Below are 461373 nucleotides of genomic sequence, written 5' to 3'. Positions count from 1 at the left end.
GCGTTTCCGCCGCGGCGCGCGGTGAGCAGGCGCGGAACCGCCGGCGAAATCCGTGCCGTTTACGCACGGGAACTGCCGAGCGGGTAGCGTGGCACGACGTGGCTGGCCCTGATCCCGTGGACGTGCGACTGCTGAGCGTCGTCGCCGAGATGGGCCGAGCGGCGGTGCCCGAAATCGCCGGTCGGCTCGGCATGGACGTGCGTGACGTCGCCGCGCGCCTCGCTGCCCTCTCCACCACCGGTCTCCCGCTGATCGTCGGCGTCGAGTGCGACCCGCAGGCCATCCGCAACGCGGTGGCCGCCGCGCAGCACTGGGCCGCGCAGAACAACATGACCAGCGGCCCCTACCCGGTGTCCGGCCCCAGCGGCGCGCACCAGGTCCCCTCGGGTTCCTACCCGCAGCCCACCGGCGGCTACCCGATGCCCACCGGCGGCTACCCGGCGCCCGGCTACGGCACGCCCAGCGGACCGCAGCGTTTCGTGCCCGGCCCGCCGCCGACCTCGTTCCCGCAGCAGCCCGCCCCGCAGGACCCGATGAACGTCTGGGGCCCGCCCGGATCGGCCGCGTGGGCGCGCGGCGACCAGCAGGCGCCGCAGCAGCCGGTGCGCACCGGCAAGGTCGGCAGCAAGCTCGACGTGGAAGGCCTGGAGGGCGAGCGGATCACGATCCTGCTGGTCGAGGTCGTCGACCCGGCGGACTACCTGTTCACCGCGGCCGGCTACGAGCTCAAGGAGGGCGAGCGCTCGGTGGTGGTGCACACCGAGCTGACCAACCGCGGCCAGACGCCCTTCACCTCGCTGCCCGACCTGTACCTGGAGCTGATCGCCAAGGACGGCTCGGCGGTGACGAAGTCCCCGGTGTCGCTGTCCTCCCGCCCACCGCACCGGATCGGCGTCCCGCCGGGCGAAACGGCGGGCGGCCACACCGTCTACGTCCTCCCGGACTCCACCGAGCTGACGGCGGTCCGCTGGACGCCCCGCCCCGGAGACACCCAGCGAACCCTCACCTGGGACATCACCGACCTCTGAGCTCCGGCGCTCGGCTCGCGCTGCGGAGCGGGCCACTGATGCTTCGCTAGCGGCGACCGTTCTGCCTGGTGAGGGCCCGTGAGTGTTTTGGGGTGCCATAGCCCCTCAAAACGCTCACGGTCACCTGTGGGGCTGAATGGTAGGACGAACCCCCTGCACGTCGGGCCGGAGCATTCCCACCGACCGGCGACCGCTGTTAATACTGGTGATCACCACTCGCGGATACCTCTGTCCTAGTGATCCACCGCGGCCGAACGGGCGTGGGGCCTTGCGGTTCGTTCCGCGTTGTGGACATCTGGAGTCATGAGACCCGTTGTGTCAACCGGGAGCCCTGCTCATCCGCACCCCAGGGGACCGTGATGCAACCCGGCCACGAGAAGCCGCGAAACGCGAGTTCAGCTCCGGGCGCAACCACCGCTGAACATCCCGGAGAGGCGGGACAGCGCACCAGCGTCGGTGTCCCGCGCGAGTCGGCGCCGGGTGAGCGCCGGGTCGCGCTAGTCCCGAGCGTGGTCGAGCGGCTGTGCGCGCAGGGCCTCGAAGTGCGCGTCGAGCCCGGGGCCGGGCAGGCCGCGCTGATCCCCGACGACGCGTTCGCCAAAGCGGGCGCGCACCTCGCCGACCCGTGGTCGGCCGACGTGGTGGTGAAGGTCAACCCGCCCAGCTCCGAGGAGATCGGCAAGCTGGCCCGCGGCTCGACGCTGATCGGCTTCCTCGCCCCGCTGACCGACCCGGACCTGGCGCCGCGGCTGCGCGCGGCCGGGGTGACCGGGTTCGCGCTGGAATCGGTGCCGCGCATCTCCCGCGCCCAGTCGATGGACGCGCTGTCCTCCCAGGCCAACGTCGCCGGGTACCGCGCGGTGCTGCTCGCGGCCTCCGAGTGCACCCGCTTCTTCCCGATGCTGACCACCGCGGCGGGCACCGTGAAACCCGCTTCGGTGCTGGTGCTCGGGGTCGGCGTGGCCGGGCTGCAGGCGTTGGCCACGGCAAAGCGGCTCGGCGCCCGCACCACCGGCTACGACGTGCGGCCCGAGGTCGCCGACCAGGTGCGCTCGGTCGGGGCGAAGTGGCTGGACCTGGGCATCTCGGCGGTCGGCGAGGGCGGCTACGCGCGCGAGCTGACCGAGGAGGAGCGCGCCGAGCAGGCCCAGCGCCTGAGCGCGGCGATCAGCGGCTTCGACGTGGTGATCACCACCGCCCTGGTGCCGGGCCGCCCGGCTCCTCGGCTGGTGCCCGCCGAGGCGGTGCGCCGGATGCGGCCGGGCAGCGTGATCGTCGACCTGGCGGGGGCGGCGGGCGGCAACTGCGAGCTCAGCGAGCCCGGCCGGACCGCGGTGGACCACGAGGTCACCATCGCCGCGCCGCTGGACCTCCCGGCGAGCATGCCGGAGCACGCCAGCGAGCTCTACGCCCGCAACGTCCGAGCACTGCTGGAGCTGATGCTGGTCGACGGGCGCCTGGCCCCCGACTTCACCGACGAGGTCCTCGCCGCCGCCTGCATCACCCGATCAGAACCAGGTGACGGGCACTCCGGCTGAGCCCGGGTGCCCGCACCCCCAATCCCGGGAGGAGGGGGCGATGTTCCTGGCCGATCTGGCGATCCTGGTGCTGGCCGGCTTCGTCGGCTTCGCGGTGATCTCCAAGGTGCCGAACACGCTGCACACGCCGCTGATGTCCGGCACCAACGCCATCCACGGCATCGTGCTGCTCGGCGGCGTGCTGGCGCTCGGGTCCGGTGTGGACGATCTCGGTTCGCAGCTGCTGGCGCTGGTGGCGATCATCTTCGGCACCATCAACGTGGTCGGCGGTTTCCTGGTCACCGACCGGATGCTGGGCATGTTCAAGCGCAAGCCGGAAGCCGCGCGGAAGGACGCCGAGAAGTGATCACGCTGCGGTCGGTCCTCTACGTCCTCGCCTTCGCGCTGTTCATCTACGGCCTGATGGGCCTGACCGGGCCGCGGACCGCGGTGCGCGGCAACGCGATCGCCGCGGTCGGCATGGTGATCGCGGTGGTCGCCACGCTGCTCACGCCCGGGCTGGGCAACTGGGGGCTGATCGTGCTGGGCCTGGTGGTGGGCGCGGTGATCGGCGTCCCGGCGGCGCGGCGGGTGCGGATGACCGCGATGCCGCAGATGGTGGCGCTGTTCAACGGCGTCGGCGGCGGCGCGGTGGCGCTCACCGCGTGGGTGGAGTTCCGGGAGAGCGCCGGTTTCCAGGGCGCACCGGCGTTCGTGCCGATCGCCACGCTGTTCGCCGCGATCATCGGCTCGATCTCGTTCTGGGGTTCGCTGGTGGCCTTCGGCAAGCTGCAGGAGATCGTGCCCGGCCGCCCGATCACGGTGGGCCGCCTGCAGCTGCCGCTGAACGTGCTGCTGCTGGCCGGTGCGGTGGCGTGCGCGGTGCTGATCGGCCTGGGCAACGACGTCGAGCTGCTGCTGATCGCGGTGCTCGTGCTGGCCGGGCTGGCCGGGATCGCGGTGGTGCTGCCGATCGGCGGCGCCGACATGCCGGTGGTGGTGTCGCTGCTGAACGCCTTCACCGGGCTGTCCGCGGCGGCGGCCGGGCTGGCGCTGAGCAACACGGCGATGATCGTCGCCGGGATGATCGTCGGCGCCTCCGGTTCGATCCTGACCGATCAGATGGCCAAGGCGATGAACCGCTCGATCCCGTCGATCGTCGCCGGTGGCTTCGGCGGGACCGCCGACGCCGCACCGGCGGCCGCCGGTGGCACGGTGCGCTCGGTCAGCGCCGCGGACGTGGCGATCCAGCTCGCCTACGCCGGGCAGGTGATCGTGGTGCCCGGCTACGGCATGGCCGTCGCGCAGGCCCAGCACGCGGTGCAGGACATGGCGAAGCTGCTGGCGGACAAGGGCGTCGGCGTGCTCTACGCGATCCACCCGGTGGCCGGCCGGATGCCCGGGCACATGAACGTGCTGCTCGCGGAGGCGGACGTGCCCTACGAGCGGCTCAAGGAGATGGACGAGATCAACGACGAGTTCGCCCGCACCGACGTCGCGCTGGTGATCGGCGCCAACGACGTCACCAACCCGGCGGCCCGCACCGACCCGAACTCCCCGATCTACGGCATGCCGATCCTCGACGTGGACCAGGCCAGGACGGTGATCGTGCTGAAGCGCTCGATGCGAGCGGGCTTCGCCGGCGTGGACAACCCGCTCTACGTGGACCCGAAGACCTCGATGCTCTTCGGCGACGCCAAGTCCTCGGTCCGCGAAGTGGTCGAAGAGCTCAAAGCCCTGTGACGCCCGTCAGCTTTCCTTCCGGCGGAAGCCGATCCTTCGAATTCCACCGATCTTCTCATCTTGGTCGGGCTCGCAGCCGCGACGACCAACGTGCCCAGAGCGGGAAGTGGTCGCATGCGCCGCAGGCGCATAACCCACCCTCGCAACTCGCACCGCCGCGGGTTCTCAGCGTTCGCCTGGCGAGGACAGCCCGTTCGCCGTGTATCGGACATACATCAGAACGGGATCCCGCAGCCAGGCGGACGCTGAGGTTCCGCCACCCGCACCGCCACGCAAGATGAGCCTGGAAAACCTCAGCTTTCCTTCCGGCGGAAGAAGTCCAAAGGGCTGGGGCGCTTCGAGCGCTCCGGCTTGTTGCGGCTGCGGTACTCCAGCTTCGGCCAGTCCTGGGCCTCGCCGCGCGGCTGGGCGGGTTCCGGGGCGCCGAAGACCGACGGCGCCGCCGAACCGACGTCCTCGGCGCTGATCACGTCGCCGAGGCTGTTGAACCCGTGGGGCGGGGTCTCGGCGTCGGCTCCCGGGTCGATCACCGGCATGCCGTTCGGCGGCGTCGGCGCATCCGAGCCCTCGAACGATCTCGACTGTGCCATCAAGCCCCCTTGGTCGACAGCTGGACTTCCCGTCACAGTACCTGGTCAGCGGTCCTGATCGCGGAGCTCGTCGAGCACGTGCTGCAGGTCGTCCGGGTAGTGGCTCTCGAAGGTGACCCAGCCGCCGGACGGGTGCTCGAAGGACAGGCTCCGGGCGTGCAGCCACTGCCTGGTGATCGCCAGCTTCCGCGCCAGGACCGGGTCCGCGCCGTAGGTCAGGTCGCCGACGCACGGGTGCTTGATCGCCGCGAAGTGCACCCGGATCTGGTGCGTGCGGCCGGTTTCCAGCTTCACGTCCACCAGCGAGGCGGCGCGGAAGGCCTCCACCGTCTCGTAGTGCGTGATGCTCGGCTTGCCGCCGGTGACCACGGCGAACTTGTAGTCGTGGCGCGGGTGCCGGTCGATCGGCGCGTCGATCGTGCCGCGGCTGGGATCGGGGTGGCCCTGCACCACCGCGTGGTAGCGCTTGTCCACGGTGCGCTCCTTGAACGCCCGCTTGAGCACCGAGTACGCGTGCTCGCTCTTGGCCACCACCATCACGCCGGTGGTGCCCGCGTCGAGCCGGTGCACGACGCCCTGCCGCTCGGCGGCTCCGGAGGTCGCGATCCGCACGCCCGCGGCGGCCAGCCCGCCGACGACCGTGGGGCCCTCCCAGCCGGGGCTCGGGTGCACCGCGACGCCGATCGGCTTGTTCACCACCACGATGTCGTCGTCCTGGTGGATGATCTCCATGCCCTCCACCGGCACCGCGACGACCTGCAGCGGCTGCTGCGCCGGGGGCAGCGTCACCTCCAGCCACGAACCGGCCACCAGCCGGTCGGACTTGCCCACGACGTTGCCGTCGAGCAGCACGTCACCGGATTCGGCCAGCGTGGCCACCGCGTTGCGGGACAGGCCCAGCAGCTTGGACAGGCCCGCGTCGACCCGCATGCCGTCCAGCCCCTCGGGCACCGGCAGGTTTCGAAGATCGCTCACGAGTTGTTCTCCGCCGCCTTCTTCTTCCGGTGCACGGTGCCGTCGTAGTCGCGGCCCATCAGCGACAGCAGCACGATCAGCACGCCGCCGACGACGATGCAGCTGTCGGCGATGTTGAACACCGGCCACACCGCACCGCCGGGCGCGAGGATCGAGAGGAAGTCCACCACGTGGCCCTCCAGCGGGCCGGGGGCGCGGAAGATGCGGTCGACGAGGTTGCCGCACGCACCGCCGAGCACCAGCCCGAGGCCGACCGCCCAGCCCGGCGAGCGCAGCTTCGGCGCCAGCCAGATGATCACGCCGACCACCACGATGGCCAGCAGTGACAGCAGCCACGTCAGGCCGGTGGCCAGCGAGAACGCCGCGCCGGGATTGCGCAGCACGTCGAGGTAGAGCAGTCCGCCGAGCACCTCGACCGGCGGTTCGCCCTCGAGCTCGGCGACCACGACGACCTTGGTGAGGATGTCGAGCCCCAGACCGGCCACCGCGACCGCGAACAGCAGCGCCAGCAGCTTCGCGGACTTGCGCGGGCGTTCGACCGCCGCAGGCGCGTCGCCGGACGTCTCGGCGGTCTCGGCCGGGACCTCGGGCACCTGTTCGGCGGCTTCCCCGTGATCCACCGGCTCCGCGGATGACTGCTTGGGAGAGGACTGCTCGCTGCTCACGCCCCCATTGTCCCTGAACCGCACCGGCCGCATCGCAGCAGTACCGACTCCGCAACCGGCCGATCACCCGGCGCGGCCCGACCGATGCAATTTCAATGGAAATCAGACGTCCAATTTCCATTGAAATTGCGCCGTCCCGGCCCGCCACCGGCGCGTCGGGCACCGACACGCCGACGGTCCCGCAAGTTCCATTGAAATCAGGGACACAATTTCCATTGAAATTGCACACCGACCGCCCGGGGTGGGCGGCTCAGCGCAGGAAGTCGGGGAGCGGGCGCGGGTCGTCGGCCGGCGTCCAGCGGCCGTCCACCTGCTCGTAGCGCCAGTCCGGGCCTTCGGCGACCAGCTTCCGCAGAGCGCGGACCAAGCGGTCGACGTGCTCGGTCGTGGTGCCCAGCCCGATGCTGACGCGCACCGCGCGGCCGGAGTCCGAACCGGCCCGCGACAGCAGCCCCCGGGTGGCCAGGTGCGCGCAGAACAGCCCGTCGCGAACCCCGATGCCGTGCTCGGCGGACAGCGCGGCGGCGAGCAGCCCCGGGTCCTGGCCGTCGACGGTGAAGCTCACCACGCCGACCCGCTCGTGGTCGGCCTCGAACAGGCACAGCTCGCGCAGCCCCGGCACCTCGCGCAACCCGGCCCGCAGGCGGCGCAGCAGCGCCTCCTCGTGCGCGACGACGTCCGACCAGTTCGCCGACAGCTCCTCGCAGGCCTTGGCCAGCGCGTGCACGCCGACGGTGTTCGGCGATCCGGCCTCGTGCCGCTCCGCTCCGCTGGTCCAGCTCACCGCGCGCTCGTGCACCTGCCGTGTGGCGCCGCCACCGGCCAGGTAGGGCTCGGCGGCGTTGAGCCAGTCCGCGCGCCCGACCAGCGCACCCGCGCCGAACGGCGCGTACAGCTTGTGCCCGGAGATCGCGACGTAGTCGACGTCGAGCTCGGTGATCCGCACCGGCCGGTGCGGGGCGAGCTGCGCGGCGTCGAGCACGGTCCGCGCACCGCGGCGGCGCGCGACGCGGGCGAGCTCGGCGACCGGCCACAGCTCGCCGGTGACGTTCGAGGCACCCGTGATCACCGCCAGCCGCGGGCCCTCCGGGCATTCCGCCAGCGCGGCGTCCAGCGCGGTGACCGCCTCGGCCGGAGTCGCCGGAGCAGCGATCCGCCGCACCCGCGGACCGGTCCAGGGCAGCAGCGCGGCGTGGTGCTCGGTGTCGAAGACGACCACGGAGGTGCCCCGTGGCAAAGCCTTCGCCAGCAGGTTCAGCGCATCGGTGGTGTTGCGGGTGAAGATCACCGAGTCGGTGCGCCGGGCTCCGACGAACTCGCGCAGGACCTCGCGCGCACCCTCGTAGACGCGGGTGCACACCTGGGAGGCGAAACCGGCCCCGCGGTGCACGCTGGCGTACCACGGCAGCAGCTCGTCGACGGCCTTCTGCACGCTGCTCAGACAAGGCGCGCTGGCCCCGTGGTCGAGATTGGCGTAACCGATGCTGTCCCCGTTGACCAGCGGCACGCGCAGCGCGCTGCCCGCCACCGCGGGCACGCGGTGGTCGGCGGTCGACTGGGTCGGGATGCTGACTACGGCAGAGGTCATGACGCCCCTCCAAGGCCTCATCGGACCCGTCCGGGGGCCCGCGCTTGCCGGGTCGCCCTGCGCGACCGGCCAGGTCCTCACCCGGGGCACCCCACCGCGGTTGGAGGGTTGCCGGCCAGCGAGCCGGGGCTTCGCGCTGGCGCTCATGACCTTCGGAACAGCACTTTAGGAAAACGTCCGCGCCACGGGCAACACCGGTTCCCGAAGCGTGGGAGAGGCCTCCGTCACACCAACTTCCGGCCCGGGTGGCGCCGGCGTACCGACGCCACCCGGGCGCAGCAGGTTCAGACTCGGGCCACCGACACCGAGATCTCGGTGCCGTCACCGACCGAACCGGTGGAGCCACCGGCCGCGTCACCGGCCTCGACCGCGTCGGCGAGGGTTTCGGCCGCGATGAACTCGCGGTGCGCCGCCACCGCGGACAGCACCTCCTCCGGCGCCGAGACGGTCACCGTGATCCGGTCGGAGACCTGGAAGTCCGCCTCCTTGCGGGCCTGCTGGACGACGCGCACCACGTCGCGGGCCACGCCTTCGGCGGCCAGCTCCGGGGTCACCTCGGTGTCCAGCACGACCAGGCCCAGGTCCGCGGGCAGCGCGGCGGCCGCACCGGGGTCGGTGGACACCAGCCGCTCGCTGAACTCGCCGTCCTGCAGCTCGATCCCGGCCGCGACGACCGCACCGCCCGGGGTGCGGCTCCACTCGCCGGCCTTCACCGCCTTGATCACCTTCTGCACGTCGCGGCCGAGCCGCGGACCGGCCGCCCGCGCGTTCACCGCGATCTCGAAGTGGCCGTGCTGGGCCACGTCGGTGGTCAGCTCCAGCTCCTTGACGTTGATCTCGTCGCGGATCAGGTCGGCGAACGGCCGCAGCGCATCGGCCTCCGCGGTGGCTACCACGAGCTTGGCCAGCGGCAGCCGCACCCGCAGCTTGTTGGCCTTGCGCAGCGCCGACGCCGACGAGCACACCTGGCGCACCTGGTCCATCGCGGTCACCAGCGCCGCGTCCGCGGGCAGCTCGTCGACCAGCGGCCAGTCGGTCAGGTGCACCGAGCGGCCACCGGTGAGCCCGCGCCACACCGCCTCGGCGGTCAGCGGCAGCATCGGCGCCACCACCCGGCTGGTCACCTCCAGCACGGTGTGCAGGGTGTCGATGGCGTCGCGGTCACCGGCCCAGAAGCGGTCGCGGGAGCGCCGCACGTACCAGTTGGTCAGGACCTCCAGGAAGTCCCGGACGGTGTTGCACGCACCGGCGAGGTCCAGCGAGTCCATCGCGGCCTGCACGTCGCCGACCAGCTCGTGGGTCTTGGCCAGCACGTAGCGGTCCAGCACGTGCTGGCTGTCCACCCGGAACCGACCGGTGACGCCCTCGGCGTTGGCGTACAGCGCCAGGAAGTACCAGGAGTTCCACAGCGGCAGCACCGACTGGCGGACGCCGTCCCGGATGCCCTCCTCGGTGACGACCAGGTCGCCGCCGCGCAGGATCGGGCTGGCCATCAGGAACCAGCGCATCGCGTCCGAGCCGTCGCGGTCGAAGACCTCGTTGACGTCCGGGTAGTTCTTCTTGGACTTCGACATCTTGAGCTTGTCGTCGCCCAGCACGATGCCGTGCGCCACCACGTTGGTGAACGCCGGGCGGTCGAACAGCGCGGTCGCGAGCACGTGCAGCAGGTAGAACCAGCCGCGGGTCTGCCCGTTGTACTCGACGATGAAGTCGCCCGGGTAGTGGTGCTCGAACCACTCGGCGTTCTCGAACGGGTAGTGCACCTGCGCGAACGGCATCGAGCCGGACTCGAACCAGCAGTCCAGCACCTCCGGCACCCGGCGCATGGTGGACTTGCCGGTCGGGTCGTCCGGGTTGGGCCGGGTCAGCTCGTCGATCTCCGGCCGGTGCAGGTCCTTCGGCCGCACGCCGAAGTCGCGCTCCAGCTCGTCCAGCGAGCCGTAGACGTCGGTGCGCGGGTGGTTCGGGTCGTCGGAGACCCACACCGGGATCGGCGAGCCCCAGTACCGGTTGCGGGAGATGTTCCAGTCCCGGGCGTTCTCCAGCCACTTGCCGAACTGGCCGTCCCGGATGTGCGCGGGCACCCAGTTGATCTGCTGGTTGAGCTCGACCATCCGGTCCTTGAACTTGCTGACCGCCACGAACCAGGACGACACCGCCCGCTGGATCAGCGCGTTGTCGCAGCGCCAGCAGTGCGGGTACGGGTGGTCGTAGGTCTCGTGCCGCAGCAGCAGGCCGACGTCCTTGAGGTCGCGGATGATCTGCTTGTTGGCCTCGAAGACCTGCAGGCCCTCGTACGGCGGCACCTCGGCGGTGAACTTGCCGTGGGCGTCGACCGGCACCACCGGTTCGATGTCCGCGGCGTCGGTGACGACCTTGTCCTCCTCACCGAAGGCGGGCGCGATGTGCACCAGTCCGGTGCCGTCGTCGGTGGTGACGTAGTCGGCGGCCAGCACCTGGTGGGCGTTCTCGCGGCCGACGAAGAAGTCGAACGGCGGCTGGTACTTCGTGCCGAGCAGGTCGGAGCCCTTGAACCGCTCGACGACGTGCTCGGCGACGTCCTCGCCGAGCTCCCGCGCGTAGGCGCTCAGCCGCGCCTCGGCCAGCACGTAGCGTTCCGAGCTGTTGCCCGGTGCGACGAGCACGTAGTCGACGTCCGGGTGCACCGCGGCGGCGAGGTTGGACGGCAGCGTCCACGGCGTGGTCGTCCACGCCAGGGCCAGCGCGCCGTCGTAGGCCTTGCCCGGCGCCTGCAGCCGCAGGCCCACGGTCACCGCCGGGTCCTGCCGCTGGCGGTAGACGTCGTCCATCTTGGTCTCGGTGTTGGACAGCGGCGTCTCGCAGCGCCAGCAGTACCAGAGCACCCGGAAGCCCTCGTAGACCAGACCCTTGTCCCACAGGGTCTTGAAGGCCCACATGACGCTTTCCATGTAGTCCAGGTCGAGCGTCTTGTAGTCGTTGTCGAAGTCCACCCACCGCGCCTGCCGGGTGACGTAGTCCTCCCACTCGGCGGTGTAGCGCAGCACCGAGGTGCGGCACGCGTCGTTGAACGCGGCCACGCCCATGCTCTCGATCTCGGACTTCGAGGTGATGCCGAGCTGCTTCTCCGCCTCCACCTCGGCGGGCAGCCCGTGGCAGTCCCAGCCGAACCGGCGCTCCACCCGGCGGCCGCGCATCGTCTGGTAGCGCGGCACCACGTCCTTGACGTAGCCGGTCAGCAGGTGCCCGTAGTGCGGCAGGCCGTTGGCGAACGGCGGGCCGTCGTAGAAGACGAACTCGTTGGCACCGTTGGTCCCGGCCTCGCGGGCCTGCACCGAGGCCCGGAAGGTGTCGTCGCTCGCCCAGAAATCCAGCACCTGGCGCTCGATGGCCGGGAACGCGGGCTGGGCAGCCACGCCGCGCTCACCGGCGTCGCCGAACTGAACCTTGGGATATGACATCGCGGATGCGCTCCTCGCGGTGTGTGTCGTTGCCGCCGCACGAGCACCGAGACCTCGGTGCCCACGCGGGGACGACACCTCGTGCGCGTGCTCCGCACGAGATCCGCGGTACCACCCCGCTTGCCGCCGGCGAACGCCGACGACCACTCGTTGCCAGCTGTGACGGGCTGGACCCGTCCGGTTCTACTGAGGTGCCCAGCACCCGTTCTTCCGGAAGCTCCCCGGTGATGGCCGGATCATCGCCTTGGTCCCACCAGCGTACCGGGCCCCCGCCACCGGTTTTCACCGGTCCGACCCCGAAGATCGGTCGGGCCGCGACCGCGACCGCCAACGCGGCGCACCCGGAAGGTGTCGCATGCGCGGCCTCCGAGGTTCCGCCACCCGCACCGCCTCGCCGAACGAGCCTGGAACACCGCAGTTCAGGAGCGGCGGACTTCCGCCGCGATGGTGGCGTTGGGGGCGCACAGGCCGCAGGGCGTGAAGCCCAGTTCCCGGGCTTCGCCCAGGGTGAGCTTGATGGTCTTGCGCGTGCCGATCCACTCGCAGGTGCGGACGTGGTAGCGCGGGCGCTCGTCGATCACCAGCACCTGCGCGTCCGGCCTCGCGACCTCCGCCGCGTTGCTCCGCTCCTCCGCCGGTTCCTCGCCGACGTCGGCGAACGGCGGCTCCGCGCTCTCCCGCTTCGCCGCCTCCCGGCGGCGCCGCACCCGGTCCACCACCAGCAGCCCGACCGCGACCGCGCTGGCGAACACCGACAACCACGCCAGCTCGGCGTCCCCGCCGACGACGGCGCCGATCAGCACGCCCGCCGCCAGCAGGACCAGTCCCAGCACGATCAACAGCACGCGATCTCACACCTCTCGCGCCCCGGAAGCACACCAGCGGCGACGGGCGCGCCGCCCGTCGCCGCCGATGCGGACAGTCTCGTCAGCCTGCTTCGGCCGCACGTGCCCCGAAGCTGTAGCTGGCCTGCTGACCGGAACGGCTGCTGCTCTCGGCAGGCGCCGCCGATCCCCGGTCCTGCAGTTCGCGCAGCTGCGACTCCAGGTAGGTCTGCAGTCGAGTGCGGTACTCGCGCTCGAACGTGCGCAGGGTCTCGATCTTCTTCTCGAGGGCGTTCTTCTCCGACGTGATGTTGCCCATCACCTCGGCGTGCTTGCGCTGAGCGTCGCGCTCCAGGTTGGCGGCCTTCTCACGGGCCTGCCGCTCCAACGTCTCGGCCCGCGTGCGGGCGTCGTTGAGCATCGTCTCGGCACGGGTCCGGGACTCGTTGACCATGCTGTCGGACTTCGAGCGCGCTTCCGAGAGCAGCTGCTCGGACTTCGTCCGCGCTTCGGCCAGCATGCCGTCGGCCTCGGCCTTGGCCTCACCGGTCAGCCGGTCGGCCATCTCCTGCGCGAGGCCCAGCACCTTGGCGGCCTGCACGTGGTGGTCACCACCGGGCGAAGTCTGCTCGGCAGCGGTCGGCGCCGGGACCGGGGTGAGCCGGCGCGGTTCCTCCGTCGGGACCGGGGTCGAGGAAGCGGACGCCGCCTGGCTGCGGGCGTCCTCCAAGTCCACCTGCGCGGTCTGCAGCTGGGACTCCAGCTGCTCGACCTGGCCGCGCAGGTCGTTGTTCTCCTCCACCAGCCGGGCAAGCTCGGCTTCAACCAGGTCGAGGAATGCGTCCACCTCGTCCTCGTTGTAGCCCCGCTTACCGATCGGAGGTTTGCTGAACGCGACGTTATGCACGTCGGCGGGGGTCAGGCCCACAAGATCACCTCACGCACTCCTCGGCTGCGGGTAGCCCGGGTTCCCCGTCACCCGGGCTGCACCAGTCGCATCAGTATGAACACGACCAGCAGCAGCACCATAATCGATAGGTCCAGTCCGACGCCGCCGATCCGGACCGTCGGAATCACCCGACGCACCAACTTTACGGGTGGGTCGGTCACTGTGTAGATGCTCTCCAACGCGATTGCAACCCCCCCGACGGGCCGCCAATCGCGAGCGAACACTCGAACGAGTTCGATCACGATACGGGCCGTGAGCAGGAGCCAGAAGAAGAACAGAACGTAAAACAGGACGATCTGCACCGGGTTCACGCCTCAACTGTGCCACCACTCACCCGTAGTTGAAAAAGGCACCCTCGGCGAGCCGCCGCTTGTCCTCCGCCGCGACGTCCACGTTGGGCGGTGAGAGCAAGAACACGCGGTTGGTCACCTTCTCGATCGAGCCCCGCAGCGCGAACGCCAACCCGGCGGCGAAGTCGACCAGGCGCTTCGCGTCGGCCTCCTCCATCTCCGTCAGGTTCATGATCACCGGCGTGCCGTCCCGGTACTGCTCGCCGATCGTGCGCGCCTCGCTGTAGCTGCGCGGGTGCAGGGTTGTGATCTTGCTCAAGTTGAACTGGGTGCCCGTGTCGGTGACCGCCCGCAGCCGCGAGACGTTCTCGCGCGGCTGGTCGGTGGGCAGCGCGCTGCTGCGCGCCGGGGGCTCCGCGGCCCACTGCCGTCGCGGGCGCGACGCCGGTGGTTCCCGGTAGTCCTCGACGAAGTCCGGCTCGGCGTCGGCTTCCGCCTGGTAGCCCCCGCGGGTGCCGACCCGGCGCCGGGTGCCCCGATCGGCGGGGCCGTCGTAGGTGTCGCGGTCGGAGTCGGCGTACCGCTCGCGGTAACCGACCTCGTCGTCGTAGTCGTCGACCTCGTCGGCCGGAACCATGCCGAAGTAGGCCTTCAACTTGTGCAAAGCGCTCATCGGCATGCCCTTCCTCTTGCGACTCCTACCACCGAGCACGAGGAGGCCGACCCTCGACCCCCTCTGTCCTGCGGCTACGGCGAGGTTAACCGCCGCCCACCGAGCAACGCGGTTCCGACACGCACCCGGGTCGAGCCGTGGGCAACGGCACTCTCCAGGTCGCCGGACATCCCCGCCGACACCTCGACAGCTTCGGGGTGATCTCCCCGTAACCGCTCGGAGATCTTGGAAAGTGTGTCAAAGGCCACAGCCGGGTCGCCACCCAGGGGGGCGACCGCCATCACACCGCGCAATCGAAGATCACTCGTCAGTGTGATCATATCCGCCAGCGCCGGGACCTCGTCGGGCCGACAGCCCCCACGCCCCTCCGACTCGTCCAGGCTGACCTGCAACAACACCTCCAGAGGGTGTGTTCGGTCACCCGCGTCGAGGGCGTTCGCGGTGGCCTTGCGCAGCGCCTCGACGAGCCGCTCGCTGTCCACCGACTCGACCACGTCCGCCCAGCGGACCACCGATCGCGCCTTGTTCCGCTGCAACTGCCCGACCATGTGCCAGCGGGCCGGCGCCTCCGGGCGGAGCCCGGCGAACTCGGCGACCTTGCCGCGCGCCTCCTGCTCGCGGTTCTCCGCGAACTCGGTCAGCCCCAGATCGGCCAGCAGCGCCACGTCCGATGCCGGGAAGGTCTTCGTCACCGCCAGCAGCTCGACCTCGCCGGGCTCGCGCCCCGCGGCGCGGCACGCCCGGTCGACCCGCGCGCGCACCTCGCTCAACGACTCCGCCAGCTCCGCCCGGCGCAGTTCCTCGTTCACTCGGCGTCCTCCGGCTCGGCCCAGATCACCGCGGCGAACCGACCGGTGCGCCCGTTGTCCCGGCGGTGGCTGTACAGCTCCGGCGTTTCCATCGTGCAGCGCGGGTCCACCCCGATCTTGGCGATGCCCACGGCGGCCAGCTGCTCCCAGAGCCCGGCGCGCAGGTCCAGCCCCGGCGTGCCCTTGCGGGTCTTGCACGCGCTGCCGGGCAGGTGCTGCTCCACATCGGCCTGCATGTCGGCGGGCACCTCGTAGCACTCACCGCACGCGGCCGGGCCCAGCAGCGCCTCCACGCGGTCGAGGCGGGCACCGGCCTGCTGCATCGCCTTGAGCGCCGCCACGAGGACTCCCACCCGCGCTCCGACCCGTCCGGCGTGCACCGCGGAGACGACGCCGCTCTCCGGGTCTCCGAGCAGCACCGGCACGCAGTCCGCGGTGAGCACGGCCAGCGCCAGGTTCGGCTCGGCGGTCACCAGCGCATCGGCGGCCTCCACCGGCTCGGGCCGCGGGCCGTCGACGATCGTCGCGGTGCGGCCGTGGATCTGCTCCATCCACACCAGGCGGTCCTCGGGCAGGCCGATGCCGTCGGCCAGCTTGCGCTGGTTCGCGGCCAGCGCCGCCGGGTCGTCGCCGACGCGGCCCCCGAGGTTGAACGAGTCGAACGGCGGCCGGGAACTCCCGCCCTCCCGCGTGGTGATCACGCGCCGGATCCGCACTGCTGTCAGCCTCCCCGTACATGAATCGACACCGGGAGCGGTGCCGCTCCCGGTGTCGATTCTCGCCCATGCACCGCTGCCCCGGGCGGTGCGTCCGTCCGGCCCCGGTTCCAGCGGGCCGGGCCGCACGCCTGTTTTCGGTTGTGGTCTTGTCTTGAAACGCCGGAGGCGTACAGCCCACGCTTGCACCGCCGCGGGTTCGCAGCGGCCGCCTGGCGAGGACAGCCCGTTCGCCGTGCATCGGACGTACAGGAGAACGGGATCCCGCAGCCAGCCCGGCGCTGAGGTTCCGCCGCCCGCACCGCCACGCAAAACGAGCCTGGAACAGCTCGTTTGCTTCAGCGGCGCATGAACGGCGGTATGTCGACGTCGTCGTCGGTGTCGTCGTTGACCGGCACCGCGCGGTTGGTCAGGCCGCTGCCGGGGCGGGTCGTGGAGCCGCCGTGCGTCGGGTAGCCCGTGCCCCGCGTGGTGGGCACCGAGATGCTCTGCTGGCCGGTCGCGGAACCGTCGCTGCCGAACAGCCCGGACCGCTGGCCGATGTCCGGCCGCTGCCGCGCCGGCTGCTCCGGTTCCGGCTGCGGCGGGGTCGCCGGCTGCGGGGCCTGGGTCGGCTGCGCGGCCTGCTGCGTCTGCTCCGGGGCGGCGACCGGCTGCTCCGCCTGCGGCGTCGGAGCCGGGGCAGGCGGCGGCGTGGCCACCGGGGTGGACTGCACCGGCTCCGCCCGGGATTCGACGACCTGCGGCTGGGCCGGCTTCTCGGTGCTCGGCGCCGGCTCGGCGTCCTCGGTGCGGCCGCCGACCTTGGTCGGTTCGAGCTTCTTGTGCGTCGGGGTGCCGGAGTCGAACCCGGCGGCGATCACCGTCACCCGGACCTCGTCGCCGAGCGAGTCGTCGATGACCGTACCGAAGATGATGTTGGCCTCGGGGTGCGCGGACTCCTGCACCAGCGACGCCGATTCGTTGATCTCGAACAGCCCGAGGTCGGAACCACCGGCTATGGCCAGCAGAACGCCGTGCGCACCCTCCATGGACGCCTCCAGCAGCGGCGAGTTGATCGCCTTCTGCGCGGCCTGCACGGCTCTGCCCTCGCCGCTCGCCGAACCGATGCCCATCAGCGCGCTGCCCGCACCGGACATGACGCTCTTGACGTCGGCGAAGTCGAGGTTGATCAGACCCGGGGTGGTGATCAGGTCGGTGATGCCCTGGACACCGGAGAGCAGCACCTCGTCGGCGGAGCGGAAGGCGTCCATCAGGCTCACGCCGATGTCGCCGAGCTGCAGCAGCCGGTCGTTCGGGATGACGATCAGCGTGTCGCAGCAGTCGCGGAGCTCCTTGATGCCCTGCTCCGCCTGAGCCGCGCGCCGCTTGCCCTCGAAGGTGAACGGACGGGTGACCACGCCGATGGTCAGCGCGCCGAGCTTGCGCGCGATCGACGCGACGACGGGCGCACCACCGGTGCCGGTGCCGCCGCCCTCGCCGGCGGTCACGAACACCATGTCGGCGCCCTTGAGGACCTCCTCGATCTCTTCCTTGTGGTCCTCGGCCGCCTTGTGGCCGACCTCCGGTGCGGCGCCTGCTCCGAGACCGCGGGTGAGTTCGCGGCCGATGTCGAGCTTGACGTCGGCATCGGACATCAGCAGGGCCTGCGCGTCGGTGTTCACCGCGATGAACTCGACGCCCTTGAGCCCGACCTCGATCATGCGGTTCACGGCATTGACGCCGCCGCCACCGATGCCGACGACCTTGATCACCGCGAGATAGTTGTGCGGGGGCGTCATCGGATCCGCCTTCCTGATCGTGGCTGGAGTGCTCTCTGCGTCGACCGCCGGGATGGTCGCTGGCCGGTCGCCGCCGATTCCGGTCCCCCTGGTCGCCACGGCTCGGGTTCGCCTCGTGCGGCCGTTCCCGTGCCTGATCCGGACCGTAGGCGGGGCGACGTCGGTGCGTCCAGCAGCCACGCCGGGATCCGTACCAGGTGTGTTGCGCCGCGCACCTCGTCGCTTTTCCTATCGACCGGTTCCGTCGTTGCCCAGCGGGTCCGCCGGCGGAGTCGCAGCGAGCCCAGTTCGTTCCTCCCCTTGCGGTGGTCGCGTCGCGGACGCGATCACCACCGACACCGTACCTGGCCACCGCCTCACCCGGTCGAGGCAGGCAGAAGTGCTGATCTCGAATTCCGATGCCGAGGTCCCGACGCCGCGTCGGAAACACCCGGACGCGCCGCGGGAATCCCGACCGGAGGTGTCCGGATTCGGTGTCACGGTCGGAGCTCGACCGATTGGTGAGCCAGGAGGAACCCGAGGCATGACAGGACAACTGCACGGCAAGGTCGCGCTGGTCGCCGGAGCCACCCGCGGAGCGGGGCGCGGCATCGCCGTGGAGCTCGGAGCGGCGGGCGCGACGGTGTACGGGACCGGGCGCAGCACCCGGGCGCAGCGCTCCGACTACGACCGGCCGGAGACCATTGAGGACACTGCCGAGCTGGTGACCGCGGCGGGTGGCACCGGCATCGCGGTCCAGGTCGACCACACCGACCCGGACCAGGTCCGCGAGCTGATCCGGCGGATCGAGGACGAGCAGGGCCGGCTGGACGTGCTGGTCAACGACCTCGGCGGCGAGCACCTGATGGACTGGGACAACCCGATCCTCTGGAAGCACGACCTGCACAAGGGGATCCAGCGGTTGCGGGTCGGCATCGAGGCGCACATGATCACCGCGCACTTCGCCCTGGGCCTGCTGAGCCGCCGTCCGGGCGGGCTGGTCGTGGAGCTCACCGACGGCACCGCCGAGATCCACGAGGAGTACTACCGCAGCGATTGCGGCGCGTTCTTCGACATCGCGAAGACGTCCATGCACCGGCTGGCGCGTGCGGAGGGCGAAGAGCTCCGCGAGTTCGGCGGCACCGCGGTCTCGCTGACCCCGGGCTGGCTGCGGTCGGAGATGATGCTCGACCACTTCGGCGTCACCGAGGAGAACTGGCGAGAATCCGCCACCGCGCCGGAGGGCTTCGGGATCGCCGAATCGCCCGCCTACATCGGCCGCGCGGTCGTCGCCCTGGCCACCGATCCGGACGTGGCCCGCTGGAACACGCAGTCGCTGTCCAGCGGATTCCTGGCCAAGACGTACGGCTTCACCGACACCGACGGCTCGCAACCGGACGCCTGGCGCTACATCCAGGAAGTCGAGTGGCCCGGCAACCCGGGCTCTCCCGACGACTACCGCTGATCAACGGCGCCTCCGGGCAGCTCGCCCGCCCGGAGGTGCCCTTCGCCGGAGTAGAGCTCGGTGAGGCGGTGGGCGGCAGTGGCGAAGCGCCGGCGGAGCCGGGCTGGGGCGAGGACTTCGACTTCCGGGCCGAGCGCGAGCAGCTGGTCGTAGGCGACGTCGAGGGATTCGACCGGAAGCCGCGTGCTCACCCAGCCGTCGGGGCCCGGTTCGCCCGCCGCCGCTTCGGCCGCTTGCGCTCCCGCGGGATCCGCGGCCACGTGCAGCTTGCGCAGACCGGCCGGGCTGATCCGGATCTCGACGGTCTCGCGCAGCAGGGAGCGGGCGAACTCCTCGGACTTCTCCTCCCAGAACGCGCCCAGGTCGAAGTCCGCGTCCCGCTCGAACGGTTCGTCGCCCACCTCGACGGTCCGGAAGCGGTCCACGCGGTAGCTCAGGAATCGCTGGTCGCGGCGGGCGATGACGTACCAGACACCGGCTTTGAGGACCAGGCCGTGCGGTTCGAGCTCGCGCCGCACCACTCGGTCGTCGCGCGCGTAGGACGCCGCGATCCTGAGATCCGACCACACCGCGCGGCTCAGCTCCGGGAGCACCGCGGGCGTTTCGGCGCTGCGGAACCAGCGCGGCGCGTCGAGGTGGAAGCGCTGTCCCACGCGCTCAGAAGCGTCGCGGAACGGCGCGGGCAGCGCGGCCGATGCCTTGCGCTGCGCGGCCGCGACGGCCTCCCCCAGGCCCATCTCAGCCGCCGCAGTCGGCACTCCCGACAGGAACAGCGCCTCGGCTTCGGCCTGGTGCAGCCCGGTGAGCTTCGAGCGGTAGCCGCCGAGCAGCCGGTACCCGCCGGCCCGTCCGCGCTCGGCGTAGACCGGCACTCCGGCCTCGGCCAGCGCGAGCACGTCCCGCGCGACGGTGCGCTCCGAGACCTCCAGCTCGCGGGCGAGTTCCGGCCCGGTCATCGAACCCCGCACCTGGAGCAAGCACAACAACGAGACCAACCGCGACGCCCGCACACCGCGAGAGTACCGATCCGCCGACCTCGTCACGTCCGGTTCAGCCCGGTCTGTCAGGGTTCAGCTCGTGTCAGGCACTCCCGAATCGCAGTTGGCACCGCGCTGGCGCCGCGGGCGAACCCAGCTCCTCATCGCGCTCGCCGTGCTCCCCCTGCTGGTGACCGGCATCTGCGCGGCTCTGGCGGCGATCGCGATGGCCGCCGGTACCGGTCCTTGGGCCGCACTGCCCGCCGCCGGTGCGCTGGTGGCGGCCGCGATCCAGATCGGCTGGCTGGTGCGCAGCGGCGGCACGGATCCGTCGAGCGCGCTGAAAGTCGCCTTCACCGCCGGTGGTGCGACCGTCCTGGTCGGACTGATCCCGTCGGCCGGGATGGCCGGCGGCGCCCTGGGCGGGGCGCTGGTCGCCCTGGGCCTGGCGCTGGTCGCGGTGAGCTGCGTGCTGGCCGCCCGAGGCCACCGCACGATGCTGCAGCCGCTGGTGCCCGAGCTCGGCTCGATGCCCGTGCGGCTGCGCATCGCCACCCGGTTCGCCATGGACTCGGCGGATCTGGTCAGCAGCAGCCTGGTGATCGACCTGGACCGGATCGAGTGGACGGCGCGCAGGCACCGCGCCAACGGCGGTCCGCGGGTGGACGTGCCGGTGCCGTTCCACCAGCTGCGCGGCGCGCGGCCGATCGTGCTGCCGACCGCGCAACCGTGGCTCTCGCTGCCCGACGGCACCGTGCTGCACGCACCGGCCGGCCCGGCGGTGGTGCTGTCCACCGCAGCGGGCGAGCGGATGGTGCCGGTGCACGACGCCGCTCTGCTGGTGGCCCTGCTGGAGCGTCGCGTCGCGCGCTGGCAGCGGGCCGCGTGATGGCCGGTTCCACCCGGGTCGGGAATTTTGTGTGAATGACGTCTCGGAAGCCGTTTTCCGAGATACGCGCCCTCTGCGCCATTCCTCCGATTACCGTGCTGAACGCCGAATCGACCGGAGGAACGCATGATCAACCAGGATCCGCTGAAAGCCGCGGACGAGCTGGAGAAGTGGGCGCAGGGCCTCGAGCAGCGCGCCCAGCAGTACACCGAGCTGCAGGACAGGCTGAACGCCACCACTGCGCGCGCCAGCTCCCCGGACGGAGCGGTCGCGGTGACCGTCGATTCCAACGGGGTGCCCACCGAGCTCCGGCTCAACGAGCAGACCCGCGGCATGGATCCCGCGCGGGTTTCGGAACTCCTCATGACCTGCATGCGGCAGGCGCAGGCGCAGCTGCGCTCCAAGGTGACCGAGCTGGTGCAGAGCACGGTTCCGGGCGAGGACGCGCCCGCGCTCAACATCATCGCCCAGTACGAGTCCCGCTTCCCGGCCGCCGAACCCGCCGACCCGAAGCCGGTCGGTGACGACGACGAGGACTGGGGCGACCAGTCCTTCATGCGGTGAGGGGGCGACGATGACCGACGGATTCACCATGCACGTGGACCAGGTCCGCGCGCACGCCGCCGAGGTGGCGGGGCTGGCGGGCAACGCCGACACCGCCGCCGACGCCGGTTCCCAGCTCGCCGACCTCAACGACGCCTACGGCCTGTTCTGCCAGCCGTTCGCCATGATGCTGAAGGCGCCGCAGGAGATCGGCGCCAAGTTCCTGCAGACCTCGGCCGAACAGCTGCACCGGATGAACCGCGACCTAGAGGAGTCGGCCGCGGTGATCGAGGAAGCCGACCGGAAGGCCGCTGAGGCGTTCACCAAGCTGGTCGACGAGGCCGCTTCGATCGTTTCGGGAGGCCGCTGATGACGCTCGGCATCGACGAGTCCTCGGACAACCCGCTGATCGAGGACAGCACCGACGTCCGCAACAACTACCTCCAGGACGCGAACCCGCTGGAGAACATGGGCGCCCCGAGCCAGGATTCGGGCACCGGGTTCATGACCGGCGTGACCGCCTTCGAGGCGGGCTGGGCGATCGCCGAGGGCGTCGACAAGGGCGACTGGAAGATCGCGGTCAGCGGCATGGTGGCGCTCGGGCTGGACGTGGCGGGCGCGGCCATCGACCCGATCGCCTACGTCGCGGGCCAGCTGTTCTCCTGGATGCTCGAGCACATCGAGCCGGCCCGGGCCGCGCTGCACGCGCTGTCCGGCAACCCGGACATGGTCAAGGGCTACGCGGCGTCCTGGACCAACGTCGAGAAGCAGATGACCGAGGTCAGCACCCAGTACCGGAGCGCGGCGGCGGGCACCGCAGAGGCCTGGCGGGGCAAGGCGTCGGAGGCCTACCGCAAGCAGGCGGAGACGCTGGCCGGGCTGTGCAGGGAAGCGGCGGGCGGCGCGCACGCGATCGCGGGCCTGACCACGGGCATGGCCGAGGTCGTCAACGGCGTGCGCACCGCGGTCCGCGACCTGCTGTCGGCCATCGCGGGTTCCCTGGTGAGCTGGGCGATCGAGCTGGCCTGCACCGTCGGCGCGGCGGCCCCGCTGGTCGTCGCCCAGGCGACCAGCAAGATCGCCCAAGTGGTGCGGATCGCGGGCCAGCTGATGAAGGCCCTCGGCAACGCGCTGAAGGACGCCGTCACCTGGCTGGTCGTGATCCGCGACCTGTTCGACGGCCTGATCCGAGCGGCCAACCAGCTGCAGTCGGCCTGAGCGGAGGGTCAGCGCAGGCCGGTCGTCTTGAGGGAGGCGACCAGCCAGCGCTGGCCCAGCAGGAAGACCAGGATCGTCGGGAGGGCCGCCAGGACCGCTGCCGCGATCACGTAGTGCTGCTTCGAGGCGTACTGGCCCTGCAGGGAGGCGATGCCGACCTGGACCACTCGCAGGGATTCGTCCTGGGCCACCGCCAGCGGCCAGAGGAACGAGTTCCAGTTCGCCAGGAAGAACAGGACCGCCAGGGCCGCCAGCATCGGGCGGCTCAGCGGGAGGATCACGTGCCAGTAGATCCGCCAGTGGCCGCAGCCGTCCAGCCGCGCCGCTTCCTCCAGCTCGCGGGGTACGCCCAGGTAGAACTGGCGCAGCAGGAAGATGCCGAAGGCGTTGAACAGGCCGGGCACGATCAGACCCGCGTAGGTGTCGACCATGCCCAGGCCGCGCACCACGATGAACAGCGGCACCAGGATCACCGGCAGCGAGATCAGCAGCGTGGCCACCACCGAGGCGAACGCCAGCCCCCTGCCTCGGAAGGACATCCGGGCCAGCGCGTAGGCCGCCATCGAGTGCAGGAACAGGGCGATCACGGTGACCGTGACGGCCACGAACGCGCTGTTGGCGAGGTAGCGCAGGAACGGCACCTCGGTCAGCACGTAGATCACGTTGTCCAGCGTCAGCTCGCCCGGCCAGCCCAGGTCGTAGAGCTCCGACTCCGGCCGGAACGCGCTGAGCAGGAACCACAGCAGTGGTGCGACCACCAGGAACGCCAGCAGGTAGGCCGCGACGGCTTTCCCGCGCACCCTAGTCATCGAAGCGACCTCCCCTGGTCAGGGCGAACATCGCCGCGGTGATCGCGCCGAGCGCGACCACCAGCAGCGCGCAGATCGCCGCCGCGTAGCCGAACCTGCCGAACTGGAAGGCCTGCTGGTAGGCGTAGAACACGACGGTCGTGGTGGCGTTGGCCGGGCCGCCGGAGGTGGTCACGAAGACCAGGTCGAACACCTGCATGCCGGTGATCGCGTTGATCGTCGAGGTGACCAGCACGAAGAAGCTCGTCGGGCGCAGCATCGGCCAGGTCACGTGCCGGAACCGCTGCCAGGGCCCGCCACCGTCCACAGTGGCCGCGTCATAGTACTCGCGCGGGATGTCCTGCAGGCCGCCGAGGAAGATCAGCATCTGGTAGCCCATCAGGAACCACACGCTGATCAGCACCAGGGTTACCAGCGCCAGGCTCGGATCGCCCAGCCAGGACACCCCGTCCAGCCCGGTCAGCTTCGCCAGCGCGCCGGTCTTGTCGGTGAGCAGGAACTGCCAGAGCAGGCCGATCACCACCAGGCTCACCGCGTTCGGCAGGAACAGCGCCGCGCGCACCGCCCCCACCCCGCGGAAGTGGTCCTTGACCAGCAGCGCCAGCCCGAGCGAGGCGAAGAACGCCAGCGGCACGAACAGCGCCGCGTAGGCCGCGGTGATGCCGAAGCTGCGCCACAGCAGGCCGTCACCGGCCATCAGCCGGAAGTTGTCCAGCCCGGCCCACTCGACGTTGCCGAAGCCGTCGACGCTGAACAGCCCCACCACCAGGGCCATCGCCGTCGGGATGATGATGAACAGCAGCAGGCCGATGCCGTCGGGGGCGAGGAACCCGAAGGCCGCGGCGGCGTCGGATCGTCGTCGGCCGTCCAGTTCCTGTCGGCGAATGCCGTCCGCGCTTGTAGAAGCGGCGCCAGCTCGCATCCCGCTATGCAAGGTGACCACCGTTTCCTGGCGAGGACGGACCCTCCGCCGTGCATTGGACATGCATCAGGAGGGGCACCCGCAGTCCGGAGAAGCTCTCAGGTTCCGCTAGATGACCACGTGAGCAACGCAACCGCGAATGGACTCTCAATTGATCGGCGCTCCGTCGTAGGTGGACAAGAACGTGTCGATCTGCTGGGCGGCGGCCTCGGCCGCCGACACCGGGTCACCGCCGTCGAGCTGGCAGGACTGCACCGCGTCGGAGATGGCGCGGTAGATCTCCGGCGGGTAGCGCGGCTCCGGCCGGGCCTGGGCCATCACCTGCTCCTTGAACACCCGCATCGGGCCGCTGTCGAAGGCCCCGTGCTGCTCGGCGGCGCGCTGCACGGAGTAGCGCGGCGGCAGGTTGGTCTTGGCGACGGTGTTCCAGCGGCGCATCCGCTCGATGCACGCCGGGTCGGCCGATCCCAGCGCCCACACCACGAACTCGGCCGCGGCCTGCGGGTTGGCGCTCTGCGCGTTGGCGACCATCGCCCAGCTGCCCAGGGCCGTGGTGTAGGAGCCGCCCGCCGGGCTGGGCATGGGGATGACGCCGTAGCGGAAGTCGGGGGCCTGCTCGGCGATCTCGGCGATGCCCCAGATGCCGAGCTGCTGCATGGCGCAGTAGCCGTCGGAGATGTTGGAGATCGAGTCGTTGGCGCCCGAGCCCTTCACCCGGCGCGGTGCGACGCCTGCGGTGACGGTGTCCTGCCAGAACTTCAGCGCGGCGTGCACTCCCGGCCCGTTGAACGCCGCTCGCCGCTGGTCCGGCGTGAACACCTCGCCGCCCGCCATCCACATCGACTGGTAGAAGGTGAAGTTCTGGTAGTAGCCGGGATTCGTCTCCAGCAGCATCCCGAACCGGTCGGGTGTGGTCAGCCGCTCGGCGACGGCGAGCAGCTGGTCCCAGGTGCGCGGCAGGTCGCCCTCGGCGAGCTTGGCCTGTTCGAAGGCCGCCTCGCCGTAGTAGAGCGCGAGCGGTTCGATCTCCATCGGCAGGCCGTAGACGCGGTCGCCGACCAGGCGGGTCTGCAGCACCTGCGGCAGGAAGTCGGCGCGCACCTCGGGTGTCAGGTGCGGCGTCAGGTCGAGCAGCGCGCCGCCGTTGTGGTAGCGCAGGAAGTCGCCGGGGCTGAGCAGGAAGACGTCCGGACCGGCGCCCGCGCTGAACGACGTCTGCAGCGTGGGGCCGGAGGTGTAGTCCTTGGTCGGCACGTAGCGCAGCCGGACCTTGACCTCGTGGGTGGCGTTCCACTCCTCGGCCAGCTGCACGAACCAGTCGCTCTGCGACTTCTGCTGCCCGCCGGGCCCGTAGAAGTTCCAGAAGGTGATCTCGTTCGGGTTGCGCGACGGGCCGCACCCGGTCAGCACCGGAGCGGCCAGCGCCGCGGCACCGACACCGCCGAGGAACGAGCGTCGGCTGATCGCCCTGCGCGCGCGAGCCACTCGATCACTCCTCCGAGTGAGGAAAACGATTGCTCGAACGCTAGGGATCACTCGCTGCCCGGGTCAATGGGCCATTGGTGCCCACCTGCGCAGGAAGATCGAACCCAGGCCCTTCGGGCAGGACCGGGTGGCGGCCCGGGCAGGGTCACTCCGACGGGAAGTGCGCGGTCTGGATCAGCTGCGGGCCGCGGAGCCGTCGGCTCGCCAGGACTCCCCGGCCCGGCGGGAGGTGACGGGGCTTGATGTTCGCCACCAGCCGGCCCTCCTCCTTCTCCGCGCTCATCACCAGCCCCGGGCTCGACGTCTCGCGCATCTTGGTGATCAGCGGCTCGTACAGCGCCCGGCCCGCGCCACCGGAGCTGCGGGCCAGGACGACGTGCAGTCCGACGTCACCGGCCACCGGCACGAACTCCGCCAGCGGCGCCAGCGGGTTGTTGCCCTGCGGGGCCACGATGTCGTAGTCGTCGACCACGACGAACAGCTCCGGCCCCTTCCACCAGGAACGGCTCTTCAGCTGCTCCTGCGTCACGTCCGGACCCGGCAGGCGCTTCTTCAGCGATGCGGTGACGTCCTTGACGTTGCCGCGGAGCTGCGACTCGACGACCGAGTACTCCAGCAGGTGACCGGTTTCGAGGAAGCCGAGCATCGTGCGCCGGTAGTCGACGAGCAGGATCAGCGCTTCCTTGGGCGTGTACCGCTCGGTGATGCCCCTGATGATCGTGCGCAGCAGCGACGTCTTGCCCGACTCCCGCTCGCCGAACGCGTAGAAGTTCGGCTCGGCGGCGAAGTCCAGGTAGACCGGGGCCAGTTCGTCCTCGTTGAGGCCGATCGGCACCAGCTTCGGGTTCGGCTGCTGCTCCGGACGCGGCAACTGCTCGTGCGGCAGCAGCTTCGGCAACAACCGGACCGGCGGCGCCGGGGCGCCCGACCAGGAGCTCCGCACCCGTTCGGCCAGTGCGGCGACGCCCTCGGCGAGGTCCTCGGTGTAGGACGCCCAGTCCGGTCGCGCACCTAGCTGCGCGCCGTCCACCCGCGGCAGCGCGGTCAGGAAGTGCAGTTTGGAGGCGTGCAGACCGCGTCCCGGTCGGCCGTGCGGAACCTTTGCCGCGGACTTGCGGTCTATCTCCGATTCGCTCGGGTCACCCAGGCGCAGCTCGATGCGGGTCTGCATCAGGTCCTTCACCGCGGGGCGGATCTCCGCCCACCTCGTCGCCGTGACGACGACGTGGATGCCGTAGGCGATCCCGGTGGCCGCCAGGTTCAGCACGTCGTGCTCGAACTCCTCGAACTCCTCGCGGAACGTCCGCCACCCGTCGATGACCAGGAACGCGTCGCCGTAGTCGTCGTCGGGGAACGCACCGTTGCGCTTGCGGTTGCGGTAGTCGGTCATGCCCTCGACGCCGTGCTGCTGGAACCAGGCCTCCCGCCGGTCCAGCAGCGCCCTGAGCTCACCGACGGTCCGGGCGACCAGCTCCCGGTCGCGGCGCCCGCCGATGCCGCCGACGTGCGGGAGGTCGCGCAGCGCGAACAGCCCGCCGCCGCCGAAGTCCAGGCAGTAGAACTGCACCTCCGATGGCGTGTGGGTCAGCGCCAGCGAGGCGATCAGCGCGCGCAGCGCGGTCGACTTGCCCGAGCGGGTGCCACCGACGATCGCGGCATGTCCGGCCGGGCCGCTCAGGTCCACCAGCATCGGTTCCTGCCGCTGGTGGTACGGCACGTCGATCAGCCCGACCGGCACCTGCAACCGCCCGGCCGTCCCGGCCTCCGGCAGCAGAGCGTCCAAAGTGGGCGGCAGGTCCAGCGGCGGCAGCCAGATCTCGCGGGCTCGCGGGCGCAGGTCGCGCACCCCGGCCAGCACCTCGTCCGAGAAGCTCGCGCCGGAGTCCGTCGGGCCCGACGCGTAGGCCGCGCGGAACCGGACCATCCCACCGGGGTGCTTCAGGTATCCGTGACCGCCGGAAGCAGGCAGGTCCGCGGCGTCCGGCTCGCCGATCGCCGCGCGCGATTCGGCAGCGCTGAAGGTCTTCAGGCCGATCCGGTAGGACAGGTGCGCGTCCAGACCGCGCAGCCTGCCCTCTTCCAGCCGCTGCGAGGCCAGCAGCAGGTGGACCTGGAGCGAGCGGCCCAGCCTGCCGATCATCACGAACAGCTCGATGAAGTCCGGCTGCTGCGCGAGCAGCTCGGAGAACTCGTCGACGACCACGACCAGCGCGGGCAGCGGTTCCCGGCAGCGCTCGTCACCGGCCGCGGCCATCCGCCGGTAGTCCCAGACGTTCTTCGCACCGGCCTTGTTCAGGACCTCCTGGCGGCGGTTCAGCTCGCCGGACAGCGCGTCGGCCATCCGGTCGATCAGCGAACCGTCGCTCTCCAGGTTCGAGATGACCGCCGACACGTGCGGCGACGCGGCGAAGTCCTGGAACGTCGCACGGCCCTTGAAGTCGATGAGCACGAAGTTGAGCTCGGTCGTGTCGTGCGCCGCCATCATGCCGAGGACGAAGGTGCGCAGGAACTCCGACTTGCCGGAACCCGTCGCGCCGACGCACAGACCGTGCGGGCCCATCCCGCCCCGCGCCGTCTCCTTGATGTCGAGCTCCACCGGGCGTCCGGACTCGTTCACGCCGAACACGACCTTGTACTGGTCCTCGACCGGACGCGGCGCGCGCTCGCCCAGGTTCCACAGCTCGGCCGGGTCCACCGGCACGGCGAAGGCGTCCTGCGGCGCTTCCAGCGCGACGCTCGGCCGCTCCAGCACCTCGAAGAGGTCGACGAGCTCCTCCTCGGCGTCCATCTTCGGCAGCGCCACCCGGAACCGCTGGCGGCCGGACAGCGCCCAGCCCGGCTCCGCGGGCAGCGTCGCGGCCAGCTCCGGGTCGATGCGCGAGGTGGTGGGTTCGTCCAGGGTGAGCTCGATGTGCCCCTGCAGCAGCAGCGCCACCTGGCGCGGGATGTTCTCCCACTGCCGCGCGGTGAGGACGACGTGCACGCCGCAGGCCAGGCCGCGCTCGGCGATCTTGCGGATCGACGTGGTGAAGTCCGGGACGTCCTCGGCGAAGGTCTCCCAGCCGTCGACGACCAGGAACACGTCGGCGTGGTCGATGCCGGGCATCCGGTCGGCGCTCTTGCGCCGCAGCGCTCGGTAGGTGTCGATGCTCTCGATGCCGTACCGGTGGAACAGCTGCTTGCGCTGCTCGATGAGCGCGGCGACGTCGCGGAGCACCGCCTGGGCTCCCGCCAGGTCGATCGCGTTGGCCACGACGTTGTCCCAGCGCTGCATGCCGACCAGCCCGCCATCGCTGTCCAGGCAGTGGAACCGGACCTCCGTTGCCGGATGGGTCGCGGCGTGCCCGACGATCAGCGTCCGCAGCAGGGTGGACTTGCCCGAGCGGAACCGGCCGACCACCGCGAGGTGTCCCTGGTGGCCGAACGGGTCGATGCGCACCAGGTCGCCGTGGTGGCGGTCGACCTCGTGCGCCTTCCCGATCGGGACTCCAGGTGCCGCGGAATCGGGCGCGATCAGCTCGCCGAGCAGCAGCTTCGCCCCGCTCTCGCCCGACAACTGGCGGCGCGCGGCCTTCGCGATGCGGATCGCGCCCTGGCCCACCCCGCCGTTCTTGGGCGTCTGCTGCCCGATGGCGCGGACCTTCCGCGACGCGAACTGGTACAGCTCCTCGGCCGTGATGACGCCGTCGCGGTCGCTGTCGGCCGCGCCGGTGCGCAGGCCGTCGATGAGCGCGGAGGTGAACGCGCTGGCCGACACCGGCTTGTTGAGGACGAGCTTCTCCTGCTCGTAGGCGTACTCGATCTCGTTGGTCGCGGTCATCACGTAGACACCGCCGCCCAACTGCTCCTCGACGTCGATCGCGGTCGAGGAGCGGGCGATGATGTCGTTGGTGAACACGCCGCTGTAGCAGCAGTCGAGGACCACCGTGGCGGACTGCGCCTGGCTCTCCCGGATCAGCCGCTGCACGACCACGGCCGGGATCGCGGTGGAGTACGGCAGCTGCAGCTCGGTGTTGCAGGCGGCGAAGAACAGCTCGCCGTGGTCGTTCTTGATGCCGTGCCCGGAGATGAACAGCAGCACCGTGTCCTCGGACGTGCGGTCGCGGAACAGGGCCTCGATCCGCCGCTCGATCTCGGCCTTCGACTCGTTGACCGCCATCACCGCCGAGTCGAAGGCCCCGATGGCCGGATCGGCGAGCAGATCGCGCAGCTCGTGGGCTTCCTGCACCGGCGAGCGCAATCGGCGCAGGCCGGGATCGGTGTAGTTGGAGGTCGCGACTAGCAGCGCGTGCCGGGCACCCACCGGGTCACCGCTCGGCCGCGCGCCGGGCTTCCTCGTCCCCGGCGAAGAACTCCGCCAGCCGCTGCTGGACCTCGGCGGAGGACGCGGTCACGGTGATCTCCTCGCCGTCGGCCTTCTTGACGGTCACCGAGCGGCTCGCGGACCGGTTGATCAGCGCGACGAGGACCTTGGTGACGGCGGCGACCGTGCCGCCGGAGAGCGTGCCGGTGATGATCAGCTCGGCGAGGTGGGCGCCGACGCCGGCCTTGCTGCCCTGCGGGGCCTCCTCCCGCGCCCGCCGGGACTCGATGCCCGGCACCGCGCGGAGATCGCGGGCCAGCTGGTCGTGCAGCTGGTGCAGCCGCTGCGGCGGAGCGGTCGGCTCGTGGATGCTGATCCTTGCCTCGGCCATGACCCGCTCCCAACGCCTTCCACGATCTAGCCAGCCATGTATATCAAAACCTGCTCACCCACCGTGCCCGATCGACGACTCCGGCGGCCAGGTCGGTCACGTCGCAGGCGCTCCCGGCCACGGCGGATCAGTTCGCGCTGGTCAGGGCCCGTGAGTGGTTTGTGGCGCTATAGCACCCCAAAACGCTCACGGCAGTTGACCTGGAGAAGTACGACCTCCGGCGGACGAGTGCTGAGGCCTTGGTCTGCCGGAGCGTTGGGTCTCGGGACCGCCGTCAGGACACCGTCGGCAGAGCCGGGGTGGTCACGTCGTAGACCTTGCCCGGGCGGGTCAGCAGGGCCGGGAGTATCGCCGCCTTCTTCTCCGCTTCCTCCTGGGAGCCCCACTCGATCTGGCGGTCGCCCTTGAGCAGCAGGCGGATGTCGTTCGGGTTCTCCGCCAGCACCGCCGTGATCTCGCCGCGCACCGGTTCCGGCACCGAGGTCAGCACCAGCATCCCGGCCTTGGTCGCCGGGTCGGCCTGGGAGGCTTCGCGGACCTTGAGCTCCGGAAGGCCCGCCGGTGGCTCCGGGACCGTCTGGAACGGCATCCCGCTCGCGTCCACCAGCTGGATCCCGTTGCGCGCCACCAGGAACGCGGCCGGGAGCCGTTCGGTGATCCGCACCTGCACCGAGGACGGCCAGGACAGCGTCACCTCGGCCGAGGCGATCTTCGGCACGGTCTGCAGCTGGTCGCGGATCTCGCCCGCGTCGACCTGCAGCATCGGTGTCCCGGTCTCGATCCCCGACGCCCGGACCACCTCGTCGTGGTCGAGCGAGGTGTTGCCCAGGACCTCCACCGACCGCACGCCCAGCACCGGCGTGAAGTACAGGACGAGGGCCAGCACGGTCACCGCGGCCAGCACCAGCGGCAGCGCCCAGCGGCGCCACTTCGGTGCGATCGACGCGCCGCCGCGCACCGGGCGTCCCCGGGTGCTGCGCACCCCGGGCCGCTCCCCCGCGCGGCGGCGCGTCGAAGTCACCCGCGGACCTCCGGGATGTCGCGGTCGATCTCGGCGAGGATCTCCGCGCCGAGCATCGTCACGTCCCCGGCGCCCATGGTCAGCACCAGGTCACCGGCGCGGGCCAGCCCCGCGACCAGCGGCGTCACCTCGGTGAAGGACGGCTGGTAGTGCACCTTCCCGGCGGGCAGCGGGATCTGGTCGGCGATCAGCTTGCCGGTCACACCGGGCTGCGGGTCCTCGCGGGCACCGTAGACGTCGAGCACGACCACCTCGTCGGCCAGCGCCAGCGCGGTCGCGAACTCCGCGGCGAAGGACGCCGTGCGGGAGTACAGGTGCGGCTGGAACACCACGACCAGCCGGCCGTCGGCGGCCACCGGGCGCGCCGCCCGCAGCTGGGCGTCCACCTCGGTCGGGTGGTGCGCGTAGTCGTCGTAGACGCGGATTCCCCGCGCCCGCCCGCGGAACTCGAACCGGCGCCGCACGCCGCCGAACGCGGCCAGCCCGTCGAGCAGCCCGCCCAGCGGGGCGCCGAGCTCCAGCCCGGCCAGCAGCGCGGCGGTCGCGTTGCCCGCCATGTGCTCGCCGGGGACCGAGACCTGCACGTCGATGCGCTCGCCGCCGAGCTCCACGGTCGCCACGCCGGTGCCCTGCTCGGCCCGGTAGTCGACGAGGCGCGCGTCCGCCGCGCCGGTCGCCGTCTTGCCGTAGCGGCGCACCCGGACCCCGGCGGCCTCCGCGCGGTCGGCCAGCTCGGCCGAGCCCGCGTCGTCGGCGCAGGCGATCAGCACGCCACCGGGCTCGATTCGCTGCACGAAGTCCTCGAAGACCTTCGTGTAGGCCTCGGCGGTGCCGTGGTGGTCCAGGTGGTCGGGCTCGACGTTGGTCACCACCGCCACCGACGGGGAGAACACCAGGAACGAGCCGTCGCTCTCGTCGGCCTCGGCGACGAAGATGCTGCCGTCGCCGTGGTGGGCGTTCGCGCCCGACTCGTTGAGGTCGCCGCCGATGGCGAACGACGGGTCGAACCGGCAGTGCTGCAGCGCCACGGTCAGCATCGACGTGGTCGAGGTCTTGCCGTGGGTGCCCGCCACGCAGGCCACCCGGTGCCCGGCCATCAGCGCCGCCAGCGCCTCGGCGCGGCGCAGCACCGTGATGCCGCGCTCCTGCGCGGCCACCAGCTCGGGGTTGTCGGGGCGGATCGCGGTGGAGACCACCACGGCCGTCGGCGCGGCGTCGAACTGGTCCAGGTTCTCCGCCCGGTGCCCGATGCCGATGTGCGCGCCCTGCGCCCGCAGCGCGAGCACGGTCCGCGAGTCGCGGGCGTCCGAGCCGGACACCTGCTGGCCGCGGGCCAGCAGGATGCGCGCGATGCCGCTCATCCCGGCGCCGCCGATGCCGACCAGGTGCACCCTGGCCAGCACGGCGTCGACGTCTGACGTTGCGGTCACTGGCCGGCCACCTCCAGCACGATCTGCGCCAGCACGTGGTCGGCTTCCCGGTGCCCGGTGCCGAGGGTCGCGCGGCTCATCTCCTGCAGCCGCTGCGGGTCCAGCGCCAGCGGCAGGATCTCGTCGATCACCTTCTGCGAGGTCATGTCCTCGTCGGACACCAGCCGCGCCCCGCCGGTGGCCACCACCGGCTGCGCGTTGAGCGCCTGCTCGCCGTTGCCGTGCGGCAGCGGCACGAACACCGCGGGCAGCCCGAGCGCGGAGACCTCGGCGACCGTCATCGCCCCGGACCGGCACACCACCAGGTCCGCGGCCGCGTAGGCCAGGTCCATCCGCTCCAGGTAGGGCACCGCGTTGTAGACCGGCGCGCCCATGATCTGCTGCACCGCGAGGGTGTTCTTCGGGCCGTGCGCGTGCAGCACGCCGATCCCGGCCCGGCCCAGCGAGGCAGCCGCACCGGAGAACGCCGTGTTCAGCGTGCGGGCTCCCTGCGAACCGCCGAACACCAGGATCGTCGGGGCGTGCGGGTGCAGCCCGAAGTGCTGGCGGGCCTGCGCCCGCAGCGCCCAGCGGTCCAGCCTGGTGATGGACTCGCGCAGCGGGATCCCGATGGTCTGCGCGCCCGGCAGCCCGCTGTCCGGGGTCGCCGACAGCACCCGCTCGGCGAACTTCGCGCCGACCTTGTTGGCCAGGCCGGCGCGCGCGTTCGCCTCGTGCACCACGATCGGCACCCGGCCGCGGGCGGCCAGGTAGGCGGGCAGCGACACGTAACCGCCGAAGCCGACCACCACGTCCGCGCCGACGCGGTCGAGCACCGCGCGGGTCTGCTTCACCGAATCCCGCACCTTCAGCGGCAGCTTCAGCAGGTCGACGTTGGGCTTGCGGGGCATCGGCACCGGCGGGATCAGCTCCAGCGGGTAGCCGCGCGCGGGCACCAGCCGGTTCTCCAGGCCGCGCTCGGTGCCCAGCGCGGTCACCCGGACGTCCGGCCGCAGCCTGCGCACCGCGTCGGCCAGCGCCAGCGCGGGCTCGACGTGCCCGGCGGTGCCGCCACCGGCGACCACGACCGACAGCGGGCGCCGTGCCGCGGCAGCACCCCTGGGGTCGCCCAGCGCGCCCTGGTCGATGCGGGCCGTCTGCTCGCCGCTCAACGGTGTCCTCCTCGTGTCTGCGCCCGGGAGCCGGGACCGCTGCGCGCACCGCGCGCGCGGGTGTCCCCGCCTCCCCGGCGTGTTGCCGCCGCGCCGGAGCCCTTCGCTCCCGGTCGGCTTCGTGGGGTGGGTCGTGCCGGACGACGCTTGGCCGGCGGCCGGTACGGCGCCGGGGTGGGCAGCCGCAGCAGCTTGCCGACCCTGCCCGGTCCCAAAGACCGTAGCGCGGCGATCGCCTCGGGTTCGTGCCGGGCGAAGTTCGCCAGCAGGCCGAACACCAGCATGCTGGTCACCACCGACGATCCGCCGGAGGAGATCAGCGGCAGCGGCAGCCCGGTGGTGGGCAGCAGGCCCACCACGTAGCCGACGTTGATGATCGCCTGGCCGACCAGGAAGGTGGTCAGCGTCGCCGACACCAGCCGGATCCACGGGTCGGTGTTGCGGAACGCGATGCGCATTCCCACGTAGGCGGTGGTGCCGTAGAGCGCCAGCACGATCGCGCAGCCGACGAACCCGAGCTCCTCACCGATCACCGCGAAGATGAAGTCGTTGTGCACGTTGGGCAGGTACTGCCACTTCGACCAGCCCTGCCCCAGCCCGCGGCCGAACAGCCCGCCGTCGGCCAGCGCGAACAGCGCCTGCCGGGCCTGGAAGCCGTTGCCCGTCGGGTCGGACATCGGGTCCATGAACGCGGTGATCCGCGCCATCCGGTAGTCGGCGACCATGGCCAGCGTCACACCGGCGGTCAGCGCGCCCAGCATCGCCATCAGGAACAGCCGCAGCGGCGCCCCGGCGAACCACAGCAGCGCCAGCAGCACCACGAACAGCGTGATCGTCGAACCGAGGTCGGGCTGCAGCATCACCAGCGTGAACATCAGCAGCGCGGCGGGGACCACCGGCACCAGCAGGTGGCGGTACTGGTTCATCAGGCCGCGCTTGGTGACCAGCACGTGCGCGCCCCACAGCGCGAAGGAGACCTTGGCGAACTCCACCGGCTGGAAGGACACCCCGGCCACGATGAACCAGCTCTGCGCGCCGTTGACCTTGGCGCCGAGCGGGGTGAGCACCAGTGCCAGCAGGCCCAGGCAGATGGTGAGCAGGATCAGGCTGTAGCGGCGCATCAGCTTCACCGGCACCCGCATCGCCGCGTAGAACAGCACCAGCCCGGCGATGCAGTACATCACCTGCTTGGTGAAGACGCTGTAGGACGAGCCGTCCTTGTTGAACGAGTCGACGCTGGAAGCCGAAAGCACCATCACCAGGCCGAAGACCGTCAGCAGGCCGAAGACGGCCAGCAGCAGGTGGAACGACGCCAGCGGCCGGGTCAGCCACGCGGTCAGCGGGGACAGCGCGGTCAGGCCGGCGCGCTTGCGGCCGCCGCGCGCGGTCTTGGTGGCGGTGGGCACAGCGGATCACCCGCCGTGCGCGGGCGCCGTCGGGGTTTCGGCGAGGACTTCGCGCACCGCGTCGGCGAAAGCGCGTCCCCGGTGGGCGTAATCGGTGAACATGTCCATCGAGGCGGCGGCCGGGGCGAGCAGCACCACCGAACCCGGGCTCGCGAACTCGTGGGCCGACCGGACAGCTTGCAGCATGCCAGCATCGTCCCCCGCCGACACCTCGCGGACCGGCACATCCGGGGCGTGTCGGGCCAGTGCGGCGGCGAACTGCGCCCGGTCCCGGCCGATCAGCACCGCGGCGGCGAGCCGGTCGGCGTTGGCGGCGACGAGCTCGTCCACGTCCGCGCCCTTGAGCAGGCCGCCCGCGATCCACACCACGCGGGGGTGCGCGCGCAGCGCGGCGTCGGCGGCGTGCGGATTGGTCGCCTTGGAATCGTCCACATAGGACACACCGGCGGCTTCGGCCACCGGCACCGACCGGTGGGCGCCGGGCTGGAACGCCCGCAAGCCCTCGGCCACCGCACCCGGCTGCACCCCGTGGGCGCGCGCGAGGGCGGCCGCCGCCAGGGCGTTTGCGACGTTGTGCGGGCCCGCCGGGTGCACGTCGGCCAGCGACGCGAGCACCGCCCGGTCGCCGAAGGCCCGATCGACCAGCTGCCCGTCCTCGACGCCGAGCTGGTCCTGCCGCGGAGCGCCGAGCGTGAAGGAGACCGTCCGCCCGTCGGCCGCGGCGACCAGCCGGGTCGACCACTCGTCGTCGGCGTTGGCCACCGAAACCGCGTTGCCCGCGTAGACCTTGGCCTTGGCCGCGCCGTAGGACTCCAGGTCGCCGTGCCAGTCCAGGTGGTCGGCGGCCAGGTTGAGCACGACCGCGGCGTGCGGCTCGACCGACTCCGACCAGTGCAGCTGGAAGCTGGAGAGCTCCACGGCCAGCACCGCGTGCCCGGCGCGGACCGCGTCGACCACCGGCAGCCCGACGTTGCCGCAGGCCACCACGTCGACCCCGGCCGCGCGCAGCACCGACTCCAGCATGCTGACCGTGGTGGTCTTGCCGTTGGTGCCGGTGACCGCCAGCCAGGTGGCCGGGTTCTCGGTCTCCCGGTCCAGCCGCCAGGCCAGCTCGACCTCGCCGATCACCTCGACGCCGGCGGCGGTGGCGGCCGCCAGCAGCGGCGCGTCCGGCCGCCAGCCCGGGCTGGTGACCACCAGGTCGGTGCCGGCCGGCGGCTCGGCGAGCCCGGCCACCAGCTCCGCGCCCTGCGACTGCAACGAGGCGAGGGCGGCGAGCCGATCGGCGGAGCCGTCGGTGACGGTCACCGACGCGCCCGCCGCGAGCAGCGCCTCGGCGGCCGAGCGGCCGGACACCCCGGCTCCGGCCACCAGCACCTGCAATCCCTGGAACCGGCTTGCCACCACGCCGTCGTCACCCCGTCTCGTCCGTCACCCGGCCCGACGCCGGGCCACCACCCTGCCGAAATCCACGATTTCAATGGAAATCAGGTCTTCGATTTCAATGGAAGTTGCGCGCCGTCGGCGTGTCGCGCACCGACACGCCGACGGTGCGTCGGGTTCTGCGCGATTTCAATGGAAATCAGACATCCAATTTCCATTGAAATCGCACCACACCACTACCGGGCCAGGGCGAGCCAGTCCGCGTAGAACAGGCCGACGCCGAACATGCAGCTGATCCCGGCGAGCACCCAGAAGCGGATGATCACCGTGGTCTCCGCCCAGCCGGCCAGCTCGAAGTGGTGGTGGAACGGCGCCATCCGGAACAACCTGCGCCGGGTGGTCCGGAACACCACGATCTGCAGCACCACCGACAGCGCCTCGACCACGAACACACCACCGATGATGATCATCAGCAGCTCGGTGCGGGTGACCATCGACAACCCGGCGACCAGGCCGCCGAGCGCCAGCGAACCGGTGTCGCCCATGAAGATCTTCGCCGGTGCCGCGTTCCACCACAGGAACCCGACGCAGGCCGCCATCGCCGCCGCCGCGACCACCGCGATGTCCAGCGGGTCGCGCACCGTGTAGCAACCCGGTGCCGGGCCGGAGACGGCGAAGCAGTCGTTGCGCAGCTGCCAGAACGACACCAGCACGTAGGTGGCCAGCACCATCGCCGCGGTGCCGCCGGCCAGGCCGTCCATGCCGTCGGTGAAGTTGACCGCGTTGGACCAGCCGCTGATCGCCACGTAGGCGAAGATCACGAACCCGATCACGCCGAAGGAGATCACCGAGATGTCGCGCAGGAACGACAGCTCCGTGGACGCCGGCGTCACGCCGTGCTCGTTCGGGAACCGGATGGCCAGGATCGCGAACAGCACCGCGGCCACCAGCTGGCCGACCAGCTTCGCGGTCTTGTTCAGCCCGAGGTTGCGCTGCTTGCGGATCTTGATGAAGTCGTCCAGGAACCCGACGATGCCCAGCGCGGTGGTCAGGCCCAGCACCAGCAACCCGGTGACGGTGGGCTGGTCGCCCATGATCAGGTGGGTGGCCAGGTAGCCGCACCACATGGCGACCAGGATCGCCACCCCGCCCATGGTCGGGGTGCCGCGCTTGGCGGCGTGCTGGCTCTGCACCTCTTCGCGGATCTCCTGGCCGAAGCCCTGCCTGGAGAAGACCCGGATCAGGTACGGGGTGAACAGGATCGAGATGACGAGGGCGACCGCGGCCGCCACCAGGATCGGCTTCACGCCGTCTGCCCTCCCGTCAGCAAGGCGTCGGCGACCCGCCACAACCCGACGGAGTTCGACGCCTTGGTCAGGACAACGTCACCGGGACGCAGCTCGGCGCGCAGCAGCGCGACAGCCGCATCGACGTCCGGCACCAGAACCGACTCCTCTCCCCACGAGCCCTCCAGCGTTGCCGCCTGGTGCATCGCCTGGGCCTGTTCGCCGACCACCACCAGCCGGTCGATGTTCAGCCGGACGGCCAGCCGTCCGATCTCGTCGTGCGCCTCGGTCTCGGCCTCGCCGAGCTCGCCCATCTGCCCGAGCACCGCCCAGGCACGGCCGGGACGGCCGCGGGTCATCGCGGCCAGCGTCTTCAGCGCGGCGCGCACCGACTCCGGGTTCGCGTTGTAGGCGTCGTTGACGACGGTGACGCCGTCGGAGGTCTCGCTGACCTCCATGCGCCGCGCGGACACCCGCCGCACCGAGCTCAGCCGCTCGGCGACCTCTTCGAGGGTCGCGCCGAGCTCCAGTGCGACCGCCGCGGCGGCCAGCGCGTTGCCCACGTGGTGCTCGCCGAACAGCGGCAGCGTCACCCGCGCCGAGCCCTCGGCGGTGACCAGCGTGAACGTCGGCCGCGCCTGCTCGTCGACCTCGATGTCCTCGGCTCGCACGTGCGCGTCGGGGCGCTCCCCGACCAGCACCACGCGGGCCTTCGTCCGCTCGGCCATCGCCGCGACCAGCGGGTCGTCGCCGTTGAGCACCGCCACGCCGTCCGCGGGCAGCGACTCGGGCAGCTCGCCCTTGGCCTGCGCCACCGCTTCCTGCGAGCCGAACTCGCCGAGGTGCGCGTGCCCGACGTTGAGCACCACGCCGATGCGCGGCGGCGCGACCTGGCACAGGTTCGCGATGTGCCCGACGCCCCGCGCGGAGAGCTCCAGCACCAGGTGCTTGGTCCGCTCGTCGGCGCGCAGCACGGTCCACGGGTGCCCGAGCTCGTTGTTGAACGAGCCGGGCGGCGCGACCGTCGGTCCCATCGGTTCGAGCAGCTGCGCGATCAAGTCCTTGGTGGACGTCTTGCCGGACGAGCCCGTCACGCCGACCACGGCGAGCTGCGGCAGCCGGTCGACCACGTACCGGGCCAGCTTCGCCAGCCCGGCCAGCACCGCGGCACCGGAGCCGTCGGCATCGCCGGCCAGCGCCAGCGCGCCCGAGCGCTCCGCGGCGGGGATGGGCGGCACGAGCACCGCCGGTGCCTCGACCTCGCGCGCGGCGAGGACGCCGACCGCACCGTCGGCCACCGCCCGCGCGGCGAAGTCGTGCCCGTCGACCCGTTCGCCCGGCACGGCCACGAACAGCCCGCCGGTCTCGATCTTGCGGGAGTCGAACTCGACGCCCGCGCTGACGATCTCCGAGCCTTCCGCACGATGAAGCCCGCCGCCCACCGCACGCGCGATGTCAGCGAGGCTGAGCCGGATCAACTTGCCTCCACTCCGTCTTGCGGGTCACCCGCACCCGGTCGGCTTGCGCGAACGCGAATGGTGCGTCCGCTACGCCTCTTCGTTGACCTGCCCCCGACGAACATCGGTCCCTTCTGGGTCCCTAAGCCTATGGCGGAGCGCGGCGGCCAGTTCCTCCCGGTCGGAGAACGGGTGCACCACGCCCGCGACCTCCTGCCCGGTCTCGTGGCCCTTGCCTGCGACGACCACGATGTCGCCGGACCCGGCGCGCTCCACCGCCGCGGCGATGGCCGCGCGCCGGTCGCCGATCTCGACGACCTCGCCGCGCTCGCCCGCGGGCACCTCCTCCGCACCGGCGAGCATGGCGGCCCGGATCTCGGCGGGGTCCTCGGTGCGCGGGTTGTCGTCGGTGACGATCAGCAGTTCGGAGCGCCGGGCGGCGGCCTCGCCCATCAGCGGCCGCTTCGCGGTGTCGCGGTCGCCGCCGCAGCCCAGCACGACGATCACGTCGCCGTCGACCTGCGCGCGCGCCGCGTCGAGCACCGCGGCGACCGCGCCGGGCTTGTGCGAGTAGTCGACGACGGCGGTGAAGTCCTGCCCGAGCGCGACCCGCTCCATCCGGCCGGGCACGTCGACCTCGGCGAGCCCGCGCTCGATGGCCCAGGTCGGCACGCCCGCCGCGTGCAGCGCACCGATGGCCAGCAGCGCGTTGGCGACGTTGAACGGGCCGGGCAGCCGCAGCCGGACGTGCAGCTTGAGCTCGTCGGGGCCGTGCGCGGTGAAGGTCTGCTCACCGGTGGCGTAGGCCTGCACGTCGGTGGCCGACCAGCTCGCGCTGCCCTCGGTGGACACCGTGACGGTGCCGTCCTTGACCAGCCGGCGGCCCCACTCGCCGTCGACGCAGACCACTTCGTGCTCGGCGCGGCCGTCGAACAGCAGCGCCTTGGCCTGGAAGTAGTCCTCCATGTCCCGGTGGAAGTCCAGGTGGTCCTGGGAGAGGTTGGTGAAGGCTCCGACGGCGAACCGGGTGCCGGACACCCGGCCCATGGCCAGCGCGTGGCTGGAGACCTCCATCGGCACGAACGTGACCCCGTGCTCGACCATGACCGCGAGCAGCGCCTGCAGGTCGGGAGCCTCCGGGGTGGTGAACGCGCTGTCCAGCCGCTCCCCGGCGATGCGGGTCTCGACGGTGCCGACCAGCCCGGTGCAGAACCCGGCGGCCTGCAGCGCGGACTCCAGCAGGTAGGACGTGGTGGTCTTGCCCGAGGTACCGGTGACGCCGAGGATCTTGAGCTTGCTCGACGGGTCGCCGTAGATCAGCGCCGAAGCGGTCCCGAGCACGCCGCGCGGATCGTCGTGCACGAGCACGGACACGCTGCCGTCGAGGACCGCCGGGTACTCGGCGAGCCCGGCCCGGTCGACCCCGGCCTGATCGGTGAGCACCGCCACAGCGCCGGCCTCCAGCGCGCTCTGCGCGAAGTCGGCACCGTGCACGCGAGTGCCGGGCAGGGCGGCGAACAGATCACCGGGCCGGACGTGCTGAGCGCGCAGCGTCGCCCCGGACACCGGCGTTGGATCAACGCTGCGACCAGGGACGCGAAGGACTCGCGCGCCGACGGAATCGGCGAGTTTCTCGATCTCCACCGGCTCCACGTGGGAAGGGCGCGGCGGAGCTGTGGCAACCGCGGAAGGCACGTCGCGACAGGCTACCGGTACCCCCTGAGCCCGCATCCCGATGGTCACCCGCGCAACCGGCCCTACGATCGCTGGACCGAACAGCGCAATCACCGCTCATCCGCGCATCGGCGCTGCGCAGGTGCAGTAGAACTCCCGTGACTCGAAATTCCAGGGGGAGGAATGTCGTCAGGTTTCGGCGCGGATCCGGCGCAGGCAGACCGCGCGATCCGCGCGTGGGCGCAAGGCCTGCAGGAGAAGGCGAACCGGGTCGCGGCGATGCAGCAGGAGATCGGCCGCATCCGCATCACCGAACGAAGCCGCTCGGTGACCGTGACCATAGACGCCGAAGGAGTTCCGGTCGACGTTCGGTTCGCGGATCAGCGGACGTCCGGAGCAGAGCTGAGCGCGGAGTTCATGGCGGTCCTCCGCCGAGCCCAGTCGCGCATCGCGGAACAGGTGACGGAAACCACCCGCGCCACGCTCGGCGACCAGGACCCGACGACCGCGAACGCGGTGACGGCCAACTACCGCCAACGCTTCCCGGCAGCGCCACCGCCGGCCGGGCCTGCTTCCCCGCCGCCGACTCCGGCATCACCGCCACCCGCTCCGCCGCCACCCGCTCCGGCCCCGCCGCGACCGCCCGAGCCGCCGGCGCAGGCCGGCCCGGTCCAGGCCCACGGCCCGCACGACGACGGCGACTTCAGCGACGAGACGTTCCTGCACTGAGGGGGATCAATGGCTGGCGGATTCCAGATCCCGCCGGACCGGCTGCGCGCGCACGCGGATCGGCTCGACTCCCACGCCGCAGCGCTCGGGCAAGCCGCCGACGCCGGGCGCAGCGTTCAGCTCGACACGGACGCCTACGGGCTGATCTGCCAGTTCCTGCCTCCGGCGCTGAACACTGCGAGCGACATCGTGCTGCAGACGACATCGGCAGCGCACGACGCGATAGCGGCGCTGTCGACCTCGCTCCGCGACGCCGTCGCGGACCACGAGGCGACCGACGCCGAGATCGCCGCCGCGCTGGACCGCATCGCCGACGAGCTCGGCGGGTGAGCCGGTGAGCGACAACCCGCTGGTGACCCAGCCGCAGGACTCCTCGGAGTGGTACACCGGCATCGGCATCGTGGAAGCCGTCGCGGACGTCGGCGCGGCGATCGAATCGGGCGACTGGGCCCAAATCGGGTACGCCATCCTCGGCACCGGCCTGGAGGTCCTGTCGGCGATCCTGGACCCCATCGGAACGACGGTGGCCTGGGCGGTCGGCTGGCTGATCGAGTACGTCCAGCCGCTCACCGACATCCTCGACTGGCTGGCGGGCAACGCCGACGCAGTGGCGGCCCACGCCCAGACCTGGCGCAACGTCGGCGATTCCCTGCAGACCACCGCCGACGCCCTGCAAGCCGACGTCGCCCGCGACACGGCGGGCTGGACCGGCGCCGCGGCGGATGCCTACCGCGCCCGCCTGGCGACGACGACCGAACTCATCCGCGCGCAATCGGAAGCGGCCAAGGGACTCGCCTCCGGCACCGAGATCTCCGGAATGCTCGTGGGAACGATCCGCGAAGTGGTCCGCGACCTGATCGCCGACTGCGTCGGCAGACTCGTCTCCTGGGCCATCGAAGCGATGACCGGAGTGGGCATCGCGGTGGTGGCGGTCCAGGCGACGGCCCGCATAGCCCGCTGGGGCGCCAGGATCATGGAGGTAGTCCAGAAACTCCTGCGCGCCCTGTCGAACCTGCTCCCCCTCGTCCGAAAACTAGCGGACCTCCTGACCAGGATCCGAAAGATCCTCAACGAAATAACCCACGGCAACCCCCTCCCGAACCCACCGACCAAACCCCCGAACCCCCCGAACAACCCGCCGCCGAAGGACCCGAACGACCCCAACGACCCGCCAGACGACCCACCGGGAAATCCACCGCCCGGCCATCCCGACCCGGACGATCCGGATCGCAGGGCCGGTCACGAGCACCTGCCCAGAACCCCGACCAATCCCGACGAGCCGCATCCTGAGATGACCCCCTCGGAAAAACAGGCTCATGCACAGTACCTGGACGGACTCCAGAAAAAACACCCAGAAGATTTCGACAACTGGCGCCACAACGATCCAGCTCACCTCGGAAAATCATCTCCAGGGACGGTAAACGAAAGTCGAGTCGCGCTCGACATGCGAGAAAACGGCCGACTCCCCGAAAACCTGGTTCGTCCAACAGATCCCGACCACGGCGACTTCATGGATCCCAAAACGGGAGAACGGTGGGACATAAAGGGGTTCTACAGCGACTACCCCGAACACGTCCCGGAAGCACACCGCAGGTACCCGTTCAAAAACGCCGTCACACCGGAATCGTTCGTCGAGTCCTTGACCAAGGAATTCGAGGGCGGAAACAAGGTCATCCTCGACACACGCCACGTGAACGGGGATGCGCTAGAATTCATGACCAGAATAGTCGAGGAAAACGGGTGGGAAGATCGTGTCCTCTGGTATCCATGATTGGCGACCTCGCCGCTGGCCCAGCAATCCCGAGGTCGCCGAGGATCTCCGCAAGTGGCTCGCCGGGGAAGCGCACGAGCTCTTCTACGCGCTGGATGCCGACCTGCGCGGCGCCGACCTCACAGGTGGCGATCTCACCGGAGCCTGGCTCACGGGAAGCAACTTCACGGAGACAGTCCTGCGCGAAGCGGTTCTCATAGACACCGAGTGCACCGAGGCCCGCTTCACCAGAGCAGATCTCAGCAACGCGAACTTGGCAAAATCAAGCGCGGACAGGGCGAACTTCGTCGGATCAACACTCACCAGCGCAAACATGGCAAAGATCTCAGCCATGGGAGCCAACTTTCACGGAGCGAACCTCAGCGGCGTGACCCTTTCAGCATCCCTGCTCGCCGAAGCCGATTTCAGCGAGGCCAATCTGGCCAGATGCAGGCTGGGCAGCAGCTCACTGCGCAATGCCGTTCTTTCGCAGACCGCACTTGACGGAGCCACCGGGAATATCCTCGGCCCCGTAGTCGTTGAAACGTCGCCGCGCAGAATCACTCTGGACGGCTCCGAACTCGAGCGATGGTTTCGCAGCCGAGGTGCGGACATCATCGTTCAACGGACTGATCACGAGAGCACGGCGGAGGACAGCTCAACTCCAACGGTTTACTTGCAGATCCTCGCCCCCACCTTCCAGCCTCTCGTTACAGCATCACCAGCAATCCACGTCGATCTGCCGCACTCGCAGGTGAACCAGTGGTTCCGGCAGCTGGGCAGGGGGCCTGGGCAGGTGGTGGAGGTCGACGTCAGCAACATGCCGTCCGCCCAAGCACTCGCCCACACCATCTCGCCCAGCTCAAGCACTCTCACCGAAGCGATCTCTCAGGTTCCGGCGAAGGCACTGCTGTTCACCAAAGTAGAACAGCTCGGCGTGAAGAACCGCCCGGTCCTCACCGAACTGCTGCACGCCCTGCCGACCGCACTCGCCAACCGCAAGGCCAACAACGCACCGATCCACATCGGACTCGTCGACCTCTCATCGGCCAAAGCCGACATCGTCCTCGCCGAACTCCAAAACGCCCCAGCCGAAGGCATCGACGAACCCATCACCGTCCACGACTACCCCGCCATGCCATGAGCAGCCGATGAGTGGAACTAAGCTGCTTCCGCCTGGTTCTAGCAGATCCCCAACTCCGTGACCGAAACCGAATGGCAAAGGTGCGAACGGGAGTTCACTGATCGCCCCGCTCCTCGCACCCCACATCCGGCCCGAGTGCTCAAGGCAGGCCCTGAACAGCGGTTTCCCCGGGCTGCGGGATGCAGCCCGGGACCGGGCCAAGCGCGGCTTCTAGCCCCTTCCCGGCCCGGGTTCATCGGCTGTTCAGGTCAACTTCCTGGTGTTCGGCAGGGGTGATCGCTAGCGTGTCCCTCCTGGATGTTGCCGATCAACGAATTCCAGGAGGTTCTCGTGAACATCCGACGGATCGCGCGATTAGCCGGCGCCTGCGGTGTCGGTGCGGCGCTGGCCCTCGCCCCGCTCGCCGCCCCGGCCGTGCTCGCCGAACCCGCTCCGCAGGCAGTTCAGGTCGCCGCCGCGCCCGGCGACGGCACCCCGCAGGGCGCCATCGAGTGGTACAAGGCCCGCATCGGCGACAGCTCCCTCGAGGGCTACTGCGAGATGGCCGCCGAGAACGCCTACGGCACCACCGGCGTCTGGCCGTCCGCCATCGCGCACTGGAACGGCGCGATCAGCGCGGGCAAGGCCCACACCGACGGCTCCACGCCGCCCAAGGGCGCGTTCGTCTACTGGAACATCAGCCAGTACGGCCACGTCGGCATCGCCGACGGCAACGGCGGTTTCTACGCCACCAGCGTCGGCGGCGCGATCGGCCACGCCGACGACGTCTCCTACTACAACAACTACCTCGGCTGGAGCGACCCCCAGGTCCCCGGCCGCGGCTGACCGCCGGCGGACGGCGTCGATCTCGCGCTGAACCGGCGTCCCGCACGCAGGCGTGGTGGCGATTTCGCGCGAAATCGCCACCACCGCGATACGAAACCCGGCCGGGTCAGTGGCCGTCCCGGGGGACGTAGCTGCCGGAACCACCGACCAGGAAGTCGAGGTCCGCTCCTTCCGAGGCCTGGAGGACGTGGTCGTAGTACAGGCGCTGGTAGCCGCGGGCGTGCGGGTTGTCCGGGGCCTGCCATTCGGCGCGGCGGCGCTGCAGCTCCTCCTCCGGCACTTCCAGGTCCAGGCGGCGGTTGGGGACGTCGATGCTGATCATGTCGCCGGTCCGGACGAAGGCCAGCGGGCCGCCCGCCGCCGCTTCCGGGGTCACGTGCAGGATCACCGTGCCGTACGCGGTGCCGCTCATCCGGCCGTCGGAGATGCGCACGATGTCGTCGAAACCGCGGTCCTGGACCTTCTTCGGCACCGGCACGTTGGCCACCTCCGGCATGCCGGGGTAGCCCTTCGGGCCCGCGTTGCGGACGACCAGCACCGTGTTCTCGTCGACGTCCAGGTCGTCGTCCTTGCACACCGCGTAGTACTCGTCGACGTCCTCGAACACCATCGCCGGGCCGCGGTGCTCCAGCAGCCGGGCCGACGCCGCCGACTGCTTGACCACCGCTCCGCCGGGCGCCAGCGAGCCGCGCAGCACCGCGGTTCCGGTGCCGACGGCCTGGAACGGCTCGTCGAACGGCGTGATCACCGAGCGGTTGTGCACCTCGGCGTCGGCGATGTTCTCGCCCATCGAACGCCCGGTGACCGTGATCGCCGACCGCACCACGAGATCACCGAGCTCCTTGAGCACCGCGGGGAGGCCGCCCGCGTAGCAGAAGTCCTCCATCAGGAATTCGCCGCTGGGCTGCAGGTTCACCAGCGTCGGCACGTCGCGGGTCAGCGTGTCGAAGTCGTCGACGGTCAGCTCCACCCCGACCCGCTTGGCGATCGCGATCAGGTGCACCACGGCGTTGGTCGACCCGCCGATGGCCGCGTTCGCGCGGATGGCGTTGTTGAACGCGTCGCGGGTGAGCACGTCGGAGGGCTTGAGATCCGCTTCGACCATCTCCACGATGCGCTGGCCGGTCTGCTGCGCCGCGGCGTAGCGGCGGGCGTCGACCGCCGGCCACGACGCCGCGTACGGCAGCTGCATGCCCAGCGCCTCCACGATGCACGCCATGGTGGAAGCAGTGCCCATGGTCATGCAGTGCCCGTTGGAGCGGGACATGCAGCCCTCGATGAAGTAGCACTCGTCCTGCGTGATCCGGCCCGCCACCAGGTCGGCCTCCGCCTGCCACACGGCGGTTCCCGAGCCGATGTCGGTGCCCCGGTACTTGCCGTTGAGCATCGGACCACCGGTGAGCATCGCGGTGGGCAGATCGACGCTGGCCGCGGCCATCAGCAAGCCGGGCGTGGTCTTGTCGCAGCCGGACAGCAGCACCACCCCGTCCAGCGGGTTGGCGCGGATCGTCTCCTCGGCCTGCATCGCCAGCAGGTTCCGGTAGAGCATCGTGGTGGGCCGCATCAGCGTCTCGCCCAGCGCCATGTTGGGGAACTCCAGCGGGAACCCGCCCGCCTGCCACACCCCGCGCTTGACCGCCTCGGCGATCCGCTGCTGGTGAGCGTTGCAGGGCGCCAGCTCGGACCAGGTGGTGCCGATGCCGATCACCGGTCGCCCGTCGAAGACCTCGTCGCTGTAGCCCTGGTTCTTGACCCAGGACCGGGCGGTCATCCCGGCCCTGCCGTGTGCTCCGAACCAACTCGCGCTGCGCCGCGGCATGCGCCCTCCTAGCTGAGTGGCCTGTGAGCGCGACGAAACCAGCTCGGTCACCGCGATGCAACAGTCCATCCGAGGTGCCGGACAACGATTGCGATGCCGAACGGCTGATTGACGCGCGCCGATCGACACCCCTAACCTCGTGCCCCACATCACGGACGTTGTTCGGGATGTCGAACCACCACCTCGACGAGGAGGCAGGGTGCACACCGGAGAACGGACGTCCGACGAGGCTCTGACCAGCGCGATCCGGCAGGTGATGATCCGCCTGCTGCCGTTCCTGTTCTTCATGTACGTGATCGCGTTCCTGGACCGCGTCAACATCGGCTTCGCCAAGGAGGAGTTCCAGGCGCACGCCGGGATCTCCGAAGCCGCCTACGCGCTCGGCGCGGGGCTCTTCTTCATCGGGTACGCGCTGTTCGAGGTGCCCAGCAACCTGATCATGATGCGGGTCGGCGCCCGCTGGTGGATGTGCCGGATCATGGTGACCTGGGGCCTGATCTCCGCGGCGATGGCGCTGGTGAACGACGAGTTCCTGTTCTACCTGCTGCGCTTCCTGCTCGGCGTGGCCGAAGCCGGCTTCTTCCCGGGCGTCATCCTGTTCATCACCCACTGGGTGCCGCAGGCCTACCGGGCGCGCTGCAACGCGATGTTCTACTTCGGCATCCCGCTGGCCTCGGTGCTCGGCGGCCCGCTGTCCGGCATGCTGCTGGAACTCGACGGGGTGGCCGGAATCCTGGGCTGGCAGTGGATGTTCGCGGTGGAGGGCCTGATCGCCTGCGTGGTCGGGGTCTGGGCGTTCTTCTACCTGGACAACAAACCCGCCGATGCCCGGTGGCTCACGCCGGACCAGCGCGACGCGCTGCAGGGCGCAGTCGACCGCGAAGCCCGGGCCAAGCAGGCGCACAGCCCGCACCGGCTCCGGACCGCGCTGGTGGATCCGCGAGTGCTGTACTTCTGCCTGATCTACTTCCTGATCCAGTGCAGCGTCTACGGCATGACCTTCTACCTGCCGACGCAGGTGGCCGGCGTGGTCGGCAGCGAGGTCGGCCTGCTCGTCGGCCTGGTGACGGCGATTCCGTGGACCATCGCGCTGCTGGTCAACATCGCGGTGTCCACCGGCGCCGACCGCCTGCCCCAACCGAAGAAGCGGTTCGTCGCGGCGGCCTGCGTGGCCGGTGGCTCCATCGGCATCGCGGCCTCGGCGTACTTCGCCGACCCGGTGCTGGCGATAGCCGGCCTGTCGGTGGCGGCGGCCGGCTACATCTCGGTCCAACCGGTGTTCTGGACGTTCCCGGCGGCCTACCTGACCGGAACGGCCGCGGCGGCGGGCATCGGCCTGATCAACTCGCTGGGCAACCTGGGCGGTTTCGTCGCCCCGGTGGCGAAGAACTGGATCGAGCAGACCCTCGGTTCCGAAACAGCGGGCCTGTACCTCCTCGCCGTCTGCGGCCTCGCCGCAGCAGCCCTGTTCCTGACCCTCTCCCGCACCCCGGCGGACGAAGTCTCCTGACCACCAGCGCTCCTCCGGCGAAAAGCGCTACGGGGTCGGGAGTTGGAGGACTTGGAAGGGCGCTTCTTCCTTGGACAGCGGGAGTTGGTAGCGCTGGGTCAGGAAGGCCGCGATGTTGCGGAACAGGGGCGCCGCCGAGGACCCTTCCTGGGTTCCGTAGGCCGGGCGGTCCAGCATCAGGCCGATCACGAAGCGCGGACTGTCCGCCGGGACGACACCCGCGAAGGTGATCCAGTGCTTCGAGTTGCTGTAGCACTTGCAGTCCGGGTCGTACTGCTGGGCCGTTCCCGTCTTGCCCGAGACCTGGAATCCCGGCAGCGCCGCTCCCGGGCCGGTGCCGCGGTTCGGCTGCGGGGCGTCCTGGACCACCGAGCGGAGCATGTCCTTCACCGTGTGCGCGGTTTCCGGGCTGACCACCCGGACGCCCTCCGGCCGGGGGCGTTCGACGCGCTTGCCGTCCTCGCCGATCTCCGCGGCGATGATCCGCGGCGGCACCCGGACACCGTCGTTGGCGATCGCCTGGTACATGCTCGCCATCTGCAGCACCGTCATCGAGAAGCCCTGGCCGATCGGCAGGTTGCCGAACGACGAGCCGGACCACTGGTCGGGCGGCGGCAGGACTCCCGCGCTCTCGCCCGGCAGGCCGACGCCGGTGCGCTGGCCCAGCCCGAAGGCGCGGGCGAAGTCGTACCAGCGCTGCTCGCCCATCTGCTGCGCGGCCATCAGGGTGCCGACGTTGGAGGACTTGCCCATCACGCCGGTGAACGTCATCGGCACCGTGCCGTGCGGCCACGCGTCGCCGACCGTGCGGTCCGCGACCTTGATGCTGCCCGGGACCTGCAGCACGGTGTCCGGCTTCATGACGCCGGTCTCGATCGCACCGGCCGCGGTGATCAGCTTGGCCACCGAGCCCGGCTCGTACGGAGTGGTCACCGCCGGGTTCCCGGTGTTCTCGCCCCACGGGCCGTTCGGGTCGAAGGTCTTGTCGTTGGCCAGCGCGTAGACCTCACCGGTCTTGGCGTCCAGCACCACCGCGCTGGCGTTCTTGGCCTGCGCCTCGCGCGCGTAGTCGGCGAGCTCGCGCTGCAGCATGTACTGCACGTCGGAGTCGATGGTCAGCTCCACATCGGACCCCGGCACCGCCGGCTCCAGCTCCCGGGTGCCGGGGATGACCAGGTCCGAGCCCAGCGCGGTGTCGGAGACCTGCTGGCCGTCCTTGCCCGCCAGCACCGAGTCCATCGAGAACTCCAGCCCGATCTGGCCGCGCAGCTTGCCGGGCACCTCGTCCTTGCGCCAGTTCGCCGCGCCGATGATGTTCGCGGCCAGGTCACCGCCCGGGTACTCGCGGGTGGCCTGGTACTCGGAACCGATGTGCGGGTACTTCTTGGTGATCTCCCGGGCCTTGCTCGGGTCGATCCGGGGGCCGAAGTAGGTGAACCCGACGTCGCGGAAGAGCGCGTCGAGCACCTCCTGCTCGGAGATCACGCCCGGCAGCTCCCGCGCGATGAAGCGGGCGACCTCCTGCTTGTACTCCGCCGAGGTCGGCTTGCTCGGGTCCTTGGCGTGCTGCTCGTCGAACGTCTTGGTGAGCAGGCGCGGGTTGGCGTAGAGCTGCCGCGCCTCGCTGCTGAAGGCCAGCACGTTCCCGGTGCGGTCCACGATGGACCCGCGATCGGCCGGGATGACCGAGCGGTCCAGCCGCTGCTTCAACGCCTTCTCCGACAGCGCGCTGGCCTCGAAGCCCTGCACCTGGATCAGCTTGGCGCTGGTCAGCACCAGTGCGATCACCAACAGCATCCGCCCGACGCGCAGTCGCCGATTGCTGCCCGCGACGTTGGTGCGCGCGGTGCGGCCGCGGATGACCTTGGTCGGCCTGCGAGCCATCAACGCGCCCCCGCAGCTGCCTCGACCGGCGGCTGCTCACCCACCGGCGGCTGCTGCCCGGCGGGCGGCTGGCCCTGGGGCTGTTCAGCGGGCGGCGGCCCGGCGGGCGGTGCCGGGGGCGGCGGTGCCGACGCCTTCTCCGGCTCCCCGACCACCACCACGGTGCCGTCCGGCAGCGTCACCAGGTAGGCCGGAGTCGGCCCGGGCACCATGCCGAGCTCGTCCACGGCGCGCCGCTGGATCGCCGGCGGCGAGTCCAGCGAGCTCACCTCGCGCAGCAGCTGCTCCCGGCGCTCGTTCAGGCTGGCGATCTCGGCCTCGCCGTGCTGCAGCTCGTAGCTGCCGCTGACCGCCGCGATGGACAGCCACAGCGTCGCGGCCAGCCCGACGGCCAGCACCGACATCACCACGACCACCAGCGGGAACCGCGCGAGCGTCACGCGCTCCTGCAGCTGCCTCGCCCTGGTCTTCGGCTTGGCCGAGGTGGGCCGCCGCTCCTCCGCACCGGTGCGCAGCTGGCGCGGTCGCCGCACCGACGGCTCCCGCGTCGAGCGCTCCCGGCGCTCCTCGCGGCGCGCGTAAGCGCGCTCCGCCGCCGCCGACCGCGACCGCGGCTTGTCCGACTTCGTCGTGGCGGCCTTGGCCGTGGTCTTCTTGGCGGCCGACTGCGAACCCGACCGCGAAGCGGACTTCTTGGCGCGTGCAGGTGCTGTCATGCTGCCGCCTCTCCGCGATTCACAGTGGTGGTCGCGCTCCGGAGTGATCTCACGTTGCGCGGTTTCTTGTGGCCGGGTTGCGTCACGGTCCGCTGAGGCGCGGTGGCGCGAAACTCGGCTTGCCACAGGCCACTCATGTCTTTCCTCCGCCGAGTCGTTCCGCGGCGCGCAGCCGCACCGAGGCAGCCCTCGGATTCACCTCGACCTCCTGCTCACCGGCGATCTCGGCGCCCCTGGTGAGCAGGCGGAACTCCGGCCCGTGGCCGGGCAGTTCCACCGGCAGGTCGACCGGCGTGCGCGACTTCACCCGCTCGGCGAGCGCGCGCTTGACCATCCGGTCCTCCAGCGAGTGGTAGGACATCACCGCGATCCGGCCGCCCACCGCCAGCGAGTCCAGCGCCGCGGGCAGCGCTCGCTCCAGCACGTCGAGCTCGGCGTTGACCTCGATGCGCAGCGCCTGGAAGGTGCGCTTGGCCGGGTGCCCGCCGGTGCGCCTGCTGGCCGCGGGCACCACGTCGTAGAGCAGCTGCACCAACCGCGCGCTGTTGGCGAACGGCTCCTTCTGGCGCTCCCGGACGATCGCCGCGGCGATCTTGCCCGCGAACTTCTCCTCGCCGTAGGTGCGCAGCACGCGCGCCAGCTCGTCCGCGGCGTAGGTGTTGAGCACGTCCGCCGCGGTGCGCGGCGCGCCCGGGTCCATCCGCATGTCCAGCGGAGCGTCCTGCGCGTAGGCGAAACCGCGATCCGCCTCGTCCAGTTGCAGCGAGGACACCCCGAGGTCGAACAGCGCTGCGTCCACCTCGGACAGTCCCAAGTCGACGAGCACTTCGGACCACTCGTCGTACACCGCGTGCACCAGGTGGATCCGCGACTCGAACGGCGCGAGCCGTTCCCCGGCCAGCCGCAGGGCGTCCGGGTCGCGGTCCAGGCCGACCAGCGTCAGCCCCGGGTGCGCGGTCAGCATCGCCTCGGAGTGCCCGCCCATGCCGAGCGTGGCGTCGACGACCACCGCGCCCTCGCGGGACAGCGCTGGTTCGAGCAGCTCCAACGTCCGGTCCAGCAGCACCGGCACGTGCTTGTCGCGGGCGGACCCGCCCTGTTCATACCGCTGTTCGGCCACGGCGGACCCTCCCTCCCGCGTGCCGTTCCCGATCTGCTCCGCCAACCGCCACGCGCGGGCCCGCAGGCCCGCGCGTGGCGATGTCGGTATTGCCGGCCCCGTCAAGGGCTCGGCGGTGCCGGGATCCGGCTGGACATGTTCTGGTGTCCCAGTGTCTCGCGTGGACGTCCGGATCCCGTCAGGTCCCCGCCCGCCCGTCGCGTCCTGGTGCCGGGGAAGATGCACCAGGCGTGCGAAAGCCGAGCGGACCGAGGCCTCACGAAACCCGAATCGTCGCCATCAACGCCTGCACTGGTCAGAAGACGCCCGGCAGCACCTCCTCGCGCGCTTGCGCATAGCCCTCCTCGTGCTCGTCGAGGTAGCTCTGCCACCTCTCCGCCTGCCAGATCTCCAGCCGGTTGATCGCGCCGATGACCACGCACTCCTTGGTCAGCCCGGCGTAGCGCCGCAGCTCGGTCGCGATCTTGATCCGGCCCTGCCCGTCCGGCTCCTGCTCGTCGGTCCCGGCGAACAGGTAGCGCTGGTAGGCGCGGACCGCTTCGTTGGTGAAGGGAGCCTCGGCGACCTTGCGCGCCATCTGCTCGAACTCGTCGCGCGGGAAGACGTAGAGGCAGTGGTCCTGTCCCTTGGTGACCATCAGCCCCCCTGCCAGTGCTTCCCGGAACTTCGCCGGCAGCGTCAAGCGCCCCTTGTCGTCGAGCTTGGGGTGATGGGTGCCGAGAAACATCCCGGTCCACCTCCCCCGACCCCGGACCGCTCGTCCTGCGACCCGGACCCCGCCGCCGCGGCACTGCGACCCCGACGAGGACCTTCCACCGGTCGTGCTCAGCGGTGGCCGGTGAAAAGCAGTAGGACCCCCGTTTGCCCCACCTTCCCCCACAGTACCCCACTTCACACCACCGTCAACACGAAACGCACCAGTCCATCCACCCCCTCCCGCCCCATTTGCGCAGGTAGTGCCCTGTGGTCCGGAAGTGGGGGGCGTCACCTGCCCGACCTTGATCAACCCCTTCGAGTGCGCGGTTATGCTCAGTGCGCGCCCAGCCCCGCCGCCGATCGCGGCCCGCCCGGTGGGGATGAGTGGGGCGACGGCGGATGGGAGCGGGGTGGCCCGCCGGGTTCCGCCGGTTTGGCACACTGCACGTGCACTCCGCCCCGGACCCAGGAACCGGGCGCGAGGTGTCCCGCAGGAGACATGGAGGCGCCTTGAGCGACACTCGCGCGCTTTCCGCTGCTGCGGGCGCCCCGCGAGTGGCAGCGGAAACCCGCTCGGGCGGACCCGGGCGCCGCGACGAGCAGGAGGTGGCGTGACGCCCAGAGCCGAGTTGTCCGGTGCCCCGACGACCGGTGCCTGCGACGCACCGGAGACGCCCGGGGTGGACCAGCTGCACGCGACCGTCCAGCGCATCGCCGCCAACGTCGAGCAGGTGCTGGTGGGCAAGCCCGAGGTGGTGCGGGTCGCGCTGGTCACCCTGCTGGCCGAAGGCCACCTGCTGGTGGAGGACGTGCCCGGGGTCGGCAAGACCTCGCTGGCCAAGGCGCTGGCCCGGTCCGTCGACTGCACGGTCAGCCGCGTCCAGTTCACCCCCGACCTGCTGCCCAGCGACATCACCGGGGTGTCGGTGTACAACCGGCGGACCGAGAGCTTCGAGTTCCGGCCCGGCCCGGTGTTCGCCAACATCGTGGTCGGCGACGAGATCAACCGCGCCTCGCCCAAGACGCAGTCCGCGCTGCTGGAGTGCATGGAGGAGAAGCAGGTCACCGTCGACGGCGAGACCTACCCGCTGAGCGCGCCGTTCATGGTCATCGCCACCCAGAACCCGATCGAGATGGAAGGCACCTACGCGCTGCCGGAAGCCCAGCGGGACCGCTTCACCGCCCGGGTGTCGATCGGCTACCCGGACCTCAAGGCGGAGCTGGCGATGGTCGACGAGCACGCCGGGCACGACCCGCTGGCCGACCTCCGGCCGGTCGCCGACGCCGCCGAGGTGCAGGGCCTGCTGCAGGCGGTGCGCCGGGTGCACGTCTCGCCCGAGATCCGCCGCTACGCGGTCGAACTGGTGACCGCCACCCGCCAGCTGACCGAGCTGCGGCTCGGCGCCTCGCCCCGGTCGACGCTGCAGCTGGTGCGCGCCGCTCGCGCGCAGGCCGCGCTGGCCGGACGCGAGTTCACCATCCCGGACGACGTGCAGGCGGTGGCGATCCCGGTGCTGGCCCACCGGCTGGTGCTGACCAGCGAGGCCCGCGCCGCCCGCCGCTCCACCACCGAGCTGGTGCGGCAGCTGCTGAGCCGGACCCCGGTGCCGCGCGGCGACACCGAACGCGAACGCGGGTAAGGGTGCTCTCCGGCCTGACCATCCGCGGGCGCTGCCTGTTGGCGGCGGGCGTGGCCGCCGGTGTCTGCGCGCTGGTCCTGGACGAGCGGGACCTACTGCGGGTCTCCGCGTTCGTGATCGCGCTGCCCCTGCTGGCCCTGCTGCTGACCAGCCGGACCCGGTTCGGCATCGCCGCCCGGCGCGAAGTCGTCCCGGTGCGGATCCCGGTCGGCGGCCGGGCGACCGTGCGGCTGCACCTCTCCGCCAGCGGCCGGCTGCCGATCGGCGGGCTGGCGCTGGAGGACAACACCCCCCACGCGCTCGGCGGCAGGCACCGGTTCCGGCTGGACGCGGTGCCCAGGCACGGCGGCACGATCCTGGAGTACCCGGTGTCGCCGGCGCTGCGCGGCATCCACCACATCGGGCCGCTGCGCACCCGCATCGACGATCCCTTCGGCCTGGCCGAGTTCGAGCGCGAGCTGGCCGATCGCAGCCGGCTCATCGCGGTGCCGCACGTCGTCCGGCTGACCGGGCTGCCCGCCGGGTCCGGCCTGGGCACCGGTGAGGACGGCGCGACGCGGCTGCGCGCCGGGCACGGCGAGGACGACGCGGTGGTGCGCCAGTACCGGCACGGCGACGACATCCGGCGCGTGCACTGGAAGTCCACCGCGCGGCGCGACGAACTGATGGTGCGCGTCGAGGAACGCCCCTGGCACGCGGGCGTCACGGTGCTGCTCGACCGGCGCTCGGCGGCGCACCGGGGAACCGGGGCGCGCAGCAGCCTGGAGTGGGCGGTGTCCGCGGTGGCCAGCTTCTGCCTGCACCTGCACCAGCACGGGCAGCAGGTGCAGCTGATCACCGAGGACTGCGCGCAGCTGGCGACCGGCGCGGAGACCTCCGGCGAGGGGCACGACGACGCGGTGCTGGACGCGCTGGCCGCGGTGCGCGCCTCGCCGCAGCGCGACCTGGTGTTCTCCCGCGACCCGGGCGCCGGGCAGGAGCTGATCGCGGTGCTCGGCGAGACCACGACCGCGGCGGTGGACGAGCTGACCAAGCTCCGGCCGCAGGGCACGCGGAGCCTGGCGGTGCTGCTCGACGTCCGCTCCTGGAACGGCGAGGGCGGCGGTTACGACCCGCAGCTGGCCGCGCGGCGGCTGCGGGCGGCGGGCTGGACCGCGGTGGTCACCCCCGGCCCGGCGACCGCGATCAACACCGTCTGGCAGCAGCTGTGCCGGGAGACCACCGCACCGGAATCGGAGGTGCTGCCGTGACCGAGCACCGGATGACCGCCGCCATCGACACCTCGCTGGTGACGACGGCGGCCGCCGCCTTCTCGGTGCTGTGCGCGTCGACGGCGTTCGCCGGCGTGCTGGCCGACAGCCGCTGGGTCTTCCCCGCGGTGCTCACGGTCCTCACCGTGGCGGCGATCGGGGTGCTCGGGCGCAAGCTGCGCTGGCCGCTGACCGCGACCGCCTTCGCGCAGCTGGCCGGGGTGCTGGTCGTGCTCACCGCGCAGTTCACCGAGCAGGCGGTGCTCGGGTTGCTGCCCGGCCCGGCCGCGATCGGCGAGCTCGGCGGGTTGCTGTCCGCTGCCGGTGAGCTGATCCGCACCGGGGTGCCCCCGGTCGCCGCCGAACCCGCGCTGCAGACCCTGGTCTGCCTGGGGCTGGGCGTGGTGTCGGTGATCATCGACGTCATCGTGGTGGGACTGCGCAGCCCGGCGGTCAGCGGGTTGCTGCTGCTGTGCGTCTTCGCCATCCCCGCATCGCTGTCCGAGACCATGCTGCCCTGGTGGACCTTCGTCGCGGGCGGGCTGGGCTTCGCCGTGCTGCTCGCCTCGGGCGGTCAGCACCGCCGGTGGCGCAGCCACGAGGACCGCGAGCAGCTGACGCGCGCGCTGTTCGGCCCCACGACCGCGTCGGTGGCCGGGGTCGCCGGGGTGATCGCGCTGCTCACCGGCGTGGTGTTCACCGGTGTCGGCACCGAGGGCCGGTTGCCCGGAGCGATGCCCGAGCAGCTCGGCGGCGGCACCGACGGGATCGGGCTGCAGCCGTTCACCTCGTTGCGCGGCCAGCTCAACCGGGACCGGGAGGTGGAGCTGTTCCGCGTCCGCGGCCTGCGGGAGCCGACGTACCTGCGCGCGTTGACGCTGCGCAAGTTCAACCCGGAGCGCGGCTGGGAGCTGGAGGGCCTGACCCAGGGCGTCGAGGCCAACGGCGAGCTCCCGCTGCCGGAGGGCACCGACATCGGCGAGGGCAGCGCCGAGCGGGTCGAGGTCCAGCCCGTCGGCTACCGGGATCCGTGGCTGCCGGTGTTCGGCGTGCCGCGCTTCCTGTCCGGGATGGGTGTGAACTGGCGCTACGACCCGGCCGCCGGGATCGTGTTCACCCAGACCAACCAGGAGAGCCGCGCCTACATCCAGCAGCTGATCGTGCCCGACCCGTCCCCTGACCAGCTGCGCGGGGCCGACGGGCCGCTGCGGATGGCGCCCGAGTACCTGGACGCCACCGGGATCCCGCCGCAGGTCACCGACCTGGCCCGCAGGCTGACCGCGAACGCTCCCACCGCGTTCGACAAGGCGGTGGCGATCAACCGCTACTTCACCGATCCGCGCAACGGCTTCCGCTACGACCTGCGCACCGCCCCGGCAGGTGGCGGTGACGCGCTCTCCGAGTTCCTGTTCCGCGGCAAGCGCGGGTTCTGCGAGCAGTACGCCTCGTCGATGGCCGCGCTGCTGCGCGCCGTCGGCGTCCCGTCGCGGGTTGCCGTCGGGTTCACCGCCGGATACCGCGACGGCGACGAGCGGGTGATCACCACGGAGGACGCGCACGCCTGGGTGGAGGCCTACTTCCCCGGCTGGGGCTGGCAGACCTTCGACCCGACGCCGCTGAGCGACGGCCGGACCGCGCTGCCGCAGTACCTGGACAGCGAGCTGCGACCGGAGCAGCAGCCGGTCCCGGCGCCCGGCCAGGAGCTGCCGAGCACGCCGCCGACGACGGATCCCGCACCGGGCGACGAGCGCCCGGAGGACGGCTCCGACGTCGCGCCCGCGGATCCGCGGGAAACCGAGCAGAGCAGCCCGTGGCCGGTCGTCCTCGGTGTGCTGGTGCTCGGGCTCGCGCTGCTCGCGGTGCCCGGCGTGGTGCGGGAAGTGCGGCGTCGGCAGCGCTTGCGCGCGGTCGCCGCGGGGTCGGCTGGGGCAGCCTGGCGAGAGGTGCTCGACGAGTTCCGGGACCGCGGCGCCCGGCCTGCCGCGACGGACACGGCGCGCCAAGTGGCCACCAGGCTGCTCGAACACCACGGCCTGGACGAGTCCGGCGCGAAGGCGATGCGAGCGCTGGTCACCGCGGTGGAGCGGGAGTGGTACGCCCCACCGGGAGGCCAACCGGACGGCTCGCTGCCGGAAACGCTGCACGAGGTGCTGAACAGCCTCCGCCGAGGTGCCCCGCTGGACCTCCGCTCACGGCTCTTCCCGCGCTCGGTCCTCCAGCAACTCCGCCCGGCCACCACCTGACGCCCCGGCCGGGCCCGCGCGGGACACCACTACGGCTCCGTTTCCGCTGCTCAAAACCCGTGAGCGTTTTGCGGGGCCATGGCACCCCAAAACACTCACGGCACACAACCAGCGGAAAAGAAGCCGCAAAAGCCACGAGAAACCCCGAAAACGCAAGACAACGCCCCTCCGCAACCACCACTGCGAATCGCGGAGAGGCGGGACCGTACAGCGATCGCCGCCAGGGGTGGCCTGGCGGCGATCATCGCTTCGGTCCTACTGCTCGAAACGCCTTCGGAAGCGCTCCTCCATGCGCTGGGCGAAGGAGCTGCGTCCGGTGCTGCGGTTCGAGCCCCGCTTGGGGCGCCCGCCACCGCCGTTCTCCGGCACCGACTCGATGTCGTCCCCGCCACCGCGCAACGCGGACAGGACGATCACTGCTCCGCCGAACATCACGAGGAAGCCGACCACGCTCAACACGGGGATGTCGGCCGGCCGCAGAGCCGGGATCACCGCACCGATTACCAGCAGGGCCAATCCGAGCGCGAAGACGGCGATGCCCTGCATCCTCCGGCGTCGGGATGGGCGCTGCAGTCGTCCTCCGCGCACGGTGGAGGCGAACTTGGGGTCCTCGGCGTAGAGCGCGCGCTCGATTTGTTCGAGCTGTCGCTGCTCGTGCTCGGAGAGTGGCATGACTCCTCCTCCGGCACAGGGGTCTCAGTGGCGCCGGAGACCGGGATGATCGACTCATCCGGACTTGGGGACCGGCGAACGCTTGGGGGCGTCACCACTGAGGATACGGTTCCCGCGACGCGAGTACTACCCGGTCCTGGTAGGTAGCTGTGCGAGGTTGCCGACATCATCCCCTCGGGGCAGCGATCACCGCGCGGCCGTTCCCCGCTCAGGACGCATCGCCCCAGCTCACCCGGCTGCCGGACCATTGCACCACCGGTCCGGCCGCACCGCCGGTCACGCCGCGTGGCCGGAGATCAAGCGCGCGCGACGGCGTGCAGGCGGGTCGCGATGTCGCGCAGCGGGGGCCGAACGGCCGCAACGCGCTCCAGTTCCGCCATCGCGTCGGCCGCCCGCGGGTTGTTGTCCAGCACCGAGCCGGGCACCAGATCGCTGAGCACCGCCTGTCCCTGGATCCGCTCGACGGTGAACCCGCCTGCGGTCAGCACCCGCTCCAGGCCTTCGGCGTCGAACCGCCGCTGGAGGGTGTCCGATGCCGGGTCGAGCCGGCCGTCGGCGTCCTGGATCAGCTGCAGGGCGTCGGAGACCCGGCCGGCCAGCGCGCGTCCGATGACCGCCGCGTAGCGGTTGGCGACCAGCACCGACAGCACGCCGCCGGGAGCCGTCGCGGCGGCCAGCGCGGCGACCGCGGCCTCGACGTCGTCGACGACCTCCAGCACGCCGTGCGCGAGCACCAGGTCCGCGCCGCCCTCCGGGGCCAGCGCAGCCAGCGCGTCGGTGTCGCCCTGCAGCGGGGTGATCCGGTCGGCCACCCCGGCGTCGACCGCGCGCCGCTGGAGCGTGGCCAGCGCGTTCGGGCTGGGATCCACGACCGTCACCGCGCAGCCCTCGGAGGCCAGCGGCACCGCCCACACCCCGCTGCCGCCACCGACGTCGAGCACGCGCGGCGGTTCTCCGCCACGTCGGCGCCGGACTTCGGCGAGTTCGGCTTCCAGCACCTGGTGGACGGCGTCGGATCTCATGGCAAGCAGCGTAATGGCCGGTCGCGGGCATCTCGCGGCGGCGTGGCGATCGCCTCAGCGCGCCGCGCGGCCGCCTCGGCGGATCGTGCGCGAAAACCCGGTCGCAGCATCCGCTCTGCCGCGATCGGAGCAGTGCCGGGAGTCCCGGAACACCAACTTCGGCCGCAGCGGAGACCAGTTTCAGGGACGAGTTCTGAGATGGTGCCGAGTTCCGTAGGCTACGTGCGTGCAGACCGTGGCAGTGCTGAGCCTCAAGGGCGGCGTGGGCAAGACGACCGTGGTGCTCGGTCTCGCCTCGGCCGCCATGCGTCGCGGCGTTCGGACGCTGGTCGTCGATCTCGATCCGCAGTGCAACGCGACCTCGTGCCTGGAACCGGAGGAGACCACCAAGGGGCTCAGCGACGTGCTCGCCGATCCTCGTCCGGAGGTGCTCCGGGAAGCCGTGAGCGGCAGCTCGTGGGGCGAGGAGGTCGACGTCCTGGTCGGGTCCGAGGACGCCGAGAGCCACAACGGCCACCACGACGAGGAGCACCTCGCCCGGCTGACCACCGCACTGTCCGAACTGGACGGTCTAATCGAGGACGGCGAGCTGCCCTACCAGCTGGTGCTGCTGGACTGCCCGCCCTCGCTCGGCAGGCTGACCCGCTCGGCGCTGGTCGCCGCCGATCGCGCGCTGCTGGTGACCGAACCCACGATCTTCGCGGTTTCCGGCGTGCAGCGGGCTTTCGAAGCCGTGCAGGCCGAGCGCAAGTCCACCAACCCGAAGCTGCAGCCGCTCGGCGTGATCGTGAACCGGGTGCGCCCGCGCTCGCACGAGCACCAGTTCCGCATCGACGAGCTGCGCGACATCTTCGGCCCGCTGGTGCTGCCCGTCGCGCTGCCGGACCGCTTGGCGGTGCAGCAGGCCCAGGGCGCGTGCATGCCGATCCACCAGTGGGGCACACCGGGTGCGCGCGAAGTGGCGCTCGCCTTCAACCTCGTGCTCGCCCGCACGCTCCGCGCAGGCCGCCAACGCCGACCGGACGAGGACGAGCTGGAAGAGGACGAGTGAGCGGGCCGAGCCCTGCTTGACCCCGAAACGCGAGCTCGACCGCAGAACGCAACCAACACCGTGCACCGCGGAGAGGCGGAACCCGTGAGCAGCGCAACTTTCACGGCCTTCGCGCTGGTCGCCCTGATCGGCGTGCTGACGCCCGGTCTGGACACCATGCTGATCCTCCGGCACTCGCTGCTGGGCGGGCGCTGGGCCGGGGTCGCGACGGCCTTCGGGATCAATCTCGGCTGCCTGATCTGGGGAACGGCCAGCATCGCCGGGCTGACCGCCCTGCTCACCGCGTCCCAGCTGGCCTACGACATCGTGCGCATCGCGGGCGCGGCCTACCTGCTGTGGCTGGGCGGCTCGGCGCTGTGGAAGTCGTTGCCGCGCAACCAGGTCGCGCAGCCGGAGGAGCTGCCATCGGCGTCGGCCGGGCTGACCAGCTGGGCCGCGCTGCGGTCCGGGATGGCCACGAACCTGCTCAACCCCAAGGTCGGCGTCTTCTACATCAGCCTGCTGCCGCAGTTCCTGCCCGCGGGGCCGGCGGCGTTCACCTGGGGTCCGCTGCTGGTGGCCACGCACATCTCGATCGGCCTGCTGTGGTCGACGGCGCTGGTGTGGATCGCCGGCCGCGCCCGAGCGCTGTTCCAGCGCCGCCGGGTCCGCGCCTGGCTGGACCGGATCACCGCGACGGTCCTGGTCGGCCTCGGCCTCAAGATGGCCGTCCAAGGCTGAGCCCCGGGTCGCCACCTCCCGAGCAGCCGCCGTGCCCGGTGCACAGTGGACCCAACTCGCCTTCGGGAGGCGATTTCAATGGAAATCAGACGCCTGATTTCCATTGAAATCGCGCGCACCAGGGCTCAGGCGCGCTGCGGCTTGTTGCGGACGTCGGCGATGTGGCGCAGCACCGGGTAGACCAGGACGATGCCCACCGAACCCCACACCATGCCGGTCACCCGGAGCTCACCGACGTGCAGCGTCAGGTCGCCGACCCCGGCGATCACCGCGGTGCCCAGCACCACCAGGTTCACCGGGTCGGCGAAGTCGGTCCGCCCGTCCAGCCAGATCCGCACGCCCACCATGGCCAGCATCCCGAACAGCACCAGCGTCGCGCCGCCGAGCACGCCCATCGGGATGGTGTTGATCAAGGCCGCCAGCTTCGGCGAGAACGAGAGCACGATGGCGGCGATCGCCGCGACCATGCAGGCCGCCGTGGAGTACACCCGCGTCGCGGCCATCACCCCGACGTTCGCCGCGTAGCTGCTCAGCGACGAGCCGCCCGCCGCACCGGACAGCGTGGTCGCCAGCCCGCCGCTGATCAGCGCGTCTCCCACGTGCGGGTCGAGGTCTCGGCCGCTCATCGCCGCCACCGCCTTGAGGTGCGCCACGTGCTCGGCGACCAGCACGATCACCAGCGGCAGCACGAACGGCATCACCGCGATGTGCACCTGCGGCGCGATGAGCTGCGGGAGGCCGATCCACGGCGCGTCGGCCAGCTCCGCGACGCGCTCCGGAACCAGGTGACCGGCCAGCGCCGCGTAGCACCACCCGACGAGCACGCCGATCAGCACCGCGGCCCGCGCCGCCATGCCGCGGCTGATCACGATCAGCAGCACGACCGTGCCCAGCGTCAGCGCGGCGGGCACCCGCTGCTGGTCGAAGGACGACACCGACTGCGGGGCGAGGCTCAGGCCGATCATCAGGACGATCGCGCCGGTCACCACGGGCGGCATCGCCGACTCCAGCAGCCGCACGCCCAGCGCCTTGACCGCGACGCCGACGCTGAACACCACGATGCCGACGACCACGATGCCGCCGAGCAGCGCGGCGGGGCTGGCGCCGGCTTCCTTCGCCGCGGCGTTCAGCGGGACCACGAAGGCCACCGAGGCGCCGAGGTAGCTGGGCACGCGGTTGCGCGTCAGCAGCAGGAAGAGCAGGGTTCCGAGGCCGGACAGCAGCAAGGTCGTGCCGACCGGGAATCCGGTGAGCAGCGGGACCAGGGTGGTGGTGCCGAACATCGCCAGCAGGTGCTGCACGCCGAAACCGATGGTCAGCGGCCAGCTCAGCCGCTCCTCGGAGGCCACCACCGCATCGCGCACCGGGCGTCGACCGTTGCCGTGCACGGTCCACAACGCCACGTCGCCTCCCCCGAGCCACCCGTTCAGGCGGGTTTCATGTCACGGCCTGTGATGATGAGGGAAGATTACTATTTCGCATCGCACAATCAAGACATGCACCAGCAGAACCATCGCTACCAGCAGTGATGGCGTGTCGCATCGGGCACTTCTCATCCCGAGCGGTTACCGGCGTCCCTCGGGGCCGAACAGCTCCCGCAACCCGTCCGCCAGTCCGGCCAACCGATCGGTCGCGTCCTGCAACAGGTGCTTCTGCTCGGAGGCTCCGCTGGCCGCGACCGCGCGTCCCGCAGCGGCCACCAGCGCGCCGTACCCGTCGACGCCCTCGTCCAGCTCCGCCCGGAGCCGCTCGACGTCCGAGCGCAACGCGGCCTTCTCCCCCGCGGGCGCGTGCGGGATCGCCGCTTCCACGGCGATGAGCCGCTCCGCGCCCCGCCGCAGCTCCGCGGCCGCGCTGTCCGCCGTCCCGCGCGCGTCCACCGCGGCGCTGCCCGCACCCGCGGCCGTCAGCTGCGCCAGCGCGCCGTGCAGGGTCTGCTCGGCATCGCGCAGCCGCTGCATCGGTTCCCGCGCCGCCGATCCGTACGCCGGGAGCGCTACCGGCTCCGGAGCGGCATCGGGCAGCGGGGTCCGCTTGAGCCGCCGGTACTTCATCCCGGCGCCGACAGCGGTGGCCCCGCCGAGCACAGCGAGGCCACCGAGGCCGAACGTCGTCACGTCCTGCAGGAAGAAGCCGGCCGAACCACCCCAGTCCCACAGCGCGGGCACGTACGCAGAGGTCGCCGCACCGGCACCGAGCACGCCCGCGGTCGCGGCGCTACCCGTCGCGGTCCGCCGAGCGCGGTTCCGCTGCCGGATCGCGCGCGCTCGCGGATCCCGCCACCTGGCGATCGTCCGGCGCACCGCAGCCATGCCGGGACCGCGCAGCTGCTCGATAGCGGCCTCTCCCAGCTGCGCCAACTCCTGTTTGCGGGACGACTTCACCCTGCGCTCGCTCAGGCCTGTCCGGCCTGCGGGTTCTGCTGCTGCGGGTTGGCAGCGGGCTCGGCCGGGCTCTGCGCACCACCGATCTGCTGCTGCTGACCGCCCGTGACCTGCTGCTGACCGGTGCCCATCGAGGCGCGCAGCTGCGCGAGGCGGCTGGCACCGGCGGCGTCGATGGACGCCTGCTCGACCTCCAGCATCCGGCCCTGCACGCTGTTCTGCGCCAGCTCCGCCTGCCCGAGGGCGGTGGTGTAGCGCTGCTCGATCTTGTCCCGAACCTCGTCCAGGGACGGCGTGTTGCCCGGCGCGGCGACCTCGGTCATCTGGCGCATCGAGGCGGAGACCTGCTCCTGCATCTTCGCCTGCTCCAGCTGGCTGAGCAGCTTGGTGCGCTCGGCGATCTTCTGCTGCAGCACCTGGGCGTTGCGCTCGACGGCCTTCTTGGCCTGCTCGGCGGCACCCAGCGACTGGTCGTGGAGGGTCTTGATGTCCTCGACGCCCTGCTCCGCGGTGACCAGCTGGCTGGCGAGCTGGGTGGCGGTCTCCTCGTACTTCTGCGCGCTCGCCTCGTCACCGTTGGCCCGCGCCTGGTCCGCCATCACCAGCGCCTGCCGCGCCGACGCCTGCAGCTTCTCGACCTCGCCGAGCTGGCGGTTGAGCTTCATCTCAAGCTGGCGCTGGTTGCCGATCACCGAGGCGGCCTGCTGGGAAAGCGCCTGATGCTGCCGCTGGGCTTCCTCGATGGCCTGCTGGATCTGCACCTTCGGGTCGGCGTGCTCGTCGACCTTCGACGAGAACGCCGCCATGAAGTACTTCCACGCCTTCACGAACGGATTGGCCATCTCCTCCGCCTGCCTTCTTCTGCTGCTGCTCGGCTGCCCCACCGCCGACACAACGCACCAGGCGTGTCGGCTGGTTCCATCGTGTCAGGTAGTCGGGTCCGCTTCCACCAAACACGGTAGATCTCCGGGATCGCCCGGAGTCACGCCTAAGATCGAACCAGCCCGCCCCCGGGGGCCGCGCACCGGGTACCGGAAAAACGGTCGTGAGTGCCGAAACGGGCGAAACCCGCTCCGGCACCCACGACCTGACATCTGCTCTTGTGCGCCCGGCGCGGCTCGGCACCTGCCGCCGCCACGCCGGACGAGCCTGGAGAACAGGCCTCTACGCTGCTACGACAACTCCGCCCGGCTTGCGCACCGGGGCGCTGATGCGCTGGCTGAGCACCGGCTGCAGGCGCTCCGCGCAAGCGCGCGCGTCCGCATCGGCCAGCTGCTGCTGGGCGAGCTCGGTCTCGGTCAGCTCGGTGCCGATCAGACTGGGCACCAAGCGGTCCCCGTCCATCTCGGCGGCCCGGTCGACGCCGGATGGCACCAGCATCGTCTCGTCCAGGTCACCGGCCACGGTCACCAGCAGCTCCGGCAACGGCAGGTCGAGGGCGTCGCAGATCGAGGCGAGCAGCTCGCTGGACGCCTCCTTGCGGCCCCGTTCCACCTCGGAGAGATATCCGAGGCTCACCCGGGCAGCGCGCGAAACGTCCCGCAAGGTCCGAGACTGTGCGGTCCGGGCGCGGCGCAGTCGGTCACCGACCGCCTCCCGCAACAATACGGTCATCGCGCGCCTCCCTTCCTTCGTCGCCTACCGCGTGCACCACGCGTGAACGCTCCCTACGTTACTCATCCCACGGCCCGAACGAGAACGATCGTGGACAAGTCCGCCGAGGGCGAACGCCCGGCGCCCGATCGAACCGGTCCGGCTGGACGCCGCGTTCCGCCTGCGCACGACATCCTCCCGGATCAACGCAGCAGATCCGCGAAGTGTTCCAGCGCCACCCGAACGGCCGCAGCCCGCACGCCGTGCCGGTCACCCGGCAAGCGCACCGAGTGCACCACCGCGCCGCCCGGCCCGGCGAACCCGAGGTGCACGGTGCCGGGTGCCACGCCGTCCTGCGGATCCGGCCCCGCCACGCCGGTCAGCCCGATGCCCCAGTCCGCCCGGCACCTGGTGCGCGCACCGTCGGCGAGCATCTCCGCGACCCGCGGGTGCACCGCGCCGCACTCGGCGAGCAGGTCGGAGTCGACGCCGGCCAGCTCGGCCTTGAGGTCGGTGGCGTAGACGACGAGCCCGCCGCGCACCACGTCGCTGGCCCCGGGCACGTCGGTCAGCGTGGCGGCCACCAGCCCGGCGGTCAGCGATTCCGCGGTGGCGACCGTCTCGCCGCGCTTGCGCAGGACGTCGAGCAGGTCCGCCACCTGCGAGAACGGCAGACCGACCGGTTCCAGGATCATGCGCCGGCCTTGGTCCGTCCCGCGGCGCGCAGCCGGACCGCGCGGACCACGTAGTCGAGCCCGGTGCCGACGGTGACCAGCACCGCCGCGCCCATCAGGACCCAGCGCGGCAGGTCGGCCCAGGCGCCGAGGGGCATCAGGTAGAGACCGATGGCCAGGGCCTGCAGCAGCGTCTTGATCTTCCCGCCGTAGCTGGCCGCGATCACGCCGTGCCGGATCACCCAGAACCGCAGCAGCGTGATGGCCAGCTCGCGGCCGATGATCACCCAGGTGACCCACCAGCCGAGGTCGCCGAGCACGCTGAGGCCGATCAGCGCGGCGCCGGTGAGCGCCTTGTCCGCGATCGGATCGGCGATCTTGCCGAAGTCGGTGACCAGGCCGCGGCGGCGCGCCAGGTCACCGTCGATGCGGTCGGTGATCGAGGCGACCGCGAACACCCCGGTGGCGATCCAGCGCCACAGGTCGTCGTGCCCGCCGTCCCAGAACAGCGCGACCAGGAACACCGGCACCAGCGCGAGCCGGGACACGGTCAGGATGTTGGCGATGTTGACCAGCGGTACCGGCTCGGGCCGCACCGCCTGCGGGTTGGATGCCGCGCCATCGGCCGTCATGGTTGCTCCCCGGACCGGTCCTCCGCGGGCGCGCCACCGACCGGGCGAACGACGAGGTCCACGCCCTCGCTGTCCACCACCCGGCACCGCAGCACTTCACCCACGCCGACCTCTCCAGCATCTTCGACGAGGCACTCCCCGTCCACCTCCGGCCCCTGATGGTCGGCACGCCCGACGACCTCGCCGTCGTCGATGCGCTCGACCAGGACCCGCACCTCGCTGCCGATGCGGTCCTCGGCGCGCTGCGCGATCAGCTCGTCGACCAGGTCGGAGAGCTTCTCGACGCGCTCGTCGACGACCTCGGGGTCGAGCTTGTCGGCGAACCCGGCCGCCTCGGTGCCGTCCTCGTCGGAGTAGCCGAACACGCCGACGGCGTCCAGCCGGGCGCGGGTGAGGAAGTCCTGCAGCTCGGCGAAGTCCTCCTCGGTCTCGCCGGGGAACCCGACGATGAAGTTGCTGCGGATGCCCGCCTCCGGCGCCAGCTCGCGGATCTGCTCGATCAGCGCCAGGAAGGACTCGGTGGAGCCGAACCGGCGCATCCGCCGCAGCACCGACTCGCTGGAGTGCTGGAAGGACAGGTCGAAGTAGGGCGCGACGCCGGGCGTGCTCGCGATGGTGCGCACCAGACCGGGCCGGGTCTCGGCGGGCTGCAGGTAGGAGACGCGGACCCGCTCGACGCCCTCGACCTCGGCCAGTCGCGGCAGCAGCAGCTCCAGCGCGCGCGGGTCGGCGAGGTCCTTGCCGTAGGAGGTCGAGTTCTCGCTGACCAGGAACAGCTCCTTGGCGCCGTGCTCGGCCAGCCACACGGCCTCGCCCAGCACCTCCTCGGGCTGCCGGGACAGGAACGAGCCGCGGAAGGACGGGATCGCGCAGAACGAGCAGCGCCGGTCGCAGCCGGAGGCCAGCTTCAGCGCGGCGACGGGCGAGTCGTCGAGCCGGCGGCGCGCCACCGAGCGCGCGGCGGGCACCCAGCCGTGGCCGGGCACCGCGACCTCCGCTGCAGCGGCGGGACGGGCGACCGGGGTGATCGGCAGCATCTTGCGCCGGTCCTGCGGCTGGTGGGCCTGGATGGCCTTGCCCGCGAGGACGTCGTCGAGCCGGTCGGCGAGCTGGCCGTAGTGGTCGAAGCCGAGGACCGCGTCGGCCTCCGGCAGGTGCTCGGCGAGCTCGTTGCCGTAGCGCTCGGCCATGCAGCCGACCGCGACGACCTTCGCGCCGGTGTCGGAGGCGGCGAGCAGCGTGTCGACGGAGTCCTTCTTGGCCGATTCGACGAAGCCGCAGGTGTTCACGACCACCACGTCGGCGGCGTCCTCCGCGTCGACGAGGTCCCAGCCGCGGCTGTGCAGGTTCCCGGCGAGCTCTTCGGAGTCGACTTCATTGCGGGCGCAACCGAGCGTGACCATGGCGACTCGGCGGTGATTCTGCTCGGTTGACATGCGTCGAGCCTAACGTCCAGGTGTTGCGGCCCTGCCTGAACCCGGCCCTCGCGGACGACGACGTCACCCGGGGTGCGCGCGATGGTGGTCGAGATTACCACCCGGAGCACCCGCCTTATGGTTAGGCTTACCTAACGTGAACGCTCCGGTAGAGATCCGCCCGGCCCGAGTGCGCGACGTCCGCGACATCAAGGCGCTGATCGACCACTACGCCGGGAAGGTGGTGCTCGGCAAGGACCTCGTCACGCTCTACGAGGACGTCCAGGAGTTCTGGGTCGCCGAATCGGACGGCGTCCTCGTCGGCTGCGGCGCCCTGCACGTGCTGTGGGAGGACCTCGCCGAGATCCGCACCGTCGCGGTGGACCCGACGAGCAAGGGGCGCGGCGTCGGGCACGCGATCGTCACCCGGCTGATCGCGGCGGCCGCCGAGCTCGGCCTGGCCAGGATCTTCGTGCTCACCTTCGAGACGGAGTTCTTCGGCAGGCACGGTTTCCTGCCGATCGCCGACACGCCGGTGCCGCCGGAGATCTACCAGGAGATCCGGCGCTCGCCGGACGAGGGCGTGGCCCAGTTCCTCGACCTGGCCCATGTCAAGCCGAACACCCTCGGCAACACGCGGATGCTGCTGCACCTCGGCGCGTGCTGAGCAATCCGGTGGCGCGCGGCGCTACCATGCCCCCATGAATGACTATGCGCCATCGGCGATAGCGATTCGGCGGGCGCGGATCGCCGACGTCCCGGCGATCAAGACGCTGGTCGACACCTACGCGGGCGAGGTGCTGCTGGCCAAGGACCTGGTGACCCTCTACGAGGACATCCAGGAGTTCTGGGTCGCCGAGCTGTCCGAACCCGGCCGTGCGGCCCGCGTGGTGGGCTGCGGCGCCCTGCACGTGCTCTGGGAGGACCTCGCCGAGATCCGCACCGTCGCGGTGGACCCGGCGACCAAGGGCACCGGCATCGGCCACCGCCTGGTGCGCCAGCTGGTGGCGCTGGCCCGCGAGCTGGGCCTGGCCCGCGTCTTCGTGCTGACCTTCGAGACGGAGTTCTTCGGCAGGCACGGCTTCCGGGAGGTCGACGGCGCGCCGGTCACCCCGGAGGTCTACGAGGAGATGCGCCGCTCGGTCGACGCGGGCGTGGCGGAATTCCTCGACCTGGCCAACATCAAGCCCAACACCCTCGGCAACACCCGGATGCTCCTCAAGCTCACCTGATCCCGGACGCGGTGCCAGCACTTGCGACCAGAGACGAAAGTTTTTCACGTAAGTGATCACCGGGCGCGGCACAACACCGTCGAAGGGGGGAGCGTGCAGCGGAGCTCGATCGGTTTGGCGGCCGCGACCAAGGTTCTCGCGGGCTGCGCGTCCGCCGACGAGAGCGCTGACCAGCTCTACGCCCGGCAGGGCTGACGAGCAGTTCGCCGCCCCGGCGCCGCCACCGATCGGCCCAGCGGAGGTTCCACCTTTCTCGTGCAGGTTGCTCAGCTTCCCCGCGAACATCACCCGCACCGGCTATAACACGGTGAGCGATCACTCCGGATCCGAGGAGCCCTGCCGTGGAACGATCCCCCGCTCGCCGTGGCTTGTTCACCACCGCCGTCGCCGCCGGGGCGCTGCTGCTCACCGCCGGCACCGCGCACGCCGACCTCAGCCCGGGAGAACTGCGCAGCACCACCGACCAGTACCTGTTCGAGCTCTCCCTCGACGACTTCACCCGGACCAGGGCCGAGCAGCCGCACGCCGACCAGCTGGACTGGTCCTCCGACGGCTGCTCGATGTCGCCGGACGAGCCGCTGGGCTTCAAGTTCCGCACCAGCTGCGACCGGCACGACTTCGGGTACCGCAACTACAAGAAGCAGGAGCGGTTCACCGAGCCGAACCGCAAGGAGATCGACGACAACTTCCGCGACGACATGTACACCGCCTGCGGTGACAACCTGGCGTGCAAGGGCACCGCGAACATCTACTACTTCGCGGTGCGGGAGTTCGGCGGCGTGAGCGGCTCCACCGCCGAAGCCGTCGAGCACGCGCAGATCCAGCAGCTGCCGTCGACCGCCGACGAGCCGCTGAGGTTCCAGGCGGTCAACGCCGCGGGCCACCTCGTGCAGATCACGGCGACCGACTGACCGAGAGGGGGCGTGCCCGGGCCAGGCACGCCCCCGACGTCCTACTCGGACAAACTCGTCGTGTAGTAGGCGGTGGCGGTGGGCACCGAGAGCACGCCGTCGAACGCCGCCACGACCGGCGTGGGCATGTTCTCGCTCTGCGCCCGGATGCCGACCAGCTCCTCCGGCCCGCCGCGCAGATCGGTGAGGGTCACCTCGCCGCCGCGCCCCGCGTCGACGAGCGCCGCTTCGACGCTGCCCGGCGCGGGATCGGGCATCTGCACGTCGACCACGTCGAACCCGGCCTCGGCGGCCGCGTTCGGGTAGATCTCCGGGATCCGCTCGGCGGTGTGGGTCTGGGCCAGCGCGCGGTAGCCGTCGCCGAGCATCCGGGCCAGGTAGTGGCCCAGCGGCAGCAGCGCCAGCTCATCGCCGAAGAACACCGGGGACTTCTGGACGTGGTTGTTGTGCGCGGCCAGCGCGATGCGCGTGCCCGCGGGCAGCCGGTCGAGCCACCAGCGCATCGACTCGGCCATGTGGTGGTCCCTCGCCGACGGGTCCGCGAGCAGGCCGTCTCCCGCGAAGAAGCTCCGCATCGCGCCGAACATGTAGTCCGCGCGCACGGCGGTCTCCAGGTGCCGCAGCGCCACGTCGTAGCGCTCCTGATCGCTGCGCGACACGTAGAGCGGCTCCATCGACCGGACCCGCACCAGCAACCGCGCCAGCGACGCGGTCAGCGCGTCCTGCTCCGCGGTCGCCAGCCCACCCCACCTGGGAGCGGCCACGGCGACCGACGTGCCGGTGATCCGGTCCGAGATCGACAACGCGGTGTCGATCCGCGAAGCGGCGTCCGGGTCGACCTCGCGGAGGTAGTCGGCCACCGGTTCCAGCGCCGGGCGCAGTTGACCCCCGGCCACCGGGGTGTCCAACCCGGCGAAGCGCAGCGGGTGCCCGCTGGTGCTGTTGTGCTCGCGCAGCCAGCGCACGAGCGCCGGGTTCACCCCGGCGTTCGTGGTCCCCGCCAGGCCTGCGAGTTCGGCTTCCCCACCGCTGCCGCGCAACCAGTGGTCCAGCGCGATGCCCTCGCTGAACCCGAACTCGAAGGTCAGGACCGTGAAGCCGCAGCGCTCGGCGAGGAAGCGCAGCATCCGCTGCCGGGTGTCGGTGAACTCGCGGACGAAGTGGGCGCCTTCGCCCAGCGCCACGACGCGGGCGTCACCGATGATCTCCCGCAGCGGTTCGAGGTCGTCCAGCGGCGCGTCGGCGTCGAGGCTGGTCAAGGTGTGGGATCGGGCGCGGAACCAGTCCGCGGGCGTGCGGTCGTTCGTCATCCCTCGTTCGCTCCTCGGGTTTGGTGTGCAAGAAGGTCACCGAACGGGAGGGCGGATCCGGCTCATCAGGCCGGGCAGCGGGCAGCGACCGGTCGCGGGTTCGCCCGCACCGGTGTTCCGCTCCTCCCGGGGAGGAGCGTCAGAGGAAGAGACTGCCCGTTGCCATGCTGCGAGATTAGCAACTCGTTCGCGGAGGTAATGTCGCACCGCGACGAAGGGAGCTCGAATGGTCAAGCGGCAACTTCCGCGCTGGTCCGAACTGCGTCCGCTCCTGCGGGTCAAGCCACCGCAGTTCAACCCCACCGAGCGCCGGCTGTCGGCCGCGCACTCCATCGCCGACCTGCGCACCATCGCCCGCCTGCGCACACCGCGTGCCGTGTTCGACTACACCGACGGCGCCGCCGAGGGGGAGATCAGCCTGCGCCGCGCCCGCCGGGCGTTCCGCGATGTCGAGTTCCGCCCGTCGGTGCTGCGCGACGTGTCCGCTGTGGACACCTCGACCGAGATCCTCGGCAAGCCGTCGAAGCTGCCGTTCTCCTTCGCCCCCACCGGTTTCACGCGGATGATGAACCACGAGGGCGAACCGGCGGTGGCCCGCGTCGCCGAGCGCACCGGCATCCCGTACGCGCTCTCCACGATGGGCACGACGTCGGTGGAGGACCTGGCCGCCGCCGCGCCGGAGGCCCGCAAGTGGTTCCAGCTCTACCTGTGGAAGGACCGCGAGGCCAGCCGAGCGCTGGTCGAGCGCGCGCAGGACGCGGGCTACGAAGCGCTGATCCTCACCGTGGACACGCCCGTCGGCGGCGCGCGGCTGCGCGATGCCCGCAACGGCCTGACCATCCCGCCGGAGCTCACGCTCAAGACGATCGTGGACGGCGCGATGCACCCGGCCTGGTGGTTCAACCTGCTCACCACCGAGCCGCTGACGTTCGCCTCCTTCCACCACTGGTCGGGCACGGTGCACGACCTGATCAACTCGATGTTCGACCCGTCGCTGAACTACGCCGACCTGGAGTGGCTGCGGGAGCTCTGGCGGGGCCCGCTGATCATCAAGGGCATCCAGAACCCCGACGACGCCCGCCGCGTGGTCGAGCTGGGCGCCGACGGCGTGATCCTGTCCAACCACGGCGGGCGCCAGCTGGACCGGGCGCCGACCATGCTGGAGCTGCTGCCGGCGGTGCGCGAAGCGATCGGCGACCGGGCCGAGATCCTGCTGGACACCGGCATCACCAGCGGCGCGGACATCGTCGCGGCGATCGCGCTGGGCGCCGACTCGTGCCTCATCGGCCGCGCCTACCTCTACGGCCTGATGGCCGGTGGCGAACGAGGTGTGCAGAAGGCGGTGGACATCCTCAGCACCGAGATCGTCCGCACCCTCCAGCTCCTCGGCGTCCGCTCCATCGCCGATCTCGACCGCACGCACGCGGCGCTGCGCCGCTAGCCGCTCCTGTCCGGGCGGGGGTGGGCCTTCAGCAGCCACCCCCGCCGGAATCCCCACCGCCACCGCCACCGCCACCACCGGAATCCCCACCACCACCGCCGTCGGAGGAGTCCCAACCGGCGTAGTACCCGCCGACGCCCGCCGATCCGCCGCGGGCGGTGCCGCGGCGCTTCCGGGGCCGGCGCGCCGGAATCCAGTACTCCACCCGGTCCCAGATCAGGCCGCCCGCGATCAAGAGCACGAAGAACAGCCCCACGTAGGCCATCACGTCCATCCCGCCGCCTCCTCGCCGTTCGTCGACAGCAAGAACGCCGGTGCCGGACGTCGCGTTGCCGTTCTCGCCGCGGCGAACGGGTGAATCAGCGGCCGGGGCGCGGATCGATCAGGTGGGTCTGCGGAGGTGCGGCCGTCGTGGCACCGTCGATCGGGCCCGTGGCGTGGAACGCCTCGCAGGGGCCGCCGATGTACTTCTCGAAGTCCGTGGTCACGTGGATGACCGAATCGCCGTCGCTGGTCGGCAGCAGTGTCGGGCTGAAGTTCCGGCAGGAGCTGCCCTGGTTGTAGCTGATCTGCACCGGCGACGGGATCTCCCGCCAGCCGCGGGCCAGGTCGGACGGGTTGTCGTTGACCATCAGCGTGCGCCCGTTGCCCGGCGCCCAGCCGCCCTGGTCGTTGGCCAGCATCTGGTAGGCCAGCAGCAGTCGGCCGTTCGGGTTCGGGCCCGGCGCCCAGGCGATGGTCGGCGTGCCCAGCGGTTGACCACCGGTCTCCGACAGGACCTCGGTGCCCAGGTCGTACGGGTCGCCGAAGTCCCAGCCGTCCTGGGAGGTGCGCGTCCAGATCGTGCAGATGTGCACCGGGTCGTAGTTGCAGACCTCGTAGGCCATCACGTAGGTGCCGTCGGGCAGCTGCCGCACGCCCGCCATGCCGGGGCGCACGGTGAACTCGTCGTTCTTGATGGTCTCCCGCAGGTCCGTCCAGTTCCGGCCGTCGGCGGAGCGCATCTGGACCATCTTCTGGTCGTGCTTCGGATCGCCGTCGTCGGAGTAGAACACGACCAGGTCGCCCTGCTTGGAAACGGTGAACTCCGGTTCCCACACGCCCGGCCCCACCGGCGCCTGCACGATGGTGGACAGGAAGCTCCAGGTGCGGCCGTGGTCGTCGCTGCGCCACAGGCGGATGCTGCTGCGCCGCTCCTCCGGGTCGGCGCCGACGCCCGCGGTGCCCGCCCACAGCAGCGTTCCGGCGGGCATGTCGCCGACCTGCTGCGGCAGTTCGTACAGCGTCGAGCAGCACATGCCCTTCTCGTCCGCGCCCTCCGGATCGCGGATCTCGCCGACGGGCTGGAACGTGGCGCCGTCGTCGTCGCTCTCGTAGACGACCGCGAATCCGGTGCGGTCGGCGTAGGTCGTCATGCTGACCAGCACGCGGCCGTTGGCCTCACCGGAGTTCTGCAACCGCACCAGCCGGGGATAGCTGCTGCCCCCGGCGCGCAACAGCTCCCCTCTGTCCACATCGGAGGGACCGGCGTCCCCGGCGGCCACCGACTGGAATCCGGCCAGCAGCAGCACCGATAACGAAACCGACAGGACGGCGCGTAATTTCCGGACGAGCATGCGCGAACCTCACGAAATCGCGGCGGACAAATACCGTCAGCGCGCCGGAGAATATCTCAAACATCGTGAAATTCGGTCGGTTCCAGAATTCCGTTCAGCGCAATCACGATTCGCAAACGGAGCAGTGCGAAGAGACCGGGAAAGCCGGCTGAAATGCCGGTGAAAACGGGAAGAACGCGGCACGTGAGCGTTTCGGGGCGCCTTAGCACCCCGAAACGCTCACGGCCTCACTCCTCGTCCGGGGACGGCCCACCGCGGATCGAGTACAGCGCGTTCTCCAGCTCATCGGGCTTGACCAGCACCTCGCGGGCCTTCGAGCCCTCCGACGGGCCGACCACACCGCGCGACTCCAGCAGGTCCATCAGCCGGCCGGCCTTGGCGAAACCGACCCGCAGCTTGCGCTGCAGCATCGAGGTGGAGCCGAACTGGCTGGTCACCACGAGCTCGGCGGCCTGCAGCAGCACGTCGAGGTCGTCGCCGATGTCGGAGTCGACCTCCTTCTTCTCGCTCGCCTTGGCCGCGGTGACGCCGTCGGTGTACTCCGGCTCGGCCTGCTCCTTGGTGAAGGAGACGATGCGGTGGATCTCGTCGTCGCCGACGAACGAGCCCTGCACCCGGGCCGGCCGCGACGCGCCCATCGGCAGGTACAGCGCGTCGCCCATGCCGATCAGCTTCTCCGCACCGGGCTGGTCAAGGATGACCCGCGAGTCGGTCAGCGACGAGGTCGCGAACGCCAGCCGGGACGGCACGTTCGTCTTGATCAGGCCGGTCACCACGTCCACCGACGGCCGCTGGGTGGCCAGCACCAGGTGGATGCCCGCGGCACGCGCCTTCTGCGTGATGCGCACGATGGCGTCCTCGACGTCGCGCGGCGCGGTCATCATCAGGTCGGCGAGCTCGTCGACGATGGCCAGGATGTACGGGTAGGGCCGGTACTCCCGCTCGCTGCCCAGCGGCGCGGTGATCTCGCCGGACTTCACCTTGCGGTTGAAGTCGTCGATGTGCCGCACCCGGTTGGCCTGCATGTCCTGGTAGCGCTGCTCCATCTCCTCCACCAGCCAGGCCAGCGCGGCGGCGGCCTTCTTCGGCTGGGTGATGATGGGCGTGATCAGGTGCGGGATGCCCTCGTAGGGCGTCAGCTCCACCATCTTCGGGTCGATCAGGATCATCCTGACCTCCTGCGGCGTCGCCCGCGCCAGCAGCGACACCAGCATGGAGTTGACGAAGCTGGACTTACCGGAACCGGTGGAACCGGCCACCAGCAGGTGCGGCATCTTGGCCAGGTTCGCGGTGACCATGTGGCCTTCGATGTCCTTGCCCAGGCCCATCACCAGCGGGTGGCTGTCCTTGGTGGCCTGGCTGGAGCGCAGCACGTCGCCGAGGCGCACCATCTCCCGGTCGCTGTTGGGCACCTCGATGCCCACCGCGGACTTGCCCGGGATCGGCGCCAGCAGCCGCACGTTGTCGGTGGCCGCCGCGTAGGCGATGTTCTTGGTGAGCGCGGTGATCTTCTCGACCTTCACGCCGGGGCCGAGCTCGACCTCGTAGCGCGTCACGGTCGGGCCGCGGGTGAACCCGGTGACCTGGGCGTCGATGTTGAACTGCTCCAGCACCGCGGTGATCGCCTCGATCATCGCGTCGTTGGCCCGGCTGCGGTTCTTCGGCGGTTCGCCGTCGGTGAGCACGTCCAGCGGCGGCAGCTTGTAGTCGCCCTCGACGCTCCGGCTGATCTGCGGCTTGTCGCTCTTCTTCGGCTTCTCCGGAGCGGGCTGGTTCGCCGGCACCACGGCCGCGGCCTTCGGCTTGACCGGCTTCGGCTCCTCCGGAACGTCCTCGATGGACAGCTGCGGGTCCTCGTCGGCCATCGCCGCCTGCCGCCGCCGCGAGGGGCGGCGCAGCTTGACCTCGGTCGGTTCCGCGTCCTCGGCCTTCGACCGCGACCGCTTCGGCTCGTCGGCTTCTTCCTCGGCGTCGCCGCCCCGCAGCCAATCACCGATGTCGCGCACCGAGGTGCCGGTGAGCACCAGCAGCCCGAACAGCCCGACCAGCACCAGCACCGGAACGGCGACCCAAGGCGTGAGCCCGTACTCCAGCGGCCCGCCCGCGACGAAGCCGAGCGCACCACCGGCGTGGGGCCACTGCTCTGGTTCCAGCGGGGCACCGGAAGCGATGTGGATGACGCCGAGCGTGGTGAGGATCAGCAGCATCGAACCGATCACCACCCGCGGCCGGGCCTCGGCCGTGCTCTCGGTGCGCATCAGCACGATCGCGACGCCCAGGAGCACGAGCGGCAGCACGACGGCGGCCGAGCCGATGATCGAGCGCAGCGCCAGGTCGAAGCCGTGGCCGACCGGCCCGCCCGCCTGCCACCAGACGCCGGCGGCCGCGATCACCGCGGTGGCCAGGAAGACCAGCGCCAGCCCGTCGCGCCGGTGCGCCGGGTCGAGCTCGCGGGTCTTGCCCATCGCCCGCACCACGCTGCCCACGCCGCGGGCCACGCCACCGCCGCGGGACTTCGCCGGGCGCTTGGCGGGCTGGCGGCGCGGCGCGTGCGTCGAGCCGCGCGGTTTGGCCGTGCTCTTGCGCGCGGTTCCCGACTTCGCGCGGGGTTTGCCCTGACCCGATCCGCCACTGCGGGACGCGGAGCCGCTACTCTTCGTGGCGCTCTTGCTGCGCGCCGATCCACGTCCCCCGTTCGATGTCCGGCTCGCCATACCCCACACGGTATCCGCACCCGCCTCTCCCGTCACAACAGCCACGGCGAACAGCGGCTCGGACGCTTTTCTCGGGCGTTCTCCCCCATTCAGGGCATCGGGCGTGAGATCCTCGGAAATCATGGTTGCTCTTCCGACCGGTCCGCACGAGCCGACACGCCGAACCGACCGCGAGAAGCTGTTCCGCGGCGCGCCGCTGCTGTGGCGCGCGCTGATGCGGGTGGACCGGGCGATCATCGGCATCACCGGGCGGCTGGAAGTCACCGGTGACGTGCCGGACGAGCTGCGCGGCAAGCCGCTGCTGCTGGCCGCCAACCACATCGGCAACCTGGACGCCCTCGTCCTGATCGCGGCTTGCCGGACCCGTCGGCTGGCGCCGCGCTTCCTGGCCACCGGCGGCCTGTTCGACACCCCGGTGCTGGGCGGGGTGCTGCGCCGCTGCAGGCACGTCCGCGCCGACCGGGGCAAGAGCACCGCAGGCGAGGCGATGGACCGGGTGGTCGCGGCCCTGACCAGCGATCACCACCCGGTGCTGGTGTACCCGGAAGGCCGCATCACGCTGGAACCGGACATGTGGCCGGAGCGCGGCAAGACCGGCGCGGCCCGCATGGCGCTGGCCTCCGGCGCGACCGTGGTGCCGATCAGCCAGTGGGGCGCCCACGAGGCGATGTGCTACGGCATGGTCCGCGTGGAGAGCGCCGCTGACCTGCGCATCCTGCTCACCTCGTGGCTGCGCGCGGTCCGCCGCCGACCGCGGCTGCGAGTCCACTTCGGACCGCCGGTCGACCTCACCGACCTGTCCGCCGACCGCGTCGGCGACGCGACCCGCGCCCGCGACCGCATCATGCGAGCGATCACCGACGGCCTGACCCCGCTCCGCGCGGGCGAGCTCGGCGCGCCCCACCACCAGGACCCGACCCGCCCGGCCACGGACAAGCCCAGCCCCTGGCGGCCCTGATCAGGCCGATCGGCCGCGGCCGTGCGGCCGATCGGCGGGCATCCACATCGGACGTTGTTCAACTACCGGTAGTTGTGCGGTCACGCTGCTGGTGAGGGCGTGACATCTTCCGAGGAGATCGTGTTATGTCCGCTTTCTCCTGATCGGAAGGCACGCCCGTGCGATCGTCACGCAGACTCGCGCTCCTCCTCCCGCTCGTCCTCACCGCTGTCCTGGCGTTCACCGTCGCCGGGGCCCCGACCGCCCTCGCCTTCCCGCCCGACGTGCCCAGCAAGGCCGAGGTCCAGTCCGAGCTCAACGGGCTGACCGTGCGCACCGAGGGCTCCATGACCGGCTACTCCCGGGAGAAGTTCCCGCACTGGAAGACCGTCTCGGGCACCTGCAGCACCCGCGAGCAGGTGCTCAAGCGCGACGGCGACAACGTCGAGGTCGGCTCGGACTGCTACCCCACCTCCGGCAGCTGGTACAGCTACTTCGACGGCGTCACCAGGACCTCGCCGTCGGAGATCAGCATCGACCACATCGTCCCGTTGGCGGAGGCCTGGCGCTCCGGCGCCAGCGGCTGGAGCACCGCCAAGCGCGAAGCGTTCGCCAACGATCTCGACGGCCCGCAGCTGATCGCGGTGACCACCGAGATCAACAGCACCAAGGGCGACCGCGACCCGGCGTCCTGGAAGCCCCCGCGCACCAGCGCGCACTGCGGCTACGCGAAGTTCTGGATCCACACCAAGCACCGCTGGCAGCTCACCCTGCAGAGCGCCGAGAAGTCGGCCCTGCAGACGATGCTCAACACCTGCTCGTACTAGCCCGCCCCACTGATCCGCCTCTCCGCGATTTTCAGCGGTGGTCGCGCTTTGGCGGTGATCCCGCGCTTTCGGGGTTTCTCGCGGCTGGGCCGCGTCACAGCCCCCTGAGATGCGGCCGGGTGAGCCTCGAAACCTCGATGTGGTCCGTTTCTGCTGGTAGGGGTCCGTGAGTGGTTTGGGGTGCTATGGCGCCCCAAAACGCTCACGGGCACTGAGCAGCGGAAACGGACCCTGATCAGGGCCTCTCCGGGCGGAAGTCGCCCGGACAGAGCAATTCTCGCCAACGGCGGGGCCTGGGCGCGGCATCGCGTTTACTGTCCACATTGCTCACCTGGTCGGTGGGCGCAACCGGACGGACGGGGGCAATCGTGCGAAAAGTCGTCACCGCCGGGATCGCGGCCGGGCTCCTGGCGAGCCTGTCACCGGCGATCGCGAGCGCGGCACCGGAGTTCGACCCGGCACCGGTCCAGTGGGGCCCGTGCTCCGACGAAGGACTGCAGAAGGCCGGTGCGGAGTGCGGGACGGTGCAGGTACCGCTGGACTACGCCGACCCGGCGGGTGAGCAGATCTCGCTGGCGGTCTCCCGGGTCAAGCACACCGTGCCCGAGGACCAGTACCAGGGCGTCATGCTGGTCAACCCGGGCGGGCCGGGCGGTTCCGGGCTCGGGCTGTCCGCGCTCGGCGCGTACGTGCCCAAGAACGCGGGCGCGGCCTACGACTGGATCGGCTTCGACCCGCGCGGTGTCGGTGCCAGCGAACCCGCGATCTCCTGCGACCCGGGCTACTTCTCCTACGACCGTCCGCACTACCTGCCCACGACGCCGGAGCTGGAGCAGACCTGGCTCGACCGCTCGGAGGGCTACGCCCGCGCTTGCGGCAACACCGGCAAGCTCCTCGACCACATCAAGACCACCGACGTCGTCGAGGACATGGACAGCATCCGCAAGGCGCTGGGCGCCGAGCAGATCAACTACTACGGCTTCTCCTACGGCACCTACCTCGGCCAGGTCTACGGCACCCTGCACCCGGAGCGGATGCGCCGGGTGGTGATGGACGGCGTGGTCGACGTCGAAGACGTCTGGTACCAGGCCAACCTGAACCAGGACGTGGCCTTCGACCGCAACATCAAGATCTTCTTCGACTGGATCGCCCAGCACGACGCGACCTTCCACCTGGGCACCACCGGCGCGGAGGTCGAGAAGCTCTACTACGAGCAGCAAGCCGCGCTGGACGCGCAACCGGCGGGCGGCGTGATCGGCCCCGACGAGTGGACCGACCTGTTCCTGACCGCGGGCTACTCGCAGTCGGCGTGGGACAGCCGCGCCAAGGCGTTCGCGGGCTGGGTCCACGACGGCGACTGGGAAACGCTGAAGAAGATCTACGACAGCGCGAACCCGCCGGGCGACGACAACGGCTACGCGGTCTACCTGTCGGTGCAGTGCACGGACGTGAAGTGGCCGCAGAGCTGGCCGAAGTGGCGCAAGGACAACTGGGAGACCCACGAGAAGGCGCCGTTCGAGACCTGGGCCAACGCCTGGTACAACGCCCCGTGCCTGTTCTGGCCGGCGAAGCCGGGCAAGCCGGTCGAGGTGGACGGCAGCGGCGTCGAGAGCGCGCTCCTGATCAGCGAAGAGCTGGACGCGGCAACCCCGTTCCCGGGAGCCCTGGAAGCCCGCGAGCGCTTCCCCGGAGCGAGCCTGATCAGCCTCCCCGGCGGCACGACCCACTCCGGCTCCCTGAGCGGAAACACCTGCCTCGACGACCAGATCGCGGACTACCTCCGCACGGGCGAGCTTCCGCCGCGCAAGCCCGGTGAAGGCCCGGACACGACGTGCGAGCCCCTCCCCCAGCCCACCCCGGAGGGCGCGAACACCCTGTTCAGCAAGCGCCCGCAGCAACCGGAATTCCTCCAGGAGGCCCTCCAGGCCAACTGGCGCTGACGCGGGTTCCCGCTACGCGACGGCCCGGCACCACGGTGCCGGGCCGTCGCACGTGGCGATCAGGCGTCGCCGTTGAGCATGGCGGCGGTCAGGACGTTGCCGGCCACGCCCCAACCACCGTCAACGACCTCGTCGACGACAACGACCGTGGTCGGCCGCGCCCGCTCCCCGTAGATCTCGGCGTACAGGTCGGTGGTGCGTTCGATGATCTTCTTCTTGTCCGCCGCGGTGATGGTGTCGGCGGGGACCTTGAAGTGCGCGAATGGCACGGGTTTCCTCCTGGGGTTGTGTTGGGTGAGCGGTTCGGCGGGCCGCTGCGTCGGAACAGAGCCGGGCGTCACACCATGCCGCCGTTCGCGCGCAGGATCTGGCCGTTGACCCAGCGGCCCTCGGCGCTGGTCAGGAACGCGACGACAGCGGCGATGTCCTCCGGGGTGCCCAGGCGCTCCAGCGGCGGTGCCTTGGCCAGCGACTCGACCTGCTCCTCCGTCTTGCCCTCGAGGAAGAGCTCGGTTGCGGTCGGGCCCGGGGCGACGGTGTTCACGGTGATGTCGCGCCCGCGCAGCTCGCGCGCCAGGATCAGGGTCATCGCCTCGATCGCGCCCTTGCTGGCGGCGTACGCGCCATAGTCGGGGAACTGCGTGCCGACGACGGAACTGGAGAAGCACACGAGGGAACCGCCTGCGCGCAGGCGCTGCGCGGCCAGCTGGGCGACGACGAAAGCTCCGCGGACATTGGTCCGGTGCAGCTGGTCGAGGACGTTCAGGTCGAGTTCGGCGATGGGCGAGAGCGCCAAGCGCCCCGCAGCGTTCACGACGACGTCCACGCCCCCGAACGCCGCCTCCGTCCGGTCGAAGAGCGCTGCGACGGCGTTCTCGTCGGCGACGTCGGCCTGGACCGCGAGCGCCGTGCCACCGGCGGTGGTGAGAGCGGCCACCGTCTCCTCCGCGGCAGCGGCGTCGGTGGCGTAGTTGACGACGACGGCCCAGCCGCCGGAGCTGAGCCGGTGGGACACGGCCCGGCCGATGCCGCGCGAGCCCCCGGTGACGACCGCGACCCGGCCGACCGCCGCACTGGTGGTGTCGGTGGAAGTCATGCCTCCACGGTGCGGGGCACCTGCGGGCGGTACCAGGGGATGGCGTCCCCTGTGCCGGCTGCCCCAGCTGTCCCAGACTGGTGGTCGTGAAGTCCGCGAAGCACACCGAGCTGGGCGCGTTCCTCCGATCCCGGCGCGAGCGCATCCGCCCCGAGGAGGTGGGGCTCGTCCGCGGCCCGCGGCGCCGCGTGCCCGGGCTGCGCCGCGACGAGGTGGCCCAGCTCGCGGGCGCGTCGGTGGACTACTACAACGAGCTGGAACGCGGCGCCGGCTCCCAACCGTCCGAGCAGATGCTCGCGGCCCTCGCACGGGCCCTGCGGCTGACCGCCGACGAGCGCGATCACCTCTACCACCTCGCCGATCGCCCGGTCCCGGTGCAGGGCGGCCTCTCCTCGCACGTCCACCCCGGCATGCTCGACCTGCTCACCCGGCTGACCTCGACGCCAGCCCAGGTCATCACCGATCTGCACGCCACTCTCGTGCAGAACCCGCTCGCCGTCGCCCTGCTCGGCGACCAATCGGGCTTCCACGGCCAGGAAGCGAGCTTCATCCACCGGTGGTTCACCGACCCCGAAGCACGGCGGATCTACCCCGAGGAGGACCACCCGACGCAATCCCGGGCGTTGGCCGCCGACCTGCGGGCCGCAGCAGCGCGCCGGGACGCCCGCGACACCGAAGCGAGCTCGCTGATCGCAACGCTGCTCCACCGCTCTCCCGAATTCGCCGAACTCTGGGCCGAGCACGACGTGGCATTCCGCCGCAACGACCGAAAGCGCCTCGTCCACCCCGCCCTGGGAGTCCTCGACGTCAACTGCCTGCACCTGTTCAGCGAAGACGGCCGCCAACGACTCCTCTGGTTCACCCCCGCGGTAGGCACGGACAGCGCCGACAAACTGGATCTCCTCGCCGTCATCGCCACCCAGCGACTCACCGACCACGGGGACTGAAACCACCGCGAACGGCTGTTGGGCGCTGAGAACGGGGCTGACTCGCGGGAGGCAGCGCCGTTCGCGTTCACGACACCCCTAGTCACGCACTGCGACGTTCAGGTGAACGGCTGGCCGACTCAGCAGCCTCGATATGGTGATCAGCGCCATAGTGTCGACCGAGTCAACCTGCTGTGGTCACGCGCGGTGATCACACAAAATGGATCAGCAACCAGAGAGCGTCATGAGAAGGGGGACATTCACATGACCGGATTCCGGGTAGACCCAGACTCACTGCGCGAAGCGATCGCGGATTTGAAGGCGGCACAGAAACGCGTAGTGGCACTTCGGCGAAAGGCCGCAAGCATCGACGCTGGCGAGCTCACCGCTGGCGACCGGGCCACGCAGATGTTCAAGGAAGCAGTCAAGCAACGGGCCGTCGGCGACGCCGGATCGCTGGAAGCCTTCGCCACAGCTCTTGCCGACAAACTTGATGCGAAGATCCAGGGGTATGAGGAGACGCTCAAGGAGTACGAGTCGCTGGACGACGCCGCAAGCGTTGACCAGCGCCGTACCGCCCCGCAGGCGTGAGAATCTTTGTTGATCGCGAGGAGTGACGTGTTGAAACGCGGTGCCGTTCTCGGCGCAAGCCTGGTCATGGCCGTCCTGCTGGCGGCGTGCGGAACCCAGACACCGGAGCCCGGTGGAGAACAGCCATCGCAGAGCACCCCACCCGCGTCCGGTACGCAGATCAGCAATCCCAAGGACGCCGCCACAGTCCCGCCCTGCGACCTGCTCCCACCGGATGCGGCAACAGGCTTCGGGCTCGAACTCCCAGGGGATGACGAGTCGGACGATTCGCGCCGGGCCTGCGGCTGGTACTCCGCCGATCAGAGCGAAAGCCTGGGTTTGGCAGTGCTCCCCGATCGCCCGCTTTCGTCCTATCTGGACAATCGGACGCAGTTCGCAGACTTTGCAGAACTCACCATCGCGGGCCACCCGGCTGTTCGCGCGAACCGGAACGATCCCAAGACACAGGGAACCTGCGACATCTTCCTTGCCACCAAGGAAAACGAGATCCTGAGCTCGCAGACATATTTTTCCGACAAGTCCAAGGACGCATGTGGTCTTGCGCAGCAGGCTCTCGAAGCCGCTGTGCCTGCCCTTCCTTCGGCGAAATAGCGATATTGGGGGAAAGAAGTGACGACACCGAGCTTGAGTATGGAGCCGTGCTACCTGAGCGCGGCCAAGGAGTACCGGACCCAGATGGGCGGGGCTCCTGACGCTTCAGCGCTGCCCTCGCCGACGGGAAACGGGGCGGAGCAGTGGGGTGAAGTCGCCGATGACTTTCAGGGCCTCGTAGGTGACGTCGAGACTGCGCTGCGCAAGGCGGAGACCGCGCACCAGGGCAAGGCCGCCGACGCCGCCAACGCCTCGATCGCCGAGGTGATGCCGCTCGCCGAGGCGGCCGCCAACACCTCGCAGGGCATTCGCAGCGCGGTCCAGATGCAGGACGACAACCAGCGGCACACCTTCACCTCGTTGCCCGCCCAGGGGGAGACGCTGCCCAGCGGCAAGGAGGCCGTCCTCGATCCGCCGCAGAAGGGGTGGGTCGAGGACTGGGGTCTGGATTCCAACCCGATCACCGGCTGGATGAGCGACTACGAAGAGCGCCAGGAAGCCTTCGCCGAGACCAATCAGCAGGCGACCGACGCCATGACGCAGTACCGGGCGCAGACCGAAGCCGCCATCGCTCAGATGCCGGAGTTCAAGCCCGCTGACCAGCCGCCGCCTCCGCCGCCGCAGAACTCCACTCCGTACCCGAGCACGCCCAGCGGTTACTCGAACACCCCGTCCGGCTACACCAGCGGCAGCGGGATCACCTCGGCTCCGGCGGGCACTTCTTCTTCGTGGGCTTCGGTGCCGAGCCCGACGCCGTCCTACTCCCCCACTCCTTCCGCTCCTCCGGCCGGCACCTCGCCGGTGTGGGCGACGCCGACTCCCGGACAGGGGCAGGGGCCGGGGCTTCCGCCCGGGGTCGTTCGCGGGCCGGACGGAACGCTCTACCGGCAGAACCCGCAGACCGGTGCGTGGGAACGGCAGAACCCCTACAACGGCCGCTGGGCTCCGTCGCCTAACGGCGGCCCCGGCAGCGGACGCGGCCCGGGCGGTGGGCCCGGCGGCGGCATGCCGCGCGGGGGTGGCGTCGGTGCCGGTGGTGGCAACCAGCTCGGCGCCGGTGGGCGCGCGGGCGCGGGCAGCCTCGGCGGGGGCATGGGCTCCGGCTCAGGCGCCAACGGCCCCGGCGCAGCGGGTGCCGGCGGGCGCGGTGCCGCCGGTGGCATGGGCGGCGCTGGCGGAGCCGCGCGCGGCAAGCAGGGCGAGGAGGACCAGGAGCACGAGCGTCCCGGCTGGCTGCAGGAGCAGGACGACGTCTTCACCAACGACATGGACAAGGTCGCGCCGCCGGTCTTCGGCGACATGCCCAACGGGGGACGGTGATCGTGGCGGGGCGCGAACTCAGCCTCTCCCCCACCGCCGCTACCTACCTCTGCACCGAGTTCGACCTGCAGCTGCACCCGCTGCTGCGGGTCGGCTGGCTGCCGGTGGAGGCCACCGACGACGACCGTCGCGCGGCGGCCGAACGCGGGCGGCAGCAGCTGGCCCAGCAGGGCCTGCTCGACGGCGGTGATCTCCACCCGTTCCTGGAGGACGCCATCCAGCTGCTGGCGCGGCCGCCGCTGGCGGTCGGGGTCGCCGTCAACTCCCGGGAGGGCGAGAGCTTCAACGCGGTGCTGGTGGAGCACGGTCGCAGCACGATCCAGGCCTACCAGGCCGACGGCGACGCGCAGAACGCGCTGCGGGACATCCGCATCAAGCGCCACGAGCACGGCGGCCCGGCCGGCAACGCGGTGAACCTGCTCGGCCGGATCACCGCGGGCGAGGGCGTTTCGGTCTCGGTGCCCTACGAGCAGCTGGACCGGGCGGGCAAGCGCATGAGCAGCGGCGAGGGAACCTTCGGTTCGGCGTTGTCCGCCAACGGGATTCGCGGCAACGACGCGAAGACCCTCGTGCAGGCCTTCTCCGCGAAGCGGACCCTGGAAGGGCTGTTCACCGTCCGCGCCTACGACCAGAAGGTACGCCGGATGCACACGCTGCCGTTCAACGTCCAGTTCTTCGCCACCGAAGCGGGCTGCTTCCTGGCCCAGCGCAAACCGGGCCGCGACGGCCGCGAGTGGTACACGCTCGCTCCCGCCGACAGCCGGAAGCTCATCTCCTCCATCGAGGAGATGATCAAGGTGCTGACCAGGCCGGCCGCGAGGATCTGACGCGGTTCCAGGTGCAGCAGAAGGGCCGGCCTCCGGTGGAGGTCGGCCCTTCTGGCGTGCGTGAGGTTGCTGTCAGCCTTCCCAGATCGGGGCGTTGACGCAGTAGTTCACCTGCGGCGAGCCGATCGGCGCGACCAGCGCCAGGACGCCCACGTTGTTGCCGCACAGCTGGATCGGCAGGAGGCTGACGTTGTTGTCGTTCAGCAGGTTGATCCCGTCGTTGTCGTAGCTGTCGGCGAAGGCCGGGGAACCGATCGCCAGCAGGGCAGCCGTTGCGGCCGCAGCACCGAGAAGCCGAGTCGAAGTACGCACCTGAAGACCCCAATCCTCCGATTTGGTGGTTCCGCCGGTCCGCTGGTCCCACGTCGGGGTGGGTACCTCCCGCACCGGCGTCATCCACCCTGGCAGCCGATCTCCACCGCGGCCTGTCGTGTCCCTCCAAAGTGGATCGCAGACCACCCGGTGGCGATCCACACAACGCGGAGTAATCGGAGAATTGGGATCAACGAACCGAAATCACCCCTCGGACGGGTGAGCGAATCAGGCGCCGACCGGGAGGACGTTCGGCACGATCATCGGGCGGCGGCGGTACTTCTCCGCCACCCAGCGGCCGACCACCCGGCGCACCGCCTGCGCGATCCGGTGGGTGTCGGTGATGCCCTCCGCCTCGGTGCGGGCCAGCTCCATCTCCACCAGCGGCACCACGTCGTCCAGCGCCTTCGGGTCGTCGGAGAAGCCCCGGCCGGAGATCGTCGGCGACGACACCGCGCGGCCCGTCGCGGCCTCCACCGCGACCGTGATCGCGATGAACCCGCCCTCGCCCAGCACCAGGCGGTCGGACAGCGTCGACTCGCCCACGTCGCCGACGGACAGCCCGTCGACGTAGACGTGCCCGACCTCCACCCGCCCGGCGATGCTGGCGATCCCGTCGAGCAGGTCGACCACGACACCGTCCTCGGCGATCACCACGCGGTCCGCGGGCACGCCGGTCAGCCGGGCGAGCTCGGCGTTCGCCCGCAGGTGGCGCCACTCGCCGTGCACCGGCATCACGTTGCTCGGCCGCACCGCGTTGTAGAGGTACAGCAGCTCACCGGCCGAGGCGTGCCCGGAAACGTGCACCTTCGCGTGTCCCTGGTGCACCACCTGTGCGCCCAACCGCACCAGGCCGTTGACCACGCCGAACACCGCGGTCTCGTTGCCGGGGATCAGCGAGCTGGCCAGCACCACCGTGTCACCGGCGCGGATGCTGATCTGCTTGTGCTCCCCGCGCGCCATGCGGGACAGCGCGGACAGCGGCTCGCCCTGCGAACCGGTCGAGACGAACGCGACCTCGTGCTCGGGCATCTCCAGCGCATCAGATAGGTCGACCAGCAGGCCGTCCGGCACGTTCAGCATGCCCAGGTCCGCCGCGATGCCCATGTTGCGGACCATCGAGCGCCCGACGAAGCAGACCTTGCGGCCGTGCGCCTCGGCGACGTCCAGCACCTGCTGCACGCGGTGCACGTGGCTGGCGAAGCAGGCCACGATCACCCGCTGGGTGGCCTTGCCGATCACCCGGTCCAGCACCGGCCCGATCTCGCGCTCCGGCGTGACGAACCCGGGCACCTCGGCGTTCGTGGAGTCGACCAGGAACAGGTCCACGCCCTCGTCGCCGAGCCGGGAGAACCCGGCCAGGTCGGTCAGCCGGCCGTCCAGCGGCAGCTGGTCCAGCTTGATGTCACCGGTGTGCAGCGCCACCCCGGCCGGCGTGCGGATGGCCACCGCGAGCGCGTCCGGGATGGAGTGGTTGACCGCGAAGAACTCCAGGTCGAAGGAGCCGTGCTGGCTGCGCTGGCCCTCGGCGACCTCCACCAGCACCGGGCTCAGCCGGTGCTCGCGGCACTTCGCCGCCAGCAGCGCGAGAGTGAACTTCGAGCCCACCACCGGCAGGTCCGGGCGCAGCCGCAGCAAGAACGGCACCGCGCCGATGTGGTCCTCGTGGCCGTGCGTGAGCACCAGCGCGTCGATGTCCTCGAGCCGGTTCTCGATCGCCCCGAAGTCCGGCAGGATCAGGTCCACGCCGGGTGCGTCGTCCTCGGGGAACAGCACGCCGCAGTCGACGATCAGCAGCCGGCCGCCGTACTCGAAGACGGTCATGTTGCGGCCGACCTCGCCGATGCCGCCGAGCGCAACGACTCGCAGCCCACCCTCGGCCAACGGGGATGGTGGAGCCGAAGAAATCGGCGTCACCGGGTGGTACTCGGTGGCTGTCGCCTTTGCGCTCAACGCTGGTTCACCTCTGTGCGGCGTCCGGATTGACCAATACCAGGCCAGCATCCCACAGGTCGCTGGTGATCAATCGCACCTGCTCCTCGGTAGCGGCCGGCAGCGGCAGCCGCGGCTGCCCCGTCTCGTAGCCGCACAGCCGCAGCGCGGTCTTCGAGAAGATGACGCCGCCGACGAAGTTCATCGACCGGTACACCGGCAGCAGTCCGTTGTGGATCTCCCGGGCGCCGTTGATGTCACCGGCCTCGTAGGCGTCCAGCATCGAGCGCAGCCGGTCGCCCACGACGTGCCCGATCACGCTGACGAAACCGACCGCGCCGACCGACAGCCACGGCAGGTTCAGCGGGTCCTCGCCGGAGTAGTACGCGAGGTCGGTGGAGGCCAGGACCTCGCTGCCCGCCAGCAGGTCGTGCTTGGAGTCCTTGACCGCCTTGATCCGCGGGTGCTCGGCGAGCCGCTTGAGGGTGTCGACCTGGATCGGCACGACCGAGCGCGGCGGGATGTCGTAGAGCATCACGGGCAGCTCGGTGGCGTCGGCGACCGTCCAGAAGTGCTGGAACAGGCCCTCCTGCGGCGGCCGGGAGTAGTACGGCGTGACCACCAGCAGGCCGTGCGCACCGGCGTGCTCCGCGGCGCGGGCCAGCTCGACGGAGTGCTCGGTGTTGTTGGTGCCCGCACCGGCCACGACGGTCGCGCGGTCCCCCACCGCCTCGACCACGGCGCGCAGCAGCTGCGCCTTCTCGTGGTCGCTGGTCGTGGGGCTCTCACCGGTGGTGCCGTTGACGACCAACCCGTCGTTGCCGACGCTGTCCACCAGGTACGTCGCCAGTTCCTGGGCGAGTTTGAGGTCGAGCTTCCCGTCCTCGTCGAACGGCGTGACCATCGCGGTCAGGACGCGGCCGAACGGGCGGCCCGGAATCGCAGTGGGGCAGGCGGTCATGGCCCTGACGCTACCTGGTGACTTCCCTGTTCAGAGCGCCCGGACCGGGGTCACCGAACATTCCGGAAACCCCGAGTCCCGCACCCGTTCCCAGCCGTGCATCTTCCGGCTGAGCAGGCCTGTTGCTGCGGAGTTTCCGGCGCTCGGGTCAGAACGAGCGGCGCAGGTCCTCGACTGCGAGCACATCCGCCTCGTTGCCGTCGAACGTGACCTTCGCAGCACGTCGGCTGAACGCGTGCAGGAGCAGCTCGCTCGGCTCGCCGCTGATCCGGACCGTGCGCGGCCCGCTCTTGGCCGCGATCTCGGTGCCGTCCGGGCGGCGCAGCACCACGCCCACCGGGCTGCGCCCGTAGAACACGCGCGCCACCCGGCTCAACGACTTCCACAGCGCGTCCTCGCGGGCCGGGTCCGACGGCCGCGGCTGCCAGTCCGGCTGGGCGCGCCGGACGTCCTCGTGGTGCACGTAGAACTCAGCGGCGTTGACGGCCTCGTCCACGCCCGCCAGGCCCATCGGGTTCCACTTCGGCGGCCCCTGCCGCACCCGGTCGACCAGCTCGGGCCACGGCAGCGCGCGCAGCTCGTCCTCGATCCGCCCGCTGCGCTCGGCCAGCGACTTCAGCAGCTTTCCGGCCAGCGCGTCCGGACGGCGCTCGCGCACCACCAGGTGCACGGCGAGGTCCCGCGTCGTCCACCCCTCGCACAGCGTCGGCGCGTCCGGGCCGAGCTGCTCGAGGAGATCGCACAACTGCTGACGTTCATCGCTGGCCACACCCATGTGCCCACCTTAGTGCCTGCCGCCGCGGGCTTTCGATCATCGGGTGACGGAGGTCTGCAGCTTGTCGCCGTTGGCGCTGAACACCGCGCAGTAGACGGACTGGTCGGCCGGGCTCGGGCCGCTGCTGCTGGACGCGCTGCTGTCGGCCAGGTCCGTCCAGGTCTGCTCGGACGGGATCAGCGCCACGAAGCGCAGCGCGGTCTGCTTGCCCGGCGCGAGGATCTTGTCCGAGTCGAAGTAGATCGAGCAGTAGCCCTCGCCGTAGCGGGCCAGCGCTTCCTCGCCCGGGTAGCGCAGGTCGTCGTCGCTGGAGCTGAACGGCGTGGACTCGGTGACCAGCTCGAAGTCGTGCGGTTCCGAGCACGACACGCCCTCGGTGAGCTGGGCCTGGGCCGCGATCTTGCCGACGCCGCACTTCTCGTCGTCGAGGCTGATCATCTCGATGTCGCCGCCCTTGCCGTAGGTCAGCGTCGGCTCCATCGCGATCGGGTCGCTGTTGCCGACCAGCGCGAACCGCCCGACCAGCAGCCCGGCCGCGAACAGCACCAGCGCGGTGACGCCGCTGGCGATCAGCCACGGCCGCAGCCTGCCCTTCGACTGCGACACCGACGCGACGCGGGTTCCCGGCCTGGTGCTCTCGGGCGCGCCGTTGGCGGGCACGCTGTCCAGCAGCGCCCTGACCTGGGGGCCGGTGAACCGCGCACGCGGGTCGTTGATCAGCAGGCCGGTGATCACCGAGCCGACGACGCCGTGCGGGCGGGAGAGCTGCGGCGGTTCGTTCAGCACCGCGTTCAGGGTGGCCGCCGTGGTCTGGCGCTCGAAGGGCATCCAGCCCTCGACGGCGAAGAACAGCGTCGCGCCCAGGGACCACAGGTCGCTGGCCGGACTCGCGTCCGCGCCCTGCAGCCGCTCCGGCGCCATGAACGACGGCGAGCCGATGATCGCGCCGCTGGTGGTCAGCCGCGGGTCGTCGAGGGTCTGGGCGATGCCGAAGTCGGCGAGCTTGACGCGGCCGTCGGCGACCATGATGTTGCTGGGCTTGACGTCGCGGTGCACGATGCCCGCCGCGTGCGCGCTCTCCAGCGCGGAGACCACCTGGCGGGCCAGGTCGGCGGCTTGCTCGGGGCGCAGCGGTCCGTGCTGGGCGACGTACTGGTTGAGCGTGACCGCCTGCACCAGCTCCATCACGATGTAGGTGGTGCCCGCCTCGGCGAGCACGTCGTGCACGGTGACCACCGCGGGATCGTTGAGCCGGCCGGCCGTGCGCGCCTCGCGGAGCACCCGCTCCTCGTAGACCTGCCGCTCGGCCGGGGGCACCCCGTCGGGCAGGTGCAGCTCCTTGATCGCGACCTCGCGGCCGATCACCTGGTCCCAGGCCCGCCAGACGATGCCCATGCCGCCGCGGCCGAGCTCCTGGATGACCTGGTACCGACCGCCGATCAGCCTGGTCTGCGCACCCGACCCGACCTGCTCCACCACGGCGATGCCTCCACCCGTACTCAAGTGCGACCACGAAGCGCAATGACCTGCACCTCGGCGTTCATCCAATCAGATGAACGACGTGCTCACTTGGACTGCGCCGAATCGGGAGAAGTTCCCATCGAACCCGAGATCCGGCTCACGACGCTCACCCGCGCGCGCAGCCGTTCTTCCTCGCCGAGCCCACTGGTGCGGGAGTCAGCCCTCGGACACGAGCGGGCTGGAGGCGACCTCGGTGCCGTCCCGCAGCGCGGTGATCTCGAAGTCGCTGAACACGTTCGGCGCGGCCTTCTGCAGCTGCCGCAGGCACTCGACGGCCAGCGCGCGGATCTCGACGTCGGCGTGCTCGGAGGCGCGCATCGCGATGAAGTGCCGCCAGGCCCGGTAGTTGCCGGTGACCACGATGCGCGTCTCGATGGCGTTGGGCAGCACCGCGCGGGCGGCCTGCCGGGCCTGCTTGCGCCGCAGCGTCGCCTTCGGCTCGTCGGCGAACTTCTCCTCCAGCGCGGCCAGCAGCTCGGTGTAGGCGGCCACGCCGGCCTCGGTCGCCCGGACGAACTTCTCGTGCAGCTCCGGGTCGTTGGCGATGACCTCCGGCTCGACCACCGCGGCGTCGTGCTCCGGGACGTAGCGCTGCGAGAGCTGCGAGTAGGAGAAGTGGCGGTGGCGGATCAGCTCGTGGGTCAGCGAGCGGGACAGGCCGGAGAGGTAGAACGACACCGAGCCGTGCTCCAGCACCGACAGGTGGCCGACCTCCAGGATGTGCCGCAGGTAGCCGGCGTTGGTGGCGGTGGCCGGGTTCGGCTTGCCCCAGGACTGGTAGCACGCCCGGCCGGCGAACTCGGCCAGCGCCTGCCCGCCGTCGGCGTCGGTCGACCAGGCCACGTCCTCCGGCGGGAGGAACTCGGTCTTGCCGACGAGCTGGACCTTCGGCCGCACGATCTCGGTCACTGCGGGCGGACCCCTTCCTTGCTCCGCTCGGCGGTCGACGACCGCCGCACGCGACTACTCCGGGTGCCGCCCGAGCCTAGTCGCCGAGGCCCCGTGACACCGGATGACACCATCGAGTCATTGCGTGACGCCACGGACGATGTCACCATGGCGTCATGGATCTGAACCCCTACATCGACCAGCTTCGCTCGGACCTCGGCTCCGCCGCTTCCGCCGGGGACGACCAGACCCGGCAGACCGCGGCCGTGCTGTCCGGCGCGATCGAGCCCGCCGCCCGGCTGGCCATCATGAACGCCCTCTCCGACCTGGCAGCGGAGGTGACGACCCAGCTGGACGGCCCGGTCGTCGACATCCGGCTGGACGGACGCGACGTCCGGGTGGTGGTCAGCGGCTCCGGCCAGGCACCGTCCGCCGACGAGGAAACGGAGGAACCACCGCCACCGCCACCGCCCAGCGGTGAGAGCGGTGACATCAGCCGCATCACGCTCCGGTTGCTCGAAGAGATCAAGTCGCAGGCCGAGCAGGCCGCCGCGACCCAAGGCGTGTCCTTGAACACCTGGGTCGCCCAGGCGGTCCAAGGCGCGCTGCACACCGGACGACCGCGCGGGCCGTGGGACAACCCGCGGCGCGGGCGCGGCGGCAGGCAGTGGGGCCCGCCCGGTGGCGGCCCGCGCGGCCACTGGCGCGGCGAGCCCGGCTCGCGCATCCGCGGCTGGGTAGAGGGCTGAGGGGCGGTGCGAACGATGACGAACAACGACATCCCCTCGCCCGACCCGGACGAGCCGCGGGATGACGAGAACCGCTCGGCCGCCGAGGAGAAGCTCGCCGAGCTGGTGCGGAGCCAGGACTTCGACACCGCCGGGCCGATCAGCATCGACATCGGCAACAGCCTCGGCCCGGTCACCGTCGAGCTGGCGGACACGACGGTCACCCACGTCGAGGTCCGGCACGATCCGGCGGCGTCCGGACCGGACTGGCGCAGCGGGCTGAGCGGACTGCTGAGCTGGGTCACCGAGCAGTTCGGCGATGCCGGCATCCGCACCGGCGGCGGTTTCCCCGGGTCGCAGGAGCCGGTCGCCGAAGCGGTTCGCCAGACCCGGATCGACCTGACCGGCAGCCGGCTCGCCATCCGGACCCCGGCGACCTCGCCGCTGCGGAACGTCCCGCTCGCGGTGAAGGTGCGCGCCCCGCTGGACTCGGAGGTCGGGGTGCACACCAGCTCCGGCGAGGTCCGCGTCGCCGGGCCCGCCGGGCGGGTCAACATCCAGTCCGGTTCGGGCACCACGTCGGTCGAGCAGGCTGCCGACCGGGCCACCGTGCGGTCCGGTTCCGGCCAGCTCCGCCTCGGCACGATGGCCGGCGGGGTGCACGCCCGCAGCGGCAGCGGCGACATCGAGATCAGCTCGCTCGGTGCGGCGTCGTCGGTGGCCACCGGCAGCGGGAACGTCTGGTTCGGCACGGTGTCGGCCGACGTGCTGGCGCGCTCGGGCAGCGGTGACCTGACCGTCGCGGACGCGACCGAGGGCCAGGTCGAGCTGATCACCGGCTCCGGCGAGCTGCAGGTCTCGATCCACCGCGGCACCGCCGCGGAGGTGGACCTCACCTCGTCGACCGGCAGCGCGAGCAGCGATCTGGTGGTGTCCGACGAAGCGCCGGAAGAGGAACCGAAGCTGCGGGTCTTCGGCCGGACCGGGACAGGTGATGCCATGCTGACGACCGCGACCTGACGGAATCGCAACGCTCGACCGCAGCGGCGCGCGGTGGTCACCGCGCGGTGCCGGTGGATCGGATGTGCAGCACGATCCACCGGCTCCGCACCTCGGCCGGTCACATGTCGACGGCCTCGAAAGGTGGCAGCATCGCCTGTGCTTCCACTCCGCGGGCCCACAGGCCGATCGCGAACGCCGCGGTCGCTTCCAGGAGCGGGGCACGTTCCAATCCGCCACCGTCGGCGGGCTCGCAGCCGATGTCGGTGACCAGCGAGCGCACGATCTCGACCGCGCCCGCATCGTCGCCGCACAGCGGGACGAGCAGCGGTCGGCCGTCGAACGAGGGTGGCGTCAGGCGCCAGATCGACTCGTGGCAGAGGTTGAACGCCTTCACCACCTTCGCACCGACAGCCTGTTCGGAGATCTGCTCCGCCATCGATGAACCGGCCGGGAGGTCGAGGACGAACCGGCCGGGGTCGACGGCGTTGCTGCAGTCGACCACCACCTTGTCGCGGAACGAACCGGACTCGGCACCCGCTGCGGACAGCACCTCCCGAACCGCTCCGGACAGGACCGCGATCAGGACGACCGACCCGAATTCAACGGCCTCGGCGAACGTTCCGGCCCGCACCGACCGTCCGAGGTGCTGGGCGAGCGCCTCGGCCTTCGCGGGTTGTCGACCGCCGACCATCAACTCATGGCCCGAGGAGGCCCACTGCGCGCCGAGCGCGGCGGCCATGTTGCCAGTGCCCAGAATTCCGATCCGCATTGCAGTTGCTCGCTCTCATCCAGCGGTCAGTTCGACGCCGCCGAACCTAAGCGGCGCAACAGGTACCACTCGGTTGCTTTCGAGCGGGCGAGGATGACACCACGACGGGCGAGGAGAAACCGATGACCGAGCTGTTCCCCGGGCAGGACGGGTTCATCGCCGACTGCCGCGCGCGGTTGGCGTTCGACCTGCTGTCGAACACGTGGAACCCGGTGGTCGTCTGGGTCCTGCGCAACGGTCCGCTGCGCCCGGTCGAGCTCCAGCGGCGGATAGGTGGCATCCGCACGAAGGTGCTCGCCGAGACGCTGCGCCGCCTCCAGCAGAACGGCCTGGTCACCAGGAACTCGTACCGGGAGGCACCGCCACGGGTCGAGTACCACCTGACCGAGCTCGGCGAGAGCCTGCTCGAACCGATCGAGGCGCTCGGCGCGTGGGCGGCCGAGTACGGCGACGAGGTCGTCGCGGCGCAGGAACGCGCCGAAGGAGCTCGGACCGGCTGATGCTCCGGCCGAAGTTCAGCGGGTGACCGCGCGGAGGGGCTTGGCGAGATCCCCCCGGTCGCCGATGACGACGTCGTCGAGGCCCAGCCAGGACGCCATGTCGCGCAGTGCGGCCGCCAGTTCCGGGACGACCTCGCCCAGGTCGGAGCCCGGTTCGGCGAACGCGCCGGGCACCCGCAGCACGCCTGCGGCGCGGTCCGCCTTCAGGTCGACGCGGGCCACCAGTTCACCGTTGAGGAGGAAGGGGAAGACGTAGTAGCCGTACTTCCGCTTGGGTTCGGGAACGTAGATCTCGATGCGGTAGTGGAAGTCGAACAACCGCTCCGCGCGCGAACGCTCCCAGATCAGCGGGTCGAAGGGGCACAGCAGCGCCCGGCCGGTCACCTTGCGCGGAATCCGCGCCGCGGAGTGCCGGTAGGCGGGCTGCCGCCAGCCGTTCACCGAGACGGGTTCGAGCACGCCTTCCTCGACCAGCTGGGCCACCGCCTGCTGGGACTGGGACGGGGAAAGCCGGTAGTAGTCCCGGAGATCGGGTTCGGTGGCCACGCCGAGCGCGTGCGCGGACCGCTCCACCAGCGCCCGGATCGCCTCGTCGTCCTCCGGTTCGTGGCCGAGGACGTGAGCGGGCAGCACCCGCTCGGGCAGGTCGTAGAGGCGTTCGAAGCCGCGTCGGGTTCCGGTGGTCAGCTCGCCCATCGCGAACAGCAGCTCGCAGACGCGCTTGGTGTCGGTGCGGTTCCACCACGGGCCGCGGCCTTGGCGCTCGCCGCCACCGAGCTCGCGCTCCAGCGCGCCCGCACCGATCGGGCCGAGGTCCTTGACCGCGGCCAGCACGTCGTTGACGAGCTCCGGTGAGCGTTCGAGGAGCTCCCGGCTGCGCCGCCGCCACGCCCCGCCGTACTCCCGCATCCGCCAGCGCAGCAGCGCCCAGTCCTCGATGGGGATGAGCGAGGCTTCGTGCGCCCAGTACTCGACCAGCAGCCGGGGTTGCCGCGCCCGGTGCGACCAGGCCGCGGTGTCGACCAGTTCGGGAGCGTAGGCGCCCAGCCGGCTGAACAGCGGCATGTAGTGGGCGCGGACGGCGACGTTGACGGAGTCGAGCTGCAGCAGCTTGGTCCGGGACAACGTGCGCAGGAGGTGCCGCCGGGTCACGTCGCCGCGCGGCGGCTGGTCGGCGAATCCCTGGGCGGCCAAAGCAACTCGGCGAGCGGTGTCGCGGCTCATGGTCTGCACCTGCCCGATGGTGCCAGCGAGGCCCGACAGCCCGACGGCGGGTCGCACCGCGCAGTGCCGGAACGCGCACGCTGCGTTGAGCGCGAGTCGATCCCGCCCGCTCGACGAGCCGGCGACCGTCACAGCCGGTTCACCGGCGTTGTCCAGCAGCGCGGGCGTTCTCCACCATCTGGTGTCCGATCCGCCACGCACAGCGACCGCAGCAACCTCTAGATTGACCGCATGGCTGATGCCGAAGTGCGGGAAGCGGTGCCGTCCGATGCCGTGGAGGTCGCGCGGATCCAGTTGACCACCTGGCGGACCGCGTACACCGAGCTGCTGCCCGCCGAGGTGCTGGACGGCTTGGACTCCGCCGCCGCCGAGCAGGAGTGGCAGCAGGCGTTGACCGAGGGGCCGGTCACCGTGCTGGTGGCGACCGAGGGCTCCTGGGTGGTGGGTTTCTGCGCCGCCGGCCCGGCGCCGGAACCGGAGATCGCGGCGGCCAACGGCTCGATGCCGCCCGACGCGAGCACCGTGGTCCTGGTCAGCGCGCTCCTGGTGGAGCCGCGCTGGGGGCGGCGCGGGCACGGCGGGCGGTTGCTGGGCGAGATGGCGCAGCGATTGGCCGCGACCGGTGCCACCCGGGGCGTCGTGTGGGTGCCGGAGGCGGATACCGCGTCGATGGCCTTCTTCCGCAGCGCGGGATGGGCCCCGGACGGTACGGTGCGGACGCTGGACGCCGGTGGGCGCCCGCTGCGGGAGCTGCGGTTGTCGGGTTCGCTGGAACTCCAGTTCAAGACTTCGTGAACGCGCTCTTCCGCTCGACTGAACCTTTCACCCCGATTGGTGGCCGAAGCCGCGATGACCGACGCACCGCATCCGGGAAGGCGCAGGCTCCGCACGCGCACGACCTGCAGCTGTCGCGCGGATTTCGGCCGGAGCGGGCTCGCTGAGCAGCACGTGCTCGAATTGCTAGCCTTCCGTCAGCTGGTCTGAACGCGCTGGGGGCGAACGTGCTGACCGTCATCGGATTGCTGTCCACCGCCTTCGGGGTGTCGGTGGCGTCCGCGCTGCTCCCGCTGATCAGCGTCGAGCTGTTCGCCATCGGCCTGGTGCTCAACGGCCCGGAGATCCCGTGGTGGCTGCTGGCGGTGGTGATCGCCACCGGCCAGATCGGCGGGAAGCTGCTGCACTTCTACGCGGCGCGCGGGGTGATCCGGCTGCCGAAGTTCTTCCGCCGCAAGAACACGGGCGAGAAGGGCGGGCGATGGCGCGAGTGGCTGGAGCGGTTCCGCGCGAACTGCCAGCGGCGTCCGGTGTGGACCGGCGCGGTCCTGCTGGTCAGCGCCACGGCGAGCCTGCCGCCGTTCGCGGCGGTGGCGGTGATCGCCGGCTGGGCGAAGGTGCCGCTGTCCACGTTCGTGATCACCGGTTTCATCGGGCGCTTCGTCCGGTTCGGCGCCCTGGCCATCGCCCCGGGCGTGATCGTCGCCTGGTTGTGACGCCGCCCGGCATGCGCCGGCACCGGGCCCGGCGGCGCCCGAGGTCGAGCCGGTCCGGGCCGGACCGTGCCCGCGACGGGATGCGCCGGGCCCGGTGAGCGGGGTCAGATCAGCCCCAGCCTCTTCGGCACCCCGCTGAGGGAGTCGATCAGTCCGAAGACCGGCACGCCCAGCGGCGCGAAGGTCCACTTGTTGTTCAGCTCGCTGGTGTCCGGTTCGTCGACGACGGCGACGCCGTCCTGGCGGGGCGCCTCGGCGAGCGCCGCCGGGGCGGCGCTGAGCAGCGCGGCGCCGGTGAGCACAGCGGCGGTGAGGGCGCGGCCGGTGTTCCGCTTGGTCATGGTGGTTCCTCCGATCACGGGTTCAGGACGTCGAAGACCGGTGCGAGCAGCTGGGTGGGCAGCTGAACCGACGGTTCGAGCAGGGAGCCCAGGTCGACGCCGGGGAGCACCCAGATCGGCTCGGCGGTCGCGACGCCGCCGGTGAGCAGGCAGGCGGTGATCGCGGTGGCGGCGACCGCGGCGAGCCTGCGGATGGTTGCGGACATGGTTCCTCCTTCTGTCTGGCCGGTTCCTGGTGGTCCGGCCGGGTTCGGTCAGCCGTTGCCGAGCGGGCCGGAGATGGCGACGATGGTTCCCTTCGGGATCCACTGGCCCGCCGCGGTGCTGCCGTGCTGGTGGGTGGGCATCTGCATGACGTCGACCTGGGCCGACGCGTAGACGGAGACCGCGCCGGTGACGTGCTCGCCGCGGGCCGCGAGCCAGCGGCGGAACCCGGCGAGCGAGGGCGGTTCGCCGCCGAAGCGCGCGGCGAGGGTCATGCCGTAGGCCAGCGAGCGCTGGTCGCGCGGGTCGAACCGGAGCGGTATCGAGACGCCGGGGACCTTGTTCACCACCGGGCCGTGCAGCAGCCAGGGAGCCAGCTGCACGCCGTAGAGGTAGCTCGTGCCGCGGTTGGCGTCGTCGAGCGCTTCGGCCGCACGGGACCAGCCGGACACCACGAGCAGCGCACCCTCCCGGTCCTCGCGGAGCGGAATGCCGCGCTGCTGGGCCGCAGCGGTCACCAGCTCGGTGGCGGCGCGTCCGCGAGGTGAGTCGTCGCCGACCACGTTGATCGACGGGACCGGGACTTCGGCGAGGTATCCGACCAGCTTCCCCAGCGCTTCACCATCCTCTTCGGACAGTTCGGCGGACGGGCAGCGGTCGAGGACGCCCGGTGATCCGGCGGCGAATCCGCCCAAGGCGGCGCTGGCGCATTCAGCGCCGTCCGGCCCCACTGCGTCGGGCAGCGCGGGCAGTTCACCCGCGTCGAGATCCACCGACGCTTCTTCAGCGCCCCGCCGCACGAGCAGATCGCTGCGGCCAGCAGGCAGGTCGATCTCCGCCCAGGTCCCGGAGCTCCCCGGGCGGGGCACCGCGCGGGCGAGTCCGGCAGCGGTCTCCACCACCACTTCCAGCCCGGCACTCTCCGGGAAGTGCACCAGGTTCCGCCCCGGTCGGTGCGGGCTGACCAGCACCGACGTTCCGGCCGCGGTCACCACCCGGGGCACTCCGGGCACGGGCAGGTCGGCCGGTGGCGGAAGTCCTGGCAGAGCCGTCCACGCGACGGTCGCGACCAGCACGCCCGCCGCGCCGAACCGGTAGCGCTGCCGCACATCGCGGAGCACGACGGTCAGCACCAGCACCGCGAGGGCGGCGACGGCAAGGACGAGCATCGTCGCGCCGTGCGCGCTCTCCACCAGGCGTCGGTCGAGGAAACCGGACGCCAGCAGCTGCGCCGTCCCCGCTCCCGCCAGCGCGATCGCGGCGGTCAACGCCACCGGCCCGGGGCGCAGTCCGCTGCCGGATCGCCACTCCCCCGCGGCGATGCCGAACCAGACCACCGCGACGGCGGCGAAGACCGTGTCGAGGAAGAACTCGAACGAAGCGTGCTCCAGCGCGGCCTCGGCGATGAGCAGCAGGGCCAGCGCGAAACCCAGGTAGGTGGCCGCCGTCCGCCAGCGCAGCGAGGCCGGCACCGCGAGCGCGAGCAGCGCGTGCGCGACGGCGAAGCCGATGTCGATGTCGAGCACCACGGCGGAGCTCGCGCTGGCCGCGGCGGCGAGCGCCGCCGCGCCCCAGGCGAGCCGGGGCCGCACTGCGACCGCCGGGCGCAGCAGGCCGATGCCCGCCACCAGTGCGGTGCTGGTCAGCAGCACCACTCGCAGCACCAGTCCCAGCAGGTCCACTTCGGACGCCGCGAGGTGGGAATGCATGTGCTCCACCGCTTTCTCGTGTTCGGAGGTTCAGGGATCCGCGCCGGTGGCGCCGGGCGTGCGGAGACGGCGCCACCGACGCGGTTCAGCGGGCCCGCCGCGCGACCGGCAGCGCCGCGCGGCGGGTTCGCGATCAGCCCTTGAGGTCCTCGTCGGCGACCACGAACAGCTCCGAGTGCGGTTTGGCGTTGCCGAACTGGCCGTGCGGCCAGGTCTTCCGGTTGAAGTTCACGCCCACCTCGCCGGTGACCTCGTCGCGGAAGTCCTCGTCGAGCGAGACCTTCCCGTCCGGCCCCAGGTGCACGAGGTTGACCTTGTGGTCACCGTCCAGTCCGGAGCGGGCGACGAAGTAGTTCGACACCGCGAGCCGCCGCGGCTGCTGGGTCTCGCGGTAGTAGCCGTCGTCGTCGAGCACGAAGTTGTCGTAGGCGCCCCAGTGCGGTCCCGCGCCGGGCTGGCCGGGGTTGATCGGCGTCGCCCCCGCCAGGGTCGGGCAGTCCGCCTCGGCGCCACCGTGCTCGGCTTCCTGCTTGGTGTCGATCGAGCACCGGTAGTCGGTGCCCGCCGCGACCAGCTTCGAGATGTCCAGCACGTAGACGCCGCCGGTGGTTCCGGGGTCGTCGGCGCCGAAGGTGCCGGGCTGGCGGCCCTGGATCGCGCGGTACAGGAAGCGGTCGTCCGGGCTGGTCTGGATCCAGCCGCCGTTGGAGCTCCCGCCGTTGCGGTCGTTGGCCGCGTCGAAGCCCGGTGCCGCGGTGCCGTCGTCGAACACCTGCCGCCACTGCGGTTCGGCGGCGGTGATGTCCGGCGTGTAGAACACCGCACCGCCCTGCATGGTCTGCGCGAAAGCGCCCTTGTGACCGGGCAGGTTGGTCACGGTCGTCTCCATGACCGCGCGGCTCTCCTGGTGCAGCGGGTCGTTCGGGTCGGCGCGCGGGCCGTCGGGCAGGTAGGACACCGCCTTGAGCTTCGGGTGGTTGCGGTCGGAGATGTCCCAGGTCCGCACGGTCGGTCGCCGCAGGTACGGCGACGGCGCCTTCACCGGGTCCAGGATGATGTTGCGCGGCTCCACGTAGTCCGCGGTGACCAGCGTGTTCAGGTCTTCGCGGGCCTGGATGCCGTGCGGGTTGGCGCAGGTCGGCTGGCCGAGCCGCGGCAGGTTGGCGCACAGCTTCTCGTTGTCGCCGCCCGGCGTCGCGGCCGGTGACTGCGAGAGCACCTTGGCGTTCTCGTCGAACCGGACCACTTCACCGGGGCTGCCGGCGAAGCCGTTGCCGATGTGCACCGAACCGTCGTCGTAGCGGTACGGGCCGGGCGCGACGGGCCCGCCCATGTAGGTCGCGTACGCGGTGCCGTCCTTGAGCACCCAGTACGCGTCGGGCACCGAACCGCCGAGCGTCTGCGACGGCAGGCTAATGCCCTTCAGCTTCACCGACGGCAGTGCGGTGACGTCGAAGGCGTAGGTCGCCGCGCCGAAGAGCGCACCGGCGTAGATCGTGTCGCCCTTGTGCCAGACGTACTGCATGTGGTGCGGCTCGTTCTCCACCAGCGGCCCGACGGTGATGGTGTTGACGACCTCGCCGTACCCGGGAGATCCCGGGGTGGCGTCGATGACCGCGAGGAAGTCCGGGCCGGGCAGCGAATCCGCGACGTCGCCGATGCCACCGGTGAGCGATCCGGGCAGGTCGCGGACCTTCGGCACGGCGGTGTCGGCGATGTTCTCGTCACCGGCCCACACCAGCAGCCATTCCTTGCGCTTGCCGTCGGACCGGGACTTCTCCAGCGCGCTGGTCACCAGGTGGTTGGTGACCGTGTAGTCCTTGCCGTCGGCGCCCTTGATCGAGTGGGTGGACACTTCGACGTCGGCGTAAGCGTCCTGCACCGGCAGCGTGACCGCGCCGACGGCCAGCAGTGCGGCGCCCAAACCGGTGGACAGTCTTCGGTATCTGCTCTTCATCAATGCTCCGAGAATCGGTGTGTGGCCCTGATTCGGGCGTGCCGGAACAGCCGTGCGGCCGGAACAGGGCCGCACGACGGGGAATCGGGCGATTAGCTGCCGAGCTCTCGACGCGCGGCCAAGAGCGCTTCGTTCTCCTAGTCCTGCCGTGGACCGGGAACGCATGGCCCGGCTGCGCGACCGCGGTGGCGAATTCGAATTGCCGCGCAGTGGTGGCGGGGACTTAACGCACGCGACAGAGCGCGCTGGCCTGCTGCACGAGATCGACGTGCAGGCGAGCGACGAGAGTGCCGAACCTCGACATGGCAGGAATGATCGGCACACCGCGACCGGGTGTCAACGACCAACCACTTGCTGAGATCGGACCTGTCCGTCACCGACGAATGCGCCGCACTCGACGGCATTCACCCGAAAAGAGGTCGTGGATTTAACACCGGGTCGGTATTTCGGCGCCGCAGAAGAGAAAAACGCTCGTGAGCGCGGAATGCGGTTCCGCGCTCACGAGCTTTGCTCAGCTGAGGTGTTCCCGGAGCGCTGCGGCGCCGGATTCGGCGAGCCAGTCGGTGAAGGTGCGCAGTCCGGGGTGGATCACGCGCAGCGCTTCGATGTCGGCGTGCCAGCGGTTGCCCGCCGCCCAGCTCTCCTTGGTCTCGGCGATTCCCGGGCCGACCGCGGCGGCTTCCTCGTCGGTGAGCTGCTCGTACCGGACCGGGATGCCGGTGGCGGCGGTGATCGCAGCGGCGGCCTCCACCGGGGTCGGCTGGTCGCCTGCCAGTTCCAGCGTTCGCCCGGCGAACCGGGCCGGGTCGGCGAACGCGAGTGCGGCGAACTCGGCGATGTCCGCGAGGGCGATGATCTGCATCGGCTCGTGGGGCGGGAACAGGTGCCGGTGCACGCCGCCCGAGATGCCGTCGATGCCGACCTCCGCCGGGATGAAGTAGTTGGTCATGAACCGGACGGGCCGCAGCACGGTGGGCATCGCGACCCGGTCGCGCAGGTACCGCTCGATCCTCGCTTTCGCGGCTGCGCCGGGGAATTCGATCGACGCCGTGGCCACCGTGCTGAGCACGACCTGCTCGACGCCCGCCCCGACCACCGCGTCGATCAGCGTCCGGACGCGGGTTTCCTCGAGGTCGGTCTTGCCCAAGGCCGTCTGGAGCGGCGGGATGGCGAAAACGGCTGCGACGCCGTCGAGAGCGGGCGGCAGGCTCTCCGGCTCGTCGAAGTCGCCGACCGCGAGCTGGGCACCGGCAGCGGCCAGCGCCGCGGCGGCCGGGGCGGTCGCGTCGCGGACCAGGGCTCGCACCGGTCGGCCATCGGCCAGCAGGCGGCGCGCGGTGGCGCTGCCCTGCTGGCCGGTGGCGCCGGTGACCAGGATCGGTGAGGTGTTCATGACGTCCGTTCCGGAAGTGTTGGATACTGGCACGATCCGGAATGGTCGACCCGCTTCCACCCGGCGGACAAGGATTGCGTGACATGCCAGCAGTTCCCGGCGCCGAACGTGCCGATGCCCGGCGCAACCGGGAGGTCGTGCTGCGCGCGGCGATGCGGGCCTTCACCGAGGGCGGACTGGAGGTGTCGCTCGGCCAGGTGGCGCGGCGCGCCGGGGTCGGGGCCGGAACGGTCTACCGGCACTTCCCCAGCAAGGAAGTGCTGGTAGAAGCGGTGCTCGCCGAGCACGTCGCGGAGCAGGTGGCGGCGGCGGAGCAGTGGGCCGACCGCGCCGAGCCCGGTGACGCGCTGTTCGGCTTCCTGCTCGAAGCGATCGGGAAATCGGCTGAGCGCAGGCACTTCTGCGATGCGTTCGCCGCTGACCGGAGCTGGCCGCGGGCCGTGTTCACCGCGGCGACGGAGAAGTTCGACGAGGCGCTGGATCGCTTGCTGCGCAACGCGAAGCAGGCGGGGGCGGTGCGCGACGAGGTTCGGGCCGATGATCTGGCCGCGATCATCATCGGTGGTGCCGCGCTGCGCTCGGCGCACCCGAACCGGGCGCGGAGCGCACGGCTGGTGCGGCTGATGCTGGACGGGCTGCGCACCGTCACGGAAGACGGATCGTTTCGTGACACATCCGCGCGGCGGCGTCACGGAACCGGGGAGCGCTGCGCGGAGTGCGGCGCCCGGCTGGACATCCGGCCCACCGGGCGGCCGGCGCGCTACTGCGGTGCGACCTGCCGGCAACGCGCCCGCCGCCGGCGTGCCTCCGGCTGATCAGCTCGGCCGGTCCTGGCGTTCCATCTCGATCGCGCGGCGCATCGCCTTGCGGCCCCGGTTGCGGTCACCGGCGAGGTCGTAGGCCTGCGCCAGGGCGAACCAGCGCCGCCAGTCCGCCGGGTCGGCTTCGAGCTCGGCCTGCTTCTCGTCGAACCACGCGTCCGCGGCTTCCCGCTCGACGCGACCGGACGGCCGCAGCGGCAGGTGCGAGACGTCCGGCAGCGCGCCCTCGTCGTGCAGCCGCCGGGCCAGCCGCTCGGTGCTCGCGCCGAAGCGCAGCTGGTCGGCCACGAGCACCGCGCCGAGCACCGGCAGCACGAAGATCGCCAGCCCCAGCGCGATGAACACCGGCTGACCGCTGACGATCATCGTGACGGCGCGCTGGCCCATGATCACGAGGTAGACCAGCAGTGCGGCCGCCACCACGAACGCGGAGGTCCGCGGCGTCAGGAACCGGCGCTGCTTCGACTCGGACAAGTCAGATCCCCAGCAGCGCGTCGAGCCCGACGGTCAGGCCGGGCCGGGTGCCGACCTCGCGGACCGACAGCAGCACGCCCGGCATGAACGAGCGGCGGTCGAAGGAGTCGTGCCGGATCGTCAGCGTCTCGCCCTCGGTGCCGAACAGCACCTCCTGGCTGGCCACCAGACCGGTCATCCGGACCGAGTGCACGCGCACACCGTCGACGTCCGCGCCACGAGCGCCGTCGAGCTCCTTGGTCGTGGCATCCGGCGCCTCGCCGAGCCCGGCTTCCGCGCGCGCCTGGGCGATCACCTGCGCGGTGCGGGCGGCGGTCCCGGACGGGGCGTCGGCCTTCTTCGGGTGGTGCAGCTCGACGATCTCGACGGATTCGAAGAACTTCGCCGCCAGCTCGGCGAACCGCATGGACAGCACCGCGCCGATGGCGAAGTTCGGCGCGACGAGCACGCCGACCTCGGGGCGCTCGGCCAGCCAGGACCGGATCTGCTCCAGCTCCGCGGCGCCGAGACCGCTGGTGCCCACGACGACGTGGATGCCGTGCTCGACGCAGAACCGGACGTTGTCCAGCACCGCGTCGGGGTGGGTGAGGTCGACGGCGACCTGCGCACCTGCCGAGACCAGGCCCGACAGGTCGTCCTCGCGGTTGATGGCGGCGACCAGCTCGGTGTCGGAGGCCTCGCCGACGGCGCGCACCGCCTCGGATCCCATCCTCCCGCGGGCGCCCAGCACACCGACCTTGATGCTCACGTGACGACTACCTCTCCACCCGATGCCGAGACTCCCCCGAGTCTATGCACCGTTCCCGGCCTGGATCGGACGCACCCCGGAGGGCTCCACCACAGTTCCCACCACCCCGGACCGACCGGCCCGGACTCCGACAACCACCACCCGGATCCCGTGGAGATCCCGATCCCACCCGCACGCCGACACACCGACGGCGCGTCGGAATCCACGCGATTTCAATTGAAATCACACGTCCAATTTCCATTGAAATCGCGCGCAATCCGCGGCGCGCCGGACGCCGGCGCACCGATCCACGCAAATTCAATTGAAATCGAAGACGTGATTTCCATTGAAATTGCGCCGACCCGGCCGGGGAGCACCCGCGGAGGTCAGATGCCGTCCGGGAGGTCTTCGAGCGAGTCGTAGGGGCCGACGACCGCGGTGGTGAGGGGACGGCGGAGCAGTTCCGCAGCGAGCTCGGCCACGTCCTCGGCGGTGACCGCGTCGATGCGCTCCAGCGTCTGCTCGACCGTGAAGTGGCGGCCGTAGTTCAGCTCGGTCTTGCCGATGCGGCTCATCCGGGACGCGCTGTCCTCCAGGCCGAGCACCAGGCCGCCGCGCAGCTGACCGCGGCCGCGCTCCACCTCTTCCTCGGTCAGGCCGTCCGCGGCGACGCCCGCGAGCACCCCGCGGATCACCGTCGCGACCTCGCCGAGCCGGTCGGGCGTGCAGCCCGCGTACACCGAGAAGGTGCCGGCATCGGAGTACGCGGTGGTCGAGGAGTAGACCGAGTAGGCCAGCCCGCGCCGCTCGCGGACCTCCTGGAACAGCCGCGAGCTCATGCCACCGCCGAGCGCGGCGTTGAGCACCCCGAGCGCGAACCGGCGCTCGTCGTAGCGGTCGAAGCTGCGGCAGCCCAGCAGCAGGTGGGCCTGCTCGGTGTCGTCCGGCTGCAGCACCAGGCGCTTCTGCTGCGGCAACCGGGCTCGCCCGGTGCGCGGCGGCGCGGGCAGCTCGTCGCCGGTCAGGCGGTCGCCGATGGCCTTGCGGATCAGGCGCAGCACCCGGCCGTGCTCGACGTTGCCCGCCGCGGCCACCACCATCTTCGGCATGGAGTAGCGACTGCGGTAGAAGCCGTGCACCCGCGCCCGCGTCATCGCGGTGATCGAGTCCTCGGTGCCCAGGACCGATCTGCCCAGCGGGTGGTCGCCCAGCACCGCCGAGTTGAACAGCTCGTGCAGCAGGTCCTCGGCGTCGTCGTCGCGCATCGCGATCTCCTCGAGCACCACGCTGCGCTCGACGTCCACGTCGGCCTTCGCGTTCACCGCGTCGAAGACCACGTCGCACAGCATGTCCACGGCCATCGGCAGGTCGCGGTCGAGCACGTGCGCGTAGTAGCAGGTGTACTCCTTGGCGGTGAAGGCGTTGAGCTCGCCGCCGACGCCGTCGATCTCCTGCGCGATGTCCACCGCGGTGCGCTTCGCGGTGCCCTTGAACAGCAGGTGTTCGAGGTAGTGCGCGGCGCCGGCCTGCGGTTTGCCCTCGTCGCGCGAGCCCACCCCGACCCAGATCCCGACCGACGCCGAGCGGACGCCGGGCACCGGTTCGGTCACCACCCGCAGCCCGCCGGGGAGCACGGTGCGCCGGACTGCGGCGTCCCCGCTGCGCCCGAGCACCCGGGTGGTCCCGGGACGTTGCAGGTGGCCACCGACGTTCTTCTTCTGCTGCTTCATGTCCCCACGGAAAGGTCGGGCGGGCTGTGCACCCATGACGATACGGCCCGCCCCGGAAGTACCGGGACGGGCCGCATCGAGGATCAGTCGCAGATCACTGCTCCGACTTCTCGGCCTCCGGCTCGGCGGGGGCCTCGGACTTCTCGTCCTCGTCGTTGACCAGCACCAGGCTGATCTTGCCGCGGCTGTCGATGTCGGCGATCTCCACGCGCAGCTTGTCGCCGACGTTCACCACGTCCTCGACCTTGCCGATGCGCTTGCCGTTGCCCAGCTTGGAGATGTGCACCAGGCCGTCCTTGCCCGGCAGCAGCGAGACGAACGCGCCGAACGCCGCGGTCTTGACCACGGTGCCCAGGAAGCGCTCGCCGACCTTCGGCAGCTGCGGGTTGGCGATGGCGTTGATCTTGTCGATCGCGGCCTCCGCGGACGGGCCGTCGGCGGCGCCGACGTAGATGGTGCCGTCGTCCTCGATGGTGATCTCCGCGCCGGTCTCCTCGGTGATCGAGTTGATCATCTTGCCCTTCGGGCCGATGACCTCGCCGATCTTGTCCACCGGGATGCTGATGGAGGTCACGCGCGGGGCGTGCGGGCTCATCTCGTCGGGCTTGCCGATCGCCTCGGCCATCACCTCGAGGATGGTGAACCGGGCGTCGCGGGCCTGGCCGAGCGCCTGGGCCAGCACCTCGGACGGGATGCCGTCCAGCTTGGTGTCCAGCTGCAGGGCGGTCACGAAGTCCTTCGTGCCGGCGACCTTGAAGTCCATGTCGCCGAAGGCGTCCTCGGCACCGAGGATGTCGGTCAGCGCCACGTAGTGGGTCTTGCCGTCGATCTCGTCGGAGACCAGACCCATCGCGATGCCCGCCACCGGGGCCTTCAGCGGCACACCCGCGTTGAGCAGGGACAGCGTCGAGGCGCAGACCGAGCCCATCGAGGTGGAACCGTTGGAGCCCAGCGCCTCGGAGACCTGCCGGATGGCGTACGGGAACTCCTCGCGCGTGGGCAGCACCGGCATCAGCGCGCGCTCGGCGAGCGCACCGTGGCCGATCTCGCGCCGCTTCGGGCTGCCGACCCGGCCGGTCTCACCGGTCGAGTAGGGCGGGAAGTTGTAGTGGTGCATGTACCGCTTCGTCGTCTCCGGGGACAACGAGTCGATGGTCTGCTCCAGGCGCAGCATGTTCAGCGTGGACACACCCAGGATCTGGGTCTCGCCGCGCTCGAACAGCGCCGAGCCGTGCGCCCGCGGGATCACGCCGACCTCGGCGGACAGGCTGCGGATGTCGGTCAGCCCGCGGCCGTCGATGCGGACCTGGTCGCGGATGATCCGCTGCCGCACCAGCTTCTTGGTCAGCGAGCGGAACGCGGCGCCGAGCTCCTTCTCCCGGCCCTCGAACTGCTCGCCCTCACCGGTGGCGACCTTCTCCAGCACCGACGCCTTGATCTCGTCGAGCCGGGATTCGCGCTCCTGCTTGCCGCCGATCTTCAGCGCCTCGGCCAGCTCGGTGGAGACGGCCTGCTCGACGGCGGTGAAGGCGTCCTCGGCGTAGGCCGGGAACACCGGGAACTCCTGGGCGGCCTTGCCCGCCGCCTGCGCCAGCTGCTGCTGCGCGTGGCACAGGGTCCGGATGAACGGCTTGGCGGCCTCCAGGCCGGCGGCCACGACCTCTTCGGTCGGGGCCTGGGCGCCCTCGGCGACCAGCGAGATCGTCTTCTCGGTGGCCTCGGCCTCGACCATCATGATCGCCACGTCGTCGCCGACGATGCGGCCCGCGACGACCATGTCGAACACGGCCCGCTCCAGCTGCTCGTGGGTCGGGAACGCGACCCACTGGCCGTCGATCAGCGCCATCCGGGTGCCGCCGATCGGGCCGGAGAACGGCAGGCCGGAGGCCTGCGTGGACGCCGACGCGGCGTTGATCGCCAGCACGTCGTACAGGTCGCCCGGCGCCAGGCTCATCACGGTGACGACGACCTGGATCTCGTTGCGCAGGCCGTCCACGAAGGACGGGCGCAGCGGCCGGTCGATCAGCCGGCAGGTCAGGATCGCGTCCGTGGACGGGCGGCCCTCGCGGCGGAAGAACGAGCCGGGGATGCGGCCCGCGGCGTACATCCGCTCCTCGACGTCGACGGTCAGCGGGAAGAAGTCGAAGTGCTCCTTCGGCTGCTTGGACGCCGTGGTGGCCGACAGCAGCATGGTCTCGTCGTCGAGGTAGGCGACGACGCTGCCCGCGGCCTGCTTGGCCAGCCGTCCGGTCTCGAAGCGGACGGTGCGGGTGCCGAAGGCGCCGTTGTCCAGCACCGCGGTCGCTTCGTACACACCCTCGTCGATCTGGGGTTCGGTCAAGATGACTCCTCTGTCCTCACGAGGCCCACGGCAGGTGCATCCGGGTCGTGGTCCGACGAGGCCGGCCATCGATCGAAGCCCCCGGGAACGTCCGTTCGGACGACTTGCCCGGCAGCCACTACCGAGGACCGGCGGACGCCTGCCCGGTGCGTACCACCGTGAGCGCTCTTCATAGTTGCCACGGCGCCGAAGCGCCGGTCATGCACCGAGGGGAGCGGCCCGGCGGCCACTCCCCTCGGCGTTGGTCAACGGCGCAGGCCGAGACGCTTGATCAGCGAACGGTAGCGCTCGATGTCCACCTTGGTCAGGTAGTTGAGCAGGCGGCGGCGACGACCGACCATCAGCAGCAGGCCACGACGCGAGTGGTGGTCGTGCTTGTGCTGCTTGAGGTGCTCGGTGAGCCCGGTGATCCGCTTGGTCAGCAGGGCCACCTGGGCCTCCGGCGAACCGGTGTCGCCGTCCTTGAGGCCGTACTCGGCCAGGATCTGCTTCTTCTCTGCAGTGGACAACGCCACGAGTTGACTCCTTCGATGTCCCGTGTCAGCTTGCACCCGGCCGACCCGGCCGGGACGGGCCCGGTGCTCGAATCGAACACCTGCCCGGAGCCGGCCACCACGGACTGCAGCCGCTCCACCGGTCAGGATATCAGGGAGCACTGCTCCTACCGGGTCAACCCGATGACGCGCGCGTCACCCCGACCCGGTGCGCGATGCGGTACTCCGGGCCGCTTTCCCGCAGGTCACTGCGCACCACGGTCAGTTCGCGCGGCTGCCACCAGGGCCCGGCGTAGCCGGTGAACAGGCCGGTCAGCAGCTCTCGGGCGGCCCGCCCGGCCACCCAGCGGGCGATGGTCAGGTGCGCCCGGTAACCGTGCGGATCGCCGCCGGCCGCGCGCACCAGCTCCCGCAGCGCGCGGTCGTCCTCGGCGGTCTCCGGCTCGACGCCGATCCACAGCACACCGCGGAACGTCCCGCTGCCCGCCAGCCGCAGCCGCGGCGGCGCGAGGTCGGTGGCCAGCAACCGCGCGACCCGGCTCTCCAGCCGCTCGGTGACGTCGTCGAGATCGGCGTCGTCGCCGTGGAAGCACAGCGTCAGGTGCCAGCGCTCGGACCCGCTGATCCGGAACTTCCGCAACCCGGCCGTCGCCGCGGCCAGCCGGTCGCGATCGAGCCGGTCGACAGCGGAGGTCAGGTGGCGCAGCGCCGCCTCCGACGGCCACAACGCGGTGAACAGGCGCATCCGACGCCCCTTCCTGGCGATGGTGGTCCTACGACCATCGCACTCGGCGGGCTCAGTCGCCGTTGGCGGCGCGTCGCAGCAGGCCCGCCAGGCCCGGGTAGCGGCCTTCGAGGATCGACGCCGCGGCCTCCAGCTCGTTCGGCTTCGCGACCTCGCGCAAGATCGGCCAGGCCGCTTCCTCGCCGTTCGCCGCGTGCTTGACGGGCAGGTTGTCGCGCCCCACCGACGGCTGGGACTGGCGGACGTCCTCCAGCGCCTGCTTGATCGCATCGGGCTCACCGGCGGCGACACCGGGGATGAGCACCTTGCGCTCCAGCATCACCAGCCGGGCCAGCACCTGCGGGTTGCCGATCTTGGCGCGACGGCCGCTCATCACCTGGCTGAGCATCGGCGCGCTGATGCCGAGCACGTCGGCGAGCTGGGCCTGCGAGATGCGGAAGGCAACGACCAGGCGGCGCACCCGGTCGCCCAGCGGTTCGCCGTACCACTGCCGCTGCAGGGCCAGGTTCCGCTGAACGCTGCTGCTCTCCGCCACCTTCGCTCCCCCGATCTCGGCACCGACCCGATCACGCCTGGCCGTTCCGGCTCTGAATACTGCCAGGTCATCGGCCAGATGTGAGCGCGAATCGGAAACCTGCCCAGGGCGTCTTGAGCCGCTCGGCTGCCGGGATTGCTCCATCCGGGGAGTCGACATGCCGGGTGTCACCCGTCCACGGCCAGGATGCGCCGGGTCTCGGCGACGTCCTGGTGCATCTGCTCGATCAGCGCGTCCACGCTGTCGAAGCGCTCCATCGCGCGCAGTCGCTGCACGAAGTCCAGGTCCACGTGCTCGCCGTAGAAGTCGGCGTCGATGTCGAGCACGTAGGCCTCGACGGTGCGCTCGGTGCCGGAGAACGTCGGGTTGCTGCCCACCGAGACCGCGGCGGGCAGCGTGCGCCCGGGATCGCGGGAGCCGCGGTGGCGGTGCGTGAACCAGCAGGCGTAGACGCCGTCGGCCGGGATCGCCGCGTGCGGCGGGGTGGACAGGTTCGCGGTGGGGAAGCCGAGCTCCTTGCCGCCGCGCCCCGCCCCGCGCACCACGATGCCCTCCAGGCGGTGGTCTCGGCCGAGCGCGGAGGCCGCGGCGGCCACGTCACCGGCGTCTATGCACGAGCGGATGTAGGTCGAGGAGAACGTCACCGAGGCGCCCGCCGGATCGTCGGCCCGCCGCACCGGGCCGGACACCAGCGCGTCGGACTCGACGTCGAAGCCGAACCGCTCCCCCAGCTTGGCCAGCAGCTCGATGTTGCCCGCGGCCTTGTGCCCGAAGGTGAAGTTCTCGCCCACCACGATCTCGGCGGCGTGCAGCTTCTCGACCAGGATGGCGTGCACGAACTCCTCGGCCGGGATGCGGGAGACCTCGCGGGTGAAGGGCAGCACGCAGAACACGTCCACGCCGAGCTGCTCGACCAGTTCCGCGCGCCGCCGCAGCGTGGTGAGCTGCGCCGGGTGGCTGCCCGGCCGCACCACCTCCGACGGGTGCGGGTCGAAGGTCATCAGCACGCAGGGCACGCCGCGCCGTCGCGCCTGCCGCACCGCGTGCGAGATGAGTTGCTGGTGCCCGCGGTGCACGCCGTCGAAGACACCGATGGTGACCACGCACCGTCCCCAGCCGCCGGGAAGCTGCTCCAAACCACGCCATCGCTGCACGACCACGCAGCCTACTGCGCCACCGGGAGAACGTTGGGAAGCCATGGCCCGTGCTGCGACTCACAGCACGAGGTCGTGAGTGCGAAAGCGTGTCGGAACACCGTTGCGCACTCACGACCCCGGGCGGTCAGCTGACGCCTGCGCCGAAGGCCGAGATGTCCACGGTGGAACCGGCGCAGAGCGAACCGAGCACGTCCTGCTCACCGGTGTTCACCGCGACCTGCACCGCGTCGGCCCAGTCGTCCGAGCCGACCAGGTTCAGCGCGAGCTCGCTCGGGATCGACCCGCAGCCCTCCGCAGCGGTCCACTTCAGCGACAGGACCGCCTGGTCGTATGCCGGGCCCGGCATCGGCACGCGGGACGGTGCGGGTTCGAGGGTGTGCTGGACGGTCGTCGCCAGCGGCCGGCCGTTCTCGTCGAGCACCCGGAGGTCCGGGTACCGGTCCAGCACGCAGGGGTCGCTCGCGTCCTTCTTCGTCACCAGCAGCGTTCCCTCGCCGCCCGTCGGGCTCGCCTCCCCGGACTGGTACTGCGCGGTGAGGTCCCGCCCGGTGCAGGGCCGGTCCTCGTCCGAGCGCCCGTTGTCGCCCGAGTCCTCGGTCTGCTCGCCGGTCGTGGCCTGCTCGCCCGCCTCGACCGACTGCCCGTTGATCTGCGGTTCCGGGCTCGCGGGCGACTGCCCCGAGCCCGCCGCGCATCCGCTCAGCGCCAAACCCGCCGCCAGCACGACGGTCGCCCCGACTACTCGCTTGCGCATGCTGCTACCACTCCCTCGTCGTTCGTTCGGACTCGGTCGTGGGACGGCTCGGACCGTCGCAAGTTCCAGAAGTGTGGCGCGGGTCACCGAAAATACGTGCGAATCAAGGGATTCCGGTCAATTCGCCGGGATGATCACCAGCACCGGCTTGGCGGTCCGGCCGCGGTCGCGGACCAGCGCCACCGCGCGGCCGTCCGGGTCGAACATCCCGTAGGTGCCCTCGACGCCCGCGGCGGGCACCAGCTGGCCGTGCGAGAGGGCGCGGGCGAGGGTGGCGTCGACGTCGCGGCGCGGGAAGGCCGTCGCCACCGCCTCGTCGAGGCCCATCGACAGCCCCGGCTCCGCCTCCAGCTGCTCCAGGGTCCGCGCGGTGGCCAGCCCGAACGGGCCGACCCGGGTGCGGCGGAGCTCGCCCAGGTGACCGCCGACGCCGAGGCCGGCGCCCAGGTCGCGGGCCAGCGCCCGCACGTAGGTGCCGGACGAGCACTCGACCAGCACGTCGAGCTCGGTGGTGCGCTCGGTGCGGCGCAAGCCGAGCACGTCGAAGCGGGAAACGGTCACCGGCCGCGCCGCCAGCTCGACCTCCTCGCCGCTGCGCACCAGCTCGTAGGCCCGGCGCCCGTTGATCTTCACCGCGCTGACCGCGCTGGGCACCTGCTCGATCTCGCCGGTGAGCTCGGCGATCCCGGCGCGGACCGCCGACTCGTCGACGGCGGAGGCGTCCACTTCGGACAGCACTTCGCCCTCGGCGTCGTCGGTGCTGGTCGTCGCGCCCAGCCGGATGGTGGCCAGGTAGGACTTGGTGTCCAGGGCGAGGTGGCCGAGCAGCTTGGTGGCCCGCTCCAGGCCCAGCACCAGCACGCCGGTGGCCATCGGGTCCAGGGTCCCGGCGTGGCCGACCTTGCGGGTGCCCATGATGCGGCGGACCCGCGAGACGACGTCGTGCGAGGTCATCCCCGCCGGCTTGTCGACCACGAGCAGGCCGGGCGGAACGGTGGGGCGTGCTTTTCGGGAGTGCTCGGACACGACGCACCATCATTCCCGACCTCGCGCGACGATCACCGCGAGGGGTCGGACGAGCGCGGGCGCGACGATCTAGGCTTGATCCCGGACTAGGAGGTTGACGTGGCGTTCCGACAGATCCGGCGATTCGGCGATCCGATCCTGCGCATGGCGGCCGAGCCGGTCACGGAGTTCGACCAGCGGCTGCGCACCATCGTGGCGGACCTGCTGGACACCGTCGACGCGCCCGGTCACGCCGGGGTGGCCGCGCCGCAGATCGGCATCGGCGTGCGGGCGTTCAGCTACAACGTGGACGGCGAGATCGGCTACGTGATCAACCCGGAGCTGGTGGAACTCTCCGAGAAGACGCAGGACGGCTACGAGGCCTGCCTGTCGCTGCCCGGCCTCGGATTCGACACCCGCCGCGCCCAGCACGCGGTGGTGCGCGGCGTCGACGCCGACAACGAGCCGGTCACCGTCTCGGGCAGCGGCCTGATGGCGCGCTGCCTCCAGCACGAGACCGACCACCTCGACGGCAAGGTCTACATCCAGCGCCTCGACCCGCAAACCCGCCGCGAGGCCTTCCGCCAGGTCCGCGAGCAGGACTGGTTCTGGCAGCAGTGAGGCGGCGGCTCACGCCGTGGTGGGCTGCGTCCTGGTCGCCCCGGTGACCGCCCAGCGGCCGGAGCGGGCGCGCAGCAGCAGCGTCACCAGGCGCAGGACCATGAACATCGACAGGCCGGTCCAGATGCCCGCGAGCCCCCAGTCGAAGGCCAGCGACAGCCAGATCAGCGGCAGGTAGCCGATGAAGGCGCTCAGCAGCGTCGCGGTGCGCAGGTAGGCCGCGTCCCCGGCGCCGAGGAAGACGCCGTCGAGCGCGAACACGACACCGGCGATCGGCTGCAGGAGGACGAAGAACCACCAGGCGTGCGGCACCTCCGCCAGCACGGCGGCGTCGGAGGTGAACACCGAGGGCAGCGGCACGGCGAGCGCGGCGAACAGCACGCCGAGCACGATCCCGAACACCAGGCCGTACCAGGTGATCTGCCTGGCGATGCCCTGGGCGCGCGACGCCGAGCCCGCGCCCAGCGCCGCTCCGACCAGCGACTGCGCGGCGATCGCCAGCGAGTCCAGCACCAGCGCCAGGAACGCCCAGAGCTGCCAGACGACCTGGTGGGCCGCAGCGGCGTCAGCACCGGTACGGGCCGCCACCGACGTCGCCGACAGGAAGCACACCTGGAAGGCCAGCGTGCGCAGCACCAGGTCACGGCCGAGGCCGAGCTGGGCGCGCATCAGAGCCGGCTGCGGCTTCAGCGACACGCCCTCCACGACGAGCGCCCGGATGAACAGCGATGCGGCGATGGTCTGGCCGACCAGGTTCGCGACCGCCGAACCCTCCAGCCCCCAGCCGAAGGGGTAGACGAACAGCGGGCACAGCACGGCCGACACGCCGTTGCCGATCAGCACGTACCGCAGCGGGCGAGCGGTGTCCTGCACGCCGCGCATCCAGCCGTTGCCCGCCATCGTGATCAGCACCAGCGGAGCGCCGCACAGCGCGATGCGCAGCCAGACCGCGGCGGCGTCGGCGATCGGCCCCGGCCCGGCGAGCAGCTCGGCGACCGGGACCGCCACCAGCTGGGCCAGCAGCATGAGCGCGACGCCGACGGCGACGCCCAGCCAGGTGGCTTGGACGCCTTCGGCCACCGCGTCCTTGCGACGGCCCGCCCCGTGCAGTCGCGCGGTGCGCGCCGTGGTGCCGTAGCTCAGGAACGTCAGCTGGCTGGAGATGAGCGTGAACAGCGTGCCGCCCAGCGCCAGACCGGCCAGCGGGACCGCGCCCAGGTGGCCGACCACCGCGGTGTCGACGAGCACGTACAGCGGCTCGGCGGCGAGCACGCCGAGCGCCGGAACAGCGAGCGCGAACACCTTGCGCGGTGCGATGCGCTCCCCTGGTTCGGACACACTTCCTCCAGGTCGTTGCCTGCTCTGGTCGGTGGGCGGTGTCGCGCGAAACCGTCGCGCCACGCCTGCCGGGTGGTGATGTCGCGCGAGAACGGCAGCCGATCCGCGCGAGCTAAGCTGCGAAAGAGGGTTTCGCCCCTGACAGCACAGGCTACGGTAAGGACCGCAGATGGACAACGCTGATTACGTCGCCGTGGCTCTCCGGATCGCCAACGCCGATCTGAGCAGCCTCGACGCGGTGCGCGCCGCGGTCCACGACGAACCCTGGTGGGCCGATCGACTCGGCGAAGCGGACCTGCCGGTGCTGCGCACGGTCGCCGACGGCCTGCGCCGGGCGCTCGACGCCATGGTCGGCGGCGACGGCCGAACCGTGCTCGCGGAGATCAACGCGCTGCTCTCGGCGCATCCGCCGCGCCCGCGGCTCTCCGGCCACGGCGGCCGCAACGGCAACCCGAACTGGCACGTCCACGTCGCGGGGCCGGACGCCCCGGCTGTCGACGAGGTCGCGGCAGCGGCGGCCTGGGGCCTCGCGCAGGGCGTCGTCCACCACGGGACCGACCGCTGGGGCCGCTGCCAGGCCGACGGCTGCGACACCTACTACCTGGACACCTCGACCAACCAGGCCAAGCGCTTCTGCTCACCGCGCTGCGCGAACCGCATGCACGTCGCGGCCTTCCGCGCCCGCCGCCGCGAATGACCGACGCCTCCAACACCCGGCGCACCGGCCGAGCCCTCAACATCACGCAATTTCAATTGAAATCAGACGTCCAATTTCAATTGAAATTGCGTCTTCGTCGGCGTGTCGGGGGACGACTCGCCGACGACTCGCGCGACTTCCATTGAAATCGCGCAGGTCGGGAGGTCGGGGTCAGCCGAGGAACGGGGCTTCGTCGAGGGCCTTGCGGATGGACTCGATGATGTCCTCCGGCTTGCCCTGCGCCGTGAAACCCGAGGCCAGGCGGTGACCGCCACCGCCGCAGGCCGCCGCCGCGTGGCCGACGTCCAAGCGGCTGTCCGCGCGCAGCGACACCGACCACGTCTGCGGCGCCATCTCCTTCAGCACCGCGGTCACCTCGGCCTCGCTGGTCGTGCGCAGAACGTCGATGACGCTGTCGAGCTCCTCGCTCCGCAGCCCGTCGGAGTCGGCCAGCCGAACTGTGGCGTGCACGAACCCGAGCCCGCGCGCGGCTGAGGGCTCCAGCTCAGCGGCTCCGAGCACACCGGCCAGCATGCCCATCCAGCCGAACGGGTGGGTGTCGAGCAGCGGTCGCGTGGTCGCCTCCGGATCCACCCCGGCGCGCAGCAGCCGCGCCGCCACCTCGTGGGTCCGCGCGCTGGCGTGCCGGAAGGAGCGGGTGTCGGTGACCAGCCCCGCGTACAGGCACCGCGCGATCGGCAGGTCCAGCTCCGCGCCCAGCTCGTCGAGCAGCCGCAGCACGATCATCACGGTCGCCTCGGCGTGCTCGTCGACCACGTGCAGCGTGCCGTAGCGCGTGTTCGAGACGTGGTGGTCGATGACGATGACATCGCCACCGGCCTCGATGGTCCCGGCGACCCGGTCGGCCAACCGGCCGAGCCGCTGCAGGCTGCCGGTGTCGCACACCACCAGGGTGGGCGGCGCGGCGGGAACCTCGTCGACGGGCACCACGAGGCCGTCGCCGTCCAGGTCGCGCAGCGAGGCCGGCGGCAGGTCCGGCGTGCCGAACGACACGCGGACGGTGCAGCCCCGTCGCCGCAGCGCCCGGCCCAGCGCGAGCGCGCTGCCGAGCGCATCCGCGTCCGGGTTCACGTGCCCGAACAGCGTCACGTCCGTGGCGTCGGCCAGCTTGCGGGCGGCCGCCACCACAGCCGGTGCGACGGGATCCGCCGCGACTCCGGACCGGTCGTCTGCTTCGGGTTGCCCGCGCACAGGTTCACCTCCACGGCATGGGCGGCCGCTGCGACCGCCCGTGCACAACGCACCTGATGCTGCGCTGCGACTCAACCACTCTGTGGCCCACGCCGCACATCGGCGTCGGAAAACGACTCCGATTCCGCACCGTCGGTGTCGGCCTCGTCATCGTCGGTGCTGGTCCGGTACGGATCGGCGTCACCGGCGTGCGCCGCGCCGGACGCCAGCCGGGCCACCTCCGCGTCGGCCTCCTTGGCCTTGGCGAGCAGCTCCTCCATCCGCCGCGCGTTGTCCGGCACGGTGTCCGCGACGAACGTCAGCGTGGGCGTGAAGCGCACGCCGGTCTGCTGGCCGACGCGGGAGCGCAGCACCCCCGTCGCGCTGGACAGCGCGGCGGCGGTCGAGGCGTAGTCCGCGTCGTCACCGAAGACCGTGTAGTAGACAGTGGCATCCCGCAGGTCCGGGGTGACCCTGGCGTCGGTGATGGTCACCATCGCCAGCCGCGGGTCCTTGACCTCGTGCTCCAGCCCGGACGCGACGATCTGGGCGATCCGCTTGGCGAGCCTGCGGGCGCGCGGAGCATCAGCCACGGCGCACCTCCTTCGAGAAAAGTTCAGTTCAGTTGAAGCGGCCCGGGCCGCCGTTGACACCCGCGATCGGGCGGGCGCAGAGGTTCCACGACCCGCAGGCCGCGGAACCGCTCAGTCCTCTGGTCCGAGCATGCGCTGGCGGGCCGAGAGCAGCTCCAGTTCCGGGCGTGCGGCGACGAGCCGCTCGCACGCGTCCAGCACCTCGCGCGCGTGCGAAGCGTCGCCGGAGACCACCGCGACGCCGATCAGCGCGCGGCGGTACAGATCCTGGTTGCCCGCCTCGGACACCGCGACCTCGAAGCGCCGCCGCAGCTCGGCCACCACCGGCCGGACCACGGCGCGCTTCTGCTTCAGCGAGTGCACGTCGCCGAGGAGCACGTCCACTTCGAGCACACCGACGTACATGGGTCCCCCAAACCGCGAACGCAGGGGGCCGTCAGTCCGACGACCCCCTGCGCACTGCGACTCAGTCGCGCGGCTTCTCGCGCATCTCGTAGGGCTCGATGATGTCGCCGACCTTGATGTCGCTGTACGACCCCAGGGTCAGACCGCACTCGAAGCCCTCGCGGACCTCCGTGGCGTCGTCCTTGAACCGCTTCAGCGAGTTGACGCTGAGGTTCTCGGCGACCACCACGCTGTCGCGCAGGAGACGTGCCTTGGCGTTGCGCTTGATGACGCCCTCGGTGACCATGCAACCCGCGATGGTGCCGACCTTGGAGGACTTGAAGACCTCGCGGACCTCTGCCTTGCCGAGCTCGACCTCTTCGTACTCGGGCTTGAGCATGCCCTTGAGCGCCTGCTCGATGTCCTCGATGGCCCGGTAGATCACCGAGTAGTACCGGATCTCCACGCCCTCGCGGTTGGCGACCTCGGCCGCCTTGCCCTCGGCCCGGACGTTGAAGCCCAGGACGATGGTGTTCTCCGCGGTGGCGAGGTTGATGTCGGACTCGTTGATGCCACCGACGCCGCGGTGGATGACCCGCAGCTCGACCTCGTCGCCGACCTCGATCTTCATCAGGGACTCTTCGAGCGCCTCGACGGTACCCGAGTTGTCACCCTTGATGATCAGGTTCAGCTGGTTGGTCTCCTTGAGCACCTTGTCCAGGTCCTCGAGGCTGACGCGCTTGCGCTTGGCCGCGTTCTGGGCCTCGCGGATGCGAGCCCCGCGGCGGTCGGCGATCTGCCGCGCCACCCGGTCCTCGTCGACCACCAGGAAGGTGTCACCCGCACCCGGCACCGACGTGAAACCGATGACCTGCACCGGCCGCGACGGCAGCGCCACGGGGACGTCCTCGTCGTTCTCGTTGATCATCCGGCGGACGCGGCCGTAGGCGTCCCCGGCGACCACCGAGTCTCCGACGCGGAGCGTGCCTCGCTGCACCAGCACCGTGGCCACCGGGCCGCGACCGCGGTCCAGGTGGGCCTCGATCGCCACGCCCTGCGCCGGCATGTTGCGGTTGGCCCGCAGGTCCAGCGTGGCGTCCGCGGTCAGCAGGATCGCCTCGAGCAGGCTGTCGATGTTGGTGCCCTGCTTCGCCGAGATGTCGACGAACATGGTCTCGCCGCCGTACTCCTCGGCGACCAGGTTGTACTCGGTCAGCTGCTGGCGGATCTTCGCCGGGTTCGCACCCTCGACGTCGATCTTGTTGACCGCGACCACGATCGGCACACCGGCCGCCTGGGCGTGGTTGATCGCCTCCACCGTCTGCGGCATGACGCCGTCGTCGGCGGCGACCACCAGCACGGCGATGTCCGTCGACTTCGCACCGCGGGCACGCATGGCGGTGAACGCCTCGTGACCCGGGGTGTCGATGAAGGTGATCGGGCGCTCGTTGCCCTCCAGCTCGGTGACGACCTGGTAGGCGCCGATGTGCTGGGTGATGCCACCCGCCTCACCGGCCTGCACGTTCGCCTTCCGGATGGTGTCGAGCAGTCGCGTCTTACCGTGGTCGACGTGACCCATCACGGTCACCACCGGCGGACGCGCCTGCAGCTCCTCCTCGGAGCTGTTCGGGTCGCCGTAGCTGATGTCGAACGACTCCAGCAGCTCCCGGTCCTCGTCCTCCGGCGAGACCATCTCGACCTTGTAGTTCATCTCCTGGCCGAGGAGCTCCAGCACCTCGTCGGAGACGGACTGGGTCGCGGTGACCATCTCACCGAGGTGGAACATCGCCTGCACCAGCGAAGCCGGGTTGGCGTTGATCTTCTCGGCGAAGTCGGTCAGCGAAGCACCGCGGCGCAGGCGAACGGTCTCGCCACCACCGCGCGGGAGGCGGACGCCGCCGACCGACGGCGCCTGCATGTTCTCCATGTACTCCTGGCGCTTCTGCCGCTTCGACTTGCGGCCGCGCTTCGCGGGACCACCGGGACGGCCGAAGGCACCGGCCGTGCCACCGCGGCCACCGGGTCCGCCCGGACGGCCACCGCCGCCGGGACGACCGCGGAAGCCGCCGCCTGCCGGGGCGCCACCGCCACCGGGCGCGCCGCCACCGCCGCCGCGGAAGCCGCCGCCACCGCCACCGGGACGACCGCCACCGCCGCCGCCCGGACGGCCGCCGCCGCCACCGGGGCCGCCACGACCGCCACCGCGGCCACCGCCGGGTCCGCCACCGCTGCGCGGCGGGCGGGGCGGCATCATGCCGGGGTTCGGACGCGGGGGCATCATGCCCGGGTTCGGACGCGAACCGCCGTCACCGCGCGGAGCACCGCCCGGGGCCGGAGCCGAACCGGCGCCCTGGCCACCGCCCTGACGGCGCTCGCCGCCCTGACGACCGGGGCCGCCCTGGCCACCGCCCTGACGGGGACCGGGCCCCGGGCGCGGCGGACGCTGCTGCGGCGCACCGCTGCCGACGCCGAACGGGTTGTTGCCGACGCGCGGCTGGCGCGGACCGGGCTTGGGCGCCTTCGGCCGCGGCGGAACGGTGCCACCGTCCGCCTCGCCGTGGGGCTTCGGGCCCGGCTTCGGACCGGGCTTGGGGCCCGGCTTGTGCTCGGTCTTCGCGGCCGGCGCCTGCTCCGCGGGCTTGACCGGCGGCTCGGGCTTGACCTGCTGCGGTTCCGGCTTCACCTGCTGCGGCTCCGGCTGCCGCGGACCCGGCTTCGGGCCGGGCTTGGGGCCCGGCTTCGGCGCGGACGCCTCGGGGCGCGGGCCGGGCTTCGGGCCCGGCTTCGGCACGCCCGAGTCGGAGCGCGCGGGCTTGTCCGCCGGAGCGGGCTTGTCGCCGCCCTTCTTGGACGACTTGTTCAACGCGTCGCGCAGCCTGCGGGCCACCGGGGCCTCCACGGTGGACGACGCGGACTTGACGTACTCGCCCTGCTCGGCGAGCTTGGTCAGTACTTCCTTGCTGGTAACACCGAGCTCTTTGGCGAGCTCATGTACGCGGGCCTTGCCTGCCACTGCTCTCCTCATCTGGGTGAGGCCGGGCGGCAGTCCCGCTCGACCTCGTCCTATCGCCGATGCGCGTTCATGGCTTCAGCTTCACGGCTGATTCATGACGGGTCGACCTGCTTTCCATCAATTGCCTGGCGCGGGACGGATCCCGCGTCGGTCCTGTCGTGAGCCGCGTGCTGCGGTCGCCCGGCACCGATGTGCTCGTGCACCGCCGAGGCGTCGAGTGCTCCTCGCACGCGAAACGCGCGTGGGAACGCCCGGCGCCGCTCGGCCAGACGCAGGCATGCCGGATCGGGGTGCAACCAGGCTCCCCGGCCCGGCCGCCGACGTCGCGGATCGGGAACGACGACGGAGGGAACCCCGTCGCCACCGGCGACCACGCGCAGCAGCTCAGCAGGCGACGTCCGGGTGCGACATCCCACGCAAGTACGCACCGGCCCACGACTCTCGTCGTGCTCGCCGGACACACGTGTGCGGATTGTTGCTCCCCTCGCGTCAGCCTGCCATCGATTCTAACCCGACGACGTTACTCGGCCGAACCCGCGGTCTGCACACCGTCCACCGCGGGGTCCAGACCCGCCGCGGGGTCCGGGGCGCTGCTCGGGCTCGTGCTCGGATCGGCGTCGCTGCGGATGTCGATGCGCCAGCCGGTCAGCCGCGCGGCCAACCGGGCGTTCTGGCCCTCCTTGCCGATCGCCAGCGAGAGCTGGAAGTCCGGCACGACCACCCGCGCGGTCTTGGTGCGTTCGTCGACGACCTCCACCGAGACTACCTTGGCCGGCGACAGGGCGTTGCCGACGAAGGTCGCCGGGTCGTCGGAGTAGTCGATGATGTCGATCTTCTCGCCGCCCAGCTCGCTCATCACGTTGCGCACCCGCGCGCCCATCGGGCCGATGCAGGCGCCCTTCGCGTTGACGCCGGAGACGGTCGAGCGCACCGCGATCTTGGAGCGGTGCCCGGCCTCGCGCGCCACCGCGGGGATCTCCACGGTGCCGTCGGCGATCTCCGGGACCTCCAGCGCGAACAGCCGCCGGACCAGGTTCGGGTGCGTCCGCGACAGCGAGATCTGCGGGCCCCGCGCGCTGCGCGAGACGCCGTAGACGTAGCACTTGATCCGGGTGCCGTGCTCGTAGTTCTCCCCGGGCACCTGCTCGGCGGCCGGGATCACGCCCTCGCTGTCGCCGACCTGCACGACGACCATGCCGCGCGAGTTCGCCCGCGCGTCGCGCTGGATGACACCACCGAGGATCTCGCCCTCCTTGGTGGCGAACTCGCCGAAGGTGCGCTCGTGCTCCGCGTCGCGCAACCGCTGCAGGATGACCTGCCGCGCGGTGGTCGCCGCGATCCGCCCGAAGCCCTCCGGGGTGTCGTCCCACTCCTCCTGCACGCTGCCGTCGGCGGCCAAGGTGTGCGCGAGGACTCGCACGACGCCGGTCTTGCGGTCCACCTCCACCCGGGCGTGCGGCTCGTGGCCCTCGGTGTGGCGGTATGCGGTGAGCAGTGCCGATTCGATCGCTTCAAGGACCGTCTCGAACGGGATGTCCTTGTCGCGCTCGATCGCACGCAACGCCGCGATGTCGACGTTCACCTCGACTCCTCCGTGTCTTCCCGGTCGTCTCCCGCCTGGGAGACGCCGCCCGCAGCCCGCTCCAGCTTGACCAGATCCTCCGCCGGTGGCTGCTGGAATTCCACCTCGACCACCGCGCGCTCCACGTCGCGGTAGGACAGCCTGCGCAGTTCACCGCCGGTCAGCACGGTGACACCGTCATCATCGGCTTCCCCGGCGCGGGCCACCAGCTGCTCGCCGCCGGCCAGGCGGATCTTGACCAGGCGGTAGCGCGCCCGGCGCCAGTGCCGGGGCCGGGTCAGCGGCCGGTCCACGCCCGGCGAGGTGACTTCGAGCGTGTAGGAGCCGGCCAGGACGTGCTCGTGCTCGTCCAGCACCTTCGACACCTCCCGACTGATCTCGGAGATGTCGTCGAGCCCGACTCCTTCGTCGGAGTCGATGACGACCTTGACCAGGCGGCGGCGGCCGGCCTGCTGCACGCCGAGCTCCTCCAGGTCGAAGCCCGTCCGAGCCACGGCCTCGGCTACGACGGGCTCCAGCTGCGCGGTGATCTCACCACGCGGCGGGCTGGACACGTTGGCACTCCCAAGTTTCAATCGCGGTCTGTTCAGACCTGGCGGCGGCGCGGCGCCGGACGGCGCGCGCGGGGTCGGCGACCAGTGCTGCACGTGCCGGTCGCGGTCGCCCAGGGTATCGCGTCCCTCGGCACCCGAGCGCGCCGTGGGATCCCTACGATCGGCGGATCGCGCCGGGACCGAGTGGATCAGGCCCCGGTCGGTGCCCGGACGCCGGTCGACCTGGTCGCCTGGCAGGATAGGCCGACGTGGAATCCCCCTCGCGAGCCCGGTCGGCGCTGGGCAGGCGAAGCGTGCTGCGGTTGATCGCCGCGACCCCGGTCGTGGCCGCGCTGGGCACCGCGTGCAGCTCCGCGCCCGACGAGCCGGACCAGCTGCTGGCGCTGGCGAACGCGGCGAAGTCCGACGCCCGCTTGGCCGAAGCGGTGGCGCGGTCGCACGCGAAGCTGGCCGACGTCGCCAACGAGATCGCCACGGCGCGCAACACGCACGCGGGCGCCCTCCAGCAGGAGATCGACCGCCTGAACCCGCGCGATCCCGAGGACCCGCCGTCGGTGCCGGACGCACCGCCGCAGCAGGCGCCGGGATCGGCGAGCGCGGCGTCGCAGGCGCTGGTCGAAGCGCTGAACAGCGCCCGGGACCAGGCGGCGGGGCTCGTGCCCGCGCTGCCGGACTACCGGGCGGGGCTGGTGGGATCGATCTCGGCGAGCTGCGCGAGTCTGCTGGAGGTGCTGAGGTGACCGAACTCTCGGACGCGGAGGGCACGGCGCTGCGCAGCGCGCTGAGCGCGGAACACGCTGCGTTGTGGGTCTACGGCCTGGCCAGCGCCTACGTCGGCGAGAACCGCGTGCGCAGCGCGATCGACGACGCGCAGGAGCAGCACCGCAGGCTGCGCGACACGGCGGAGAAGGTCATCCGCGGCGCGGGGCAGATCCCGCCGTCGGCGCAGCCCGCTTACGACGTGGGCGAGCGGGTGAGCGACCAGGACTCCGCGATCGGCCTGCTGATCAAGGCCGAGGGCGACTGCCAGGTCGGCTGGCGCTCGGTGCTGGAGAACACCGACGACCCCGGGTTGCGCGGCACCGCGCTGGACGGGCTGACCACCTCGGCGACCCGAGCCACCCGGTGGCGGCTCACCGTCGGCCAGCAGCCCGCGGCCCAGGCCTTCCCCGGTCAAGCCTGATCCCGGTCAGCCCTTGTCCTGCGGCCAGCCGAGCTTGAGAGCTTCTTTCGAGACGTCGAGCAGGCTCGGGTCCTTGTTCGTCGTCTTCTTGTCGTAGTACGCGGAGTCGCCGATCACCACGAGGTTGTCCTGGCGCTCCGAGGCGTAGGCCTTGTCGGCGAGCTTGGGCAGGTCCTGGGTGTTCTGGATGCCGTCGTCGACCAGGTCCCGGATGTTGCCGGTGTTCTCCTCGGCGGTCAGGTCGTTGAGCCGCTGCGCGCTGTCCGCGCTCCGCATCTGCACGGTGACGACCGAGGTCAGCACGCGGGTGCCGTCCGGCAGGGTGGTGTTGTAGAGGGCGCGGGTGAGGTGCTCGCACTCCTCGTTCTTGAAGAACTCCTGGATCTTGTAGTCCGAGACGTTCTGGCAGCCGAGGAATCCCTCTTCGCGGCGGATCGGCTGGAAGTCGTACTTCGTCGCCAGCGGCGGCGTCTCCTCCGGCTCCGGCGCGTCCGGTTTCACCGCGAGCCAGATCAGCCCGGACACCAGCGAGATGGCGAGCAGTCCGGCGCCGCGCAGGGCCCAGCCCATCGGCGTGATCTTGCTCCGCGACGACGGCGGCGGCGGCTCGGGCATCGGCTGCCTGCTGGTCCCCGGGTTGGTCGTCGGGCGCACCGGCGGGTTGACCGGCTGCGGCGGCAACTGGTTCGCCTGCTGGTACCCGGGCGGGTTCGTCTGCGGGTGCACCGGCGGATTCGTCGGCTGCTTCACCGGGGGGTTCGTCTGCGGATGCACCGGCGGGTTGGCCTGCTGCGTCGGCGGGTTGGTCGGCTGCTGCGCCGGGCGCGGCGGGGGCGGGAAGACCGGCCGGGTGCTCTGCCCGGGTCCGGGGTCGACCGGTGCCCGATCCGGCTGTATCCGCGAGTTGTCGCGGCGGAGCGGAGCGGTTTCGCGCTGCGTGTCGGCTTGTTCACCCGTCATGTCTTCGGGTGCACCTCTTCGGTCGGGCACGGAGACTTACGGTAGCGGTTGCGGATTACGAGACGGACACCCCGGACGTTCCTCCCAGCGCCCGAGCGGCCAGCTCGACGTCCGCCCGGGTGTTGTACAGGTGGAACGCCAGGCGTGCGCGACCGGCTCGCGCGGCGCAGGCGACCCCGGCTCCGGTGAGCTTCGCCACAGCGTCCGGTACCTGCACCGAGACGATCGGCGAACCGGCCGGTGGCAGGCCCAGCGAGGCCAGGAACTCGTCGGCCAGGCCGGTGCAGTGCGCGGCCACCGCCGCCATGTCCAGCCCGGCCAGCCAGTCCAGCGCCACGGCCGCGCCGACCTGGGAGAACCAGGTGGGCGAGAGGTCGAGCGCGCGGGCGTCGCCCGCCAGTCGCAGGGGCAGTCCGTAAGTCGACGTCCACGGGTCCTCCGTCGCGTACCAGTTGGCGCTGCTGGGGCGGAGCTCCGGCGCATCGGGGTGGATCGCGAGCCAGGCCGTCCCGCGCGGCGACATGAGCCACTTGTACGCCGCGCTGACCACCCAGTCCGCCCAGCCGAGCTGCAGCGGCATCCAGCCGACGGCCTGCGTGGCGTCGAGCAGCACTCGCGTCGAGCTCGTCTCCGAGGTCTTCCGCAGCGCGTCCAGGTCGACGATGCGGCCGTCGCTGGACTGCACCGCGCTGACCGCGACCACGTCGTGGTCGGCGGCGCGCGCGGTGATCTCCTCCAGCGGCACCGCGGTCACCTGCACGCCGCGGTCCTGCTGCGCGGCGAACGGGAAGAGCACGCTGGTGAAGTCGCCCTCGGCGACCAGCACCCGCGCGCCGTCCGGCAGGCTGGCCGCGACGAGCCCGATGAGCTGGGACGCGGTGGCGCCGATGGCCACCCGGTCCGCGGTGGTCCCGATCAGCCGCGCGAAGGCGGCGCGGGCGGTGGCCACGGCGGGCTCGAAGTCACCGGGCCCGTCCAGCCCGCTCCCCCACCGGCGCACCGACTCGGCGACCGCGCGGGCCACCGCGGTGGGTGGGATGCCGATGCTGGCGGTGTTGAGGTAGCCGTCCGGGACGTCGAACTCGGCGCCGAATGCCTCTCGCATCTCCGCATCCTCGCACCGGACCCGTCCGTTCCGGAACGGTTCGCGCCCCGCGAGTGCGCGGCTGTGCGCTGACGACGGGAGCGGGTGCGTAATACCGTGGGGCCATGCGCAGCGAGGAGATCGAGGTCCGCACCGGGTCCGTCGAGGCCGTCCACGACCTGGGCGAGGAGTGCGAGCGGTTCCTGCGCTCGGTGTCGGCCGGCGACGGACTGCTCAACGTCTGGGTGCCGCACGCGACCGCGGGCCTGGCGATCATCGAGACCGGCGCGGGCAGCGACGACGACCTGCTCGCGGCGCTGCGCGAACTGCTGCCCAAGGACGACCGCTGGCGGCACCGGCACGGCTCCCGCGGGCACGGCCGCGACCACGTGCTGCCCGCGATCGTCCCGCCGTACGCCTCGATCCCGGTGCTGGGCGGCCGGATGGCGCTGGGCACCTGGCAGTCGGTGTGCCTGGTGGACACCAACGTGGACAACCCGGTCCGCCGAGTCCGCCTCTCCTTCCTCCCCGGCTGACCCCGCGCCGAAATCGACGCGACGCCTGACGCGGACGTCGTTTCCGCAGGCGGCGGCCCGGTCGTTGCCGCGCGAGGGGTGCGATCGGCGCCTTCGAGGGTCTGCACCGGTGCGGGCGGGGCGGAAGCGGATCTTGCGCGGTTCGTGTTCGCGCGCGCACTCTTTGCGTTCGTGGTGACGACAGGGGTGAGCGGGCGGCGGCTCGGCCGCGTGGTGTCCGCGGGCGTGGTCGGGACGACCGTCGAGTTCTACGACTTCTTCCTCTACGGTGCGGCGGCGGCGACCGTGTTCGGGCCGGTCTTCTTCCCGCACTCCGATGGCCTGCTGGGCGTGCTGCTGGCGCTGGTGACCTACGCCGTCGGGTTCGCCGCCCGGCCGCTGGGCGGGCTGGTGTTCGGGCACTTCGGCGACCGGGTCGGGCGCAAGCGGCTGCTGGTGATCAGCCTGGTGCTGATGGGGTCGGCGTCGGTGCTGATCGGTCTGCTGCCGGGCTACGAGCAGATCGGGATCGCCGCTCCGCTGCTGCTGACGGCCCTGCGGCTGGTGCAGGGCTTCGCGCTCGGCGGCGAGTTCGGCGGCGCTGTCCTGCTGGTGGCCGAGCACGGGCCCCGGGAGCGGCGCGGGTTCTGGACGGCCTGGCCGCAGACCGGCGGGCCGCTGGGCAACCTGCTGGCCACCGCCTCCCTCGCGGCCGTCGCCGCGAGCACCACGGCCGCGCAGTACTCCGCCTGGGGCTGGCGGATCCCGTTCCTGGCTTCGATCCTGCTGGTCGTGGTCGGCTTGTGGGTCCGGCTGCGGGTCGCCGAGTCGCCGCTGTTCCAGGCCGTCGCCGACCAGCGCCGCGAGGCGCGGGCACCGGTGCTGGAGGCGTTGCGGCGGTATCCGCGCGAGGTGTTCGCGGCCTTCGCCGCACGCGTCGGCGAGAACGCGGCGTTCTACGTGTTCACCGTCTTCCTGCTGGTCTACGCGGGGAGCATCGGGCTGCCGACCGCGATCACGACCGCCGCGGTCACCGTCGGTTCTCTGGTGCAGGCGCTGGCGATGCTGGCCGGTGGCGCGCTGTCGGACCGGCTGGGGCGCCGCCCGGTGGCGATCGGCGCGGCGCTGGCGTGTGCACTGTGGACACTCGTGTTCTTCCCGCTGGTCGCCGGTCACCAATCGGTGCTGGTGTTCCTGGCGGTGGCGATCGGCCTGCTGCTGCACGGGACGTTGACCGGTGCGCAATCCGCTTTCTACGCCGAGCTCTTCGGCACCTCGGTGCGGTATTCCGGTGTCTCGCTGGGCTACCAGGCGGCGACCGTGCTGGCCGGTGCGGCGGCACCGCTGGCGGGTACCGCGCTGCTGCGGACCACGCAGTCGCCGACGCCGGTGGTGATCCTGCTGGTCTGCTGCCTGGCGCTGACCGTCGTCGGCATGGCCGTCGTTCCCGAAACGGCTCGCCGCGAACTGACGTCCTGAGCGCGGCTGGCACGATGGATCCGTGACGCGACTCGTGCTGTGGGACATCGACCTGACCCTCATCGACGCCCGGGGCTTCGGCCCCCGCTGGTACCGCCGCGCGCTGGCGGCGGTCACCGGCCGCGAGCTGCAGCAGATGCCCGACACCGCGGGGCGCACCGAACTGGCGATCACCACCGACGTCCTGGAGAACCACGGCGTCGCCGCCGACGAGACCACGATCGCGGCCATGTTCACCGCGCTGACCAGCGCTGTCGCCGAAACCCGCGATGAGCTGGCGCAGCGCGGGAGCGCGCTGCCCGGGGCCGCGCGGGCGCTGGAGGCGCTGGCGGTGGAACCCGGGTTCGTGCAGACCCTGGTGACCGGGAACCTCCCCGAGGTGGCCTTCCACAAGCTCGAATCCTTCGACCTGCACCGCCACGTCGACTTCGAGATCGGCGGTTTCGGCGCCGGTTCGGTGCACCGCCACGACCTGATCGCGGACTCCGTCGCCAAGGCCGCGGACCGGGCGGGCGCGGCGATCGGCGCCGACTCGGTGGTGGTCGTGGGCGACACGCCGCACGACGTCGCGGGCGCGCTGCGCTTCGGCGCCGTGGCGGTCGGCGTGGCCACCGGCGGCAGCACCGAAGCCGAGCTCCGCGCCGCCGGCGCCCACGCCGTCCTGCCGGACCTGTCCGACACGGGTGCCGTGCTCACCGCCCTGTCCTGAGCCTCACCAGGCGGCGGCCACCAGCATCCCGGCGCCGAGGAGTTCGACCCAGAAGTAGAACCAGACCGGGTAGAACGGGGTGCGGCGGTCGGCGAACCTGGACACCACCCGCCCCGCGGCCATCCCGAGCAGCGCCGCCGCGACGGTGATCGCGATGCCGCTGCGCATGCCGGCGATGTCCAGCACGGCCACCACCAGCACGGCGGCGATCGCGATGCCGAAGCCGCCGTAGACGGCGCGCACCTCGGAGCGGCTTTCCGGCGCGCTGACGTCGATCGCGAACGGCTGCAGCAGCGCGGCCGGGGCGATCAGCCCGAACATGCCCAGTCCGGCGAAGAAGGTGGTCACGATGACCAGGAATGCTGCGTCCACTTCGTCCCTCCCAACGAGATCGCCGACAACGATGCGGGAGCCGGTGACCGGGGCGCTTCCAGAAACGTGCTCTGCCGAGCGCGGCGCGGTGTGGCTGCTGCCGGGCGAAGCGCTCTACCGCGGACCGACGCTGCGGCTCGACGAGCACACCGGAGCGGCGTCCTGCCTGGTGATCGGCATCGACGGGCCGCTGCGCGTCGCGGTCGGCGGCAGCGTCGAGCACCACCGCAGCGTCTTCATCCCGCCGCGGCTGACCTGCCAGGTCACCCCGACCGGCCGCCTGGCCTGCTACTTCCTCGAACCGGGATCACCGCAGGAGCGGGCCTGCCTGGCGGTGCTGCGGCCAGGTGAGGGGATCCGCGCCGGGCACCGGCACGAGCGGGAGCTGGCGGAGCTGGCCGGGTCGCTGACCGAGCCCGGTGGCCTGCAGCGGTGGGTGGAGCGCGCGACCGGCGACGCCGAGGTGCGGCGGGACGAGCGCATCACGGCCGCGGTCGCGATGCTGAGCGCGGAGCCGGATCTCTCCGCCGCGCGCCTGGCCGCCGCGGTCCACCTCTCGCCCGCGCACTTCCTCCGGCTGTTCAAGCGGGACACCGGGACCACGCTGCGCCGCTTCCGGTTGTGGGCGCGGATGCTCGTCGCCGGTGCGCACATCGCCGACGGGGCCGACCTGACCCGGGCCGCGGCCGCGGCCGGGTTCGCGAGCCCATCGCACTTCAGCTCGGTGTTCCACGCGATGTTCGGGCTGGCCCCGAGCCGGCTGCTCGCCGTCCCGCTCGACGTCCACGTCCGGCAGCGCGAAGCCCCCGGAGAACCGGCCTCCGGGGGCTTCGCGAGGTGAGGCGTCAGCCGCGCACGGCGTTGATGACGTGCTCGACCGCGTTGTCGACCTCGATCTCCGCGCGGTCGCCGGAGCGGCGGTCGCGGACCTCGACGACACCGCGGGTCAGGCCCTTGCCGACCACCAGGATCGTCGGCACGCCCAGCAGCTCGGAGTCGGCGAACTTCACGCCCGGCGACACCGTGCGGTCGTCCAGGACGACCTGCACGCCGGCCGCGTCGAGCTCGGCGGCGATGGCCTCACCGCGCTCCCGGACGCTGTCGTCCTTGCCCGCGATGACCACGTGCACGTCGGCGGGCGCCACCTCGCGCGGCCAGATCAGGCCCTGCTCGTCGTGGCTCTGCTCGGCGATCGCGGCGACCAGGCGGGACACGCCGACGCCGTAGGAGCCCATGGTGATCCGCTTCGGCTTGCCGTCCTGGCCCAGCGCGTCCAGCCCGAACGCGTCGGCGTACTTGCGGCCGAGCTGGAAGATGTGGCCGATCTCGATGCCGCGCGCGGCGACCAGGGTGCCCTGGCCGTCGGGCGACGGGTCGCCCTCGCGGACCTCGGCGGCCTCGATGGTGCCGTCGGGCGTGAAGTCCCGGCCGCACACCAGGTCCAGCACGTGGTGGTCGGTCTTGTCCGCGCCGGTGACCCACGCGGTGCCGGTGACCACCCGCGGGTCGACCAGGTAGCGGACCCCGTTGTCCTGCAGCGCCTTCGGGCCGATGTAGCCCTTGACCAGGAACGGGTTGGCGGTGAAGTCGGACTCCTCCAGCAGCGCCACCTCGGCGGGCTCCAGCGACGCCTCCAGCCGCTTCATGTCGACCTCGCGGTCGCCGGGCAGCCCGATGGCCAGCAGCTCCCACTCCTCCGCGCCGGGCCGACGGGTCTTGACCAGCACGTTCTTGAGGGTGTCGGCCGCGGTGAACTTGCGGTCGGTGTTGGCGTTGAGGAAGTCGACCAGGGTCTCGATGGTCGGCGTGCTCGGCGTGTGGTGGACCTCGGCGGCGGGCTTGCCCTCGATCGGCTCGGCAGGCGGCGCCGGGGTGATCACGGCCTCGACGTTGGCGGCGTAGTCCGACCCGGTGCTGCGCACGAAGGTGTCCTCACCGGTCGGGCTCTCGGCCAGGAACTCCTCGGACGCCGAGCCGCCCATCGCGCCGGAGGTCGCCGACACGATCACGTAGCGCAGGCCGACCCGGTCGAAGATCCGCACGTAGGCGTCGCGGTGCAGCTGGTAGGAGGTGGACAGGCCCTCGTCGTCGATGTCGAAGGAGTAGGAGTCCTTCATGACGAACTCGCGCCCGCGGAGGATGCCCGCGCGGGGCCGCTCCTCGTCCCGGTACTTGGTCTGGATCTGGTAGAGCATGACCGGGTAGTCCTTGTAGGAGCTGTACTCGCCCTTGACGGTGAGCGTGAACAGCTCCTCGTGGGTGGGGCCGAGCAGGTAGTCGGCGCCCTTGCGGTCCTTCAGGCGGAACAGCAGCGGCCCGTACTCGGTCCAGCGGCCGGTGTTCTCGTAGGGCTCCTTGGGCAGCAGCGCCGGGAAGTGGATCTCCTGCGCGCCGATGCCGTTCATCTCCTCGCGCACGATCTCCTCGACCTTGCGCAGCACCCGCAGCCCGAGGGGCAGCCAGGAGTAGATGCCCGGTGCGATGCGGCGGACGTAGCCGGCGCGGACGAGCAGCTTGTGGCTCGGCACCTCGGCGTCGGCCGGATCCTCGCGCAGGGTACGCAGGAACAACGTCGACATCCTCGTGATCACGGCTACTGGCTCCTCGTCCGGGCTGATTCGTCACCGGCAGGGTAGCGAGTCCCCCCGGGGTCACCACCAGCGGATTACCGCTCGGCGGGCCGGTGTCGGTAGCCGCCGCTAGCGTGCGGCCATGAACCTCGACATCGCCATGGTGACCATCGACTGCGCGTCGCCGCGGACCCTCGCGGAGTTCTGGACGCAGGCCCTGGACACCTCGGTGGCCTTCGAATCCGACGAGTTCGTGATGCTCGCGCCGAACCGCGAGGGCGGTGTCCGGATCGGATTGCAGCGCGTGCCCGAGCCGCGCGCCGGCAAGAACCGCGCCCACGTCGACCTCAACACCACCGACCGGGAGGCGGAGGTGCGCAGGCTCGTCGATCTCGGAGCCACCGAACTGGCCGAGAACGCGACTTACGGCTTGACCTGGACGGTGCTGGCCGATCCCGAGGGCAACGAGTTCTGCGTGGGCTCCGATCACTGAGCCGATCGGCCCATTGTCGGGCCGCTCGTCCTGCGGTTCCCTCGATGTCAGGCACGCATCGCCAGGGGGTTCGATGTCCACTTCGCAAGCCCGCGACGGCCAGAGCCGGCTCGCCGAGCTCGGCCTCAGCGCCCGGTTGGTCGCGCAAGGCGCGCTGACCTGGTACTTCGCCAAGCGCGGCGATCTCGTCGCACGCCTGCTGCACGCACCGTGGCGGGACGACCCCTACCCGGTCTACCGGCAGCTGCGGGAACGCGGGCCGCTGGTGCGCAGCAAGCTGGGCACGCTGGTCGCGACGACGCACCAGCTGTGCGACGAGATCCTGCGCGACCGGCGGTTCGGCGTGCGCACCAGCGACGGCTCCTACGGCGATCCGACCGCGGCGGCCGTGGAGCTGCAGCTCTCGCTGCTGGAGCTGGACCCGCCGGAGCACTCGCGGCTGCGCAAGCTCGCCGCCCCGGCCTTCCGGCCCCGCCGCCTGGAGACCTACCGGGAGCGCATCGAGCAGATCGCCGACGAGCTGCTCGACGGGGTGCGCGGCGAGTTCGACGTGATCCGCGACTTCGCCGGGCCGCTGCCGATCCGGGTGATCTGCGAGCTGCTGGGCCTGCCACCGCTGGACGCCGAACGGCTGGCGCACCACGGCAGGGTGCTGGCCGGCTCGCTCGACGGGATCCGCTCGGCCCGCCACCTGCGGCAGATGCGCGAGTCGTTCGCCGAGCTCGACGGGATCTTCGACCGGCTCATCGAGCAGCGCCGGGCCGATCCCGGCGACGACGTCGTCAGCGACCTCGTCGCGGCGCTCGACGAGGACAGGATCACCGGCACCGAACTGGTGCAGCTGTGCGACCTGCTGCTGGTGGCGGGCTTCGAGACGACGGTGAACCTGATCGGCAACGGCACCCTCGCGCTGCTGCGGCACCCGGACCAGTGGGCCCAGCTGCGCGCGGACCCGGACCTGGCGCCCGCGGTGGTCGAGGAAACGCTGCGCTGGGACCCGCCGGTGCAGATGACCATGCGCATCGCGCACGAACCGGTGGAGCTGGCCGGCCGTCGGCTGGCCGCGGACACCCCGGTGCTGGCCCTGCTGGCCTCGGCGGGCCGCGACCCGGCGGTGCACCCGGAGCCGGAGCGGTTCGACATCAACCGCCCGGACCGCGCCGAGCACCTGGCCTTCTCCTCGGGCATCCACTACTGCCTCGGAGCGCCGCTGGCCCGCATGGAAGCCGAGGTCGCCTTCCGCGCCCTGGCGACCCGCCTCCCCCACCTCCACCGGGCAGGAGCGGCAACCCGCCGCCCGACCTCGATCATCCACGGCCTCGACGCCCTCCCGGTAACCGGCCGCACCCTCAGCCCCACCTGACGAAAGGACGCAATTTCAATTGAAATCACACCCTCGATTTCAATTGAAATTGCACCCGTCGGCGCGTCGGGCACCCGACACGCCGACGGCACGTCGGATGTTGCGCAATTTCAATTGAAATCACACGTCAAAATTCCATTGAAATTGCGCACGTCCACCACCAACGGGTGAACTCGGCCATGGATTTGCGCCGAGGTGTATCTGCTGCAGGGTTCCGCGCCTCTGTATGTACGTGACTCCTGCAACTCCCCCTCCCGAGATCGAGACCAAGCCCTACGACGTCTTCCTCCGAGCCGAGGCCATCGAGGCCGGGTTCAAGGACCGGCACCTGCGGAGCAGCGAGTTCCGCAGGGTCCTGCACGGCGTTTACACCACTGGCGACACCCAGCTGACGCACGAGCTCAAATGCGCGGCAGCAGCCCTGACGCTGCCGCGGGGATCCGTCATCACCGGACGCTCAGCGGCCACGCTGCGCGGTGTCCCGCTGGCGGACTTCGGAGCCCCGGTGGAGGTGATCGTGGCACGCGAGGACGGCATGCTCCGCCGCAGCGGGCTCCGCTGCACCACGTCGCGGACGTTCGACTTCGAGCACTCGCCGTGGCGCGGGATCAGGGTGGCAGGATTCCCGCGCATAGCCCTCGACCTCCTCAGACAGCGTTCGATCGCCCACGCGGTGGGGTACTGCGACGCGCTGCTGCACGCCGGTGCGATCACGGTCGATGAGATAGCGGGGTTCCTCGTCGGCCGGAAGGACCACGGCATCAGCAGGGCGCGCATGCGGCTCGACCACCTCGACGGCCGCGCGGAATCGGTACCGGAGTCGATCTTGCGCGTCGAGTTCGCGCTCCGCGGTTTGCACCCGATCCCGCAGGTGGAGATCTTCGACGGCGAGGACTTCGTCGCTCGCGTCGACCTCGCGTTCGAGGCTGCGCGGGTCGCGGTGGAGTACGACGGAGGGTGGCACGCGGACCCGGCTCAGATCAAACGCGATGAGGTTCGGCGGAACCGGCTCGCCCGCCTCGGGTGGATCGTCGTCGTGGTGACCAGCGATCAGCTCCGGAACGGCTTCGATCAAGTCATCGCGAGGGTCGAGTCGGCGCTTCAGGGTGCAATTTCCATTGAAGTTGCACGTGAGATTTCAATGGAAATTGCGTGACTCGTCGCACACCCGGGGCGCCGACCAGGCCGTTCGTCACGAACGCTTACCCTGGTGGTGTGTTGGTTCTGCTTCCTCCTTCGGAGACCAAGTCGGCTGGTGGTCGCGGTGCGCCGCTGGACCTGGGCGGGCTCTCGCACCCGGAGCTGAACGACACCAGGCGGCGACTCGCCGATGCGCTGTCCACTTTGGCCGGTGATGTGCCCGCGAGCCTGGCCGCGCTGGGGTTGTCCGAGCGGCAGGTCGAGGAGGTCCAGCGCAACGCAGAGCTCTGGGACTCGCCCACCGCCCCGGCGCTGGAGCGCTACACCGGCGTGCTCTACGACGCCCTCGACCTGCAGTCGCTGTCCGCGGTCGAGCGCAAGCAAGCGGATTCGCGGCTGGCGGTGGCCTCGGCGCTGTTCGGCCTGGTGCGCGGCACGGACGCGATTCCCGCTTACCGGCTTTCCGGTGGCAGTGCGCTGCCCGGCACGGGCACGCTGCGCAGCGTGTGGCGACCGGTGCTGGAGCCCGTGCTGGCCGCTGCCGACGACCTCGTCGTCGACCTCCGCTCCGGCGCTTACGCCGCGCTGGCGAGGGTTCCGGGGGCCGTCGATGTCCGCGTGCTGTCGGAGGACGCATCGGGCAAGCGCAAGGTCGTCAGCCACCACAACAAGGCGCACAAGGGAAAGCTGGCGCGGGCGCTCGCCCAGTCACCGGACGAGCCGGAGTCGGTCGACGACGTCCTCGACGTGGCCCGCGCCGCCGGCCTGCAGGTCGAGCGCGAGGCCGACCGCAAGCTCTGCGTCGTCGTGCACGGCTGATCCCTCGCCGCGAAACCGCAGGTCAAAAACCAGTTGTCAGCTCGGGTGGGCTTCGGCCAAGCTGGTTTCGCTCTGGAACGCATGGGAGGAAGGGAGGTTCGTCATGGTCGCCGTTGTGACGGTTGTGCGCGCCGGTTTCGCGCACCGAGGGATCCGAACCTTTTCTCCTCCGCCACGGTTGCGCTGAGCTCGGTGCTCGGGCGGAGGTCTCCGCCCTGAAGGAGCATCCGAGTTGTCCTCGTACGAGCAGTACGACCACGATCTCTTCCGCAACGTCAAGAAGTCCAAGGCGCGCAAGCCCAAATCCGCCAAGCGGCAGCGCTTCGACGACGAACCGGTCCGGCGCGGCCGGCTCACCGAGGAGGAACGCGACCGGCTCGCCGCGCTGCGCGACGAACCCGAGCCGCAGCCGCTGCCCGGTGGCGCCGACCGCTGGTCCACCTGGGACACCGGGGATCGCGGCCCGCAGCCGCACCCGTCCTGGCTGGTGACCGAGCTGGCCGCGCTCGACCACGAGCTGGGCGTGCTCAAGACCGGCAAGGAGGCCGACGTCCACCTGCTGCGGCGCGCGGTGCCCGGTGGCGACTCCTGCCTGCTGGCCGCCAAGCGGTACCGCGACACCGATCACCGGATGTTCCACCGCGACGCCGGCTACCTGGAGGGCAGGCGGCTGCGCAAGTCCCGCGAGATGCGGGCGATCGAGCACCGCACCTCGTTCGGGCGCGGCATGATCGCCCAGCAGTGGGCGGTGGCGGAGTTCAGCGTGCTGTCCGCGCTGTGGCTGACCGGAGCTCCGGTGCCGTACCCGGTGCAGCGCGTCGGCACCGAGGTGCTGCTGGAGTTCATCGGCACCCCGGACGGCACGGCCGCGCCGCGGCTGGCCGCGTTGCGGCCCGACGCCGACGAACTCGACGAGCTGTGGTCGCAACTGGTCGAAGCCCTCATCGCGCTGGCCGAGCACGGCTTCACGCACGGCGACCTGTCCGCCTACAACGTGCTGGTGCACGACGGGCGGCTGGTGCTGATCGACCTGCCGCAGGCGGTCGACCTGGCGGCCAACCCGCTCGGCCTGGACTACCTGCGACGTGACGCACACAACATCGCCGGGTGGTTCCGCTCACGCGGCGCCGACGAGGCCCGCACCGATCCCGACCTGCTCGCCGAACGCCTTGCCACAGCGGGAAATCTGCGCTGGTGAGCAACCGCTGATCGGCCCGGACGCCTGGCTCCGGCAGCCGGGTCGATCAGCTAGACTCGAAGCAGCAGAGCCGGGATCACCGGCCAGTGTCCGCTGCGACACCCTTTGACCACCTATCGGCGCCGACGCGCCGGGCTCGTCCTCGTGATCGCCCGCGGACATCCGCGAAGCCTCCCCGCGACGTGCCACTTCCGGGAGTTCTTCGTGCCATCAAGCTCGTCCACCACCTCCGCACGCTCGCCCCGCCGGCCGCGCCGCCGCCGTCCGCAGGGCGGCAAGCCGCAGCAGCAGCCGAAGAAGCGCAGCCTGTTCGACGAGGTCGGCGTGACCGCCGTCGACCCGGCGCCGTTCGCCGACCTCGGGCTGCCCGCCCGGCTGGTGCGCGCGCTGGCCGACAACGGGATGTCCGAGGCCTTCCCGATCCAGGCCGCCACCATCCCCGACGCGCTGACCGGCCGGGACGTGCTCGGGCGCGGCCAGACCGGCTCCGGCAAGACGCTGGCCTTCGGCCTGCCGCTGCTGGCGATGCAGCAGGGCAACGCCCGGCCGATGCACCCGCGCGGCCTCGTGCTGGTGCCGACCCGCGAGCTGGCCACCCAGGTGACCGATTCGCTGAAGCCGCTGGCCAAGGCCCTCGGGCTCTACGTCCGCGAGGTCGTCGGCGGAACCTCGTTCAACCGCCAGGTGGACACGCTGCGGCGCGGCGTGGACGTGCTGGTCGCGACGCCGGGACGGCTCGCCGACCACGTCCGGCAGGGCACCTGCGTGCTGTCCGAAGTGGAGCGCACCGCGCTCGACGAGGCCGACCAGATGGCCGACATGGGCTTCCTGCCGCAGGTCCGCGAACTTCTCGACCTGGTCCCGGCGGACGGTCAGCGGCTGCTGTTCTCCGCCACCCTGGACGGCGACGTCGACAAGCTCGTCGACCGGTACATGACCGAGCCGGTGGTGCACTCGCTCGCGCCGCCCGCGGCCAGCGTCGACAGCATGGAGCACCACCAGTTCCTGGTGTCCGCGACGGACAAGCAGGCCGTGCTCGCGCGCATCGGTGCTCGCGAGGGCCGCACGATCATGTTCGTGCGCACCAAGCACCACGCCGACCGGATGGCCAAGAAGCTGCGGGCGGCCGGAGTTCCCGCGGGTGCGCTGCACGGCGGCAAGGCGCAGAACGCCCGGACGCGCATCCTCGAGGAGTTCCGCAGCGGTGAGACCTCGACGTTGGTGGCCACCAACGTGGCGGCCCGCGGCATCCACGTGGACGACGTGAGCCTCGTCGTGCACGTCGAGCCCCCGGCCGATCCCAAGGACTACCTGCACCGGGCCGGTCGCACGGCCCGCGCGGGCGCGACGGGCACGGTGGTCACCCTGGTCACCGACGACCAGCGGGAAGCGTTCCGCACCATGGCCGCGCAGGCCGGTGTGAAGGCCAAGACCACGACCGTCCGACCCGAAGACGCCGAACTGGCCCGCGTCACCGGCGCCCGCGAGCCCAGCGGTGTCTCGCTCGCCGCGCCGAAGCAGCGCGACACTCCGCGCAGCCGCGGCGCGAACCCGCGCAACGCCAAGCGACCGGAGCGCACGGCCAACGAGCCCAGTCGGCGGCGGCGTCCCACCGAGCGCGGTCACGACGACGGTCGGCGCTCGGACAACGGCAACCGCCGCGGACAGGCACCGTCCGGGCGCAGCGCCCGGCGCGGCAACCGCGGTGGCGCCCGGCAGGCGTGACAGGAGGAAACGTGGCCCGCCGACTGGAGAACTCGAGCGAGGAATTCCTGCAGTTCTGGCAGGAACGCCACTTGAGCACGCTGACGACGGTGCGCCTCGACGGCACGCCGCACGTGGTCCCGGTCGGGGTGACGCTCGACGTGGCGACGGCGACCGCACGGGTGATCTCCTCCGGCACGTCGTACAAGGCTCGGCAGATCCGCGCCGCCGGGCCCGGTGGCGCGCAGGTCGCGGTCTGCCAGGTCGACGGGCGGCGGTGGTCCACCCTGCAAGGAGTGGCCGTGGTGCGCGATGACCCGGAGGCGGTGGCCGATGCCGAGCACCGGTACGAGCAGCGCTACAAGAAGCCCCGCCCGAACCCGTCCCGCGTGGTGATCGAGATCTCCGTGACGAAAGTCCTGGGCAACGTCTGAGAGCACTGTCAGCGTCGCCGTCCGCGCTTGTGCAAGCGGCGGCAGCCGCTCAGAACCCGCAGTTCGATCACCTGCGGGTTCTGAGTGGTTTTCTGGCGAGGACGGCCCCTCCTCCGTGCATCAGGAGGGGCACCCGCAGTCCGGGGAAGCAGTCAGGTTCCGCCAAGCGACTGCCCGAGCAAAGCAACCCCCTACAGGCTCCGACCGGGGTCGTGGTGAGGTGGTGCGGTGAGCGTCCACCAGGAACAGCCGGAACCAGTGCACGTCGTCGGCATCGGCGCCGACGGCGCTGCGGGCCTGTCCCCGCACGCCCAGGCCGTCGTGAACTCCGCCGAGGTGCTGTTCGGCAGCTCGCGCCAGCTCGATCTGGTCCCCGGGGCGACCGGGCAGCGGGTGGCCTGGCCCACGCCGTTGCTCCCGGCGCTGCCCGGTCTGCTCGCCGAGCACGCCGGTCGGTCGATCTGCGTGCTGGCCAGCGGCGATCCGATGTTCTACGGGATCGGCGCCACGCTGGTGAAACTCCTCGGGCCGGAGCGGGTGCGGATCATCGCGCACCCGTCGTCGCTGTCGCTGGCCTGCGCGCGACTGGGCTGGCCGGTGCAGGAGACCGCGGTCGTGAGCCTGGTCGGCAGGCCGGTGGAGCTGCTGCACCCCCGCGTTCAGCCCGGGAACCGGTTGCTGGTCCTCAGCTCCGACGGCAGCACTCCGGACGCTGTCGCCGCGCTGCTGCGGGAGCGCGGTTTCGGGCCCAGCAGCATGACCGTGCTCTCGGATCTCGGCAGCGAGCGTGAGCAGCGCACCACCTCCACCGCCGACAGCTGGGAGCACTCCGCGGGTCCGCTGAACGTGATCGCGATCGAGTGCCGCGCAGCTCCCGGCGCGAGGACCCTGCCAGTCACGCCGGGTCTGCCGGACGAAGCCTTCGAGCACGATGGTCAGCTCACCAAGCGCGACGTGCGGGCGATCACGCTCGCCCGGCTGGCCCCGTGCGCCGGGCAGTTGTTGTGGGACGTCGGTGCGGGGGCCGGTAGCATCGCGATCGAGTGGATGCGCAGCGATCCGTCCTGCCGGGCGATCGCGATCGAGCACCGCGAGGACCGGGCTCAGCGCATCACCGCGAACGCGAAAGCGCTGGGCGTTCCCGGGATCCAGGTGATCACCGGCGCGGTGCCGCACGCGCTGGACGGGCTGGACGCGCCGGACGCGATCTTCGTCGGCGGCGGTGGGACCGCACCAGGTGCGCTGGAGGAGTGCTGGTCCGCGTTGCGCCCGGGCGGGCGCCTGGTCGTCAACGCGGTCACGTTGGAATTGGAGACGTTGGTGGCCGACTGGTACCGCCGCATCGGCGGCGAACTGGTCCGGATCTCGGTGGAGCGCGCGGCGCCGATCGGTGGTTTCACCGGCTGGCGGCCCGCGATGCCGGTGACGCAGTGGGTGGTGGACAAGCGATGACAGTTCGTTTCGTGGGCGCCGGGCCGGGCGCGGCGGACCTGATCACGGTGCGGGGCCGCGATGTCATCGCCGCCTCGCCGGTGTGCCTGTACGCGGGCAGCCTGGTGCCGACCGAGCTGCTCGAACACTGCCCTCCGGGGGCGAAGCTCGTGGACACCGCGAAGCTGACCCTGGACGACATCCTCGCCGAGATGCTGGACGCGCACGTCGCCGGACTCGACGTGGCGCGGCTGCACTCGGGTGATCCGTCGGTGTTCAGCGCTGTCGCCGAGCAGATGCGCCGCCTGGACGCAGCCGGGATCCCCTACGAGGTGGTGCCGGGCGTCCCGGCGTTCGCCGCCGCGGCGGCCGCGCTCAACCGCGAGTTCACCGTCCCCGGCGTCGGCCAGACCGTGGTGCTCACCCGCACGTCCGCGCGCGCGACGCCCATGCCGGAGCACGAGAACCTGGCCACGCTGGGCCAGAGCCGCGCGACGATGGTCCTGCACCTCGCGGTCAACCGGATCGAGGAGCTCGTCGAGGAGCTCCTGCCCAACTACGGCGCGGACTGCCCGGTGGCCGTGGTGGCCAACGCGAGCCGCGCGGACGAAATCGTCCTCCGCGCAACGCTTTCCGACATCGCGGCGCAGGTTCGGGCGGCGGGCATCGTCCGGACGGCCGTCGTCGTGGTGGGCGAGGTCCTGACGGCGTCGGAGTTCCCGGACAGCCACCTCTACTCCGCCAACCGCTGCCGCGACTGATCTCACCGATCCTCGTCCCCGGCAGCTGAACCAGGGTCACGACGCGTCGAGACCCGGGGACGGCTTCCGCGATTTCAATGGAATTCAGACATCTGATTTCCATTGAAATCGCGCGGATCCCGACGCGCCGTCGGCGTGTCGGTGGTCGACACGCCGACGGTGTGCAATTTCAATTGAAATCGAAGCGCTGATTTCCATTGAAATTGCGGCTTTCTGCGGTCTGGGGGTGGGTTAGGCCGGGGCGTGGCCGACTACGGTGCCCGCGCGGTCGATGACCACCACGTCGACCTCGATCGGGGCGCCGCGGAGGGTTTCGAGGCAGAACTGCCGGGCCCGGTGCGCGATGAGGTCGCCGAGCGGGATGTTCGCGTCGGTGCAGAGGTGCAGCGCTTCGAGGGCCGTGTTGGCCCCCGCGATCCTGGTGACCAGGTCGGAGCCGCCGCCCGCTTCGCCGACGATGGCGGCGAGCCGGGCGAAGTCGACCTGGGAGCGCTTGGAGTGCAGGTCGAGGTGGCCGTCGGCGAGCTTGGAGATCTTGCCGATGCCACCGGCCACCGTCAGCCGCGGGACCGGGTGCCTGCGCAGGTACTTCAGCACCGCACCGGCGAAGTCCCCCATGTCCAGCAGCGCTTCGCCGGGCAGGTCGTGGAGCTGGGCGGCGACCTTCTCCGAGGTGCTGCCGGTGCAGCCGGCGACGTGCTGAAGGCCTGCCGCGCGCGCCACGTCGACGCCGCGCCGGATGCTGTCGATCCACGCCGAGCAGGAGTACGGCACGACGACGCCCGTGGTGCCCAGAATGGACAGTCCACCCAGGATTCCCAACCGCGGGTTCCAGGTGCGCCGGGCCAGTTCCGCGCCGCCGTCGACGGACACTTCGACGATGACGTCGCCGCTGCCGCCGTGCTCCGCGGCGACCCGCTCGACGACCTCGCGCATCAGCTGCCGCGGCACCGGGTTGATCGCCGGTTCGCCGACCGGCAGCGGCAGCCCCGGCTTGGTGACGGTGCCCACCCCGTCACCGGCGCGGAAGACCACTCCCGCCCCGGGTTCGGCCGGCCGCACCGTCACCGACACCAGCGCGCCGTGCGTCACGTCGGGATCGTCGCCGGCGTCCTTGACCACGCCCGCCGTCGCGAAGCCGTCACCCAGCTGCTCGCGGGCGAGCGCGAAGGCCGGCCGGTGGCCCTTCGGCAGCACGATCTCGACCGGGTCCGGGAACGTCCCGGTCAGCAGGGCTGTGTAGGCGGCGGCCGTGGACGCGGTGGCGCAGGCCCCCGTCGTCCAGCCGTACCGGAGGCCCGATCCCTCCGCGCGTCCGCTCATCGCCGTCTCCGAACTAGTGCTCCCGTGAGTGCTTCGGTGCGCTCCAGCGCCCAGAAGCACTCACAGCCCTCACTGGGCCTTTCATTTCCTGGTCGCCTACCGCAGCCATGACGACCGACATGACCGGACCACGGAAGCAGGCGCACAACCCACCCTCGCAGCTTGCACGGCCGCGGGTTCTCAGGCTGTGCCCGCCCAGACTGGGCTCTTGGCGAGGCCACTCCCGTTCGCCGCGCATTGGACATGCACAAGAACGGGATCCCGCGGTCCATGCGGCGTCTGAGGTTCCGCCACCGGCACCGCCGCGCAAAAGGAGCAGAGAAGCCGCAGTGGAAGAATGCGCCACATGCGCGTGCTCATCCTCGGCGGCACCGGCGAAGCCCGAGCGCTCGCCGGACGGCTCCACGAGCGGCCCGACCTGCACGTGACGTCGTCGCTGGCCGGCCGGGTCCGGGAGCCGCAGCTGCCACCCGGCGACGTGCGCGTCGGCGGGTTCGGCGGACCGGACGGGCTGGCCGACTGGCTCCGGCGGGAGCGCGTCCGCGCGGTCGTGGACGCCACCCACCCGTTCGCCCGGACGATCAGCGACAACGCCGTGGCAGCGGCGCAGCGCGCGGGGTGCCCGCTGCTGGTGCTGCGCCGTCCCGCCTGGGAACCGGAGAGCGGCGACGACTGGCGACCGGTGCCTTCGATGGCCGCTGCCGCCGAGCTGCTGCCGGAGCTGGGCGAACGGATCTTCCTCACCACCGGCAGGCAGGGCCTCGCCCACTTCGCCGGGCTCGACCTCCGGTTCCTGGTCCGCACCGTCGATCCACCGGAACCACCGCTGCCCCCGCGCACCACGGTGCTGCTCGCGCGCGGCCCGTTCACCGTCCACGACGAGCTCGCGCTGCTGCGGGAGCACCGCATCGAGGTGCTGGTCAGCAAGAACAGCGGCGGTTCGATGACCAGCGCGAAGCTCACCGCGGCCCGCGAGCTGGGGCTGCCGGTGGTGATGGTGCAGCGCCCGCCCCGGCCCGACGTGCCGTCGGCCGGGACCGTCGAGCAGGCCGTGGCCTGGCTCGATGCCGTGCCGCGCGATCACGCCGGGTAGCGCCTCGGCGTGAACACGACCTCGCGGCCGTCGGCGCCCGCGGTGATGCGCGTGGTCGAGGACCCGATCAGCAGCAGGCATCGCATGTCCACATCGGACTGATCGAGATCGGCGAGGCGCACCGTCCTGATGCTCTCCTCCGGGCCGCCGACGTCCCGCCCGATGACCACCGGCGTGTCCGGCGACCGGTGCTCCAGGACGGCGTCCCGCGCGGCCGCGACCTGCCAGGTCCGGCTGCGCGAGGCGGGGTTGTAGATCGCCATCGCCAGGTCGGCCGCCGCGGCGGCCCGCAGGCGCTCGACGATCACCTCCCACGGCTTGAGCCGGTCGGACAGCGACAGCACGCAGAAGTCGTGCCCCAGCGGCGCGCCGACGCGGCTGGCCACCGCCTGCGCCGCGGTCATCCCGGGCAGCACCCGCACCGGCACGTCCGAGCGCTCCGCCGCGACCTCCAGCACCGCGCTGGCCATCGCGAACACGCCCGGATCCCCGGACGAGACCACGGCGACCTTCGAGCCGCGCCGCGCCAGCTCCAGCGCGAACTCCGCCCGCTCGGCCTCGACGCGGTTGTCCGACGCGTGCTTGCGCTGCCGCGGGTTGTCCGGAACCCGCGCGAGGTACGTGGTGTAGCCGACCAGGTCGTCGGCCTCGGCGAGCGCCGCCTGCACTTCCGGCGTCACCCACTCGCGCCCGCCGGGCCCGAGCCCGACCACCACGACCTCACCCCCACCTGCACCTCCAGCGCCCGGCGTCGATTCCGCGCGAAACCGACCGTCACCCGGGCGAACCGCGGCGTTGGCCGGGCCGGGGAGCAGGGCGAGGGAGAAGTACGGGACGGTGTCCGGGTCGACGTCGGCCAGCGGCAGGTGGCGCTGGCGGTCGGTGGTGGCGCGCTCGACGTACCAGGCCTCGTCGAGTCGGCCCGCCTTCTCGAACGCCTCGCGCACGCCGTCGAAGGTGCGGCCCAGCTTGAGCACCGCCGCCGCGTCGGTGGCGGCGAGCCGCTCCGCGAGGACGTCCGGCGGGAGCGTGCCCGGCAGCACGGTGAAGGTCTCGTCGCGCTCGGCCAGCGGCCGTCCCAACGCCGCCGAAGCGCCGCTGATCGAGGTGATGCCGGGGATCACCTCGGCCCGGAAGCGCCCGGACAGCCGTTTGTGCATGTGCATGTAGGAGCCGTAGAAGAGCGGGTCGCCCTCGGCGAGCAGGACGACGTCCCGGCCCGCGGACAGGTGCGCGGCGAGCCTGGCCGCGCAGTCCTCGTAGAACTCGTCGATGGCGCCCTGGTAACCGCCCGGGTGGTCGGTGGTCTCGGTGGTCACCGGGTAGACCAGCGCTTCCTCGATCTGCCCCGGCCGCAGGTAGGGCTCGGCGATGGATCGCGCGATGCTCCTGCCGTGGCGGGCGCTGTGGTAGGCGATCACCTCGGCGCGCTCGATCAGCCGGGCGGCCTTGACCGTCACCAGTTCCGGGTCGCCGGGGCCGAGGCCAACGCCGTAAAGCGTGCCGTTGCTGCTCACTCTTCCTCGCTCGCGATCGCGTTGATGGCGGCAACCGCCATGGCGCTGCCGCCGCGGCGACCGCGCACCACCAGGTGCTCCAAGCCGCTCGGGTGCTCGGCCAGCGCGTCCTTCGACTCCGCCGCGCCGATGAAGCCGACGGGCAGGCCCAGCACCGCGGCGGGCTTCGGGGCGCCGTCCTCGATCATCTCCAGCAGCCGGAACAGCGCCGTCGGCGCGTTGCCGATCGCGACGACGGAGCCGGCCAGCCGGCCGCGCCACAGCTCCAGGGCCGCCGCGCTGCGCGTCGTGCCCAGCTCGCGGGCCAGCGATGGCACCTGCTCGTCGGACAGGGTGCAGATCACCGGGTTGTCCGCGGGCAGGCGGCGCCGGGTCACTCCGGCGGCGACCATCGCGGCGTCGCACAGGATCGGCGCACCGCGGTGCAGCGCCTCGCGCGCGTTGATCACCACGTCCGGGGAGAACGCGAGGTCGTCGACCAGGTCGACCATTCCGCAGGCGTGGATCATCCGCACCGCCACGCCGGCGACCTCCGGCGGCAGGCCGTCCAGCCGGGCTTCCGCGCGGATCGTGGCGAAGGAGCGGCGGTAGATCTCCGCGCCTTCCCGGACGTATTCGGGCACCCCGCGGTAGCGGGCAGCGTTCTCGTTCACACATTCCTCCGTGCCGCGCCGAGCGCGGCGGATACCTGGTCCACATCGACCGCCGAGGTCCACGTCGCGCCGTCGAGACCGACCTCGTAGCCGGCGCCGGTGGCCAGCACTTCCACGACGCGTCCCGGCGGTCGGCCGCAGCGCCGCCCGCATCCCGACCAGTGCACCGGCAGGGCACCGGCCGGTGCCGCGCGCCGGGCGTCCTCCCGGACGTCGGCCAGCGACTTCGCGCACCCGGGACGACCGGCGCACGTGGTCACACCGACCCCGTCCGAAGCGGGGTCCACGAGCAGTCCGCGAGCGCCGAGCTCCGGCAACCACCGATCGGCTTCGTCCGGTCGCACGCCGGGCAGGACGACGGTCCGCCACGGCGTCAGGCGCAGCTCGCCCGCGGCCTCGGACGCGGCGGTGATGATATCCACCTGCTCCGGGGTCAACCGGCCCAGTGGCGCTCCGGCCACCGCGGAGACCGTCCCGTCAGGCCGGAGCACGCGTCCGACCTGCGCATGCGTTGGCGGGACCGCGGGCGCCGGCGCGGGCGCGGCGGTCGCGCCCAGCCGTTCGGCGATCCGCCGTGCGCCGCCGTCGAGTTCGGCCAGCCGCCATGCCGAGCAGCCCTGCGCCGCTTTCTCCGCCAGGAAGGCCTCCGCCGCGGTGATGGCGGCTGCGGCGGCCTGCCGCAGGGGCGCGCGGATCCCGGAGTCCACGTCGGCGAGCAGCAGCGCCGCGGTGTCCGCGGTCAGCGCGCGCAGCCCGACATCGGCACCGAGCGAGCTGACGTCCCCGCTGCCGTCGTCGACCGCGAACAGGAACCGCCCCGGCAGCTCGGCCAGGGCCGGGTCGGCGCAGAGCGCCTCGTCGAGCTCGGCCGCCACCGCCCGCACGTCGATCAGCTCGCGGCCGTCCGCGGAGGGCGAGCCGATGATGTTGCGGACCCGCTCGTGCGTCGCCGAGGGCAGCAGCCCGGCTCCGCGCAGCCGCGCGGCCAGTTCCTGCTCCGCTCCCGCCGGCAGGCCTCGGACCTGCACGTTCGCCCGGGAGGTGAGCTCCAGTCCGCCGTCGCCCAGCGCCGCGGACTCGGCGAGCGCGCGGACCTGGGCCGGGGTGAGGGAGCCGCCGGGGACGCGGATGCGGGCCAATCCGCCGTCGGCGGCCTCGTGCACCCGCAACGCGCCGGGACACCCGTCCCGCTCCGGTCTGGCTCCTCGCAACACCCGGCTGATACTACGGACCGGGGTAGTTGCGGACGCAAACCCAGCCGGGTGCGACGCGCATCATGGCGGCACGTCTTGACGTAAGATCGCCTCGTTGCGGAGAGTGGTCGCAACACCCAGCGGCGACATGTGGAGGAAGCCGGTGCGAATCCGGCGCGGTCCCGCCACTGTCACCGGGGAGCGAACTCCTTGATGCCACTGTCCACATTGGACGGGAAGGTGGAGTGAGCGCTGATCCGGGAGCCAGGAGACTCCGGTCGCCGCGACCTGCCAACCGGGGCGAGGACCCCGAGAGAGGTGCCGTCATGCGCTGCGCACGCGCGCCCTGGTCCAGCGACGCCGGTCGCCGACCCGAGGAGCGACCCGCATGATCCTGCTTCTGTCCACATCGGACACCGACCTGCTCAGCGCCCGCGCCGCCGGCGCCGGGTTCCGGCTCGGCAACCCGGCCCGGCTCGGCGTGGACGACCTGCCGCCGCTGCTGGAGGGCGTCGACCTCGTCGTGGTGCGGCTGCTCGGCGGCCGCCGGGCCTGGGAAGAGGGCCTGGACGCGCTGCTGGCCGGGCCGCGGCCGGTGGTCGTGCTCGGCGGTGAGCAGGCGCCGGACGCCGAGCTGATGGAGTGCTCGACCGTCCCGGCAGGCGTGTGCGCCGAAGCACACCGCTACCTCGCGCACGGCGGCCCGGACAACCTCGCCCAGCTGCAGCGTTTCCTCTCCGACACGATCCTGCTCACCGGTCACGGCTTCGAGCCGCCCGCGGAGACCCCGACCTGGGGCGTGCTGGAGCGCACGCCGCGGCGCACCGAGGGCCCGACCGTCGCGGTGCTCTACTACCGCGCGCACCACATGGCGGGCAACACCGCCTTCGCGCACGCGCTGTGCGATGCGATCGAGGACGCGGGCGGGCAGGCCCTGCCGCTGTTCTGCGCCTCGCTGCGCACGCCGGACCCGCAGCTGATCGAGCAGCTGGGCAAGGCCGACGCGCTGGTCGTCACCGTGCTGGCCGCGGGCGGCACCAAGCCCGCCACCGCTTCGGCCGGTGGCGACGACGAGGCCTGGGACGTCGGCGCGCTCGCCGAGCTCGACATCCCGATCCTGCAGGGGCTGTGCCTGACCAGCAGCCGCGCCGCGTGGGAGGACAACGACGAAGGCCTGTCCCCGCTGGACATGGCCACCCAGGTGGCGGTGCCGGAGTTCGACGGCAGGCTGATCACCGTGCCGTTCTCGTTCAAGGAGAACGACGCCGAAGGACTGCCGGTCTACGTCGCCGACCCCGAGCGCGCGGCCCGCGTCGCCGGCATCGCGGTCCGGCACGGCCGGCTCCGGCACGTCGCGCCGCAGGACAAGCGCCTTGCGCTGATGCTGTCGGCCTACCCGACCAAGCACTCCCGGATCGGCAACGCGGTCGGCCTCGACACCCCGGTCAGCGCGGTCCGCCTGCTGCGGGCGCTGCGCGAGCAGGGCTACGACATCGGCCCGGCGGACGGCCCCGACGCGCTGCCCGGTGTCGCCGGGCAGGACGGCGACGCGCTGATCCACGCGCTGATCGCCGCCGGTGGCCAGGACCGCGACTGGCTGTCCGAGGAGCAGCTGAGCGGCAACCCGGTCCGCATCCCCGCCCGCCGGTACGCGGAGTGGTTCGCGACGCTGCCCGAGGACCTGCGCGGCTCGATCGAGCAGCACTGGGGAGCGCCGCCCGGCGAGCTGTTCGTGGACCGCTCGCAGGACCCGGACGGCGAGATCGTGCTCGCCGCCGTCCGCGCGGGCAACGTCGTGCTGATGGTGCAGCCGCCGCGCGGTTTCGGCGAGAACCCGATCGCGATCTACCACGACCCGGACCTGCCGCCGAGCCACCACTACCTGGCCGCCTACCGCTGGCTGATCGACGAGTTCGGCGCGCACGCCATGGTGCACCTGGGCAAGCACGGCAACCTCGAATGGCTGCCGGGCAAGACCGCGGGCATGTCCGCCTCCTGCGCCCCGGACGCGGCGCTGGCCGACCTGCCGCTGATCTACCCGTTCCTGGTCAACGACCCCGGCGAGGGCACGCAGGCCAAGCGCCGGGTGCACGCCACCCTGGTCGACCACCTGGTGCCGCCGATGGCCCGCGCGGAGAGCTACGGCGACATCGCGCGGCTGGAGCAGCTGCTGGACGAGCACGCCAACATCTCCGCGATGGACCCGGCGAAGCTGCCCGCGATCCGCAGCCAGATCTGGACGCTGATGCAGGCCGCCAAGCTGGACCACGACCTCGGGCTGGACGAGCGGCCGCACGACGCGGAGTTCGACGACATGCTGCTGCACGTCGACGGCTGGCTGTGCGAGGTCAAGGACGCCCAGATCCGCGACGGCCTGCACGTGCTCGGCGACGCGCCGACCGGCGAGGCCAGGGTCAACCTGGTGCTCGCGATGCTGCGGGCCCGGCAGATGTGGAGCGGGCAGAGCGCCGCGCTGCCCGGCCTGCGCGAAGCGCTCGGGCTCGCCGAGGACGGCAGCGCGGCCCGCGAGCAGGTCGACGACGTCGAGACCCGCGCGCACGCCCTGGTCCAGGGCATGGAGGACCGCGGTTGGGAGGTCGCTGCCGTTCCGGCGGTGTGCCGGGAGGTCCTCGGCGAGGACAACGACGCCGTCGTGGCGGTGCTGGGGTTCGCCGCGACCGAGGTGGTGCCGCGGCTCGCGGCCACCACCGACGAGATGAGCGCGACGCTGCACGCCCTCGAAGGCGGTTACGTGCCCGCCGGTCCGAGCGGATCGCCGCTGCGCGGGCTGGTCAACGTGCTGCCCACCGGACGCAACTTCTACTCCGTCGACCCGAAGGCGGTGCCCAGCCGCTTGGCGTGGGAAACCGGTTGGGCCATCGCGGAATCCCTGCTCGACCGCTACCGCGCCGACACCGGCGAGTGGCCGCGCTCGGTCGGGCTGTCGGTCTGGGGCACCAGCGCGATGCGCACCTCCGGTGACGACATCGCCGAGGTGCTGGCGCTGCTGGGCGTCCGGCCGACCTGGGACGAGGCCTCGCGGCGCGTCAACGGGCTGGAGGTGATCCCGCTCGACGAGCTGGCCCGCCCGCGCATCGACGTCACCGTCCGCATCAGCGGCTTCTTCCGGGACGCCTTCCCGCACGTGGTCGCCCTGCTCGACGACGCCGTGCGGCTGGTCGCTGCCCTCGACGAGCCGGACGAGCAGAACTTCGTGCGCGCGCACGCGCGGGCCGACCTCGCCGAGCACGGCGACGAACGCCGCGCCACCATGCGGATCTTCGGCTCCAAGCCGGGCGCGTACGGCGCCGGGATCCTGCCGCTCATCGACAGCCGGAACTGGCGCGACGACGCCGACCTGGCCGAGGTGTACGCGGTGTGGGGCGGTTTCGCCTACGGCCGCGAACTCGACGGCGCACCGGCCCGCGCGGACATGGAGAGCGCCTACAAGCGGATCTCGGTGGCGGCGAAGAACACCGACACCCGCGAGCACGACATCGCCGACTCCGACGACTACTTCCAGTACCACGGCGGCATGATCGCCACCGTCCGCGCGCTGACCGGCAAGGCCCCGGCGGCCTACATCGGCGACAGCACCCGCCCGGACTCCATCCGCACCCGGTCGCTGACCGAGGAGACCTCGCGGGTGTTCCGGGCCCGCGTGGTCAACCCGCGGTGGCTGGCGGCGATGCGGCGGCACGGCTACAAGGGCGCCTTCGAGCTCGCGGCGACGGTGGACTACCTGTTCGGCTACGACGCGACGACCGGCGTGGTGGCCGACTGGATGTACGAGAAGCTGGCCGAGACCTACGTGCTGGACGAGGAGAACCAGAAGTTCCTCACCGAGTCCAACCCGTGGGCGCTGCACGGCATCACCGAGCGCCTGCTGGAGGCGGCCAACCGCGAGATGTGGCAGGAGCCGGACCCGAACACCCTGCAGGCCCTCCAGGAGGTCTACCTGCAGACCGAGGGCGACCTGGAGGACGGCCCCCAGCGCTGAACCTCGCGCGCTGCGCGAAACCCGACGGTTTCGTGCAGCGCGCTTTTCAGATTCCCCTCCGCGCGCGGAAGGATTTCCGGCTCCGGTCGCTCCTGCGTCACCCGGCGTTCGCATCCCGGAACAACACTCACATCGGCCGTTGCCCGGTGTCACGTTGCTCGGATGCAGGCATGGCGCTTCCTCAGCGGCCATCCACCTCTTCCAAGGAGCCGCAGCCCCATGTCCAACGCCCGCTCGCGGATCAGCCGTCCTCGACGGCACCGACTGGTCACCGCGATCTCCGCAGGACTCGTCCTGACTTCGGCGGTGCCCGCCGCGGCGGACGGCTCGGCGCCCGATCCCGTCCCGGTGCAGCTGCTGTCCATCACCGACTTCCACGGCTACTTCGGCGACTACACCACGACGGTGCCGGGCGCCCACGCCGGTGACGCGCCCCAGACCGTCGGCGGCGGCGCCTACCTGGCAGCCCACCTGGACCGGCTCCGCGACCGGGCCGCCCTGCCCGAGGCGAACTCGATCCTGTTCTCGGCCGGTGACGACTTCTCCGGATGGCCCGGCGAGACCGCGTACTTCTGGAACGAGCCGACGATCGAGTACCTCAACCACATCGGCCTGCGGTTCTCGACGATCGGCAACCACGAGCTGGACCGCGACCTCGACTACCTGCGCCACATGGTCGACGGCACCTGCGAGGGCCGCCCCGACGGCGACCTCTGCTTCACCGACTCCACCGGCGAGGAGTTCGCCGGAGCCGACTTCGACTACTACTCCGCGAACGTCGTCGACGGCGCGACCGGCGAGCTGATCGCGAAGCCGTACCACGTCGAGCAGGTCGACGACGGGCGCGGCGGAACGCTGCCCGTGGGCTTCATCCACGCGACCACGAGCGGCACGCCCGACGAGGGGCTCTCGTACTGGCCGTCCGACCAGCTGCGCTTCGAGCCGGAAGTCGCGGCGATCAACCGGTACGCCGCCGAGCTCCAGGCCCAAGGCGTGCAGGCCGTCGTCGCCACCGTCCACGAGGGGTTCTCGCAGGCCGGTGACTTCTACAACGACTGCACGAATCCATCCGGGCCGGTGGTCGAGATGAACGAGCAGATCTCGCCCGCCGTCGACGCCATCATCACCGGGCACTGGCACGCCCTCGGCAACTGCACGTTGCCCGACCCGGCGGGCGATCCCCGCCCGGTCGTCGAGGCCGCCAACCACGGCCGCCTCATCAGCGAGATCAACCTCCAGCTGGACCCCGCGACCGGTGACGTCCTGCGCGACCGGACCACCTCCACCAACCACGCCAACACCCGCACCGTGACCCCGGACCCCGAGGTCCTCCGGATGGCCCGGTACTGGCGCGACCGCTTGGAGCAGCGCAAGAACGAGCCCGTCACCGACATCGCCGGTGACCTCACCCGCACGTCCGCCGACGCGGAGGAGTCGAGCCTCGGCAACGCCACCGCCGACGCGTTCCGGTGGGCGGCGCGGCGGGACGGCGGCGCCGACATCGTGATCGTCATGCCGAACACGCTGCTGCGCGACGTCGACCACGCCCCGACCGCCGGCAATCCCGCCGACGCTCCCGGCCGCGTGCTCTTCGGCGAGCTGATGTTCGGTGTGATCCACGAGAAGGGCGGCTTCGGGGCAGCCCTCACGAGCGGTGAGCTGACCGGCCGCGAACTCGCCCAGCTGCTGGAGAGCCAGTGGCAGCGGGCCGACGACGGCTCCACCACCTTCCAGCCGCTGGCCGTCTCGAGCAACGTCGAGTACCGATACGACCCGGCGGCACCTGTCGGCGAGCGCATCGCCTTCGGGCAGGTCCGCATCGACGGCAAGCCGCTCAAGCCCAACGCCACCTACCGGGTCGCGACGCTGTCCAAGGACTTCGCGCCCCAGCGCGCCGTCCCGGGGTTCACCGCCCTGTTCAACGCCCGCGACCAGCACCGGACGGCCTACTCCGGCCCCGACGCGCTGGCCGGGTACCTGCGCGCGCAGGCGCCGCTCGCCCCTCCGGCGCTCGACCGGGTCCGGGCGAAGTAGCTCGCTCGCGCCGCGCGGGCACCCAGCGTCCGCGCGGCGCGGACGGGAACTACCGGCGCGCTTCGGGTGCCAGGTCGGCGACCGGGCCGATGACGATGGTCGCCGGCGGCTTGATGCCCGCTTCGCTGATCGCCTCGGCGACCTCGCCCAACGTCGTGCGGAGCGTCTTCTGGTTGCGCGTGGTGCCTTCCTGGACCACCGCGACCGCGGTCTTCGGGTCGCGGCCGTGCTCGGTCAGGACCGCCGCGAACTCCGCGATCCGCTTGACGCCCATCATCAGCACGATGGTTCCGCGCAACCGCCCGAGCGCGGGCCAGTCCACGAGCGACTGCTCGTCGTGCGGGCCGACGTGGCCGGACACCACCACGACCTCGTGCGCGACACCGCGGTGCGTCACCGGCACGTCGGCCGCCGACGGCGCCGCGAAAGCGCTGGTGATCCCGGGGACCGCGGTCACGGCGACGCCCGCTTCGACGCAGGCCAGCAGCTCCTCGAAACCCCGCCCGAACAGGTACGGGTCACCGCCCTTGAGCCGCACCACGAACTTGCCCGCCTTGGCGTGCTCGATCAGCAGCGAGTTGATGACGTCCTGGTTCGCCGCGCGCCCGTAGGGGATCTTCGAGGCGTCCACCACCTCCACGTGCGGGCCGAGTTCTTCGAGCAGCTCGCGCGGCGCCAGCCGATCGGTGATCACCACGTCCGCGCGGCCCAGGAGCTGGCGGCCGCGAACGGTGATCAAGTCCGGGTCGCCGGGGCCGCCGCCCACCAGCGCCACACCGGCCGCGGGCGGCTCGGAGTTCTCGTCGACCACGCCGGTCCGCAGCGCCTCCACGAGCGCGTCGCGCACCGCGGCCGAGCGCCGGTGCTCACCGCCCGCCAGCACGCCGAGCAGCAGCCCGCCGTGCTGCGCGACCGCCGGGGTGACCGCGGTTCCCCCGGACGCGTCGTCGGCCCGCACGCAGAAGACGCGGCGCTCCTCGGCCTCCGCCGCGACCGCCGCGTTCACCTCGCTGCCGGTCGCGCACGCCACCGCGTACCAAGCGCCTTCCAGGTCACCGGCGGCGTAGGGGCGCCGGTGCCAGGTCAGCTCGCCCGCGGCCGCCATCGCCTCGACCGCCGGCGTCGCCTCGGGCGCGATGACCTCCACCCGCGCACCGGAGTTGATCAGCCGTGGCACCCGGCGCTGCGCGACGGTGCCCGCGCCGACGACCACCACCCGCTTCCCGGTGAGGTCCAGACCCGCGAAGTAGTGGTGCTCAAGGTGCTTGGTCATGCAGCCCGCCTCTCCGCGATCTTCAGTGGTGGTTGCGTCCGGGATCGAACTCGCGTTTCGCGGTTTCTTGTGGCTGGGTTGCATCACGGTCCCCTTTGGTGCAGTTGAGCAGGACCCGGGTTGACACGAGGGGGGTCGTGTCCGTGGTCCATGTCGTGCTTCGCCCCGGCGCGCCGGGGCCCGGTGCTCGAGGTGCGTGGTCGGCCACATCGTCGTGGCTCACGATCACCGCCTGACCGCACGGCGCCGGCAGGCGCGGCTCGTGGTCGCCGGTCACGCGAGGCGCGGCGTCCGCCAGAGCGCGGTTGGCGACCATCCTGCCATGAAAGCGGCCGGGATCAGACAGCCGAACAGCGCCTGCGGCGCGCAACACGTCACCTGCTCCCGGAGCTCGACCGTCCATCGTGGACGAACGGGGCGTTTCCCGACACCACCGGCCAGACCCGGTGACGCCGGTCACCCCGCCCGGCGACGTCCGGGCCGGAACCGCGAAGTCCCGGAGCAGCGGATCGCGGCTCCATCCGGAACCGTGTCGTCTCCGCCCCCGGCGGGTACTCCGGATGGATGAACATCGGCCTTTCGCGGTGCGAGGAGCGCGCGCATGCTGGGGCTACGGCGACCTGAAGGGCCTGCACCAGCGGGCTGACGGGGACCAGGAGGCGACCATGAACGAGACCCACACCATCACGTTGAACCTGCAGGTGGTGGAGGCCGGCGCGAAGACCACCGCCGACGTCGGCTTCACCACCCCGTCCGGCCAGGCGCTGCACGGCCACGGAACCGCGCGACGCCACCCGGACGATCCGGAGGTACCGCAGATCGGCGACGAGATCGCGATCGCCCGCGCCCTGTTCGAACTGGCGCACAAGTTGCTGGACAACGCGGCGACGGACATCGGCGAACGCCTGCACCGCCGAGTGCACCTCCCCGCCTGACGCGCGGCGGCCCGGCCGCACGCTCCCGGCTGGACCGCCCGTCGATTTCGCGCGAAACCGCTTCCGCGACTCCGTTTCCGCTGGTGGCGACCCGTGAGCGCTTTGGGGCGCTATGGCACCCCAAAACGCTCACGGGACAAGCGGAAACGGAGTCTCAGGTGTGGATCTTGAGGACTTCCCGGACCGCTTCGGCGGCCTGGCGGGCGACCCGCGCGTCCAGGCCCGGGCGGGCCCGGACGCGCAGCGGGGCCGGTCCGAGGCGCGGCAGGTCTTCGCGCACCACCAGGCCCTCCAGCCTCGGCTTCACCGAGGGCAGCAGCGCCACGCCGAGCCCCGACCGCACCGCCGCGAGCACTCCGGCCAGGTCGGCCGCCTCGCACACCAGGTCCGGCTGCCTGCCGAGCCCGGCCACCGCGCCGACCGCGAGCCGCCGCGTCACGCACGGCTCGTCGAAGACGACCATCGGGAGCGGTTCGTCGGGAGTCGGCGGTTCCCAGTCCGGCGCGGCGAACCACTCCAGCTCGAACTGCCCGGCTTCGCGGTTGCGCCCGCCGTCGAAGTAGTCGATCAGCAGCGCGATGTCGATGCTGCCGCGGTCGACGGCGTCCGCCAGCCGGGCCGTGCGGTCGAGCCGGAACCGCACCTCCCACGACGGGAAGGCCGCGCGGAGCCGGGTGGCCAGTTCCGGGAGCAACCGGTCGGCCGCGTGCTCGGTGGAGCCGAAGACGAGCGCGCGCGGCTCTTCGGCGCCGAGCCTGCGCAGCGCCGAGTCGTGCACTTCGAGAATGCGCCGGGCCTCGGCCAGCAGCAGTTCGCCCGCCGCGGTGAACCGCGCCTGCCGCCCTTCCCGCGCCACCAGCTTCCGGTCCACCACCCGTTCCAGCTTGCGCACGTGCTGGCTGACCGCGGACTGCGTCAGCGACAGCGCGGTGGCGGCCCGGTGGAACCCGCCGCAGTCGGCCACCGCGACCAGGCTCCGCAACGCGACCACGTCCAGCACAGCGCTCATGCCCATCACGATAACCGATCAGCGAATGCGATCGATCGCGATCACTTATCGTCGTTGGACGCGAGCCCGGGGCCAGGGCGAACCTGGGATCATGAAGAGCATCCCGCTGTCGCTGGCAGCGCCGATCGTGTTCATCTGGGCCAGCGGATTCCCCACCGGGAAGCTCGGCGTCGCCGCCGCTCCCCCGTTCCTGCTGACCACCGTGCGCCTGACAGCGGCCGCCGCGCTGCTCGCGGTGATCGCGAAGTTCTCCCGCGCCGCCTGGCCGCGCGGCAGGCGGCTGGGGCACACGGCCGTCTCCGGGATCCTCACCTACGGCGCGCAGTTCGGCGGCTGCTACGGCGCGATGAGCATCGGCGTGCCGGCTTCGGTGACCGCGCTGGTGATCGCCATGAACCCGGTGCTCACCGCGGCGCTCGCCGCCGTGCTGCTGCGGGAGCGGTTGAGCCGGGCGCGCGTGGCGGGGCTCGTCCTCGGAGTGCTCGCCGTGGTCATCACCCTCGGCGGCCAGGTGCTCGCCGAAGGCACTCCGAACCCGGGAATCCTGCTCGCCCTGATCGGGCTCCTGGGGTTCTCCGCGGGCGGGCTCTACCAGCAGCGGTTCTGCGGCCCGATCGACCCGCGAGCGGGTGGAGCGGTGCAGTCGGCGGCAGCGGCCGTCGCCGTCGGCGTGCTCGCGCCCTTCGAGCACGGCCAGGACGTGCACTGGGCGCAGGCCACCGCGGTGCTGGTGTGGCTGGTGCTGGCGGGCTCGGTGCTGGGCACCACCTGCTACCTGCGGGCGGTCGCCGTGGGCGGGGCGAGCCGGGCGAGTTCCCTGTTCAGCGCCGTGCCGCCGGGCGCGGCGCTGCTGGCCTGGCCGCTGCTCGGCGAGACGCCGACGCCCGCGGTCCTGATCGGCATCGCCCTCGGCGCCGCGGCCTGCCTGCTCGGCACCCGCCCGGAGCCCGCGGCGCGCCGCGCGCGCTCACGGCTTGAAAGCACTCTCAGCGTGTCCGTACATCAGGAGGCGCACCCGGAAGCACTCAGTTCCGCCGAGCAACCACCCGCGCAGAACAACCACTAGGAGGATCTGAGGTACTCCAGCACGGCCAGAACCCGGCGGTTGGTGTCCTCCGAGGTGGTCAGGTCGAGCTTGCCGAAGATGCTCGCGATGTGCTTGCTCACCGCACCTTCGCTGACCACCAGCTGCTGCGCGATCGCCGCGTTGGACCGCCCTTCGGCCATCAGCGCGAGGACGTCGTTCTCCCGCTCGGTCAGCCGCTGCAGCGGAGTCGTGCGGCGGGCGACCAGCTTCGCGATCACCTCCGGGTCCATCGCGGTGCCGCCTGCGGCGACCCGCCGCACCGCGTCGATGAACTGGTCGGCGTTGAAGACCCGGTCCTTGAGCAGGTAGCCGACGCCACCGGCGCCGTCGGCCAGCAGCTCCCGCGCGTACAGCTGCTCGACGTGCTGGGACAGCACAAGCACCGGCAGACCCGGGATCTCGCGCCGCGCGGACAACGCGGCCCGCAGGCCCTCGTCGGTCTGGGTCGGCGGCAGCCGGACGTCGACGACCGCCACGTCCGGCCGCTGCTCGACCAGCGCCCGCTCCAGCTCCGGCCCGGTCTCCACGGCGGCCACCACCTCGAAGCCGTGCGCGGTGAGCAGCGTTCGCAGCCCGTCGCGGAGGAGGAAGAGGTCTTCGGCTAGGACAACGCGCACGGGATCTCCATCGTCGCCGCGGTCGGCCCACCGGGCGGGCTGGTCAGCTGCAGGGTTCCGTCGAACGTACCGATGCGGCGCAGGATTCCGGTCAGCCCGCCCCCGGATTCCGGCGAGGCACCGCCCCGGCCGTCGTCGGTGACCACCACCCGCAGCACCGGCTCGGCGTAGCGCAGCTCGACCCGGATGGACTCCGCCCCGCTGTGCTTGATCGCGTTGGTGATCAGTTCGAGCGTCGCGAAGTAGGCGGCGGTCTCGACGGCGGACGGGCACCGGCCCGGCACGTCGGCCTCGACCTCGATCGGCACGACCAGGTCCAGCGCCACCGCGCGGACCGCGTCGACCAGCCCGCGCTCGGTCAGCACCGGCGGCCGGATGCCGCGGACCAGGGCGCGGAGCTCGGCCAGCGCCAGGCCCGAATCCGCCTTGGTCTCGCCCAGCAGCTCCTTGGCGCGCACCGGATCGCGGTCCACCAGCTGTTCGGCGGCCGAGAGCTTCAGCCCGAGCGCGACCAACCGGGCCTGCGGACCGTCGTGCAGGTCGCGCTCGATGCGCCGCAGCCGGGTGTCCTCGGCCTCGGTCGCGTCGGCCCGGGTCTCGGCCAGTCGACGAACCCGCTGCGCCAGCTCCGCGCTCTCGGTCGGGGCGAGCAGCAGCTTCGTCCAGCGGCCGTGCAGGCGCAGCAGCAGCGGAGCGAGGGCCAGCGCACCGGCACCGGCCAGCAGACCCAGCGGCATCCCGAGCAGCGGCGTGTCCGCGAGCCACTTCGCGGGCGCCCACACCTGCTCCCACGGCGATCCGAACTCGGCGAAGAAACGGCCGACCCACACCCAGAACGGGATCCACAGCCCCCACAGGAAGACCCAGCCGAGCACGGCGAGCGGCGCGAGCAGCAGCGCGGTGACCGGGCCGTCGCCGAGCAGCCACAGCAGGTCCCGCCCGGTGGCCGGATCGGTCATCGCGCGCCGGTAGCGGGCACGGTGCAGCGCCGCGCGCGGCGAGGACTTCAGCTCGCGACCGGCCCGGTAGAGGCCGTCGGCGGTGGGCACCGGCTCGACGAGCGGCTGGTACAGCTCCCCCACCGGGATTCCCGACCACTTCCCCGCGAGCCGCCTGCCGAGCCCGGCCAGCCGCTGCGCGAGCGCGTTGCACCAGGGCCACCACAGGTGCAGCCCGAGCACGTGGGCGAGCACGAACAGGACGACCACCAGCACACCGCAGACCAGGTTCAGGACCGCCAGCGGGACGAGCAGCGCGAACTGCCAGAGCGCCCGCAGCCCGCCGTTGACCCACAGCTGCCACCCGCGCGGCTCGACCACGCCCAGCCGCGAGCGCGTCCACCGCCCGTAGAGCCGCAGCACCGGCTGCCCGCCGATGACCGCCAGCAGGCCCAGCACCGGGCCGACGACCGTGTTGAGCAGCAGCCAGCTCAGGTCCTGCCCCGTCGCCGGATCCTCCGACACCCACTCCACCCGCCGCAGGTACCGGGGCACGCGAGGTGTCCGGTAGACCATCCGGTCGTGCCGGTACCAGCCCTCCGCGTCCGGTTGCGGCTCGGACGGCGGCGGGAGGTACGACGACTCGACCGGCGCCTCGCACCAGTCACCGGACAGCCTGCGGGTCAGGTCGATCGCGCCCCGGCACCACCCCACGATCCGCTCGCCCAGGGCCGGGATTCCCAGCATCGACACGAAGGGCGCCAACGTGTAGGCCGTGAACAGCAGCGGCCCGGGCAGCGCCAGCAGCGCGAGCACCAGGCCTCGCCCGGCAGTTCTGATTCGCATGGGTCGATTCTTTTCGGCGGCGACGGTGTTGACCTTGCAGCTGGTTCCCGACCCGGGGTGGAGTTATCTCCACCCCCGACCGGCAGCCAACCGCATACCGCCGGTTCCGCAGCGAGCCTAACGTCACCGCCATGCCCTCCCCGAACTCGCGGGAACAGGCGGACTTCCGCACCTGCGACCTGCCCCGGCGGACCGGGGCGCAACTGGCCCGCCTGGCCCGCAGCCCGCTGATCGCGCTCTGCGGCCTGGCCGTGCTCGGCGACTTCGCCGCAGGCACCGCGCTGATCATCGCGGCCATCGCGCTCGCGGCGCGGCCGGGCCCCGATCCGATCGCCCGGTTCACCGCGGACCTGCTGGCAGCGCTCGCGGTGGTGCTCGTCGCCGCGGCCCGCGCGACCACTCCGGCGGAGGCGTCCGCGCTGCTCGTGGCGGGTCCGCTGTCCGCGTTGGCGGTGCTGACGGTCGGTCTGCTGTGCGCGCGCCGCCCGCTGCTCGCCTCGATCCTGTTGCTGCCCGGGCTGATCCCGGGTCTCCACTTCACCGCCTCCGGCGCGGCGATCCAGGCGCTGCACGCAGCCAGCGCGGGTGAGCGGCCTGCGCACCTGCTCGTGCTGATCGGCTACGCCCTGGTGGCGGGCAGATCAGCCGACCGCCTCCTGAATGCGCTTCCACGCGGCGAGCACGTGCCTGCGCTCGGTCTGCGGCGAACCGACGGCGAACCGCAACACCGTCCGACCGTCCACTTTGGTGTGCGTCAGGTACAGCTCCCCGGACTCGTTCAGCGATTCCATGATCCGGTAGGTGCGTTCACCGGCCTCCTCGGTGGAGAGCTCCGGGAAACGCGGCCAGAAGCACACCAGCCCGAGCGGGTGCGGCTCCAGCAGCTCGAACCGCGGATCCTCGCGCACCCAGCCGGCGAACTCCTGCGCCAGCCCCACTCCGGCGCGGATGTGCTCGCGCAGCCCGGCGGCCCCGTACCAGCGCAGCACTGACCACAGCTTCAGCGCGCGGAAGCGGCGGCCCAGCGGCACCTGCCAGTCGCGGTAGTCGATCACCTCGCCGGAAGCGGTGGCGGGGTTGCGCAGGTACTCCGGCAGGATCGACAGCGCATCGATCATCGGCCCGCGGTCGGCCAGCCACAGCAGGCTGCAGTCGAAGTTGGTCAGCAACCACTTGTGCGCGTTGGTGCAGTAAGAATCGGCGAACTCGGCGACGCCGTCGTTGATCCAGCGCAGCTCCGGGCACACCGCCGCAACGCCCGCGTAAGCCGCGTCGACGTGCAGCCAGATCCCGCGCGCCCGGCACACCTCGCCGATGGCGCGGACGGGATCGATCGCGGTGGTCGACGTGGTGCCGATGGTCGCGCACACCATGGTCGGCACGGCACCGGCGGCGAGGTCTTCGGCGATCAGGGCGTCCAGGTGCGCCGGATCCATGCCGAGGGTCTCCGGATCGACGGCGACGACCCGGACGTTGTCCGCGCCGATACCGGTCATCCGCGCGGCCCGTTCCAGGGACGAGTGGGTGTGCTCGGAGACGTAGAGGGTGTGCCGCCGCGCGATGCCCCGCTTCGCGACCTCGCCGCCGGCCCGCTGGAGCGCGGCCAGGCAGGCCACCAGCACAGCGCTGGACGCGGAGTCCTGGATGACGCCGCCACCGGCCGCATCGGTCCGGAAGTGCTCGGGCAGCCCGAGCAGCTCGGCCATCCAGTCGACCACGACGGTCTCCAGCTCGGTGCAGGCCGGGCTGGTCGCCCACACCATGCCCTGCACGCCGAGACCGCTGGAGAGCAGATCGCCGAGGATCGACGGGCCGCTGGCGTTGGCCGGGAAGTAGGCGAAGAAGTTGGGGTGCTGCCAGTGCGTCACCCCGGGCATCAGCAGATCATCGAGGTCCCGCAGCACCGCATCGAAGGATTCGCCCTGCTCAGGAGGATGCGCGGGCAGCTGGGCCCGGACCTCCCCCGGCCGCACCTGCGACCGGACCGGATGCGACTCGACACCGGAGAGGTAGTCGGCGACCCAGTCGACGACCTGCTTGCCGAACGCCCGGAACTCCTCCGGAGACATGTGCCCGCTCACCCCGCCAGCCTGCCACCCCCGACCGGCCCCGACCACTGGTCCCTGCGTGCTTCAGAGTCCGTCGAACCGGTCGAAGTGACACGCTTCGGCGAACTGGGGACACCCGTTTCCGGCCCCGCCCAGCCCGATCAGCAGATCCTCCACGGACCGTGGATCACGGCGGTAGCGCGAGACCTGTCGGGTCAGCGCCCGGAAAACCGCCCCGGGCGAGAGGTCGTACAGATCGAGCAAGAACTCGTCCTGGTGCGAGGCCGCGACGTCGTAGCGCTCCAGCGCCGCCGGAGGGAAATCACGGAGGTCCTCCGTGACGATCACTTCCGCATTGCCACGGACCGCGGCGGCGAGAACGTGGCGATCCTTGTGATGGTTCGCCATGCCGTCCACCAGGTCTTCGCATCCGGCCACCTCTGCGCCGGGAAAGTGCACCCGCATCTGTTCCAGGCGGTGTTCAACGGCATGCTCCGGAACTCCGGAGCGCACGAGGTTCCGACGCAATTCCTCCAGCACGTCGGCAGACCAGAGCGGTCGGTACACGTCGTCCTCAGCGATGCTGAGCAGCGACTTGAACAGCACGCACGTATCGAGGAAGGCTCGGATCATCCGTCGTGGTTCAGCGTTCCCGGTCCGAGTCGTTCAGCCGCTCGACGTGTGAGTCTGCAGGTACCTCGTAAAGCCCCGCTTCCTCCGACACGCGGACCATCTCGTCCAGCCCCGCTGCGCGGGCCCGTCGAGCGCGTTCTCGTAGGCGAGCAAGTCGTCCAATCGAATCCGGCGGTGGCGCCCCGGCTGCTCGTACGGGATCTCGCCGGATTCGAGCAGCCGAACGAGCGTGGGACGGGACACGCCGAGCAGCTCCGCCGCCTCGCCTGTGGTCAGCACTGTGTGCCTCGGCGCGACCGTGATCGCAAGACCGCGTGACAGTGCGTAGACCACGTCGTGCAGCACGTCGTACAACTCGTCGGGCAGATCTATCCGCGAGCCATCACGGGTGATCAGCGCAGACGCGTTGCCCTGCACATCCAGCGCGCGCAACAGCCCGAGCAGCTCATCGGCCTTGGCCGGTGGCAGAACCGTGCGTTCACCCGTCCCCCGCATGGCCACCGCGTTAGCAGCGAAACGAACAAAACGAAAGCCGGGCCGCCGCCGGGTCAGGGGGTGTCGGTGGCCATCCAGCGGTAGCCGCGCGGGGTGACCATGCGGTGTCCGACCACAGTGGACTGGGAGGAGCCGACGACGATCGTGGTGGACATGTCCACCTCCGCCGGGTCGAACTCGCCGATCGGGGCGCACCAGACCCGCTGGCCGGTGCGGGTCGCCCGCTGGACCGCACCGACCGGGGTCGTCGCCGGGCGGTGCTCGGCCAGGATCTCCAGCGCTCGGGCCAGCTGCTCGGAGCGCGGGTTGTAGAGGCAGACCACCAGGTCGCCCTCGGCCGCCGCCCGCACGCGGCGTTCGATGACCGCCCACGGCGTGCGCAGGCCGGACAGGCTGATCAGCGCGTGGTCGTGGCCCAGCGGCGCGCCGAGCAGGGCCGACGCCGCCAGCACCGCGGTCACGCCCGGCACGCCGACGACCTCGATGTCGACGTCCGCCTTCTCCAGCGCCGGGCTCGCCATCGCGTGCACGCCGGCGTCGCCGGAGCCGATCAGCGCCACCGCGCGGCCCTCGCGGGCCAGCTCGACCGCTTCGACGGCCCTCGCCTCCTCCTCGCCCAGCCCGGTGGCGCGCACCTCGGTGCCCGGGCGCAGCAGGTGCCGCACCTGGTCGACGTACTGGTCCAGGCCGACCACGACCGAGGCGCGGCGCAGTTCGACGTCGGCGCGCGGCACGCGCAGGTCGGCCGCTCCGGGGCCGATGCCGATCAGCGCCAGCCTGCCCCGGGGGCGGATCCGGGCCGCGGCGACCGTCACGCCGTCGCCCTTGATCTTGGCGGCGACCAGCTCGACCGGCGCTCCGAAGCCGAGCTCGGCGGCGGCGTGCAGCGCCGAGGCCTCCGCGACGCTGGGCGTCCCGGCCCCGGCCTGCACCGCGGGGCTCGGGTTGGGCACCTCGACGGCGGCCAGCACCTCGGCCGGGTAGGTCAGCAGCGACAGCTCGTCGCCGCCGTCCGCGGAGTGCCAGAATCCGAGGTCCTGCACCGCCTCCAGGATGCCGCCCTCCTCGGCCTTGCGGTCGACGCTGGCGATCGCCCGGATCGCGCGCGGGTCCAGGCCGTGCTCGCTGTCCAGGCGCGCGATCGTCTCGGTCACCGCGGTGCGCGAGATGCCGCGCGCGGAGCCGACGCCCACCACCAGGGTGCGCGGGATCAGGCGCAGCGTGTGCTCCTCCACCGCGGTCGGCCGGCGGTCGTCGATCACCACCGTGCACAGCGGCCTCTCGACGTCCGGGGACACGTTCGGCGGCAGGGCGGGCAGCGGGAAGCCGTGCGGGTTGACCAGGCGCACCGGCAGCCCGTCGAGCACCGCCGCACCGCAGGCGACCAAGTCACCGTCCACAGTGGCGTCGAGCTGTTCGACCAGCTCGTCCAGCGGCGTGGTGCCCGCACCGCCGGTGGCCGAGGTGACCACCGGCTGGCAGTCGAGCACGTCGGCGACCTGCTCGGCGAGCACGTCGGCACCACCGGCCTGCGTGCCGGCCAGCGCGATCGCGAAGCGCCGCTCGTCGTCGACGCAGACCACGCCGGGATCGGTGCGCTCGTCGCGCAGCAGCGGCGCCACAAGCCGCACCGCCGACCCGCTGGCCAGGAAGAACACCGCCGCGTCGAGGTGGTCCCAGAGCCGCCGCACGGCGGACCCGATCGGCCCGTCGGCGACGACCGCGTCCGGCCCCAGCCGTGCGGCGAGCTCGGCGGCGGACCGCCGTCCCGCCGCGGTCACCGCGAACAGACCGATCACTGCTGCTCCCCTGCCTGGCCGACACCGCTCACCCGCATGTTCCCACCCGGCGTGAGCGGCGGTGGCGGCTACTGCTTCTTGCAGCCGGAGATCAGGACCACCGGGTTCGCCGCCTCCAGGCGGGACGCCCCGTCCGGGAGCTCCGCGAGGCGGGCCGCGGAGAGCTGGACGCCCTCCACCTCGTAGCCCGCCGAACGCAGCGAGTCGCGAGTCGCGCCGACCCGGTCCAGCGCGGCCAGCGCCACCACGACGCGGGCCGCCCCGGCGTGCGCGCAGGCGGTGACGACATCGCTGCCGCCGGAGCCGACGAAGATCGAGTCCGGCCGGGGCAGGTTCCGCAGCACCTGCGGCGATTCGCCCTCCTCCACCCGGACGTCCACGCCGTGCCCGGCCGCGTTTGTGATCAGCCGCACCGCCTGCGTCTCGTCGGACTCCACCGCGATCACCGCCGCGCCCAGCCGGGCGCACTCCACGGCCACCGAGCCGGAACCCGCGCCGACGTCCCACACCAGCGCTCCCGGGCGCGGCGCGAGCTTGGCCAGCGCCACCGCGCGCACCTCGGCGCTGGTGATCATGCCATCGCGGTGCGAGAACTCGTCCTCGGCCAGCGCCCAGCCGGTGGCCGGCGGCACCGGCTCACCACCGGCGATCCAGCCGCGGTGCGGCACGTCGTCCAGATCGGCCAGCGACAGCACGATGTTCGGTTCGCGCCAGGTGCGCTTGGCCGCCTCCGCCGGATCCAGGGTGACGATCGACTCGTTCGGCCCGCCCAGGTCCTCGGCGACCACCATGGTGCGCCGCCACCCGGTCAGCCCCGAGCCGATCTGCGCGGGTCCGGCCTTCGGCGCGGTCGTCAGCACCACCACGGCCGGGCGCGCGCGGCAGACGTTGATCGCGCGGCCGAGGTCCTGGCCGCCGGCGTTGACCACCACCACGTCGTCCCAGGAGCGGCCGATGCGGGCCATCAGCTGCTGCACGCTGGAGGTCGACGGCAGCACCGTGCACCGGATGCCGCGCTCGCGCAGCGCGCGCACCGCGCCGAAGAAACCGGGATCACCCGAGGCCAGCACCACGCCGTGCTCGTCGCCGGAGAGCGCGGACAGCGCGTTCAACGCCGGTTCCAGCGGGCCCAGCTCCAGCCTGCGCGCGTGCTCGGGCGCATGCGCGTCCAGGTGCCGCTTGCCCCCGACCACCAGCCGAGCCGACTCCAGCTCCTGCTCAGCGCCCTTGGGCAGGGCGCCGCCGTCGATCCCGATCACCGTGACTGCCACGTCACCCACCTCACCTCGGCAGCCGCGACCGCGCGTTCCACCCCGAACGCGCGACCGGCGGCCGCACACCTCGCTGAACTGCTCCCATACTGCTGCCTCCGGCCACCGAACCGGTGCGCACACGCCGCGTCCACTTCGGACGAAGCGGTTCGGATCACTCGCCCTGCTCGTCCGGCTTGGCCGCGGGCTTGCGCTTGGCCGCGGGCTTCGCCTTCGCCGCCGTCGCGGATTTCGCCCGCTTGGCCGCGGTGGTCTTCGTCGTCTTGGTCGCGGTCCGCTTGGCCGGGGTTGCCTTCGCGGTGGCCCGGGTCGTCGTGGTGCTCGCCGCGGAGGTCCGCCGCGACTTCGGCGCGGCCTCGACGGCAACGGGCTGCTCGCTGACCGCGGATTCGACGGCTTCCGCGGGCTCGGCCACGGCCTCATCGGCGAACAGCTGCGACTGCGCCGCGTCCACGCGCGGCACCGCGCGGGTCGCCGCGACCCGCGCCGCTCCGCGAGCGCTCTCCTGCCAGTCGCGCACCGCCCACCAGGCCACGTCGGAGTCCTTGACCCCGTTGGTGCCGCGCGGCTTCGCCGGGCCGGGCTCGACGCTGCGGCGGCGCGGAGCGGTCGGGCGCAGCGCGCGCCGGGCGACCGGCTCCGCGCGCCGGAAGTGGTAGGAGTTCGTGCGGGAACCGGCGAGGCTCTTGCCGACGATGAACAGCGCGTTGCGCCAGAGCTTGCGCTGCTTGACGGTCTTCTCCAGCTCACCGATGGTGGTGCGCACCAGCAGCTCGTCGGGCCAGCTGACCTTGTAGGCGACCAGCACCGGCGTGTCGTCCGGGTAGCCGCCTGCACGCAGCTCCTCGACCAGCTGCGCGGTGCGCGAAGCGGAGAGGTACAGCGCCATGGTGGTGCCGTGCTTGGCGAACTCGCGCACCTCCTCGCCTGTGGGCGTCGGCGTCCGGCCGCCCTCCAGGCGGGTCACCACCAGCGACTGGGCGACCTCGGGCGCGGTCAGCTCGCGGCCGACGGCGGCAGCCGCCGCGGAGAACGCCGCGACGCCGGGCACGATCTCGACCTCGACGTTCATCCGGGAGCACGCGTCGTGCTGGTCCTGGACGGCGCTCCACATCGACGGATCGCCGGAGTGCACGCGGACGACCTTGAGCTTGTCCCGCTCGGCGCGGCGGTAGATCTCCAGCGCCTCCTCGCGGGTCAGGCGGGAGGAGTCGATCAGCTCGGCGTCGCCGCGGGCGTGCTCCTGGATGCACTCCGGCGCGACCGCGCTCGCCGACCACACCACCACGTCGGCCTCGGCGATCCGCCGCGCGCCGCGGACCGTGATCAGGTCGGCCGCGCCCGGACCGGCACCGATGAACGAGATCCGGCCAGTCACCATTGCTCTCCTCTTCCGCCTCGGGGTGGAAGTACCAACACAGCGGACGAATGCGGCGCGTCGTCCACTTCGGACAGCGGGCGCGGGCACCCGGCGCTCGGCACGCGGCTCACCGGGCCGCCGCCCGCTTTCGCAGGCCCTGACCGTACCGCGTGGCCACGGCCCCTCCCCCAGCGCGGTCACGTCCCGCGCAGCGCTTGTCACGGCACGTGATGCGCCCGCACCGAAAGGCCTCGAACCGGTGATCAGCTGCGTTGCAGCGACGCGCGGCACGACCTCGGTCGGTAACCGCGCTGGGCCGACCGTGCGGGCTGCGGACGGCGAGCGCCCGGCGTGGCGAAGCCCACGCTGCCGTCCTGATCACGCGCACCGCGCCACGAACCGCTCGACGGAGCCGGGCTGCCCGGCGGGATGGGTGTGCAAGTAGGAGGCGTGCACGCCGCGGTCGACGAAACCCTCGCGCTGCGGCCCCGCACCGCTCCGCCAGAACCACGCGGGTGCTCCGGCGGCGGGCTCCAGGACGGTGCGGTGGAACTCGTGCCCGCTCACCCGCGAGCCTTCCGCGAACAGCGCGGAGTCGGCAGCGGCCACGGCATCCCGGTAACCGAGCGTCAAGCGCGACGACATCCGCGCCCGCGCGTCGAGCACTCCGCACAGCGGATGCCCGTCCAGCTCCCGGGACAGGTACAGCAGTCCCCCGCACTCGGCGTGCACCGGCGCACCGTCGGCGGCGAACGCGGCGACTTCCCGGCGCAGCGCGGTGTTCGCGGACAGCTCGGCCGCGTGCTGCTCCGGGAATCCGCCCGGCAGCACCAAACCCGCGGCGCCCTCGGGCAGCCGTTCGTCGTTGAGCGGGTCCACGACGGCGATCCGGGCACCGGCGGCTTCGAGCAGTTCGACGTGCTCGGCGTAGGCGAAGGTGAACGCCCGGCCACCGGCCACCGCGACCACCGGCGAACCTTGCGGCGCCACTTCGTCCCGCGGGTTCCAGGCGGGCCCGGGCAGTTCCGGAGCCGACCGCGCGATCTCGGCGACGGCGTCGAGATCCACCGACCTGGCAACGATTTCCGTCATCGCCTCGACCGCCCGCACTGCCTCGGTGCCGTGCTCGACGGCGGTGACGAGCCCGAGGTGCCGGGACGGGACGGCGAGGTCGTCGGCGCGCGGGATGGCACCGAGCACCGGCAGCCCGGCGGCGTCCGCGGCCTCGCGCAGCACCTCCTCGTGGCGCGGCGAACCGACGCGGTTCAGGATCACGCCCGCCACCCGGACCTCGGGCCGGTAGCCGCGGAAACCGTGCAGCAGCGCGGCGAGGCTGTGGCTCTGCCCCCGCGCGTCGACCACCAGCACGACCGGCGCGTCCAGCAGCTGCGCCACGTGCGCGGTGGAACCGGCCGCCAGCCCGTCGCCGGAACCGATGCGGCCGTCGAACAGCCCCATCACGCCTTCCACCACGGACAGCTCCGCCGCCCCGTGCCGGAACAGCGGCGCGATCCGCTCCTCGCCGACCAGCACCGGATCGAGGTTGCGCCCCGGGCGCCCGGCGGCGATCCGGTGGTACCCGGGATCGATGTAGTCCGGGCCGACCTTGAACGGCGCGACGTCGGTCCCGCGCCGCCGCAGCGCTCCGAGCAGCCCGGTGGCCACGGTCGTCTTCCCCTGCCCGGAGGCCGGTGCCGCGATCACCACCCGGGCATGGGACGGGGACGGTCCGGTCACCACTCGATGCCCTTCTGGCCCTTCTGGCCGTCGTCCATGGGGTGCTTGACCTTGGTGGTCTCCATGACGAGGTCGGCGGCGTCCAGGAGCGCCCGCGGCGCGTAGCGGCCGGTGATCACGACGTGCTGGTGGCCGGGGCGGTCGCGCAGGGTGGCGACCACCTCGTCGACGTCGATCCAGCCCCAGTGCAGCGGATAGGTGAACTCGTCCAGCACGTACATGCCGTGCTGCTGCTCGCCGATCCGGCGCGCGATCTCGCGCCAGCCCTCCAGCGCGGCGGCGGCGTGGTCCTCCTCGCTGCCCTTCTTGCGCGCCCAGGACCAGCCCTCGCCCATCTTGTGCCACTCGACGGGGCCGCCCTCGCCGGTCTGCTCGTGCAGCCGACCCAGCGCGCGGAACGCGGTCTCCTCGCCGACGCGCCACTTCGCGGACTTGACGAACTGGAACACCCCGATCGACCAGCCCTGGTTCCAGCCGCGCAGCGCGAGCCCGAACGCGGCGGTGGACTTGCCCTTCATCTCACCGGTGTGCACCACGACCAGCGGCCGGTTGCGGCGCTGGCGGGTGGTGAGTCCGTCGTTCGGCACGCTGGAAGGCTGTCCCTGAGGCATACCCAGACCCTAACCAATTCGGTCGTGAGCGCCGGTGCAGCAGCCCCGGCGGACCGCGGCTGCGATCCCCTCACCGCTGCCGGAACGCGGCCAGCTGTTCGTCCAAGTAGCGGGCCAGCCGCGGTTTGTCGGCCGGGCTGAAGGTGTTCCAGCGCTGGCCGTCGTGGTTCTGGCGGGTGGTGACGCTGTAGCGGCCCTCCTCGGTGTCCCGCCAGCCGACCGCGGGCAGCCGCACCTGCCGGCCGCTCGCGTCGACGCCGCTCACCACGAAGTAGCCCACGCTGCGCACCGGCAGCGCCATGATCCGCTCCACCTTGCGCAGGTCCCCGCCACCGCGACCGGAAGCGCTGGGCTGCGCGGCGCTGAGCCAGGAATCCGGCTCGGCACCGGGTTCGGGCTGCGGCTCACCGGCGACGGAGACGGTGCCGGTGTCGAGCTTGCCCGCGGGTACTTCCGGCAGCAGCCCGACGCAGATCCGCGCCAGCCCCCGGACGTCGGCGAACTCGACCCGCACGCCCCGCTCGTCCTGGATCGCGACGACCCCGGTCCGGCCTCCCGCGACCACCCGGGCCCGGAAGACGGTGTCCGACCGGCCGTCGTAGGAGGTCACCGCCACCGAGACCTCCGAGCGGTGCAGCAGGTTCAACGCTTGCTCGAGCTCCGGCTCGGCCCGGCCGCGATCGGCGAGGCGGCGCTGCTCGAGATCGGCCCAGACGCTCTTGCGGAGCCTGCCGCGCTCGTCGAGGGTGGCGCTGAAGTGCGGGATCTCGAACGGCGGCTGCCGCAGGTTCAGCCGCAGGTCCTCGCTGAGGATGTCCACCGCTTCGGCGGACAGAGTGAACGAATTGATCACCATTCCCCCTGTGGGCGCGCGCCGATTCCCCGGAAAAACATCGGTTTTCCGGGAAATCGAGCGGAACAGTCGAAGTTATTCGCCGAAAACCGGCGGTGCGACCTTCGGCAGCCCGAGGTCGTCCCAAGCCTCGTCGGTGTCGAGCACGTACTTGCTCTCGTGCTCGTTGTCCTCCTCGGAATTGCCGCCCTGGCCACGGCCCGCGGCCCCGGCGCCCATCCCGGCACCACCGCGGGCACCGGCGGCACCGGCACCACCAGCACCGCCGCCGACCCCGGCGCTCCCCGCGGCGCCGAACCCGCCGGCACCGGCCCGGCCACCGGCACCGAGCTGGTTGCCCGCACCACCGACGCCGCCGGCGCCCAAGCCACCGAGCCGACCGGCACCACCGGCACCGCCGCCACCACCGGGACGGCCCATGCCACCGGCACCGCCGGGAGCGGTGCCCGGACGCCCCAGGCCGCCACCGGGCCCGGGCCGCTGCTGGCCGGGCGGGAGCGGGGCCCAGTTGCCGTTGTAGGGATTGCGCCGCTCCCACTGCCCGGTGCGCGGGTTCCACCGGGTGTCGGACCCGCCACCGGAACCGGTCGGCGTCTGCTGCCACACGGCGTTCGTCTGGCTCGGCGACGGGGGCGGCGGCGGAACCGAGGAGCTGCCGGGCCCGCTGCCCTGCCCCGTCGGACTCGCCCAAGCCGACTGGGTGACCGCGGGCGTGTTCGAAACGTTGGTGGACGGGTCGACCGTCCCGATCGGCCGCCGCGTCTCCGGCGGCGGCCCGACCTCGTCCGGCCCCCGCGGCGCCGGCACGAAAGCGGGAGTCTGCGCCGCGGCCCGCCCGAAGTCGCCTTCCATGGTCGACATGACCTGGGCGGCTTCGGCGTGCGCTGCCTGGCTCTTCTCCTGCTTCTCGATGATGTCGTTCGCCCGGCTGATCGCGGTGAACGGGTTGGGATCGGAGAAGTAGTTCTTGAGCTCCTGCTTCATGTCGAACTCGACGACCTCGGGCATCGAGTTCTTGGCCCGCTCCCCGGCCTCGGCCTGCATGCCGATCTGGTTGGCGGTCAGCTGAGCGGCGTTCCCGGAGTGCGCCATGTGCTCGGCCAGCTGCCCGACGTGCTTGCGCATCGCATCACCGGCCTCCCCCCGCCAGGTCTCCTCCGTCTTGGCCGCCGCTCTGCTGATCTGATCGGCGAAGTCGAGGAACTTCTCACCGTGCCCGTGGTAGATGCGGCCGACGTCGTGCACCGCGGTCGGATCGAAGTTCTCCTTGACGAACCGGTCCATCTCCTTGTGCTCGAAGGAGAGGTAGTGGGTGTTGCCGAGCTCCCCGGGCTTCTCCCGCAGCTCCTGGTCCGTGGCCAGCGCCTGCGCCTGCTCCTGCCCGTACTTGGTGGCTTCCTGCTTGGCGTAGGCCTGGGACAGCGCCTGGTTCAGCGCATCGCCGACCAGCCAGACGTCCGAGACGTCGGAGTACTTCTGCTGCCCCTGCTGGTAGGCCTGTTGCTCGACATCTGCGATGTACTGGTTTCCACCACCCGGCGGCGACGTCATGACTTCCCCCAATTCCTTTTAAGTTCTCTGCAGACCTGTCAGTTCTTCGGAAGGTTCGCCAACACCAACGGCGCAGCCTCCTGCACCGTCTGGCATGCCGCTTCGGTGTCTTGCACAACCGAGCTGACCTGGATGACCCCCTTGGAAGAGAGGGGGAAGAACGCACCGCAGTCGCCGGGACCAACGAGCTCGCGCACGCGCTTGCCGTCCACACCCGCGACGGAGACCGTATCGACGGTGCCGTCCGTAAGGTTCATCTCGTCCACGGTCTTGTCGCTGTGCACGACGACGGAAATAACCCCTCCGGCAACCTTGAAGTCGCACGCAGGGGCTCCAGCGATCCGTTTGGCTTCTCCTGAACCTTCGATGCCCAACTTCGTCGCATCGGCCTGGTTCAACACCTCACAGGGATCAACAGCCTCTGCCACGCTGCTTCCAGGCGACGCGCTCTCACTGGTTTCAGCTGAACCACTGCCGGTTCCGCCGCTGCCCGGTGCACCGCAGCCCGCAGCCCCCACCACGAGAAAGACGGCCACGCCAGCGATCACAGACTTCGACATCGACCTACGCACCTGAGTAAACCCCGTTCTCAATCCCGCACGCCGATACTGCCAGCGTTGCCCTCGTCCACATCCTGGTAGAGCTGGATCCCCTTCTTGATCGCCTCGATGACCTCGGGCACCCGCTCCTTCATCTGCAGGATCAGCTCTTGGTACGACTTTCCATCCCCACCTGCCGCCACCTGCTTGTTGAACTCCGCGATCGCCTTGCCCCCCGGGCTGTCACCCAAAGGCGTTCGCGATTTCAAGGTGAGCAAATCCGACTGCATCGACGGCAGAGCGTTGTCCTGGAAGTCCTGGAAGATCTTGATCAGCTCGTTGCCCGCCTCGGGCGTGACCGTGAACGAGCCGCTGTTGGCCGCGCTGATGATGCCCTGCATTGCGTCGTTGGTAGCCGCAAGACCTGCGACCGCCCCACCGATCGCGCCGAATGCCTCCGCCATCGGAACCCCACCCCCAGGTAAGTCCGTTCCGGCCTCAAACGGATAGGAACCTAGCACCAGCTTCCTCGCGCGTAGGTCACGAAGAAGCCATTTCGCAACCCGGGGCGCAAATCGCACACCAATGGAGCAAACCCGCTTCCGCCGAGGAGGCCAGCCGGTTCACTCCCACCCGCCGAAGTGGTCCAGATCACCGATCTCGCAAGGCGCGCGTCCGCGAGCATGGACGGGTCCTACACCGGAGGAGTCGTTCGATGTCGTCCACCAGGCCACCTCTGGTGCTTTCCGCCGCCACCCTCATCTCCAACTTCGACCGCTTCTCGGTCACTCCGATGCTGGTGCTGATCGCGTTCGGGATGCAGGTTCCGCTGGCGTCGGCCGTCGCGGCCGCCAGCGGTTACTTCCTCGCCTACGGGCTCATGCAGCCGGTGTGGGGAATGCTGTCGGACCGGTTCGGTCGTATCGTGGTCATGCGCGGCACGCTGCTGGGCGCGGCGGCCGCCGGCATCGCGTCCGCGCTGGCGCCGAACCTGGTCGCGCTGGTCATCGCGCGCGCGATCGCGGGCGGGTGCATGGGCGCCATCGTCCCGTCGTCGCTGACCTACGTCGGGGACACGGTTTCCCCGGAACTGCGGCAAGGCGCGCTCTCCGACCTCATGGCCGCCTCGGCGCTGGGCACGGCGATGGCCACCGCGGTCGGCGGTGTGCTCGCGAGTTTCCTCGACTGGCGGCTGGTTTTCGCGATTCCCGCGCTCTGCTCCGCGCTGTGCGCCGCGCTGATCGGCAGGCTTCCCGAGCCGGAGCGCGCTCAGGTCGGCGGCGTGCGCAAGCACCTGAGCACCGTGCTGACGAATCGCTGGGCGCTGCTGGTGTTCGGGCTGGTCTTCGTGGAAGGCGCGGTGCTGCTGGGCATCCTGACGTTCCTGCCGTCGGCGCTGGTGCACCGCGGTGTCGACGTCGCCGTGGCGGGCTTGGCCGCGGCCACCTACGGCATCGGCGTGTGGGTGTTCTCCCGCGTGGTCAAGGCGCTGGGGCGGCGGCTCGCGGTGTGGCAGCTGATCGCGATCGGCGGTTCGTCGATGGCGATCGGCTACCTGGTCGTGACGCTGCGGACCGACATCGCGGCGGTGGTGGTCACGGCGTTGCTGCTCGGTGGCGGCTGGTCGTTCATGCACTCGTCCCTGCAGACCTGGGCCACCTCGGTGGTCCCCGAAGCCCGCGGGCTGGCGATGGCGCTGTTCGCCTCAGCCCTGTTCCTCGGCAGCGCGACGGCTGCGGCAGCAGCCGGCCCGTTCGCCGAAAACGGCTCCTACGCACTGCTCTTCGGCGCCGCCGCGACGGTCGCGGTCCCGCTGCTGATCACTGCGTCCGCGTGCCACCGCCGCTACCAGTCCCGCACGACCGTCTGAGCGGCGCACCACCACCGCTCCCGACTCCGGTGCAAAAAGGGCCCCCGCACTCAACCGGCCTGGGGGTCGCCGGGAGCGCGGGGGCACTTCGCAAGTCCACCCCTGGGGGTCAGGTGGACGGCAGTCACCGTACCAATCCGACCAGCGGGTCGGTACTCGCAATCTGCAATCTCGTAACCAAAACGAGATCAAGCGGCCTGCGGGCGTTCATCCCGGACAGCGCGCACCACACCCGCGACGTTCTCCGCGGAGAGCTCTTCGAGCCGCAGGCACGGACCACCGAGAGCAGCGGCCAGCTTGGCGGGCAGTCCCAGCCGGACCATCCCGCTCTCGCAGTCCACGACGATCGATGCCGCCCCCGTCCCGGCCACCAGGCCGGCGGCCCGCAGCGCATCGGCCACCGCGCGCTGAGCGCGATCACGACCGCTCAGCCCGGAATCAACCGCCACGGTGGCCTTCCCGTCGGTGAGCAGCACGACCAGCGCGCGGCGCTGCGGATCACGCGTCCGCTCCCGCTGCACCACCCGCTGGACCTGCAACAACCCGTCGGCGAGCGGGGTGCGGCCACCCGTGCGCAGCCCGCGCATGCGTGCCGCCGCGATGTCCACAGAGGACGTCGGAGGCAGCGCGAGCTCCGCCGAATCACCCCGGAAGGTCACCACGCCGACCTTGTCCCGCCGCTGGTAGGCGTCCCGCAGCAGCGACAGCACCGCGCCGCTGACGGCGGACATCCGCTCCCTGGCGGCCATCGACCCGGAGGCGTCCACCGCGAACAGCACCAGGTTCCCCTCGCGCCCTTCCCGGATGCCGCGCCGCAGGTCCTCGGACCGCAGCACCAGTCCCGGACCGCTGCGACCCCGTGCGACCTGGTGCGGTGCAGCGGCCGCCAAGGTCGCCGCCACGTGGACGCCATGTCCTTCCACAGTGGACGGCCGCGTCGTCCGGCCGCTCCGCGAACGCGACCGCGAGCGCCGTCCCGGCGCCCCGTCGCCGAGTCCCGGCACCTCCAGCAGCCGCGCCCGGAACGCCGGCGTCGGCGCCGCCGGCGCCTTGTCCGCCGGTGCGCGCCCGTCGCTGCGCTCCTCCGCGCCGCTTCCGCCGGACGGCTCCGCCGGCTCCTCCGGAGCCTGCCCACCGCCGTCCGGGCCGTCCGGCCCGTCCGGCGGCTCCGGCCCGTCCTCGGCGTGCTCCGCCGCCTCGGCGAGCGCTTGTTCCAGCTGGTCCTCGGCCATGCCGGGTTCGTCGAAGGGATCCCGGCGGCGCCGGTGCGGCAGCGCGAGCCGGGCGGCTGCCTCGACGTCCTCCGCGACGACCGCGTCGGCTCCGCGCCAGGCCGCGTGCGCGATCGCGGTGCGGGCCAGCACGAGGTCGGCGCGCATCCCGTCGACGTCGAAGGACGCGCACAGCGCGGAGATCCGGCGGAGTTCGGCGTCCGGCAGCTGCACCCGCGGGACCCGGTCGCGCGCGATGCGGATGCTCTCGGCCAGCTCCGCGTCGGCCTCGGCCCACTTCGCGGCGAATCCGGCCGGGTCGGCTTCGAAGGCCAGCCTGCGGCGGACCACCTCGGTGCGGGTGGCGACCTCCCGCGAGGCCGCGACGTGCACGGTGAGGCCGAACCGGTCGAGCAGCTGCGGCCGCAGCTCGCCCTCCTCCGGGTTCATCGTGCCCACCAGCAGGAACGACGCCGCGTGCGAGACCGAAACGCCCTCCCGCTCGACGTGCGCGCGGCCCATCGCGGCGGCGTCCAGCAGCAGGTCGACCAGGTGGTCGTGCAGCAGGTTGACCTCGTCGACGTACAGCACGCCGCGGTGGGCGGCGGCGAGCAGACCGGGCTGGAAGGCGCGGACGCCCTCGGTCAGCGCCCGCTCCAGGTCGAGCGAACCGATCAGGCGGTCCTCGGTGGCGCCCACCGGCAGCTCGACGAGCTGCGCCGGGCGCTGCGCCGCGGTCGAGCCGTGCGGCCCGTCCGGGCACTGCGGGTCGGGGCTGGTCGGAGCGCAGCCGAAGCGGCAGTCGGAGATCACATCGAGCGGCGGCAGCAGCGAGGCGAGCGCGCGCACCACGGTGGATTTCGCCGTGCCCTTCTCACCTCGCACCAGCACTCCGCCGATTCGCGGGTGCACGGCGTTGAGCAGCAGCGCCAGCCGCAGATCGTCGTGGCCGACGACGGCCGAGAAGGGGAAGCGCGGAGCAGCGGTCATGCCGGGTTCCTTCCTCGGGGTGCGGACGCCCCGGTGGCGGGAACAAGGGGGTGCAGTGTCCTGACTCCCGGATCTCCGCGCCCCTCCGGCCTTCCCAGGTCGCCCCGGTGGCTCTCGGGGGAGGGCCGCTCCCCGGTCACAGTGGCGCCGACCGTGCCGGATTCGCACCGGCTTCCTGCCGCACCCCTTGCATTCGGATCATGGAGCATCGTCGCAGAACCGGCGCGGCGGACCAACCGCGCGAGACGCGCACCACTGCGATCACGCCCGGCGGCGCGGCTCCCGGCGCATGTCGACGTGCGGAATGCCGTCCTCGAGGTACTCCTCGCCCTCCTCGACGAACCCGAAGGAGCGGTAGAACTCCTTGGCGTAGGTCTGCGCGGCGAGCACCGCGGGCGCGTGCTGCACCTCGGCGACGGCGGCGCGCATCAGCTTGCGCCCGAGCCCCAGCCCGCGCGCGGACTTGGCGGTGCACACCCGCCCGATCCGGAAAGTGCCGTCGGGATCTTCCAGCAGCCGCAGGTAGCCCAGCACGTATCCGTCGGCCGAGTCGATCCAGAAGTGCCGGGTGGTCTCCTCCAGATCGCGCCCGTCCAGCTCCGGGTACGGACACTCCTGCTCGACGACGAACACGTCGACGCGCAGGCGCAGCATCCGGTAGAAGTCCTCGGCGTCCAGGTCCGCGGTGTAAGCGCGGTGGACGGCGGTCGCGAGCGGCTGGAGGGTCATCCCTACTTGGATATCACAACGGGGTCTCGAAACCCGCATTCACCTGCACCGGAGTAGTCAACGCCACTCCCGGCGGAAGCTGCTCCGGAGAGGGCTCCCGGTCATCCGGTGGCCCCGAGGCGGCGAGTGATGCGGTCCGGCAGCGGGTACGGCTCCTCCTGCGGCAGACCCGCCCGGGCCGCTTCGAGGTCGCCCGCCGCCACCAGCTCCGCCACCCCGCGCATCACCGGGGTGACGTCGGCGATGCCGGTGATCCAGTCGTCCACGTAGCGGTGCACCGCTTCGCCGCCGAGTCCTATTTGGATGGACCGGTGCCCCAGCGGCCGGAGGCGGAGGTCCCGCTCCGGATCCCACTGGACCCGCACCGGGCTCGCCCGCTGCTGCTCCGCCCACTGCTCGCGGGTGCCGTGGGTGTCCGGCTCGAAGTGGCTCAAGCCGGCGTGCTCGAGCGCCCACTCGAAGCCCTCGCGGGTGATCTCGACCGCGAGCACGCGTTCCTGGCCCGGCTTGGTGGCCCAGCCGCAGCGGTAGGCCATCCACCGGAACGACGGCTTGATCCACGTCATGCGCTCGCGCTTGAACGGCGGCGCGAACGTCCCGGCCGCCAAGGCCGCGTCGGCGATCTCCGCCGAGTACGCCTGGTAGACCGTGATCGACGTCGCCGTGTGCTGCGCCCGGACAGCGCGGTACCCGGTGCTTTCCTGATCTTTCACACCGCTCAGCCTGTGCCAGGCCGAGCGGTGCCTTCAACCGGTTTTCCCGGAGCCCTGATGGTGGTCGCTTGGCGGAGCCCGAGTGCTTCCCCGGACCGCGGGTGCCCCTGCTGATGTGCGACCGGCTCCGCCGACAGCGCTCTCAGAGCTGTTCGGCGAGCTCGTCGGCGTAGCTGGACAGGCGGGTGTAGACGCCCGGGGTGTTCGGCCGACCGCAACCCGTGCCGTAGGAGACCACCCCGATCAGGCGGTTGTCCGCCACGATCGGGCCGCCCGAATCCCCGGCGCACGCATCGCGGCCGCCTTCGGGCACTCCGGCGCAGAACATGCTCCGCGGGTCGTAGTTCGGGTAGGCGGCGCGACAGGACTCGTCGGTCGTGACCGGGACGTCCACCGCGCGCAGGGTCGTCGACGGCCGGCCCGATTCGCTGGTCTTGCCCCAGCCGTAGACGCGGCCGACCGTGCCGGGCCGGTACGGCTCGGTCTCGCCCTGCTCGACCACCTCCAGCAGCGGCTGGCGCAGCGGCCGGTGCAGCGTCAGGACCGCCACGTCGTCGCCGCTGGTGTAGCCGCGGAAGCCGGGGTGCACCCAGACCCGGTCCACCTCGGCGACCGTGCCGTCGGTGGTGCTCAGGTCGGTGCGGCCGGCGATCGCGCGCAGCCGCTGCGGCTCGCGCTGGCCGCCGGTGAGCGGTTCCTGCATGCAGTGCGCCGCCGTGACCACCTTGATCGGGGTCAGCAGGGTGCCGCCGCAGAACTGGCGGCCCTGGTCGTCGGTCAGGGCGACCAGCCACGGGGCCTCGTCGATGGTGGCCGCGGTACCGCCGAGCACCCGCGCCTGCGGTTCCTCCGCCGCGCCCGCCGTCGCCGGGTACACACCGGTCAGCGCCGCCACCGCACCGGTGATCACGAGCCGTCGCACTGCGGTCCCGGTCCTGCCACGCGTCACCTCGGGCCTCCCACTGTCGCCGATCTTGCCGACGGCACACCGTAGTCACTCGGGCACCGGGACATTACGAGGCGCAACTCACAGGGTGTCAGGAAAATATTTCGTTAAGATGGATGACGCCGGGAAATTTTACTGAGGGTGTCACTGTCGACCGCTGCTCATCCTTCCCGCGTCACCACGGACCCGGAGCACCTCCCTGCACCGGGTCCGCGAACTGCGCCTGAACAGGTGACAGATCCAACCCGATCAAGTGATCAGCACCTTCGTGCTGCCCTGGAGGAGGAACCGTGCTCGTGGACCTGACCCCGCTGCCCGCCTTCCTGGTGGCCAGCGTGGTGGTCGTGCTGACACCCGGCGTCGACGTCTTCCTGCTGCTGCGGACCTCGCTCAACCGCGGTCGCCGGGCGGGGATGCTCGCGCTGGCCGGGATCCACACCGCGAGCATCCTGCAGGTGGCGCTGGTGATCTCCGGGCTCGGCGCGCTGGTCACCAAGCACCCCGCCGTGCTGTCCGCGCTGAAGTGGATCGGTGCCGCCTACCTGGTCTACCTGGCCGCGTCGATCCTGCGCGGGCTGTGGCTGACCAGGAAGAAGAGCGCCGAGGGCACGCTCAGCGGGCCGCCGGTGGACAACTCCAACCCCTACCTGCGCGGCCTGTTCAGCAACCTCACCAACCCGAAGATGCTGCTGTTCAGCCTGGCGTTCCTGCCGCAGTTCGTGGGCTCGGCGCCGCAACCCGCGCTGCAGCTGGTGATGCTCGGCGTGGTGTTCCTGGTGCTGGCCCTGATCTGGGAGGCCTCGATGGTGCTCGGCGCCGCGAAGATCGCCGACCGGCTACAGAACCCCCGAGTCGCGAAGTCGCTGGATGTGGTCAGCGCGGCGGCGTTCCTGACCATCTCGGTCGGGCTCGTCGCCGGCTGACACCGCCGCGGTGGTGATCAGCGCGAGGCCGACCAGCACGAGCAGCAGCACCTGCGCCGAGGCGACCGGGGCCAGCAGGCTGATCGCGAACGGCGTGCAGAAGCCGAGGTAGGCGATGCACCAGAACACGGCGGTGAGCCGGGCCAGTCCGGCAGGCCCGGCGATCCGGCCCACCACGGTCAGGCAGAAGGTCACGGTGAACCCGTACCCGGTGCCCATCAGCAGGCAGGCCACCAGCGCCCACCAGGGCAGCACCCACATCGCCGAAACCGCCGCCAGCGCGAGCCCGGCCGCGAGCACCACGAGCCCGACGACGGCCGGAACGCGCTCGCCGCGGCGGGCGATCCGGCGCGCGATCGGCTGCACCACCGCCCCGAGCCCCGGCGTGATCAGCGCGGTGACACCGGCGTAGACGGTCTCGAAACCGGGCAGGTCGCTGGTCACCAGGCCGGGCAGCGTCCCGAACGCGACCGTCGGCCCGACGAACACCCACGGCGCGACCGGCAGCACGAGCCGCCGGAACCGCGGATCCCCGATCCCGCCGCCGCGCGCTCCGGGATCGCTCCCGGCCGAACGCGTCTCCGGGCAGGACAGCGCCAGGACCACACCGGCCACGGACAGCAGCAGGTGCGGCAGATAGGCGATGACCAGCGGATGCGGCCCCCACTGCGCGATCAGCGCGGAAACCAGGCCGCTGATGCTGAAGCCCATCGAGAGCATCACCCCGGCCCGGCGAGCACCGGCACCGTCCTCGACCGCCGTCCCGAACGGCGGGTGCGACAGCTCCCGGACCCACGCACTGCCCGCGGCCAGCACCGCGCCCGTGCTCAGGCCGGTCAGCAACCGCCCCACCGCCAGCCAGACCGGCACGTCGACGCCGAGCATGAGCGCCACCGTCGCCACGGCGTTGATCGCGACCGCGACGAGGACGACCGGGCGCCGGCCCCGGCGGTCGGCCAGCGGGCCGCCGAGCAGCAGGCCCGGCAGCAGCCCGACCACGTAGAGCGCGAGCAGGCCCGTCGTCGCGTTGGCGGACAGCCCCAGGTCGTGCTGGTAGACGCCCAGCAACGGCGAGAACTGATTCGCACCCCAGCCCGCGGCGGTCATCAGGAACGCCGCGGGCAACCACTTGTTCCGCACAGCAGTCGTTCTAAGCCGCCGGGGCGCCCCGCCGCACCAGGCGTTCAGGATTCGTGAACGCGGCCGTGATCCTCGCCTCGCGCGACGGTTCCCCGGCGATTCCGGCGCCCGCGCTTCGTACGCTGCGGGTATGGACCTGCGTCGGTTGACGTCCTTCCTGGCGGTCGCGGAGGAAGGCCACTTCGGCAAGGCCGCCGAGCGGCTGTTCCGGTCGCCCGCGTCGGTCACGGCGCACATCAAGCAGCTGGAGCACGACCTCGGCGTCCAGCTCCTGGAACGCTCGCCGGTGCGGCTCACCCCGGCCGGCGAGCGGTTCGTCGGGCACGCGCGGGGCCTGCTGGCCGCGCTGGACGCGGCGATGGCCGACGTGGCGGAGGCCGGGTCGGCGCGGACGTTGCGGGTCGGCATCATGAGCAACGGCTCGGCCGAGCTCACCCCCGCCGCCGTGCAGGCGTTCCAGCGGGCCTGCCCGGAGGTACCGGTGGAGTTCGTCGCGCTGGACTTCACCGAGCACGTCTCGGCGCTGGTGCAGAACCGGGTCGACGTGGCCTTCGTCCGGCCCGCTCCGGTGGACGAGCGGATCGCCGTGGACGTGGTGACCACCGAGCGGCGCATCGTGGTGGTGCCCGCGTCCTGGGAGCTGGCCGACGCGGCGGCCGCGACCCTGGATGACGTGCTCGAACTGCCCTACGTCAGCCTCCCCGAGCACACCCCGCGCCAGTTCAGCGACTACCTCTACTTCGCCGACGCGCGCGGCGGGCTGTCCCCGCACCGCAGCCGGTCGCACGCGGTGACCCCGCACGAGGTGCTGACCACGGCCGCCGCCGGGCGGGGCGCCGGTTCCGCGCTGGAGTCCTTCCAGCGGTACTACCCGTGGCCGGGCACGGTCTGCGTGCCGGTGCTGGACGCGCCGCCCGAGCACAGCGTGCTGGCCACCCGCTCGGACGACCGGAACCCGGCGGTGCGGACGTTCCGGTCGCTGACCACCAGCCTCGCCCGCGAGCTCGGCCCGCGACTGCGGCTGGCCTGAGCGGCGGCTCCGCCCTTCCGGCGCGGCCCGATCACCGCTGCCCCGCCAAGCCCTCCAGCAGCAGCCGGGCGTTGGCCCGCACGTGTTCGACTTCGTCGCGCTCGGACAGCCCCCGCACGATCTCCACCAGTTCCGGCCAGGGGCGGCACCCCGTCGCGATCACCACCGCTTGGCGGATCCCCGGGTCAGGATTCGCGGCCAGGGCTCGGAACGCCTCGACCAGTTCTGCGACGGGCTGCTCCGGAGCCGTGTTCGCGGCGGCGCCGATCGCGAGGAGCTGCTGGTCCCGGTCGGTTTCGCGCTGCAAGAGCGCCAGCGCCTCCGGGAACTCGCGGAGAACGCAGGCCGGCCTGAACAGCTCCGCGATCTCCGCGCAACCGGCACCGCGGATCGTCACGAACGGAATGCCGGTCAGCGGATCCTCGGTGTAGCGGACCTCGGCCTCGTCGTCGGTGAGGAAGACGTTGATGAAGACATCCGCCTTGCGGTTGCCCATGACGCGGAGCTCCCAGTCCTGCTCCATGGCCACCTTGACGACCTGACCCTCGGCGTTCTCCGGCTTGAGGACGAGCTGCACCCGGCTGTCGATCACGTGCTGATCCTGCCATCGCGTAGCCGACGACGACGGCACGTCCCGCACTCCGCTCGGCCGGGACGCGATGCGGCCGGGGCGCTCCCGCCGCGCCCCGGCCACATCCTCACCGGATCAGGAATCCAGCTGCTTCTGCACGTCGTCGTGGTAGGCGGCCACGCGGGTGTAGATGCCCGGTGCGTTCGGCCGGGCGCAGCCGTTGCCGGTCGAGACGATGCCGACCAGCTTGTTCTCCACCACCAGCGGTCCGCCCGAGTCGCCCTGGCAGCTGTCCACGCCGCCCTCCGGGAACCCGGCGCACACCATGGCCTCCGCCTTGTACTGCGGGTAGGCCTTCTGGCAGTCGGCATCGCTGGTCAGCGGGACCTCCGCCTTCTGCAGGGTCTCCGACGCCTCGCCGCCCTCCGCGGTGGCCCCCCAGCCGAGCACGCCGGCCGTCTTGCCCGCCTCGTAGAGCGCCGAGTCGTCCTTGGACGCCACCGCCAGCGGCTGCTGCGGCAGGTCCTGGCCCAGGGTGAGCACCGCGACGTCCGAACCGCTGTTGGCGTCCTGGTACTGCGGGTGCACCCAGATGCCGGTCACCTTCGCGACCGTGCCATCGGTGTTCTGCTTGCTCTCCCGGCCCGCGACGACCTGGACCGCGTCGGGCTTGTCGCCGCTGACGCAGTGCGCCGCGGTGATGATCTTGTTGGCCTTCGCGACGGTGCCGCCGCAGAACTGGTTGCCCTGGGTGTCGGTCAGGTACACCACCCAGGGGTGGTCGGCGATCTTGGCCGGCTCACCCCCGACGATGGGGGGCGCCGCGGTCTCCGCGGTTCCGGATTCCGCCGCACCGGCCGCCGAGGCCAGCAGTCCCGACGACAACGTCGCCGCCGCCAGCAGTCCGGCCACCGACCACACCCGGCTCCGAGTGTCCGCCATGTCGTTGCCTCCTCCCCCGGAGCCTCCCGGCGGGCCGCGGTTTCGACCCGCCGTCTCCGGCTCGCCCAAAGTGTCCATTAGAAAGAGGATCACGACCCGCTGTTGGATACAGTCGCACCAACCTGCACAACCCGTTCGAGTGGAAATTCCGGAAAATATCCACTCTAATGGCGGACCAGAACTGTCCAAATAGGACTTCAATACGCAAGGTCTTTCCACTGCCGGAAATTGCGTATTCCCACTCATGACACCCGGAGGTTTGTCAATCCTCCGATAGGCCTTTTGCGATTCCGGACACCGATCATCCGGCCACCGATTCCACCACTCCAATGTGGACGAATCCGAATATCCGCGACGAGCCCGCAGCGGGAACCGCTGACCTGCCCGAACGGGGTCAGTACCCCGCGCTGCGGTCCACGACGCCGAGCAGCGGTTCACCCGCCAGCCGGCGGCGGACGTTCTCCTCGACGCGGCGGGCCAGCGCCGGGATCATCAGCGACTTCGGGTTGGCGGTGTGCGGCGAGATGATCGCCCGCGGGTGCTGGAACAGCGGGTGCCCGTCGGGCAGCGGCTCCGGGTCGGTGACGTCCAGCGCCGCGCCACCGATGCGCCCCGCGTCCAGCGCCGCGACCAGCGCCTCGGTGTCCACCAGCGGGCCGCGCGCGACGTTGACCAGCCAGGCGCCGGGCTTCATCCGGTCCAGCGCGGCGGCGTCGATCAGCCGCGCGGTCGCCGCCGTGGCGGGCGCGGCGACGACCACGAAGTCCGATTCGGCGAGCAGCTCGCGGACGCCCTCGACGTCGTCGGAGCGCCAGGTCGCGGACGCGCCGTCGACGGGCTTGCCGGACCGGTTCACCGCCAGCACCCGCACGCCGAACGGCCGCAGCAGCTCGATCAGCGAACCACCGATGCCACCGGCTCCGATGATGCCGACGGTGGCTCCGGCGACGCCGCGCATCCCCTCCGGCCGCGACCACTTCGAGGCCCGCGCCATCAGGTGCATCTGGCGCGCGCCGGCCAGCATCAGGCCCAGGGCGTGCTCGGCGACGGTCTGCGCGAAGGCGCCCGCCGCCGAGGTGAAGGTCACGCCCTCCCGCAGCGCACCTGCCGCCGCCCAGTGCTCGATGCCCGCGGACGGCAGCTGCACCCACTCCAGGGCGGGGTGGTCGAGCTCGGCGAACCGCTCCGGCTCGCCGCCGAACCAGATCAGCGCGGTGGCGTCGGCGGCCGAGCCGAGCTCGGCACCCGCCGCGACGACAGCGGCTTCCAGCTCGGGCTGAGCGACCGGACCAACGTGGACCTTCACGACTACTCCATTCGGGAATGCTCGGCAGCTGCTCGGCATCTTCCAACGTCGGCCGGGCGGCCGCTGCTACCACCCCTGATGCGTCAGGCCCGGGAACCGAAGCTCAATGCGCGCCAGCGCATTTCGTCGCAGCCCAGCCACCGCTCCAGGTCCTCGCGATCCGGCGATGCGGTGTGGTCCTCGGTGCTGAGCAGGCTGTGCGCGGCCAGCAGGTGCCCGAGCCGCAGGCAGCGCGCGACGTCGGCGCCCCGCAGCACGCCTGAGAGGAACCCGGCGGCGAAGGCGTCCCCCGCCCCCACCGGCTCGACGACCTCGACCTTCGGCGCGGGCACGGTCACCGCCTCGGAGCCGAGCGCGTGCGCGGCGTTGGCACCGTCCTTGACCACGACGACGCTCGGCCGGTTCAGCACTTCCCGCACTTCTTCGGGAGTTTCCACGCCCCAGAGCGTGTTCGCCTCGTCCAGCCCGACGAACACGGTGTCGGCGAACTGGGCGAGCTCCCGCAACACCGGCCCGGCCTGCTCGACCGGCCACAGCGCCGGGCGGTAGTTCACGTCGAAGGTGATCCGCGCCCGGCGATCGCGGGTGAGCAGGTGGCGGATCAGCCGGTCGCAGCCAGCCGAGAGCGCGGGCGTGATGCCGGACAGGTGCAGCAGCCGCGGCGCGTCGAGCAGCTCGTCCGGCAGGAAGTCCGCATCCATCGTGGACGCCGCCGATCCGGCGCGGTAGTAGTGCACGCGCGTGCCCCGCGGCCCGGGGTCCTTGAAGTAGACGCCGGTGGGCGCGTCCGCACGCACCTCGACCAGGCCGGTGTCGACGCCGGCCGCGGCGATGGCGGCGACCATGCGGCGCCCCAGCGGGTCGTCGCCGACCCGGCTCGCCCAGCCGACCCGGTGCCCCAGCGCGGCCAGGTGGATGGCGACGTTGGACTCAGCGCCGCCCGCCGAGAGCGTGAAGACCGGCGCCTGCTCCAGGGGAACCGGGTCGGCCGGGGAGACCAGCGACATCGTCTCCCCCAAGCACAGCACCTCGGGGCCCGGCTCCACCACGTCCGCCTCCTCGATCCACCACGTCATCGCCGCACAGCCTATCGAGGATTGTGCGAAATACACACTCGCGTTGCGTGTAATGCAATATCACTGCTGGGGGTGGCCCCCGCGCCACCCGAGCCCGCTGCCGCGGCAATCCCTAAGCTGGCCGTTGATCGTCCTCAGTCCCAGGAATGGAGGTTGCTCGCAATGAGTCTGGAGCGCCCGATCGATCCCGATCCGTACTCGCTGCTGCCCGCGGTCCCGAGCTTCGACGTCACCTCCGACGACGTGTCCGACGGACAGCCGATGTCGCAGGCCCAGGTCTTCGACGGGATGGGCGCCGGCGGGCAGAACCGCTCGCCGCACCTGCGCTGGTCGGGCTTCCCGGAGGCCACCAAGAGCTTCGTGGTGACCTGCTTCGACCCGGACGCGCCGATCCCCGGCGGCTTCTGGCACTGGGTGCTGGCCGACATCCCGGCCGACGTCACCGAGCTGGCCACCGACGCGGGCAACCGCAACGGCCACGGCGTCCCGTCCGGTGCCTTCCACGTGGCCAACGACTTCGGCGAGCGGGCCTTCGGCGGCGCCGCCCCGCCGCCCGGCGACCGCCCACACCGCTACTACTTCGTGGTGCACGCGGTGGACGCCGAGAAGCTCGGCCCGGACGACGCGGCGAGCCCGGCGGTGATCAGCTTCAACCTGGCCTTCCACACCCTGGCCCGGGCCGTGATCACGCCCACCTACCAGCACTGATACCGCGAACCCGAGCCGTGCCCGCCCGGTCTTCCCGCGGCGGGCACGGCTTTTTCGCGCCCGGGGATCACTCGATCGAGATGTATCTGGAACGGGCCTTCGCGCCTCTTTATAAGCGGGGAGGTTCTCGGACGAGGAGATCGAGATGAGCGTGCTACCGGGTTCGGTCGCCGTGCTGGTCGCCACCGGCCTGGCGGCGGTGCTGTTCGCGCCGTTCGTCGCCGCGGAGCACCGGCGGCACGGCGAGCTCCGCGTGGGCGTCGCGCTGCTGCGCTTCGCCGCGCTGCTCTACGCGACCGCGCTCGCCTGCTACGTGCTGCTTCCGCTGCCCGGCGCCGGGAGCGGCTTCGAGCCGCAGTGGCGGCCCTTCGCCGGTCTCGGCGACCCAGCGTTGCTGGAGCAGTTCGCCTGCAACATCGCGCTCTTCGTCCCGCTCGGCGCCCTGCTGCGGCGCGGCCCGGTCGCGGCGGCGCTGGTCGGCGGCACCGCGTCGGTGATCGTCGAGCTGACCCAGCTCACCGGGACGTGGTTCCTGTTCCCGACCCCGTACCGGGTGTTCGACGTCAACGACATCATCGCCAACACCACCGGAGCGGTGCTCGGCACGCTGGGCGCACCGCTGCTGCGCCGCGTGCCGACCGAAGCCCGCGACGGACCGGCGGTACCGCGCCCGGTCGGCGCGCCCCGCCGACTGCTGGGCATGAGCTGCGACCTGCTCCTGCTCTGGTGGCTGGGCGTCGCCGGCGCACGCGCCGCGGAGCTGGCGCTCTGGCTGACCGGCACCGCACCGAACGCCTGGTGGGAAGCCACGGCGCTGTGGTTCGCGCCCGCCGTCGTGCTGCTGGTCGTGATGATCGTCGGCGGTGGCAGCTCGCTGGGCCAGCACGCGGTCTGCCTGCGCGCCCGCGCGCCCACCCGCCCGGTCGTCGCCGCGGTGCTGCGCTGGACGTCCGGCATCGGCGGCTTCGCCGCGGCACAGGGCGTGTGCACCGGTGTGCTCGGCGGAGCGGATGCGGCGCTGGGAGTCCTGTGGTGCGCGGTGCACGCCTGGGGCGTGACGAACACCGGAGATCACCGCGGAATCACCGGGCGGGTCGCCGGGTTGGAAGTGATCGACGCCAGACAAAGCCAGCGCGCGCCGACCGCGGCCCGCTCGACGTGAGGCAGGATGGACCAGTGCGCCACTTCGACCTAGTGATCATCGGTTCCGGCTCCGGCAACTCGATCCTCGACGACCGGTTCGCCGACTGGGACGTCGCCATCGTCGAGAAGGGCATCGGCCCCAACGACGCCTACGGCGGCACCTGCCTGAACGTCGGCTGCATCCCGACGAAGATGTTCGTGCACACCGCGGACGTGGCGAGCGCTCCGGGCAGCGGTGCCAAGCTCGGCGTCGACCTGGAACTGCACGACGTGCGCTGGGTCGACGTCCGGGACCGGATCTTCGGCCGGATCGACCCGATCGCCGCGGGCGGCCGGCGCTACCGCGCCGAGGAGAACCCGAACGTCACGCTCTACCAGGGCACGGCCCGGTTCACCGGCGTCAAGCAGCTGACCGTGCAGACCGCGGACGGCCCCGAGACGATCACCGCGGACCGGTTCGTGGTGGCCGCGGGCGGCCGGCCGGCGATCCCGGACATCCCCGGCCTGGACCAGGTCGACTACTACACCAGCGACACCGTGATGCGGCTCGAGCGGCTGCCCCGCCGGATGATCATCATGGGCACCGGGTTCGTCGGCGCGGAGTTCGCGCACGTGTTCTCCGCGCTCGGCGTCGAGGTCACCATGATCGGCCGCTCCGGCCGGGTGCTGCGCAGCGAGGACACCGACGTCTCGGCGCGCTTCACCGAGCTCGCCGCCCAGCGCTGGGACCTGCGGCTCAACCGCAAGGAGATCTCCGTCGAGCACGAGGGCGACCTCGTGCGCCTGCACCTGGAGGGCCCGGAGGGCGCCGAGGTGGTGGAGGCCGAGGCGCTGCTGATCGCGGTCGGCCGGGTGCCCAACGCCGACCTCATCGACGCCGCGCTGGGCGGGCTGGAGCTCACCGCCGGCGGCAAGATCAAGGTCGATGCCACCCAGCGCACCTCGGTCGACGGCGTGTGGGCGATGGGCGACATCAGCTCCGAGTACGAGCTCAAGCACGTCGCCAACCACGAGATGCGCGTGGTGCAGCACAACCTGCTGCACCCGGAGACCCCGATCGAGTCCGACCACCGGTTCGTCCCGCACGCGGTGTTCTCCGCACCGCAGATCGCCTCGGTCGGCCTGACCGAGCAGACGGCCCAGGAGCGCGGCGTCGAGTACGTCACGTCGGTCCAGGACTACGCGGGCATCGCCTACGGCTGGGCGATGGAGGACACCACCGGTTTCGCCAAGCTGCTCGCCGACCCGGACACCGGCCTGCTGCTGGGCGCGCACATCATCGGACCGCAGGCACCGACCCTGCTCCAGCCGCTGATCCAGGCGATGCAGTTCGGCCTGGACGCGCGCAGCATGGCGCGCGGGCAGTACTGGATCCACCCGGGCATGCCCGAGCTGATCGAGAACGCGCTGCTCAACCTGCCGCTGAACCGGTAGCACGCGAACCGGCACGCAACCGAGGAGCGAGAACCGAACAGCTGACCATCACGGCACGTCGCGCGGGCGTCACAGCCCGCGCGGTGTGGTCGGCATCATCTTGATCCGTTCCAGACTCGGCGGTTCGCTGGACCGATAGTTGTGCTCTGGCCCTGGGGGTGCAACACGTCGGAGTCCCGCTGAACGAAGGAGCCCCACCAGTGCTGCACGAACGTCTCGAGCCGGTCTACGACAACGTGGTCCAGCGCAACCGCGGCGAAACCGAGTTCCACCAGGCGGTTCGCGAAGTCCTGGAGAGCATCGGCCCGGTCATCGACAAGCACCCCGAGTACGCCGACCAGAAGATCATCGAGCGCATCTGCGAGCCGGAGCGCCAGATCACCTTCCGCGTGCCGTGGGAGGACGACCGCGGCGAGGTGCACATCAACCGCGGCTTCCGGGTGGAGTTCAACAGCGCGCTCGGCCCGTACAAGGGCGGCCTGCGCTTCCACCCGTCGGTCTACCAGGGCATCGTGAAGTTCCTCGGCTTCGAGCAGATCTTCAAGAACGCGCTCACCGGCCTGCCCATCGGCGGCGGCAAGGGCGGCGCGGACTTCGACCCCAAGGGCCGCTCGGACCGCGAGATCATGCGGTTCTGCCAGAGCTTCATGACCGAGCTGCACCGGCACATCGGCGAGTACATCGACGTGCCCGCCGGTGACATCGGCGTGGGCGGCCGCGAGATCGGCTACCTGTTCGGCCAGTACAAGCGGATCACCAACCGCTACGAGTCGGGCGTGCTGACCGGCAAGCACCTCTCCTTCGGCGGCGCCCGCGTCCGCACCGAGGCGACCGGCTACGGCTGCGCCTTCTTCGTGCACGAGATGCTGGCGGCGCGCGGCGAGTCCTTCGAGGGCAAGCAGGTCGTGGTGTCCGGCTCGGGCAACGTCGCGATCTACACGATGGAGAAGGTGCACCAGCTGGGCGGCACCGTGGTCGCCTGTTCGGACTCCTCCGGCTACGTGCACGACGAGAACGGCATCGACGTCGAGCTGGTCAAGCAGCTCAAGGAGGTCGAGCGGACCCGGATCGCCGCCTACGCCGAGCGGCGGCCGGGCGCGAAGTTCGTCTCGGGCCGCAGCGTCTGGGAGGTGCCGTGCCAGGTCGCGATGCCCTCGGCCACCCAGAACGAGCTCTCCGCCGACGACGCGACGGCGCTGATCGCCAACGGCTGCATCGCGGTCGGCGAGGGCGCGAACATGCCCACCACCCCTGAAGCGGTGCGCAACTTCCAGGAGGCCGGAGTCGCCTTCGGCCCGGGCAAGGCGGCGAACGCGGGCGGGGTGGCGACCTCGGCGCTGGAGATGCAGCAGAACGCCTCCCGCGACAGCTGGAGCTTCGAGTTCACCGAGCAGCGCCTCGAGCAGATCATGAAGGACGTGCACGCCCGCTGCTACGCCACGGCGGAGGAGTACGGCATGCCGGGCAACTACGTGGCGGGAGCCAACATCAACGGCTTCACCAACGTCGCGGACGCGATGCTGCGCCTCGGCCTGATCTGACGCACGGCGCCGCGGGACTCGACGGTCACCAGGGCAACCGCCGAGTCCCGCGAGCCGAACACGCGGAAGGGGCCTTCGACCACACCGGTCGGAGGCCCCTTCCTCTCGTTCGCCGTCTGCCGGACTTCCCGCACCGCGCGAGGTGAGTCCGGAGAACCTCAGACCGTCCGGGGGCGGCCGGCGATCACGCCGAACACCGACTGGACCGCGACGACCACCAGCAGCACCACCAGGGAGGCCGACCAGGCTCCCGTCACGTCGTGCAGGACGCCGAACAGGAACGGGCCGAAGGAGGCGATCAGGTAGCCGATGCTCTGCGACATCGCCGAGAGCGAGCTGGTGTCGGCCGCGTTGGCCGTGCGCAGCGAGATGAGCACCAGCGCCAGCGGGAACGCGCTCATGCCGATGCCGATCGCCACCGCCCACACGACCGGCATGCTCATCGGCGCCAGCAGCAAGCCGAGCATGCCGATGATGTTGAGCGCCGCGAGCCCGATCGCCCAGGCGGACTGGCTGCGGGTCTTGGTCACCAGCGGCGGCAGGATCATGTTGATCGGCACGCCGACCAGCAGCAGCAGGCCGAGCAGCATGCCCGCGGTGGTGCCGTCCATCCCGGCGCCCTTGAACACCTCGGGCAGCCAGCCCATCACGACGTAGGCGACCAGCGACTGCAGCGCGAAGTACCCGGTGATCACCCATGCCAGCGGGCTGCGCATCAGCGAGCGCCGGGGCCCGGCGGAGGCGGTCACCTGGCGCGCCGACGAGCGGCGGGCCGTGGCGGGCACCCACACGCACAGCGCGGCCAGGGCCACCACGGCCCAGGTGGCCAGCGCGAGCCGCCAGCTGCCGGTGGAGGAGTTCAGGTACGGCGTCAAAGCCGAGCCGAGCGAACCGCCCGCGGCCATCGCCGTCGTGTAGAGCGCGGTCGCCATCCCGACCTTGGTCGGGAACGACTCCTTGACCACCACCGGGATCAGCACGTTGCACATCGCGATCGCAGCGCACACCAGGACCGTGCCGCTGAGCACCGTCCACGGGCCGCCGACGGTCCGCACCAGCATCGCGGCGGTCAGCACCGCCAGCGAGAGCGCGATGACCTTGTTGATGCCCATCCGCCGCGCCAGCAGCGGCGCACCGATGCCCGCCACGCCGAAGCACAGCGTGGGAACCGACGTCACCACGCTCGCCCACGTGCTGGACGCACCGAGCGAGTCCCGCACCTCGCCGAGCACCGACGCCAGGCTGGTGACCGCGGGGCGCATGTTCGCCGCCGCGAGCGCCACGCCGGCGAGCAGCAGGCCGCCACCGGCGGTCGCGAGATGCCGGTTCGGGTTGACGGTTTCGACGGCACCGTCGTTCTCGCGCGCGAACGCGTCCGGGTGCACATCGGCGGGGAGTCGGGTGGCATCCTGGTCAGCCACATGGTCAGGGGCGTGCTGGGTACGTGACTCGCTGGACATCACGACCTAGTATGTCAAACGTAGGATGTTTGGACGAAAGGACCTGTCAGTGCCTTTGGTCACCGCCAAACGGACCGGGCTGGTCGATCAGGTCATCGCCCAGATCCGCGAGCTAGTGACGTCCGGGGAATGGCCGCTCGGCGAGAAGATCCCGCCCGAGGCCGAACTGGTGGCCGCGCTCGGCGTCGGGCGCAACACCGTCCGCGAAGCGGTGCGCGCCCTCTCGCACGCCGGGTTGCTGGAGGTCCGCCAGGGCGACGGCACGTTCGTGCGCGCCACCAACGAGATTTCCGGCGCGGTCCGCAAGCTGTGCGGGCCGGAGCTGCGGCAGATCCTGGAGGTGCGGCGCGCGCTGGAGGTCGAGGGCGCGCGGCTGGCCGCGCGGGCGCGCACCGAGGAAGAGCTGAGGCAGATGTCGGACTGCCTGGCCGAGCGGGACACCGCCGTGCGGAACCGGGACAGCGAAGCGGTCATCACCACCGACACCGAGTTCCACCGGATCCTGGTCGCGGCCTCGCACAACCCGGTGCTGATCTCCCTCTACGACGGGATCCGCGAAGCGGTGACCTCCAGCGTGGCGACCACCTTCAACCCCGAGATCCCGCCGGAGCAGCACGTCTCGCACACAGCGCTGCTCACCGCGGTGCGCGACGGCGACCCGCGCCGGGCGGCGGAGGAAGCGGGCGGCTTCCTGGACGAGCTGCTCGCCCAGATGGGCACTGAGAGCCTGTCGGCGAAGCCGTCCGCGCCCGAGTGAGCGGCGGCAGCCGCTTGGGCCACCCGTTCGGGGTGACCACCGGAGGCTTCTCAGCGCTTCGAGACGCCGCTGTGCACCAGGAGGGGCACGGCAAGCACTCAGGTTGCGCCCTGGCAGAGCAACGCTCAGGCCGAGGTGTCCAGCCAGTAGTCGGTCCCGACGTCGAAGGCCTCCGCGCCGGCCGGCGCCACCCAGGACGCCGCGATCACGCCGGTGGCGAAGCCACCACCTGAGCGCCCCTGCGCCGGCAGCAGCTGGACCGACGGCGCACCGAACCGGGTGATCACGATCTCCTCCCCCGACTCGGCGCGGTCCAGCAGCTCGACCAACCGCTCGCGTGCTTCGTCAACGGAAAACTCAGCAGCCATGCCGACGACGTTACCCGCGTCACACCGCGAAATCCCGCATTTCGCCCGCAGTGCTCAGCCGAAACCGCGGCGCAGCGCCGGGAGACCGGCGGGCGGGCCTCCGTCGAGCAGCCGCCGCAGGGCGTCGGTGTCCAGGTGCTTCGCGACGAGGTCGCCGAGCAGGTCGAGCTGCCCGGCGCGGATGTCGGCGAACACCGTGTCACCGGCCGGTTCGAAGCCGTCCCGCCCGGCGCGCCGGGCCGCCCAGCGCAGGAACTGCCGCCGGAAGCCGTCGTTCTCGAACAACCCGTGCCAGTGCGTCCCGAGCACGGATTCGGCGATGCCGCCCTCCGGCTGCCCGTCGGAGGTGGTGACCAGCGGTTCGAGCTCGCCGCGGCGGCGGGGCAGCCCGTGGTGGATCTCGTAGCCGGAAACCGGCTCGCCGAACGCACGACCGCTGGGCCGCGCCAACGTCTTCGACGGCGCGAACTCGATCTCCACGTCCAGCAGCCCGAGCCCGTCGACCGCACCGGCTCCCGATTCGACCTCGTCGTGGATTCGCCGGGTCAGCATCTGGAAACCACCGCAGATCCCGGCCACCGGCAGCCCTGCGCGGGCGTGCGCACCGATCGCGTCGGCCAGCCCGCTGCTGCGCAGCCACGCCAGGTCCGCGACGGTCGACTTGGAGCCGGGCAGCACCACCAGGTCGGCGTCGGACAACCGCGACGGCTCGGTCACGAAGCGCACCGCGACGCCCGGCTCGGCGGCCAGCGCTTCGACGTCCGTGGCGTTGGAGATCCGCGGGAGCCGCGGCACCGCCACCCGCAGCCACTGCCCGCCCCGGGGCGGAGCCGGTCGCCCGACGACCCCGTCGGCGGCGTAGGACAGCGAGTCCTCGGCGTCCAGCCACAGCTCCTCGGCCCACGGCAGCACGCCGTGCACCGGGCGTCCGGTCAGTTCCCGCAGCTGCTCCAGACCGGGTTCCAGCAGCGCCGGGTCGCCGCGGAACTTGTTGATCACGAAACCGGCGATCAGGGCCTGGTCCGCCGCGTCCAGCAGTGCGAGGGTGCCGAAGAGCTGCGCGAACACGCCACCGCGGTCGATGTCGCCGACCACCAAGGTCGGCAGCCCGGCGGCCTGCGCCAGCCCCATGTTCGCGATGTCGTTGGCCCGCAGGTTGATCTCCGCGGGCGACCCGGCGCCCTCGCAGATGACGTGGTCGAACTCGGCCCGCAGCCCTTCCAGCGTGGCCACGACGGTGTCCAGCAGGGCGGCCTTGCGCGCCCGGTAGGACATCGCGGTCACCTCGCCCGCGACCCGCCCGAGCACCACGACCTGCGAGCTGCGATCGCTCCCGGGCTTGAGCAGCACCGGGTTGAACCGCACCGAGGGTTCGAGCCCGCACGCCGCGGCCTGCACCGCCTGAGCCCGCCCGATCTCACCGCCGTCCGGGGTGACGACCGAGTTGTTGGACATGTTCTGGGCCTTGAACGGGGCCACCCGGGCACCGCTGCGCGCCAGCCACCGGCAGATCCCGGCCGTGACGACGCTCTTCCCGGCATCCGAGGTGGTCCCGGCCACCAGCAACGCGTTCACCGGCGGATCAGGGCAGCGTCAGGATCTCGTTGCCGTCCTCGGTGATCAGAATGGTGTGCTCGAACTGCGCCGTCCAGCTCTTGTCCTTGGTGGTGACCGTCCAGCCGTCGTCCCACATGTCGTACTCGTGGGTGCCGAGGGTGATCATCGGCTCGATGGTGAAGGTCATGCCCGGCTCCAGGACGGTCTGCACCGACGGCTCGTCGTAGTGCAGGATCACCAGCCCGCTGTGGAAGGAGCGGCCGATGCCGTGGCCGGTGAAGTCGCGGACCACGCCGTAGCCGAAGCGCTTGGCGTAGGACTCGATGACGCGGCCGATCACGTTCAGCTGGCGGCCGGGCTTGGCCGCCTTGATGCCGCGCATCAGGGCCTCGTGGGTGCGCTCGACCAGCAGCCGCACCTCCTCGGAGACCTCACCGGCCAGGAACGTCGCGTTGGTGTCGCCGTGCACGCCGCCGATGAACCCGGTGACGTCGACGTTGACGATGTCACCGTCCTCGATGACCGTCGAGTCCGGGATGCCGTGGCAGATCACCTCGTTCAGCGAGGTGCAGGAGGACTTCGGGAAGCCCCGGTAGCCGAGCGTCGACGGGTACACGCCGTGATCGCAGAAGAACTCGTGCACGACCGCGTCGACCTGGTCGGTGGTCGCGCCCGGCTGCACCGCCTTGCCCGCCTCGACCAGCGCCTGCGCGGCGAGCTTGCCCGCGACCCGCATCGCTTCGATGATCTCGGGCGTCTGCACGTCGGGGTCGGTGCCGCGCTTGGGAGCCGGCTTGTCGACGTACTCGGGACGCTCGATGTGCGCGGGGACAGGGCGGCGCGGCGTCTGCACGCCTGGCTGCAACGGAGCTCGAACCGGCATGGCCCCACTCTAACCGCGCCCCCGCACCGACCTCAGCGCGGTGACCGCGGTTAAGCATTTCCAGACTCACCTTGCTTGGCGGTGCGGGTGGCGGAACCTCAGACGCCGCCCGGACCGCGGGAGCGCGTTCTCATGCATGCCCGATACACGGCGAACGGGCTGTCCTCGCCAGACGACACCTGAGAACCCGCGGCGGTGCGAGCTGCGAGGGTGGGCTATGCGCCTGGCGGCGCATGCGATCACCTCCGTCGTACAGCCGGTCCGACGTCGCGGCTGCGGTCACCGGCCAAGGTGAAAGGACTCACCGGGAGGGGTCACCCGGTCAGTTCGCGCCCGGTGATGCGGTGGCCAGACCCGCTTCCTCCGCCGCGGCCAGCAGTGCCGGGTCGTAGGACAGGTAGGCCACCAGGCCGTCCTTGATCTTGCAGGCGGAGGCCAGGTGGATGGCGTCCACCGGCCCCACCCGGGCCTGCAGCTCGCTCGCCGCGTCCAGCACGTCCTGCTTCACCGGCAGGTGGTCGATCTTGGAGATGATGATCGAGGCCAGGTCCACGGCGTGCGGCCCGATCTCGCGGAAGGTCCGCAGCACGTCGACCTTCGACAGCGCGCTGGTCACCCTCGGGTGCTCCCAGTGCTCGCGGACCCACTGGCTCAGCGCCTCGCTCTCCGGCTCGGGGGCGATGAGCTTGATCAGCGCGGAGGAATCGAAGTAGATCAAAACCGCTCCTGTTCACGCCTGCGCAGCAGCCGGTCGGACACGCTCGGGGTGGGCGCTGCGGGCAACGGTCCGGGCAGCTCGCCGCCGTCCCCGGGCACCAGCTCCCCGGCGGCGACGAGCTCGTCGTACAGGGCTTGGTCACGCGTGGGCGGAGCCAGCACCGCGACGGTGCGACCGCGGTCGGTCACCAGGAACGACTCGCCTGCGGCGACCCGCTTCAGGTACCGGCTCGCGTTCTGCCGCAACTCGCGCACACCGATCCGCTCCATGCGCTACAAAGTAGCACGTCGATCACGCCCCGCGATCACCCGAACACGTGACGCGATCAGCTCGCCGACAGGAACCGCCGCGCCGCGTCGACCGCAGGCCCGGACGAGCCCGCGTCGGTGACCAGCACCGCGAACGCCACGTCGTCGCGGTAGCCGACGAACCAGCCGTGCGAGCGGGTGCCGTCGCCGAACTGCGCGGTGCCGGTCTTGCCGCGGACCTCGCCGGAACCGGCCAGCCCGGTCGCGGTGCCCCCGGTGACCACTTCGCGCATCATCTGCCGGAGCTGGTCGAGGGACTGCGGCGAGGGCGGCTGCGGAGCGGCGTCGGCCTTGGTCGGCAGGCCGCGGATCAGCGTGGGCACCGGCATCCGCCCCTCGGCGATCGACGCGGTGACCAGCGCCATGCCGAACGGGCTGGCCAGCACCGTGCCCTGGCCGATGCCGTTCTCGGCCCGCTGCACCACGGTGTCGGCGGGCGGCACCTTGCCGGTGATCGTGGTCGCGCCCGGCATGTCGAAGTCCACGCCCAGCCCGAGCCGGTGCGCGGAGTCGGTCAGCGCGGAAGCGGGCAGGTCCACCGCCAGCTGCGCGAACGTGGTGTTGCAGGACCGCGCGAACGCCGTGTGCAGCGGTACCCGGCCGAGCTCGAACTCCTTGTCGTTGGGCAGCACGCGGCCGTCGAAGGTCTTCTTGGCCGGGCATTCCACCACGGTGTTCGCGTCGACCTTGCCCGCTTCGAGCCCGGCCGTCGCGGTCACCGTCTTGAACGTGGAGCCGGGCGGGTACTGGCCGGACAGCGCGACCGGGCCCTGCGCGTCGGCGGCGGAGTTCTGCGCGACCGCGAGCACCTCGCCGCTGGACGGCTGCACCGCCACCAGCATCGAGGCCTGCGGGATCTGGTCCACCGCCTGCTCGGCGGCGCGCTGGGTGCGGTCGCCGAGGGTCACCGTCATCGGCTCGACCGGCCGCTCGGCGACGCTGTGCAGCTCGGCGGCCTCGTTGCCCGCCGCGTCCACCGCGACGACCCGCCAGCCGGCGTTGGCCGCGACCTGCTCGTCGGCCTTGCGCGCGACCCCGGCCAGCACCTGCGAGCCGTAGCCGCGCTCGCCGGCCACCAGCCGCGTCTGCGCCGGGAAGCGCACCCCGGGCAGGTCGTAGATCTGCGACCGGACCCGTTCGTAGTCGCCCTGGCGCAAGGTGACCACCGCGTACGGCTGTCCGGCCGGCGTGCGACCGACACCGTCCATGATGGACTGCTGGGTGATCGCGGGCTCGATGGTGCCCAGCGCACCGGCCAGCGCGCCCGCCACCTTCGGCACGTCCCCGGCCTCCTGCGCGCTGAGGCTGACGGTGACCAGCTGCTCCGGCCGCATCATCTCCGCGCCGTCGCGGTCGAGCACCGGCGCCGGGTCGGGGAGCTCCTCGCGGAAGGCCAGGTTCTGCCCTGGCTGGAGCTTCGGGTGCAGCACGCTCGGCGCCCAGCGGACCTTCCAGCCCTGCTCCCCCTCCACGAGCTTGAGCTCGCTCGGGTACTCCCAGACCTTGCCCTCCCCGAAGTCCCAGGCCAGGTCGAACTTCGCGGTCGGCGTGCCCTGCTGGTCATCGGCGACTTCCCGGACCGTCGCGTGCACGGCCTCCGGGGACGTGCTGCGCCGCGCCGCCTCCACCGCCTGCCGGGTCTGCTCGGGGTTGTCGCTCTGAGCAGCTGCGCCCGCCGCATCCCCGGCCGCCACGGCGTTCACGAAGGCCGTCGCGACGTCCTGCTCCGACGGTCCGGTGCTGCAGGCGGCCAGCGGCACGAGCAGCAGCGCGGCGATCCCGGCGAAGATCCGCTTGGAAACCATGTCCGCGAGTATGCCGAAACACGCCGAATCCTCCACCCCGTTTTCCGGTGCCCCGGATCGCGTTCGGGCCAGCGGTGCAGGGCATGCGGCCCCGGGTCAGAGCAGGACGGTGGAGAAGGAGCCGACGCGGCGGAAGCCGACCTTGCGGTAGGCCAGCCGGGCGGCGACGTTGTAGTCGTTGACGTACAAGCTCGCGGTGCGGCCCAGGCCGCGCACCAAGCGGTCGGCGACCGCCGCGGTGCCCGCGGTGCCCAGCCCGGTGCTGCGCCGGTCCGGGTGCACCCAGACGCCCTGGATCTGGCCGACGGTGCGCGACATGGCACCGATCTCGGCCTTGAACACGACTTCGCCGCCTTCGAAGCGGGCGAACGCCCGGCCGCTCGCGATCAGGTCGGCCACCCGCGCCCGGTAGCTCGCCGCCCCGCCGTCGCTGCACGGGTCGACGCCGACCTCTTCGGTGAACATCGCGATCGCCGCGGGCAGGTAGCGATCCAGCTCGTCCGGACGCACCTGGCGCACCAGCGGATCCGGGGCGATGCGCGGCGATTCCGCCAGCACCATGAGCGGCTGCTCGGCGCGGATGTCGCGCGCCGGCCCCCACTGCGCGGCGACCTCGTCCCACAGCGCCAGCACCTGCTCGGTCGGCCCGACCAGCGAGGAGCACACCCGGCGACGGCGCAGCGCCCGGTCGGCGAAGGCGCGCATCGCGTCCGGCCCACCGCGCAGCGGGATCAGGTTCGCGCCCGAGAAGCACATGCCGGACAGCTTGCTGCCGTAACCCCACAGCTCACCGCCGAGGCGCAGCGGGTGAAGACCGGCCTCCTCGACCCGCGCGGCGACCATGCAGGCCGCGACCGGCGCGGAATCCAGCGCGGAGCGGACCAGCATCGCGTCCCGCTCCTCCAACAGCCGTGCACCGGCTAGCTTGAGCACCTGCCAAGACTGCCAGAAACGCCGCCCGCGCAACTCCCCCGGCCGGGAAGCGCTGGTCCCGGACAGCCCGCGCTCACCCATTCGGAGCAGTCCGATGGGCGCGATCGCCCGGGCGCGGGCGGGTGCGGCGGACGCGGGCGACCGGCCGCCCCCGAACCGGGGACGGCCGATCCAGCGGCCTCAACCGACCGTCACGACCGGAGCGTCACCGTCGGCGGGCTCCATGCCCTCGGCGATGCGCATGGCCTCTTCGATCAGCGTCTCGACGATCTTGTGCTCGGGCACCGTCTTGATGACCTCGCCCTTGACGAAGATCTGCCCCTTGCCGTTGCCCGAGGCAACGCCCAGGTCCGCCTCGCGGGCCTCGCCCGGGCCGTTGACCACGCAGCCCATGACCGCGACCCGCAGCGGCACCTCCATGCCCTCCAGCCCGGCGGTCACCTCGTCGGCCAGCTTGTAGACGTCGACCTGGGCGCGACCGCAGGACGGGCAGGACACGATCTCCAGCTTGCGCGGGCGCAGGTTCAGCGACTGCAGGATCTGCGTGCCGACCTTGATCTCCTCGACCGGCGGCGCGGACAGCGAGACGCGGATCGTGTCGCCGATGCCCTGCCGCAGCAGCGCGCCGAAGGCGACCGCGGACTTGATCGTGCCCTGGAACGCCGGTCCGGCCTCGGTGACGCCGAGGTGCAGCGGGTAGTCGCACTGCTCGGCCAGGATCTCGTAGGCGCGCACCATCACGACCGGGTCGTTGTGCTTCACCGAGATCTTCAGGTCGTGGAAGTCGTGCTCGGCGAACAGGCTCGCCTCCCACAGCGCCGACTCGGCCAGCGCCTCCGGGGTGGCCTTGCCGTACTTCTGCATCAGCCGCGGGTCCAGCGACCCGGCGTTGACGCCGATCCGGATCGGCGTGCCGTGGTCCTTGGCGGCCTGCGCGATCTCCTTGACCTTGTCGTCGAACTTCTTGATGTTGCCCGGGTTGACGCGCACCGCGGCGCACCCGGCCTCGATCGCCGCGAAGACGTACTTCGGCTGGAAGTGGATGTCGGCGATGACCGGGATCTGCGACTTCTTCGCGATCGCCGGCAGCGCCTCGGCGTCATCGGCACTCGGGCAGGCCACCCGCACGATGTCGCAGCCCGCGGCGGTCAGCTCGGCGATCTGCTGCAGCGTGGCGTTGATGTCCGCGGTGACGGTCGTGGTCATGCTCTGCACCGAGATCGGCGACTCGCTGCCCACACCGACCGCTCCGACCTGCAACTGCCGGGTCTTGCGCCGTTCCGCGAGCACCGGCGCCACGGCCGCGGGCATGCCCAGATCGACGGTCATCGAAACCTCTCCACCTCTATCTGGTGTTCTTCGGCGGCTGCCACCGCCTGCGCTCCACGATACCGGCGCCCCTTCATCCGGCCGGACGTCACGGTGGTAGGACGGATCACGTTGCGTGATCGTTTCGGTCGGTCAAGGTCGTGTTCAGCGCAATTCCACCTGGCCACCATCACCCGTTCGCACAAGACCCGGGTTTGCGCCGTCGGCGCCGCTGAGCCCACGTCTGCGCCGCAGCAGGTGTTCACCCATCGGTGCCCAATCCGCCCGGCCCCGCGCGCCGAACGCCCGTGAGCGTTTCGGGGCGCTATGGCACCCCGAAACGCTCACGGGACCTGACCAGCGGAAACAGCCGCGCTAGAAGAGCTTCACCGGGTTCACCACGTCGGCGACCAGGACCAGCAGCGAGTACGCGATGAAGATCAGGCTGATCGCGTACGCCAGCGGCATCAGCCGCGCCGTGTCGAACGGGCCCGGGTCCGGGCGCCGGAACAGCTTGTTGAAGCCGCGGCGGACCGACTCCCACAGCGCACCGGCGATGTGCCCGCCGTCCAGCGGCAGCAGCGGCAGCATGTTGAACACGAACAGCGAGAGGTTCACCCCGGCCAGCAGGTTGAACATCAGCATGATCCGGGCGTCCACGCCGAACTGGTCCGAGGCCAGCACCTCGCCGCCCAGCCGGCTCGCGCCGACGATGCCGACCGGCGAGTCGGCGTGCCGCTCACCGCCGAAGATCGCCGACACCAGGTCCGGCACCCGCTGCGGCAGCTCGATGACCTTCTCCGCGGTGAGGCTGACGAACCCGCCGATGGTGCTCACCACACCGCCGATGTCCTGCTTGACCAGCACCTGCGTCGGGGTGAGGCCGAGGAAGCCGACCGTCTCGTACTCGCTGGTCGAGCCGATCTTCGGCATCTGATTCTGCATCAGGTCCGGGTTCAGCGTGACGCGCTGCCCGGCGCGCTCGACCACCACCGGCACCGGGCCGGTCGAACTGCGGATGGCCAGCTGCAGGTCTTCCCAGGTGGTGTAGGGCTTGCCGTTGAACTCCAGGATCCGGTCACCGGGCCGGAAGCCCGCCGCCGCGGCCGGGGAGGGCGGCGCGTCGGGCGGGCAGCGGTCGGTGGCCGGTGCGTTGGCGGGCAGCACGCACTCGCTGACCTCGGAGACCGTGGTGGTCGGCGTCAGGACGCCGTGGCCCATCAGGATCGCGGCGAAGATGCCGACCGCCAGGATGAGGTTCATCACCGGCCCGGCCACCATCACGATGATCCGCTTCCACGGGCTGCGCTGGTAGAACTGCCGGTGCGCGTCCTCGGGCGTGATCTCCTCGGCGGACATCTGCCGGGCGTCCTCGACCATCGCCCGCCACGGGGCGGAGGAGGCGGTGCGGCCGTACTTCTCGTCCTTCTTCGGCGGGAACATGCCGATCATCCGGATGTAGCCGCCGAACGGGATCATCTTGATCCCGTACTCGGTGTCGCCCTTCTTCCGGGACCAGATGGTGCGGCCGAAGCCGACCATGTACTGGGTGACCTTGATCCCGAACAGCTTCGCGGCCGCCAGGTGGCCCAGCTCGTGCCACGCGATGGAGAACAGCAGCCCGAAGAAGAAGATCAAGATGCCAACGACGACCAGCACTACTCCGCCTTCCCCGCGGCCACCAACTCGTTGGCCCTGGTCCGCGCCCAGGCCTCGGCCGCGAAGACCTCGTCCAAGCTCGACGGCGCGGACCGCCACTGGTCGGCCCCGGCGAGCACGTCACCCACAGTCTGCACGATTCCGGTGAAGCCGAGTCGGCCGTCCACGAAAGCCGCCAGCGCTTCCTCGTTGGCCGCGTTGTAGACCGCCGGGAGGCAGCCGCCGCCGGAACCGGCCGCGCGGGCCAGCTCGATCGCCGGGAACGCCTCGTCGTCGACCGGCTCGAAGGTCCACTCCTGGGCCTTCGAGAAGTCCAGCGCGGGCGCGGCCCCGGGCACCCGGCGCGGCCACTCCAGGCTCATCGCGATCGGGATGCGCATGTTCGGCGGGCTGGCCTGGGCGATCGTCGAGCCGTCCGCGTAGGTGACCATCGAGTGCACGATGGACTGCGGGTGCACCGCCACCTCGATGCGGTCGTAGCCGATGCCGAACAGCAGGTGCGCCTCGATCAGCTCCAGGCCCTTGTTCACCAGGGTCGCCGAGTTGATGGTGACCACGTTGCCCATCGACCAGGTCGGATGCGCCAGCGCCTGCTGCACCGTGACGTCGACCAGCTCGTCGCGCTTGCGGCCGCGGAAGGGCCCGCCGGAGGCGGTCAGCACCAGCTTCTCGACCTCGTCGGCGCGATTGCCGAGCAGGCACTGCGCGAGCGCCGAGTGCTCGGAGTCGACGGGCACGATCTGCCCGGGCGCGGCCGCGTCGAGCACCAGCGAACCGCCCGCGATCAGCGACTCCTTGTTGGCCAGCGCCAGCTGGGAGCCGGTGGCCAGCGCGGCCAGGGTCGGTTTGAGGCCGCGGGAGCCGTCGACGCCGTTGAGGATGACGTCGGCGGGCGCGGACTCGATGAGGTCGGTCACCGCGTCCGGACCGGTCAGCAGGTCGGGCAGCGGGGCTGCGCCCGCACCGCGCGACTCGGCTTCGGCCCGGAGGGCGCGGCGGAGGTCTTCGACGACGCTGCTGTCGGCCACCGCGACGGTCCTGACCTGGAACTCGATCGCCTGCGCGGCCAGCGTCAGCGGATCGCTGCCGCCCGCGGCCAGGCCTGCGACCCGGAAGCGGTCCGGGTTGTTCCTGATCACGTCCAGTGCCTGGGTGCCGATGGAACCGGTGGAGCCGAGCACCAGGACGGTGCGCGGGCCGGGAGCGCTCTGTTTCGGGGTGTCGGCGTGCATCGCCGCCATTGTCCCCGAAGGAGGTGAGCGGAAGTCGCTCGCGGTGCACAAATCACCGTCGGGGGTCACGATCTGGCCATAGGACGTTGCACGGAGGAGGTCGGCCATGGGAATCATCGGATGGATCGTGCTCGGACTCATCGTGGGCGCGCTGGCCAAGGCGATCATGCCCGGCAAGGACGGCGGCGGGATCCTCGTCACGATGCTGCTCGGGGTCGTCGGCGCCTTCGTCGGCGGTCTGATCGGCAACTGGATCTTCGGGGTGGGCATCGACCGGTTCTGGTCGCTGAGCACCTGGATCCTGGCCGTCGTGGGTTCGCTGATCGTGCTGGGCGGCTACCGGGCGATCGTCGGCCGCAAGTCGGCATCGCACGGCTGACCCGCTCCGGGGTGTCGCGGAAGGGGCTTCCGCGGCACCCTTTTCGCTGCTCGCGCCGAGACGGGCGGACGTCACCGCACCGACGGCGTGTGCGAGGATGGGCAGGTGGATCACCGGTCGGTGTTCCGCACTTCGAGCATCATCTCCCGGCTCGCGCGGCCGGGCGTGGCACCAGGAGGGGAACGTGGCGAGCACCGAGCTGGAGAAGAAGCCCAGCCAGGCCATCGACCCGGCCGATGAACCGTCGGTCGAGTGGGGCTGGCACGGCGGTTTCCCGAAGGCGACGCAGATCGCCGGTTGGTTCTCCGTCTTCGCGTGCCTGATCATGCTGGTCGGCAACCACCAGGGCATCATCAGCGGTGGCGGCCAGTTCAAGACCGAGGACATGTGGCTGATCATCATCGCGGCCGGTCTGGCCGTCGGTCTGCTGATCGACCTGCGCCGCCGGAAGACCGCCTGGCGCCGCTGACGCGAGACCACGAGAACGCCGCTCCCGGATCCCGGAAGCGGCGTTCTGCGTTTCAGCGGCGGTGAACCCCGGAGCTCCCGCCGTCCGTGCTTGGAAGTGTCGTGAGTGCGACCGCGCCGTCGCACTCACGACACAGAGCTTCGGGCCTCGCCTTCGGAGCGGCGCAGCCGCTCAGCCCGCCCGCGCGGCTCGCACCGCCGCGGGTTCTCAGCGTTGTATTGGACATACATCAGTCCAGGAGTCCGGGGTTCCGCTACCCGCAGCGTCACGCAGAACGAGCCGGGAAGACGCTTTCGAGCTTCAGACCGTGATGCCGGTGAGCACTGTCACGTGCTCCTGGGTGAGGTCGAGCATTGCCGCGTGCACGCCTTCCCGGCCGACGCCGGATTCCTTCACACCGCCGTAGGGCATCTGGTCGGCGCGGAAGCTGGGCACGTCGCCGATGATCACACCGCCGACCTCCAGCTCCGCCGCCGCGCGGAAGGCCAGCTGCAGGTCCCGGGTGAACACCCCGGCCTGCAGGCCGTAGCGGGAGGCGTTGACCTTCTCGAACGCCTCGTCCACCGAGTCCACCGGCGCCAGCACCAGCAGCGGGCCGAACACCTCCTCGCAGGAGACCTTCGCGTCCTCCGGGACGCCGGCCAGCACCGTCGGGGCGAAGGTGGCGCCCTCGCGGGAGCCGCCGGTGAGCACCTCGGCGCCCGCGTCGACGGCCTCGCCGACCCAGGCCTCCAGCCGCGCCGCGGCGTCCTCGTTGATCATCGGGCCGACCTTGGTCGCCGGGTCCTTCGGGTCCCCGGTGACCTGCGATTCCACCGCTTTCACCACGCGGGCGGCCAGCTCGTCGTAGCTGTCGCGGTGGACGTAGACGCGCTGCACGGAGATGCACGACTGCCCGGCCTGGTACATCGCGAAGGTCGCGATCCGGTCCGCGGCGAAGTCCAGGTCCGTCCAGGTCTGGTCGACGACGACCGCGGCGTTGCCGCCGAGCTCCAGCGTCACGTGCTTGCGGGGCGCGGCGTCGCGGATGCCCCAGCCGACCGGGCCGGAACCGGTGAAGGAGACCACCGGCAGGCGCGGGTCGGCGACCAGCTCGGCGGCCTTGTCGTTGCTGGTGGTCAGCACCGACCAGGAGCCGGCGGGCAGCTCGGTCTCGGCCAGGAGCTCGCCCAGCAGCAGCGCGGACAGCGGTGTCTTCGGCGCGGGCTTGAGCACGATCGGCGCGCCGACGGCCAGCGCCGGGGCGACCTTGTGCGCCACCAGGTTGAGCGGGAAGTTGAACGGCGAGATGCCGAGCACGGGGCCGCGCGGGACGCGGCGGACCAGCGCCATCCGGCCGGTGCCGCCGGGATCGGTGTCCAGCCGCTGCAGGTCGCCGGAGAACCGGCGGGCCTCCTCCGCGCCCCACCGGAAGGTGGAGACGGCGCGGGCCACCTCGCCGCGGGCCCAGCTGATCGGCTTGCCGTTCTCGGCGGTGATCAGCTGCGCGATCTCCTCGGCCCGCTCCTCGAGACGCCGGGTCACGTGGTCCAGCGCGGCGGCCCGCACGTGCGCGGGCGTGGTGGCGAACTCCTTGCGCACCGCGTCCGCGGCGGCCACGGCGCGCTCCACATCGGCGTCGGTGGCGTAGCACGTGGTGGCGACCGCCGAGCCGTCGTAGGGGTGCCGCACCTCGAACGTGGCGTCGCTGATGACCCGCTCGCCCGCGACCCAGTTCCCGATGACCGATGACATCGGCTGCCTCCTGTCGTTTCCGATCCTGCTCAGACGCTACGACCGGAACCGATCTACCCGCACTGCCAATCCGTACACGGCCACGACCGCGACTGTCCAAACCGTCCCGGGCTGCTACGGCTCGCGGGCGAAGGTCGCGCAATCCGGGCACTCGTCGAGGTACCGGTGGCGGCACTCGACGGTGTGCTGGAGGAAGACGATGGCCGCCTGCCTGCCTGCCACCTCGCTCTCCAGCTCGGCGATCTTCGCCTCGACCACCGCCTGCGCCGCTTCCTTCGTCGGCGCCATGGCGGCGGTGACCTCCGGCAGGGACAGCCCGACCCGCCGCAGCTTGAGCACGGTGCGGGCCCGCTCCAGCGCGGCGTCGTCGTAGATCCGGTAGCCCTTGCCGTCGCGGCGCACGTCGAGCGCTCCGACCTGCTCCCAGTGGCGCAGCACGTGGGCCTCGATCCCGAGCTCGGCGGCTGCCTCCCCGATCGTCCGCAAATCGGCCTTGCCTTCATGTCGACCTGAACCCATAGCGTCCCCAGCATGACCGAATCCCCGCACCGCACGGGCACTTCCCACGATCCGATCGTCGTCACCGGCGCGGCGGGCAACCTGGGGCGCGCGGTCGTCGACCGCCTCGTCGCCCGCGGTGCCCGAGTGCGGTGCCTCGACCGGCACCCGGTGGACGGGCGTCCCGGCGTGGAGGCGGTGGTCGGTGATCTGACCGACCCGGCAGTCCTCCGGACTGCGCTGAGCGGCGTCGACGCCGTCCTGCTGATCTGGCCGCTGCTCGACGCCACCCCGGCCCGCGCCGTGCTGCCGGAGCTCGCCCGCGCGGCGCCGCGCGTCGTCTACCTCTCGTCCTCCGCCATCGACGACGATCGCGCTCGTCAGACGGACCCGATCGTCCAGGTGCACGCGGATCTCGAAGCGCTGCTCACGGAAGCGGGGCTGCGTCCCGTGGTGCTGCGCAGCGACACGATGGCCTCCAACGTCCGCGGGTGGGCCGCGCAGCTGCGCGCGGGCGATGTCGTGGCGGGGCCGGACATCGCGCGAACGGCCGTGGTCGACGAACGCGACGTCGCAGATGCGGCGGTGGCCGCTCTGCTCGCGGAACGGTTCGACCGCGGGCCGCACGTGCTCACCGGGCCGGAGGTGCTCAGCCGCGCCGAGCAGGTCGCGCAGCTCGGCGCGGCTCTGGGACGCCGGCTGCGCTTCGAACCGGTCCGCACCGACGTCGCGCGATCGCGGATGCTCGCGGACGGCCGCCCGGCGGCGCTGGTGGAGGCGCTGATCGCCGCATCCGAGAACCGGTTGGAGGCGACCCGCACCACCGGCTGCGTGGAACGCCTCACCGGCCACCCGGCCCGGACGTTCGCGCAGTGGGCCGCCGACCACGCCGCCGAGTTCCGCTGACCAGGTGGCCGCCCGTGAGCGTTTCGGGGTGCCATAGCGCCCCGAAACACTCACGGCTCCCATCAGGCGTGGCTGTGCATCACGTGCTTGATGCGGGTGCAGTCCTCGAAGCCGTAGCGATCTCCAGCGCGATGAACGGCATCGCCTGCACCACGGCCGCCTGCTGCTCGGCGTCGAGTTCGCCCAGCGGCCTGGGCAGCAGCAGCTCCGCCTCCGCCAGGCCCTCGCCCACCAGCGGCAACGGGTGATCGGGCGTCGGTGCCTCGCCCGGCGACCAGAGCACCTGCGACGCGCACCGCGACCGGTTCGCCGAGCTGCTTCGCCAGCGCGCCGACCACGGTTCCGACACCGCGGTCGACCCGCAGCGCGGCCACGATCGCGTCGTGCTGCGCGAGGTGGCGGCGCAGCGGCCGTTCCCACTCGGCCCGCTCGGCGCCGACGAAGGCCGCCACGATCTGCAGGAACGCGACCTCGACGGGAACCACGAAGCAGGTCAGCCCGTGCTCGGCGGCCGCGAACTCCTCGGGCACCTGCGTCTCCGGTGGCACCAGGCCGAAGCCGACAGCCGCGACGAGATCGGCCACGAAGGCCTCCGCGGTGATCCCGGCCGTGCGCCACACGCCCGCGGCGAGCACCACCTCGCCGCCGCGCAGGAAGCGTCCCGGCGACTCGATCTCGATGGTGCGCACCCAGCGGATCGGCCGGTCCACCCGGCCGCGAACCCGCGCCCGCAGGTCGAGTTCCGGCAGGTTCAGCAGTTCGTCGACGCGCCGAGCACTTGCAGGGCCAGCCACAGCTCCGCCCGCACGCCGGGCTGGTCGAGGCTGCGCCCCAGCAGCTCCTCCACCTTGTGCACGCGGTTGCGCAAGGTGTGCCGGTGCACCCCCAGTCGGCTGGCCGCCGGATCCCACTGGCCGTGGTGCGCCAGCCAGGCCTGCAACGACCGCAGCAGCACCTCCTGATCCCGCAACGGAGCGAGCACTGCCTCGGCGAAGGCCTGCGCGTCGCCTGCGGGCACCAGGTCGAGCAATCCGCGCCCCGCCAGCTCGGAGAACCGCACCGCGACGTCACCGCGCTTGGCCACCTGCGCGGCCTGCTCGGCCTGCCGCAGTCCTTCGGCGAGCCCGGCCGCGGTGCTCGGTTCGGACACGCCGACGGCGAGTCCGGATTGGCCGGTGAGCCAGTCAAGCGCGTCGTCGGCGACCAGTCCCACCACCGCGTCTCCGCGCTCGGCCAGGTAGACGGGCGCGCTCGGCTGGTCGGCAGCCAACCTGGCCACCAGCTCGTCGCGATCGCGCGCCCCGAGCAGCACCACCACCCGGAACGGCTCCGGCGGGAGTTCGGCGTGCAGATCCCCGAGCACGTCCCGCACCGGTTCGCCGCGCAGCATCAGCTCCAGGAAACCCGACCGCAGCCGCCGGCGCGCCGAACCCAGCGCCTCGACCTGCTCCAGCGCGAGCGTCAGCAGCGAAGCGGCCGAGTTGATCACGTGGTGGTCGGTGGTGGCGAAGGGCCCGTCGCGGCCCACGACGAGGAAACCGCGCGCCCGACCGCCCAGCGCCTGCATGCTCACTTCCTGGTCACCGAGCGGGAAACCGGCTGCGGCCAAGCCCCGCTTCGCGCGCATCTTGTCCACTTCGGACGTCAACTGCCGCAGCCGCGAACCGGCGGCGACCGGTGCGCTGTGCAGCAGCCGCCCGCTGGGGTCGAGCAGCAGCACCCAGGCGTCGAGCAGTCGCGCGAGCTTGCGCACCAGCGCGTTGATCCCGTTGGTCGTGCCCGCCGCCTGCGCGAGCTCGTGCTGCGCGCGGCTCGTCCGCCGCAGGCTCGCGTACTCGTCGGCGGCAACGGCGTGCGAAACCGCTTTGCTGATCGCGATGAACGGCGTCGGGCGCGGCACTTCCAGCAGCGGCAGCCCGGCGCGCTCGGCAGCGCCCACCAGCTCGGCGGGGATCTCCTGGTGGCTCAGCCCGACGCCGAAACCCAGCCCGGCGGCACCCACCGAGGTCAGCCGCTCCACCAGCACCGCGCAGTCTGCGGCGCCCAGCGCGAGCCCGGTGGTGAGCAGCAGCTCGCCGCCCTCCAAGAACGGCGCCGGATCGGCCAGCTCGCTGGTGTGCACCCAGGCGATCGGCCGGTCCAACGCCTGCTCCCCGGCGCGCGCGGTGAGGCCCAGCGCGGTGCCCGCGACCAGGTCGCGCAACGTCAACGGCACCGGTCACCTCCCGACATCGTGTCCAATCCCCGCAACTGAGCCAACCAGAACGCCACCTGCCCGGATCGGCGCCTCACCCGGAGGCCGTCACCGCCCGATGACCGAGATGAACGCGGCGGCGAGCGACTCGTCGATGGGCTTCGGGTCGTCGAGGTACCCGTTCACCATCGCTCCGTCCCGGAGGATCATCAGCTGCCTCGACGTGGAGTCGACGTCGCTCACCCCAGCTTCCGCGGCGACTTCGGCGAATTCTTCGCGCATCCACCGGCGGTGCGCGTCGACGGCGCGGCGGACCGGGTCATCGGGGTCGGCGAACTCCGACGCAGCGTTGATGAACGCGCACCCCCGGAATCCCGGGCGGCAGCTCGCGGTGCCGATGTCGGCGGCCAGCGCCCGCAACGTCCCCACCGGGTCGCCCTCACGGCGCACGCTCTGCATCCACGCTCGCTCCGCGGCGGCCTGCTCCTCCAAGTAGGCGACCACCAGCTCGCTCTTGGTGCGGAAGTGGCGGTAGAAGGTGACCTTCGTGATGCCGACCTTCTCGATGATGCGGTCGGCGCTCGTCGCGCGGATGCCGTGGGAGTAGAACAGCTCGTTCGCGGCGCCGAGGATCCGCGCCCGGGTAGCGGAGCCCGACGAGGTGCGAGTCACCGGTTCCGTGCTGTCGGTGTGCATGTCGTCCTTCCACTCCGGCCCGGCCGTTGCGCCGACACCGAGTGGCAGTCTAGGTTATGCGATGTAGACGAACTAGTAACTCTACGTCGGACGGCCGAGGTGGGCCTCACCGCGCGCGGAAACGTGCCCGCCTTCGTCACGACCGCCCTCGGCTGAGCCCGCGAACCCCAGCGAAAGGAATTTCCATGACCACCTCCGCCATCGACTCGAGCCTCGCGCCTGCGTTCAGCTCGGCGCTGCGCCGCCTGTACTTCGTGCGCTTCGCGTTCGCCGTCGTCTGGGCAGGACTGCTGTTCGCGACCTCGACGGCCGCGGGGCCGGTGCTCACCGCCCTCGTGGTCATCTATCCGCTCTTCGACGCGGCCGCCGTCCTGCGGCAACTGCGATCTCCGCACCGCGCGCCCGGCGCGCGGACGGCGGAGTGGGTCAACGTGGCCGTCAGCGCCATCGTCGCCATCGCGCTCAGCGTGGCATCGACGGTGTCCGTCCCCGCCGCACTCGGGGTCTGGGGTGCGTGGGCCGTGGGATCCGGCATCCCCCAGCTCCTGGCCGCCGTCCGGCAGCGACGTTCCGGAGGCCAGGTGCCGCAGATCCTCAGCGGCGGCATTTCAGTCCTGGCCGGGGCGTCCTTCCTGGCTCAGGCGCTGCAGGGCAACGGCGACATCGTCGGCCTGGCCGGTTACGCAACCCTCGGCGGACTGTTCTTCCTCATCTCCGCCATCCGCCTGAGCATCGTGCTGCGGAAGCAGAGTGACGGGCGCGGCGGGTCGCGGGGAACGTCGGCCACCGCCTGACATTGTGTCCAATCCCCACACGTGGGCCAACCAGAACGGCACCTGTTCGGTTCGGCGCTTCCCACCGAGCCTGGTCCCAGTACGACACGACCAGGAGGCTCCGTGACCACCGCCCAGGCGCGCGTTCTGCGCACCGAGATCCCCGGACCGAACTCCCGCGAACTGCAGCGGCGCCGCGCCGCGACGGTGGCAGGCGGGGTGGCCAGCGTGCTACCCGTCTACATCACCGAGGCCGCGGGCGGGGTGCTGCACGACGTCGACGGCAACTCGCTGATCGACCTCGGCTCGGGCATCGCGGTGACCAACGTGGGCAACGCCGCACCGGAGGTCGTCGAGCCGGTGCGGCGTCAGGTCGCCGAGTTCACCCACACCTGCTTCATGGTGACGCCCTACGAGAACTACCTGCAGGTCTGCGAGGAGCTCGCCGCGCTGACGCCCGGCGACCACGAGAAGCGCAGCGCGCTGTTCAACTCCGGCGCCGAGGCGGTGGAGAACGCGGTCAAGATCGCCCGCCGGGCCACCGGGCGCCCGGCGATCGTGGCCTTCGACCACGCCTACCACGGCCGCACCAACCTCACCATGGCGCTGACCGCGAAGTCCGTTCCGTACAAGCACGGTTTCGGCCCGTTCGCCCCGGAGGTCTACCGGGTGCCGATGTCCTACCCCGCGCGCGACGGCCGCCCCGGCGAGCAGGTCGCGCGCGAGGCCATCGAGCGGATCGACAAGCAGCTGGGCGCCGACCAGGTCGCCGCGGTGCTGATCGAGCCGATCCAGGGCGAGGGCGGCTTCATCGAGCCCGCACCGGGATTCCTGCCCGCGATCGCGAAGTGGTGCGCCGACAACGGCGTGCTGTTCATCGCCGACGAGATCCAGACCGGCTTCTGCCGCACCGGCGCCTGGTTCGCCTGCGACCACGAGAACGTGGTGCCGGACCTGATCACCACCGCCAAGGGCATCGCGGGCGGCCTGCCGCTGGCGGCGGTCACCGGTCGCGCCGAGCTGATGGACGCCATGCCGCCGAGCAGCCTCGGCGGCACCTACGGCGGCAACCCGATCGCCTGCGCGGGCGCCCTCGGCGCGATCCGCGCGATGCGCGAGCGAGACCTGGCCGCCGCCGCGCGCGCCATCGGCGACCTGGTGCTACCCCGCCTGCGGGCCCTGAACACCGAAGCGATCCTCGACGTGCGCGGCCGCGGCGCGATGATCGGCATCGAGTTCGTCAAGCCGGGCACGACCGAACCGGACCCGGAGCTGACCACCAGGATCGCCGAGACCTGCCACGCGCGCGGAGTCGTGATCCTCACCTGCGGCACCTACGGCAACGTGATCCGCCTGCTCCCGCCCCTGGTCATCGACCACGCCCTCCTGATCGAAGGCCTCGAAGTCCTGGAGCGGGCCATCCGCGAGCACACGAGCTGAATGAGAACCAGTCCCGAATCATGCACCTCCGAAAATTTCCGGCCTTGCCGCACCCGCTCGTCATCCATGCTGGCGGCATGGCGCTGGCTGACGAACGTGGGACCCGCACTGAGATCACGGCCAACGGACAAGGCCGGGTAACCATCCCTGCATCGATCAGGCGCGCTGCGGGGATCGAGCCGGGCACACCACTCGCGGTCTACGTCCAGGACGGCCGCGTGGTGATCGAAACGCGCGAATCCGACGTGACGTCGCAGCAGCTTGGCACGGACGTGGATCGGCCGTGGACGAGCTGATCGCGGATCGCCGTGCAGCGGCCGCCGCCGAGACCGAGGAGTCCACCGGAGGCCGCCGTTGACCACGGTGCTCGACACATCGGCGATCTTGGCTTGGCTGCACGACGAAACCGGCGCGGACAAGGTGGACGCGGTCATCAGCACAGCGACGATGTCGACGGTGAACTGGTCGGAGCTCGCCCAGAAGCTGACGCAGAACGGAGCGGATGCCGAACGCACGTGCAACCGCTTGCGCACCCTCGGTGTGGCAGTCGAGCCGTTCACCGCCGAAGATGCGCTGCTGGCCGGCGAGCTGTGGGCACGCACGTCGCCGGATTGTCCCTGGGAGATCGGGCCTGCCTCGCGTTGGCCATCCGGCTCAACGTCCCGGTTCTCACAGCGAACGAAGCGTGGCGAGACGCTCACGCCGGAGCGTCCATCGAACTGCTGCGCTGAGCGCACATCACGCTTCGTGATATCGCTCCGGTCAACATGCCAGCCGGCCCCTGGAGACTGGTGGTTCACCGGCCGACCGCTGGGACCAGCAGATCCGCGCGCCGCCACCGGTCGGCGTGCGGAGTAACTCCACAGGGGTGTGACGGAGCTTGATCCACCATCGCGGCTGGGACCAGCATTTCGCTCGTGAGACACGCGGAGTGCACAGAGATCACCGCAGACGGGGAAATGCGCATCACCCTCCCGCGGGCGATCATGCGGGCCGCCGGGATCGAACCCGGGATGCCGCTGGTGGCCTACGAGGACGACGGGCAGATCGTCGTCGAGATGCGCCCGGCGGTCCTGCCCGGCGCACCGGTCGCCGAGGCGTTGCTCGGCAAACCAGCGGTCGTCGAATGACGACCGCCGCCGCACAACCGGTGCGCGCCGCTCGGGGGGCGGTTCGCGACGCGCACCGGCCGGGCTCGGACCTCCGTCCACTTCGGACGTAGGTCCAGGTCTGGAGCGGTGCCGCGGTACCGCGCGAAGAAGTCCTCGATGACCGGGTCGCGTCCAGCAGCGCGATCATGGAGCACCGGACGACCAGAGGTCACCCTTTTGTTCATTGCGTTCACACGAGGCCCACCGGCCCCGCGCGAATCACTCCTCGGCGGCGAGCTGGCCGCAGGCCGCGGCGATCTCCTGGCCTCGGGTGTCGCGGACCGTGCAGGAAACTCCCGCGTCGCGGACGCGGCGGACGAACTCGCGCTCCACCGGCTTCGGGCTGGCGTCCCACTTGCTGCCCGGCGTCGGGTTCAGCGGGATCAGGTTGACGTGCGCGAACTGGCCGAGGTGCTTGTGCAGGAGCTTGCCCAGCAGGTCCGCGCGCCACGGCTGGTCGTTGACGTCGCGGATCAGCGCGTACTCGATCGACACCCGGCGGCCGGTGTGGTCGGCGTAGCCGCGCGCGGCTTCCAGGACCTCGGCGACGTTCCAGCGGTTGTTCACCGGCACCAGCGTGTCGCGCAGCTCGTCGTCCGGCGTGTGCAGCGACACCGCCAGCGTCACGTTCAGGTTCTCCGCCGTCATCTTCTTGATCGCCGGGACCAGGCCCACCGTCGAGACGGTCACCGAGCGCTGCGAGAGGCCCAGGCCCTCCGGCGCCGGGTCGCAGATGCGGTGCACGGCGTTGATCACGCGGCGGTAGTTCGCCAGCGGCTCGCCCATGCCCATGAAGACCACGTTCGACAGCCGCCCGGGGCCGCCGGGGACCTCGCCGTCGCGCATCGCGGCGGCCGCCGAGCGCACCTGGTCGACGATCTCGGCCGTCGACAGGTTGCGCTGCAGACCGCCCTGGCCGGTGGCGCAGAACGGGCAGGCCATGCCGCAGCCCGCCTGGCTGGAGATGCAGACGGTGGCGCGGTCCGGGTAGCGCATCAGCACGCTCTCCACGAGCGTGCCGTCGTGCGCGCGCCACAGCGACTTGCGGGTCGTGCCGTCGTCGGTCATCAGGTGGCGGATCTCGGTGAGCAGCGGCGGCAGCAGGCTCTCGCCGAGCTTGGCGCGGCTGGCCGCCGGGATGTCGGTCATCGACTCGACATCGGCGTTGAGCCTGCCGAAGTAGTGGTGCGCCAGCTGCTTGGCGCGGAACGGCTTCTCCCCCAGCTCGACGACGGCGGCCTTCCGTTCGTCGGCGGAGAGGTCGGCGAGGTGCCGCGGGGGCATACCGCGGCGCGGGGCGTCGAAGACGAGTGGCAGGGAGGTCGCAGACATAGCGCCGTCCATCTTCCCACGCCCGGAGACGACCTTGGTGGCGGCCACCGCCCGGGGTACAGTTTTCGGCGTGGCGAAATCCCGTTCCGCAGGTATCCGAAACACGTCTCTCGTCGCGGCGGCGTTCCTGCTGCTCAGCGCATGCGGGACCGGGTTCAGCCAGCCCGACGACGGGCGCAAGCAGGTGGTCACCACGTTCACCGTGATCGCGGACATGGCCCGCAACGTCGCCGGGGACGCGATCGCGGTGGAGTCGATCACCAAGCCGGGCACCGAGATCCACGAGTACGAGCCCACCCCCAGCGACATGCTCCGCGCCGCCAAGGCCGATCTCGTCCTGGACAACGGGCTCGGCCTGGAGCGCTGGTTCGACAAGTTCGTGCAGCGCAGCGAGGCCGAGCACGTGACGCTGACCAGCGGAATCGAGGCGATCCCGATCCAGGGCGGCGAGTACCGGGGCAAGGCCAACCCGCACGCCTGGATGTCTCCGCGCACCGCGGCGGTCTACGTCACCAACATCCGCGACGCGTTCATCCGCCTCGACCCGGCGCACGCCGAGACCTTCCGCGCCAACGCCGATGCCTACCTGGGCCGGCTGGACGAGATCGACCGCTACCTGCGCGAGGAGCTGGCGGCCCTGCCCGGCGAGCACCGCGCGCTGGTGACCTGCGAGGGCGCGTTCTCCTACCTGGCGCGCGACGCCGGCCTGCGCGAGGCCTACCTGTGGCCGGTCAACAGCGATTCCGAGGGCACGCCGCAGCAGATCAAGGCGACCACCGAATTCGTCCGGGAGAACGGAGTGCCCACCGTGTTCTGCGAGTCCACCGTCAACGACAAGGCCCAGCAGCAGGTCGCGCGGGAGACCGGCGCGCGGCTGGGCGACGTGCTCTACGTCGACTCGCTGTCCGGCCCGGACGGCCCGGTGCCGACGTACCTGGACCTGCTGCGCCACGACGCCGAGACGATCGTCGCGGGTCTGCGGGGTGCCCGGTGAACCTCGCGATCAGCGCGCACCGCGTGACGGTCCACTACGGCGAGACGCTGGCGCTCGACGACGTGTCGGTGGACATCGCCCCGGGGCGCATCTGCGGCCTGCTGGGCATGAACGGCTCCGGGAAGTCGACGCTGTTCAAGGCGCTGATGGGGCTGGTCCGCCCGGATTCCGGGGACATCCGGCTGCTCGACCGCGATCAGCGGCAGGCCCGGCGCGACGGGCTGATCGCCTACGTGCCGCAGTCCGAGGCCGTCGACTGGACCTTCCCGGTGACCGTGGCGGACGTGGTCATGATGGGCCGCTACGGGCACCTGGGCCTCACCCGCCGGCCCAAGCAGCGGGACAAGGCGGCGGTCCGCGCCGCGCTGGAGCGGGTCGGGCTCACCGAGCTGGCCGGCAACCCGATCGGCGCGCTCTCCGGCGGCCAGCGCAAGCGCGCGTTCGTCGCGCGCGGCATCGCGCAGGAGGCGCAACTGCTGTTCCTCGACGAGCCGTTCGCAGGCGTGGACAGGAAGTCCGAGGCGATGATCAGCGACCTGCTGCGCGCGCTGCGCGCGGAGGGCCGCACGGTGGTGATCTCCACCCACGACCTGGCCAGCGTCCCGGCGCTGTGCGACGAAGCGGTGCTGCTCCAGCAGCGGGTGATCGCGCACGGGCCGCTCGACGAAGTCCTGTCCCCGGACACCCTCGCCCGCACCTTCGGCGTCGACACCGCCGTCGCCCGGAGCAGCACCCAGGAGACCAGGTGAACGAGATCGTCCAGTGGCTCGTCGAGCCGCTGCAGTTCGGCTTCATGCAGCGGGCGCTGCTGGTCAGCCTGGCCGCCGGGCTGGTGTGCGCCGTGCTGTCCTGCTGGATCACGCTGATCGGCTGGTCGCTGCTCGGCGACGCCGTCTCGCACGCCGTGCTGCCCGGCGTGGTGCTCGCCTACGTGCTGGCACTGCCCTTCTCGCTCGGCGCGTTCCTGTTCGGCAGCCTCGCCGTCGGGCTGATCGCCGGTGTCCGCAGCACCACCAAGCTGAAGGGGGACGCCGCGATCGGCGTGGTGTTCACCGGCCTGTTCGCGCTCGGACTGGTGCTGGTCTCGCGCATCCCGAGCCAGGTGGACCTCAACCACATCCTGTTCGGCAACGTCCTGGGCGTCACCGATTCCGACATCCTGCAGGTGCTGGTGATCGCGGCGATCGTGCTCGCGGTGGCGCTGGTCAAGCGCCGCGACCTCACGCTCTACGCCTTCGACCCCACCCACGCGCACGCGATCGGGCTGAACCCGCGGCGGATCGGCGCGCTGCTGCTGACGATGCTGGCGCTGACCGTCGTCGTGGCGCTGCAGGCCGTCGGCGTCATCCTGGTCACCGCGATGCTCATCACGCCGGGTGCCACGGCGTTCCTGCTGACCAAGCGGTTTCCGCGGATGCTCGCGGTGGCCGCCGCGCTGTCGGTGCTCAGCAGCGTCCTGGGCACCTACCTGAGCTTCCACCTGGACACCTCCACCGGCGGCATGATCGTGGTGTGCCAGACGGTGGTCTTCGCGCTGGTCTACCTCGGCGCGCCGGAGCAGGGCCTGATCGCCCGGGCGGTGCGCCGGCGCGGGGCGACCGGCTCCGCGGTGCGGGCCTGAACTGCCCGCGAGGCCGAAACACCTCTTTCACGAAGGCCTTCCCGGCGCCCGTATCGTGAAAGTATGACGAGTATGGCCGAGCGTCCGTCGCCGTCCGTCGAGGACTACCTCCGGGCGATCTACGGGCTCAGCGAACGAGGCGTGCCCGTCACGAACGCGACCCTGACGCAGCGCCTCGGGCTGAGCCCCTCATCGGTGTCCGGGATGATCAACAAGCTCGCGCAGCTCGGCCTCGTCACCCACGTCCGGTACCGCAGCGTCGAGCTGACCCCGGAAGGCAGGCGCCTGGCCCACGACGTGCTCCGCCGCCACCGGCTGATCGAGCTGTTCCTGGTCGAGGAGTTGGACTACAGCTGGGACGCGGTGCACCGGGAGGCCGACGCCCTGGAGCACGCGGTCTCCGACGAGCTCGTCGCGCACATCGCGGCCAAGCTCGGCAACCCCACCCACGACCCGCACGGCGATCCGATCCCGACCGCCGACGGCCGGATGGAGAAGCCCGCGACGAAGCTGCTGGACCAGGTCGATCCCGGCACGGTCGGCACCATCGCGCGGGTCTGGGACACCGATTCGGACCTGCTGCGCTACCTCACCGAGCACGGCATGACGCTGGGATCGCGCATCGAGCTCGTGGAGCGCAAGCCGTTCGGCGGGCCGCTGGTGGTGCGCGTCGGCGAACCGCCGGACGACGAAACGCACTTCGTGGGCAGCGAGATCGCCGCGGCGCTATCGATCAGCGTGAACCGGTGAACCGTCGGTGAGCCGCGGCCCCACCGAGCGGGCGGTCACCACCCGGGTCCGCTCCGGCTGCTCGGCGCACTCCTCGCCGTAGACCTGCTCGGTCACCAGCCGGCCGTGCAACTCGTCGGTCCGGTGCGCGCCCAGCACCGCCAGCAGCAGGTCGAACCGGCTGTCGGTCAGCGCCACCGCCACGTAGCAGAACCCGGCCAGCCCGATGAACACCAGGCCGGAAACCCACAGCACCGGTGCGTTCTGCACCAGGAACATCACCGCGACGGCCAGCACCAGCCCGGACCCGAAGGCCACGCCGCGGGCGATCGACACCTGCTTCAGCAGCGAGCGGAAGGCCGGGTGCTGCTCGCACAGCTGCTGGATGATCCGGTTGCGCTCCCGGCGGTCCAGCTCGGCGAGCCGGCTCAAGCCCGCGGTGACCGGCTTAGCCGCGCGGTTGGCCATGGCTGCTCCTGTAACCCGGGTGCTTGCACGATCGGGCCCTCCACGTGCGTATACGCACGCTGAGTGACCACACCTAGTCGATCACGTGGGCGGTCCAGGATCAAGGCGTCATTCGGGGGCGTTCGATTGCGGTAAAGGCACCGAGACGTAGCGCCACCGGGTGACGCCGACGATCTTGATCGGCCGCAGGGGTTTTCCCCGCACCGGCGCCGGTCACCCTCTGGGTGAACCGCGGAGGCGGAGCGATGCCCGTTGTGCCAATCGGATCCCTGCCCAACCGCATCTCAGGGGGCCGCGATGACAAGAGACCGCACAACGCGAGATCGACCCCAGACGCAACCACACTCGGAGAGGCGGGACTGCCGATGACCATCGCAGTGGGCGCGCCTGCCTGGGTGGACCTGGCCACCAACGACGTGTCCGGCACCCGGGACTTCTACACCGGCCTGTTCGGCTGGCACTGGATCCAGCGGCCGGACTACAACATCGCGATGAAGGAGCACAAACCGGTCGCCGGAGTGCTGCCACCCCAGACCGGCGTACCGACGGCGTGGACGCTGTACCTGGAGTGCGGCTCGGTCCGCCACGCGGTCGAGCGCATCCGGGCCCTGGGCGGGAAGGTGCTGGTGCCGCCCACCGAAACGCCCGCGGACGAGATGTTCCTGGTCGCCGAGGATCCCACCGGGGCGCCGGTCGGCCTGTGGCAGGCACCGCCCAACGGCACCTTCGGCCGGGACCACGCGGGCATGCTCTGCTGGGCCGAGCTGCACACCCGCGACGGCTCCGCGGCGGATCCCTTCTACGCGGACCTGCTGGGCTACCGGCAGGAGCAGATCGGCGAACCGGGCGACGGTTTCGACTACACGGTCTGGTACGTCGACGACCAGCCGACGGCGGGCCGCTTCGAGACCAGCCTCTCGCTGCCCGAGGACGTGCCCGCGCACTGGCAGCTGTACTTCCAGGTCAACCCCGACCAGGACACCGACGCGGCGACCGCGAAGGCGGTGGAGCTCGGCGGCGAAGTCCTGCGCGACCCCACGGACTCGCCGCACGGCCGCGTGGCCCTGCTCCGGGACGTCGTCGGCGCGTCCTTCTTCATCATCGACACCGCCCAGCGCACCGGCGAGTGACCACCTCCGTCACCCGAGGTCCCACACGAAATAGACGGCTGCCCGGGCAGCGGAGCGGTTCAGGGCGTCAGGAGGGTGGTCGGTTTGCGGCGGGTCCGGAGGCGGTAGCCGACCGGGAGCGTGCAGCCGGGGACTTCGCGGGCCGCGCGGGCGGCGACCTTCGCGGAGAACTCGATGCCCAGGACCGCTTCGAGGGCTTCCCGATCGTCGAAGCGCCACTCGGTGGCCACCGAGGTGCTGTCGAAGTCGTGGCGCTGGAAGAACTCCTCGATCGCGGCCGGATCGATCTGCGGCGCATCGGCCCGCATCCAGTCGCCGTACGGCGAACGACCCGCGTCCAGGTCGACGATCGCGATCACGCCGCCCGGTCGCAGCACCCGCTCCGCCTCGGCGAGGCCCGGTTCGCAACCGGGGCCGAAGAAGTACGCGGTGCGGGCGTGCACCAGGTCCGCACTGGCATCGGCCAGCGGAAGCTGCTGGGCGGGCGCCTGCCGCACGTCCACGCCGGGCGTGCCCGCCATCCGGCGCCGGGCCCGCTCCACCAGCGGCTGGTGCGGCTCGATGCCGATCACGGTGCGCGCCTCGGCCGCGAACAGCGGCAGGTGGAAGCCGTCGCCGCAGCCGATGTCGACCACGTCCCGATCAGCCCAGTCGCAGCGCTCGCGCAGCGCGTCCCACAGCGCACCGGTCGCGTCCTGGGCCCGGTTCTCGATCTCGAACAGCTCCGGCCAGTGCCAGATGTTCGGACTCGGCGTGACCTGCGGCCGAGCCGCCTTCCGCCAGGCACGCATCAACGCCGGTCCTCGCCTTCGGAGCGGCCAAGCCGCGCAGTCCGCCTACGGCGCGGGCGCTCGGCGTGCGCTTGGCGAGAGCAGGCCGTTCGACGTGCATCGGGCGGACGCTGAGGTTCGGCTGCTCGCACCGCCGCGCGAAGGGAGTTCGTCAGACCGTCGTTCACGACGGGACGAGCCAGAAGAGCATCATCCAGGCCGCGGCCGCCGACGGGAGGAGCGAGTCCATCCGGTCCATCAGGCCGCCGTGGCCGGGCAGCAGGTTGCCCATGTCCTTGATGCCCAGGTCGCGCTTGATCAGCGATTCCATCAGGTCGCCCAGCGTCGCGGTGCACACCAGGGCGGCGCCGAAGAGCATGCCCTCCCACCACTCGCCGCCGAGCATCAGGGTCACCGACAGCGCGCCCGCGCCCACGCCGACCAGCATCGACCCGGCGAAGCCCTCCCAGGACTTCTTCGGGCTGATCCTCGGGGCCATCGGGTGCTTGCCGAACAGGACGCCGAAGGCGTAACCACCGGTGTCGGAGGCGACGACGCCGATCATGAAGCACAGCGCGCGGAACGCACCGTCCTCCGGCCGCACCAGCATCGCGGCGAACGCGGCGAACAGCGGCACGTAGGCCGCGGTGAACACCGATGCGGTCACATCCCGCACGTAGCCGTCGACGCCGTGCCGGAACCGCCACGCCAGGCAGGCCAGCACGGTGATCGCGAACGCCACCAGCGCTCCGCGCAGGCCGAACGGCCAGGACAACCACACCATGGCCTGCCCGCCCACCAGCACCGGGACGAGTGACACCCGGGTGCCGGAACCGCGCTTGAGCGCGTTGGCCAGCTCGACGCTGGAGACCGCCACCGCGGCGGCGACGATGCCGATGAAGACGAAGCGCACCATCAGCAGCGAGAGGATGATCGCGGCACCGAGCACTACCCCGACGCCGATGGCGGCCCGGAGATCGCGTCCGGCCCGGGAAGGACGCGAAGGCGGGTCCGGGGCGCCAGCGGGCATTCCGGACTCACCTTCGCATTGGCCGGCCGTCACCACTCAGACCTCGAGCAGTTCCGATTCCTTGTGCTTCACAAGGTCGTCGATCTTGGCGGTGTACTGGTGGGTGAGGTTGTCGAGCTCCTTCTCGGCCCGGGTGCCCTCGTCCTCACCGGCCTCACCGTCCTTGACGATGCGGTCGATCTCTTCCTTCACCTTGCGACGGATGCCGCGCACGCTGACCTTGCCGTCCTCGCCCTTCTGCTTGGCGAGCTTGACCATCTCCTTGCGGCGCTCCTCGGTCATCTGCGGGATCGCGATCCGGATGAGCTGACCGTCGTTGGACGGGTTCACACCCAGGTCGGAGTCGCGGATGGCCTTCTCCATCGCCGCCAGCTGGCTGGCGTCGTAGGGCTTGACGACCACCAGCCGCGCCTCCGGCACGGAAACGCTGGCCAGCTGGTTCAACGGCGTCGGCGAACCGTAGTAGTCGACGACGATGCCGGAGAACATCGCGGGGTTCGCGCGGCCGGTGCGAACGGTGGCCAGCTCGTCCTTGGCCCGCTCCACCGCCTTTTGCATCTTCTCCTCGCCTTCGAGAAGAGCTTCGTCGATCACGGCTGCTCCTTAGTTAAGTCTGCCGACCGGTGGACATTGCAAGTGTCGCCCGCGGTGCGCCGCCGCCCCACGGCGGGCCCGCGACCAGATCAGGATCCAGCACCATCAGGCCGACGCTGCGGCGGGGGTGCTGACCAGCGTGCCGATCTTCTCCCCACCGACCGCGCGGGCGATGTTGCCCTCCTGCAGCAGGTTGAACACCAGGATCGGCATGTGGTTGTCCATGCACAGGCTGAACGCGGTCGCGTCGGCGACCTTCAAGCCGCGCTCCAGGACCTCGCGGTGCGTGATGCTGTCGAACAGCTGCGCGTCCGGGGTGGTCTTCGGGTCCGCGGTGTAGACGCCGTCGACGGCCTTGGCCATCAGCACCACCTCGCAGCCGATCTCCAGCGCCCGCTGCGCCGCGGTGGTGTCGGTGGAGAAGTAGGGCATCCCGGTGCCCGCACCGAAGATCACCACGCGGCCCTTCTCCATGTGCCGCATGGCGCGGCGCGGGATGTAGGGCTCGGCCACCTGGCCCATGGTGATCGCGGTCATCACGCGGGTGTCGATGCCGTGCTCGCGCTCCAGGAAGTCCTGCAGCGCGAGGCAGTTCATCACGGTGCCCAGCATCGCCATGTAGTCGCCGCGCGCCCGCTCCATCCCGCGCTGCTGCAGCTCGGCACCGCGGAAGAAGTTGCCGCCGCCGATCACGATGGCCACCTCGACCCCGTCGGCGACGATCTCGGCGATCTGCCGGGCGACCGTGCCGACCACGTTCGGGTCGATCCCGACGCCGCCCCCGCCGAACATCTCACCGCCCAGTTTGAGCAGCACCCGGCCGTAACCGCGCTGCGTTGGGCCCTCGTCGGTCACTGATTCCTCCTGCGAGGTCTTTCGGTCTGTGGTCAATTCGCGCTGGTGGGCACCTGGCGGAACCTCATGCGCCTTCTCGGCCGGACGCGCCGCCGGGAAGACGCATGAGAACCCGCAGGTGATCGCCCCTCTTGCGAAAGCGCCCCGCCTTTCCAACGAAGGCGGGGCGCCGAAACCGCGTCTGGCGGCTGCCGAGCCGGCCTGCTCAGCGGGTGAGCGGCCGGGACACCACTGGGTGCGGTCCCGGCAGGCCGCCCTCAGCAGCAGGTCAGGCCTGGCCGACCTCGAACCGGACGAAGCCGGTGACCGTCACGCCGGCCTCGTCCAGCAGCGCCTTGACGGTCTTCTTGTTGTCCTGCACGGACGGCTGGTCCAGCAGGGTGTTCTCCTTGAAGAAGCCGTTCAGGCGACCCTCGACGATCTTCGGCAGGGCCTTCTCCGGCTTGCCCTCCGCCTTCGCGGTCTCCTCGGCGATGCGCCGCTCGTTGGCGACGATCTCCTCCGGGACCTCGTCGCGGTGGAGGTACTTCGGCTTGAGCGCGGCGACCTGCATGGCGGCGGCGCGAGCGGCCTCGGCGTTGTCACCGGTGTACTCGACCAGCACGCCGACCGCCGGGGGCAGGTCGGTGGAGCGGCGGTGCAGGTAGGTGGCCACGGTGCCGTCGAACTTGGCGACCCGGCGCAGCTCCAGCTTCTCGCCGATCTTGGCGGACAGCTCCTGGATCACCTCGGAGACGGTCTTGCCGTCGAGCGGCGCGGCCAGCGCGCTCTCCAGGTCACCGGCACCGGCTTCCTTGACCGCACCGGCGACCTTGGTGGCCAGGCCGATGAACTCGTCGTTCTTGGCGACGAAGTCGGTCTCGCTGTTCAGCTCGATCAGCACCCCGCCGTCCGCGGCGACCAGGCCCTCGGCGGTCGCGCGCTCGGCGCGCTTGCCGACGTCCTTGGCACCCTTGATGCGGAGGCTCTCGACGGCCTTGTCGAAGTCGCCGTCGTTCTGGTCGAGCGCCTTCTTGCAGTCCATCATGCCGGCGCCGGTCAGCTCGCGAAGACGCTTGACGTCGGCCGCACTGAAGTTCGCCATCGTGCGTTATCCGTCCCTCTTGTTACGCAGCTTCGAAGGTGTTGCGGGCGGGCAGCGACCCCGCGGCGTCCGATCCGCTCGGCGGGGCGGCGTGCCCAGCTCGGGCAGTCACACCCGCAAGTGTGACTGGAAGTCAGCCTGATCGCGCCCCGCGCCCGACCAGCGGACGCGGGGCGCGGTGCATCAGGACTGCGCGGGCTGCTCGCCGCCTTCGGCGGCCTGGCCGGAACCGGCCAGCAGCTCCTTCTCCCACTCGGCCAGCGGCTCGCCGCCGGCCGGCTTCTCCTCGCCCTCCGGGGCGCCGTTGGTGCGGCCGCTGCGGGCCATCAGGCCATCGGCGACACCGTCGGCGACCACGCGGGTCAGCAGGGCGGCGGAGCGGATCGCGTCGTCGTTGCCCGGGATCGGGTAGTCGACCTCGTCCGGGTCGCAGTTGGTGTCGAGGATCGCGACGACCGGGATGCCCAGCTTGCGGGCCTCGCCGACGGCGATGTGCTCCTTCTTGGTGTCCACGATCCACACGGCGCTGGGCACCTTGCTCATGTCGCGGATACCGCCGAGGGTCTTCTCGAGCTTGTCCTTCTCGCGGGTCAGCATCAAGATCTCCTTCTTGGTGCGACCCTCGAAGCCCCCGGTCTGCTCCATGGTCTCAAGCTCCTTGAGACGCTGCAGACGCTTGTGGACGGTCTGGAAGTTGGTGAGCATGCCACCCAGCCAGCGCTGGTTGACGAACGGCATGCCGACCCGCAGGGCCTGCTCGGCGATCGCTTCCTGCGCCTGCTTCTTGGTGCCGACGAACATGATCGTTCCGCCGTGCGCGACCGTCTGCTTGACGAAGTCGTACGCCGCATCGATGTACGACAGCGTCTGCTGCAGGTCGATGATGTAGATGCCGTTGCGCTCGGTGAAGATGTAGCGCTTCATCTTCGGATTCCAGCGACGGGTCTGGTGCCCGAAGTGCACGCCGCTGTCGAGCAGCTGCTTCATGGTGACGACGGCCATGGCCAGATTCGCACCTCGTGAGTCGGGCGCGCCGGGTGGCGCGCGATTCGGTTGCCGCGACGAGCCGGGTGACCCGTCGCCCTGGTGCCCGCCCGGCCACCCCACCCGGCTCACGAGGAACTCGGGACCACGGGGCACCGGCAGCCCGCCCGGGCAGCAGCGACCGAGGTGTTGAACTCGGTACTGAGCCACCGGGTCGCCGACCTCTCGGTCCGGCCACCTGCGCAGGCGTGCGTGCGGGCACGCGAAGTCGGTCCGTGCGGACACGAAACCGCACCAACAGTGTACTGGACGCGCCCGCTGACCCGATCGTGGAGTGCGAGTTGTCCACAGCGGCCTGGTTTGTCCACAGATTTCCGCTTCCCCCTGTTGCCCGCCGCAACGCGCGAGCACTGTGGGTGAATGCGACCGTTGATCACTTCAGCCTTGTTGTGCGGCGGTTTCGCCGCTGCCGCGGCCGGCCTGACCGCGGCGCCCGAACCGGCCGCGTACTCCGCTCCCCCGTCGACCGCGAAGACGCCCGAAGGCCAGTTCGGCTGGCCGCTGGCTCCGCCACCCGCTGTCGTCCGCCCGTTCGAGGCCCCGGAGCACGCCTACGGCCCCGGCCACCGCGGCGTGGACCTGGTCGGCGAGGCCGGCCAGCAGGTGCTCGCCGCGGGCGACGGGCTGGTGGTGTTCGCCGGGCCGGTGGCCGGCCGCGACCTGGTGTCGATCGAGCACGCGACCGGGCTGCGCACCACCTACGAACCGGTCCGGCCAGCAGTGGCGGTCGGCGACCAGGTCACCAGGGGCCAACCGATCGGCACCCTGGAACCGGGCCACCCGCAGTGCGCGGTGCAGCCGCCCCAGGCCTGCCTGCACTGGGGTGCCCGCCAGCGCCTGACCTACCTGAACCCGCTGCGCCTCCTGGGCGTGGGACACGTCCGCCTGCTGCCCTGGGACTGAGCCGCCGGGGTGGCGAGATCCCGGAGATCGCCACCCCGCCCGGCGCTCCACGCGCGGAAGCGCGATCAACCCGCTTCGGTTAGCTTCGTGCGCAGGCGGAGCACCGCCCTGGTGTGCAGCTGGCAGACGCGCGACTCCGTCACCCCGAGGACCTTGCCGATCTCGGCCAGCGTCAGGTTCTCGAAGTAGTAGAGCGTCACCACCACCCGGTCGCGCTCGCTCAGGCGCTTCACCGCTTCGGCCAGCTGGCGGCGGCTGTCGCGGTCCACGAGGGCCGCCACCGGGTCTTCGGCGCGGTCGTCGGGGAGCGTCTCGGCCAGCGATGACTGCATCGGTCCGGCGCCGATCAGGTCGTCGAGGGCGATCACGCTGGTCATCTGCAGCTGGGCGAACAGCTCGCGGAGCTCGTCGACCGACAGCTCCAGCTCGGCGGCCAGCTCGGCGTCGGTGGCGGTGCGCTGCAGCTTCGCTTCCAGCCGCTCCAGCGCCCGCTCGACGTCCCTGGCCCGGCTGCGCACCGATCGGGGCACCCAGTCCTGGGCGCGCAGGTCGTCCAGGATCGCCCCGCGGATGCGCTGCATCGCGTAGGTCTCGAACTTCAGGCCGCGCTCGGGCTCGAACTTCTCGATCGCGTCGACCAGGCCGAAGATGCCGGACTGGATCAGGTCGGAGACGTCGACGTGCGAGGGCAGCCCGGTGCCCACCCGGCCCGCTACGTACTTGACCAGCGGCGCGTAGTGCAGCACCAAGCGGTCGCGGAGCTCTTGGTCGCGCCGCTCGCCGAACGCCTGCCAGAGCGCGACTATGCCCGCTTCGACGCCATCGGCGCGGCGCTGGTCCCCGTCCGCGCCCGCCGCTGCCTCCGCCGCCAGGGAGAGCCCCTGGCGGCGCACGCACTCGGGGGCGTGGCCGTTCGTCGAGCCGCCTTGATCACGGGCAGTCACCGGCGCCGAGTTCGGTCTCGCGGCCACCGTGTCGGCGCCGCCCCCGGCGTGGTCAGGAACGGGGGTGGGTTCGGTCATGGATCGCCTTCAGCCGTTCAACGGTCACGTGGGTGTAAAGCTGGGTCGTTGCGAGCGTAGCGTGACCAAGCAACTCCTGAACGCTACGGAGGTCCGCACCGCCTTCCAGCAAATGGGTCGCCGCTGAATGCCGCATGCCGTGCGGCCCGACGTCCGGTGCACCGGAAACGGTTCCGACGGCGTCGTGCACGCTCCGCCGCGCCGTACGCGGGTCAAGCCGCCCACCCCGGACACCCAGGAACAGCGCCGCGCCGGAATCGGCCCGGACCAGCTTCGGCCGTCCAGCGCTGATCCACCGGCCGAGCGCATCATCGGCGGGTAGCCCGAACGGCACAACGCGTTCTCGGTCGCCCTTGCCGATCACGCGGATCACCCGACGTTCCCGGTCCACGTCGTCGACGTCCAATCCGCACAACTCGGCGATGCGCACGCCGGTGGCGTACAGGAGCTCCAGCACCGCGTGATCACGCAGGGCTACCGGATCGCCCTGCTCGGCGCCCGCCGCGGAGGCCTGCATCGCCGCGCTCGCCTGGTCGGCGCGCAGCACCGCAGGCAGCTTTCGCGGTCTGGACGGCGTCGCGAGCCGCGGCCCCGGATCGTTCGGCAGCAGCTCGGCGCGCAGCGCCCACGCCGTGAAGGTCCGGGCGGCCGCGGTCCGCCGGGCCATCGTCGACCGGCTCGCGCCTTGGGCGTGCTGCGCCGCCAACCACTCGCGGAGCACTGAGATGTCCAGCTCAGCAAGGGTTTCCCGGCCCGATGCCCCGGACAGGTGATCCAGCAGCGAGACGACGTCGCCGACGTAACCCCGGACCGTGTGCACCGACAGGCCTCGTTCGGCCGCGAGATGCCGTTCGAACCCGTCGACCGCCGCACCCAGCGGCTCGGGCAGTTTTGCCCGGACCGCGCGGAAATCGGGTCTTCGCGATGCGGTGGAACGGGCACGGGACATGACTCAGACGCTGGCCCTTGCGACCCCACCGGTCAAGCATCGCCACGCCGAATCATGATCACTCGGTTTCGTCCCGCCTCGTCGCGCGCGATGGCACCGGGCGGTGGAACCGCCGAGATCTCCCCGGCGAGAACCACCGCCGAGCGCCCGTCCCGAGCCCGCGCCGCGCCGCATTTCCGCTGGTGAGAACCGGGATCGCGATGAGGAGCGATGGCGCCCCGAAGCGATTGCTGTCCCCGACCGGCAGAACACCGCGCGAATTCCGGTGCACCGGCCCGTGCTGGTGCCGAACGGGCGGCATCAGCGTGCGATCGACCACCCCCGATCCGTCCGAACCGCGAACCCGGACAGCTCCAGTTCCGGGAGCAACGCCCGCACTTCGCCCAGCGGCAGGCCGCAATCGCGCGCGAGCTCCTCCGCGCTGGCTCCCGCCGCGCCGCGCAGCGAGTCGTGCAGGCGTTGGGCGCGCGGATGGAGCCCATCGGTCCGGCGGTGCGTGCCGACGACCTCGACGGGGCCCGGAACCCCGAGGGGGCTGATCACCTCCATGACCTGCTCGACGCTCGTGACCAGGACTGCCTGCCCGGAGCGCACCATCCCGTGGCACCCCACCGAGTTTTTCGCGGTGACCGGGCCGGGCACCGCCAGCACCGGGCGTCCCAAGGCATCCGCGGTGTTCGCGGTGTTGCCCGCACCGCTGCGCGCACCGGCCTCCACCACGACCGTGGCCCGCCCGGCCGCCGCGATCAGCCTGTTCCGCACGAGGAAGCGGTGCTTGCGCGGCGCGGTGCCGGGCGGGTACTCGCTGACCACGGCGCCCTGTTCGGCCACCGCGCGCAGCAACCGGCTGTGCCCCGCCGGGTAGTCGATGTCGACCCCGCAGGCCAAGAAGGCCACCGTCCGGCCGCCGGCGGCCAGCGCGCCCCGGTGAGCCGCGCCGTCGATGCCGTACGCCGCACCGGAAACCACCGTGAACCCGGCGTTCGCGAGTCCGTGGCCGAATTCCGCGGCAACGTGCTCGCCGTAACCGGAGGCCGCTCTCGCCCCGACCACCGAGACCGCCTGGTCCAGCACCGCGGCCAGGCTCGCCCGGCCGCGCACCCACAGCGCGATCGGCTCGGCGATCTCCGGGAGCCCGACTTCCCGCGCGCCGGTCAGGTTCTCGACAGCGCCGCCCGGCCAGTCCGGTTCCTCCGGCACCACGAGCTGAGCTCCGGCCGCTTCGGTCGCTGCGAGCAGCTCCTCGGCGGACACGTGCTGATACCTGGCCTCGATCTCGGCCAGCACATCCGGCGGTGCCTTCCCGCGCTGGATCACCTCCACCGCCCGGCACGCACCGTGCCGGGCGACGAAACCGGCCAGCGCCGGAGCCGGCGGCTCGGCGATCGCGGCGAGGAAGGCCCTCGCCAGCCGCACCGCGTGCCTGCCCTTCTCGCTCATCCTCACCCAGTTCTCCATCAGGCCGCCTTCCTGTCCCGGAACTCCAGCGCCGCCGCCACGTGCTCGGCATCGGGGCGCTCCCTGCCGTCGAGGTCGGCCAGCGTCCACGCCACCCGCAGGCACCGGTCCGCGCCGCGGGCGGTGATGGCACCGACCTCCAAACCGCGATCGAGCAGCCCGGTGACCTCGTGCGGCAGCGCGAACTCACGCCGCAGCACCGGCCCCGGGACCTCCGTGTTGGTCTGCCAGCCGTGCGCCGACCACCGCTCCCGAGCAGCGGCCCGCGCCTGCGCCACCCGTTCGCGCACGACTGCGGTGCTCTCCGGCTCGGCACCGCTGTGCACGGTCATCGCCGTGATCGGCCGCATCCGAACCCGCAGGTCCACCCGGTCCAGCAGCGGGCCCGACAGCTTGCCGAGGTAGCGCCGACGGACCTGCGGCGGGCACTGGCAGTCGAGGTCCCTGGCCGGGGCGCACGGACACGGGTTGGTGGCCAGGACGAGCTGGAACCGCGCTGGATAGCGGAGGGTTCCGTCCCGCCGGGCCAGCCGGACCTCGCCCTCCTCCAGCGCCGTGCGCAGAGCTTCGAGCCGCTTCGGCCCGAGCTCGCAGGCCTCGTCCAGCAGCAGGACCCCGCGGTGCGCCCTGCTGACCGCGCCGGGTCTGGCCAGTCCCGTGCCACCGCCGACGAGCGCCGGGATGGACAGCGACGAGTGCGGCGCGACGAACGGCGGGACCCGCACCAAGGCCGCCGAGTCGGCGAGGTCCCCGGCCACCGACCGGATCGCCGTCACCTCCAGCGCTTCCTGCCCGCTCAGCTCCGGCAGCAGGCCGCACAACCGCTTCGCCAGCATGGTCTTGCCGGTGCCAGGAGGCCCGACCATCAGCAGGTGGTGACCACCCGCCGCGGCGACCTCGAGCGCCCAGCGCGCTTCGGGCTGGCCGAGGACGTCGGCCAGGTCCGGCGCTTCCGCCACCGGAGGTTCGTCCACCGGCGGCGGATAGCGGGCGAGCTCGCCGAGCTCGCGCAACCACGCCACCACCTCGCGCAGGTGCACAGCGCCCAGCACCTCGATGCCCTCCACCAGGTGCGCTTCGGCCAGGCCGTCGAAGGGCACGACCGCCCGGCGCATGCCCTCCTTCCGCGCGGCCAGCAGCGCGGGCAGCAGGCCGCGCACCGGGCGTATCCGGCCGTCCAGCGCCAGCTCCCCGAACAGCACCGTGCCCGCCAACCGGTGCGGCGGCACCAGCTCGGCCCCGGCCAGCACCGCGCAGGCCAGCGCCAGGTCGTACGAGGTCCCCGCCTTGGGCAGCGCGGCCGGGGACAGCGCGAGCGTCACGCAGCTCGCCGGCCAGTCCTCCTGGCAGTTCTGGATGGCCGCCCGCACCCGGTTCTTGGACTCCTGCAGCGCGGTGTCGGGCAGGCCGAGCAACTGCAACGACGGCAGGCCGCCTTTGCGCACGTCCGCTTCGATCTCGACGAGCGCACCGTCCACACCGAACAGCGCGACCGCCCAGGTTCGTCGCAGCGCCACTCAGAACACCCCCTTGAGGTGCCTGAGATGCGGTGTTCTGCCCGGTGGCCACAGCACCGAGACGAAGTCGAAGCGGACCGGGCAGCCCACCAGCTCCCGTGCGGCCAGCCACGACCGCGCGACACTGCGGATGCGCATGGCCTTCTCCTGGTTGAGCGCGTAGACCGGTCCGCCGTAGTCGGCTCCGGAGCGCGCCTTGACCTCGCAGCACACCACGGTGTCGCCGTCCGCGGCGACGATGTCGAGTTCTCCCTGCGGACACCGCCAATTGCGGTCCAGCACCGTCATTCCACGGCCTTCCAGCAATTCGGCGGCCAACCGCTCCCCGGCGAGCCCAAGCGCATTCCTGCCGTCCCCGGTGCAGGCATCGCTGACCGGACCCAGGATCTTCTTGCGGCGCACGAGTTCCTCCTCGGTCTGTTCGGAAATTCCCGCGCCCGGGCGGCACCGCGCGGCATCGCGAGCAGGTTTCCCGCGTGTGCCAACGGTTCTGGGCACGAGTGGATGACTCCACGTTGCCCGCAAAATCCGCCGATCACCAGTACCGATCGGAAATCTGTGGATAACCGAATCCCCTGTGGACAACTCCGATCACTCGGACGAGTGAGAATGCGAAGAAAACCGAAGAACTATCCGCGAAATCCGGAGCCCGAACACACTCGACGCACAAAAACCGAAACTGATTCCGCTAATTCAGCGACAGTCCGGCACGCCGCCGAGGCACCACTGGATCCGCCCGCGCCGCCCGGAACAGGCCCGGCAGGAACCGCGCGCGAGGGCCAGAAAAAGAAGCTCGGGCGGTCGTCGCACGACGACCGCCCGAGCTATCGACGCCAGGGTCAGGAACCGAACGGGCCGCTCTCCGGCAGCCGGAGATCCGGTTTGTCCAGTTCTTCCACGTTCACGTCCTTGAACGTGATCACGCGCACGTTCTTGACGAATCGCGCCGGGCGGTACATGTCCCACACCCACGCGTCCGACATCGCCACCTCGAAGTAGACCTCCGAGTCGGAGTTGCGCACCTGCACGTCCACCGCGTTGGCCAGGTAGAAGCGCCGTTCGGTCTCCACGACATAGGTGAACTGCCCGACGATGTCGCGGTACTCCTTGTAGAGCTGCAGCTCCATCTCGGTCTCGTACTTCTCGAGATCCTCGGCGCTCATCGCTGTGCGAGCCCTTCTGCGTTGCCGATCGGACTACAACACCTCATTGTCCACCACTTCCCCCTCAGAAGCATCGAACAGCCCGGGTTTGCTGCTCACCGCGCGCGGCGAGCGCATCCCGTGCCGCTGCGCTGCCTCCGCCACGTTCGCATAGGACCAGCGGTGCTCGTGACAGGGCCCGTGCTGCTTCAGCCGCGTCGAGTGCAGCGGCGTGCTGTACCCCTTGTGCACGTCGAACCCGTAGGCCGGGAACTCGAGGTGCAGCTGATCCGACATCAACCGGTCGCGGGTCACCTTCGCCAGCACCGACGCCGCCGCCACGCAGGCGGCCACCAGGTCGCCCTTCACCACGGCCACGCTCGGCGTGGCCAGGCCCTGCACCCGGAACCCGTCGGTGAGCACGTAGCCCGGGTGCTCGGAGAGCCGGGCGACCGAGCGCCGCATGCCCTCCAGGTTGGCCACGTGGATGCCGAGCGCGTCGACGTCCTCGGCGGGGATCACGACGGTCGACCAGCTCAGCGCCCGCGAGGTGATGAGGTCGAACAGCCGATCGCGGTCGGCCTCGGACAGCGCCTTCGAGTCGGTCAGCCCCTCGAAGCGCCGGTCGTCGCCCGGCTTCAGGACGCACGCCGCCACCACAAGGGGCCCGGCGCACGCACCGCGCCCGGCCTCGTCCACGCCCGCCACCGGGCCGAGGCCACGGCGGTCCAGCGCGCGCTGGAGGGCCCAGTTGCCGCTGCTACGCCGGATCACCGACCTCGGCGGCCGGAACTCCGCCACCGTCACGTCAACGTCACTCCGAGGCTCGTCGCTTGCTCACCACACCGACGAGCCTACGACCCAGCCACACCGTCGGGAACGCCGCGGCCACCCCGAACCCGACCGGCACCCCGGTCTGCCAGGCAGGCGCGCCCAGCGCGTCCGCCTGCGGGTTGGGGTCGTCGATGCCCTGCCAGCGGGTCGGCGGCAGCACGATGAACTGCGCCTTGCCGATCACGTTCTCCACCGGGACCGCGCCGTTGACGCCGCCGTTGCCCTGCACCCGGGAGTCCGCCGAGTCGTTGCGGTTGTCGCCCATCACCCACAGGTGCCCCGGCGGAACCGTCACCGCGCTGAACTCGTCCTGGCCGACGCCGCGGCCCGGCTCCCAGTACAGGTAGGGCTCGTTGAGCGGCTTGCCGTCGACCAGCACCCGGTTCTGCGCGTCGCAGCACTCCACCGTCTGGCCGCCCACCGCGATCACCCGCTTGACGAAGTCCTTCTCGTCAGGGGCGCCGAAGCCCAGCAGCGAGGCCACGCCCTGGAAGAAACCGGCGACCGGGTTGGTGGGCTCCTCGGCCTGGAACTCGTTCTGCACCCACGGCTGCGGGCCGCGGAACACCACGACGTCGCCCGGCTCCGGATCGGAGAACCGGTAGGTGATCTTGTCGACGAGCACCCGGTCGTTGTTGCAGCCCGTGCAGCCGTGCAGGGTCTGCTCCATCGACTGCGACGGGATCACGTAGACCCGCGCGATGAACGCCTGGATGAGGACCGTCAGCACCAGCGCTGTGACGATCAGGATCGGCAGCTCGCGCCAGAACGAGCCCTTCTTCTTGTTCTTGGGCTTGCGGCGGCGGGAGCCTTCCCCCGAGTCCTCCGGGGCACCGCTGTGGTGCTCCGCCTCGTGGGGCTCCTCCGCTGATCCGCTGCGCATGACGTCGGCCACCCGGCCAGGCTACTGGAACCGCAGCGGGTGCCGTCGCGCTCCCCCGCTTCGGACAGCCCGAACGAGCGGCGATGACGTGCTCTTTTCCGCTACGTCCGGCTCCGGAGGCGGCTCCGGACCGGCATTGATCACCCGAAGGTGCAACGCCGCGAACAAAAAGGAACAGCCCGGATGCCGAGCATCCGGGCTGTTCTCAGTCCGTCCGATCAGGAAGCGGCGGTCTCCCGCTTCTCCTTGATCTTCGCCGCCTTGCCGCGCAGGTCGCGCAGGTAGTACAGCTTCGCCCGCCGAACAGCACCGCGCGTGACGACCTCGATCTGCGCGATGTTCGGGGTGTGCACCGGGAACGTCCGCTCCACACCGACACCGAAGGAAACCTTGCGCACGGTGAAGGTCTCCCGGATGCCATCGCCCTGCCGGCGGATGACCACGCCCTGGAAGACCTGAGTCCGCTCGCGCGAACCCTCGATGACGCGGACGTGGACCTTCAGCGTGTCACCGGGCCGGAAGGCCGGAATGTCGGAACGCAGCGACTGGGCGTCCAACGCGTCCAGGGTGTTCATCGGTGGTCCGTCCTCATCCGTGTCGAAGGCACCCGTGTTCTCGCATGTCGATGGCCCGACCTGCTGGTGGGCACCGCCTGACACGGGGTGAACTTGCTTAACGCACACCGGACATCGTCCGGCTGTGTCAACCGTTCCAGTGTGCCAGATCCGCTTTTCGGTGTCTCAACCGCCCCCGCCGACGGGGTCAGCGAGGCGCTTCTCCGGCATTCCGGGACTCGTCGGAATGATCCGACGCCCGCAGTTTATCGAGTTGCGCCCGGTCGGCCTTATCCAGGTCCCCCTCCGGCAGCGCGGCCAGCAGATCCGGGCGCCTGCGGTAGGTCCTGGCCAGCGCCTGGTCCCGCCGCCAGCGGTCGATCGCGGCGTGGTTCCCGGAGCGCAGCACGTCCGGCACGGCGTGCCCGCGCCAGACCTCGGGGCGGGTGTAGCAGGGCCCCTCCAGCAGGCCGTCGGAGAAGGAGTCCTGCTCGGCCGACAGCGGGTTGCCGAGCACGCCGGGCAGCAGGCGGGCCACCGCCTCGATCATCACCAGCGCGGCGACCTCACCGCCGACCAGCACGTAGTCGCCGATGGAGACCTCCTCCACCGGCATCCGGGTGGCCGCGTCGTCGATCACCCGCTGGTCGATGCCCTCGTACCGGCCGCAGGCGAAGACCAGCCACGGCTCGGCGGACCAGCGGATCGCGGTGCGCTGGTCGAACGGCCGGCCCGCGGGCGTGGGCACCACCAGCCGCGGCATCGGCGCTTCGCCGGTACCGCAGACGGCGTCCAGCGCCTCGCCCCAGACCTGCGGCTTCATCACCATGCCGGGGCCTCCGCCGTAGGGGCTGTCGTCCACTGCGCGGTGCACGTCGTGCGTCCAGTCCCGCAGGTCGTGCACGCCGACCGCGATCCGGTCGCGCTCGATGGCCTTGCCCAGCAGCGCTTCCCGCAGCGGGTTCAGGTAGTCGGGGAAGATGGTGATGACGTCGATGCGCATGGATTCTGCTGTCTCCGGACTCGACTTGCGCGGCGGTGCGAGCAGCGCGACCTCAGCGCCCGCCTGGACTCGGGTGCCCGACCTCATGCCTGCCCAATCGGGCCGTCCTCACCAGGCGAACGCTGAGAACCCGCAGCGGTGCAAGCTGCGAGGGTGGGCTGAGCGGCTACGCCGCTTCAAACGGAAACGCCCCCGCCGGACGGCGAGGGCGGATGGCTCGGCTGGAGCTATTCGTCGAGCAGACCTTCGGGCGGGTCCACGACCAGCTTCCCGGCGGCCAGGTCGATCTCGGGCACGATCTCGACCACGAACGGCACCAGGACTTCGCGGTCGTCGGCCGTCCGCAGCGCCAGCAGCTCGCCCGCGGGCGTGTGGATGACCTCGCGCACCTCGCCGATCTCGGCCCCGGAGGGCTCGACGGCCCGCAGTCCGACCAGCTGGTGATCGTGGAACTCGTCGGGGTCCTCGGTCGGTTCGAGGACGTCCGTGGTCACGGTCAGCAGCACACCGCGGAGGTCCTCGGCGGCCTCGCGGCCGTCGACGCCCTCGGCTCGCAGCAGCAGCCGCCCGGCGTGCGGCCGGGCGGCTGCCACGGTGAGGTTCTGCCCGCGGTCCTTGCCGCGGCGCTGCGTCCCGAGCACGGAGCCGGGCGCGAACCGCAGCTCAGGGCTGTCGGTGAGCACCTCGACGACGAGTTCTCCCCGCACACCGTGCGGTCGGACGATGCGCCCCACGGCGAGGATCTCGGGTTCAGCCATGGTGCTCAGCGGTCGGTGTCGACCACGTCGACGCGGATGCCGCGACCGCCGATGCCGGACATCACCGTCCGCAGCGCGGTCGCGGTGCGACCGCTGCGACCGATGACCTTGCCCAGGTCGTCGGGGTTCACGTGCACCTCGAGGGTGCGACCGCGTCGGGTCGTGAGCAGCTGAACGCGGACATCGTCGGGGTTGTCGACGATGCCGCGCACCAGGTGTTCAAGCGCGTCCGCGAGGACCGTCACGCCTGGCCTTCCTCGGACTTCGGCTCCTCGGCCTTGTCCTCGGCCTTCTTGCCACCCTTCTTCTTCGGGGTGGTGGCCTCGACGGTGGGCTCCTCGCCGGCGGCGGCCAGCGCGGCCTCGAACAGCGCCTGCTTGCTCGGCTTCGGCTCGGCGACCTTCAGCGTGCCCTCGGTGCCCGGCAGGCCCTTGAACTTCTGCCAGTCACCGGTGATCTCCAGGATGTTGCGCACCGGGTCGGTCGGCTGCGCCCCGACACTCAGCCAGTACTGCGCCCGCTCCGAGTCGACGACGATGCCGCTCGGGTTCTCCTTCGGGTGGTACTGCCCGATCGTCTCGATGGCCCGGCCGTTGCGGCGGGTGCGGGCGTCGGCGACGACGATGCGGTAGTGCGGCTCACGGATCTTGCCGATCCGGGCGAGCTTGATCTTCACAGCCACGGGTGCTGGTGCTCCTCAGACTCTCGTTCGTGCTCCGGAGAGCAGACCGGACCGCGTGGGGCGGCGATTCGGAATGCTCGTAGGTCAAAACGGCCACAAGCGGTGAGAGGGACCCCTCGCGGCGAACAGCTAACCATTCTGCCAGATCCACCCCCTGCGGCAGCTCCGGGGTGGCGCATCAGGCCGGCAGCAGGCCCAGGGAGATCAGCAGCAGACCGAGCGCGGGCAGGAAGTTGTTCACCTGGTGGGCGACGACGCTGGCGGTCAGCCGTCCGGTGACCATCCGGGCCACGCCGATCGGGATCGCGATCACCAGCAGCAACGCCGTGCGCTCCGGCTCCAGGTGGCCGATCGCGAAGACGGCCGTGCTGAGCACGAACACGTTGAGCTGGCCCCACCGCATCCGCTCCATCGCGCCCCAGAGCAGGCCGCGGTAGAGCAGCTCCTCGCACAGCGGCGCGATCAGCCAGATGTGCAGGAAGATCACCACCGCCACCACCGGCGGCAGCTCCACCCCGTCGAGCAGGCCGCTCACCGTCGAGTGGGCGTTGTCCTCGCCCACCCAGCGCACCCACAGCATGGTCGCGATGGTCGTGGTGACCAGGCCGACGCCGCCGATGGCCAGGCCGGTCGTGACGTCCGACCAGCGCCACTCCAGGCCGAAGTCCAGTCGTGGGCCGTTGCCGCGCACCACCGTGATCAGCACCGCCAGCGCCCCGGCGAGCACCGTGGGCAGCATCAGCATGATCGCCAGCGTCCCGGCGTCCGGGCTGCCGAAGGCGGCCGCCAGCAGCACCGACACCAGCACGAAGACGGCCTGCGTCAGGAAGAAGGCGCCGAGCCCCCACCGGTGGGTGCGGGCGGGTGGGGTGGTCGACCGCTCCGGGGTCTCCCCCGGCTGGTGCGCTTCGTTCACGGGCGTCTCCGCAGTGCCGATCGGCATGGCCGGCCCCACACCGACGAGCCGTCAGGTTACCGCTAGCCGATCAACGCGCGGCAGCGGTTTTCACCTGGCGACGGCGAACAGCAGGAGTGCGGGCAGGAAATTGTTCGTGGCGTGGGCGATCATGCTGGTCGCGACCCGGCCGGTGATCATCCGCGCCGCGCCGATCGCCAGGCCGCCGACGAACAGCACCGGCGTGCGCCACACCTCCTGGTGGATCAGCGCGAAGATCATCGTGGTCAGGATCAGGATCGCGTAGCGCGGGATGCGGTAGTGCTCCAGCGCGCCCCACAGCGCGCCGCGCATCAGCAGCTCCTCGGTCAGCGGCGCGCCCAGGAAGGCGAACAGCGCGAACAGGAAGAGCCAGAACGTCCGCTCGCCCTGCATCAGCCGACTCAGGTCGGTCTCCGGCGGCGGCCCCGAGATCGCGGTGATCACCAGGGACAGCAGCAGGGAACCGATCAACGCGGCGAGTCCGCAGAGCACTCCGACCTTGAAGTCGCGCCGCTTGGGCACGATGCCGAAGTCGGCGCGCAGGCCGCGGCCGCGCCACCAGGAGAACACCGCGGGCACCAGGCCGAGCAGGATGTTCGGGGCAAAGGCCAGCAGCAGCAGCGGGCCGGTGTTGGGCGGCGCGGCCGGGTCGAACCCGCTCCGCCCCGGTTGGACCGCGGTCAGGACCAGCCCGAACAGGTAGTAGCCGCCGTAGCCGATGAAGAACGCCGCCAGGCCCCACGCCAGCGAGCCGCGCCGCGCGGCCTCCAGCTGCGCCTCCCAGAACCTCGGATGCGGGCCGACGGCGTTGCTCGCCTGCCGGTTCTCGGACGATTCCCGTTCCGGCTGCTCCCCCACGGTGCGCTCCCCTCGACGCCTCAACCCTAAGAGTCTGTCGGCGAAGCCGTCCGCGCTGGGACAGCCGCATGGACCACCTGCGCGGAGTGACCACCGGCGGGGTTCTCGGGCACTTCCGGGCGACGACAGCCACTCCGCCGTGCATTCGCTCGCGGTCCGGGAACTTCCGCGACCGCGCACGCAGAACGACGACGAACAGACCCTAAGTGATCAACGGGTCCGACGCCGATCACCCGGTCAAGTGCTGACCTGCCGCTTCGGAGCTCGTCAGGCTCCGACCACGTTGCCGCGGAGGATGATGCGACGGGGATTGCGCAGCTCGGCGAGATCCTTGCGGGGATCCTCGGCGTAGCAGACCAGGTCCGCCGGGGCGCCGTGCTCCAGGGAGGGCCAGCCCAGCCACTCGCGGGCCTGCCACGAGGCCGCGCCGATGGCCTGCTCGGTGGACATCCCGACGCGGTGCAGCGCGATGATCTCCTCGGCCAGCACGCCGTGCGCGATGCCGCCGCCCGCGTCGGTGCCCGCGTACACCGGGATGCCCGCTTCGACGGCCTTCGCCACGGTGCGGTCGGCCCGCCCGTAGAGCTCGGTCATGTGCGCGGCGTAATCCGGGTACTTGGTGGCCGCCGCCGCGAAGGACGGGAAGTTCTCGATGTTGATCAGCGTCGGGACCAGCGCGGTGCCGTGCCGGGCCATCAGCTCGATCGTGTCGTCGGTGAGCCCGGTGCCGTGCTCGATGCAGTCGATGCCCGCCGCGATCAGTCCCGGCAGCGCGTCCTCGCCGAAGACGTGCGCGGTGACGCGGGCGCCCATCCGGTGCGCGGTTGCGATCGCCTCGGCCAGCACCTCATCGCTCCACAGCGGCGCCAGGTCGCCCACCGAGCGGTCGATCCAGTCGCCGACCAGCTTGATCCAGCCGTCCCCGTAGGCCGCCTGCTCGGCGACCGCGGCGGGCAGCTGCTCCTCGTGGTCGAGCTGATCGGCCAGGTACGGGATGTAGCGCTTCGGCCGGGCGATGTGGCGGCCGGCGCGGATGATCCGCGGCAGGTCCTCGCGCTCCTGCAGCGGCCGGGTGTCGATGGGCGCGCCGCAGTCGCGGACCAGCAGGGTGCCCGCGTCCCGGTCGAGCTCGGCCTGCGCGGCCGCCTCGTCCAGCTCCACCGGGCCGTCCGGACCGATGCCGATGTGGCAGTGCGCGTCGACCAGGCCGGGCAGCACGAAACCGCCGTCGAAGACGGTCTCGGCGCCCGGCACCTCGTCGAGGCTGATCCGGCCGTCGCGAACCCACAGGTCGCGGTGCGCGCCGTCGGGCAGCACCACACCGCGCAGGTGCAGCGCGGTCACTTCTTCTTGCCGTTGCCGAAGTTCAGCTTGGACGGGTCGAAGCCGGCGGGCAGGTCGTTCATGCCGCCCTCCAGCTTGGACAGGTCGGGGCCGCCCGGCGGCAGCCCGGGCATCCCGCCCGGGGGCATGGCGGGGAAGCCGCCGGGCAGGCCGCGCATGCCCTTGGGCTGCGTCGGGCCGCGCCCCTTCTTGCCCTTCTTCCCCTTCTTGCCCTTGCGGTTCTTGCTGCCGCCACCGCCGCCGCCGAAGCCGAAGCCGCCCGCCATCTGCTGCATCATCTTGCGGGCTTCGAAGAACCGGTTGACCAGGTCGTTGATGTCGCTGACGGTCACCCCGGAACCGCGCGCGATGCGCTGCCTGCGGGAGGCGTTGATGATCTTCGGGTCGGCCCGCTCGGCGGGCGTCATGCCGCGGATGATGGCCTGGATGCGGTCCAGGTGCTTCTCGTCGAAGTTGGCCAGCTGGTCCTTCATCTGACCGGCGCCCGGCAGCATGCCCAGCAGGTTCTGCAGCGGGCCCATCCGGCGCACCGCCTGCATCTGCTCGAGGAAGTCCTCCAGGGTCAGCTGGCCGCTGCCCAGCTTCTCCGCGGCCTTCTCGGCCTGCTCCTGGTCGAAGGCCTGCTCGGCCTGCTCGATGAGGGTGAGCATGTCACCCATGCCCAGGATCCGGTTGGCCATCCGGTCCGGGTGGAAGAGGTCGAAGTCCTCCAGCTTCTCGCCGCTGGAGGCGAACATGATCGGCTGGCCGGTGATCTCGCGGACCGACAGCGCGGCACCACCGCGGGCGTCGCCGTCGAGCTTGGTCAGCACCACGCCGGTGAAGCCGACGCCGTCGCGGAAGGCCTCGGCGGTGTTGACCGCGTCCTGACCGATCATCGCGTCGAGCACGAACAGGACCTCGTCCGGGCTGATCGCATCCCGGATGTCGGCGGCCTGCTTCATCATCTCCTCGTCGACGCCCAGCCGGCCGGCGGTGTCGACGAGAACGACGTCGTGCTGGGCACGGCGGGCCTCTTCGATGCTGTTGCGGGCGACCTCGACCGGGTCGCCGACCCCGTTGCCCGGCTGCGGCGCGTACACCGGCACCCCGGCGCGCTCGCCGACCACCTGCAGCTGGTTCACCGCGTTCGGGCGCTGCAGGTCGCAGGCCACCAGCAGCGGCGTGTGGCCCTGCCCGGACAGCCACTTGGCGAGCTTGCCCGCCAGCGTCGTCTTACCGGCACCCTGCAGACCCGCGAGCATGATCACCGTCGGCGGGGTCTTGGCGAACTCCAGCCGCCGGGTCTCGCCGCCGAGGACGGTGACGAGCTCCTCGTTGACGATCTTGATGACCTGCTGGGCCGGGTTGAGGGCCTGCGAGACCTCGGCGCCCTTGGCGCGCTCCTTGACACCCTTGATGAAGCTGCGCACCACGGGAAGCGCCACGTCTGCTTCGAGCAGGGCGATGCGGATCTCCCGCGCGGTGGCGTCGATGTCCGCGTCGGACAGCCGCCCCTTGCCGCGCAGGTTCGTCAGGACCGAGGTGAGCCGGTCGGAAAGAGTGTCGAACACGGGTTCACGGGCTCCAGAGTCGATGGATTACCTATGCGAGGGTAACTGGCCGCGCCCGCCGCCCGGTGCGGGCTGGGCAGCGCAATCGCGGAAATGGCGCAACCCCGGGTGGCGGTGCGGCCACCCGGGGTTCGGCCTCCAGCTCGGCTTCACCCACGCGACTTGCACGGCCGCGGGTTCCCAGCGGTCGCCTGGCGAGGCGGCCGCTGAGGTCTCCGCTACCGGCAACGCTACGCAAGGTGGGTGCAGCGGAAAAACTCGTCAGCTGCGCTGGTAGTCCTCGCGTCGGGGGCCGCGCGACTGCGGCGAGCGCTGGCCCTTGCGGTGCGGGCGGCGGTCACCGCCGCGGTCGCGACCGCCATCCCGGGCGGGACGGCGGGGACGGCGGCTGATGAACTCGCCGTCCGCGCGGCTGATGCGCAGGCCGCGCCCGGCCACCTGGGTGTTGCGCAGCTTGCTGAGCAGCTCCTCCGGCAGGTCGGCGGGCAGCTCGATCAGCGTGTGCTCGTTGCGGATGTCGATGTGCCCGATGTACTTGCTGGGCACCCCGCCCTCGTTGGCCAGCGCCCCGACCAGCGCGCGCGGGGTGACCCGGTTGCGGCGGCCGACCTCGACCCGGTAGGTCTCGGTGTCGGAGCTGTTCGGGTGGAAGGTCGGGCCTTCGCGGCGCGGCGGCTCCGGCTCGGCCTCAAGCAGCAGCGGGCGGTCGCCCTGGGCCATGGCGGCCAGCGCGGCGGCGATCTCCGCGGCGGGCACGTCGTGGGTCTGCTCGTACTCGCGCACCAGCTCCTGGAACACCTCCAGGCCGCCCTTGGCCAGGGTGTCGGTGATGCTCTGCGCGAACTTGGCCAACCTGCGGTCGTTGACCGCGTCGATCGTGGGCAGGTCCATCTGCTGGATCTGCTGGCGGGTGGCCCGCTCGATGGCGCGCAGCAGGTGGCGCTCGCGCGGCGAGACGAACAGGATCGCCTCACCGCTGCGCCCGGCGCGGCCGGTGCGGCCGACGCGGTGCACGTAGGACTCGGTGTCGTGCGGGATGTCGTAGTTGAGCACGTGCGAGATGCGCTCGACGTCCAGGCCGCGGGCGGCGACGTCGGTGGCCACCAGGATGTCGATCTTGCCGTCCCGGAGGTGGCCGATGGTGCGCTCCCGCTGCGCCTGCGCGATGTCGCCGTTGATCGCCGACGCGTTGAAGCCGCGGGCCTGCAGCTTCTCGGCGAGCTCCTCGGTGAGCTGCTTGGTGCGGACGAACACGATCATCGCGTCGAAGGACTCGACCTCGAGGATCCGGGTCATCGCGTCCAGCTTGTTCGAGCCGCGCACCGGCACGTAGCGCTGGGCGATGTTGGTACCCGTGCTGGTCTTGGTCTTGACCGAGATCTCGGCCGGGTCGTTGAGGTAGCTCTGGCTGATCTTGCGGATCGCGCCGGGCATGGTCGCGGAGAACAGCGCCACCTGCCGGCTCTCCGGCACGGCCTGCAGGATCCGCTCCACGTCCTCGATGAAGCCCATCCGCAGCATCTCGTCGGCCTCGTCGAGCACCAGGTTCTTGAGCCCGGTCAGGTCGAGCGAGCCCTTCTCCAGGTGGTCGATCAGCCGGCCGGGAGTGCCGACCACGACGTGCGCGCCGCGGCGCAGGCCGGCCAGCTGCGGGCCGTAGCCGGTGCCGCCGTAGATCGGCAGGACGTGGAAGCCGGGCAGGTGCGCGGCGTAGCGCTGGAAGGCCTCGGAGACCTGGATGGCCAGCTCCCGGGTGGGGGCCAGCACCAGCGCCTGCGGGCCGGTGGCCTTGAGGTCGAGCTGGGACAGGATGGGCAGCGCGAACGCGGCGGTCTTGCCGGTGCCGGTCTGCGCCAGGCCCAGCACGTCCCGTCCCTCCAGCAGCAGCGGGATCGTCTGCGCCTGGATCGGGGAGGGAGTTTCGTAGCCGATCTCGGTCAGCGTCTGGCGGACGCGCGGGTCGAGGTCGAGCTCGTCAAAGGTCTGCATGCTGAACGCGGGTCTCCTCGGTGGGGTCGACAGGGGGCTGATGGATCGCGGAAACGGCCCGGTACTGCCCGCCTAGGTGGGGGCGAGGGGTCGGCGCGGTGGTTCTGCCCGACCACGGGGCTGTCGCTTGCGCTTGTCGAACCGCGCGCTCCGCTGGACGCACACCCTGTTGCCAGTCACCCGCAGCTCGATGATTCTCAGCCAGGAGCGGCGACCTCCGAGTCACCGCACCAGCGATCCAGCCTAGCGATCGGGATCCGGGGCCGCCGCGCCGCCCCGGCACAACGGGACGCACATCACGTCCGGACGTCCAGCCGGAGCCCGTGCGCGACCTCGTCGCGGGTCAGCAGCCGCACCTGCTGCCAGCCACGCGGCACCTCGCCCCCGCGCAAGCTCCGGTACATCCGGTCCGCGCGCTGGACGTGCCGCTGGAACGAGGTGCGGCGGATCAGCCTGCCGCGCTGCTGCTGCCCGGCCAGCGCGTCGCGCGGATCGGCGTGCAGCCACACGAGCACCCGCTGCCGCCCGCTCAGCCAGCCGAAGGCCACCAGCATGGCGCGGGTGGTGGCCCGGGTGGCGGGCTCGTGCGCGACGACCGGACCGGAGGTGGTCAGGCAGTACCAGGCGATGCGGCTGCGGTGCGCCAGGTGCACCACCGGCCGGTAGTAGCGGTAGGGCAGCCGGGCGGGCAGGACCTCGCGCAGGCGCGCGCGGACCTGCTCGGAGTCCAGCGCCGAGATGCCGGCATCCGACCGGAGCTTGCCCAGCACCGTGCTCTTGCCCGCGCCTGGCAGTCCGGCCAGGACGACGAGGGATCGGCGGCCGACGCGCACGGTCGGCGGGGGGTTAGCGACCACTGGTGGTGAGTCCCGTATGTCCACGACGAGCACTAGATTACGCGTCGATCGATCTTGTCCGGCAGGTCCGGCCCCCGGTGCCGGGTCGGCGAAACGCGTTTTCAATTAAGGCTTTTTCATCCGGCCTGGTGGCCGCCGTCCCGGAACGGGAAGAGGCGGCCCGCCTCCCTTGCGAGCCGCCTCACAGCACCAGCCCCCTGGTGCACTTCCCAGTCCGCCCGGACGGCCCTTCCCCTGCCGTCCGCGCGGGTCCCCCGTTGCGATCGCCAGGCCCGGAATCACCCGCCCGACCCCCAGTGCGGGCGGGTGCCCCCTCCGGTTCCCCCTGACTTCCCTCGTCGCACTGAGAAGTCTGCCGCCCGGAGCGCCCCGGCGAGACCGTGAAGCCCCCTGAGTGCGGCTGCGTATTGCTACTCACCTCGGCCCGCGCCAGATCGGGAAATCACTCACGAAAGGCGGGAGGGCGCCTCCGGCCGGATGGCCGAAGACGCCCTCTCACCAGGCACGGGTCAGATCGCCTCGGGGCCGGTCTCCCCGGTGCGGACGCGGACCACGGTGTCCACCGCGGTCACCCACACCTTGCCGTCGCCGACGTTGCCGGTGCGGACGGCGTGCACGATGCCGTCCACCACCTCGTCCACGGCGGATTCCTCGACCAGGACCTCCACGCGCAGCTTCTCGATGAAGTCCACCGGGTACTCGGCGCCCCGGTAGACCTCGGTGCGGCCCTTCTGCCTGCCGTAGCCCTGCGCCTGGCTGACCGTCATGCCCAGCACGCCGAGCCTGGCCAGCGCCTCCTTCAGGTCGTCCAGCTTGGACGGTTGCACGATCGCGGTGACCAGTTTCATGCGCGGCTGTCCTCCAGTTCGCGTGCCGCCTCGCCTGCCGGAGCGCGGCGGGCGGAGCCGCGGTCGCCGAAGTGGTACGCGGCCTCGGCGTGCTCGGTCTCGTCGATGCCCACGGCCTCGTCCTCCGGGCCTGCCCGGAAGCCGACGACCGCCTTCACCAGCAGCGCCAGCACCAGGCTGAGCACGAACGAGTACACCAGCACCGCGACCGCTCCGACGGCCTGCCGCCACAGCTGGTCCAGCCCGCCGCCGTAGAACAGGCCGTCCACCCCGGCTGGGGCGGCCGAGGACGCGAACAGGCCGATCAGCAAGGTGCCCAGCAGACCGCCGACCAGGTGCACGCCCACCACGTCGAGCGAATCGTCGTAGCCGAAGCGGAACTTGAGGCTGACCGACAGCGCGCAGGCCGCACCGGTGATGGCGCCGATCGCGATGGCGCCCAGCGGGGTCACCGAGGAGCAGGCCGGGGTGATCGCGACCAGCCCGGCGACGATGCCCGAGGCCGCGCCGAGCGTGGTGGCGTGGCCGTCGCGGATGCGCTCCACCAGCAGCCAGCCGAGCATCGCGGCGCTGGTGGCCACCAGCGTGTTGACCAGGACGATCGCGGCGGTGGTGTTCGCGGCCAGCGCGGAACCGGCGTTGAAGCCGAACCAGCCGAACCACAGCAGCGCCGCGCCGAGCACCACGAACGGCAGGTTGTGCGGCTTGCCCGGGTCCTTCGGCCAGCCGGTGCGCTTGCCCAGCACCAGGGCCAGCGCCAGCGCCGCGGCACCGGCGTTGATGTGCACCGCGGTGCCGCCCGCGAAGTCGATCGCGGCGATCCGGTTGGCGATCCAGCCGCCGACCGCGGTCACGTTGCCCGCCTCGTCGGTGGTGTCGAAGGCGAAGACCCAGTGCGCGACCGGGAAGTACACCACCACCGCCCACAGCGCGGCGAACAGCAGCCAGGGCCCGAAGCGGGCGCGGTCGGCGATCGCGCCGGAGATCAGGGCCACCGTGATGATCGCGAACATCGCCTGGAAGCCGACGAAGGCCAGGGTGGGGATCGTGCCGGAGAGCTGGTCCTCGCCGAGCAGCGAGCCGAGCCCGAAGAACTCGGCGGGGTTGCCGAGCAGGCCGACGCCGCCCACGTCGGAACCGAACGCCGTGGAGTAGCCGACGAGCACCCACAGCACGCCCACCACACCGATGCTGCCGAGGCTCATCATCAGCATGTTGAGCACGCCGCGGGAGCGCACCATGCCACCGTAGAAGAACGCCAGACCGGGGGTCATGAGCAGGACCAGGGCCGCGCTCACGAGCACCCACGCGGTGTCGCCTGAATTCACATCGCCTCCCGCGCGAACCGAGTTGCGCCGCATCATCGGGAGCGTCTGTTTCAGCCGGCCCGTTCCGCTGTTTCAGCGCGGTGAAATCGGCCGCACGGTGTGTTAAGCGCGTGTTGTGAGAGCACTGCCGGCGTAGCAGCCGCGCTCGTGCAAGCGGCATCAGCCGCTTCGAGCACGCACGACCGCCAGCGGGTTCTGAGTGGTTTCCTGAAGCACTCAGGTTGTGGGAGAACCGCCTTGTTGCACTGACGGGACCTGGCGGTGGCGGCAGGCGAGCAGTCCTGAGATCAGCCACGCGGTGCAGCAGGCCAGCAGGAGCACCAGCGGGGCGGTCCAGTTGCCCGCCAGGTCGTGCAGCAGCCCGATCAGCAGCGGGCCGGTCGCGGCGATGAGGTATCCGCCGCCCTGCGCCATCCCGGACAGCGCGGCCGCGGTGTCGCTGTCCGGCGAGCGCAGCCCGATCACCGTCAGCGCCAGGCCGAACGAGGCGCCCTGCGCGATCCCGAGCAGGATCACCGACGGCCACACCCCGGCCACCGGGCCGACCAGGATCCCGGTGAAGCCGAGCGCGATGCACACCGCCAGCGCGGTGGAGATCGGCCGCTGGTCGCGGAAGCGGCGGCACAGCACCGGAACCGCCAGCGACCCGGCGGACTGCACCGCCGCCTGGATGCCGAGCGCCAGCCCGGCCAGCCCGGCGCTCATGCCCCGGCCCTGCAGCATCGTCGGCAGCCAGCCGAACACCACGTAGGCCATCGCCGACTGCAAGCCCATGAAGGCGGTGACCTGCCAGGCCAGCGGGGTGCGCCATAGCGCTCCCGGGCGCGAGGGCTGCGGCGGCGCACCGGAACCGCGGCGCAGGACGAAAGCGCTGATCACCAGCGCCACCAGCACCGGGATCGCGAGCACTCCGAGCGGGGCCTGCCAGGCCGAGCCCAGCGCGTTGCCGACCGGAACCACGATGCTGGCCGCGAACGCGCCGCCCAGCGTCAGGCACACCGTGTACACCGCCGTGATCACCGGGATGTTGTGCGGGAAGTCGCGCTTGATCAGGCCGGGCAGCGCCACGTTCGCCACCGCGATCGCGGCTCCGACGACGACCGTGCCCGCCAGCAGCGTCCAGGTCGAGCCGAGCGCCCGCAGCGAATTGCCGACCACCAGCACCACGAGGCAGCCGACGACCACCTTCTCGTCGCCGAACCGCTGCCGCAGCACCGGCGCGACGAACGCGAACACGCCCAGGCACACCACCGGCAGCGTGGTCAGCACCCCGCCGAAGGTGTTCGACACCCCGAGGTCCTGCTGGATCCGCTCCAGCAGCGGCGCCACGGCGGTGAACGGCGGCCGCAGCGCCAGCGCCACCAGCACGATCAGCACCATGGTGGCGACCGCGGCCTTGCCCGCAGCGCGCTCGGGTGCCCGCTGGACTCCGGTACTCACTGCGCAGTTCCCCTCTCGTCGACGACGCCCCGAAGCGACGTCAGGCACGGTTCGATCACGGCTTGAGCAGCCCGGGCGGCGGCCTCGGGATCTCGACCGGAGATCGCGTCGAACAGCGCGCGGTGGGCCTCCGGGCCGCCTTCGCTCAGCGCGCTGTCCGCGCGCAGCGCCACGAGGCTCTCGCGAAGACGTTCGCGCAGGTAGCGGTACATCTCGGTGAGCAGCGGATTGCGCGCGGCGTCGACCACGGCGGAGTGGAACTCCACGTCGGCGGCACCGAACTCCTCCGGCGACGCGGCCCGGTCGCGCCGGTCCAGCAGCTCGCGCAACCGCGCCACGTCGGCGTCCTCGCGCCGCAGCGCGGCCAGCCGCGCGGCCTGCACGTCGTAGGCCAGCTGCACCTCGAAGACATCGCGCAGCGCGGCCAGCCGCAGCTGCCGCAGCATCGGTGTCGGATCGGCCGCGGACACCACGAAAGTCCCGGCGCCCTGCCGGGCTTCCAAGCACCCCAGCTGCACCAACGCCCGAACAGCCTCCCGAACGACGGCCCGGCTCACGCCGAGCTCGGCCACCAGGTCCTGCTCGGTGGGTATCCGCTCTCCCGGAGCCCAAGCCCCCTGCGCCAACTGCTCGCTGAGCGCGGCGATGACCTCGTCGACGGAAGACCGCCGCCCGACAACCCGCATCCCGGAACCTCCCGCCAGACGGTATGCGACACGTCAGTCGTCAGACAAATTTCCCGCCTGGTGAGAAGCACCACCAACCACCGCGACCAACCCGACAAACGACCCCTCTCTGACGCAAAACGGATATCGTTCGAACCGCGCCGCAGTTGATCACCAGGCCGGAGGCTCCTTTGTCCGAGAGAAGACGTGGCCGCACCACGAGGAGGCGTAGTGCCAGCCCGGACGAGCCTTGAGCAGCTGGCGGCCGGCCGCAGGGCCCTCTTCCGGATTTTCGCGGCAGCGGCCGCACTCGGTGGCGCCATGTACTTCCTGGAGCAGAACCTGCTCACCGAACCTGGGCGGCTGTTGATCTTCGCCAGGGAGCCGTCGCCTCTGGATCGTCCTCACCGCGACCGCCATCACTGTCCTGGGGCTGATCACCTGCTTCGGTTGGAAGCGCCGACGCGATCAGTCAGCTGCACGAGTCGAACGATGTGAAGGTGCATAGCTTCCGTTCGGAGCCGAGGCGGACGGCGTTCCAGATCGCACTTTGGGGCGTGGCCGTGCTGTCGCTGGGCGCGTACTTCGCCTCCACCTGGTTTCAGGACTCCGCGCTGGGCATTCTCTTCAACACCACGTTCTGGCTCTCCTTGTTCGCCACGAAGACTCTCCGGCACAGACAGCTGACGGACGTCGAGCGCGAAAGCGAGCCCGGCCAGGTGGAGGCCTCAGCAGGCTCCGAAGAGCAGCAGCCCGTTCCGCGACGCAATGCGCTGTCCCGCGGCGTGAAGGTCGTCCTCCTGCTGGAGCTGGTGCTGGCCCTCGCGGGCGGAGCGCTTCACCTCCTGCAGATCGATGGAAGCATCGGCCTCCGGTCTGTCACGGCGACGACGTTGCTGCTGGCAGGGTCGATATCGATCGCGTGCGGCATCCTCCTGCACGGCCTCTTGCGGCGGCTCGGAAGTCCCGAGAAGTGGGCCGACACCGCCACCGCAGTCGGGATCACGGCGACGTTCCCGCTTCTGTGCTGGCTCGGCTACTACGCGGGACGACGGAACGGCCACTGCATCTACCGGCACTCCGACGGGAGCAAGCAGGACTTCACGTGCGCTCCGCAGGAATCCGGCCGGTACATGCTCCTGGTCAACGACATCGGCAGCTACCTCGGTCGGCCGGTGGTCGGCGCGGCGTTCATGGTCGCCCTGTTCATCGGAGCCGCCCTCGCGATCGGTCTCCCGGATCGGGGCAACCGGGCCGTCACCAAGTCGAACCTGATCTGCGCATTGCTGGCTTCGGCTCTGCTCGCGACGGTGTTCGCACTGCAACTCGCCGACGCACCCGAGTACGACCTGGGCTGGTCGGCGCTGGCCGTGCTCGTGGTGATCCTCCCGCCCGTCGTTCACGCGGTTCGGCGGAGGGTTCAGCTGGAGCGGATGGGACGGCCGGGTTCTCCGCTGAGCCGTGTCAGGCCGCGTGGTCGTAGACGGTGACCGGTACTCCGCGCGCCACGAGGCGGTCCTGGATCAGCGGCTCCACCTGGGACCACTTCCCGCCGGCGAGTCCGCAGCCGATCCGGGGCATGTGCACCGACGCGCCCAGTTCGAGCGCCTTGTCCGCGACCGACCCCAGGGCCACGTCGATCGCCTCGTACCGCACGGGCACGCCCTTGCTGCCCCTGCGCATGCCGCGCTGACCCACCATGTTCGCCACCCAGATCCGCTGCCCGGCCTGCACGAACTGCACGGCGCCCAACGCGAAGTCGTTGCCCGCGCGCTCGCGGTGCCAACGCCGGTACTCCTGCTCCGGCTCCGGCCAACGACGGGAGATCGCGACGACGAAACCCTTGCCCCATCCGCCCAGGTCGTTGCAGACATGAGCGATCACCTTGACGCCCTCGCCCTGCGGAGCGGTCGCGTCTCCCCGCACGTAATCGATCCCGGCCACGACCTCAACCTAAGCGCCGCCACCGACACCGGAGACCGAATTTCCACCCGCAGACCCCGGGCAGCAGACGGCCCCCGCACGCTGGGTGCGGGGGCCGTCCGGGTCGATCAGTCGAGGAGGGCGTCCACGAAGGCTTCCGGCTGGAAGGGAGCCAGGTCGTCCGGGCCTTCGCCGAGGCCGACCAGCTTCACCGGGACACCCAGCTCGCGCTGGACCTGGAAGACGATGCCGCCCTTGGCCGTGCCGTCGAGCTTGGTCAGGACGATGCCCGTCACGTCCACCACCTCGGAGAACACGCGGGCCTGGATCAGGCCGTTCTGGCCCGTCGTGGCGTCCAGGACCAGGAGGACCTCGTCCACCTGGGCCTTCTTCTCCACCACGCGCTTGACCTTGCCCAGCTCGTCCATCAGGCCCGTCTTGGTGTGCAGGCGGCCGGCCGTGTCGACCAGGACCGCGTCCACCGCGGTGTCCGAGCCGCGACTGACCGCCTCGAACGCCACGCTCGCCGGGTCCGCGCCCTCCTTGCCGCGCACGACCTCGGCGCCCACTCGGTGGCCCCAGGTGGCCAGCTGCTCGACCGCCGCCGCGCGGAACGTGTCGGCCGCGCCGAGCAGGACCGTGCGGCCGTCGGCGACCAGGACCCGGGCCAGCTTGCCGGTCGTCGTGGTCTTGCCGGTTCCGTTGACGCCGACCACGAGCACCACGGCGGGCTTGCCGCCGTCGGCCGGGTCGCCGTGCGGCAGCGCGCGCACCGCGCGCTCCATGTCCGGGCCGAGAGCGTCCACCAGCACCTCGCGCAGCAGGGCTCGCGCCTGCTCGGGGGTGCGCACGCCGCGCGAGGCGATCTCGGTGCGGAGGCGCTCGGTGATCTCGGTGGTCGTGGCCGCACCGAGGTCGGCCAGCAGCAGGGTGTCCTCGATCTCCTCCCAGGAATCCTCGTCGAGGTCACCAGCGCCGAGCAGGCCCAGCAGGCCCTGGCCGAAGGTCGACCGGGAGCGCGACAGGCGACCGCGCAGCCGCTCCAGGCGGCCGGCCGTCGGTTCGATCTCCTCGATCTCCTCGACGGCTTCCGGCTCCGCCGGGGTCGGCTCGGGCACCGGCTCGACGCGCTCCTGCGCCGGCACCTCGGGCTCGGCAGGCGCCTCGGGCTTCTCAGGGGCCGCGGGCTTCTCCGCGGTCTCCGGAGCCGAGGGCTTCTCGGGGGCCGGCGGCTCCTCCGTCGTCGTCCCGCCGTCCGGGAGCTCGACGTCGACGATGCCGCGGCGCTCGGTGTCGCGCGGGACCGCCGCGTCGTCACCGACACCGGGCTGGCCCTCCACCTCGGTGCGCTCGCCCGCGGGGTGCTCCGGCGGGGCCGCCGTGGTGGTGCCGCCGCTGGACAGGCTGATCCCGCCGTCCGCGCGGTAGCCGCCGCCCTTGACGGGCTCGGTCGGCGCAGTGCTGTCGTCCTGCTCGCTCAGGCTGATCCGGCGCCGGCGGTTCAGCACCACACCGGCGATCACGGCGATCGCCAGCACCAGCACCACGGCGACGATGATCAGAATCACGGTAGAGGTGGTCACCCGCCCATCCTCCCACCTGCTGATTCCGGCGCTGGCACACGCCCCGGACGGGTCGCTGCGCTGAAGCGGTGCAGTGGGCAAATAACCAACAAAACGTGTTCGACGCTTGCATTTGTCGTTGACTGTGCAATAGACCACATACGTGAACTGGTGGCGAGTGCTCGGGCTGATCTCCGGCACGTCGATGGACGGCGTCGACGTCGCCGCGGCCGAGCTGCGGTTGGACGGTGACGTGCTGGAGCTCCGGCCGCTGGGCAGCACGACGGTGGCCTATCCCCCTGGCCTGCGCCGGGACCTGCTGGCGGCGCTGCCGCCCGCGCCGTGCAGCGCCGCGGAGCTGTGCCGGCTGGACACCCTCGTCGGGCAGCACTTCGCCACCGCGGCGGGCATCGGGCTGGAGCTGGCGGACGGCCGCGCGGACTTCGCCGCCTCGCTGGGCCAGACGCTCTACCACTGGGTCCAGGACGGTCGGGCGCGCGGCACGCTGCAGATCGGGCAGCCCGCGTGGATCGCCGAAGCCACCGGACTTCCCGTGGTGTCGGACCTGCGCGCACGCGACGTCGCCGCCGGCGGGCACGGCGCTCCGCTGGCCGGTGTCCTGGACGCGCTGTGGCTGGCCGACGAGCCGGGCCCGGGCGTGGCGCTGAACATCGGCGGCATCGCCAACATCACCGTGGTCGGCGGCGCTCGGCCGCTGGCCTACGACACCGGCCCCGGCAACGCGCTGATCGACCTCGCCGCCGCACGGGTGACCGGAGAGCCGCAGGACACCGGCGGTGCGATCGCCGCAGGCGGGACCGTGCGCGCCGATCTGCTGGACGCGCTGCTCGCCGACGAGTACTACCGCCTGCCGCCGCCGAAGTCGACCGGCAAGGAGCGGTTCAACGCCGACTACCTGGACCGGGCGCTGGCCCAGGTCGACATCGCCGACGCCGACCTGCTCGCCACGCTGACCGAGCTGACCGCGCGCACCATCGCCGACGCCTGCCGCGCGGTGGGCGCCGTCCGCGTCGTCGCTTCCGGCGGCGGCGTGCGCAATCCCGTCCTGCTCGCCGCGCTGCGCCGACTGCTGGACGTCCCCGTGCTCGTCAGCGACGAGCTCGGGCTACCGGCCGACAGCAAGGAAGCGCTGCTCACCGCGCTGCTCGGGTTCCTCACCTGGCACGGCACTCCCGGCAACACGCCGGGTACCACAGGGGCCGCCGGGCCCCGGTTGTTGGGCAGCATCACACCTGGAGCCGGACCGCTGCGGCTGCCCGCCCCGGCCGTCCACCCACCGACCCGGCTGCGCGTGCAGCCCGGTGACACCGCGTAGGAGGCAGCATGCGATCACTCGACCTGGCCGTGATCGGCTTGTACCTGGTCGCCATGCCGGTGCTCGGACTGCTGCTGGGCGGCAGGCAGAAGAGCTCCCAGGACTACTTCGTCGGCAGCAGGCAGCTGCCCTGGTGGGCGGTGTGCTTCTCGGTGGTCGCCACCGAGACCTCCACGCTGACGGTGATCAGCGTGCCGACGGTGGCCTACCTCGGCAGCTTCACCTACCTGCAGCTGGCCATCGGCTACCTGATCGGCCGGGTCGTGGTGGCCTTCGTGCTGCTGCCGAAGTACTTCGCCGGGAACCTGGTCAGCGCTTACGAGTTCCTCGGCCAGCGGTTCGGCGCCGGGCTGCAGGGCACCGCCTCGGTGACGTTCCTGATCACCCGGCTGCTGGCCGACGGGCTGCGGCTGTTCGCCACCGCGATCCCGGTGAAGGTGATGCTGGCCGCCTTCGGCGTCGACCTGGCGTACTGGCAGATCGTGCTGGTCCTGGCAGTGCTGACGGTGATCTACACCTACCTGGGCGGGATCAAGGCGGTGGTGTGGGTCGACGCGATCCAGATGGTCGTCTACATCGGCGGCGCGATCGTGGCCGCGGTGGTGCTGGTCGGTCAGCTGCCGTCGGACTGGTTCACCACCGCTCTGGAAGCGGGCAAGTTCCAGCTGCTGGACTTCACCTCGTCGATCGTCACGGACCAGTACGCGTTCCTCACCGCGGTGCTCGGCGGTGCCGTGTTCGCGATGGCCTCGCACGGCGCCGACCAGCTCATGGTGCAGCGGCTGCTGGCCTGCCGGAACGTGCGGGACAGCCAGAAGGCGCTGATCGCCAGCGGTTTCGTGGTGGCCCTGCAGTTCGCGCTGTTCCTGCTGATCGGCACCATGCTGTGGTCGTTCTTCCGCGGCGCGGCGCCTGCCGAGCTGGGCATGGCCAGCAAGGACGAGCTGTTCCCGACCTTCATCGTCAACGACCTGCCGCCGGGACTGTCCGGGCTGCTCATCGCCGGGATCCTGGCCGCCGCGATGAGCACCCTGGCCTCGTCGCTGAACTCGCTGTCCACCTCCACCGTCAGCGACCTGTACCAGCGGCTGGCCAAGCGGAAGCTGGACGACGCGGCCGTGCTGCGGATGGGCAAGCTCTGGACGCTGGTCTGGGCCGTGGTGTTCGTGGTGTTCGCGTCGATGTTCAGCAGCACCGACAACCCGGTGGTGGAGGTCGGGCTGAGCATCGCCAGCTACACCTACGGGGCGCTGCTCGGCGCGTTCCTGCTGGGGCTGCTGGTCAAGCGCGCCCGGCAGGTGGACGCCACGATCGCCTTCTGCGCGACGATCGCGGTGGTGCTGGTCTTCGTGTTCTGGGTGCAGTTCCCGGACGGCGAAGGCGGCGAGTCGTCGCTGGCCTTCCCCTGGTACACGCCGCTGGGCGTGATCGTGACGCTGGTGGTGGGCGGTCTGCTGTCACTGCGCCACCCCGCGACCGAACCCGAGGTCGAGCACGCCGACAAGTCCTGAGCCACGGGGGTCGGTTCTTCGGCGGAACCGACCCCGTGGCCGATCACATCGACGCGGTCGTGATGATCGAGATGAGGAGCATCAGGACGGCGAAGCCGATGCTGCCGAAGAAGATGCCCATGGCGATACCGGTGCCGGGCGCGTCCTGCGGCGCCGGCCCGATCGCGCCGTCGATGAACGGGAACGCCGGCGCCTTGTAGTAGACGTCCTGCTGCTGTCCGACGGTCAGCGGGATGACCGCGCTCGCGTAGCCCAGCTTCCACAGGTAGTTGACGTGCACCTGGATCTGGTACTGGCCGGGCGGCAGGTCGACCGGGGTCTTGCCCCAGGTCAGGATCGGGCCGGGCTGGCCGTTGATGGTGACCTGCGGCTTGAAGAGCATGAAGGCCCAGGTGATCCAGTGGTACGAGCAGTCGATCAGCACGCGTGCCATGCCCGGCGCGGGCGGCGCCATCTGCGGCTGCGGCGGCGCCGGCTGCTGGTAGCCCTGCTGCGGATAGCCGCCCTGCTGCGGATAGCCCTGCGGCGCCACCGGCATCGGGCCGGACTGCGGATAGCCCTGCGGTGCCATCGGCTGCTGCATCGGCATCGGGCCGGACTGCGGGTAACCCTGCTGCGGATACCCCTGCTGGGGGTACGGCTGCTGGCCTGGCGGCGGGCCGTAGGGGTTGGTCATGGTCTCCTCCTGAGCTCCGGTGGACGCCGCGCGCGGTTGCCGGTCCACCGAACATCCTCCCGCACGCGGATCTCCGCGCCGAAACCGACCGGTCGCGCCCTTCAGCACCGCTTCCGCTGGGACGATAACCACACGAACGCACTGGGGACGGGGGTCGATGGTGCACGAGGACGAGCACGCCGAATTCCGGGCCAAGCTCAACGCCTACTCCGCGGGATCGCTGGACGACGTGGAGTGGCTCGTGATGCGCACGCACTTGGCCGACTGCGAGCTCTGCCGCGCCGAGCTGCGGCGGCCGGAGCTGTGGAACCGCGCTGCGCCGCAGCGGATTCCGGCGCGCCGGGTGAACCACCGCCCCGGCTGGCCGGTGGTGGCGGGCACCGCCGCGGTCGCGGCCCTGATCGCCTTCGGCGTCGGCTACGCCCTCGGCATCACCGCCTGAACGCGAACCGGCCGGGCGGCCGATTCCCGCCGGGCCGGTCCCGGACTGCGGGGTGATTGGGGCCGTGCTGCGCGAAAACCACGCGTCCGCGCAGGTTTTCGCTTCGACGCGTCACCCCGTTCCATCGTGTGAATCCTCCGCACGTCGTGTCGTGTCGTCGGTGCGCCGCGGACGGCTCCCCATAATCTCCGGCCAGTCACACGCAGTGACTTCTCGTGCTGGGGCAGCGATTCCGCGTCCCGGCCATGCCCAAGAAGGGACACACCGAAGTGAGTCATCTCGGTACCGCCTTTGCCCGCTACGCGGTCGTCGGAGCCGCCGCAGTCTCACTCGCCGCGGCGGTCGCGCTCCCCGCCTCCGCCGCCACGTCCGCCGAGCTGAACGCCGCCGCGACGGGCAGCAAGTGCCTCGACGTGGGGAGCACTCGCAACAACGGCGACAAGTCGCACCTCTGGGACTGCGGCGAACGCAACAACAACCAGAAGTTCGCGATCGACGGCAGCCAGATCAGGATCGTCGACACCATCGGCACCAGGCAGGAGATGTGCCTGGACGCCGGCAGTACCCGCAACAACGGCGACAAGGTGCACCTCTGGCGCTGCGGAGACACCAACACGAACCAGAAGTGGATCCTCCGCAACGGCCAGCTGGTCGTCAAGGACACCGCGGGCACCGGCAAGGAGATGTGCCTGGACGCCGGGAACTCCCGCAACAACGGCGACAAGGTGCACCTCTGGCGCTGCGGAGACACCAACGCCAACCAGAAGTGGGTCGTCCAGCGCGGCCAGATCAAGATCGAAGACACGCTCTGAGAACCGTCGGAACCGGTGCGGCTCCCGGCCGCACCGGTTCCGGTGCCCGTGCGGCCGCCTAGTCCAGGACGGCGGCGACGTCCCCTTCGGCGGGCGCGTCCGGTGACGGGTCCTTCTCCGCCGCACCGCGCAGGCGCTGGGAGATGACCTGGGTGATGCCGTCGCCGCGCATGGTCACGCCGTAGAGCGCGTCGGCGATCTCCATCGTCGGCTTCTGGTGCGTGATGATGATCAGCTGCGAGGTGGTGCGCAGCTGGTCGAGCAGGGTGATCAGGCGGCGCAGGTTGGTGTCGTCCAGCGCCGCCTCGACCTCGTCCATCACGTAGAACGGCGAGGGGCGGGCGCGGAAGATGGACACCAGCATGGCCACCGCGGTCAGCGACTTCTCACCACCGGACAGCAGCGACAGCCGCTTGACCTTCTTGCCCGGCGGGCGCGCCTCGACCTCCACACCGGTGGTCAGCATGTCCTCGGAGTCGGTGAGCGTCAGGCGCCCATCGCCGCCGGGGAACAGGACCTTGAAGACCGTCTCGAACTCCCGCGCCACGTCCTCGAACGCCGAGGAGAAGACCTCCAGGATCTTCTCGTCGACCTCCTTGACCACGCTGAGCAGGTCGCGGCGGCTGTCCTTGAGGTCTTCCAGCTGCGTGGACAGGAACTTGTAGCGCTCCTCCAGCGCGGCGAACTCCTCCAGCGCGAGCGGATTCACCTTGCCCAGCAGGGAGAGGTCCTTCTCGGCGCGCTTGGCCCGCCGCTCCTGGGTGGCGCGGTCGAACGGCACCGGCGGCGGTGCGCTGACGTCCTCGCCGCGTTCCTTGGCCGCCTCGTACTCGGCGATCTCGGCCGGGCCCGGCGGGATCGGCACGGTGGGCCCGTACTCGTCCACCAGGTCGTCGAGGCCGATGCCGAAATCTTCGATGATCTTGGTTTCGAGCTGCTCGATGCGCAGCCGCTGCTCGGCGCGCACGACCTCGTCGCGGTGCACCGCGTCGGTCAGCTTCTCCAGCTCGCCGCTGAGCTCCCGCACCCGCGCCCGGATCGCACCGAGCGCCTGCTCGTGCTCGCTCTGCTTGGCCTGCGCGACATCCCGTTCCTCGGTCGCGGCGCGCAGCGACTGCGCGATGCGCTCCAACGCCGTCTCGCAGCCCGAGACCACGGCCTGCGTCACGCGCGCTGCGCGTTCCCGCGCCTTGCGCGCCGCCTCCGCGCGGGCCCGCGCTTCGCGCTCGTGCCGGGCTGCGCGGCGCAGCTGATCCGCGCGCCCCTGCACCGCACGCGCGCGCTCTTCGGCCGTGCGCTGGGTGAGGCGGGCGTCCATCTCCTGCTGGCGCACGGTGCTGAGCTCGGCGCTGAACCGGTCGCGATCGGCGGTGTCGGGCTCGGCTGCTTCGTCCTGCTCGGTCTTGACCACGCGCAGGCGTTCTTCGAGCTCGGCGAGCTTGACCAGGGACTGCTCCCGGGCCTGCTCGACCTTCACCCGCTGATCGCGCGCGCGGTCGACATCGGCCGCCGCCGAGCGCGCCGCGCGCTGGAGGCTGGAGAGCCGTTCGGTGCTCCGGGCGCGCTGGACCTTCGCGTCGTTGATCTGCTCCTGGACGGCGCGGACCTCGGCGCGGCGGGATTCCTCTTCCGCCCGTGCACCTTCCAGCGCGGCCGAGTGCTGTTCGGCGCGGCGCTGGGCCGCGGCGAGCTCGCGTTCGGCCTCGTCGACCGCGGCCTGCACCTCGATGGCGCTCTGCCGGCTCTCGCCACCGCCGATCGCCCAGTGCGCGCCGAGCACGTCGCCACCGGCCGTCACCGCGCGGACTTCCGGGTGGCGCTGGACGAGTTCGCCCGCCTCGGCCAGGGAATCGACGACGGCGACCCGGTCCAGGGCCTTGAGCACCGCCGCGCGCAGGCCGTCCGGCGCGGAGATCAGATCGGCCGCCCAGCGGGCGGAACCGGGCAGCTGCGGCCAGCTCGACCGGTCGAGGGGCACCTCGGTCCCGATGAGCAGCCCGGCCTGGCCCGCTTCGTCGGCGCGGAGCATCTCCAGCGCGGCCACCGCGTCGGTCACGCCGCGCACCGCGACGGCATCGGCCACCGCGCCGAGAGCCGCCGCCAGCGCGGCTTCCGCACCGGCTTCGACGGTCAGCAGCGCCGCGACCGAGCCGAGCAGTCCGGGAACCCGGTCACCGGCCGCCATGAGCGCGCCCGCGCCGTCCTTTCGCTGCAAGCCCATCGACAGCGCCTCGACGCGGGCCTTCCAGGAAGCGATCTCCCGCTCCGCGGCCCGCTCGGCCTTTACCAGCTCCTCCACCCGGGCCCGCGCTGCATCGCGCGCCTCGGCGGCCGCTTCGCGGCGCTCCTGCAAGCCCGCGTCGTCGGAGTCGTAGCCGCCGCTCTCCTCCTCGGCGTCGGCGAGCGCCCGCTCGGCCTCCTCGGCGCGGGCGCTGGCTTCCTCCAGCGCGTCGGACAGCCGCTCGATCTCGTCTGAGGTGTCGCTGACCTTGCCGCGCAGCGACTCGACCTGACGGCCGGACAGCGGGAGCTCGGGGCTACCCATCGCCGTTGGCCGGCGCCTTGATGCCGAGGGCTTCGGCAAGGGCTTCGCGGCCGATTCCAGCTCCGAGCGGCGCTGCACCACCTCGTGCAAGGCCTCGCGGGCTTCTTCGAGCTGTTCGCGAAGCTCGATCTCCTGCTCGGCGGCTTCCTCGGCCTCGGCGTCCAGCTGATCGGGATCGCGGCCCGAGCGCTGCTCCTCGGTCTGCGCGGTCAAGTGCCGGTGCCGTTCAGCGGCCAGCCGCAGCGTGCCGTTCAGCCGCTCTTCCAGCGCCGACAGGCGGTACCAGGTCTCCTGGGCGCGGTGCAGGCGCGGGGCGTCCGCGGCGACCTGCTCTTCGAGCGTCTTCTCCTCGGACTGCGCGAACTGCAGCGCCCGCTCGACCTCCGCCCGCTTGGCGCGCGCGGTCTCCTGGTCGGCCTCGTCGCGGGCCAGGTCGGCGCGTGCGGTGACCAGGTCGTCGGCGATCAGGCGCAGCCGGGCGTCGCGCAGGTCGGCCTGCACGGTCTGGGCCTTGCGGGCGATCTCGGCCTGCTTGCCGAGCGGTTTGAGCTGGCGGCGCAGCTCACCGGTGAGGTCGGTCAACCGGGTCAGGTTGGCCTGCATCGCGTCGAGCTTGCGCAGCGCCTTTTCCTTGCGCTTGCGGTGCTTGAGCACGCCCGCGGCCTCTTCGATGAGCCTGCGGTTCTCCTCTGGCTTGGCCTGCAGGATCGACGCCAGCTGCCCCTGTCCGACGATGACGTGCATCTCGCGGCCGATGCCGGAGTCGGAGAGCAGCTCCTGCACGTCCATCAGCCGGCAGGAGCTGCCGTTGATCTCGTACTCGCTGGCCCCGTCGCGGAACATCCGCCGCGTGATGGAGACCTCGGTGTAGTCGATCGGCAGCGCGCCGTCGGTGTTGTCGATGGTCAGCGTGACCTCGGCGCGGCCCAGCGGGGCGCGGCCCGCGGTGCCGGCGAAGATGACGTCCTCCATCTTGCCGCCGCGCAGGTCCTTGGCGCCCTGCTCGCCCATCACCCAGCGCAGCGCGTCGAGCACGTTGGACTTGCCGGAACCGTTCGGCCCGACGACGCAGGTGATGCCGGGCTCGAAGCGCAGCGTGGTGGCCGAGGCGAAGGACTTGAACCCCTTCAGCGTCAGGCTCTTCAGGTGCACGGCTGCGATCGACCTTTCCCGTGGTTGGTACCCCTGGTCACGTTCGGCCGAGCCTACCTCTGCCGCCCCGCCAGACCACGCAGAACCGCTGGCGAACCAGCGAGACGGCGACGGCGGAGATCCACGCGGATCGACGGGAGCACCGAAGCGTTTCGGCAGGTGATGGGCCGTGAGCGTTTTGCGGGGCTATGGCACCCCAAACCGCTCACGGAGCCTGACCTGCGCAAACGCATCGGCCTCAGCGTTCGACGAAGCCCGTCAGGCCGCCCTTGGGCTCCGACCACTGCTCGGCGACGAAGTCGACGCGGCCGGGCGTCTCGCCCGAGCGCAGCGCCGCCAGGAGCTGCTCGCACGCTTCGCGCGGTCCTTCGGCCACCACTTCCACGCGGCTCGCGGGCAGGTTCGTGGCGCTGCCGACCAGGCCCAGTGCCAGCGCCCGCGACCTCGTCCACCAGCGAAAACCCACGCCCTGCACATGCCCGTGCACCCAGGCGGTCAGGCGCGCGGCTCCGGAATCCGTCACGTCCGGCATGATGCCGCACCGCCGAGCGGCCCGCCCCAGCGCGTCCACCGGGTCGGGCCGAGCCGGTATGATCCGCCGCGATTCGGCGGAGGCCGGTGTTCTCGGGACATCCGGTGCACGACCGCTCGAAGCGCCGACGAGTGGGACACCGATGGACCCGTTGCAGGTGGAAGACCCGGACGCCCGGCCGAAGCGATTGGTGGTGCTGGCCGCGGCGGGCATCGTGGTGGCCACGGTGTTCGCGACGACGGCCGCGATGGTCGCGGGCACTCAGCAGCAGACCGAGGCCACGCCGGACTTCTCGCTGAAGCCGACCGCGACCTCCCGCCCGGCGACCACGACGTCCGTCCCGTCGCTGCTGCCGCCTCCGCCGCCCACCGGCGGGGAGACCTCCGAGCAGACCACCAGCACCAGCAGCGCGGAGTCCAGCACGTCCCGGACCTCCTCGAACGACGTGGCGCCGCCGCCCGGGCCGCCGCCGGTCCCGACGCCCACCCGGCCGGACCCGGAGCCCGACCCGACGCCCACGGAGGAACCGCCGCCGAGCAGCACGTCGAGCAGTCCTCCCACAACGGACGATCCGCCCACGGAGCCGCCCACGTCGACGCACTCCACCTACACGGATCCGGTGGTCGATCCGGAATGACGCTGGCCGTGCACGCCTGCCGGTCCCTGTGCTCCTGGCACCGGACTCGCAAGGAGCTCAACGGTCTGCCGCTGCTGGCCTGCCGCGGTTGCGGATCGCAGTGGATCCGCAGCGAGCAGTGGACGCCGATCGACCACACCGGGCGCATCCCGGACGACGTGCGCGCCGAACTCGCCGAACGCCGCTGACCGGTCAGCGGGGATCGCCGACGACGACCAGATCGGCGCGCGCCCGTGTGGGCGCGATCAGAGCGGCGTTGGCCTCGTCGCTGCGCCGCACCCATTCCTCGGCGGCTTCGCGCGTCCGACCGTGCGAGACGTGCCGGGCGATGAGCCGCTGCACGCGCGTTCCGTCGTCAGGGGCGAGGAACCAGCACTCGTCGAGCAGTTCGCGCACCTCGGACCACGGTGGTGTGTCCAGCAGCAGGTAGTTGCCCTCGGTGATGACGAGCGGAACTTCCGGCGGAACCGCGATCGCCCCGGCGTAGGACTCCTCGACCTCGCGGTGGAACTCCGGCGCGAAAACCGTTTCGCGGGCGTCCTTCACCCGCCGCAGCAACGACACGTACCCGGCGGCGTCGAAGGTGTCGGGCGCACCCTTGCGGTCCTGCCGCCCCAACCTCCGCAACTGCGCGTTCGCCAGGTGGAACCCGTCCATCGGCACGATCACTGCGCGGCCGTCGAGCTCCCCCAGAACCCGCTCGGCAACGGTCCCCTTCCCCGCCCCGGGAGCCCCGGCGATGCCCAGAACCCGCCGCCGCCCGCCGTCGGCCAGCGCCCGAGCGCGCGCCACCAATTCCGCATACCCGACCAAGCCGCCACCTCCGGCCACCAGGCTACGACCACCTGCGGCGGTCGTGGCCCGCCGACGGCTCCGGTCGTCAGTCCTCCCAGATCTCCGCGAGGAGTTCCCTGGTGTACTCGGCGATCCGCGCGTTGTCCGCCGGGGCGATCGTGCTCCAGCGGCGGCCGTCGCCGCTGGGGCGGACCACGTGCAGGTAGCGGCCCTGGTCCGTGTCGTGGAAGGCCACCACGCGGTTCGCGCGTTCCGGGCGGCCCCGGTTCCGGCTGGCCTCCACGCCGAACTGACCGCGGATGCCCATGCCGTTGGCCATGTGGGCGACGTCGGCCGCGTCGTCCGCCGGGATGCCGAGCATGCGCAGTTCGTCGCTGAACTGCAGCGGGTTGTTCGGGCCCGCGTAGTCGCTGGCCTTGCGGAGGATGTCGTTGGGCAGGCTCACCGCGCGGCCCGGGCCCGGCGGCATGTCGCCGGCCACCGACACCGCCGCTTCGGCCAGCGCGCCGCCGCGGATCGCGGTCATCTCCACCACGTCGGCGTCGACGATCGTCAGCAGGCCGGCCGAGCCGTTCGCCGAGGCCAGCGCGCGGATCGACCGGTCCGCCCAGATCCGCACGTCCACGCTGCGCTGCGGTCGGTCGAGCAGGCCGACCAGGTCGGCGAAGTCGACGTCCAGCCGGTCGCGGGCGGGCTCGGCGAGGCGCTTGGCGCGCAACGACGCCCACGCCTCGGCCACCAGCTCGGCCCGCTCGGTGTAGGTCGTTCCGGGACTCGGCACGTCGAGCACGATGTGCCGGTGCTCGGTGAGCTTCTCCGCCTCGCAGACCACATCGAATTCCAATGTGGACAGCACGATCGGATCTGCTTCTGCTCCAGGTCGCACGTCAGTCCTGCTTCTTCGGCTCGGGCGCGGCCTCGGCGGGCGGGTCGTCGTTGCGCTCGTCGCCGCCCAGCACCGGCGGAGCGACCAGTCGCTCGTCGTCGAACGGGGTCTCCTCGGCGACGTACTTGTTCTCGTGCTCGGCGTCCTCGCTGCGCTTCTCGCCGCGGGTCGCGGCCGGGCCCATCAGCGAGCCCGCGCCCGGCCTGCTGCCCGGGGTGTTGCCCGCGGCCTTGCCCGCCGTGGTGTCGCCCGGGCCGCCGCCGACGCTGCCGCCGCGCGCCACGGACCCGCCGGGCGCCGGGCCGCCTGCGGGCACCGGAGCACCACGGCCGCCGAGCACGCGGCTGGCCGCGTACGCACCGATGCCTGCGACAGCCGCACCACCGGCAGCGATGCCGAGGATTGTCCCGGCGCTGACGCCACCGCTGTCGCCGGTCGCCTCCGGCGTCGGGTCCGCCTCGCCGCCCTTGTCGATCTCGCCCTTCTTCCGGTCGGCGGGGCGGTCCCCGGGGCGCGGAACGGCCCGCTCACCGGTGCGGCCGTCGCCACCTCCGACCACGAACCCACCGCCGGGCACCGGCGAACCCGGAGTGCCCACGCCGGGCGAACCGACGCCGGGCTGCGCCGAACCGCCGACCACGCCGGCCACGGCGACACCCGATCCCAGCCCCGAGCTCGCCATGCCGCTGGGCGAGGCCGACTGCGCGGTCACGGTCGCGGGCGGCATCTCCGGCAGCGGCTGGTAGGTGTTCGCCTGTTCCACCGAGGTGTCGCGGTAGGACGCCAGAGCCGCCTGGGCGGCCTTCTTGTTGGCGTCGATCTGCTTGGCTTCCTTGTCGTAGTCGCTCTCGTAGCCGAAAGCGCCACCGGCCCACTCCACGGCGTTCTCCGACTGCTTGTGCCGGAGCTCGTCGCTGTTCGGCAGCGTGTGGCGGGCCGACTCGTACCCGCGACCCTGCTCGTCGACGCTCTGCGCGGAGGCCCGCAGCGGGTCCGGGGCGTCGGACATGAACACCGCCTGCTGCTGCGTCGCGGCGGCGGCGAGGTCGCCCGCGTTGCCCTCCCAGGCGATCTGCAGCTTGCCGAGCTCCCGGCGCAGGGTGTCGTCCAGGTCGACGACGACCTGCACGCACTCGTCCAGCGCCCGCACCGCGGACTGCATCGACTCCGTGCCGCGCCCCTGCTTGACCTGCGTGATCCACTCCTGCAGCTGGGGGATGTCCATCCCCTCGAACCGGATGTCGCGGATCGGATCGATGCTCGTCACAACGCCCCCTAGCCCTTGGCCTGCAAGCTCGTCACAGCCGCCCCAGCGGCCTGCGCGGCCTTCTCGCACATCTGCTCGTTGTCCATCTCGCCCACGGACAGAAGGCTCAGTTCGGCGTAGAGCGTCTGCCCTTGGGCAACGTCCACGAACACCGAACAGCCCAGCCGCTCAGCACCGGCGATCTGGCTCTGCAACGCGCCGAATCCGTTGATCTCGAAGGTCTTCCGCGACACCTCGGAGCTGTTGAGCTTCGCCGCGAAGACCTCGAGAGGCTCCGGGACGACCCGCAACGACACCCCAGCGTTGGCCCAGGTGCCATCCGACGAGTAGCCGCACCCGTTGTAGTTGTTGCCGTTCTTGATCACCGGACTCGGCCGGGCGACCTTCAGCTGCGCCATCTGCTGACCGGTCAGCCAGGTGCAGATCTCCGCGTCCTGCGCGCCGGCGACAGGGAGTTCCGCAGGCCGCTTCGGGAAGGCCGTTTCCGCGCTGGTCTCCCCAGCGGGCGTCGATTCACCGGCAGGCACCGGGTCCGGCCCGTTCACCGTGCAGCCGGCCACCAGGAGCGCGGCGGCGGTCAGCCCGAGCAGTCCGCCGGACCGGCGAACGCGCGACGAAACACTCACATCTGCCCCTGCTGCAAGTTGAAGGACGCGACGATCTCCTCGTCGGTGTACCCGTACTGCTTGGCCGCTTCCTCCAGCTGCCGACCGAGGTCGACGACGTTGTCCACGTACTGCAGGAGACGGACGTAGTGGGAGTCCGGGTTGCCCACCAGGTTCGCGGTCCAGACCGCCGCCGATGTCTTGCTGACCTCGTCGCCCGCAGGCGCTTGGACTATCAAGCTGGGCTGCAGAGCCCTGAGCTTCATCTGCGCCTGTTCTGCGGCGGAGAGGATGACCTTGCGGACTTCCAGGACGTTGTCCCGGTTCACGGTGAGGGTCTGGCCGCCGCCCGGAGCCGGCGGCGGTGGCGGCGGTACTGGCGTCGTCATCGCGGGAAAACCCCCAGGTTAGCGGCTTCTGATCACCGTTTCGTCCGCCGACACTAGCAGCGGCGTTCACCGCCCGTCACCAACTCGCGAGAACTTCACAGGAACCCAACGCGGCAATGCGCAATCGCGAATGGGACGACCAACGAACCATGCCCGCGAGAGGAGCCAAACCTCAGCACGCTGGCGCTACTGCGCGAGGTCTTTAACCAAAGGAAAGCAAAAAGTCCCATTTGTCAATAGTATCCGACTTTCTTTCCACCTGCGCAGCACGCTCGGAGGTATCCATTAGAAACCTCCAGAATCCGCCATTCACTAATGGTTAAATTCGAGCTCTTTTACCTCCGTGAGCCACATAGGGAGCCGTATACACCAAATAGACCAAATTCGGAAGATGCTCCACCCGCGTGAATTTTCACCGTTCTCGCCCACGTACTTCATTCGTAAGATATCGTAACGCCCAACACGTACATAGATGAAGAAAGCGACCGAGCCAATGTCCAGTCAAAACGAAGGAAGTCACACTCGGAATCATGTGACCGGAAGCGCAAAGAACATTGTGCAGGCTGGCCATATCCATGGCGATGTACACATACATCAGTCAAGTTCGAACCCCATAGATGTCGCATTAAACGAGCTGGCCAACGCAGTGCGAGCACAGTGGAAAAATGAAGCCGCTCAACGAAATCTACTCGACCCCGCGCCACTCTCCGTCTTATGGACGGCAACATCTCCGGTCAAAGATCACGCGGGAAACATACCGGGAGCGTTCGTCGGACTCAGCAATGAGTCACGTAATCTCGCAGATTCGTTTCGCTCCTTGCCGCACCGTCGCTTGGTAGTACTTGGAGAAGGCGGAGCAGGCAAGACTACTCTAGCAATACTCCTATTGCTCGCCCTCCTCGAAGAGGTGGCACCCGACGATCCAATTCCGGTTCTAATTTCGATCGCTTCGTGGGAACCGCATCAGGAACACCTCCACACCTGGCTCTCCCGAAAACTGGAGGAACACTACCCGGGATTACTCCGGTACGGACGAGAAATTGCGCAACGAATTGTGACCGAGCGCCGAATCATGCCAGTGCTGGATGGCCTCGATGAGATAACAGCACCTCGCCAAGCGGCAGCATTGATCGCGTTGAACAGGAGCCTCACAAGCAGTGACCCAATCATCATCACATGCCGCACGGAAGCGTACAACTATGCTATCCAGGCCGGCGACGTACTGCGAGCCGCAACAACCGTCCACGCACAGCCCGTGTCGCCAAATTCCGTCATCGACTACTTGCGCTCCTCCACACCGCCGAATCGAATACGCCAGTGGTACCCGGTGTTTGAACACATCAAGACCTGGCCGAACAGCCCCGCGACTCTGACACTCACCACTCCATTGATGGTGTCGTTAGCCAAAGCGGTCTATGCATACTCCCCCATACCACCCATCGAGCTCCTCGATACGCGCAGATTTCCAGACCGAAGTTCGATAGAGAATCATCTTCTTGATTCACTCCTCCCATCTCTATATCACATTCACCCTCAGCCGCCCACCCCTGGCCGCAGATCGCAGAACAGGCCGTACTCCCCAGTAAAGGCTTCTACGCAACTTACATTCCTTGCTCGCCACCTATATAAACTCAACACACGTGATTTCGCCTGGTGGCAACTAAAATACGCCACCCCGACGTTCATCTTCGGCTTCACGGCATGGCTGCTATACACAATAACGATAGCCGTCTCTGCGATAGCCCTCGAAAGCGTGGACAGCACGACGAATTTTTACATGCTCCTCGGATCCTATCTTACGCTTAGTATCGTAATTTGGATCTGGTGCTCCACACATTCACGAAAACTAATACCACCAATTCGAGCATTCTCAAGCGCCACAAGAGCATCCAAGAGAATGTCCACCTATGCCTTGAAAGTGTTGATGCGTTCCTTCGCGTTCACCGCCGCCATGGGGGTGGTATTCCTGATTTCAATCGGCCCACTGATCCGATCGTTCGATTTAGAAGACCCCGCCAAAACACTAGGCTCCACCACAGTACCAGCATTAGTGCTTGTACTTGTAGGGCGCCTTCTCTGGAGGGGGACAATAAAGAACCTATGGACCCCGTTGACCGAGATGGACGCATCCACCCCTCCAAGAACGCTGAAGAGCGACCGAACAGTCAACATGCTGATACTAGCCAATTTGATCCCCATGTTGATCGCTTACACGCTATGGACTCGATCCATCATGGCCCCTACTGTTGGAATCCCGTTAATACTTGGTTTTTTCCTTAGTTCTTCATGGTGGAACTTCACCGTCTCTCGATTCTGGCTCGCATTGACCGGAAGAACACCACTTCGACTCATGCGCTTCCTGGAGGACGCCCATGAGCGCGGCGTACTTCGTCAAGTCGGAGGCCTCTACCAATTCCGACACGCACGATTGCACGACCACCTGCTCAACCGATCAAATTAATAAGGGAAATTATTTACAGAATAATATACTGCAGCGCATTTCGCCCGCTGCTCTAGAGAGTCATTCATTCGGTTCAGAAGTAGAAGAGCTCGGGGGTTGATGACGAAGGTGATGTGAACAGCGGGTGATGGCGGCTCGCACCCATCGGACGCGCATCCCGCTCCATGGTCACTGGGATTTCGGCTTCAGCAGGCATTACTGTGCGAGTCTCACCTGCGGCGACACCGTCGTGGTCTTGGTCTCGTTGTTCAGTGAGCACGTCGACAGCTGCGTGCTCGGCGTGCTCGCCGCGATGACCATACGCTGCTCCGTTGGTCGGCCGGTTCTTCGCGCAACGCAAGCGAATCCACGTCCGCGGCTGCACCCCGTGCGCCGGGCAGGCGGGTCAGCACCCGCCCTGCACGGCGGCACCGGGCGTTCAGAGCTCGAAGCGGTAGCCCATTCCCGGTTCGGTGATCAGGTGCTTGGGGTGGCTGGGGTCGAGTTCCAGCTTGCGGCGGAGTTGGGCCAGGTAGACGCGGAGGTAGTGGGTCTCGTTCGCGTACTGGGGGCCCCAGACCTCCTTGAGGAGCTGCTTCTGGCCCACCAGGCGGCCCTGGTTGCGGGTGAGGACTTCGAGCATGCCCCACTCGGTCGGCGTCAGGTGGATCTCCGCGCCGTCGCGCAGGACCTTCTTCGCCGACAGGTCGACGGTGAACGTCGCGGTCTCCACCACCGGCTGGTCGACCGCTCCGCTGGTGCTGGCACGGCGCACGGCCGCGCGCAGGCGGGCCAGCAGTTCGTCCATGCCGAAGGGCTTGGTCACGTAGTCGTCGGCTCCCGCGTCCAGCGCCAGCACCTTGTCGGTGGAGTCGGTGCGGGCGGAGAGCACGATGATCGGCACCGTCGTCCAGCCGCGCAGGCCAGCGATGACCTCGCTGCCGTCCATGTCCGGCAGGCCGAGGTCGAGGACCACGACGTCGGGTTTGCCCTCGCCCGCTGCGCGCAGCGCCGCCGCGCCGTCCACCGCGGTGAGCACCTCGTAGCCGCGGGCGCTCAGGTTGATCCGCAGCGCGCGCAGCAGCTGCGGTTCGTCGTCGATCACCAGGACTTTCGTCATCGTCTCCCCTGTCCGTCCGCCGCAGGCAGCGACAGCACGATCGTCAGGCCGCCACCGGGGGTGTCCTCGGCGCGGATCGTGCCTTCCATGGCCGTCATGAACCCCTGCGCCACGCTCAAGCCCAGCCCCACTCCGGACGGGCCGGTGTCGCCGAGGTCGCCGAGCCGCTCGAACGGCGCGAACACCGCGTCCGCCGCTCCTTCGGGCAGGCCCGGCCCGTGGTCGACGATCCGCAGCTCCACGCGGGCGGCGTGCTCGCTGGCGCGGACGCCGATCCGGCCGCCGCCCGGGCGGCCGTACTTCAGCGCGTTCTGCACCACGTTGGCCACCACTCTCTCCAGCAGCCCGACGTCGGCCAGCACCGGGGGCAGCGACTCGTCGATCTCCACGTCGACGTGCTGTTGCCCGTCCAGACCGGCCAGCGCCCTGGCCGCGACCTCGTAGTAGCCGACCGGGCGCAGCCGGGGCGCGATCGCGCCGGTGGCCAGCCGGGATGAGTCGAGCAGGTTCCCGACCAGGTCGGTCAGCCGGTCCGCGGACTCCTCCACGCCGGCCAGCAGCTCGGCGGTGTCGGCCGCGGAGAGCTGGAGATCGGGCGCGCGCAGGCTGCTCACCGAGGCCTTGATCGAGGCCAGCGGGGTGCGCAGGTCGTGCCCGACCGCGGACAGCAGCGCGGTGCGCAGCTGGGTGGCGTCGGCGCGCCGCTGGGCTTCCTGCGCTTCGGCGGCCATCCGCTGCTGGCGCAACGCCATCAGCGCCTGTCCCGCCGCGCCTTCCAGGACGGTGCGGTCGGCCGCCGGGAGCGGTCGGCGGCCCGGGCGCCTGAGCACCAGGTGCACGTCCTGGTTGACCTCGATGTCCACATCGGAATCCTCCGGCCGGGTGCACCGCTCGGAGCCGGTGGTGGCGGCGACGTGCCAGCCGTCGTCGACGCGCTCCAGGAGTGCCGCCGAGGTCAGGCCGAAGTTCTCCACCACCTTCTCCAGCAGCCGGGCCAGCGGATCCGGGTGGGTGAGCACGGTCCGCGCGTAGGAGGTCAGCAGCGCCGCTTCGGTGCGCGCGCTGCTGGCCTTCTCGGCGAGCCGCGCCGCGCGGTCGACGGTGAACGCCACCACCATGCCGACGATCATCATCGCGATCACCGTCACCAGGTTCTGCGGCTCGGCGACGGTCAGCGTGTACAGCGGCGGTGTCAGGAAGAAGTTCAGCAGCCCGCCGGAGAGCAGCGCGGCGACGATCGCCGGCGCCATCCCGCCGACCAGCGCGACGATGACGGTGGCCAGGAAGTAGCCGACGACGTCCGTGGACAGCGCGTCGAAACCGGCGGTGTAGGCCACCGCCGTGACCGCGCCGGGCAGCAGCACGGAGAGCACCCACGCCCAGGACTTCCGGGCGGCGGAGAGCGGGTTGCGGGCGATCTTCCTCAGCAGCTGCCGCCCACCGGCTTCGGGGTGGGTGACCATGTGCACGTCGATGGCGCCCGACTTCTGCACCGTGAGCGCGCCGATGCCCTCGTCGAACAGGCGGGCCCAGCGGGAGCGGCGGGAGGTGCCTACGACGAGCTGCGTGGCGTCGGCGGCGCGGGCGAATTCCAGCAGCGCCTCCGGGACGTCGTCGCCGACGACGGTGTGGAAGCTGGCGCCGACGGCGTCGGCGAGCTTGCGGGCGCGGGCGACGCCGCTCGGCGAAGCGCCCGCGAGCCCGTCGCTGCGCAGCACGTGCACCACCTGGAGCTCCGCGCCGGCGCGAGCGGCGATGCGGCGTGCTCTGCGGATCAGCGTCTCGCTCTCCGGGCCGCCGGTGACGGCGACGACGACGCGCTCGCGGGCCTCCCAGGTGTCGGTGATCTTCTGCTCCGCGCGGTAGCGGCGCAGCGCCACGTCCACCTGGTCGGCCAGCCACAGCAGCGCCAGTTCGCGCAGCGCGGTGAGGTTGCCGGTGCGGAAGTAGTTGCCCAGCGCGGCATCCACCCGGTCGGCGGCGTAGACGTTGCCGTGCGCCATGCGGCGGCGGAGCGCTTGCGGGGTGATGTCGGCGAGTTCGATCTGCTCGGCGCGGCGCACCACCTCGTCGGGCACGGTCTCCTGCTGGCGGACGCCGGTGATCGCCTCCACCACGTCGTTGAGGCTCTCCAGGTGCTGCACGTTCACCGTGGACAGCACGGTGATCCCGGCTTCGAGCAGTTCCTCGACGTCCTGCCAGCGCTTCTCGTGGCGGGAGCCGGGCACGTTGGTGTGCGCGAGCTCGTCCACGACGGCCACCTCCGGCTTGCGGGCCAGCACCGCGGCGAGGTCCATCTCGGTGAGCGCGACGCCGCGGTGCTCGATCTCGGCCCGCGGCACGACCTCCAGGCCGTCGAGCAGCGCGGCGGTCTTGGCCCGGCCGTGGTCCTCCACGAAGCCGACCACCACATCGGTGCCGCGCTCGACCCTGCGGTGCGCCTCGTTGAGCATCGCGTAGGTCTTGCCGACGCCGGGAGCCGCTCCCAGGTAGATCCGCAGCTCGCCGCGCCGCCGTCCGTTCTCCGCCACGCTCCCAGTCTCCTACGACCCGCTGTTAATAGCGGACAGTCCCACCGGACCGCCGCCCCGCCACCCGGGTGGCGGTCGATTTCTCGCGAAGTTGACCAGCCCTGGTCAGCGGGCTCGGTGGACGGCGACGTTGAGGGTGGTCACGTTGACCACCCGCTCGGCGATCACCCCGCCTGTGGTGCTCTCCGCGATCAGGCGCCGGATCTCGTCCAGCGGGAGGCCGGTGACCCGCGCCACGCGCTGGGCCTGCAGTTCCGCGTAGGCCGGGCTGATGTCCGGGTCCACGCCGCTGGCCGATGCCGTCACCGCGTCGGCGGGAACCAGCTGCGGCGCCACGCCCTCGCGGGCCGCGATCGCGGTGCGGCGCTCCTGCACCGCGGACAGCAGGTCCTCGTTGGCTCCGCCGTGGTTGGTGCCGCCGGTGGTCGACGGATCGCCCGGGCCCAGCGGCCCTTCGGCCGATGCCGACGGGCGGGTGTGGAAGTACGGGTCGTTCGCCGGGTCGGCCGGGACCGGGTCGATGCCGATCCGCGAGGAGCCGACCACCCGGCCGTCCACCACGATCTGCGAGCTCTCGGCGTTGGCCTGCAGGCCGGGGATCCGGCTGATCCCCCAGATCGCCAGCGGGTACGCCACGCCCAGCACGACCGTGGCCACCAGCAGCAGCCGCAGTCCCGCCAGGGCCTGCCGCAACAACGTGCTCTTCATCAGGTACCTCTTCGGTTCCGGTACCGCGATCTCAGTGGAAATCAGACGTCCGATTTCCACCGAAATCGCGGGCAGTCGTCCACAACACCCGGCGTGTCGTCCCCCGACGCGCCGGGAGGTCCGCAATTTCAATTGAAATCGACGGTCTGATTTCAATTGAAATTGCGCACCGGCCCCCTCAGCCGATGCCGGGGATGAAGCGGATCAGCAGGTCGATCAGCCAGATGCCCAGGAACGGCGTGACGATGCCACCTAAGCCGTAGACCAGCAGGTTCCGCCGCAGCAGGGCGCTGGCCGTGGTCGGCCGGTAGCGGACTCCGCGCAGCGCCAGGGGGATCAGCGCCACGATGACCAGCGCGTTGAAGATCACCGCGGACAGGATCGCCGAGGTCGGCGTGGCCAGCCGCATGATGTTCAGCGCGTCCAGCTGCGGGTAGATCGCCACGAACATCGCGGGCAGGATCGCGAAGTACTTGGCCAGGTCGTTGGCGATGCTGAAGGTGGTCAGCGCGCCGCGGGTGATCAGCAGCTGCTTGCCGATCTCGACGATCTCGATCAGCTTGGTCGGGTCGGAGTCCAGGTCGACCATGTTCCCGGCTTCCTTGGCCGCCGCCGTGCCGGTGTTCATCGCCACCCCGACGTCGGCCTGCGCCAGCGCGGGCGCGTCGTTGGTGCCGTCGCCGGTCATCGCGACCAGCCGCCCGCCCTCCTGCTCGGCCTTGATCAGCGCCATCTTGTCCTCGGGCTTGGCCTCGGCGAGGTAGTCGTCGACGCCGGCCTCGGCGGCGATGGCCTTGGCGGTGAGCTCGTTGTCGCCGGTCACCATCACGGTGCGGATGCCCATCGCGCGCAGCTCGGCGAACCGCTCCGCCATCCCCGGTTTGACCACATCGGACAGTCGGAGGACCCCGACGACGCGGGTGCTCCCGCCGCTGCGCTCGGCCACCACCAGCGGCGTGCCGCCCTGCGCGGCGATCCCGTCGGTCAGCTCCACCACTTCGTCGGGCACCCCACCGGCCCAGGCGCGCACCGCGCTGGTGGCGCCCTTGCGGATCTCGCGGCCGTCGATGTCGATGCCGCTCATCCGCGTCTGCGCGGTGAAGGCGACCTCCTCGGCACGCAGTTCCGCGCCCTGCGCCTGCGCGGGCAGCCCGAACTGCTCGGCGCAGAACGCCACGACGCTGGTGCCCTCGGGCGTCGGGTCGGCGAGACTGGACAGCCGCGCCACCTCCGCCAGCTCGCGCGGTGTCACGCCGCCCACCGGCAGCAGTTCGGTGCAGCGCCGGTTGCCGAAGGTGATCGTCCCGGTCTTGTCCAGCAGCAGGGTGTCCACGTCACCGGCCGCTTCCACCGCGCGCCCGGACTTGGCGAGCACGTTGCGCTGCACCAGCCGGTCCATGCCCGCGATGCCGATCGCGGACAGCAGCGCGCCGATGGTGGTCGGGATCAGGCACACCAGCAACGCGGTCAGCGTGATCACCGACAGCAGCGAACCGGAATAACCGGCCATCGGCTGCAGCGCGACGACCGCGAGCAGGAAGATGATGGTCAGCGTGGACAGCAGGATCGTCAGCGCGATCTCGTTCGGCGTCTTCTGCCGCTGCGCGCCTTCGACCAGCGCGATCATCCGGTCCACGAAGGTCTCGCCGGGTTTCGCCGTGACCTGCACGACGATCCGGTCCGACAGCACCGTGGTGCCCGCCGTGACCGCCGAGCGGTCGCCGCCGGATTCCCTGATCACCGGGGCGGATTCGCCGGTGATCGCCGACTCGTCGACTGTCGCGATGCCCTCGACGACGTCACCGTCCCCGGGGATCACCTCGCCCGCTTCGACGACCACCCGGTCGCCGACGCGCAGCGCCGTGCCGGGCACCTGCTCCTCGACGCCGTCGACCAGCCGCCGCGCGACGGCCTCGGTCTTGGTGCGCCGCAACGATTCCGCCTGCGCCCGGCCGCGGCCCTCGGCGACGGATTCGGCGAGGTTGGCGAACAGCACGGTGAACCACAGCCAGGCGGCCACCGAGATGCTGAACGGATTCGGGTCGACGACGGCGAGCACCGTGGTCAGCGCCGACCCGACCCACACCACGAGCAGGACCGGGTTGGCCAGCTGGTGCCTCGGGTGGAGCTTGCGCAGCGCTTCCGGCAGCGAGCTCCACAGCTGGCGCGGGCTGAACGCGCCGGCGGCGAGCTTGCGCGGCGCGGCCTGCTGTTCCGCCTCTCCCTGTTCCGCCTCTCCGCGATTTTCAGTGGTGGTTGCGCTTGGAATCAAGCTCGCGTTTCGCGGTTTCTTGTGGCTGGGTTGCGTCACGTTCCCCTGATGTGCGGTTGAGCAGGGCTCCGGCTGAGGTGCGGTTGAGCAGGACTCTGGTTGATACGAGGGCTTCATGCGAGGGCCTCCGCGATCGGGCCGAGGGCGAGCGCGGGCAGGAAGGTCAGCGCCGCGACGAGGACGACGGTTCCGCCGAGCAGCCCGGCGAACAGCGGGCCGGTGGTGGGCAGGGTGCCCGCCGTGGCGGGGGTGCGCTGCTGCGCGGCCACCGAACCGGCCAGCATCAGCACCGCCAGGATCGGCACGAAGCGGCCGAACAGCATCGCCAGCCCCAGCGCGATCTGGAAGAAGTCGCTGGTGACGGTCAATCCGGCGAAGGCGCTGCCGTTGTTGTTGCCCGCCGAGGCGAAGGCGTAGAGGACTTCGGAGAGGCCGTGCGCCCCGCCGTTGGCCATGGCGTCCGATGTGGACGGCAGCGCCAGCGCGGTGCCCGCGCCGAGCAGCACCACCGTCGGCATGGCCAGGATCGAGATCGCAGCCGCGGTGACCTCCCGCCGCCCGAGCTTCTTGCCCAGGTACTCCGGGGTGCGGCCGACCATCAGCCCGGCCAGGAAGACCGCGATCACGGCCAGCACCAGGATCCCGTACAGCCCGGCGCCGACACCGCCCGGCGCGACCTCGCCGAGCAGCATGTTCAGCAGCGGTACGAGGCCGCCGAGGCCGGTGAAGCTGTCGTGCATCGCGTTGACCGCGCCGGTGGAGGTGCCGGTGGTGGCGACCGCGAACAGCCCGGACAGGAACAGCCCGAAGCGCGCCTCCTTGCCCTCCAGCGCACCACCGGCGGCCAGCGCGGCCGGGCCGTTCGGGTGGCTCTCGGCCCACCAGACGACCGCGGTCATCACCGCCATGATCGACACCATCACGGCCAGCAGCACCCGGCCCTGGCGGCGGTCGCCGACGATGGTGCCGAAGGTGCGGGTCAGGGCCAGCGGGATGACCAGGATCAGGAAGATCTCCAGCAGGTTGCTGATGCCACCGGGGTTGGAGAACGGGTGCGCCGAGTTGGCGTTGAGCACCCCGCCGCCGTTGGTGCCGAGCTCCTTGATGGCCTCCTGGCTGGCGATCGGGGCGGTGGCGATGGTGTGCGCCTGCCCGTCCAGCCCGACGACGTCGATGCCCGAGGCGAGGCTCATCGCCCCGCCGAGCGCGATGAGCAGCACCGCGCCGACCGCCGCGATCGGCAGCAGCACCCGGGTGCAGCCTCGGGTGATGTCCACCCAGATGTTGCCGATGCGCCCGGTGCCCGCCGCGGTGAAGCCGCGCACCAGCGCGATCGCGACCGCCATGCCGACCGCGGCCGACACGAAGTTCTGCACGGTCAGCCCGGTCATCTGCACCGCGTGCCCGAGGGCCTGCTCCGGCACGTAGGACTGCCAGTTGGTGTTGGTGACGAAGCTGATCGCGGTGTTGAACGCCACCGCGGGTTCCACCGCACCGCGGCCGAAGCTCAGCGGCAGCAGCGGTTGCAACCGCTGCAACAGGTACAGCAGCGCGATGGACATGGCGGAGAAGCCGAGGACGCCTGCGGCGTAGGTGGTCCAGCGCTGCTGGGCGTCGCCGTCGACGCGCACCAGGCGGTAGATCACCTTCTCCACGCGCCAGTGCTTCTCGCTGGTGTAGACGTGGGCCAGGTAGTCACCGAGGGGCCGGTGGACCACTCCGATGGCCAGGATCAGGAGGCCGGCCTGGACCAGGCCGACCGTCAGCGAACTCATCAGAACTTCTCCGGCCGAACCAGTGCGACGAACAGATAACCGATCAGCAGCAGGGCCAGCACGCCTCCGGCGACGTTGGCCAGCAATGCGCTCACAACCGCTCCAAACCGCGCAAGGTCAGGGCCAGCACGAGGAACCCGCCGATCAACAACACGGCGTAGGCCAGATCAGCCACCGCTGCGCACTCCTCACTCGAATCCGGGTCGCCGGGTGCGGCGACCGCCCGGAACCAGCGAAGCTCCCGGCTGCGCCCCCGGTCGAGACCCATGACGGCACCTTGATGCGGCCCAGCAGCGCGTTGACGCGTTCTTGATGCACGGTTTCGACCGATGTGCACGGATTGTGCGTGGCCGACTTCACTCCGTCATCTGGTTTCATGGATACAACGATCTTCTTAGCATGGGTAACGGCCCCTCCGGGAACCCGTGGGACCACCAATCCGAACAGCGAAGGAGACCGGGCCATGTGCGGAATCTCCGGCTGGATCGACTTCCAGCGCGACCTCACCCGCGAACGAACCGCGATCGACGCGATGTGCGACACCATGTCCTGCCGCGGCCCCGACGCCCGCGGCACCTGGGTGGCCCCGCACGCCGCGCTCGGCCACCGCAGGCTGGCCATCATCGACCTGCCCGGCGGCACCCAGCCGATGACCTCCCCCGACGGCGACGTGGCGATCGTCTACAGCGGCGAGGCCTACAACTTCACCGAGCTGCGCGACGAGCTGCGCCGCCGCGGCCACCGCTTCACCACCGACAGCGACACCGAGGTCGTCCTGCACGGCTACCTGGAATGGGGCCCGCAGGTCGCCGAGCAGCTCAACGGCATGTTCGCCTTCGCCGTCTGGGACGCCCGCACCGAGCAACTGCTGCTGGTCCGCGACCGGATGGGCATCAAACCGCTGTACTACTACCCGACCGAGCAGGGCGTGCTGTTCGGCTCCGAGCCCAAGGCGATCCTGGCCAACCCGCTGGCCGAGAAGGTCGTCGACGCCGACGGGCTGCGCGAGCTGTTCACGCCGGTCAAGACCCCGCGGCAGGCCGTGTGGGCGGGCATGCGCGAGGTCGAGCCGGGCACCGTCGTCACCGTCGACCGCACCGGCCTGCACGAACGCACCTACTGGCAGCTGCGCGCCACCGAGCACACCGACGACCAGCAGGGCACGGTGCGGCGCGTGCGGGAGCTGCTGGACGACATCGTCGCGCGGCAGCTGATCGCCGACGTGCCGCGCTGCGTGCTGCTGTCCGGAGGCCTGGACTCCAGCGCCATCACCGCGCTGGCGGGCATCGAGCTGGGCCGCAGCGGCGAGCAGGTGCGCAGCTTCGCGGTGGACTTCGCCGGCCAGGCGGAGAACTTCGTGCCCGACGAGCTGCGCGCCACGCCGGACACCCCCTACGTGCACGACGTGGCCCAGCACGTCGGCTCCGCGCACCAGGACATCGTGCTCGATCCCGACGCGCTGGCCGACCCGGCGGCGCGTCGGGCCACCGTGCAGGCCCGCGACCTGCCGATGGGGCTCGGCGACATGGACCAGTCGCTGTACCTGCTGTTCAAGGCGATCCGGCAGCACTCCACGGTGGCGCTGTCCGGCGAATCCGCGGACGAGGTGTTCGGCGGTTACCGCTGGTTCCACGACCCGGAGGTCCGCGCGGCCGACACCTTCCCGTGGATGGCCTCGGTGCGCACCCCGCACGACGACCAACCGCAGGTGCTGGACCCGCACGTGCGCGACGTGCTGGACCTGGAGTCCTACGTGGCCGACCGGTACCGCGAAGCGATCGCGGCGGTACCGGTGCTCGACGGGGAGAGCGCTGCCGAGCGGCGGATGCGGGAGATCAGCCACCTGCACCTGACGCGGTTCGTCCGAATCCTGCTGGACCGCAAGGACCGGATGTCGATGGCGGTCGGTCTGGAGGTCCGGGTGCCGTTCTGCGACCACCGGCTGGTCGAGTACGTCTTCAACGCGCCCTGGTCGCTGAAGACCTTCGACGGCCGGGAGAAGAGCCTGCTGCGCCACGCCACCGCGGACGCGCTGCCGCAGTCGGTGGTGGAGCGGGTGAAGAGCCCGTATCCGTCCACACAGGACCCGAGGTACGCGGCGGTCCTGCAGCGCCAGGTGGCCGACCTGGCCGCCACCGGCAACGAAGCGCTGTCCCTGCTGGACGGCGGGTGGCTGCGCGAGGCGCTGGCGCTGGACCCGGAGCGCATCGACACGCCGACGCGCTTCACCTTCGAGCGGGCCCTCGACATGGCGACCTGGTTCGACATCCACCACCCGACCATCAAGCTCTGAGGAGATGGTGCCGTGAGCGCTTTGTGGTGCTATCGCCCTACAAAGCACTCACGGCAGCCACCACAGTCAGGCCAGGGGAAGCAGGAGGCAGAAGGTGCAGCCTCCGGCCGGGTTCGCCCGGAGCTCCACGCGGCCGTGGTGCGCCTCGGCCAGAGCCGCCGCGATCGCCAGGCCGAGCCCGGTACCGCCGGACTCCCGGGTGCGGCCGTCGTCCACCCGGTAGAAGCGGTCGAAGATCCGGCCCGCGTGCTCGGCGGCGATGCCCGGGCCGCTGTCGGCGACAGACACCACCGCGACCGGAGCGCCCGCCGCCAACTCGGCTCCCGCGGCGGCGAGCGCTCCCCCGCCGACCGAGCCGGGCGCGACCTCGACGGTGATCGGCGAGCCGGGCGTGCTGTGCAGCAGCGCGTTGCTCACCAGGTTCGTCAGCACCTGGCGGAGCCGCGGGCCGTCGCCCAGCACTCGCAGCTGCTCCGGCTCGCGCTCGATCAGCTCCCGGTCGGGAGCGCGCGCCCGCCCGTCCGCGACGACGTCCCGCACCAGCGGCACCAGGTCGAGCTCGACGAGGTCCACGGTGCGCTCCCGGTCCAGCCGCGCCAGCAGCAGCATGTCCTCGACCAGACCGCCCATGCGCACCGCCTCGGACTCGATGCGGCGCATCATCACCCGCACGTCCTCCGGCGAGTGCTGGTCGCTGCGCCGGTACAGCTCGGCGAACCCGCGGATCGACGTCAGCGGCGTGCGCAGCTCGTGCGAGGCGTCCGCGACGAACCGCCGCAACCGCTGCTCCGACTGCTCCCGCTGCTGCAAGGCGTCCACCAGCCGACCGAGCATCGTGTTCAGCGCCGATCCGAGGCGACCGGTCTCCGTCCGCGGGTCCTGATCCGGCACGCGCCGGTCCAGCTGCCCGGCCGCGATGGCGTCGGCGGTGCGCTCGATGCGGTCCAGCGGCCGCAGGCTCAGCCGCACCGTCACCGCGGCGGCCGCCGCCAGCACGACCAGCACGACACCGCCCACCACCAGCTCGATGACCACCAGCTGCCGCACCGTGGCGTCCACCCCGGCCAGCGACAGCGCCAGCACGGCGAGGTGACCGTTGGGCAGCGAGACGGTCCGCACCCGCCAGTCCGCACCGCCCGCCCGGTCCGGCACCGTCCCGATCTCGGGCCCGCGCACCGGATCGAGCAGCAGCGGTCCACCCGCATCGCCCTCCGGGCTCCCGAGCACCCCGCCGAGCTGCCCGCGGCCGGGCGCGAACACCAGCACCCGGAAGTCGGTGGGCAGCTCGCCGCGCCCCGGACCGCGCTCCGGTGGGGCGCGGGTCGGGTCCGGTAGCGGCGCGCCGTGCTCCCACGGCCCGGACAGCTCGGCCAGCCGGTCGTCGGTGCGGGCGATCAGCGACCGGCTCAGCAGGGCCGTGCTGGTCAGTCCCATCGCCAGCAGGCCGAGCACCAGCGCGCTCAGCAGCACGAGCACCAACCGCCCGCGCAACGTGCGGAAGACGCTCATCGGTGCTCCGGCGGCAACCGCAGCACGTAGCCCACGCCGCGGATGGTGTGGATCAGCGACGGCGCGGAGGAATCGATCTTGCGCCGCAGGTAGCTGATGTAGGACTCGACGATCCGGCTGTCACCGCCGAACTCGTAGTCCCACACCCGGTCCAGGATCTGCACCTTGCTGACCACCTTCTCGGCGTTGATCAGCAGGTAGCGCAGCAGCTTGAACTCGGTCGGCGACAGGGAGACCAGCCGCCCGGCGCGGCGGACCTCGTAGCTGTCCTCGTCCAGTTCCAGGTCGTGGTAGCGCAGCTTCGCATCGCCGGCCTGCGCAGGCCGAACCCGGCGCAGGATCGCGCGCAGCCGCAGCACCACCTCGTCCAGGCTGAACGGCTTGGTGACGTAGTCGTCGCCGCCCGCGGTGAGCCCCGCGATGCGGTCTTCCACGGCGTCCCGCGCGGTCAGGAACAGCACCGGGACGGTGTCGCCGCCCGCGCGCAGCTCGGAGGCCACCGAGAACCCGTCCCGGTCCGGCAGCATCACGTCGAGCACGACGATGTCCGGGCGGAACTCCGCCGCCGCGTGCAACGCACCGGCGCCGGTCGCCGCGCCGCGCACCTCGAATCCGCTCAGCCGCAGCGCGGCGGTGAGCAGTTCCAGGATGTTCGGCTCGTCGTCGACGACCAGCACCCGAGCCCCACCGGAATCAACCACGCCAACCAGCCTCCCCGCCCAACCTGGGAAGAACCTGGGCGAACCCTGGGAAACCAACCACTGCTGCGCCCGGAGCGCGATTCCGGTCTCCACCACCGCGCGCCCGGAGCCGGTTCCGCAGGTGGGGACCCGTGAGTGCTTTGTGGTGCAATAGCGCCACAAAGCACTCACGGGCTCTGGCTCAACGATCGCCTGCTGACCCGCAGGAGTACAGCTCCAGGCCGTCCGCCGAGCCGCCCCACGCCGCCGGGTCGACCGGGGTGCAGTTCTGCTCGACCCACTCCTGGCGATCGCTGCGGGCCTGGCCACCGGGGCCGATCACCACTGCTCCCGGCGGCTGCCGGTCGTCCGGACTCCGCATGCCGCCCGGACCGCCGCCGAGGAGCACGAAGCCGAGCTCGCCGGATTGCTCCCACTCGGTCAGCTGGGCCACCGATGGCGCGTCGTCGCCACCGCTGAATCCGCCCATGCCGATCACCGTCAGATCCGAGTTGAGGAGGTAGGACGATGCCGCCATCGAGCCGCCCTCGATCGCCAGCGGCACGGTCAGCTCACCGGCCTGCGCTCGGACGTAGTCGACCAGTTTCCGCTGCTCGGCGCTGAGCGAGGCCCCACCGGGACCGCTCCGGACGAGCTCCGGCATGCGGCCGTCGCTCGTCCCCAGTGCCAGCCCGCCGCCGTCCGGCGGGGCGCCGAAGCGCATCGGCCCGGGGCCGCCCATGCCGGTTTCCGGGCCTGCCATCGGGTTCGTGCCGCCCATACCGGATTCGCCGGACACCGCGGCGATCGACGACCACGCCGTCGGCACCAGCAGGATCGCCGCCAGCCCCAGCGCCAGACCGGACTTCGCGAGTCGCGCCCGTCCTCGCCTCCCGAGCAGCAGCACCACCAGCGCGACGATTCCCAAGCCCGCAGCCGAATATCCCGCCCACGCGTGCCAGCTCAGGTCGCGCGCGACCACGGCCATCGCCCACGCCACCGTGATCGCGACACCGATCGGCAGCAACCATCCCCGGGCGCCGGGTTCCCGGTACCAGTGCCAGAACCGGACCAGCCCGGCGCCGGTCACCGCACCGACCGCAGGTGCCAGCATCGTCGTGTAGTAGGGGTGCATGATGCCCTGCGCGAAGCTGAACATCAGGCCGATGACCACCAGCCAGCCGCCCCACAGCACCCAGCCCGCGAGCCGCGCGCGTTCCAGACGCCGGATCCCCGCCGCCAGCACCGAAACCAGCACCAGCGCGCACAACGGCAGCAACCAGCTGATCTGACCGGCGAGCTGCTCGTTGGCCATCCGCAGCAAGCCCGCCGAACCGGAGAAGCCGCCGCCCGGGCCACCGCCCGCCCCGAAGATCCGGCCGAACCCGTTGTAGCCGAAGACCAGGTCCCACGCGGAACCGTCCTCGCTGCCGCCGATGAACGGCTTCGGCGACGGCCACAGCGCCGTCACCGCCACCCACCAGAACGAGCTCACCAGGAGCACGACGGCGGCGATCCCGAGATCCAGCAGCCGACGCGCCCACCCGGCCCGGCCGCCCAGCCAGTAGGCGGCGATGAACGCGGGCAGCACCATCCACGCCTGCAGCATCTTCGTCAGGAAGCCGCAGCCCACCAGGAATGCGGCGAGCGCGACCCAGCCGGTGGCCCGCCGCGACTCGAAGGCCCGCGTCATGGCACAAGCCGCCGCGACCACGAGGAGCACCAGCAACGTGTCCGGGTTGTTGTCGCGGTTGATCACCACGGTGATCGGGCTCAGCGCCAGCACCAGCGCGGCCAGCAGCGCAGCGTGCTCACCGGCCCAGCGCCGAACCGCCCGGTGCAGCAGGAAGACCGCCGCGACCCCGGCCGCGGCCTGCGGCAGCAGCACCGCGAACCGGTTGAAGCCGAACACCTCCACCGACAGCACCTGCAACCACAGGGCCATCGGCGGTTTGTCCACCGTGACCACGCCGACCGGGTCGAAGGAGCCGAAGAAGAACGCCTCGAAGCTCTGCGACATCGACTTCACGGCGGCCGAGTAGTACGAGTTCCCCCACGAACTCCCGATGCCCCAGAGGTACAGCAGCGCGGCCACAGCGCAGATCGCGCCCAGCGCCCACGGTTCCCACCGGCGGGCACGCGACCCGACGGGCTCGGCGACGGCGGTCATGACGCCTCCCCGGCACGGAACACCCAGGACCGCAGCAGCACGAACCGCAACGCCGTGCCCAGCACCGAGGACACCACCAGCACCAGGACTTCCAGCCACCGCGACGGATCAGCCCGCCAGGCGTGCAAACCGAGCAACGCGCCGGAGGTGACGAAGTAGTACAGCGCGAACACGACCAGTCCTCGCAGGTGCACGCGCCCGGACGAACCCCGCTGCCGCAGGAAGGTGAACCGGCGGTTGGCCTCGGTGTTCCACAGGGTCGTCGCGATCAGCGCCGCGAAGTTCGCCAGCAGCGGCGGCCACCAGGTGCGCAGGGCGGCGTAGAGCACCGAGGTGAGCACAGTGGACACCAGTCCGATGGCACCGAACGAAACCAGCTGCCACAGCAGGCCGTTCTCCCGCTTCGCCAGCACGGCCCGCGGATGCGCCGCCCTCGGCTCCGGCCGCCGCGGCAGGCCGGGCACCTTCGCCGAGCCGGTGACCTTCGCCCGCGCGACCCGCACCAGACCGGCGATGTCGTCGACCGCGGTACGCAGCACGTTCACCCGGGTGTCGACGTCCTCCACCCAGTCCACCGGCACCTCGTGCACCCGCAGGCCGTTGTGCTCGGCCAGCAGCAGGAGCTCGGTGTCGAAGAACCAGGAATCGTCCCGGACCGCGAGCAGCAGCGGCTTGACCACATCGGTGCGCGCCGCCTTGAAGCCGCACTGCGCATCGGTGAACCGCGCACCGTGCGTCCAGCGCACCATCGCGTTGTAGCACCGCGAGATCAGCTCCCGCTTGCCGCCGCGCACGGTCCGCGACCCGCTCGCCAGCCGCGATCCGATGGCCAGGTCGGAATGCCCGTTGACCAGCGGCGCGACCAGCGGCAGCAGGGCGTCCAGCCCGGTGGACAGATCGACGTCCATGTACACCACGACATCGGCGTCGCTGTAACCCCACGCGGTGCGCAACGCCAGCCCGCGCCCCTTGCGGTCCAGGTGCAGCACCCGGACCCGGTCCATCGCCCCGGCCAGCTCCTGCGCGATGCGCAACGTCCCGTCGCTGCTGGCGTTGTCGACGACCGTGATGGTCCAGGCGAACGGAAAACCCCCGGCCAGGTGCTCGCTGAGCACCTGCAGGCAACCGGGCAGCGAGCGTTCCTCGTTGTGCACGGGGATCACGACGTCGACCGTCGCGGTCCGGTGCGGCACCCGACGTCCGGCGTCGAGCTGCGGCACGGCGCTCATCTCCACCACCTCTCCTTCCGGCTTCGGCTCCATGAAGCCGGAAGGAGGTGCGAGCACCGTCGGCAGAACCTGGGAACCACCTGGGAATCCGGCGCGCGGAGCGCCCGGGCGCGGAGACTTCCGCAATTTCAATGGAAATCACGGGGTCGATTTCAATGGAAATTGCGGGGTTGATTTCAATGGAAGTTGCGGATCGTCGGCGTGTCGCCGCACGACACACCGACGGCTGTGGACGGCTCCCCGCGATCAGAGGTGGGCGTTACGGGGTTTCGGCTGGCAGACCGGGCAGGTGTAGGAGGAGCGGTTCATGAAGGGATCGCGGCGGATCGGCGCACCGCAGCGCGGGCACGGCCGGTCGAGCTGGCCGTACACCGCCAGCGACCGGTCGAAGTAGCCGGACTCGCCGTTGACGTTGACGTACAGGGCGTCGAACGAGGTGCCGCCCGCGCGCAGCGCGTCCTGCATGACCTCGGTGACGCCGTCGAAGAGCTCCCGGATCTTGGGCCGGGTCAGCGTCGCCGTGGGCCGCGCCCAGTGCAGCTTCGCGCGCCACAGCGCCTCGTCCGCGTAGATGTTGCCGATGCCGGACACCAGGCTCTGGTCCAGCAGCGCGCGCTTGATCCCGGTGCGCCGCGCCCGCAGCCGCTCCGCCAGCCGGTCCAGGTCGAAGGACTCCTCCAGCGGATCGGGCGCGATGTGCTCGATCGGCTCGGGCAGCGCCAGTCCGTCGACCTCGACCAGATCGGCCAGGTGCAGGCCGCCGAAGGTGCGCTGGTCGACGAACCGCAGCTCCGGCCCGCCGTCGGCGAACCGGAAGCGCACCCGCAGGTGCTTCTCGTCCGGCACGTCGGAGGGCTGCACGAGCAGCTGCCCGCTCATCCCGAGGTGCACCACCAGCGCCTCGCCACCGGAGGTCCGGGGCTCGCCGCCGCCGAGCTCCAGCCACAGGTACTTGCCGCGGCGCCGCGCCGCGCTCAGGACCCGGCCGGCCAGGCGTCCGGCGAGATCCTCCGGGCCGGGCACGTGGCGGCGCACCGCGCGCGGGTGCAGGACCTCGACGCCGGACACCGTCCGGCCGATCGCATGCTCGGCGACACCGCGCCGGACGACCTCGACTTCAGGCAACTCGGGCACGAAAACATCTTCGACCACGCCCGCGCGAACACGACAGGCGGCCCTGGAAATGCCGACGGCGCGGACTCAGCGTTCGCCTGGCGAGGACAGCACCGGGATCCGGCGATGTCACGGCCAGGCGGGCGCTGAGAATCCGCGCCGCGAGGCAGGAGAAGATCAGGCGGAGGTCTCGGTGCCTTCGCCGTTCTGCTGGGAGAGCTGGCGCCAGGCCGCCTCGGCGGCCTTCTGCTCGGCTTCCTTCTTGGTGCGTCCATCACCGCGGCCGTAGGTCTGCCCGCCGACGGCCACGTAGGCGCTGAACTCCTTGCGGTGGTCCGGCCCCTGCTCCTCGACGCGGTACTCCGGAACGCCCAGGCTGGCCGAGGCCGTCAGCTCCTGCAGGCTGGTCTTCCAGTCCAGGCCCGCACCGCGCTGCGGCGCTTCCACCAGCAGCGGTTCGAACAGCCGGTGCACCACGTCGCGAGCGACGTCGATGCCCTCGGCCAGGTACACCGCGCCGAGCACGGCTTCCAGGCCGTCCGCGAGGATGCTCGCCTTGTCCCGGCCTCCGGTGAGCTCCTCGCCCCTGCCCAGCAGCAGGTACTCGCCGAGGCCGCCCTCACCGAGACCGCGCGCGACGCCCGCCAGCGCGTGCATGTTGACCACGCTGGCGCGCAGCTTCGCGAGCTGCCCCTCCGCGAGTTCCGGGTGGTCGTTGTACAGGCGATCGGTGATCACCAGTCCGAGCACCGCGTCACCCAGGAACTCCAACCGCTCGTTCGGCGGCAGGCCGCCGTTCTCGTAGGCGTAGGAGCGGTGGGTCAGAGCAAGGGTGAGCAGCTCGGCGTCGAGCTCGACGCCGAGCGCTGCCAACAGCGGAGCCCGGTCGATCTTCCGGGCCCGAGGCTGCTTTCCCCCCACTGCGCTGCCGCCGATCAGGCGGGCTGGACGACCTGGCGGCCGTCGTACTGACCGCAGGCCGGGCAGACCACGTGCGGCAGCTTCTGCTCGCGGCAGGCGCGGTTGGAGCACTGCACCAGCGTCGGCGCCGAGGTCTTCCACTGCGACCGGCGGTGACGGGTGTTGGCCCGGGACATCTTGCGCTTCGGGACGGCCACGACTAGTTCTCCTCCTCGGTCCCGCCGAACCGCTCTTGCAGCGCGGCCCAGCGAGGGTCAATGGTCTCATGCGTGTGATCGGGGGCGAGTTCGGCCCACTTCACGCCGCACTCGGAGCACAGCCCCTGGCAGTCCGGCGAGCACAACGGAGCCGAGGGCAGCGACAGCAGCATCGCGTCCCGCACCACCGGTTCGAGGTCGACCAGGTCGTCGACGACCCGCTCCACCTCGTCGTCGTCGCTGGTGACGTCCGTGGCGCTGTCCGGGTAGGCGAACAGCTCCCGCACCTCGACCTCGAGCTCCTCGGAGATCGGGTCCAGGCACCGGACGCACTCACCGGCCAGGTGGGCCACGGCGGTACCCGACACCAGCACGCCCTCGACCACCGACTCGGCCAGCAGATCGAGCTCGACGGGCTCGCCCTCGGGCACCTTGATCATGTCCAGCCCGAACCCGGCCGGTGCCGGGGCACTGCGCCTGTAGGCATGGCTGCTACCAGCGCGGTGGCCGATCTCCCTGGTGTCGATCACCCAGGGGCCGGCCTGCGCGGCGCGCGCATCGTGGTTCTGAGACATCACAAAGTTTCGGTGGTTAATTCAAGCGGGCAGTTTCGCGGCATCGGCGGACGACGCGAGCACCGGCGCCACGAGGCGACCGGCACGCCGTCCTAAGCCAGCTTTTCCAGGGTACGCGACCGCGCACCGGCGACGACAGCAGGCCCTGCGAGAGCCGGTCAGTTCGCCGCGGCACCGCTGCCCGAGCCCCACTCCTCGTAGTCGAACGGCGCGCCGACCGGGCTGCGCAGCTGCTGGCGGCCCTTGCCGACGGTGCGCAGCGTCCGGCCGAGGAGGTCCTCGAAGTCGGCGAGGCGGGAGTCCACGTAGGCGTCGCACTCGCTGCGCAGGCGCTCGGCGTCCTCGTTGGCCTCGTCGACGATGCGCTTGGCCTCGGCGTTGGCCGCGTGCACCACCTCGGTGTCGGCCACCAGCCTGGCCTGCTCCGACTTGCCCTCGTGCACCGACTGCTCGTAGGCGGCCCGCCCGGCCTGCACCATCCGGTCGGCCTCCGACTGGGCGCGGCCGACGTACTCCTCGTACTCGCGGCGGCCCGCGTTCACCGCCTGCTCGGCCTGGCCGCGCGCCTCGGCCAGCAGCTCGTCGGCCTGCTCGCGCGCGTCGGCGAGCAGCTGCTCGGCCTCCGCGCGGGCGGCGGCGAGGGTGCGCTCGGCCTCGTTGCGGGCGTCGGTGACGGACTTGTCCGCCTTGGCCTCGGCGGTGGAGACGACCTCGTCCCGGTGGTCGAGCACGTCCTGGGCGTCGTCCAGTTCCTGCGGGATCGCGTCCCGGACGTCGTCGAGCAGCTCCAGCACGTCGCCTCGGGGCACCACGCACCCCGAGGTCATGGGAACGCCGCGCGCCTCTTCCACGATCGTGACCAGCTCGTCGAGGGCCTCGAACACCCGGTACACCTTGATCTCCCTGCCGTCGTAGCCGCCGCAGCGGCAAGCATCTCAGAACTCCCCGGAACCGATGATCACGGGCCGCTGCGCTCCCCCAGTCTGCCCGCGCCGGGCACCGGGACGGGGGAATTCAGGCACCCGCGTGTCAAGCCCACCCCTACCGGTGAAACGGAGAACGCCTCCCCGGCAGTTCCCGGGGAGGCGTTTCCTTCGCTTTGAATCGCCGCAGCCGCTCGACCCGTCCTCGACGCCGGAACCGACGCGGGTTCCCAGCGTTCACCTGGCGGGGACAGCCCGAGCGCCGTGCATCGGTCCGGGCCCCGGAGTCCGGGCGGGCGTTGAGGTTCCGCCACCCGCACCGCCACGCGAGGTGGGTCGAGAAGCAGCTTTTCAGGCGTCGACGTTGGTGAGTTTGAAGCTCTCGTAGTGGTCCTCGGTGTAGAAGTACTCGCCGGCTTCGCCGACCACGAAGCGGCGGGCGCCGCGGTCGTCGCTGCCCGGGGTCTCCACCGTGTACTCGCGGTAGTAGCCGGTCTCGCAGTCCGGGAGGATGCCCTCGCGGTTCTGGAACACCGTGCCGTCCTGCGGGTACGGGTACGGGCCGCCCTTCTTGATCAGGTTCACCGTGTCGGTGGCCTCTGGCGGCAGTTCGGAGAGGTTGACCTTCTGGAACTCGGACGTGTCGCCGCACGGCGCCTGCACGGCCACCGGCGCGGAGACGGCACTCGTCTGGAAGCCGACCAGGCCCGCAACGGCGAGGAGCCCGACCAGCAGCAGCTGCACTGTCTTCGACGTGATCCGCATCATGCGCCGCACGCTAGACGGCGACCGTGATCACCTGCTGAAACTGACGTGAACCCGAAGTGTCCCGGCCACCATCGTGCTACCGGGGTTACTGCGAACGGCCCAATCGGGCGGGAGGGCGCTGTCGGCGGAGCCGTCCGCGCCTCGGTAAGCGGCGGCAGCCGCTTGGAGCACGCACGCAGACCGGCCGCCGACAGGCGTTCAGGCGCGCTCGGCCAGGCGCTGGCGGAGCCGCTGCTCGATCTTCGGCGGGACCAGGTTGGAGACGTCGCCGCCGTAGGTGGCGACCTCCTTGACCAGCGAGCTCGCCAGGAAGCTGTACTGCGGGTTGGTGGACATGAACATCGTCTCCACCCCGGACAGCTGCTGGTTCATCTGCGCCATCTGCAGCTCGTAGTCGAAGTCGCTGACCGCGCGCAGGCCCTTGACGATCGCGCCGATGCCGTTGGTCCTGCAGTAGTCGACCAGCAGGCCGTGCCAGGCGTCGATGCGCACGTTGGGCCACGGCTCGGTGACCTCGCGCAGCATGTCCAGCCGCTCCTCGACGGAGAACAGGCTCTTCTTGCTCTTGTTGATGAGCACGGCGACGACGACCTCGTCGAACAGCTTCGACGAGCGCTCGATGATGTCCAGATGACCGTTGGTGACTGGGTCGTAGGAGCCTGGACACACGGCACGCCTCATGGAATCGGACGGTAGCAGCCACCGGCTCGATCCCCACGGCGACGTGGTGCGCCTCACCGGCGCGGGGCTATTCGTGCTCGGCCCAGTGGACGGCGGTGTCGCCGTAGCGCTTGGTGCGCAGCGGCCGCAGGTGCGCAGGCCAGTCCGGTTCGCCGCTGCGGACCGCCCGCTCCACCACCACCAGGCTGCCCGGCGCCGTCCAGCCGTTGCCGACCAGCGCGGTCAGGACCTGGTGCAGCTTGTCCTGCGGCAGGTCGTAGGGCGGGTCGGCGAACACCACGTCGAAGGGCCGGTCGGTCGGCGTGCTCAGCAGCGTTTCGGCCTTCGCCTGCGCCACGTGGACCTCGCCGAAGCCGAGCGCGGCGGCGTTGCGGCGCAGCATGCCCGCGGCGCGGCGGTCGGACTCGACGAAGGTCGCGTGCTCGGCACCGCGGGACAGCGCCTCCAGGCCCAGTGCGCCGGAGCCGCCGTAGAGGTCGAGCACTCGCGCGCCGGGCAGGTCGATCGCCGATTCCAGCGCGCTGAACAAGGCTTCCCGCACCCGTTCCGAGGTGGGTCTGGTGCCTTTCGGGGGCACTTCGATGCGCCGCCCGCCCACGCTTCCGGCCACGATCCGCGTCACCCGTCCATCGTGGCGCACGGCGGGCGGGGCACCGCCCGGCGGGGCTCGTTTGCGGTGATTTTACGCCGGTGCCCGCAGCTTCCGCGCTCCCGGGAGCGGCTAGCCCGGTGGCGCCACGGGCGTACGCTGATTGGTCTGCCCACTGCGCCAGACGGGGAGAAAGACACAGGTGTCCGAAGCGTCCATCAAGCAGGCCGAGATCGCGGTCGAGCAGCAGCACGTCGACCGGGTCTACGCCCGTCTCGACGAGTTGCGCAGCGAAGCCGAGGCGATGCGCGACAAGAGCTACGAGTACGGCCGGGAAGCGACGCCCGAAGCGCTCAACGAGCGCGACGTGATGCTCCACCACGCCAACCGGACGTTGCAGGCGCTCAACGCCGAGTCCGAGGGACTGGTGTTCGGCCGGCTGGACTTCGCCGGCGGCGACGCGGTGCACATCGGCCGGCTGGGCATCCGCGATCCGCAGTTCGAGAACCTGCTGGTGGACTGGCGCGCCCCGCTGGCGGCGGCCTTCTACCAGGCGACCCCGGAGCAGCCGCTGGACGTGATCCGCCGCCGGGTGATCCGCTCCTCGCGCGAGCAGGTCGTGGACCTCTCCGACGACCTGCTGGACCCGGAGCGCGCACCCAGCGACATGCGGGTGATCGGCGACGGCGCGCTCATGGCGGCGCTGACCCGCTCGCGCGGCGACTCGATGCGCAACATCGTGGCGACCATCCAGAAGGAGCAAGACGACGCGATCCGCGCTCCCGAGGGCGGCGTCACCGAGATCACCGGCGGTCCGGGCACCGGCAAGACCGCGGTCGCCCTGCACCGCGCGGCGTACCTGCTCTACCGGGATCAGCGGCGGCTCGGCGGGCCGGGCGTGCTGGTGGTCGGCCCGTCGCCGGTGTTCATGTCCTACATCTCGCGGGTGCTGCCGTCGATGGGAGAGCACAACGTCGAGCTGCGCGCGCTCGGCGAGGTGCTGGACGGCATCAGCACGGCCAAGATCGACGATCCGCGCACGGCGGAGATCAAGGGCTCCTCGCGGATGGTGAAGGTGCTGCGTCGCGCGCTGCGGCTGCCGCCGCCGGAGGCGCCCGAGCTGCTGCAGATGTTCTACCGGGGCACGGTGCTCAAGCTGCAGGCCGACGATCTGAAGCGGATCCGCCGCACGCTGCACAACAAGGGCGGGCAGCCCAACCGGAATCGGATGCGGGCGGCCGACGCGCTGCTGGAAGCCCTGTGGCAGAAGGCGAAGCAGGCCGCCGACGAGGACTTCCAGCCGGACCGGGACCGGTTGATCGCCGAGATCGGCGACCGCATCGAGTTCCACCGCTTCCTGGTCGCCTGGTGGCCCGCGGTGTACCCGATGCAGGTCCTGCGCTGGCTGTCGGATCCGGCGCGGTTGTCGCAGGCGGCGCGCAGGCTGCTGTCGGCCGAGGAGGTCGACCTGCTGGCGAAGTCCTGGAGCGAGGTGACCGAGTGGACGGTCGCCGACATCGCGCTGATCGACGAGCTGCGGGTGCTGGCCGGAGCCCCGCCCAAGCGCCGCCGCGCCGAGGGCGAGCAGGAGCAGCCGAAGCGCGCGGTCAACTACGACGAGTACGCGCACGTGGTCATCGACGAGTCGCAGGACCTCTCGCCGATGCAGTGGCGGATGGTGGGCCGCCGGGGCCGTCACGCGAGCTGGACGATCGTGGGCGACCCGGTGCAGTCGTCCTGGCCGGACGCCGAGGAAGCGGCGGCCGCGCGGCGGGAAGCGCTCAGCGCGCAGCGCACGCACCGCCGCTTCACGCTGCGCACCAACTACCGCAACTCGGCGGAGATCTTCGCGCTGGCCGCGGACGCGGTCCGGGACCTGGTGCCCGCCGACGACCTGCCGGTGGCGGTGCGCACCACCGGCGTCGAGCCCGCGGTGCGCGAGATGCCCGCCGAGCAGCTGCCCGCGGCGGTGCGCACCGCCGCGGAGGAGCTGGTGGCGGCCGCGGAGGGCACCATCGGGCTGATCACCACGATGGCCCGCCGCGACGAGGTCCGCGAGTGGCTGTCCACCGCGGACTTCGACGCGGACCGGGTGCGGGTGGTGGGCAGCCTGGAGGCCAAGGGCATGGAGTACGACGCGGTGGTGGTGATCGACCCGGACGGCCTGGCCGCGGAGTCCAGCACCGGCCGCCGAGCCCTCTACGTCGCCCTCAGCCGGGCCACCCAGCTCCTCACCGTGCTGAAGCCCTCGTGACCGCTCGTGAGCGGCGGTGGCCGTCGACCGCCGCCGCTCACGACCCGTCGACGCGCACGAACGCCTGCGCCGACTGGGCCCAGCGGTAGTGCTCCGTCCAGCTGCCGCCGGTGTCGAAGTCCTCGATCCGCACCGCGATCTCGCCGTCGTGCGCGGTGAACCCGTCCGGCACCTGGGTCCACACCGGCGGGCTGACCACGGTGCCCAGCGGCTGCGGCCCCACGGTCATCGCGACGAGCGCCCGCGAGTACTCCGAGTCCCGCGGCCCGCACTCCACCAGGATCAACGCGTCCTCCACGCCTTCCCCGGTGACATCGGCGAACCCGATCCGCCGCTCCGGCGTGAGCCGGTAGACCCAGCCGCCCGCTTCGGCGGCCCCGCCGGTGAAGTCCACCAGCTGCTGCGGGCACGGCCCGACCGCGGGAACGACGAACTCGGCGTTCGGCCAGTCCACTTCTCGCACGTCCGAAGCGGGATCCGCGCTCGCCGGACCGCCGGCCAGCACCAGTCCGGCGGCGACCACGACCGCCCACCCCATCGGCAACTCCCGCATCACGAACCCCCAGCCCATCGAGAACACCTGCCAGCACCACGAAGACGTCCCGGACACCCACTCCGGTTGCCCAGTTCACCCGAACGTGCAATCCACCTCGTCTACGAGCCATCAGCCGGGCAGAAGATCATCGCGGCACCACCTGAGCCTGAACGCGACAGCGGGCCGCCCTCTGGTGGGGCGACCCGCGTTCGGCGGCGAGAACAGCTACAGCACCAGCGCGTTCTTGGTTCTGGCGGTGCGCAGGGCGCCGGCCCACCAGGTGAGCTGATCCAGCGCGGCACCGGCTGATTCGTCGAGCTCGGGATCGCGCCGCGGCCACCCGCCGTCGGCGGCGAAGCGCTGCCAGACCTTGGGGATCGTCACGTTGCGGCGGATCACCACGGCGTTGAGCTCACCGAAGACCTGCCGAAGCTGCTCGGCGGCCTGCCCTCCCCCGGCGTCGCGGCAGTAGGTGACGACGGAGACGGGTTTGGCCGCCCACTCCTGGTCGAACCAGTCGATCGCGTTCTTCACCGCGGCCGGGAAGCTCCGGTTGTACTCCGGGGTGACCACCACGAACGCATCCGCGCACGCCAGCCGCTGCCCCAGTTCCCGGACGCTGCCGGGAGCCGGTTCGTCGAAATCGGCCAGCTGGTCGGGCAGCCCGGCGGTCGCCAGGTCGATGCGATCCAGCACCAGGTCGCGGCGGTGGCCGGCCCGGCGGGCGAACCAGTCCGCCACGACCGGGCCGAAGCGTCCCGCTCGGGTGGATCCCACGATCAGCGCGACCCGCAGCCGAGCGGTCACGACGCGTCCTTGACCGGCGCGTCGAGGAAGGCCGGGATCATCGGCAGCAGCAGGTCGGGCCGGTGCGGCGCGGTTATGTGCGAGGTGCCCGGCAGAATCGCCAGCTGCGCGTTCGGCAGCCCTTCCGGTGTGTCGCCCATGATCCCGCCGCCGAAGAGCCGGAACATCTCGACGGCGTGCTCGGGCCGGACGATGTCGGAGTCACCGATCACGGTCAGCGTCGGCGCCGTGACCGCGCGGACGGCTTCCGGCGCGAACTCGGGAAGCCCGTTCTTGTCGTGCTCACCGACCCGGGCCACGAGCTTCGGGAAGTCCTCCGGTCGCGGCGCGTTCTTCAGGTAGTCGGTGTGGAACGGCGACCCGTGCAGGTCCTCCGGCTTCAGCTCGCTGATCCCGTCGAGCAGGCCGGGGTGCATCGCCGCCGCGCCCAGTCCTCCGGACAGCAGCACCTGCTTGCGCACCAGGTCCGGGTGTTCGATCGAGATCTGCAGCGCGACACCGGCACCCATGCTGTAGCCGAGGATGTCGGCGCGCTGGACCCCGATCTGCCTCAGCAGCGCGGCGGTGTCCTCGGCCATCTGCGGGGTGCGCAGCGGCCGGTCGATGTCCGCGGTCCGGCCGTGCGCCTGCTGCTCGACGGCGATGACCTCGCGGGTCTTGGCGAGCTCCGGGATCAGCTCGCCGAAGTCGGTGGTGATCCCGGACAGCGCGCCGTGCAGCAGGACCAGCGGCGGCTGGCCGTTCGGGTTGCCGTGCCGCTCGTAATACATCCGCAGGCCGTTGACGTCGGCGTAAGCGCCCGTCGTCGCGGCCGGTTCGACCTGGTCGGCCTGGTCGCCGGATCCGCAGGCGGTGAGCATCGCTGCGGTGATCCCGACGACGGCGAGAGCCAGTGCGGTGCGCTTCATGGTGTCCTCCGGAGAGTTGTTCGTCCTTCGTTGTCACCACAGTGCGCGGCGGGCCTTCCGGTTTGTTTACGGTCGCCTTCCGGTGCGCCGGAGACGCATAGGCTGTGGCGATGCGTTTCGGTGTGCTGGGCCCGCTGACCGTGTGGACCGACGGCGGTGCCGTCGTGCCCGTACCGGGGGCGAAGGTCCGCGCTCTGCTGGCCGATCTGCTGGTCGAACCAGGCCAGCCGGTCTCCGCCGATCGCCTGGTGGACGACATCTGGGCCGAGAGCCCGCCCGGCAACCCGGCCGGGACGCTCGCCGCGAAGGCGTCCCAGCTGCGCCGCGCGCTCGAAGACGCCGAGCCCGGCGGCCGGGACCTGGTCGTGTCGCCGCCGCCCGGTTACCGCCTGGCCGCCACCGGCGTGGATTCCCTGCGCTTCCGCGAACTGCTGGCCGATGCCCGCGCGACGACCGGTGTCCAGGAGCGGATCCGGGTGCTCACCGAGGCCGTGGGCCTGTGGCGAGGCCCCGCGTTCGCCGACTTCGGTGATGCGGCCTTCACCCGGGCCGCCGCCGCACAGCTCGAAGAACTGCGTCTGGTGGCCGTCGAAGAGCTGGCGGAAGCGCGGCTCGCGGGAGGCGATTTCCGCGCGGTGGTGGGCGATCTCGGCCCGGTCGTCGCTGCGCACCCGCTGCGGGAGCGCTTGCGCGCTGCTCACCTGCGCGGCCTCTACGGTGCGGGACGCCAGGCGGAAGCCCTCGCGGGCTACGAGGACCTGCGCAGGCAGCTGTCCGATGAGCTGGGCGTGGACCCGAGCCGTGAGCTGGTCGAACTGCAGCGATCGCTGCTGGCCCAGGATCCCGCGCTCGTCGCGTCGCGACCCGAGCCGGCGGTGCGCAGGCGCACCAGCAACATCCCGGCGCAGCGCACCGAACTGGTCGGCCGCGAAGGCGATCTGGACGAGCTGGGCCGGGCCGTCGTCGATTCGCGGTTGGTGACCCTCACCGGGCCGGGCGGTGTCGGCAAGACCCGGCTCGCCCTGGCCGCGGCCGCCGACCTCACCGAGCGCTTCCCGCACGGCACCTGGCTGGTCGAGCTGGCGCCGCTGCAACCGACCGGCGACGCCAGGTGCCTCGCCGACGAAGTCGCGAAGGTCCTCGGGATCACCGACGGCAAGCTGTCCGACGCGCTGGCCGACGAGCGGATGCTGCTGGTGCTGGACAACTGCGAGCACGTCGTCGACGCTGCGGCCGAGCTGGCCGAACAGCTGCTGAACGCGGCACCGGGCCTGCACGTCCTGGCGACCAGCCGCGAACAGCTCCGCCTGCCGGGCGAGGACGTCGTGGCCGTGCGACCGCTGCCGGTGCCCACCGTCGGCGACGGGCTCGAGGAGCTGGCGCAGTCGCAGGCGGTTCAGCTCTTCGTGTCCCGCGCAAGGGCGAGTTCCCGCGAATTCGCCCTGGACGCCGAGAACGCCGACGCGGTCGCGACCCTGTGCCGCCGGCTCGACGGCATCCCGCTGGCGCTGGAGCTGGCGGCGAATCGCGTTCGCGCGCTCGACGTGCACGAGATGGTCACCCGGCTGGACAACAGGTTCCGGCTGCTCGCCAGCGGCCATCGCGGTGCTCCCCCGCGGCAGCAGACGCTCACGGCGTTGATCGATTGGAGCTGGGAGCTGCTCGACGACGCCGAACGCACCGTGCTCCGGCGCCTCGCGATCCATCAAGGCGGCTGCACGCTGGAGGGCGCCGAGTCCGTCTGCGCCGCCACCGGGGATCTCGGCGAGGCTCTGATCGCCGACGTCGTCGCGCGGCTGGTGGACCAGTCGCTGGTGCAGCAGAGCGGGCGCCGGTACCGGCTGCTGGAGTCGGTGGCGGCGTTCAGCCTCGACCGCCTGGCCGAGGCCGGTGAGGATGTGGCTGCGCGGCGCGCGCATCACGCGTACTACCTGGAGCTGGCCGAGCAAGCCGCACCCGAGCTGCGGGGAGCCGACCAGTGCCGCTGGTTGCGCCGCCTCGACGGCGAGGACGCGAACATGGCTGCGGCGCTGGATGGTTTCGTGCGCGCCGCCGATGCCGACGCCGCGCTCCGGCTGGTGCACGCGCTGGCCTGGTACTGGCTGCTGCGCGGTCGGCTCGGCGAGGCTCGCCGCAGGTTCGACGCGGCGCTCGGGCTGGGCGGCAGCGCGCAGCACCGTGCACCTGTGCTGGCCTGGCGTCTCGCGTTCGCCTTCCAGCAGGGCGAGTTCACCGATGCCGCAGCCCGCCGAGCGGATCTCGCCGCTGCGCTGTCCGAACTGGATGATCCGCTGGTCCGCGCACGCGCCGAGCTCGCGGTCGCCTTGGGCGCGCTGGAGTCCGGTATCGACCAGGATCTCGAAGCGACAGCTCAGCGCGCCCTCGCGACGTGCCGCGAACTCGGCGACCGATGGGGCGCCGCAGCCCTGCAGGTGGTTCTGGCGAAGGCCGCGCACGCCCGAGCCGATGTGGCGGCCCTGGAGCGGCACGCGACCGAAGCGGCGCGGTCGTTCGCCGAGACAGGCGATCGCTGGGGTCGGTTGCAGGCCGCCGAATGGCTCGGCGCGCTGGCCGAGCTGACCGGTGATCTCGCGCGCGCCGCCGACGTCCACCGCGAGGCGCTGGTGCTGGCGAAAGAGCTGGAGATGTGGGGGCAAGTGGCGATCCACCTGTGCTGGCTCGGATGGATCGCCATGCAAGGCACCGACTACGACCACGCCCGCGAGTGCTGCGAGCAGGTGCTGGCCGCCGACCGCGGCAATGGCCCCGGGGTGCTGTTCGCGAAGGTGATCCTCACCTACACCGCCCGCCGCGAGGGCAGGCTCGACGACGCCGAGCGTCTCGCGCGCGAGCTGCTCACCGAGCACACCGGTGCGCTGTTCGTGCCGATCGTCCAGGTCGAACTCGGCTACGTCCTGGAACAACGCGGTGCGGCGAAGGCAGCCGCAGCAGAACATCTCAAGGCCTTCGACGGTGCGCAGCACTTCGAAGCGCCGCGTGACGCCGCGTACGCCCTCAGCGGAGCGGCGGCCGCAGCGACAGCACTCGGCGAGCACGACATCGCAGCGAAGCTTCTCGGTGCCGCACAAGCGCTCCGCACGGCCACCGGCATGCCGCTGCTGCCCGCAGAACGCCCCGACATCGACCGAGCCACCGGTACCGCGCGCGACGCACTGGGCGGAGCAGCGTTCATCGCCGCCCACGCCGCGGGCGAAGATCTGACGGCCGATCAGTCGCGAACGCTGATCGCCGCCATCGCCGCGCCCGGTTCAGATCGCTGACCTGAGCGCAGGTCCGACGACGAAGCGCGGGCCGCCCCGGATGACGGCCCGCGCTCGATCGGTCAGCTCGTCAGCAGGCGGGCGCTCGAGTTTCGCCACCCGCCGGCTCTCAGCCCAGTTCGATGATCAGGTCCCCGCCTTCGACCTGCTGGACCTTTCCGATGGCCAGGCGCTTGACCTGTCCGGCGGACGGGGCGGTGATCGCCGCTTCCATCTTCATCGCCTCGATGGTGGCGATGGTCTGGCCCGACTCCACCGCGTCGCCCTCGCCGACCGACAGCGTCACCACACCGGCGAACGGTGCGGGCACGTGGCCCGGGTTGGACCGGTCGGCCTTCTCCGCGACCGGCAGGTCGGTGGCCACCGAGCGGTCGCGGACCTGGATCGGCCGCAGCTGGCCGTTCAGCGTCGCCATCACCGTGCGCAGGCCGCGCTCGTCGGGCTCGCTGATCGCTTCGAGGCCGATGAGCAGCCGCACGCCCGGCTCCAGGTCGACCGGGAACTCCTCGCCCGGCCGCAGGCCGTAGAAGAAGTCCTTGCTGCGCAGCAGGGAGGTGTCGCCGTAGGCCTCGCGGTGCTCGGTGAACTCCTTGGTGGGCTTGGCGAACAGCAGCCGGTTCAGCGTGCTGCGGCGGTCGGTGGCCAGCCCGTTGCGGTCCTCTTCGGACAGTTCCGCGACGCGGCGGACCGCGGTGCGTCCCTCCAGCGCGCGGGTGCGGAACGGCTCCGGCCAGCCCGCGGGCGGCTCACCGAGCTCGCCCTGCAGGAACCCGATCACCGAGTCCGGGATGTCGAACTTGCGCGGGTCGCTCTCGAAGTCCGCCGGGTCCACGCCCGCGCCGACCAGGTGCAGCGCCAGGTCTCCGACCACCTTCGACGACGGCGTGACCTTCACCAGCCTGCCCAGGATCCGGTCGGCCGCGGCGTACATCGCCTCGATCTCCTCGAACTTGTCGCCGAGGCCGAGCGCCACGGCCTGGGTGCGCAGGTTGGACAGCTGACCGCCGGGGATCTCGTGCTTGTACACCCGGCCGGTGGGCGAGGCCAGCCCCGCCTCGAACGGCTGGTAGATCTTGCGCACCGACTCCCAGTACGGCTCCATGTCGCACACCGCCTGCAGGTCCAGCCCGGTGGCCTGCTCGGTGTAGTCGGTGGCGGCGACCACCGAGGACAGCGCGGGCTGCGAGGTGGTGCCCGACATCGACGCGGTCGCGGCGTCCACCGCGTCCGCGCCCGCCTGCACCGCCGCCAGGTAGGTGGCCAGCTGACCGCCCGGCGTGTCGTGGGTGTGCAGGTGCACCGGCAGGTCGAACTCCCGGCGCAGCGCGGTCACCAGCTTCGCCGCGGCGGGCGCGCGCAGCAGCCCGGCCATGTCCTTGATGGCCAGCACGTGCGCACCGGCGTCCACGATCTGCTCGGCCAGCCGCAGGTAGTAGTCCAGCGTGTAGAGCTTCTCGTCCGGGTCGGACAGGTCGGCGGTGTAGCACAGCGCCACCTCGGCGACCGACCTCCCGGTGGCCCGCACCGCCTCGATCGCCGGGCGCATCTGCTCGACGTCGTTGAGCGCGTCGAAGATCCGGAAGATGTCGATGCCGGTGTCGGTGGCCTCCTGCACGAAGTGCTCGGTCACCTCGGTCGGGTAGGGCGTGTAGCCGACGGTGTTGCGGCCGCGCAGCAGCATCTGCAGGCAGATGTTGGGCACCGCCTCGCGGAGCTTGGCCAGCCGCTCCCACGGGTCCTCGGCGAGGAACCGCAGCGCCACGTCGTAGGTCGCGCCGCCCCAGCACTCCAGGGACAGCAGCTCCGGCGTCATCCGCGCCACGTGCGGCGCGATGGCGAGCAGGTCCTTGCTGCGCACCCGGGTGGCCAGCAGCGACTGGTGGGCGTCGCGGAAGGTCGTGTCGGTCACGCCGAGGGCCTTGGACTCGCGCAGCCAGCTCGCGAAGCCCTCCGGGCCGAGCTCGACCAGCTTCTGCTTGGAACCGGCGGGCGGCGGCACCGACAGGTCGGTGGCGGGCAGCTTGAACACCGGGTCCGGGGTGGTCGGGCGCGGGCCGTTGGGGCGGTTGACGGTGACGTCGGCGAGGTAGTTGAGCAGCCTGGTGCCGCGGTCGGCGGAGTGCCGGGCGGTCAGCAGGTGCGGGCGCTCGCCGATGAACGAGGTGGTGACCTTGCCCGCGGCGAAGTCAGGGTCGTCCAGCACGGCCTGCAGGAACGGGATGTTCGTGGAGACCCCGCGGATGCGGAACTCGGCTACGGCGCGCCGCGCCCGCCCGACCGCGGTGGCGAAGTCGCGGCCCCGGCAGGAGAGCTTGACCAGCATCGAGTCGAAGTGCGCGCTGACGCTGGTACCCGCGAAGGCGGTGCCGCCGTCGAGCCGGATGCCCGCCCCGCCCGGCGAGCGGTAGGCGCTGATCATGCCGGTGTCCGGGCGGAATCCGTTGGCCGGGTCCTCGGTGGTGATGCGGCACTGCAGGGCGGCGCCGCGCAGCCGGATCGCGTCCTGGGTCATGCCGAGGTCTTCCAGCGTCTCGCCCGCCGCGATGCGCAGCTGCGACTGCACCAGGTCGGCGTCGGTGACCTCCTCGGTGACCGTGTGCTCGACCTGGATGCGCGGGTTCATCTCGATGAACACGTGGCGGCCCTGCTCGTCGACCAGGAACTCCACGGTGCCCGCGTTGACGTAGCCGATCTTGCGGGCGAAGGCGACCGCGTCGGCGCAGATCCGCTCCCGCAGCTGCGGGTCGAGGTTGGGGGCCGGGGCGATCTCGATGACCTTCTGGTGGCGGCGCTGCACCGAGCAGTCCCGCTCGTAGAGGTGGATCACGTTGCCCGCGGCGTCGGCGAGGATCTGCACCTCGATGTGGCGCGGGTTGATGACCGCCTGCTCCAGGAACACCGTCGGGTCGCCGAAGGCCGATTCCGCTTCGCGCATCGCGGCTTCCAGCGCCTCGCGCAGCCCGCCGAGCTCGTCGACGCGGCGCATGCCGCGCCCGCCACCGCCGGCGACGGCCTTGACGAACACCGGGAAGGTCATCTCCTCGGCGGCGGACAGCAGCTCGTCGATGTCGCGCGACGGCGACGAGGAGTCCAGCACCGGCACCCCGGCCTCGCGGGCGGCGGCGACCGCGGTCGCCTTGTTGCCGGTCATCTGCAGGATCTCGTGGCCGGGGCCGACGAAGGTGATCCCGGCTTCCCGGCACGCCCGGGCCAGTTCGGGGTTCTCCGACAGGAACCCGTAACCGGGGTAGACGGCGTCGGCGCCCGCCTGCCGCGCGGCCTTGATGATCTCCTCGACGGAGAGGTAGGCGCGGACCGGGTGCCCTGGCTCGCCGATCTCGTAGGACTCGTCGGCTTTCAAGCGGTGCAGCGAATTGCGGTCTTCGTGCGGGAACACCGCCACGGTGCCCGCACCCAGCTCGTAAGCGGCGCGGAACGCGCGGATCGCAATCTCACCGCGGTTCGCTACGAGAACCTTGCGGAACATACCGGCTCCTCGGTTGGCGGGTGTCGGTCAGTGCACAGCACAGTACCGCGAAAATTCCCTCTTCCGGGAGAACCTCCCGAGTGATGGACACCTCGATAGCTCCATGACCTGCCCAAACCTCAAGATCTCACAAGGTCTGGACCAAAAGAAAAACCGAGATAATTTCACTTCATGCAATTTTCGATCACTTACTCGCGGCCCAGCCATGGCGTCGCACCGATCGTCCCCGATCGGCGGCTGGACGGCCCGCCGCGAACCGCAGGACCGTGGTCCGGACGGAAGTTCGCCCTGCGCGACACGGGGAGCCCCGATGCCACTCCCGAACCCCTACGTCCTCGACCCCGACGCCACCGACGTCCACGGCGAAGCCACCGCCCTGCGCGAGCGCGGCCCGGCCACCCCGGTCGAACTCCCCGGGCGGGTCACCGCCTGGGCGGTCACCGACCCCGACCTGCTGCGCCGCCTGCTCACCGATCCGCGGGTGTCGAAGGACCCGCGGCAGCACTGGCCCGCGTGGATCGCGGGCGAGATCCCGCCCGACTGGCCGCTGGTGAGCTGGGTGGCGGTGGAGAACATGTTCACCGCTTACGGCCCGGAGCACCGCAGGCTGCGCTCGCTGGTCTCCGGCGCGTTCACCATGCGCCGCATCGCGGCGCTGCGACCGGAGATCGAGAGCATCGTCGCCGAACTGCTCGACGACCTCGCCGCCGACGCGGGCGGTCCCCCGGTCGACCTCCGCGAGCGGTACGCGTACTCGCTGCCGATCGACGTCATCTGCCGGCTGGTCGGGTTCCCCGACGACGGTTCCCGCGCGCAGCTGCGGCGGATCGTCGACACGGTCTTCGACACCACCGCGGAACCCGGCGTGGCGGCGGCGGGCATGCTGGAAGCACACCAGCTGTTCGGCGAGCTGGTCGAGGCCAAGCGCCGCGAACCCGGCGACGACCTGGCCAGCGCGATGCTCGCGGTGCGGGACGAGAACGACTCCCGGCTGAGCGAGGCCGAGCTGACCGGCACGATCTTCCTGCTGCTGGGCGCCGGGCACGAGACGACCGTCAACCTGCTCGACCACGCGATCACGGCCCTGCTCACCCACCGCGACCAGCTCGACCGGGTGCTGGCCGGGCAGAACTCGTGGCACGACGTGATCGAGGAGACGCTGCGCTGGCAACCGCCGGTGTCCAACCTCCCGCTGCGCTACGCGGTCGAGGACATAAAGCTGGACGGCCTGACGATCCGCCGCGGCGAACCGATCCTGGCGGCCTACGCGGCGGCGGGCCGCGACCCGCGCCACCCCGAGGCCGACCGCTTCGACATCACCCGCGAGAACAAGGAACACCTGTCGTTCGGCCACGGCGTCCACTTCTGCCTCGGCGCGCCCCTGGCGCGCCTCGAAGCCGAAATCGCCCTCCCAGGGCTCTTCGCCCGCTTCCCGGACATGTCGCTGGCGGTGCCGGTGACCGAGCTGCGACCGATGGGTTCGCTGATGTCCAACGGGCACCGAGAACTACCGGTCCACCTGACGCCCTGAACCGGCGCCTTCCGGGAAGCAGCACCGCTGGCGCTCCGCCGCGTGCGCATGGGGCGCTCTCGCGCGAAATCGCGGACACGCACCGAGGTCAGGACTTCTCCAGGTACTCCGCTCGTTCCGCGTCCACCACCTCGGCCACCATCCGGGCCAGGCCCGGGTGGTCGGCGAGGGTCGGGTCCGCGGCGACGACCTGGGCCGCTTCTTCGCGGGCCTGGGCGATCACGTCCTCGTCGCGGAGCAGGGAGAGCATCTTCAGGCCCGACTTCCGGCCGGACTGGGCCGCGCCGAGGACGTCGCCCTCGCGGCGCAGTTCCAGGTCCAGGCGGGCCAGTTCGAAGCCGTCGGTGGTGGAGGCGACCGCGTCCAGCCGCTCGCGCGTGGTGGTGCCGCCCATCGCCTCGGTGACCAGCAGGCACAGGCCCGGCGCGCTGCCCCGGCCGACGCGGCCGCGCAGCTGGTGCAGCTGGCTGACGCCGAACCGGTCCGCGTCCATGATCACCATCACCGTGGCGTTCGGGACGTTCACGCCGACCTCGACGACCGTGGTCGCCACCAGCACGTCCACCTCGCCCGCGGCGAAGGCGCGCATCACGGCGTCCTTGTCGTCGGCGGGCAGCCGCCCGTGCAGGATTCCCAGCCGCAGGCCCGAAAGCGGCCCGGCCGCGAGCTTCTCGGCCACGTCGAGCACCGCCAGCGGCGGGCGGCGCTCCTCGCCGTCCTCCGGCGGCGGCTCCTCGCCGCCCTCGTCGCTGTCGTCCACCGCGGTCTTGCGGGCCTTCTTCTTGCCCTTGCCCGAGGTCTCCTCGTCGTCGCCGATGCGCGGGCACACCACGTACACCTGGTGCCCGGCCGCGACCTCCTCGTGGATGCGCGCCCAGGCCCGGTCCAGCCAGGTCGGCTTCTCCGCCACCGGCACCACGCTGGTGCTGATCGGCGAGCGGCCCTGCGGGAGTTCCCGCAGCGCCGAGGTCTCCAGATCGCCGTAGACGGTCATCGCCACGGTGCGCGGGATGGGCGTCGCGGTCATCACCAGCACGTGCGGTGAAGACTCCTCGCCGCCGCGGGCGCGCAGGGCGTCGCGCTGCTCCACGCCGAACCGGTGCTGCTCGTCGACCACCACCAGGCCCAGGTCGGCGAACGAGACGCGGTCCTGGATCAGCGCGTGCGTGCCGACCACGATCCCGGCTTCACCGGAAGCCGCCTCCAGCAGCGCCTTCTTGCGCTGCGCCGCACCGAGCGATCCGGTCAGCAGCGTGACGCGGGTGGCCTTCTCGTCCGCGCCGAGCTCGCCGGCCATGGCCAGATCGCCGAGCAGTTCCCGCAGCGAGCGGGCGTGCTGCGCGGCCAGCACCTCGGTCGGGGCGAGCATCGCCGCCTGCCTGCCCGCGTCGACCACCTGCAGCATCGCGCGCAGCGCCACGATCGTCTTGCCGCTGCCGACCTCGCCCTGCACCAGGCGGTTCATCGGGTGCTCGACGGTCAGATCGGCGGCGACCTGCTCGCCGATCTCCTGCTGCCCCTTGGTCAGCTCGAAGGGCAGCCGCCGGTCGAAGGCGGCCAGCACGCCGTCGTCGCGGCGCGGGCAGACCGGTGCCGGGTGCGCCTTGGTCGATCCGCGCAGCTGGGCCAGCACCAGCTGCACCGACAGGGCCTCGTCCCACTTCAACCGGTCCTGCGCCTTCGCCACGTCGGCGAAGGTCTTCGGGCGGTGGATCTTGCGCAGCGCCGACTCCAGATCGGCCAGGCCCAGCCGGTCGCGCAGCTCCGCGGGCAGCGGGTCGTCGGTGCCGTCCCAGACGTCGAGCACCTGCGACACGCACTGCGCGAGCGACCACGACGGCAGGCCCTGCGCCGACGGGTAGACCGGGATCAGCGCGGAGGCGAACTCCTCGGCGGCCGAGCCGAGATCGGTCGCCTCGTCGTCGAACAGCTGGTACTCGGGGTGCGCGAGCTGCAGCTGCTGGTGGTAGGAGGTGACCTTGCCCGCGAACATCCCGCGGCGGCCCACCAGCAGCTCCCGCTCCCGCCAGGCCTGGTTGAAGAAGGTGCAGCTCAGCGACCGGTGACCATCGGTGATGCGGGCCTCGACGATGGTGCCGCGGCGGGACTTCATGGTGCGCTTGGTGACCCGCTCGACCTTCGCCAGCACGGTGGCGTGCTCGCCGATCTCCAGCCCCGCGATGGCGGTGAGCTCGCCGCGCTCGGCGTAGCGGCGCGGGTAGTGGCGCAGCAGGTCGCCGACGGTCTCCAGGCCCAGCGCCGAGTCGAGCGCCTTGGCCGACTTGGCGCCGAGCACCCGGTCGAGCTTCGCGTCCAATGTGGTCACTGCTGGTCCTCCGCCAAGAGCCTGTCTTCGAACCTGGTCCCGGTCTTCGTCCTTTGAAGCGGCGAAGCCGCTCGGCCCGCCCTCGCAACCGGCACCGCCGCGGGTTCTCAGCGTTCGCCTGGCGAGGACGGCCCTGACGTTGTCCATTGGTAGTCAGGGCACCCGGAGTCCAGGCCCGCGCTGAGGTTCCGCCACTCGCACCGCCGCGCAGAACGAGTGCCAGGCAATCCCTCGGGCACTCCGCAAGTTAGCGGACCGCACCGACGCCGCGATCAGTCGGTGGCGCCTCCGCGCCGCGGCTGCCCAGCCGCCAGCCCAGCCATCCCGCGAGGGCACCGGCCAGCAGCAGCCAGCCGGACCCCGGCGGGTCCACGGCGTCCCGGTAGCTCGGGGCGTCCAGGTTGGCCAGCGTGGTCAGCACCACGGTGCCGAGCAGCGTCGAGCCGAACACGCCCAGCGCCGCCCCGGCCCACGCCAGCCCGCGGCGCTTCAGCACGCCGCCGAGCCCGAAGACGCTCCAGACCGCGGCGACCACCAGCCACCACACGAGCTGGCCGAACACGAAGTCGCGCAGCGGGCTCGAATCGTCCGGCGCTCCGGAGAACGTCCACTCGACGGTGATCGGGTCGGGCAGCCGGGAGCTCAGCGCCAGCGGGATCGCGATCATCAGCAGCGCGACGAGCAGCGTCCAGCCACCCACGAACCAGAGGTACCGCCTCCGGACACCCACGCCGCCTCCCGCGCGACTCGACGACCGGTGTCGACAGTACCGTGTGCCCAGGTCAGGCCACCGCGACCGGCTCGGATCGCGCCGCGACCGGCCACCGCCGGAGCAGCACCGCGGCCAGCAGCGCCATCAGCACCCACCCGACCAGGCCGGTCATCCCGACGAACACCAGGTTCGGCGGCGCCGCGGCCGAGCCCAGCAACATCGGCAGCCCGGCCGATGCGTTGATCGCCCCGTGCGCCAGGACCGCGGGCCACACGCTGCCCGAGCGCAGCCGCAGCCAGCCCAGCAGGATTCCGAGGAGCACGCAGGTGCCGGTGAACACCAGCGCCGCCCACGGGCCGAGATTCGCGTAGTTGTAGCCGAGCAGGGTCAGCGGCGCGTGCCACACGCCCCAGATCGCCCCGGAGATCAGCAGCGCGGGCCACACCCCGCGCTCGGCCAGCCGGGGCAGCAGCCAGCCCCGCCAGCCCCACTCCTCGCCGAAGGCCAGCGCGGAGTTGATCAGCGGGGCGATCAGGGCCATCGCCACCAGCTGGATCGCCACCACCGACCCGACGCCGACCGGCGCGCCCAGCTCGCCCACCGCCGCGGCGAACAGGCTGAACTCCTCCAGGTCGAGCACCAGCAGACCGAGCGCCGCGCTCACCGCGACGGCCACCGCGCTGAACAGGACGGTGCCGAACCACGCCGCCAGCAGCAGCACGACGGTCCGCTTCGGGCGCGGGCCGAAGGTCAGGCCGGTCTCCCGCGCCCACTCGCGGGCCGGCGTCCGGCGGTCCACCAGCCGCACCGCGAGCACGCCCAGCGCGGGCGTGAACATCATCGCGGAGGCGATGAGCACGAACGAAGTGGTGAGGCCGAGCCACAGCGGCGCGGCGATCAGCCACGCGCCACCCAGCGCGACGGCCAGGAACACCCACAGATCACGACGGTTCACGGTTCCCCCTCAGAGCGCGGAACGTTCGGTGATGAGCGCGTTGACCAGTTCCGCACCGCGCTCCGGGTTGTCGACGCTGATGTAGAAGTTGCGGCCCGAGGTCAGCCGGAGGGCCAGGCATTCGCCGCCGCGGAGCATGATCGCGGTGCTGGTGGGCAGCACCCGGTAGCCCCAGCCGCCGACCTCCAGCGCGCGCCGGGTCTCCACCCGCGCGCTGTCGATCTGCTCCAGCCGGATCCGCCGGACAGGCCAGCGCAGCGGGCCGAACGAGGCGTGCACGCCGTTCTCGTCCACCTGCACCCGCGCCGAGGCGACGACGATCACCGGCACCCCGGCCAGCAGCGGCGCCACCGCCGCCATCGGGAGTTGCAGCACGACCAGCGCGACGCCGACGAGCAGCGCGACCACGCCGACGACCTGCATCGGCCGGTTCCGCACCGAAGACACCCACACCGCGCGCTGCCCGGGCTTCAGCCTGAGCTCGGCGACGCCCTCCGCCGGCTCCACCCTCTCGTCCGGGCCTCGGTTGCCCGTGAACCAGCCGAGCCAGCCCGCCAGCGCGGTGGCGGCGAGGAGCAGGAGCACGTGCCAGAACGGCAGCGCCTTCGCCTGCTGCCACTCGGCGGCGTCGAGGTTCGCCCAGAGCGTCGACGCCAGGAGACCGGCGGAGAAGACCGCACCTCCGGCGAGGGTCGCGACCGCGGCTGCCCTGCTGGCCCGTCGCCGCCACCCGCTGACCCCGATCGCCACCCCGACCACCGCGATGACCAGCCACAATCCCACGCCGACCCAGGTGGAAGCGGTGACCGACATCGATCCGTCGGGTTCGCCCGAAGCTCCCCAGTGCGAGGCCATCGGATCGGGCACCCGGTCCCGCACGGCCAGCGTCCCGGCCAGCAGCACCGCGGCCACGGCGACCGTCCAAGCTCCTGAAGCCGCCAGGAATCGGGTGCGGTAGGTCATCTCGCCTCCAGAGGTCTTCCGCAGCGGATCTGCGGTCCTACTTCTCGGCTGCTATCCACTCGACGACGACGTCGGGCCCGTAGCCGTGCCGCCCGGCCTCGTCCAGCAGGTCCCGGAGCTTCTGGCGCAGCGCCGCCTCGGGATCCGGGCGGCGCAGCACGGTGACGCCGCGCCCGCGCCTGAACTCCAGCAGCCCTTCTTCCCGCAGCTCGCGCAGCGCGCGGAGCACGGTGTTGGCGTTGATCTGCATCGCGACCGCGAGGTCCCGCGCGGGCGGCAACCGGTCGCCCGGCTCGACCTCGCCGGCCGCGATGGCGCGCCGGATGGCGTCCGCGGCCTGCTCGTGCAGCGGACGCTCGTCGTGCAAGTCCAACGAGAGCAACATGGTGCTAATGAGGCTAGCACCATTCATGTCTTACTCGTCGCCGGATGCCGTGAACCGCTTGAAAAGGACATCTGACCAGCGGGGGCGCTGTGCGGTCGCATCCGGCGAGGACGCGGCGAGGTGGAGCGCGACAGCGCTGGTTACTCGACGCCGAGGAGGAGGAGCGCGTCGAGGTGGCCCGCCGGGTAGTCGGCGAGCTCGACCTCCGGGTGGGCCCGGCGGAGGTGGTCGGCCAGGTCCTCGGCCAGGCCGGCCGGGGCATCGGCGGGGATCAGCGCGGTGACCAGCTCGCCACCGGTGCTGAGCATCCGCGCCGCCAGGTCGCGGGCCGCTGCGGGCACGTCGTCGCCGATCAGCACCACTTCGCCGTCGATCAGACCGAGCACGTCCCCCGGCAGGCAGCGGCCGACCCAGGTCAGCGCCTCGGCGTCGGCGATGCGCAGCTCCCCGCGCCGGGTCGCCGCGGCGGCTTCGGCCATCGCGACCTGGTCGTCGGCCCGGCGTCGCGTCGGGTCGTGCACGGCCAGCGCGGCCAGGCCCTGCACCGGCGACGCCGTGGGCACCACCACCACGTCCGGCCCACCGTCGAGCACCCCGGCGGCCCGCTCCACCAGCGCCGCGGTGTCCGGATCGTTCGGCAGCACCACCACGTGCGCCGCCCCGGTCGCTTCGGCGGCCTCGCCGAGCCGGGCGGCGGCCTGCTCCGGCCCGGCGACGAGCACGTCCGCGCCCTCCGCGGCGAACAGGCTCCCCAGCTCCTCGTCGGGCACGCAGACCAGCACCGCGGCCTCGCGCGCGAACGCCGCCCGCTGGTCGGCGAACCGGGTGACCTTGATGTTGCGGACCCGCCCGCAGTCGATGCCCGATTCGATCGCCGCACCGATGTCGTCGCAGTGCACGTGCACCGCCCACGCGCCAGCACCGTCGCCGACCACCGACACGCAGTCACCGAACCCGCAGAGCACCTCGCGCAGCGCCGCCGCCCGCTCCTGATCAGTGTCGCCGAGCAGGTACATGACCTCGTACTCGTACTGCGATTCGTGCTCCAGGACGCCCGGCTCGCCGGGCAGCGGAGCCTCCGGGGCCAGCCGCTCGCCATCCCGGACGACGGAGTGCAGCGCATCGAGCACCACGACGAATCCCCGCCCACCGGCATCGACGACCCCGGCGTCCGAGAGCGCGGAGAGCTGCGCGGGCGTCGCGGCCAGGGCGTCGACGGCCGCACGGGTCGCGCCGTGCACCACCACGTCGAGCCGATCCGATCCGCCCGCACCGCGCGCCGCAGCGCGCAAGACCGTCAGCGCGGTGCCCTCGACCGGCTCGGCGAGCGCTTCGCGAGCGAGCTCGTCGGCCCGGGTCAGCGCCGCGCGGAGATCGCGCCCGTCCGCGGCCGTCACGCCCTGGAGCTGCTCGGCCACGCCGCGCATGGCCTGCGAGAACAGCACACCGGAATTCCCGCAGGCACCACCGAGCGCGCCTCTGGCGAGGGCGCTGAGCACACCGCCGAGCGTGTCGGGGGCGGCCGCGTCCAGCTCGGCCACCGCGGCCCGCATCGTCTGCAGCAGATTGGTCCCGGTGTCGCCGTCGGCCACCGGGTAGACGTTGATCCGGTCGATCGCAGCGCGCTCCGCGACGAGCGCTGCCAGGGCGAGGTCGGCCCAGCGCCGGGCCGCCGCCGCATCCAGCGTCCGCAACAACCGGACCTCCTCGTACGATCGGATTCGTCCGAGACTAGATGAAGTGATCCCGGACTCGTCCTGCGTGGCGGTGCAGGTCGCGGAACCGCAGCACCCGCGCCATTGCTCCCCCACCGCCGGAGGGGCCGTCGGCGGTGGGCTACACTGATCCGGTCCCAGGGTGGCGATGACCCAGGGCGACCGGATCTTCCGGGCTCAGGCCGCCGCCAACGGCGACAGCAAGCTCTCACGCAAGTGGGTGTCCTTGCGTGGCTCTCATCGCTGTAACCGTCAAGCAAAGTAAGGGGTGTCTGACGTGGCTGCCGTCTGCGACGTCTGCGGCAAGGGACCAGGCTTCGGCAACTCGGTCTCGCACTCCCACCGGAAGACCCGTCGCCGGTGGAACCCGAACATTCAGACCGTCCACGCCAAGATCGGCCTCTCGCAGCGCAAGCGCATCAACGCTTGCACCTCCTGCCTGAAGGCCGGCAAGGTCGTCCGCGGCTGAAACCGCACAGCGCTCAAGAACCCCGAGGTCATCCGCACCTCGGGGTTTTTGCTGCACCCGCGCCCACCTGACGCCGGTCACGAGGTGTGGTGCCGCCACCGGGGCTCCACCTCGGCCCACTCCGCTTCCCAGGCCAGCATCCTGCGGTGCTGGACCCACGCGCGCGAGAGCAGCAGGGCCAGCGTGGTGACCAGGGCCGATCCGAGCAGGACTCCCGCTCCCGCCAGGCCCGCCGCTTCGGTCGCGTCGCTCCGGGTCAGCGGTGGCCCGGTCACCTGACCGCGGTCGTCCAGCCACACCGGGATGGTGCCCGCGGCGGGCACCCTGGCCGGCAGGTCCAGCACGGCGAAGCGCTCGTCGGGCTGCTGGCCCCAGCGCACCGCGACCGGGCGGTGGCTGGTCGTTGCGCTGGGCAGCTCGGCAACCACCGTCGCCACCACCTGGTGCCTGCTCGCCTGCTCCCGCTCGACAGCGGCCAGGCGGGTGTTCAGCTCGTTCTGCGCCACCGAGAAGGCCAGCACCGCGGTGACCACCGCGATCAGCACGACGAGCAGCAGCGCGATCGGCTCGAAGAGGTCGGTGCGGCGGCGCAGCGGGTTCGCACCCGGGAACGCCCTGCGGATCAGGCACCGCAGGCCGCTGGTGTTCCGATCGGCTCCCATGGCGAGCCTTCTTCCACCCGAGCGCAACTTCCCCGGCAAGGGTCAATGTACGACTGGGCGGCGGCGAAATCCACACGCCGCGACCTGCGTGAACGGCGTCAGAGCCGGTCGGCGGAGCCGTCCGCGCCTTTGCAAGCGGCGGCAGCCGCTTTGACCACCTACGCAGGCTGACCACCGGCGGGTTCTGAGTGCTTTCCTCGCGAGGACGGCCCCTCCGCCGCGTATTGCGGCATACATCAGGAGGGGCACCCGCAGTCCAGGGAAGCACTCAGGTTCCGCTAGGTGACCACGCAAGCAACGCAACCACCGGCAAGCTCTTACGGGAGCTTCCAGTCGATGGGTTCGACGCCCTTGGCCGCCAGCAGCTCGTTGACCCGGCTGAACGGCCGCGATCCGAAGAAGCCGCGGTCGGCCGACATCGGGCTGGGATGCGGCGACTCGACGCAGTCCACCCCGGGCATCAGCGGCCGGAGGTCGCGGGCGTCGCGGCCCCACAGGATCGCCACCAGCGGCGACTCGCGGGCGGCGAGCGCGCGGATGGCCTGCGCGGTGACCTGCTCCCAGCCCTTTCCGCGGTGCGAACCGGGCTTGCGCGGCTCGACCGTCAGGCTCCTGTTGAGCAGCAGCACGCCGCGTTCGGTCCACGGCGTCAGGTCACCGCTGGTGGGCAGCGGGTGCCCCAGGTCCTCGGTGTACTCGCGGTAGATGTTGACCAGGCTGCGCGGCGGCGCGACGCCGGGGGCGACCGAGAAGCTCAGGCCCACCGCGTGGCCGGGCGTCGGGTACGGGTCCTGCCCGACGATCAGCACCCGCACCTCGTGGAACGGCTGCTGGAACGCGCGGAGCACGTGCTCGGGGGCGGGCAGGTACTGCCGTCCCGCGGCGACCTCGGAGCGCAGGAACTCGCCCATCTCCTTGACCTGATCGGCGACCGGGGCGAGGGCCTCCGCCCACCCGGCCTCGACGAGTTCGTGCAGTGGACGCGCGGTCATGCACAGCACCCTAGCGAGCCGCCGAGATCAGCCAACGGCACCCCCGAGATCCACCCCCAAACCCGTCAACGTGATGCACGTCACACACGATCGAAGTAACACTCGGTGCGATATTGCGCACGCTCGTGACCGACCGTCACACGAACGCGTCATTTCCGCTAGTCATCCGGCGAATTCGGGTGTCAAATCCGCAACCCGCTGGAGCATGGTTCCGACCGCCGGAACGGTGCTCCGACACATAAAGGAAATACCATCGGAATGCGTCGATCACGGCCATTTGGTGGCCTACAAGTGGCCGCTGGGCTAGGTTCTGGCGAAGTTGTCGATCGACCACGGCCGTGGACGGCATGACCCGGAGGTGGGCCGCAAACTCATGACTTCGCAGGAAACCGAAACATCGCCCGAACAGCGGTCACTGCTGCGCCGCGCAGTCGGCGCCGCCGCAATCGGAAACTGCACGGAGTGGTACGACTTCGGCGTATACGCCTACGTCGCGGTCTACATCGGTCACCAGTTCTTTCCCGGGCCGCTGGAGACGGTCTCCGCGTTCGGCGTCTTCGCCATCTCGTTCCTGTTCAGGCCGCTGGGCAGCCTGTTCTTCGGGCCGCTGGGCGACCGGATCGGGCGGCAGAAGGTACTCGCCCTGACCATCTTGCTGATGTCGGGCTCCACATTCGTCATCGGATTGTTGCCGACCTACAGCGCCATCGGGATCTTCGCGCCGATGCTGTTGCTGCTGTGCCGCTTGTTGCAGGGCTTCTCCACCGGCGGTGAATACGGTGGCGCGGCCACCTACATCGCCGAGTTCGCGCCCGACCGCAAGCGCGGTTTCTGGGGCAGCTGGCTGGAATTCGGAACGCTGGCCGGATTCGGCCTCGGCGCCCTGGTGCCGACGATCCTGATCTTGAATCTGGACAGCGCCTCGATGGAGAGCTGGGGCTGGCGCATTCCGTTCCTGATCGCCGGTCCGCTCGGCGGCGTCGGTCTCTACCTCCGGAGCAAGCTGGAGGACACCCCGGCGTTCAAGCAGCTGGAGGAGACCCACCAGGTCGCCAAGTCGCCGCTGAAGGACCTGGTCAAGGAGTGGTGGCGGCAGCTGCTGATCCTGATGGGCATCGTGGTTCTGATCAACATCGCGAACTACACGATCCTGACCTACATGGAGACCTACCTGAAGGACACCCTCCACGTGGCTCCCGGCCAGGAGTACCAGGTGCTGGTCCCGCTGCTGCTCACCGTGCTGTTCATGATGGTGATCATCACGCCGGTCGGCGCGCTGTCGGACCGGATCGGCCGCAAACCGCTGTTCCTGTCCGCGGCGATCTGCTTCCTGATCCTGCCGATCCCGGCGTTCATGCTGATCGCGCAGGGCACGGTGCTCACGACGGTCTGCGGTCTGGCGCTGCTGGCGATCGGGCACGTGCAGCTGATCGGCCCGCTGGCCGCGACGCTGCCCGCGATGTTCCCGACCAAGGTCCGCTACGCGGCCTTCTGCATCGGCTACAACTTCTCCACCGCGATCTTCGGCGGCACCGCGCCGCTGGTGAACGACGCGGTCGTCAAGGGCACCGGGAACACCTTCTTCCCGGCGTACTACCTGATGGCGGCCGCACTGGTGGCGCTGGTGCCGATCCTGCTGATGAAGGAGACCGCACGCCAGCCGCTGATGCAGGAAGCGCCGTCCGCGGCGAAGTCCGCGACGAGCTGACGACATCGCAGAAGGGCCCGGTGCGCTGCGGCGCACCGGGCCCTTCTGCACTTCGCTCGCAAGCGGCGCAGCCGCTCGGCCCGCCGTGGCGACTTGCACCGGGTTCTCACACGTCTCCTGGCGAGGACAGCTCCGACGCCGTGTCGGCATGCGTCAGGAGGATCGCGTCCGGGGTGCCGCCATGCGAGACGCGCCTAGAACAGGCTCACCGCCAGTGCTCCCAGCCGATCGGGCCTTCGTACTGGGCACCGTCGACGGTGACGCCCTCGCCTTCGGCGACCACGCCGATCTCCCGCCAGCCCTCCGGCAGCGCCTGGCCCGCCGGGAACGTCGCGGCCAGCGCCTGGTCCTCGCCGCCGGTGAGCACCCAGTGCCGGGCGTCGGCGCCGAGCGCGGAAGCCACCTCGGTCAGCCGCTGCGGCACCTCCACCTGCTCGGTGCGGACGTCGATGCCGACCTGCGAGGCCGCCGCGATGTGGCCCAGGTCGGCCAGCAGCCCGTCGGAGGTGTCGACCATGGACGTCGCCCCGGCCAGCGCCGCCTGCGGGCCCGCCGCGTACGGCGGTTCCGGGACGCGGTGGGCGCCCACGACCGCGACCGGCGAGCGGAAGCCGCGCCCGAGCACCGCCAGCCCGGCCGCCGACCAGCCCAGCCGGCCGGCCACCGCGACCACGTCGCCGGGCCGCGCGCCCGCGCGGGTCACCGGCTCCCGGCCCTGCAGGTCGCCGAGCGCTGTGACCGAGATCGTCAGTGAGCTCGCCGACACCATGTCGCCGCCGATGATGCCGATGCCGAGCTGCTGTGCTTCTTCCCACATGCCGTCGAGCAGCTCGTCGGCGACCTTGGCGGGCAGGTCCGGGGCGCAGCCGAGCCCGACCAGCAGGCCGGTGGGCACCGCGCCCATCGCGGCGATGTCGGAGAGGTTGACCGCGACGGCCTTGCGGCCCACCTGGTGCGGCGTGGACCAGTCGAGGCGGAAGTGCACCTGCTCGACCAGCACGTCGGTGGTCGCCACCACCCGCCCATCGGGAGCCGCCAGGACCGCGGCGTCGTCCCCCGGACCGAGCACGGTGCCGGGTGACTGAACCCGGCCCGATGTCACTCGACCGATGAGACCGAACTCACCCAACTGGGAAACGGTCTGTGCGTCCTGTGATGAATCAGGACCCAACTGGGACCTTCCTTCCTTGAGCATCCGCTCGGTCCGATGGGGTAGCTTTCTGCCAGTTTCCTACCCCGAGCACATCGGCAAGACGAAGGGGCACGCCGTGGTTCAGGCTTACATCCTCATCCAGACCGAAGTCGGCAAGGCAGCTGCGGTGGCCGGCGAGATCAAGGACTTCCAGGGAGTCCTCAGCGCCGAGGACGTCACCGGTCCGTATGACGTGATCGTGCGCGCCGAAGCGGACAACGTCGACCAGCTCGGCAAGATGGTCGTCGCCAAGATCCAGAACGTGGAGGGCATCACCCGGACCCTCACCTGTCCGGTGGTGCACCTGTGATCCTGCCGAGGTGACGAGCGCCCTCCGGTCCCGTGCGGGCTGCGGCTCAACGGGATCCGAGGGTGCTCCGCACCGCAGGAGCGACCCGCGGCCAGGCCGGTGCCCAGCACCGATGGCGGCCGTGTTGTAGTGGACGACGTGGTTCACCAATCAGCGACCGGAGTGCCCCGGCCGGTGTTGATCGTGGCGATCACGCTCGGTGCGCTCCTCGCCCTGGCGGTCGCCGGCATCGGCACGTACGGCTGGTACAGCGCTCGGCAGGAGCAGCTCGCGGTGGAAGAAGCCGAGCAGGCCCGCCGCACGGGCCCGTTGGCCCTCGCACCCATCCCCGCGCCCGAGGCGGAGTCGCCGGAGTGCGCGGCGGTCGTCGGCGCGCTGCCGCGCGAGCTCAAGGTCGGTGACGCGCTGGTCCCGCGCCGCGAGCTGGCGCAGCCCGCACCGCCCGCGACGATCGCGTGGGGCGACGGCGACCACGACCCGATCACGGTGCGCTGCGGCATCGACGCGCCCGCCGAGCTGACGCCCACCGCCCAGCTGGTCGACGTCTCCGGCGTGAGCTGGCTGGAGATCAACCAGGGCGGCGACACCTCGTGGCTGGCGGTCGACCGCCCGGTCTACGTCGCGCTCAGCGTTCCCGGCGGCACCGGTACCGGACCGCTGCAGGACCTCTCGGCCGTCCTCGGCGAGAAGCTCCCGAAGCAACCCGTCTTCCCCTGACGTCCCGGGCCGGAGATCCACTAGCTTCGGCGCATGAGCGCCACCCTGCTCCACGTGAGCGACCCGCACCTGACCGACGACCCCGCCTCGGCCGAACGGCTGCGGCGGGTGCTCGACCTGTCCGCGGCTCGCCGCCCCGACGCGGTCGTGGTCACCGGCGACATCAGCGATCACGGCGAACCGGCGGAGTACCAGGTCTTCGCCGAGGCGATGCGGGACCGGCCGCCGTGGATCGCCATCCCGGGCAACCACGACGATCCGGCCACCTTGCGCGCCGAGCTGCGGCAGGACCGCTGCCCGGTCATCGAAGCCGGGCAGGTCCGGGTGATCGGGCTGGACGTCACGGTGCCCGGCGAGGACCACGGCTTCCTCCGCAAGGAGACCGCGCGCTCCGCCGAAGCCGCGGCGCAGGGAGCGGACCAGGTGGTGCTCGCGGTGCACCAGCCGCCGGTCCTGATCGGGCACTCCTACGTCGACGCCATTCCGCTCACCAACCCCGAAGCGCTGTCCGGGCTGATCCAGCGGATCCCGCGCGTGGTGGCCGTGCTCTCCGGACACGTGCACACGCCGCTGGTGTCCTCGCTGGCCGGTGTGCCGGTGCTCGGAGCTCCGGGCGTCGTGTCCGAACTCGGTATCGCGCCGAACCGCCGGCCGCTGCTGTCCAGCGATGGCCCGCCCGGCATGGCCCTGCACCGCATCGACGACGACGGCACCGTGACCACGACGTTCCACCACGCCGTTTGACGCAGCACGGCCCCGGTCTCCGCGGTGGGGCCGGGGCCGTCCGGGATCAGCGCAGGCCGGTGCCGCGGGTGATCGCCGTGTCGATGAGGGTGGCCAGCAGGGTCGGGTAGTCCACGCCGCTGTGCGCCCACATCCGCGGGTACAGCGAGATCGACGTGAAGCCCGGCATCGTGTTGACCTCGTTGACGATCAGCTCGCCGGCCTCGGACAGGAAGAAGTCGACCCGGGCCAGGCCCTGGCACTCCAGCGCGCGGAAGGCGCGCACCGCGTCCGAGCGCAGCTGCTCGATCGCGTCGTCGCCGATCTTGGCCGGGATGTCGAACTCGGTGACGTCGTCGAGGTACTTGGACTCGTAGTCGTACCAGTCGGTTTCGCCGGTGACGCGCAGTTCGGCGGGCTGCGAGGCCTCGATGCGGCCGTCCGGGAACTCCAGCACGCCGCACTCGATCTCGCGGCCGACCACCGCGGCCTCGATGATCACCTTCGGGTCGGTGCGCCGCGCCTCGGCGATCGCGGCGTCCAGGTCGGCCCAGTCGGTGACCTTGCTGATGCCCAGCGACGAGCCGGCGCGCGCGGGCTTGACGAACACCGGCAGCCCGAGCCGCTCCCGCTGCGCGTCGTCCAGGGTGGCCTGATCGCGGCGCAGGACCTCGTAGCGGCCGACCGCCAGGCCCTCCGCGGCGAGCAGCTTCTTGGTGTACTCCTTGTCCATCGACACCGCGCTGGACAGCACGCCCGGCCCGACGTAGGGCACGTCGGCCATCTCCAGCAGGCCCTGGATGGTGCCGTCCTCGCCGAAGGCGCCGTGCAGCACCGGGAACACCACGTCGACGGCAGCCAGCACCTCGCCGCCCCGCTCCGGCTCCAGAAGCACCAGGTCGCGCTTGGTGGGGTCGCCGGGCAGCGCGATGGCGGTGCCCGCCTCGACCGCGGGCTCCCTGCGGTCCCGGATCGCCAGCTGCTCCGGGTCGTCGGTGCCGAGCACCCAGGCGCCCTCGCGGGTGATGCCGACCGGCACGATCTCGAAGCGGTCCGGGTCCAGGTGCGCGAGCACGCTGCCTGCGGACACGCAGGAAATGCCGTGTTCGGTGCTGCGGCCGCCGAAGACGACCGCCACCCGGGTCTTGCGCTGTGTCATGGGCCGGACCCTACCTGCCCAGCCATGATGTCGTTTCACAACCTGCGCCCGCCCAGATCACCCGAACGACCCTCCGCGATCACTCCGATGCGCTCCGCACGCACCTCTCCCCCGGCGTGTCGGACACCAGACACGCCGAGGCGCGTCATCGGCCCCGCCCCCAGCGCGGAGGACCTCCGCAATTTCAATTGAAATCGGACGTCTGATTTCAATTGAAATTGCCGCACGCCCGGCGCCGAGCCCTGGCACGGGACGCGCCGAGGGCCAGGGGACGGCCGGGGCTCAGGGGTGGCAGAGGCTCGGGGACGGCACGGACTCAGGGGTGGTAGGGCTCAGGGGTGGCCGGGACTCGGGGTCGGTAGGGCTCAGGGGTGGCAGAGGTGGGCGACGATCGGGAGGGCGCGGGCGAGTTCGTCCCGGGAGCACGCGGCGTATCCGAGGGCCAGGCCGAACCACTGCTGCGGGCCGCAGTGATGCCGCCGCAGGCCGTCGAGGACCAGACCGTGCTCCTCCGCCTCGGCGACCACTCGCTGCTCCGCCTCCGCGTCCGGCAGGGGCAGCACCACGTGCGCGCCTGCGCGGTCGCCGAACACCTCCACGCCCTCGCTCGCCAGGCCCTCCACCACCAGCGCCCGGCGCTGGGAGAGCTCCCGCCGCAAGCGGCGCAGGTGCCTGCCGAGGTCCCCGTTTCGGGCGAACTCCGCCAGCACTCGCTGGCCCGCGGCCGCCGGGCTCGTGCCGGTGAGCTCGCGGCGCTCCACCACCGCCGCGGCGACCCGGTCCGGGGCGAGCATCCAGCCCACGCCCAGCGTCGGCGAGATGATCTTGCTCGTGGTGCCCAGGTGCACCACGACGTCCGGTGCCATCGACGCGAGCACCGGCAGCGGCGCGACGTCGTAGCGCAGCTCCCCGTCGTAGTCGTCCTCGACGATCAGCCACCCCTCGGCGCGCGCCCGCTCCACCAGCGCGATCCGGCGCTCCGCGGGCAACCGTCCGCCGATCGGGTACTGGTGCGCCGGGGAGCAGTAGACCGCGCGCACGCCCTCCGGGATGGCGTCGACCACGATCCCGGCGTGGTCCACCCGGGCCGGGACGACCCGCACGCCGACCGACTTCAGCGCGCCGACCGCGCGCTGGTAGCCGGGCTCCTCCACCGCGATGGCATCGCCCGGCTCCAGCACGGCGGACGCCAGCTCGATGACCGCGGCGGTGGTGCCGCCGGTGGCCAGCACGTTGTCGACGGTCAGCCCGCCCAGCACCAGACCGCGGTGCCGCAGCAGGTGCTCGACGACGGCTTCCCGGTAGGCGGGCACGCCCGCTCGGTGCGGCTTCCAGTCCGGAGCCACATCGGCCGCCGCCCGCCACGCCCGCCGCCACGCCGCTCGGTCGATGCCCTCGGCCCAGGGCACGCCCGGCGTCAGCACCACGTTCGGCTGCGGGGCCTCGCCCGCGACCCGGGCTCCGCGGTCCGGCCCTTCCACCCGCGCACCGGGCGGGCTCGTCGTGACGTAGGTCCCCGAGCCGTGCCGGCCGGCGATCCAGCCCTCGGCGTGCAGCTGCTCGTAAGCGGCGGCCGTCACGGTGCGGCTGACTTCCAGGTGCCGGGCGAGCGCGCGGGTCGACGGCAACCGGTCGCCGCCGCGCAGCTGGCCGATGGTGGCCGCGTGCCGGAGCGCGTCGGCGAGCTGAACGGCGAGCGGTCGCGGGTCGTCGCGGCGCAGGTCGATGGCGAGCTCCAGCAGCGGTGAGCTCGCGGGCACGGCATGTGGCATTTCGAAATTCTCCCCGATTGGCACTTCGATAATGCCACTTGCCAGAAGATCCTGGTGTCCGTGACCTCACAGCTCTCCCCCACCGAACGGTCCACGATCCGCCGCGGCAGCGAGCGCGCCCGCACCGAGCGCGAGGAGCTGCACGCGGTGCTCGACGCCGGTCTGATCTGCCACCTCGGTGTGGTGGTCGACGACGCGCCCCGGGTGCTGCCCACCGGTTACGGCCGCAGCGGCGACACGCTCTACCTGCACGGCTCCACGGGCGCGCGGAGCCTGCGGGAGGCGTCGGGCGAGCCGGAGATCTGCGTGACGGTGACGCATCTCGACGGCATCGTCTACGCGCGCTCGGCGTTCCACTTCTCCGTGAACTACCGGTCCGCGATGATCCACGGCCGCCCGCGCCCGGTCACCGACCCCGACGAGAAGTGGCGGGCGCTGCAGGTGATCACCGACCACCTGGCGCCCGGATCGTGGGAGCACGCCCGGCAGCCGAACAAGCGGGAGCTGGCCGCGACCGCCGTCATCGCGCTCGACCTGACCGAAGCCTCGGTGAAGATGCGCGGCGGAGGACCCAAGGACGATCCCGAGGACGTCGAGGCGGACAAGGCGTGGGCCGGAGTCCTGCCGCTGGAAACGCGGTGGGGCGCGCCCGAACCGTCCGACGACCTGGCGCCGGAGTTCGGGATCCCGGCGCACGTGCTGGAGCGGAGGTACCCGGCATGACCGTCCACGAGCTCGACGACTTCACCCCGGCCTACCCGGTCCTGCGCGAACTGCGCCCGGACATCGGCTCGCCGGAGGACTTCCTGGCCCAGGCCGAGCAGCAGCGGGCGCAGGGCTACCGGATGGTCGCCGCGGTCAGCGACGGCGAGGTGGTCGCGGTCGCCGGATTCCGCTCCGGGCTGTGCTTCGCCTGGGGCCGCCACATCTACGTCGACGACCTGGTGACCGCATCGAGCGCGCGCCGCCAGGGGCACGGTGCCACGCTGCTGGCGTGGATCGACGAGGAGGCGCGGCGGATCGGCGCCGGCCAGGTGCACCTCGACTCCGGCACCCACCGGCACGCGGCGCACCGCCGCTACCTGACGTCCGGCTTCGCCATCTCGTCGTTCCACTTCACCAAGACCACCTGAGTCCAGCGTCCACTGTGGACACCCGCTCAGGCGGAGCGGGTGTCCACCGGACGCAGACCGGTGATCGGGTCGTGCGCGTAGGTCGTCATCGACGAGCGGACCGGGCGGTAGACGTGGATGCTCACCGCCGGATCGGGCCCGGAGTTGGTCACCTGGTGCACGTAGTCGGGGCCGAACGCGCGGGACTGCCCGGCGGTGAGCTGGTGCAGCACCTCGGTGGTCCCACCGCGCACGACGCGCTCGGTGAGGTCACCGGCGACGATGGTGAAGGCACCGGTGGCGCCGCCGTGGTCGTGCAGCTCGGTGCGCTGGCCCGGCAGCCAGCTCAGCAGCCACGCCTCGTAGTGCTCGGTGCGGGCCAGCAGGCCGAACCAGCGCTGATCGGGGTCGTAGCGCAGCAGGTGGGTCCAGGAACCGCGGTCGGTGGCGAGCTCCCGGGCGATGCGCACCGGGTGCGCGGTGGTCAGATCGGCAGCGACGGCCAGGGTATTCGGCGGAACGGCGAACACGTGCGAAGTCCTTCGGGATCGGGTGGGGATTCCGGGCGTGCGAGAGCCCGGGGATTACCGGGGATCGATCAGCACGAAGAACAGAGCGCGCTGGCAACGCGGTGGAGGTCGATGTGACCCCGCCGACCGGTCATGGCGCGCAACAACATGCCGAGAACTCAACCAGTCCGGACGAGGCCCCGTCAACTCGCCCCGGCGAGATCTCACACCACGGAGTGTGCCCCAGCCCACACCACCACCGTCGCCACCGTAGGCCGCGGTCGATTTCGCACGAAATTGACCATCACCCAGTCAAGGCCCCGGCAAGGTCCGGCCGGGACGGGTGTCAGTTCTGCCTGGAACTGACACCGCGGGCGCCCGGAACGTCCGGTCAGTTACCGGCAAAACTGCCGCACAACCCCACCCAGGACGACTTTGCCGAGCACAGTCCCGATGCCCACCCAACCGCACCTCAGCGGACCGTGACGCAACCCAGCCACAAGAAACCCGAAAACGCGAGACAACGCCCCAACGCCACCACCACTGAAAATCGCGGAGAGGCGGGACTGTGAGGCGGTCCTGTCAGGCGAGTGCTTGGAGGACGTCGGCGACGAGGTCTGCCGGGTCTTCGCAGCCCGCGGAGAAGCGGACGAAGCCCTCCGGCACCGGGTCTCCCCACTGCGCGCGGCGGTCGACGGTGCTGTGCAGGCCGCCGAAGCTCGTCGCCGCCACCACCAGCTCGCTGCGGCGGACGAACTCCTCCACCGCCGCAGCGTCGGCCAGCTCGAACCGGAACACCCCGCCCCAGCGGCGCATCTGCCGCCGGGCGAGCTCGTGCGACGGGTCGCCGGGCGAACCCGGCCAGCGCAAACCGGAGATCGCGGGATGTTCCCGCAGCGCGGCGACGAGCGCGGCGGCGTTCTCGGCCTGCCGCGCCAGGCGCAGGTCGAGCGTGCCCATGCTGCGGTGCACCAGCCAGGTCTCGAACGGCCCGGGGATGGCGCCGGACAGCGTCCGCGCGCGCACCAGCCGTTCGGCCAGCTCCGGGTCGCGCACCGACACGTGCCCCATCAGCAGATCGCTGTGCCCGGCCAGCGCCTTGGTGTCGCTGGCGATGACGATGTCCGCGCCCAGCTCCAGCGGGCGCTGCCCCAGCGGCGTCGCCGTGGTGTTGTCCACCGCGAGCAGTGCGCCCGCGCGGTGCGCGCGCTCGGCGAGCTCGGCGATGTCGCACACGTCCAGCCCCGGGTTCGACGGGGTTTCCAGCAGCACCAGGCGGACTCCGGCGAAGACGTCGTCGGTCCACGGGCCGGGCGTGCCGATCTCCCGGACGTCCAGCTCCAGCTCGGTGAGCTCGTCGCGCACGAAGTTCCGCGTCGCGTAGTAGCCGTCGCTGGGCACGACCAGCGCATCACCGCGGCGCAGGACCGCGCGCAGCACCGTGCTGATCGCGGCCATGCCCGAGGGCAGCAGCAGGCAGTGCCCGCCGTCGAGGTCGCCGATCGCCGCTTCCAGCGCCCGCCAGGTGGGATTGCCCGCCCGGCCGTAGAAGTCACCGCCCTGGAAGTCCTCGCCGAGGTGGAACGGCGCGGCGAACACCGGCCCCGGCAGCATCGGCGTACCGCTGACCGGCTCCGGGTGCCCGCCCCGCACGCACCGCGTGCCGTCGCCGAGTTCCGACATGCTCACCACTCACCTAACGAATCGCTGTGGGCCAACGCCGTGCCCCGCTGTTGAACCTGTTCATCTCCGCTGGCGCCGCAGGCGCGGCGATCCACGTGCTCAGACCGCAAGGTGAGCATGCACCGCCGCGGGTTCTCAGGCGCCGCCTGGCGAGGACAGCCCGTTCGCCGCGCATTGGACACGGGCCCCGGAGCCAGGCGGCGGCTGAGGTTCCGCTACCGCTGCGCAAAACGAGCCTGGAAGTTCTCGTTCACTCCGGTTTGCGCTCGCGGCCGAGGAGTTCCGCCGCCGCCGGGCCCGGCTGGAGCCCTTCGTGGCAGACGCGGTGCACCACGTCGGTGATCGGCATCTCCACGCCGTGCCGGGCGGCGAGCTGGCGGATCGACGAGCAGGACTTCACGCCCTCGGAGACCTGGCCGTGCGCCGCTTCCTGCGCTTGCGCCAGGGTCTCGCCGCGCCCGAGCCGTTCGCCGAAGGTCCGGTTGCGCGACAGCGGCGACATGCAGGTGGCGACCAGATCGCCCAGCCCGGCCAGCCCGGCGAACGTCATCGGGTCGGCCCCGAGCGCGACGCCCAGCCGCGTTGTCTCGGCCAGGCCGCGGGTGATCAGCGAGGACATCGTGTTGTGCCCGAATCCGAGGCCGACCGCCATCCCGCAGGCCAGCGCGATCACGTTCTTGCACGCACCGGCGATCTCGATGCCGATCAGATCGGTGTTGGTGTACGGCCGGAAGTACGGCGTGGAGCAGGCGTGCTGCAGGGCGATCGCGCGGTCGTGGTCGGCGCAGGCCACCACGGTCGCGGTCGGCTGCTCGGCGGCGATCTCCTTGGCCAGGTTCGGCCCGGACACCACCGCGACCTGCTCCATCGGCACGTCCGCGACCTCGCCGATGACCTCGCTCATCCGCTTCAGGGTGCTCAGCTCGACGCCCTTGGCCAGGCTCACCAGCGTCGCGCCCGCGGGCAGCAGCGGCTGCCAGCCCGCGAGGTTCTCGCGCAGCGTCTGGCTGGGCACCGCCAGCACCACCACGTCGGCGTCGTGCACCGCGGCGGCCGCGTCGTCGGTGGCCCGCAACGACTCCGGCAGGCGGACGCCGGGCAGGTACCCGGCGTTGCAGCGGGATCCGTTGATCGCCTCGGCGACCTCCGCGCGGCGCGCCCACAGGACGACGTCGCTGCCCGCGTCGGCGAGGACCTTGGCGAAGGTGGTGCCCCAGGAGCCCGCGCCGAGCACCGCGATCCGCTCAGGCCGCGCCATCGTCACCACGCTTCTTGCGCGCGGAGCTGTAGAACTCGGCGGGCGGTTCCTCACCGCGGATCTCGCCGAGCAGGTCCCGCACCCGGTTCATGGCCAGGTGGGTGACCTCGCGCAGCGCATGCCCGTCGTGCTCCATGCCGCGGTAGGCCGACAGGTCCAGCGGCTCGCCGAAGACGAACTTCACCGTCTTGCGCGGGAACGGGCGGAAGCGCTTCTTGTAGTGGTCGTAGACGTCCTTGGTGCCCCAGCGGGCCGCCGGGATCACCGGGATGTCGTGGGCCAGCGCCAGCCGGGCCACCCCGACCTTCGGCGTCATCGGCCAGCCGTCGGGATCCTTGGTGATGGTGCCGTCCGGGTAGATCACGATCGTCTTGCCGCGCCCCAGCGCCTGGTGCGCGTCCCGCAGGCTCTTCTGCGCGTCCGCGGTGCCGCGGTAGACCGGGATCTGCTCCACGCCGACCAGCACGTTCTTGAGCACCGGGACGTTCCACAGGGTGTGCTTGGCCAGGAAGCGCGGCACCCGCGCGGCGCGGTGCACGGTGACCGCGTCGAACACCGGGTCCAGGTGGGAGACGTGGTTGAGCACCAGCAGTGCCGGGCCGTCGGCCGGGATGTTCTCCAGCCCGCGCACCTCGGTGCGGGCCAGCGCGCCGGTCAGCGGGTAGAACACCGCGCGCGCCAGGCCGAGCCAGAACTTGCCCATGCCCCGCGCCTTCTCGCTGCTGTGCCTCCGCTGGCGCCGGAGGCTCTTCGGTTCCGCCACGGCATCTCCTCATCTCTCCTCGCGAGCGCCCGCAAAGTTACCCCGCCCCGGCCCGCGCCCCGGCAACGAGTCGGTTCCGCGGCCGCGTCGGGCGTGCCGGGAAGATGGAGGCGTGACCGCCAACAACGACCGGCCGGACCGCCGGTTCTCGCAGCAGGACTGCCCTGCGGTGCACCTCGTCGTCCCGATCAAACCGCTGCACCTGGCCAAGTCGCGGCTGCTCGGCGAGGGCGCGCGCCGGCCGGAAGCGCACGCGGAGCTGGTCATGGCCGTGGCGTTGGACACAGTGGCCGCCGCGCGCCGCGCCGACGGAGTGGCCGGTGTCGTCGTGGTCACCTCCGATCCGGCGCTGACCGCGGAGTTCACCGCCGAGGGCGTGGAGGTGCTCGCGGACCTGCCCGCTGCCGGGCTCAACGCGGCGCTGCGGCACGGCGACGCCGCGCTCCGGCCGCGGGTGGGCAGGGTCGGGGCGCTGCAAGCGGATCTGCCCGCGCTCCGGCCGGACGACCTGGGTGCGGCGATCCGCGCGGCCGGCGCGGACCGCTCGTTCTGCCCGGACCACCACGGCACCGGCACCACGCTGTTGCTGGCCGCGCCCGGGCGCCCGCTCGATCCGCGCTTCGGCGCCGGTTCGGCCGACGCGCACGCCGGATCCGGCGCGAAACCGCTCCTCGGTCCGTGGGACTCGCTGCGCTGCGACGTCGACACGGAAGCCGACCTGCGCGCCGCCACCGCCCTCGGTCTCGGCCCGCGCACCAAAGCCGCGATCGCCTAGCCGCGGAACCGGCTCCGTTCGCACCGCTCAGGTCCCGTGAGCGTTTTGGGGCGTGATAGCACCCCGAAACACTCACGGGCCACCAAGCCGAACTGCGGCGGAAAGGGCCGAATCGCCCACTCCGCACGCTCCGGGAGCCGTCGCGCGCCTGGTGGCGAGAACCACTTCCCGCGGAAATCCGCGCCAGGGGAACAACGACAACGCGAAACGACCATGAACTCTTTTCACAGACATCGGCTGAACCGGTTCGATGAGCGACAATGGGCGGGTGAGCACCGACAGCACCGGCCGGGCCGAGAAGCCCGCCAAGCGAACCACCAGTGGCCGGTCCACCCGTCGCGCTCCGCGCCAGGCGCGGAGCGCCGGTGATCCAAGCGCCGCCACCACCCCGGCGGCGCCGCGGCGGAACGACGGCCAGAACTCCGAAGGCGCCCGCGTCCCCTCCGCGCCACCCGCGGTGACTCGCGCGGCGGCCTCCACGGACCTGCCCGAGGACCGCTACCTCAACCGCGAGTTGTCCTGGCTCGACTTCAACGCCCGGGTGCTGGCCATCGCCGAGGACAAGTCGCAGCCGGTGCTGGAGCGCGCGAAGTTCCTCGCGATCTTCGCGTCCAACCTGGACGAGTTCTACATGGTGCGCGTCGCGGGCCTGAAGCGCCGCGAGGAGACCGGGCTGTCGGTGCGCAGCGCCGACGGGCTCAGCCCGCACGAGCAGCTGACCCGCATCGCGGCCCGCAACCAGGACCTGATGGAGAAGCTCAGCCGGGTCTTCCTCGACGAGCTGCTGCCCGAGCTGGAGGCGCACGGCGTCCGCATCCAGAACTGGTCGGAGCTGGAAACGGCCGAGCAGGAGAAGCTCACCCGCTACTTCGAGGACCACATCTTCCCGGTGCTCACGCCGCTCGCGGTCGACCCGGCGCACCCGTTCCCCTACATCTCCGGGCTCTCGCTGAACCTCGCGGTCACCGTCGCCGACCCGGACGCCGGGCTGCGGCGCTTCGCCCGGGTGAAGGTGCCGGACAACGTGCCGCGGCTGATCCGGGTGGAATCCGACCGGGAGACCGAGCGCGCCACCTTCCTGCCGCTGGAAGAGCTCATCGCCGCGCACCTGGACAAGCTGTTCCCCGGCATGCGGGTCGCCGAGCACCACATCTTCCGGGTCACCCGCAACGCCGACCTGGAGGTCGAGGAGGACCGCGACGAGGACCTCCTGCAGGCGATGGAGCGGGAACTCGCGCGCCGCCGCTTCGGGCCGCCGGTGCGGCTGGAAGTCACCGACACGATGAGCGAGAACATGCTCGAACTCCTGCTGCGCGAGCTGGAGGTCGACCAGCACGACGTGGTGGAGGTCAAGGGACTGCTCGACCTGTCCTGCCTGTTCCAGCTGGATCGGCTGCACCGGCCGGACCTCAAGGAAGCGCCGTTCGTGCCCGCCACGCACCCGGCCTTCGCCGAGGGCCAGACGCCCAAGAGCATCTTCTCCACGCTGCGCGAGGGCGACGTGCTGGTGCACCACCCCTACGACTCGTTCTCCACGTCGGTGCAGCGGTTCATCGAGCAGGCCGCCGCCGATCCGCACGTGCTGGCCATCAAGCAGACGCTGTACCGGACCTCCGGTGACTCGCCGATCGTCAACGCGCTCATCGACGCCGCCGAGGCGGGCAAGCAGGTGGTCGCGCTGGTGGAGCTCAAGGCCCGCTTCGACGAGCAGGCGAACATCCAGTGGGCGCGCACCCTGGAACGCGCCGGGGTGCACGTGGTCTACGGCCTGGTGGGGCTGAAGACGCACTGCAAGACCGCGCTGGTGGTGCGCCAGGAGGGTTCCACCATCCGCCGCTACTGCCACCTGGGCACCGGCAACTACAACCCGAAGACCGCGCGGATCTACGAGGACCTGGGGCTGCTGACCGCTTCCCCGGAGATCGGCGCCGACCTCACCGACCTGTTCAACGTGCTCACCGGCTACGCCCGGCACGGCGAGTACCGCCGGATCCTGGTGTCGCCGCAGGGCATCCGCAACGGCATCGTCGACCGCGTGGACGCCGAGATCGAGCGGTCCCGGCAGGGCCTGCCGTGCGGCATCCGGATGAAGGTGAACTCGCTGGTCGACGAGCAGATCATCGACGCCCTGTACCGGGCGTCGCTGGCCGGTGTGCCGGTGCAGGTCGTGGTGCGCGGCATCTGCTCGCTCAAGGCAGGCGTCGAGGGCCTCAGCGAGAACATCGAGGTGCGCTCGATCCTGGGCCGGTTCCTGGAGCACTCCCGGGTGTTCCACTTCACCGGCATCGACGAGCACTGGTTCGGCAGCGCCGACATGATGCACCGGAACCTGGACCGCCGGATCGAAACCCAGGTCCGGGTCACCGATCCGAAGCTGACCGCCCAGCTGAACGCGATGCTCGACTCGGCGCTGCACCCGTCGACGCGCTGCTGGGTGCTCAACGCCAAGGGCGACTGGGAGGCGTCCCCGCGCAGCGGTGAGCAGGTCCGCGACCACCAGGTGGAGATGCTGCGCCTGCACGGGGCGAAGGTCTCGTAGGCCTCCGAGGGACCGAACGCCGAGAGTGCTTTAGGACGATGAGCGTGACCGAGAACCAGCCGGCTACCGAACAGATCGACGGCGAACCGACTGATGCTCCCGGCCGAACCGTGCGGGCCGCCGGTGCGGTGCTGTGGCGCGATGGCACCGGTGGCCCGGAGGTGGCGGTGGTGCACCGCCCCCGCTACGACGACTGGTCGCTGCCGAAGGGCAAGCTCGACCCCGGTGAGCTGCCCGCGCACGCGGCGGTCCGCGAGGTCGCCGAGGAGACCGGGTTCTCCTGCGTGCTCTCCCGCTTCCTCACCCGGATCGGCTACGACGTCCCGGCCCCGGGCGGGACCGCGCCGAAGGTCGTGGACTACTTCGCCGCCCGGGCCAGCGGCGGGTCGTTCGCCCGCAACGACGAAGTGGACGAACTCCGCTGGCTGCCCGTCGCCGGGGCGCGCGAACTGGTCAGCTATCCGCACGACGGTCGGGTGCTGGACGCCTTCGAGCAATTGCCCGCGGAGTCGGCGACCGTATTGCTGGTCCGCCACGCGAAAGCGGGCAAGCGATCCGATTGGGCGGGCGACGACGTGCTGCGCCCGCTCACCGAAGCGGGAGAGCGGCAGCGCGACGCATTGCATTCACTGCTGCCGTTGTTCGGCCCGGTCCGCGTCTATTCCGCGCCGCGACTGCGCTGCGAGCAAACGGTGGCGCCCATCGCGGCGGACCTGGGAACGCCGATCGGGACCGAGCCGCTGTTCTCCGAGGAGGGCTATCTCGCCGACCCGGAGGCGGCCGTGGCGCGGATGCTGCGGGTGGCGTCCGGGACGGGGCCGGCGCTGGTGTGCAGCCAGGGCGGCGTGATCCCGGACCTGGTGGCCCGGCTGGCGGATTCCGGCGGGCTGACCGGGCTGGGCGAGGTGGCCAGCCGCAAGGGCAGCGTGTGGACGCTGACGTTCCGGCGCGCGGCGGGCGACAACGGCGCCGCACCGCTGCGCCTGGCGGCCGCGGACTACCTCCCGAACCCGATCGCCTGAGAACGGCTCCGGGGTTCGCCCCATCACCGGGCACGGCTGCTCGGGGGTTCATCCGGCCGGTCGCGGGTCGGATGCGTCGGCGTCCGGTTCGCCGACGCCCCGGCTCCGGAATTCAGCGGCTGCGCCCCGCTGTTCGGCGCTGATCGCGCCGTGTGGGCGTTGCGCGCCGCCCACCGGGGTGGCAGGCGCAGCTGGCCGGTTTCCCGGCGGCTACGGCCCGCTCAACCCCGTTTGCACCACGCGCGGGCGTCCTGAGCGGACGCCGCGCACGTCGGCGGAATCGCCTCCCCGCCGCACGCGGTCGGGGGGTTTCCTGCCGAAGAGCGGGCGGCACCTCGTCCCGGTGTCCGGGTCAGATGACCGCCCGCTCGGTCCACTGGTGCTCGCTGCTGGGGCGAGCACTCACTTCTTGGTGGACTTGCGAGTGGTCGTCGCCTTCTTGGTCGCCGGACGGGTCGTCTTGGCAGCGGTCGTCTTGGCGGTGCTGGCCTTGGCGGTGCTCGTCCGCTTGGTGGTGGCCTTCGCCGGAGTCGCCTTGGCGGTGGTCGCCTTGGCCGGAGTCGCCTTGGCCGTGGTGGCCTTGGTGGCCCGCTTCGGCGCGGCCTTGGTCGCGGTCGCCTTGGCGGCGGCCTTCGGCGCGGCCTTGGTCGCGGTCGCCTTGGTGGTGGCGGCCTTCGTGGTCGCGCGACCGGTGGACTTGGCCGCGGTGGCGCGGGTGGCGGTGGCCTTGGCCTTGGTGCCGGCGGCAGCCTTGGTGGCGGTCGCGGTCCGGGTGGTGGCACCGCGGGTGGTGGCCGCCTTGACCGAGGACTGGCGCGGCAGTTTCCGCTGGCCGCCCACGACTTCCTTGAACTGGGTGCCGGCGCGGAAGGCGGGAACGTTGGTCTTCTTGACCTTCACGGACTCACCGGTGCGCGGGTTGCGAGCGGTACGAGCGGCGCGGGCCCGCTTCTCGAAAACCCCGAAGCCGGTGATGTTGACCTTCTCGCCCTTGTTGACGTTGCGAACGATGATGTCCACGACGTTTTCCACAGCCTGGCTGGCGGTCTTCTTGTCTCCGAGGCGTTCTGCCAGAGCCTCGATGAGTTGGGCCTTGTTCACTTCAGTCCCTCCCAGGACACAACAACGGCCCCGTTGGGCCGACTCAATGTCAACGGTAAAGCCCCGGATAAACAAATGCCAATCGCCACGCCCCATTTTTTCGTTCAGGGCGCGGGCATTCGTCTCCGGGCAACGGGGCCGCAGTGCTCGTGGAGCAACTGTTCAGTTGTGCCCCGGGTGGCGGGATTCTCCTTGCACAGCAGAAGGAATCCGCCACCCGGGAAAGCCGCGATCAGCCTGCCGGGGCGGGCAGCGTGGCGGGCTTGAAGCTGGGCCGCGCCCGCTCAAAAGTGTCGATCGTCTCGGCGTGCCGCAGGGTCAGCCCGATGTCGTCGAGGCCTTCCAGCAACCGCCAGCGGGTGTAGTCGTCGATGCTGAACGCCACGGTGAGATCCTTGGCGTGCACGGTCCGTCGCTCCAGATCCACCGTCACGGCGGCACCGGGCTCGTTCTCCAGCAGCTTCCACAGCAGTTCCACATCGGACTGCTCGCACTGGGCCGCCAGCAGTCCCTGCTTGCCCGAATTGCCGCGGAAGATGTCGGCGAAGCGGCTGGAGATGACCACCCGGAAGCCGTAGTCCTTCAGCGCCCACACGGCGTGCTCGCGGGACGAGCCGGTGCCGAAGTCGGGCCCGGCCACCAGCACGCTGCCCGCGCGGAACGGCTCCTGGTTGAGGATGAAGTCCTCGTCGCCCCGCCAGGCGGCGAACAGGGCGTCCTCGAAGCCGGTCCGCGAGACCCGCTTGAGGTAGACCGCCGGGATGATCTGGTCGGTGTCCACGTTGGACCGGCGCAGCGGGACGCCGACCCCGGTGTGCGTCTTGAACGGTTCCATCGTCACTGCTCCTTGTCGGGCGTGCCTGTAGAGCGGCTGTCTTTGAAGCGGCGAAGCCGCTTGGCCCACCCCCGCCGCTCGGCCACCCGCGGGTTCTGAGGTTCCGCCAGGTGACGAGCTCGGCAAGGTGGGTTCAACGTCGACCTTCAGTCGAGGTCTTCGGGCGAGGACAGGGTGCCGCGCACCGCGGTGGCGGCGGCGACGAGCGGGGAGACCAGGTGGGTGCGGCCGCCCTTGCCTTGCCTGCCCTCGAAGTTGCGGTTGGAGGTCGACGCGCTGCGCTCGCCGGGGGTGAGCTGGTCCGGGTTCATGCCCAGGCACATCGAACAACCGGCCGAACGCCATTCCGCGCCCGCGGCCGTGAAAACCTCGTGCAGCCCCTCGGACTCCGCCTGCACGCGGACCTTCATCGAGCCCGGCACCACCAGCATCCGGACGTCCTGCGCCACCTTGCGGCCCTTCAGGACGTCGGCGGCGGCGCGCAGGTCCTCGATGCGGCCGTTGGTGCACGAGCCCAGGAACACCGTGTCGACCGACACCTCGCGCAGCGGCGTACCCGGTTCCAGGCCCATGTAGGCCAACGCCTTCTCCGCGGCGAAGCGCTCGCCCTCGTCGGCGATCTGCTCCGGGTCCGGCACCCGCTCGCCCAGCGGCAGGCCCTGACCCGGGTTGGTGCCCCAGGTGACGAAAGGCGTGAGCTCGTCGGCGTCGAGCGTGACCTCTGCGTCGAAAGTGGCGTCGTCGTCGGTGCGCAGCGTGCGCCAGTACTCGACGGCGGCGTCCCACTCGGCGCCCTTCGGGGCGTGCGGACGCCCCTTCAGGTACTCGAAAGTCGTTTCATCCGGCGCGATCATGCCCGCCCGCGCGCCCGCCTCGATCGACATGTTGCAGATCGTCATGCGGGCTTCCATGGACAGCTGCCGGATCGCTTCGCCGCGGTACTCCAGCACGTAGCCCTGCCCGCCGCCGGTGCCGATCTTGGCGATGACGGCCAGGATCACGTCCTTGCTGGTGACTCCCGGGCGCAGCGAACCGTCGATGTTGATGGCCATCGTCTTGAACGGCTTCAGCGGCAGCGTCTGGGTGGCCAGCACGTGCTCGACCTCGGAAGTGCCGATGCCGAAGGCCAGCGCGCCGAACGCGCCGTGCGTCGAGGTGTGGCTGTCACCGCAGACCACCGTGGTGCCGGGCTGGGTCAGCCCGAGCTGCGGGCCGACGACGTGCACGATGCCCTGCTCGGCGTCGCCCATCGGGTGCAGCCGGATGCCGAATTCCGCGCAGTTCTTGCGCAACGTCTCGACCTGGGTGCGCGACACCGGGTCGGCGATCGGCAGGTCGATCCCGGTGGTGGGCACGTTGTGGTCTTCGGTGGCCAGCGTCAGGTCGGGGCGGCGCACCGGGCGGCCGGCCAGCCGCAGCCCCTCGAAGGCCTGCGGACTGGTGACCTCGTGCACCAGGTGGAGATCGATGTAGAGCAGGTCCGGCTCGTGCCCCTCACCGCGGCGCACGATGTGCGCATCCCAAACCTTCTCCGCGAGCGTTTTTCCCATCGCTGCTCCCAGTCGAGCCTGCCGAGACCCCGGAACGGGTCTTCCCACAGAGTGGACTTCCCAGATATCGGGAAGCTAGTATCGGTACGTGGGACAGCATAGCGGCATCGGAGTACTGGACAAGGCAGTGGCCGTTCTGCAGGCCGTTGCCAACGAACCGTGCGGCCTGGCGGAACTGTGCAGCCGCACGGGCTTGCCGAGGGCGACCGCGCACCGCCTGGCGGTGGGCCTGGAGGTGCACCGCCTCCTGCGCCGGGATTCGGACGGGCGCTGGCGCCCGGGCGCGGCGCTGGCGGAACTGGCCGGCGGAGCGGTGGATCCGTTGCTGGAGGCAGCGACCACAGTACTGCCCAAACTCCGGGACATCACGGGCGAAAGCGTCCAGCTCTACCGCAGGGACGGCTTGCAGCGCCTGTGCATCGCGACCGCAGAGCCCCCGAGCGGCCTCCGCGACACGGTCCCGGTGGGCACGGCCCTGCCGATGACGGCGGGCTCGGGAGCGAAGGTCCTGGCGGCCTGGGCGGACCCGGCGACGCAACGAGCGGTGCTGGCGGAAGCGGTCTTCGGCGAACGGACCCTCATGGAGGTCCGCCGCCGGGGCTGGGCCCAGAGCGTGGCGGAACGGGAATCGGGAGTGGCGAGCGTGAGCGCCCCGGTGAAGGACTCCCAGGGAGCGGTGGTGGCGGCGATCTCGGTCTCCGGCCCGATCGACCGGATGGGCCGCCGCCCGGGCGCCCGCTGGGCGGCGGACCTCCTGGCAGCAGCGGAAGCCCTCCAGAACCGCCTGTGACCCGCGAGCGCGGTGCGGGGCCGAGAATCCCCGCACCGCCCGCGAAACCGGTGACGACCCAACGGCCAGAACCGGGCGCGCTACTAAGACCCCACCCCGGGTCGCCGCCCGCGGCGCACGCCAAGGTGCCGCGAGGACCGGATCGCCACCACAAAACCAGTCCGCACACCGAGAACGCCCCAGAACGCGAAGAAGCCCCACCCATGAAGATCACGGGTGGGGCTTTCCCCTGGTAGTCCCGACGGGATTTGAACCCGCGCTACCGCCTTGAGAGGGCGGCGTCCTAGGCCGCTAGACGACGGGACCGCGTTACGAGAAGAACTCTACAACACCCAGAACCCCACCCGAACACCACCCCCCGATAGAACCAAAACCCCAGCACAACCCCACCCGAACAAGCCAAGCAGAAGATCCCCCGCCACAACGGAAGGAGCCATCCCACCAAGCGATCGGTGCTGATACCGCGCCAGGGGCGGGAGCAGAGGTTCCGTGGAGCCCGAGGCCGGGTCGGGCTCAAAGCGGTGGGCGGTCGCCTCGGGTGGCGCAGCGATTTCAATTGAAATCGGCTTCGTCACCTTTTAGACGAAGCCCGCGGCAGAACCAGCCGATTCCAACCGAAATCGCACAGGCCCCCACCCCACGACCCCCCAGAACCCACAAAGCCCCCACCACAGACCAAAAGCCACCCCACACAAGGCCGAAAGCCGACCCAGCCACCCCTCACAGGCCGAAAGTCGACCCACCACCCCACGCAAGCCCGAAAGGCTGGTCCAGAACCCAGACCGGGAACGCCACCCCAAGCAAGGAGCCCCCGAGAAGCAACCCCCGCACCGTGGGGGGCATGGGGGCTCGGCCCCCCAATACAAAAACGGAAAGGGCCCTGTTTGCGCCAAGCGCAAACAGGGCCCTCCCACCCTTGTAGTCCCGACGGGATTTGAACCCGCGCTACCGCCTTGAGAGGGCGGCGTCCTAGGCCGCTAGACGACGGGACCACGCTTGAGAGATCACTTCCTCGACGCCGGGAGAGCTCCCTTAGTCAAGTTTGCGATCTGCTCGCTGGGGTACCAGGACTCGAACCTAGACTAACTGAACCAGAATCAGTCGTGCTGCCAATTACACCATACCCCATGGTGCCGCGCGGCCAGTTGTCCTTTTTCCGATCTCCGGGGAGTTCGGCTTCCGGACTGCTGTCCGCTGCGTTGGTAAGAATATTAGACCATCGCTCCAGGGGCCTGAAATGGGGGGTGGGTTAACGGGATCGTCGCAGGTCGCGGCGGTTGTGGCGGGGTTTCAGGGGATCAGCTCGGGCACCGGGACGGCGGGCAGGTCGCCGACGAGGAGTTCGGGGAGTTCGTGCAGGCTCGCGATCGTCGGCACCTCGGTGGTCGCCGGTGCCCGGTGGCCACGGTTGAGCCAGATGCCGTGCAGGCCGGCCCGGGCCGCGCCGAGGGCGTCGGTGTCGAGGCGGTCGCCGACGTGGGCGACTTCGCCGGGGCGCAGGCCCAGCGCCTCGCAGGCGGTCTCGAAGATCTGCGGGTCGGGTTTCGCCACACCGACCTCACCGGAGATGACGAGCACGTCGAAGGCGTCGGCGAGGCCGACGGCGGCGATCTTCTTGCGCTGGTAGACGCTGGGCGCGTTGGTGATGACGGCGAGCCTCAAGCCGCTGTCGCGCATCCAGTCCAGGCAGGGCCGGGCGTCGTCGAAGAGGCCCCAGGCGCGCTGCATGGCGGCCATGCGGATGTCCTCGCGGCGGGCGGCTTCGGCGTCGTCGATCCGCTCGCCGAAGGCCGCGAAGAAGGCCTTGGTGCGCTGGACGCACATCGTGTCGAAGTCGAGCTCGTCGTTGATGAACCGCGCGTAGTAGTCGTCGGTGGTGCGCTCCCACACCGGCCAGGCCCGGTCGGTGCCGACGAGCTCCCGCAGGCCTTGCCGGGACGCGCGCTGGCCGTCCAGCAGCGTGTCGTCGACGTCGAGGCACACGGCCTTGAGCTGTCCGGGTGCGGGTGTGGCGGGAGGCTGGGGCGCGGATGTCACCCCGAGAGGCTAGGCGCTCACCCGCTGCGTCCGATTCGGCCAACACGGTGATCCTGTCGGCCCATTTCCGCTTGGGCGCGTCAGTCGGCATCCGGGGCGGGCGAAACCGCCTCCGGTCACGCAGCGCGCCCCGCCGGAGGAGCTCCGGCGGGGCGCGGGTGGTTCAGCCCAGGGCCTTGCGCAGGCGGGCGAGGGAGACCTCGCGTCCCAGGAGTTCCATCGACTCGTACAGCGGCGGCGACACCGTGCGGCCGGTGACGGCGACGCGGACCGGGGCGAAGGCCTTGCGCGGCTTGATGCCCAGGCCGTCCACGACCGCGTCCTTCAGCGCCTGCTCGATGGCCGCCGTGGTCCACTCCGGCAGCGCGCTGAGGGCGTTGATGGCCGCTTCCAGCACGGGCTTGGCGTCCTCGCCGAGGGCCTTGTCCGCGGAGGCCTGCTCCGGGGTGAACTCGTCGCCCGCGAACAGGAAGGCCATCATGCCGACGGCGTCGGAGAGCACCACGAGCCGCTCCTGCACCAGCGGTGCCGCGGCGCGCACGATGGCCAGCTGCTGCTCGGTGGGCTCGCTGGGCAGCACCCCGCCGTTGACCAGGTAGGGCACGATCCGCTCGACGAAGTCGTCCGGCGCCAGCGCCCGCAGGTGCGCGGAGTTGATCGCGTCGGCCTTCTTCTGGTCGAAGCGCGCCGGGTTGGAGCTGACGCGGCCGATCTCGAAGGCCTCGACCATCTCGTCGAGGCTGAACACGTCGCGGTCCTCGGAGATGGACCAGCCCAGCAGCGCGAGGTAGTTCAGCAGGCCCTCGGGCAGGAAACCCCGGTCGCGGTGGTGGAACAGGTTGGACTGCGGGTCGCGCTTCGAGAGCTTCTTGTTGCCCTCGCCCATGACGAACGGCAGGTGGCCGAACTCGGGCGTGAAGTCGGTGACACCGATGCGCTGCAGCGCCTCGTAGAGCGCGATCTGCCGCGGCGTGGAGGACAGCAGGTCCTCACCGCGCAGCACGTGGGTGATGCGCTGCATGGCGTCGTCGACCGGGTTGGTCAGGGTGTAGAGCGGATCTCCGTTGCCGCGCACCAGGACCGGGTCGGGCACGCTGCCCGCGGGGAAGGTGATCTCGCCGCGCACCAGGTCGGTGAAGGCGATGTCGCGGTCGGGCATCCGCAGCCGCAGCACGGGCTTGCGGCCCTCGGCGCGGAACGCGGCCACCTGCTCCTCGGTGAGCTCGCGGTCGAAGTTGTCGTAGCCGAGCTTGGGATCGCGGCCGGCCGCCTTGTGCCGGGCCTCGACCTCCTCGGGCGAGGAGAAGGACTCGTAGAGCTCACCGGCGGCGAGCAGGCGCTGCGCGACGTCGGCGTAGATGTCGCGCCGCTCGCTCTGCCGGTAGGGGCCGTAGGGGCCGCCGACTTCGGGGCCCTCGTCCCAGTCCAGGCCCAACCAGCGCAGCGCGTCCAGCAGCGCCTGGTAGGACTCCTCGCTGTCCCGGGCGGCGTCGGTGTCCTCGATGCGGAACACCAAGGTGCCCTTGTTGTGCCGGGCGAAGGCCCAGTTGTAGAGGGCGGTGCGGATCAGGCCGACGTGCGGGATGCCGGTCGGCGAGGGGCAGAACCGGGCCCGGACGGGCCTGGCGTCGGCTGCTGTTGCTGCTGCTTCTGGCGTGCTCATAACACATCCAGCGTAGCCACCGGGCGGCGGCGCTTGACGGGCGCGTCCCGGAGGCGCATCCTGACCTTATTCAACAAGCGTTGAAAAACTGGAGGGGATCGCAATGGAGCGAACCACCTGCTGCATCGTGGGCGGCGGCCCGGCGGGCATGGTCCTGGGGCTGCTGCTGGCGCGCGCGGGCGTCGAGGTGACCGTGCTGGAGAAGCACGACGACTTCCTGCGCGACTTCCGCGGCGACACGGTGCACCCGACGACCCTGCACCTGCTCGACGAACTCGGCCTGGCCGACCGGCTGAACGAGCTCCCGCAGCGCCGCCTGAACCGGGTGTCGGTGCCGATCGGCGAAACCGGGGAGCTGTTCACCCTGGGCGACTTCAGCCGGCTGAAGATGAAGTACAACTACATCGCGATGGTCCCGCAGTGGGACCTGCTGGACATGCTCGCCGACGCGGGCAAGCAGGAACCCGGCTTCTCGCTGCGGATGAACACCGAGGCGACCGAGCTGATCCGCGAAGGCGGCCGGGTCAACGGTGTTCGCTACCGCACCGCCGACGGCGGCACCGGCGAGATCCGCGCCACCATCACCGTCGCCTGCGACGGCCGCAAGTCGTTCGTGCGCACGATGCCCGAGCTGCGCCTGCAGGACTTCCCCACGCCGATGGACGTCCGGTGGTTCCGGGTGCCGCGCCTGCCGGACGACCCGGTGGGTGCGATCGGGCTGATCCGCGACCGCACCTTCCTCGCGCTGCTCGACCGCGGCGACTACTTCCAGGTGGCCGCGATCATCCCCAAGGGCACCGACGCGCAGGGCCGCAACCGGCCCGTCGAGGAGTTCAACGAGGGCCTGGTGCACAAGCTTCCCTGGCTGGCCGGGCGGGAGCTGGTCGCGAGCTGGGACGACATCAAGCTGCTGCACGTCACGCTGGACCGGCTGCGCAAGTGGCACGTGCCCGGCCTGCTGTGCATCGGGGACGCGGCGCACGCGATGTCGCCCGTCGGCGGAATCGGGATCAACCTCGCCGTGCAGGACGCGGTCGCCGCGGCGCGCTACCTGGCCGATCCGCTGCGCGAAGGGCGCCTGGAGCGCAAGCACGTCGCAGCCGTGCAACGCCGCCGCTGGCCGACGACGGTGCTGATCCAGCGGCTCCAGCGCGTGATCCACGACAACGTGATCGGCCCGGCGCTGCACGGCGAGATCGACTTCGGCAACACCGCGCGCTTCCCGCTCCCGGTCCGGGCGGTCTCGAACGTCCCGTGGCTGCGCAAGATCCCGCCGTACGTCCTCGCCTACGGCGCGGTCCGCGAACGCCCACCCCGCTCGGCCCTGCGCTGAACTCCGCCCGGAAAAGGGCGAAGGGCGCTTCTCACCAACCAGGTCGGCGAAAAGCGCCCTTCACCGCGCGTCGGGAAAACCGGTTCAGGCCTGCTGGACCGGGTTGGTGAGGGTGCCGAGGCCGTCGATGGAGACGGAGACCTTCTGGCCGTCGCGCATCGGGCCCACCCCGGCCGGGGTGCCGGTGAGGATGACGTCGCCCGGGAGCAGCGTCATCACCCGCGAGATCCACGACACCAGCGCGCCGACGTCGTGCAGCAGCAGCGAGGTCCGCGCGTCCTGCTTGAGCTCACCGTCCAGTTCGGTCCGGATGGCCAGGTCCGCCGGGTCGACCTCGGTGTCGATCCACGGTCCCAGCGGGCAGAACGTGTCGTAGCCCTTGGCCCGGGTCCACTGCCCGTCGGCCTGCTGCTGGTCGCGCGCGGTGACGTCGTTGGCGATCGTGTAGCCCAGCAGCACATCGGTGCCGCGCGCCTCCGGAACGTCCTTGCACGGCTGGCCGACGACCGCGGCCAGCTCGCCCTCGAAGTCCACCCGCTCCGAGTTCGGCGGCAGCTTGATGGGCGAGTTCGGGCCGATCACCGAGGTGGACGGCTTCATGAAGATCACCGGCTGGGCCGGCGGCTCGCCGCCCATCTCCTTCGCGTGGTCGGCGTAGTTCTTGCCGATGCAGATGACCTTCGTGGGCAGGATCGGGGCGAGCAGCCGCACATCGGCCATCGGCCACTTGCGCCCGGTGAAGGTGGGATCGCCGAACGGGTGCTGGTCGATCTCGACCGCGAGCACCTTCTCCTTCGGCGCAGCCGGATCCGGCTCCAGGGCCACGAAGGACACCCCGGAGGAGTGGGCGACACGTGCCAAGCGCAAGACGAACCTCCGCGATCAACTGTGGATTCTCCACCGGAAGCCTATCCCCGGCCATCCATCCCTCCCCCGCCCCCGCCGTCACCCGGTCACCGGTCGATTCCGCGCGAAATCGACGTTCACCCGGGTGATGGTCGATTTCGCGCGAAACTCGCGCGGGCCCGGGCGGCGGAGCCGGTCAGCGGGTGGCGAGGGACGAGCGGGCGGACTTGTAGACCAGGGCGTCGCAGAGGGCCAGCCAGCTGGCTTCGACGATGTTGGCGTGGACGCCGACCGTGGTCCACTCCTCCTCGCCGTCGCGGGATTCCACCAGGACCCTGGTCACCGCGTCGGTGCCGCGGGCGTCGGTGAGGATGCGGACCTTGTAGTCGGCCAGCTCCACCGACTCCAGCCACGGCAGGTGCGGGACGAGCGCTTCGCGCAGCGCCGCGTCCAGCGCGTTGACCGGGCCGTTGCCCTCGGCGGTCGCGATGACCCGCTCCCCCGCCACGTGCACCTTCACGGTCGCTTCGGCGATCACCTCGCCGTCGGAGCGGTGGTCGAGGACCACCCGGTAGGACTCCAGCCCGAACGGCGCTTCCACCGGGTCGGCACCGGTGGCGGTCGCCATCTCGCCGCGCAGCAGGAGTTCCAGCGAGGCGTCCGCGGCTTCGAAGGACCAGCCGCGCGCTTCCAGCTCCTTGACCCGGCGGACCGCGCCGGTGACCGCCTCCGGCGCGGCGGAGAGGTCGATGCCGAGTTCGGCGCCCTTGAGCTCCAGGCTGGCCCGCCCGGCCATCTCGGTGACCAGCACCCGCATCCCGTTGCCCACCACCGCGGGATCGATGTGGTTGTACAGCTCGGGGTCCACTTTGATCGCACTCGCGTGCAATCCCGCCTTGTGCGCGAAGGTCGACTGCCCGACGTAGGCCTGGTGGGTGTCGGGCGCCAGGTTGGCGATCTCGGCGAGGGCGTGGGACGTCCGGGTGAGCTCGCGCAGCTTCTCCTCCGGCAGCACCGGCATCCCGAGCTTGGCGGCCAGGTTCCCGATCACCGCGAACAGATCCGCGTTGCCCGCCCGCTCGCCGTAACCGTTGGCGGTGCACTGCACGTGCGTGGCCCCGGCCTGCACCGCGGCGATGCTGTTGGCCACCGCGCAGCCGGTGTCGTCCTGGCAGTGGATCCCGAGGCGGAACCCGGTGCGCGCGGCGACCTCGCCGACGGTCTCGGCGAGCTGCAGCGGCAGCTGCCCGCCGTTGGTGTCGCACAGCACCACGACGTCCGCGCCCGCCTGCACCGCGGATTCCAGCACGCGCAGCGAGGTGTCGGGATCGAACGCGTAGCCGTCGAAGAAGTGCTCGGCGTCGAGGAACACCCGTCGTCCTTCGCCCACGAGGTGGCGCACCGTGTCGGCGACCATCGCGCAGTTCTCCGCCACATCGGTGCGCAGCGCGCGCTCGATGTGCCTTCGGTCCGATTTGGCCACCAGGGTCACCACCGGCGCGCGGGATTCCAGCAGCGCCCGCACCTGCGGATCTTCGTCCACTTTGGCCCCGGCGCGGCGGGTGGACCCGAACGCGACCAGCGCGGCGTGCCGGAGTTCGAGCTCTCCTTCCGCGGCGCGGTGGAAGAACTCGGTGTCCTTGGGCAGCGCGCCGGGCCAGCCGCCTTCGACGAAGCCGACGCCGAGCGAGTCCAGCAGCCGCGCGACGGCGATCTTGTCGGTGACCGAGTAGGAAATGCCCTCGCGCTGCGCGCCGTCCCGCAAGGTCGTGTCGTAGACGTGGAAATCGTCGCCCAGAGGGGTGCCGGCGGGCTGGGTGCGGGTCACTGGATCTTCTCCCGGTGGCGTCGGAAACGGTGGGTGCGGCGGGCGCAGGCAACAAAAAAGACCCCCCGCAGGATGCGAGAGGTCAGCGCGCCGGGGTGCGGAGTCGTCTACCCGGCGCGCTCGCCAATAATGATCACACTGCGGAAAGCCACGTCCCCATGCTGCCACAACGCGGCACCGGACCACCAGCTGACCGGAACTTCCCACGATCCGGACGGATGTCAGGATTCGGCGCGGCGTTTGATCGCTGCGAGGCGGCTGTCCCACTCGGCCGCCCGGGAGGCCAGCCAGCGGGCCGTTGCTTCCAGCGGTTCCGAGCGGATCGCGAAGCGGACCTCGCGACCGGCCCGGTGGGACGTCACCAGTCCCGCGTTCTCCAGCACCGCGAGGTGCTTCACCACCGCTTGCCGCGACACCGGCAGCAGTGCCGCCAACGCCGTCGCGCTGGCTTCGCCGCGCTCGCCGAGCAGGTCGACGAGCTGCCGCCGCGTCGGGTCCGCCAACGCCGCCAGCACCTCGTCGACCCCACCGCGTTCGGTCACGCCCGCTGCTTCTCCACCTTCTCCTTGAGCTCCTCCAGCACGCCGGCCCAGCCGCCATCGTTGTCCTCGAAGGAGCTTCGCCGCTGCTCCTCCGACGCGGCGAGGCCCGCGAAGCCGGTTTCGACCACGCGCAGCCGGGTGGCGCCGCTTTCCTCGGTCAGCGTGAACTCGACCAGCGTGGAGTTGCCCGAATCCGGCTCCGCACCGGGGAATCCGCTCGCCCAGCGGTAGGAGAGGTAGCGGTTCGGGTCGATCTTCTCGATCCGCTGCGGGAACTCGGCGTGCTCGGCGTGCTCGGACACCAGCACGCCGCCCTCCCGCACCTCGACGCCTGCCGGGTCGGCCTCGCCCAGCCAGAACGCGGGTTCCAGCAGTGCCGCCCACACCCGTTCGACGGGGGCCTCGATGACGATCTCGCGTTCGATCCGGTCGGGAACCATGACCACTCCTGAGCCTCCAGAACAGTGCAACCCCACAGTTGCACATGACTCGTCCAAGAGCAACCCAGTGGTTGCACGTCCGAGCAACGAGAAGGGCGCCCCGGATCGGGACGCCCTTCGCGCGCTGAGCGATCAGGCCTGCGGGGCCACCTCGCGGGAGGAGACCAGGGCCGCGAGCCGGTCACCGATGGCGAAGGTCGCACCCGGCGCCGAGTGGTCGCGGGTGGCCAGGTCGAACGCCACCGAAGCCTCGACCCGCTTGGCGGCCTCGGCCAGGCCCACGTGGTCGAGCAGCATGGCCACCGACAGCACCGCGGCGGTCGGGTCGGCCACGCCCTGCCCGGCGATGTCCGGCGCGCTGCCGTGCACCGGCTCGAACATGCTCGGGTTGCGGCGGGTGGCGTCGATGTTGCCGCTGGCGGCCAGCCCGATGCCCCCGGTGACCGCACCGGCCAGGTCGGTGATGATGTCGCCGAACAGGTTGTCGGTGACGACCACGTCGAACCGGCCCGGGTCGGTGACCAGGTGGATGGTGGTGGCGTCCACGTGCTGGTAGGCCACGGTGACGTCCGGGTACTGCAGCGAGACCTCCTCCACCACGCGCGACCACAGCGAGCCGGCGTGGGTGAGCACGTTGGTCTTGTGCACCAGCGTCAGGTGCTTGCGCGGCCGGGCCGCGGCGCGCGCGAAGGCGTCGCGCACGACGCGCTCCACGCCGAACGCGGTGTTGATGCTGACCTCGGTGGCGATCTCGTGCGTGGTGTCCTTGCGCAGCAGGCCACCGTTGCCCGCGTACGGACCCTCGGTGCCCTCGCGGACCACGACCATGTCGATCTCACCCGGGTCGGCCACCGGGCTCTTCACGCCCGGGTACAGCCGCGCCGGGCGCAGGTTCACGTGGTGGTCGAGCTCGAAGCGCAGCCGCAGCAGCAGGCCGCGCTCCAGGATGCCGCTGGGCACCGACGGGTCGCCGACCGCGCCCAGCAGGATCGCGTCGTGCTGGCGGAGCTCACCGAGAACGGACTCGGGCAGCAGTTCTCCCGTCGCGTGCCAGCGCGCGGCTCCCAGGTCGTATCGAGTGATCTCGGTATCCGGCACCACCTCACCGAGGACCTTGAGTGCCTCGGCAATCACCTCCGGCCCGATCCCGTCGCCGGGGATCACAGCGAGCCGCATCTACACACCTCCCGAGAACCACCCCGACCTGCGGGGCTCGAACTGTTGAGCCGAAGGCTACCGGCACGGGCGCGACGAGCGGGATGCCGGGCCCACCAAGTGGATGAAGCCTCCCGGACTGTGGGACCCCCGAAAGGGTGAGAGGGCCCCGGTTCCCTGCTGCGGCTCTGGGCACTTCCCACATCGCGGACCGCCCGCGCCTCACCTGACCGAGCAGTAACGGCCCGAACCGCCCAATGCAAAGCGCGGGGTGCGCCGGAACCGGCACACCCCGCGCTGAGCGGAAGAAACTCTTACTCGAACGTCACGGTGCGGACGATTCGGGCACCGACCGCGGCGCCGATCGGCTCCAGGACGCCCTGCTCGACCGGACGGTCCACGCGCAGCAGCATGACCGCGTCGGAGCGGTCGGTGGTCTGGCTGACCGTGGCGGCCTCGATGTTCACGCCGACCTCGCCGAGCAGCGTGCCGACCTTGCCCATCACGCCCGGGCGGTCCGGGTACTCCAGCAGCAGCACGTTGCCCTCGGCGCGCAGGTCGAAGTTGCGGCCGTTGACCTCCACCAGCTTCTCCACCAGGTTCGAGCCGGACAGCGCACCCGAGACGCGCGCGGTGCGGCCGTCCGCCAGACCGGCGCGCACCGTCACCACGCTGCGGTGGTTCGGGCTCTCCGGCGAGGTCACGACCTCGACCTGCACGCCGAGGTCCTCGGCCAGCTGCGGGGCGTTGACGAAGGTCACCTGGTTCTCCACCGCGCCGGCGAACACACCGCGCAGCGCCGCCAGCTGCAGCACCGAGACGTCCTCGTCGGCGAGCTCGCCGCGCGCCTCGACGGTCACCGAGCTCGGCGTGGTGCCCAGCAGCGCGGCCAGCAGCTGGCCGAGCTTCTGGGTCAGCGACAGGTACGGGCGGACCTCCTCGCCGACCGCACCGCCCTGGACGTTGACCGCGTCCGGGACGAAGTCGCCGCGCAGCGCCAGCCGCACCGAGCGGGCCACGTCGGTGCCCGCGCGGTCCTGGGCCTCCGCGGTGGAGGCGCCCAGGTGCGGGGTGACGACCACGTTGTCCAGCTCGAACAGCGGGCTCTCGGTGGTCGGCTCGGTCTTGAACACGTCGATGCCCGCGCCGCCGATCTGGCCGTTGCGCAGCGCGTCGTAGAGCGCGTCCTCGTCGATCAGGCCACCGCGGGCGGCGTTGACGATCAGCAGCCCGGGCTTGGCCTTCTTCAGCTCCTCGGCACCGATCAGGCCCAGCGTCTCGGCGGTCTTGGGCAGGTGGATGGAGATCGCGTCGGCGCGGGCCAGCAGCTCGTCCAGCGAGACCAGCTCGATGCCGAGCTGGGCGGCGCGGGCGGCCGAGACGTAGGGGTCGTAGGCGATCAGCTTGGTGCCGAAGGCGGCGACCCGCTGCGCGAACAGCTGGCCGATCTTGCCCAGGCCCACCACGCCGACGGTCTTGCCGTTGAGCTCGACGCCGCCGTAGGAGCTGCGCTTCCACGCGCCGCCCTTCAGGCTCGCGTCCGCCTGCGGGACGTTGCGGGCCACCGCCAGCAGCAGGGCCATCGCGTGCTCGGCGGCCGAGACGATGTTGGAGGTGGGCGCGTTGACCACCATCACGCCGCGCTCGGTGGCGGCGGGCACCTCGACGTTGTCCAGGCCGACCCCGGCGCGGGCGACGACTTTGAGCTTCTTCGCCGCGGCCAGCACCTCCGCGTCGACCTTGGTGGCGGAACGGACCAGCAGCGCGTCGGCCTCGGCGACGGCGTCGAGCAGCGCCGGCCGGTCCGTGCCGTCCACGTTGCGGATCTCGACGCCGTCCCCGAGGGCGTCGATCACGGACGGAGCCAGCTTCTCGGCGATCAGGACGACAGGACGGCTTGCGTTGGTCACGGGCGAACTCCAGGTGGAAGATCACGGTCGGCACGGCGATGTGCCCGGACGGGTGGGGAGTTTAACGGGAGATTGAGAAAGCGTTCACAAGGGTGTTGCCCGGATCACCGGTTCGGAACAATCCGCCCGGATAATCCGGTTGAACGGCATTATCGCAGATCAGCCCGGGTGCGAATAGAACGGCGCGAGACCGGTGGGGTGAATTGCCACTTAATCGGACTAGTGGTTCGAACTGTCCGTGCACCCGCGGTCACGCAACCGTCCCGACGCGCGGGGTGAAACAGCGAGGACTGCGCGGAGCGACCCGCGCAGCCCGCCTGTCACGGCTCGTCGAACTCGCCGTCCTTGGCACCGGCGACGAACGCGTCCCACTCCTCCGGTGTGAAGACCAGCACCGGTCCGTCCGGGTCCGCGCCGTTGCGCATGCCGACGTAGCCGCCGACGAACGCGATCTCCACGCCGGGCTCGTCGGGGTCGTCGGTGCTGGTGATCCACTCCGCGGTGGAGAAGTCCAGCTCGTGGCGGATGTGCGCCTTGTCGTCGACGATCTCGTTCTCACTCACGATGCGTACTGTAGACCTCACCCGCAGCGACGATCCCGCCCCTGGTAAACGGGAAAATCCCCGCCACGGCACGAGGCCCGGTGCCCCTTGTGGGGTGCACCGGGCCGTTCGCATCGGCGGTCCGCGCGGGTGGCGCGCCGCCGAAATCCGGGAGCGGCGTCAGCTCACTTGTTGGTCCACGACATCAGCGCGCGGAGCTTCTTGCCGACCTCTTCGATCTGGTGGGCGTTGCCCTCGGCCTGCAGCTTGGTGAAGTTCGGCCGGCCGGCCTCGTCCTCGGCCACCCACTCCTTGGCGAAGGTGCCGTCCTGGACCTCGGCCAGGATCTTGCGCATCGACTCCTTGACGTGGGCGTCGATCACGCGCGGGCCGCGGCTGAGGTCGCCGTACTCGGCGGTGTCGCTGATCGAGTACCGCTGACCGGCGATGCCGCCCTCCCACATCAGGTCGACGATCAGCTTGAGCTCGTGCAGCACCTCGAAGTAGGCGATCTCCGGCTGGTAGCCGGCCTCGACCAGCACCTCGAAACCGGTCTGCACCAGGGCGGAAGCACCACCGCAGAGGACGGCCTGCTCACCGAACAGGTCGGTCTCGGTCTCCTCCTTGAAGGTGGTCTTGATGACGCCCGCGCGGGCACCGCCGATGGCCGCGGCGTAGGACAGCGCCAGCGCCTGGGCGTTGCCGGAGGCGTCCTGCTCCACGGCGATCAGGCACGGCACGCCCTTGCCGTCGACGAACTGGCGGCGCACCAGGTGGCCCGGGCCCTTCGGCGCGACCATCGCGACGTCGACGTCGGCCGGCGGCTGGATCAGGCCGTAGCGGATGTTGAAGCCGTGGCCGAAGAACAGCGCGTCGCCCTGCTTGAGGTTCGGCGCGATGTCGTTGGCGTAGATCTCGCGCTGCTTGGTGTCGGGCGCCAGGATCATGATCAGGTCGGCTTCGGCGGCGGCCTCGGCCGGGGTCAGCACCTTCAGGCCCTCTTCTTCGGCCTTGGCGCGGGACTTGGAGCCCTCCGGCAGGCCGACCCGCACGTCGACGCCCGAGTCGCGCAGGCTCAGCGCGTGGGCGTGGCCCTGGCTGCCGTAACCGATGACGGCGACCTTGCGGCCCTGCACGATACCCAGGTCGGCGTCCGCGTCGTAGAAGATTTCAACTGCCATGGGAGTTCAGCTTTTCCTTTCGAACGTTCGACCTGCCTGTAAGCGGCGAAGCCGCTTGGCCCACTCTCGCAACTCGCACCGCCGCGGGTTCTCGGAGGTCGTCTGACGAGGACAGCCCCAGCGCTGTGTACTGGACATACATGAGTCGGGGATCCCGTAGCTCAGACGGCCTCCGAGGTTCCGCTACCGGCACCGCTGCGCAGGTCGAGTCTGATCTTCGATTTTGCGGCCTGTGGCGGGGTGTTAGCGCACTGCTGTGGCCGTTATGGAGCGCGGACCACGACCGATCGCGATCGTGCCCGACTGCACCATCTCGCGGACGCCGTACGGTTCCAGCATTCGCAGCAACGCGTCGAGCTTATCGGCGGTTCCGGTGGCCTCGATGGTCAGCGCCTCGGGGGAGACGTCCACCACCTTCGCGCGGAACAGCTGCACCGTTTCCAGGACCTGGCTGCGCACCGACGCGTCGGCGCGGACCTTGACCAGCAGCAGTTCCCGCTGCACCGCCGCTTCGGTGTCCAGCTCCACGATCTTGATCACGTTGATCAGCTTGTTGAGCTGCTTGGTGACCTGTTCCAGCGGCTGGTCGCTGACCTGGACCACGATCGTCATCCGGGAGATCTCCGGGTGCTCGGTCGGGCCGACCGCGAGCGACTCGATGTTGAAGCTGCGCCGGGAGAACAGGCCGGACACCCGGGCCAGGACGCCCGGAACGTTCTCCACCAGCACGCTGAGCGTGTGTCGGCTCATCGCGCGCTCACTCCTCGTCCTCGAACTGCGGGCGGACGTCGCGCGCAGCCATGATCTCGTCGTTGCTGGTCCCGGCGGCCACCATCGGCCACACCTGGGCGTCGGCGCCCACCACGAAGTCGATCACGACCGGGCGGTCGTTGATCTCCATCGCGCGCTGGATGACGCTGTCGACGTCCTCTTTGGACTCGCACCGCAGGCCGACGCAGCCGTAGGCCTCGGCCAGCAGCTTGAAGTCCGGGATGCGGTGCTTGTGGGTGCCGAGGTCGCTGTGCGAGTAGCGCTCGGCGTAGAACAGGTTCTGCCACTGCCGGACCATGCCCAGGTTGCCGTTGTTGATGATGGCGACCTTGATCGGCAGGTCCTCGATGGCGCAGGTCGCCAGTTCCTGGTTGGTCATCTGGAAGCAGCCGTCGCCGTCGACCGCCCACACCGCCTTGTCCGGCGCGCCCGCCTTGGCGCCCATCGCGGCGGGCACCGCGTAGCCCATGGTGCCCAGGCCACCGGAGTTCAGCCAGGTGCGCGGGTTCTCGTAGTCGATGAACTGCGCGGCCCACATCTGGTGCTGCCCGACGCCCGCCGCGTAGATCGCCTCCGGCCCGGCGATCTTGCCCAGCCGCTCGATGACGTACTCCGGCGACAGGCTGCCGTCGGCCGGCCACTCGTAGCCCCGCGGGAACCGCTCGCGCCAGTCGTTGAGCTGCGCCCACCAGGGCGTCAGGTCCGCCGTGCCGTGCTCGGTGGTGGCGGTGCCGACCGCCTCGATCAGCTCGGCGATGACGTCCTTGCAGTCGCCGACGATCGGCACGTCGGCGTGGCGGTTCTTGGAGATCTCCGCCGGGTCGATGTCGGCGTGCACGACCTTGGCCTCCGGCGCGAACGACGCCAGCTGACCGGTGACCCGGTCGTCGAAGCGCGCGCCCAGCGCGATCAGCAGGTCGGCGCGCTGCATCGCGGTGACCGCGGCGACCGTGCCGTGCATGCCGGGCATGCCCAGGTGCTGCGGGTGCGAGTCGGGGAACGCGCCGCGCGCCATCAGCGTGGTCACCACCGGGATGCCGGTGCGCTCGGCCAGTTCGCGCAGTTCGGCGTGCGCGTCGGCCTTGATCACGCCACCGCCGACGTAGAGCACCGGGCGGTGCGCCTCGGTGATCAGCTTGGCGGCCTCGCGGACCTGCTTGCCGTGCGGCTTGCTGGTCGGCCGGTAGCCGGGCAGCTTCATCTCCGGCGGCCAGGAGAACGAGGTGGTGGCCTGCTGAACGTCCTTGGGGATGTCGACCAGCACCGGGCCGGGGCGGCCGCTGGCGGCGATGTAGAACGCCTCGGCGATGGTGCGCGGGATGTCGTCCGGGTTGGTGACCAGGAAGTTGTGCTTGGTGATCGGCAGCGTGATGCCGCAGATGTCGGCTTCCTGGAAGGCGTCGGAGCCGATCATCGCGGTGCTCTGCTGACCGGTGATGGCCACCACCGGCACCGAGTCCATGTGCGCGTCGGCCAGCGCGGTGACGAGGTTGGTCGCGCCCGGCCCCGAGGTGGCCATGCACACCCCGACCTCGCCGGTGACCTGGGCGTAGCCGGTGGCCGCGTGCCCGGCGCCCTGCTCGTGGCGGACCAGCACGTGCCGGACCTTCTGCGAGTCGAGGAGCGGGTCGTAGGAGGGGAGGATGGTGCCGCCCGGAATGCCGAAGACGATCTCGCAGCCCACGGATTCCAGGGAGCGCACCAGTGCCTGCGCACCGGTCACCTTCACTGGGGCACCGCTGGGCGGTGCGGGCTTCGGACGGCGTCCAGGCGGGGGCGCCGGGACCGGATTCTGCCTGGTGTTGGCGCTGGTCATCGGGTCTGCCTCAAGGTCGGTAGGTTGGGCTGGACACGAAAAAACCCCCGCGGACCACAAATGGCCCCACGAGGGTTGGCGCGTCGACGCTGCGAACTTCCTAGGCGTCGACGCGCCGGGGAAGTACGAGAATGTCGTGCAGTCGCAGCATGGCAAGGACGTTAATCAACGCACCACGTTCCGTCAAACCATGCGGGACGATCCTCCCGCATGGTGGACACCTGGGACGCCCGGAACCACCGACCGGTGCACCGTACCCGCAGGTCATGGGCGCATTGTCCACCACGCGTGTGACGTACGCCGCGCCCGGTCGTGTCATGGTCGTGACGGGATTCGCGCCCGATCCACGGGACCTTGGCGGCCGCGCGAGCGCAGGTGAGACCATCGACGGCGTGAGCGAGACCCCGCAGCAGCCCGAGCAGCCCGAAAACGACCAGGTCGCCGACGCCCCGGCGAGCTCCGAGCAGCCGAAGCAGCCCGAGCTCCCGAAGTCGCTCACCTTCCGGATCACCCCGGTATCGCTGCTCGCCGTGCTCGCCATCCTGGTCTGCGCCACCCCGCTGGCCTGGGCCGCGTACCCGTGGGGCCTGCTGGTGTACCTGATCCCGCTCGGCCTGGCCTGGTGGATCCTGCGCACCCGCACCACGGTGGGCCAGGACCAGGTCAAGGTGCGCACCGCGCTCGGCGGCGACCGGTTCGGGTGGGACGAGGTCACCTCGCTGCGCCTGGACGAGAAGCGCTGGCTCAAGGCGGTGCTGACCTCCGGCAAGGAGATCACCCTGCCCGCGGTGCGGGTGCGCGACCTGCCCCGCCTGTCGGTGATGAGCGGTGGGCGCCTCCCCAACCCGGAATCGCAGGAGTAATCTCGGCGGCACCGCCACTCCCCGCGCCCACAAGGCGCGTCCCTTGGTGACGGATGTTTCCGACGGAAGTCGCCGCGCGCGTTCCCGTTGACACCACCGAACATCCGCGCCGGGTGAAATGCGCGCTTCCCGAACGAGAAGGTGGATATGCCTCAGCTGCGCTCTCGGACGACTACCCATGGACGAAATGCCGCTGGCGCTCGGTCGCTTTGGCGTGCCACCGGTATGACCGACGACGACTTCGGCAAGCCGATCGTCGCGATCGCCAACTCCTACACGCAGTTCGTGCCCGGCCACGTGCACCTGCGCGACCTCGGCGACGTGGTGGCCGAGACGATCCGCGAGGCCGGTGGCGTGCCGCGGGAGTTCCACACCATCGCGGTGGACGACGGCATCGCGATGGGCCACAGCGGCATGCTCTACTCGCTGCCCTCGCGCGAGCTGATCGCCGACTCGGTGGAGTACATGGTCAACGCCCACCAGGCGGACGCGCTGGTGTGCATCTCCAACTGCGACAAGATCACGCCGGGCATGCTCAACGCCGCGATGCGGCTGAACATCCCGACCGTGTTCGTCTCCGGCGGGCCGATGGAGGCGGGCAAGGCGGTCGTGGTCGAAGGCGTGGCGCAGGCCCCGACCGACCTGATCACCACCATCGCCGCGTCGGCGAACTCCGCGGTGGACGACGACGGGCTCACCGAGGTGGAGCGCTCGGCGTGCCCGACCTGCGGGTCCTGCTCGGGCATGTTCACCGCGAACTCGATGAACTGCCTCACCGAGGCGCTCGGCCTGGCGCTGCCCGGCAACGGCTCGACGCTGGCCACGCACGCCGCGCGCCGCGAGCTGTTCCGGGAAGCCGGCCGGACCGTGGTGCGCATCGCCAAGCGCTACTACGGCGAGGACGACGAGTCGGTGCTGCCGCGGTCGGTCGCGAACAAGAAGGCGTTCGAGAACGCCATGGCGCTGGACATGGCGATGGGCGGTTCCACCAACACGGTGCTGCACACGCTGGCCGCCGCGATCGAGGGCGAGGTCGACTTCGACCTCGACGACATCGCCGAGACCAGCCGCCGGGTGCCGTGCCTGTCGAAGGTCAGCCCGAACTCCGACTACCACATGGAGGACGTGCACCGGGCCGGCGGCATCTCCGCGATCATGGGCGAGCTGGACCGCGCGGGCCTGCTGCACCGCGACGTCTCCTCGGTGCACAGCGCGAGCCTCACCGAGTGGCTGGACAAGTGGGACATCCGCGGCGAGTCGCCGTCGCCGGAGGCCATCGAGCTGTTCCACGCCGCGCCGGGCGGGGTGCGCACCACGAAGGCGTTCTCCACCGAGAACCGCTGGTCCTCTTTGGACACCGATGCGGCGAACGGATGCATCCGCGACGTCGCGCACGCCTACACCGCCGACGGCGGGCTGGCCGTGCTCAAGGGCAACCTCGCCGAAGAGGGCGCGGTGGTCAAGACCGCGGGCGTCGAGGAGGAGCTCTGGTACTTCCAGGGCCCGGCGCGCGTGCTGGAGAGCCAGGAGCAGGCCGTCTCGGCGATCCTGAACAAGGAGATCCAGCCCGGTGACGTGCTGGTGATCCGCTACGAAGGCCCCGCGGGCGGGCCGGGCATGCAGGAGATGCTGCACCCGACTGCGTTCCTGAAGGGCTCCGGCCTGGGCAAGAAGTGCGCGCTGATCACCGACGGCCGCTTCTCCGGCGGTTCCTCCGGCCTGTCGATCGGCCACATCTCCCCCGAGGCGGCCAACGGCGGCACGATCGGCCTGGTGGAGAACGGCGACCAGATCCTCATCGACGTCCGCGAGCGCAAGCTGGAGCTGCTGGTCTCCGACGAGGTGCTGGCCGAGCGCCGCGCCAAGATGGAAGCCGGCGAGCAGCCGTGGACCCCGGTGGGCCGCGAGCGCAAGGTGACGGCCGCCCTGCGCGCCTACGCCCGCCTCGCCACCTCCGCCTCCTACGGCGCGGTCCGCGACGTCAACAAGTAACCGCGCGGAGGAAGAACGGGCCCGCATCTGCCGGATGCGGGCCCGTTCTCGCGTTTTCGGGCACTAGTGTTGGCGCGGGAGTACCAGGAGGTGGCGGGTGGTGTCCGACGAGATCGGCGTGCTGGTGGCCGCGGCGAAGGACGGCGACCAGGTCGCGTTCGGCGAGCTGGCCGGGCGCTACCGCCGGGAGCTGCAGGTGCACTGCTACCGGATGCTCGGCTCGTTCGACGATGCCGAGGACGTCGTCCAGGAGACGCTGCTGCGGGCGTGGCGGCGGCGGGAGACCTACGAGGGCCGGTCGACGTTCCGCGCCTGGCTGTACAAGATCGCCACCAACGCGTGCCTGGACCTGATCGACCGGAACAAGCGGGTGGCCGCCGCCTACCAGGTCCCGCCGCTGGCCGGAGCGGGAGCACCGCCGGTCGAAGTTCCCTGGCTGCAACCGGTTCCGGATCGGCTGCTGGAGCCGGTCGCCGACGCCGAGCAGGAGCCCGCCGCGGTGGCGGTCGCGCGGGAGACCGTCGAGCTCGCGTTCCTGGCCGCGATCCAGCAGCTGCCCGCCCGGCAGCGGGCCGTGCTGATCACCCGCGACGTGCTGGGCTGGCCCGCCACCGAAACCGCGGCGCTGCTGGAGACCAGCGTGGCCTCGGTGAAGAGCGCGTTGCAGCGGGCGCGCGCGACGTTGAAGCAGCAGCTGCCCCGCGACCGGGACGACTGGACGCAGTCCGCGGAGCCGAGCGCCGATGAGCGCGCACTGGTCCGGCAGTACGTCGAAGCGCACCAGCAGGCCGACCTGGACGCGCTCGCCGGACTCCTCGCCGAGGACGTGCGGCAGACGATGCCGCCGCACCCGGCCTGGCTGGTCGGCCGCGAACCGCTGCTCGACTTCGCCCGCCAGGTCTTCGACCCGGATTCGCAGTGGTACCTCGGCTCGTGGCGCAGCGTGCTGACCAGCGTGAACCGACAGCCCGCCGTCGCGCACTACGTCCAGCGCCCCAGTGCCGAGCAGACTCGCGACCTCGCCGGGGAGTTCCGCGCGCAGGTGCTCGACGTGCTGCGCGTCGACGACGGCCGGATCACCGCGATCACCTCGTTCGAACCGCGCTGGTTCGCCGCGGCCGGACTTCCGCTGGTGCTGCCGCCGAACTGACCGATTCCTTTTCCGCCGAGGGGCCGTCACACGAGCAGAAGACGGCACGACACCCCTGGACGGAGAAGCCATGACCAAGCACGCAGTCCGCTCGCAGGACGGCACCGAGATCGCGTTCGAGGAATCCGGCAGCGGCCCAGCCGTCGTCCTGGTGTCCTCGGCGCTGGCCGACCGGTCCGACGCCCGCAAGCTCGCCGCCCTGCTCGCCGAGCACTTCACCGTCATCAACTACGACCGGCGGGGCCGGGGCGCGAGCGGCAACGCGGCGGACTACGCGGTCGAGCGCGAGATCGAGGACATCGCCGCGCTGATCGAGCACGCCGGTGGCTCGGCCTCGCTGTTCGGCAGTTCCTCCGGCGCCGTGCTCGCATTGCGCGCCGCGGTCGAACTCGACGTCGAACGGATCGCGGTGTACGAGCCGCCGTTCGTGGTCGAGAAGGGCGACTTCGGGCCGCCGTGGGACTTCGCGCGGCACATCGACGCACTGCTCGCCGATGACCGGCGCGGCGAGGCGGTCAAGTACTTCATGACCAAGGCGCAGGGCATGCCCGGGTTCATGGTCGCCATGATGCGGCTGATGCCCGGCGTGTGGTCCGGGCTGAAGGCGATGGCGCACACGCTGCCCCACGACATCGCGGTGATGGGCGACTCCCAGCAGGGGAAACCGCTCAAGGCCGAGGAGTGGTCGACGACTTCGCCCGCTCTCGTGCTGACCGGCGGCAAGAGCCCGGCCGGTTTCCACAGCGCGGCCCGCGCCATCGCCGAGGTGCTGCCCACCGCCGAGCACCGCACGCTGCCCGGCCTCAACCACGGCGCGGTGATGATGGCGCCCGCCAAGCTCGCCCCGCCGATCGTCGAATTCCTGCGCGGCTGAACGACCCCTGTTCCCAGTTGAAAGGCGGAAACCCCGTGGACGACACCATTCGCGGCCTCGACCGGCTCGTCGGCACCTGGCGGGTGAGCGGCGGCGCCACCGGCCAGGTCACCTACTCGTGGTTGCCGGGCGGGCACTTCCTGCACCAGGAGATCGACATCGAGCAGGACGGGCACCGGGTGCGCGGCATCGAGATCATCGGCCGCGAGAAGCCCTTCGGCGCCACCGAACCCGGCGCGGAACTCAAGTCCCGCTTCTACGGCGGCGACGGCGAAACCCTCGACTACGTCTACGAGATCGACGGTGACGCGTTGATCATCTGGGGCGGCGAGAAGGGTTCGCCCGCCCACTACCGCGCCCGGTTCAGCGCCGACGGCGACCACCTCACCGGCGACTGGGTCTGGCCGGGCGGCGGCTATCACGCGGAGCAGACCCGAATCCGCTGAGTCCCGCTCGCCGGTGGACGACGTCACCGGCCGGACCGAGGACGGTCTCGGCCTGGCCGGTGACGACCTCGCGGGTCGAACCCGGTCTCGGCGGTGTCCGCCTCCAGCACTCAGCGGCGGCCCCTGACCTGTGTTTTCCTGGTCCGCGGCCACCGCGATGCGGCGACGTCGCCGGTGTGGCCGAGGCCAACGCGAAGAGGGGTGGCGCCATGGCCGACGAGGCGGAGTTCGATCAGTTCGACGAAGAGCCGGGACCGGATGACGAGTCGGCAGCGGCCGGGCGCGGCAACGCGGAGCCCGACGTGCTGTTGGACGTGCCGGACTTGAGGGTGGACGAGATTTCCCTGGAAGTCGAGGACCTGCGGGCGAAGGTCTCGCTGCAGGCGGAGGTGCTCGACCTGGTCAAGCTCAACGTGGGAGCGGATGTCCACCTCGGCCGGGTCGCGCTGGAGATCAAGGGCGTGGAGGCCCAAGCCCTGCTGAAGGTCCGGCTGGACAACGTCGCCGGCATCCTGGAACGCGTCCTCCAGACCATCGACCGGAACCCGCAGATCTTGGAGAACCTGACGCAGGGACTGGGATCGGCCGTGCGCGAGGTCGGCGAAGGGGCTGGTAGCGCGGTTCGCGAGGTGGGGGCAGGGGCGGGTGGTGCGGTCCGCGAGGTCGGGGAAGGAGCGGGCGAGGCCGTGCGCGATGTCGGCGAAGGCGCGGGCAGCGCCGTCGAATACGTGGGTGAAAGCGCGGGCGAAGCCGTGCGCGATGTCGGCGAAGGCGCGGGCAGCACTGTCGAATACGCGGGCGAAAGCGCGGGCGAAGCCGTGCGCGATGTCAGCGGTACCGCGCGCGAGGCGACCGGCGGCACCGCGCAACCGGAGGACGGGGCCACCGAGCGGGAGGAAGGCACCAGGAAACCGGCTCGTGACGAGCGACCGCGACGACCGCGAGCGACGCGCCGGGAGCGGTCCCGGTGACCGAACGCCCCGACCGGCCGGACATCGACTTCGTCGCGCGGGTGACGGCCGAAGAACTGCGCTTCTCCGAAGCACCGGAGTCCGGAGTGGAGTTCTTCGGGCATCCCGAGCGCGACTCCGCGTCGGGAAGTGAACGCCTCAACCTGCCCGACAGCGTCGAGGACGACGTCACCTACCACTGCATCCGGGTCGACTACCGGATCCGGTCGAAGATCGTCGGCGCTGGAGCACCGCCCTCGCGACGCCGGAGGCGAAGGTGATGGCGCAGCGGCCTCAACGGCATTGGTGCGACCAGGACCGTTCGGACAGCGGGGAGTTCACCGGTCCTGCTCGCCTGCCCGGCCGGGCACCGCACCAACGACGGAGCGGGGGCGCGCACGTGGCGTGCGCGCCCCCGCTCGTCGGGTTCTGCGGTCAGGGGCGGTGGAACAGGAGCAGCACCGCCACCGCCGCACCGGCGGCGATGATCAGGCTGATGAAGCCGAACGTCAGCGGGCGGCGGAACCACACCCGCCCGTAGTCCAGCGCCACCCGGCCGGGGCCGGTGAACATCAGGCCCAGGCCCAGCACCAGCAGCGTCGCCTCGAACTCGAAACCACCGGTGGCGTTGAAGAAACCGGCACCGAGCTTGAGGAAGATCGCGTTGGCCATCACGCCGACGACGCCTGCGGCGGCCAGCGGGGTGAACAGGCCGAGCACCAGCAGCGCGCCCGCGCCGAGCTCGGTGGCGCCGGTGACCAGCGAGAGCATGGCGCTCTGCTGGAAACCCATCTTGGCCAGCGCCTGGGCGAAACCCTCCGGCCCGGGGCCGCCGAGCACGCCGAAGAGCTTCTGCGCGCCGTGCACCAGGAACAAGCCGCCGAGCGACAGGCGCAGGATCAGCAGACCGAGGTCGGTGCTCCCGCTCCAGCCGAACGGCTTGCGGGTGCGCCCGAGGTCGTCGTAGTACGCCTCCTCCTCGCGCCCGCCGGGATCCACCAGCGAGGTGGCTTCGGCGTCGCTGTAGCCGTCATCGTCGTCGTAGTAGTCGTACTTCGACGAGCCGAGGCTCTGCGTGCTCCGGGCACCTTGCGCGCCCGCCCCTGGCTGTTGGGCGTGCGCACCGTAGCTGCGATCGTCGGGGTAGCCGCCCGCACCGCCGGGGCGATCGTCGTGAGTCCTCACGCCGGACGAGGCTAGGGCATGGTCACCCCACCGTGCGACCCCTTCGGCAAAACCGTCTCGACACGTAACTGCTTCGATACCCCGCCCGCCGAGTGCGGCAGAATGGTCCGATGACGCGGCGGGTGTTCCGTGATTTCGATGTTTCCGCTGGTAGCGGCTTGCGCTTCCGGGAATGGGCGGAAGCCGGTGCGGCCGCGCGGCCGATGCTCCTGCGATGCCCGGAGCTCGTGGCGGCCTCCGAACTGCTCCCGGTGGATTCCGCCACGCGAACGATCACCTGGTCACCGCGGCGCACCGGGGCCACCACCCCGCGTGATCACGCGGAGGACGCGATCGCCGCGCTCGACGCGGCCGGAGCCGGAACCGGCGTCGTGGTGGGCTGGTCCGGCGGCACGGTCGTGGCGGTCGAACTCGCCCGGCGCTTCCCGGACCGGGTGCGCGGAATGCTGCTGCTGGCCGGCCCGCCGACGCTCGGCACGGACGCACTGCTGCGCGCCGTCGGCGTCCCGGACGCGCTTCGCCGACTGCTCGCGCTGGGCGGCTCGGCATCGCTGCGACTGCTGGGCGACTTCCTCGAAAGCATCACCGCGAACCTGCCGTACGCCAACGTCCCCGGCCGCCTGCTGCAGAACTCGGGGCTGCTGCGGGAAGACGCCGACGGTTCCGGGCTCGCCGAGGCGATTCGCCTGCTGCTGCAGCACGATTGGCGGTGGCACGCCGAGCTGAGCCTCGCGTGGAGCGCCTCGGCCCGCGCCCGGGTGTCCGGACTGTCCTGCCCGATCACGGTCCTCGCCGGCGAGCACGACTTGCTGGCCGATGTCGGCAGCCTCGCGCACGCGGTCGCCGAACTCCCGCAAGCGCGCGTGCGAAGGCTGCCGACATCGCACTTCCTGCCGTTCGAGGCGCCCGACGCGGTGCGCGAGGAGCTCTCGCTGCTGCTGCACCGGGTGGAGACGGTCGAATGCGCGCGGCTGGGCATCGATCCCCCGCCGCCGGAGATGCCGCGCGTCCGCCTGCCGTTCCCGGAACGCGGCTGAGTCAGCGGGTGATGCCCTGCTCGGCCGCCATCTCCCGCAGCACCTTCGGCGCCGCCCACAGGGTCGGCAGCAGCACGAAACCGGCGGGCACCGCGGTGACCACGATGAACGACTGCAGCGCGCTGACCCCGCTGTCGCCGACGGCGATCAGCGCGATCGCCGCGACACCCATCAGCAGGCCCCAGAAGGCGCGGGAGAACTTGTTCGGCTCCCCGCTGCTCGTCCCGGCGGTGGCGATGGCCAGCGACATGGAGTCGGTGGTGGTCGCCACGAACGTCGTGGTGAGCACCAGCAGCACCACGCCGAGCAGACCGCCCCACGGCAGCTGCTGGGCGACCGAGACGAGCGCCGCGGGCAGCCCGGACTCGTCGAGCGGCCCCGACACCGAACCGGGCGTGCGCTGCTCCAGCATGACCCCGGTGCCGCCCAGCACCGTGAACCACAGCGCGGTGGCCACCGGCGCCACCCCGGCGGTGAAGCCGATCAGGTTGCGCGCCGTGCGACCGCGGGAGATCCGCGCGACGAAGATGGCCATCAGCGGCGCGTAGCCGATGAACCAGCCGAAGAAGAACACCGTCCAGCTGCCCAGCCACTCGTCGTTCCCGCGGTACAGCGACATCGGCACGAAGTCCTGCACGTACCGCGCGAAACCGCTCAGGAAGCCGTCCACCACGAACGCCGCCGATCCGAGCACCAGGATCGCCGCCATCGTCGCTACCGCCAGCCACACGTTGAACCGGCTGAGCAGCTGGATGCCCTTGTCCACGCCGGTGATGACGGAGACGACCGCGACGGCGGTCAGGCCCAGGATGATCGCGACCTGCATCGGGTAGGTGTCCGGCGTGCCGAACATCGTCGACATGCCGTAGGAGACCTGCATGCCCAGGAAACCGATCGGGCCGACGGTGCCCGCGACCACGGCGATGATGCAGATGACGTCGACGACGGTGCCCAGCCAGTGGCGCTGGATGCGCTCGCCGAAGACCGGGTGCAGCAGGGTGCGCGGCCGCAGCGGCAGGCCCTGCTCGGCGGCGCGCATCATCACGATCGCGCCGAGCGTGCCGAGCACCGCCCAGGCCAGGAATCCCCAGTGCGAGAAGCTCTGCGCGAGCGCCACCGCGACCGCTTCGGCCGAACCGGGCGCCACGTCGGCGTAGGCGGGCGGCAGGTCGACGTAGTGGTAGACCGGCTCGGCGGAGGCCCAGAACACGCCGCCGGCGGCGAGCAGCGTGCACATGATCATGGCCAGCCACTTGAAGGTGCCGAACTCCGGTTCGACGTCACCGCCGAGCCGGACCCGCCCGTACCGCGAAGCGCCGAGCACGACCGCGATCACGAAGGTGGCCAGCAGCAGCACCTGCCAGTACGGGCCGAACCAGGCGGCGCAGGCGGTGAACGCGGTGGACACCACGTTGCCGGTCGCCTCCGGTGCGACCAGCGCGGTGACGACGAAGGCGGTGAGCAGGCCGCCGCTGAGCGCGGACACCACCAGATCGGCCCGCGGGCGTCGCTTGTCGGTCTCGGAGATTTCCGCGCTCGTCGAAGTCACGGGATACCAATCTTGTCGGGAGCAGGGCGCCTGGGCAGGCGCGTGCGACTCCGGGCTCGCGGCAGCGGGCGGAACGCGAGGAGATCAGCGCCTGTGCGGATCGGCCGAAGCCGATCGTCTCTGCGGAGGTGGAACCTTCCAGTCGGCGCCAACGAACTCCGAGACGCTAGCCCGCCGGTGCGGAACTGGTCAAAACCACCCCGGTCGAGCATGACGAGGAACACGGCGATCGGTCGTGAGCACACCGCGTTCGAACACTGCTGCGCACTCCCGACCGGACGGGCTCACCGGGGGTTCACCGGCGGGCCGTTAGGCTCGGTCGTCGTGGCAGTCCCGAATCGCATGCGCCGAGTCCTGCTGAGCACGACCGTGGTGCTCGGCACGCTGCTGGCGGGCTGCGCGCAGTTCCCGGACGAGCACACCAGACCGTGGGGCGACCCGCCGTCGCTGGAGCCGCAGGCCGGCCCGCAACCGTCCTTCGAGAGCGAAGCACCGCCGCCGCAGACCGGCACCCGGCCGGACGAGCCCGCCCAGCCGGTGGGCTGCGAGGACCCCGATCCGGCCGTGGTGGCGACCTGCCTGGACCCGGTCGGCGCCATCGCGGTGCTGCCCGACGGCAGCGCGGCGCTGGTCGGCGAGCGCGCCACCGGACGCGTGCTGCGGGTGGCGCGCGATGCGGAACCCGTTGAGCTGGCGAGGATTCCGGTCGACGCGAGCAGCGGCGGAGGCCTCACCGGGCTGGCGCTGTCCCCGACGTACCACGAGGACGAGCTGTTCTACGCCTACGTCACGACCGGCAGCGACAACCAGGTCGTGCGGGTGGCCGCGGGCGACCGGCCGAAGCCGGTGCTGACCGGCATCCCCAAGGGCTCGCGCGGGAACTCCGGCGCCCTGCTCGACGACGGCCAGGGCGCGCTGCTGGTCGCCACCGGCAACGCGGGCAACGCCGGCAACGCCGCCAACCCGCAGTCGCTGGCCGGGAAGCTGCTGCGCATCGACGGCTTCGGCAAGCCCGCGCCGGGCAACCCGGACCCGAAGTCACCGGTCGTGGTCTCCGGTCTGACCGACCCGACCGGGCTCTGCGGCACGCCCGCCCTGGGCATGTACTGGGTGACCGACCGCCTGGCCGACAAGGACGCGCTGTTCCGGCTGAAGCTCGGCGAACCGCTGGGCGCGCCGTCGTGGACGTGGGCGGACCGCCCGGGCGTCACCGGCTGCGCCGCCGACCCGGCGAACGTGGTGGTGGCGCTGCGCGATGCCGCCGCGCTCTACACCCTGAGCCCGGCGCCGGACGGCACGGTCACCGGCCAGCCGGCGAAGGTGATGGAGAAGACCTACGGCCGCTTCTCGGCGGCGGCCCTCGCCTCCGACGGCCTGATCTGGCTGGGCACCGCGAACAAGGACGGCGGCGCCCCGATCTCCAGCGACGACCGGGTGATCCGCCTCGAGCCCCCGACCGGCGGCACCGCGGGCAAGGACTGATCAGCCCCCGTTCACCCCGCGGTCGGTCAGGTCGGTCAGCAGGTCGATCGCCTCGTCGTCGGTGAGGTCACCGGTCGCGGGGTGCCGCTGGACGAGCTTGGCGTGGGCGAACTGCTGCCACAGCGCCGAGATCGCCAGCGCGGTGGCCGCCGGGCGGTCCGAGACGCCCGCGAGGTGGCCCGCGAGGTGCTGCAGGTCCGGTTCCAGCAACTTCGCCAGGCGGTCGGCGAACTGCCGGTCGACCTGCGCCGCCTGCCCGAGCGCGAGGATCAAGGTGCGGTTGTCCTGGAAGAACCGCCAGTACTGCGCCACGTGCCAGCGGATCGCCTCGCGCTTGCCGAAGTCCGGGTCGTGCGCGGTGTCGGCCGCGACCGCCCGGTCGCTGGCCTCGATCATGTCCGCGAGCAGCGATTCCAGCAGGGCTTCCTTGCTGCCGAAGTGGTTGTAGAACGACCCGGCGGCCCGCCCTGCCTCGGCGGTGATGTCGGTGATCTTGGCGTTGAGGTAGCCGACCCGGTCGAAGACCCGCTGCGCGGCCGCCTTCAGCGCGGCTTCGGTCTCCGCGGCCCTGGCCTTGCGGCTGTCCGCCATCGCACCTCCCGTTCCTTGACAGGAACGCTAGCAAGCTCCATTCTGAATCTGGATTCACTGAATCACGATTCACCGAGGAGCGCGCATGGACACCCGAGTGCTGATCGCCGGCGCGGGCCCGACCGGTTTGACGCTGGGCGTCGAGCTGGCCCGGCGCGGCATCGATTTCCGGATCATCGACGCCGCGACCTCGGCGTTCGCCGGATCGCGCGGCGACGGCCTGCAACCCCGGACGCTGGAGGTGTTCGACGACCTCGGCGTGCTCGACGAAGTGCTCGGCAGCGGAGCGCCGCCCTTCCCGATCCGCGCCCACGTCGGCGGCAGGTACGTCGGCGAGCGCCGGATGGTCGAGCTCACCGAGCCCACCCCCGACGTCCCGCACCCGCACCCGTGGGTGCTGCCCCAGTGGCGCACCGAGGAGATCCTGCGCAACCGGCTGGCCGAACTCGGCGGGCACGTCGAGCGGGGCGTGGAACTCCTTGATCTCCAACAGGTTCCCGGCGGCGTGACGGCCAGGCTCAGCACGGGAACGGCGCGAGCGGCGTTCCTCGTCGGCGCGGACGGCGGCCGAAGCGCGGTGCGCAAGGCGCTGGGCGTGGACTTCGTCGGCGAGACGGACGAGAGCATCCGCATGCTGCTCGGCGACGTGCAGGTGACCGGCCTGGACCACAGCTGCGGCCACTGGTTCGGCTCCGCCGAAGACCCGGCCCGGGGCATCGCGCTGACCCCGCTGCCCGGCACGGACTCGTTCCAGTGCGCCGCCCCGCTCCCGGATGGCGTCGAGACCGCGACGCTGGCCACCCTGCAAGCGCAGCTCGACGAGTTCTCCGGCCGCACCGACCTCCGGATGCACGACCTGACCTGGTCCACGGTGTGGCGGCCGAACATCCGCATGGCGCGTCGGTTCCGCCAGGGCCGCGTCTTCCTCGCGGGCGACGCCGCGCACGTCCACCCGCCGACCGGCGGCCAAGGCCTGAACACGGGCATCCAGGACGCCTACAACCTGGGCTGGAAGCTCGCCGACGGCAGCGCCGACCTCCTCGACAGCTACGAGCTGGAACGGCTACCGGTCGCCGCATCCGTCCTCGGCCTCAGCGCGGAGCTCCTCCAGCGCCACGTCGAAGGCCACGCCGAGGCGCACCGCCGCGGCCCGGAGACGCACCAGCTGACCATCTCCTACCGGAACAGCCCGCTCTCCCGGGACGAACGCACCACCCCGGGCCGGGTCCGCGCAGGCGACCGGGCTCCCGACTCACCGCTGCGCGATGCGAGCGGAAAGCAGATCCGCCTCTTCGACCTCTTCCGAGGCACCCACTGGACCCATCTCGCCTTCGACGCAGAACCACCGGCGACCTCGTCGAACGTCCAGGCCCACCGCATCTCCCCCACCGGCACGTCCCTCGTGGACCCCGACGCGACGGCCCGAGACATCTACGACGTCTCCCCCGGCACGCACGTCCTGATCCGCCCGGACGGCCACATCGCCCGCATCACCCGCTGAGAGCACGGAGGGCACCTCGCGGCGATCGCTCGCCACGAGGTGCCCTCCGCCGGGAGAACTACTGGCCGCAGGCCGCCAGCACCAGCTCGCGGACCCGCTTGGCGTCCGCCTGGCCCTTGGTCGCCTTCATGACCGCACCGACGATCGCTCCCGCCGCCTGCACCTTGCCGCCGCGGATCTTGTCCGCCACGTCCGGCTGGGACGACAGGGCCTCGTCGATCGCCTTCTGCAGGGCCGAGTCGTCGGAGACGACCTCCAGGCCGCGGGCCGCCACGACCTCGTCCGGCTCGCCCTCGCCCGCCAGCACGCCGTCGACCACCTGGCGGGCCAGCTTGTTGGTCAGCTTGCCCTCCGCGACCAGGGCGATCACCCGGGCCACCTGCTTCGGCGTGATGTCCAGGTCGGCCAGCTCCACACCACGGGTGTTGGCCTGCTGCGCGAGGTAGGAGACCCACCAGGAACGGGCCTCGCCCGGCTGCGCTCCGGCCTCCACCGTCTCGGCGATCAGCTCCAGCGCACCGGCGTTGACCAGGTCGCGCAGCTCCTCGTCGGACAGGCCCCACTGCTCCTTGGCGCGCTTGCGGCGCTCCCACGGCAGCTCCGGCAGCGTCTTGGCCAGCTCCTCGACCCACTCGCGGGACGGCGCGATCGGCACCAGGTCCGGCTCCGGGAAGTACCGGTAGTCCTCGGAGGTCTCCTTGCGGCGGCCCGCCGAGGTGGAGCCGGTGGACTCGTCGAAGTGCCGGGTCTCCTGCAGGATCGAGCCGCCGGAGGCCAGCACCGCGCCGTGCCGCTGCATCTCGAAGCGCACCGCGCGCTCGACGCTGCGCAGCGAGTTGACGTTCTTCGTCTCGGTGCGGGTGCCGAACTCGGTGGTGCCCTTCGGCATCAGCGACACGTTCGCGTCGCAGCGCAGCGAGCCCTGGTCCATCCGCACGTCGGAGACGTCCAGCGCGCGCAGCAGGTCCCGCAGCGCGGTGACGTAGGCGCGGGCGACCTCGGGGGCGCGCTCACCGGCACCGGTGATCGGCTTGGTGACGATCTCGATCAGCGGCACGCCGGCGCGGTTGTAGTCCAGCAGCGAGTGGACGGCGCCGTGGATGCGACCGGTGCTGCCGCCCACGTGCAGCGACTTGCCGGTGTCCTCCTCCATGTGCGCGCGCTCGATCTCGACGCGGAACGTCTCGCCGTCGTCCAGCACCACGTCGAGGTAGCCGTCGTGCACGATCGGCTCGTCGTACTGCGAGGTCTGGAAGTTCTTCGGCATGTCCGGGTAGAAGTAGTTCTTCCGGGCGAACCGGCACCACTCCGCGACCTGGCAGTTCAGCGCCAGGCCGATCCGGATCGCGGCCTCCACGGCCTTGCCGTTGACCACCGGCAGCGCACCCGGCAGGCCCAGGCACACCGGGCACACCTGGGAGTTCGGCTCCGCGCCGAAGGCGTTGGCGCAGCCGCAGAACATCTTCGTGTTCGTGGACAGCTCGACGTGCACCTCGAGGCCGAGCACCGGGTCGAACCGGGCCAGGACCTCGTCGTAGTCCATGATCTCGGCGACGGAGGTCACTTCTCGTCCTCCTCCTCGCGCAGCGCGCGCACGGCCAGCGCGGTGCCGGTGATCAGCCCGGCCGCGGTGATGATCGCGTCCGCCAGCTCCAGCTTGTCCTTCTTCTCCCGCGCCGCGCGGATGCTCGCCCGCAGGCCGAACGCCGCGGACAGCACCGAGGCCAGCTGGAACGCCGCCTTCAACTTCGGGTTCATACCGCCACCTCCAGCTCGGGCACGCGGAGCGCACCGCGCGCGGTCTCGTACGCCGCCCCGACCCGGTAGAGCCGGTCGTCGGCCATCGCCGGGGCCATGATCTGCAGCCCGACCGGCAGTCCGTCCTCATCGGACAGTCCGCAGGGGACGCTCATGGCGGCGTTGCCCGCCAGGTTCGACGGGATGGTGCACAGGTCGGCGAGGTACATCGCCATCGGGTCGTCGACCCGCTCGCCGATCTCGAACGCCGTGGTCGGGGTGGTCGGCGAGACCAGCACGTCGACCTGCTCGAACGCGGCGTCGAAGTCGCGGGTGATCAGCGTCCGCACCTTCTGCGCCTGCCCGTAGTAGGCGTCGTAGTAGCCCGAGGACAGCGCGTAGGTGCCGAGCATGATGCGCCGCTTGACCTCCGGGCCGAAGCCGGCCTCGCGGGTCAGCGACATGACCTCCTCGGCGCTGTGCTCGCCGTCGTCGCCGACGCGCAGGCCGTAGCGCATGGCGTCGAAGCGGGCCAGGTTCGAGGAGCACTCGCTCGGCGCGATCAGGTAGTAGGCCGGCAGCGCGTAGGTGAAGTGCGGGCAGGAGACCTCGACGACCTCCGCGCCCAGCGCGGACAGCTGCTGCACCGCGGCGTCGAACGCGCGCTGCACGCCTGCCTGGTAGCCCTCACCGGAGAACTCGCGCACCACGCCGACGCGCACGCCCTTGAGGTCACCCGAGGCGCCTTCGCGGGCAGCGGCGACGACCGCGGGCACCGGCTGCGCGATCGAGGTGGAGTCCAGCGGGTCGTGCCCGCCGATCACCTCGTGCAGCAGCGCGGCGTCGAGCACCGTGCGGGCGCACGGCCCCGGCTGGTCCAGCGACGAGGAGAACGCGACCAGGCCGTAGCGGGACACGCCGCCGTAGGTGGGCTTCACGCCGACCGTGCCGGTCACCGCGCCCGGCTGGCGGATGGAGCCGCCGGTGTCGGTGCCGATGGCCAGCGGCGCTTCGAACGCGGCCAGCGACGCCGAGGAACCGCCGCCGGAACCACCCGGGATGCGGTTGAGGTCCCACGGGTTGCGGGTCGGGCCGTAGGCGGAGTTCTCGGTCGACGAGCCCATCGCGAACTCGTCCATGTTCGTCTTGCCGAGGATGACCACGCCCGCCTCGCGCAGCCGCTTGGTCACGGTCGCGTCGTACGGCGGAACCCAGCCCTCGAGCATCTTGGAGCCGCAGGTGGTGGGCATGTCGGTGGTGGTGAACACGTCCTTGAGCGCCAGCGGCACGCCGGCCAGCGGCGAGGCCGCCCGGCCCGCGGCGCGGTCCTCGTCGACGCGGCGGGCCGCGGCCAGCGCGCCCTCGGTGTCGACGTGCAGGAACGCGTGCACGGCCGAGTCGACGGCCGCGATCCGGTCCAAGTGCGCCTGCGTCACCTCGACCGACGAGACCTCACCCGCCTCCAGCTTCGCGGCGAGCTCGGACGCGGCCAGCCCGGTCAGGCTGCCGCCAGATGCGGTCGTCATCAGGCCTCCTCGGTGAGAATCCGCGGCACGCGGAACCGGTCCTCTTCAGCGGCGGGCGCAGCAGCGAGCGCCTGCTCGCGCGTCAAACCCGGCCGCACCTCGTCCTCGCGGAAGACGTTGGTCACCGGCACGGCGTGGGACGTCGGCGGGATGTCGTCCGCAGCGACCTCTCCCACCTTGGCCACCGCATCGAGGATCTGGTCCAGCTGGCCGGCGAAGGTGTCGAGCTCGGCCTCGGTGACGGCCAGCCGCGCCAGGCCGGCGAGGTGCGCGACCTCGTCGCGGGAGATCTTGGACACTGCGAAGGCTCCCTGGTCATGTCCGGTTTCACGGGTACCGCTCAGTCTATTGACCAGGCCGCCTGGAACGTTCCTGGGGTTGCGTGCGTGCGCGCAACCGCTCGCCGGACCGCGCCCCTGGGAACCTTCGCGAACCGCCGATCGTTCCACTGCGTGGACGGCGGTGGCACCGCTGGTCACCCGCGTCTGCCACAATTTCAGGGCCAGTTCCTCGCACGAGGAGCCGCTGGAGTGCGGCCTCGTGCGCATCGGAGCAGCGCGACCGGCGAGGTGTCGCGCATGAAACTGGAGGCGTTGAGTCCGGTGTCCTTCCTCATCCGGGTGCAGATTCCGGACCGGCCGGGCAATCTCGGCTCGGTGGCGAGCGCGCTCGGCGAGATCGGTGCGGACATCCTCAGCGTCGACGTCGTCGAGCGGGTCGGTGGCGTGGCGATCGACGACCTGGTGGTGGAGCTGCCCTCCGGGCGCCTGCCGGACGTGCTGATCACCGCGGCCGAATCCGTCGAAGGCGTCACCGTCGACGCGGTCCGCCCCTACGCGGGCGTGCTGGACACCCACCGCGAGCTCGAACTGGTCGAGGAGATCGCCGCCGAACCCGGTCGCGGCCTGCAGATCTTCGCCGAGGGCGTCCCCAAGATCATCCGTTCCGGCTGGGCGATCGTCTTCGGGCACCGCTCGGGCGGCGCGGAGCAGCTGGCGGCGAGCACCTCGGCCCCGCAGGAGGGCTACCTGGAGCTGCCGTGGCTGCCGCTGCCGCGCGCGGCGATCCTCGACGGCGACGACACCTGGGTCCCCCAGACCTGGCAGGAGCTGGGCACCGAACTGGCGGCGACGCCCATCGGCAAGCCGGACCGCGTCCTGCTGGCGGGCCGTCCCGGCGGCCCGATGTTCCGGGCCGCGGAACTCGCCCGCCTGGCCCACCTCGCAGGAATCGTCTCCGTCGTCCTCGACAGCTGACCCGTCGGCGTGTCCGACCACGACACGCCGACGCCCGCGGACAACCACCGCAATTTCAATGGAAATCAGCTCCACGATTTCAATGGAAGTTGCGTCTCATCGGCGTGTCGCTCATCGACACGCCGATAGCGTGCCGGTGAGTTGTGCAATTTCAATGGAAATCGGACGTCTGATTTCCATTGAAATTGCGTTCCCCGCCGGACGCCGGGGTAGATCGCGGGTTCCCGGCAGGCTCAGAGGTCCAGCAAGAAGGCCAGCAGGCTGACGTCCGGGACCGGTTTCCAGTCCCGCTCCGGGCAGCGCTGGAAGCCGAGGCCCCGGTAGAGCTTCTGCGCGGTCGTCGAGGTGTCCTTCACGCAGAGCACCACTCGCTCCAGCGCGTCCTGGCGGGCCCGGTCGATCACCGCCTGCACCAGCGCCCGGCCGACACCGTTGCCCATCGCCTCCGGCGCCACCGCCAGCATGCGGAACTCCAGCTCGCCGGGCCGCGACACCTCCGCGTAGGCGGTGCCGGGGCGGACCACGGTGACCGTGCCGACCGGCTTGTCACCGGTCACTGCCACCAGCAGCTCCGCCTTCTCCGCGCGGTCGGCCGCGTCGCGAAGCACCGGTGCGTAGTCGACGTCGGTGGGCAGGCTGCCCGCCTCGGTGTAGGCCCGCACGGAGATCTCGCCGATCGCCTCGTACTCCTCCGGCCGGGCCACTCGGATCGTCGTCATGCCGAAAATCCTGCCCAAGCGCACCGACAGCGGCCGGTCATTCCTCCTCCGCGGGCAGCGCGACCGCCTGCGCGGCTTCCGGGCCGTCGTCGAGCAGCACCCGGAAGCCGTTCTCGTCCAGCACCGGCACCTTGAGCTGCATCGCCTTGTCGTACTTCGACCCCGGCGAGTCGCCGACCACCACGAACGCCGTCTTCTTCGACACCGATCCCGCCGCGCGACCGCCGCGCGCCATGATCAGCTCCTTGGCCTCGTCCCGGGAGAAGGTCTGCAGGGTGCCGGTGACCACGATGGACATGCCTTCGAGGGTGCGCGGGATCGACTCGTCGCGCTCGTCGGCCATCCGCACCCCGGCGGCCCGCCACTTGCGCACGATCTCCTGGTGCCAGTCCACCGCGAACCACTCGCGCACCGCGGTGGCGATGGTCGGACCGACCCCGTCGGCGGCCGCCAGCTCCTCCTCGGAGGCGGCCTCGATCCGGTCCAGCGAACCGAACTCGCGGGCCAGCGCCTGCGCCGCCGTCGGGCCGACGTGCCGGATGGACAACGCCACGAGCACCCGCCACAGCGGCTTCTCCTTGGCCACGTCCAGGTTGGCCAGCAGCTTGGCGCCGTTGGCCGAGAGGTTGCCCTCCTTGGTGGTGAACAGCGGGGTCTTGAGCAGCTTCGCCTCGTCGAGGTCGAAGATGTCGCCCTCGTCGTCGATCACCCCGGCCGACAGCAGCGCGCCCGCGGCCTCGAAGCCGAGCGCGTCGATGTCGAGCACCTTGCGGCTGGCCAGGTAGAACAGCCGCTCGCGCTGCTGCCCGGGGCAGCCCTGGGCGTTCGGGCAGCGCAGGTCGACGTCGCCCTCCTTCTGCTGCGCCAGCGGCCAGCCGCACTCCGGGCAGGTCGCGGGCATGACGAACTCGCGCTCGTCGCCGGTGCGCACGTCGACCACCGGGCCGAGCACCTCGGGGATCACGTCGCCGGCCTTGCGGATGACGACGCGGTCGCCGATCAGCACGCCCTTGCGGCGCACCTCGTCGGCGTTGTGCAGGGTCGCCATCGACACCGTGGAACCGGCGACCTTCACCGGCTCCATCACCGCGAACGGCGTCACGCGCCCGGTGCGGCCGACGTTGACCTGGATGTCCAGCAGCCTCGTGGTGGCCTGCTCCGGCGGGTACTTGTAGGCGATGGCCCAGCGCGGCGCGCGGGAGGTGGTGCCGAGGCGGCGCTGCAGCGGCACCTCGTCGACCTTGATCACGATGCCGTCGATCTCGTGCTCGGCGGAGTCCCGGTGCTTGCCCCAGTAGTCGATGTGCTTGGTCAGCTCGTCCACAGTGGACAGAACCACGGTGTGGCGGGACACCGGCAGCCCCCACGCCTTGAGCGCCGCGTAGGACTCGGACTGCCGCTGCGGCTCGAAGCCGTCCCGCTTGCCCAGGCCGTGGCAGATCATCCGCAGCGGCCGGGAGCGGCTCACCCGCGGGTCCTTCTGCCGCAGCGAGCCGGCGGCGGCGTTGCGCGGGTTGGCGAACGGCGGCTTGCCCGCCTCCACCAGCCCGGCGTTGAGCTCGGCGAACTCGTCGACGCGGAAGAACACCTCGCCGCGCACCTCGACCAGCGCGGGCACCGGGTACTCGTCGCTGCCGGTGAGCTGCTCGGGCACGTCGGCCATGGTGCGCACGTTGAGCGTGACGTCCTCGCCGGTGCGGCCGTCGCCGCGGGTCAGCGCCCGCTCCAGCCGACCGTCCCGGTAGAGCAGGTTGATCGCCAGACCGTCGATCTTCAGCTCGCACAGGTAGTGCGCGTCGCCGCCGATCTCGCGCTCCACCCGCTCGACCCAGGTCTGCAGCTCCTCGGCGCTGAACGCGTTGTCCAGGCTCAGCATCCGCTCGAGGTGCGCGACCGGGGTGAACTCGGTGGAGAAGGTGCCGCCGACGACCTGCGTCGGCGAGTCCGGTGCCTGCAGGGCGGGGTGCTCGGACTCCAGCCGCTGGAGCTGCCCGAACAGCTCGTCGAACTCGCCGTCGGAGATCGTCGGCGAGTCGAGCACGTAGTACCGGAACTGGTGGCCGCGGACCTCCTCGGCGAGTTCCGCGTAGCGCTCGCGCACGTCGGCGGGAACGTCCTCGACGCCCTCGGCCGCCCGGTCGGCGGCTGGGTCGGTCGGCACGTTCGCCTCAGCGCCGTTGTCCGGGTTGCGGTCGTCCACGTCCTTGCTGGTCACGCCCCGAGACTAGCGAGCGACCCCGACAACGGCACGCAGCGCCTCGCCGACCGCCGCGCCCGATTTCGCGCGAAGATCGACGCGGTCCCGGGTGAGGGAGGTGGTTCAGGACTCCGGGGTGGTGGTGCGGTCCAGGTCGCGGACCAGCTCGCGGAGCTCCAGCAGGCCGATCGCGCCCTCCGGTTCCTGCTCCGCGGTCTCCACGCGGCCCAGCCGGTCGGCCGCCAGGCGCTCGCCGAGGGTCGCGTCCAGCGGCAGGAAGGTCAGCGCCTGCCGGGCCTTGTCCTCCAGGGCCTGGAAGCCGGGGTGGTAGACGGCCACGTCGACCACGCCTTCGGCCTCGTCGACCTGCGCGGCCACCCGCACCTCGCCGAGCGGGTACTTCTCGCCGCGGAGGTTCACCGTGACCCCGGTCGGGTCCGGCACCGGCGGCACCGAGTCGTGGTACTCCCACAGCGTGTCCTGCGGCGGTGCCGCGGCGATCCAGGCGTCGGTGTAGGGCCGCAGCTCGGGATCGGCCTGGCCGCTGAGCACCAGCGCGTACACGGCCTTCTCGCCGTGCTCGATGGCGAAGGTCAGGTTCGGGTGCACCGAGGCGACCATGTCGGCCACCAGGTTCTCGACGCGCTGCGGCTCGCTGTCGCCGAGCGCGGAGGCCAGCTCGGGCAGCAGGTCGTCCCACCGCTGCCAGAACTCCGCGGCGCGAGCAGCCGCCTCGGCGGGCACGTCGACCGGTTCGGCTGCGGTCTCTTCAGCGGCGCGGCGGCGGAGGAAGCTGAACATGCTCCCCATTGTGCCGGTCGCGCCGTCCGGTCCGGGGCCGAACGGCCGGACTCACCCCGCCAGCTCGGCGGCGACGATGCCCGCCAGCTCGCCGATCTCCAGGCCCCGCACCTGCCGCGCCGCGCCCAGGACCCCGGTCAGCGCGGTCAGCGGGTCATCGTGAGTGGCCAACCGCACCGCCTCGGCGGCCCGCAGGTGCGCGCGGATCTTGCTGCACGGCCGGCTGCGCACGCTCTGCCAGGACAGCTCCCGCACGGCGGCGGCGAGCTCACCGTGGTCGACCGGGGCCCCGGTGCTCAGGGAGCACGTGGTGCGGCGCAGCACGGGGTGGTCGACGCAGTCGGCGGTGACGATGACCTGCCGTGCGACGGCTGCCGCGGCCTGCCGCAGCGGCTGCTCACCGGCCGAGCGAAGCGCGGAGATCAGCTCCGCGGGGTAACCGGCGACGTGCTCCAGCGGATCGGACACCGCGACCAGGTCGTCCGGCCACGGCGCGACGGGGAAGGTGCGCAGCCGTCCGGCCAGCCAGCCCGGGCTCGGCGGCAACCCGGTGATCCGCCCGGCCAGCACGAGCATCAGCGCCACCGGATCGGCCTGCGACCACGGCAGATCAACGCGCAGCTGTTCCAGCGCGTCGGGATCGGCGCCCTCCCGGATCTCCGGCAGCACCGCCTCGAACGCGGTGCTCAGCTGCCCGCGAACGGCGTGCGAGAAGCGGGTCAGCCCGCTGCCGTCCCAGAACACCGAGACGGCCTCGGTCTCCGCGACCCGCCGCAGCACCTCGGGCCGCCGCCCCTGCTGGCCGCTGTCCTCCAAGACCAGCACCCAGTCGCCGAGCTGCTTGAGCGCGATCATCGGGTGCTTCTCCTGGTTGGCGAAGGCCTCCTCGCAGAACTCGTCGACGTCGAGCTCACGATCGCACGCGACGATCGCCCCGAACGCCTCGGCCACTTGGCCGAGATTGCCACCGCGCACGAAAGTAAGGCACGCCGCTTCCTGGATGATGCTGCGCCGAACCCACCCGGCCCGCTCGATCTCGCTGACGCAGTAGCTGCCCACGACCACCTTCCTACCAGCGTACGAAGGCCCTCACCGCCAAATCGGAAAAAGACTCGGCAACTCCGACCACCCGATCACCCGCGCAAGTCCACAGAGGACTCTCCAGGAGGTCCCGGTTGCGCCACTTGGATCAACTCGGTGGTCGGCCGCACCGTTCCGTCGTGCGGGCCGTCAACGCTCGAACGATGCGATTCGCTACTGCGCGGCTTCGTCTGCGAAGAGCTTCGCCAGGTCTCGGGTGAGGTTGATCGCTCGGCGGGACCACGCCGGGGTTGCGCCGGCGAGGCCGCAGGTCGGGGTGGGGACGCTTCGCTCGGCGAGGGCCTTGCGGGCGAAGCCGAGGCGGGAAGCCAGGTCGAACGCGGGCTGCGCGAAAGCGCGCAGTGCGTCGTGGGCCGGTTGGGTGCTGGGGACCAGGCCGAGGAACAGCGTGGTTCCCTCTTCCCAGGCTTCGCCGAGTTCGTCGGCCAGTTCGCCGGAGACGTCGCCGAGGCCGGTGGCGTCCAGCGCGATCGCTCCCGCGCCGGCGCGGCGCAGCAGCGCCACCGGTGGGCGGCGGGCGCAGCAGTGCACGATGACCGGCGATTCCGTTGCCTCACCGAGCTCTTCGATCACCCCGCCGAGCAGGCTCTGCGCTTCGGGCGCCGGAACAGCGGGAACCTTGCCGTAGCCGGAGGGCGTGGGCAGGGCGCCCGCCAGCACCATGGGAAGCATCGGCTCGTCCAGCTGCACCACGACGCGGGAGCCGGTGCGGCTGGCCACCTGCGCCACGTGCTCGCGCAGCCCTTCGGTCAGCGACTCCGCGAAGTCGCGCAGCGCGCCGTGGTCGGTGAGCACCCGGTGCCCGCGGTGCAGTTCGATGCCCGCCGCGAGCGTCCACGGGCCCGCGGCCTGCACCTTCACCGCGCGCGGTGCGCCCTTCTCGGCGACCGCCTGCTCCACCGCGTCCAGGTCCCAGCGCAGCAGGTCGACGGCGCGCTGCTGATCCCGGCCGGGGCGACCGGCGACCCGGTAGCCGGAGGGCACCACCTCGACCGCCAGGTCCACCAGCAGACCGGCGGTGCGACCCAGGATGTCGGCGCCGACCCCGCGGCCCGGCAGTTCCGGGAACGGCGCCAGGTCGGGCAGTTCCCCGACCACGGTGCGCGCGGTCTCCACCGGATCCGTGCCGGGCATCGACCCGATGGCGGTGGCGATCCCCGGACCCCAAGCTGCGTCAGTCACCCCGCCATTATCGACAGCCCGCGCCCGACCGCCCGACCGGGCGGCCCGGTGCAGCGGCGCGGCCTCTGGGCGCGGCGATTTCGCCCTCCTGAGCTCCTTTTCTGCTGGTGGTGGCCCGTGAGTGCTTTGGGGTGCTATAGCCCCTCGAAACACTCACGGGCCCTGACCAGTGGAAACGGAGCCTCAACTGGCGAGCTGGTCGCGGAGGACGCGCTTGAGGAGCTTGCCGGAGCTGTTGCGCGGCAGGTCGTCCAGGAAGTGGATCTCCTTGGGCACCTTGAACCCGGCCAGCTGCGCGCGGGCGTGCGCGACCAGTTCCGCCTCGGTCACCTCGGCCTTGAGCACCACCACCGCGGCGATCCGCTCGATCCACTTCGGATCGGGCACCGCGACCACCGCCACCTCGGCCACCGCCGGGTGGGCGTAGAGCACGTCCTCCACCTCGCGGGAGGCGACCAGCACCCCGCCGGTGTTGATCACGTCCTTGATCCGGTCCACCACGAAGACGTACCCGGCCTCGTCGCGGCGCACCAGGTCGCCGGAGTGGAACCAGCCGCCGCGGAAGGCCTCGGCGGTCTCCGCGGGCTTGTTCCAGTACCCGGTGCACAGCTGCGGCGACCGGTAGACGATCTCGCCGGACTCCCCCGGCGCGACCTCCGCGCCCTGCTCGTCGACGACCTTGGCCTCCACGAACAGCACCGGCCGCCCGGCGGAGTCCGGCCGCTCGTCGTGCTCCTCCGGGCGCAGCACGGTGGCCAGCGGCGCGATCTCGGACTGCCCGAAGCAGTTGTAGAAGCCGAGCTCGGGCAGCCGCTCCCGCAACCGCCGCAGCACCGGCCCGGGCATGATCGAGGCGCCGTAGTAGGCCTTGCGCAGCGATTTCAGATCACGCTCGGCGAAATCGGCGTGGTTGGCCAGCGCGACCCAGACGGTCGGCGCGGCGAAGAACGAACCGATCCGCTCGTCCTCGATCCGCCGGAGCACCTCGCCCGGTTCCAGCACCTCCAGCAGCCGGTTGGTGGCCCCGATCATCAGGTTCGGCAGCAGGAACACGTGCATCTGCGCGGAGTGGTACAGCGGCATCACGTGCAGCGGCTGATCGTCCTCGGCGAAGTCCAGCGCCGCCAGGCAGGACAGGTACTCGTGCAGCAGCGCGCGGTGCGTCATCATCGCGCCCTTGGGCAGCGACGTCGTGCCCGAGGTGTAGAGCAGCTGCACCAGGTCGTCGTCGGCGACCTCCACGTCGAGTTCGGGAACCGGCCCAGCGACGCATCGCGCCAGCAGCGAATCCTCGTCGCCGCGCAGCGGGATCACCTGCTGCACCGGGGTTTCGGCCCGGACCCGGTCGAGTTCGCCCGCCAGCGCGGGATCGACCAGCGCGATGCTGCTCTCCGACTGCGCCAGCAGGTAGGCGAGTTCACCGGAGGTCAGGTTGTAGTTGATCGGCACGTGCACCAGTCCGGCCCGCGCGCAGGCCAGGAAGCCGATCAGGTAGGCGTCGGAGTTCTTGCCGTAGGCCGCGATCCGGTCGCCCTTGCGCGCACCCGCGGCCAGCAGCACGCCTGCGGCGCGGCTGACCGCGTCGTCGAGCCCGGCGTAGGTCCACTCCGCCTCCCGCCCGGCGCCGTCGACGAACCGCAGCGCGATCCGGTCCGGAACCCGTGCGGCGCTGCGCCGCAGAACATCGGCAACGGTGCTGGCGCGAAGATCGGACATGGGGCCTCCATTCCGCAGGTGGTCGGCAGACCCTAACCGCGCACCGCGCCTGCTTTCCAGAACTCGCGCAGCGCCGCGTTGACGACGTCAGCGCGCTGGCTGTGCGGCCAGTGCGAAGCGCCGTCGACCCGCAGCAGATCCGCACCGATGCGTTCGGCGGTGACCGCAGCGCACTGCATGATCGGTTCTCCGCCGTGCTCCCGGTACGCCTGCGGCGCGTTCTCCCAGGTACCGGTGATCACCAGCTTCGGGAACGCGCCGAGCCGCTCCAGCGGGATCTGCGCTTCCCAGGCCGGGAACTCGTTCAGCGCGGTCCGCGTGGCCCGGGCGAGTTCCGGGGTCGGCTCGGGCGCTTCGAAGCCGACCGACTCGAAGTTCAGGCGCACCAGCTCCGCGTCGGAAAGATCCGGCGGCACCGACGCGACGGCCGCGCGGTTGCGCTCCAGAGCCGCCGCGACCAGCGGTGCGTCAGCGGCGACCTGGAAGCACGCGGGCTCGATCAACGTCAACGACAGCACGGAATCCGGAGCGCGCGTCGCCGCCAGCATCGCGACCACACCGCCCGAGGAGTGCCCGACCAGGTGCGCGCCGTCGCCGAGCAGCTCGGCGATGTCGTCGGCGTCCTGCGCGTAGTCGCTGCGCTCGACGTCCGGGCTGCCGCCGTAGCCGCGCCGGTCCGGCAGCACGATCTGGAAGTCCTCGGCCAGCGGGAGCTGCGCGCCGAAGCCGAACGCGTCGTGCGTCGCCCAAGAACCCGAGCCGTGCACGAACACCGCGCGCTCGCCGGTTCCCCGTTCGGTCACGTGAATCGCTGTCATGCGGTGATCATGTCGTCACCGCCGGCGATGCGACAAGCTCAGCTGCGCAACGCGGCGATCGCCGCCGCGAGCGCGGCGTCGCGGAAGTGCTCCGGTGGCCCCTCGGTGAGCGCGCAGTCCTGCAGTCCGCCGATCGCCACCGTCGCCTTGGCGATCTGCGCCGGCGTGGCGTCCTCGCCCACCAGCATCTGGTAGGTCCGGTCGCGCCAGTCGAGCATCTGCGCCATCAGATCGAGCTGCGCCAGCGATGCGATGTCCCGGAACACCATCACGTACACCTGCCGGTGGCGCAGCACCACGTCGAAGTAGTCGGCGAGGAACTGCTCCGCGCTGCTCCCGCCGCTCTCCGCCAGCAGCGCTTCGACCTCGTCGACCAGCGGCTGCACGATGCCGCGCACCAGGTCGGCCTTGGACGCGAAGTGGTAGTACAGCGCGGCTTTGGTGATGCCGAGCCGTTCGGCCACCTCGCGCAGGCTGGTCTTCTCGAACCCCTGGCGGGCGAACAGCTCGGCGGCGACCGCGCGGATCTCCGCGCTGGTGTCGACCCGTGTCCTCGGCATCGGCGTCCTCCTCACCGCAGATCCTAGTACTTACCGCCCGGTAAATTACTTGCCGACCGGTAAGTAGTCGGTCTAGCGTGGTCTCACGACACCACTCGTCTCACCGGAGTCCTACCCAGCCGCACATCAGGGGACCGTGATGCAACCCAGCCACGAGCAACCGCGAAACGCGACAACGACGCCGAACGCAACCACCACTGAAAAATCCCGGAGAGGCGGCACCGTCCTGATCTCCGGAGCCAGCATCGCCGGACCGGCGCTGGCCTTCTGGTTGCGCGAGCACGGCTTCCACCCGACGGTCGTGGAGCGAGCACCCGCGGTCAGCGACGGCGGCTACGCGATCGACGTGCGCGGTGCGGCGGTCACCGTGGCCGAGCGGATGGGGATGCTGACCGAGATCCAGCAGGCCCGCACCGGGATACGGGCCCTGACCATCACCGACGCCGACGGCCGTCCGCTGGCCGACGTGCGCGTCGACCAGCTGATGGGCGGCCCCGACGACGTCGAGGTCATGCGCGGCACGCTGGCCCGCCTGCTGCACGAGCGCATCGCAGGTGTCGAGCACCTCTTCGACGACTCCATCACGTCGATCCAGCAGGACTCCGATGCCGTCCGCGTGACGTTCGAGCGGGCCGGGCCGCGCGAGTTCGACCTCGTCGTCGGCGCGGACGGACTGCACTCCAACGTCCGCCACCTGGCGTTCGGGCCGGAGCGGGACTTCGCCCGCCACCTCGGCTTCCACATCTCGATCTTCAGCGCGGAGAACTTCCTCGGCCTGGACCGCTCGGCCACGCTGCGCAACATCCCGGGCAAGCTGGCCGGGATGTACCGGGCGAGGACCGACGCGGGCGCGAAGGCGATCCTCGGCTTCGCCTCACCGCGGCTGCGCTTCGACCCCCGCGACCCGAGCACCCAGCTTCCGCTGCTGGACAAGGCGTTCCGCGATGAGCCCTGGATAGTCCCGCAGCTGCTCGAAGCCGCCCGCAGCGCGCCCGACTTCTACTTCGACTCCGTCACCCAGATCCGGATGGACGGCTGGACCCGCGGCCGCGTGGCCCTGGTCGGCGACGCGGGCTACGGCCCGTCCCCGCTGTCCGGCCAGGGCAGCAGCCTGGCGCTGGTCGGCGCTTACGTCCTGGCGGCAGCGCTGGGCGCGGCCGACGGCGACCACCGATCCGCGTTCCGCCGCTACGAGGCCGAGATGCGGGACTACGTGACTGCCAACCAGCGGATCGCCACCGACGGCGCGAAGACGCTCATCCCGACGAGCCGAACCGGCCTGTGGATGCGCAACCAGATGCTGCGCCTGCTGCCCCACCTGCCGAAGTCCATCACCTTCTCCAAAACCCTCGAACGCGCCGCCAACGCCATCGACCTCCCCGAGCAGCCGTGAAGGACCTCTACCGGAACGAGCGGGGGCGGAAGGCGATCGAGCGGTGGTGCACCGACCAGCTCGACGCCTGGCCCGTGCCGCACCGACGCGGCCTGATCTCGGCGAACGACGCCACAACGCACCTGGTCACCGCGGGCACCGGGCCGCGAACGGCCGTGTTCGTACCCGGGACCAACTTCTGCGCGGCCAGTTGCCTGCCGCTGGCGACCGCGCTCGCCGCGCGCTGCCGCGTGGTCCTGGCCGACCTCCCCGGCCAGCCGGGCCTCAGCAGCGGTCGGCGAATCCCCGCACCGCAACGGCATTCCTGGTACGGGCGGTGGCTGGCGGAGGTGCTCGACCAGGTCACCGGATCCCCGGTCGTCCTCGTCGGCCATTCGCTGGGCGCGGCGATCGCGCTGGCCACGGCATCGCCGCTGGTCTCGCGGCAGGTGCTCCTGTCGCCCGGCGGGCTGATCCGCGCGCGGATCACACCCGGCATCGCCGCGGCGTCCGCTTCCTGGCTGCTCCGCCGCCGCCCGGTCGACAGCGCGCGACTGCTCACCACGATGCTCGCACCGGGTGATCTCCCCCGGCCGGAGCTGGTCGAGTGGATGACGCTGATCGCCCGGCACGCCCGGTCGAGCCTGGATCCCGCCCCGGCCGTGGTGGCGGACCGGGCGGTGGAGCGGGTCGTCGCCGTGGGCGACCACGACCGCTACTTCCCCAGCGGCCCTCTGGCCGCCGCCGCGCGGCGCACCCTCGGCCTGCCGCTCAGCGTGCTCCCGTCAGCAGGCCACCTGATCACCGAGGGGCGGCCCGACCGCCTCGCCGACCTCATCGCGACCTGATCTCAGCGAGTGGCGGCGATGATCCCGGAGCCCAGCACCAGATCTCCGGCTGCGTCCGGGCGGTACAGGACGATCGCCTGGCCCGGCGCCACGCCGCGCAGCGGCTGGCGGAGCTGGACGCGGATGCCGTCGCCGTCGGCCTCGGCGACCGCGTCCGCGGTGCCGCCGTGCGCGCGGACCTGGATCACGCACTCCACCGGCCCGGACAGCGGCTGCTCGGACGGCCAGATCGGGCGCTTGGCGTCGATCTCGGTCACCGACAGCCGCTCCGCCGCGCCGACCTTGACCGTGCCGGACACCGGTTCCAGCGACAGCACGTAGCGCGGCCGGCCGTCGGGCGCCGGGGCGTCGATGCCGAGGCCCTTGCGCTGGCCGATGGTGAACCCGTGCACCCCGGTGTGCTCGCCGAGCACCGCGCCGGTGTCGGCGTCGACGAGCTTGCCCGGCGTCTGGCCGAGCTTGCCCTCCAGGAACTTGCGGGTGTCGCCGTCCGGGATGAAGCAGATGTCGTGGCTGTCCGGCTTCTTCGCCACCGCCAGGTCGCGCTCGGCGGCCTCCACCCGCACCTCGGACTTCAGCGAGTCGCCGAGCGGGAACATCGAGTGCCGCAGCTGCTCGGCGGTCAGCGAGGCCAGCACGTAGGACTGGTCCTTGCCCTCGTCGCGGCTGCGCCGCAGCTCCGGCACACCGTCCACGATGGACAGCCGGGCGTAGTGGCCGGTGCAGACCGCGTCGAAGCCCAGCGCCATCGCCTTGTCCAGCAGCGCCTCGAACTTGATCTTCTCGTTGCAGGTCAGGCACGGGTTCGGGGTGCGGCCCGCGGCGTACTCGCCGACGAAGCTCTCGATGACCTCCTCGGTGAACCGCTCCGCGAAGTCCCACACGTAGAACGGGATGCCCAGCAGGTCCGCGGCGCGACGCGCATCGCGGGAGTCCTCGATGGTGCAGCACCCGCGCGCGCCGGTGCGCAGCGTGCCCGGCTTGGCCGACAGCGCCAGGTGCACCCCGACGACCTCGTGCCCCGCCTCCACCGCGCGCGACGCGGCGACCGCGGAGTCCACCCCACCGCTCATGGCTGCCAGTACTCGCACGCTCACACCTCCGTGGCGGTGGCCGCTCGCCCCGCCGAAGATCGGCGCAACCCGGCCAGACCGGCGCTACGCGCTCGTCGCACCACCGGCCCGATGGCCTCGGTGAGTGCCTGTACATCGGCCGCCGTCGAGGTGTGCCCCAGTGAGAAGCGCAGCGAACCCCGCGCGGCCTCCGGCTCCGCTCCCATCGCCAGCAGCACGTGGCTGGGCTGGGAGACCCCGGCGGTGCACGCCGACCCCGTGGAGCACTCGATGCCCTTGGCGTCCAGCAGCATCAGCAGGCTGTCACCCTCGCAGCCGGGGAAGGTGAAGTGCGCGTTGCCGGGTAATCGCGAAGGCCCGCCGCCGACGGCACCGTCCCCGGGGTCGCCGTTGAGCAGCACGTCCGGGACCGCGCGGCGAACACCGCTGATCAGCTCGTCGCGCAGCGCGGCCAACTTCGGCGCGTGCCCCTCACGGGCGTCGACGGCTTCCCGGACCGCAGCGGCCAGTCCCAGCACGCCCGGGGTGTCGAGGGTGCCGGAGCGCACTTCGCGCTCCTGGCCGCCGCCGTGCAGCACCGGCGTGCACTTGACGTCGCGACCCAGCAGCAGCACGCCGACCCCGTACGGGCCGCCGACCTTGTGCCCGGTCATGGTCAGCGCGGACGTTCCCGAAGCCGCGAAGTCCACCGGCAGCGTGTCGATGGCCTGCACCGCGTCGGTGTGCAGCGGCACCCCGTGGCGCTCGGCGACGACGGCCAGCTCCGCGACCGGGTTGACCGTGCCGACCTCGTTGTTCGCCCACATGACCGTGGCCAGCGCCACGTCACCCGGGTTCTCCGCCAGCGCCGCTTCGAACACCTCCGGCAGCACCCGCCCGTGCTCGTCGACGCTGAGCCAGGTGATCTCGGCGCCCTCGTGCTCGGCCAGCCATTCGAGGGCGTCGAGCACCGCGTGGTGCTCCACCATCGAGGCCAGGATGCGGCGGCGCGCCGGGTCCTCGGCCCGCCGGGCCCAGAAGATCCCCTTGACCGCCAGGTTGTCGCTCTCGGTCCCGCCCGCGGTGAACAGCACCTCGGACGGCCGGGCGCCCAGCGCGTCCGCGATGTCCTCCCGCGACTCCTCCACCGCGCGCCGCGCCCGGCGGCCCGAGGTGTGCAGCGACGAGGCGTTGCCGATCCTGGTCAACGCCTCGCTGAGCACGGCAACTGCCCCAGGCCGCATGGGTGTGGTGGCAGCGTGGTCGAGGTAAGTCATCGCTCATCCAGGGTAATGCAGACCGACCGAGCGGAAGCCGCTGGTCAGGACGTCCGGTTGCGAGTCGCGCGCACCAGCGCCAACGCCGCCAGCAGCGCCGCCGCCAGCAGCGCCAGGTCCAGCGGCGCGACGCCCCCGGCCGGGCTCGCCGGGGTGGCGAGCGCGGCGACCACCACGCCGCCGAGGCCGACCAGCGCGGCCTGGCCGAGCATGTCCGAGATCTGCAGCGCGGCCGAGTTGAACCCGCGCTCGCCCTCCGCCGACAGCGACAGCACCCGCACCGAGGTGCTGGTCACCCCGATGCCCATCCCGCAACCGGCCACGAACCAGCACGCGAAGACCAGCCCGTGCGGGCCCCACGCGGGCAGGCTCAGCGCCAGCCCGGCGATGCCGACGCCGACCAGGGCGAACCCGGCCGCCACCACGCGCTCGCGCCGGAGTTCCCGCTGCCTGCTCTGCCACAGCGCCCCGGCGGTCCAGCCGACCGAACCCACCGTCAACGGCACGCCCGCGGTCGTCGGCGAGTAGTGGTGCACCACGGTCAGCGCCAAGGGGACGAACGCCTGCGCGGTGAAGAAGAAACCGGAGAGCAGGCCGCGCGAGAGCACCATCCGCGGAATCCCCGGCCGGGCGCGCAAGGTGCCCTCGGGCAGCAGCAGCCGCAGCGAGGGCACCAGCGCCGCGACCCCGGCCAGTCCGATGAGCAACGAGGTCAACGACGGGTCCTGCGCCGCCCAGTTCAACGCCACGACACCACCGGCCGCGCCCACCGCGGCCAGCGGCAGCCCGGGCCGCGGCGCCGGAGGATCCGCCGAGCGCGCCCCGAACCGGCGCGCCGTGGGCACCAGCATCGCCGCGCCGATGCACACCAGCGGAGCCAGCCCGAGGAAGACCCACCGCCAGCTCGCCTGCTCGGTCAGCGCACCCGACACCACCGGGCCGACCAGCGCGGGCACCACCCATGCCGAGGACAGCGCGCCGAACGCGGCCGGGCGGTGCTCCTCCGGGAAGACGCGGGCGATCATCACGTACAAGGCGACGATCAGCACGCCACCGGCCAGCCCCTGCAGCACCCGCGCCACCAGCAGGACCAGCATGTTCATCGCGAAGCCCGCGACCAGCAGCCCGACCGCGAAGGTGGGCAGCGCCAGCAGCAGCGGCACCGCCGGGCCGCGGCGGTCGGACAGGCGACCGCCGATCACCGTCCCGATCGCGCTCGCGGCGAGGAAGACGGTGAACGGCCAGGAGTACCAGTGCTGCGCGCCGAACTCGGCGACGATCGTCGGCAGCGCGGTGCCCAGCCCCATCGCTTCGAAGGCGACGAGGGTGATGACCAGGACCAGGCCCGCGGTGAAGGTGCGACGTTGCGGATTCCACAGAACACTTCGAGATGTCTCGGCAGTGGCCACCCGGCCAGCCTGCACCCTCCACCGCACTCGAAGTCCAGTGATCTCCGGAAGACTCCCCCTCAGAGCCTATTGCTCGACGGATCCTGAGCGTCTCCCGGAGCTCACGCGGCGAGACCGTGCCCGGGCTGCTCGACGCGGTGCCCGTGCGTCGCCCCGCTGGCCATCGCGATCGACTCCCGCGCCCGCCTGGCCAGCTCCCGGCGATCGCTGCCGTGCAGCTCGGGCAGCACGACCAGCTCGACCACCAGGCCGCGGGTGCGGGCCACCGCCAGCACCGAGCTGACCAGCGTCGTCTCCCCGAGGAAAGCCGCCGCCGTGGTGAACCGGCCCGCCCGGTCGCGGAACCGCAGCGCCACCGGCTGCATCCGCGCCCCGGCGTCGAGCGCGGCCTGGAAGACAGCGGGCCGGAACGTCCCGATCTCCCGACCGCACCAGGTGGTGCCCTCCGGGAAGGCACCGATCACCGCGCCGGCCCGCAGTTCGTCGGCGATGGTCCGCACCGAGTCGGGCAGCGCCGACAACCGCTCCCGGTCGATGTAGACCGTGCCCGCCCGGCCCGCCAGCGAACCCAGCACCGGCCACGACCCGACCTCGACCTTGGCCAGCATCCGCATCGGGCACAGCACCTGCAGCGCGACGATGTCCAGCCACGACACGTGGTTGCTCACCACCAGCGCGCCGCCGGCGGTCATCCCGCCGTCGAGCACCATCCGGATGCCCAAGGCACGCAGCAGCGCCCGGAACCACGCCACCATCGCCTGCTGCCGCCGCACCGGGCCCAGCACCGGCAGCACCAGCGCCAGCACGCACCCGCCGAGCAGCAGCCCGACGACCCCGCCCAGGCGCAGAAGCAGGTGCAGCAGGCCGACCTCGTCCTCGCGGTCCCGCGGCGGCATGCACTGGTCACCGCACGGCGAAACCGGCATCCACGGGTGGTTCATGCCGCATCGCCCAGGAAGAACCGCAGGTAGCGCTGGTCCGCGCGGTCCAGGTCCAGCAGCACGAAGAAGTCGGCGACGTCGAAGTCCGGATCGTGCGCCGGGCGCCCGCACACCTGCGCACCCAACCGCAGGTAACCCTTGAGCAGCGGCGGCAGCTGAGCGCGGCCGGTGACGTCGATCGGCTCCCAAGGCCGGTGCGGGTGCACGCGGAACTCCTCGGGCGCGTAGTGCTTCGCCGACACCGCGTTCCACACGTGCGAAGCCAGCACGCCGCCGTCGTCGAGCGGCACGGACGCGCAACCGGCGAGCACCCGGTGCCCGTGCAGCAGCATGTACCGCGCGATCCCCGTCCACACCAGGCCGATCACAGCCCCGTTCCGGTGGTCCGGGTGCACGCACGAGCGGCCGGTCTCCACCAGCGAGGAACGCAGCGGAGCCAGCGCGGACAGGTCGAACTCGGTTTCCGAATAGAGCATCCCGGCTTCCGCCGCCCGGCCCGGCGGAAGCATCCGGTAGGTCCCGACGACCGCCCCGGAGTTGTCCTCGCGGACGATCAGGTGGTCGCAGTGGTCGTCGAAGGCATCGCGGTCGACGCCGAACTCCCGACCGGTGACCGTGGCCCCCATCTCCTCGGCGAACACCTGGTAGCGCAGGCGTTGCGCGGCGTGCACTTCGTCGGAGTCTCTGACCACCAGCAGCGAGTAGTGGACGTCGGCCGCCGCGTTCGGTGCGGCGCTGGCCAGCAGCTGCGTCTCGGACATGCCGAAGGTGTATCGCCGCGCGGCGAACGCCCAACACTCCGGACGAGGACACGGGGCAGGAACTTTCGGTGAATCCCTGGTGCAGGACGAGATCACTGCCCCGAACGACCGGTTGCGGCACAACCGGACGACCGGGTCACCCGGGGAAAGCCGCCAGCGCCCGCTCCAGCACCGAAGCCGGGCTCGGCTGGAGCGCCATCTCCGCGCTCACCTCGCGCGCAGCAGTGCCGAAGGCGGGTTCCTCCAGCAGCTTGCGCACCGCGGCGCGCACCACCTCGACGTCCACTGTGGTCGGATCGTGGGAGAGACCGACGCCGCGGTCGACGACCCGCTCGGCCGACATCGGGTTGTCCGCGAAGGCGGGCAGCACCAGCTGCGGGACGCCGTAGTGCAGCGCGGCCGCCGTGGTCCCCGACCCGCCGTGGTGCACCAGCAGCGAACTGGTCGGCAGGAACGCCGACAGCGGCAGGAAACCCACCGCCCGCACGTTGTCCGGCAGCGGCGAGACATCCGCGAGGTCGGCTTCGCGCCCCGCCAGCACCACGTCCGCGTCGAAGCCGCCGAGCGCCTCGACGACCACGGACAGGCTGCTCGTACCGGACATCACCGGCACCACGGTGCCCAGCGTGACACCGATGCGCGGCCGGTCCTGCCGCTGCAGCGCCCACTCCGGCACCGCCGAACCACCGTTGAACGGCACGAACCGCATCGGCCACCAGGGCAGCCCGTCGACCTGGTCCGGCTCGTCGCCGACCAGCCCGCCCATGCTCGGCGGCCGCGGATCGATCCGCGCGATCACCTCCGGCGGCCCGTCCGGGATGCCCAGCTGCGCCCGCAGCGTCAGGGACAGCTCATCGTCGTCGTAGAAGTTCCGCCCGGTCCGGAAGCTCCCGTCCCGCGACGACCAGGACACCCGGTTGCCGACCTCCAGCACCGGCACGCCGAGCGCCACCGCGGTCAACCGGCCCGTCGGGTGATCGGTGGTGTGCACGACGAGTTCCGCGCCGAACGACCGCCCCACCTCGATGCTGCCCTGCGTCATCGTCAACGTGAACAGCGAGAAGGGACCGCCGTCCCTCGGCAGCTTCTCGTACGCCTCGGTCAGCCCCCGCTCCGCGAGGAACCGCTCGAACCCGGGTGTCTGCTCCTGGGAACCGGTGGCGCGGATCAGCTCCTGCCACACGTCGTGCCCCGGCAGCACGTCGGCCACCGGCAAACCGGCCCGCGCCGCGGCGTCGACCATCTCACCGGTGGTGGCCACCAGCACCTCGTGCCCCGCAGCTCTGGCCGCCCAGACCAACGGGACGATCGGGAAGGTCAGCCCGTAACCGGGCGCCGTCGTGAACAGGATCCGCACGGAGTTCGAGCATGCCACCACTCCCGAGCCCCGCGCACCCGAATTTCCCGACCGGGCATGGGAACCTCCCTGTCCCGCGGGGAACCGCGAGCATGGGAACCTTCCTGTCACGCGCCGCCCGCTGCGAGCATGGGAACCTTCCTGTCACACCCGCACCGCCTCGCCGCTACGGCCCGATCGGGCGGCGGCTAGATTCCGGGACATGCAGCCAACGACCGAGCGCGTCGACCTCTACACCGACGGCGCATGCAGTGGGAACCCCGGGCCGGGCGGCTGGGGCGTCGTGCTGCGCTACGGCGACCACGAACGCGAGCTCTACGGCAAGGACGCCGCTACGACGAACAACAAGATGGAGCTCATGGCGGTGATCGAAGGCCTCGCCGCCCTGACCCGCCCGATGCCCGCGGTGCGCATCCACACCGACAGCACCTACGTACTCAAGGGCATCACCGAGTGGATGCGCGGCTGGAAGCGCAACGGCTGGCTCACCTCGGCCAAGAAGCCGGTCAAGAACGCCGATCTGTGGCAGCGCCTGGACACCGAGTGCGCGCGCCACGGAGACGTCCAGTGGGAATGGGTGAAGGGTCACAACGGCCACCCCGAGAACGAGCGCGCCGACCGCCTCGCCTGCCGCGGCCGCGACGAGGCCCGGGAGCGCTGAGACGCGAAGGGCGGGCCGCACCCCAGGTGCGACCCGCCCTCTCAGCGTCTCGGGCTCAGCCCTTGCGCTTGGTGATCTCCTCGGTGAGCTGTGGCGCGACCTTGAACAGGTCGCCCACCACGCCGTAGTCGGCGATCTCGAAGATCGGAGCCTCGGCGTCCTTGTTGACCGCCACGATCGTCTTCGAGGTCTGCATGCCCGCCCGGTGCTGGATCGCACCCGAGATGCCCAGCGCGATGTAGAGCTGCGGCGACACCGTCTTACCGGTCTGACCGACCTGGAACTGGTGCGGGTAGTAACCCGAATCCACCGCCGCACGCGAGGCACCCACCGCAGCACCCAGGCTGTCGGCCAGCTTCTCCACGACCTCGAACGACTCCGCCGAACCGACACCACGGCCACCGGAGACCACGATGCTGGCCTCGGTCAGCTCCGGACGGTCGCCCGCCTCAGCGGGCTGACGGCCGGTGATCTTCGCACCCGAGGCGGCCGGAACCTCCACCGACTCCACCGCACCAGCACCCGCGGCCTGCTCGGCCTCGATGCTGCCCGGCAGCACCGTGATCACCGGAACACCCTTGGTGACCTTGGCCTTCGCGTCATAGGTGCCACCGAACAGCGAGTGGCTACCGACACCCTCACCGTCGAGGTCCACGACCTCCGACAGCAGACCCGAACCGGTCCGGATCGCCAGCCGCCCGGCGATCTCCTTGCCGTCGATCGACGCCGGTACCAGCACCGCCGCCGGCGACGCCGAACCCACCAGCGCCGCGAGCACGTCGACCTGCGGCGTCACCAGGAACTGGCCCACCTCGGCCGACTCCGCCGCATACACCTTCGCCGCACCATAAGCCGCCAGCGACTCCGACAGCTTGCCCGCCGTACCCGGCTCGCCGACCACCACCGCCGACGGCTCGCCGATCCGGCGCGCCGCGGTCAGCAGCTCGTAGGTGACCTTCTTAACCTCGCCGTCCACGTGATCGACGAGGACCAGAACCTCAGCCATGAAAACTATGCCTCCTCGAAAACCCGTGAACGACTCAGAGCAGCTTCTCGCCGGCCAGGAACTCCGCGACCTGCACGCCGCCCTCGCCCTCGTCGGTGACCTTCACGCCACCGGACTTCGGCGGCTTCGGCGCCGACTCCACGACCTGCGAGGCAGCGTTGGCCAAACCGACCTCGGCGGCGTCGATCCCGGCGTCGGCCAGCGACAGCACCGCGACCGGCTTCTTCTTCGCGGCCATGATGCCCTTGAACGACGGATACCGCGGCTCGTTGATCTTCTCCGTCACGCTGACCACCGCGGGCAGACCCGCCTCGACGGTGAACACGCCCGCGTCGGTCTCGCGCTCGATCTTCACGCCAGAGCCGTCGGTCTCGACCTTGCGCGCGTAGGTCAGCTGCGGCCAGCCCAGGACCTCGGCCACCATCGCCGGAACAGCACCCGCGCGGCCATCGGTCGACTCGTTGCCCGCGATCACCAGGTCGACACCCTCGACGGTGCCGATCGCCTTCGCCAGCGCGCGAGCGGTCGCCGGGGCGTCCGAGCCCGCCAGCGCCTCGTCCGAGAGGTGCACGGCCTTGTCGGCACCCATCGACAGCGCCTTGCGGATCGCGTCGGTGGCGCGGTCCGGGCCCATGCACAGAACGGTCACCTCACCGCCCTGCGCCTCCTTGATCAACAGCGCTTCCTCCACGGCGCGCTCGTTGATCTCATCCAAAACCGCATCAGCCGATTCGCGGTCCAACGTGTGATCCGCATCCTTGAGCTTCCGCTCGGAATACGTGTCGGGCACCTGCTTGACCAGGACGACGATGTTCATGGGCCCTCTTCGACCTCCTGCGGACTGACGGCGCTCGCTGGCCCTCCAGCGGCTTTGCTTGCGGACCCGGCGCTGTGCGGCCCGGGTAGGTTGACCTTGCCATGCCCCTCGTGGAAAAGCACAGTGATGCCAACCACCGGTGATGTTACCGGCCGGTAGCGGCGGATCGGCCGAGCCTCGCACGTGACAGTACTCACCTTTTCCGCCGCGTTCCGAACGGAATGATACGGACACCTCCGCGGGGCAGATATGAAGAATGTTTACCGCTTAGTAGCCTGAACCGCATGAGGCAACGCGTCGCCATCGTGACCGACTCGACGGCTTCCATTCCACTCGACGTCGCCGATCAGCTGGGCATCTCCGTCGTCCAGCTGGAGCTGAAGGTCGGCGAGGAGCACAACGACGAACGCCGGGTGCCGCACGCCCAGCTGGCCCAGGCGATGCGCGCAGGAACTCCGGTGGCGACCGGAGAACCGCCGGCGCCCGCCTTCTTCTGGAACTACAGCGACGCGGTGGCCAACGGCGCCGAGGCGATCATCTCGGTGCACATCTCCGAAGGCCTGTCCCGCACCTGCGACTCCGCGCGCACCGCGGCAGCGGAGATCGGCATCCCGGTCTACGTGGTCGATTCGCGCCTGGTCGGACTCAGCCTCGGATTCTCGGTGATCGCCGCGGCCGAAGCCGCCGCCTCCGGCGCGACCCCGCAGGGCGTGATGAGCGTCCTGGACCGGCGGCTGCGCAGCACGATGCAGCTGCTCTACGTCGACACGCTGGAATACCTGCAGCGCGGCGGCCGGATCGGCCGGGCGCAAGCGTTTCTCGGCCAAGCGCTGTCGATCAAGCCGGTGCTCGCCCTCAAGGAGGGCGTCATCGACCAGCAGGCCAAGGGGATCGGCATCGACCGCGCGCTCAAGAAGGCCGTGAGCACCGCGGTCCAGCGAGCGGGCAACAACCCGGTCGACGTCGGAGTCGAGCACTTCGAGTTCGCCGACCGCGCCAATCAGGTGCTCGACGAGCTGCGCTCGCAGCTGCCCCAGATCCGCCGCGCCACCGTGGCGGAGACGAGCGCGATCCTGGGCGCCCACGCCGGACCGGGCGCGCTCGGCGTGACCGTCTCCCCCGTCTGAGTCCGAATTCCTCCGCGGGCAAGCGGATCCGCACTGGCGACTCATCTCGCACGGACCCGACCGGAGCCGTGCCATGGAGCGCACGAAAGCCGGGTCCCGAAGGCGGGCACCACCGCTCAGGTCGGCACAGAGCACGCGAAATCGGTTAATTCCGAAGGGTTTTCAGCAAGCACCCGGCGATTTCAGGGAAGTTCCCACTCCATCGAGTGATGCAAACAGCAGTTCGATTCCGGATACTCGATTTCGGGGCGGTGCTGAGCGATCTCATTCCGCTTCCGCGACCGCTCACCCCGAAACCGATTCCGGAGGAACTCCCATGTCGTCCACCACCGTGCTGCACCGGCTGACCGATTCAGCCCGACAGCTTGTCCATCGCGCGATGGATGCGCTTGACCGACACCGGGTACGCCGTGCCGATCGCCTGCGCGAACAGGCTCACCCGCAGCTCCTCGATCATCCAGCCGACGTGCTGCAGGGCCTCGCTCGGGGAACGCCCCTGCGGCACCCCGGCCAGCAGGTCCCGATAGCGCTCCTCGACCTCGTCCACCTGGTACATCCAGTCCCGGTCGCGCTGCGGGTGGTACTGGAGCTTGTCCAACCGCTGCTCGATCGCGCGCAGGTAGCGCACCAGGTCGGGCAACCGCGCGAACCCGGCCGCGGTCACGAAGCCGGGGTGCAGCAGCGCGTCCAGCTGCGCCCGGATGTCGGCGTAGGACTCGGCGGGCAGCACCTTGGCCCGGTCCGCGAGCGCGGACTCGACCCGCTGCGCCGCGACCAGGACCTGCTCCACTTTGGACATCGCCTCGACGGTGACCGCGCCCAGCTGCGCCCGGACCTTGTCCTGCAGCGCGGCGAACGCCGCCTCGTCCCAGACCGGCCCGCCGTTGTCGGCCATCAGCTTGTCGACGGCGCAGCGCTCGCAGTCCTCCAGCACGGCGTTGAGGTCGCCGTACCGGCTGCCGCCCAGCACGAGGCGGGTGGTGCCGCTCATGCCGCGCTGGATGGACTTCACCGGCGAGGGCAGGTTCAGCAGCAGGAGCCGCCGGGTGCCGTCCCACAGCGCCCGGCGCTGCTCCTCCTGGGTGTCGAACATCCGCACCGCGACGCTGTCGCCGTCGTCGACCAGCGCCGGGTAGGCCTTCACCGCGTGCCCGGAGCGCTGCTGCTCGAAGGTGCGCGGCAGCGCGCCGAAGCTCCAGGAGCGCAGACCGCGCTGCTCGATGTCGTCGGCGGCCGCGGAGATCTCCGCGCGCAGCTTCGGCTTCAGCTTCCGCTTCAGCGCGTCCAGGTCCTTGGACTCGGCCAGCTTGCGCCCCTTGCCGTCCACCACGCGGAAGGTCATCTTCAGGTGGTCCGGCACCTTGTCCAGGTCCCACTCGGTGCCCGGCACCGCGACGCCGGTCATCTGCTTGAGGCCCTGCTGCAGGCTCTCCAGCAGCGGAGCGCTCATCGGCTCGATCCGGGACAGCACCGCCTTGGCGAAATCGGGAGCGGGCACGAAGTTCCGGCGCAGCGCCTTCGGCAGCGACTTCAGCAGCGCGGTGACCAGCTCCTCGCGCAGCCCGGGGATCTGCCAGTCGAACCCGCTCGGCTCGACCTGGTTGAGCACCGGGAGCGGGATGTGCGCGGTCACGCCGTCCGCGTCCGAACCCGGCTCGAACTGGTAGGACAGCGCCAACCGGAGTCCGCCCTGCGGCCAGGTGTCCGGGTAGTCGCGGTCGCTGACCGCCGCCGACTGCTGGTTGATCAGCATCGACTTCTCGAAGTTGAGCAGGTCGGGCTGCTCGCGGCGGGCCTTCTTCCACCAGGAGTCGAAGTGCCTGCCGGAGACCACCTCGGCGCCGACGCGCTGGTCGTAGAACTCGAACAAGGTCTCGTCGTCGACCAGGATGTCGCGCCGCCGCGCGCGCTCCTCCAGGTCCTCGACCTCGTCGAGCAACGCCCGGTTCTCGTGGAAGAACGCGTGGCGCGTCTCCCAGTCGCCTTCGACCAGCGCGTGCCGGATGAACAGCTCGCGGCAGAGCTCCGGATCGATGCGGCCGTAGTTGACCTTGCGGCCGACCACCAGCGGAACGCCGTAGAGGGTGACCCGCTCGGTGGCCACCACGGCGGCCCGGTCCTTCTCCCAGTGCGGTTCGCTGTAGCTGCGCTTGACCAGGTGTTGCGCGAGCCGCTCCACCCACTCCGGTTCGATTCGCGCGACGATGCGCGCCCACAGGCGGGAGGTCTCCACCAGTTCGGCCGCCATCACCCAGCGCGGTGGCTTCTTGAACAGCGACGATCCGGGGAAAACGGCGAACTTGGCGTTGCGGGCGCCCTGGTACTCGTTGGCGCCGCGGCCCGGCTGACCGGACTTCTTCTCGACGTCCTTGAGCCCGATGTGCGAGAGCAGACCGGCCAGCACCGACTGGTGGATCCGTGTCGCGTCGGCCTCCTGGTCGTTGAGCGTCATGCCCATCGACCGGACCATCTGCCGCAGCTGGCCGTGGAGGTCCTGCCACTCGCGCACCCGCAGGTAGTTGAGGAAGTCCGCGCGGCACAGCTTGCGGAACTGGTTGGACGACAGCTCCTTCTGCTGCGTCCGCAGGTACCGCCACATGGAGAGGTAGGTGATGAAGTCGGACTCGGCGTCCTTGTCCACGAAGCGCGCGTGCTTCTGGTCGGCCGTCTGCTGCTTGTCGGTGGGCCGTTCGCGCGGGTCCTGGATGGACAGCGCCGCGACGACAACCAGCACCTCGCGCAGGCAGCCGTTGCGCTCGGCTTCCAGCACCATCCGGGCCAGCCGCGGATCGATGGGCAGCTGCGCGAGCTTGCGGCCGACCGGGGTGAGCCGCTTGTGCAGCTCGGTCTTCGCGCTGTCCAGCGCGCCCAGCTCCTGCAGCAGGTTGATGCCGTCGGTGATCTGCCTGCGGTCCGGTGGCTCCAGGAACGGGAAGGACTCGATCTCGCCGAGGCCCAGGGAGGTCATCTGCAGGATCACCGAGGCCAGGTGGGTGCGCAGGATCTCCGGGTCGGTGAACTCGGGGCGGGCCAGGAAGTCCGCCTCGGAGTAGAGCCGGATGCAGATGCCCTCGGAGACCCGGCCGCAGCGGCCCTTGCGCTGGTTGGCCGAAGCCTGCGAGATCGGTTCGATCGGCAGCCGCTGCACCTTGGTGCGGAAGCTGTACCGGGAGATGCGCGCGGTGCCCGGGTCGATGACGTACTTGATGCCCGGCACCGTCAGCGAGGTCTCGGCCACGTTGGTGGACAGCACGATCCGGCGGCCGGAGTGCGGCTGGAACACACGGTGCTGCTCGGCGGCGGACAGCCGCGCGTACAGCGGGAGGATCTCGGTGTTGCGCAGGTTCTGCTGCCGCAGCGCGTCCTCGGCGTCCCGGATCTCCCGCTCACCGCTGAGGAAGACCAGGATGTCCCCGGGGCCCTCCGCGCAGAGCTCGTCCACCGCCTCGCAGATCGCCTGCGTCTGGTCGCGCACCACGTCCTCGGACTCGTCCGAGTCGTCCAGCAGCGGCCGGTAGCGCACCTCGACGGGGTAGGTGCGGCCGGAGACCTCGACCACCGGCGCGTCGTCGAAGTGCCGCGAGAAGCGCTCCGGGTCGATGGTGGCGGAGGTGATGATCACCTTCAGGTCGGGCCGGCGCGGCAGCAGCTGCTTGAGGTAGCCCAGGATGAAGTCGATGTTCAGGCTGCGCTCGTGCGCCTCGTCGATGATCAGCGTGTCGTAGCGGCGCAGCAGCCGGTCGTGCTGGATCTCGGCGAGCAGGATGCCGTCGGTCATCAGCTTGACCAGCGTGTCCTCGCCCGCGCGCTCGGTGAACCGGACCTGGTAGCCGATCGCATCGCCGAGCTCGGTGCCGACTTCCTCGGCGACCCGCTCGGCGACGGTGCGGGCCGCCAGCCTCCGGGGCTGGGTGTGCCCGATCACGCCCTTGATTCCGCGACCGAGCTCCAGGCACATCTTGGGCAGCTGGGTCGTCTTGCCGGAGCCCGTCTCACCAGCGACGATGACCACCTGGTGATCGCGGATCGCGGCGAGCAGGTCGTCCCGGCGCTGGCTGACCGGCAGGTTCTCCGGGTAGCGGACCTCGGGTACGTTGGCGCGCCGGTTCTCGATGCGCCGCTCCGCGGCCTCGATCTCGGCGGTGATCTCCTCGGTGACCGACCGCAGGGCCTTGGGATCGCGGATCTTGCGCGCTCCCTCGATGCGGCGACGGAGCCGACGCTGGTCGTGCAGCATCAGCTCGGGCAAGCGGTCCCGCAGATCAGCGAGCGGAGATTTCACAGACGTACCCATACTCCGGACAAGCATAGAGAAGGCACCGTCACCCCTGCCGCTGATTTTCGCCACCTCACACTGGACGCCGAACACACCACCGAATCGCCTCGACCAACGCCCAGCGGGCCTCGGAAGAGCGGTCAGCTGTTCGGGGTGCCGGGAGGACGGTGCTTGCCGAGGCCGAGGCGGCGGATCGCTTCGCGCTGCGCCGCAGTGAGCCGGTCGCGCCTGGTGGCGACGGTGTACGCACCGCTCCCAGCGTTCCGTAGCTCGACCGGATCGCTGATGCCCGGGCGCTGTTCGGCTGCCCGGAGGGCGGCGGAGATTTGGTCCGGCGGCCAACCCAGCACTTCGGCCAGCTCTTCAGCGGTGAGCGGCACGCCCGCGTGCACGAGCGCGGCAAGCACCGTGCGGGCATCGCCGATCGCGGCGTCCGCTCGGTCACCGGCCATGCTGTCGCGAACGCGCGCGAAGAACCGGCCCATGCTGGTCAGGCGGGCCCCGGCCGGTGTGCCGGCGCCGAAGACCTCGGCTCCGCGCGCGGCCGTCTCCGCCCAACTGGCCTGCTTCCGAGTGCTCACCAGCCACGTGCGGTGCCACACGTCGTCATCGATGGAGTACCGCTCGCGACGCGCCTGCGCGTCACGCTCCCGCCTGATCACTTCCAGCCCTTCGAGGTAACCGATGGCCTTGGACACCGATGCTGGGCTGACCCGCAACCGCTGAACCAGTTCGGCGGAGGTGAGCGTCCCGGAGTCGGTGGTGACCAGGCAGGCGAGCACCCGGGCCGCCATCCTCGGCAGTCCGCTCCGCACCATCAGTGCGGCGAACTGCTCCACGAAGCCGTGCACCGCCTCGGGATCACGCCCGTGCGCAACGGCTTCCTCCGGAGCCTGCGGGGCTTGTCCCGACTTGCGCCGCCGCGCTCGGTGTTCGGTGGCCAGGTGGGCGTAGTCCGCTCGGTAGCCGCCGGGGCCGCCGTTGCGCGCCACCTCGCGGCTGATCGTGGAGGTCGGCCTGCCGAGCTGCCGGGCGATCTCGGCGTACCCGAGCCGTTCTGCCAGTCCGGCTGCGATGCGCTGACGATCCAGCTGGGTCAGCCTGCCTCCCGGCATCCGCGCACCGCCTCCGTTCGACCGGGTGATCGGGCTCAGTTTGCAATCACCGGCAGCGCATTGCAACGACCGCCCGGCCAGGTTGCGTTCGACGGCATCCCATTGCAACAAATCTCAGAAAAACGCTGCCCCAGAATCCTTTTTCCGCTTACGACGCTTTCTTCAGGTGGAAACCGAGTCATAGCGTCCGTTCGACCGAACCGAATCGAGCAGAGGCATCGACCATGACGAAACCCGCCCCCGGAACCACCCCGGCACCGTCCTCAACGGCCGGGAACGACCACACCGCGGTCGAGCGCTTGCTCGACCGGGCGGTGACCGAAGGCGGTGTCCCGGGCATCCTCGCCGAAGCCCGCACCGGCGACCTGCGCTGGTTCGGCTCCGCAGGTGTGGCCGACACCGAGGCCGGTGGTGCGCGCCTGCCCGAGCACCGCTTCCGCATCGGCAGCATCACCAAGACGTTCGTGGCCGTGGTGGTGCTGCAACTCGTGTCCGAGCGGAAGCTGAGCCTGGGCGACACCGTGGCGCATCTCTTGCCCGGCGCGGTCGGCGGAAACGGCCACGACGGCAGCAAGATCGCCGTCCGGCAGCTGCTCAACCACACCAGCGGGGTCTTCGACTACACCCGCGACCAGGACGCGCTGAGCCAGCGCGAGAGCTACTCCCCCGAACAGCTCGTGCAGATCGCCATGTCCCACCCGGCGGACTTCGAACCCGGTGCCGGCTGGGCGTACTCCAACACCAACTACGTCCTCGCCGGAATGATCGTCGAGCGGGTGACGGGCCGGGAGCTGGCCGACGAGATCGCCCAGCGGATCACCCAGCCGCTCGGCCTGGACGGGACCTGCCTGCCGCGCGGGAACGACCAGTCGATACGCGGCCCGCACTCCCGGCACTACACGAAGTTGCACCAGCCAGATCCCGGTGCCGAGATCTACGACGTCACCGAGATGGACCCGACACCGTTCTGGGCGGCGGGCGGCATGATCTCCACGGCCGGAGACCTGAACGAGTTCTTCGGCGAGCTGCTCAGCGGCCGGCTCCTCCCCGCCGAACAGCAGCGGGCGATGTTCACCACGGTCGCCACCGAGAACTGGATTCCCCGCACCACCTACGGTCTGGGCGTCTCCTCGGTGACACTCCCGGGCGGCACAACCGCCTGGGGCATGGGCGGCGCGATCTTCGGCTCGTGGTCGTACGCGTACGGCACCCGCGACGGCAAGCGGTTCATCACGACGAACGTCAACGGCGACTGGACGACCGGCGGCTGGGACGACCCGATCGGCATCTTCACCGATGTGCTCCGAGCGGAGCTCTGCGCGAGCGATCGGCGGTGATCGACCACCGCTGAGCCGAGAAACGCCGACGCCCCGGCGAACGGTGGTTCGCCGAGGCGTCGGAACGACCGATGTGCCGCGCAGTGCGGCGTGCCGGGCTCAGTTGCCGGTGAACTTGGCCTTGCCCGGCCCGTTCTCGATGAACGAGCGCATGCCGATCTTCTGGTCCTCGGTGGCGAACGTGCCCGCGAACAGGTGCGTCTCCAGCTTCAGACCGTTGGCCAGGTCGAGGTCCAGCCCGCCGTCGATCGCGGCCTTGGCCGCGGCCAGGGCGCGGGCGGCACCGTTGGTGAACTGCTCGGCCCACCGCCGCGCAGCCGCGTAGACCTCGTCGGCGGGCACCAGTTCGTCGACCATGCCCAGCGACAACGCCTCCTGCGCGTCGACGAACCGGCCGGTGTAGATGATGTCCTTGGCCTTGCTCGGCCCGATCAGCCGCGCCAGCCGCTGCGTGCCACCGGCTCCCGGGATCACGCCCAGCAGGATCTCCGGCTGCCCGACCTTGATGTTGTCCGCGGCGATGCGCCGGTCGCAGCTCAGGGCCAGCTCGAAACCGCCACCGAGGGCGTAGCCGGTGAGCGCGGCGACGGTCGGCTTCGGGATCGCGGCGACCTGGCTCATCGCGTCGGACAGGCCGCGCTGCTCCTTGCTCGCCATGTCGGCGTAGGACATCTCGGCCATTTCCTTGATGTCCGCGCCCGCGGCGAAGACCTTCTCCCCGCCGTAGACGATCACGGCGCGGATGTCGTCGCGCTCGGCGGCTTCGAGCGCGACCTCCCGCAGCTCGACCTCGATCTGCCGGTTCAGCGCGTTCATCTTGGGACGATCCAGCCGGATCGTCCCGATCGCGCCGTCCACCTCAAGCCTGACGAACTCGCCCACGCGGCATCCTCCTCGTCGAACCGCCACCTCGCCGGGCAGGCTATCGCGCCCAGCGCCGCGACTGCTGTGTCACGGATCTCAGCGCAGGCCGCCTGAAAACCCCGGCCGCCGCGCAAGGCGTGGCCTGCGCCGGGCTTTCAGCCGCGCCGACGGGCGAAGAACCGGTCGCCGCTGCGCTGCAGCTCCAGGTCCTGGTCGAAGGTCTTGGACAGGTTGTCCTCGGTGAGCACGTCGTCGAGCAGCCCCTGCGCGACGATGCGCCCGTCGCGGAGCAGAAGGCCGTGGGTGAAGCCGGGCGGGATCTCCTCGACGTGGTGGGTGACCAGCACCGACGCGGGCGCGTCGGGGTCCATGGCCAGCGCGGAAAGCCGCGCGACCAGGTCCTCGCGACCACCCAGGTCGAGCCCGGCCGCCGGCTCGTCCAGCAGCAGCAGCTCGGGGTCTGTCATCAGGGCGCGCGCGATCGTGGTGCGCTTGCGCTCCCCCTCCGACAGCGTGGCGAACTCGCGGTCGGCCAGGTGCGCGACGCCGAGCAGGTCGAGCAGCTCCGCGGCGCGGTCGGTGTCCAGGTCGTCGTACTCCTCGCGCCACCGGCCGAGGACCGAGTAGCCGGCGCTGACGACGACGTCGCGAACCAGTTCGTCACCGGGGATGCGGGCTGCCAGGGCCGCCGAGCACAGGCCGATGCGGGGCCGCAGCTCGAAGACGTTGGTCTTGCCCAGCCGCTCGCCGAGCACGTCGACGGTGCCGTCGCTCGGGTGCATCTCGGTGCTGGCCATCTTCAGCAGCGTCGTCTTGCCCGCGCCGTTGGGCCCGAGCACCACCCAGCGCTCGTCGAGTTCCACCGACCAGTTCACGTCGGCCACCAGCGTGGTCTTTCCCCGCCGAACACCGACGCCATCCATCCGGATGACCAGGTCGTCCACGTCTACCTCCCCGCTGTCACTGACCGCAGCGCCTGGTCGTGGCGCCCCCGGTTCGTGTCGATCCGCCGACCGCCGCAGGCCGTCGGCCGGTCCGCTCCACGCTCCATTGTTCCGTCCGCAGCCACGGCGGCTGCGGGCGGGAGCATCCAGCGCTCGCTCGGCCGGGTGACACACGTCCAGGGCTCGGCAAACGGTGTCGCCCAGCATTCGGGAAGGTGCCGCCGGTGCTGGCGCGGACCACCCCACCGTGCCACGATCGCTGACGTGTCCGATTCGTTGCTCACCCGCGATCGCGTGATCGACCTGTTCCGGGTCGTCACCGCCGCCTGTTGCTGAAGCGGTCAAACCGCTTTCCAGGTCCGTTCGCGCGGCTCGACGAATCATCCCACCGCTGAACCGCCCCGCTTCGAACGCGGGGCAGGTCGTGTCGTGCCGCGCTCTCCGCAAGACACGAACTGGAGACACGCCATGAGAGCTGTGCAGCAGCACCGGCCCGATCAGCAAACCGCCCACCTGTCCGAGTACACCCCGACCGAACCCCCGCCCGAACCCGGCGCGGCGGAACTGCACCCCGCCCTCGACCTGCCCCTGCTGCGCGATCTGATCCGCCCGGACCACCAGTTGTGGACGCCCCGCGAACTGCGCGACCTGACCAGCCTGGTCACCTCCGAGCTGACCGGCCCGCTGCTCGACATCGTCCGCATCGACGACGAGAACCGCTGGTGGGCCAAGCTCGGCCTGACCGCGGGAGTCGAGCTGTGGCTGCTGTCGTGGGCTCCCGGCCAGGGCACCGCACCCCACGACCACGGCGGGGCCTCCGGCTCGTTCTCCGTGCTCTTCGGTGCGCTCCGCGAGGACTACCGCTACCCGGCGGGCCCGGTCCGCACCTCGCACCACGACGTCGGAGCGAGCATCGGGTTCGGCAGCGGCCGCGCCCACCAAGTCCGCAACGTCAGCTCGGTGAACTCGGCGAGCGTGCACGCCTACTCACCGCCACTGCTGCCGGTCCACTACTACTCGGACCTCTCCGAGGTGCCGCCGATCCCACCGCGGCACGCACCCCACCAGCCGAAGGAACACGGATGACACTCCTCGTGTCGGCCGGACTCCTGCTCAACCGCACCTCATTCAGGGGACCGTGATGCAACCCAGCCACAAGAAACCGCACAACGCGAGATCGACCCCGGACGCAACCACCACTGAAAAACCCGGAGAGACGAGGCTGCGAGGCGGACCAGTGACCACCATCCCGGCCCAACGCCGAGCGGAGATCACGCCCGGCCCGTTCGGCATCGACCACCTGCTGGCCGAATCCAGGGCGAAGCTGGCCCGGGTCTCACCGCGAGAAGCCCTGACGCTGCAGCGGGACGGCGGCCTGATCATCGACATCAGACCGCAGTCCGACCGGCTCGCCGAAGGCGAGATCCCCGGTGCGCTGACGGTCGAGCGCATCGTCCTGGAATGGCGCCTGGACCCGTCCGGCGGCCACCGCCTCGACGGCCTGCACCCGGACCGCCCGGTCGTCCTCGTGTGCAACGAGGGCTACGCCTCCAGCCTCGCCGCGGCCCAGGCGAAGGAACTCGGCCTGCGCCGAGCCACCGATCTGGCCGGTGGCTTCCGGGCCTGGAAGGCGGCTGGACTCCCAGTCACCACCGCCGACTGACCCGGCGGCGCACCGCGAGCATGGGAACCTTCCTGCCATCTGTGACAGGAAGGTTCCCATCCTCGCAGTAGCGGGCCGCGATGTCGGCGACAGGAAAGTTCCCATCCCCTCCGTCACCGACTCCGGGATGACAGGAAAGTTCCCATGCTCGCACTGCTCCGGGATGACAGGAAGGTTCCCTTCCTCGCCCGCGAACACGTCGGGAAGCGGCAGGAAGGTTCCCTTCCTCGCTCCCCGGCGGGCTCGGTGTGACAGGAAAGTTCCCATGCTCGCAAGGCGTCGACGGGGCGGTCCTGCACGAAAGGGGTATGGGCACCTGCGGCGTCCCGTACGCTTCCGACCTTGTGCAAGCACAGAGTTTGTTGTTCCGCCCGTGGGTGCTGGCCGCGTTCGCCGGAGCCGTAGCCGTCGCTCTCGTCGAGGCGATCGCGGGCACCGGTTTCGCCGGGATCGCCGTGGCGTTGGTCGGCGCTCTCGCCGGGGTGGTGCTGCTGCCGATGATCACGCAGCTCGGGCTGATCGCCGGAGCCGTCGTCTTCGGCCTGCGGGTGCGGCACGTGATCTTCGGCGCCATGCGCGAAGTCGCGTCGTGGACTCCCAAGCGGGTGACCTTCACGGTGCGAGCGCTGCCGATCACGCTGCGCGCCCAGATCGGCCCGTGGCGGTCGCCGGTGATCCTGCGCTGCTGGCTGGCCGGGTTTTTGTCGGCCGTGTTCGGTGTCGCGGTGGTCGTCGGCGGCTGGTTGCTGGCCGATTCGGCGTTCTGGCGCGGGTTCACCGTGGCCGTCACGCCGCTGATGCTCTACAAGCTCTGGCCGCAGCGGGTTCCGCTGACGACTTCGACCGGTTGGCTGCTCTTCTCGCTGCCGCGCCTGGACGGCGCGGAACGCTCCGAGTTCATCGCCGCGCCGCTGGCCGCTCGCGCCTACGAGGCGTTGCGTCGCGGGGAGATCGATCAGGCGCAGTCCTACGCCGACGAGCTCGCTGAGAAGCACCCCGGGCTCAACGCCACGATGTCGTGCCAGGTGTCCGTGCTGGAGGCGCGTGGCGAGTACGCGCCCGGGGTTCTGCTGCTGCTCAAGTACCTGTCGGAGAACGGTGATCTCCCGCCGCGCAAGATGTCCTACCTGCTCGCCGGGTTGGCGGGTCTCGGTTTCAAGGCCGTCGAGGCCGGTCAGCTGCCGGCCGAATCCCTGCTGCCGACCGCGAAGAAGGCGTTGGAGGACGCCGTCAAGCTCGGCTACCCCGAGTTCGAGCTCAGCGGCAGCAACGCGTTGCTGGCGCTGATCGAGGGCGATCCGGAGTCCGCCGTGCGCCTCGCGCAGACCGGCGCGGACTACAACCACACGCCGCTCTCCCGCGCCGACGACCTGGTCACGCTGGCCCGCGCGCACATGGCCTGCCACGACAACGCCTCCGCGCGAGAGGCGCTGGGCAAGGCCGAGGAGCTGGCCCCGTGGTCGCCGCGCGTCACCGAAACCCGCCAACGGCTTTCCGTGGCGTGACTCAGTCGACGGTCAGGACGAGCTTCCCGGCGGTGCGGTTGGTTTCGCCCAGCGCGTGCGCCTTGGCCGCTTCCGCGAGCGGGAAGGTCCCGGCGATCTCGGCGCGCAACCGCCCCGTCGCCACGAGGTCGGCGATGGCGCGCATGCCCGCCTGATCGGCTTCGACGAGCAGGATTTCGGCGCGCACGCCCAGTTCCTCGGCTTCGGCCGCCAGCTGCTCCCCGGCGTAGGGGAGGATGGAGACGAGCAGTCCGCCGGGCCGGAGGGTGCGCAGCGACCTGCTGCGGTAGTCGCCCGCGATGGTGTCCAGCACCACGTCGACGTCGCTGACCGCGTCGGCGAAGTCGACCTCCCGGTAGTCGATCAGCTCGTCGGCGCCCAGGCCGCGCAGGAACTCGTGCTTGCCCGCGCTCGCCGTGCCGATCACGTGCGCGCCGCGGGCTTTGGCGATCTGCACGGCCAGGTGCCCGACGCCACCTGCGGCGGCCTGGATCAGCACCCGCTGCCCGGCCCGCACCTGCGCGGTGTCCACCAGCGCCTGCCAGGCGGTCAGGGCCGCCAGCGGGATCGCGCCCGCCTGCACGTGGTCCACTTCGGACGGTTTCGGGACGAACGCGCGTGCCGGCCCGGTGACGTACTCGGCGTGCGAGCCGACGCCGTGCGGGTAGGGCAGCATGCCGAAGACCTCGTCGCCCGGCTTGTGCAGGGTGACTCCGGGGCTGACGGCCTCCACCACGCCGGAGACGTCCCAGCCCAGCACGTACGGCGGTTTGCCGAGGAACAGCTGCTGTGCGCGGTGCTTCCAGTCGGTCGGGTTGAGCCCGGCCGCGCGCACCCGGACGAGTACCTCGCTCGGACCGGGCTCGGGGCGCGGCAGCTCCACCTCGCGCAGCACCTCCGGGCCGCCGAGTTCGTCCTGGCTGATCGCGCGCATCGTTTTGCTCATGCTTCGAGCCTGCCGCATCCGCACCCGCCGCGAAATGGCATGAATGCCAACATTCGATAGGATCGTGCCATGCATCGAGTCGTGGTGCTGGCGCTCGACGGCGTGTACCCGTTCGAGCTCGGCGTTCCGCAGCGCGTGTTCGGCAGCGCCGAAGGCCGCTACGAGGTCCTCACCTGCTCCGTCGACGGCGGGCCGGTGCGCAGCGATGCCGACTTCGCGATCACCGTCGAGCACGGCCCGGATCTGCTGCGCACCGCCGACACCGTGGTGATCCCGCCGTACGACATGTCCCTGCTCGTCGCCGAGCTCCCGCAGCCGGTGACCGACGCGCTCGCGCTGATCCGGCCGGGCACCCGAATCGTGTCGATCTGCACGGGCGCCTTCGCCCTCGCGGCGGCGGGAATGCTCGACGGCCGCCCGGCGACCACGCACTGGCGGCTGACGGACCTGTTCCGCCGCCTCTTCCCCGCCGTCCGGCTGGATCCGGACGTGCTGTTCGTCGACGACGGCGACGTGCTGACCTCGGCGGGCGCCGCCTCGGGTGTGGACGTGTGCCTGCACGTCGTGCGCAACGACCACGGCAGCGAGGTCGCCAACCAGGTGGCCCGCACGTGCGTCGTGCCGGCGTGGCGGGAAGGCGGCCAGGCCCAGTACATCGAGCGCCCGGTGCCCGATCCCGCGGAATCGAGCACCGCCGCGACCCGCACCTGGGCGCTCGCGAACCTGCAGCTGCCGCTGTCGCTCGCCGATCTCGCCGAGCACGCGCGGATGAGCGGCCGCACCTTCGCCCGCCGGTTCCGCGATGAGGTCGGGGTCAGCCCGGGCCGGTGGCTCACCCAGCAGCGCGTCGCCCGGGCCCGCCACCTGCTGGAGTCCAGCGACCTGCCGATCGACGAGATCGCCGCGCAGGTCGGCTTCGCCACGGCGGCCTCGCTGCGCCAGCACCTCAACGCCGCGATCGGCGTCGCTCCGCTGGCCTACCGCCGCACCTTCCGGGCCGGTGTCTGACTCACAGGACGCCTTCCAGCAGGTGGAGGCACTCGCCCTGGTCGTCGGCCAGCAGGTCTGCCGCCCGCACCAGCGGGATGAAGTGGCACCGGAAGGCCATCCCGTCGTCGCCGTCCCCGCTCACGGCCTCGTGCACCCAGGCGTCGCGCACAGCGGACGTCCGAGCGTGGAAGAACACCGTGACCCGCGGCTCCCCGGTGTGCGGGTGCGGGCTCTGCCGCACGGCGAGTGCCGTTCCCGGCTCGACTTCCGCTCCCGTCTCTTCGGCGACTTCCCGGCGCGCCGCTTCGGTCAGCAGCTCGCCGGTGCGCGCTCCGCCCGCCGGGATCTGCGTCCCGGCTTCAGGCGCGTCGCGGTGCTCGAACACGAGGAGCTCCGCGCCATCGGGTGCTGCTCGCGTCACGTAGACGGCGACGCGCACCCTGGCCGCTGGACCGTTCACCGGGCCGTCGCGCAGGATTCGATGAGGTTGTCCACCACGTCCAGCAACGCCGCGCGGTCCGGCTGGACCCTGGCCAGCACCCGCAGGCCGTAGTACGTGCTGAGCACCTGGCGGGCCAGGACTTCCGCGCTGCGGTCCGGGTCGATCTCACCGGACCGCTGGCCTTCCGCGAGGACTTCGCGCAACGCTTCCTCCACCGTCGCGAAGTTCCGCCGCACCTCTTCGCGGACGTCCGGGTCGCCCGCGGCGCGCTCGATGGCGGCGTTGATGGCGAAGCAGCCCGGCCGGTCGGCGCCGGAGAGGTCGGTGTCGATGCCGGTGGTCAGCAGGTTCCGCAGCCGGTCCGCGACCGGCCCGGGTGCGCGCAGCAGCGCCACCTGCTCGACCGTGGCCGTCTCCTGGTACTTGCGCAGGCTGCGCAGGTAGAGCCCGCGCTTGTCGCCGAAGGCGTTGTAGAGGCTGGACGGGCCGAGCTCGGTCGTCTCGCTGAGGTCGCGGGTGGAGGTCGCCTCGTACCCGCGGCGCCAGAAGGTGTCCATCGCCGCGTCGATGACGCGGGCTTCGTCGAACTTCCGCGGCCTGGCCATACCGCCATCCTAGCCGTTTTGAAGCGGTTGGACGAAAACCTCACATTTTGAATCGTACGCTTCAAAACGCTGCTAGCGTCGGTGCCCGCAACTGATCGACACCGAGCTGGAGGTCCCGTGCCGCTCGCCATCTACGTCCTGGGGCTGGGCATATTCACCCAGGGCACCTCGGAGTTCATGCTCTCCGGACTGCTCCCCGACATAGCCTCCGACCTGCGGGTCTCCATCCCGGACGCAGGCCTGCTGATCTCCGCCTTCGCCGTCGGCATGGTCGTCGGCGCCCCGCTGCTGGCCATCGCCACGATGCGCTGGCCGCGCCGGACCGCGCTGGTGGCGCTGCAGCTCGTCTTCATCGGCGCGCACGTCGTGGGCGCGCTCGCCCCGGGCTACTGGGTCCTGTTCGCCACCCGCATCATCAGCGCGGTGTCCTACGCCGGCTTCTGGGCCGTGGCGGTGGCGACCGGGGTGGGGCTCGTCGCACCGGACGCCCGGAGCCGGGCGGTCGCGGTCATCGCCAGCGGGCTGACGCTGGCCACCATCGTCGGCGTGCCCGCCGGCACCGTCCTCAGCCAGTTCACCGGCTGGCGCGCGGTGTTCTGGGCAGTCGCCGCGCTGACCGCGGTCAGCCTCGTCTGCTCACTGCTCACGGTCCGCGAGAGCGCTGAAGCACGAGGCGAAACGCGCAGCACCGCAGCCGAACTGCGCGCGATGGCCCGACCGCAGCTGTGGTTGTCCTACATGGTCACCGCGCTGACCTTCGGCTCGGTCATCGTCACCTTCAGCTACCTCGCGCCACTGCTGACCGGGGTGACCGGGCTGTCCGCGCAGTGGGTCCCGGCTCAGCTGGCGCTGTTCGGCGCGGGCGGTCTGCTCGGCATGTCGATCGGCGGCCGGACGGCGCAGGCGCACCCGATCCGCACCCTGCTGTTCGGGCTGAGCGTCCTGGTGCTGGCTTCCGCGCTGCTCGCGGTGGCCGGGGACAACGTGCTGATCACCACCGCGCTCGTCTTCGCCCTGGGCGTGAGCGGATTCGTCACCAACCCGGCCCTGCAATCCAGGGTGTTCGCCCTCGCGCCGGGTGCGCCGACGCTGGTCGGCGCCGGCAACACCTCGGCCTTCAACGTCGGCAACACCCTCGCGCCGATGCTGGGCGGCCTGGCCATCAGCGCAGGACTCGGCTTCGCCTCGGTGGCCTGGGTCGGCGCCGCGATCGGTGCGGCAGCCCTGCTCACCGCAGGGTGGGCGGGCTACCTGCAGCACCGGACCGCGCAGCCCAGCACCGCGCAGCGCACCCACGCCGCGGTCTGATCCCCGTGAGCGTTTCGGGGTGCTGGGGCGCCCCGAACCGCTCACGGGTCAACCGGCGAGGACGACCTTGCCGAGTTCGGCCGGCCCGGACAGCAGCGGGTGCCGCGGCAGCACCCGGACCGTGTAGCCGGCCGGCCCGGCGTGCGGCAGCGTCACCGTCGCCTCGTAGCGGCCGTCGGCGACCGGGCTCATCGACTCCGCGATGAAGTCGTGCAGCACGTCGGAGTCGTCGACCCGGCCCACCACCACCTCGACGTCCACATCGGACGGGTCCAGACCGGCCAGGTCGACCCTGGCCCGCACCGTCACCTGCCCGCCGAGCAGCGGCGTCCCGTCGTCCACCGACATCTCGGTGTCGCTGACCCGGACCCAGGTCCACGCCGCCTGCAGCCGCGCCCGGTAGTCGGCGATCTCCCGCGCCCCGCGGAAGTCGTCGGCGGTCATGGCGCGCATCGACCGGGCGGCCGGGGCGTAGTGGTGGTCGACGTACTCGCGGATCATCCGGGACGCCTGCACCCGCGGGCCGAGCGTGGCCAGGGTGTGGCGCACCATCGACATCCACTTGCCCGGCACGCCGTCGGTGTTGCGCTCGTAGAACATCGGTGCCACGTGCTCGGAGATCAGCTCGTACAGCGCCGCGGATTCCAGGTCGTCGCGCCGGTTGGGATCGCTGACACCGTCGGCGTTGGGGATCGCCCAGCCGTTGTGCCCGTCGTACATCTCGTCCCACCAGCCGTCGCGCACCGACAGGTTCAGCCCGCCGTTGAGCGCCGCCTTCATCCCCGACGTGCCGCAGGCCTCCAGCGGCCGCACCGGGTTGCTCAGCCACACGTCGCAACCGGACACCAGGTAGCGGGCCAGGGACATGTCGTAGTCGGGCAGGAACGCGATGCGGTGCCGCACGTCGGCCTGATCCGCGAACTTCACGATCCGCTGGATCATCGCCTTGCCGCCCTCGTCGGCCGGGTGCGACTTGCCCGCCACCACGATCTGCACCGGGCGGTCGGCGTCGAGCAGCAGCTCGCGCAGCCGGTCGGTGTCGCGCAGCATCAGCGTCGCGCGCTTGTAGGTCGGCACTCGGCGGGCGAAACCGATGGTCAGCACGTCCGGGTCGAAGACCGAATCGCACCAGCCGAGTTCCAGGTCCGACGCACCGCGCCGCAACCACGCGGCGCGCAACCTGCGGCGCACCTCGTCGACCAGCCGCTGGCGCAGCGAGCAGCGCAGCTCCCACAGCAGCGAATCGCTCACCGGTTCCATGCCGCGCAGCCCGGCCCCGCTGTCCATCTCGGACTCGCCGAGCAGCTTGCCCAGCTCCCGCGCCGACCAGGTCGGCCCGTGCACGCCGTTGGTCACCGAGCTGATCGGGACCTCCTCCAGCCCGAAGCCCGGCCACAGCCCGCGGAACATCTTGCGGATGACCTCGCCGTGCAGCTCCGAAACGCCGTTGGCGCGCTGCGCGAGCCGCAACCCCATGTGCGCCATGTTGAACATGCCGGGGTTGTCCTCGGCTCCCATGGCCAGCACCCGATCGGTCGGCACGCCGGGCAGCAGCGCCTGCGCGGAACCGTCGCCGAAGTAGTGCCGCACCAGATCCACCGGGAACCGGTCGATGCCGGCCGGCACCGGGGTGTGCGTGGTGAACACCGTCCCGGCGCGCACCGCCGCCACCGCCTGGTCGAACTGCAGCCCCGGCTCCTCCTGCAGCTCCCGCACCCGCTCCAGGCTGAGGAACCCGGCGTGGCCCTCGTTGGTGTGGAACACCTCGGGCTGCGGGTGCCCGGTCAGCGCGCAGTAGGCGCGGACCGCGCGCATGCCGCCGATGCCGGCCAGGATCTCCTGGCGGATGCGGTGCTCGGCGTCGCCGCCGTAGAGCCGGTCGGTGGTGCTGCGCAGGTCGTCGTCGTTCTCCGGCAGGTCGCTGTCCAGCAGCAGCAGCGGCACCCGGCCGACCTGCGCCTTCCAGATCCGGGCGTGCAGGGTGCGCCCGGCGGGCATCGCCACCCGCACCAGCACCGGCTCACCGGACTCGGCCGTCAGCATCTCCAGCGGCAGGCCGCGCGGATCCAGCACCGGGTAGTGCTCGACCTGCCAGCCCTCGGCGGACAGCGACTGCCGGAAGTAGCCCGACCGGTACAGCAGCCCCACGCCGATCAGCGGAACGCCCAGGTCGGAGGCGGCCTTCAGGTGATCTCCGGCGAGCACGCCGAGACCACCGGAGTAGTTCGGCAGCGCCTCGGTGAGGCCGAACTCCATGGAGAAGTACGCGATGGAGTCGGGCAGCGCGGCGCCCTCGTCCTGCCGCTGCTGGTACCAGCGCGGCACCGTGCGGTAGCGGCGCAGGTCGTCGGCGACGGCGCGGGTGCGGGCCAGGAAGTCCTCGTCACCGGCCAGCTGCCGCAGCCGGTCGGCGGGCACCTCGGCGAGCAGGCGCAGCGGGTCACCGCCGACCGCCGACCACACCCGCGGATCTACCGCCGCGAACAGGTCCTGCGTCGGCGGGTGCCAGGCCCAGCGGAGGTTGGTCGCCAACGTGCCGAGGGCGCTCAACGGCTCGGGCAGGTGGGCGCGCACGGTGAAACGGTGGACGGCTCTCACGGGAGCGGACCATATACCGGACCGGTGCGGCACGTGCGGACGTACCGACCGCCGCAGCGGGTGGGAAGCTTGCCGCTGTGCGCGCGTGGACACCGATCCTGATGATGATCTTGCTGCTCATCGGCTCGTGCGCGGCAGCGCCCCCAGAACCGCCACCTGTGGCCGATCACACCGTCGACCCGGCGTTCGTGCACGGCACCGATCACGGCGGCGCGGACCGCCTGGCCGCCACCGTCGTCACCGACGTCCAGAACTACTGGCACGAGCAGTACCCGGCGGTGTTCGGCACGCCGTGGCGCAACCTCGACGGCGGCTTCTTCTCCGTCGACACCAACGGCAACGGAACGGCCCCGCCCTGCTCGGCGGAGGTGAGCGATCTGGAGGGCAACGCGTACTACTGCGCCACGGTCGACGCCATCGCCTGGGACCGCACAGCACTCCTGCCGGTGCTTCAAGAGCACTACGGAGATGCCTCGGTCGTGGTGGTGCTCGCGCACGAGATCGGCCACGCCGTGCAGAAGCGCGCAGGGCTCGACGCCGACGCAGCACCCGTGCGCCTCGAAGCCATGGCCGACTGCTTCGCAGGCGCCTACGTGCGCTCAGTCACCGACGGCCGCTCGGAGCGCCTACGCATCAACGACGAGCAGCTCGACCGAGCGCTGCGCGCGATCACGCTGTTCCGCGACCCGGTGAGCACCAACAGCACCGACGCGCACGGCACCGCCTTCGAACGCGTCACGGCGTTCCAGGACGGCTACGCCAACGGCCCGCGCCGCTGCACCGAGGTGACCGAGACGCCGCTGGCCGCCCTGCCACCCGACGGGCCCAACCTCCCGCTGGACGAAGCACTGCGCACTGAGAGCATCTCGGAGTACTTCAGCGGCCTCGTCGGCGAGCAGTGGACACCGCCGGAGCTCGCCCTCGACCGCTCCGCGCTCGCCGAGACCCACGCCGACATCGGCGACCAAGCCGTCACCACCCTGCTCGCCGCGAAGTTCGCGCTGACCGCCAACGCCGGCCTCGGCCGCCCGACCACCGGCGCGGACGCGAGCAAGCAGATCGTCTGCCTCACCGGCGCGTACACCGCGGCCCAACCCGGGCTGACGCAGGGCGATCTGGACGAGGCGGTGGCCGTGGTGCTCGACTCCGACGACATCGGCCGCGACGCCCAGGGCACGAACCAGCTGACCGGCTTCGACCGCATCGCCGCCTTCCGCACCGGAGCGCTCGGCGGCGCGACCGCCTGCGGCTGAGCGCCGCTGCGAGCACGGGAACCTTCCTGTCAGCCGACCTCACACCCGCGGCGAGCATGGGAACCTTCCTGTCACTTCCGAGGCGGTGCAAGCATGGGAACCTTCCTGTCACCCGCCCTCGCACCCGCTGCAAGCATGGGAACCTTCCTGTCACGCGGTGCGAGCATGGGAACCTTCCTGTCATCTCCCGGATCCGCCAGATCGCCGTGGAGCCGATCAGCCAACCGATAGGCTGATCCGGGCACCGGGTGGCGCAGGTCGTCCGGTGCGCGGAGTTCGGCATCTGCAGCAGGATGGGGCGCGCCAGTGGCACGGGTATCGATGGGAAACCGAAGGCGGAGGCGGCTCCTCGGCACCGCGCTGTCCGCGTTCACGTGCATCGCGCTGGTCGCCGGCTGCGCGCAGCAGATCAGCGGCACCCCGACCACGATGGGCAGCTACTCGACCACCGAGGTCGCCGGGCTGCCGGTCAGCAACGGCCCGAGCGGCCCGAAGCCGGGCGCTCCGGACGCGCCGCTGTCGGTCGAGGGCACCGACAACGGTGAGATGGACAAGCTGGCCCGCAACGCCGTCGCCGACATCGACGACTACTGGACCTCGGTCTTCCCGAAGGCATTCCCGGGCAAGCGGTTCGCGCCGGTCAAGCGCCTGGTCTCCTACGACGCGGGCGGTCCCGGCGCGCAGGTGTGCGGGGAGAGCACCGCGGGCGTGGTCAACGCCTTCTACTGCCCGCCGGACGACCTCATCGCGTGGGACCGCGGCACGCTGCTCCCGGAACTCGACAACAGCTTCGGGCCGATGGCCGTGGTCGCCGTGCTGGCCCACGAGATGGGGCACGCCGTGCAGCACCGGGCGAGCACCGCCACCAGCAACGACCAGGTGATCGTGCTGGAGCAGCAGGCCGACTGCTTCACCGGCGCCTACTTCCGGCACGTCGCCGAGGGTTCGTCCAAGTACTTCCAGATCTCCACCGGGCAAGGCCTCAACGAGGTCATGGGCGTGCTGAGCTTCATCCGGGACGCGCCCGGCAAGTCCGACTTCCAGGGCAGGAACGCGCACGGCAGCGCCTTCGACCGGGTCACCGCCTTCCAGTACGGCTTCGACGAGGGCCCGCAGCGCTGCGGGCAGATGGACTTCGACGACGTCTCCAAGCGCACCACGCTGTTCGGCTCCTGGAAGACCGAGCAGGACACCGATCTCCCGGTGGACCAGAAGGGCCTGAGCGCCGTCGAGAAGAGCCTCCAGGAGGTCTTCCGCGACACCGGTGCCGAGCCGCCGAGCATCAGCACCGACCAGTCCACCTGCCGCGACCGGAAGCCCACCTCTCCGGCGACCTACTGCGAGTCCACCAACACCATCGCGCTCGACGTCGCGGCGCTGCAGAAGATCGCCACGCCGCCGAACAAGGACGCCGAGTCCGGCTACGGCGACTTCGCCGCCTACGCCCAGGTGGCGTCGCGGTACGTGCTGTCGGTGCAGAAGGCGGCCGGCCTGACGCTGGACGACCCGGCCGCCGGCCTGCGCACGGCGTGCATGGTCGGCGCCTGGAGCGGACTGCTGGTGGAGGACCCGATCGGCAAGCGCAACCCGGTCGGCAGCCTGCGCGTCGTGCCGGAGGACATCGACGAGGGCGTGGCCGCGCTGCTCGGCGAGGACAGCCTGATCGCGGCCGACGTCAACGGCAAGCAGGTCCCCGTCGGGTTCGCCCGCGTGGAGGCGTTCCGCATCGGCGTCCAGGAGGGCATGGCGCCCTGCAGCACCAAGTACAGCGCGACCTGACACCTGCTCAACAGCAGCGCCGTCCCCGCGCGGGGCGGCGCTGTTCGTTTCCGGGCAACCGGAAGGCGAATGCGACGTCCCACGATCATGAACGCTGAACGACAGCTGTTCTGGGACGGCTGCTTCAACACCCGGGACCTCGGCGGTCTCCGCACCGCGGACGGTCGCGAGACCAGGCGGGGCGCAGTGGTCCGCTCCGACGACCCGGCCGGCCTGACCGCCGAGGGCTGGACTTCGCTGCAGCGGCACGGCGTGCGCACGATCGTCGACCTCACCGGTGGCGACTCCAGCACCGCGCAGCGCCCGGCCGGGCTGACCGGCGTCGCGGTGGAGCTCGACGACCACTCCGACACGGAGTTCTGGACGCGCTGGGACAACGCGCTCTCCTGCACCCCGCTGTACTACCGGGCGTTCCTCGACCGCTTCCCGCAGAAGGTCGCCGAGGTGCTGACCGCGATCGCCGCGGCCGAGCCGGGTGGCGTGCTGGTGCACTGCAGCAGCGGCCGGGACCGCACCGGCCTGATCTCCCTGGTCCTGCTGGCCGCGGTCGGCGTCGGCGCGTCCGACATCGCCGCCGACTACGCGCTCACCCACGTCCGCCGGGCCGAGCTGTGCGCTGCGGCCGGACTGCCCGACGACACTCCCCGGGTGCACGGCTTGATCGCCGAGCACGGCACCTCAGAATCCGAGGTCATCGCGGACGCGGTCGGCTCCCGCGACATGGCGGCCTACCTCCGCTCCGCCGGGGTCACCGCAGAACACCTCGCCGCGCTGCGCGACCGGATGCTCACCTGACCGGGAACGACGCGGCCCGCCAGCCGAGGTGCACTCGGGTGGCGGGCCGCGAACCGTGGCTCAGAACAGGGCGCTGGCCAGCGCCCGGCGGGCGGCGCTGACGCGCTCGTCGCCCTCCGGGAAGACCTCGAACATCTCGACCAGGTGGCGGCGGACGCGGTCCCGCTCGTCGCCCGACGTGCGCTTGACCCCGCGGATCAGCCGGTCGAAGCCCTCCTCGACCTTCCCGATGGCCAGCTCGGCATCGGCCGCGGCCAGCTGGGCGTCGATGTCCTCGGGAGCGGCGTCGGCCCGCTCGATCGCGGCCGGGTCGGCCTGCTCGGCGCGCGCGGAGAACCGGACCTGCGCCAACGCGGCCTTGGCCTGCTCGTTGTTCGGCTCGCTGTCCAGGATCTTCTGGTAGGCGTCCTCGGCGGCGGCGTAGTCACCGCGCTCCAGCGCGTCCTCGGCGGCGGTGAACCGCGGGTCCTCGGGCTCCTCGACCGGCTCGGCGGCACCGCCCTGCTCCGCGGCGCGGATGCCGGGCAGCTGGTCGCGCAGGGCGTTGAGCAGCTCGTCGATCCACTGCCGGATCTGCGGTTCCGGGAGCGCACCGGAGAAGGCGTCCACCGGCTGCCCGCCGGCGATCGCGATGACCATCGGCACCGACTGCACCTGGAACAGCTGCGCGATGCGCGGGTTGGCGTCGACGTCGATCTTGGCCAGCACCCATGCGCCACCGGCTTCCTGCGCCAGTCGCTCCAGCACCGGGGAGAGCTGCTTGCACGGCCCGCACCAGGTCGCCCACAGGTCGACGATCACCGGCACCTGCAAGGACTTCTCGACGACCTCGGCCTGGAAGTCGGCCTCGGTGACATCGATGACCGCCCCGCTCGCCGGTGCGGCTCCGCCGTCACCGCCGCCTGCGGCCGGCTGCGCGGCTGCGCGCGCGTTGGCCTCGGCGCGGCTCTTCAGAGCCGACAGGTCGACTGCGCCCGCCATCGCGGACATTGCTGCTGCGTTCTGGCGTGGATCCGGCCTCGTCACGCCTCCATCCTGACACGTTGCACAGACGGCGCGGTGGCAGGGCGGCGGATGTTTCGCGGTCAGCGATCAAGCCGCGCCAAGTCCGACACGCCGAGTCGCCCACAGATCAACTCGAAGCAGTGAACAACTTCCCTCTAAGGAGTGGAAGCGCCGCGGAACCTCTCAAGCTCGGCGGCCTCCGGCTCCGAATGTGTTGGCAGAGCCCGCGGGGACGGTTGGTTTTCTGCGGGCCTTCGGGGCCTCCGTTTGGGGGACCTCCTGCAAGTAGTTCAACGAGAGGTACGAAACAGTGCGTATTGCTACCCGTGTTGCCGGTGTCGCCGGTGCCGCTGCTCTCGGCGTCGTGACCCTGGGCACCGCCGCGTTCGCGGACAGCGCCGACAACAACGGCATCAACGTGCTCGACGACAACAACATCAGCGCCGTTCCGGTGCAGCTGTGCGGCAACAACGTCGCCGTGATCGGTGCTGTTGTCCCGGTTCTGTCGCCGCAGGCCAACGACTGCGTCAACGCGCCGGTCGTCGACCACCCGAAGTACTGAGGGTCACCAGCGCTCAGCTGAGGCCGGGGGCGGCGTCGAACGCGATGCCGCCCCCGGTTCGCGTCGTTCTGCGCGCCTCACTGCTCGCGCAGGTGCTCCTCGACCCGGCGCACCTTCGCGCTCAGCTGACCGGTGTGGCCCGGGCGGATGTCGGCCTTGAGCACCAGGCTGGTGCGCGGCGCCCCGACCGAGGCCGCCTCGGTGGCGCGCTTCACCACGTCCATGACCTCGTCCCACTCGCCCTCGATGGTGGTGAACATCGAGGTCGTCTCGTGCGGCAGCCCGGACTCCCGCACCACCTTCACCGCGGCCGCCACCGCTTCGCTGACGCTGTCGCTGTCGCCTGCCCCGCTCGGGGCCACGCTGAACGCCACCAGCACGTCTGCTCCTCCTGTTCCTCGCGGCCGGCACCGCCGGCCGATGTGATCATGCGCCACGAACGAACCCACTGTCGCCGATTCCACCGGCCCCGGCACCACAGCCCACAACCGGCCGGTAACCGCTGCTAGCGTCGGACACCATGAGCACCCGTAGTCCGCTGCCCTTCGACCCCATCGCGCGCGCGGCCGAGATCTGGGCCGACCGGGTAGGCCCGTCGACGACGATGGCCGCGGTGACCAGCGTCATGCGGGTGCAGCAGATCCTGCAGTCCGCGGTCGACAACGCGCTCCGCCCGCACAACCTGACCTTCGCCCGCTACGAGGCGCTGGTGCTGCTGACCTTCTCCCGGCGCGGCAGCCTGCCGATGCGGGTCATGGGCGACCGGCTCCAGCTGCACCCGACCAGCGTGACCAACATCGTGGACCGGCTGGAGCAGGACAGCCTGGTGCGGCGCGTGCCGCACCCCACCGACCGGCGCACCACCCTCGTGGAGATCACCGAGGACGGCCGGGACCTGATGAAGAAGGCCACCGAATCGGTCACCGAGATCGACTTCGGCCTGCGCGGCATCACCGAGCGGCAGACCCAGCAGCTGACCGAACTGCTGGGCAAGGTCCGCCACGCCGCGGGCGACTTCTGACGACCCGCCGCGCGGCGGTGCGGGCAGCGCAGCCGCAACGCCCGCCCGGTCTCCGGGTGCCCGGCGTGAGACCGATGCGGCCGGGCTGTCCTCGCCAGGCGGGCGCTGAGGACCCGCGGCAGTGCGAGCGGCTCGCGCACGGCGAGCTCAGTTGATCTCCCGGATCCGCCCCCAGAACGTCGGCTCGTCCGAATCCGTCTCGGTCAGCAGGCCTCGGCGGTTCGCCCAGCGCTCGAACCACACCGTGGCCAGCGGCGGCACCGATGCGACCAGCGCGAGCACCAGCACGCCGAACCGCCAGCGCAGCGGGCTGAACACGACCAGGCAGACCACCACGTAAGCGGTGAAGATCGCCCCGTGGATCCAGCCCATCACGGTCACGCCGAGCGGCATGTCCAGGCCGTACTTGAACGCCATCGCCACCAGCAGCCCCACCCACGAGAACGCCTCGGCGATCGCCACCAACCGGAACCACCCGGCATAAGTCCGCGGCACGTCGACCCCACTTCCGTCTAGACCGGCACTTCACCCGAGTGTGCCGGGTGATGCGGGTCACCCCGCCGCCGGTCCGTTATGACCGGGTCTGCTCATCGACCCAGGACAGGTACTCCGCGCTCCCGCCGACGATCGGGGTCGCGATGATCTCCGGCACCTCGTAGCCGTGCTCGGCCTTCAGGTGCGCGACGAGCGCGGGCAGCCGGTCGGCGGAGGTCTTGATCTGCAACTGCCACTCGGGATCGTCCTGCGCCGCGCCCTCCCACACGTAGAAGCTGCGGATCGGCACGACCTGCACGCAAGCACCCAGCGCGGCCTCGACGACGCCCCGGGCCAGCGCGGCGGCGGATTCCTCGGAGTCGGTGGTGGTCACGACCTGCACATGATCAGCCATTTGCCCAGCGTAGCGGCGCGCCGTGACAGGAAGGTTCCCATGCTCCAAGGCACGCCGGGCGGTGCGAGCATGGGAACCTTCCAGTCACCGGCCCCGCGGCCCCTGCTGCGAGCATGGGAACCTTCCTGTCATCCAGGCTCAGCGGCGGGCGCCGCGCAGCAGGTTGGCCTCGGTGCTCAGGTAGTTGTCGCGGTAGTCGAACCGCGGGGTGTCGGAGAAGAGCAGCCAGTAGTACTTCATCTGCTCCGACCACCAGTAGCCCGGGCAGCTGTCCTCTTGGGACGGTGGCTTCGCCGTCACGTCGGTGAGGCCGGCGAAGCCGTAGTTCGTCTTCGAGGTCCGGAGCATGTTGTCGTAGTGGGTCTTCGCCCGCTCCCGGAAGATCTCGTCGCCGGTGGCCAGCCACAGCATCAGGGCCGCGTCGGCGAACTCGGGACGCACCGCGTTGCCCGGGTCGGCGGCCGACATCGTGGCGTAGTCGAGGGAGTTCGGGATGACGCCGAACTTCTCCTGCGCGGCGTTGAACGCGTCGTGGTAGGCGCGTCCCTCGTCGATCCGGCCGGATTCGGCGAGCAGCCCGGCGTAGAACCCGGCCAGCACGCTCTGCTCGCGGCTGAGGACCTCTCCGGTGAAGGCGTCGACCTGCGGGAACCACAGCAGGCCGTCGCGACGTTCGGCCTGGTGGGCGAGGATCGCGTCGGTGAGCGTGTCGTACCACCGGCGGAGATCTTCGTCGCCGAACAGCGCGTAGCCGTCCCACAGGTACTCGTAGTAGGAGTCGCCGGGCGGGCCGACGGTGGCCTGGCGGTTGCGCCACTCCCCCGTTTCGGCGTGGATGTCGTGCGGCAGCAGGCCGAGCTCGGTCCGCTTGTCGTGGACCACGCGCATGGCCCGCTTGGCCAGGTCGTAGTAGCGGCGGTCGCCGGTCCACTCCGACAGCACGCCGAACTCCGCGATGTAGGTGCCGACCTCGACGATGTTGGTCTCGGGACGGCTGACCTCACCGGTCGCCAGGTTCACGTAGCGGTAGGGCAGCCCGGTCGGCGATTCGGTGAACGCGGGCAGCAGCCGGTCGGCGACGTCGACGGCCAGTTCCAGCAGCCGTGGCGCGCCGGTGCAGTGGTAGGCCGCCGCGAGCCCGCCGACCATGCGGATGTTGGTCTCGAAGACCTGGAACGGCGCGTCGACGTCGAAGCTCAGGTTGTCCTCGATCCACTGCACCGCAAGCGCCACTTCGGCATCTGCCTCCATCAACCACAGCGTGTCGACGGCTTCGACGAGGCTGAGCCCGATGGAGTGCCCTTGGACGAAGAAGTCCTCGCGCCCGCCGGAGATGGGCTTGATGTGGTCGGCGCCCAGCGCGCGGTCGACGTAGTGCTGCCACGCCCAGAGGTATTCGCGGCGCACGGATTCGGCGACGGGCTTCCAGTTCCGGCTCGCCGACGCCGCTGCCGGGCCTGCCGCCAGCAGTCCGCCCGCCACGGCCGCCCCGCCCATCAGTCGCAGAACGGTTCTCCGGGACACGCCTCCGAACATCGCCGCCTCCTCCACTGGACAACCTTGTCAAGCCGCGCGGTTCACCGTTGCGGTCCGTGTCGGCGCGGTCAATGCGGCCAGCCGTTCTTGTCCGGTTTCGACACGGCGCGATGCCGATCAGCTGCGCGCACTGCCGCCGTCCGCCGCCTTGACCCGGGTTCCTGGGATGCGAGCAAGGGAACTTTCCTGTCACCGGCCGGGGCCCTGACCTGAAGCATGGGAACCTTCCTGTCATTCCTGGCGCCGCGACGCCCGGGGGCGGGTGGAGCATGGGAACCTTCCTGTCATCCCACCCGCCGGGTTGGGCCGATCGGTTGCCGTTGCGGGGCCGGGTGGCAGCAATGGCGCGCGGCGGCATTGACAGCGGGTTCCGCGGTGGGGTGCAATGCCGCTCGCCATGACAACGTTGTCTGACTCCGGGAACGTCCGGCGCGCCACCATGAGCGACGTGGCGCGGCTGGCCGGCGTGAGCATCAAGACCGTGTCGCGGGTGGTCAACGCCGAGAGCGGCGTCCACCCGGCCACGGCGGAGCGCGTGCTGTCGGCGATCGACCAGCTGGGGTTCCGGCGCAACCTCAGCGCCCGCAACCTCCGGCGCGGCACCGGCACCGGGACGCTGGGCCTGGTGCTGGAAGACCTCGCGAACCCGTTCTACTCGGTGCTCACCCGCGCGGTGGAGGAAGTCGCGCGGATGCGCGGGAAGCAGGTGCTCACCGGTTCGTCCGATGAGGACCCGGCGCGGGAGCGCGAGCTGGTGCTGGAGTTCTGCGCGCGGCGCGTCGACGGGCTGATCGTCGTGCCCGCCGGTCACCAGCACGGCTACATCGCGCACGAGATCAACGCGGGCACACCGGTGGTGTTCGTGGACCGGCCGCCCGGCAACCTCGACGCCGACGCCGTGCTCATCGACAACTCCGGTGGCACCGCGCTGGCCGCGCAGCACCTGGCCGAACACGGGCACCGGGAGATCGCCTTCCTCGGTGACGCGCCGGAGATCCACACCGCCGCCGAGCGGCTGCGCGGTTTCCGGGAGGGCTGCGCCCGGGCCGGGGTTCCGTTCGAATCCGATCTGGTGCTGATGGGCCCGCACACCGATGAGTCGGTGGCCGAGGCGCTGCGCACCACGCTGCGGCGGGCGACCGCGCTGGTCACCGGCAACAACCGGATCACCATTCACGCCCTGCGCGCCTTGGCGGGGCGGCCCGACCGGCCGGCGCTGGTGGGCTTCGACGACTTCGAGCTCGCCGACCTGCTGGATCCGCCGATCACGGTGGTCACCCACGAAACCAGCGCGCTGGGCCGGTCGGCGGCCGAGTTGCTGTTCTCGCGGCTGGACGGCGACCGCACCCCGCCGCGCCGGATCGTCGTCCCCACCCGGCTGCTTGCCCGAGGTTCTGGAGAGGTTGCACGGTGAGTTCTGTCCACGATGATCAGTCGGTGCGGGCGATCGTCCTGCCCGCCAACCAGCCGAAGCAGTTCTACCGCGGTGGCGCCTCCATCGCGGCGCTGCGCGGCGGTGGAGATGATCGCGAATTCGGCCCGGAGGACTGGGTCGGGTCCACCACGACGCGGTTCGGCCAGCCCGAATCGGGTCTGTCCCGGTTGCCCGACGGGCGCTGGTTGCGCGACGCGGTGCGCGAGGCGCCCGCGCAGTGGCTGGGTCCCGAGCACGTGGCCGCGTTCGGCGACAGCACGGCGCTGCTGGTCAAGCTGCTCGACGCCGGGCAGCGGCTGCCGGTGCACTGCCACCCGTCCGACCGGTTCGCCCAGCAGCACCTGGGTTCGCGGTTCGGCAAGACCGAGGCGTGGATCGTGGTCGGCACGAGCGGGCCGAACCCGGTGGTGCACCTGGGTTTCCGGGACGACGTGGCGCCAGAGGTGGTCGAGCACTGGGTGAGCACCCAGGACTCGTCCTCGATGCTGAGCGCCCTCAACGAGATCCCGGTGCGTCCCGGCGACACCGTGCACGTGCCCGCCGGCACGCCGCACGCGATCGGCGAGGGCGTGTTCATCGTCGAGCTGCAGCAGCCGACGGACTTCTCCATCACGTTGGAGTGGCGCGGTTTCCTGAGCGACGCCGAGAGCGCGTTCCTCGGCATGGACCAGCGGACCGCGCTGCAGACGCTCAACCGCAGCGGTTTCGGCGACGAGGTGCTGGCGTCGCTGATCAAGCGCACCGCGGACCAGGACGCGGCGCGGGTCGGGCTGCTGGCCGACGATGCCGCGCCGTTCTTCCGGGCCGACCGGCTGCACGGCGCGGTCGAGCTCGAGCCCTCCTTCGGGGTGCTGATCGCGCTGTCGGGCAGCGGAAAGCTGCGCACGGACAGCGGCAGCGAACTCGCGCTGCGGCGCGGGAGCACCGCGGTGATCCCGCACGCGGCCGGGGCCGCTCAGCTGGAAGGCGATCTCACCCTGGTGCACTGCCGCCCACCCTCCGCCGGGAGCCGGATATGACCGAACCACTGCTGGAAGCCCGCGACCTGGTCAAGCGCTACGGCGGCGTGGAGGCGCTGCGAGGCGCGTCGTTCACCGTCCACCCCGGTGAGGTGGTGGCGCTCATCGGTGACAACGGGGCCGGCAAGTCCACACTGGTCAAATGCCTCTCCGGGGTGGAGCAGCCGGATTCCGGGCAGATCCGGGTCGCCGGTGCTCCGGTGGTGCTGGACTCGCCCACGACCGCCCGCGCGCACGGCATCGAAACCGCCTACCAGGACCTCGCGGTCGCCCCGGACCTGGACCCGGCCGCGAACCTGTTCCTGGGCCGGGAACTCCGGCGCCCGGGTCTGCTCGGCAAGCTCGGCATGCTGGACAAGGCCGGGATGCGCGCGCAGGCCGCCGAGCAGTTCGCCAAGTTCGGCGTCTCGCTGCCGGATCTGACGGTGCCGATCGGATCGCTGTCCGGTGGTCAGCGGCAGAGCGTCGCGGTGGCCAGGTCGGTGGCGTGGGCGGACAAGCTGGTGTTCATGGACGAGCCGACCGCCGCGTTGGGCGTCGTGCAGCGCGAACGCGTGCTGGAGGTGATCCGCCGGGTGCGCGACAACGGCATCGCGGTGGTGCTGATCAGCCACAACATGCCGGAAGTGCTGTCGGTGGCGGACCGGGTCGAGGTGCTGCGCCTCGGCACCCGGGTGGCGCGGTTCAACGCCGCCGAGGCGACCTTGGAAGACCTCGTCGGTGCGATGACCGGCGCGCTGGCGCAGGAGGACGCGAGCTGATGCCCACCCAGCAGGAGACCCAGAAATCCACTGTGGAGGAAGCGCCGCGGGGCAAGGGCGTCGGCGCGCGGCTGGCCTCCTCCAACACGCTCTGGACCGGCCTGGTGCTGATCGCGCTGTGCGCGCTGTTCGGCGCGCTTCGCCCGGACGCCTTCCTCACCCTGTTCAACGCGCAGAACCTGCTGGTGCAGGCGGCGCCGCTGCTGATGCTCGCGGTCGGCATGACGTTCGTGATCATCACCTCCGGCATCGACCTGTCGGTGGGTTCGGTGCTGGTGTTCTCCGGTGTCGTCTCCGCGATGACCATGGAGGGGCTCAGCGGCGGTGACGCCACCGACGCCGGCTGGGGCGTGATCGCGATCGGCCTGGTGGTGGCACTGGTCGGCGGCGCGCTGTGGGGCGTGCTCAACGGGCTGCTGGTCGCGGTGGCCCGCGTGCCCGCGCTGATCGTCACGCTGGGCTCGTTCGGCGCGGCACTCGGTGCCGCGCAGCTGCTCACCAACGGCATCGACGTGCGCACCGTGCCCAGCGCGCTGCGCACCACGCTCGGCACCGGGACGTCGTTCGGGATCGTGCCGAACCTGGTGATCCTGGCCGCGCTGGTCACGCTGCTGGCGATCTGGCTGCTGCACACCACGGCCTTCGGCCGCTACACCTACGCGATCGGTTCCAACGCCGAAGCGGCCCGCCGAAGCGGGATCAAGGTGACCCGCCACCTCATCGCCGTCTACACCCTGACCGGCGTGCTCGCCGGGCTGGCCGGATTCATGTCGCTGGCCTACTTCGGCACCACCACGATCAGCGGCCACAGCAACGACAACCTCAACGCGATCGCGGCGGTCGTGCTGGGCGGCACCAGCCTGTTCGGCGGCATCGGCACGGTGCTGGGCAGCGTCATCGGCGTGTTCATCCCGGCGGTGCTCGACGCCGGATTCGTGATGGCCGGAGTCCGGCCGTTCTGGCAGCCGATCGCAGTCGGCGCGGTGCTCGTCGCAGCTGTCTGGCTGGACCAGCGCCGACGACGTGCGCGCAACAACCGCTGAAGTTCTTCGACCAACCGGCACAACGGCGTGTGGAGGGTGATTCGGATGAGAACTCGCAAGACGGTGCTCGCGATCGGCGCGGCACTGCTGCTGGCGGGCTGCGGGACCGGCCAGATCGGCGACACCGGTGGCGGCCAGACCGACCCGAACAACAAGAACCTGGCGCTGATCACCGGGATGCGCGGCGAACCGTTCTACGTCTCCATCGAGTGCGCGGCGCAGGAAGCGGCCGCCTCGGCCGGCTACCAGATCAACGTGCAGGCCCCCGAGAAGTTCGAGCAGGCCGAGCAGTCGCAGATCCTGGGCGGCATCGTCAGCACCAAGCCCGGCGCGGTGATCATCGCCCCGACCGACGACAAGGCGCTGGCCGCGCCGCTGCAGCAGGCGAAGGCCAACGGCATCCAGGTCGTCGAGGTCGACACCGCGCTGGAGGACCGCTCGATCGCGGTCACCTCGCTGTCCTCCGACAACTACGCGGGCGGCAGCATCGCCGCCCAGACCCTGGCCCAGCTGGTCGGCGACAAGCAGGGCTCGGTGCTGGCGCTGAACACCAAGGCGGGCACCTCGACCACCGACGAGCGCGCCAAGGGATTCGAGGACGAGATCGCCAAGCACCCGAACCTGAAGCTGCTGCCGACCCAGTACACCGAGAACGAGCCGGCGACCGCCGCCCAGATCGTCTCGGCGACCCTGGCCGCCAACCCCGACCTGGTGGGCGTGTTCGGCACCAACCTCAACACCGGTGAAGGTGCGGCGACCGCGCTGTCCAACGCGGGCAAGTCCGGCCAGGTGCAGCTGGTCGGCTTCGACGCCAGCCCCAAGCAGGTCGAGGATCTGCGCAACGGCCGGGTCCAGGCGCTCATCGCGCAGAACCCGGGCAAGATCGGGCAGGAAGGCGTCCAGCGCGCGATCGCGGCGATCAAGGGCGAGCCGGTGGAGCGCGAGACCAAGACCGAGATGATCGCGATCACCCGCGACAACATGGACCAGCGCAGCCAGTACTTCTACAAGTCCAGCTGCTGATCGCGGCCTGAGCCCCGGACCCGGCGTCCGGGGCTTCCGCGCGCTGCGAGGATGGGAACTTTCCTGTCACCGGTCCGCTCGCGCGCGGTTACCGTGGGGACATGGCTTCCTTCGGTGAGATCCTCCCCGGGCGCAAGTTGAAGCACGAGGGCGACGAGACCGGCATCTCGCAGGGCCACGATCCGGGTGGCCCGCTGGACCTGGAGCGAGGTGTGGTCTACCTGGCGCCGCCCGCGCAGGCCGACTCCGGCGAGCACGACGACACCGACTCCGAGCAGCGGGATTGATCGGCGTCACAGGCCGGTAGCGGATCTTCACAATCACCCGCGGTGCCCGCACAGCTCCGCTAATGTGCCCCGGGCAGATGAACATCGTTAGCGAAATCGTGGAGCGATGATCACTGCCTGTGCTCTGTCGGAGTGCCCGTACCCGCGCGGATTTGGAGGAAGGGACGCCGTGCAGCCGGACAAGGTGTTTGGGAATCCCGGTCTCGACCAGGCCGAGGCCGTCGAGGACGGAACCGCCCTGATCGGGAACATGATGCCCGCGGGCGTCAAGGAACCCGTCACCCCGCAGCAGCGGCAGGCGATCGCGCAGCGCATCGGCCAGGACTGGAACCGGATCAGCTCCAGCATCGCCGAGCTGTTCGCCACCGGCGTGCCCAGCAACGATCCGCGCACCCAGCAGGTCGTCGGCGAGCACTGCCGCTGGATCGGCAACTTCTGGACCCCGGACCGGGCCTCCTACTTGCGGCTGGCCGAGATGTACGTGAACCAGCCGAAGTTCCGCCGCCGCATCGAGCGCCGCAAGCCCAAGGGCATGGCCGACTACCTCCGCGAGGCGATGATCACCTACGCCTGGGCCAACCTCCGCTGACCTGCGCTTTCGGGGGTGGGGTGACAGGAAGGTTCCCATCCTCGCAGCGGCCCGGCGCGGGATCGGTGACAGGAAAGTTCCCATGCTCGCACCCCCGTCCCGGCTGCGTCGGCGACTGTCGGGGCGATCCCGTTGAATGGTCGCCATGCGGAGATGGGTGCTGCACATGGACATGGACGCGTTCTTCGCGTCCGTGGAGCAGCTGACCCGTCCCACCATCCGGGGCCGCCCGGTGCTCGTCGGCGGGCTCGGCCCGCGCGGCACCGTGGCCGGCGCCAGCTACGAGGCGCGCGAGTACGGGGCGCGCTCGGCGATGTCGATGGCCGAGGCCCGGCGCCGATGCCCGGTGGCGGTGGTGCTGCCGCCGCGGTTCCGCGCCTACCAGCTGGTCAGCCAGCGGGTGCTGGGCATCGTGCGGGAGGTGTCCGACATCGTCGAGCAGGTGTCGGTGGACGAGGCTTTCCTGGAACCCGCCGAGCTGGCCGACGCGCCGACCGAACGCGTCGAGCACTTCGCCACCCAGCTGCGCGCCCGGGTGCAGCGCGAGGTCGGGGTCACCGCGTCGATCGGTGCCGGGCCGGGCAAGCAGCTCGCCAAGATCGCTTCCGACCTGGCCAAGCCGGACGGGATGCTGGTGGTGCCCGCCGAGGAGCAGTTGGAGCTGCTGTCCGCGCTGCCGGTGCGCAAGATGTGGGGCATCGGCCCGGTGACCGAGTCCAAGCTGCACCGCATCGGGGTGCACACCATCGGTGAGCTCGCCGATCTGCACCTCGGTGATGTGGTTTCACTGCTCGGGCAGGCGCACGGCACCGAGCTGCACCGGCTCGCGCACGGCATCGACGAGCGGCCGGTGGCGGAGCGGGCCGAGGCCAAGCAGGTCAGCGCCGAGACCACCTTCGACGTCGACATCACCGATCGGGCCGAGCTGCAGTCGGAGGTGCTCGGGGTCGCCGAGTCGGCGCACCGCAGGCTGGTGTCCTCGGGCCGGGCCGCGCGCACGGTGACGCTCAAGGTTCGCGACTCCGATTTCACCACCATCAGCCGTGCCGAGACCTTCGCCTCGGCGACCAGCGATTTCGGCGCGCTCTCGGCCGCGGCGCGGCGGCTGCTGCCGATCGCGGTGCCGCCCGGGACGCCGGTGCGGCTGGTCGGGGTCTCCTACTCGGGGCTGGCGACCTCCGAGCAGGAGCCGCTGTTCGGCAACCCCGCCGACGAGCACGATCCGGCGGAACCCGCGCCGCAGCCGGCGTCACGGCCGGACCCGGAGCCGGAGGTGCGGCAGTGGCGGGCCGGTGACGACGTGGCGCACGCGGAGTTCGGGCACGGCTGGGTGCAGGGTGCCGGGCACGGCCGCGTCACGGTGCGGTTCGAGACCGCGGCCACCGGGCGCGGGGTGGCCAAGACGTTCGCCATCGACGACCCGCTGCTGAGCGCGGCGGACCCGGCGGACAGCCTCGGCTGGTGACGGGCAGTCCTCGGGAGCGGGCTCGTCTTTGTCTTTGAAATGCCGGAGGCGTTTAGCCCACCCTCGCAGCTTGCACCGCCGCGGGTTCTCAGCGTCCGCCTGGCGAGGACGGCCCAGCCGCCGTGTATTGGTCATACATCAGGCTGGGCACCCGCAGTCCAGGCGGGCGCTGAGGTTCCGCTACCCGCACCGCCACGCAAAACGAGCGTGGAAACCTCGAATCAGTCCTGCTGCGGTTTCGGCAGCTGGCGGCGGTAGTGGCCGACCCACTTCTGCGGGGCGATGTCCTGCACCGCCGCTTCCAGGGTCTTCGGCACCCGGCTGAACGGCGGCAGGTGGAAGCGGTAGCGCTCGCCCGGCATGCCGGGCATCGACGCCGGTTCGGTCACCCGCCAGCGCTCCAGCTCGGGGTGCCGCGCGGCGAAGCCCGGGTCGGCCGGGTAGATCTCCAGCGCTTTGCGGCGCTCGGGCGAGACCGGGCGGCGGTTCTCGATCCAGGGCAGCGCACCGATGCCTGCGGCCTTGATCTCGTCCCAGGGCACGCCGAAGACCTGGCCGTAGGTGCGCACGTAGAAGCCGCTGCGGTCGAGCAGGAAGCCGCGGCCGCTGAACATGCCGCGGGAGCCGTTGATGAACCACAGGAAGATCACGCCGAAGACGAGCTGCCAGATCCACAGGCCGACGCTGCTGCCCTTGTTCACCAGCGTCGCCGCGATCAGCACGGTGAACAGCCCGCTGATGCCACCGCCGATGAGCAGCGTCCGGAAGCTGCTGGCGCTGACGTCGACGTCCTGCGCCTCGGCGCCGAGGACGACGGGCCGGTGCCCGGCGCCCGGTTGCACCCGCGTGGCCGGTTCCTGCATCTCGGGGCGCTCCGAGGTGTACCGGGCGGTGCCACGTCCGACGATCTGACCGGCAGGCACTGTCCGCCGCTCCCGGTTGTCGACCCGATCGGCACGATCCCATCCGCCTGGAAGCCACTTCATGCCGTCCAGGGTAGCCCCGGCCGATCCAGTCGATCATGGTTCCGGGCGGATTTCGGGGTTCCCCTCCGGGAGATCTCAGGGTTCTCGCCAGCGGCGGTGCGGACCGATCCGCACCGCCGCGCAGAGCGAGTTCGTCAGGCCGTCGGCACCTTGAGGATCAGGGCGTCGCCCTGACCGCCGCCGCCGCACAGCGCGGCCGCGCCGGTGCCACCACCGCGGCGCTTGAGCTCCAGCGCCAGGTGCAGCGCCAGTCGCGCGCCGGACATGCCGATCGGGTGGCCGAGGGCGATCGCGCCGCCGTTGACGTTGACCTTCTCCTCGTCGAGGCCCAGCGCGCGGGCGGACACGATGCCCACCGCGGCGAACGCCTCGTTGATCTCCACCAGGTCCAGCTCCGCGGCGTCGATGCCGGCCTTGGCGCAGGCGGCCTTGATCGCGTTGGAGGGCTGCTCGTGCAGGCTGGCGTCCGGGCCGGCGACGACGCCGTGCGCGCCGATCTCGGCGATCCAGCTCAGCCCCAGCTCTTCGGCCTTGGCCTTGCTCATCACCACGACCGCCGCCGCGCCGTCGGAGATCTGCGACGCCGAACCGGCCGTGATGGTGCCGTCGGGGGCGAACGCCGGGCGCAGCTTGGCCAGGGACTCGGCGGTGGTGTCGGGGCGGACGCCCTCGTCGGTGTCGACGACCACCGGGTCGCCCTTGCGGCGCGGGACCTCCACCGGGACGATCTCCTCGGCGAAGATCCCCTTCTCGGCCGCGGCGGCCGCGCGCTGGTGCGAGCGGGCCGAGAACGCGTCCTGCTCCTCGCGGGTCACCGCGTGGCGGGCGTTGTGCTTCTCGGTGGACACACCCATCGCCACCTGGTCGAACGCGCAGAACAGGCCGTCGTAGGCCATGTGGTCGAGCATCTGCACGTCGCCGTACTTGAAGCCCTCGCGGGAGCCGGTCAGCAGGTGCGGGGCCTGGGTCATCGACTCCTGCCCGCCGGCGACCACGACGTCGAACTCACCGGCGCGGATCAGCTGGTCGGCCAGCGCGACCGCGTCCAGGCCGGACAGGCACACCTTGTTGATGGTCAGCGCGGGCACGTCCATCGGGATCCCGGCGGCGACCGCGGCCTGCCGCGCGGGGATCTGCCCGGCGCCAGCGGTCAGCACCTGCCCCATGATCGTGTACTGGACCTGGTCGGGGCGGACGCCGGCGCGCTCCAGCGCGGCCTTGATCGCGAAGCCGCCGAGCTGGGCGCCGGAGAAGTCCTTGAGCGACCCCAGCAGTCGCCCCATCGGGGTCCGCGCACCAGCGACGATCACCGAACTGCTCACGACTACCTCCCGGTCTCCGCCACGCCTCGTCGCGCCGCACCACCACCATCATGACCCGGCGCGCACCACCGGGACCATACCCGCGATGGCACCCCGTGCCGCGTGTGACGACTGCCATACGGGCGGCGTGACAGGAAGGTTCCCATGCTCGCACCACCCGCAGCCTGGAGTGCCAGAACGCAGGACGCGCTCGCCCGGCGAGAAGTCCCGCCGGGCGAGCGCGGTGGTCCGCGGAAGTCAGACGATTGATTCGTTTTCCACGGCCCGCAGCCGCGAGGAGCAGCGCACAGCAGCATGAGCTGCCGCAAGCGCGCCCCACCCTCGCAACTCGCACCGCCGCGGATCCTCAGAGCTGCAAGGAATCAACCACCTCAGCAGTTGCCGGAACCGGTCGTCGTGTCGCAGAGCCCGGACTCGGCTTCCCAGTAGAGCTTCGTGCGCGCGTTGACGCCGAGCTCGCGGGAGGCCGACACGTCGGTGGACGCGCCGGAGTCGCTCTTGAGCCAGTAGCGGACTTCGTACTCGGTTCCGGATTTGGTGTAGGTGAAGACGTAGAACGGGTCCGGGACCGGCGCGGGGCCGTAGTCCGGCACGGTCCAGGCGTCCTCGCCCTGCGCGGCGGTCGGGTCGACGTACAGGCAGTCGTACTCGGCGCCCTCGTAGGTGCAGCTGCGCATCTCGGCTCCGCCGTAGCGGTCGACGGTGGCGTCCTTGACCACGCCGTCGGTCTTCAGCCGCTGGTAGATCGACTCGCAGGCGCCCTGGTCGCAGGCGTGCCAGTCCTTCCACGCGGTCGCCCGGGCCTGCGCCGCGGTGGCGCCGCCGTCGACCGCGCTGCAGTACTTGCCGACGATGTACGGGGCCATCTTCCCGGCCGCGCCGACCGAGTCGATGGCCGTCGCCGCGGTCTCGTCCGCGCCGAGGCCTGCCGAGTCGAGCTGCCAGATCCCGACGCCGGGGTTGAAGAACAGTCCCTTGTCCCGCTGCTCGGGGTCGGCCAGGGAGGTCTGGTCGTCGTAGCGGGACAGCGTCATCGGGGATGGCGAGTCACCGGAGCCGGAGACCTCCGGCCAGGTCGGGGAGAGCACCAGGTTGGTGGCGTCGCCCGCGCTGATCTCGCAGGACGCCTTCCCCGCCGCCTCGGTGGCGGCCGCGCTCACCGCTTCGTATGGTTCTGCGCCGAACTTCAGGTCGCCGAGGCGGACCCAGGCCCGTTCGCGGCGCAGGTCGTCGGCCCTCGGGTTGTCGCCTCCTCCGCCGCTGGGCACGCCGTCGCCGCCGACGGCCAGGGCCGGTGCGCCTAGCCCCAGCACCAGTCCGACGGAGGCCAGCAGCACTGCGGATCTGCGGGCCGGCCCACGTTGCCTTCTTTCCATGCGCGCCCCTCTCATGTGAATCAGCCACATGTTCGTGCGAAGCAAGGTCACCCGACTCCGCCCATCGGGGCAATTCGATCTTCCGTTTTCCACGCTTTTCCCAGGCCCGCGCGCGCGGCTAGGGTGCGGGCATGCGAGCAGAACTCAACGGCCTGGTCACCGCGGTCGACCACGTGGGCATCGCGGTCCCGGACCTGGAGGCGGCGATCGCCTTCCACCGGGAGACCTTCGGTCTGGAAGTCACCCACTCCGAGGTCAACGAGGAGCAGGGCGTGCACGAGGCGATGCTGCGGGCTCCCGGTGATGCGACCGGCGCGACGCAGCTGCAGCTGCTCGCGCCGCTGCGGCCAGACTCGGCGATCGCGAAGTTCCTGGACCGCAGCGGCCCCGGCCTGCAGCAGCTCGCGTTCCGGGTGACCGACGTCGAGGCCGCCATGTCCGCGCTGCGCGCCAAGGGCCTCCGGCTGCTCTACGACGAGCCGCGCCGCGGCACCGCGGACAGCAGGATCAACTTCGTGCACCCCAAGGACGCCGGCGGTGTGCTGGTCGAGCTCGTGGAGCCCGCCGAAGTCCACTGAGGACAGCGCACCTCCGGGCGACAGCGGCTACGAGAGCGAACGCTGCGTCACCACTGGCGGATTTCCCGGCGAGGACGGCCGCGCATCGCCAGGAGCGGCATCCGCACACGGGTTCCGCCACGCGAAGCGCGCTCCGGGCTCACTCCAGGAACGAGAGGTCCAGGCGGCTCAGCCGTTCGGGGTCGGCGAGGATGTCCAGCGCGACGACCTTGCCGCCCGCGACGGTGAACGCCGCCACCGACACCACCTGGCCGCCGACGATCGCGACCGCCCCGGCGGCGCCGTTGACCAGCACCGGCCGCAGCTCCTCGGCGAACGTGGCGAACAGCGTCGCGCCCCGGGCCACCTCGGCCGGGCCGCGCCGCAGGGTTCCCGGGCGCTGGCCGCCGGGATCGGAGCGCACCACCACGTCCGGGTCCAGCACCGCGACCAGCCCGGCCAGGTCACCACCGCGCGCCGCCTCGATGAAGGCGTCGACGACCTCCCGCTGCCGCGCCAGGTCCGGGTCGGGCGCCGGAACACCCCGGACCCGGCGACGGGCGCGGCTGGCGAGCTGGCGCGTCGCGGCCGGAGTTCGGCCGACGATGGGCGCGATCTCGTCGAAGGGCATCGCGAACAGGTCGTGCAGCACGAACGCGAGCCGTTCCGGCGGGGCCAGGGTTTCGAGCACCACCAGCAGCGCCAGCCCCACCGAATCCGCGAGCAGCACCTCCTGCTCGGGATCGGCGGTGTCGACGGCGGTCACCAGCGGGTCCGGCACGCGGGTCTCCAGCGGTTCCTCGCGCCGACCGGCGCGGGAGCGGAGCATGTTCAGGCACACCCGGCCGACGACGGTGGTCAGCCAGCCACCGAGGTTGCCGATCTCATCGCCGTCGGACCTGCTCAGCCGCAGCCACGTCTCCTGCACCGCGTCGTCGGCCTCGCTCAGCGAGCCCAGCATCCGGTAGGCCACCGACCGCAGCCGCGCGCGGTGGGTTTCGAACTGCTCGGCCAGGAATTTCTCGTCCATCGGTCACATTCCTCCGTCGCCCGGGGTCACAGCTATGACCGGCGAAACCGGGCCGGTGTGACACAACCCTGGAGGCGACGTGCGAACCCGGATGAAGAACCCCGCGCTGATCATGCCCGAGGCGATGACCGGCATCCAGCGCCTGCTGAAGGCGACCAAGTCCGGCGGCGTGCCGCAGCCGACGCTGGAGCTGATCGGACTGCGGGTCAGCCAGCTCAACGGCTGCGCGCCCTGCCTGGTCGGCCACCAGCGGGAAGCCCGCAAGGCCGGGGAGACCGACGAGCGGCTGGCCACCGTGGCCGCGTGGCGGGAAGCCCCGTTCTTCACCGACGCCGAACGCGCGGCGCTGCAGCTGGCCGAGGCCGTCACCCGGCTCGCCGACCGCTCCGAGGAGGCGGTGCCGGACGAGCTGTGGGAGGAGGCGGTCGAGCACTACGACGAGCAGCAGCTCGCCGCGATCCTGCTGATGATCGGCACGATCAACCTGTTCAACCGGATCAACGTCCCGATCCGGGAGCGCGCCGACCGGCCCAGCTGGGAATGACCCGCGTGAGCGGCGATGGTGGCGAACCATCGCCGCTCACGACCGCCGCGGATCTTGTGGTTGCGCTGGTCGCCTGACGGAACCGGGGTGCTTCCGCGGACTGCGGGTGCTCCTCCTGATGCGTGCGCCGACAGCGCTCTCAGGCGGGCAGCAGCAGCATGCGGCGCTCGGCGATGCGCTCCACCGCCTGCCTGCTGTAGGCGAGCGGGAAGTACTTCCCGGTCCGCCACCGCTCGGCCAGGTCCCGGTAGTGCGGGCTGTTCGGGTCGCCGGACTGGCCGGGCGTGTTCACCGCGACCGAGGAGTCCCAGTCGCCCACGTCCAGCACCATCCGGAACGACGGGCCGTTGAGCTGCCGGAAGTCGCTGGTCCGGTAGGAGGACTGGTTGACGGTGTCGGCGGAGCCGCCGCGCGGCAGCGGGCCGACGTCGAAGCGGGCCCGCTCGGCTGCGCCGAACGCCGCCGAGGCCGGGTGCTGGAAGAAGCTGTGCTGCAGCTTCCCCCACTGCCAGGCGCCCTCACCGCGCCCCAGCCGTTCCCGCACCTCCGCGTAGGCCGTGCGCAGCGTGTCCAGCAGCAGGCGGTCGCGGGCCGCCACATCCGGCAGCCACCTGCCCGGGTTCTCCAGCTCGCCGAGCATCACCAGGGTGTCGGCGTCGGCGAAGATCCCGGCGGCCTTCGGCACCGCGGCCCGCACGAACCCCGGCCCGAGGTGCTTGGACAACCACACCTCGAACAGCGCCGCCGGGCCGGAACCCGGTGATTCCACCGCGTCCCAGCCGCGCAGCAGCCGCAGCGCGCGGCGCAGATCGGACTCACCGCTGTCCACTTCGGACAGCAGGGCGATCAGCCTGCGCGCCGGGATGGACAGCTGGTCGTTCTGCAGCGCCTGCGAGTCGGCGATGGTGTGCCGGTGCTGCCGGGACAGCACTTCGACGATCCGCTGGTGCCGGAACGGGTTCGTCCACTCGTAACCCAGCCCGAGCCCCTGGTGCTCCGGCGGCAGGTTGAACTGGTTGGCGGTGGCGATGAACCCGGCTTCCGGGTTGAGGCTGCGCGGCAGGTCGTCACCGGAGTGGAAGCCGTTCCACTCGTAGCGGCCGTCGCCGGGCACCGGCAGCAGCCCGTCGTAGCCGACCCGCTTGGGCGCCAGACCGCCCGGCACCCAGCCGATGTTGCCCTCGACGTCGGCGTACACCTGGTTCTCCGTCGGCGCGCCCCAGTTGCGCATCGCGCGGGTGAACTCGGCGAAGTTGCGCGCCCGCATGTAGGCGACGCTGCCGAAGTACGGCGACATGCCCGGCTCCAGCCAGCCGGTGCGCACCGCGTAGCCGAGGTTGCGCTGCTCGTCGACGTGGATCACCGGGCCGTGCCGGGTGAAGGCCAGCTCGACGGTGCGCGCGGCTTCCCCGCGCACCTCGACCTCCTCGCGCAGCACCGTCATCGACTCCCAGCCGCCCTGATAGCGGTAGCGGCGGCGATCGGCCGGATCCAGCTCGTAGACGTAGAGGTCCTCCTGGTCCATCGGGAAGATCGTCAGCCCGAAGGCGACGGTTCCGTTGTGCCCGATGGAGATCCCCGGCAGCGCCGGCTCCCCCGCGCCGATCACGTCGAGGCCCGGCGCGGAGAGGTGCGCCAGGTAGCGCAGCGAGGGCGCCGAGTAGGCGCGGTGCGGGTCGTTGGCCAGGATCGGCCGCCCGGTGGCGGTGCGCGCACCGCTGATCACCCAGTTGTTGCTGCCCTCGGTCGCCGGATCGCGGACCACCGCCTTGCGGACCCGGCCCTCGGCGAACTCCACCTGCTGGGTGGCCAGGTCGAAGACCTCCAGGACGTCATCGGGCAGCGCGCACGGGTCGAAGCCCTCGGGCACCACCGCCCGGTGCTCGGGCTGCAGGCCCTGCCGGATCTGGTCGGCGTCCACCCCGGCGGCGCAGGCGACCTGGGCGCGCTTGACCTCGCTGGTCAGGTTGCGGGTCAGCCCGTGGCTGCGGATGCGCACCACGTCCTCCGGCTCCCAGCGGGCCGGCCGGTAGCCGAGGATGCCGAACTCCTCGGGCAGCTGCTCGGGGTGCTCGTCCAGCCAGTCGAGGTAGGCGTTGATGCCCGCGGTGAACCGGGTCGCGATGCGCTGCGCGTCCTCGGAGTAGCGCGCCCACTCCACGTCCATGTCGCCCCGGTACAGGAACAACCGGGTGGCGCGGTCCTGCGGCACGTGGTCGGGGCCCAGCACTTCGGCGAGCTTCCCGAGGCCGCGGCGCCGCCACAGGTCGATCTGGAACAGCCGCTCGCGGGCGGCGTTGAAGCCCTGCGCGAGGAAGACGTCGTCCTCGTTGCGGGCGTAGATGTGCGGGACCCCGTAGCGGTCCTCGATCAGCTCGACCGGCTCCCGCAGGCCGCGCACCGGGTACTTCACCGGATCGGGCGCCGCATCGGCACCGGAGCCGGCGGCCAGCACACCCGCTCCCGCGATCCCGGCCGCGGTGGCCACCAGTCCTTGCCGTCGGGTGAACCGCACCTGACCAACGCCCACCGCAACCTCCCGCATCGACCGACTGCAGGAGTTTTTAGCGCGCGCAACGACCCTTTCACAAGACTGAAGAGGCTTCAGATATGTGGTGCTCAGGCGGGTTTGATCTTCCTCGGCTTGCCGATCCCCGATTCCAGCGCGCGGGCGATGAACCCGATCTCGCGATCCAGCTCGTCGTCGCGCGCGCCGTGCCTGACGAGCGAATGCCGGTGGTTGACCACTCGCGCCAGCAGCAGCGCGGCGGTGTCCACATCGCCGCTGATCCGCCCCGGCGGCAGCGCCAGCTCGATCACCCCGCGGATCTGCTCGACCACGTGCCGGAACCGCTGCTGCAGCGCCTCCCGCACCGCGATGTGCGTGTCCGCCTCCCGCCACAGCAAATGGCTGAGCAGCGGCGATGCCTCCAGCCGGGCGTCCAGCTCGCGCACCAGCCTGCGCAGGCTGCCCGCGACGTCGCCGCGCACCACCACCCGCTCCGAGAGCGCGGGTTCCTCGGGCAGCCGGTCCACCAGCGCGGTCAGCAGGTCCTGCTTACGGCGGAAGTAGTAGTGGATGAGGCCCTTGGGCACCTCGGCCCGCTCCGCGATCCGCGACGTCGGAGTGGCCTCGAAACCGTGCTCGGCGAACAGCTCGCCGGCCGCCGCCAGGATCCGCTCCCGCGCCGGCGCACCGTCGTCCGCCGGCCGCCCCGAGTCCGAAGTGGACCCCCGCGAACCGGATCCGCGAGCCTGCGCCATCAACCCGTCCTCCCGCCGCCTGCGCACCGCCGGAGCGCGCGGCCCGGACGTCACCCCCGGGCCGCGCGCACTCGGCGCCTGTGCGCTCCGTCAGTGCTGCCCGGCGACGCCGCGGTGTGCGGCGTTGGCCTCCGGCAGCGCGGCCGCACCGGCGAGCACCGCCAGCACGCCGACGATCCACGAGGTCCACGAAGCACCCATGTGCGAGGTGTACCCGAGGACCCACGGCGAGATGAACAGCAGCGCGCCGAGCAGCATGTGGCAGTACTCGCTGGTCATCGACCCGGGCATGGCCAGCGACCACACGCTGGCCAGCACCAGCAGCGCGCCCAGCACGATCATCGCGGACATCGCCGACCCGTTCGTCGGCGTCCACAGGGTTCCGATGATCAAGTAGGCGCCGAGAACCACGGCAGCCCAGTCCTGCCAGCGAACCCACGGCTTCGCAGTCGAACCGCTAGACCTGTCGGCCACGTCGATCACCTCCACTGAGCACGACCAACAACTCCATTGCACGCTTGGTTGGCCAGCCGGTCAAGTCGTGCGCGGCGGCGCCGGCGGCCGGTTCGCCCGGCGGTGTGAGCAGCGGAACTCCGGCGGCCGCCCGCGCGGTGGCTCCGACCGGGCGACCAGGAGGGTTCGGCGGACGCGATCGGCCCACTGCCCTCGGTTTGTCTGGTTCGTCACGCCGCCGGTCGCGTTCGGCCAGGTGGCGGAGCTTTCGGTTGGCTGGGTTGGGAGTTGGGCGCCGGGGCCGTCCGGGCGGTGCGGAAAATCCGGCTGATACGTGCCACACCTCCCACAACAACGTCGTCTTCCAGGTAGCTTGGTGGTCATGGGCCTTGCCGACGACCGCGACTTGCTACCTCTTGGATCGGGCTTCGACCTCGTTCGCAAGAACGGTTACGACCGCGCCCAGGTCGATGAGCACCTGGAGCGGCTCGACGCCGACATCCGCATCCTGAGCGCGGATCGCGATGCCGCCGTCTCCCAGGCCAACGACCTGTCCAAGCAGCTGGAGTCGGCCCGCTCCGAGATCGAGAACCTGCGCGGCCAGGTCGACCGGCTGGCCAAGCCGCCGACAACGCTGGAAGGCCTCAGCGAGCGGCTGCAGCGGATGCTGCGGCTGGCCCAGGACGAGGCAAACGAGATCCGCGGCCGCGCCGAGAACGACGCGGCCCAGATCCGCGCGCGCTCCGAGGCCGAGGCCACCAACCTGCGCACCCGCTACGAGCGGCTGCTCGCCGAGGTGAACAGCCGGCGCTCCGAGATGGAGACCGAGCACCGCGCGCTGATGGACAAGGCCAAGTCCGAAGCCGAGCGGATCACCCGCGAGGCCGAGGAGAACCGCAAGCGCGCCGACAAGGAGTCCGAGGCCCGCCGCGCGCAGGTCGAAGAGGACTTCGAGATCGCGATGGCCGCGCGCCGCAGCGAATCCATGCGCACCCTGGCCGAGCAGGAGGCCACCAGCAAGTCCGAGGCCGAGCGCCGCGTCCGCGAGGCCACCGACGAGGCCAACCGCCGCCTGCGCGAAGGCACCAACGAGGCCCACCGCCGGGTCCGCGAAGCCACCGACCAGGCCAACCAGATGGTCAGCGAGGCGACCGCGAAGGCGGAGAAGCTCACCCGCGAATCCACCGAGGCGGCCAACAAGCGCGAGCGGGAGAGCAAGGAAGCCGCCGCCAAGCTGGAGCGCGAGAGCACCGAAGCCGCCGCCAAGCGCGAGCGGGAGAGCATCGAAGCCGCGGAGAAGCGCGAGCGGGAGAGCAAGGAAGCCGCCGCGAAGCTGGAGCGCGAGAGCACCGAGGCCGCGGAGAAGCGGATCCGGGAATCCAAGCAGGAAGCGGAGCGGCTCGTCCGCGAAGCGACCGAGAAGTCCGAGCGCATGATCCGCGAGTGCACCGACGAGGCCACCCGCCTCATCGACGACGCCACCCGCGAGAGCAAGCGCCTGGTCACCGCGGCCCGCGAAGACGCCCGCATCCGCCTCGGCTCGACCACCGAAGAGGTCCAGCGCCGCCTCGCCAACGCCGACGAGCACGTCCACTCGCTGACCCAGCTCCGCGACGCGGTCGCCAAGAAGCTCCGCGACGCCGCCGAGATGCTCGGCCAGACAACGCCCCTCCTCGAACGCCTCGACCAGGAGGACGCCGAGGAGGAGAAGCTCCGCGAAGCGGCGGCCGAAGCCCGCGAACAAGCCCGCAAGGACGCCGAAGAAGCGCTGGCCCAAGACAGCCGCGAGGTCAACGCGAAGCCCGAAGCGGCAGCGAAGGGCGAAGCGGCCAAGCCCGCGAAGGGCGAGAGCCCGAAGCCGGAGGCGACCGGGGGCGAGCCTGCGAAGCAGGCGAACCCCGCGAAGCCGGAGGCGAAGCAGCCCGCGAAGCCTGCGCAGCAGGCGCAGCAGGCGCAGCAGGCGCAGCAGGCGCAGCAGGCGCAGCAGGCGCAGCAGGCGCAGCCGAAGGCGCAGGGCGGCAAGCCCGCGGGCGGCGAAGCCGCGGACGACGGGCCGACGGAGCAGATCCACCGGGACCTGGTCCGGGGCGCGAAGCCGCAGTCCGGCTCCCAGGGTTCTTCCAACGCCCAGAGCTCGTCCGGCTCGCACGACGAGCCGACCCGCCGGATCCAGCTGCCGGTCCCGGAGAAGAACGCCAAGAACGGCCAGCGCTCCCAGACCACCGGTGGCCAGCAGCGCCGCTGAGCAGCGCCGTTCGCCGGATTCGGAGCTTCCCGACCAGAGCTCCGAATCCGGCACTGCTCAGCCGACCGGCGCCGGTCTCCGTTCCGGCAGGACGGCGGCACCGATCGCAACCGGCAACGCCACCAGCAGCGCCCATCCGCTGAAGGCCAGCACTCCGAGCACCGCCGCGCACGCCACCGCCGCGCACGCGCGAACCGGTCCACTCAGGACACGCACGCTCGCCGCGGTGCAGCAGAGGTACACCACCAGGAACAGCGTCGTCGGAATCGACACCAGCTGCGCCGTGCTCACCAGGTCCGCCGCTGCCGCGCCGAGCAGCACCAGGCCCGCTGCGAGCACGGCGAGCTGGAGCCCGCGACTGGAGCTAGCCGGACCGCGCAGTTCGGCGGTCAGCACCGCCGCGCTGGTCAAGTACGCGTTGGTCGCCGCGAGGGTGAGCGTCACCGCCGCTGTCGTGGCGACCGCGGGCCCGGTCGCGCCGACCGCGACTTCGAGCAGGTCGGCGAGTGGTACGTCACCCGCCGCCCGGGCTCCCAGGACCGAGATCGTGGAGGCCGCGAGCGCCAGGTAGATGAGCGTGGTGATCGCGAACGCCGCCCCGATCACCCGCGGCAGCTGGGCCCGCGGGTCGCGCAGCCGACCGGTGAGCGGGGCGATGGCCTCCCAGCCCACGAACGACAGCATCAGCACCGATCCCGCCGCGCCGATCGAGCTCCAGCCGTGCGGCGCGAACGGCAGCCAGTTCTCCGCTCGCCCGGCAGGTGCCGAGCCGATCACCGCCACCGCGACCAGCAGCACGAGCACCGCGACGAGCACGAGCTGCACGGCGGTCGAGCTGCGCGCCCCGCCCAGCGTCAGCGCGACCACGACGAGGAGCAGGAGCGCAGCGGCGACCAGCTTCGCGGTCATCCCGCCGCCCACCAGGTCCGCGATGTAGCCGCCGCCGATCAGGCACACCACCGGAGCACCCGCCACCACCCCGGAGAGGAAGCACCAGCCGACCACGCGCCCGGCGCGCGCACCGAGGCCCGCCGCCGCGTACTCCGCCACCCCGCCCCCGATCCGGGTGCCGAGGCTGGTGAACACCCAGGCCAGCAGGCCGGAGAGGACCAGCAGACCGCTCCAGGCCACGATCGACGCGGGCCCGGCGAGCGCGGCGGCGAGTCCGGGCAGCAACAGCAGGCTGGGGCCCAGCAAAGCCCCGATGTAGAGCGCAGCGCCACGCACGCTCGACATGTTCTGCGCTGAGGAATTCGGCATGCCGCCAGAATGTGCGAAACGGCGCGGCACGCGATGGCAAACTCCACCGCACCAGAACCACTTCGCGCAACATCGTGCGCGAGAAACGTCGGATCGAGGTGGAACATGCCGGAGCACAGCTGGGACGGGACCGATCGCGCCATCCTGCGCGAGCTGCAGGACAACGGCCGGATGGCCAACGTCGAGCTGGCCGATGCGGTGTCGCTGTCCCCGTCGTCCTGCCTGCGCCGCACCAAGGCCCTGGAAGCCGAGGGCATCATCGCCGGTTACCGCGCCGAGCTGGACCGGGACCGGCTCGGCCTCGGCCTGACCGCGTTCATCTCGCTCAAGGTCGACCAGCACTCCCGGGAGACCTCCCGGCAGATCGAAGCGGCGCTGACCGCGATCCCCGCGGTGGTCGCCTGCTACGTCGTCTCCGGCGAGGCGGACTTCCTCGTCGAGGCCGTGGTGCCCAGCCTCGCCGCCTACGAGCAGGTGCTGCTGGACCAGATCCTCGCCATCGGCCCGGTCACCGACGCGCGCAGCACGTTCGCGATCCGCACGGTGCTCAGCCGCGGTCCGATGCCGCTGGAGCACTGGGCGAGCAATCGCTGATCCCCCTTGCACCTGACACGGTGGCAGGTCCTAAACCGGAGGTGTCATGTTCAGCATCGGAGATTTCGCCAGGCACGGACGGGTGTCGGTCCGGATGTTGCGGCACTACGACGCCATCGGGCTGCTGCCACCCGCGCACGTCGACCGGTCGACCGGGCACCGGGCCTACCACGCGGCCCAGCTCGCCCGGCTCAACCGGATCGTCGCGCTGAAGGAACTCGGGTTCACCCTGCAGCAGGTGCAGCAGATCCTCGACGAGGGCTTCGGCGCCGAGCAGCTGCGCGGCATGCTCGCGCTGCGGCAGGCCGAACTCCAGAACCGGATCGAGGCGGACACGGCCCGGCTGGCCGACGTGCGGGCGCGTCTCCGGGTGATCGAAGCAGAGGGAACCATGCCGACCGAAGAAGTGACGATGAAATCCCTGCCCGCGGTGCGCCTCGCCGAGATGTCGGGCACGGCGCGGACGATGGACCCGCAGTCGATCGGCCCGGTGATCCAGGGCCTCTACGCCGAGCTGTGCGCGGCGCTGGAGCGTGCCGGGGTGGCCACGGTGGGCCCGGCGACCGCCTACTACGTGGACAGCGCCGACGGCGAGCTCACCACGGTGCACGCGGGGCTGCCGGTCAACGTCGAGCCGGATCCGGCGCTGGAGTTCGACGTGGTGGACCTGCCCGCGGTCGCGCAGGCGGCGACGATCGTGCACCGCGGCCCGATGGACGACTGCCTGCCGACGTACCAGGCGCTGCTGCAGTGGATGGAGGCCACCGGCCGCCGACCGGCGGACACCGGCCGCGAGGTCACCCTGGCCTGCCCGGAGGACCCGGCCGGGATGGTGACCGAGATCCAGCTGCCGGTCCGCCCCGATTAGACGTTTCCGCTGCTCATCCGGGGCGAGCGTCATCGATCCAGTGGTCCGCCCTCTCTACTGCCGGAGGGTGGTTGCAGGCAGTGCGCCCACGGAAAGGACCACGTCGATGGCGGACCAGGAGTCCCGAACCGGTGACGACGGCAGCGCCCGGGCCAGGCGGAAGTCGGGTGAGTACTTCGTGCTGCCCAGCGAGATGGCGGACGAGATGCGGCGGAGCGAGGCGAAACCGAACGAGCGGGACTCGCGCCGTCCCGCCAAGGACGACTAGCCCAGCTCGGCCAACCACGGTCGGACGACGCCGGCGAACGCGTCCGGCGTCTCGACCGGCGGCAGGTGCCCGGCGCCCGGCAACGTCACCAGCTCACCTCCTGGGAGCACGTCCGCGAGCTCGCGGGCGTGCTCCGGAGGCGTGAGCGAGTCCTCCGCGCCCACGATCACCAGCGCAGGGCCGGTGAACGCCCGCAGCGCATCAGTGCTGTCCGGACGGCTCGCCATCGCGCGCTGCGCCCAAGCAACGCCCTCTGGCGGCTGCGCGTCGATCAACTCCCGAACGTGCTTAAGCACCTCTGGACGATGCGCGCGCGTAGTGCTTCCGAGAACGTTTGGCAGCGTGCCGTCCGCTAGCCACCCGCTCGTGCCTTCACGCTCTGCGCGGTCTGCGGCGTTGAGACGGTTGGCTCGTTGCTCGTCGTTGTCCGCAACGGCTTTGGTGTCCACCAGCAGCAGTCCCGCAACGCGCTTAGGCGCCGCCCGCAGCACAGCCATCGCGACGTAGCCGCCCATCGAGCAGCCGCCTAGTACGACCTCGGGCAGCTCAAGCCGGTCGAGCAGTGCGAGGACGTCAGCGGCCGCCGTGTCGATGCTCGGGTTCTCGGCCGCCCGATCGCTGTCGTGCGACTCGGGGCTCCGCGCCCACGAACCGTTCAGCGGGCTCTCACCGAGGCCTCGCTGATCCGGGGCGATCACCCGTGCCTGCTCGTCCAGTCCTGCGCGGGCCGGGTTCCACATCCGCGCATCCGCGGGGAACGCGTGCAGTAGCACCAGCGGCGTTCCGCCACCCGATTCGATGTAGTGCACCGCTCCATCGTGCCGCACTCGCCGCTGCCACGCGGGTCGGCCGCGCGGCAGCGTTTTGCGAGCATGGGAACCTTCCTGTCACCGCACCCCGGCAGGCAGGCCCCACGACCTGCTGAGATGCCAGGCGGCGCAGACGTCGACGTCGAGCAGGTACGAGCCCGCCTGCCCGCACTGTCCGTCAGCGCTGCCGGGATCGATCGGCTGACCGTGCCCCATTCCGGTGATCGAGATGGTTTCCACGAGGGTGCGCCCGGAGCTGTCGGCGTAGCTCTCGTGCGGGTAACCCGCGATGGTGTCGGTGGACGTCGGCGTGGCCGGGATGCCGTGCACGTTGGTCCACTGCTCGACCAGTTCGCGCTGGTTCGCGGGCGCCACGGTGTAGTCCGCGGTGCCGTGCCAGATGCTCAGCGTCGGCCACGGCCCCTGGTGCGAGCCCGCGCCGCGCACCGCATCGCCCCACTGCTCGGGCGTCTTGTCCTTGCCGGGGTTCATGCAGGTGAAGGCGTCGATCATGCTCGACGCGCAGCCGTGGGGCACACCGGCGACGACACCGCCTCCGGCGAACACGTCCGGGTAGGCGGCGAGCAGCGCAGCGGTCATCGCTCCACCCGCGGACAACCCGGTGACGTAGACCCGCGCCGGGTCCGCGCCGGTGTCGGCGATGGCGCGGCGCACCATCTGCGCGATCGACTCGGCCTCGCCGCTGCCCCGCGCGGTGTCGCCGGGCTGGAACCAGTTGAAGCACCGGTTTGCGTTGTTGGCCTGCTCCTGCTGCGGCAGGACGAGGGTGAACCGGGCGCTGTCGGCCAGCTCCACCCAGCCCGCGCCGGTGCCGTAACCCGCGGCGTCCTGGGTGCAGCCGTGCATGGCGACGACCACCGGACGCCCTTCCGGCAGCCCGTCGGGGACGTACTCGAACATGCGCAGCGCGCCGGGATTGCCGCCGAATCCGGTCACTTCCCGGAGTTCGGCAGCCGAATCCGCCGGTGCTGCGACGACCGTCGCCAGCAGCACCGCCAGGACCAGGGAGAACACGCGCATCCGAACCACCTCCTCGTGGTTCGGACCACGGTAGGCCCGCGATCGACGCCCTCTCCACAGTGGACATCCCTACTCCCGGTGGCGGATTTGTGTGCCACGTCCACATGTCCGGATCGCTCGCCGCGCCCCTACCGTGACCGGGCGAAACACAGGAGGTGCGCCGTGCGCAGGGGAATCACGCTGCTGTCCGCCGGTCTGCTCGCCGGCTCGTTGCTCGTCCCGACCGCTTCCGCCGCGCCCAGGTGCGGCCCCGACGTGCGGGTTCCCGGTGCCGTGCACCAGGAATCGGCGTGCCTGGCGGATCTGACGACGACGGGCACGCTCGCCTCGGGGCACACGGTGCAGGCCGACTGGGCGGGCTTGACCGCCTCGGACCTGCCCGCTCCGGCGGCGGTGCCGGGCAGGCAGATCGACGGCTACTTCCCGGACACCTCGACGACCAACGCCAACCACGGCTGGAACCACGACGCGCAGTTCGTGCTGCGCCTGCCCGCGCGGTGGAACGGCGGCCTGGTCGTCACCGGATCACCGGGCAACCGCAGGCAGTACGCCAACGACCGGGCGATCGCCGACCACGTGCTGGCCGCCGGCTACGCCTTCGCCGCCACCGACAAGGGCAACACCGGTGCGGAGTTCTTCACCGACGGCGACCGGCCGGGCGACGCCGTGGCCGAGTGGAACCACCGCGTCACCGAACTGACCACCGCCGCCAAGGTCGCGGCCTGGCGCCACTACGGCCGCCCGGTGTCGCGCACCATCGCCGCCGGGATGTCCAACGGCGGCTACCTGGTGCGCTGGCAGCTGGAGAACCGGCCGTGGCTCTACGACGGCGGCGTCGACTGGGAAGGCACGCTGTGGACGCAGCGCGACAACCTGCTCACCTTCCTGCCCACCGCGCTGCGCGCCCATCCGGCCGGTGACGAACGCGCCGTCCTGGCCGCGGGTTTCGCGCCGGGATCGCAGTTCCTGTGGGACTACCACCACCGCGTCTACTGGGACCTGACGCAGCGGATCTACCGCGAGGAGTTCGATCCCGGGTTCGACGGCGACCGGCAGGCCGGAATCCCGTTCTGCCGCAGCGGCACGCCGGACTGCGACGCCGACTACGACTACGCCTCACGACCCGCCGAGGTGCACCGCGCCGTCGAGCGGATCGCGTTGACCGGGCGCATCGGCAAACCGCTGATCACCCTGCACGGAACGCTGGACTCGCTGCTGCCGATCAGCCGCAGCTCGGACGTCTACGCCGGGATGGTGGCCGCCGCCGGCCGCGGCGGCTTGCACCGCTACCACCGGATCGAGGCGGGCAACCACACCGATGGCCTGGTCGACGAGTTCCCCGGGCTGCGCCCGCTGGCGCCGCACTTCCGCGACGCGTTCGACGAGATGCACGCCTGGCTGCGCGGCTGAAACCACCGGGCGGTGCGGTGCGAGCATGGGAACCTTCCTGTCACTCACCCCCGTGACCAGCGGGAATGCCGCGGCTGGTTGACTTGTGCCATGCACTTGCTCTTCTCCTACGGCACGCTCCGCCAGCCCGAGGTCCAGCGATCGGTGTTCGGGGGCGAGGTGCCCGGCGAGTCCGACGCCGTGACCGGGCACCGCCTGGGAGAGGTGCGGATCGAGGACCCGCGGGTGGTCGAGCTCAGCGGCTCGGCGGTGCACCCGGCGCTCATCCCCGATCGCAGCTCCGGCGCCGAGGTGCCGGGAACGGTCTTCACGCTGACCGACGAGCAGCTGGCCGCGGCCGACGACTACGAGGTCGACGCCTACCGCCGGGTCGAGGTGCCGCTGCGCTCCGGGCGCACCGCCTGGGTCTACGCGCTCAGCTGACCGCTGCGGTGGAGTGGTTCTACGACACCGCCGACGCCGAGCCCGTGGCACGGGTCTACTGCCTGTCCTGGGCGGACTTCACCGATGCGGACTGGGCGGCGCTGGGCCGGATCTACCGCGATCTGCCGGGCTGGCAGCCCGGGTCGCCCGATCTCGCGAGGTGGTTCGCACCTGACGACGACGCCGACCAGCACCTGTGGGCTTCGGTCGAGCCATCAGGGCTCCAGGTCGGTGGCGTGCTGAGCGCTGAGGTCTGGCAGGCCTGGGACGGCCGGTTCCGCCGGGCCGTCGTCGACGCCGGGCTCCCCCGGTTCGGCCACTAGCCCTGCAGGACGTGCAGGCGCAGCGCGAGGTGGATCTCCAGCGCGCGGTCCGGTGCCTGCCAGTCCGCGCCGAGCAGCGAGCCGATGCGATCGAGCCGCTGCACGACGGTGTTGACGTGCACGTGCAGCACGTCCTTGGCGCGGGTGAGGTTCCCACCGGCGGCGAAGTAGGCCTGCAGCGTCGCGAGCAGCTCGGTGCCCCGGCGGGCGTCGTAGTCGAGCACCGGCCCGATCGTCCGCCGCACGAACCCGGGCAGGTCGGTCTGCTCGCCGAGCAGCACACCGAGGAATCCCAGGCCGTCCATCGACGCGCCCTCGCCGATCCGCCCGAGCGCGAGCAGCGCCCGCAGGCAGCGGGCTGCTTCGGCGTGCGCCGCCGCGATCTCCCGCGGGCCGTGCGCCGGGCCGGAAGCGCCCACCGTGACCGGACCGTCCACTGCGGACCGCAGGGCCTCGGCGGTGCGGGCGGCCAGCGGGCCCGGGTCGGTGGCCGGGACCAGCAGCACGACCTCCTCGGCGTGGATCCCGGCGAGCGCCGCGCAGCGGCCGGCGGCCACCGCCAGCCGGGTGCGCGGCACGCGCTCGGCGTGGGCGATGAGCACGGCGTGCGGTTGGGCCAGGTCCAGGCCGAGCCGCTCGGCCCGCGCCAGCAGCGCCCCGGGATTGCGCTCGGGTGCGGTGAGCAGGTCGGTCAGCAGCTCACCGCGCACTTCGTCCTCGGCCTTGGCCACCGACCGGCGCAGCATCAGCAGCAGCGCGGTGACGACCGCGGCGCGCTCGAAGAGCCTGCGGTCGGCGTCCACCAGGTCGCCGCGCCCGGAAAGCACCATGCTGCCGAGCAGTTCCGGCCCGGCCTGCACCGCGCAGACCCAACCGTCCGCTGTGGACATGGCGCGTCCGCTGGCGCGCGAGGCCGCGACGGCCGCCGCCGACGGCACCGGTGGCACCGGGTCGGCGTTGGTCAACTCCACGCCGTCGGCGTCGAACAGCCCGATCTCGCCGTGCAGGACGTCGGCCACCGCGGCCGCCACTTCCGGCACCGCAGCGCCCCGGAGCACCAGGTCCATGAGCCGGTCGTGGGCTTTCTCCGCGCGGTGCAGGGCGGCGCTCTGCTCGCTGATCTCCTCCAGCAGTGCGGCGTTGTCCAGCGCGATCGCGGCGTGGTCGGCCAGCGACGACAGCAGTGCGATCTCCTCCGGGGTGAACTCGCGGCGGGTGCGGTCCGAGGCGTAGAGGACGCCGATGACCTGGTCGCCGAGGGCCAGCGGCACGCCCAGGATCGCGGTCAGCCCTTCATCGCGGACCGCCGAATCGATCGGCAGCGTGTGCCGGAACCGCTCGTCGCCGAAGTAGTCGCGGGTCGCGTACGGCTGGGCGGTCTGCGCCACCAGCCCGCCCAAGCCCTCCCCCATGCCCAGCGTGACCTTCTGGAACAGCGCCGACACCGAACCGTCGGTGACCCGCATGTAGGTGCGCCCCGCCGCCTCGTCGTTGAGGCTCAGGTACGAGACGTCCACGCCGAGCAAGGTGCGGCCCCGGCGCACGATCGAGCGCAGCACCGCATCGGTGTCGCGCAGCCGGGCCAGGTCGCTGGCGGTGTCGAACAGCGCGCTGAGCTCGGTTTCCCGGCGTCGGTGCGCGGAGAGCGTGCTGTGGATCCGCAGCGCCAGCGCGCTCGCCCGGGCCAGCCGGGGGTTCTCGACGGCGACGTGCGCCAGCTGCTCGCCGCTCGCGCCGCCGGCGAGCAGTTCGAGCAGCTGGACCACGTCGTCGCTCACCCGCTCATCTTGGCACCGCGGCCTGCTCCTCGGTGGCGTCATCGTGCAGCGAACTCCCGGCGGTTTCCCGCGCGACCAGCACCGCCGCCACCGTCAGCGCGCACATCGCCAGCACGTAGACCGAAACCGCCACGGTGCTGCCGAAGCTCTGCAGCAGCGCCACCGCGATGATCGGCGCCAGCGCACCCGCCGCGATCGACGACAGCTGCCCGCCGACGGACAGCCCGGTGTAGCGGACCCGGGTGGCGAACTGCTCGGCGAAGAATGCCGCCTGCGGCCCGTACATCGCGCCGTGCAGCAGCAGGCCGACGCTGGTGGCCAGCACGATGACCCACGGCGACCGGGTGTCCAGCAGCGCGAAGAACGCGAATCCCCACACCGCCATCGCCACCGCGCCGAACAGGTACACCGGTTTGCGGCCCACCCGGTCCGACAGCGCGCCCCACAGCGGGATGGTCACGAAGTGCAGCGCGGAGCCGATCAGCACCGCGTTGAGCCCCACCGACTTCGGCAGCTCCAGCGGGCCGGTCACGTAGACCAGGATGAACGCGGTCAACACGTAGTAGGAGACGTTCTCGGCCATCCGCGAGCCGATGGTGATCAGCACCTGCCGCCAGTGGTCCCGGAACACCGCCACCACCGGCACGTGCTCGCTGCGCCGCTCGGCCTTGCGCTGGGCGTCGAGGAACACCGGCGATTCGCTGACCGCGATCCGGATCCACAGCCCGATCACCACCAGCACGCCGGACAGCAGGAACGGAACCCGCCAGCCCCAGGCCAGGAACTGCTCGTCGGTCTGGGTCGCGGCCAGCACCGCGAGCACCGCGGTGGCCAGCAGGTTCCCGCCCGGCGCCCCGCACTGCGGCCACGACGCCCACAACCCGCGGCGGCGGTCGTCACCGTGCTCGGAGACGATCAGCACCGCACCGCCCCACTCGCCGCCGAGCGCGAACCCCTGCACCAGGCGCAGCAGCGTGAGCAGGATCGGCGCGAGCGCGCCCACCGCGGCGTAGGTCGGCAGCAGTCCCATCGCGCAGGTGGCGCCGCCCATCATCAGCAGGCTCACCACCAGCAGCTTCTTGCGGCCCACCCGGTCGCCGAAGTGGCCGAACACCAACCCGCCCAGCGGCCGGGCCAGGAACCCGATCGCATACGTGGTGAAGGCCAGCAGCGTGCCGGTGAGCGGATCGGCCTCCGGGAAGAACAGCTGGTTGAACACCAGCGCGGCGGCCGAGCCGTAGAGGAAGAAGTCGTACCACTCCACGGTGGTGCCGATCAGGCTGGCACCGACGACCCGCGCGATCGAGCCGCCCCGCGCGTTGCCGGTTCTGTTGCTGGCCAAGGCGAACACTCCTTCGTGTCACTGCCGGTTCTGGTCTTGGTCTTCGTCTTTGAAGCGCCGGAGGGGTTTGCCCGCCCTCGGCACTCGCACGCCGCGGGTTCTCGGGCGTCGGCCCGACTGCCGTGCAGGGGGCGTTGCGCACGGCGACGTCTGAGGTCACCGTCGACGCGGAACGGGTTCTCAGGTCGCGGTCCAGCCGCCGTCCATCGGAAGCGACACCCCGGTGATGTGCGCCGCGTGATCGCCGCACAACCAGCGCACGAGCTCGGCGACCTGCTCGGGGTCGATGAGCTCCTTGATCGCGGCCCGCCGCAGCAGCACGTCTTCGACCACTTCGGACTCGTCGATCCCGTGCGCGGCCGCCTGATCGGCGATCTGCGCGCGAACCAGCGGCGTGTCGACGTACCCCGGGTTGACGCAGTTGCTCGTCACCCCGTGCGCCGCACCCTCCAGCGCGACCACTTTGGACAGACCTTCGAGGGCGTGCTTGGCGGTCACGTAGCCGGCCTTGAACGGGCTGGCGCGCAACCCGTGCACGCTGGAGACGTGCACGATGCGCCCCCAGCCCCGGGCGTACATGTGCGGCAGCGCGTTGCGCACGAGCTGGAACGGGGCGGTCACCATCACCTGCTGCATGCGGGTGAAGGTGTCCAGCGGGAACTCCGGGAGCGCGGCGACGTGCTGGAAACCGGCGTTGTTGACCAGGACGTCGACCTCGGCGGGCAGCGCGTCGACCGCGCCGGGATCGGCGAGGTCTGCCGCGTGCGCCCGGCCGCCGATCTCGGCGGCGACCTGCTCGGCGGCCACCCGGTCGAGATCGACGACGTGCACCTCCGCCCCGGCGGCGGCGAGCGCCCGAGCGCACGCCCGCCCGATCCCGCTGCCCGCGCCGGTCACCATGGCCACCCGCCCGGCGTGCCCGTTGTCACTCATGCCGTAGGACGTTAAGGCGCGGCGCACCGACGGCCTATGTGTTCATCCACCACAAGTCGGCGTGATCCAGTAGCTCCACTCCCCATGCCGACGGGATGCGAGCATGGGAACTTTCCTGTCACCCGCCCCGAAAACCTGCTGCTCAGCGGCGGGGTGGCGGACTACTGTTCGCCCTGTGGTCGAGCCTGATGAAATCCGCACCGAACGGCTCGTGCTGAGCCGTCCCCAGCCCACCGACGCCGACGCCTTCATCGCCCTGCACAGCACTCCCGAGGCCTACCCCCACGACGGCTGGCTCCGGCGCACCCCGGAGCAGGCTCTCGAACAGCTCGACTGGTTCCGCGAGAAGTGGGCCGCCGACGGCATCGGCTACTGGACGATCCGGCTCGCCGGAACCGCCGAGGTGATCGGCTTCGGCGGGGTGCAGCACCGCGACGAGGACGACGGCCCGGAGCTCAACGTCTACTACCGGTTCTTCCCGACCGCCTGGGGCCAGGGCTACGCGACGGAGATGGCCGAAGCCGCGCTCGGCTGGGCGCGCCGCCACCGCCCCGACCGCGCCGTGCGGATCGTCACCGACCCGGCCAACACGGCTTCAGTGCGTCTCGCCGAGAAGCTCGGCTTCACCCGGCACCTGGAGCGCCGGCGCGACGGCCGCCCCGAAGTGGTGTTCCGGCTGGCGGCGCGCTGATGCGAGCATGGGAACCTTCCTGTCACCCGCCGCGAAAACCTGCTGCTCGGTGACGGGGCGGCGGACTACCGTGCGCGGCGTGGACGAACCAGATGAGATCCGCACCGAACGGCTGGTGCTGAGCCGCCTCGAGCCCGCCGACGCCGACGCGTTCATCGCGGTGCACTCCGCTCCGGAGGCCTATCCGCACGACGGCTGGTCGCGGCGAACCGCGGACCAGGCGCGCGAGCTGTTCGTCAACTTCCGGCGGAACTGGGCCGTCGACGGCATCGGCTACTGGACGATCCGGCTCGCCGGGACCGCCGAGGTGATCGGCTTCGGCGGGGTGCGGCACTCGGTGGAAGAGGGCGAACCGGTGCTGAACCTCGCCTACCGCCTCTGGCCGAGCGCGTGGGGCCGCGGCTACGCGCCCGAGATGGCCCGGGCCGCGCTGAGCTGGGCGCAGCGCCACCGGCCCGACCGGCCGGTGGTGATCGTGACCGACGTCGGCAACACCCCGTCGATCCGGGTCGCGGAGAAGCTCGGGTTCGCGCGGGTCCTGGAGCGCCACCGCGACGACCGGCCCGAAGTGCTCTTCCGGCTACCCGCGCGCTGATGCGAGCATGGGAACCTTCCTGTCACCCACCGCCCTGACCAGCGCGTTCAGGAGCTGACGATGGTGACCTGCCGGGTCTCCGACGGCCCGTCCCAGGTGCGCGGCAGCGGGGTCGGCACGTCCGGGGCGACGGTTCGCACGATCGCGTCGAGCGCGTCCTCGGCCTTGCCGACCCACAGGTGCTTGGTGTCCGGGAAGCCGGTCACCTCCGCCTGCGGGATCGCGGCGAAGCGCTCCCGCGCCTCGTCGGGACGCAGGTAGTCGTCGAACTCCGGGATCAGCGCGTGCACCGGTTTGCCCGAGTCCGCCCAGGCGCGCAGGTGCTCCTCGGTGCTCCAGCGCAGCGGCGGGGAGATCAGCACCGCGCCCTCCACCAGCGGGTCCAGGCCGTGCACCAGGGTCAGGTCGGTGCCGAACGACCAGCCCACCAGCCACACGTTCGGCAGGTCGTGGAACTCGGCGTACTCCAGCGCCGCCGCCACGTCGAACCGCTCGGCGTTGCCGCTGTCGAAGCTGCCTTCGCTGCGGCCCGCTTCGCTGGCGGTGCCGCGCGTGTTGAACCGCAGCACCGCGAGGTCGGCCAGTGCGGGCAGCCGGTACGCCGCCTTGCGGTAGATGTGCGAGTCCATCATGCCGCCGTGGGTGGGCAGCGGGTGCAGGCAGATCAGCGTGGCCCGCGGCGGCCGGGATTCCGGCAGCGCGAGCTCGCCGATCAGCTGCAGGCCGTCGGCGGTGTGCAGGGTGATCTGCTCGCGGCGGGCAGGCAGCACGGTGTTGGCGCGGATCTCGGTGCTCATCGCCCCCGATCCTGCCACGGACGGGTGGTCGGCATGGTGTGACGTGCTACGACCAGCGCCGCGTCGGCCCGCGGCGGCTGCGCGCGCTCCAGCAGCCGTTGTGCCAGTGGCGCCGGTCCTCGACACCGCCGTGCGCCGCGCTCGGCCACGCCACCACGTGCGCGATGCCCGGCCGGATCTCGTGGTCGCAACCTGGGCACCGGTAGACCTTGGTGGCCTGCGCGGCGGGCACGGTGCGCACCATCCACTCGCCGTCCGGACCGTGCTCGACCCGGGACGCGCCGAACGCAGTGCCCATCGCGCGGTGGCTGCTGTCAGCCGCCGGGCGGCGCTGCTGGCGATTGCGTCTGGGCACGCGACAACCGTAACGGTCCGGCTACGGGGCGAGCGCCGGGAGGTGCGGCCAAGCCTGCCCGGCGAGGCCGCGGGCGAACTCGCAGGCGTCGATGCCGGTCATCCCCGGCACGGCCACCACCAGCTGCGCGACCTCGACCTGCCCGGTGGCGCCGAACGGCAGGTGCGCGGTCTCGGCCGAGCACAGCGGGAGCTGCGGATCGCCGCCGACCACGCTGATCACGGTGCGCCGCCCGGCGATCTCCTCCTCGACGGCCGCCCCGTGCAGCACCTGCGGTGGATCGCCTGCCGTGTGGGTGAGCTGCACGCGCGGCGAGTCCGCGACCTGCTCACCCCAAGCGCACTGGTGCCCGGCGGGGCTCGACTGCCCCTGAGCCTCTTCCAGGCCCGGGACCTGCTGCACCACGGCGGAATCCAGCACTTCGCACGGATCGACGAGGGCCAGCGAGTTCGCCGGGAACTCCCGGTGCCCGACGCGCTGCTGCTCCAGCGCCGCGGTGGCCGCCTCCGCACCGGCTTCGGCGATGCCGCACAGGCCGGAAGCCGGATCGCCGGCGAGCAGATCGGCGCTGACCCGCAGCGCGAGTCCATCGGTGAACAGGATCTCCCGGGTGCAGTGCCCGGGCAGCGGCGCGTTCTGCACGACCCGCAGCGAACCGCGCGGCACGACCGGGTTCGCCCGCGGATCCGGTGCCGGGCCCAGCTCGCCGACGGCGAGCTGCACCAGCGAACCGTTCGCGAGCTCGACGTGCAGCAGGCAGTAGTCCAGGGAAACGGTTCCGGCGTTCTTCGCCGGGCCGAAGTCCCGCAACGCGGCGGGATCGGTCAGCGTGCACGGGTCCACTGTGCGCAGATCACCGAGCGAGGCCCGAGCCGTGCCCGGTTCGTCCCGCTGCGGCGCGGCGGGCGCCTGCGGCGCGGCGGGCGCCTGCGGCGAGCCGCCCGGAGTGCATCCCGCCACCAGCAGAACCAACAACAACAGCAGCGGCAGGCCTCGGTGGCGGAGACGCGACGACATCGATCCACCCTAACCCGGCGCCGCGCGATCCAGCCGCGAGCAAGGGAACCTTCCTGCCACCGATGACAGGAAGGTTCCCATGCTCGCAGCTTCCCGAAGCGGGCTATTCGTCGAAGTTGCGCTTGGCCAGGTCGAGGATGCGCTCCACCGCCTGGGCCGCGTCGGGCCCGCTGGCGTGCAGGACGATCCGGTCGCCCTTGCGGGCGCCCAGCCCCATCACGCCGAGGACGCTGGCCGCGTCGGCCTCGTTGTCGCCGAGCGTGAGCTTGACGGTGGCCTGCAGACCGGTGAGGCTGCGCGCCAGCAGCGCCGCCGGACGCGCGTGCAGCCCGACCTCGTTGGTCAGCTCCAGCTCTTCGCGGATCTCACCGGCCTCCGGCGCACCGGGCTCGGCCAGTTCACCGCCCTCCGCCGCGGATTCCGCGGCCCGGCCTACCGCCGCCAGCGCCGCACCGCCCTGCGCGGCGACGGCCGCCGCGACCGCTCCTTCGACCAGCGGCGCTTCCACGACCAGCGCGGTGCTCGGGTCGCCGAGCGACTCCACCGCGAGCTCCGCGATCATCTGCGCGCTGCCCAGGTCGTAGAGCACCACCGCGCCCTGTCCGGTGTTGGCGTCCGACAGCGCGGCCGAGACCTTCTCGAAGTCCGTGCCGATGTTGCCGTCCGGCAGCCCACCCGCGGGGATCACCCGCACCTCGGGCGCCATCTGCTGGGCGAGTTCCACCACGCCTTCGGCCAGCTTGGTGCTGTGCGAGACGATGACGAGTCCGACGTTCATCAGCGGCCTCCCGCGGCTTCGGCGAATGCGGACAGCAGCAGCGCGGTCGAGCGGGCGCCCGGGTCGATGTGCCCGGCGCTGCGCTCCCCGAGGTAGGACGCGCGGCCCTTGCGGGCCACCAGCGGTTCGGTGGCCTGCGCGCCCTGGTGGGCGGCTTCGGCCGCCGCGGCCAGCACCTTCGCCGGGCCCTCACCGGATTCCGCGGCGTTCTTCGCCGCTTCCACCGCCGGTGTCAGCGCGTCGACCATGGTCTTGTCCCCGACCTCCGCGCGGCCGCGGGCGATCACGCCTTCCAGCCCGGCCTGCACGGCCTTGGCGACCGCCGTGCCGTCCAGCTCCGGCGCATCGCTGACGGCTGCCGCCGCGCGCAGGAACGCCGTGCCGTACAGCGGGCCGGAGGCGCCGCCGACGGTGGAGATCAGCACGGTGGCGCACAACTTCAGCACCGCGCCGGGCGTCTCCGGCGCGGAGGTGTCGATCTTCGCCGCCACCGCGCGGAAACCGCGGGCCATGTTCTCCCCGTGGTCGGCGTCGCCGATCACGCGGTCCAGCTCGATCAGTTCGTCGCGGTGCTCGGTGACGGTGGCCGCCCCCGCGCGCAGCGCCGCGATCACGTCTTGTGCAGTGCAACCCATCCGGCGTTCTCCCTCACCAGTGCAGCGCGGCGGTGTGCACCGGCGCGTCCCAGAGCTCGGTGAGCTCATCGTCCAGCTTCAGCAGGGTCAGGCTCATGCCCTGCATCTCCAGGCTCGTGATGTACGGGCCGACCAGCCTCCGGCGCACGCGGATGCCGCGCTCGGCCAGCAGCCGCTCTGCGATGCCGTGCGCCAGGTAGAGCTCCAGCAGCGGAGTGCCGCCCATCGAGTTGGTGAACAGCAGCACCTCGTCGCCGGATTCGAAGGGCAGGTCCTCCAGGATCGGTTCGAGCAGCCGGCGCACGATGTCGTCGGCCGAGGTCAGCGGCACCCGGGCCCGGCCGGGCTCGCCGTGGATGCCGATGCCGATCTCCATCTCGTCGGCGGCGAGCTCGAAGCTGGGCTGCCCGGCGTGCGGCACCGTCGGCGCGGTCAGCGCCATGCCCATCGACCGCACCTGGGCCACCACCCGCCTGGCCAGCTCCTCGCAGCGGTCCAGGTCGGCACCCTGCTCGGCGGCCGCGCCGACGATCTTCTCCAGCAGCACGGTGCCGCCGACGCCGCGGCGGCCCGCGGTGTGGGTGGAGTCCTTCACCGCCACGTCGTCGTCCACGATCACGCTGCGCACGTCGACGCCGTCCAGCCCGGCGAGCTCCGCGGCGGTCTCGAAGTTGAGCACGTCGCCGGTGTAGTTCTTGACCACCAGCAGCACACCCGCACCACCGTTGGTCTCCTCGATCGCGGCCTGCACCGCGTCGGGGGTCGGCGAGGTGAACACCGCGCCCGGCACCGCCGCGGCCAGCATCCCGGCACCGACGAACCCGCCGTGCAGCGGCTCGTGCCCCGAGCCGCCACCGGACACCACCGCGACCTTGCCCGCCACCGGCGCGTCCGCGCGCACGACCACGGCGGGATCGGTGCGCACCCGCAGCAGGTCGGGATGCGCCACGGCCATGCCCTGCAACGACTGGGCGACCACCGCCGCCGGATCGTTGATGATCTTCTTCACCCGCTGGCCTCCTTGCCTGCGCCGCTCACCGCCGCGCCGTGTGCTCTCCACCGCCCCGGCGCCCGGCCGGGGGTGCGAGAGCAAGGGAACCTTCCTGTCATCCCCGGCGCAAGCCCAGCGCAAACGGCGCGTCGATCAGCGCCCGCGCACCAACTTGACCAACCGCACCATGCGCCGGATGGTGCCCTTGGAGCGGCCGAAGCTCATCGGGTTCAGCGGGATCCGGTACCGGAGGCGGGTCACCGACTGCGGGCGGGTGAACTCGCGCAGCCCGTCGGCGCCGTGGATCCGGCCGAACCCGGAATCTCCGACGCCGCCGAACGGCAGCGAGGGCACCCCGGCGAAGGCGACGACCGAGTTCACCGCGACCATGCCGGAGCGCAGCCGCCGCGCCAGCTCCGCGCCCCTGGCCCGGGAGAACACCGTGGCGCCCAGCCCGTAGCGGGTGCTGTTGGTGCGGGCCACGGCCTCGTCGACATCGCGGACCCGCCGCACCACGATGGTCGGCCCGAAGGTCTCCTCGGTGACCGCGAGGGAGTCCTCCGGCACGTCGGTGAGCACCACGGGCTCCACGAACGGCGGGCGCACCGAGTGCTCGCCGCCGACCAGCGCGCGGCCACCGCGCTCCAGCGCGTCGTCGATGTGCCTGCGGATCACGTCCACCTGCGAGGGCATCGTGATGGGCCCGAAGTTGGCGCCCGGCTCACCGCCCGGCCGCAGCTTCCCGGCGCGCTCGGTGATCATCTCCACGAATCGGTCGGCGACCGCGTCGACCACGTAAACCCGCTCGACGCCGATGCAGGTCTGCCCGGCGTTGGACATCGCGCCCCACACCGCGGCGTCGGCCGCCGCGGCCAGGTCGGCATCGGCGTCGACGATCAGGGCGTCCTTGCCGCCGCACTCGACCAGCACCGGCACCAGGTTCTCGGCGCAGGAGGCCATCACCCGCTTGCCGGTGGCGGTGGAACCGGTGAAGGCCACCTTGTTCACCCCGGACCGGCACAGCGCCGCCCCGGTCTCGCCGAAGCCGGTCACCAGCCGGAAGACCGGGTGCTCCGGCACCGCCTCGGCGAAGCTGTCGGCCAGCCACTGCCCGACGCCGGGGGTGAGCTCGCTGGGCTTGAACACCACCGCGTTGCCGGCGGCCAGCGCGTAGGCGATGGAGCCCATCGGCGTGAACGCCGGGTAGTTCCACGGGCCGATCACGCCGATCACGCCGAACGGCAGGTATTCGACGGTGGCCGCGTGGTTGGACATCAGGAAGCCCGACGAGACCTTTCGGCGCTTCAGCACCTTCTCGGCGTTGGCCGCCGCCCAGTGCAGGTGGTCGATCACCAGGACCAGTTCGAGCTTGGCGTCGTCGAGCGGCTTGCCGGTCTCCGCGCAGATGAGCCCGGCCAGCTCGTCCACCCGCTTGGCCAGCAGCTTGCGCCACTGGTCGAGCCGCTGCTTGCGCCCGGAGAACCCGAGTTCGGCCCACGCCTCCTGGGCGGCGCGGGCTGCCGCCACCGCATCGTCGACCTCGGTCGCGGTGTGGATCGAGTGCTGCCCCACGACCTCGCCGGTGCGAGGGTCGATCGATTCGAACATCGAGGACTCCGCGCTGGTCGCGGACTGGATCTCGACGTCGCCTCGGGCGGTCTGGGTCATGGCCGGCCTCCCACCTTTACGTCGGTCGTTGTCATCGTGCAGCCTACGGAATCAGGGGGCCGACCGGGACCGTCACACCGCGGGCAGCTTCGCCCGCACCTGCCGGGCCAGGTTCCCGGCGCTGACGCACGGATCCATCGGGATGCGCTTCATGTTCGAGATCGCGACGTGCACGACCTCGCTGCCGCCGTCGCCCTTGCGGTGCTCCCACTCGATCGCGCAGCCCGGCGGATCGGCGGTGACCACCACGCTGGTCGGGGCGCCGCCCAGGTCGATCGGCGGAGGCGGTGGCACGTTCGGCGGGATCTCGGTGTCCTCCATGGCACCGAACTTCAGGCTGACCTTCGCCACGACGCTGTTCTCCGCGGACCACACGCAGTCGTAGAGCCCGCGGCCGCCGCTGGCGTCGGGGGTGCCGCCCGCCATCGCGTCGCGCAGCACTGCCGGGTCGGCGAGCTGGCAGGGGTCGAAACCGCCCAGCCCGCCCGACGTCCGCGCGTTCACCGGCGGCTTGGTGCGCACCACCTCGACGACATCGGTCAGCATCTGCACCGCGGGCGAGCAGACGTCGCTCTGCTCGGTGGCGAGCTGGATGGTCAGGCCCCGGGGTTCCTCGAACAGGCGCGTGTCGGCACCGGCGTAGGCCGCGCTCGCGAAGCAGGACCCGGAGCCGTTGTCGCGGACCGTGGCCGGCAGCCCGCCGATCCGGTGGCGGCTCGGGTCCGACAGGCCGTCGTCGAAGTAGAGGGTGACGGTGAACTCGTCACCGTTGTGGTTCTTCATGTAGTTCGCGCAGGTCCCGAGCCCTTCCTGCCGGAACGCGGCGGGCTCGCCGTACTGCTCCAGACCGGCGGCGCGCAGCGTCTCGCACACGTCCACCCCGCGCAGCCGCTCGGGCGCGAAGGCCGGGTCGAGCAGGCCCGGCTTGTCCACGTTCATGTCGGGCAGATCGACGGTCCGCCGCTCGGAAACGGTCGGCTCGATCCCGGGCGAAGCGCAACCGGCCACGGCGAACGCGCTGAGCAGCGCGGCGATCAGGGGAACGCGTCGGAACACGCGATCACACTAGCGATCGGTCCGCGTCCCCGGGACGGGAACCGGCCGTTCCAGCGCGGCGGTGACGGCGTCGGCCGCCCAGCGTGCGGACGCCGTCACCGGCCGTGCGATCAGTGCTCGCCGGTTTCGGCGGGTTCGTCGGGAACCCTGATGGGGCGCAGCCGGGCCCAGACGACGAACGCCGCGGCGAAGACGAGCATCCCGACGCCCGCCCACAGGTTGATGTTCACGCCCGCCGACTTCTCGATCTCGGCGTGCGGCTGCACCACGCCGACGACGACGAGCACCGCGCCGTAGATGACGAACAGCAGCGCGATGACGGAGCGGATGTCGAAGGCACCCGCGGTGTGGCCGGAACCGCGACCTGGCATGGGAAGACCTCCTCGGTCAGGCGAAGACGATGTTGAGGGCGATGACCAGGATCAGGGCGATGCCGGCCAGCAGTCCGGGCCGCCGGTACCAGCCGGCGTCCTCACCGCTGGTGGCCGCCTGCCGCGCCGACCGCGGCGTCAGCGAATACACCAGCCCCGCCAGCTCGGCCTCCGGCTTGGGCCGGGTCGCCAGGCTGACCACCACGCTGACGACGATGTCGACCACGAACGCCACCCCGGCACCCACGAAACTCGCGCCCTGCCCCGGCAGGTCCAGCACCCCGGTCTCGGCCAGCGCGAAGACCACCACCGCCGAGACCGTGCCCACCACCAGGCCCGCCCACCCGGCGTGCGGAGTCATCCGCTTCCAGAACATCCCCAGGATGAACGTCGCGAACAACGGCGCGTTGAAGAACGAGAACAACTGCTGCAGATAATCCATCAGGTTCGCATAACCCGAAGCGATGAACGCCGTGCCGACCGCCGCCACCGTCGCCCCGACGGTCACCCACCGGCCCATGTTCAGGTAATACCGGTCATCCCGGTCCCGCACCACGTACGACTGCCAGATGTCGTAGGTGAACACCGTGTTGAACGACGACAGGTTCGCCGCCATCCCCGCCATGAACGACGCCAGCAACCCCGCCAGCGCGATCCCCAGAATCCCGTTCGGCAGCAGATCCCGCATCAGCAGCAGGATCGCATCGTTGTAGCTGACCCCCGCACCCTCCGGCGCCCCCGCCTGCTTGTAGGCACCCAGCTCCGGGATCACCACCGCCGCGATCATCCCCGGAATGATCACGATGAACGGGATGAACATCTTCGGGAACGCCCCGATGATCGGCGTCCGCTGCGCCGCCGACATGCTCTTGGACGCCATCGCCCGCTGCACCTCGACGAAATTCGTCGTCCAGTACCCGAACGAGAGCACGAACCCCAGCCCGAACACCAACCCCACCACGCTCCACACCGGATCGGCGAACCCGGTCAGCTCCGTGCCCGGCCACGCCGAGAGCTGCTCAGCACCACCCGGACCCGCCGAGACCTTCTCCACCAGACCCCGCACCCCACCGACCTTCACCAACCCCACGATCGTCAACGGCAACAACGCCGCCACGATCACGAAGAACTGCAACACCTCGTTGTAGATCGCCGCCGACAACCCGCCCAACGCCGTGTAGGACAACACGATCGCCGCCGCGCACAACACCGACACCCACAACGGCCACCCCAGCAACGCATTCACGATGCTGGCCAGCAAATACAGATTCACCCCCGCGATCAACACCTGCGCCACCGCGAACGACACACCGTTCACCAAATGCGCCGCACGACCAAAACGCCGCAACATGAACTCCGGAACACTACGAACCTTCGACCCGTAGTAGAACGGCATCATCACCACACCCAAAAACAGCATGGCAGGCACCGCACCAACCCAGAAATAATGCATCGTCGGCATCCCGTACTGCGCACCATTGGCCGACATACCAATGATCTCGATCGCACCCAGATTAGCCGAGATGAACGCCAACCCCGTCACCCACGCAGGCAACGCCCGACCCGACAAGAAAAAATCCAGACTCGTCGACACCGCACGCCGCGCCACATAACCAATACCCAGCACAAAAACGAA

Annotated in this window: 429 protein-coding genes, 3 tRNA genes, 1 pseudogene and 3 riboswitches; of the genes and pseudogenes, 151 read left to right on the top strand and 282 right to left on the bottom strand. The window is 71.2% G+C overall.

Translation table 11 applies throughout. The features are described from left to right. Positions 1 to 98: 98 nt before the first annotated feature. From C4T78_RS14975 to C4T78_RS14960, 4 genes and pseudogenes are all read left to right on the top strand, one after another. Positions 99 to 1028, top strand: coding sequence for an Lrp/AsnC family transcriptional regulator (locus tag C4T78_RS14975; protein ID WP_177247343.1), 930 nt, complete (start codon positions 99 to 101; stop codon positions 1026 to 1028). A 443-nt stretch (positions 1029 to 1471) separates the two neighbouring features. After that, a pseudogene (locus C4T78_RS14970) lies at positions 1472 to 2566 on the top strand (Re/Si-specific NAD(P)(+) transhydrogenase subunit alpha); the annotation flags it as partial. 40 nt (positions 2567 to 2606) lie between these two features. Then, positions 2607 to 2912, top strand: coding sequence for an NAD(P) transhydrogenase subunit alpha part 2 (locus C4T78_RS14965; protein ID WP_093345003.1), 306 nt, complete (start codon positions 2607 to 2609; stop codon positions 2910 to 2912). Then, complete coding sequence (locus C4T78_RS14960; RefSeq protein WP_093345000.1) at positions 2909 to 4288, top strand: NAD(P)(+) transhydrogenase (Re/Si-specific) subunit beta; 1380 nt, start codon at positions 2909 to 2911, stop codon at positions 4286 to 4288. Before C4T78_RS14965 ends, C4T78_RS14960 begins: the two co-directional genes overlap by 4 nt. Before the next feature lie 293 nt (positions 4289 to 4581). On the opposite strand, the gene C4T78_RS14955 is transcribed toward C4T78_RS14960, so the two are convergent. The 12 genes from C4T78_RS14955 to ftsZ form a co-directional block, all read right to left on the bottom strand. After that, the gene (locus C4T78_RS14955) at positions 4582 to 4878 is read right to left on the bottom strand and encodes a hypothetical protein (protein WP_093344996.1); all 297 of its coding nucleotides are present in this window, start codon (positions 4876 to 4878) and stop codon (positions 4582 to 4584) included. 45 nt (positions 4879 to 4923) lie between these two features. Beyond that, on the bottom strand, positions 4924 to 5808 hold the full coding sequence (locus tag C4T78_RS14950) for an RluA family pseudouridine synthase (RefSeq protein WP_093348178.1): 885 nt from the start codon (positions 5806 to 5808) through the stop codon (positions 4924 to 4926). A 41-nt stretch (positions 5809 to 5849) separates the two neighbouring features. Further along, positions 5850 to 6518, bottom strand: a complete 669-nt coding sequence (gene lspA, locus C4T78_RS14945; protein WP_235862950.1) for a signal peptidase II — start codon at positions 6516 to 6518, stop codon at positions 5850 to 5852. A 250-nt stretch (positions 6519 to 6768) separates the two neighbouring features. Next, positions 6769 to 8106: an aminotransferase class V-fold PLP-dependent enzyme gene (locus C4T78_RS14940; protein ID WP_093344991.1), complete on the bottom strand. Its 1338-nt coding sequence runs from the start codon at positions 8104 to 8106 to the stop codon at positions 6769 to 6771. Between the two features lie 35 nt (positions 8107 to 8141). Continuing rightward, positions 8142 to 8257, bottom strand: a riboswitch (SAM riboswitch). Between the two features lie 133 nt (positions 8258 to 8390). Beyond that, a complete protein-coding gene (gene ileS, locus C4T78_RS14935) occupies positions 8391 to 11546 on the bottom strand; it encodes an isoleucine--tRNA ligase (RefSeq protein WP_093344988.1) in 3156 nt (1051 codons plus the stop codon). Between the two features lie 419 nt (positions 11547 to 11965). Further along, entirely contained in the window at positions 11966 to 12391 is a 426-nt protein-coding gene (locus tag C4T78_RS14930) for a hypothetical protein (protein ID WP_093344985.1), read from the bottom strand. A gap of 82 nt (positions 12392 to 12473) precedes the next feature. Further along, positions 12474 to 13298 (bottom strand): DivIVA-like cell division protein Wag31, encoded by an 825-nt coding sequence (wag31, locus tag C4T78_RS14925; RefSeq protein WP_093344984.1) that lies wholly within the window; start codon positions 13296 to 13298, stop codon positions 12474 to 12476. 47 nt (positions 13299 to 13345) lie between these two features. Next, a complete protein-coding gene (locus C4T78_RS14920; RefSeq protein WP_093160639.1) occupies positions 13346 to 13630 on the bottom strand; it encodes a YggT family protein in 285 nt (94 codons plus the stop codon). A gap of 19 nt (positions 13631 to 13649) precedes the next feature. After that, the gene (locus C4T78_RS14915) at positions 13650 to 14282 is read right to left on the bottom strand and encodes a cell division protein SepF (RefSeq protein WP_093348176.1); all 633 of its coding nucleotides are present in this window, start codon (positions 14280 to 14282) and stop codon (positions 13650 to 13652) included. A 74-nt stretch (positions 14283 to 14356) separates the two neighbouring features. Next, positions 14357 to 15091 carry a YggS family pyridoxal phosphate-dependent enzyme gene (locus C4T78_RS14910; RefSeq protein WP_093344982.1) on the bottom strand — a complete coding sequence of 245 codons (735 nt, stop codon included), beginning with the start codon at positions 15089 to 15091 and terminating at the stop codon, positions 14357 to 14359. Then, on the bottom strand, positions 15088 to 15807 hold the full coding sequence (pgeF, locus tag C4T78_RS14905) for a peptidoglycan editing factor PgeF (protein ID WP_093344979.1): 720 nt from the start codon (positions 15805 to 15807) through the stop codon (positions 15088 to 15090). The genes C4T78_RS14910 and pgeF overlap by 4 nt, the downstream gene beginning before the upstream one ends. A gap of 338 nt (positions 15808 to 16145) precedes the next feature. Next, positions 16146 to 17588, bottom strand: a complete 1443-nt coding sequence (gene ftsZ, locus C4T78_RS14900) for a cell division protein FtsZ (RefSeq protein ID WP_093344978.1) — start codon at positions 17586 to 17588, stop codon at positions 16146 to 16148. Positions 17589 to 18111: 523 nt separating this feature from the next. Here ftsZ and C4T78_RS14895 point away from each other — a divergent pair. Beyond that, positions 18112 to 19032, top strand: coding sequence for an SDR family oxidoreductase (locus C4T78_RS14895; RefSeq protein WP_093344976.1), 921 nt, complete (start codon positions 18112 to 18114; stop codon positions 19030 to 19032). On the opposite strand, the gene C4T78_RS14890 is transcribed toward C4T78_RS14895, so the two are convergent. After that, complete coding sequence (locus C4T78_RS14890) at positions 19023 to 20042, bottom strand: helix-turn-helix transcriptional regulator (protein WP_093344974.1); 1020 nt, start codon at positions 20040 to 20042, stop codon at positions 19023 to 19025. The genes C4T78_RS14895 and C4T78_RS14890 overlap by 10 nt on opposite strands. Positions 20043 to 20109: 67 nt before the next feature. Here C4T78_RS14890 and C4T78_RS14885 point away from each other — a divergent pair, with 67 nt between their 5' ends. The 4 genes from C4T78_RS14885 to C4T78_RS14870 all read left to right on the top strand — a co-directional run bounded on the left by C4T78_RS14885 (position 20110) and on the right by C4T78_RS14870 (position 22659). Next, the gene (locus C4T78_RS14885) at positions 20110 to 20898 is read left to right on the top strand and encodes a hypothetical protein (RefSeq protein WP_143185707.1); all 789 of its coding nucleotides are present in this window, start codon (positions 20110 to 20112) and stop codon (positions 20896 to 20898) included. 126 nt (positions 20899 to 21024) lie between these two features. Continuing rightward, positions 21025 to 21462, top strand: coding sequence for a YbaB/EbfC family nucleoid-associated protein (locus C4T78_RS14880; RefSeq protein WP_093344969.1), 438 nt, complete (start codon positions 21025 to 21027; stop codon positions 21460 to 21462). Positions 21463 to 21472: 10 nt separating this feature from the next. Continuing rightward, entirely contained in the window at positions 21473 to 21811 is a 339-nt protein-coding gene (locus tag C4T78_RS14875) for a type VII secretion target (protein WP_093160620.1), read from the top strand. Next, entirely contained in the window at positions 21811 to 22659 is an 849-nt protein-coding gene (locus C4T78_RS14870; protein ID WP_093344967.1) for a WXG100-like domain-containing protein, read from the top strand. Before C4T78_RS14875 ends, C4T78_RS14870 begins: the two co-directional genes overlap by 1 nt. An 8-nt stretch (positions 22660 to 22667) precedes the next feature. On the opposite strand, the gene C4T78_RS14865 is transcribed toward C4T78_RS14870, so the two are convergent. From C4T78_RS14865 to C4T78_RS14805, 13 genes are all read right to left on the bottom strand, one after another. After that, the gene (locus tag C4T78_RS14865; RefSeq protein WP_093160615.1) at positions 22668 to 23468 is read right to left on the bottom strand and encodes a carbohydrate ABC transporter permease; all 801 of its coding nucleotides are present in this window, start codon (positions 23466 to 23468) and stop codon (positions 22668 to 22670) included. Next, positions 23461 to 24390 (bottom strand): carbohydrate ABC transporter permease, encoded by a 930-nt coding sequence (locus tag C4T78_RS14860; protein ID WP_093344965.1) that lies wholly within the window; start codon positions 24388 to 24390, stop codon positions 23461 to 23463. Before C4T78_RS14860 ends, C4T78_RS14865 begins: the two co-directional genes overlap by 8 nt. Before the next feature lie 147 nt (positions 24391 to 24537). Then, on the bottom strand, positions 24538 to 25875 hold the full coding sequence (locus C4T78_RS14855; protein WP_235862948.1) for an ABC transporter substrate-binding protein: 1338 nt from the start codon (positions 25873 to 25875) through the stop codon (positions 24538 to 24540). Between the two features lie 145 nt (positions 25876 to 26020). Continuing rightward, on the bottom strand, positions 26021 to 30178 hold the full coding sequence (gene eccCb, locus C4T78_RS14850) for a type VII secretion protein EccCb (RefSeq protein ID WP_093344962.1): 4158 nt from the start codon (positions 30176 to 30178) through the stop codon (positions 26021 to 26023). 4 nt (positions 30179 to 30182) lie between these two features. Continuing rightward, positions 30183 to 30569 carry an effector-associated constant component EACC1 gene (locus tag C4T78_RS14845; RefSeq protein WP_093344959.1) on the bottom strand — a complete coding sequence of 129 codons (387 nt, stop codon included), beginning with the start codon at positions 30567 to 30569 and terminating at the stop codon, positions 30183 to 30185. Positions 30570 to 30843: 274 nt separating this feature from the next. Further along, the gene (locus C4T78_RS14840; RefSeq protein ID WP_093344957.1) at positions 30844 to 31590 is read right to left on the bottom strand and encodes a cell division protein FtsQ/DivIB; all 747 of its coding nucleotides are present in this window, start codon (positions 31588 to 31590) and stop codon (positions 30844 to 30846) included. After that, the gene (gene murC / locus C4T78_RS14835; RefSeq protein WP_235863111.1) at positions 31587 to 32951 is read right to left on the bottom strand and encodes a UDP-N-acetylmuramate--L-alanine ligase; all 1365 of its coding nucleotides are present in this window, start codon (positions 32949 to 32951) and stop codon (positions 31587 to 31589) included. The genes C4T78_RS14840 and murC overlap by 4 nt, the downstream gene beginning before the upstream one ends. A gap of 65 nt (positions 32952 to 33016) precedes the next feature. Continuing rightward, complete coding sequence (gene murG, locus C4T78_RS14830; RefSeq protein ID WP_235863110.1) at positions 33017 to 34147, bottom strand: undecaprenyldiphospho-muramoylpentapeptide beta-N-acetylglucosaminyltransferase; 1131 nt, start codon at positions 34145 to 34147, stop codon at positions 33017 to 33019. A gap of 20 nt (positions 34148 to 34167) precedes the next feature. Then, the gene (ftsW, locus tag C4T78_RS14825) at positions 34168 to 35577 is read right to left on the bottom strand and encodes a putative lipid II flippase FtsW (RefSeq protein ID WP_093344950.1); all 1410 of its coding nucleotides are present in this window, start codon (positions 35575 to 35577) and stop codon (positions 34168 to 34170) included. Positions 35578 to 35583: 6 nt separating this feature from the next. Next, complete coding sequence (gene murD / locus C4T78_RS14820) at positions 35584 to 36981, bottom strand: UDP-N-acetylmuramoyl-L-alanine--D-glutamate ligase (protein WP_093348171.1); 1398 nt, start codon at positions 36979 to 36981, stop codon at positions 35584 to 35586. Positions 36982 to 37196: 215 nt separating this feature from the next. Then, complete coding sequence (gene mraY / locus C4T78_RS14815; protein ID WP_093344948.1) at positions 37197 to 38267, bottom strand: phospho-N-acetylmuramoyl-pentapeptide-transferase; 1071 nt, start codon at positions 38265 to 38267, stop codon at positions 37197 to 37199. Further along, positions 38264 to 39724: a UDP-N-acetylmuramoyl-tripeptide--D-alanyl-D-alanine ligase gene (locus C4T78_RS14810; RefSeq protein WP_093344945.1), complete on the bottom strand. Its 1461-nt coding sequence runs from the start codon at positions 39722 to 39724 to the stop codon at positions 38264 to 38266. The genes mraY and C4T78_RS14810 overlap by 4 nt, the downstream gene beginning before the upstream one ends. A gap of 69 nt (positions 39725 to 39793) precedes the next feature. Further along, entirely contained in the window at positions 39794 to 41434 is a 1641-nt protein-coding gene (locus tag C4T78_RS14805) for a UDP-N-acetylmuramoyl-L-alanyl-D-glutamate--2,6-diaminopimelate ligase (protein ID WP_093348168.1), read from the bottom strand. 126 nt (positions 41435 to 41560) lie between these two features. Here C4T78_RS14805 and C4T78_RS36405 point away from each other — a divergent pair, with 126 nt between their 5' ends. The 5 genes from C4T78_RS36405 to C4T78_RS14780 all read left to right on the top strand — a co-directional run bounded on the left by C4T78_RS36405 (position 41561) and on the right by C4T78_RS14780 (position 45825). Then, positions 41561 to 42106, top strand: a complete 546-nt coding sequence (locus C4T78_RS36405; RefSeq protein WP_177247342.1) for a YbaB/EbfC family nucleoid-associated protein — start codon at positions 41561 to 41563, stop codon at positions 42104 to 42106. Between the two features lie 9 nt (positions 42107 to 42115). Then, on the top strand, positions 42116 to 42436 hold the full coding sequence (locus C4T78_RS14795; RefSeq protein ID WP_093344943.1) for a type VII secretion target: 321 nt from the start codon (positions 42116 to 42118) through the stop codon (positions 42434 to 42436). 4 nt (positions 42437 to 42440) lie between these two features. Further along, positions 42441 to 43877: a WXG100 family type VII secretion target gene (locus C4T78_RS14790; protein WP_093344940.1), complete on the top strand. Its 1437-nt coding sequence runs from the start codon at positions 42441 to 42443 to the stop codon at positions 43875 to 43877. Then, positions 43858 to 45000, top strand: a complete 1143-nt coding sequence (locus C4T78_RS14785) for a pentapeptide repeat-containing protein (RefSeq protein ID WP_093344939.1) — start codon at positions 43858 to 43860, stop codon at positions 44998 to 45000. Before C4T78_RS14790 ends, C4T78_RS14785 begins: the two co-directional genes overlap by 20 nt. Positions 45001 to 45297: 297 nt before the next feature. Then, positions 45298 to 45825: a CHAP domain-containing protein gene (locus C4T78_RS14780; protein ID WP_093344936.1), complete on the top strand. Its 528-nt coding sequence runs from the start codon at positions 45298 to 45300 to the stop codon at positions 45823 to 45825. A gap of 106 nt (positions 45826 to 45931) precedes the next feature. Here the strand turns inward: C4T78_RS14780 and C4T78_RS14775 are convergent, their stop codons facing one another. Then, positions 45932 to 47644, bottom strand: coding sequence for an IlvD/Edd family dehydratase (locus C4T78_RS14775; RefSeq protein ID WP_093344934.1), 1713 nt, complete (start codon positions 47642 to 47644; stop codon positions 45932 to 45934). A gap of 199 nt (positions 47645 to 47843) precedes the next feature. Here C4T78_RS14775 and C4T78_RS14770 point away from each other — a divergent pair, with 199 nt between their 5' ends. Then, a complete protein-coding gene (locus tag C4T78_RS14770) occupies positions 47844 to 49154 on the top strand; it encodes an MFS transporter (protein ID WP_235862945.1) in 1311 nt (436 codons plus the stop codon). Positions 49155 to 49181: 27 nt separating this feature from the next. Here C4T78_RS14770 and C4T78_RS14765 read toward each other — a convergent pair whose 3' ends face one another. From C4T78_RS14765 to mraZ, 4 genes are all read right to left on the bottom strand, one after another. Beyond that, entirely contained in the window at positions 49182 to 51038 is a 1857-nt protein-coding gene (locus C4T78_RS14765) for a peptidoglycan D,D-transpeptidase FtsI family protein (protein ID WP_177247341.1), read from the bottom strand. Continuing rightward, positions 51038 to 51754, bottom strand: coding sequence for a cell division protein FtsL (ftsL, locus tag C4T78_RS14760; protein ID WP_093344931.1), 717 nt, complete (start codon positions 51752 to 51754; stop codon positions 51038 to 51040). Before ftsL ends, C4T78_RS14765 begins: the two co-directional genes overlap by 1 nt. A gap of 133 nt (positions 51755 to 51887) precedes the next feature. Beyond that, positions 51888 to 52874 carry a 16S rRNA (cytosine(1402)-N(4))-methyltransferase RsmH gene (gene rsmH / locus C4T78_RS14755; RefSeq protein WP_093344929.1) on the bottom strand — a complete coding sequence of 329 codons (987 nt, stop codon included), beginning with the start codon at positions 52872 to 52874 and terminating at the stop codon, positions 51888 to 51890. Positions 52875 to 53169: 295 nt separating this feature from the next. Continuing rightward, entirely contained in the window at positions 53170 to 53601 is a 432-nt protein-coding gene (gene mraZ / locus C4T78_RS14750; RefSeq protein ID WP_093344926.1) for a division/cell wall cluster transcriptional repressor MraZ, read from the bottom strand. Positions 53602 to 54199: 598 nt separating this feature from the next. On the opposite strand from mraZ, the gene C4T78_RS14745 reads away from it, so the two are divergent. Genes C4T78_RS14745 through C4T78_RS14735 form a run of 3 tightly spaced genes read left to right on the top strand, consistent with a single transcriptional unit; the run spans position 54200 to position 58703 of the window. Beyond that, positions 54200 to 55210, top strand: coding sequence for an AAA family ATPase (locus tag C4T78_RS14745; protein WP_235863109.1), 1011 nt, complete (start codon positions 54200 to 54202; stop codon positions 55208 to 55210). A gap of 2 nt (positions 55211 to 55212) precedes the next feature. Continuing rightward, positions 55213 to 56460, top strand: coding sequence for a DUF58 domain-containing protein (locus tag C4T78_RS14740; protein WP_093344922.1), 1248 nt, complete (start codon positions 55213 to 55215; stop codon positions 56458 to 56460). Then, positions 56457 to 58703, top strand: a complete 2247-nt coding sequence (locus tag C4T78_RS14735) for a transglutaminase TgpA family protein (protein ID WP_218161410.1) — start codon at positions 56457 to 56459, stop codon at positions 58701 to 58703. Before C4T78_RS14740 ends, C4T78_RS14735 begins: the two co-directional genes overlap by 4 nt. Positions 58704 to 58958: 255 nt before the next feature. Here the strand turns inward: C4T78_RS14735 and C4T78_RS14730 are convergent, their stop codons facing one another. Beyond that, positions 58959 to 59375 (bottom strand): SCO2097 family morphological protein, encoded by a 417-nt coding sequence (locus C4T78_RS14730; protein WP_093344919.1) that lies wholly within the window; start codon positions 59373 to 59375, stop codon positions 58959 to 58961. A gap of 296 nt (positions 59376 to 59671) precedes the next feature. Further along, entirely contained in the window at positions 59672 to 60397 is a 726-nt protein-coding gene (locus tag C4T78_RS14725) for a class I SAM-dependent methyltransferase (RefSeq protein ID WP_093344916.1), read from the bottom strand. Between the two features lie 226 nt (positions 60398 to 60623). Between C4T78_RS14725 and C4T78_RS14720 the strand changes: the two genes are divergently transcribed. Beyond that, positions 60624 to 61448, top strand: a complete 825-nt coding sequence (locus tag C4T78_RS14720; RefSeq protein ID WP_093344913.1) for a ParA family protein — start codon at positions 60624 to 60626, stop codon at positions 61446 to 61448. A gap of 84 nt (positions 61449 to 61532) precedes the next feature. Next, positions 61533 to 62168: a LysE family translocator gene (locus C4T78_RS14715; RefSeq protein WP_093344910.1), complete on the top strand. Its 636-nt coding sequence runs from the start codon at positions 61533 to 61535 to the stop codon at positions 62166 to 62168. A 125-nt stretch (positions 62169 to 62293) separates the two neighbouring features. On the opposite strand, the gene C4T78_RS14710 is transcribed toward C4T78_RS14715, so the two are convergent. From C4T78_RS14710 to rimO, 7 genes are all read right to left on the bottom strand, one after another. Next, entirely contained in the window at positions 62294 to 63571 is a 1278-nt protein-coding gene (locus C4T78_RS14710) for a uracil-xanthine permease family protein (protein WP_093344907.1), read from the bottom strand. Positions 63572 to 63733: 162 nt separating this feature from the next. Continuing rightward, positions 63734 to 64528, bottom strand: a complete 795-nt coding sequence (gene pspM, locus C4T78_RS14705; protein ID WP_235862944.1) for a phage shock envelope stress response protein PspM — start codon at positions 64526 to 64528, stop codon at positions 63734 to 63736. Between the two features lie 35 nt (positions 64529 to 64563). Further along, positions 64564 to 65394: a PspA/IM30 family protein gene (locus C4T78_RS14700; protein WP_093344900.1), complete on the bottom strand. Its 831-nt coding sequence runs from the start codon at positions 65392 to 65394 to the stop codon at positions 64564 to 64566. Positions 65395 to 65716: 322 nt separating this feature from the next. Beyond that, the gene (locus tag C4T78_RS14695; protein WP_093146490.1) at positions 65717 to 66166 is read right to left on the bottom strand and encodes a helix-turn-helix domain-containing protein; all 450 of its coding nucleotides are present in this window, start codon (positions 66164 to 66166) and stop codon (positions 65717 to 65719) included. 182 nt (positions 66167 to 66348) lie between these two features. Beyond that, entirely contained in the window at positions 66349 to 66840 is a 492-nt protein-coding gene (locus C4T78_RS14690) for a CinA family protein (RefSeq protein WP_093344896.1), read from the bottom strand. Next, positions 66837 to 67451 (bottom strand): CDP-diacylglycerol--glycerol-3-phosphate 3-phosphatidyltransferase, encoded by a 615-nt coding sequence (gene pgsA / locus C4T78_RS14685; RefSeq protein WP_093344893.1) that lies wholly within the window; start codon positions 67449 to 67451, stop codon positions 66837 to 66839. Before pgsA ends, C4T78_RS14690 begins: the two co-directional genes overlap by 4 nt. Further along, entirely contained in the window at positions 67448 to 68887 is a 1440-nt protein-coding gene (rimO, locus tag C4T78_RS14680; RefSeq protein ID WP_093344890.1) for a 30S ribosomal protein S12 methylthiotransferase RimO, read from the bottom strand. Before rimO ends, pgsA begins: the two co-directional genes overlap by 4 nt. Before the next feature lie 136 nt (positions 68888 to 69023). Between rimO and C4T78_RS14675 the strand changes: the two genes are divergently transcribed. The 3 genes from C4T78_RS14675 (at position 69024) to C4T78_RS14665 (ending at position 71009) form a co-directional block, all read left to right on the top strand. Then, a complete protein-coding gene (locus C4T78_RS14675; protein WP_093344888.1) occupies positions 69024 to 69533 on the top strand; it encodes an amino-acid N-acetyltransferase in 510 nt (169 codons plus the stop codon). A gap of 34 nt (positions 69534 to 69567) precedes the next feature. Beyond that, entirely contained in the window at positions 69568 to 70098 is a 531-nt protein-coding gene (locus C4T78_RS14670) for an amino-acid N-acetyltransferase (RefSeq protein ID WP_093344885.1), read from the top strand. 341 nt (positions 70099 to 70439) lie between these two features. After that, positions 70440 to 71009, top strand: coding sequence for a phospholipase (locus C4T78_RS14665; RefSeq protein WP_093344882.1), 570 nt, complete (start codon positions 70440 to 70442; stop codon positions 71007 to 71009). Between the two features lie 41 nt (positions 71010 to 71050). Here C4T78_RS14665 and C4T78_RS14660 read toward each other — a convergent pair whose 3' ends face one another. Beyond that, positions 71051 to 72319, bottom strand: coding sequence for an erythromycin esterase family protein (locus C4T78_RS14660; protein WP_093344880.1), 1269 nt, complete (start codon positions 72317 to 72319; stop codon positions 71051 to 71053). Positions 72320 to 72545: 226 nt separating this feature from the next. Here C4T78_RS14660 and C4T78_RS14655 point away from each other — a divergent pair, with 226 nt between their 5' ends. Beyond that, complete coding sequence (locus C4T78_RS14655; RefSeq protein WP_093344877.1) at positions 72546 to 73760, top strand: alpha-hydroxy acid oxidase; 1215 nt, start codon at positions 72546 to 72548, stop codon at positions 73758 to 73760. Between the two features lie 28 nt (positions 73761 to 73788). Here C4T78_RS14655 and C4T78_RS14650 read toward each other — a convergent pair whose 3' ends face one another. The 3 genes from C4T78_RS14650 to C4T78_RS14640 all read right to left on the bottom strand — a co-directional run bounded on the left by C4T78_RS14650 (position 73789) and on the right by C4T78_RS14640 (position 78090). Beyond that, the gene (locus tag C4T78_RS14650; RefSeq protein ID WP_093344875.1) at positions 73789 to 74034 is read right to left on the bottom strand and encodes a hypothetical protein; all 246 of its coding nucleotides are present in this window, start codon (positions 74032 to 74034) and stop codon (positions 73789 to 73791) included. 85 nt (positions 74035 to 74119) lie between these two features. Beyond that, positions 74120 to 75376: a sialidase family protein gene (locus tag C4T78_RS14645; protein ID WP_093344872.1), complete on the bottom strand. Its 1257-nt coding sequence runs from the start codon at positions 75374 to 75376 to the stop codon at positions 74120 to 74122. A gap of 227 nt (positions 75377 to 75603) precedes the next feature. Then, positions 75604 to 78090, bottom strand: coding sequence for a DNA translocase FtsK (locus C4T78_RS14640; RefSeq protein ID WP_177247340.1), 2487 nt, complete (start codon positions 78088 to 78090; stop codon positions 75604 to 75606). 121 nt (positions 78091 to 78211) lie between these two features. Here C4T78_RS14640 and C4T78_RS14635 point away from each other — a divergent pair, with 121 nt between their 5' ends. The 3 genes from C4T78_RS14635 to C4T78_RS14625 all read left to right on the top strand — a co-directional run bounded on the left by C4T78_RS14635 (position 78212) and on the right by C4T78_RS14625 (position 81794). After that, a complete protein-coding gene (locus C4T78_RS14635; RefSeq protein WP_177247339.1) occupies positions 78212 to 79048 on the top strand; it encodes a lysophospholipid acyltransferase family protein in 837 nt (278 codons plus the stop codon). 158 nt (positions 79049 to 79206) lie between these two features. Continuing rightward, positions 79207 to 79854 carry an HNH endonuclease family protein gene (locus C4T78_RS14630; protein ID WP_374703874.1) on the top strand — a complete coding sequence of 216 codons (648 nt, stop codon included), beginning with the start codon at positions 79207 to 79209 and terminating at the stop codon, positions 79852 to 79854. Between the two features lie 368 nt (positions 79855 to 80222). After that, entirely contained in the window at positions 80223 to 81794 is a 1572-nt protein-coding gene (locus tag C4T78_RS14625; RefSeq protein WP_093344867.1) for an alpha/beta hydrolase, read from the top strand. Positions 81795 to 81853: 59 nt separating this feature from the next. On the opposite strand, the gene C4T78_RS14620 is transcribed toward C4T78_RS14625, so the two are convergent. Continuing rightward, complete coding sequence (locus C4T78_RS14620) at positions 81854 to 82063, bottom strand: tautomerase family protein (protein WP_093344863.1); 210 nt, start codon at positions 82061 to 82063, stop codon at positions 81854 to 81856. A 68-nt stretch (positions 82064 to 82131) separates the two neighbouring features. Further along, complete coding sequence (locus tag C4T78_RS14615; RefSeq protein WP_093344861.1) at positions 82132 to 82890, bottom strand: SDR family oxidoreductase; 759 nt, start codon at positions 82888 to 82890, stop codon at positions 82132 to 82134. An 86-nt stretch (positions 82891 to 82976) separates the two neighbouring features. On the opposite strand from C4T78_RS14615, the gene C4T78_RS14610 reads away from it, so the two are divergent. From C4T78_RS14610 to C4T78_RS14590, 5 genes are all read left to right on the top strand, one after another. Then, entirely contained in the window at positions 82977 to 83837 is an 861-nt protein-coding gene (locus tag C4T78_RS14610; RefSeq protein ID WP_093344858.1) for a helix-turn-helix transcriptional regulator, read from the top strand. A gap of 243 nt (positions 83838 to 84080) precedes the next feature. Next, complete coding sequence (locus C4T78_RS14605; protein ID WP_143185706.1) at positions 84081 to 84407, top strand: hypothetical protein; 327 nt, start codon at positions 84081 to 84083, stop codon at positions 84405 to 84407. A gap of 27 nt (positions 84408 to 84434) precedes the next feature. Further along, on the top strand, positions 84435 to 84998 hold the full coding sequence (locus tag C4T78_RS14600) for a DUF3558 domain-containing protein (RefSeq protein WP_093344853.1): 564 nt from the start codon (positions 84435 to 84437) through the stop codon (positions 84996 to 84998). Positions 84999 to 85031: 33 nt separating this feature from the next. Then, complete coding sequence (locus tag C4T78_RS14595; RefSeq protein ID WP_218161409.1) at positions 85032 to 86318, top strand: hypothetical protein; 1287 nt, start codon at positions 85032 to 85034, stop codon at positions 86316 to 86318. 2 nt (positions 86319 to 86320) lie between these two features. Further along, positions 86321 to 87145: an ESX secretion-associated protein EspG gene (locus C4T78_RS14590; protein ID WP_093344851.1), complete on the top strand. Its 825-nt coding sequence runs from the start codon at positions 86321 to 86323 to the stop codon at positions 87143 to 87145. A gap of 72 nt (positions 87146 to 87217) precedes the next feature. Here C4T78_RS14590 and C4T78_RS14585 read toward each other — a convergent pair whose 3' ends face one another. The 6 genes from C4T78_RS14585 to thyX form a co-directional block, all read right to left on the bottom strand. After that, entirely contained in the window at positions 87218 to 87457 is a 240-nt protein-coding gene (locus C4T78_RS14585; RefSeq protein WP_218161408.1) for a hypothetical protein, read from the bottom strand. Positions 87458 to 87685: 228 nt separating this feature from the next. Then, positions 87686 to 89410 (bottom strand): ribonuclease J, encoded by a 1725-nt coding sequence (locus tag C4T78_RS14580; RefSeq protein ID WP_093344849.1) that lies wholly within the window; start codon positions 89408 to 89410, stop codon positions 87686 to 87688. A gap of 7 nt (positions 89411 to 89417) precedes the next feature. Next, the gene (gene dapA, locus C4T78_RS14575) at positions 89418 to 90350 is read right to left on the bottom strand and encodes a 4-hydroxy-tetrahydrodipicolinate synthase (RefSeq protein ID WP_093344846.1); all 933 of its coding nucleotides are present in this window, start codon (positions 90348 to 90350) and stop codon (positions 89418 to 89420) included. Between the two features lie 148 nt (positions 90351 to 90498). Further along, entirely contained in the window at positions 90499 to 91125 is a 627-nt protein-coding gene (locus C4T78_RS14570; RefSeq protein ID WP_093344844.1) for a TIGR03085 family metal-binding protein, read from the bottom strand. A gap of 36 nt (positions 91126 to 91161) precedes the next feature. Next, positions 91162 to 92628 carry a serine/threonine-protein kinase gene (locus C4T78_RS14565; RefSeq protein WP_235862943.1) on the bottom strand — a complete coding sequence of 489 codons (1467 nt, stop codon included), beginning with the start codon at positions 92626 to 92628 and terminating at the stop codon, positions 91162 to 91164. A gap of 174 nt (positions 92629 to 92802) precedes the next feature. Then, positions 92803 to 93555, bottom strand: coding sequence for an FAD-dependent thymidylate synthase (gene thyX, locus C4T78_RS14560; RefSeq protein WP_093344838.1), 753 nt, complete (start codon positions 93553 to 93555; stop codon positions 92803 to 92805). Between the two features lie 155 nt (positions 93556 to 93710). Here thyX and C4T78_RS14555 point away from each other — a divergent pair, with 155 nt between their 5' ends. Together C4T78_RS14555 and C4T78_RS14550 are read left to right on the top strand one after the other, a co-directional pair. Beyond that, on the top strand, positions 93711 to 94283 hold the full coding sequence (locus C4T78_RS14555; protein ID WP_093344835.1) for a toxin-antitoxin system HicB family antitoxin: 573 nt from the start codon (positions 93711 to 93713) through the stop codon (positions 94281 to 94283). 15 nt (positions 94284 to 94298) lie between these two features. After that, on the top strand, positions 94299 to 95282 hold the full coding sequence (locus tag C4T78_RS14550) for a DUF4097 family beta strand repeat-containing protein (RefSeq protein ID WP_093344832.1): 984 nt from the start codon (positions 94299 to 94301) through the stop codon (positions 95280 to 95282). A gap of 100 nt (positions 95283 to 95382) precedes the next feature. Here C4T78_RS14550 and C4T78_RS14545 read toward each other — a convergent pair whose 3' ends face one another. After that, positions 95383 to 96033 carry an NADPH-dependent F420 reductase gene (locus tag C4T78_RS14545; RefSeq protein WP_093344830.1) on the bottom strand — a complete coding sequence of 217 codons (651 nt, stop codon included), beginning with the start codon at positions 96031 to 96033 and terminating at the stop codon, positions 95383 to 95385. 122 nt (positions 96034 to 96155) lie between these two features. On the opposite strand from C4T78_RS14545, the gene C4T78_RS14540 reads away from it, so the two are divergent. Further along, a complete protein-coding gene (locus tag C4T78_RS14540) occupies positions 96156 to 96533 on the top strand; it encodes a winged helix-turn-helix transcriptional regulator (RefSeq protein ID WP_093344827.1) in 378 nt (125 codons plus the stop codon). A gap of 15 nt (positions 96534 to 96548) precedes the next feature. On the opposite strand, the gene C4T78_RS14535 is transcribed toward C4T78_RS14540, so the two are convergent. Then, positions 96549 to 97757 carry a winged helix-turn-helix domain-containing protein gene (locus C4T78_RS14535; RefSeq protein WP_177247338.1) on the bottom strand — a complete coding sequence of 403 codons (1209 nt, stop codon included), beginning with the start codon at positions 97755 to 97757 and terminating at the stop codon, positions 96549 to 96551. Positions 97758 to 97988: 231 nt separating this feature from the next. Here C4T78_RS14535 and C4T78_RS14530 point away from each other — a divergent pair, with 231 nt between their 5' ends. Next, on the top strand, positions 97989 to 98552 hold the full coding sequence (locus C4T78_RS14530; protein ID WP_093344825.1) for a GNAT family N-acetyltransferase: 564 nt from the start codon (positions 97989 to 97991) through the stop codon (positions 98550 to 98552). Positions 98553 to 98758: 206 nt separating this feature from the next. Continuing rightward, a complete protein-coding gene (locus C4T78_RS14525; RefSeq protein WP_093344824.1) occupies positions 98759 to 99247 on the top strand; it encodes a VTT domain-containing protein in 489 nt (162 codons plus the stop codon). A 104-nt stretch (positions 99248 to 99351) separates the two neighbouring features. Here C4T78_RS14525 and C4T78_RS14520 read toward each other — a convergent pair whose 3' ends face one another. The 5 genes from C4T78_RS14520 to C4T78_RS14500 form a co-directional block, all read right to left on the bottom strand. Continuing rightward, the gene (locus tag C4T78_RS14520) at positions 99352 to 99588 is read right to left on the bottom strand and encodes a hypothetical protein (protein WP_093344821.1); all 237 of its coding nucleotides are present in this window, start codon (positions 99586 to 99588) and stop codon (positions 99352 to 99354) included. 14 nt (positions 99589 to 99602) lie between these two features. Then, entirely contained in the window at positions 99603 to 99794 is a 192-nt protein-coding gene (locus C4T78_RS14515) for a hypothetical protein (RefSeq protein ID WP_093344818.1), read from the bottom strand. 48 nt (positions 99795 to 99842) lie between these two features. Beyond that, entirely contained in the window at positions 99843 to 101501 is a 1659-nt protein-coding gene (locus C4T78_RS14510; RefSeq protein ID WP_093348147.1) for a hypothetical protein, read from the bottom strand. Positions 101502 to 101634: 133 nt separating this feature from the next. Further along, positions 101635 to 103458, bottom strand: a complete 1824-nt coding sequence (locus C4T78_RS14505; RefSeq protein WP_235862942.1) for a selenium-binding family protein — start codon at positions 103456 to 103458, stop codon at positions 101635 to 101637. A gap of 511 nt (positions 103459 to 103969) precedes the next feature. Further along, positions 103970 to 104851, bottom strand: coding sequence for an NmrA family NAD(P)-binding protein (locus C4T78_RS14500; protein ID WP_093344812.1), 882 nt, complete (start codon positions 104849 to 104851; stop codon positions 103970 to 103972). An 83-nt stretch (positions 104852 to 104934) separates the two neighbouring features. On the opposite strand from C4T78_RS14500, the gene C4T78_RS14495 reads away from it, so the two are divergent. Further along, positions 104935 to 105666 carry a TetR/AcrR family transcriptional regulator gene (locus C4T78_RS14495; protein ID WP_093344810.1) on the top strand — a complete coding sequence of 244 codons (732 nt, stop codon included), beginning with the start codon at positions 104935 to 104937 and terminating at the stop codon, positions 105664 to 105666. On the opposite strand, the gene C4T78_RS14490 is transcribed toward C4T78_RS14495, so the two are convergent. The 10 genes from C4T78_RS14490 to truB form a co-directional block, all read right to left on the bottom strand. Continuing rightward, positions 105667 to 106059: a hypothetical protein gene (locus C4T78_RS14490; RefSeq protein ID WP_374703877.1), complete on the bottom strand. Its 393-nt coding sequence runs from the start codon at positions 106057 to 106059 to the stop codon at positions 105667 to 105669. A gap of 88 nt (positions 106060 to 106147) precedes the next feature. Beyond that, the gene (gene dapB, locus C4T78_RS14485) at positions 106148 to 106894 is read right to left on the bottom strand and encodes a 4-hydroxy-tetrahydrodipicolinate reductase (protein ID WP_218161407.1); all 747 of its coding nucleotides are present in this window, start codon (positions 106892 to 106894) and stop codon (positions 106148 to 106150) included. Between the two features lie 365 nt (positions 106895 to 107259). Then, complete coding sequence (locus C4T78_RS14480; RefSeq protein WP_093344801.1) at positions 107260 to 108603, bottom strand: M16 family metallopeptidase; 1344 nt, start codon at positions 108601 to 108603, stop codon at positions 107260 to 107262. 94 nt (positions 108604 to 108697) lie between these two features. After that, positions 108698 to 110944 (bottom strand): polyribonucleotide nucleotidyltransferase, encoded by a 2247-nt coding sequence (locus C4T78_RS14475; protein ID WP_093344798.1) that lies wholly within the window; start codon positions 110942 to 110944, stop codon positions 108698 to 108700. A gap of 245 nt (positions 110945 to 111189) precedes the next feature. Beyond that, positions 111190 to 111459, bottom strand: coding sequence for a 30S ribosomal protein S15 (rpsO, locus tag C4T78_RS14470; protein ID WP_093146528.1), 270 nt, complete (start codon positions 111457 to 111459; stop codon positions 111190 to 111192). Between the two features lie 154 nt (positions 111460 to 111613). Next, positions 111614 to 112183 (bottom strand): 2'-5' RNA ligase family protein, encoded by a 570-nt coding sequence (locus C4T78_RS14465; protein ID WP_093344795.1) that lies wholly within the window; start codon positions 112181 to 112183, stop codon positions 111614 to 111616. Positions 112184 to 112235: 52 nt separating this feature from the next. Next, positions 112236 to 112718 carry a helix-turn-helix domain-containing protein gene (locus C4T78_RS14460; RefSeq protein WP_093344792.1) on the bottom strand — a complete coding sequence of 161 codons (483 nt, stop codon included), beginning with the start codon at positions 112716 to 112718 and terminating at the stop codon, positions 112236 to 112238. Positions 112719 to 112885: 167 nt separating this feature from the next. Continuing rightward, positions 112886 to 113872, bottom strand: coding sequence for a bifunctional riboflavin kinase/FAD synthetase (locus C4T78_RS14455; RefSeq protein ID WP_093348144.1), 987 nt, complete (start codon positions 113870 to 113872; stop codon positions 112886 to 112888). Between the two features lie 127 nt (positions 113873 to 113999). Further along, on the bottom strand, positions 114000 to 114629 hold the full coding sequence (locus C4T78_RS14450) for a DUF4232 domain-containing protein (protein ID WP_093344789.1): 630 nt from the start codon (positions 114627 to 114629) through the stop codon (positions 114000 to 114002). A gap of 117 nt (positions 114630 to 114746) precedes the next feature. Next, positions 114747 to 115655: a tRNA pseudouridine(55) synthase TruB gene (truB, locus tag C4T78_RS14445; protein ID WP_093344788.1), complete on the bottom strand. Its 909-nt coding sequence runs from the start codon at positions 115653 to 115655 to the stop codon at positions 114747 to 114749. 99 nt (positions 115656 to 115754) lie between these two features. On the opposite strand from truB, the gene def reads away from it, so the two are divergent. After that, positions 115755 to 116255 (top strand): peptide deformylase, encoded by a 501-nt coding sequence (gene def / locus C4T78_RS14440; protein ID WP_093344785.1) that lies wholly within the window; start codon positions 115755 to 115757, stop codon positions 116253 to 116255. A 9-nt stretch (positions 116256 to 116264) separates the two neighbouring features. Here def and C4T78_RS14435 read toward each other — a convergent pair whose 3' ends face one another. After that, positions 116265 to 117593: an MATE family efflux transporter gene (locus tag C4T78_RS14435; protein ID WP_093344783.1), complete on the bottom strand. Its 1329-nt coding sequence runs from the start codon at positions 117591 to 117593 to the stop codon at positions 116265 to 116267. Between the two features lie 169 nt (positions 117594 to 117762). Between C4T78_RS14435 and C4T78_RS14430 the strand changes: the two genes are divergently transcribed. Then, a complete protein-coding gene (locus C4T78_RS14430) occupies positions 117763 to 118290 on the top strand; it encodes a CGNR zinc finger domain-containing protein (RefSeq protein ID WP_093344781.1) in 528 nt (175 codons plus the stop codon). Between the two features lie 171 nt (positions 118291 to 118461). Here the strand turns inward: C4T78_RS14430 and C4T78_RS14425 are convergent, their stop codons facing one another. From C4T78_RS14425 to rimP, 7 genes are all read right to left on the bottom strand, one after another. Next, the gene (locus C4T78_RS14425) at positions 118462 to 119439 is read right to left on the bottom strand and encodes a DHH family phosphoesterase (protein WP_093348142.1); all 978 of its coding nucleotides are present in this window, start codon (positions 119437 to 119439) and stop codon (positions 118462 to 118464) included. Positions 119440 to 119573: 134 nt separating this feature from the next. After that, entirely contained in the window at positions 119574 to 120074 is a 501-nt protein-coding gene (rbfA, locus tag C4T78_RS14420) for a 30S ribosome-binding factor RbfA (protein WP_093344779.1), read from the bottom strand. Between the two features lie 111 nt (positions 120075 to 120185). After that, the gene (locus C4T78_RS14415) at positions 120186 to 120479 is read right to left on the bottom strand and encodes a DUF503 domain-containing protein (protein ID WP_093344777.1); all 294 of its coding nucleotides are present in this window, start codon (positions 120477 to 120479) and stop codon (positions 120186 to 120188) included. Positions 120480 to 120540: 61 nt separating this feature from the next. Further along, positions 120541 to 123471: a translation initiation factor IF-2 gene (infB, locus tag C4T78_RS14410; RefSeq protein WP_093344774.1), complete on the bottom strand. Its 2931-nt coding sequence runs from the start codon at positions 123469 to 123471 to the stop codon at positions 120541 to 120543. Between the two features lie 92 nt (positions 123472 to 123563). Further along, positions 123564 to 123845, bottom strand: a complete 282-nt coding sequence (locus C4T78_RS14405) for a DUF448 domain-containing protein (protein ID WP_235862941.1) — start codon at positions 123843 to 123845, stop codon at positions 123564 to 123566. Positions 123846 to 123991: 146 nt separating this feature from the next. Beyond that, positions 123992 to 125053 (bottom strand): transcription termination factor NusA, encoded by a 1062-nt coding sequence (nusA, locus tag C4T78_RS14400; protein ID WP_093344769.1) that lies wholly within the window; start codon positions 125051 to 125053, stop codon positions 123992 to 123994. Beyond that, on the bottom strand, positions 125050 to 125607 hold the full coding sequence (gene rimP, locus C4T78_RS14395; protein ID WP_093344767.1) for a ribosome maturation factor RimP: 558 nt from the start codon (positions 125605 to 125607) through the stop codon (positions 125050 to 125052). Before rimP ends, nusA begins: the two co-directional genes overlap by 4 nt. Before the next feature lie 248 nt (positions 125608 to 125855). Between rimP and C4T78_RS14390 the strand changes: the two genes are divergently transcribed. Together C4T78_RS14390 and C4T78_RS14385 are read left to right on the top strand one after the other, a co-directional pair. Continuing rightward, positions 125856 to 126347 (top strand): hypothetical protein, encoded by a 492-nt coding sequence (locus tag C4T78_RS14390; RefSeq protein WP_093344765.1) that lies wholly within the window; start codon positions 125856 to 125858, stop codon positions 126345 to 126347. Beyond that, positions 126344 to 126790 carry a ferritin-like domain-containing protein gene (locus tag C4T78_RS14385; RefSeq protein ID WP_093344763.1) on the top strand — a complete coding sequence of 149 codons (447 nt, stop codon included), beginning with the start codon at positions 126344 to 126346 and terminating at the stop codon, positions 126788 to 126790. Before C4T78_RS14390 ends, C4T78_RS14385 begins: the two co-directional genes overlap by 4 nt. Positions 126791 to 126796: 6 nt before the next feature. On the opposite strand, the gene C4T78_RS14380 is transcribed toward C4T78_RS14385, so the two are convergent. Next, positions 126797 to 127750, bottom strand: a complete 954-nt coding sequence (locus C4T78_RS14380; protein ID WP_093344761.1) for a hypothetical protein — start codon at positions 127748 to 127750, stop codon at positions 126797 to 126799. A 55-nt stretch (positions 127751 to 127805) separates the two neighbouring features. After that, positions 127806 to 128855 carry an aminotransferase class V-fold PLP-dependent enzyme gene (locus C4T78_RS14375; protein WP_093344759.1) on the bottom strand — a complete coding sequence of 350 codons (1050 nt, stop codon included), beginning with the start codon at positions 128853 to 128855 and terminating at the stop codon, positions 127806 to 127808. 104 nt (positions 128856 to 128959) lie between these two features. Here C4T78_RS14375 and C4T78_RS14370 point away from each other — a divergent pair, with 104 nt between their 5' ends. From C4T78_RS14370 to C4T78_RS14360, 3 genes are all read left to right on the top strand, one after another. After that, on the top strand, positions 128960 to 129370 hold the full coding sequence (locus tag C4T78_RS14370; RefSeq protein ID WP_093344756.1) for a YjbQ family protein: 411 nt from the start codon (positions 128960 to 128962) through the stop codon (positions 129368 to 129370). Positions 129371 to 129541: 171 nt separating this feature from the next. Then, positions 129542 to 130828 (top strand): MFS transporter, encoded by a 1287-nt coding sequence (locus tag C4T78_RS14365; protein WP_235862940.1) that lies wholly within the window; start codon positions 129542 to 129544, stop codon positions 130826 to 130828. Positions 130829 to 130850: 22 nt separating this feature from the next. Continuing rightward, positions 130851 to 131537, top strand: a complete 687-nt coding sequence (locus C4T78_RS14360) for an HAD family hydrolase (RefSeq protein ID WP_093344751.1) — start codon at positions 130851 to 130853, stop codon at positions 131535 to 131537. A 3-nt stretch (positions 131538 to 131540) separates the two neighbouring features. Here C4T78_RS14360 and C4T78_RS14355 read toward each other — a convergent pair whose 3' ends face one another. Beyond that, entirely contained in the window at positions 131541 to 131909 is a 369-nt protein-coding gene (locus tag C4T78_RS14355) for a DUF4345 family protein (RefSeq protein ID WP_093344748.1), read from the bottom strand. Positions 131910 to 131940: 31 nt separating this feature from the next. Between C4T78_RS14355 and C4T78_RS14350 the strand changes: the two genes are divergently transcribed. Next, positions 131941 to 132750, top strand: a complete 810-nt coding sequence (locus C4T78_RS14350; RefSeq protein WP_218161406.1) for a helix-turn-helix transcriptional regulator — start codon at positions 131941 to 131943, stop codon at positions 132748 to 132750. Positions 132751 to 132754: 4 nt separating this feature from the next. Here C4T78_RS14350 and C4T78_RS14345 read toward each other — a convergent pair whose 3' ends face one another. Beyond that, positions 132755 to 134500 (bottom strand): proline--tRNA ligase, encoded by a 1746-nt coding sequence (locus C4T78_RS14345; protein ID WP_093344743.1) that lies wholly within the window; start codon positions 134498 to 134500, stop codon positions 132755 to 132757. 121 nt (positions 134501 to 134621) lie between these two features. Here C4T78_RS14345 and C4T78_RS14340 point away from each other — a divergent pair, with 121 nt between their 5' ends. From C4T78_RS14340 to cobM (C4T78_RS14300), 9 genes are all read left to right on the top strand, one after another. Further along, positions 134622 to 134972, top strand: coding sequence for a VOC family protein (locus C4T78_RS14340; RefSeq protein WP_093344741.1), 351 nt, complete (start codon positions 134622 to 134624; stop codon positions 134970 to 134972). Positions 134973 to 135045: 73 nt separating this feature from the next. Then, on the top strand, positions 135046 to 136335 hold the full coding sequence (locus C4T78_RS14335; RefSeq protein ID WP_093344737.1) for a cytochrome P450: 1290 nt from the start codon (positions 135046 to 135048) through the stop codon (positions 136333 to 136335). A 505-nt stretch (positions 136336 to 136840) separates the two neighbouring features. Then, entirely contained in the window at positions 136841 to 137491 is a 651-nt protein-coding gene (locus tag C4T78_RS14330) for an endonuclease domain-containing protein (RefSeq protein ID WP_177247337.1), read from the top strand. Positions 137492 to 137550: 59 nt separating this feature from the next. Next, a complete protein-coding gene (yaaA, locus tag C4T78_RS14325) occupies positions 137551 to 138294 on the top strand; it encodes a peroxide stress protein YaaA (RefSeq protein WP_093344732.1) in 744 nt (247 codons plus the stop codon). A 232-nt stretch (positions 138295 to 138526) separates the two neighbouring features. Then, positions 138527 to 139492, top strand: a complete 966-nt coding sequence (locus C4T78_RS14320; protein WP_093344729.1) for a serine protein kinase RIO — start codon at positions 138527 to 138529, stop codon at positions 139490 to 139492. A 204-nt stretch (positions 139493 to 139696) separates the two neighbouring features. After that, positions 139697 to 141217, top strand: coding sequence for a DEAD/DEAH box helicase (locus C4T78_RS14315; RefSeq protein ID WP_093344726.1), 1521 nt, complete (start codon positions 139697 to 139699; stop codon positions 141215 to 141217). An 11-nt stretch (positions 141218 to 141228) separates the two neighbouring features. Next, entirely contained in the window at positions 141229 to 141630 is a 402-nt protein-coding gene (locus tag C4T78_RS14310; protein ID WP_093344723.1) for a TIGR03618 family F420-dependent PPOX class oxidoreductase, read from the top strand. Between the two features lie 228 nt (positions 141631 to 141858). Next, complete coding sequence (gene cbiE, locus C4T78_RS14305) at positions 141859 to 143082, top strand: precorrin-6y C5,15-methyltransferase (decarboxylating) subunit CbiE (protein ID WP_093344720.1); 1224 nt, start codon at positions 141859 to 141861, stop codon at positions 143080 to 143082. Further along, the gene (gene cobM, locus C4T78_RS14300) at positions 143079 to 143822 is read left to right on the top strand and encodes a precorrin-4 C(11)-methyltransferase (protein ID WP_093344718.1); all 744 of its coding nucleotides are present in this window, start codon (positions 143079 to 143081) and stop codon (positions 143820 to 143822) included. The genes cbiE (C4T78_RS14305) and cobM (C4T78_RS14300) overlap by 4 nt, the downstream gene beginning before the upstream one ends. Before the next feature lie 231 nt (positions 143823 to 144053). Here the strand turns inward: cobM (C4T78_RS14300) and C4T78_RS14295 are convergent, their stop codons facing one another. Further along, complete coding sequence (locus C4T78_RS14295) at positions 144054 to 145145, bottom strand: cobalt-precorrin-5B (C(1))-methyltransferase (protein WP_093344715.1); 1092 nt, start codon at positions 145143 to 145145, stop codon at positions 144054 to 144056. 346 nt (positions 145146 to 145491) lie between these two features. Here C4T78_RS14295 and C4T78_RS14290 point away from each other — a divergent pair, with 346 nt between their 5' ends. Then, entirely contained in the window at positions 145492 to 146238 is a 747-nt protein-coding gene (locus C4T78_RS14290) for a cobalt-precorrin-6A reductase (protein ID WP_218161405.1), read from the top strand. Here the strand turns inward: C4T78_RS14290 and C4T78_RS14285 are convergent. The 3 genes from C4T78_RS14285 to C4T78_RS14275 are packed head-to-tail and all read right to left on the bottom strand — an operon-like array spanning position 146226 to position 149622. After that, positions 146226 to 147755 (bottom strand): precorrin-2 C(20)-methyltransferase, encoded by a 1530-nt coding sequence (locus C4T78_RS14285; RefSeq protein WP_093344710.1) that lies wholly within the window; start codon positions 147753 to 147755, stop codon positions 146226 to 146228. The genes C4T78_RS14290 and C4T78_RS14285 overlap by 13 nt on opposite strands. Then, positions 147752 to 148378, bottom strand: coding sequence for a precorrin-8X methylmutase (locus tag C4T78_RS14280; protein WP_093348139.1), 627 nt, complete (start codon positions 148376 to 148378; stop codon positions 147752 to 147754). The genes C4T78_RS14285 and C4T78_RS14280 overlap by 4 nt, the downstream gene beginning before the upstream one ends. Before the next feature lie 26 nt (positions 148379 to 148404). Beyond that, positions 148405 to 149622 carry a ferredoxin-like domain-containing protein gene (locus C4T78_RS14275; RefSeq protein WP_093344708.1) on the bottom strand — a complete coding sequence of 406 codons (1218 nt, stop codon included), beginning with the start codon at positions 149620 to 149622 and terminating at the stop codon, positions 148405 to 148407. A gap of 86 nt (positions 149623 to 149708) precedes the next feature. After that, positions 149709 to 149895, top strand: a riboswitch (cobalamin riboswitch). 94 nt (positions 149896 to 149989) lie between these two features. On the opposite strand from C4T78_RS14275, the gene cobN reads away from it, so the two are divergent. Together cobN and C4T78_RS14265 are read left to right on the top strand one after the other, a co-directional pair. Next, the gene (cobN, locus tag C4T78_RS14270) at positions 149990 to 153601 is read left to right on the top strand and encodes a cobaltochelatase subunit CobN (protein WP_093344705.1); all 3612 of its coding nucleotides are present in this window, start codon (positions 149990 to 149992) and stop codon (positions 153599 to 153601) included. Between the two features lie 219 nt (positions 153602 to 153820). Then, positions 153821 to 155635 (top strand): bifunctional metallophosphatase/5'-nucleotidase, encoded by a 1815-nt coding sequence (locus C4T78_RS14265; protein WP_093344702.1) that lies wholly within the window; start codon positions 153821 to 153823, stop codon positions 155633 to 155635. A 49-nt stretch (positions 155636 to 155684) separates the two neighbouring features. Here C4T78_RS14265 and cobA read toward each other — a convergent pair whose 3' ends face one another. Beyond that, entirely contained in the window at positions 155685 to 156908 is a 1224-nt protein-coding gene (gene cobA, locus C4T78_RS14260) for a uroporphyrinogen-III C-methyltransferase (RefSeq protein ID WP_093344700.1), read from the bottom strand. Between the two features lie 665 nt (positions 156909 to 157573). On the opposite strand from cobA, the gene C4T78_RS14255 reads away from it, so the two are divergent. Further along, positions 157574 to 157843 (top strand): DUF1876 domain-containing protein, encoded by a 270-nt coding sequence (locus C4T78_RS14255; protein ID WP_093146567.1) that lies wholly within the window; start codon positions 157574 to 157576, stop codon positions 157841 to 157843. A gap of 154 nt (positions 157844 to 157997) precedes the next feature. Here C4T78_RS14255 and C4T78_RS14250 read toward each other — a convergent pair whose 3' ends face one another. Further along, positions 157998 to 158852 carry a LysR substrate-binding domain-containing protein gene (locus C4T78_RS14250; protein ID WP_093348137.1) on the bottom strand — a complete coding sequence of 285 codons (855 nt, stop codon included), beginning with the start codon at positions 158850 to 158852 and terminating at the stop codon, positions 157998 to 158000. 91 nt (positions 158853 to 158943) lie between these two features. Here C4T78_RS14250 and C4T78_RS14245 point away from each other — a divergent pair, with 91 nt between their 5' ends. Next, positions 158944 to 159918, top strand: coding sequence for a DMT family transporter (locus C4T78_RS14245; RefSeq protein ID WP_093344697.1), 975 nt, complete (start codon positions 158944 to 158946; stop codon positions 159916 to 159918). Here C4T78_RS14245 and C4T78_RS14240 read toward each other — a convergent pair. From C4T78_RS14240 to C4T78_RS14175, 14 genes are all read right to left on the bottom strand, one after another. Then, the gene (locus tag C4T78_RS14240; protein ID WP_093344695.1) at positions 159915 to 160556 is read right to left on the bottom strand and encodes a response regulator; all 642 of its coding nucleotides are present in this window, start codon (positions 160554 to 160556) and stop codon (positions 159915 to 159917) included. The genes C4T78_RS14245 and C4T78_RS14240 overlap by 4 nt on opposite strands. Further along, the gene (locus tag C4T78_RS14235) at positions 160541 to 162340 is read right to left on the bottom strand and encodes a sensor histidine kinase (RefSeq protein WP_093344693.1); all 1800 of its coding nucleotides are present in this window, start codon (positions 162338 to 162340) and stop codon (positions 160541 to 160543) included. Before C4T78_RS14235 ends, C4T78_RS14240 begins: the two co-directional genes overlap by 16 nt. A gap of 641 nt (positions 162341 to 162981) precedes the next feature. Then, a complete protein-coding gene (locus C4T78_RS14230; protein ID WP_093344690.1) occupies positions 162982 to 164409 on the bottom strand; it encodes a pyridoxal-dependent decarboxylase in 1428 nt (475 codons plus the stop codon). A 63-nt stretch (positions 164410 to 164472) separates the two neighbouring features. Continuing rightward, positions 164473 to 165021 (bottom strand): PIN domain-containing protein, encoded by a 549-nt coding sequence (locus C4T78_RS14225; RefSeq protein WP_093344688.1) that lies wholly within the window; start codon positions 165019 to 165021, stop codon positions 164473 to 164475. A gap of 33 nt (positions 165022 to 165054) precedes the next feature. After that, positions 165055 to 165516 (bottom strand): excisionase family DNA-binding protein, encoded by a 462-nt coding sequence (locus tag C4T78_RS14220; protein ID WP_220389069.1) that lies wholly within the window; start codon positions 165514 to 165516, stop codon positions 165055 to 165057. A gap of 53 nt (positions 165517 to 165569) precedes the next feature. After that, a complete protein-coding gene (gene cobJ, locus C4T78_RS14215; RefSeq protein WP_093344685.1) occupies positions 165570 to 167315 on the bottom strand; it encodes a precorrin-3B C(17)-methyltransferase in 1746 nt (581 codons plus the stop codon). Positions 167316 to 167383: 68 nt separating this feature from the next. After that, the gene (cbiE, locus tag C4T78_RS14210) at positions 167384 to 168586 is read right to left on the bottom strand and encodes a precorrin-6y C5,15-methyltransferase (decarboxylating) subunit CbiE (RefSeq protein WP_093348134.1); all 1203 of its coding nucleotides are present in this window, start codon (positions 168584 to 168586) and stop codon (positions 167384 to 167386) included. 154 nt (positions 168587 to 168740) lie between these two features. Further along, positions 168741 to 169967, bottom strand: coding sequence for a precorrin-4 C(11)-methyltransferase (gene cobM / locus C4T78_RS14205; protein WP_093344682.1), 1227 nt, complete (start codon positions 169965 to 169967; stop codon positions 168741 to 168743). Positions 169968 to 170324: 357 nt separating this feature from the next. Continuing rightward, a complete protein-coding gene (locus C4T78_RS14200; protein WP_093344680.1) occupies positions 170325 to 171686 on the bottom strand; it encodes a cobyrinic acid a,c-diamide synthase CobB in 1362 nt (453 codons plus the stop codon). After that, positions 171680 to 172294, bottom strand: coding sequence for a cob(I)yrinic acid a,c-diamide adenosyltransferase (cobO, locus tag C4T78_RS14195; protein ID WP_093344677.1), 615 nt, complete (start codon positions 172292 to 172294; stop codon positions 171680 to 171682). Before cobO ends, C4T78_RS14200 begins: the two co-directional genes overlap by 7 nt. Positions 172295 to 172364: 70 nt before the next feature. Next, a complete protein-coding gene (locus tag C4T78_RS14190; protein WP_093348131.1) occupies positions 172365 to 173147 on the bottom strand; it encodes an ESX secretion-associated protein EspG in 783 nt (260 codons plus the stop codon). A 75-nt stretch (positions 173148 to 173222) separates the two neighbouring features. Next, entirely contained in the window at positions 173223 to 174698 is a 1476-nt protein-coding gene (locus tag C4T78_RS14185; RefSeq protein ID WP_093344675.1) for a PPE domain-containing protein, read from the bottom strand. Between the two features lie 38 nt (positions 174699 to 174736). Continuing rightward, positions 174737 to 175258 carry a DUF3558 family protein gene (locus C4T78_RS14180; RefSeq protein WP_093344673.1) on the bottom strand — a complete coding sequence of 174 codons (522 nt, stop codon included), beginning with the start codon at positions 175256 to 175258 and terminating at the stop codon, positions 174737 to 174739. Positions 175259 to 175287: 29 nt separating this feature from the next. Beyond that, positions 175288 to 175701, bottom strand: coding sequence for a hypothetical protein (locus tag C4T78_RS14175; RefSeq protein WP_093344670.1), 414 nt, complete (start codon positions 175699 to 175701; stop codon positions 175288 to 175290). 251 nt (positions 175702 to 175952) lie between these two features. On the opposite strand from C4T78_RS14175, the gene C4T78_RS14170 reads away from it, so the two are divergent. Further along, positions 175953 to 177107 (top strand): MFS transporter, encoded by a 1155-nt coding sequence (locus C4T78_RS14170; protein WP_093344668.1) that lies wholly within the window; start codon positions 175953 to 175955, stop codon positions 177105 to 177107. A 188-nt stretch (positions 177108 to 177295) separates the two neighbouring features. Here C4T78_RS14170 and C4T78_RS14165 read toward each other — a convergent pair whose 3' ends face one another. From C4T78_RS14165 to C4T78_RS14150, 4 genes are all read right to left on the bottom strand, one after another. Next, positions 177296 to 179308, bottom strand: coding sequence for a putative cobaltochelatase (locus C4T78_RS14165; protein WP_093344665.1), 2013 nt, complete (start codon positions 179306 to 179308; stop codon positions 177296 to 177298). 39 nt (positions 179309 to 179347) lie between these two features. Then, positions 179348 to 179529: riboswitch (cobalamin riboswitch) on the bottom strand. 40 nt (positions 179530 to 179569) lie between these two features. Further along, positions 179570 to 180037, bottom strand: a complete 468-nt coding sequence (locus C4T78_RS14160; RefSeq protein WP_177247336.1) for a GNAT family N-acetyltransferase — start codon at positions 180035 to 180037, stop codon at positions 179570 to 179572. Between the two features lie 101 nt (positions 180038 to 180138). After that, complete coding sequence (locus tag C4T78_RS14155) at positions 180139 to 180750, bottom strand: DUF4291 domain-containing protein (protein ID WP_093344662.1); 612 nt, start codon at positions 180748 to 180750, stop codon at positions 180139 to 180141. Between the two features lie 142 nt (positions 180751 to 180892). Next, positions 180893 to 181672, bottom strand: coding sequence for a S1 family peptidase (locus C4T78_RS14150; protein WP_235862939.1), 780 nt, complete (start codon positions 181670 to 181672; stop codon positions 180893 to 180895). Between the two features lie 314 nt (positions 181673 to 181986). Here C4T78_RS14150 and C4T78_RS14145 point away from each other — a divergent pair, with 314 nt between their 5' ends. Continuing rightward, complete coding sequence (locus tag C4T78_RS14145) at positions 181987 to 182619, top strand: LysE family translocator (protein ID WP_093344660.1); 633 nt, start codon at positions 181987 to 181989, stop codon at positions 182617 to 182619. Here the strand turns inward: C4T78_RS14145 and C4T78_RS14140 are convergent. Further along, positions 182533 to 183759: an MFS transporter gene (locus C4T78_RS14140; protein ID WP_235862938.1), complete on the bottom strand. Its 1227-nt coding sequence runs from the start codon at positions 183757 to 183759 to the stop codon at positions 182533 to 182535. The two genes, C4T78_RS14145 and C4T78_RS14140, sit on opposite strands and share 87 nt — an antisense overlap. Positions 183760 to 183889: 130 nt before the next feature. Between C4T78_RS14140 and C4T78_RS14135 the strand changes: the two genes are divergently transcribed. Beyond that, entirely contained in the window at positions 183890 to 184789 is a 900-nt protein-coding gene (locus tag C4T78_RS14135) for a LysR family transcriptional regulator (protein ID WP_093344658.1), read from the top strand. Between the two features lie 31 nt (positions 184790 to 184820). Here C4T78_RS14135 and C4T78_RS14130 read toward each other — a convergent pair whose 3' ends face one another. The 4 genes from C4T78_RS14130 to C4T78_RS14115 form a co-directional block, all read right to left on the bottom strand. After that, a complete protein-coding gene (locus C4T78_RS14130; protein WP_093344655.1) occupies positions 184821 to 185381 on the bottom strand; it encodes a HEAT repeat domain-containing protein in 561 nt (186 codons plus the stop codon). A 114-nt stretch (positions 185382 to 185495) separates the two neighbouring features. Beyond that, the gene (locus tag C4T78_RS14125) at positions 185496 to 186302 is read right to left on the bottom strand and encodes a S1 family peptidase (protein WP_093344653.1); all 807 of its coding nucleotides are present in this window, start codon (positions 186300 to 186302) and stop codon (positions 185496 to 185498) included. A 394-nt stretch (positions 186303 to 186696) separates the two neighbouring features. Continuing rightward, positions 186697 to 187608: an NAD(P)-dependent oxidoreductase gene (locus tag C4T78_RS14120; RefSeq protein WP_093344650.1), complete on the bottom strand. Its 912-nt coding sequence runs from the start codon at positions 187606 to 187608 to the stop codon at positions 186697 to 186699. A gap of 83 nt (positions 187609 to 187691) precedes the next feature. Further along, positions 187692 to 188684, bottom strand: coding sequence for a sugar kinase (locus tag C4T78_RS14115; protein ID WP_093344648.1), 993 nt, complete (start codon positions 188682 to 188684; stop codon positions 187692 to 187694). Between the two features lie 162 nt (positions 188685 to 188846). On the opposite strand from C4T78_RS14115, the gene C4T78_RS14110 reads away from it, so the two are divergent. The 4 genes from C4T78_RS14110 to gdhA all read left to right on the top strand — a co-directional run bounded on the left by C4T78_RS14110 (position 188847) and on the right by gdhA (position 193510). After that, the gene (locus C4T78_RS14110) at positions 188847 to 189392 is read left to right on the top strand and encodes a YbhB/YbcL family Raf kinase inhibitor-like protein (protein ID WP_093344645.1); all 546 of its coding nucleotides are present in this window, start codon (positions 188847 to 188849) and stop codon (positions 189390 to 189392) included. A 145-nt stretch (positions 189393 to 189537) separates the two neighbouring features. Further along, the gene (locus C4T78_RS14105) at positions 189538 to 190554 is read left to right on the top strand and encodes a VanZ family protein (protein ID WP_093344643.1); all 1017 of its coding nucleotides are present in this window, start codon (positions 189538 to 189540) and stop codon (positions 190552 to 190554) included. A 14-nt stretch (positions 190555 to 190568) separates the two neighbouring features. Beyond that, on the top strand, positions 190569 to 191969 hold the full coding sequence (locus tag C4T78_RS14100; RefSeq protein WP_093344640.1) for a mycothione reductase: 1401 nt from the start codon (positions 190569 to 190571) through the stop codon (positions 191967 to 191969). Between the two features lie 200 nt (positions 191970 to 192169). Then, entirely contained in the window at positions 192170 to 193510 is a 1341-nt protein-coding gene (gdhA, locus tag C4T78_RS14095) for an NADP-specific glutamate dehydrogenase (protein ID WP_093146591.1), read from the top strand. Positions 193511 to 193668: 158 nt separating this feature from the next. Here the strand turns inward: gdhA and C4T78_RS14090 are convergent, their stop codons facing one another. Next, the gene (locus C4T78_RS14090) at positions 193669 to 194931 is read right to left on the bottom strand and encodes a CynX/NimT family MFS transporter (protein ID WP_235862937.1); all 1263 of its coding nucleotides are present in this window, start codon (positions 194929 to 194931) and stop codon (positions 193669 to 193671) included. 88 nt (positions 194932 to 195019) lie between these two features. Here C4T78_RS14090 and C4T78_RS14085 point away from each other — a divergent pair, with 88 nt between their 5' ends. Further along, entirely contained in the window at positions 195020 to 195727 is a 708-nt protein-coding gene (locus tag C4T78_RS14085) for a FadR/GntR family transcriptional regulator (protein ID WP_093344635.1), read from the top strand. Positions 195728 to 195852: 125 nt separating this feature from the next. On the opposite strand, the gene C4T78_RS14080 is transcribed toward C4T78_RS14085, so the two are convergent. From C4T78_RS14080 to dxr, 10 genes are all read right to left on the bottom strand, one after another. Further along, a complete protein-coding gene (locus C4T78_RS14080; RefSeq protein ID WP_093344633.1) occupies positions 195853 to 196095 on the bottom strand; it encodes a type II toxin-antitoxin system Phd/YefM family antitoxin in 243 nt (80 codons plus the stop codon). A gap of 54 nt (positions 196096 to 196149) precedes the next feature. Continuing rightward, positions 196150 to 197670 carry a cobyric acid synthase gene (locus C4T78_RS14075; RefSeq protein ID WP_093344630.1) on the bottom strand — a complete coding sequence of 507 codons (1521 nt, stop codon included), beginning with the start codon at positions 197668 to 197670 and terminating at the stop codon, positions 196150 to 196152. Between the two features lie 7 nt (positions 197671 to 197677). Further along, positions 197678 to 198535 (bottom strand): type I methionyl aminopeptidase, encoded by an 858-nt coding sequence (gene map / locus C4T78_RS14070; protein ID WP_093344627.1) that lies wholly within the window; start codon positions 198533 to 198535, stop codon positions 197678 to 197680. 322 nt (positions 198536 to 198857) lie between these two features. Beyond that, on the bottom strand, positions 198858 to 199253 hold the full coding sequence (locus tag C4T78_RS14065; RefSeq protein WP_093344625.1) for a type II toxin-antitoxin system VapC family toxin: 396 nt from the start codon (positions 199251 to 199253) through the stop codon (positions 198858 to 198860). Continuing rightward, entirely contained in the window at positions 199250 to 199522 is a 273-nt protein-coding gene (locus C4T78_RS14060; protein ID WP_093344622.1) for a type II toxin-antitoxin system Phd/YefM family antitoxin, read from the bottom strand. The genes C4T78_RS14065 and C4T78_RS14060 overlap by 4 nt, the downstream gene beginning before the upstream one ends. 56 nt (positions 199523 to 199578) lie before the next feature. Beyond that, on the bottom strand, positions 199579 to 201366 hold the full coding sequence (locus C4T78_RS14055) for a penicillin-binding transpeptidase domain-containing protein (protein ID WP_093344618.1): 1788 nt from the start codon (positions 201364 to 201366) through the stop codon (positions 199579 to 199581). 96 nt (positions 201367 to 201462) lie between these two features. Then, entirely contained in the window at positions 201463 to 202299 is an 837-nt protein-coding gene (locus C4T78_RS14050; RefSeq protein WP_093344615.1) for a GNAT family N-acetyltransferase, read from the bottom strand. 180 nt (positions 202300 to 202479) lie between these two features. Continuing rightward, on the bottom strand, positions 202480 to 203628 hold the full coding sequence (gene ispG, locus C4T78_RS14045; RefSeq protein ID WP_093344613.1) for a flavodoxin-dependent (E)-4-hydroxy-3-methylbut-2-enyl-diphosphate synthase: 1149 nt from the start codon (positions 203626 to 203628) through the stop codon (positions 202480 to 202482). Positions 203629 to 203982: 354 nt separating this feature from the next. Next, a complete protein-coding gene (locus tag C4T78_RS14040) occupies positions 203983 to 205266 on the bottom strand; it encodes a M50 family metallopeptidase (RefSeq protein WP_093344610.1) in 1284 nt (427 codons plus the stop codon). Continuing rightward, positions 205266 to 206507: a 1-deoxy-D-xylulose-5-phosphate reductoisomerase gene (gene dxr / locus C4T78_RS14035; protein ID WP_093344607.1), complete on the bottom strand. Its 1242-nt coding sequence runs from the start codon at positions 206505 to 206507 to the stop codon at positions 205266 to 205268. Before dxr ends, C4T78_RS14040 begins: the two co-directional genes overlap by 1 nt. A 97-nt stretch (positions 206508 to 206604) precedes the next feature. On the opposite strand from dxr, the gene C4T78_RS14030 reads away from it, so the two are divergent. Together C4T78_RS14030 and C4T78_RS14025 are read left to right on the top strand one after the other, a co-directional pair. Beyond that, a complete protein-coding gene (locus C4T78_RS14030; RefSeq protein WP_093344604.1) occupies positions 206605 to 206877 on the top strand; it encodes a GlsB/YeaQ/YmgE family stress response membrane protein in 273 nt (90 codons plus the stop codon). 184 nt (positions 206878 to 207061) lie between these two features. Then, positions 207062 to 207346 carry a DUF2631 domain-containing protein gene (locus tag C4T78_RS14025; protein WP_093344601.1) on the top strand — a complete coding sequence of 95 codons (285 nt, stop codon included), beginning with the start codon at positions 207062 to 207064 and terminating at the stop codon, positions 207344 to 207346. A 300-nt stretch (positions 207347 to 207646) separates the two neighbouring features. On the opposite strand, the gene C4T78_RS14020 is transcribed toward C4T78_RS14025, so the two are convergent. Continuing rightward, positions 207647 to 209080 (bottom strand): aldehyde dehydrogenase family protein, encoded by a 1434-nt coding sequence (locus C4T78_RS14020; protein WP_093344599.1) that lies wholly within the window; start codon positions 209078 to 209080, stop codon positions 207647 to 207649. Between the two features lie 114 nt (positions 209081 to 209194). Further along, a complete protein-coding gene (locus C4T78_RS14015; RefSeq protein ID WP_218161403.1) occupies positions 209195 to 209566 on the bottom strand; it encodes a MerR family transcriptional regulator in 372 nt (123 codons plus the stop codon). A 45-nt stretch (positions 209567 to 209611) separates the two neighbouring features. Between C4T78_RS14015 and C4T78_RS14010 the strand changes: the two genes are divergently transcribed. Beyond that, on the top strand, positions 209612 to 210484 hold the full coding sequence (locus tag C4T78_RS14010) for an NmrA family NAD(P)-binding protein (protein WP_093344593.1): 873 nt from the start codon (positions 209612 to 209614) through the stop codon (positions 210482 to 210484). A 62-nt stretch (positions 210485 to 210546) separates the two neighbouring features. On the opposite strand, the gene C4T78_RS14005 is transcribed toward C4T78_RS14010, so the two are convergent. The 3 genes from C4T78_RS14005 to C4T78_RS13995 form a co-directional block, all read right to left on the bottom strand. After that, positions 210547 to 211278, bottom strand: a complete 732-nt coding sequence (locus C4T78_RS14005; protein ID WP_218161402.1) for a PucR family transcriptional regulator ligand-binding domain-containing protein — start codon at positions 211276 to 211278, stop codon at positions 210547 to 210549. Further along, the gene (locus C4T78_RS14000; RefSeq protein ID WP_093344590.1) at positions 211236 to 212699 is read right to left on the bottom strand and encodes a PucR family transcriptional regulator; all 1464 of its coding nucleotides are present in this window, start codon (positions 212697 to 212699) and stop codon (positions 211236 to 211238) included. The genes C4T78_RS14005 and C4T78_RS14000 overlap by 43 nt, the downstream gene beginning before the upstream one ends. An 87-nt stretch (positions 212700 to 212786) precedes the next feature. Further along, complete coding sequence (locus C4T78_RS13995) at positions 212787 to 213374, bottom strand: TetR/AcrR family transcriptional regulator (protein WP_093344587.1); 588 nt, start codon at positions 213372 to 213374, stop codon at positions 212787 to 212789. Positions 213375 to 213559: 185 nt separating this feature from the next. Between C4T78_RS13995 and C4T78_RS13990 the strand changes: the two genes are divergently transcribed. The 5 genes from C4T78_RS13990 (at position 213560) to C4T78_RS36035 (ending at position 216717) form a co-directional block, all read left to right on the top strand. Beyond that, entirely contained in the window at positions 213560 to 214168 is a 609-nt protein-coding gene (locus C4T78_RS13990) for a hypothetical protein (RefSeq protein ID WP_235862936.1), read from the top strand. Positions 214169 to 214270: 102 nt separating this feature from the next. Then, on the top strand, positions 214271 to 215587 hold the full coding sequence (gene gabT, locus C4T78_RS13985) for a 4-aminobutyrate--2-oxoglutarate transaminase (protein ID WP_093344584.1): 1317 nt from the start codon (positions 214271 to 214273) through the stop codon (positions 215585 to 215587). Between the two features lie 77 nt (positions 215588 to 215664). Continuing rightward, complete coding sequence (locus C4T78_RS13980; protein ID WP_235862935.1) at positions 215665 to 215883, top strand: AbrB/MazE/SpoVT family DNA-binding domain-containing protein; 219 nt, start codon at positions 215665 to 215667, stop codon at positions 215881 to 215883. A gap of 67 nt (positions 215884 to 215950) precedes the next feature. Then, positions 215951 to 216445: a PIN domain-containing protein gene (locus tag C4T78_RS13975; protein WP_235863104.1), complete on the top strand. Its 495-nt coding sequence runs from the start codon at positions 215951 to 215953 to the stop codon at positions 216443 to 216445. 101 nt (positions 216446 to 216546) lie between these two features. Continuing rightward, entirely contained in the window at positions 216547 to 216717 is a 171-nt protein-coding gene (locus C4T78_RS36035; RefSeq protein ID WP_121505375.1) for an AbrB/MazE/SpoVT family DNA-binding domain-containing protein, read from the top strand. A 240-nt stretch (positions 216718 to 216957) separates the two neighbouring features. On the opposite strand, the gene rlmN is transcribed toward C4T78_RS36035, so the two are convergent. Further along, positions 216958 to 218070 (bottom strand): dual-specificity RNA methyltransferase RlmN, encoded by a 1113-nt coding sequence (gene rlmN, locus C4T78_RS13970; RefSeq protein WP_093348122.1) that lies wholly within the window; start codon positions 218068 to 218070, stop codon positions 216958 to 216960. A gap of 70 nt (positions 218071 to 218140) precedes the next feature. Here rlmN and C4T78_RS13965 point away from each other — a divergent pair, with 70 nt between their 5' ends. The 4 genes from C4T78_RS13965 (at position 218141) to C4T78_RS13950 (ending at position 221435) form a co-directional block, all read left to right on the top strand. Then, positions 218141 to 219064 carry a metal ABC transporter substrate-binding protein gene (locus C4T78_RS13965; protein ID WP_093348120.1) on the top strand — a complete coding sequence of 308 codons (924 nt, stop codon included), beginning with the start codon at positions 218141 to 218143 and terminating at the stop codon, positions 219062 to 219064. After that, positions 219061 to 219813: a metal ABC transporter ATP-binding protein gene (locus tag C4T78_RS13960; RefSeq protein ID WP_093344578.1), complete on the top strand. Its 753-nt coding sequence runs from the start codon at positions 219061 to 219063 to the stop codon at positions 219811 to 219813. Before C4T78_RS13965 ends, C4T78_RS13960 begins: the two co-directional genes overlap by 4 nt. After that, positions 219810 to 220685, top strand: coding sequence for a metal ABC transporter permease (locus C4T78_RS13955; RefSeq protein ID WP_093344575.1), 876 nt, complete (start codon positions 219810 to 219812; stop codon positions 220683 to 220685). The genes C4T78_RS13960 and C4T78_RS13955 overlap by 4 nt, the downstream gene beginning before the upstream one ends. 72 nt (positions 220686 to 220757) lie before the next feature. After that, on the top strand, positions 220758 to 221435 hold the full coding sequence (locus C4T78_RS13950) for a metal-dependent transcriptional regulator (RefSeq protein ID WP_374703876.1): 678 nt from the start codon (positions 220758 to 220760) through the stop codon (positions 221433 to 221435). Here C4T78_RS13950 and C4T78_RS13945 read toward each other — a convergent pair. Beyond that, positions 221412 to 221882 (bottom strand): hypothetical protein, encoded by a 471-nt coding sequence (locus C4T78_RS13945; protein ID WP_093344569.1) that lies wholly within the window; start codon positions 221880 to 221882, stop codon positions 221412 to 221414. The two genes, C4T78_RS13950 and C4T78_RS13945, sit on opposite strands and share 24 nt — an antisense overlap. A 365-nt stretch (positions 221883 to 222247) precedes the next feature. On the opposite strand from C4T78_RS13945, the gene C4T78_RS13940 reads away from it, so the two are divergent. Next, the gene (locus tag C4T78_RS13940; protein ID WP_093344566.1) at positions 222248 to 223012 is read left to right on the top strand and encodes a VOC family protein; all 765 of its coding nucleotides are present in this window, start codon (positions 222248 to 222250) and stop codon (positions 223010 to 223012) included. Between the two features lie 59 nt (positions 223013 to 223071). On the opposite strand, the gene C4T78_RS13935 is transcribed toward C4T78_RS13940, so the two are convergent. From C4T78_RS13935 to rpsB, 6 genes are all read right to left on the bottom strand, one after another. Next, on the bottom strand, positions 223072 to 223803 hold the full coding sequence (locus C4T78_RS13935; protein WP_093344563.1) for a class I SAM-dependent methyltransferase: 732 nt from the start codon (positions 223801 to 223803) through the stop codon (positions 223072 to 223074). A 163-nt stretch (positions 223804 to 223966) separates the two neighbouring features. Next, positions 223967 to 224812, bottom strand: coding sequence for a phosphatidate cytidylyltransferase (locus C4T78_RS13930; protein ID WP_093344560.1), 846 nt, complete (start codon positions 224810 to 224812; stop codon positions 223967 to 223969). Positions 224813 to 224848: 36 nt separating this feature from the next. Next, on the bottom strand, positions 224849 to 225406 hold the full coding sequence (gene frr, locus C4T78_RS13925) for a ribosome recycling factor (protein WP_093146625.1): 558 nt from the start codon (positions 225404 to 225406) through the stop codon (positions 224849 to 224851). A 105-nt stretch (positions 225407 to 225511) separates the two neighbouring features. After that, positions 225512 to 226261: a UMP kinase gene (pyrH, locus tag C4T78_RS13920; protein WP_093344558.1), complete on the bottom strand. Its 750-nt coding sequence runs from the start codon at positions 226259 to 226261 to the stop codon at positions 225512 to 225514. 268 nt (positions 226262 to 226529) lie between these two features. Then, positions 226530 to 227345 carry a translation elongation factor Ts gene (gene tsf, locus C4T78_RS13915; RefSeq protein WP_093344555.1) on the bottom strand — a complete coding sequence of 272 codons (816 nt, stop codon included), beginning with the start codon at positions 227343 to 227345 and terminating at the stop codon, positions 226530 to 226532. Between the two features lie 183 nt (positions 227346 to 227528). Beyond that, positions 227529 to 228347, bottom strand: a complete 819-nt coding sequence (rpsB, locus tag C4T78_RS13910) for a 30S ribosomal protein S2 (protein ID WP_093146628.1) — start codon at positions 228345 to 228347, stop codon at positions 227529 to 227531. 402 nt (positions 228348 to 228749) lie between these two features. On the opposite strand from rpsB, the gene C4T78_RS13905 reads away from it, so the two are divergent. Then, positions 228750 to 229292 carry a M23 family metallopeptidase gene (locus C4T78_RS13905; protein WP_093344552.1) on the top strand — a complete coding sequence of 181 codons (543 nt, stop codon included), beginning with the start codon at positions 228750 to 228752 and terminating at the stop codon, positions 229290 to 229292. Between the two features lie 65 nt (positions 229293 to 229357). On the opposite strand, the gene whiG is transcribed toward C4T78_RS13905, so the two are convergent. The 23 genes from whiG to C4T78_RS13790 form a co-directional block, all read right to left on the bottom strand. Beyond that, positions 229358 to 230314, bottom strand: a complete 957-nt coding sequence (gene whiG / locus C4T78_RS13900; protein ID WP_093344549.1) for an RNA polymerase sigma factor WhiG — start codon at positions 230312 to 230314, stop codon at positions 229358 to 229360. Continuing rightward, positions 230289 to 231263 (bottom strand): tyrosine recombinase XerC, encoded by a 975-nt coding sequence (locus C4T78_RS13895; RefSeq protein ID WP_093344546.1) that lies wholly within the window; start codon positions 231261 to 231263, stop codon positions 230289 to 230291. Before C4T78_RS13895 ends, whiG begins: the two co-directional genes overlap by 26 nt. 300 nt (positions 231264 to 231563) lie before the next feature. Then, positions 231564 to 232721: a DNA-processing protein DprA gene (gene dprA, locus C4T78_RS13890; protein WP_235862934.1), complete on the bottom strand. Its 1158-nt coding sequence runs from the start codon at positions 232719 to 232721 to the stop codon at positions 231564 to 231566. Next, a complete protein-coding gene (locus C4T78_RS13885; RefSeq protein WP_093344543.1) occupies positions 232721 to 234238 on the bottom strand; it encodes a YifB family Mg chelatase-like AAA ATPase in 1518 nt (505 codons plus the stop codon). The genes dprA and C4T78_RS13885 overlap by 1 nt, the downstream gene beginning before the upstream one ends. Then, positions 234239 to 234640 carry a YraN family protein gene (locus C4T78_RS13880; RefSeq protein ID WP_093344541.1) on the bottom strand — a complete coding sequence of 134 codons (402 nt, stop codon included), beginning with the start codon at positions 234638 to 234640 and terminating at the stop codon, positions 234239 to 234241. Between the two features lie 437 nt (positions 234641 to 235077). Next, on the bottom strand, positions 235078 to 235401 hold the full coding sequence (locus C4T78_RS13875; protein ID WP_009943624.1) for a DUF2469 domain-containing protein: 324 nt from the start codon (positions 235399 to 235401) through the stop codon (positions 235078 to 235080). A 33-nt stretch (positions 235402 to 235434) separates the two neighbouring features. After that, positions 235435 to 236187, bottom strand: coding sequence for a ribonuclease HII (locus C4T78_RS13870; RefSeq protein ID WP_093344538.1), 753 nt, complete (start codon positions 236185 to 236187; stop codon positions 235435 to 235437). 7 nt (positions 236188 to 236194) lie between these two features. Further along, positions 236195 to 237109 carry a signal peptidase I gene (lepB, locus tag C4T78_RS13865; RefSeq protein ID WP_093344535.1) on the bottom strand — a complete coding sequence of 305 codons (915 nt, stop codon included), beginning with the start codon at positions 237107 to 237109 and terminating at the stop codon, positions 236195 to 236197. Between the two features lie 206 nt (positions 237110 to 237315). Next, complete coding sequence (rplS, locus tag C4T78_RS13860) at positions 237316 to 237672, bottom strand: 50S ribosomal protein L19 (protein ID WP_093146635.1); 357 nt, start codon at positions 237670 to 237672, stop codon at positions 237316 to 237318. A 187-nt stretch (positions 237673 to 237859) separates the two neighbouring features. Continuing rightward, positions 237860 to 238654: a tRNA (guanosine(37)-N1)-methyltransferase TrmD gene (trmD, locus tag C4T78_RS13855; RefSeq protein ID WP_093146636.1), complete on the bottom strand. Its 795-nt coding sequence runs from the start codon at positions 238652 to 238654 to the stop codon at positions 237860 to 237862. Between the two features lie 227 nt (positions 238655 to 238881). Then, positions 238882 to 239412 (bottom strand): ribosome maturation factor RimM, encoded by a 531-nt coding sequence (gene rimM / locus C4T78_RS13850; RefSeq protein ID WP_093344532.1) that lies wholly within the window; start codon positions 239410 to 239412, stop codon positions 238882 to 238884. Positions 239413 to 239417: 5 nt separating this feature from the next. Next, positions 239418 to 239657, bottom strand: coding sequence for an RNA-binding protein (locus tag C4T78_RS13845; RefSeq protein WP_093146638.1), 240 nt, complete (start codon positions 239655 to 239657; stop codon positions 239418 to 239420). Further along, positions 239654 to 240094, bottom strand: coding sequence for a 30S ribosomal protein S16 (gene rpsP / locus C4T78_RS13840; RefSeq protein ID WP_093146639.1), 441 nt, complete (start codon positions 240092 to 240094; stop codon positions 239654 to 239656). The genes C4T78_RS13845 and rpsP overlap by 4 nt, the downstream gene beginning before the upstream one ends. A 178-nt stretch (positions 240095 to 240272) precedes the next feature. Continuing rightward, positions 240273 to 241037, bottom strand: a complete 765-nt coding sequence (locus tag C4T78_RS13835; protein WP_093344529.1) for a CPBP family intramembrane glutamic endopeptidase — start codon at positions 241035 to 241037, stop codon at positions 240273 to 240275. 63 nt (positions 241038 to 241100) lie between these two features. Next, the gene (locus C4T78_RS13830) at positions 241101 to 241889 is read right to left on the bottom strand and encodes a CPBP family intramembrane glutamic endopeptidase (RefSeq protein ID WP_177247334.1); all 789 of its coding nucleotides are present in this window, start codon (positions 241887 to 241889) and stop codon (positions 241101 to 241103) included. A 267-nt stretch (positions 241890 to 242156) separates the two neighbouring features. Then, complete coding sequence (locus C4T78_RS13825; RefSeq protein WP_093344523.1) at positions 242157 to 243233, bottom strand: metal-dependent hydrolase family protein; 1077 nt, start codon at positions 243231 to 243233, stop codon at positions 242157 to 242159. Further along, positions 243230 to 244786, bottom strand: a complete 1557-nt coding sequence (ffh, locus tag C4T78_RS13820) for a signal recognition particle protein (RefSeq protein WP_093344520.1) — start codon at positions 244784 to 244786, stop codon at positions 243230 to 243232. Before ffh ends, C4T78_RS13825 begins: the two co-directional genes overlap by 4 nt. Before the next feature lie 261 nt (positions 244787 to 245047). Then, positions 245048 to 246775 carry a DEAD/DEAH box helicase gene (locus C4T78_RS13815; RefSeq protein WP_093344517.1) on the bottom strand — a complete coding sequence of 576 codons (1728 nt, stop codon included), beginning with the start codon at positions 246773 to 246775 and terminating at the stop codon, positions 245048 to 245050. A gap of 296 nt (positions 246776 to 247071) precedes the next feature. Further along, entirely contained in the window at positions 247072 to 247632 is a 561-nt protein-coding gene (locus tag C4T78_RS13810) for an AAA family ATPase (RefSeq protein ID WP_235862932.1), read from the bottom strand. Positions 247633 to 248141: 509 nt separating this feature from the next. Beyond that, positions 248142 to 248480 (bottom strand): P-II family nitrogen regulator, encoded by a 339-nt coding sequence (locus C4T78_RS13805; RefSeq protein WP_093146645.1) that lies wholly within the window; start codon positions 248478 to 248480, stop codon positions 248142 to 248144. Further along, a complete protein-coding gene (locus C4T78_RS13800; protein WP_093344512.1) occupies positions 248477 to 249808 on the bottom strand; it encodes an ammonium transporter in 1332 nt (443 codons plus the stop codon). Before C4T78_RS13800 ends, C4T78_RS13805 begins: the two co-directional genes overlap by 4 nt. A gap of 216 nt (positions 249809 to 250024) precedes the next feature. Beyond that, positions 250025 to 251248: a CynX/NimT family MFS transporter gene (locus tag C4T78_RS13795; protein WP_235862931.1), complete on the bottom strand. Its 1224-nt coding sequence runs from the start codon at positions 251246 to 251248 to the stop codon at positions 250025 to 250027. Continuing rightward, positions 251245 to 251934 carry a FadR/GntR family transcriptional regulator gene (locus C4T78_RS13790; RefSeq protein WP_093344509.1) on the bottom strand — a complete coding sequence of 230 codons (690 nt, stop codon included), beginning with the start codon at positions 251932 to 251934 and terminating at the stop codon, positions 251245 to 251247. The genes C4T78_RS13795 and C4T78_RS13790 overlap by 4 nt, the downstream gene beginning before the upstream one ends. Positions 251935 to 252413: 479 nt before the next feature. Here C4T78_RS13790 and C4T78_RS13780 point away from each other — a divergent pair, with 479 nt between their 5' ends. Next, entirely contained in the window at positions 252414 to 253403 is a 990-nt protein-coding gene (locus tag C4T78_RS13780; RefSeq protein WP_103908122.1) for a hypothetical protein, read from the top strand. On the opposite strand, the gene C4T78_RS13775 is transcribed toward C4T78_RS13780, so the two are convergent. Continuing rightward, the gene (locus C4T78_RS13775; protein ID WP_093344501.1) at positions 253378 to 253857 is read right to left on the bottom strand and encodes a macro domain-containing protein; all 480 of its coding nucleotides are present in this window, start codon (positions 253855 to 253857) and stop codon (positions 253378 to 253380) included. The genes C4T78_RS13780 and C4T78_RS13775 overlap by 26 nt on opposite strands. A 107-nt stretch (positions 253858 to 253964) precedes the next feature. Next, entirely contained in the window at positions 253965 to 255419 is a 1455-nt protein-coding gene (ftsY, locus tag C4T78_RS13770) for a signal recognition particle-docking protein FtsY (RefSeq protein WP_093344498.1), read from the bottom strand. Positions 255420 to 255561: 142 nt separating this feature from the next. Here ftsY and C4T78_RS13765 point away from each other — a divergent pair, with 142 nt between their 5' ends. After that, complete coding sequence (locus C4T78_RS13765) at positions 255562 to 256734, top strand: anhydro-N-acetylmuramic acid kinase (protein ID WP_093344495.1); 1173 nt, start codon at positions 255562 to 255564, stop codon at positions 256732 to 256734. Between the two features lie 8 nt (positions 256735 to 256742). Beyond that, on the top strand, positions 256743 to 258245 hold the full coding sequence (locus C4T78_RS13760) for a sodium:solute symporter (RefSeq protein ID WP_103908121.1): 1503 nt from the start codon (positions 256743 to 256745) through the stop codon (positions 258243 to 258245). A 43-nt stretch (positions 258246 to 258288) separates the two neighbouring features. Here C4T78_RS13760 and C4T78_RS13755 read toward each other — a convergent pair whose 3' ends face one another. Further along, positions 258289 to 258969 carry a hypothetical protein gene (locus C4T78_RS13755; RefSeq protein WP_235863811.1) on the bottom strand — a complete coding sequence of 227 codons (681 nt, stop codon included), beginning with the start codon at positions 258967 to 258969 and terminating at the stop codon, positions 258289 to 258291. A 109-nt stretch (positions 258970 to 259078) separates the two neighbouring features. Between C4T78_RS13755 and C4T78_RS13750 the strand changes: the two genes are divergently transcribed. Both C4T78_RS13750 and C4T78_RS13745 read left to right on the top strand, forming a co-directional pair. Continuing rightward, positions 259079 to 259363, top strand: a complete 285-nt coding sequence (locus tag C4T78_RS13750; RefSeq protein ID WP_093357460.1) for a cupin domain-containing protein — start codon at positions 259079 to 259081, stop codon at positions 259361 to 259363. Positions 259364 to 259608: 245 nt separating this feature from the next. After that, entirely contained in the window at positions 259609 to 260175 is a 567-nt protein-coding gene (locus tag C4T78_RS13745) for an RICIN domain-containing protein (RefSeq protein ID WP_093357461.1), read from the top strand. Between the two features lie 58 nt (positions 260176 to 260233). On the opposite strand, the gene smc is transcribed toward C4T78_RS13745, so the two are convergent. Together smc and C4T78_RS13735 are read right to left on the bottom strand one after the other, a co-directional pair. Continuing rightward, positions 260234 to 263872 (bottom strand): chromosome segregation protein SMC, encoded by a 3639-nt coding sequence (smc, locus tag C4T78_RS13740; protein ID WP_103908120.1) that lies wholly within the window; start codon positions 263870 to 263872, stop codon positions 260234 to 260236. A gap of 238 nt (positions 263873 to 264110) precedes the next feature. Continuing rightward, a complete protein-coding gene (locus tag C4T78_RS13735) occupies positions 264111 to 264404 on the bottom strand; it encodes an acylphosphatase (RefSeq protein ID WP_093357649.1) in 294 nt (97 codons plus the stop codon). Between the two features lie 142 nt (positions 264405 to 264546). On the opposite strand from C4T78_RS13735, the gene C4T78_RS36030 reads away from it, so the two are divergent. Then, on the top strand, positions 264547 to 265041 hold the full coding sequence (locus C4T78_RS36030) for a hypothetical protein (RefSeq protein WP_143186021.1): 495 nt from the start codon (positions 264547 to 264549) through the stop codon (positions 265039 to 265041). After that, positions 265038 to 265229 carry a hypothetical protein gene (locus tag C4T78_RS13725; protein ID WP_093357465.1) on the top strand — a complete coding sequence of 64 codons (192 nt, stop codon included), beginning with the start codon at positions 265038 to 265040 and terminating at the stop codon, positions 265227 to 265229. The genes C4T78_RS36030 and C4T78_RS13725 overlap by 4 nt, the downstream gene beginning before the upstream one ends. Positions 265230 to 265233: 4 nt before the next feature. On the opposite strand, the gene C4T78_RS13720 is transcribed toward C4T78_RS13725, so the two are convergent. From C4T78_RS13720 to C4T78_RS13700, 5 genes are all read right to left on the bottom strand, one after another. Next, positions 265234 to 265854 (bottom strand): nucleoside/nucleotide kinase family protein, encoded by a 621-nt coding sequence (locus C4T78_RS13720; RefSeq protein ID WP_093357466.1) that lies wholly within the window; start codon positions 265852 to 265854, stop codon positions 265234 to 265236. Positions 265855 to 265921: 67 nt separating this feature from the next. Continuing rightward, positions 265922 to 266722, bottom strand: coding sequence for an ESX secretion-associated protein EspG (locus tag C4T78_RS13715; protein WP_093357468.1), 801 nt, complete (start codon positions 266720 to 266722; stop codon positions 265922 to 265924). A gap of 1 nt (position 266723) precedes the next feature. Beyond that, the gene (locus tag C4T78_RS13710) at positions 266724 to 267989 is read right to left on the bottom strand and encodes a PPE domain-containing protein (protein ID WP_093357469.1); all 1266 of its coding nucleotides are present in this window, start codon (positions 267987 to 267989) and stop codon (positions 266724 to 266726) included. Between the two features lie 8 nt (positions 267990 to 267997). After that, complete coding sequence (locus C4T78_RS13705) at positions 267998 to 268615, bottom strand: DUF3558 domain-containing protein (protein ID WP_093357470.1); 618 nt, start codon at positions 268613 to 268615, stop codon at positions 267998 to 268000. Next, positions 268612 to 268983, bottom strand: coding sequence for a hypothetical protein (locus C4T78_RS13700; protein ID WP_177247776.1), 372 nt, complete (start codon positions 268981 to 268983; stop codon positions 268612 to 268614). Before C4T78_RS13700 ends, C4T78_RS13705 begins: the two co-directional genes overlap by 4 nt. 472 nt (positions 268984 to 269455) lie before the next feature. Between C4T78_RS13700 and C4T78_RS37415 the strand changes: the two genes are divergently transcribed. Next, positions 269456 to 271444 (top strand): NACHT domain-containing protein, encoded by a 1989-nt coding sequence (locus tag C4T78_RS37415; RefSeq protein WP_093357651.1) that lies wholly within the window; start codon positions 269456 to 269458, stop codon positions 271442 to 271444. A gap of 418 nt (positions 271445 to 271862) precedes the next feature. Here the strand turns inward: C4T78_RS37415 and C4T78_RS13690 are convergent, their stop codons facing one another. The 7 genes from C4T78_RS13690 to C4T78_RS36400 all read right to left on the bottom strand — a co-directional run bounded on the left by C4T78_RS13690 (position 271863) and on the right by C4T78_RS36400 (position 280097). Then, entirely contained in the window at positions 271863 to 272543 is a 681-nt protein-coding gene (locus tag C4T78_RS13690) for a response regulator (RefSeq protein ID WP_093357472.1), read from the bottom strand. Continuing rightward, the gene (locus C4T78_RS13685; RefSeq protein WP_093357473.1) at positions 272540 to 275074 is read right to left on the bottom strand and encodes a DUF4118 domain-containing protein; all 2535 of its coding nucleotides are present in this window, start codon (positions 275072 to 275074) and stop codon (positions 272540 to 272542) included. The genes C4T78_RS13690 and C4T78_RS13685 overlap by 4 nt, the downstream gene beginning before the upstream one ends. 105 nt (positions 275075 to 275179) lie before the next feature. Then, positions 275180 to 275782 (bottom strand): potassium-transporting ATPase subunit C, encoded by a 603-nt coding sequence (locus C4T78_RS13680; protein ID WP_093357474.1) that lies wholly within the window; start codon positions 275780 to 275782, stop codon positions 275180 to 275182. A 178-nt stretch (positions 275783 to 275960) separates the two neighbouring features. After that, positions 275961 to 277943, bottom strand: a complete 1983-nt coding sequence (kdpB, locus tag C4T78_RS13675; protein WP_218161728.1) for a potassium-transporting ATPase subunit KdpB — start codon at positions 277941 to 277943, stop codon at positions 275961 to 275963. Positions 277944 to 278167: 224 nt separating this feature from the next. Further along, on the bottom strand, positions 278168 to 279829 hold the full coding sequence (gene kdpA / locus C4T78_RS13670; RefSeq protein ID WP_093357476.1) for a potassium-transporting ATPase subunit KdpA: 1662 nt from the start codon (positions 279827 to 279829) through the stop codon (positions 278168 to 278170). Beyond that, complete coding sequence (kdpF, locus tag C4T78_RS13665; protein WP_093146669.1) at positions 279829 to 279924, bottom strand: K(+)-transporting ATPase subunit F; 96 nt, start codon at positions 279922 to 279924, stop codon at positions 279829 to 279831. Before kdpF ends, kdpA begins: the two co-directional genes overlap by 1 nt. Further along, a complete protein-coding gene (locus C4T78_RS36400) occupies positions 279921 to 280097 on the bottom strand; it encodes a hypothetical protein (RefSeq protein ID WP_177247775.1) in 177 nt (58 codons plus the stop codon). The genes kdpF and C4T78_RS36400 overlap by 4 nt, the downstream gene beginning before the upstream one ends. Positions 280098 to 280292: 195 nt before the next feature. On the opposite strand from C4T78_RS36400, the gene asnB reads away from it, so the two are divergent. Continuing rightward, positions 280293 to 282122 (top strand): asparagine synthase (glutamine-hydrolyzing), encoded by a 1830-nt coding sequence (gene asnB / locus C4T78_RS13660; protein WP_093357477.1) that lies wholly within the window; start codon positions 280293 to 280295, stop codon positions 282120 to 282122. Positions 282123 to 282188: 66 nt separating this feature from the next. On the opposite strand, the gene C4T78_RS13655 is transcribed toward asnB, so the two are convergent. The 12 genes from C4T78_RS13655 to rsmD all read right to left on the bottom strand — a co-directional run bounded on the left by C4T78_RS13655 (position 282189) and on the right by rsmD (position 293510). Beyond that, a complete protein-coding gene (locus C4T78_RS13655) occupies positions 282189 to 283631 on the bottom strand; it encodes a sensor histidine kinase (RefSeq protein ID WP_093357478.1) in 1443 nt (480 codons plus the stop codon). Then, positions 283628 to 284332, bottom strand: coding sequence for a response regulator transcription factor (locus tag C4T78_RS13650; RefSeq protein WP_177247778.1), 705 nt, complete (start codon positions 284330 to 284332; stop codon positions 283628 to 283630). The genes C4T78_RS13655 and C4T78_RS13650 overlap by 4 nt, the downstream gene beginning before the upstream one ends. 181 nt (positions 284333 to 284513) lie before the next feature. Beyond that, entirely contained in the window at positions 284514 to 286481 is a 1968-nt protein-coding gene (locus C4T78_RS13645) for an ArnT family glycosyltransferase (protein WP_093357480.1), read from the bottom strand. Next, the gene (locus C4T78_RS13640; protein WP_093357657.1) at positions 286478 to 287710 is read right to left on the bottom strand and encodes a bifunctional glycosyltransferase family 2/GtrA family protein; all 1233 of its coding nucleotides are present in this window, start codon (positions 287708 to 287710) and stop codon (positions 286478 to 286480) included. The genes C4T78_RS13645 and C4T78_RS13640 overlap by 4 nt, the downstream gene beginning before the upstream one ends. A gap of 246 nt (positions 287711 to 287956) precedes the next feature. Then, positions 287957 to 288844 carry a bifunctional DNA-formamidopyrimidine glycosylase/DNA-(apurinic or apyrimidinic site) lyase gene (mutM, locus tag C4T78_RS13635; RefSeq protein ID WP_093357481.1) on the bottom strand — a complete coding sequence of 296 codons (888 nt, stop codon included), beginning with the start codon at positions 288842 to 288844 and terminating at the stop codon, positions 287957 to 287959. A gap of 156 nt (positions 288845 to 289000) precedes the next feature. Next, entirely contained in the window at positions 289001 to 289744 is a 744-nt protein-coding gene (gene rnc / locus C4T78_RS13630; protein WP_093357482.1) for a ribonuclease III, read from the bottom strand. A gap of 14 nt (positions 289745 to 289758) precedes the next feature. Then, entirely contained in the window at positions 289759 to 289941 is a 183-nt protein-coding gene (gene rpmF, locus C4T78_RS13625; RefSeq protein WP_010305807.1) for a 50S ribosomal protein L32, read from the bottom strand. 2 nt (positions 289942 to 289943) lie between these two features. Further along, positions 289944 to 290516 (bottom strand): YceD family protein, encoded by a 573-nt coding sequence (locus C4T78_RS13620; protein WP_177247779.1) that lies wholly within the window; start codon positions 290514 to 290516, stop codon positions 289944 to 289946. Positions 290517 to 290674: 158 nt separating this feature from the next. Next, on the bottom strand, positions 290675 to 291409 hold the full coding sequence (locus tag C4T78_RS13615; RefSeq protein WP_093357484.1) for an SPFH domain-containing protein: 735 nt from the start codon (positions 291407 to 291409) through the stop codon (positions 290675 to 290677). A 381-nt stretch (positions 291410 to 291790) separates the two neighbouring features. Further along, positions 291791 to 292207 (bottom strand): guanyl-specific ribonuclease, encoded by a 417-nt coding sequence (locus tag C4T78_RS13610; protein WP_093146676.1) that lies wholly within the window; start codon positions 292205 to 292207, stop codon positions 291791 to 291793. A gap of 198 nt (positions 292208 to 292405) precedes the next feature. After that, positions 292406 to 292888 carry a pantetheine-phosphate adenylyltransferase gene (gene coaD / locus C4T78_RS13605; RefSeq protein WP_093357485.1) on the bottom strand — a complete coding sequence of 161 codons (483 nt, stop codon included), beginning with the start codon at positions 292886 to 292888 and terminating at the stop codon, positions 292406 to 292408. A 67-nt stretch (positions 292889 to 292955) separates the two neighbouring features. Then, the gene (rsmD, locus tag C4T78_RS13600; protein WP_093357486.1) at positions 292956 to 293510 is read right to left on the bottom strand and encodes a 16S rRNA (guanine(966)-N(2))-methyltransferase RsmD; all 555 of its coding nucleotides are present in this window, start codon (positions 293508 to 293510) and stop codon (positions 292956 to 292958) included. 169 nt (positions 293511 to 293679) lie between these two features. Between rsmD and C4T78_RS13595 the strand changes: the two genes are divergently transcribed. Continuing rightward, on the top strand, positions 293680 to 295731 hold the full coding sequence (locus tag C4T78_RS13595; protein ID WP_093357488.1) for a HelD family protein: 2052 nt from the start codon (positions 293680 to 293682) through the stop codon (positions 295729 to 295731). Positions 295732 to 295768: 37 nt separating this feature from the next. Here C4T78_RS13595 and C4T78_RS13590 read toward each other — a convergent pair whose 3' ends face one another. The 3 genes from C4T78_RS13590 to C4T78_RS13580 all read right to left on the bottom strand — a co-directional run bounded on the left by C4T78_RS13590 (position 295769) and on the right by C4T78_RS13580 (position 297981). Next, a complete protein-coding gene (locus C4T78_RS13590; RefSeq protein ID WP_143186023.1) occupies positions 295769 to 296302 on the bottom strand; it encodes a hypothetical protein in 534 nt (177 codons plus the stop codon). 189 nt (positions 296303 to 296491) lie between these two features. Continuing rightward, complete coding sequence (locus C4T78_RS13585) at positions 296492 to 297073, bottom strand: NADPH-dependent FMN reductase (RefSeq protein ID WP_093357490.1); 582 nt, start codon at positions 297071 to 297073, stop codon at positions 296492 to 296494. After that, entirely contained in the window at positions 297070 to 297981 is a 912-nt protein-coding gene (locus C4T78_RS13580) for an alpha/beta fold hydrolase (RefSeq protein WP_093357491.1), read from the bottom strand. Before C4T78_RS13580 ends, C4T78_RS13585 begins: the two co-directional genes overlap by 4 nt. A 110-nt stretch (positions 297982 to 298091) precedes the next feature. Here C4T78_RS13580 and C4T78_RS13575 point away from each other — a divergent pair, with 110 nt between their 5' ends. Continuing rightward, on the top strand, positions 298092 to 301262 hold the full coding sequence (locus tag C4T78_RS13575; protein ID WP_093357659.1) for an AfsR/SARP family transcriptional regulator: 3171 nt from the start codon (positions 298092 to 298094) through the stop codon (positions 301260 to 301262). 109 nt (positions 301263 to 301371) lie between these two features. Here the strand turns inward: C4T78_RS13575 and C4T78_RS13570 are convergent, their stop codons facing one another. Further along, on the bottom strand, positions 301372 to 304749 hold the full coding sequence (locus tag C4T78_RS13570; protein ID WP_093357493.1) for a pyruvate carboxylase: 3378 nt from the start codon (positions 304747 to 304749) through the stop codon (positions 301372 to 301374). 310 nt (positions 304750 to 305059) lie between these two features. Here C4T78_RS13570 and C4T78_RS13565 point away from each other — a divergent pair, with 310 nt between their 5' ends. After that, entirely contained in the window at positions 305060 to 306280 is a 1221-nt protein-coding gene (locus C4T78_RS13565; RefSeq protein ID WP_093357494.1) for a cytochrome P450 family protein, read from the top strand. 88 nt (positions 306281 to 306368) lie between these two features. Here the strand turns inward: C4T78_RS13565 and recG are convergent, their stop codons facing one another. The 6 genes from recG to C4T78_RS13535 form a co-directional block, all read right to left on the bottom strand. After that, positions 306369 to 308606 carry an ATP-dependent DNA helicase RecG gene (gene recG, locus C4T78_RS13560; protein ID WP_093357495.1) on the bottom strand — a complete coding sequence of 746 codons (2238 nt, stop codon included), beginning with the start codon at positions 308604 to 308606 and terminating at the stop codon, positions 306369 to 306371. Positions 308607 to 308853: 247 nt separating this feature from the next. Further along, a complete protein-coding gene (locus tag C4T78_RS13555; protein WP_093146685.1) occupies positions 308854 to 309336 on the bottom strand; it encodes a hypothetical protein in 483 nt (160 codons plus the stop codon). Positions 309337 to 309388: 52 nt separating this feature from the next. Further along, on the bottom strand, positions 309389 to 310273 hold the full coding sequence (locus tag C4T78_RS13550) for a CPBP family intramembrane glutamic endopeptidase (protein ID WP_093357496.1): 885 nt from the start codon (positions 310271 to 310273) through the stop codon (positions 309389 to 309391). A gap of 9 nt (positions 310274 to 310282) precedes the next feature. Next, complete coding sequence (locus C4T78_RS13545; RefSeq protein ID WP_107916156.1) at positions 310283 to 311236, bottom strand: DUF1648 domain-containing protein; 954 nt, start codon at positions 311234 to 311236, stop codon at positions 310283 to 310285. Between the two features lie 37 nt (positions 311237 to 311273). Beyond that, complete coding sequence (locus tag C4T78_RS13540; RefSeq protein ID WP_177247780.1) at positions 311274 to 311621, bottom strand: GntR family transcriptional regulator; 348 nt, start codon at positions 311619 to 311621, stop codon at positions 311274 to 311276. A gap of 140 nt (positions 311622 to 311761) precedes the next feature. Next, the gene (locus tag C4T78_RS13535) at positions 311762 to 313318 is read right to left on the bottom strand and encodes a DAK2 domain-containing protein (RefSeq protein ID WP_093357498.1); all 1557 of its coding nucleotides are present in this window, start codon (positions 313316 to 313318) and stop codon (positions 311762 to 311764) included. A gap of 295 nt (positions 313319 to 313613) precedes the next feature. Between C4T78_RS13535 and rpmB the strand changes: the two genes are divergently transcribed. Next, on the top strand, positions 313614 to 313805 hold the full coding sequence (gene rpmB, locus C4T78_RS13530; protein ID WP_093146689.1) for a 50S ribosomal protein L28: 192 nt from the start codon (positions 313614 to 313616) through the stop codon (positions 313803 to 313805). A 77-nt stretch (positions 313806 to 313882) separates the two neighbouring features. Here the strand turns inward: rpmB and C4T78_RS13525 are convergent, their stop codons facing one another. Then, positions 313883 to 314467, bottom strand: coding sequence for an Rv1733c family protein (locus tag C4T78_RS13525; protein WP_093357499.1), 585 nt, complete (start codon positions 314465 to 314467; stop codon positions 313883 to 313885). A 317-nt stretch (positions 314468 to 314784) separates the two neighbouring features. Next, entirely contained in the window at positions 314785 to 315459 is a 675-nt protein-coding gene (locus tag C4T78_RS13520; protein ID WP_093357500.1) for a uracil-DNA glycosylase, read from the bottom strand. Between the two features lie 373 nt (positions 315460 to 315832). Here C4T78_RS13520 and C4T78_RS13515 point away from each other — a divergent pair, with 373 nt between their 5' ends. After that, positions 315833 to 317167, top strand: a complete 1335-nt coding sequence (locus tag C4T78_RS13515; protein WP_093357501.1) for an MFS transporter — start codon at positions 315833 to 315835, stop codon at positions 317165 to 317167. Positions 317168 to 317372: 205 nt separating this feature from the next. On the opposite strand, the gene C4T78_RS13510 is transcribed toward C4T78_RS13515, so the two are convergent. Beyond that, a complete protein-coding gene (locus C4T78_RS13510; RefSeq protein ID WP_093357503.1) occupies positions 317373 to 318338 on the bottom strand; it encodes a thiamine-phosphate kinase in 966 nt (321 codons plus the stop codon). 97 nt (positions 318339 to 318435) lie between these two features. Here C4T78_RS13510 and C4T78_RS13505 point away from each other — a divergent pair, with 97 nt between their 5' ends. From C4T78_RS13505 to C4T78_RS13495, 3 genes are all read left to right on the top strand, one after another. Continuing rightward, positions 318436 to 318669 (top strand): Lrp/AsnC ligand binding domain-containing protein, encoded by a 234-nt coding sequence (locus C4T78_RS13505; protein WP_093146694.1) that lies wholly within the window; start codon positions 318436 to 318438, stop codon positions 318667 to 318669. Between the two features lie 183 nt (positions 318670 to 318852). Further along, positions 318853 to 319386 (top strand): DUF3515 domain-containing protein, encoded by a 534-nt coding sequence (locus C4T78_RS13500; protein WP_309599276.1) that lies wholly within the window; start codon positions 318853 to 318855, stop codon positions 319384 to 319386. Between the two features lie 33 nt (positions 319387 to 319419). Continuing rightward, positions 319420 to 320130 (top strand): metallophosphoesterase family protein, encoded by a 711-nt coding sequence (locus C4T78_RS13495; protein WP_093357505.1) that lies wholly within the window; start codon positions 319420 to 319422, stop codon positions 320128 to 320130. A gap of 46 nt (positions 320131 to 320176) precedes the next feature. On the opposite strand, the gene C4T78_RS13490 is transcribed toward C4T78_RS13495, so the two are convergent. Beyond that, a complete protein-coding gene (locus C4T78_RS13490; RefSeq protein WP_093357507.1) occupies positions 320177 to 321268 on the bottom strand; it encodes a D-alanine--D-alanine ligase family protein in 1092 nt (363 codons plus the stop codon). 365 nt (positions 321269 to 321633) lie between these two features. Then, positions 321634 to 323040, bottom strand: coding sequence for a MocR-like pyridoxine biosynthesis transcription factor PdxR (gene pdxR / locus C4T78_RS13485; protein WP_093357508.1), 1407 nt, complete (start codon positions 323038 to 323040; stop codon positions 321634 to 321636). Between the two features lie 60 nt (positions 323041 to 323100). On the opposite strand from pdxR, the gene C4T78_RS13480 reads away from it, so the two are divergent. Both C4T78_RS13480 and C4T78_RS13475 read left to right on the top strand, forming a co-directional pair. After that, on the top strand, positions 323101 to 323763 hold the full coding sequence (locus tag C4T78_RS13480) for a pyridoxamine 5'-phosphate oxidase family protein (RefSeq protein ID WP_235863830.1): 663 nt from the start codon (positions 323101 to 323103) through the stop codon (positions 323761 to 323763). Further along, entirely contained in the window at positions 323760 to 324173 is a 414-nt protein-coding gene (locus C4T78_RS13475; RefSeq protein WP_093357509.1) for a GNAT family N-acetyltransferase, read from the top strand. Before C4T78_RS13480 ends, C4T78_RS13475 begins: the two co-directional genes overlap by 4 nt. Positions 324174 to 324199: 26 nt before the next feature. Here the strand turns inward: C4T78_RS13475 and C4T78_RS13470 are convergent, their stop codons facing one another. The 4 genes from C4T78_RS13470 to C4T78_RS13455 form a co-directional block, all read right to left on the bottom strand. Next, on the bottom strand, positions 324200 to 324682 hold the full coding sequence (locus C4T78_RS13470) for a cysteine dioxygenase (RefSeq protein ID WP_093357511.1): 483 nt from the start codon (positions 324680 to 324682) through the stop codon (positions 324200 to 324202). A 561-nt stretch (positions 324683 to 325243) separates the two neighbouring features. Then, a complete protein-coding gene (locus C4T78_RS13465) occupies positions 325244 to 326344 on the bottom strand; it encodes a cystathionine gamma-lyase (protein ID WP_093357512.1) in 1101 nt (366 codons plus the stop codon). A gap of 250 nt (positions 326345 to 326594) precedes the next feature. Next, positions 326595 to 327602, bottom strand: coding sequence for an NAD(P)H-dependent glycerol-3-phosphate dehydrogenase (locus C4T78_RS13460; RefSeq protein WP_093357513.1), 1008 nt, complete (start codon positions 327600 to 327602; stop codon positions 326595 to 326597). Continuing rightward, positions 327589 to 328365 carry a lysophospholipid acyltransferase family protein gene (locus C4T78_RS13455; protein WP_093357515.1) on the bottom strand — a complete coding sequence of 259 codons (777 nt, stop codon included), beginning with the start codon at positions 328363 to 328365 and terminating at the stop codon, positions 327589 to 327591. The genes C4T78_RS13460 and C4T78_RS13455 overlap by 14 nt, the downstream gene beginning before the upstream one ends. 112 nt (positions 328366 to 328477) lie before the next feature. Here C4T78_RS13455 and cofC point away from each other — a divergent pair, with 112 nt between their 5' ends. The 3 genes from cofC to C4T78_RS13440 all read left to right on the top strand — a co-directional run bounded on the left by cofC (position 328478) and on the right by C4T78_RS13440 (position 332701). Beyond that, a complete protein-coding gene (cofC, locus tag C4T78_RS13450) occupies positions 328478 to 329140 on the top strand; it encodes a 2-phospho-L-lactate guanylyltransferase (RefSeq protein WP_235863812.1) in 663 nt (220 codons plus the stop codon). Between the two features lie 250 nt (positions 329141 to 329390). Further along, on the top strand, positions 329391 to 331679 hold the full coding sequence (locus C4T78_RS13445) for an RNA degradosome polyphosphate kinase (protein ID WP_093357516.1): 2289 nt from the start codon (positions 329391 to 329393) through the stop codon (positions 331677 to 331679). A 38-nt stretch (positions 331680 to 331717) separates the two neighbouring features. Then, positions 331718 to 332701, top strand: a complete 984-nt coding sequence (locus C4T78_RS13440; protein WP_093357517.1) for an NUDIX hydrolase — start codon at positions 331718 to 331720, stop codon at positions 332699 to 332701. A gap of 402 nt (positions 332702 to 333103) precedes the next feature. On the opposite strand, the gene C4T78_RS13435 is transcribed toward C4T78_RS13440, so the two are convergent. The 3 genes from C4T78_RS13435 to leuC form a co-directional block, all read right to left on the bottom strand. Next, on the bottom strand, positions 333104 to 333802 hold the full coding sequence (locus C4T78_RS13435) for an HU family DNA-binding protein (protein WP_093357519.1): 699 nt from the start codon (positions 333800 to 333802) through the stop codon (positions 333104 to 333106). A 232-nt stretch (positions 333803 to 334034) separates the two neighbouring features. Next, positions 334035 to 334637: a 3-isopropylmalate dehydratase small subunit gene (gene leuD / locus C4T78_RS13430; RefSeq protein WP_093357520.1), complete on the bottom strand. Its 603-nt coding sequence runs from the start codon at positions 334635 to 334637 to the stop codon at positions 334035 to 334037. Positions 334638 to 334783: 146 nt separating this feature from the next. Next, on the bottom strand, positions 334784 to 336187 hold the full coding sequence (leuC, locus tag C4T78_RS13425; protein WP_093357521.1) for a 3-isopropylmalate dehydratase large subunit: 1404 nt from the start codon (positions 336185 to 336187) through the stop codon (positions 334784 to 334786). 88 nt (positions 336188 to 336275) lie between these two features. Here leuC and C4T78_RS13420 point away from each other — a divergent pair, with 88 nt between their 5' ends. Further along, positions 336276 to 336977: an IclR family transcriptional regulator gene (locus C4T78_RS13420; RefSeq protein WP_177247782.1), complete on the top strand. Its 702-nt coding sequence runs from the start codon at positions 336276 to 336278 to the stop codon at positions 336975 to 336977. Between the two features lie 230 nt (positions 336978 to 337207). Here the strand turns inward: C4T78_RS13420 and C4T78_RS13415 are convergent. The 5 genes from C4T78_RS13415 to gltX all read right to left on the bottom strand — a co-directional run bounded on the left by C4T78_RS13415 (position 337208) and on the right by gltX (position 340677). After that, positions 337208 to 337283: transfer RNA gene (locus C4T78_RS13415), tRNA-Glu, on the bottom strand. A 613-nt stretch (positions 337284 to 337896) separates the two neighbouring features. Then, positions 337897 to 337969 (bottom strand) — tRNA-Glu (locus C4T78_RS13410). Positions 337970 to 338033: 64 nt separating this feature from the next. Further along, a tRNA-Gln gene (locus C4T78_RS13405) sits at positions 338034 to 338105 on the bottom strand. Positions 338106 to 338267: 162 nt separating this feature from the next. Next, positions 338268 to 339014, bottom strand: coding sequence for an HAD family hydrolase (locus C4T78_RS13400; RefSeq protein WP_235863813.1), 747 nt, complete (start codon positions 339012 to 339014; stop codon positions 338268 to 338270). Between the two features lie 163 nt (positions 339015 to 339177). Then, a complete protein-coding gene (gene gltX, locus C4T78_RS13395) occupies positions 339178 to 340677 on the bottom strand; it encodes a glutamate--tRNA ligase (protein WP_093357525.1) in 1500 nt (499 codons plus the stop codon). A 103-nt stretch (positions 340678 to 340780) separates the two neighbouring features. Here gltX and C4T78_RS13390 point away from each other — a divergent pair, with 103 nt between their 5' ends. Further along, on the top strand, positions 340781 to 342010 hold the full coding sequence (locus C4T78_RS13390; RefSeq protein ID WP_093357526.1) for an FAD-dependent oxidoreductase: 1230 nt from the start codon (positions 340781 to 340783) through the stop codon (positions 342008 to 342010). An 84-nt stretch (positions 342011 to 342094) separates the two neighbouring features. On the opposite strand, the gene C4T78_RS13385 is transcribed toward C4T78_RS13390, so the two are convergent. The 10 genes from C4T78_RS13385 to C4T78_RS13340 form a co-directional block, all read right to left on the bottom strand. Continuing rightward, a complete protein-coding gene (locus tag C4T78_RS13385; RefSeq protein WP_093146714.1) occupies positions 342095 to 342877 on the bottom strand; it encodes a fumarylacetoacetate hydrolase family protein in 783 nt (260 codons plus the stop codon). A gap of 175 nt (positions 342878 to 343052) precedes the next feature. Continuing rightward, positions 343053 to 344684: a citramalate synthase gene (gene cimA, locus C4T78_RS13380; protein ID WP_093357528.1), complete on the bottom strand. Its 1632-nt coding sequence runs from the start codon at positions 344682 to 344684 to the stop codon at positions 343053 to 343055. A gap of 221 nt (positions 344685 to 344905) precedes the next feature. Then, entirely contained in the window at positions 344906 to 345226 is a 321-nt protein-coding gene (locus tag C4T78_RS13375) for an ArsR/SmtB family transcription factor (protein WP_093357529.1), read from the bottom strand. After that, complete coding sequence (locus tag C4T78_RS13370; RefSeq protein ID WP_093357530.1) at positions 345223 to 345666, bottom strand: SRPBCC domain-containing protein; 444 nt, start codon at positions 345664 to 345666, stop codon at positions 345223 to 345225. Before C4T78_RS13370 ends, C4T78_RS13375 begins: the two co-directional genes overlap by 4 nt. Before the next feature lie 132 nt (positions 345667 to 345798). Beyond that, positions 345799 to 346842, bottom strand: a complete 1044-nt coding sequence (locus C4T78_RS13365) for a 3-isopropylmalate dehydrogenase (RefSeq protein ID WP_093146716.1) — start codon at positions 346840 to 346842, stop codon at positions 345799 to 345801. Positions 346843 to 347135: 293 nt separating this feature from the next. Further along, a complete protein-coding gene (serA, locus tag C4T78_RS13360) occupies positions 347136 to 348731 on the bottom strand; it encodes a phosphoglycerate dehydrogenase (protein ID WP_093357531.1) in 1596 nt (531 codons plus the stop codon). A 320-nt stretch (positions 348732 to 349051) separates the two neighbouring features. Further along, on the bottom strand, positions 349052 to 349297 hold the full coding sequence (locus C4T78_RS13355; RefSeq protein ID WP_093357666.1) for a DUF397 domain-containing protein: 246 nt from the start codon (positions 349295 to 349297) through the stop codon (positions 349052 to 349054). 161 nt (positions 349298 to 349458) lie between these two features. Further along, the gene (ilvC, locus tag C4T78_RS13350) at positions 349459 to 350454 is read right to left on the bottom strand and encodes a ketol-acid reductoisomerase (RefSeq protein ID WP_093357533.1); all 996 of its coding nucleotides are present in this window, start codon (positions 350452 to 350454) and stop codon (positions 349459 to 349461) included. A 243-nt stretch (positions 350455 to 350697) separates the two neighbouring features. Further along, positions 350698 to 351204, bottom strand: a complete 507-nt coding sequence (ilvN, locus tag C4T78_RS13345) for an acetolactate synthase small subunit (protein WP_093146719.1) — start codon at positions 351202 to 351204, stop codon at positions 350698 to 350700. Positions 351205 to 351211: 7 nt separating this feature from the next. Beyond that, positions 351212 to 353041, bottom strand: a complete 1830-nt coding sequence (locus C4T78_RS13340; protein WP_093357534.1) for an acetolactate synthase large subunit — start codon at positions 353039 to 353041, stop codon at positions 351212 to 351214. A 392-nt stretch (positions 353042 to 353433) separates the two neighbouring features. Between C4T78_RS13340 and C4T78_RS13335 the strand changes: the two genes are divergently transcribed. The 7 genes from C4T78_RS13335 (at position 353434) to C4T78_RS13305 (ending at position 359597) form a co-directional block, all read left to right on the top strand. Further along, positions 353434 to 353904: a PH domain-containing protein gene (locus C4T78_RS13335; protein ID WP_235863815.1), complete on the top strand. Its 471-nt coding sequence runs from the start codon at positions 353434 to 353436 to the stop codon at positions 353902 to 353904. A 147-nt stretch (positions 353905 to 354051) separates the two neighbouring features. Next, positions 354052 to 355896: a dihydroxy-acid dehydratase gene (ilvD, locus tag C4T78_RS13330; protein WP_093357536.1), complete on the top strand. Its 1845-nt coding sequence runs from the start codon at positions 354052 to 354054 to the stop codon at positions 355894 to 355896. A 100-nt stretch (positions 355897 to 355996) separates the two neighbouring features. After that, on the top strand, positions 355997 to 357046 hold the full coding sequence (locus C4T78_RS13325) for an RNA polymerase subunit sigma-70 (RefSeq protein WP_093357668.1): 1050 nt from the start codon (positions 355997 to 355999) through the stop codon (positions 357044 to 357046). Between the two features lie 70 nt (positions 357047 to 357116). Then, positions 357117 to 357920 carry an alpha/beta fold hydrolase gene (locus tag C4T78_RS13320; RefSeq protein ID WP_093357537.1) on the top strand — a complete coding sequence of 268 codons (804 nt, stop codon included), beginning with the start codon at positions 357117 to 357119 and terminating at the stop codon, positions 357918 to 357920. Positions 357921 to 357955: 35 nt separating this feature from the next. Further along, on the top strand, positions 357956 to 358366 hold the full coding sequence (locus C4T78_RS13315) for a hypothetical protein (protein ID WP_177247783.1): 411 nt from the start codon (positions 357956 to 357958) through the stop codon (positions 358364 to 358366). Between the two features lie 59 nt (positions 358367 to 358425). Next, a complete protein-coding gene (locus C4T78_RS36395) occupies positions 358426 to 359337 on the top strand; it encodes a hypothetical protein (protein WP_218161726.1) in 912 nt (303 codons plus the stop codon). After that, the gene (locus tag C4T78_RS13305) at positions 359334 to 359597 is read left to right on the top strand and encodes a hypothetical protein (protein WP_093357540.1); all 264 of its coding nucleotides are present in this window, start codon (positions 359334 to 359336) and stop codon (positions 359595 to 359597) included. Before C4T78_RS36395 ends, C4T78_RS13305 begins: the two co-directional genes overlap by 4 nt. Before the next feature lie 154 nt (positions 359598 to 359751). Here the strand turns inward: C4T78_RS13305 and C4T78_RS13300 are convergent, their stop codons facing one another. Beyond that, entirely contained in the window at positions 359752 to 360501 is a 750-nt protein-coding gene (locus C4T78_RS13300) for a DoxX family protein (protein WP_093357541.1), read from the bottom strand. Positions 360502 to 360611: 110 nt separating this feature from the next. Here C4T78_RS13300 and C4T78_RS13295 point away from each other — a divergent pair, with 110 nt between their 5' ends. Then, positions 360612 to 361538, top strand: coding sequence for an alpha/beta fold hydrolase (locus C4T78_RS13295; RefSeq protein WP_093357543.1), 927 nt, complete (start codon positions 360612 to 360614; stop codon positions 361536 to 361538). A gap of 1 nt (position 361539) precedes the next feature. Here the strand turns inward: C4T78_RS13295 and C4T78_RS13290 are convergent, their stop codons facing one another. Continuing rightward, positions 361540 to 363087 carry a BCCT family transporter gene (locus C4T78_RS13290; protein ID WP_235863816.1) on the bottom strand — a complete coding sequence of 516 codons (1548 nt, stop codon included), beginning with the start codon at positions 363085 to 363087 and terminating at the stop codon, positions 361540 to 361542. A gap of 324 nt (positions 363088 to 363411) precedes the next feature. On the opposite strand from C4T78_RS13290, the gene C4T78_RS13285 reads away from it, so the two are divergent. Continuing rightward, a complete protein-coding gene (locus C4T78_RS13285) occupies positions 363412 to 364569 on the top strand; it encodes a PQQ-dependent sugar dehydrogenase (RefSeq protein WP_235863817.1) in 1158 nt (385 codons plus the stop codon). Here the strand turns inward: C4T78_RS13285 and C4T78_RS13280 are convergent, their stop codons facing one another. Further along, a complete protein-coding gene (locus C4T78_RS13280) occupies positions 364570 to 365160 on the bottom strand; it encodes a TetR/AcrR family transcriptional regulator (RefSeq protein ID WP_093357546.1) in 591 nt (196 codons plus the stop codon). Between the two features lie 85 nt (positions 365161 to 365245). Here C4T78_RS13280 and C4T78_RS13275 point away from each other — a divergent pair, with 85 nt between their 5' ends. After that, positions 365246 to 366661, top strand: a complete 1416-nt coding sequence (locus tag C4T78_RS13275) for an FAD-dependent monooxygenase (protein ID WP_093357547.1) — start codon at positions 365246 to 365248, stop codon at positions 366659 to 366661. Between the two features lie 58 nt (positions 366662 to 366719). Here C4T78_RS13275 and gatB read toward each other — a convergent pair whose 3' ends face one another. From gatB to gatC, 4 genes are read right to left on the bottom strand one after another with little or no spacing between them, the layout of a single operon-like run. Beyond that, positions 366720 to 368225 carry an Asp-tRNA(Asn)/Glu-tRNA(Gln) amidotransferase subunit GatB gene (gene gatB, locus C4T78_RS13270; protein WP_093357548.1) on the bottom strand — a complete coding sequence of 502 codons (1506 nt, stop codon included), beginning with the start codon at positions 368223 to 368225 and terminating at the stop codon, positions 366720 to 366722. Further along, entirely contained in the window at positions 368222 to 368419 is a 198-nt protein-coding gene (locus C4T78_RS13265; protein ID WP_093146729.1) for a hypothetical protein, read from the bottom strand. Before C4T78_RS13265 ends, gatB begins: the two co-directional genes overlap by 4 nt. Beyond that, positions 368416 to 369924: an Asp-tRNA(Asn)/Glu-tRNA(Gln) amidotransferase subunit GatA gene (gene gatA / locus C4T78_RS13260; RefSeq protein ID WP_093357550.1), complete on the bottom strand. Its 1509-nt coding sequence runs from the start codon at positions 369922 to 369924 to the stop codon at positions 368416 to 368418. The genes C4T78_RS13265 and gatA overlap by 4 nt, the downstream gene beginning before the upstream one ends. Beyond that, complete coding sequence (gene gatC, locus C4T78_RS13255; protein WP_093146731.1) at positions 369924 to 370223, bottom strand: Asp-tRNA(Asn)/Glu-tRNA(Gln) amidotransferase subunit GatC; 300 nt, start codon at positions 370221 to 370223, stop codon at positions 369924 to 369926. Before gatC ends, gatA begins: the two co-directional genes overlap by 1 nt. A gap of 303 nt (positions 370224 to 370526) precedes the next feature. Here gatC and C4T78_RS13250 point away from each other — a divergent pair, with 303 nt between their 5' ends. Continuing rightward, on the top strand, positions 370527 to 371180 hold the full coding sequence (locus tag C4T78_RS13250) for an ACT domain-containing protein (RefSeq protein ID WP_093357672.1): 654 nt from the start codon (positions 370527 to 370529) through the stop codon (positions 371178 to 371180). 233 nt (positions 371181 to 371413) lie between these two features. On the opposite strand, the gene C4T78_RS13245 is transcribed toward C4T78_RS13250, so the two are convergent. The 8 genes from C4T78_RS13245 to C4T78_RS13210 form a co-directional block, all read right to left on the bottom strand. Beyond that, a complete protein-coding gene (locus tag C4T78_RS13245; RefSeq protein WP_093357551.1) occupies positions 371414 to 371899 on the bottom strand; it encodes a GNAT family N-acetyltransferase in 486 nt (161 codons plus the stop codon). Between the two features lie 37 nt (positions 371900 to 371936). Next, on the bottom strand, positions 371937 to 374114 hold the full coding sequence (gene ligA, locus C4T78_RS13240) for an NAD-dependent DNA ligase LigA (RefSeq protein ID WP_374703873.1): 2178 nt from the start codon (positions 374112 to 374114) through the stop codon (positions 371937 to 371939). A 105-nt stretch (positions 374115 to 374219) separates the two neighbouring features. Beyond that, entirely contained in the window at positions 374220 to 374897 is a 678-nt protein-coding gene (locus tag C4T78_RS13235; protein WP_093357552.1) for a hypothetical protein, read from the bottom strand. A 51-nt stretch (positions 374898 to 374948) separates the two neighbouring features. Then, positions 374949 to 375956, bottom strand: coding sequence for a DUF6461 domain-containing protein (locus tag C4T78_RS13230; RefSeq protein ID WP_093357553.1), 1008 nt, complete (start codon positions 375954 to 375956; stop codon positions 374949 to 374951). Between the two features lie 195 nt (positions 375957 to 376151). Further along, positions 376152 to 377180 (bottom strand): methionine synthase, encoded by a 1029-nt coding sequence (locus tag C4T78_RS13225; protein ID WP_093357555.1) that lies wholly within the window; start codon positions 377178 to 377180, stop codon positions 376152 to 376154. A gap of 183 nt (positions 377181 to 377363) precedes the next feature. Then, positions 377364 to 378896: a fatty acyl-CoA synthetase gene (locus tag C4T78_RS13220; protein WP_093357556.1), complete on the bottom strand. Its 1533-nt coding sequence runs from the start codon at positions 378894 to 378896 to the stop codon at positions 377364 to 377366. Between the two features lie 32 nt (positions 378897 to 378928). After that, positions 378929 to 379714: an alpha/beta fold hydrolase gene (locus C4T78_RS13215; protein WP_093357557.1), complete on the bottom strand. Its 786-nt coding sequence runs from the start codon at positions 379712 to 379714 to the stop codon at positions 378929 to 378931. 38 nt (positions 379715 to 379752) lie between these two features. Next, complete coding sequence (locus tag C4T78_RS13210; protein ID WP_093357559.1) at positions 379753 to 380274, bottom strand: TetR/AcrR family transcriptional regulator; 522 nt, start codon at positions 380272 to 380274, stop codon at positions 379753 to 379755. 139 nt (positions 380275 to 380413) lie between these two features. Here C4T78_RS13210 and C4T78_RS13205 point away from each other — a divergent pair, with 139 nt between their 5' ends. Together C4T78_RS13205 and C4T78_RS13200 are read left to right on the top strand one after the other, a co-directional pair. After that, positions 380414 to 381667, top strand: coding sequence for an FAD-dependent monooxygenase (locus C4T78_RS13205; protein WP_093357560.1), 1254 nt, complete (start codon positions 380414 to 380416; stop codon positions 381665 to 381667). Next, the gene (locus C4T78_RS13200; RefSeq protein WP_093357561.1) at positions 381664 to 382494 is read left to right on the top strand and encodes an alpha/beta fold hydrolase; all 831 of its coding nucleotides are present in this window, start codon (positions 381664 to 381666) and stop codon (positions 382492 to 382494) included. The genes C4T78_RS13205 and C4T78_RS13200 overlap by 4 nt, the downstream gene beginning before the upstream one ends. A 2-nt stretch (positions 382495 to 382496) precedes the next feature. Here C4T78_RS13200 and mnmA read toward each other — a convergent pair whose 3' ends face one another. The 6 genes from mnmA to C4T78_RS13170 all read right to left on the bottom strand — a co-directional run bounded on the left by mnmA (position 382497) and on the right by C4T78_RS13170 (position 389291). After that, on the bottom strand, positions 382497 to 383585 hold the full coding sequence (gene mnmA, locus C4T78_RS13195) for a tRNA 2-thiouridine(34) synthase MnmA (RefSeq protein WP_093357563.1): 1089 nt from the start codon (positions 383583 to 383585) through the stop codon (positions 382497 to 382499). Between the two features lie 2 nt (positions 383586 to 383587). Continuing rightward, entirely contained in the window at positions 383588 to 384823 is a 1236-nt protein-coding gene (locus C4T78_RS13190) for a cysteine desulfurase family protein (protein ID WP_093357564.1), read from the bottom strand. 44 nt (positions 384824 to 384867) lie between these two features. Next, positions 384868 to 386232 carry an MFS transporter gene (locus tag C4T78_RS13185; protein ID WP_235863818.1) on the bottom strand — a complete coding sequence of 455 codons (1365 nt, stop codon included), beginning with the start codon at positions 386230 to 386232 and terminating at the stop codon, positions 384868 to 384870. A 101-nt stretch (positions 386233 to 386333) separates the two neighbouring features. Then, complete coding sequence (locus C4T78_RS13180; protein ID WP_235863819.1) at positions 386334 to 387128, bottom strand: lysophospholipid acyltransferase family protein; 795 nt, start codon at positions 387126 to 387128, stop codon at positions 386334 to 386336. A gap of 41 nt (positions 387129 to 387169) precedes the next feature. Beyond that, positions 387170 to 387934 (bottom strand): GNAT family N-acetyltransferase, encoded by a 765-nt coding sequence (locus C4T78_RS13175; protein WP_093357565.1) that lies wholly within the window; start codon positions 387932 to 387934, stop codon positions 387170 to 387172. A 136-nt stretch (positions 387935 to 388070) separates the two neighbouring features. Further along, entirely contained in the window at positions 388071 to 389291 is a 1221-nt protein-coding gene (locus C4T78_RS13170) for a glycosyltransferase (RefSeq protein ID WP_177247785.1), read from the bottom strand. A 202-nt stretch (positions 389292 to 389493) separates the two neighbouring features. On the opposite strand from C4T78_RS13170, the gene rnhA reads away from it, so the two are divergent. Then, entirely contained in the window at positions 389494 to 389952 is a 459-nt protein-coding gene (gene rnhA / locus C4T78_RS13165) for a ribonuclease HI (RefSeq protein WP_093146745.1), read from the top strand. Between the two features lie 55 nt (positions 389953 to 390007). Here the strand turns inward: rnhA and C4T78_RS13160 are convergent, their stop codons facing one another. Then, on the bottom strand, positions 390008 to 390958 hold the full coding sequence (locus tag C4T78_RS13160) for an electron transfer flavoprotein subunit alpha/FixB family protein (RefSeq protein ID WP_093357566.1): 951 nt from the start codon (positions 390956 to 390958) through the stop codon (positions 390008 to 390010). A 34-nt stretch (positions 390959 to 390992) separates the two neighbouring features. Beyond that, positions 390993 to 391775 (bottom strand): electron transfer flavoprotein subunit beta/FixA family protein, encoded by a 783-nt coding sequence (locus C4T78_RS13155; RefSeq protein WP_093357568.1) that lies wholly within the window; start codon positions 391773 to 391775, stop codon positions 390993 to 390995. A gap of 284 nt (positions 391776 to 392059) precedes the next feature. Here C4T78_RS13155 and C4T78_RS13150 point away from each other — a divergent pair, with 284 nt between their 5' ends. Next, positions 392060 to 392902 carry a DegV family protein gene (locus tag C4T78_RS13150; protein ID WP_093357569.1) on the top strand — a complete coding sequence of 281 codons (843 nt, stop codon included), beginning with the start codon at positions 392060 to 392062 and terminating at the stop codon, positions 392900 to 392902. A gap of 352 nt (positions 392903 to 393254) precedes the next feature. On the opposite strand, the gene hrpA is transcribed toward C4T78_RS13150, so the two are convergent. Both hrpA and C4T78_RS13140 read right to left on the bottom strand, forming a co-directional pair. Beyond that, positions 393255 to 397196 carry an ATP-dependent RNA helicase HrpA gene (gene hrpA, locus C4T78_RS13145; protein ID WP_093357570.1) on the bottom strand — a complete coding sequence of 1314 codons (3942 nt, stop codon included), beginning with the start codon at positions 397194 to 397196 and terminating at the stop codon, positions 393255 to 393257. Between the two features lie 122 nt (positions 397197 to 397318). Next, positions 397319 to 398293, bottom strand: a complete 975-nt coding sequence (locus tag C4T78_RS13140; protein ID WP_093357572.1) for a GbsR/MarR family transcriptional regulator — start codon at positions 398291 to 398293, stop codon at positions 397319 to 397321. Positions 398294 to 398517: 224 nt separating this feature from the next. On the opposite strand from C4T78_RS13140, the gene C4T78_RS13135 reads away from it, so the two are divergent. Continuing rightward, entirely contained in the window at positions 398518 to 399630 is a 1113-nt protein-coding gene (locus tag C4T78_RS13135; RefSeq protein ID WP_093357573.1) for a serine hydrolase domain-containing protein, read from the top strand. A gap of 99 nt (positions 399631 to 399729) precedes the next feature. Here C4T78_RS13135 and C4T78_RS13130 read toward each other — a convergent pair whose 3' ends face one another. Both C4T78_RS13130 and C4T78_RS13125 read right to left on the bottom strand, forming a co-directional pair. Next, a complete protein-coding gene (locus tag C4T78_RS13130; protein WP_093357574.1) occupies positions 399730 to 400512 on the bottom strand; it encodes an enoyl-CoA hydratase/isomerase family protein in 783 nt (260 codons plus the stop codon). A 137-nt stretch (positions 400513 to 400649) separates the two neighbouring features. Then, positions 400650 to 401417 carry an ABC transporter ATP-binding protein gene (locus C4T78_RS13125; protein ID WP_093357678.1) on the bottom strand — a complete coding sequence of 256 codons (768 nt, stop codon included), beginning with the start codon at positions 401415 to 401417 and terminating at the stop codon, positions 400650 to 400652. 489 nt (positions 401418 to 401906) lie between these two features. On the opposite strand from C4T78_RS13125, the gene C4T78_RS13120 reads away from it, so the two are divergent. The 3 genes from C4T78_RS13120 to C4T78_RS13110 all read left to right on the top strand — a co-directional run bounded on the left by C4T78_RS13120 (position 401907) and on the right by C4T78_RS13110 (position 404606). Further along, positions 401907 to 402524: a cysteine dioxygenase gene (locus tag C4T78_RS13120; RefSeq protein ID WP_093357576.1), complete on the top strand. Its 618-nt coding sequence runs from the start codon at positions 401907 to 401909 to the stop codon at positions 402522 to 402524. A 151-nt stretch (positions 402525 to 402675) separates the two neighbouring features. Continuing rightward, positions 402676 to 403101 (top strand): rhodanese-like domain-containing protein, encoded by a 426-nt coding sequence (locus C4T78_RS13115; protein WP_235863820.1) that lies wholly within the window; start codon positions 402676 to 402678, stop codon positions 403099 to 403101. A gap of 344 nt (positions 403102 to 403445) precedes the next feature. Further along, positions 403446 to 404606, top strand: a complete 1161-nt coding sequence (locus tag C4T78_RS13110; RefSeq protein WP_235863821.1) for a tetratricopeptide repeat protein — start codon at positions 403446 to 403448, stop codon at positions 404604 to 404606. A gap of 1 nt (position 404607) precedes the next feature. On the opposite strand, the gene C4T78_RS13105 is transcribed toward C4T78_RS13110, so the two are convergent. Continuing rightward, on the bottom strand, positions 404608 to 405552 hold the full coding sequence (locus C4T78_RS13105; protein WP_235863822.1) for an NADP-dependent oxidoreductase: 945 nt from the start codon (positions 405550 to 405552) through the stop codon (positions 404608 to 404610). Between the two features lie 69 nt (positions 405553 to 405621). Between C4T78_RS13105 and C4T78_RS13100 the strand changes: the two genes are divergently transcribed. Beyond that, entirely contained in the window at positions 405622 to 406560 is a 939-nt protein-coding gene (locus C4T78_RS13100) for a GlxA family transcriptional regulator (protein ID WP_093357581.1), read from the top strand. 1 nt (position 406561) lies between these two features. Here C4T78_RS13100 and C4T78_RS13095 read toward each other — a convergent pair whose 3' ends face one another. Both C4T78_RS13095 and C4T78_RS13090 read right to left on the bottom strand, forming a co-directional pair. Then, positions 406562 to 407002: an NUDIX domain-containing protein gene (locus tag C4T78_RS13095; RefSeq protein ID WP_093357582.1), complete on the bottom strand. Its 441-nt coding sequence runs from the start codon at positions 407000 to 407002 to the stop codon at positions 406562 to 406564. Next, on the bottom strand, positions 406999 to 407589 hold the full coding sequence (locus C4T78_RS13090; protein WP_093357583.1) for a TetR/AcrR family transcriptional regulator: 591 nt from the start codon (positions 407587 to 407589) through the stop codon (positions 406999 to 407001). The genes C4T78_RS13095 and C4T78_RS13090 overlap by 4 nt, the downstream gene beginning before the upstream one ends. Positions 407590 to 407706: 117 nt before the next feature. Between C4T78_RS13090 and C4T78_RS13085 the strand changes: the two genes are divergently transcribed. Beyond that, positions 407707 to 408897 carry a Cmx/CmrA family chloramphenicol efflux MFS transporter gene (locus C4T78_RS13085; RefSeq protein ID WP_093357584.1) on the top strand — a complete coding sequence of 397 codons (1191 nt, stop codon included), beginning with the start codon at positions 407707 to 407709 and terminating at the stop codon, positions 408895 to 408897. Positions 408898 to 408945: 48 nt separating this feature from the next. On the opposite strand, the gene glgP is transcribed toward C4T78_RS13085, so the two are convergent. Continuing rightward, positions 408946 to 411495 carry an alpha-glucan family phosphorylase gene (gene glgP, locus C4T78_RS13080; protein ID WP_093357586.1) on the bottom strand — a complete coding sequence of 850 codons (2550 nt, stop codon included), beginning with the start codon at positions 411493 to 411495 and terminating at the stop codon, positions 408946 to 408948. 101 nt (positions 411496 to 411596) lie between these two features. Here glgP and C4T78_RS13075 point away from each other — a divergent pair, with 101 nt between their 5' ends. The 3 genes from C4T78_RS13075 (at position 411597) to C4T78_RS13065 (ending at position 415322) form a co-directional block, all read left to right on the top strand. Further along, entirely contained in the window at positions 411597 to 412748 is a 1152-nt protein-coding gene (locus tag C4T78_RS13075) for a neutral zinc metallopeptidase (RefSeq protein ID WP_107916174.1), read from the top strand. A gap of 321 nt (positions 412749 to 413069) precedes the next feature. Then, complete coding sequence (locus C4T78_RS13070; protein WP_235863824.1) at positions 413070 to 414527, top strand: neutral zinc metallopeptidase; 1458 nt, start codon at positions 413070 to 413072, stop codon at positions 414525 to 414527. A gap of 87 nt (positions 414528 to 414614) precedes the next feature. Then, positions 414615 to 415322 carry a tyrosine-protein phosphatase gene (locus C4T78_RS13065; protein WP_093357590.1) on the top strand — a complete coding sequence of 236 codons (708 nt, stop codon included), beginning with the start codon at positions 414615 to 414617 and terminating at the stop codon, positions 415320 to 415322. A 60-nt stretch (positions 415323 to 415382) separates the two neighbouring features. Here the strand turns inward: C4T78_RS13065 and C4T78_RS13060 are convergent, their stop codons facing one another. Continuing rightward, complete coding sequence (locus tag C4T78_RS13060; protein ID WP_093357679.1) at positions 415383 to 416303, bottom strand: tetratricopeptide repeat protein; 921 nt, start codon at positions 416301 to 416303, stop codon at positions 415383 to 415385. 334 nt (positions 416304 to 416637) lie between these two features. On the opposite strand from C4T78_RS13060, the gene C4T78_RS13055 reads away from it, so the two are divergent. Next, the gene (locus tag C4T78_RS13055) at positions 416638 to 416889 is read left to right on the top strand and encodes a hypothetical protein (RefSeq protein ID WP_235863825.1); all 252 of its coding nucleotides are present in this window, start codon (positions 416638 to 416640) and stop codon (positions 416887 to 416889) included. A 77-nt stretch (positions 416890 to 416966) separates the two neighbouring features. On the opposite strand, the gene C4T78_RS13050 is transcribed toward C4T78_RS13055, so the two are convergent. Next, a complete protein-coding gene (locus C4T78_RS13050; RefSeq protein WP_093357591.1) occupies positions 416967 to 417269 on the bottom strand; it encodes an MTH1187 family thiamine-binding protein in 303 nt (100 codons plus the stop codon). A gap of 140 nt (positions 417270 to 417409) precedes the next feature. Between C4T78_RS13050 and C4T78_RS13045 the strand changes: the two genes are divergently transcribed. Further along, positions 417410 to 417910 (top strand): MarR family winged helix-turn-helix transcriptional regulator, encoded by a 501-nt coding sequence (locus tag C4T78_RS13045; RefSeq protein WP_093146768.1) that lies wholly within the window; start codon positions 417410 to 417412, stop codon positions 417908 to 417910. A 147-nt stretch (positions 417911 to 418057) separates the two neighbouring features. Here the strand turns inward: C4T78_RS13045 and C4T78_RS13040 are convergent, their stop codons facing one another. From C4T78_RS13040 to C4T78_RS13030, 3 genes are all read right to left on the bottom strand, one after another. Further along, complete coding sequence (locus tag C4T78_RS13040) at positions 418058 to 418405, bottom strand: DUF3817 domain-containing protein (protein WP_235863826.1); 348 nt, start codon at positions 418403 to 418405, stop codon at positions 418058 to 418060. A 76-nt stretch (positions 418406 to 418481) separates the two neighbouring features. Then, a complete protein-coding gene (cutA, locus tag C4T78_RS13035; RefSeq protein WP_093357594.1) occupies positions 418482 to 418799 on the bottom strand; it encodes a divalent-cation tolerance protein CutA in 318 nt (105 codons plus the stop codon). 138 nt (positions 418800 to 418937) lie between these two features. Beyond that, positions 418938 to 420335 carry a glycoside hydrolase family 47 protein gene (locus C4T78_RS13030; RefSeq protein WP_093357682.1) on the bottom strand — a complete coding sequence of 466 codons (1398 nt, stop codon included), beginning with the start codon at positions 420333 to 420335 and terminating at the stop codon, positions 418938 to 418940. Positions 420336 to 420774: 439 nt separating this feature from the next. Between C4T78_RS13030 and C4T78_RS13025 the strand changes: the two genes are divergently transcribed. The 8 genes from C4T78_RS13025 to C4T78_RS12990 all read left to right on the top strand — a co-directional run bounded on the left by C4T78_RS13025 (position 420775) and on the right by C4T78_RS12990 (position 427957). Continuing rightward, a complete protein-coding gene (locus C4T78_RS13025) occupies positions 420775 to 421749 on the top strand; it encodes a LacI family DNA-binding transcriptional regulator (protein ID WP_093146772.1) in 975 nt (324 codons plus the stop codon). Then, a complete protein-coding gene (locus tag C4T78_RS13020; RefSeq protein WP_235863827.1) occupies positions 421746 to 422789 on the top strand; it encodes a class I mannose-6-phosphate isomerase in 1044 nt (347 codons plus the stop codon). Before C4T78_RS13025 ends, C4T78_RS13020 begins: the two co-directional genes overlap by 4 nt. Continuing rightward, positions 422786 to 423550: an ATP-binding cassette domain-containing protein gene (locus C4T78_RS13015; RefSeq protein ID WP_093357595.1), complete on the top strand. Its 765-nt coding sequence runs from the start codon at positions 422786 to 422788 to the stop codon at positions 423548 to 423550. Before C4T78_RS13020 ends, C4T78_RS13015 begins: the two co-directional genes overlap by 4 nt. Continuing rightward, the gene (locus C4T78_RS13010; protein ID WP_093357596.1) at positions 423550 to 424593 is read left to right on the top strand and encodes an ABC transporter permease; all 1044 of its coding nucleotides are present in this window, start codon (positions 423550 to 423552) and stop codon (positions 424591 to 424593) included. Before C4T78_RS13015 ends, C4T78_RS13010 begins: the two co-directional genes overlap by 1 nt. A gap of 45 nt (positions 424594 to 424638) precedes the next feature. Then, positions 424639 to 425616 (top strand): ABC transporter substrate-binding protein, encoded by a 978-nt coding sequence (locus C4T78_RS13005; RefSeq protein ID WP_093357597.1) that lies wholly within the window; start codon positions 424639 to 424641, stop codon positions 425614 to 425616. A 101-nt stretch (positions 425617 to 425717) separates the two neighbouring features. Beyond that, complete coding sequence (locus C4T78_RS13000; protein ID WP_093357599.1) at positions 425718 to 425903, top strand: hypothetical protein; 186 nt, start codon at positions 425718 to 425720, stop codon at positions 425901 to 425903. Between the two features lie 169 nt (positions 425904 to 426072). After that, positions 426073 to 426492, top strand: coding sequence for a TipAS antibiotic-recognition domain-containing protein (locus C4T78_RS12995; protein WP_093357600.1), 420 nt, complete (start codon positions 426073 to 426075; stop codon positions 426490 to 426492). A gap of 145 nt (positions 426493 to 426637) precedes the next feature. Continuing rightward, positions 426638 to 427957, top strand: coding sequence for a DNA polymerase IV (locus tag C4T78_RS12990; RefSeq protein ID WP_093357601.1), 1320 nt, complete (start codon positions 426638 to 426640; stop codon positions 427955 to 427957). A gap of 221 nt (positions 427958 to 428178) precedes the next feature. On the opposite strand, the gene C4T78_RS12985 is transcribed toward C4T78_RS12990, so the two are convergent. From C4T78_RS12985 to C4T78_RS12975, 3 genes are all read right to left on the bottom strand, one after another. Then, positions 428179 to 428943, bottom strand: a complete 765-nt coding sequence (locus tag C4T78_RS12985; RefSeq protein WP_093357602.1) for a hypothetical protein — start codon at positions 428941 to 428943, stop codon at positions 428179 to 428181. A gap of 134 nt (positions 428944 to 429077) precedes the next feature. Beyond that, positions 429078 to 430265: an acetyl-CoA C-acetyltransferase gene (locus tag C4T78_RS12980; protein WP_093146779.1), complete on the bottom strand. Its 1188-nt coding sequence runs from the start codon at positions 430263 to 430265 to the stop codon at positions 429078 to 429080. Positions 430266 to 430636: 371 nt separating this feature from the next. Next, on the bottom strand, positions 430637 to 431641 hold the full coding sequence (locus C4T78_RS12975; protein ID WP_093357603.1) for a hypothetical protein: 1005 nt from the start codon (positions 431639 to 431641) through the stop codon (positions 430637 to 430639). 131 nt (positions 431642 to 431772) lie between these two features. Here C4T78_RS12975 and mce point away from each other — a divergent pair, with 131 nt between their 5' ends. Then, the gene (mce, locus tag C4T78_RS12970; protein ID WP_093357605.1) at positions 431773 to 432219 is read left to right on the top strand and encodes a methylmalonyl-CoA epimerase; all 447 of its coding nucleotides are present in this window, start codon (positions 431773 to 431775) and stop codon (positions 432217 to 432219) included. Between the two features lie 139 nt (positions 432220 to 432358). On the opposite strand, the gene C4T78_RS12965 is transcribed toward mce, so the two are convergent. Beyond that, a complete protein-coding gene (locus C4T78_RS12965) occupies positions 432359 to 433228 on the bottom strand; it encodes a sigma-70 family RNA polymerase sigma factor (protein ID WP_093357606.1) in 870 nt (289 codons plus the stop codon). 79 nt (positions 433229 to 433307) lie between these two features. Here C4T78_RS12965 and C4T78_RS12960 point away from each other — a divergent pair, with 79 nt between their 5' ends. Continuing rightward, a complete protein-coding gene (locus C4T78_RS12960; protein ID WP_093357607.1) occupies positions 433308 to 433772 on the top strand; it encodes a carboxymuconolactone decarboxylase family protein in 465 nt (154 codons plus the stop codon). Between the two features lie 139 nt (positions 433773 to 433911). Here the strand turns inward: C4T78_RS12960 and C4T78_RS12955 are convergent, their stop codons facing one another. The 3 genes from C4T78_RS12955 to C4T78_RS12945 all read right to left on the bottom strand — a co-directional run bounded on the left by C4T78_RS12955 (position 433912) and on the right by C4T78_RS12945 (position 437525). Next, a complete protein-coding gene (locus tag C4T78_RS12955; RefSeq protein ID WP_235863828.1) occupies positions 433912 to 436302 on the bottom strand; it encodes a penicillin acylase family protein in 2391 nt (796 codons plus the stop codon). A gap of 89 nt (positions 436303 to 436391) precedes the next feature. After that, positions 436392 to 437036 carry a TetR/AcrR family transcriptional regulator gene (locus C4T78_RS12950; RefSeq protein WP_093357610.1) on the bottom strand — a complete coding sequence of 215 codons (645 nt, stop codon included), beginning with the start codon at positions 437034 to 437036 and terminating at the stop codon, positions 436392 to 436394. A 90-nt stretch (positions 437037 to 437126) separates the two neighbouring features. Beyond that, on the bottom strand, positions 437127 to 437525 hold the full coding sequence (locus C4T78_RS12945) for an SPW repeat domain-containing protein (protein WP_093357611.1): 399 nt from the start codon (positions 437523 to 437525) through the stop codon (positions 437127 to 437129). A gap of 346 nt (positions 437526 to 437871) precedes the next feature. On the opposite strand from C4T78_RS12945, the gene C4T78_RS12940 reads away from it, so the two are divergent. Beyond that, positions 437872 to 439734: a M protein gene (locus C4T78_RS12940; RefSeq protein ID WP_093357612.1), complete on the top strand. Its 1863-nt coding sequence runs from the start codon at positions 437872 to 437874 to the stop codon at positions 439732 to 439734. A 57-nt stretch (positions 439735 to 439791) separates the two neighbouring features. On the opposite strand, the gene C4T78_RS12935 is transcribed toward C4T78_RS12940, so the two are convergent. Beyond that, the gene (locus C4T78_RS12935; protein WP_218161727.1) at positions 439792 to 440961 is read right to left on the bottom strand and encodes an amino acid permease; all 1170 of its coding nucleotides are present in this window, start codon (positions 440959 to 440961) and stop codon (positions 439792 to 439794) included. 138 nt (positions 440962 to 441099) lie between these two features. Here C4T78_RS12935 and C4T78_RS12930 point away from each other — a divergent pair, with 138 nt between their 5' ends. The 3 genes from C4T78_RS12930 (at position 441100) to C4T78_RS36390 (ending at position 442724) form a co-directional block, all read left to right on the top strand. After that, positions 441100 to 441588: an Lrp/AsnC family transcriptional regulator gene (locus C4T78_RS12930; protein ID WP_093357615.1), complete on the top strand. Its 489-nt coding sequence runs from the start codon at positions 441100 to 441102 to the stop codon at positions 441586 to 441588. A gap of 46 nt (positions 441589 to 441634) precedes the next feature. After that, the gene (locus tag C4T78_RS12925; RefSeq protein WP_093357616.1) at positions 441635 to 442456 is read left to right on the top strand and encodes a MerR family transcriptional regulator; all 822 of its coding nucleotides are present in this window, start codon (positions 441635 to 441637) and stop codon (positions 442454 to 442456) included. Between the two features lie 106 nt (positions 442457 to 442562). Beyond that, positions 442563 to 442724: a hypothetical protein gene (locus C4T78_RS36390; RefSeq protein WP_170210285.1), complete on the top strand. Its 162-nt coding sequence runs from the start codon at positions 442563 to 442565 to the stop codon at positions 442722 to 442724. Here the strand turns inward: C4T78_RS36390 and C4T78_RS12920 are convergent. Both C4T78_RS12920 and C4T78_RS12915 read right to left on the bottom strand, forming a co-directional pair. Further along, positions 442721 to 443533 carry an alpha/beta fold hydrolase gene (locus C4T78_RS12920; protein WP_093357617.1) on the bottom strand — a complete coding sequence of 271 codons (813 nt, stop codon included), beginning with the start codon at positions 443531 to 443533 and terminating at the stop codon, positions 442721 to 442723. The two genes, C4T78_RS36390 and C4T78_RS12920, sit on opposite strands and share 4 nt — an antisense overlap. Positions 443534 to 443611: 78 nt before the next feature. After that, a complete protein-coding gene (locus C4T78_RS12915; RefSeq protein WP_093357618.1) occupies positions 443612 to 444574 on the bottom strand; it encodes an extracellular catalytic domain type 1 short-chain-length polyhydroxyalkanoate depolymerase in 963 nt (320 codons plus the stop codon). 180 nt (positions 444575 to 444754) lie between these two features. Here C4T78_RS12915 and C4T78_RS12910 point away from each other — a divergent pair, with 180 nt between their 5' ends. From C4T78_RS12910 to C4T78_RS12900, 3 genes are all read left to right on the top strand, one after another. Further along, a complete protein-coding gene (locus C4T78_RS12910; protein WP_107916175.1) occupies positions 444755 to 445984 on the top strand; it encodes an alpha/beta hydrolase family protein in 1230 nt (409 codons plus the stop codon). 90 nt (positions 445985 to 446074) lie between these two features. Then, entirely contained in the window at positions 446075 to 446407 is a 333-nt protein-coding gene (locus tag C4T78_RS12905; protein WP_093357620.1) for a gamma-glutamylcyclotransferase family protein, read from the top strand. Positions 446408 to 446415: 8 nt separating this feature from the next. Continuing rightward, positions 446416 to 446730 (top strand): hypothetical protein, encoded by a 315-nt coding sequence (locus C4T78_RS12900; RefSeq protein WP_093357621.1) that lies wholly within the window; start codon positions 446416 to 446418, stop codon positions 446728 to 446730. On the opposite strand, the gene C4T78_RS12895 is transcribed toward C4T78_RS12900, so the two are convergent. The 3 genes from C4T78_RS12895 to C4T78_RS12885 all read right to left on the bottom strand — a co-directional run bounded on the left by C4T78_RS12895 (position 446727) and on the right by C4T78_RS12885 (position 450783). Next, positions 446727 to 448550 carry a helix-turn-helix domain-containing protein gene (locus C4T78_RS12895; protein ID WP_093357622.1) on the bottom strand — a complete coding sequence of 608 codons (1824 nt, stop codon included), beginning with the start codon at positions 448548 to 448550 and terminating at the stop codon, positions 446727 to 446729. The genes C4T78_RS12900 and C4T78_RS12895 overlap by 4 nt on opposite strands. Next, on the bottom strand, positions 448513 to 449850 hold the full coding sequence (locus C4T78_RS12890; protein ID WP_093357624.1) for an MFS transporter: 1338 nt from the start codon (positions 449848 to 449850) through the stop codon (positions 448513 to 448515). The genes C4T78_RS12895 and C4T78_RS12890 overlap by 38 nt, the downstream gene beginning before the upstream one ends. A gap of 180 nt (positions 449851 to 450030) precedes the next feature. Next, positions 450031 to 450783, bottom strand: a complete 753-nt coding sequence (locus tag C4T78_RS12885; protein WP_093357625.1) for a 3-hydroxybutyrate dehydrogenase — start codon at positions 450781 to 450783, stop codon at positions 450031 to 450033. A 175-nt stretch (positions 450784 to 450958) separates the two neighbouring features. On the opposite strand from C4T78_RS12885, the gene C4T78_RS12880 reads away from it, so the two are divergent. After that, positions 450959 to 451474, top strand: a complete 516-nt coding sequence (locus tag C4T78_RS12880) for a GNAT family N-acetyltransferase (RefSeq protein WP_177247786.1) — start codon at positions 450959 to 450961, stop codon at positions 451472 to 451474. A 79-nt stretch (positions 451475 to 451553) separates the two neighbouring features. Beyond that, complete coding sequence (locus C4T78_RS12875; protein WP_235863829.1) at positions 451554 to 452069, top strand: GNAT family N-acetyltransferase; 516 nt, start codon at positions 451554 to 451556, stop codon at positions 452067 to 452069. A 47-nt stretch (positions 452070 to 452116) separates the two neighbouring features. Here the strand turns inward: C4T78_RS12875 and C4T78_RS12870 are convergent, their stop codons facing one another. The 10 genes from C4T78_RS12870 to C4T78_RS12825 form a co-directional block, all read right to left on the bottom strand. Continuing rightward, complete coding sequence (locus C4T78_RS12870; RefSeq protein WP_093357635.1) at positions 452117 to 452866, bottom strand: alpha/beta hydrolase; 750 nt, start codon at positions 452864 to 452866, stop codon at positions 452117 to 452119. A 46-nt stretch (positions 452867 to 452912) separates the two neighbouring features. After that, positions 452913 to 453221, bottom strand: coding sequence for an Rv1322 family protein (locus C4T78_RS12865; protein WP_181138258.1), 309 nt, complete (start codon positions 453219 to 453221; stop codon positions 452913 to 452915). Between the two features lie 21 nt (positions 453222 to 453242). Next, entirely contained in the window at positions 453243 to 454238 is a 996-nt protein-coding gene (locus tag C4T78_RS12860) for a DUF3558 domain-containing protein (protein WP_093357637.1), read from the bottom strand. Between the two features lie 103 nt (positions 454239 to 454341). Then, complete coding sequence (dhaM, locus tag C4T78_RS12855) at positions 454342 to 455016, bottom strand: dihydroxyacetone kinase phosphoryl donor subunit DhaM (RefSeq protein WP_177247787.1); 675 nt, start codon at positions 455014 to 455016, stop codon at positions 454342 to 454344. Beyond that, entirely contained in the window at positions 455016 to 455651 is a 636-nt protein-coding gene (gene dhaL / locus C4T78_RS12850; RefSeq protein ID WP_093357640.1) for a dihydroxyacetone kinase subunit DhaL, read from the bottom strand. The genes dhaM and dhaL overlap by 1 nt, the downstream gene beginning before the upstream one ends. Before the next feature lie 13 nt (positions 455652 to 455664). Next, on the bottom strand, positions 455665 to 456660 hold the full coding sequence (gene dhaK / locus C4T78_RS12845) for a dihydroxyacetone kinase subunit DhaK (RefSeq protein ID WP_093357641.1): 996 nt from the start codon (positions 456658 to 456660) through the stop codon (positions 455665 to 455667). A gap of 135 nt (positions 456661 to 456795) precedes the next feature. Beyond that, on the bottom strand, positions 456796 to 458310 hold the full coding sequence (locus C4T78_RS12840) for an aldehyde dehydrogenase family protein (RefSeq protein ID WP_093357643.1): 1515 nt from the start codon (positions 458308 to 458310) through the stop codon (positions 456796 to 456798). Positions 458311 to 458382: 72 nt separating this feature from the next. Continuing rightward, positions 458383 to 459366 carry a hypothetical protein gene (locus tag C4T78_RS12835; RefSeq protein WP_093357644.1) on the bottom strand — a complete coding sequence of 328 codons (984 nt, stop codon included), beginning with the start codon at positions 459364 to 459366 and terminating at the stop codon, positions 458383 to 458385. 110 nt (positions 459367 to 459476) lie between these two features. After that, positions 459477 to 459737, bottom strand: coding sequence for a hypothetical protein (locus tag C4T78_RS12830; RefSeq protein ID WP_093357645.1), 261 nt, complete (start codon positions 459735 to 459737; stop codon positions 459477 to 459479). A 16-nt stretch (positions 459738 to 459753) separates the two neighbouring features. Then, positions 459754 to 461373 (bottom strand): sodium:solute symporter family protein (locus tag C4T78_RS12825; protein ID WP_103908119.1); only part of this gene is annotated, 1620 nt, incomplete at its 5' end.

Origin of the sequence: Saccharopolyspora kobensis (assembly GCF_900108315.1) — a bacterium.
Lineage (GTDB): Bacteria > Actinomycetota > Actinomycetes > Mycobacteriales > Pseudonocardiaceae > Saccharopolyspora > Saccharopolyspora kobensis.
The sequence above is the reverse complement of the archived record's forward strand: the minus strand, read 5'-3'. Positions and strand labels throughout refer to the sequence as shown.

Bases quoted from the DNA above. Each gene is read 5' to 3' on its own strand.
- C4T78_RS14965 (WP_093345003.1), top strand. From the start codon at position 2,607: ATGTTCCTGGCCGATCTGGCGATCCTGGTGCTGGCCGGCTTCGTCGGC.
- C4T78_RS14955 (WP_093344996.1), bottom strand. From the start codon at position 4,878: ATGGCACAGTCGAGATCGTTCGAGGGCTCGGATGCGCCGACGCCGCCG.
- C4T78_RS14950 (WP_093348178.1), bottom strand. From the start codon at position 5,808: ATGCGGGTCGACGCGGGCCTGTCCAAGCTGCTGGGCCTGTCCCGCAAC.
- C4T78_RS14940 (WP_093344991.1), bottom strand. From the start codon at position 8,106: ATGACCTCTGCCGTAGTCAGCATCCCGACCCAGTCGACCGCCGACCAC.
- ileS (WP_093344988.1), bottom strand. From the start codon at position 11,546: ATGTCATATCCCAAGGTTCAGTTCGGCGACGCCGGTGAGCGCGGCGTG.
- C4T78_RS14915 (WP_093348176.1), bottom strand. From the start codon at position 14,282: ATGAGCGCTTTGCACAAGTTGAAGGCCTACTTCGGCATGGTTCCGGCC.
- ftsZ (WP_093344978.1), bottom strand. From the start codon at position 17,588: ATGACGCCCCCGCACAACTATCTCGCGGTGATCAAGGTCGTCGGCATC.
- C4T78_RS14895 (WP_093344976.1), top strand. From the start codon at position 18,112: ATGACAGGACAACTGCACGGCAAGGTCGCGCTGGTCGCCGGAGCCACC.
- C4T78_RS14880 (WP_093344969.1), top strand. From the start codon at position 21,025: ATGATCAACCAGGATCCGCTGAAAGCCGCGGACGAGCTGGAGAAGTGG.
- C4T78_RS14875 (WP_093160620.1), top strand. From the start codon at position 21,473: ATGACCGACGGATTCACCATGCACGTGGACCAGGTCCGCGCGCACGCC.
- C4T78_RS14870 (WP_093344967.1), top strand. From the start codon at position 21,811: ATGACGCTCGGCATCGACGAGTCCTCGGACAACCCGCTGATCGAGGAC.
- C4T78_RS14865 (WP_093160615.1), bottom strand. From the start codon at position 23,468: ATGACTAGGGTGCGCGGGAAAGCCGTCGCGGCCTACCTGCTGGCGTTC.
- C4T78_RS14860 (WP_093344965.1), bottom strand. From the start codon at position 24,390: ATGCGAGCTGGCGCCGCTTCTACAAGCGCGGACGGCATTCGCCGACAG.
- C4T78_RS14845 (WP_093344959.1), bottom strand. From the start codon at position 30,569: ATGGCCGAGGCAAGGATCAGCATCCACGAGCCGACCGCTCCGCCGCAG.
- murC (WP_235863111.1), bottom strand. From the start codon at position 32,951: ATGAGCGGCATCGCGCGCATCCTGCTGGCCCGCGGCCAGCAGGTGTCC.
- C4T78_RS14805 (WP_093348168.1), bottom strand. From the start codon at position 41,434: ATGCGGGCTCAGGGGGTACCGGTAGCCTGTCGCGACGTGCCTTCCGCG.
- C4T78_RS36405 (WP_177247342.1), top strand. From the start codon at position 41,561: ATGTCGTCAGGTTTCGGCGCGGATCCGGCGCAGGCAGACCGCGCGATC.
- C4T78_RS14795 (WP_093344943.1), top strand. From the start codon at position 42,116: ATGGCTGGCGGATTCCAGATCCCGCCGGACCGGCTGCGCGCGCACGCG.
- C4T78_RS14780 (WP_093344936.1), top strand. From the start codon at position 45,298: ATGTTGCCGATCAACGAATTCCAGGAGGTTCTCGTGAACATCCGACGG.
- C4T78_RS14775 (WP_093344934.1), bottom strand. From the start codon at position 47,644: ATGCCGCGGCGCAGCGCGAGTTGGTTCGGAGCACACGGCAGGGCCGGG.
- C4T78_RS14765 (WP_177247341.1), bottom strand. From the start codon at position 51,038: ATGGCTCGCAGGCCGACCAAGGTCATCCGCGGCCGCACCGCGCGCACC.
- ftsL (WP_093344931.1), bottom strand. From the start codon at position 51,754: ATGACAGCACCTGCACGCGCCAAGAAGTCCGCTTCGCGGTCGGGTTCG.
- mraZ (WP_093344926.1), bottom strand. From the start codon at position 53,601: ATGTTTCTCGGCACCCATCACCCCAAGCTCGACGACAAGGGGCGCTTG.
- C4T78_RS14730 (WP_093344919.1), bottom strand. From the start codon at position 59,375: ATGCCACTCTCCGAGCACGAGCAGCGACAGCTCGAACAAATCGAGCGC.
- C4T78_RS14725 (WP_093344916.1), bottom strand. From the start codon at position 60,397: ATGAGATCCGACGCCGTCCACCAGGTGCTGGAAGCCGAACTCGCCGAA.
- C4T78_RS14700 (WP_093344900.1), bottom strand. From the start codon at position 65,394: ATGGCCAATCCGTTCGTGAAGGCGTGGAAGTACTTCATGGCGGCGTTC.
- C4T78_RS14695 (WP_093146490.1), bottom strand. From the start codon at position 66,166: ATGACCGTATTGTTGCGGGAGGCGGTCGGTGACCGACTGCGCCGCGCC.
- C4T78_RS14690 (WP_093344896.1), bottom strand. From the start codon at position 66,840: ATGATCCTGGAACCGGTCGGTCTGCCGTTCTCGCAGGTGGCGGACCTG.
- pgsA (WP_093344893.1), bottom strand. From the start codon at position 67,451: ATGACGGCCGATGGCGCGGCATCCAACCCGCAGGCGGTGCGGCCCGAG.
- rimO (WP_093344890.1), bottom strand. From the start codon at position 68,887: ATGTCAACCGAGCAGAATCACCGCCGAGTCGCCATGGTCACGCTCGGT.
- C4T78_RS14670 (WP_093344885.1), top strand. From the start codon at position 69,568: ATGAATGACTATGCGCCATCGGCGATAGCGATTCGGCGGGCGCGGATC.
- C4T78_RS14660 (WP_093344880.1), bottom strand. From the start codon at position 72,319: ATGACGAACGACCGCACGCCCGCGGACTGGTTCCGCGCCCGATCCCAC.
- C4T78_RS14655 (WP_093344877.1), top strand. From the start codon at position 72,546: ATGGTCAAGCGGCAACTTCCGCGCTGGTCCGAACTGCGTCCGCTCCTG.
- C4T78_RS14650 (WP_093344875.1), bottom strand. From the start codon at position 74,034: ATGGACGTGATGGCCTACGTGGGGCTGTTCTTCGTGCTCTTGATCGCG.
- C4T78_RS14645 (WP_093344872.1), bottom strand. From the start codon at position 75,376: ATGCTCGTCCGGAAATTACGCGCCGTCCTGTCGGTTTCGTTATCGGTG.
- C4T78_RS14640 (WP_177247340.1), bottom strand. From the start codon at position 78,090: ATGGCGAGCCGGACATCGAACGGGGGACGTGGATCGGCGCGCAGCAAG.
- C4T78_RS14635 (WP_177247339.1), top strand. From the start codon at position 78,212: ATGGTTGCTCTTCCGACCGGTCCGCACGAGCCGACACGCCGAACCGAC.
- C4T78_RS14615 (WP_093344861.1), bottom strand. From the start codon at position 82,890: ATGACTTCCACCGACACCACCAGTGCGGCGGTCGGCCGGGTCGCGGTC.
- C4T78_RS14605 (WP_143185706.1), top strand. From the start codon at position 84,081: ATGACCGGATTCCGGGTAGACCCAGACTCACTGCGCGAAGCGATCGCG.
- dapA (WP_093344846.1), bottom strand. From the start codon at position 90,350: ATGACCGCCTGCCCCACTGCGATTCCGGGCCGCCCGTTCGGCCGCGTC.
- C4T78_RS14570 (WP_093344844.1), bottom strand. From the start codon at position 91,125: ATGGGTGTGGCCAGCGATGAACGTCAGCAGTTGTGCGATCTCCTCGAG.
- C4T78_RS14555 (WP_093344835.1), top strand. From the start codon at position 93,711: ATGGATCTGAACCCCTACATCGACCAGCTTCGCTCGGACCTCGGCTCC.
- C4T78_RS14550 (WP_093344832.1), top strand. From the start codon at position 94,299: ATGACGAACAACGACATCCCCTCGCCCGACCCGGACGAGCCGCGGGAT.
- C4T78_RS14545 (WP_093344830.1), bottom strand. From the start codon at position 96,033: ATGCGGATCGGAATTCTGGGCACTGGCAACATGGCCGCCGCGCTCGGC.
- C4T78_RS14540 (WP_093344827.1), top strand. From the start codon at position 96,156: ATGACCGAGCTGTTCCCCGGGCAGGACGGGTTCATCGCCGACTGCCGC.
- C4T78_RS14535 (WP_177247338.1), bottom strand. From the start codon at position 97,757: ATGAGCCGCGACACCGCTCGCCGAGTTGCTTTGGCCGCCCAGGGATTC.
- C4T78_RS14530 (WP_093344825.1), top strand. From the start codon at position 97,989: ATGGCTGATGCCGAAGTGCGGGAAGCGGTGCCGTCCGATGCCGTGGAG.
- C4T78_RS14520 (WP_093344821.1), bottom strand. From the start codon at position 99,588: ATGACCAAGCGGAACACCGGCCGCGCCCTCACCGCCGCTGTGCTCACC.
- C4T78_RS14515 (WP_093344818.1), bottom strand. From the start codon at position 99,794: ATGTCCGCAACCATCCGCAGGCTCGCCGCGGTCGCCGCCACCGCGATC.
- C4T78_RS14510 (WP_093348147.1), bottom strand. From the start codon at position 101,501: ATGCATTCCCACCTCGCGGCGTCCGAAGTGGACCTGCTGGGACTGGTG.
- C4T78_RS14505 (WP_235862942.1), bottom strand. From the start codon at position 103,458: ATGAAGAGCAGATACCGAAGACTGTCCACCGGTTTGGGCGCCGCACTG.
- C4T78_RS14500 (WP_093344812.1), bottom strand. From the start codon at position 104,851: ATGAACACCTCACCGATCCTGGTCACCGGCGCCACCGGCCAGCAGGGC.
- C4T78_RS14495 (WP_093344810.1), top strand. From the start codon at position 104,935: ATGCCAGCAGTTCCCGGCGCCGAACGTGCCGATGCCCGGCGCAACCGG.
- C4T78_RS14490 (WP_374703877.1), bottom strand. From the start codon at position 106,059: ATGGGCCAGCGCGCCGTCACGATGATCGTCAGCGGTCAGCCGGTGTTC.
- C4T78_RS14480 (WP_093344801.1), bottom strand. From the start codon at position 108,603: ATGAAGCAGCAGAAGAAGAACGTCGGTGGCCACCTGCAACGTCCCGGG.
- C4T78_RS14465 (WP_093344795.1), bottom strand. From the start codon at position 112,183: ATGCGCCTGTTCACCGCGTTGTGGCCGTCGGAGGCGGCGCTGCGCCAC.
- C4T78_RS14450 (WP_093344789.1), bottom strand. From the start codon at position 114,629: ATGCGCAAGCGAGTAGTCGGGGCGACCGTCGTGCTGGCGGCGGGTTTG.
- C4T78_RS14430 (WP_093344781.1), top strand. From the start codon at position 117,763: ATGGACAACGCTGATTACGTCGCCGTGGCTCTCCGGATCGCCAACGCC.
- C4T78_RS14415 (WP_093344777.1), bottom strand. From the start codon at position 120,479: ATGTACGTCGGTGTGCTCGAAGTGGACGTGCTCCTCGGCGACGTGCAC.
- C4T78_RS14380 (WP_093344761.1), bottom strand. From the start codon at position 127,750: ATGACGGGTGAACAAGCCGACACGCAGCGCGAAACCGCTCCGCTCCGC.
- C4T78_RS14375 (WP_093344759.1), bottom strand. From the start codon at position 128,855: ATGCGAGAGGCATTCGGCGCCGAGTTCGACGTCCCGGACGGCTACCTC.
- C4T78_RS14370 (WP_093344756.1), top strand. From the start codon at position 128,960: ATGCGCAGCGAGGAGATCGAGGTCCGCACCGGGTCCGTCGAGGCCGTC.
- C4T78_RS14350 (WP_218161406.1), top strand. From the start codon at position 131,941: ATGCGGGAGCCGGTGACCGGGGCGCTTCCAGAAACGTGCTCTGCCGAG.
- C4T78_RS14340 (WP_093344741.1), top strand. From the start codon at position 134,622: ATGAACCTCGACATCGCCATGGTGACCATCGACTGCGCGTCGCCGCGG.
- C4T78_RS14335 (WP_093344737.1), top strand. From the start codon at position 135,046: ATGTCCACTTCGCAAGCCCGCGACGGCCAGAGCCGGCTCGCCGAGCTC.
- cobM (WP_093344718.1), top strand. From the start codon at position 143,079: ATGACAGTTCGTTTCGTGGGCGCCGGGCCGGGCGCGGCGGACCTGATC.
- C4T78_RS14295 (WP_093344715.1), bottom strand. From the start codon at position 145,145: ATGAGCGGACGCGCGGAGGGATCGGGCCTCCGGTACGGCTGGACGACG.
- C4T78_RS14290 (WP_218161405.1), top strand. From the start codon at position 145,492: ATGCGCGTGCTCATCCTCGGCGGCACCGGCGAAGCCCGAGCGCTCGCC.
- cobN (WP_093344705.1), top strand. From the start codon at position 149,990: ATGATCCTGCTTCTGTCCACATCGGACACCGACCTGCTCAGCGCCCGC.
- C4T78_RS14265 (WP_093344702.1), top strand. From the start codon at position 153,821: ATGTCCAACGCCCGCTCGCGGATCAGCCGTCCTCGACGGCACCGACTG.
- cobA (WP_093344700.1), bottom strand. From the start codon at position 156,908: ATGACCAAGCACCTTGAGCACCACTACTTCGCGGGTCTGGACCTCACC.
- C4T78_RS14255 (WP_093146567.1), top strand. From the start codon at position 157,574: ATGAACGAGACCCACACCATCACGTTGAACCTGCAGGTGGTGGAGGCC.
- C4T78_RS14250 (WP_093348137.1), bottom strand. From the start codon at position 158,852: ATGAGCGCTGTGCTGGACGTGGTCGCGTTGCGGAGCCTGGTCGCGGTG.
- C4T78_RS14245 (WP_093344697.1), top strand. From the start codon at position 158,944: ATGAAGAGCATCCCGCTGTCGCTGGCAGCGCCGATCGTGTTCATCTGG.
- C4T78_RS14235 (WP_093344693.1), bottom strand. From the start codon at position 162,340: ATGCGAATCAGAACTGCCGGGCGAGGCCTGGTGCTCGCGCTGCTGGCG.
- C4T78_RS14230 (WP_093344690.1), bottom strand. From the start codon at position 164,409: ATGTCTCCGGAGGAGTTCCGGGCGTTCGGCAAGCAGGTCGTCGACTGG.
- C4T78_RS14225 (WP_093344688.1), bottom strand. From the start codon at position 165,021: ATGATCCGAGCCTTCCTCGATACGTGCGTGCTGTTCAAGTCGCTGCTC.
- C4T78_RS14220 (WP_220389069.1), bottom strand. From the start codon at position 165,516: ATGCGGGGGACGGGTGAACGCACGGTTCTGCCACCGGCCAAGGCCGAT.
- cobM (WP_093344682.1), bottom strand. From the start codon at position 169,967: ATGGTGACTGGCCGGATCTCGTTCATCGGTGCCGGTCCGGGCGCGGCC.
- cobO (WP_093344677.1), bottom strand. From the start codon at position 172,294: ATGCCTCAGGGACAGCCTTCCAGCGTGCCGAACGACGGACTCACCACC.
- C4T78_RS14185 (WP_093344675.1), bottom strand. From the start codon at position 174,698: ATGACGTCGCCGCCGGGTGGTGGAAACCAGTACATCGCAGATGTCGAG.
- C4T78_RS14180 (WP_093344673.1), bottom strand. From the start codon at position 175,258: ATGTCGAAGTCTGTGATCGCTGGCGTGGCCGTCTTTCTCGTGGTGGGG.
- C4T78_RS14175 (WP_093344670.1), bottom strand. From the start codon at position 175,701: ATGGCGGAGGCATTCGGCGCGATCGGTGGGGCGGTCGCAGGTCTTGCG.
- C4T78_RS14170 (WP_093344668.1), top strand. From the start codon at position 175,953: ATGTCGTCCACCAGGCCACCTCTGGTGCTTTCCGCCGCCACCCTCATC.
- C4T78_RS14165 (WP_093344665.1), bottom strand. From the start codon at position 179,308: ATGACCGCTGCTCCGCGCTTCCCCTTCTCGGCCGTCGTCGGCCACGAC.
- C4T78_RS14160 (WP_177247336.1), bottom strand. From the start codon at position 180,037: ATGACCCTCCAGCCGCTCGCGACCGCCGTCCACCGCGCTTACACCGCG.
- C4T78_RS14135 (WP_093344658.1), top strand. From the start codon at position 183,890: ATGGACCTGCGTCGGTTGACGTCCTTCCTGGCGGTCGCGGAGGAAGGC.
- C4T78_RS14125 (WP_093344653.1), bottom strand. From the start codon at position 186,302: ATGGCGGACACTCGGAGCCGGGTGTGGTCGGTGGCCGGACTGCTGGCG.
- C4T78_RS14115 (WP_093344648.1), bottom strand. From the start codon at position 188,684: ATGACGTGGTGGATCGAGGAGGCGGACGTGGTGGAGCCGGGCCCCGAG.
- C4T78_RS14110 (WP_093344645.1), top strand. From the start codon at position 188,847: ATGAGTCTGGAGCGCCCGATCGATCCCGATCCGTACTCGCTGCTGCCC.
- C4T78_RS14105 (WP_093344643.1), top strand. From the start codon at position 189,538: ATGAGCGTGCTACCGGGTTCGGTCGCCGTGCTGGTCGCCACCGGCCTG.
- C4T78_RS14080 (WP_093344633.1), bottom strand. From the start codon at position 196,095: ATGGCTGCTGAGTTTTCCGTTGACGAAGCACGCGAGCGGTTGGTCGAG.
- map (WP_093344627.1), bottom strand. From the start codon at position 198,535: ATGCCGGTTCGAGCTCCGTTGCAGCCAGGCGTGCAGACGCCGCGCCGC.
- C4T78_RS14060 (WP_093344622.1), bottom strand. From the start codon at position 199,522: ATGGAGCGGATCGGTGTGCGCGAGTTGCGGCAGAACGCGAGCCGGTAC.
- C4T78_RS14055 (WP_093344618.1), bottom strand. From the start codon at position 201,366: ATGGTTTCCAAGCGGATCTTCGCCGGGATCGCCGCGCTGCTGCTCGTG.
- ispG (WP_093344613.1), bottom strand. From the start codon at position 203,628: ATGACCGTCGATCTGGGCATGCCCGCGGCCGTGGCGCCGGTGCTCGCG.
- dxr (WP_093344607.1), bottom strand. From the start codon at position 206,507: ATGGCGGCGATGCACGCCGACACCCCGAAACAGAGCGCTCCCGGCCCG.
- C4T78_RS14030 (WP_093344604.1), top strand. From the start codon at position 206,605: ATGGGAATCATCGGATGGATCGTGCTCGGACTCATCGTGGGCGCGCTG.
- C4T78_RS14020 (WP_093344599.1), bottom strand. From the start codon at position 209,080: ATGTCATCGGTCATCGGGAACTGGGTCGCGGGCGAGCGGGTCATCAGC.
- C4T78_RS14010 (WP_093344593.1), top strand. From the start codon at position 209,612: ATGACCGAATCCCCGCACCGCACGGGCACTTCCCACGATCCGATCGTC.
- C4T78_RS13995 (WP_093344587.1), bottom strand. From the start codon at position 213,374: ATGCACACCGACAGCACGGAACCGGTGACTCGCACCTCGTCGGGCTCC.
- C4T78_RS13990 (WP_235862936.1), top strand. From the start codon at position 213,560: ATGACCACCTCCGCCATCGACTCGAGCCTCGCGCCTGCGTTCAGCTCG.
- C4T78_RS13980 (WP_235862935.1), top strand. From the start codon at position 215,665: ATGGCGCTGGCTGACGAACGTGGGACCCGCACTGAGATCACGGCCAAC.
- C4T78_RS36035 (WP_121505375.1), top strand. From the start codon at position 216,547: ATGCGCATCACCCTCCCGCGGGCGATCATGCGGGCCGCCGGGATCGAA.
- rlmN (WP_093348122.1), bottom strand. From the start codon at position 218,070: ATGTCTGCGACCTCCCTGCCACTCGTCTTCGACGCCCCGCGCCGCGGT.
- C4T78_RS13950 (WP_374703876.1), top strand. From the start codon at position 220,758: ATGGCCGAGCGTCCGTCGCCGTCCGTCGAGGACTACCTCCGGGCGATC.
- C4T78_RS13945 (WP_093344569.1), bottom strand. From the start codon at position 221,882: ATGGCCAACCGCGCGGCTAAGCCGGTCACCGCGGGCTTGAGCCGGCTC.
- C4T78_RS13940 (WP_093344566.1), top strand. From the start codon at position 222,248: ATGACCATCGCAGTGGGCGCGCCTGCCTGGGTGGACCTGGCCACCAAC.
- C4T78_RS13935 (WP_093344563.1), bottom strand. From the start codon at position 223,803: ATGCGTGCCTGGCGGAAGGCGGCTCGGCCGCAGGTCACGCCGAGTCCG.
- C4T78_RS13930 (WP_093344560.1), bottom strand. From the start codon at position 224,812: ATGCCCGCTGGCGCCCCGGACCCGCCTTCGCGTCCTTCCCGGGCCGGA.
- tsf (WP_093344555.1), bottom strand. From the start codon at position 227,345: ATGGCGAACTTCAGTGCGGCCGACGTCAAGCGTCTTCGCGAGCTGACC.
- rpsB (WP_093146628.1), bottom strand. From the start codon at position 228,347: ATGGCCGTCGTCACCATGAAGCAGCTGCTCGACAGCGGCGTGCACTTC.
- C4T78_RS13905 (WP_093344552.1), top strand. From the start codon at position 228,750: ATGCGACCGTTGATCACTTCAGCCTTGTTGTGCGGCGGTTTCGCCGCT.
- whiG (WP_093344549.1), bottom strand. From the start codon at position 230,314: ATGACCGAACCCACCCCCGTTCCTGACCACGCCGGGGGCGGCGCCGAC.
- C4T78_RS13895 (WP_093344546.1), bottom strand. From the start codon at position 231,263: ATGTCCCGTGCCCGTTCCACCGCATCGCGAAGACCCGATTTCCGCGCG.
- dprA (WP_235862934.1), bottom strand. From the start codon at position 232,721: ATGGAGAACTGGGTGAGGATGAGCGAGAAGGGCAGGCACGCGGTGCGG.
- C4T78_RS13875 (WP_009943624.1), bottom strand. From the start codon at position 235,401: ATGAGCGCCGAGGATCTCGAGAAGTACGAGACCGAGATGGAGCTGCAG.
- rplS (WP_093146635.1), bottom strand. From the start codon at position 237,672: ATGAACACCCTGGACGCGTTGGACGCCCAGTCGCTGCGTTCCGACATT.
- trmD (WP_093146636.1), bottom strand. From the start codon at position 238,654: ATGCGCATCGACGTCATCACCATCTTCCCCGACTACCTGAACCCGCTG.
- rimM (WP_093344532.1), bottom strand. From the start codon at position 239,412: ATGGCTGAACCCGAGATCCTCGCCGTGGGGCGCATCGTCCGACCGCAC.
- C4T78_RS13835 (WP_093344529.1), bottom strand. From the start codon at position 241,037: ATGCCGATCGGCACTGCGGAGACGCCCGTGAACGAAGCGCACCAGCCG.
- C4T78_RS13815 (WP_093344517.1), bottom strand. From the start codon at position 246,775: ATGCAGACCTTTGACGAGCTCGACCTCGACCCGCGCGTCCGCCAGACG.
- C4T78_RS13805 (WP_093146645.1), bottom strand. From the start codon at position 248,480: ATGAAACTGGTCACCGCGATCGTGCAACCGTCCAAGCTGGACGACCTG.
- C4T78_RS13790 (WP_093344509.1), bottom strand. From the start codon at position 251,934: ATGCGGGTTGTCGGGCGGCGGTCTTCCGTCGACGAGGTCATCGCCGCG.
- C4T78_RS13760 (WP_103908121.1), top strand. From the start codon at position 256,743: ATGCGATCACTCGACCTGGCCGTGATCGGCTTGTACCTGGTCGCCATG.
- C4T78_RS13750 (WP_093357460.1), top strand. From the start codon at position 259,079: ATGGTGCACGAGGACGAGCACGCCGAATTCCGGGCCAAGCTCAACGCC.
- C4T78_RS13745 (WP_093357461.1), top strand. From the start codon at position 259,609: ATGCCCAAGAAGGGACACACCGAAGTGAGTCATCTCGGTACCGCCTTT.
- C4T78_RS13735 (WP_093357649.1), bottom strand. From the start codon at position 264,404: ATGCCGGACGTGACGGATTCCGGAGCCGCGCGCCTGACCGCCTGGGTG.
- C4T78_RS36030 (WP_143186021.1), top strand. From the start codon at position 264,547: ATGGACCCGTTGCAGGTGGAAGACCCGGACGCCCGGCCGAAGCGATTG.
- C4T78_RS13725 (WP_093357465.1), top strand. From the start codon at position 265,038: ATGACGCTGGCCGTGCACGCCTGCCGGTCCCTGTGCTCCTGGCACCGG.
- C4T78_RS13700 (WP_177247776.1), bottom strand. From the start codon at position 268,983: ATGACGACGCCAGTACCGCCGCCACCGCCGCCGGCTCCGGGCGGCGGC.
- C4T78_RS37415 (WP_093357651.1), top strand. From the start codon at position 269,456: ATGAAGAAAGCGACCGAGCCAATGTCCAGTCAAAACGAAGGAAGTCAC.
- C4T78_RS13690 (WP_093357472.1), bottom strand. From the start codon at position 272,543: ATGACGAAAGTCCTGGTGATCGACGACGAACCGCAGCTGCTGCGCGCG.
- C4T78_RS13680 (WP_093357474.1), bottom strand. From the start codon at position 275,782: ATGAAGAGCACGTTGTTGCGGCAGGCCCTGGCGGGACTGCGGCTGCTG.
- kdpA (WP_093357476.1), bottom strand. From the start codon at position 279,829: ATGAGTTCGCTGACGGTCGGCCTGGTCCAGGCCGGCCTCCTGATCCTG.
- C4T78_RS36400 (WP_177247775.1), bottom strand. From the start codon at position 280,097: ATGGGTCTCGACCGGGGGCGCAGCCGGGAGCTTCGCTGGTTCCGGGCG.
- asnB (WP_093357477.1), top strand. From the start codon at position 280,293: ATGTGCGGAATCTCCGGCTGGATCGACTTCCAGCGCGACCTCACCCGC.
- C4T78_RS13655 (WP_093357478.1), bottom strand. From the start codon at position 283,631: ATGAGCGTCTTCCGCACGTTGCGCGGGCGGTTGGTGCTCGTGCTGCTG.
- C4T78_RS13645 (WP_093357480.1), bottom strand. From the start codon at position 286,481: ATGACCGCCGTCGCCGAGCCCGTCGGGTCGCGTGCCCGCCGGTGGGAA.
- C4T78_RS13640 (WP_093357657.1), bottom strand. From the start codon at position 287,710: ATGAGCGCCGTGCCGCAGCTCGACGCCGGACGTCGGGTGCCGCACCGG.
- C4T78_RS13620 (WP_177247779.1), bottom strand. From the start codon at position 290,516: ATGTCTCAGAACCACGATGCGCGCGCCGCGCAGGCCGGCCCCTGGGTG.
- C4T78_RS13610 (WP_093146676.1), bottom strand. From the start codon at position 292,207: ATGATGCGGATCACGTCGAAGACAGTGCAGCTGCTGCTGGTCGGGCTC.
- coaD (WP_093357485.1), bottom strand. From the start codon at position 292,888: ATGAGGCGTGCCGTGTGTCCAGGCTCCTACGACCCAGTCACCAACGGT.
- C4T78_RS13590 (WP_143186023.1), bottom strand. From the start codon at position 296,302: ATGGGCTGGGGGTTCGTGATGCGGGAGTTGCCGATGGGGTGGGCGGTC.
- C4T78_RS13580 (WP_093357491.1), bottom strand. From the start codon at position 297,981: ATGAAGCGCACCGCACTGGCTCTCGCCGTCGTCGGGATCACCGCAGCG.
- C4T78_RS13575 (WP_093357659.1), top strand. From the start codon at position 298,092: ATGCGTTTCGGTGTGCTGGGCCCGCTGACCGTGTGGACCGACGGCGGT.
- C4T78_RS13570 (WP_093357493.1), bottom strand. From the start codon at position 304,749: ATGTTCCGCAAGGTTCTCGTAGCGAACCGCGGTGAGATTGCGATCCGC.
- C4T78_RS13565 (WP_093357494.1), top strand. From the start codon at position 305,060: ATGCCACTCCCGAACCCCTACGTCCTCGACCCCGACGCCACCGACGTC.
- C4T78_RS13545 (WP_107916156.1), bottom strand. From the start codon at position 311,236: ATGACCTACCGCACCCGATTCCTGGCGGCTTCAGGAGCTTGGACGGTC.
- C4T78_RS13540 (WP_177247780.1), bottom strand. From the start codon at position 311,621: ATGTTGCTCTCGTTGGACTTGCACGACGAGCGTCCGCTGCACGAGCAG.
- C4T78_RS13525 (WP_093357499.1), bottom strand. From the start codon at position 314,467: ATGGGAGCCGATCGGAACACCAGCGGCCTGCGGTGCCTGATCCGCAGG.
- C4T78_RS13520 (WP_093357500.1), bottom strand. From the start codon at position 315,459: ATGACCGCGCGTCCACTGCACGAACTCGTCGAGGCCGGGTGGGCGGAG.
- C4T78_RS13515 (WP_093357501.1), top strand. From the start codon at position 315,833: ATGACTTCGCAGGAAACCGAAACATCGCCCGAACAGCGGTCACTGCTG.
- C4T78_RS13495 (WP_093357505.1), top strand. From the start codon at position 319,420: ATGAGCGCCACCCTGCTCCACGTGAGCGACCCGCACCTGACCGACGAC.
- C4T78_RS13490 (WP_093357507.1), bottom strand. From the start codon at position 321,268: ATGACACAGCGCAAGACCCGGGTGGCGGTCGTCTTCGGCGGCCGCAGC.
- pdxR (WP_093357508.1), bottom strand. From the start codon at position 323,040: ATGCCACATGCCGTGCCCGCGAGCTCACCGCTGCTGGAGCTCGCCATC.
- C4T78_RS13475 (WP_093357509.1), top strand. From the start codon at position 323,760: ATGACCGTCCACGAGCTCGACGACTTCACCCCGGCCTACCCGGTCCTG.
- C4T78_RS13465 (WP_093357512.1), bottom strand. From the start codon at position 326,344: ATGTCGGAACTCGGCGACGGCACGCGGTGCGTGCGGGGCGGGCACCCG.
- C4T78_RS13460 (WP_093357513.1), bottom strand. From the start codon at position 327,602: ATGGCGCGGCCTGAGCGGATCGCGGTGCTCGGCGCGGGCTCCTGGGGC.
- C4T78_RS13445 (WP_093357516.1), top strand. From the start codon at position 329,391: ATGAGCGACAATGGGCGGGTGAGCACCGACAGCACCGGCCGGGCCGAG.
- C4T78_RS13440 (WP_093357517.1), top strand. From the start codon at position 331,718: ATGAGCGTGACCGAGAACCAGCCGGCTACCGAACAGATCGACGGCGAA.
- leuD (WP_093357520.1), bottom strand. From the start codon at position 334,637: ATGGAACCGTTCAAGACGCACACCGGGGTCGGCGTCCCGCTGCGCCGG.
- leuC (WP_093357521.1), bottom strand. From the start codon at position 336,187: ATGGGAAAAACGCTCGCGGAGAAGGTTTGGGATGCGCACATCGTGCGC.
- gltX (WP_093357525.1), bottom strand. From the start codon at position 340,677: ATGAGCACGCCAGAAGCAGCAGCAACAGCAGCCGACGCCAGGCCCGTC.
- C4T78_RS13390 (WP_093357526.1), top strand. From the start codon at position 340,781: ATGGAGCGAACCACCTGCTGCATCGTGGGCGGCGGCCCGGCGGGCATG.
- C4T78_RS13370 (WP_093357530.1), bottom strand. From the start codon at position 345,666: ATGGTTCCCGACCGGATCGAACGCGAGATCGTCATCGAGGCCCCCGTC.
- C4T78_RS13365 (WP_093146716.1), bottom strand. From the start codon at position 346,842: ATGCGGCTCGCTGTGATCCCCGGCGACGGGATCGGGCCGGAGGTGATT.
- ilvC (WP_093357533.1), bottom strand. From the start codon at position 350,454: ATGGCAGTTGAAATCTTCTACGACGCGGACGCCGACCTGGGTATCGTG.
- ilvN (WP_093146719.1), bottom strand. From the start codon at position 351,204: ATGAGCCGACACACGCTCAGCGTGCTGGTGGAGAACGTTCCGGGCGTC.
- C4T78_RS13340 (WP_093357534.1), bottom strand. From the start codon at position 353,041: ATGACCAGCGCCAACACCAGGCAGAATCCGGTCCCGGCGCCCCCGCCT.
- ilvD (WP_093357536.1), top strand. From the start codon at position 354,052: ATGCCTCAGCTGCGCTCTCGGACGACTACCCATGGACGAAATGCCGCT.
- C4T78_RS13320 (WP_093357537.1), top strand. From the start codon at position 357,117: ATGACCAAGCACGCAGTCCGCTCGCAGGACGGCACCGAGATCGCGTTC.
- C4T78_RS13295 (WP_093357543.1), top strand. From the start codon at position 360,612: ATGACGCGGCGGGTGTTCCGTGATTTCGATGTTTCCGCTGGTAGCGGC.
- C4T78_RS13280 (WP_093357546.1), bottom strand. From the start codon at position 365,160: ATGGCGGACAGCCGCAAGGCCAGGGCCGCGGAGACCGAAGCCGCGCTG.
- C4T78_RS13275 (WP_093357547.1), top strand. From the start codon at position 365,246: ATGGACACCCGAGTGCTGATCGCCGGCGCGGGCCCGACCGGTTTGACG.
- C4T78_RS13265 (WP_093146729.1), bottom strand. From the start codon at position 368,419: ATGAACCCGAAGTTGAAGGCGGCGTTCCAGCTGGCCTCGGTGCTGTCC.
- gatA (WP_093357550.1), bottom strand. From the start codon at position 369,924: ATGACGACCGCATCTGGCGGCAGCCTGACCGGGCTGGCCGCGTCCGAG.
- C4T78_RS13245 (WP_093357551.1), bottom strand. From the start codon at position 371,899: ATGACGACGATCCGAGTGGCCCGGCCGGAGGAGTACGAGGCGATCGGC.
- C4T78_RS13235 (WP_093357552.1), bottom strand. From the start codon at position 374,897: ATGTTCAGCTTCCTCCGCCGCCGCGCCGCTGAAGAGACCGCAGCCGAA.
- C4T78_RS13220 (WP_093357556.1), bottom strand. From the start codon at position 378,896: ATGTCCGATCTTCGCGCCAGCACCGTTGCCGATGTTCTGCGGCGCAGC.
- C4T78_RS13215 (WP_093357557.1), bottom strand. From the start codon at position 379,714: ATGACAGCGATTCACGTGACCGAACGGGGAACCGGCGAGCGCGCGGTG.
- C4T78_RS13210 (WP_093357559.1), bottom strand. From the start codon at position 380,274: ATGCCGAGGACACGGGTCGACACCAGCGCGGAGATCCGCGCGGTCGCC.
- C4T78_RS13205 (WP_093357560.1), top strand. From the start codon at position 380,414: ATGCAACCCAGCCACGAGCAACCGCGAAACGCGACAACGACGCCGAAC.
- C4T78_RS13190 (WP_093357564.1), bottom strand. From the start codon at position 384,823: ATGACTTACCTCGACCACGCTGCCACCACACCCATGCGGCCTGGGGCA.
- C4T78_RS13180 (WP_235863819.1), bottom strand. From the start codon at position 387,128: ATGCCGCCGCGGGACCGCGAGGACGAGGTCGGCCTGCTGCACCTGCTT.
- C4T78_RS13175 (WP_093357565.1), bottom strand. From the start codon at position 387,934: ATGTCCGAGACGCAGCTGCTGGCCAGCGCCGCACCGAACGCGGCGGCC.
- rnhA (WP_093146745.1), top strand. From the start codon at position 389,494: ATGCAGCCAACGACCGAGCGCGTCGACCTCTACACCGACGGCGCATGC.
- C4T78_RS13160 (WP_093357566.1), bottom strand. From the start codon at position 390,958: ATGGCTGAGGTTCTGGTCCTCGTCGATCACGTGGACGGCGAGGTTAAG.
- C4T78_RS13155 (WP_093357568.1), bottom strand. From the start codon at position 391,775: ATGAACATCGTCGTCCTGGTCAAGCAGGTGCCCGACACGTATTCCGAG.
- C4T78_RS13150 (WP_093357569.1), top strand. From the start codon at position 392,060: ATGAGGCAACGCGTCGCCATCGTGACCGACTCGACGGCTTCCATTCCA.
- hrpA (WP_093357570.1), bottom strand. From the start codon at position 397,196: ATGGGTACGTCTGTGAAATCTCCGCTCGCTGATCTGCGGGACCGCTTG.
- C4T78_RS13140 (WP_093357572.1), bottom strand. From the start codon at position 398,293: ATGCCGGGAGGCAGGCTGACCCAGCTGGATCGTCAGCGCATCGCAGCC.
- C4T78_RS13135 (WP_093357573.1), top strand. From the start codon at position 398,518: ATGACGAAACCCGCCCCCGGAACCACCCCGGCACCGTCCTCAACGGCC.
- C4T78_RS13125 (WP_093357678.1), bottom strand. From the start codon at position 401,417: ATGGATGGCGTCGGTGTTCGGCGGGGAAAGACCACGCTGGTGGCCGAC.
- C4T78_RS13120 (WP_093357576.1), top strand. From the start codon at position 401,907: ATGAGAGCTGTGCAGCAGCACCGGCCCGATCAGCAAACCGCCCACCTG.
- C4T78_RS13105 (WP_235863822.1), bottom strand. From the start codon at position 405,552: ATGAGCAAAACGATGCGCGCGATCAGCCAGGACGAACTCGGCGGCCCG.
- C4T78_RS13100 (WP_093357581.1), top strand. From the start codon at position 405,622: ATGCATCGAGTCGTGGTGCTGGCGCTCGACGGCGTGTACCCGTTCGAG.
- C4T78_RS13090 (WP_093357583.1), bottom strand. From the start codon at position 407,589: ATGGCCAGGCCGCGGAAGTTCGACGAAGCCCGCGTCATCGACGCGGCG.
- C4T78_RS13075 (WP_107916174.1), top strand. From the start codon at position 411,597: ATGATGATCTTGCTGCTCATCGGCTCGTGCGCGGCAGCGCCCCCAGAA.
- C4T78_RS13070 (WP_235863824.1), top strand. From the start codon at position 413,070: ATGGGAAACCGAAGGCGGAGGCGGCTCCTCGGCACCGCGCTGTCCGCG.
- C4T78_RS13065 (WP_093357590.1), top strand. From the start codon at position 414,615: ATGAACGCTGAACGACAGCTGTTCTGGGACGGCTGCTTCAACACCCGG.
- C4T78_RS13060 (WP_093357679.1), bottom strand. From the start codon at position 416,303: ATGGCGGGCGCAGTCGACCTGTCGGCTCTGAAGAGCCGCGCCGAGGCC.
- C4T78_RS13045 (WP_093146768.1), top strand. From the start codon at position 417,410: ATGAGCACCCGTAGTCCGCTGCCCTTCGACCCCATCGCGCGCGCGGCC.
- cutA (WP_093357594.1), bottom strand. From the start codon at position 418,799: ATGGCTGATCATGTGCAGGTCGTGACCACCACCGACTCCGAGGAATCC.
- C4T78_RS13030 (WP_093357682.1), bottom strand. From the start codon at position 420,335: ATGTTCGGAGGCGTGTCCCGGAGAACCGTTCTGCGACTGATGGGCGGG.
- C4T78_RS13025 (WP_093146772.1), top strand. From the start codon at position 420,775: ATGAGCGACGTGGCGCGGCTGGCCGGCGTGAGCATCAAGACCGTGTCG.
- C4T78_RS13015 (WP_093357595.1), top strand. From the start codon at position 422,786: ATGACCGAACCACTGCTGGAAGCCCGCGACCTGGTCAAGCGCTACGGC.
- C4T78_RS13010 (WP_093357596.1), top strand. From the start codon at position 423,550: ATGCCCACCCAGCAGGAGACCCAGAAATCCACTGTGGAGGAAGCGCCG.
- C4T78_RS13005 (WP_093357597.1), top strand. From the start codon at position 424,639: ATGAGAACTCGCAAGACGGTGCTCGCGATCGGCGCGGCACTGCTGCTG.
- C4T78_RS13000 (WP_093357599.1), top strand. From the start codon at position 425,718: ATGGCTTCCTTCGGTGAGATCCTCCCCGGGCGCAAGTTGAAGCACGAG.
- C4T78_RS12990 (WP_093357601.1), top strand. From the start codon at position 426,638: ATGCGGAGATGGGTGCTGCACATGGACATGGACGCGTTCTTCGCGTCC.
- C4T78_RS12985 (WP_093357602.1), bottom strand. From the start codon at position 428,943: ATGAAGTGGCTTCCAGGCGGATGGGATCGTGCCGATCGGGTCGACAAC.
- C4T78_RS12975 (WP_093357603.1), bottom strand. From the start codon at position 431,641: ATGGAAAGAAGGCAACGTGGGCCGGCCCGCAGATCCGCAGTGCTGCTG.
- mce (WP_093357605.1), top strand. From the start codon at position 431,773: ATGCGAGCAGAACTCAACGGCCTGGTCACCGCGGTCGACCACGTGGGC.
- C4T78_RS12965 (WP_093357606.1), bottom strand. From the start codon at position 433,228: ATGGACGAGAAATTCCTGGCCGAGCAGTTCGAAACCCACCGCGCGCGG.
- C4T78_RS12950 (WP_093357610.1), bottom strand. From the start codon at position 437,036: ATGGCGCAGGCTCGCGGATCCGGTTCGCGGGGGTCCACTTCGGACTCG.
- C4T78_RS12940 (WP_093357612.1), top strand. From the start codon at position 437,872: ATGGGCCTTGCCGACGACCGCGACTTGCTACCTCTTGGATCGGGCTTC.
- C4T78_RS12930 (WP_093357615.1), top strand. From the start codon at position 441,100: ATGCCGGAGCACAGCTGGGACGGGACCGATCGCGCCATCCTGCGCGAG.
- C4T78_RS12925 (WP_093357616.1), top strand. From the start codon at position 441,635: ATGTTCAGCATCGGAGATTTCGCCAGGCACGGACGGGTGTCGGTCCGG.
- C4T78_RS36390 (WP_170210285.1), top strand. From the start codon at position 442,563: ATGGCGGACCAGGAGTCCCGAACCGGTGACGACGGCAGCGCCCGGGCC.
- C4T78_RS12915 (WP_093357618.1), bottom strand. From the start codon at position 444,574: ATGCGCGTGTTCTCCCTGGTCCTGGCGGTGCTGCTGGCGACGGTCGTC.
- C4T78_RS12905 (WP_093357620.1), top strand. From the start codon at position 446,075: ATGCACTTGCTCTTCTCCTACGGCACGCTCCGCCAGCCCGAGGTCCAG.
- C4T78_RS12895 (WP_093357622.1), bottom strand. From the start codon at position 448,550: ATGACGCCACCGAGGAGCAGGCCGCGGTGCCAAGATGAGCGGGTGAGC.
- C4T78_RS12885 (WP_093357625.1), bottom strand. From the start codon at position 450,783: ATGAGTGACAACGGGCACGCCGGGCGGGTGGCCATGGTGACCGGCGCG.
- C4T78_RS12870 (WP_093357635.1), bottom strand. From the start codon at position 452,866: ATGAGCACCGAGATCCGCGCCAACACCGTGCTGCCTGCCCGCCGCGAG.
- C4T78_RS12860 (WP_093357637.1), bottom strand. From the start codon at position 454,238: ATGTCGTCGCGTCTCCGCCACCGAGGCCTGCCGCTGCTGTTGTTGTTG.
- dhaM (WP_177247787.1), bottom strand. From the start codon at position 455,016: ATGAACGTCGGACTCGTCATCGTCTCGCACAGCACCAAGCTGGCCGAA.
- dhaL (WP_093357640.1), bottom strand. From the start codon at position 455,651: ATGGGTTGCACTGCACAAGACGTGATCGCGGCGCTGCGCGCGGGGGCG.
- C4T78_RS12840 (WP_093357643.1), bottom strand. From the start codon at position 458,310: ATGACCCAGACCGCCCGAGGCGACGTCGAGATCCAGTCCGCGACCAGC.
- C4T78_RS12830 (WP_093357645.1), bottom strand. From the start codon at position 459,737: ATGCCAGGTCGCGGTTCCGGCCACACCGCGGGTGCCTTCGACATCCGC.